The sequence below is a fragment of the uncultured Mucilaginibacter sp. genome (assembly GCF_913773635.1).
Lineage (GTDB): Bacteria > Bacteroidota > Bacteroidia > Sphingobacteriales > Sphingobacteriaceae > Mucilaginibacter.
Genome location: NZ_CAJYGQ010000013.1, coordinates 1 through 449,950 on the forward strand (window position 1 = coordinate 1; position 449,950 = coordinate 449,950).

Genomic DNA, 449,950 nt, shown 5'->3' on the forward strand with positions numbered 1-449,950 from the left:
CCTGTGCAGGAGTGCTTTGAGCTGATTGTTGTTGCATACCTGCAAAGATCACACCCTCGGTGTACGCATGGCCTTTGATGCTCATGCCGGTGGTGCCTTTGGCTAGTGCTGATACCACTACCTGGTAACCTTGTGCACTTACTGATTTTTGTGCTGCTGCTAAAGTAAACGCGCTGTTTGCCTTGGCTACCATTTCGCTGTACATGCCTTCATGCTGCATGTAAAAGCTATGGAAAGCTGTCTCTTTGTAAAAGCTCTCCAGTAATGAGGCGTAACGTTTAAAGTCTATCTTGTTTAAATCAATACGGTAGTCTGCTTTTAAACCAAAGCGGCCGTCTTTCATTTGGAAAGCATATAAACCCTCTACATAGCTTTTGGCTAAAGCAGGGTTACGGCTTAACTGCGCATTCAGTTGTTTAACACCTTTAGCATTTTTAAAAGCGCTGAACTTGTTTACTACCTCAGTGTAGTAAGCTGAGTTATGGTTAATGATGGTAGTATCGTTTTGTGCAAAATCGGTTAAAGCTAACATGGCATAACCTAATTCTACCGTTTCTGAGCTTTGGGCATATACTTTACCAGTGTTGGCTTTAGCATACTTTGAGGTAAAGCGTGAGGCAACATTCTGGGTTTGGCAGCTGGTAAGGAAAGCAGCAGCTAAAAGGATGATGGCGGCGAAGGTAAAGTTAGTTTTCATATCAATCAGGGGAAAAGGGTGTGTTCTTATTTTGTTGTTGTTGTTTGATAAGTAATAGGCAACTGCTGTACCAGCAGCCGCTCAAAAACAGCAAACGAAGCAAAAACGGCCTTAACGCATATAAAAACGTATGTTTCATATTTTGCCAAAAGCATTAAGCAAGCCGCACAGCGATTAACCTGTGGTTAAGTTTTCCCCAACTTTACTCAACTGCTGGGGAAATTATGATCCCAATTAATGTGACGCTGACTTGAGTCCTATAACTGAACCAATAAGCGTGACTAAAAAGAATACACGCCAAAAGTTCACCGGTTCTTTAAAAACGATAATACCAACTAAAACAGTTCCTACAGCACCAATACCAGTCCATACAGCATATGCAGTACCTATCGGCAGGGTTTGTATAGCCTTCATAAGTAATGACATGCTAAGCAGCAATGTAATGCCAAAAGCAGTATACCATACATACACTTCATTACCTGATGCATCTTTGGCTTTCCCCAGGCAAAAGGCAAACACGGCTTCCATTATACCTGCAATAACTAATAGTATCCAATTCATACAGGCAAAAATCTGCATAAATACATTAAGCAATTTTTACATTTGTTAAAAACCGATCATCTGCCAGCACGGATGCGGCTGAGGCTAACCTGACTTATGCCTAAATAGGATGCTATGTAACCCAGCGGCACCCGTTGAACTAATTGCCTGTTGTGTTTCAACAATTCGTCATAGCGCTGCGCAGCACTTAAAAACTGCATGCTAATAAGGCGTTGTTCGGTTCGCAAATACTCTAACTCAACAAATTTACGTCCCCAGTTTGCAATGTGAATATCCTCATCATACAACATCTTAAGCTTACGGCTATCTATTTTATACAAAGTACAATCTTCCAACAGGTCGATATTCTCATAACTAGCTTCCTGATTTATATATGTTTTTATAGATATAGCGGTATCACCTTCAGTGCCGAACCAAAAAGTTATTTCACTATCGCCCCTGTAAGTGTAAGCCCGCACAATGCCTTGCTTAATAAAAAACAGGTTATGATTTGGTCGCTCTTTGTTAATGAGTAGGAGTCCTTTAGGCAGCGTAACTTCCTCGGCAATCAGATTTAGTTTTGAAAGCGCTTGTTGCGGTAAAGGATAGATGCTGTTTATTATTTGACTTAGCTCCAAAATATGTTTATGCTAGTTACAGAGGCAAAATTACTTTACAAAATATGATAAATAAAAAAAGCCTCCCGGTATTAATGGAAGGCTTTAAAAAATTTGCTGTCAATATCAATTATAAACTTTAACCATAAACACATAGCTTTCCAGCTTTTTAATTTGCTGGGTACGGCTTAAACCAGCCAAAGCGCTTTTAGCAGCTTTATTAGGTTTTAATGCAATTACATTTTGTGTAGAGTCAGTTGATACATTTTGGGCTGCCTTGAATATGTATGACGATTTTACCGCAAACGCAGCACTCTCGGTACGGGTTTGCTTACCGCTTATAATACCTATAACGTTGCCTTTAGTATCTAACAGCGGACCGCCACTAATACCGGCATATACAGGCAATGAAACCTGGTAAGCAGCAGTATCACCTTCTAAGCCAGTAGCCGAACTGATATAGCCTTTAGCATAATATGGATCGTCGCGCGGGAAACCTAAAGTAATTACCTCCTCGCCCACATCAAGCTTGGTACGCTTAAAATTGTATGGTAGCTTATCTAAACCAGTAAATTCTTTATCATCAATTTTGATAATTGCGATATCACGGGTTGGCTCGGTGTATATTAATTTGGCATGGTATGATTCACCCAAAGCATTTTGAACGTATAGTGAATCAGCATTGTTAACAACGTGGAATGCTGTAACAATGTACCCGCTTTGTGTAAGTGCGAAGCCAGATCCGCCTGTTGTGCCCGGATTAGTTACACGATGGCCGGGTTTTAGGCTGTTTAGTAATGCCTGGTTAGTGCGTTGCGCGTTTTCGGCAGTACGACGTACGCTCTCAATTTTACGGCTAAGTGCTGTATAGTTAGATGCTGTAGTTTTATTAAACCTGCCGGTGAAATACAAGGTGCTTAAAATAGCAAATACCGCAATTGATGCAGCTACAGATATTTTGGAGTGATGATTACGCCACAACCTTACAATAAGAGTTGGATGCACAGTAAGCTCCTGCACAAGTGTATCAACGTCAATTTCCTGATGAATTGCATTCAAACGCTTCTCCAGCTCAACGCGCTCGCCATACTGCTTAATTAAACCGGTGAAACGGGCATGCTCAGTAATGCGGCTGTCAACAGCTGCATTTTCTTTCCTAAGCGCTTCAAAACGCTCCTTTTCCTCGTTGCTGAGGTCACCTGCAAGGTAGCGTTCAATTAGTTCGGTTAATTGTAAATCACTCATGGCTCTGTACTTATTGATCACGTTGCTCCTGCTGAAAAAACAACTTTTTCAGGCGTTGCAAACACTTATATTTTTGAGTTTTGGCATTATCGGCGTTGGTGTAACCAAAGCGCTCACAAATCTCCTGCATGGAAAGGTCGTGAATATAAAAGTCTTCAATAATGGTTTTACAAGGCTCACCTAATTGCTTAAGCGCTCCTTCCATTTTAGTAAACTGTATATCACGTTCTGAATGCAAATCAGCTTCGTCTTCAACCGGCAAATGGTCCTGAAAATCTTTTACATCTCCGCCGTACCTGCTCATCTGGCTTAATCTTTTAAGCCACAGCTTACGGCAAACTGAGTATAAAAAAGTTTTCAGTTTACTGCTCAACTCAAAGTTTCCGCTTTTAACCTTATTATAAAGAACTATAATGGCCTCCTGGTAAACGTCTTTAGCGTCATCAGCAGTTCCATTGTTATTTATGATAAGTTGCAACACCATCGGAAAATATGCTACGTAAACACGTTTAAGTATATTTTCGGAGTTATTCAGTATCCCGAATACTACCTCGCTGTCTGTTGGTGCCGAACTATTCAATGCTTTACTCACTATTAATACAATTTATGCGAAAATGTAACCCATTATTCAGATAAAAAAATTTAAAACAAATAAGTTACCCCACCACTTTCATGTAAGCAATCATTTGTAATCGCAAACTAAATCAAATATGAAAAACGTAATCAAAGCAGTAATGCTCATGTGCCTTGTTGGCAGCCTTGCCTCATGTTACGGTGGTTCGCCTGATGGCAAAACCGATTCCGTAGCCAACCATGATAACCATGAAGCTGGTGGCGCCACTACGGTTGATACCTTACCTAAAACGATTGATACTGCAAAAGCTGATTCAGCCAGATAGTATTTTTCTTTTCTATCCGGTATCACTTATCGATGTGTTTATCGCATCAACATTTTGAATTAATCGCTAACACAAACATTATATTAATCACAATGAAAAAACAAATTATGGCAGCGCTTTGCACACTGGCTACCGCCGGATTGTTAACGGCCTGCAACAGTAATGCTAAAAATGATAACCAGGATTCACTAATGGTTGATTCATCATCTCAAACCAGTGTTGATACAACTTACAAAGTTGACACTGCGCAAGCTGATACCGCAATGACCGATAGCACCGGAATGACCCCTGCGACCGCTGATACTGTTTCAAAAACAGTTACAAAGAAGACTGTTGTAAAAAAATCAGTTACACAAAAGCAATAATTTTTACCTGATTTTCAACTAGTTGTAATCTTTTTTAATTTTTTTTCAAAGTAGCGGGTTACCTTTTGCCTATTACAGGTATTAAAGAGAAACTATTAATCACTTATTAAAAGAAATTAAAATGAAAAACGCATTCAAATTTGGCTTTTTAGCTTTAGCTATCTCTGTTTCTATGGTTGCTTGTAAAGGTAACGGTTCTGGTTCAGCTTCTGATTCAGCTGCTACCGATTCAGCTGCTATGGTTGATTCAGCTGCTACTAAAGTTGATACTGCTGCTGTTGTTGATTCAGCTGCTACTGATTCAGTTAAAGCTGATACTACTCACAAAATGTAATATCTGCTTAAAAGCAAATAAAAAAACCTCACGGCTTTCCGTGAGGTTTTTTTATTTATATAACCTTTAGCACATAAAAAAGCCGCTATATTCTACGCTTGATGCGTTATATAGCGGCTTTAATATTTTTTGAGATGCTTACTTCTTGGTAGAATCGGCTTTTGCGGCAGTATCTGCAGCTGCAACCGGTGCTGCAGTTGCGGTTGGTGCGGCCATTGTTTTACGTGCACTTGGTGTACCTTTAGGCATAGTTATACCGCCAGATCCGGTATAATCAAGCAAGCTTGCACCGCCAATTGAAGTTTCAGTTTTAGAGGTATCGCGGTTTGATGGTACATCGTGGTTATTGATTACCGAATCGGCACCACCTGTACTTCCTGCGCCGCTGCTGCATGATTGTAAAGCCGAAACGCTTCCGGCAAGCATCAAAAGTAAAATAGCTTTTTTCATTAATATGCTTATTGATGATATGTAAACAGCTAAAAAGCTGCTGGTTGTTTTCCGAGGGCCAATATACGAATAACGCGTTGTTGATAAAGCCTTAAATTGAAACTAAAACAAAAGGCCGTGCCTTAACTATGGCACGACCTCAATTGAGATTAAACAAATATTTTATGACTCAGCACGTGCCGCGTCACGCAGTGCTTTTACCTGATCGTGAGCCGCTTTAAGCCTTATTTCCTGCTCGGTAAGCATATCAATAATATACGCAGGCAGGTTTTCATCATTAAGCGCGGTACGATAAGCCTTTTGAGCTGCATCTTCGCCGTACTCGCACTCTTCCAATACAGATTTTACGCTATGACCGGTAAAAAATGCTTTTACGCTCATCCATCCCCTGTAAATATCACCTGCTGATGAGGTAGTATTTTCAATATCTTTAGCATAGGTTTGCACCTCTGTTGCCAACGCTAATTTATATTGATGGCTGTCAGCTATGTAGCTGGTAAAAAGCTGGCGCAGCTCACTTTCCTCTTCAGGCGTGTCTTTAATTGCGCGCTCATAGCCCGCAATTCTATCATTATGAATTTTGACCAAATCGTTCAAAATTTCTACAGTTTGCTCTGTATATTCCATTACCTTTATAGTTTAGTTTATAACATTTAATGTAAGAATCATTTAAGAGTTAGCGGATTAACCTCTGCCTCTGAAAGATGAAACTATCCACCAAATAATACCAATTACTAAAAGAACGCCAATAATGCCAACGTAAGCGCCTGCTTTAAATATACCTGCTATTGCATCGCAACTGCTTAAAGTAAGCACTAAAGCTGTTAGCGTTAATAAACTTAATTTTTTCATAGTGAATGTTTTTAAATGTAGATGCTTATAAAATAATAAACCCGCAACTTTTGTTTGCGGGTTTATTATTTTATAAGTTTTAAACCTAATTAGACTACTTTTTGAATGCCGATTTTAATTGACCGGCAGCATAACTCATCGCATCTTTAGCTTCGGGCACTAACGCACCCATTCCAAAAAATTCGTGCGTTACGCCGTTGTATACTTTTCTTTCAACGGTAACCCCAGCATCTTTTAGCTTCTTCTCAAGCATTTCACCGTCACTGGCTAACGGGTCAAGCTCGGCATTGATGATGGTAAACGCAGGCAAACCTTTTAGGTTGGCAGCTACCAGGTTCAAACGCGGATCCTTAGCTTCGCTCATGGAATTGGTATACTGCTTGGTAAACCACATCATCATTGGCTTATCCAACGGCTTTGCATCGGCATATTTTGTATATGACTGGCTGTTCATATCTGCACTGGCAATTGGATACACGCTCAATACATGAACCGGTGCCTGAACGCCTTTATCACGCGCCATAATAGCCATATTTGCTGCCAGGTTACCACCAGCGCTTTCGCCCGCAACAGCAATCATTTTAGGGTCGCCTTTAATTGAAGCTGCATTTTTTACTACCCACTGGTAAGCATCAAACGAGTCATTATGCGCGATTGGAAATTTATGCTCAGGTGCCAAACGGTACGCAACCGAAACAACAACAGCTCCAACCTGATCGCCCAGTGCCTTTGCTGATGCATCATAAACATCAAGGTTTGCAATTACATAACCCCCACCATGGTAATACACAATAACGGGGAACGGACCGCTACCTCCTTGAGGTGTATAAATACGTGCATGCACGCTACCGCCTTTAACAGGTATTTCCTTGCCCATGGTATCAACCTTCATTAAAGGCATTGCAATTTTATTTTCCTGCATTAAGGCCATAACTGCATCAGTTGGCGTATGATTTTTACGCGCTTCAACAGCAGTTAATTGCGGAATAGGTTTGTCGCCGTAGCTTTGCAGCTTTTCCAGCACAGCTTGCATCTGAGGCTGAATATCAGGCGCCCATGATGGTTTTGCACCCGTTGGCTTAACATTATCAACCGAACCGGTGGCCATGCTGTCGGTCTTGGTCTCGGTGGTTACCACCGTACTGTCTGTTTGCGTGCTGTTACCCGATGGGTTGCTGCATGAAGCAAAGCTTGTTGCAGCAAGAATGGCTAAAGCCGCCACACTATTGCACTTTTGTTTTTGTAAGCTGTTAATTAAAGATTTCATAAGTAAATGATAGATATTTACCTATTTAACTCATTTTTAACCCATTTGTTGATTATAGCAACTCAAAAGAACATAAAATTGCAAACACAATAGTTTTAAAACGCTTGTTTAATTTTGTTGGTAACGCTTTTCAAGCTTACAGCATCCTTTTGCTGTTTACCATCCAGCAGTTTAATTACCGCTGATGAAATAACGCCACCTGTGAAATAATATAGCACTGATAATAATTGAGTTTGTTTAGTTCGGTTACTATGCTTTTCATTAAGGCCTAGTGGTTTGGGTAAAAATACAGCACCTAAGCCGGCAGCAAGACCCAAAGCCGAACCTTTTAGCCACGTTTTTTTATCTCCTAAGCCTGCAACACTATAGTAAATTGTATTGCTAACAATGTCTCCGCCAAGGGTAAGATAATATAACTGATCGCCTTCGGGTGGTTTAACACCGGCTTTATCAAATAATTTAGTCAATGATTCCATTCCCAGCAAATCCATGCGCGGAGCTTCTTCATCTTTTTTCTTAATTACCTGATGTAAAACAGTAACGGCACAAGCACCGGCCAAACCACCAATTAATGCATGTAATACTTTCATGAGGAGTATTTTATTTAACTGTAGAATAAACAAAACGCAATTTTTGTTCGATTCACACACTATAATTTTTAATATTGCGAAAACATCAATCCGTTTGCATGCACATTATTTCCATTCAAGATATTACAGTTAAATATCTGCAGCATGTTTTGCTGCATAACCTAAGCATTATTATTGAAGATGGACAGCACTGGCTTATAACCGGCGAAAGCGGCTCGGGCAAAACGGTTCTTTTGAATGTGCTTGCTGGTTTAATGAAGCCGTTTACTGGAGTTATTGCTTTAAAGGAAGGACTTGGCAGTAAGAATATAACACTGGTTACCTCTCGCCATCATTTTAAAGACAAAACCAACACTAGTACCAATATGTACTACCAGCAACGGTATAACTCGTCAGACTCTGATCAGGCTTTAACCGTAGCACAATACCTGGAAAGCAAACAACCCAACAACTTAGTAAGCGGTTATTGGACTATTGAAAAAGCTACCGACCTGCTTTCTTTGAAACCGCTGCTTAGTAAAGAACTTATTAAGCTTTCAAATGGAGAAACAAAACGGTTGCGACTGGCTGCAGCACTGCTTTCGCAACCGCAGGTACTTTTGCTGGATGACCCGCTGTCGGGCCTTGATCAGCAAACGCAATTGCGTTTCAATTCAATTTTAGGTGCTTTAACAAATTCGGGCATAACAGTAATTATGTCGGGTAGTGGGCACGAAATTCCGGATGTTATTACGCACGTTGCCGTTTTAAAAGCGGGAACTATAGTTAACTCCCTAAACGCTAATGAATATAGCCCATCGGATGAGCACCTGGAAAAGGATGCCGACATAAATGCTCTGTCATCACTTGTAAAAGAGTTTCCCCTATCTCAACATAACTGTATTGTTAACATGAACAACGTACACGTAAAGTATGATGAGCATGTTATTTTAAACAATATCAACTGGCAAGTTAAGCCCGGCGACCATTGGGCATTGTTTGGACATAATGGTGCGGGAAAATCAACGCTATTAAGTTTAATAAACGGCGATAACCCTCAGGCTTATGCCAATGATATTGTTTTGTTCGACAAAAAACGCGGTACAGGTGAAAGCATCTGGGATATAAAAAAGAAAACCGGCTTTGTTTCACCAGAGCTTTACCAGTATTTTCCAACAGATCAAACCGCCTTACAGGTTATCGAATCTGGCTACTATGACACACAAGGGCTTTTCAGACCATCAACTGCAAGTAAACGAAACAAGGCTAAGGAATGGTTAGACGCATTACATATTGAGCAATACTCCACCCAATTGCTCAAACATATACCCGCCAGTGCCCAACGCCTTTGCCTGCTGGCCCGTGCGCTTATAAAAATGCCCGAGTTGTTAATATTAGATGAACCGTGCCAGGGGCTTGATAAACAACAGCGTATTCATTTCAATCAGCTAATTGATGTAATAATGGCTAACACCTGCACTACTCTTATTTATGTAACCCATTATGCCAATGAGCTGCCATCTTGTGTAAACAAAGTTATAAAGCTAGAGAAGGGTAATGTTGTGGAGTATATAAGCTAAGGTACCATGGCTCATTAAAGTGTCAAAACTTGTATATGCCATAGCTTAATACATTAATCAACTACGTATCTTTGTACATGAATACTGCCGATTTGTTGCAACGCGCGCTCCGGTTCGATTTCTTGAGCAAGGACGAAGGCGTTTATCTGTATCATAATGCAACCACTCCTGAATTGATGTATGTGGCTAATGAGCTCCGAAAAATTCAGGTTCCACATGGCAAGGTTACCTGGCAAATTGATCGTAATGTTAATACCACTAACGTTTGTATAGCAAATTGTAAGTTTTGCAATTTCTTTCGTCGCCCTGGTCATGAGGATAGCTACATCACGGATATTGACACTTATAAAGTTAAAATTGAAGAAACCTTCAGGTATGGTGGCGATCAGCTTTTATTACAAGGCGGACATCACCCCGACTTAGGTTTGCAATTTTATACTGATCTTTTTAAAAAGCTTAAAGAGTTATACCCTGCTCTAAAGCTGCATTCATTAGGTCCCCCGGAAATTGCACACGTATCAAAGTTAGAAGGCTTAAGCCATATTGAGGTTCTTAGTGCCATGAAAGCTGCAGGGCTTGACTCGCTTCCAGGTGCAGGAGCCGAAATTTTGAATGACCGCGTACGCAGGCTGATATCTAAAGGCAAATGTGGCGGCAAAGAATGGCTGGATGTAATGCGAGCTGCTCACAAAATTAATTTGCCAACGTCGGCAACTATGATGTTTGGGCATGTTGAAACCATTGATGAGCGTTTCGAGCATTTAGTTTGGATAAGAGAAGTACAATCTGAAAAGCCTGAAGGCAATTATGGCTTTACGGCATTTATTCCATGGCCTTTTCAGGATGACGGAACACTTTTGCGTAAGGTTCGTGGCATAACAAACACTGTAACCGGCGATGAGTATTTACGCATGATTGCTTTAAGCCGCATAATGCTTCCTAATGTGAAAAATATACAGGCATCGTGGCTTACCGTTGGTAAACAAGTTGCACAATTGTGCTTACATGCAGGTGCTAACGACTTTGGCTCAATTATGATTGAAGAGAATGTGGTATCGGCAGCAGGCGCACCACACCGGTTTACAGCTCAGGGCATACAAAATTCGATACGCGAGGCAGGCTTTGAACCTCAATTACGTAATCAAAAATATGAATGGCGCGAAATGCCTGAACAGTTGGAAGAGCAGGTAATTAACTACTAATACCTTCACACTGATACATAAAACAAAAAGCAGCTCAATGAGCTGCTTTTTGTTTTAACACTATTTTGGGCTTACTTAACAAAGTTAGTTAAAATGGCTAGTGTATCATTAGTTGACAATATTTCGTCAAATGCTTCAGTCGCAGCTTTAGCACCTGCAATACCTGATAATTCGGCACCTGCTTGAGCTGTTGTAGCCTCGTTAGCATAAATTGGGTTAGTTGCAGCAGTTGCGGCAGCTGTAACGGTAATACCACTTGCTGTAGTACCATCACCGGTTACCCATGAACGGAAGTTTGCAGGAGCACCGGCACGTGTTGCACGTAAACGACGGATGTAAGCAGCATGGCGTGCTTCAACCGAGTGAATGTTTAATGCAGCGGTAAGTACTACCTGGTTACCTTTTAAGAAACCAGCCTGGCCTTTGTAAGCACGTACACCGGTATCTTCAAATGCTTGTGATACTGCCAAGAAAATATCGTAATTAGTGAATACTGCACCAAACGGACCAGCACCCGGTACGCCTTTAGCGGCACCTGAAAAGTCATAGCTGGTTGAAAAAGTTCCTGCAGGGATCGCTGCAGTGCTGCGTGCCTTATTAGCAGCCGATTCGTTAGCTGAGGTTAGTACGCTTCTTAAAAAAGTAACGTGGTTGTTTTCATCAGCTTGAATTAATTTGATAGCGTTTAAATCATTGGTTGGTATAGCCAATGTACCAGCAGTTGCACGGGCAACAGCTGTGTTGTAAAACGTAGCTTCAACTAATTCAGCAGTAAGTGCAAAGTTAAGCACATCGTTTACTGATGAAGTAGCAGTTTGACCGTAAGCTTTTTTGAATAAAGTACCGAAGGCAAATGGCAATGCAGCAACTGCTACCTTTGAACCAAAGCTGGTAATATTTTTTATAGCAGCGCGGCGCGGACTGATTCTGTCGGCAAACTCCGGATCAGCTGCTTGAATATCGTTGAATAAATTAAGAATATCCATGTTGTGTCTTTCTAAAATAAGGTAAACAATTATGCGCCTAATCCCGGAGCTGATATTTTAAATCCTTGCAAGAAGGCGTTCGCCTGTGGAATTACCTGTGCAGGAGTTTGTGATTTTTCCAAACCGGTATTCATATCCAAAATGGTTGAATCGGCAAAGTTCAAGCCCAGCAAGTTGCGGATTAATGCCGCGTGGCGAGCCTCTACCGATACAATTTTACCTGCTAATACCAAATAATCAACAGTTTGTATCATGTAACCTACGCCATTGTACGCTGCTACACCTAAATCTTCAAATGTTTTAGCGGCTCCTAATACGTTTGCACGATCAGAGAAATTGATTGTTGAAAAATTGGGGGTTAGTTCAGGAATAGCGTTGCTACCTAATGCTTTTTTGAAAAACTCACGGTGAATAACCTCATGATCACGAATATCAGTAAGCAAAGCGCGCTCATCAGCACTGATACCGTTGTACGGATTTGAAATAACCTGAGTATAGAATGCCGCTTCGAGCTGCTCTAAGGCATAGGCATAATTTAAAACTGCCAAATCGCCCGAACCAATATCTACAGGCTGAAAATCAGTACCATCATTTTTTTTACAAGATGAAATGCTGGTCATCAATCCCGCCGCTACCGCACTGGCGCCGGCAAACCTTAAAAAGGACCGCCGGGCCATACCTTGCCCAGCAAGAAAACTTTCTTGTGTTGTTGTTTTCATAAGGAAATACGTTAATTATTAGATTAGTTATACTACAAGATACGCGGTACAAAGTTTTACAGTTTTCGGACAATTCAAATATTTCTCACAACCACAGTGTTTTGCCTATATTTGATGCGATGTTGATTGAACAAAACGTTGAGGCACTGATATTTGCCTCCGAGCAAGGAATACGTATTGAGGAAATAATTTTTTGCCTTCAGGCCGCATTAAACACGGAAGTTGATGAGGCAGAAATAGTGAAAGCAATTGAGGCTATCAAGCAAAAATACACTAACAAGTCTTTAGCTATTGAATTAGTAAAAATTAATAGTGGGTACCAGTTTTTAACCAAAAAAAATTACCACCAGGTAATAAGCCAGCTTCAGTTACAGCGGTCAAAAAAGAAGCTTAGCCAGGCAGCGCTCGAAACGCTGGCTATTATTGCTTACAAACAACCTGTAACCAAATTAGAGGTTGAACAAATACGAGGTGTAAACTGCGACTACTCCTTACAAAAGCTGCTGGAGAAAGAGCTGATCAGCATTACCGGAAAAGCCGATACGGTTGGCAAACCATTGCTTTATGCAACCAGCAACTTGTTTGCCGATTATATGGGAATTGATAGCATCAGCGACCTGCCTTTGCTCACCGAAACAACTAATGCTACAAATAGCATTGGAAATGAGCAGGAATAAATTTTTGTTGCCTTTTTGCCTAATTTGAATTTTAATTATTTTTGAATCATAAACTATTGCAAAACGCTATCTTCAAATATCGTTTAGGAACAAAAAATTAACATAACAACATTCACTATGCAAACGCCAACACTAACTGCAGGCAAACGCGTTTCCCCTAAAAACGACTTTGCTAAAAAAGCGGCCAACGAGCCGGCTGAGCAAAAGAAATTTAATGACGACGAAGATTTTGATGACGACTTTGATGATGAGTCATTAAACGACCTGGACTATGATGGTGCAGGCAGTTATGATGATGAAGACGACGATTTTTAATCAATAACACGCAATCAAAATATTGTCAGCATCCGGCTCAAAAAAAGAGCCGGATGCTTTTGTTTTAAGCCCTATCTTTGTTAAATGACCGTTACTCAAGTTACCGATGAACGCACCCGCAAGGCGTTTTTAGATACCGCCCGTAAAATCTACGAAAACGACGCTAATTTCATCTGCCCGTTGGACGATGACATTGAAGCTGTTTTCGATACTCAAAAGAATCCGTTTTTTGGGTTTGGGAAGGCGGTTAGATGGATTTTGACCGATAGTAACAACAATTTAATTGGCCGGGTAGCAGCTTTCATAAATGAAAAGAAAGCATACAATTATGAGCAGCCTACGGGCGGCATGGGTTTTTTTGAGTGCATTGATGATGAAAAGGCTGCATTTTTACTGTTTAACACTGCTAAGGCGTGGTTGCAGCAACAAGGCATGAAGGCCATGGACGGCCCTATTAACTTTGGCGAGAACGATATGTTTTGGGGTTTGCTTATTGACGGCTTTGTACCGCAATCATACGGCATGAATTATAACCCTCCTTATTATAAAAAATTCTTCGATACCTATGGTTTTAAAACGCAGTACGAGCAAATAACCAATCACATTGATGCACATAAACCTTTCCCGGAGCGTTTTACCAAAATAGCCAACTGGGTTGCCCAAAAGCCCGGATACAGATTTGAACACTTAAGATCATCAGAAATTGAAAGCTTTGCCAGTGATTTTATGGAGGTTTACAACGACGCCTGGAAAGAATTTGAAAACTTTGTCCCTATTAAACGAGACACTATTTTGGAAACCTTCCGTAAGATGAAGATGATTATGGATGAAAATCTTATTTGGTTTGCTTACGTAGACGATGAGCCAGCGGCTTTTGTAGTTGTGTTACCCGATGCCAACCAAATGATTAAAGGGTTTAACGGTAAGCTTACGTTAATAAATAAATTACGCTTTTTGTACAACAAATGGAAAGGCGTTAACCGCATGCGGGCCATTGTAATGGGCACTAAAACCAAATATCAAAAACACGGACTGGAATCGGCCATGTTTGTTAAGCTGAAAGAATATGTTTTACCGCTGAAACAATACGACGAGATGGAGCTATCATGGGTTGGAGATTTTAACGACAAAATGCTGGCACTGCATGAGGCAATGGGCGGTGTTTTTGGCAAAAAACATGCCACCATGCGTTGTATATTTTAAGCATAAATTCAATCAGACAACCTGTAAATCAACATCAAACGGTTAAATTCTAAAATATTTACAATACCCTCATCAGCAAGTCGCTTACTTCAATTAAACGCGAGCGCTGAGGCTCCTATCTCCTACCTCACATTTTCATCTCACCGTCTGCTCACACTAGCGTTAACGGAAAAGGCATAAAAAAACAGCCGGAAAAAATCTTAACATTTTTTACCGGCTGTTACATATAAATTTGAGTCTTTTTAGGCTGTTGCCTTGCTTTGTCTGAGTTCCTCAAACAATTCAATAACTTTTTTCTGTAAATCAATTACTTCCGTCTCCCTATCCATCAATTTTTTGTTTACATTCTCAAGCTCGTTCAAGTACTTTTGCTCGTATTCGGCATCATTGAAAGTAAGTAGCTGTACTACAGACATTTCAAACAAATTAGCTATTTGCTCTAATCTTGATAAGTTGATGTCTGTTATGCCTGTTTCAATTTTTGAAAATGCAGGTATCGAAATATCAAGCCTTTTAGCTACATCTTCTTGACTCCAACCTTTTTGATGTCTCAACAGTCTAATTTTTTTGCCCAGTGTTTTCATTTTTTAAATTTAGGGATGAGGGATTTCTCAATAGTTAATAAAGTTAAAATAAAATTTTAGATATTAAAAATCAATTATTTAATTAAAAAATCTGATGATAATTGGTTTAAATTCAGTCCTCCAAAGTTACCCGAACTCATGAGTAAAAGATTTTTTCCGGCAAGGTCTTTTCGCTCTAAGTAACGCTGTAATTCCTGCGGCTGGTCAAAAAACAGCAGGTCAGCATTCTTAAATGCATCCTTAACTACTTCTGCATCATATGGCTCCATTTTTTTCTGTGCAAAGGTTTGAGCATCTATGAATACTATAGCCTCGTCGGCCTCATCCATACAACCGGCATATTCTTTCAAAAAGTCTTTATTAAGACTACTGAAAGTATGAAGCTCCATACATGCTACCAATTTCCTGAACGGAAATTGTTGCTTTACAGCGCTTATGGTTGCCTTTAATTTTGATGGCGAGTGAGCAAAATCTTTGTATATGTTGGTTACTTCGTTTTTTCCAAGCAATTCCAATCTTCGTGCGGCACCTTTGAAAGTAACCATGCTGCTGTAAAAATCTGCGGCATTAATTCCTAAAGCTTCACACACTGAGCGAGCCGCTTCCATATTGAGCAGGTTGTGTTCTCCAAACACCAGTAGCGGATAAGTTTGTAGGTTATACAATACCGAAGTTATACCGTTTTCAACCTTAAATTCAGGTAGCTTATAGGCTGTTTTTGTTATTGCTGATTGATTGGCGCTAACTACATTGTTAAGCACTTCATCATTATCAGCATAAAATACCACGCCGCCGTTTTCAATACTATTTATAAAAATATCAAACTGCCGGGTGTAATCTTCAAACGTTGGGAAAACGTTGATATGATCCCAGGCAATGCCACTTATAACACCAATGTTTGCTTTATATAAATGAAACTTAGGCCTGCGGTCAATTGGTGATGATAAGTATTCATCACCCTCAATCACAATCAGCGGAGCATCACTTAATTGAACCATGGTATCAAAGCCGTCAAGCTGCGCCCCTACCAGGTAATCAAAGTTTTTACCTGCCGCCTGCAATGCATGTAATATCATTGACGTAATAGTGGTTTTACCATGACTACCACCAATTACCACCCTTAACTTGTTAACCGATTGCTCGTAAACATATTCGGGGTACGAAAAAATCCTGATTCCTTTTTGCTGTGCTTCAATCAATTCGGGATTATCTGCACGGGCATGCATACCTAAAATAACAGCATCCAAATCAGCTGTAATTTTTTCAGGGTACCAGCCATTTTCTTGGGGCAGCAAACCATGTTTCGCAAGGCGCGAAATTGATGGCTCGAACAAAACATCGTCCGACCCGGTGACCTGAAAACCCTTTTTATGTAACGCAATAGCCAGGTTGTGCATTGCGCTGCCACCTATGGCTATAAAATGTACCTTCATGTAAATGTTTGGCTATTAAGCAAAGCACTGCAAATTAACATAAAAACACCGTAGGCCGCAAACATTTTATAATATCGTTAATAAGTTTAACTTAAATTCATAGTAAACTTTCAACAAAAAGCCCTTTGTAACACTATTGTCACAGTATTTTTTGCAACATGGCAGCTGGAAATATTTTTTCTACATTTGTACTGTAATAATAAAAATTACAGTTATGAACGGACGCTTTCAAATAGCCGTACACATATTAACACTATTACACGCTGCAAAAGGTGAGCTGTTATCATCAGATTACATTGCCGGCAGTGTAAATGCTAATGCAGTGCTCATACGTAAAGAGCTGATTAATTTACGCGCTGCAGGGCTGGTTTCCAGCAAGGAGGGTAAAGCCGGTGGTTACTATCTTAATAAAGATGCCTATCAAATAACCATGGCTGATATTTATAATGCAGCCATGCAAAACCCTGTTTTGGGCAAAGCTCGTAATCAACCTAATCCTAAATGCTCTATAGGACAACAAATTGGCGATCATTTAGCCAAGTTAGATGCAGATATTTCACTTACCATTAATAATAAATTAGCAAAGCAAACACTTGCAGACTTTTACAAACAATTTGATCAATAAGTTTTTTTTGACACAAACTGTAACATTTTTAATTACATTATCATGAAAATTGCAATTATTGGCGCAACCGGCTTTGTAGGCCCTAAAGTAGTAAACGAAGCCTTGAACCGCGGACACGAAGTTATAGCCATAGCGCGCCAACCCGAAAAACTGGATGTAGAAAATGAAAAGTTGATAAAGCAATCGGCAGATATATTTGACACTGACATACTTGCTAATTTATTAGTGGGGTACGATGCAGTGATTAGTACATTTAATGCCGGCTGGACCAACCCAAACCTTTACGACGACTTTTTAAAAGGATCAAGATCAATACAAGAAGCTACCAAAAAGGCTGGAATTAAGAGATACCTTTTTGTGGGTGGTGCCGGAAGCCTTGAAATTGAGCCTGGAATACAATTAGTGGATACGCCGCAATTTCCGGCTGATTATAAAGCCGGAGCAACTGCAGCACGCGACTATCTGACCGAACTACGTACCGAAAACGAATTAGACTGGACTTTTTTAAGCCCTGCAATCAACCTGCACCCGGGCAGCCGTACCGGCGTGTTCCGTTTAGGTACCGAGCAACCAGTATTTAACGCTGAAGGTAAAAGCGAAATTTCGGCCGAAGATTTAGCCGTGGCTTTGATAAACGAAGTGGAGGACAATAACTTTATAAAAGCGAGATTTACCTTGGGCTATTAAGCTTAGTTTTATCTTAGCCCAAAACTTCTTTTACATGAGAAAAAGCAAAGGCTGGCAAATTTTATATTTACCAGCCTTTGCTTTATAAGTTTGCGGTGTTTTAATAAGAATGCTTAGTTAAGGCTAAGCTTTGGCAAACTTTGCTGCAACCCAATGATTAGCACTTACCTTATGGCTTTCGTAGTTCAAACCAACCTTTGCAGCTTCTTCTTTGATAATTGCCAGGTCGGGGGTTTCGTAAAATCCGCTAAAGTATATGTGTCCGCCGGTTTTCACTACCTCAGCGTAACGGTCCATTTGATCTATTAAAATATTACGGTTAATGTTGGCCAATATAAGGTCAAACTCCTCGTCAGGTATTTCTTCTTTAGAGCCGCAAAGCACATGTACGCCTTTTATATTGTTAAGAGCAGCATTTTCGATAGTGCTTTTGTAACAAAGCATATCATAATCAATTGCCGTTAAACTGCCTGCGCCCAGCATTCCTGCCAGTATGGCTAATATACCGGTACCACAACCCATATCAAGCACCTTTTTGCCTTCAATAGGGTTTTCGAGCATGGTTTCCATCATGAGGCAGGTAGTATCATGGTGACCTGTACCAAAGGCCATTTTAGGATCGATAACTATTTCATACGGAAACTCAGGCTTAGCTTCATGAAATGTTGCTCTCACGCGTATTTTATCGCCAAGCTCAATAGGTTTAAAATTGCTTTCCCAAACCTCATTCCAGTTGCGCTGCGGTATGAGGTTTACCTCGTATGAAAAACTTACCATATCGCTGTAATACCCAAGGCGCTCATCAACCTCGGCCTTGTCAAAATCATCAGATGGTATGTAGGCTTTAAAACCCAAGTCAGTTTCTTCGAAGGTATCAAAACCTAATGATGCAAGTTCATCTATTAATAGATCCTGATGATGGCTTTCTGCCTCAAGTATGGTAAATATCAGCTCGTAGTAGTTCATATAATGAGTATCTGGTATCAAGTAGTTAGTATCAAAAGTTCTGCATACAAAGTGACGCAAAAATCTTGATACTTGATACTAACTACTCACTACCGGTTATTAATTAAACACTTTAACAATGTCTAAAAAGTCGCGCGATTTTAATGAAGCGCCGCCTATAAGGCCCCCGTCAATATCCGGCTGGGCAAAAAGCTCCGGAGCGTTTTTAGGGTTTGCACTGCCACCGTATAATATAGTAGTGTCATCGGCTACTTCAAGGCCATATTTGGCGGTAAGTTCGGCACGAATAAACGCGTGGATTTCCTGCGCCTGATCTGAAGTTGCAGTTTTACCAGTACCAATAGCCCAAACAGGTTCGTAGGCAATTACTACTTGTCCAAACTGTTCAGCGCTCAAGTGATATAGGCCTTCTGCCAATTGAGTTTTAATGACATCGAAATGTTTTTCAGCCTCGCGCTCTTCCAAAGTTTCGCCAATACAAAAAATCGGCTTTAAACCGTTGGCTAAAACGGTGTCGGTTTTCTTAGCTAACAACTCATTGTTTTCGCCAAAGTACTGACGACGCTCCGAGTGCCCTAAAATTACGTAAGCAGCACCTGTGGATTTAATCATTTTAGCCGAGGTTTCGCCGGTAAAAGCTCCCGACTCATTCTGATGTGCGTTTTGCGCACCAATAGCAACCTTATCATAACCTTTGGCTAACTGTGCCAAGCTATGTAAGTGAATAAACGGAGAGCAAACCACCGCCTGCTGCTGGCCGGTTACCTCATCTTTTATCATGTTTAGAATTTCAGAGAAAAGGGCTAAGCCTTCATTGTAATCCATGTTCATTTTCCAGTTACCTGCAACTATTTTTTTTCTCATAGTATTAAAATCTTCTGTATGGTTGGGTTAAATTAAAAACATCTTGTAGTAATTGCTTGTCGGTATCATCAAGCTTTTTATCGCGGCGCGCGTAAACACGTTCAATGGTTTCAAACATCTTATCAGGTTGATAAACTTCAAAGCCCATTGAGCCACCCCACGAAAAATCGGGCACGAAGTTATCAGGGTACCCGCCTCCAAAAACGTTGGCGCTCACACCTACTACTGTACCGGTGTTAAACATAGTGTTTATGCCACATTTGGCATGATCGGCCATAATTAATCCGCAAAATTGAAGTCCGGTTTTACGATAGTGCCCCGAGTTATAGTCCCACAGCTTTACCTCGCCATAGTTGTTTTTGAGGTTAGAGTTGTTGGAGTCGGCCCCAAAATTACACCACTGCCCCACTACCGAGTTACCTAAAAAGCCATCATGCCCTTTTGAAGAGTATCCCCATAATACGGAGTTGTTTATTTCGCCTCCAACGCGGCATTTAGGCCCAATGGTGGTGGCACCGTAAATTTTTGCGCCCATTTTTATTTGCGAATCATGGCATAAGGCAAATGCACCACGTATGTTCACGCCTTCCCATACCTCGCTGTTAGTACCTAAATAAATAGGACCGCGATGTGTATTAAAGGTGGAACACTCGGCATTGACGCCATCTTCGGCAAAAAAATCTTCTCCAATTATGGTGTTGGTTGAACTAAGTGTAGCACTGCTCCTACCTTTGGTAAGCAATGCAAAGTCTCTTCGAAGTTCAATATCATTTTTTTGAAAAATATCTTCGGGGTGACGTACAGCTATTAAGGCACGCTCGTGCTGATGCAGCCTGCCAAACTTTTGATTGATATTGAACCTTAGCGCATCGGCCTCATTTAAGCGTACGGCTATAAGCGTTTCACGATAATATAAAGCCTCCCCTGTCTGTAATTTATCTATAGCTTCGAGCAAGTACTCATCCGGGCAAACCGAACCATTGACGAATAAATTATCGCCTGCTATTTCAATGGGGTATTTACAATGCAAGTAGGGTTGCGTATGGTATGAAAAAGTAGTATGCAAATGCTTAGCCCATTTTTGAGCTATGGTGAGTATGCCTATGCGCAAATCGGCTACCGGCCGGGTGAAGGTTAATGGCCTTAGCGTTAGATGGGCATTATCGTCAAACAATATTATAGGCATGGGCCAAAAATAAAAAAGTCTCCCAATGTATTGGGAGACTTTTGAATATTTATCGTGCTGCTGATTACTTTTTAGCGTAACGGCTGCGGAATTTATCGATACGGCCCGCGGTATCAACCAGTTTCATTTTACCGGTATAGAACGGGTGTGAAGTGTGCGAAATCTCTAATTTCACTAACGGATATTCGTTACCGTCTTCCCATTTAATGGTCTCACGGGTATCAATACATGATTTAGTGATAAAAGAATATTCGTTAGACATATCTTTGAAAACCACTAATCTATAGTTTGATGGATGCAGGTCTTTTTTCATCTTGTTTTACTTTCCTTTCAAAAGAGGTGCAAATATAGCAAATTATTATATTGCTGTAAATAGCAATTTAATTTATTTTCAACATTTTGCACGTAAGCAAATTTGCCTCTGCTATACCTATATTCTTAAATACATGCTATTTCCTCGTTAAACGCCAATAATTGTAAAATACAATTTGATATTAGTTAGAGGCAAACAAATGTAAATCCCAGCAAACGCAAATATATAAAATTGATGCATCGTTCGTTATTAATAGCGTATTGGCCTATATATAATTGTGTGAGTATCTTATTGCAAAAACATGACGTACTCTACCCGCTTAGTGTATTATTAAAATAAAAGTTTGTATATCTTTGTAAAGATAATTTCAACGGAATATGAATCTTCCCATATATTTAGATAACAACGCAACCACACCTACTGACCCAAGAGTAGTGGAAGCTATGATACCTTACTTTACTCAGAAATTTGGTAACGCGGCCAGCCGTAATCACCATTTTGGCTGGGTTGCCGAAGAGGGTGTGGATTATGCGCGTGAGCAGGTAGCCAAATTGATTGGAGCCAGCGAAAAAGAGATCATTTTTACATCAGGCGCTACCGAGTCAGACAACCTGGCTATTAAAGGTGTGTTTGAAATGTATAAAGATAAGGGCAACCACATTATAACTGCTGTTACAGAGCATAAGGCTGTTTTAGATGCCTGCAAGCACGTTGAAAAACTTGGCGGCAAGGTTACCTACCTTGGCGTTAAAGAAGACGGTTTGATTGACTTAGCTGAATTGGAAGCTGCCATGACTCCGGAAACCATCCTGGTATCAATCATGTATGGTAACAATGAGATTGGCGTTATTCAACCGGTTAGGCAAATTGCCGACATTGCTCACAAGCACGGTGCTTTGTTCATGACTGATGCCACTCAGGCTGTAGGTAAAATTTCGGTTGATGTAAACCGTGATGGCATTGATCTTTTAGCACTTTCGGCTCATAAAATGTATGGCCCTAAAGGTGTTGGTGCATTATACGTTCGCCGTAAAGGACCACGTGTTAAAGTTACCGCACAAATGGATGGTGGCGGCCATGAGCGCGGTATGCGTTCAGGTACGCTTAACGTTCCGGGCATTGTTGGTTTAGGCAAGGCATGTGAAATTGCTTACAACGAAATGGAAAGCGAAGCTATCCGTTTGTCAGCATTGCGCGATAAATTGCAGTCGGCTTTAACCGTATTAGAAGAAAGCTATGTTAACGGCAACGTTGAACACCGCTTGCCACACGTTGCTAATATCTCTTTTAAATATGTTGAGGGCGAAGGTTTGATGATGGCTATGAAAGATTTGGCAGTATCATCGGGTTCAGCTTGTACTTCAGCATCTTTGGAACCGTCTTACGTTCTTAAAAGCTTAGGGCTATCTGACGACCTGGCACACTCTTCTATTCGTTTTGGCTTAGGCCGTTTTACTACCGAAGAAGAAGTTGACTACGCCATTGAGGTAACTAAAAAGGCTGTTACTCACCTGCGTGAACTTTCTCCGCTATGGGAAATGTTTAAAGAGGGTATCGACCTTAACTCAATTGAGTGGGCAGAACATTAATAGTTAATCTCAGAATTCAGATATCAAATTTTGGATTTTGAGGCTGGCACAAATTTAGATGTATAATAAAACCGGGTTAAAGTAAACTTGAACCGGCTACTGATAAACAGATAATAAAAAATAAAGCTATGGCTTATTCAGATAAAGTAATTGACCATTACACCAACCCGCGTAACGTGGGTACTTTAGATAAAAGCAGCCACAAGGTTGGTACCGGCTTAGTTGGTGCCCCTGAGTGTGGTGACGTAATGCGCCTGCAAATTGAAGTTGACGATAACAACGTTATCACTGACGCTAAATTTAAAACATTTGGTTGTGGTTCGGCTATCGCATCATCATCTTTAGCTACCGAGTGGTTAAAAGGTAAATCAATTGATGATGCAATGGCTATCGATAACATGGATATTGTAGAAGAGCTTGCCTTGCCACCAGTGAAAATTCACTGCTCGGTTTTAGCAGAGGATGCAATTAAAGCTGCCATTAACGATTACCGCGTTAAAAACGGCCTGGCTCCTATTGAGCTTGAAAAATCGCACCATTAATATTACAGAGGCAAGAACCAAGAAACAAGAGCCAAGAACATGTTATGTTGGCTTTGGAAAAGTGACTTGGCTCCTGGCTCTAACATCTTGACTCTATAATTATGGTTACCGTAACAGATAAAGCAAAAGATAAGATTGATCACCTGATGCAGGATGCTAATCTCGATTCGTCGTATTTTTTACGCGTGTCGGTTCAGGGTGGCGGTTGCTCGGGCTTATCTTACAATATGGATTTTGATAACGAGGAGAAAAAAGGCGACCAGTTTTTTGAAGATAAAGGTTTACGCATTGCGCTGGATATGAAATCATTTTTATACCTGGCCGGTACCGAACTTGACTTTTCAGACGGGTTGAATGGTAAAGGTTTCAACTTTATTAACCCTAACGCCAGCCGCACCTGTGGTTGCGGCGAAAGCTTCTCGGTATAGTTTCGTTTTATTTCTTTCAAATATTAAAAAGGCGCTTTAAAGCGCCTTTTTTGTTACTTTATTTTCACAACCCGCTAATTATTGCAAACGTGCGAAACTTATTCATCATCCTTTTATCTGTCACACTACATAGCGCCATGGCCCAGGTTTCCGTTCGTACAATTCAAGAATTAACAACTGATACCTCGGGTATTGATTTGGTAAAAGAGTGGTCGCACAATGCTAAAAATAAGGTTGAATGTTTACCGATGAATAAAACCGCCGGTGAACAAACCCTGTACAATCTGAAGGTTACAACCCGCTCACCTATGGGTGCTATTGCCTTTTTTACAGGAGGCATTTTAATTGAAAACGGCTGGCTGCGTATATTAGGTTCGGGCAGCGAAAAACTTACCCGAAGCATTGTTTCGTGGAATAAAGGCAAAACGTATACACAATTTGGGGAGCAGCCTAAATTTCTGTTGGTGGCCGATGATGTACTTGGCGGGATGTTTGCCATTAACGCCGGCGGATTAGGAACTGATATGGGTAAGATTTACTACTTCGCACCCGAAAGGTTAGAGTGGGAGCCGCTTGATTTAACATACTCCAATTTCCTGAAATTTTGTTTTAACGGCGATGTGAACGGTTTTTATAAGGATTTCCGGTGGGATAACTGGGAACAAGACCTTCAAAACATTAAAAGCGACCAAGCTTTATTCTTTATGCCTTTCTTATGGACTAAAGAAGGAAAAGACTTGAATAAGGTATCTAAAAAGCCTGTGCCCATCGAGGAAATATATTCCTTAAACATATCTAATCAGTTGTCTCTAAAACACTAAGCCGCTTTTTGTATTTATACTAAATACTTAAGTTTGTTTAATCACTATACCAATTAAACTTAATGAATCAGGTTCAAAAGCCACAAACCGTACCTCAGCTTCTTCGACACATTGTTGAACATATTCATCCTGATACCCATCCGTTTTTAACAGATAAAGTAAACAAACAGTGGATAAACATATCATACCGTGAGGCCATTGAAAAGATTGATGCAATATCAGCATGGTTGTTACATATTGGTGTATGCAAAGGTGACCGTATAGGCTTGGTTATAGAAAACGGGCCCGACTATATTTATTACGATCAGGCTTTACAACAACTTGGTGCTATCAACACCTCAATATATCCCACCCTTACCGAAGCCGAAACAGAATACATTATTAATGATTCTGGCTTAAAAACATTGCTCGTGGGCAATCCCTTTTTGCTGCGTAAGGTGCTTAAGGTAGCCAACAACTGTGCAACACTTGAGCGTATTATACCGGCTTTTGAAGATTATGAAAAATACACTGATAATGTTGTTTTGAATGCCGGAGTAATAAGTTTACAAGATGTTTTGAGTGAAGGATTGACACTCGTAGACCAATACCGTGGCACAATAAACAGTTGCCGCGAAGCCATACTACCTTCTGATTTATCATGCCTGATATACACATCAGGAACAACAGGAACGCCAAAAGGCGTAATGCTGATGCATAGCAATTTTGTACAAACGGTATGGGCAGGTTTGGAGCAAATATCAAATGTTAATAAAGACGATTGCTTCCTCTCATTTTTACCGTTATCGCATGTTTTTGAACGTGCGGCTACCTATTATATATGTATGGGTGCCGGAGCGCGTATTGCGTTTGCCGAAAGTCTTGATTTACTAGCGCGAAATATGGCCGAGGTAAAACCAACCATTATGAACTGCGTACCTCGCCTGCTTGAACGTATACATGACAAGGCTATGAAGAATGGCGCCGATGCCGGCGGCATGAAAACCAAAATATTCAACTGGGCATTTGCCATTGGTCAAAAGCAACGGGAAATGCGCGAAAGCGGTAAAAAACCCGGCATCATACTACGCAATCAGCATAAACTGGCCGAGAAGTTAGTATTCAGTAAAATTAAAGAGAAAACCGGCGGTCGTTTAAAATTCCTTATTTCCGGTGGTGGAGCACTACCTAAAAATGTGGGCGAGTTTTTTGGAAACATTGGCTTACCTGTGTTGGAGGGATATGGCCTTACAGAAACCACCGGTCCGGTATGTGTTACTGAATTTCAGCGCCAGGTTTATGGCACTGCTGGGCGTATACTGCCAGGCTCAGAAGTTGGCATACAGGATATTGAAACCAAGAAAATACATACTGTACAAACACACAACTCGTGCGATGCAAACTTCACATCTCCCGAGGGTGAAATAATCATCAGAGGTGTTGCGGTAATGAAAGGGTACTGGAACAAAGCCGAAGAAACAAGCCTTGCAATTGATAAAGACGGCTGGTTCCATAGCGGAGATATTGGACGGTTTTACAAAGGCTACCTGCAAATTACCGATCGGCTTAAAAATATGCTGGTAAATGCATACGGCAAAAACATATATCCAACACCCGTTGAAAACGCTTACTTGAAAAGCCCTAAAATTGAGCAGATATTTTTAGTTGGTGACCGCAGGGAGTATGTAACCGCCATTATTATACCCCCTAAAGAATTGCTACAGGAAACTTTTAACTTGAGCGAGGATTGGTTTAAAAACCCTGACGTTTTTGTAGATAATAAGGAGATCATTGACTGGCTTAAGCAAGATGTACGCAAACTAAGCAATGGACTTGCAAAATTTGAACGCATAAAAAACTTTAAGGTTAAGCGCAATCCATTCAGTATGGAGGATGGTGAAATTACCGTAACCATGAAAGCTAAACGTAAGGTTATTGAAAAAAAATACGCCGAAGCTATTGAGGAAATGTACGCGCAGGAAATAGATGCTGATTAAGCAATTTACGTTATGCATTATCCTTGCAATACTTCACAAAATAATTTTAGATGAACGGACAAAACCGAAAAGACATTTACCCCGGGTTACTGGTTGATATTATACTAAAAAAAGATCAGCGTAGCGGCGAGCTTACACGTGGGGTGGTAAAAAATTTGCTTACCAGCGCAGCCTACCACTCACGCGGTATTAAGGTAAAACTTGAAGATGGGCAAATTGGCAGAGTAGCTTACATTATTGACGAGGAAGATTAGAACTTCAGCTTATCAAAGCGCCTTTATTGACTGATAAAGGCATCCTGATTAAATGATCAATCTTAAACTTTAAAGTATAAACCCTTATAAATCTGACACTTTATATTTAAAAGAAAAAATATTTTAACCATTAGTAGCGTTTATACTAAATCTTACGTAAGGTTTGGTATAGTTCATTTTTAAATTTAAAACGATGAAAAACATTACACAAATGGTTAGTGGAAAGATGAAGATTGCAGGCGTATTGTTTGTACTGGCCACAGCATTCAGTTCATGCTTAAAAGACAATAACGATGATGTAGTAACTCAGCCGTCAGCCCTTATTTCTGTTGTAAACGCTTCGCCCGATTCACAACCCTTAGATTTTTACCTTGATCAAAACCGCGCTAACAATTCAACAGGTATTGCTTATGGCAGTGGGCTGGATTATTTAAACGCAGTTACCGGTAAACGTACTGCAAGCTTTAATATATCGGGCACAAGCAATAAAATTAAGTCAGACACCATGACTTTGGTTGCCAACAGAGCGTACACTTTGTATTTAACCAACCTTGTTGCCAACCCCGAGTATTTGTTACTTAAAGACACAATCAACCGCCCTACGGCAGGCTCGGCATTGGTTAGGTTTGTGCATGTTAGCGCTAATACACCAAACGTTGATTTGGTTACAAGTACAGGTACTAACATAGCGGTTAACAAGGCATACAAAACTGCATCGGGCTTTACCAGCGTTAACGCAGGCAAATACACTATGCAGGTACGCCAGGCAGGAACAGCAACTGTATTAGCAACCATTACCGATAAAGATTTGGTTGCCGGAGCGGTTTATACTATTTGGCTGCAAGGTGTTAACGGTGCAACTGATGATGTTAAGAAGCTTACTGCGAAAACTCAGGTAAACGCTTATTTTCAATAAATAAATTACAGATTTTAAAGAGGGCCTCAAAGTAACTTTGCTTTGGGGCTTTTTTGTATGATAGAATTAGGAATGAACCAAGTGCGTGCTGCCAACGCTTATCATTCAACTACTCACTAAAAAACCTTATCTTTGCCGCTCTAAAAAATACCGTTTTTTATTATGAGTATTGCAGCTTTATCTGAGCAGGAAGTATTACGCCGCGAATCGTTACAACAATTGCGTGCGTTAGGGATTGACCCTTACCCTGCCGAAGCCTACCCTGTTAACGCCTGGGCAAACGACATTAGCGAAAACTTTAATGCCAATCCCGATAAATATAAGGAGGTAACCATAGCAGGCCGTATTATGACGCGCCGCATAATGGGTAGTGCCAGCTTTGCCGAGTTGCAGGATTCAACCGGCCGTATACAGGTTTACATTAAGCGCGATGATATATGCGCCGGTGAAGACAAAACACTGTATAATACCGTATTTAAAAAACTGTTGGATATTGGCGATTACATTGGCGTAAAAGGCTACGTGTTTTTAACACAAACAGGTGAAATTTCGGTGCATGTACAGGAAATGACTGTTTTGGCTAAATCATTAAAACCGTTGCCTGTTGTTAAGCGCGATGATGAAGGCAATATATATGATGGCTTTACCGATCCGGAACTAAGATACCGCCAGCGTTACGTTGATTTAACTGTTAACCCCGAGTATAAGCAGATATTTATCAACCGCTCAAAAGTAATTAGCACTATGCGCAACTACTTTAGTGAGCAGGGCTGGATGGAGGTTGAAACGCCCATCCTGCAGTCTATACACGGTGGTGCAGCAGCCCGTCCGTTCAATACCCACCACAATACGCTTGATATGCCGCTTTACTTGCGCATAGCCAACGAGTTGTATTTAAAGCGTTTGATTGTTGCAGGTTTTGATGGTGTGTTTGAGTTTGGTAAAATGTTCCGTAACGAAGGCATGGACCGCACTCACAACCCTGAGTATACCGCTATGGAAATATACGTAGCTTACAAAGACTATATTTGGATGATGGCCATGGTAGAGGAGTGCCTGGAACGCGTTGCTGTTGCTGTGCACGGTTCACCGGTGGTAAAAGTTGGCGAGCATGAAATAAACTTTGCCGGCCCGTACGAAAAGCTGTCAATGTATGATTCAATTTTGAAATACACCGACATCGATGTATCACAAATGGACGAAGCACAACTGCGCCAAACCTGTCGTGATTTAGCCATTGAAGTTGATGGCACTATGGGTAAGGGCAAATTAATTGATGAAATATTCAGCGCCAAGGTAGAGGCTAACTTGATACAGCCAACCTATATAACCGACTACCCTATTGAAATGACTCCGCTTGCTAAAAAGCACCGCAGCAAGCATGGCTTGGTAGAGCGTTTTGAGCTGTTTGTTTTAGGCAAAGAAATAGGTAATGCTTACAGCGAGTTAAATGACCCGCTTGATCAGCGTGAGCGTTTTGAAGAACAACTATTACTGGCTGGCCGTGGTGATGAAGAAGCTATGGCTATGGATGAGGACTTCCTGCGCTCATTAGAGTACGGAATGCCACCAACATCGGGCTTAGGTATTGGTGTTGACCGTTTGGTAATGCTGATGACCAATCAAACCACCATCCAGGAAGTACTTTTCTTTCCGCAGATGCGTCCCGAAAAAAAAGCCAAGGTAGTTACCATTGACGATTTTGTAAATATTGGTGTACCTGCCGAATGGGTTCCGGTAATCAACAAGATGGGTTTCAATACAGTTGAAGACTTAAAAGCCGCAAATCCAAACAAAGTATTTAATGACTTGGGTGGCATGCGCAAAAAGCTAAAACTGGATTTGCCTATCCCTACAAAAGAAAGCGTAATGGCTTGGTTTGAATAGTATTTAGGTCATTATTTACATAAACAGTAAAACAAATGCCATTGTGTGTCGTTTTAATAAGACCACAGTGGCATTTTTGCGTTAAATCTCTTAACCAAAATTTAAAACACACATAATTTCTGGTTTACAATTGAATTTTACTTTTATGAAAATTGATAATATAAATATGAACTCAACGCTCGAAATTACAGATCGCGAATTTTTGATCAAGCTTGATCGTACGAAGTTCAATGTATCTTTCGTAAGGTCGTTACTTAAAATGGTAGAGTTTTCTAATCCATCTGAGGATGATTTTATGGTGACCGATCGCCATATTCAGCCAAGCGCTAACCGCAATTCAGAGCCCGGATATTTTGGAACTTTAGACGAGAAATAAAAAAAGGCTTGAATTTTCATTCAAGCCTTTTTCAGTATTCAACTCTTTTCTTAAAAGTTTCTGTAACCGCCGCGCTGAACTTGTTGTTTATCCATCTGCGCCATTTGCCCTTTCATCATCTTTATCTGATCGGCCAGTAATTTATTCTTATCGTCTTTTGAAGCTTCAGACAGGTACTGCTGCGCCTCACGTTTATTACGTTTCATCATGGCTATACCCGCAAGCTGTAATTTTGCTAACGCAGTATTGTGTGACATGGTCATACCAAGAGATAAAGCCTTCTTGAAATATTTTTCCGACTTCAAAGGAGCCTTGCGCGACTCAATCAAACCAATAAGCATATTGTAATATCCGTGCTGTGCTTTGAATAATTCTTTCTCGTAGTTTTTGATCTTAAGCAACCATTTTTCTGCTTCGTCGGCATTCTCTTTTCTTAAATAGAATTGAGCAACCAGCATGTTTTCATTGAAGAAGTAGGTTACCAGTACCAAACCTCCCAAAATAAATAATAATATACCCCAGCCCCAAAAACCAAATGCACACAAGGTAACGCCCGCACCCATAATAACACAGGCTATAATTAACCTAACAATATTCGACATCGTTTGTATTTTGTAATAATGTGCAAATATCCGTTTATTTATACGTTTAAGCAATTAACAGCACAAATATTTATATGGCAATAGATTTGGAACCATCGTGGCTTAAAGTACTGCATAATGAGTTTGAAAAAGACTATATGCACAAGCTTAAAGATTTCTTAAAACACGAAAAAGAAGCCGGCCACAGGGTTTATCCTAAGGGTAGTGACATTTTCAATGCATTTAACCACACTACATTCGATAACTTAAAAGTGGTTATACTTGGGCAGGATCCTTATCATGGACCTAACCAGGCTATGGGTTTATCATTTGCCGTTCATCGTGGCATACCTGTGCCACGGTCTTTAAACAATATTTACAAAGAGTTACAAACCGATATACCTGGCTTTACCTTACCTCAACATGGTGATTTAACCAAATGGGCCGACCAGGGCGTGCTGCTACTTAATGCTACGCTTACGGTGCAGGCAGGCATTGCGGGTTCTCATCAAAAAAAGGGATGGGAAATATTCACGGATACAGTTATCCGCAAAATATCCGACGAAAAAGAAGGGATTGTTTTCCTGCTATGGGGACGCTTTGCTCAGGCGAAAGCCGAACTTATCGACGAAAGCAAACACCATATTCTTAAAGCGGCACACCCGTCACCCTTTTCAGCCGATAATGGTTTCTTCGGCTGTCATCATTTCAGTAAAACCAACGAAATCTTGAAAAAAGAAGGAAAGAAAGAAATTGACTGGCAAGTTTAATTAAGAAGTAAGAGCTAAGAGCCAGGAAACAAGCCGCAATCTGCCTAACAATAGAGCCAGGTCTCTTGGTTCCTGGCTCTTGTTTCTTGTATCTATGATTTAATACTCCAACGGCACTGTCGGTTCTTTTTTGCTGGTTGACATAATCATCATGGTTTGGAAAGTTTTTACAACAGGAATACGGCTTATTTTATCCATAATGAGCTGCTCATAGAGCTTAATGTCACGAACGTACACTTTCAATAAAAAATCACACTGCCCGGTTACATGATGGCATTCTGTTATTTCTTTTATCTTTTGTATTTCCTGTAAAAACACATCAATGGTGTTGCTTTTATGAAAATCAAGCGATACCTGTATAAATGTTTTTATGCCCAGACCTAACTTTTCCTCATCTACCAGGGCATGGTAACTTTTAATGTATTCCGCGTTCTCCAGTTTACGAACACGCTCTAATGTTGGTGCAGGCGACAGGCCAATCTCATTTGACAACTGCAGGTTGGTAATCCTTCCGTTCTCCTGAAGGATTTTAAGTATTTGAAGATCAATCTTATCTAATTCGGCACCCATAGGTTACAATTATATGCTCACAAAGGCACAAAATAAAATTTTTTATTGACAAAGAAAAACAAAAGTTAATTCTACAAGTTATTTTTTTTAGACTTGTCTAAATTAATTCTTAGGTTTGTGTAAATGCACTCATTCACAGAGGAAAACTATTTAAAAGCAATTTTTCATTTGTTGTTAAAGACGCAAAGTGCTACAACAAATGAAATTGCGGCGGCCACCGGTACAAAGGCAGCATCTGTAACGGATATGCTTAAAAAACTTGCCGAAAAAAAACTTATTAATTATGCCCGCTACCAAGGCGTAACACTTACAGATAGTGGCGAGCGTATAGCCGTAGGCATTGTGCGTAAACACCGGCTTTGGGAACATTTTTTGGTTGATAAGCTTAAATTTAAGTGGGATGAGGTACATGAAATGGCCGAAGAACTGGAGCATATATCATCAACCGAATTAATTAACCGCCTTGATGAGTTTATGGGACATCCGCAGTTTGACCCGCATGGCGACCCTATACCTGATTGCAACGGACGTATAAGTAACCAGCATTTGCAATCAGCACTGCATCTTAAAAAAGATCAAACCGGGAAAATAGCCGCAGTAGCAGATCACTCCCCTGCATTTTTGCAATACCTTGAAAAAACACAACTCACTATTGGTCAAACCATAACCGTTACCGGATTGACCGATTATGATATGGCTTTGGTATTAAACAATTCACAAAACGAATTTAACATTAGCCGCGAAGTGGCTAAAAATTTACTGATACTGGTATGAGCACACAGCGCGAATCATTAAGTAACGTACACGGCACTGTTGATACTCAGGGTAAAACAGGTTGGCGTAAAATAGCTGCATTTATTGGTCCGGCGTATTTAATTAGCGTCGGCTACATGGACCCCGGCAACTGGGCTACTGATTTACAGGCCGGCAGCCAGTTTGGCTATAAGCTGGTATGGGTGCTGCTGATGTCAAACATGATTGCGTTACTGCTGCAATCGTTAAGTGCCCGCTTAGGAATAGTTCGCGGCCTTGATATTGCACAGGCATCAAAAAACACTTACCCTCCTTTTGTAAACTTTTGCCTATATGTACTTGCACAAATATCAATTATAGCGTGCGACCTTGCCGAAATCATTGGTATGGCCATAGGTTTGCAACTACTCTTTGGCCTGCCTTTGATTTGGGGCGTGTCTATAACCATGCTGGATACATTGCTGCTTCTATTTCTTTTAAACAAGGGGATGCGCAGGCTTGAAGGCTTTATTGTGTCATTGATTTTTATTGTCGGGGTATCGTTCTTTATAGAAATGATTATTGTTGAACCCGATTTACCTGAACTGGCTAAAGGGTTTGTTCCTTCAACCTTAAATCATGATGCCTTATACATAGCCATTGGTATAATTGGTGCCACAGTAATGCCGCATAACCTTTACCTGCACTCATCACTTGTGCAAACCCGAAAAATAGACCGTAGCGACGCAGGCATACGCAGTGCACTTAAATTTAATCTTTGGGATACTACCATTGCACTAAACCTTGCCTTTTTGGTAAACGCAGCAATTTTAATTTTGGCCGCCAGCGCTTTCTTCCGTAATGGCTATCATGAAGTGGCCGAAATTGAAGATGCATACAAGCTGCTCACTAATATATTTGGCAACATGGCTCCCAAGCTTTTCGCCATCGCCTTGATAGCTGCAGGCCAAAGCTCTACTATAACCGGCACACTCGCCGGACAAATTATTATGGAGGGACACCTGAACCTTCGCATTGCGCCGTGGCTTCGCCGTTTGCTTACACGTATGCTGGCAATTATACCTGCATACCTTACACTGCTTTATGCCGGCGAAAACGGTTTAGGCCGCTTGCTGGTATTAAGCCAGGTTGTGCTTAGTCTTCAGTTAGGCTTTGCAGTTATACCGCTTATTCATTTCACATCTGACAAACGGTCGATGGGTAATTTTGCTATAAAGCCATACATAAAAGTTTTGGCCTGGCTTATTGCGGCTGTTATTGTGGGCTTAAATGCCCGTTTGGTTATTGAAGAAATCAGCAAATGGACTACAGCTAACCCAAATTCGGCCTATCTTATACATTACATAGTAACACCGCTGGCAATTGGCATAGGCTTACTGCTGATTTATGTGTTTGTAAAGCCCTTCATCAGCAAACCGCAGCGCGATGTTGTGGTTCCGCATGGCATTGCTTCGGCCATTCAAAATATTGATAGAATTCACTACAACCATATTGGAGTGGCAATAGATTTTTCAATGAACGATGAAGCATCTATTAAACATGCCATTATGCAGGGCGGCAAGCAGGCAACTTATACGCTAATACACGTGGTAGAAACTGCCGGCGCCCGCTACCATGGCAAGCAGGTAATGGATTTTGAAACGCAGAGCGATCATGATAACATGGAGCAATATGTTAAGGCATTGGACGCTTTAGGTTACAAATCAGTTGCCAGCATAGGTTACGGTAACCGGGCTAACGCCATTGCCGGAGTAGTTAACAATGAAAAAATAGACTTTTTGGTGATGGGCTCACATGGGCACAAAGCTGTTAAAGATTTAATTTATGGCACTACTGTTGATACGGTAAGGCACCTGGTAAACATACCCGTGCTGGTTGTTAAACAGGCCAAAAAATAATTTGCATATTTGCAGGCTACATTGCCATGAGTGAACAACTTTATATTAAAAATAAGAAAGCATATTTTGAGTATCATATACTTGATGAATACACAGCCGGAATAAAACTACTGGGTACCGAAATCAAGTCGATAAGGGAAGGAAAAGCTAATTTAAATGACGCTTTCTGCACTTTCATTAGTGAGCAGCTATATGTGCGCAATTTGCACATTTCAGAGTACTCACATGGTTCATTTTACAACCACGAAGCCAAACGCGACCGTGTACTACTGCTAACAAAGAAGGAATTAAAAAAGCTTAAAACCCGTTCAGAAGAGAAAGGTCTTACCATTGTACCGCTTGCCATGTTTGTTAGCGAGCGTGGCTTTGCCAAACTGAAAATAGCGCTTGCACAAGGCAAGAAAACTTTTGATAAGCGGGAAACAATGAAAGAACGCGATACAAAAATTGAACTGAGCAGGGTAATGAAAAGATAGCTGCTGATAGCCACTATTTTTGCTTTACCGACCTTAAACTCTCGTCAAAGTCAAACTACTTTACCATGCTTTATCGCCTACTAAAGGCACAAACCTAAAGGTATCTAACACAACCTTTTCGTAGTCATTTTCGCCCACTTTAAGTATGGTAACCATTTTTTGTTCTTGCTCATTGCCTACGGGTATTACTAACAGCCCTCCTACGTTCAACTGTCTGAGCAGTATTTCGGGCACAGTAGGTGCACCGGCAGTTACAATAATTTTATCGTATGGGGCATGGGCTTCAATTCCTTTAGAGCCATCGCCTAAAAAAAAATGCGGCCTATAGCCCATATAAGGCAGTACCTGTATAGTACGTTCGTAAAGTTTTTCCTGGCGTTCAATAGTAAATACCTCGGCGCCAAGCTCCATTAATATGCAGGTTTGGTAACCGCAGCCGGTACCAATTTCAAGCACTTTTTGTCCTTTATGAATATGGAGGAGTTCTGATTGATAAGCTACTGTATATGGCTGTGATATAGTTTGACCCTCACCAATAGGGAAAGCTATATCCTTATAAGCCTGCAGCCAAAAAGTTTCATCAAAAAAGAAATGACGCGGAACTTTGCCTATAGCCTGAAGTACCTGCTCATCTTCAATACCTTTTTTCTTGAGTACTTCAACCAGCCTTTTGCGGGCACCTTTCTCGCGGTAATTATCAATAAACTTGTACGCCATTTGCACTACAAATTTAAGTTAATCGGCGGTTTATTGGTTGCAGTTTTTAAATCTTAAACGCTGGTTACACATAATTAATTGGTAAATAGCCAAGTATTTTACCACACCCTCACCGGCGAGCTTGCTGTGTAACGGTTATTCAATAAAATACCAAGCACAATTTCATGCGTACCGTTACTTACAGTACGCAAATTTGAACTTGTAAAATCATAAGAGTAACCCAAATTTATAACGGAGCTTATATTCACCCCGGCCATAGCCGATTTGGAATCATTATGCCGATAAGCCCCCCCAACCCAAAGCTTATTGCTGAAAGCCAATTTACAGTTAACATCGTAATTAACCGGCGTAGCGTCTATTAATTTGAATAACACCGACGGCATGAGGGTTACATCATCACCCAGGAAAAGCTTTACACCGCCCGTAAAAAAGTAATGTGGTACGGTTTTACCCTGGTTATAGGCCGACTTGTTGCCAAACGTTATAGTTTGCTTAATAAGCTGCTGAACCGATGCACCGGCGTAGAAGTTACCAGAGTAAGCCCATATGCCCAGGCTTAAATCAGGGCGCCACTGGCTGGTATTGCCATTGTAAATTGCCGGATCATCGGGGTTTTGCAGCCGTACTTCATTTACATCAAGCGCTATGCGATTTGCCCCAACCGAAACTCCTGCAGCCAGGTTTAGCCGCCCTGTAATACCTATATGATAGGCATAAGTGCCGCTAACAATTGTTTGAGTTAAGGGCCCTGCCCTGTCACTTATAACCGTTGCACCCACGCCATGATGCGCCGGCGCAGAAATATAGTCACGGTTTGCTTGTCGCCCCAATGGGTTTGATGTTGCGGCGGCCATGCTGGTAGCATCATCATAAATAAAGTTTTGACCCAAAGGGGCATTTATTGATAAATAGGTGGTAACAGGGGCTCCATCAAGTCCGGCCCATTGGCTTCGGTAACCTGCCTTAAAATCAGTATAGTTTTCAATGCCCGATAATGCCGGATTGAGCAAATACTGGTTAAAAACATACTGCGTGTATTGTGGCTTCTGCTGAGCAAGCAGCGTTGTGCAACAAAGCCAGAAAGTGAATGAGGTAAGAATTTTTTTCATATTACTTACCTGATGATAGTTAGAGGCCCTGATTGTGCCGGTTTGCCGTTCTTCAAATCAATTAAATAGTAATAGGTACCGGCAGGCAAGTCGGCACCACGGTAACGACCATCCCAGGGCACAGGATATCCTATCGAATTGAACACCTTTTCGCCGTTACGGTTAAATACTTCTACGGTGGCTTTAGGATAATCGCTCATAAATGGTATTACCCAGGTATCATTGCGCCCATCGCCGTTAGGTGTAAAAGTGTTGTAGACAACCGGTTGCTGCAGTACCTTAACAGTAAATATAGCCGAGGCCGAGCATCCGTCCTCAGATTCAACAGTGAGCATGTAATCTGTATCAATACCGGGTGATGCGGTAGGACTATCGGCGTTGCTATTGCTTAAGCCCTGCTTGGGCATCCAGGTATACTTTATGCGCGACCGGTTGAGCGATAGCACCTGCGGCTGCAAGGTTACACCCTCTCCCTCACGGACTGTGTAGTTACGTTTACCGTTGATTATTGGTGTTGGATTAACCACTATCGTAATATCATCCTCATAAATGCAACCTGTGCTGTTTAAAATAAATACATAGTGAATTGTATGTGTACCGGGGCCGGCCGTTTTGGGGTCAAATAAACCGCTTGCCGAATTGGTTATACCGGCGCCGGTAAAGGCAGGCGTACCCAAACCAATAAAAGCACCCTCGTTGGTTTCAAGATTAAAAGCTGTTGCCTCCTGGCAAGTTATGTAGTTTTTTTTGGCAATGGCCACCACCGGGTTTGCCTTAATCTTAACATCATCTAAAAAGATATCCTGGCAGTCGGTTGAGCTCCCTGTGTATACTACAATCCTTATCTTATAATCCTTTGTTACGGTTGATAGTCCGTAATTGTGCTTGAAAAGCTTATCGGCAGGAATGCTGTTGCTCGCGGCGTCATAGGTAACAAAATCATTTGGATGATTGATGTAATCGTAATACACATCGTAACGTATAATGTTACCGCCTGATACATATGATTGATTTTCGATGACAAGCGTTTCGCTGCTGCAAATTTCCTTATTAGCAATGTTAAATATTGCTTTAGGCCTTATACCATTAAGTGTAAACTGTTTGGGCTCGGTTATGCTTACACAGCCATCTTTTGAGGCCACCTTAAGTTTTACCATGTAAACGCCAGGTGCGCTGTATTGATGCAGGCCATCTTTGGTAAAGGTTTTAGCTGAGCCATCGCCAAAATCCCACTCGTAGGTAAACAGGCTTTCGCTACCATCGGCAATGGTTGTTTTGTTTTCAAACTTAACCATATCAAGCTGGCAGGCATCAGGCAATACAAAATCAACTATTGGTGAGGGATTAATTTTTATCAACTTTGAGAAAACCTCACTCTTGCATCCGGTAACTGATGTTACAATTAATTTTACGGTATATACGCCCGCAGCAGTGTAGGTATGCGATGCGCTTTGTGCCGTTGAAAAATTAGGGTTGGCTGCGGTACTGTTTGCATCTCCAAAATCCCAGGCCCATTGAATGATTTTTCCATCAACCGATGTTGATTTGTCTTGAAAAGTAACTGCCTGCATTTGACAGTTTGGAAGTACTGCCTCAAACTTAGCCTGCGGCAAAGCATTAATGTGAACTTTGCCCTCCTTTACATCGGAGTTGCATCCGTTTTCATTTACAGTGATGAGTGTAACCTTATAATCGCCCGGCACGGTGTAGGTATGTGACGGATTTTGTTCGGTTGAAATGTTAGGGTTGGTACTTGAACTGTGAGAATCGCCAAAGTTCCATAACCATGTTGTTATCAAACTACCCTTAGCGTCTGTTGAGTCAACAAATTGAGTAGCAGTACCAAGGCAGTTATTGGTAGATGTACCAAATTTAGCTTCGGGGTAATCAGCTATGTTATAGTTAAATTCAATATCGCGTGTTGGGCCGCACCCGCTTGTTGAGCCTTGGTTAGGTATCGTAGCAATTATACCGTAATAACCTGCGGCTTTCTTTAGAATGCCGTTGTAGCGGTAAACGTATAACGTGCTACCATCGGCAGCAAGGCGTGTTGCTGCGTATTGTGGCGATTGATTAGTAACCGTTGCGCCATCACTAAAGCGCCAGGTAATAAAGCTTAATGATGGAAACGGCACCACCAATTGAACGCTGTAATTTACGTTTGCGCAACCATTAGTTAACGATGAAGCAGATACGCCTGGTACTCCTAGATCAATGTACTCATTTAAATTTTGCAGGTTTATACCCGCCGCATAGCCATAAGATTCGGCCGGGCCAAAGCCATAAGCTATTGCGTTAAAAGTGCTACCGGCCGACAAGCTATGTTTTCCAAAGCCAACGTTTATTTGTGCATAACTGTACTTAGCATCATTAGGCATGGCACTAAAACCGGCATAAGCCTGTCCATCAATTTTAAAAGTTGATACGGCGTTGGTTGGAATCACAACATTAATAAAGCTTTTGTTAGATCTTATGGCGGCCTCGCTTGGCGAATATACGGTAACCTGCCGCAAGCCTTGTTCAATAGGCGGCAGGAAAATCATTTCAGGATCACCGGTATCGTTATTGCTTGATGAGCAATTTATTGTTTCGTTTTGTGACGGGGTGTATTGTACTAATTGTATGGGTTTATCGGCTTTTACCACAACCGGAGTTTGTGTTTTAAACTCGTAATAGCCATTTGCCGGTGTTGGAATTGGTACCCCATCTTTAGTTGCCTTTGTAGCAGCATCGCTGAATATAACCCTGAATATATCGTAATTACGTTCTTTAAGCGGAACGGCGTAGTAATTCTTACCCCAGGTTTCGGTTGGATAAACTTGTTGAAAAAGATTGTCAGATGTAGCACTGATATTACCTGTATTAAGGTTTCCGTTACAACCAATGCCAATCTTGCTGCTGCCCGAAAACACAACGATTTTTTTACACAACGTTGTACCTGATGATACTGAGCGTATAGAACTTCCTGTTAAATCGCTGCTTGACAGGCCTTGATAAACCTCCCCTTTATTTAGCAGCACCTGAAATTTAACCCCGGCCGGACGGCCGCTTATCAACGCCGCTTTAGGTGTAATTTCAACTGTAGTTGCATCTTCGGTAGCAATAACATTGAACGCAGAATACGATGGCTTAATTTTTTCAGAGTTATTACCTCCGGGAATATTGGAGTTTGATACCTGGGTATAGTTAATAGAAAAATATTCTTTACCCATACTATTTACAGGCAACAACAGCGTTGCCCCCGATACGCTTCCCCTGTATATGTGAGCAAATGCTGATATAGGATAGCCTGACACAATGTGTATCCCTTTGCGTAACGTGCTGTCATTGGTACTCTCTACCAAAAAAGCGCTTGCAGGTATGGCAATAGTTTGCGGCTCATTGGCAGTAAGGGTAAAGTTAATTGGGGCAAAAGAATTATCGGCAATGCTAACGGTGCCTGATGTATTTATGGTTGATACCAGATAAAGATTCATCCGACTGGGGATCTCCCCTGTAGCTCCATCAACATGGTCCATCCATGCTGTATAAAATTCCGTTCCCTTATTACTTTGAGCAAACGCAGTTAAACAACTGCACATGCACGCGCAAAAAAATAGCCATATGCAAACACGCTTTTCCAAAATCAATAGCATATAATTAGTATGCTTTCCCTTAAAAGGGGTGGCTAGGAAAAGCACTGCTTAAAAATACATAAAATATTAAGTTGCAAAAATTTATGTTCATTTAGTAAGCTCATATGTTATCATAATACCAAAAATAAAATTCAGGTTAGCGTGGTTACTTTATCATTTCACACTGCTTAAAACAAGCCAATTATTTTTCATTATTTTGCAGGCATGAACCAACCCGACCAACCTAAACGCGAGGCTGCCCTGGGCTTTATTTTCATAACACTGCTTATTGACATAACCGGCTTTGGCATTGTTATACCTGTATTTCCAAAGCTTATTGAAAAGCTAATACACGGCAACTTAAGTGATGCGGCAGTTTACGGCGGCTGGCTTACGTTTGCCTATTCGGTTATGCAATTTTTATTTGCACCCGTACTTGGCAATTTGAGCGACAAATATGGTAGGCGCCCCGTTTTACTGGGTTCTTTGCTTGGTTTTGGTATCGATTATACTTTCCTGGCCTTTGCACCAAGTATATGGTGGCTGTTTGTTGGAAGGGTGATTGCCGGCATAACAGGTGCCAGCTTTACAACAGCATCAGCCTATATTGCTGATGTTAGCACACCTGAAAAACGCGCACAAAACTTTGGAATGATAGGCGCAGCCTTTGGCCTGGGCTTTATTATAGGCCCGGTATTAGGCGGCATTTTAGGAAATTACAGCACAAAATTGCCTTTTTTGGCCGCTGCAGGCCTTGCCTTGCTCAATGCGGCTTACGGTTACTTCATACTACCTGAATCTTTGGCAAAAGAACACCGCAGGCCTTTTGAGTGGAAACGTGCAAACCCTGTGGGTTCGTTGATGCAGTTAAAAAAGTATCCTGCCATAAGCGGCCTTATTGGCTCACTGATATTAATATATATTGCTGCGCATGCAGTACAAAGCACATGGTCATACTTTACTATGGAACGCTTTAAATGGAGCGAGGCGTTGGTGGGTTATTCACTTGGTTTTGTTGGCTTATTATCAGGGCTTGTACAGGGCTTGCTGATACGTGTAACCATACCTAAACTTGGTCAAAAGAAAAGTATTGTAATTGGCTTAACCCTTTACAGCATCGGCCTGTTCTTGTTTTCTTTTGCCAACCAAAGCTGGATGATGTATGCCATTTTGGTTCCATACTGCCTGGGAGGTATAGCCGGCCCCGCCCTGCAAGGACTTATCAGCGGCCATGTACCTCCCAACGAGCAAGGCGAACTACAGGGCGGCTTAACGAGCTTAATGAGTGTGACATCCATTATAGGCCCGCCGTTGATGACAACGCTGTTTGCCTACTTTACCAATAAGCACTCACCCATTGTTTTCCCTGGCGCACCATTTTTGATGGGTGCAATACTTATGCTGGCAAGCACCATTTTAGCCGTGCGCAGTTTCAAAAAGTCAAGAGTAGTTGCTGCTGCTGATATGGCGAAGACAGATTCAAACAATTTTCATTAAATCGCTTTTTAAGAGTGATACAATAATAACATGACCAACGATACTCAAACCAAACGCCCTGCAGCACTTGGTTTTATATTTATAACCGTACTGATCGATACGCTTGGTCTTGGTGTTATAATTCCTGTTTTACCCGAGTTACTTGAAACCCTTGGCCATTATGATGTAAGCCAGGCATCACAAATAAACGGCTACCTAACGTTTGTTTATGCGCTTATGCAATTCCTATTTTCATCAGTATTAGGCAACCTGAGCGACCGGTATGGCCGCAGGCCGGTATTACTCATATCAATGGTTGGCTTTGGTATTGATTATGCCTTTATGGCTTTTGCTCCTACAGTTTTTTGGCTTTTTGTTGGGCGCATAATAGCTGGTATTGCGGGTGCAAGCAGCACTACCGCTACAGCCTACATTGCCGATGTTAGTACGGGCGATAACCGTGCTGCTAACTTTGGTATTATTGGTGCGGCAACCGGCCTTGGTTTTATTTTGGGTATTGCATTGGGAGGCTATTTAGGAGAGGTTGGCCTCAAGATTCCGTTTATGGCGGCTGCAGGCATGGCTTTATTAAATGCGTTGTACGGCTACTTTGTACTTCCCGAATCGCTATCTGCAGAAAACCGGCGTTCATTTAACTGGAAGCAGGCTAACCCTATAAGCACTTTAAAAAAACTTGGAACTTACCCGGGTGTGTCAGGGTTAATCAGTGCTTTCTTTTTAGTATACATTGCCTCCAAAGCGGTTGAAAGCGTACTGGCGTTTTTTCTGGTTGAGAAGTTTGACTGGAGCAAAAGCGCAATAAGCAGTTTGGGCATTTTTATTGGTGTTTTACTGATTGCTATACAAGGAGGCCTGATAAGAATTGTGATACCTAAGTTGGGCCAGCAAAAAAGCATTATTGCTGGTTTGTTATTTTATGCGTTGGGCTTACTACTTATTGCGTTGTTTTCGAGCAAGGGCTGGTTAATGTACGTTTATATGATACCATACTGCCTGGGCGGAATATCCGGACCGGCATTGCAGGGCTTTATTACAAGTCAGCTACAGCCTAATGAACAGGGCGAATTGCAAGGCGGCCTAAACGGACTGGTAAGCATTACAACCGTTATAGGGCCTTTACTTATGAGCACACTATTCGCTCACTTCACCAACCCTAAAACATCATCCATTTATTTTCCGGGTGCACCCTATTTACTGGGGGCTATTTTGATGCTTATAAGTGTAGTTATAGCCGTTAAAAGCTTCAAAAAAGCGTAGCCCATTCCCTACGCTTAATTACTTCTTTTAAAACTGTAATATCATTCCGCCTGCTGCGGATAAGTTCAATCTTACACCTTCCCCTATTTCTACGGTGTGTATTTTTTGATCTGTCAGTAAATCGGTAAACGTTACAGGGCCCATACAGCCTATTTCACCTAATAAGTCAAATGGCAAATTGATCCTCACGCTTTGTTCATGCCTGTTGAAGTTCACTGCTACTAAAATACGCTCGTCGCAGGTGTAACGTAGGTAAAAATAAACCTTATCACTGAAGCCTTCATTATGTTCGTTTGCCATCATCAGTTCGTAAAACTTGCCATGGCTTATGGCTTCATGGTGGGTACATAGGTTTAATAACCTACTATAAAAGGTTCGTAGCTGCTTTTGCCCTTCGCTTAACAACCCACCATCATATTTACCGTTGTTAAGCCACTTTTGATGCTCAGGTACACCCCAGTAATCAAATATGGTTGTGCGGCCATCATCTCCGCTAAATCCGCTTGCTCCTGCGGCTGGCTCACCAACTTCCTGTCCAAAATAAACCATTACAGGCCCGCAATTTAACGTTGCAGTTATAATCATGCCGGGAATGGCTAACAGGGCATCACCTGCAAAATAAGGCGATGCTATACGCTGCTCGTCATGGTTTTCCATGAAACGTAGCATGCGTTCATCAAAGCCGCGGCAATCATTATTCCAAACAGCATTTATTTGCCAGGTGCTTGCACCATACTCGTTCCGCACCAAACGCTTAATTGCATCATACAGCCCTACCTTATCATACAAGTAATCAAACTGACCATTAAACAGATAGTTACCATATTGATGCGTTTGATATGCCTCGCCAATAAAAATCAAATCAGGATACTTTGCTTTAAGCTGCGGTATTAGCCATGCCCAAAACTCCATAGGCACATACTCAACCATATCACACCTGAAACCATCTATTCCTTTGCCTGCCCAGTAGCTTAAAATGTGCAGCATTTTATGCCATAGCGGCGGAACGGGCTCAAAATGCATGTGGTATCCGCCATTAAAGTCAACTCCGTAATTAAGCTTTATAGTTTCAAACCAGTTATTAATTGACGGGCTGGCCGTGAACACGTCATCGCCGGTTCCTTTTGCCGGATTTTCATCAAAACGGCCGTCCTTTAACGGACTTTGAAATTCTGGTCCACCAGGATCATAACCTTCCGGAACAGTAAAGGCTTGCCCCGGAATGTAATAAAAGTCATTGGCCGGATTGAAGGCCTGAGAAGTATCATCGTCGACACCAAAATCACGTACATCATCAGGCTTTACATCCGACTGATAAGTTCGCGCTACATGATTTGGAACAAAATCAATAAGCACCCTTAAATTAGCAGCGTGAGTACGGTTTATTAACGCTTCAAACTCATCCATCCTTTTGCTTACATCAACAGCCAGGTCTGGAGCTACATCATAATAATCTTTAATAGCATACGGCGACCCCGCACGCCCTTTTACCACATCGGGGTCATCAGGTTTGATTCCATAAGCTGAGTAATCGGTCATGGTTGCATGTTCAAGTACCCCGGTATACCATACGTAAGTAAAACCCATAGCTTTTATTGGGGCAAGGGCGTTATAATCAATGTCATTGAATTTGCCGCAGCCATTCTCTTCAATTGAGCCGTAAAACTTGTTGTTGGTGTTGGCATCGCCAAACAGCCGGGGCAGTAACTGGTATATGATATGCTTATGCATGGCTTTTGTGGTGTTTAACAAAAATATACATTGTTAATGTGCATTGCATCAGCAAATAATAATTCATTTTTCAAACCTTTAGCTGCCTAACATAGTTGATTGAAAATGGTTAAACTTGTATATGCCTGCTCAACCTACAAAGCTTACCGCAACTTACGCCGGCATAATTGAAACGCCGCAATTATTAAACTTCATAAATGCATCTGTTAATCCTTACATGAAAATTCTCAGAGCCGTATTTTCTCTGGCACTTTTAGCAGTGCTTATATGGGCTTTACAAACTAAGTTTGGCCCTGTACCACCAATAGGCAAATTTGTTAACCCGGCTACGGGATTTTGGCAAAACGCCGAAAGCAAAAACATAAAAAAAGAGGAAAGCCTTAAACTTACCGGACTTTACGACAAAGTGGTTATCAGGTATGACGAAAACCGGGTACCTCATATTTTTGCGGAAAATGATCATGATTTATACATGGCTCAAGGCTACGTAACAGCTGCCGACCGCTTGTGGCAAATGGATATTCAAACGCGTAATGCAGCTGGTCGATTGGCCGAAGTTATAGGTCCATCAGTATTGGAAGTTGACCGCTATAACCGCCGTACAGGCATGGTATACGGTGCCGAAGAGGCCTTAAAAGGCATAATGAAAGACCCGCGAACCAAATTGGCGGTTGAAGCATACTCAGCTGGCGTTAACCAGTTTATAAATAACTTAACTATTCGTAATTACCCTATTGAATTTAAGCTGCTTGATTATAAACCCGAAACCTGGAAAACACTTAATACCGCGCTACTGCTTAAGCTGATGTCACAAACGCTAGCCGGGGGATCGGACGATATGGAAATGACGGCAGTACTTAACAAGTTTGGTGCAGCAGTAACCCGCGATCTTTTCCCTGATCATAATTATCAGGAAGATCCGATCATCCCGTCAGGCACCAAGTGGAATTTTACGGCTTTAAAAATTCCACAACCATCATCAGGCTTTAAACGGATGATGCAAACCGGCAAAATGCGGCCAAAGGCCAAAACCGAAGGTATTGGCAGCAACAACTGGGCTGTAGCAGGCAGCAAAACTGCTACCGGCTACCCGCTATTAGCAAATGATCCGCATTTAAATCTTACGTTCCCATCAATTTGGTATCAGGTTCAACTACATGCGCCAGGGGTAAATGTGCAAGGGGTGTCGTTACCCGGATCGCCGTTTGTAATTATTGGCTACAACGCCCAAACAAGCTGGGGCTTTACCAACGTTGATGCCGATGTGCTTGACTGGTATCAACTTAAATTTAAGGATAACGCTAAAACTGAGTATTGGTATAAAAATCAGTGGCACAAAACCACACGACGTACAGAGGTGATTAAAGTACGCGGACAAAACGATATAACCGAGCAGGTAATTTATACTCATTTTGGGCCTGTGGTATATGATGAAGGAACTAAAGCACCTACCATTGTAAACAAGGTGCCGGCAGGCATGGCCATGAAGTGGATAGCGCATAAACAGTCGAACGACTTACTTACATTTTATTTGCTTAACCGTGGTAAAAATTATGATGACTATCGTAAAGCTCTTAGCACCTACTCGGCACCGGCACAAAACTTTATTTTTGCAAGCAACACCGATATAGCTATTACGCCAAACGGTGAATTTCCGCTTAAGTACCCGGAGCAAGGGAAATTTATACTGGATGGTACTGACCCTGGGGATGACTGGCATGAACGTATACCGGCCAATCAAAATCCAACAGTTAAAAATCCGGCGCGCGGTTTTGTAAGCTCGGCTAACCAATCCTCTACTGATAAAACGTACCCTTATTACCTCAACTGGCAATTTGGTGGCTATCAGCGTTGCAAGCGTATAAACGACCGGCTTACTGCCATGAGCAATGTTACTGTTGATAGCATGCGACTGCTTCAAACAGATAATTATAGTATTACAGCACATGACGTATTGCCAACTTTACTAAGCTATCTTGACTCTACAAAACTAGATGGAACGCAAAAGCTGGCATTAAAAAGCGTATCCGTGTGGAATTTACAATATGGTGCAAAATCAGTAGGTGCTACTATCTTTAACAACTGGTGGAACAGGCTTTATGACTTAATATGGCAGGATGAGTTTGATACGCCTGGTGATGCATTACGCAGACCATCGCGCGATAGAACAATTAAACTTTTGCTTACTCAGCCCAATGCAAAGTGGTTTGATGATACAAGAACACCTACGGTTGAAAGCTGTGCCGATTTAGTTAGCAGGGCCTTTAATGTAACGGTTGACGAACTTGCTAAAAAGTACGGCATACCGGGTGAACGCTGGGAATGGGGAACAGTTAGGCCTGTCGCTATTAATCATATGGCTAAATTGCCGGGCTTTGGGTCGGGTATGTTTGCTTCAGGAGGTAATAGTGGCATAATCAACGCCATGAGTGGCGAGGCTGGTCCGTCATGGCGTATGGTAGTACAAATGGGGCCCGAAGTAAAAGGCTATGGTGTTTATCCGGGCGGGCAATCGGGCAATCCGGGTAGTTTTTATTACACCAACCTGCTTCAAACCTGGAAAGACGGAAAACTTAATGAACTACTTTTCTTAAAATCGCCGACAGACAAGGCAGGCAGAGTAAAGAGTACCCTGATCTTGAATAATAGGTAGAGATTTAAACGCTATTCAATTAAGACAAGAAATAAAATTACTTTAAATAACCTATGCTATTCATACTCATTTTTATACTAAGCCTCGCTACAAGTTATGTGCTGCCATGGTGGGCCGCGGCTGCCATAGCGTTTGTGCTTAGTATTTACGCCGGTACAAAACCAGCGCAGGCATTTTGGTCAGGGTTTGGGGCGGTATTTTGTGTTTGGATAGTGCTGGCCTTATTTAAAAGCATACCCAACGATCATATTTTAGCTACACGTGTAGCACAATTATTTGGATTGCCACACTGGCTGTTATTGCTGTTTATAACTGCGCTAATTGGTGGGCTGGTAGGCGGTATAGCATCGCTAGCCGGCCTCTATGTTAAACGTGTATTTGAAAAACCAGCAACTGAACATAAAACAGTTTAAAATAAAAATGCGAGGAGTAAAGCAGCTTTAGCAGCCAACTGAATACTTGGCAATGCTCGGTCTGATTTGCTCTTCGCAATCATTTAAGCAAGATGTATAACACCCGTTATTACATACCTTTTAAAACTGATTTAAACTCTACTACGGCAGTTGATGCAGTTTTATTGGTTTCGAAAACTTTTTGTGAAGTGGTGCCCGAACCGTAAAAGTTAGCAAGTGAAGTTTTATCAATAGCCAGGTTTGACCCGTTTATACTTATTCCTGCAAACAAACCTTTGCTGCGTGAGTATGAGTAAACTTCGGCCTCGAAACTATGATCGGTGCTTGCTGTTGAGCTGCGCCCTACCGGCCCGGCAGATGCTGATATATCTCCGCCAATGGTGAAATCGCCGTTTTTTACTTTGGTAAGCACACCTTTGTTTTTGAAAATAAGTACCAGGTCAACCGCCTGTACACCTATTTGAAAACCAATGCTGCCGCCTGTAAGTGTAATAAACACAGGGTTACTCCAGGTTCCATCAGCTAATTTAACTGTAGCAATACCCTTACCACGTTTGCCTCCAATTCCAAAACCTGCATTTATTAATTTAGGAATTACAACAATACCTTCTGTTTGCTTAAGTAGTTCTTGCGGTATGGTCTCATCCATTTCGGTAAACGTTTTAAGCACTTTGGTTGAATTTTGAATACGCTCTGTTTCCTTCCCGGCATCAGCGGCCGAGGCAAGCACCAACACTAAACTCAATAATGCGGGTGTTAAAAAAAATCTAAAAAATCTCATTCTGGTAGAATTTAAATAGTGCAATAATAATTGCGGTTAATACTTAAACACCACCAAAAGGTTAAAGTTTACCTCAGGGTGGCATTGTTTGTCGGGTAACTGTAATCAATAAATGGTAAAATAACGTTTACTGTGTAGCCTTGTTATCTTTGCGCATGCAAAAACCGTTGCAGCAACAAATTTTCTCTATAAATAATAATCAGCAGTTTAAACATGCTGCCCTTGAGGTATTCAGGTATCAAGCCCATCATAACGCCGTTTACAAAGAATTTATTAACAGCCTGCAGGTTAATACCGAAGATGTTATTGATGTAAAGCAAATACCATTTTTACCTGTTGAGTTTTTTAAAAACCACAACGTAGTAAGCACGTCGGCACAACCTCAAATAACATTTAGTAGCTCGGGCACAACGGGCATGATAACCAGCAGGCATTATGTAAGCGATGTAAGCTGGTATGAGGAAAGTTTCAGGCGCGCATTTGAACTTTTTTATGGCAATATAAGAAGCTACTGCGTTTTGGCTTTGCTGCCTGCTTACCTTGAGCGTGAAGGCTCATCATTGGTTTACATGGCCGATGATTTTATCAAGCTTTCAGATCATCCGCAAAGCGGCTTTTATCTTTACAATCATGCTGAGCTGCATAGTCAGTTAATTGAACTGAAAAAAGCAGGAACCCCTACTTTACTTATTGGCGTAACATTTGCCCTGCTTGACTTTGCCGAGCAGCATGACATACATTTCCCCGAGCTCATAGTTATGGAAACAGGTGGAATGAAAGGCCGGCGCAAGGAAATGATAAGACAAGAGCTGCACGACATATTGTGTAAGGGTTTTGGCGTAAACGCTATCCACTCAGAATACGGAATGACAGAATTGCTCTCGCAGGCCTACTCTAAGGGAGATGGAATATTTAATTGTCCTCCCTGGATGCGCATTATTACCCGCGACACCAATGACCCGCTTAGCATTGTAGAGAACGGCAAAACCGGCGGCGTAAATGTTATAGATTTAGCTAACATAAATTCCTGTTCTTTTATTGCCACCCAGGACTTAGGAAAGGCTTATGACAATGGCTCATTTGAAATTTTAGGCAGATTTGATTCGTCTGACATCAGAGGGTGCAATTTGCTTGTGCAATAACTTTTACATGTATCAGGTGTTGATGCTTAAAGAGGCTATTTTTATTACATTTGATACTGAAAAATTCATCCTTTTATGATTGAAAAATTTTTAAACGATCAGCAAGATCCTAAAGCCGTTGAAAAAGTTTACTCCCGACTGGTTGAGCTACTACCCGCAGGCGAAGAAACATTATATATAGCTACTCAAAAAAAACCATTAGTCAATCTATTGCCCGATACCATTGTGATTACCAATCGCAGGGTATTGTTTTTTACGCCTGCCAATTTGGGCCTTTCATTAAAGTTTATTGATTTTACATGGAAAGACATTGCAGATGTAAGCATGAAAGAAGAAATTATTGGCTCGGTGTTTATTATAAAAACTAGTAAAGGCGCCGAAATGGGCGTTGATTACTTACCGAAGGTTCAGGGTCGTAAGCTTTACCAATATTCGCAGGAATGCCGCGAAAATGAGCGTAAGCGCGAGGAGCTTCAAAGAATACAACATACTCCTGCAGCACGTTTAACCGACAAACCAATGGATGAGCCGTTTAAGCAACCAATTGAAGAAACGCCGGCAACGCCGCAACCTGCAGCCATTGCACCTCCGGCGCCTGAACCCGCTCCGGCTCCAATAGCTGCCCCTGCTCCAATAATTGAAACCAAGCCCGATGAGCTGACAGAAAAGCTTAAAAAGCTAAAAATGCTGTTTGATAACGGCCTTATTTCACAAGACGAGTACAACCAAAAGAAGATGGAGTTGTTAAGCGAATTATAACTAATTTGCTTATGCCGTATAAAACTGGTGAACAAAAACCCATAGGATGGTACCTTAGAAAAGCCGATCAGCGCATTACCGATTTTTTTGAAGAGGTATTTGACAGGCATTGTATAACCCGTTACCATTGGATGCTTTTGAGCGCCATTGCTGATAAAGAAACTATAAACGTTAAAGTTTTTCAACCTGAAAATAAATACTTCTTCACTCCTGAAAGGTTGAACGGAATAGCTGAAAACCTGGTAACAAGAGGCTGGATAAAGGCTGTTGAGAAAGATGAATACGCATTAACTGATAACGGCAAAAAATTATATAATGCTCTTGAAGCCGATTACATGATGAGCCTGAGGCAAATGATGTTAGGCGTTACTGATGATGAGTATAACCAGGTTGTTAAAGTGTTAGACAGAATTATCACTAACCTCGCCAGAAGATAAGGATTTGGTAACGTGTAAAGACTATGAAACAAGAAACTCCTGTTTGCTCGCCAAACAGGAGTTTTTTTTGAAGCAATATTAAACTATTAACTGATGATAACGCTGCATGCTTCTTGCGGCGGTATGCTTTATACCACTAAGGGTGTTTTTTTTAAAAATTAAAAGAAACCTTCATTGTAGCCATGCGCCCCGGTAGTGTATACACGCTGTTTACATAGTTGTTTGCAGTAAGTAAGGGCGAGCTGTAGGTTTTGGTATCAAATATATTCAGAATATTCAATTCTATATCGCTTTTAAATTCATTGACCTTAAAACGTGCCGAAAAATCGGCAAATGAATAGTTAAGGTTTGAACCTATTGCTTGTGATGTAAAATAATGATCGCCAGAGAGTTTTAAAAACAAGTTAGAGGTAGGATTATAGTTAAAAGCACCTTGATGCTGCAGCTGTGTAACATTTGTGCTACCAGCCCCTGCTACCGATGAACGGCTTAATGTTCGTACCGCATTAATTTTATAGCTAACATTTATTCTATTACTTATTTTGGTTTCCACACTGCTGTTTAAACTGTTTGCAATGGTATTGTACGGCAAAAGCAATCCGTTTAAAAACTGGTTCAGCTTGTTATTTTGCCAAGTGTAACCTCCAGCAAAAGTGGTATGCAATGAATACACGTATTTACTTACATTACCCGACAGGGTAAACATATCCATATCATTTGCATAGGGCAATACAATTTGCCGTTGAAAAGTGCTTGTTATTTGACTTGAAGTAATGTTATTGAGATTGACATGACTGTACATAGCATTTACTCCCCAAAAAAACATCTTTATAGCTTTACGGTATGTATAGCCTAAAATAGCCGTTTGAGTTTTACGCTCGCTTAAGTCGGCACTGTTTGCTTGCAGCGTGCGGTAATTAAGTAAAATATCACCACGATAGGCTTGGGTTATATCGCCTATATCGTTACGGTAATTGTAAGCTGCACTAACATATTGCTCTGCTGCAGTGTTATACCTAACTGATATATGCGGATCAAAATATAGCCTTGTAAGCCTTTGGTCAACCGCATACTTAGCTTCTGAGAAATTTATGTTTTGCAAACTAACGGGCAACCGCATGTTAAGCTTAAACTTTTCACCTGGCATGTCAATGGCCGCTTCACCGTAAACCTTCGATTTAAACCAATCAAGATTATTCGTTGCTGTGTTGCTGGCTTGTGCCACATCTCCATCGGCTTGTACAACTGATAATGCCGACTCCAATTGTTGTGACTGCAAACTAAACCCGGCCTTGTACGACTGTGTGAACGTATTGCCCGCTCTTTTTAAAGAAACGTAATTATTAGTGAAAAAGGTTGGGATATTTACAGTTTGCAGCAATTGTGTATATGGCTCATTGTTATTAAAAATATCCTGGTTGATGCCGGGTTCCAATACTCTACGCTCAGGGTTCGACAATCTGTTGATGTATGAGTATCCTTCGTAAACATTACCCCCGTTGCCCGTTTTCATGATGTTAAATTCATTTGACAGGTCGAACTTACGGTTGGCTAAGTTTTGCAATGAGCCCGGCGTTCCGGTTGCATTTAAGCCCGAGTATGAGGCATTATGTTCATAATCGGCAATTAAGTTATTGTTTAAGTAATACTGGCTTTTGTTGATGTTAAGCGTGGTTTGTGCCCGTAACAGGTCTGGCCTGCGCCGGTTATCCTGCAATTCAGTAAACCTAATAGTATCATTTGGAAGATATGTTTCCCTTACCTTGGAGTACTGCTGTAACTGCCGGTCATGCAGGTAAGATAGGTTGGCTTTGAGCTGCACATCTTTTTTTATGTTTACCAGATTATTTAAGTTCACCAAACCCGACCTGTTGAACAAATACCTATTGGTAGGCAAATTAGGATTACCCGCAGCACCAAGACTTAGCAGTTTATCAGGCTTGTTGTTATCAAGCCTGCTTAAATAAGCAGATAAATTGTGCGATATCAGATCATTCTGCACTTCAATGCCTACATTATTACCTTTTACATAATTAATGGCCTTATATTTATCCTTAAACATCATGGCATTGATGTTTCCATCATACTTGCCGGGTAACCCACCTCCTATGTTGCCCTGCCCTACCATTTGCATTTTAGCATCGCTTTTTATGGTCAAATTCATGGCCACGTCATCACTCACCACCTTGTCTTTCAGTGCTTTTATGGGCTGATGATTTTCCATAATTTGTACTTTGTCAACCACTCCGTTAGGTATAGTTTTAGTTGCAATATTGTACTTATCATCAAGCAGGTTATCGCCACCAATGTAAAGGCTTGATATGGCCTTGCCATTGTATTTGATTTTACCGTTATCGTCCATCTCTACACCAGGCAGGCGTTTGATTACATCACCTATTACCCTGTCTTGTGGTGAGGTGAAGTCAGCTGCACTGTAATTCAATGTGTCGCCACGTGCGGTAATACGTGGCCGCTTGTTTTTTACTGTAACGGCATCAAGTGCATTATTGGTTGATGATAGTTTAAAGTTATATAATGCCGAAACATCAGTAATAACCTTGCTTTGCTTTTTATAACCTACAGAACTTATTTCGACCTTTAAACTGCTTTTGTCTGCATCGGCAGGTATGGCAAGGCTGTAGTTTCCTTTGTTATCACTTGTTGAAAACGCAATGATAAGATTACTGCCGGTTGTTAGTTTAGCGTTGGCATAAGGCACCGCCTTACCCAGGCTATCTGTAATTGTACCTTTAATGGTTTGTGCATAACCCTTTTGAGTTAAAAATAAGATACAAATACAGCTTACTGCAATTGCAATAGCCCGTATCATTTTTCATTACCGTTTTCGGGTAGCTCAATAGGATTATTAGTAACGTTTAATTTTGCATCATCGTTACGCTGTACGCTAACGCTTTTTATACCCGATGCAGAATTAGTACCACTGCTGAATGTAAAACTACGGTTACCCGGCATGGCTGCCATTTGTGATTGAAAAAATGCTTCCGGATCTTTACGCATCACTTCCTTTAATTCATTGAGTTCTTTTGGAGTGGTTTTAATTGCGTTAGCAGGTAAAGCAATTACATTGGGGGCTTGGTTTCTATCTTCAGCTCCGCCGAATATAATAGTGCGTGCTGATGTGGCAGACGATGCAACCGGGTCTGTCTCCTTTTTCGCTTTTGGATCAACCTTTTCAAGTCCGTCAAACTTAAATTCAACTTCTTTCTTCGTGTCGTAGGCTTCTACAATTAAACCGGGTAAACCATTCAACTTCCACGGACCAACTCGGTATGGTAAATCAGCACAAAACCAAGCGGTATAGTCACGTCCTTTGAAATGTGTAGCTGCCTTTTGGCATTGCAACCCGTTTATGGTAGCGGTGTCGGCAGATATCTTCCAAACTGGTGCTGGCAGTGCTTCTTCAATTACATAGTTGTTCACCAGCCTCTCTCTGCTGTAAAATTTATTGGCATTAGGATATTGGTAGTAATCGATGTTTGGACCAAGAGGACTTCCCCCACTGCGTACATTGATGTTGGCAGAACCCGTGTTTACTTGTTCCATTACCATTTTACGCATTTGCTCCTCGCGCAATTTGCGATCATAACTTTTGTAAACGCTTGCATTACGTCCGGCAAGCAGCATCATATTTTCTACAAGCGGCTTATCGCGGTTAAGCGTATCACGCACGTGAGTAAATTTGTAATGTACAATAATTTGGGCGGTGTCAACTTTTTGAGCTTTGGCTGTGAATGCTGTTACAGCCAAAATAATTTCTAAGTAAGGTTTGAGCTTCATGATGTTTAAATTTTGTAATTAGAGTGATGATTTACTTAGTCGCGGGTCAGTAGCGCAACATTACCTCACAAATATAACTAAGAGATTAGTTAAAAACTAAACATTTAGTTGTTTTAACAAAATTTAACATAATATTCGAGCGTTTCTGACGCTAGTTGTAGAAGGGAACCGACATGGTTTGTTGCTTTTAGTAGTAACAAAAAGTAAATAGAACCTGAACTATCCTATCAACCTTTCATCAAAAGTAAAATTCTTTTGATCTACAATTTTTATATGCCTCGCTTTAGGATGTAAAGGATTGATAAGATAATTGAACTCTTCTTTAACAATGGCTGACGGAACTTTTAAAAGAAGGTGTTTATTTGTTTTCAGGAATGCATCGCCCAATGATTTAAGCGACGATGGTTCAGGATAATCCTGCCAGTTTTCAGGCAGTGCATCCATATCCAAAACTTCTATATCATCAGGCACATCTAAAGTTATCTGACAGAAATTATCCGGTATTAATGTTGGTGGCAGATGCACTAAAACTTCCAAAACGGCAAGGGAGCGTGACGAGGCCGTATAAACCATTGCACGACCTATATTATTCCAACGTCCTCCGTACAGGCGGGCACCTGTACCGCTCAAATCATCAATGTAAGTGCATTTTGATATTCGATAAAGCAACATGGCTATGCAAAAACACCATGCTCAATACGCCCTAACTCGCGCAAAACCAAATCAAAGCCTATAGAAGTATCAAGAAGTGATACAGGTGCTTCACCTTTAAATACGTGGCTGGGAGTTTTCATCCAACGTTTAAATTTATCCATAGAGCCAAAAACTTCCTGGCCACGTGTGTACAAGCGCGCAAGCTCAACTGCCTTTTCGGCATACTCGGTTTTTACAACAGTATCATCATCGTAACGCTGTAATGTGCGCTCGTTGATGTGCATAATACCGGCAAGCTCTTGTAGTGTTAAGGAAATTTTTTGAGCCAACGTAGTTAAAACCTTTTTAGGTAAGCCCTGGCGGGCTAAACGCAAAACATCAAAATCAGAAGATGCTTTACCCGGATTAACGCCGGTAAGCAAACTATAAAATGAGGTTACACTATCAGTGGTTATATAAGCAGCCATTGGTTCATGAACCTCATTTTTATCAATATGTTTTTTACTATACGACATTTATCCAAATATAAAACACATTTGTCGCATTAGCAAATTATTCTGCAATTATTAAAAAGTAGTTTTTCTTACCCTTTTGCACTACCAAAAACTTGTCGTTTATCAAGTTCTCAGTGGTGTATACTGTATCGGGGGCGGGAATTTTTGCTTTATTTATGGCGGCTCCCCCACCCTGTATCATTTTTTTAGCTTCACCTTTTGACGGAAACACACTGGTTTGCACTGCCAGTAAATCCTGAACATTGATACCTTCCTTTAAGTCGGCTTTGTTAATGGTATAATTAGCAACCCCTTCAAAAATGCCCTTAACTTCAGCGTCGGTGAGTTCATTTAAAAACTCTATTCCGGTATTGCCAAACAAAAACTCTGATGATTGGATGGCTTTGTTGTAAGCCGCTTCACCATGCACACGAGTAGTAATATCTTTAGCTAATGCTTTTTGCAAAGCCCGCTGATGAGGCGCACCATCATGCTCAGCTTCTAAAGCTTCAATGGTTTGCCTATCTAAAAGCGTAAAAATGCGAATGAATTTTTTCACATCATCGTCGCTGGCATTTAGCCAAAACTGGTAAAACTGGTAAGGTGATGTGCGCTCCGGATCAAGCCACACAGCTCCGCTTTCAGTTTTGCCAAACTTAGTACCATCGGCCTTTTTAATTAGCTGAGTGGTAAGCGCAAAGCCTTCACCGCCTTCCATACGGCGTATAAGTTCGGTACCGGTTACAATGTTGCCCCACTGATCGCTGCCGCCCATTTGTATAGCACAGTTTTCATGTTTCCACAAGTAGTAAAAATCGTATCCCTGTAGCAACTGGTAACTAAATTCAGTAAATGACATGCCAGTATCGCCAGTTAAACGGTTTTTAACCGAATCTTTGGCCATCATGTAATTAACCGTAATATGCTTACCTACATCACGTATAAAGCCTAAAAACGAAAACTCTTTAAACCAGTCATAATTATTAACCATGCGGGCTCCGTTGGCAGCATCGGCGCCAAAATCTAAAAATTTCTCCAACTGCTTTTTAATGCCATCAAGATTACGCTGCAGCGCATCCTCAGACAATAAATTACGTTCCTGCGACTTGTGCGAAGGATCGCCCACCATACCGGTGGCACCACCCACAAGTGCATAAGGTTTGTGACCAGCCTGTTGAAAATGAATCAAGGTCATGATTTGCGTTAAGTGACCTACGTGCAGCGAATCGGCCGTTGGATCGAACCCGATATAGCCCGATACCATACCTTTATTCAGTAAATCTTCGGTTCCGGGCATAATATCATGCAACATACCCCGCCAGCGTAATTCTTCAACAAAACTCATTTTAGTACAATTATTTTAAGTGGGCAAATATAAAATAATACCTGTAAAAGAAACCATTTACAACAGTTGCAGCCAAGAAGCGGTATCTAATTTGAAACACGCTTAACTTTACCGTGTTCAGTTATCTAAATAACTATCCACCATGTTATACACCGTAATTAATGATCAGTTTATTCCGGCGCATGAGGCTCAACTACACGTAAGCGACCTGGCCATACATCGCGGCTATGCCATATTTGATTTTTTCAAAACGGAAAATGGTAAGCCGGTTTTCATTGATGACCACCTTGATCGCTTTTACCGGTCGGCCCGTTTTATGCACCTTGAGATGATTCACACGCGTGATGAACTTAAAATTTTGATACGCGAGTTAATGAAGAAGAATAACCTACCTAATTCGGGTATACGTATTACTTTAACCGGCGGATACGCAGAAGATGGCTACACCCTTGCAAAAAGCAACATAATTATTACGCAGCAAGCTATTAAGGTTAAACCTTTAAATATTGAAGGCATAAAGCTTGCTACCTATTCGCACCAGCGTCAGTTTTCTCAGGCTAAAACTATTGACTACCAAATGGCCATATGGCTGCAGCCTTATATGCGCGAACAAGGTGCAAACGATATATTATATCATCACAACAACATAGTGCGCGAGTGCCCGCGCGCTAATTTTTTTATTGTAACTCAAAACAACGAAATACTTACAACAGCAACAGACGTTTTGAAAGGGATTATACGCAAACAAGTTCTTAGTCTTGCCAACACAGGTTTCACAATCAGAGAACAGGACATTTCTTTAGATGACGTTTTCAATTGTAAAGAAGCCTTCATAACCAGTACAACCAAAAATATTTTACCGGTAGCTCAAATAAACCAACATTTAATAGGCAACGGCAAGGCGGGTGAAATAACTACTGCGCTATCAAAACAACTCGCGGTAGTAATTGCAAATAACGCAGAATGGTAACTTTGTTAAGGCATTATAGAGATCTATGTCAAACCAAATGTGTTTGTAAGAGTTATATGAGCAAAATCACTAATATATGAACAGTTTCTTCAAAGCATTAATAGCCGGTTGGGGCGCAAAAAAATTAGGTGGCGGATGTTTATCAACCGTTGTAATATTTATTGTTATATACACCTTACTAGGTAAATGTGATAACCGTGCCGATGCCGCCATCAAATATAAAAAGCCGGCTCACGTTGTTACGCAGTATCAGCACAAACGTTAAAAGGCATTTAATCTAAGCGACAAAAATTTCCACTTATGCAAAATTTGGTGTATTTTGCAATACACTCTGCATATGAATTTTTTGTCGCATTTTTATTTTGACCGCAATAATGCAAACTGTTACCATGTATTGGGTACAGTGCTGCCAGACTTGCTCAAAAATGCTGATAAATCAGCAATGCTGCATCCCGAGAAGCACTCCTATCCAAATGCGCCAACACGTTACCTGTATGATGGCTGGATAAAACATTTAGAGGTTGACAGGCATTTTCATAATTCGGAGTTTTTTAAACACCATTCGCACCAGTTAAAATTACACCTCCGACCGGCCATCACGGGATCGCCCGTTAAACCGTTTTTTTTAGGGCACATTGCCCTTGAGCTCATCCTCGACAATCTCCTCCTCACCACTCAGCAAATTTCGGCCAGCAACTTTTATGATCATTTGCAAAACTGCAATGATGATGCAATCAGAGAGTTTTTGATGATAAGCGATTTCAAAAACCCTGAAGTATTTCTTCAATTCTTTAAGAGGTTTAAAACTGATAGATATCTTCACACATACGCTCAAACCGAAAAAGTAGCGTATGCACTTAAACGCATTTGCATGCGTATTTGGAACAATCCGTTTTTACCAGAGCAGGAAGAAGCCATAAACCAGGTTATCATCAGTTATCGGGAATCACTATTGCCTGAATTTTTATCGGTGTTTGATGAAGTAGACACCTTGATAAATGATTCTCCTACGCAGTAAACAGTACTTTCGACCCTTGAGACCTAATTAAAAAAGGTTTTCCCACTTCGTCTCATTAATAACGCCTTGTTTGTGCTGCGATAAAACCACTATTAATGTGGAAATAAAAAACACATTTAGTTCAATATCAGCATATTTTATTTTTTTATAAAAGAAAAATATATCTACCTTTGCAGTCCCAATTGATTTGGGAAAAGGAGACAATTTATTTAATGGCAAAAAAACAAGAAGCAGAAAAAGAATTGAAATCTAAACAGGCTGAGCTGGAGACAGTTGGTTCTGTAAAAGAGAAAGAAAACATTGAGTCAGAAGCTGATTCAATTTCTATTGATGAAATCAAATCAAAAATCGCAGCAGCACAGGCAGACTTTGACTGGGATGCAGACGACAAAAAATTTGGTAATTACAGCGATGCTGAGCGCGAAAAATTTGAGCAAATGTACGATGGTACTTTTAACTCAATTAACCAGGGCGAAATCATCACCGGTACTGTAGTAAACATCAATAACAAAGACGTGGTATTAAACATCGGTTTCAAATCTGATGGTATGGTATCATTGTCTGAATTCCGTGATATGCCTGATTTGAAAATCGGGGATGCTGTTGACGTATTCGTTGAGTCGCAGGAAGATGCTAACGGTCAGTTGGTACTTTCACGCAAACGTGCTAAAACACAAAAATCATGGGAGCGCATTAATGATGCATTAACTAACGACGAAATCATCACAGGCTTTGTTAAGAGCCGTACTAAAGGTGGTTTAATTGTTGATATAATGGGCGTTGAAGCCTTCTTACCAGGTTCACAAATCGATATCAAGCCTATTCGCGATTACGATGTGTACGTTGGTAAAACTATGGAGTTCAAAGTTGTTAAAATCAACCACGAGTTTAAAAACGTAGTGGTATCACACAAAGTGTTGATTGAAGACGATTTAGAAAACCAAAAAATTGAAATTGTTGCCCGCCTTGAAAAAGGCCAGGTATTGGAAGGTACCGTTAAAAACATTACTGATTTCGGTGTATTCATCGACCTTGGTGGTGTAGACGGCTTACTTCACATTACTGATATCTCCTGGGGCCGTATTGAGCATCCGAAAGAAGTATTGGCATTGGATCAGAAGATCAACGTTGTTGTTCTTGACTTTGATGACGAGAAAAAACGTATTGCTCTGGGCTTAAAACAATTAACCCCGCATCCTTGGCAAAATCTTGACGAAGCTATCCAGGTAGGTTCTAAAGTAAAAGGTAAAATTGTTACCGTTGCTGATTACGGCGCATTCCTTGAAATCACTCCAGGTGTTGAAGGTTTGATCCACGTATCAGAAATGTCATGGTCACAAAACCTGCGTAACCCTCAGGAATTCCTTAAAGTTGGTGACGAAGTTGAAGCTCAGGTTTTAACTTTAGACCGCGAGGAGCGCAAAATGAGCTTAGGTATTAAACAATTAACTCCTGATCCATGGCAAAATGCTGCTGAGCGTTACTCTGTAGGTACTCAGCACGTTGCTACAGTTAAAAACATGACCAACTTTGGTGTGTTTGTTGAACTGGAAGACGGAATTGACGGCTTAATTCACATCTCTGACCTTTCATGGTCTAAAAAAGTAAATCACCCTAACGAGTTTACTAAAGTAGGCGAAAAATTAGACGTGGTTGTTTTAGAACTTGATGTTGAGAACCGTAAATTAAGCTTAGGCCACAAACAACTGGAAGAAAACCCTTGGGATACTTTTGAAACAATCTTCACTGTAGATTCAGTTCATGAAGGTACTGTATTAAAAGTAACTGATAAAGGTGCTGTTGTAGCTCTTCCTTACGGTGTTGAAGGCTTTGCTCCTACCAAACACTTAGTGAAAGAAGACGGCAAATCTTTAAAAGCTGAAGAAACTGCTGAATTCAAAATCATTGAGTTTGGAAAAGACAACAAGCGTATCGTTATATCTCACTCTCGTATTTGGGAAGATGTACGTGCAGAAGCCAGAGTTCAAGACTTTGAAAACCGCAAAAAAGAAGCGAAAGCTGCTAACAGCGCTGTTAAAAAAGTAAAAGAATCTGTTGAGAAATCAACCCTTGGCGACCTGAGCGTATTAGCTCAATTAAAAGAGCAGATGGAAGGTGCTGAAAACAAAGCACGCAAATCTAACGAGGATTCTAAATAGTCATTAAATTCTCCCTTTTATAAAAGCCTGTGCCTCAAAGCACAGGCTTTTTTTTGGTATTTTTTTTGCTGTATGTTGTATCAGTAAGCGCTTTTTAATCGTATTATAATAAACTTTAACTCAGTAAATGCGTAATTTTACCACGCCTTAACACATTTACTATTATAAGAATATACTATGCCTACAGGGACAAAACTCTACAACCCCCTAACCCAAAAAACGTTTCATGTGTTACACAGCGCTCAAGATACCGGCGGCGAATACGTGCGTTTTAAATGTGTGGCTAATGCCGAAAGCAAAAAGAAAAGCGGCTTTGTACACATACACCCGTCACAAACAGAAATTATAACCGTTGAATCGGGAAGTATGATTGCTGTGGTAAACGGTAAGAAAGTTCGGTATGATGCCGGCGAAATGCTCGTTATAAAACCGGGCGATGCCCACCAATGGTGGAACGCAAGTACAACTCAGGAACTCACTCTAATTACTGAAATCAGACCTGCTCTAAAAACAGAACAGCTGTACAGAACTACATGCGCGTTTGCGCAGGCAAAGCACAACGATTCGGCAAATGGTCCAAATTTATTGCACCTTGCCGTTATGCTTGATCATTATTCAGACATGTACGTAGTAGCCGGCAAATGGACACTACTTAAAAAAGCAGCTTTCAAAGTGATGGCTACCATAGGCCGCTTAAAAGGCTACACCGCCGAATTGCCTTACAAACAATTAGCAACCAATACCGGCCGGTAAATGTTTATATGATAACATACAACATGACCGGTTAAGGCACAGCGTGTTGTATGTTATTAATTATTCTCATTATTGCAGCTAATGCATACTTTTGCAACCAATGCCCAATTTGGTTAGTAAGCCTTTGAACACACATTCTATAGCCGTTACGTTTGATGATAACTACATGCAGCATGCCTGCGTTATGTTGCAGTCACTAAATACTTTTCTGCACAACGATGTTAAGGTATATTGTATATACAACAATCTTAAAGAAAATAACAGGCAACTCCTTAAAAAGCATTTTGCCGGTAGTCAAATCAAATTAGAGTTTATTGAGTTTGATAAAGCGGTTTTACCGCTGTTACCTATCAAAGAAAATGATCATGTGTCCGAAGCAGCATTTTTCAGGATATGGTTACCATACTTGCTACCGGAAGAAAAACAGGTGCTGTTTCTAGACACCGATTTAGTCATTAACGGAGATATAAGTCCGCTCCTGCAATTAGATATATCGGCCTGCGCTTTGGCTGCCATTCCGGATAGTATGAGTGAGGAGAAAAAGGCAACGCTTGGCATACCTCCAACGTCATATTATTTCAACTCAGGTGTAATGTTAATGAACCTGGTTTATTTCAGGCAACATAAGCTAACACAAAAATTATCAGAATTTATAGCCAACTTCCCGCAATTATGTGAATTTTGGGATCAGGATGCATTCAACGGCGTCATCAAAGGCGACTTTTATGTTCTGGAACCAAAGTACAACGCGCAATCCTGGCACTTTGAACAAAATTGTAATGCAGGGTTTACAGAAGTCGCCACTAATCAAACGATTGTTCATTTTACCGGGGCAGGTCCTAATAAGCCATGGTTGTTTCATAACCAACATCCGCTTAAAAAACTGTATTACCATTACCTGGTAAAAACGCCTTTTGCAAATTATATACCTCCTGATATTCCACGTAGCTGGCGGATTTTCAGGGTAATTCGTTTTATGATATACAAGTATCTGTCATAAGCGCATAATCAATTACCTAATTGCTTATCATTTTTTTTACCTTTGCCCAAATCTACTTCAACGATGCAGAATTTGACGTTGCTTGATGGCCCTAAGTTTCAAATTACCATTCAGCGCCTTTGCAGGCAACTGATAGAAAATCATAACGACTTTTCAAACGCTATTTTAATCGGTATTCAGCCAAGGGGAATTTACCTGGCCCGCAGGGTTGCCGATGAATTGCGTAAGATTTTGAACAAGCCAATTCTTCAGGGCGATTTGGATATTACCTTTTACCGCGATGATTTTCGCAGGCGTGAAGGCCCGCTGGTACCTAATCAAACTAAAATAGATTTTATTATTGAAGGTAAGAATGTAGTGTTGATGGATGACGTGCTTTGGACAGGCCGTACCATTAGGGCAGCCATGGACGCCATGCTGGCCTTTGGCCGCCCGGGTAAGGTTGAATTGCTCACCCTGGTTGACCGTAGGTATTCAAGACACATACCTGTAACTGCTGACTATACCGGCATTGAGGTGGATTCCATTGCATCACAAAAGGTTGTTGTAAGCTGGAAAGAAACCGATGGCGAAGACAAGATAGTGTTACTATCCGAAGAGTTATAAATGATGTCAGATTTCGAAATCTGAAGGTAATCTTCTCTCAAAACAACAAGACTTAAGGCACTTCAAGTGCCGGCTAAATATAAATCCGAAATCGAACACTCGATATCCGAAAATAAAAATGGGACTAAGCACACGACATTTATTAGGCATTAAAGATTTAAACCGCAACGATATTGAGCTGATTTTTAACACGGCCGATACGTTTAAAGATGTAATAAACCGCCCTATAAAGAAAGTGCCGTCACTACGTGATGTTACCATAGCCAATATCTTCTTTGAAAATTCTACCCGTACGCGTTTATCGTTTGAATTGGCAGAGCGTCGTCTTTCGGCCGATACGCTGAACTTTGCGGCCTCATCCTCATCAGTAAGCAAGGGAGAAACCTTGATTGACACGGTAAACAACATACTGGCCATGAAGGTGGATATGGTTGTTATGCGCCATCCCTACGCCGGTGCGGGTGTATTTCTGTCAAAACATGTTAAAGCCCAAATTGTGAATGCCGGCGACGGCGCTCACGAGCATCCTACACAGGCATTGTTAGATGCTTTTTCAATACGCGAAAAACTCGGTGATGTTGAAGGTAAAAAAATAGTTATAGTGGGCGATATTTTGCACTCACGTGTTGCCCTTTCAAACATATTATGCCTTAAACAATTAGGTGCCGAGGTAATGGTGTGCGGCCCTACAACGCTTATACCAAAATACATAGGTTCATTAGGTGTTAAGGTTGAGCATGATTTAAGGAAAGCGCTTAACTGGTGCGATGTAGCCAACATGCTGCGTATACAATTGGAACGTCAGGATATCAAATACTTTCCGTCACTACGTGAGTACACTATGCTATATGGTCTTGATAAGCAGATACTGGATAGCCTTAATAAAGAGATACTGGTAATGCACCCGGGCCCTATTAACCGCGGCGTTGAAATTACCAGCGACGTGGCAGATAGCAAGCAATCGCTTATATTAGACCAGGTTGAAAATGGTGTTGCTGTACGCATGGCCGTATTATACTTATTAGCAGGGCAATCAGGAGCATAATTACAGGGTATGATAACATTCCAACTGCTGAACAACTACGTCTTAAAAATTGAGCCGGAAAAGGAGAAAGCCAGCCGGCTTAAGCTTATTGTAAAGCAAATGGGCAAAGAACTCGTTTGCCGCAAGGAAGGGTTAAACCCACTGCTTGATTTTTTATATAATAACGAGGAACACCTTTTTAAGGGCCGCCTACGGCTCAGCAAAAAGAAAGGCACAATTACCGTTTACTTAAACGACGAAGTAATTGGTACCATAGGCTCAAGAGATTTGCTTGAAAAGCTGGAAAAGCTATAATTGCTGAATAAAATCACTAGAACTCCCCCCGGCAACGCCTTAGTTACATGGCAATCTTTTTATAACTAGTTAAGAATAATTAGTTTAAAGTTTTAGCTAACTAATTAGTCGTTTCTTCCTTATTTGCAGCCGCTTTGTCATCAACCGTACCACCGTCGCGTATTTCATCTGTGGCTGCAAGAATAATTTTATCGCCCGCTTTAAGATTTTTGCTGTACACCTGCACCCCATCTTTGCTTTGCAGTCCTTTTTGCACATCAACCCATTCGGCTTTATGATTTCCTGCTACCCGTATTACAAACATTTTTTCGGTTGATTGTACCAGGGCTGTTTTAGGAACAACAAATGAACTGTCTTTTGACTTTAAAGGAATACTCACCTCGGCATACATACCCGGTAAAAGAACCTTTTTCGGATTTTCCACATCCGTCTCTAATCTCTCTGATCTCAACCGGGCATCTAGCGCACCGGCAGCACGTTTTACCTTGGCGGTAAATTCCTTTTCGGGCAGAGCACGCACTGTAAAGCTAACTTCTTCCTGACCTGTTAAAGCACCCGTACTCATTTCAGGCACCGATATTACCAAACGCAATTTCTTTTGCTGCTGAACTATAAATAAAGGCAAATCAGACCCTTTCCCATTTGGGCCAACATAGGCGCCCATGCTGGCATTACGCTCGCTTACAACGCCGTCAAACGGCGCACGTATTTGCAGGTATTGCAAGTTTTGGCTAACCTCCTGTAAACCTGCCTTAGCAGCCTCAACGTTAGCATAGTCTGACTTTTGACGTGCATTGGCCAGGTCAATATCGTTTTGTGCAATGGTGCCCGGGGTTTTAGCCGTGTTTACCAAACGATCATAATTTGCCTTACTTGCCAGGTATACTGCTTCCTGCTGCTTAACACGCGCACGTGCCGATGCCAATTGCGAATTAATTTCAGGTGCTTCCAAAATAATCATCAGCTGTCCTTTGCGCACTTCCGAACCCACATCAACCAGATATTTTTTTACGTAGCTGTTTAATTTGGCATAAATACTTACCTGCTGATAAGGCGTAAGTTCGCCCGGTACTTGTAAAGAAGACATCATTTTGCTTTTCTCTAAAACAACAGTTTCTACCGGAGGCACACCGTTTTCACTTTGCTCTTCCGCTGCATTTGCTTTCTTTTCATTGTGACAGGCGCTTAAGCTCAAAACACCGGCTAAACTTAACATTAACACTGGTGCAACAATTTGGCTTCGTAGGTTTTTCATTTTGTATTTATACAGTAGCAATTTATCTATTAATAATTCAGCAGCTCATTTTATTCGGCATCACGTGCTGGTACATATTCTGGCACGTAATATTTGCTTTCTGAATCTTCAGGGTCGAGTGATACAGACTGTGTAGTGGTTTTTCCTTGAACCCAGGCAAATACCAGCGGAAGTATGATTAGCGAGGCAAAGGTTGAAAAAATAAGTCCGCCTATAACCGCACGTCCTAAGGGTGATGTTTGATCGCCGCCCTCGCCAAGCCCCGATGCCATAGGTATCATACCTACAATCATGGCTAAACTGGTCATTAAAATTGGGCGTAACCTCAATGCCACTGATTCACGGGCTGATTTTAAGGCATTGCCATTAACCATACGTAGCTCCTCAGCGTTAGTAATCAACAACACCGAGTTGGAAATAGCCACACCAACGGCCATAATCATACCCATGTATGATTGAAGATTAAGCGTAGCTCCAGTACCCCAAACCAGCAATAAAGAGCCTAATATAACCGCCGGAACGGTTGAAAGTACCACCAGTGAAACTTTAAAGGACTGGAAGTTGGCGGTAAGCATTAAAAAAATCACCACAATAGCAACCAACAAGCCGTTTTGTAAACTACCTAAAGTATCATCGAGGGTTTGACCTAAACCGCGTGGTTCAATGGTTAAACCGCGTGGCAATTCGCCCAGGTTTGTTATCACTTCCTTTACGTCACCTAAGGCACTGCCCAAATCTTTATTATCAAGGTTTGCCGTTACCGATAGCGTAGGGATTGCACCAATGTTATCATTTTCACCATATGTAGTATCTATTTTAACGGTTGCAACGTCACTCAAAACTGGTCGGCGCTGGTTAGCCATAACCGGAATTTCCTTAATATCATTTACACTGGCCATTTGGTATTCAGGTACCTGAACCTGCACGTTGTAACTTAAGCCTACTTTTTCGTCGAGCCAAACGTTCTTTTCGGTAAAGCGTGATGATGACGTAGAGGCAGTCAAAGAGCGTGATATTTCACCAACCCCAATTCCCAATTGTGCAGCACGCGCCCTGTCAATATTTATGTTTATTGCTGGATACTTAAATGATTGCGCAATTTGCACATCACGCAGGTACTTTATTTTTTTTAACTCGCGGAGCACTTTATAAGCGTACGCCACATTTTGCTTTTTGTTCTTGCTGGTAATAGCCACCTCAACAGGTGTTGGCGACCCCTGGCTTAAAATTTTGTCGGTAAGGTCAATTGGCTCAAAAGATACTTTAGCGTTTGGAATACTCCTTTTAACCTCACGCCGCAACTTTTCTTTAAGATCGTCAAGCGAACCTTCATACTCTTCGGTCAATGCAGCTTGAATTACAGCTTCCTGCGGCCCGGCCATAAACAGGTAAATGGGGCTGGTTGAGAACTGTGAAGGGTGCTGACCTACAAAAGCCGACGTTACCGCTATTTTATCTTTACCAACAACCTTACTTAATATTTTAAGCGCTTCCACGGTTGCCATTTCTGTACGTTCTAAACGGGTGCCATCGGGCAAGCGTAAACGCATTTGAAACGTGCCTGATTCAACCTTAGGCAATACATCACGGCCAATGATGTTAAACATAAGTACAGCTAAACCACCAGCCACTACGATGTAAATGCTCACAATCCACTTGCTTTTGGGCAGCATGGCATCCATACAACGCATAAACCAATGCCTGAATTTATCAAATTTGCTTTCTTTAGTTCCATGCTCCTGCAAGGCATGCCTTGCCGAGGCTTTTTTCATTTCATGTTCGTCTTCTTCACCACGGCTATATGCTGCGTTTTCATGATCGTTTTTCATTAACCAGTTGGCCATTATGGGCACAAATGTTTGCGCTAAAAAGTACGATGTAATCATGGAAAAGCCAATGGCCAGCGCAAGGGGCAGGAACAACGCACCCGGAATACCCGTCATGGTGAAAGCCGGTGCAAATACGGCCAAAATACAAAACAGGATGAGCAGCTTGGGGAAAGCGATTTCCTTACAGGCATCCCATATAGCCAACGCCTTGGGTTTACCCATGGCAAAATGCTGGTGTATGTTTTCAATGGTAACGGTTGATTCATCTACCAAAATACCTATGGCGAGCGACAAGCCACTCAAGGTCATAATGTTAATGGTTTGACCAAATAGCTTTAAAAACAATATACCCGACACAATAGATGCTGGTATAGTAAGGATAACGATAAGCGCGCCTCTCCTGTCGCCCAAAAACAATAAAACCATTAAGCCAGTTAGTATAGCGCCTATTGCGCCTTCCTCGGCTAAACTTTTAACAGCATTAATTACGTAGGTTGATTGATCAAACACGTATGAAAGCTGCACATCCTCGGGTAACAATGCCTGAAAACGCGGAATAGCTTTTTTTAGGTTCTGCACCACTTCCCAGGTAGAGGCATCGGCAGATTTGGTTATGGGTAAATAAACCGAACGTTTGCCGTTAACCAATGCATAACTGCTGGTAATGTCGGCACCATCTTCCACGGTGGCTACATCTTTTAAAAATACGGTTTGTATGTTATTACGGTAAAGCGGAATATCACCAAAATCTTTTACGGCTTTCATGGAAGTATTAGCCGGTGTGAGATAATTGTAATCACCTATGCGAACATTTCCTGCAGGTGAGTTGAGGTTATTTTCTCGGATGGAGGTAACAATTTGGTCGGGCGTTAAGTTGTGCGAACGCAGCAAAGTAGGATCTACCTTTACAACAACGGTACGCGTGTTACCACCAAAAGGTGCCGGAGATACTAGACCCGGAACGGATGTAAATGATGAACGCACGTAAACGTTAGCCAAATCAAGCAACTCATTATTGGTACGCTTAGGGCTTGTTAAAACTAACTGACCAACCGGTAAGGTAGAGGCATCAAAACGCAAAATAAACGGCGGCTGCGAACCGGGCGGAAAGATAGCCTGAGCACGGTTGGTATAAGCTGATACCTCGGCTGCGGCCTGCGCCATGTTAGTGCCTTCGTAAAACGATAATTTAATAAGCGTTAAGCCTTGAATATTACGCGTTTCGATGCTTTTAACGCCCGACACATAAAGCAACAAGTTTACATACTGCTTGCCGAAGTACGACTCCATTTGTGTAGGTGTGTAACCACCATACGGATGCGACACATAAATCACCGGCAAATTTAAGTCGGGGAAAATGTCAATTTTGATACTGCGTATAGCGTTTAGCCCAAAAAAGAACAGGCCGGCAACTAATACAAGTATGGTGATGGGTTTACGAAGTGCAAATCTTATTAGTCCCATTTATGTGTTGCAGATGTTAGCTTAAAAGTTATTTATAAAAACGTCAAAATCGCCGGTTGAGGCAGCCTTGAATAGCAGCGCCTGCCAAACATTGTTATAAGCAATATAGTTGCTGGTTTCGGCCCGGTAAAGAGTATATAGTGCCTGCTGAAAATCTGTTATGGTGGCTAAGCCATTTTTATACAGTGTTGTTTTTTGCAAATATGCTTCATTTGCCGAGCGTATTTGTCCCGGTGCTTCGGCCGCGTTCTTCAGTGCGTTGCTTATACGCGTATTGGCAAGTACCTGTTGGTTGCGAAGCTGCTGGTCAACTAAGTCATACTCGTCCTGGTATTGCCTCGAAATTAACCTTTGCGATTGCACCTGATATTTTGTACGAAACAGGCTGCTGAAATTCCATGACGTTGCTATACCCACCAAATAGTTATAGCGTGTTGGATTAATGGCATCAATATAACTGCCTGTGTGAGCAACCGGAGTGTTGATAGCCGGAGCAAGCGTAAAGCCCGAACCCCTGCCCTGAAACGTACCCACGAATGAAAAGGTAGGCAGGGCAAAGGTTTTCTGATACCTTGCCTGCTCATCACTTACCTGTATACGGTCTTTATAGTACTGCAAAACCGGATGGGCTCCCTGTGCAACTGATGACTGCTTATCGGGCATCACGGGGTTGCGCACCAAAAAAGTACTATCGAGCGAAAAGTCTGCAGGCGGGTTTGCATAGCCCAGATATTGCGAAAGTTGGTTGACCTGCTCCTGCTCATTCTGCTGTGCGTTGGTAAGCTGAATTTTTGCGTTGGAAACCTCAGTATTGGCTAATGAAGAATCAACACCCGGGTTAAGCCCGTTTTTAACACGCGCTACTATTACTTTTCGTATTTCCTGTGTACGGTTAAGATTATCTTGCTGTACCTTAACCAGGCGTTGCCCGGCCAGCACATTGAGGTAGGCTGCAGCTATGCGAACCTTGTGCTGAAACTCCTGCTGACCTAAGTCGGCTTCATCACGGTTAACAATTTGCCTTTGAACCTTTATGCGCTCTGTTGCACGGCCAAATGCAAAAAAGTCCCAGTTTACGTTGGTAAGATAAAGCGCTCCAAATGCGGCATTCCAGCTTTGGTTTGGCAATGCAGGCCCCGATGATGAAACAGCCAGGCCACGGTAACCAATCAGCGGGCCATTTTGTCCATTAATGGTACCGTATGAGTTTTGAGCGGAGAAGTTAACGTCAGGTAAGTATTCGGCTTTTGTTTCTTTTAAATAAGCTTTTGATGAACCAAGCTGATTTTTTTTTGCCTTTATAGCCGGATAATTATTTACGCCCAGTTCCACAGCTTCTTTCATGCTTAAGGCCACAATATCCTGGGCGTTCACATTCAAAGCAGCAACTAAGCCTACAGCACAAAAGCTTAAATAAATTGATATTTTGCTAAACATCAGGCAGGGTAATTACAATAGAGATAGGCAAATGTAGTCCGTTTTAAAAAGAATATAAAACGATAAACATGCGTAAACGCTATTGTAAAGCCATTGTTGCCGGGCAAAGACATTTAAATGACAATCAAGCATTATATCTATGCTTAAACACAATTTAACTGATGCTAACCAATATCTAATCTATCGTTAAATTGCATTATATAACGCTCACTCATATAACTTGCAAGTTGTTAACACATCAAATCATCTGCTCTGCAACTTTGAGCCCGCTTGTTAATGCAGCTTCCACGGTTCCCATTGATGGGCCTTGATACATAAATTCACCGGCAAAAAAAAGTGTGCCATCAACCGGTTTATTCAGCAGCTCCAGGCTTTCTGTTGTATGTACGGTATCATAAGCGTAAGAACCATATACATATGGTTCAGCTGTCCAGTTAGCTACATGCCATGTAAGGAGTTTTTCCTTAAGCACTTCAACATCATAGTTGAATATGTGTGCAATCGAAGCAACGGCCTCATGCATTATTTGCTGATTTGTGTAACCGCTAAGCTTTACAGCGGCGGGCCCGCCTAACCAACCCGTAAGTAACGATGAATGCTGAGGTAACTGAGTCCACCATGTAGGTATTTTTTCATCAGAAAAAAGAAACATTGTATCACCAAGCTTTTCTCCGTGAAAGGCACTCACGTCAACATGCTCCCAAAAAGCTTCATCAAACTGTAAGAGTACCTTAATTATAGCCCCAAAACCCAGCTTTTGTAAAGCGGCAAAATGGCTGGGGATTTCGGGCTGTATTGTAATTTTACCTTTGGCCTTAGGTGAGGCTTGCCAAACACCAAGTGGAATAGCAAATATCACTTTTTTGGCTTCGTAAGCATCGCCATCAGTGGTTATTACGTTGACCTTTCCAGGCTTCCATGTAACCTGGTCGACCGCCGCATTTAAGAATATTTGACCATCTGAATGCTTAATCTCTTTGCTTAAATAGTCAATAAGAGAACAGTACCCATTATCAATACGGTATTGTGCGCTATCATCTTCACTTTCCCATTCATCGCGCATGGCAAAAGCACTAAGCTTTTCTGGGTCGGCTGTGTCATACCCTGCTGCATACCGCCTAACCGACTCACATAGCTTTTGATGTGAATCATCAGGGAAGTATTGTTTTAAGAATTCATTGAGTGATAAGTCGTGCTCAAGCTTGTGCAGTTGTTCAATAAGCTCATCCCAACCCTCCGTCATATTCTGGTCTTGCTTAAACTGCCCATTGCTGTAATGCCACATTTGCCCACTAGCAGCGTGATAAGTAAGCCCAGCCTTTTTTAGTAAACTCGAAGTAACAGGCAAGTCGCCATGTACAAACTCGGCGCCCAATTCGGCATGATTAAAAAATGATGTGTTGTGGAGCGTATGTATTCGCCCGCCGGTGCGGTTGCAGGCTTCAAGTACAACAACCTTTTTGCCAGCCTTACTTAAAGTATAAGCCGCCATTAAACCCGCCGCACCTGCTCCAATGATAAGCACGTCTGTGTTTTCCATAAAATGTAGATGGCGCAATGTAGGGATTTTTTTTAAGTGCAAAAATGCCAAAGGCGCCAGTGGCAAAGAAAGGCAGAACGAAATAACATGCCCCTTACGATTTATTAACCGTACAAAATGTGATTGAGGTGTGATACACACCTCAATCACATTAGCATGTTATCTTGAGTCCATCATAGGCAAGCTTAATTCCTTCAGGCAGTTCTTGTGACACATCAGCATATTTGCCCAATCTATGACTTATGTGCGTAAAATAAGTCTGTTCGGCACCAATCATTTTTGCAAAGGCAATAGCTTCATCAAAAGTAAAGTGCGATATGTGAGGCTGCTTTTGCAATGCATTTATAACTAATATTTTTGTACCCCTAATTTTTTCAACCTCAGCCGGTGTTACTGTTTTGGCATCAGTTAGATATGTGAAATCATCAATACGGAAGCCAAGCACCGGTAAGCGGTAATGCATTACCTCAATAGGTGTAAAGTTAACCTGGCCAATATTAAAGGGTTTGTCACTTATAGTATGTAGGTTGAGCTGCGGTATTCCCGGATATTTAAATGAAGCAAAAATGTAAGCAAATTCCTGCTTAAGTGATTGCTGCACCCTTTCGGTTGCGTAAATATCCATAGGAGCCTGCTGAACAAAATTAAATGCCCTTACATCATCCAAACCTGCAGTATGATCCTTATGCTCATGAGTATATACAATGGCATCCAGATGCTTTACTCCTTCGCGCAGCATTTGGTAACGAAAATCAGGTCCGCTATCAATAACAATAACCTTTCCCTCCGCTTCAATCATAATAGAGCTGCGTAAGCGTTTATCATGCTTATCAGTGGAGGTACACACCTCACAATCGCAGGCAATAATAGGTACGCCCTGTGATGTTCCTGTTCCTAAAAAAGTAATAATCACAGCTCCAGTTCGGTTTGTTTAATTTGATTTAATAATCCTAATTGCTTATCGTCAAGCCGCTTTACATCAATCTCCAACTGCCTTATCAGCTCGGTTACGGCTTGTATCTTACTTTCGAGGTTTGAAAACTTATTTACCACAATCATGCGGCTGTTTTGCAACAGGCAGGCATTAGTTTTAAAGTTACCCTTCTCGTACCTTACTTTGTACTCGGCAGCCTTCAACAAGTTTTCAAGCTTTTCAAGGGTATGATTTGTATTGGTAAGCATTAAAATCAAAAGTAATAAAAGTATTGCTATTTGGTAAGAATTTGCCCTTTCTGGTACATTACTACATAAATTTACCTTAAATGTATATTTACGCCTATCAGCAACCATTGTGTATAATATATTAAACCAACTCAAATGAAACACTTATACCTTATCAGTAAACTCTTCTGCCTTACTACCGCATTATTGCTTTCAGCCAGTGCTCATGCACAACAAAAAGGATTGCTTTGGCAAATAACCGGTAAAAACATTACCCAACCAACTTACCTTTTTGGTACCATTCATTTGTTTGATACTACCCTTTATCGCCTGCCCGATGCGGTAATGAATAAGCTTACCCAAACCAAAAAAGTTTATTTTGAGCTTGACTTCAGTAAAATTAACCCTGCCGAAATGCTGCCCCACATTATGATCAAAGACAGCACGCAGCAACTTGATAAATTATTTGACGCAACCACTTTGGACAAACTAAAAGACATTACAAAAACCTCACCCATGATGCAGGGTATGGGGCCAATGCTGTATAAATTTAAACCATTATTTTTAACAACTCTCCTGCTTAACAATGGCAAAGCCGTTACCATTGATATGGAAATGCAAAAACGTGCAGTTTCTTTAAAAGATAGCGTAGGCGGCCTGGAAACCGTTGCCGAACAAATGCAGGCCTTAGATGCGGTATCAATTGCTAAACAAGTACAAATGATGCAGGAGTTTATTAAAAGCTATACAACAGCTGACGAGCTTGTTAAAAAGCTTACTGAAATTTACGTTAAGCAAGACATTGAAAACCTTTTAACAGAATTAAATAACAATGCACCTATTGATGCCAGTTTTAACGAAGCGTTATTGGTAAAACGGAATATAACTATGGCCAATCGCATAGATAAGGTTTTAGGTAAGCAAAGTACGATGATAGCGGTTGGCAGTGGCCATTTAGGTGGAAAGGATGGCTTAATTATGTTATTAAAAGCGAAAGGCTATATATTGAAGAACGTCCCATTTGTCTTCGAGAAGGTAAAATAGCGTGCCGGGAGCGAACAACAGGTGTACGCTATCGAACGCTCACAGCATTAAATAAGAAACAACTTACTGATAACCAACAATATAAATACTTGGCATAATGTTATCATATATTTTGTATAACGTTAACCCTACACCATGTTTAAAAACTACTTTAAAACTGCTATACGTAGCTTACTGAAGCAAAAGGTATTTAGTATTATAAATGTTATTGGATTAGCCATTGGCATAAGCGCTGCTATGGTTATTTACCTGATAGTAAGTTACGACTTTAGTTTCAACAAGCTACAGGCAGATGATGAACGTATTTACCGGGTGGTATCAAACTTTTCATACCAGGGCGAAGAAAATTTCAATTCAGGTGTACCGGTGCCGTTAGGGCCTGCCGTGAAGGCCGGGGTAACCGGCGTTGATGTGGTTGCTCCTTTTTACGGTTATGGCTATGAAGGAAAAGTAACTGTTGACAGTGCTAACGGCACGCCTAAAACCATAAAAAAACAGCAGCATATTGTAGTTACCGATGGCTCATACTTTGACCTGCTAAATTACAAGTGGTTGGCCGGCGCGCGGGCTCAGGCGTTTAAAGCCCCAAATCAGGTAGTCCTTACTGCTAAACAGGCTAAACTATACTTTCCGAATTTGAGCTACGCAGCCATGATGGGCAAGCAGGTAATTTATGAAGATACATTGCGTACCACAGTTGCAGGCGTTGTTGAAGACCTGCAGGTAAAAACCGACTTTGTTTTTCACGACTTTATAAGTTTGAAAACGGCAGACACGCATAAACGCATGATTGAAGAATACACCAATTTAAATTGGGGCAATACATCTTCATCAAATCAACTACTTATCAAGATAAGAAAAGACGCATCAATAGCTCTCATCAAAAAACAAATTAATGCGCTATATGAAAAAAACCGCGACAAGAAGTACAGCAGTTCAGGCCAAACTCATGAGTTTGATTTACAACCGTTAAACGACATACATTTTAATAGCAGGTATGATGCTTTTGACGGGCGCCAGGCTAATAAAACTGTACTGTACAGTTTGCTTGGTGTAGCAGCCTTTTTGCTTGCGCTGGGTTGTATAAACTTCATCAATCTTACTACAGCTCAATCTGTACAGCGCTCTAAAGAAATTGGTGTACGTAAAACAATTGGTGGCACACGGCAGCAGCTTATAGGGCAGTTTTTAACCGAAACGTTTGTGCTTACCGTTATTGCAACGTTGGTATCGGCCTTGATAGCTTACTACCTGCTGCAACTTTTTGGTGATTTTATTCCCAAAGAGATTTCTTACAGCATGCTTTTTACGCGAGAAGTATTTGTGTTTGTATTGATGTTGCTTATCGTCATATCACTTGCCTCAGGCTTATATCCAGCAATCATGCTGTCATCCTTTAAACCAGTACACGTGTTAAAGGGGCATGAGGCAAACGGCAAAACCCGCGGTACTTACTTACGCAAAACGCTTACAGTTACCCAATTTGTAATAGCCCAGTTTTTCATTATGGCTACGCTGATGGTTGGCAGCCAAATTAGTTATGTATTAAATAAAGATCTTGGCTTTTCAAAGGATGCCATATTATACATAAGCACACCCTGGAAACAATCAGCATCAAATAAAAAGGAACTATTAGCCAAAAAAATCCAGGCGCTGCCACAGGTAAAACTAGTTGCGGTGGGCGGCCCTGCCCCATCGGCAAGCGGTACCTGGAGCAGCTATATGCAATATAAAGATGGTAAGAAGGAAACGGAGACTGAGGTGTTTCTTAAAAACGGCGATGAAAATTATATTGACGTATATCAGCTCCGCTTGTTGGCCGGTAGAAAACTTGAACTGCGTGACAGTGCTTCAAAAGCATTTGTTATCAATGAAACTTACGCGCATACACTAGGCTTTAAAGATGCCCGCAAAGCTACCGGAGTTATGATTGATTATAATGATAAGAAAGTACCGGTGGTTGGCGTGGTAAAAGATTTTTATCAAAAATCATTACACACAGCCATAAAACCCGTAGCCGTCATTCTCAACAATCGTATGAACTATAACAATGTGCACGTTGCATTACAGCCACAACAAGGCAAATCGTGGTCAAAGTCAATTGAGCAAATGCAGGATATGTTTAAACAATTGTATCCGGATGAAGAGTTTAGTTACACCTTTATTGACGAAAGCGTAGCGAGGTTTTACAAAGCCGAACAAGACACTGCTAAATTACTTAACTGGGCAACCGCGCTATCAGTACTAATAAGCTGCATGGGTTTGTTGGGTTTGGCAATACATAGCACCAACCAACGCATAAAAGAAATTGGCGTTCGCAAAGTTTTAGGTGCTTCGGTAACCCAAATTGTAACGCTTTTAAGCGCCGATTTTGTAAAACTGATTGTGATAGCGTTCATTATTTCGTTGCCAATTGGCTGGTACGCCATGCATCAGTGGTTGCAGCGCTTTGCCTATCATACACCAATTAGCTGGTGGATATTTGGCGGAGCTATAATACTCACTGTTTCAATAGCAATAATCACAATGAGTATGCAGACTGTTAAAGCTGCACTTGCCAACCCGGTTAAAAGCTTAAGAAGCGAATAAGAACAAAAAACCGGAACTTAAGTGAATGCATAACCAGGTTATGCATTCACTTAAGTTTTTAATTATTCACATTAAAGACCGCCGTTAAGCAAATCCTGATACACCTGTATGTACTGCCCAACGTGCAGGCCATCCATTAGTGCGTGATGCACGTGGATAGATACCGCCATAATTTTTTGACCGTCAATATCGGTTATGCGGCCAAAACTCACTTTAGGTACACTATCATTCCGGCTGAAAGAGCGCGCATGTGAAAGGGACGTAAAGTTGATCCATGGCAAGGCCGAAAAGTGTAACACATCGTTTCCTCCCCTTGGAGGAAATAATTCGGTTGTGCTTTGTACACGCCCTATTTCTAATTCGGCACCTTCTAAAAACCTTTCAAACGATGGATGATAGTCAATATGTGAAAAGCCAAATGTACTATCGGGCCTGTTAATGGTTGCCGAAGCATGCACCTCATCATATACTACCACTTCATCGTTTTCTATACGGTACCGAAACGGCGTAACCATGTTTGCAGCTCCTAACGCCTGGTACAAATAGTAAATGAACAATGAGATTCCTGCAGATTTTGCATGCTCATATGCCAGTGTTAAATCAACGTTTACTGTTACACCGTAAAAGGGCTCTTCAAATTGTTTAAAAAATTCAAAGTGTTGCTTACGCGGCCATTTATCAAGATCAAGTAGGTGTTTCATCAATTGATATATTGTAGAATTTCGGTAATAGAATTAACGCTTTTAAAGTTAGGATGCTCAACCTGGCTCTCAACCATTTCGTGTACCCAGGTAATATGAAACGGTACATGCACGGCGTGTGCGCCTATGTTGAGTACCGGTATAATGTCAGACTTGAGCGAGTTACCAATCATGAGCAATTCCTGCGGTTGAATATCAAGATGCTTAATCAGTTTGAGGTAACTGGCATCGTCCTTTTCCGACATTACTTCAATGTGATGGAAATACCCGCTTAAGCCCGATTTTTTCAATTTCCGTTCCTGATCTAACAAATCGCCTTTTGTAGCAACCACCAATCGGTACTTGTTTTGTAAAGACTGAAGCACTTCCTCAACACCATCAATTAACTCAATGGGTTGGTTAAGCATCTCCTTCCCAAGATTCAATATGCGGCCAATAGCCTCTACACTTATTTGCCCGGCAGTTACGCTGAGCGCGGTTTCAACCATTGACAGTACAAAGCCCTTTATGCCATAACCGTAAAGACTAAGATTGCTTATTTCCGTCTTTAAAAGCTCACGTTCCAAACTATGTTGAGGCATAAACTCACTAAACAGGCTGCAAAATTTTTCCTCGGTTTGCCTGAAATACGGCTCGTTAACCCAAAGTGTATCATCAGCATCAAATGCAATAACCTTAACGTTCATTTTAGCAGGTATAGAGCACAAAGATGCTCAAAAATACCTTTCATTAACAAGAAAGTTACGATGTGATATAAGTAACTAAATGTTAAAAAACTTGACTCGTAAAACTTTATAGAATATTTTTGTAACTGAAGCAACAATCTTGGGTTGTTGTTTTCATAAGTAAATTATTAGATCTAGAAAACCGGATGCGAGATCCGGTTTTCTTATTTCCACCCTATTCCGAACAGTGTTTCAAGCACCAATCTTTTTAATTTACTTTACCCCGACACAATGCAACGCTTAAAACGTTGACATATACACAAATAAATGCGTACATTTGCGCCCTAAAATTCTATTTGTATAAAATATGAAATTATCTCAATTTAAGTTCAATCTTCCCGAATCATTGATTGCTCACAACCCGTCTGACGTTCGTGATGAATCCCGCCTGATGGTGTTGCACCGCGACTCTGGTAAAATTGAGCACAAGATATTTAAGGATGTTTTGGATTACTTTGACGATCAGGATGTTATGATTCTCAATAACACCAAAGTTTTCCCTGCCCGTATGTACGGTAACAAGGAAAAAACCGGTGCTACTATTGAGGTTTTCCTGCTGCGCGAGCTTAACAAAGAGCTACGCCTTTGGGACGTTTTGGTTGATCCGGCTCGTAAAATTCGTGTTGGTAACAAGTTATACTTTGGCGACGATGACCTTTTGGTTGCCGAGGTAGTTGACAATACTACATCACGTGGCCGCACCATCCGCTTTTTATTTGACGGTACCGACGAGGAATTTCGCCGTAATGTTGAAATCTTAGGCGAAACCCCACTTCCTAAATACATTAAACGTAAAGCTACTGCCGACGATAAAGAACGCTACCAAACTATATTTGCGAAAAATGAAGGTGCGGTTGCTGCCCCTACCGCAGGTTTGCACTTTAGCCGTGAGTTAATGAAACGCCTGGAATTAAAAGGTGTTGAGTTTGCTGAGGTAACTTTACACGTTGGTTTAGGCACGTTCCGCCAGGTGGAGGTTGAAGACCTTACCAAGCACAAAATGGATTCGGAGCAATTTATTATTGAGCAAAAACAAGCTGATATTGTAAACCGTGGTATTGAGCGTAAAAAACGTATATGTGCTGTTGGCACCACTTCAATGCGTACTATCGAGTCAGCGGTTTCGGCTAACAAAACTTTAAAATCTGCTAACGACTGGACCAGCAAGTTTATCTTCCCTCCGTATGAATTTAGCATTGCTAACTCAATGATTACCAATTTTCACACACCTGAATCAACCCTGTTGATGATGATTTGCGCCTTTGGTGGTTATGAGCATGTCATGAATGCTTACGAAATTGCCGTAAAAGAAAAATACCGCTTTTACAGCTATGGTGATGCCATGTTAATTATATAATTAGCTTACAGTTGATGGTTTGTAGCTTATAGCTATGCTGCTGTCTCAACATAATTAAACGCTGTGCTTATGCACGGCGTTTTTTATTCATCATCTTTTTTTGACATATTTGATACCATGCTGCACGCCGCGCCTCAAATTACACACAACTTACATCATCCAGCTCAAAAAAGCTACGCCATCATTGTTGCCGGGGGTTCGGGCACGCGCATGCAATCGGCAGTGCCTAAACAATTTTTACCGGTAAACAACTTGCCCGTATTAATGCATACCTTACTTGCATTTAGCAAAAGCCAATATACACCTAATTTGATAGTGGTACTGCCCGATAGCCACCATGATTACTGGGCACAGTTATGCAATCAACATGCCTTTAGCATGCCCCACGAGTTAGTCAGCGGCGGCCCCACCCGGTTCCACTCTGTTAAAAATGGATTGAAATTAGTGCCTGATGACGCACTGGTGGCCGTACACGATGCAGTACGACCGCTTACTGATCCAATTATAATTGATGCGGCCTACAAGCAAGCAGGCATACAGGGAGCAGTAGTTGTGGCAGTGAAAAGCCGCGATTCGGTAAGGCAGGTAAAAGGGCCTTTTACCCAAAGTCTTGTGCGCGATGAAATTTACCTGGTGCAAACACCTCAAACCTTTAAAGCATCGCTCCTAAAAGCTTCATACGAGCATCCGTACCACGAGAGCTTTACCGACGATGCCAGCGTAGCGGAATACGCCGGCCATACCGTACATATTGTTGAAGGCAGCTATCAAAACTTCAAAATTACTTTTCCGGAAGATATAGCCATTGCAGAGTTATTGTTAAAGCAGTAGGGTAACAACAAAAAAGCCGTTTGCACAAAGTACAAACGGCCCAGACTTACTTGTTAAAGTAAATAAGTTATGCCCTGCGGATGATGCCTAATAGTAAAGCTATAACAGCAATAACAATTAAAATGTGAATTAAACCGCCTACGTTATAAACGAATGCGCCTAATAACCAACCGATAATCAGGATAACGGCAATGATATACAATAAGCCTCTCATAGTGATGTGTTTTTTAGTTAGATAATGTATTTGTTTGCTTAAATAACCAACACAATTCCGAATTGTTGTAATAAAATAAAAAAACCTGCGTTGTTGCAGGTTTTAAATCTTTTTAATATTCGTCTTCGTTAAAGAAGAAGTCATCCTTTGTAGGATAATCGGGCCAGATTTCTTCAATGTTTTCATAAGGCTCACCATCATCTTCTAAAGCTTGCAAATTTTCAATTACCTCCACAGGTGCACCCGAACGGATAGCGTAATCAATCAACTCGTCTTTAGTAGCAGGCCATGGTGCATCTTCCAGATGTGAAGCCAGTTCAAGGGTCCAGTACATATGTTTATTATTTATGATTTGGGTTAAATTCCAATTTTTGCAAAAATATAGTATTTACGATTGGTTTATCAAATTATTTTTTCAAAAGTTCTACGTTTTTGGAAGCCATTTGTTTTCAGCAATTTCATGTTCGTTGCCAATTTTCCGGGCCAGCACAAAAAGGTAATCACTTAAACGGTTCAGGTACACTATTACCAATTCATCAACCAAACTCTCTTCACTCAACCTAACTACTATGCGTTCGGCACGGCGGCAAATGCAGCGTGCCACATGGCAAAATGATATAGCGTTACTACCACCCGGAAGTATGAAATGTTTTAGCGCAGGCAATTGTTTGTCCATTTCGTCAATTTTCTCTTCCAGTATCAACACATCACTGTCAGTAAGGTCGGGCAACATAGGGTACGGTTTATCAGGGTCGGCAGCAAGTGAGGCACCCACTGTAAACAAGGTATCCTGAATTGTCTTTATAAATTGTTTATGTTGGCTGGCAATATCCTGATCGGCAATCAATCCCAGGTAAGCATTAAGCTCATCAACCGTACCATAGCTTTCTATACGTATATGAGCTTTGGTAACACGCGTACCTCCTATAAGTCCGGTAAAACCTTTATCGCCGGTTTTAGTATATATCTTCATTAATTAGTTGTTGTAAATTATTTAATAATGATTTGATGCAATATGAATAATTTTTGATGTTTACATATTATACAATCTGCATATATGAGGTTTCAGCAAAAAAACACCAAATATTCACAATACACAAAAAAGTTATCGGTAGGTGCAGCAGCAATAGCTTTGTTGTGTTTAAGCTGCAGCAATACTGATAAATCGGCACAGAAAAAAAAACAAAATGCCCGGCAGCAACCGGTGTATGAAGCACCAGTTGCCAGTAAGCTTATTACCGAAAAACAGTTTAACGAGCTATTTCCTCAACGTAATAAGTTTTATACTTACAGCGCTTTTAAAAAGGCCATTGAAGAGCTGGGGCAAATAAAAATAAAAGTTACCCGCCGGGCAACATCTGTTTACCAGATTGTAAGAACCGACCGATCTACAGGAAAAAGCGCAGTTGTGCGCCAAGACGTTGACTGGAATGAGGACTGGGCAAAAAAAATGAAGCCCGACAGCGCTTATAATGTTGATTACGGCAAATTTTGCAATGAGAAAGACGCTGCATTGAACAAGAAAGAACTGGCCGCATTTTTCGCCCACATAGCACATGAAACACGGGGTGGCGAAGACGATACATTCACCGATGGATTAATGTACATACATGAGAAGAATACATCATCAGCTTACGTTGCCGAGAATGATGAGTACCCCCCTGTTGCCGGAAAGAAATATTATGGCCGTGGCCCGGTTCAATTGAGTTACAATGGAAATTACGGTTATGCCGGCGACTGTATTTTAGGCGACCATAACATTTTGCTTAAAAACCCCGACTTGATTGAAACCGATGCTGTACTTGCCTTTAAAACTGCGATTTACTTTTGGATGACGCCACAAACGCACAAGCCATCGGCACATGATGTAATGATTGGCGTTTGGCAACCTAAAGCCACCGACAAAGCCAAAGGCCGGGCACCGGGCTTTGGCATGACCATTAACATTGTAAATGGTGAAGTGGAGTGCAATAAAGGCGAAGACAATTACAGCATGAAAGACCGAATGAAGTTTTATCAGTTCTTTTTGAAAAAATTAGGTGTGACTGATACTGCAAACTGCTCGTGTGCTAAAATGCAGCCTTACCTGTATGGTGTAAATGAATAAGCATCATCAAATCTTTAACCATAAACAAAAAATGCTGTAGGAGATAACTACAGCATTTTTTGTTTATGGTTCTTAAAAATCAGTCGGTGACCAAAACGCCATCAGCCATTATGGTAATATCTTTTTTAGGCTTGTTGATTTTTGCAATTTCTTGGCTGCTTTTACCTGCGTCTTTTGCGTAGTGGCGCAAGCGTTCAACAGGAGTTTCGGTTACTGATGCTTTACCTTCAACAACTACATTTTTACCTACTATATTTTGAGGCATGAAGTAAGCATAGTCGGTAAACCTAACCATAATATCTTCACCGTTATCCTGCTTTAGTTTCATAAAGCAACCTTTCTTTTTACACACCTCAGTTACTTTACCACTAATTTTGCCGGTATAAACGGTATCATGGTTAAACTTTTTATTTAAAGCCGACAGGCTTATTGCCTTGTCCTTATTTATTGTCTTACCGTAAGTAACACCAGGTGAGGCAGGTTTTATGTCAGCTTGTTGAGCATATGATGCTGCACTGATTAAAAGGGCCGCAGTGAGTAATTTTAATCCTTTCATATAAGAGTATGTTGTTGACTGTAAATATAATAACTATTTTCCTTTTGGTCGGCTTGATATGTTTTTGAGGCGCAGCAAGCCCTGCAATAAAAAGAGTACAAATGCAAATACTTTGTTACAAACCAATATAACTGCACATGAGTACTATATCACATGAAATGGCACATAGGCTGCTCGGGGTTTTACTATAAACACTGGAAGGGTGAGTTTTACCCGGCTGATTTACCACAAAAAAATTGGTTTGAACACTATTGCAAGTATTTTAACACGCTCGAACTCAACGGCACGTTCTACAGCTTTCCAAAACCTTTGTCATTAAAAAGATGGTACGATGAAAGCCCTGCAGATTTTTCCTTCGCCGTGAAAGCGCATAGGGGCATTACACATTACAAACGATTTAACGACATACATGAACGTGTAAATGACTTTTACGAATTAATAGCAAATGGATTAAGCAATAAATTGGGAGCTGTACTATTTCAATTGCCGCCAAGCTTTGCTTATTCAGACGAACGTCTTAAAAGCATTGTTACCTCATTAAATCCATCATTTAATAACGTGGTTGAGCTGCGGCATAGCAGTTGGTGGATTCCTGAAGTTTATGAAGAGTTTACAAAAAGTAACATTAGTTTTTGCGGGATGAGTCATCCTGATTTGCCTGATGAGGTAATTGCAACCACATCTGATTTATATTACCGTTTACATGGCAACCGGCAGCTCTATACCTCACAATACGCGCATAACGAATTGATACAACTGGTTAAACATGTTGAGGCAACCGGTGCCAACAAGTGTTATATATATTTTAACAATGATATTGGAGCAGCAGCAATCAAAAACGCGCTCGAACTAAAAAAGCTCACACATATGAGTTAGCCGAGTGGCAATATCAACTATTTTCGGGCTCATTTTCTTCATAGCCTTTATCCATCCAATTACTTCCTTCGGTAAACCTTGCAATAAGCATGGCTGCAACATTATCGCCAGTTGCGTTTAAAAGTGTTGCCATAGGGTCTACCAGTGTACCAATGATCATTGCAGGCGGCAAGGCTTCGGGCGGAAAGCCGTAAGCTGCAATAAACAGCAACTCACCTACATAACCGCCATTAGGAATTCCGCCTTCAACAAGGCTTACCAAAACAGTCATACCTAAAGCAAGTATGATTACATCGGCGCTGTTAAACCCTTTACCAAAGAGAGCGAATACTACGGCCATTTTAATTATTGACGATATGCTTGAACCATCTTTATGTAACGTTGATCCTAGTGGAATGGTAACATTTGCGATAACGGCAGGTATACCTATTTCTTTTGCGGCATTAACGTTTGCAGGTATGGTAGCAATACTGCTGCATGTACCAATCGCCGTTGCAGATGGTATTATATTATTAGGCCAAAACTTTTTAAACCCCTTCACTCCTCCTGCTATAAAAGCATATGCGCTGAACCCAAAAACATAATAAAACGCACCAACGCCATAATAAAGTCCTAATGAACGTGCATACGCTCCAAACAACTGCGGACCAAACACCCCTACCTGGTAAGCAAAGTAAGCACCCAACCCCACCGGACCAAGTTTCATAATAATGATAAATACCTGTTTAAAAACTTCGTTACCCGCTAGCAGGAAACGCGTAAAAGCCATCCCCTTCTCTCCACTGCGTAATGCTGCAAAACCAATAATTACTGAGAAAATGATCATGGCAAGCATATTCCGTCTTGATAAGAGTTGGTAAAACTCGCCCGTAGTAAATAGCTGTGTAATTTGATCACCAACAGGTTGCTTGCTTACCTGTTCGGTGAGCGGTGCGCTGGTTAGTTGCTCATGAATGGGAAAAAACCACACCGCCATGATAGTTAAACATGCCGATATAAGCACGGTGCCTAAAAATACCGCACCCATTACGCCCAACACTTTACCCAACTTTTTACCTGGCTGCAAACCTGCAATGGCCGATGATATGGCAAAAAATACGAGTGGTATAACCGCTGTAAAAAGAAGATTAAGAAATATATCGCCAATTGGCTTCAGCACGTTTACCTTCTCACCTAAAACAAGGCCTGCAATGCTTCCTGCCACGATGCCCGTTAGAAGCCATATAATGCCTTTATAATTATTATAAAAATTGTTCATGCCCTGGTTGTTGGTTAAAAGTACTAATTACATATAACACAATTCAATAACTCTTCAAAATCATGAGGTTGTTACTTAGCTGCATTATTGCATTTAAGTTTTGCAAATCGATGTACAATATAGCTGTGCATTGTTGCGTAAAGTTGATTTAAAACAATAAAACAGACTACTGCTTATCGTGCAATCGAGCAATTACTCTCAAATTATTTAATTGTTTTTCAATTAGTTAGATATCCTTGAACACTTTTACAACTTTTGCGACTGAAAAACAATTAAACCCTCTGGCACGCTGCTTGTCTATCAATCATAACAACAATGTGAAGAGCATAATTACTAACAAAGAATTACACTTATGAAACGAATAACCTTTTTTGCAGCTTTTATTGTAGCACTTATAGCATTTAACGATTCGGCAAAGGCGCAGGTAAGCGCACATATTGGTATCAACATTGGTCGCCCGGCTTATTACGCCCCGGCACCTAGAGTAGTGGTGGTTGATCGTCCGGTGGTATATCACCGCCCGGTAAGGCATGTATATTACGAGCGCCCGGTAGTTGTGCATCGTAGTTATTACCGTCCGGCCCCACGCAGAGTAGTAGTTATTAACCCTGGCCGTGGCAGAGGCCACTGGCATGGACATGATCACGGTCATGGCCATGGCCACGGAAGATGGTAATTTTTTTATAGATGATTAATAATAGTTCGGCCCTTCAGTTGCATTACTGAAGGGTTTTTTGTTTTTGTAAGCACCTCTTTGGCTTACACACCAACTTGGCGTTTAAACACAAATTACTACCTTAGCCTGCATTTAACGCAATACAAACTATCATGAAAAAATATTTTTTTATAAGTGCGTTGGCGGTTACAGCTTTACTGGGCGCCTGCAATCAATCACACAAGCAGGAAAGCAGCACCGAAGTTACTTCTGTTGAAACATCAACCGAAGTAGCTGCTAATGATACCGCTAAAGTTTACGAGGCTTATTTAGTAGTAAAAGATGCTCTTGTACAAACCGACGGCAAAGCAGCACAACAAGCTGCTACAAAATTAACAGCCGCGCTAAGCCCTGTAAAAGGGTGTGACGAAGCAGAGGGTTTATCAAAAAAAATTGCTGAAACGGACGATATCAAATCGCAGCGTACAAACTTTTTACAACTAAGCCAGGATGTAATTCCATTAGTTAAAGGACTGAAAACCAAATCAGCACCTATATATGTTGCCTACTGCCCTATGGCAAATGAGGGTAACGGAGGTTACTGGCTATCGGCACAAAAGGAAATCAAGAATCCATACTATGGTAAAGATATGATGGATTGCGGCGAGGTTAAAGAGGAAATTAAATAAAGCCATTTTATAATTTTTTGCCTTTGAGCTAAAAACTATCAAGCCTCTAAATTGGTATTAATAACACGTATTGATTTAAGGTAAATTTTAAGTGATAAAACGCATCCGTAAATATGATTAATGGCTTAATTAATTACATTTGTCACGGATACAACTAATTATTTCTATGTCGGAAAACGCACAATTAAAAATTGGAGATAAAACCTATGATTTGCCTGTATTAGAAGGCACAGAGAACGAAAAAGCTCTTGATATTTCGAAACTTCGCGATCAAACAGGCTATATCACCCTTGATATTGGTTATAAAAATACCGGTGCAACCAAAAGCGCTATTACATTTTTGGATGGTGAACAAGGCATTCTGAAATATCGTGGTTATCCGATTGAGCAACTTGCAGAAAAATCGAGCTTTATTGAAGTTGCTTACCTGCTTATTTACGGCGAATTGCCAACCAACGAACAATTGGCAAGCTTTCAGGCCGAAATAAACCGCCATACATTGGTGCATGAGGACATGAAAAAGTTTTTCGACGGCTTCCCATCCAAATCGCACCCAATGGGTCAGTTGTCATCCCTTATAGGGGCTTTGGCTGCTTTCAATCCTGAAAGCTTAGAGCCGGGTTTAAGCCCTGAGATAGTAAATTTAGAGATACACAAGCTTATTGCTAAAATGAGCACCATCGTATCATGGATTTACAAAAAGTCTCTGGGTCATCCGGTTAACTACCCTAAAAATAAGTTTGATTATGTAACAAACTTCATGTACATGACTTTCAGCCAACCAACCGAAGATTATGAGGTTAACCCGGTGGTTATAAGTGCCATGAATAAGTTGCTTATTTTACATGCCGACCACGAGCAAAACTGCTCTGCTTCTACTGTTCGTATAGTAGGTTCATCTGATGCTAATTTATATGCATCAATATCTGCCGGTATTTCAGCTTTATGGGGGCCGCTACATGGTGGTGCTAACCAGGCTGTTATTGAAATGCTGGAGAAAATCAAGGCAGACGGTGGCGATACTGATAAATGGATTGCCAAAGCAAAAGATAAAAATGACTCATTCAGGTTAATGGGCTTTGGTCACCGTGTATATAAAAACTTCGACCCTCGTGCTAAAATCATTAAAAAAGCATGTGATGATATACTTGAGAACTTAGGCGTAAATGATGAGGTTTTAGACATTGCCAAACGCCTGGAAGAAGTTGCTTTGAAAGATCCGTACTTTGTTGAGCGCAAGCTTTACCCTAACGTTGATTTTTACTCAGGCATTATCTACCGTGCATTGGGCTTCCCAACTGATATGTTTACTGTATTATTTGCCCTTGGCCGCCTGCCGGGATGGATTGCCCAATGGAAAGAAATGAAAGAAAATAAAGAGCCGATTGGCCGCCCGCGTCAAATTTACACCGGCGCTACCGACCGTGATTATACCGATATTTCAGGCCGCTAAGCCCGATCATATTTGCAAAAGGGTTGATAGAAATATCAACCTTTTTTTATTCAAAAAAGTATTAATTTACCAACCATTGTTATTTTGAAATAAAAAGCAGATGTCGTTAATTTAAAAGCGATTTTGATCTGAAAAAATGAGGTTGTCTTCACAACTAGCGTAATACTTATTCAAACATGCATCCAACCATTAAAAACACCATCGGCGCACTATCAGCATTACTAATAGCCAGCAGCCTGTATGCTCAGCAAAATCCTATTATAAATGGCTACTACGCCGACCCCGAAGGCATTAAGTATGGTGACACTTACTGGGTGTTTCCTACGTTTTCGGCAAAGTATGAAGACCAGGTATTGTTGGATGCTTTCTCATCTAAAGACTTAAAAACGTGGACAAAGCACCCACGGATTGTAGATACAAGCGCTGTAAAGTGGGCTAAACGAGCAATGTGGGCACCCGCAGTTTTACAAAAAGATAAAAAGTATTACCTGTTTTTTGGCGCCAATGATGTACATAAGGGTGAAGTTGGCGGTATAGGCGTTGCGGTAGCCAATAAACCGGAGGGTCCGTATAAGGACTTATTAGGCAAACCACTCATTCAGGACATTGTAAATGGCGCTCAACCTATCGACCAATTTGTTTTTAAAGATAAAGATGGCACTTACTATATGTATTATGGTGGCTGGGGCCATTGTAACGTGGTAAAACTTAAAAAAGACTTTACCGGTATTGAACCCTTGCCCGATGGTTCGCTGTACAAAGAAATTACGCCTGATAAGTATGTGGAAGGTCCTTACATGTTTATTCGCAACGGAAAGTATTACTTCATGTGGTCAGAAGGTGGTTGGACAGGCCCTGACTACAAAGTTGCCTACGCCATTGCCGATTCACCTTTTGGTCCGTTTAAGCGCCTCAATACCGTGTTAGAACAAGACCCAGCTGTGGCCACCGGCGCAGGACATCACTCTGTCATTCACTCGGCTAAAGACAATAAATACTATATCGTTTACCATCGTCGTCCGCTTAATAAAAAAAGTGCTCACGAACGCGTGGTATGTATTGATGAAATGAAATTTGATAGCGAGGGACACATTTTGCCTGTGAAAATGACAGGGAAGGCTGAAGTGGCTTTTTAACGATAACCGTACTATGTTACACGGATGACTTTCATGAATTTAGCTGCGATTTTTAAATGATTTTACTTACTTTGAAGTAAAGCAGTAAAACATCCCCTATTGAGTATAACTATATTGGGCGTGTGTAACTAGCATATAAATAAATAATAAGAATATGCTGTGAATGAGATAATTAATATTACCTTTATAAACCGCCACAATTAATACCCTTCTACTTAGACGTTGCTGCCTCTTTGATCCGGTGATATTTAAGCTTCACGCTTTACAAAATCCCGCAAACAGGTTATGCTAAGAAATAGCTTTTTCAAATATTACCGCGTTTTTAAAAACGACACCATCGTTACAGAGGTATCGGCAAATAATTTCATGCGCGTACCACCTGTACAGTTCAAACGCGGCTTACCTATAGGCGAACCTATAGATGTACTTATCAGCATCCCTTATTTTAAATACTCCCTACCGACCGACGAGAACATGTTTTATGGTTATCTCACTAAAGCCAAAGCCATGGAAAAGGCAAAATCAGGCGCACTTATTTACATCAATGCAATGATTGCTGATGTAGAGCAAAGTATAGCTAAACTCAAGGCATATCGCGTGAGCCACTATGAAGATTTAAATATTAATCTTTTAGATGCCAACATCAGGCGGCTAGAAAAACTAATGAATATCAAATAACATCATAACATGAGTAAAGGAAAAAACGCCGTGAAGAGCGACAAAAAGGCGCCAAGTACAGAGGGCAAAAAAACACCGTCAGATTATCAGTCGGGTAAATCAAGCGTATCAGAACCTGTAACAACTAAAAAGAAAAAATAATGATTATGAAAGACCAGACGGTTACCATGCAGGCTAAAATTTACGTGTACGACTTAAATAATTTGGCACGCGAAAACGGCTTTAAAGCCAACGAAGGCTGGGAAGTAAGCCGCGCAACCAATGAAGAAAAAAAGGAGCTGGAGAAAAAGTATCAATTAACCATATCGGCTAAAGTGCAGCCCGAAATACTGGCGGAATTATTTATAACCGTTAAATCGCAGTTGATATTGTCTAAAAATCTGATGGCTGGTGACAAAAAAACCGAAATGAATTTTGTAGCCAGCAACGATCAGCAGTATTTGGTTGCATTTAATCCAAACAGGCTAAAGGCCTGACATTAAATTACCTGTTTGGGTGTAGATGCCCGAACGGGGCAATACAATAGGCGTCCGCATTACCCGGGCAAAGCCTTCGCTATTTAGGCAAAGGCTTCCCGCGCTATTTGGGAGGGCGGACCTATATGGTTTTTTATAGCCGAAAACAACGAATTAAAATATCTGGTTAAGCGCACGGCTTGCGTTTGATTATCAATCAACGGTATATAAAAGCATTAGGTCTCACAAATCTACGCAACAGTAAAAGCGTCTAAGTACCAAATTAAAGTACCTGTGGGTTATCGATGAAACGTGATTAACGATCAAACAGGTGTGTTATAATACTTTTTTCATGAGGAACAAAAGCGGTACAACCTGCCTTACCAATCCGTTGCCGTTTCGTCAGGATAAAAACCGTCTGCCAAAAAGTAGGCGAACTATCATCATACCAATTCCAGCGGAATGATGGTGAGCACCATTCTAGCGCATTAATACTACGGGAGATCTGACGAGACTTTCCATGATTGAAATTTGACGGGCATGCCTATTATGGCATCCCTGCTACTATTCCAAGCAGTACGTTTAAAAGCATATTCCTGTTCACTTCACTTGTATTTATCTATTGCTCTCCATCACTGCTTCCAAATAAATACGTTTCGGTATTACCCACAGGAAGATTCATCAGATTGCCGGTTCCTAATTGCCACCAAAAACGCAGGCGGGGTTTGTCGGAATTTCCTATCTCGTTCATCGAGTCAGAGTCGAACAGGCGACCGTTAACCATAACATATTTGATGTTATCGCTATTACGTATATCATCTAACGGATTTTGATTAAGTATAATCAAATCGGCGAGTTTGCCAGTTTCCAATGAGCCAATTTCTTTATCCATACCAAGATAAGCCGCACCATTGATAGTTGCACAACGCAGGGCCTGCATAGGCGTAAAGCCGCCCTGTGCAAGCATCCAAAGTTCCCAGTGGGCACCCAAACCTTGCAACTGCCCATGAGCGCCTAAATTAACACGAGTACCACCATCGGCAATTTGTTTAACTGCACGCGCTATATTTATATGACCGTAATCACCATACTCAGATGTTGTACGCCTGCGTGATCGGCCATCTACAATTGATGGCGGTGTAAAACTCAACAGATGTTCATTCTTCCACACCTCGCTGCGGTCATACCAATAGTTTTCTCCAAACTGAGTTCCGTAGCTTACTATCAAGGTTGGCGTATAAGCAGTTTTGCTGGCGTTCCAAAAAGATTTTACATCCTTATAAACAGGCCACACCGGTATGTTGTGTTCAATGCCCGTATGCCCGTCGGCAATCATAGTCATGTTAGTAAAGAAGGTTGATCCGCCTTCAGGTACTACTTCCATTTGTAACTGGCGCGCTGCTTCAATTATTTGTTGGCGTTGTTCCCTACGCGGCTGGTTGTAACTTTTTACCGAAAATGCGCCTACCGCCTTTAACCGGCGCAAGTGTGAAAGCGCATCATCCAAACTGTTTACTACAGCTTTTGAATCGCCATCTGCCCCGTAAAGTATAGTACCGGTTGAGTAAACCCTTGGCCCTACCATTCGCCCTGTTCTTAACATTTCTGCCTGGCTAAATACCATTTCAGTATTGCTCGATGGATCGTGAGATGTAGTAACACCATACGAGAGGTTTGCAAAATAATGCCAGTCCTGCTGCGGAGATATACCATCAGGACTTATACCTAGGTGGCCGTGTACATCAACAATACCCGGCATAATGGTTTTACCGGCAACGTTGTATATTTTAGCGTCTGCGGGTGGCTGCACATCCTTACCAACAGCCATAATTACATTGCGGTCAATTACTATGGTACCTTTATCAATCACTTCCTCACCTTTCATGGTAATGATACGCGCATTTGTAAAAGCAATTTTCCCAGCCGGAACGTCAGCTTTTAATTTCAAGTTGATATCAAGGCCGGCAGTGTCAGCATTTTGTTGTCTTTCACTTGCGCCATCAATAAATGAAAAAGCCGAGCGGATGTCGCGTACATAATACTTCGGCCCCAAGGTCCACATTAGTTTTTGGCTGTCTTTACTCCAATGTAAGTAAGTTCCGGCATCGCGTGTAAGCTTACTAAGTGGTAAAGCCTTATTTGCCGATGATAATTCCTGCGCCCCGCCGGTTAACGTCATAGGCGTTATATAACAATTGAATAACTCGGTAAAAGCCATCCACTTGCCATCAGGACTTGGACAAAACTGTGTAGCATAAGTTGAAGTATATAGCGTTTTAGGAGCAACTCCGGGGCTATTTAAATCAAGCATCTTATAAGCTTTTTTATCGCCCTCAGTACTTTGATAAAACAACTTGGTATCATCAGCGCTAAATTGCGGTTTAATACCCTGATTTAAAGCACATTGCGACACACCGCCTAAAGATGAAACAATGTAAATTCCTGGATTTTTACCAAATGCAAAACCTAGAACATCATTACCCTCGCCTTTACGATATACCACCTTATCGCCTTTGTTATTAAATCGCGGTGAATAGTAAAAACCACGTTCGGTAGTTAAGCGGGTGATATGCTTTGTGTAAAGGTCAACTAAATTAACCGAACCTTTTAACTCATCGCTCCATGTGGTGTAAACAAGCTGGCGGCCATCTGCACTAAAACTTGGCTCATACTCAAACTCCGGTGTTGCGCTTATGCGTTCCGGTTTGCCCGAAGGAAGATCTTTAATATAAATATACCCGGCTGCATTAAATGCAACTTTTTTACCATCGGGCGAAGTGGTGAGCTGACGAATCATCTTCACATTAACTTCATCCTGAAAAACACGCTGCGGAAAATGTAATGCCTCGGTGATAGTTTGTTGCGATGTAACCTCAAATGGAACGTTTACAACATTGAGTGTCAAAATATCAAGGTTCCATATTTTACCTTTTGCATAAAAGATGATATGCAGATTATCAGGCGTCCAGTTAAAGTTTGGATATGTTCCGAATATAGCCCAGGTTTCCTGCTGGTCGTGGCTCAAATTATCATACACAGGAAACTCCTCGCCCGAAGCAAGGTTATGTATATATAAAACTGATTTTAAACGATTACGTTTTACAAAGGCCATCAGCTTACCATCAGGTGAAATCTGCGGCCTGCATGCCCCGCCACTACCACCCGTAACAGTCTCAATTTGCCCTGTAGTACGGTTAAGGCGCTTAATAGCGTATATGCCTTGATTAGGGTCTTTGTTATATTGAAAGGCAGGACCGGGAGTAACATCCTCACTCCAGTAAATATAGGTACCTTTAGGCGATACCACAGGCTCACCCGCATCCTGCTGATCATTTTTACGTTTGGTTAGTTGTATACCCTCGCCCCCACTTTTATGATACATCCATAATTCGCCAGCGCCTAACGAGCGAGTATTAGTAAAATGCTTACGTGCCACAAAATATTGGCCGTCGGGCGTCCAGTAAGCGTTGTTAAGCAACCTGAAGCTTTCTTTGGTTACCGGATGCTTGCTTGCCCCATCTGCTCCCATAATCCAAATGTTGTCGCCACCGTCGCGGTCGCTGGTAAAGGCAATGTTTTTTCCATCAGGGCTAAAACGGGGCTGCACCTCCCATGACTTACCACCTGTTAATAAGGTTGCCTTTCCGCCGGTTACTGGCATACTATATATGTCGCCTAATAAGTCAAAGGCAATCGTTTTCCCATCCGGACTAACATCCAGATTCATCCAGGTGCCTTCATCTGTATTGATAGTTATTTTTTTGCTTTGGCCGGGAGTATTTTCAACGTTCCATTTTTGAGAAAATGCGTTGATAGCAGCAATGGTAAAAAACAGGAAAAGTGCCAGCGGTTTCATAGTGTAAGATTAACACCGCTAAAATAGCAAATGATTGACAGGAGTACTAATAACAGTAAATTAGCTTATACTGATGTTACAAGAATTTGACAACAAATGTATGCGAAAAGCAAATTGTGCGCAAGGATGCAAATTAGCTGATTTGCACTAAGAGTAGTAAAGATGATAATTAGACGGCTATGGCAAAAAAAATACCGTTCCGAATTAAATTCAGATTACAAAAAGGCCGTTAAGCAGCCTCCTCTGTTAAACTATAGGCCAAGAGGTCGTGGTAAAATCAGGCTATAACAAAAACGCCGGAAGACGTAATATCAACCGGCGTTTTATATATTTTACTAGTTCCAACGACCACCGCCGCGGTTGCTATCTTTTTGATAGCCGCCACCGCCACCACGGTTACCACCGCCGCCGTAGCCACCACCACGGTTGCCACCGCCGCCAAAGCCGCCACGGCTACCGCCGCCGCCATTGCTTGGTTTGCGTTGCTCAGCCTGGCTAACTGCAATGCTGCGGCCGCCAACTTCAGTTCCGTTTAAACCATCAATTGCTTGCTGACCGGCTTCATCATCTGCCATTTCAACAAAGCCAAAGCCTTTACTGCGACCGGTTTCCCTGTCAATAATAAGTTTTACTGAGTTTACCTCTCCGTATGCTTCAAAGAGTTGTTTTAAATCTGCTTCCTCTAAGCGATAAGGAAGGCTTCCTACAAAAATGTTCATCAATTTTAAATTATCATTTTATCAAGCATGCTTGCTTAACACCGCAATTAACATAAAAATTTCTGCATTTGTTCAATATTCATCGTTATAAAAAAATTATTTTTTGACGAATTACAATTTTCGCCATTAAATGACTACAAATGAGGCATTTTAAAGCAGATTATGTACTATTAATTAACAAAAAGTTAACGGCCGCGGCTCTTTGAAAGTATGATCATGGTATGGCTTAGCATAGCAGTGCCACCCTCCCAGCCTTCATGCCCGGGAATAACGAAAGCGGCATCACCGTATTTGGTAAATAATTTACGTGCAGCATGTGTCCACTGCTCTGTGTTACTCCCGGGAGTATCAGGGATTGCTTTTGAGTCAAAACTTCGCACTAAACAGCCTCCAAACAACACTTTACTATCCGGAAACCAAACCACCAGGTTATCTAAACTATGCCCTGCGCCTGGGTAAAAAGTTTCAAGTTTTACATTACCAAAGGTTATCGTAGTATCGCTCTCAAATGTATAAGCAGCTTGCTTTTCGTCGCTTCCTGAGGTTAAACTTTGAGTTAATAAGCTGCTGTAAGTTTTCGCCCCATGCTTTTTTAACCACTCAAGCCCTGCAGTGCGATCACTATGATGATGAGTTACAACACATAGAGCAATCTTTTGGTGGTGTTTCTTTTCGAGAGTGTCAGCCAGCTGTATCGTTTGAGCCTCGTCCCATGGGGTATCAATTAATACAATGCCATCATTGGTTACAACATACAACCCATTTGCCGGAAACAAGTCTTCACCCTCATCAGGCTTACCATATGAGGTGTACACGTAAAAATTTTCGTAAAGGTGTGATGTTGAAATTACAGGAGGCTTTCCATCTGCAAAAGTTAACGCAGAATTTGAAAGCAAAACAAACAGTAAAATAACCTTATAAATCTTTGTAAAATCCATTCGGCGGTTCAGTTAATAGTTTCAGTAAAAATCAAATCTAATATTTTAATGTACAAATACAATGCCTTGACCGGCATGACGATTATTGGACTTTAAGGCACCGCCTGCGTTTAAACACTAATAAGCTATAGATTATTTATACCGCATAGGAAATTCATATAACATTATGACGTGTTAAATTGGGGGAACATCATAAAAGATAAAGACGGCGAAAATTTTAATTAATATGCCGTACATACTTGAAAGCCACGCTACTTGTTTAGAATGATTACGAATTTTGCATTTGTGCTTTGCTCAGACGATAATTACAGCAATAATGTATATCTTTGTGTTCTATAAAAATTAATTAATTAATAAGAAAACCGTGAAGATTGTAGTGATAGAGGATAATCCGGATATCAGTGAGATTATGGATTATATACTGAAGGATGATGGTTATGAAGTAATCTCATCTGAAGATGGTACAATCGCTGATCAATTTCACGAAATTAAACCTGATTTAGTTTTAATGGACGAATTATTACCCGGCAAACGCGGTAGTGAGTGGTGCAGCATTATTAAATCAGATCCAAGTAGGCAACACATCCCCGTTGTACTGGTATCAACCATCCCCAATATCGAGCAATTAGCTCAAAAAAGCGGTGCCGACGGTTATTTAGAAAAACCATTCAACATAGGCAGCCTGAGCGATTTAATAAAGGAATTTGCTGCTAAGAAGAATCAATAATCAGAATTATTTCAGCAGGCCTTTTTTAATAACCCTCAGCTGTTGTGATTTTTGTTGCGAACTATTGCAACAAAACGCGCACAATGAGGTTAAGTGTATGCAATAGTTTATAATACACTTATTTATGAAAAAAATAAAGGCCCTATGTGCCTCATTTGCAGCTACAGCCGCTTTAAGTTTGGTTATCTCTTGTCAAAGCTCTCCGCAGCAACAGGACACTAATGATACTACCAATTCTAAAAAGAAAATTAAACGCGGCAAAATCACCAAACGCACACAGGATGGATGCTATGCTAAGGTAAGTGGCCAGCAAATGAAAGACACTTTGTTTGTGAAGTTACATGTGGAAAATGACAAGGTAAGTGGCGATATGATGGAAACGATATTTGAGAAGGACCGCCGTAAGGGAACTATAAGCGGTACTATTGAAAAAGACAACATTATTAAAGCTACCTGGACGTTTATGCAGGAGGGCATGACCGATTCCATGAAAGTGGCATTCAGGCTTACCCATGCAGGCTTAATGCAACAGCCTTTAAAGGTAGATGCAGCTACCGGTCGCCAGGTTCCGGACACAAGCTCACCTTACTCCATATTACTTAAACCTGCTGATTGCAATAAATAAACACTTATTGTTATAAAAGTAAAAAGCACAATCACTAATGATTGTGCTTTTTATGTATATCCTTAACCAGGCAAAGTCGCTTTATCTCGTCCTTCCTTATGGGAAATGGTGGATACTTAAGCTGATCGCCCACCTTCTCGGCTGTGTTGTCAGAGTACGCTATAACCTCCTCTTCGTTTTCAGATGCCAACAGGCGCTTATACATACGGTAATCGCCCCATTCAATGTAATACACCTCCCCTGGCAATATCTTCATATCATGTATAATTTTGAGCGCTACCCAACAGCCATTTTCCAGGTAGGGATACATGGAGTGTCCCCAAACGGGTAAGGCAAAATCACACTCTTCAATTCCGGGAAAATACATGTGCCCTACAGGCTGGCTGTCATTGATATCATTATATACCTCCACACCCGATGCAGTGGCAATTACCTCATACATTGGTATCCCTTGAAACTGTCGTGCCGGCTGCGCCTGCGGTGCCTTTTGTGGCGCCTGAGCTGTAGCTTGTTTTGGCTGCAGATACGAGCTATAAGTTTCTTTAAAAATTTTTAACTTTTCTGTATCTATGTTTTGCCTGCTCTTGATTATTTCTGTAATTGAACTTGCAGAATTAAAGCCTAAAACTTCAGCCAGTTCTGCATTACCATTAAATGCTCTACCTTTTAATTGATTATATAATATAATGAATTCTAAGGTCTCAGGCCGAATTGTTTTTATTTTAACTGATTTACTGTCCATACTTATCGCAAATATGTGGATAACTTTTTCTTGATTAATACAGATATTTCTGTATATTTGTTCTGTACAAAACAAAGAAATACAAAATTTTTGAATTTAGCAAGTTATCTTCTTTGTTTATTATGAAACCAGTATAATCAAACATGATGCACATAGCCTATTCGTTGTTCAAGAACTTAAATGGCAGTTCCAAACGTAACACTACAGAAAACGAAATTGATGAGGTTTTAAAACTAAGGTACAAGGCTTATAAAGCAGCTTGCATCAAACACCGCCAAGAAATTGCGGCAATACAAAAATACTTACCCGGCTGGCAGCCTGATTTTGAAATGTAACAACTGCTCACATTAAATACACCAACACAATGATACCAATGAACCAAAAAACCCGGAATGAACTCTGGTGGCTTATTATTTCGGTAGATTACAATTACAGCCGTATTGCCATAGCAGACCATGAGCTGATAGGGCAAACGCTTACCTTATGGCTTGAGGATAAGCAGGACTATAAAAATACGCTTGATGAGTGCCTTCAACTGCATATACCCGTTAAACATTTTACTAAGCTTATAAAAGCAGAGAACTTGAACAGTTATGAAGGTACAAAATGTCACCCTGTAAAAAACTACGTTTATAAAACGCGTATAGCTATCAACAATCCTTTAAACTGGTATAATTATGACGCTACCGCCACGGAGCAATCCTTTGCCCGCGAAAGCATGCTTAAATTAATACTTACACAGCTGGTTGAAACCGAAGTGTTTTGCCATCAATACAGCTTGGCCTAACTTAGTAAAAGCAACACTCAACCTGATTACTATAAGCTCAATCGCTTTTCAAACGCTATAAATTGAAGACCTGGTTTTTTATTTAAGGTGATTTCACCTCCCGGGTGGTATCCGATTTTGAGAAATAAGTTTTGCATAGGGCGATTAGCTGAATTGGTGTCAAGCCTTAACAGCGGTATTTGCTTTTGAACAGCAACAACTTCACACTGTTGTAACAGCAAAGCAGCTACACCTTTACCTTGCATAGCAGGACTAACCGCTAACCTATGCGCTACAATAGCGGGTTCATCAACATCCCAATCAGGCACCTGAGCATATTCAGGCTCCTGGCCTTCAGTAATGGCAATTACACCCGCTATTTGGTTTTCAAACTCTGCAACCCATAAATAATTGTTTTGAATATCAGATTCAAAAACTTCAGCATTTGGATAGGTATTGTCCCACTGCCTGTTACCTGCAGCTTGCATAACCGGAACCACCTGCTGCACAAGTAGCATTATGGAACTTATATCATTTATTGTTGCTAAGCGTACGTTCATTTAATAGTATTTAATAAAGAAGCCAATCTAAAAAGTGAAAAATCTATGAAAGGCGTTTTGACAGAGATTTAAGATTAAGGCCTATTGCTTGTTTTGCTCTTCCGTATTCTTTTCAACTTCTTGTGTACCTACGCCAACAAGCCCTTCACTGTGCTCTTCAGCCTGTTGAGAGGTTGCATAGTTAAGTTTACGAAAACGCCATATAGCAAAGGCCGGCTCCTGGTAGCGATTAATAAGCTTGAAAAATTTTGGAAAGTTATGAACTTCTTCAAGCAAAATACCTGTTACAATTCCATTGTTGTCTAATATCTCACGTATGGTGTATTCTTTATCTTTTGTTATCCATATCTCAAAATCCTGACGAATCTCTTCGGCTTTGTCAGCATCTATTTTATCATTTACACAAACAACTTTATCACCAGGTCTCATGAGTGCAAATATCAAAAATTAAAAATTTGTTTAGGTAATTAAAATCAAACTTCCCCATCGAGAGCCTTATCCTAATGCTAAAAATATTTGCATTTTTCAAAAATTATCCATACATTTACACTTACAATATGCCAATTGGCAACCCTATCATAATGCGATCTAATAAGTATATTTTGTTCCAGAAAGCGCATCACTTACGTGCCAAGGTAGCCGAATATTTCAACTATATAAAGGGTATTTACCATATCGAATTGCTTCCGTTTAAAGCAACAGCCAAAAGCACACCGGAAATGCGCGAACAACGTGTTTGGGACAGAGAGCCTCAACCTCCTACGCTTAGCGGTTTAGCTTTATTTTTGGGTTTTGAAAGCCTGCAGGCATTCCTGTTATATGAGCAAAATGGAGCTTATGCATCAACTTTAAAGCGCGCCCGCTTGCAAATTGAAGCTGAATATGAAAAGCAGCTTACCAGTCAACCCGCAACAGGAGCAATTTTTGCTTTAAAAAGCCTGGGATGGATGGAAAAACAAGCCGAAAAAGACGGCTCTAATTCCGCCCTTAACACTCTTCGTATTGAAATTGTGGCAACCGGCCCTACCCCTGCTCAGCATGAGCGGGAAGTTACGTTATAACCTAAGATAGCACTGGAATCAAGTCGCGGCAAGGCTAAGTATCGTTAATAATCCATTCTAATTTATGCAAGTTGCAACGCTATGCAAACATCAGTATTGTTTAAATTTAATTACGAAAGCAAATCTCAAATAATTGTAAATCAAGGAGGTACAAGCTCTGGTAAAACATATGCTTTAATACAGGTTTTGCTGGCATTGGCTTGTGAACAACCAAAACAAGTAATTACCATTGTTGGGCAGGATATTCCGAATTTAAAATCTGGCGCCATGCGCGACGCGCAAACTATAATAAGCCAGTGGCCAACCTTGCAAAATGCTGTCAAATCATTCAACAAGTCTGATCGCGTATATGAACTGCACAACGGCTCCTTAATTGAATTTAAAAGTTACGATAACGGGCAAGATGCAAAAAGTGGTAAACGTGACTACCTCTTTATTAACGAGGCCAACGGCATTACCTGGGATATATACACAGAACTAGCCCTGCGCACACGTAAACGCGTATATCTTGACTACAACCCTAACGCTGCATTTTGGGTGCACGATGAGCTGTTGGGAAAACCAGGCGTTGAGTTACTTATATCAGACCATAGGCACAATCCGTTTTGTGACGAGCATACACGACAGAAAATTGAAAACTTGCAGCAGTCTGACCCAGAAAGATGGAAGGTTTATGCTCGGGGATTGACTGGCAAGATAACCGGTTTGGTTATAACTAACTGGGTAGTTTGCGAAACAATACCACCTGATGCCAAAAAACTGGCCTGTGGTCTTGACTTTGGATTTACCAATGATGAAACCGGCTTATTGGAAGTATATAAGCAAAACGGCGAGTTATGGGTAAATGAACTTTTGTACGAAACCGGACTAACGAATCAGGATATAAGTGAGCGCATGACCGCTGCCGATTTAAACAAAAATGTGGAGATCATAGCCGATAGTGCTGAACCAAAATCAATTGAAGAATTACGGCGGTTGGGGTGGCGCATCACCGGAGCAAAAAAAGGTACCGACAGCATCAAAAACTCCATTGATATTTTGCGCCGGTATAGGATTAACGTCACTCGCAGCAGTGTGAATTTGCGGCGCGAGCTTGGCCGTTACCAGTGGAAGACTGATAGTGCGGGAAAAACATTAAATATACCAACCGATAGCTGGAACCACTTGATTGATCCGTTGCGGTACGTTGCATTAAATAAGTTAAATATAAACGGAGGCGGTACAGCCCGTACCCGCCTGCCTTACTTACCTCAAAACCCTGCATTTAATGATGTAAACGGGTTGATCTAAGCTCCCAAAACAATGCTCAAAAGGAAGCGCATGTATTAAAACCACTTATAATGATTCAAAAAAAATTTAAAACCATCACAGGCGAATTAAGCGTAGCCATTCCTGAAAAGCTGGATGAAATTAGCCTTGGTCAGCTGATGGCATTGCAGTCTGCAAGCGAGCTGTCTGATCTTGATGCTATCCAAATACTTTCGGGCGTTCCACTTAAAAACTTAAAACAGGTTCAGGACTTTAACGATTTTACGGAGTTTAATGAAACTATTTCATCTTTAGCTTTACAAATAAGCAGTTTGTATAACAGCAACCAAATACCCGATGAGATTACGTTCAATATTGACAACAAACTAAGGAAAGTAAAGGTAGCTAAAAACCTGAGCGTTGAACCTGCAGGAGCCTTCATGGCAGCACGTGATATTATAGTTGAGGAAATGACCCGGCACGCCGCGTTGAACAATAACAATGACGAAGACTGGGAGCATTCATTCAACCCATCGCTAAAAGCATGCAGTCTTATTTTAGCAAATTACTTTTATTGCCGGGCTACACAGCTTCCTTATGATGAAGAACTTGCTGAACAGTTTACTGCAGAGATTGAAAAGCAACCAATTACAAGCATTTTACCCATTGCCAAGTATTTTTTTTTGAGCTTTCCAAACTTATCGAAGCCGAAAACCGGCTTTTGGCATCGCCTTCGTCGGCTTTGGAACAAAGGGCTGGCATTAAAAACTTTGAAAAGTTCAGGTATATCAACACAGTTAATGCATTGGCCGGAGGGGATATAACGAAATGGCAGCTCATTTTAAACATGCCTTACAATAAAGTACTTACCAAATTACTTTTAAACAAAACCGAAGCCGCATTTCAAAAAAAATACACTGAGTTGCTAAGCACTCAAAGCTAAACAAGTAACCAACTTTCTTCAAATAACTAAGTAATTATGCCAGTTCGCAATCATATTTCAAAAATAACGCAAACATTAAGTAATACGCCTGGCTTTGCCTACGGCACTGCCAATGAACTCAATCAACTTGCCGACGATAAATCCTACCCTTGTGTGTTTATGTACCCTCTGCAGGGTATTGATATGCATCCATCCATAAATGGCTCAGTAAGCAATACCTTTTCAGTATACCTCGAATTTTTATATAAAACCGACTTTGGGCAGTACACCGCCGATAATGAAACTTACGTTACACAAGCCTTAACGCTGGCAAATGAGTTTTTAGTGAAAGCCGCACAGTATACCGACGGTAATAGTCGGTACTTTAAAATCACGTCTTCTACCAAAGCCAAGTGCACGCCGGTTTACAACAAGTATGATGTAAATACAACGGGCGTGGGTTTAACGCTCACACTTCAATCGCAATCCTTCGGAACATTTAACTAGCCCTGCCCAAACTGCCATACACGCCAATACCAACACTATGCCTAAATACGCAAAAGAAACCTTTTTAAATAAACGCACCGTTCACCCGTCTATACGGCCGGAGAAGCCGTTTCAACTGGGAGACACATGGATTGGTGTAATTGACACTGAAGACCGCCCTTTAACCAGCACCGGATTACAAACTTACGCCGACGTTTACATAGAGCTATTTGATGAAAACGGCAGGGCAGTTGAAGGCAATTATTGTATTGCCCAATACGAAGAGATAATTAATGGTAGTTCGAATGATATACAAGAAATTGCTATACCAGGCACCAAAATTATTATTGGCAAACAAATGCTCATTGAAGATACTAGTGAAGATAATTATTACTACTATCGGCTGAAAGTATATCCCAATGTAATTGAAAATAACGGTAACTATATACCACCGGGTGTTTGTGACATACAGATAAATTCGGTAGTAGTTGACAAAAAGGAAAGTGCTCCGGGTCGTAAAGACGGGCAGGTAACTATTGTTGCCTCATCGGGTGCGGGAGATTTACAGTATAGTCTTGATGGTGTTAATTGGCAAACCAGTGAAACATTTAATAACCTTGCAGGCGGCGGATACACTGTTTATTGTAAAGATGCAGCAGGCTGTTCTGCTTCATATTATTTCACAGTTGATACAGTATTAAGCCTGCTTGTATCTGATCCATCTGTAACTTTAAACAGCGGTAATGTAAGCAGATGGAGCGCAGCTTTTAACCCAATTGTATTTACTTATCAACGTCGTGATTTAAATGTGACAGCAGTTTTGCCTGCAAATTATGGCAGTCAAACATCATTTAAAGTAAATGGAGCACTCAGCACAGGCAACATTATGTTGACTACCAAGGATAAGATATATGTTAATGCAGGCTACTACGAAGGCGTTTATGATGTGTACTATGTAAATCAGGCAACCAGCGAAGTTTGGATTGATCTGCCCTACACCGATTCACTTAATAACACCGGCTTTATGAACATCAATAAATTCCGGCCCTATTATGAAGTCCAAACAGAAATAACTTATCAGGATACGATGACGGGTTTGATGAGCACAATAAATTGCGTACACCGGCCAAACACCCAAGGCCTAATACGGGCAAACATTTCTAATTTTTTACAGAGCCTCTTGCAAGCCAAAGATGATATGGGCGCAGATAGGCCTAACAGTCGCGATTATAATTTAGGTGCATGTTATCATGTAAAATATACCGAAGGATGGCAAGATCCATCAACGGGCGTAAATGTTAAATCGGCTAGTATCGCAATTGATACGCCTTACTACGTTACCTACTCGGCCAGGCAGCTTGGCGATAGTTATGGCGGAAATATGGCTGCTTATGTACCATTTAAGCAAGTTGATGCACCAAGTAAGCGTGCCAGGTGGTTAACAGATTTTGCCGAACCTGTTTACTCGGCCGGCTACCCTTTTGATATTGGCTTCATATACGGAGATGACTTAGCGGGATTAAGTCTGTATGCAGAAATTACAGCTCTTGATGTTAACAGGAATCCTTTGGGCACGCCAGCTACAACATACCTGCTTAATGAAGATGGATCATTCCTTTTGCAGCAAGACAGCAGTAAACTTGTAATTATACGCCCACCTGTTACAAACAAACCATTTGTAACCGGGCTTGCACAGCGCATTGGCGTAAACAGGTTGCACATAAGCCAAAACTTTGACGTGTATGCCCGCTACTTCAAACTAGATTTAAAATATCGTGATGCTGATGATGAAGAGCGCCAAGTTATGCAAACGCAAATTGTTCGTATTGATGATGCCATTGATTTGCAATCGGTATACCTCCGCTGGATAGGTCTTAACGGAGCTTGGAATTACTACCGCTTTGTATACAACCAGGAAATAACTTTAGATGTGCAAAACGCAGTTATACTTAAAAAGCATGTAAACGATTGGGCAAATCAAGATGCTATTGAAGATGTAATAAGTAAGAGCGCCGGGCTAAAGATGAAAGTTATAGCCGAAGATCTTGCCCTTGCAGACATCAAAGGCTTGCAATCGTTAAAGTATTCGCCCAAAGTACAAATGCTCATCAATAAAAACCCGGTAAAATGGCAAACGGTTGTACTTAACACCGCTACCTTTGCTGAGTATGAAACGCGTAACGGCCAGGCACCTTTCAGCGTTACTTTCAATTTACCTGCACTAAATATACAAACGCAATAAGCAATGCCCGGAAGGGTAATCTTCCAGTTTACCCTTCCGCTTCTCTCCCGCTTTGTATAAGCTTAAACACAACTGCCAAGCTAAAACTATATGCTCCAACTTTTTCTGAATGACATCTTGGTTGATTTGACCGACGATAGTCCGATTGCCCTCACCTTTCAAATAAACAACCTTGCCGAAGTAAAAAACCAGCAGGGTAACACCAGTAATCAATTCAAAATACCACTTACTCAACATAACCGTAAAATACTGGGTTTTGCCGATGACATTGCCTTTAGTACCAATGCACCTTACAGGCAGTTTACTGCCAAAATAGTGCAGGACGGCATGGAAATTATACCTTACGGCCTGGCAGAACTGAACAATGTTGAAAATAATACGGCGGCAATAACGGTGCTATCTGGAAACGTTGATTTTTTTGATGCTATTGATGGAAAAATATATGAAACCGGCGATCCAAAAAGTATATGGTATAACTCAGGTTGGGAACAATACCTGCATAACTGGACGCTGCAGAACGTAGTAAGGTCACAAAACCACACCTATGGTTGGATATGGCCCATAGTTGATTACGGTATGTTACCTAAACAATTTGACGGTACTCCCGAAATAGATGTAAGGTATCTTAGGCCCGGATTTTTCTTAAAATCTTTTATTGAATTGATGGTACAAAGAACAGGGTACACCATTAATCCAGATAGCTTTTTACTTAAACAGCCGTTGTATGATAAGCTTATTGTACAGTTTGCAAACGACAACTTTGAACACGGCATCAGCTATGACTCCTCAAAAAGCAGTAACTTATCTTTAGAAGCTGTTAGTACCAGAGATCAATCGTACGTACACGGACAGATAGGCGCTAATGAAGATTTCTTTTTTAGTAATGTTATTAAAGGCCAGAATGTATTTGCCGGCGGGAAGGCTTATGTAGCCTTAACAGATGTTGAAGTAGATGTATCCTTACAATATAATTTACGCTACCAGTCAAAAAAAACAAAAGGACTTGTTACCATATCGGTAAAAAAGTATAGCACAAAAGGCGGCGCCCCTGAGGTGATAGTGAGTAAACCATATGACTCCAACGGCGCGGTATTGCAGATGAACGGCTACACATTCAGTTACGTTAAAAACTACAATAACGAAGTGCTTAACGTGAGCACCAAACTTACAACCGGCGAAAGTTTGCGTGTATGGTGGGACATTGAGCAGGATGTTAAAAAAGACACCAGTTTTGTGATGTTAAGCGGGGCGCGCTTCCTCGTAACTGAAAAGCCTGGCAATATGCTGTATGGGCACCAGGTCCAATGCGAACGTATATTTCCTGATATTGGACAGAAAGACTTACTGAAAGATACGCTGCAGCGCTTTGGCATTATATGCCAAACAGATGCTAACCGGCGTATGATTACATTGGCCTCATTTCGCGATATTGTGAATAATATATCATGCGCGGTTGATTGGACCAACAAGTGCCTCGATCAAGGCAAAAACATCACCTTTCAATTAGGAAATTATGCTCAAAATAACTATCTTAAAAATAAGGAAGACGACAACATACCACCTGGTACCGCCGATTCGGTAATTGTTGTAAACGACAAAACACTACCTGCCACCGGAACATTATTTGAAAGCCAGTTTGCGCCTACACTTAACAGGCCGTACATAGGCGGAAACACCGCTCAAATTTTAAAAATAGATAAAAGTAACGATGCCGATTCAGTAGACTTTAGTATAAGTACCCAGCCCCGGTTGCTTATACACAACATGGTTGCTTTAACAAGCAATCAACGGGTAAAGTTTGTTGATGGTACAGGAGCAGAGCAATTTGAAAATACTGCTATTTGTACACCCTACTTTGATAAGGCGGGCGGTGAGTATAGCCTTCATTTTGAGAATTTAAGGAAACAGTTTTACCCTGAACTTGAAAAGATACTGTACGAAACGAAAAAAGTTGTTCGCTACTTTTTACTTACCCCAAGAGATATACTGGAATTAAACCTGTTAATTCCGATATATCTTCAACAGGACGGTACTTACTACTACATCAACAAAATTGACAGCTGGCGTAAAGGGCAAAGTACTAAAGTGGAGCTAATAAAATTAGGCTAAATATTTATACACACTATTGCTTTTAAATAATGGCCATATTATATTTACCAATAATATTAGCAACCTAAATTTTATGAGTTTATACGACTTTGATGATCCGGTATTTGAAAAATTAGATAAAGTATCTTATTACCGCGAAAAGTGGGGAAATCGTTGGGAAAGATCAAAAACTATGTTTCCATTTGCGGTTGTTTTCATAGTTGGCTTGATGACAGTCGCAATTATGCTGAACAGACATGCTGAAAGTATTTGGAAAAAGGTTAATATTAACACGCCGATATATACTGATTCATCTTGGCTAAGTAATAAAAACATCTCAGCAGATTTAACCTATCGGTTAGTTAGACCCATTAATGCTACAGAGATTAACACTATGGATATACCCGAGTGGAAAAAACAAAGGTTAATTGCAGAATTAGACACCAGTGCCGAATTCAACAAGCCTGTTATGATTTATTCTGCGCTTAGTTTTCAAAAAGACTCGATTTTTAAATACAAAACGGCATACATCGGCTCGTGTATCAAGAAAGATAGTGTTACTGCAATGATGAAAACAGATAGCTTAGTTCAGCTATCAGGAAAATGGTTGGGTTTTAAACCAAATATGAAGTTGGCCTTAATTGACCAGGACTTTAAACTTCCGGAAAACTACGTTTATGCTGATGACTTGTATTATTTAAAACCCGCAGATATTAATTTAGGTGGCGAACCTTCAATACTAAAAAAAGCAGTAAAAACTAAGCTCTAATAGTAATACAATTTGGTACAAAGTAGACAGCGCCACAACCATTGACTTCTTTGATCATGATCAACAATAATGAGAAGATTATTGGCCAAAAAACAGCAAATTAAATTTAATCTTTAATGTTTTCAAAATGAAAATCTCTACAAATAGCTTTAAACCTGGTAAAACCAAATTCATTTTAATGCTATAAACAACTCTCACAACAACCGCAAACGTAACTGGCTCATAAGTTTAGTTGTCGTGCTTATATTAATAGTTGTAGGCTATTTAAATAAAAACTGGCTTTACACCGGATACTATTACGTTTTTAAATATGACCATTTCGAAAACGGTAAAAGTGTATATGTTAACCCTAGAGCTTTTAAAAAATCCCAAGGTAACTGCGATTGTCTTGTCTAAACTCATCACACCAATCGGTACATCAGAAATTGACGATATACTTGGGCAAACCATAATTTTTACTTGAGTACCAAACGTGCATTCAAAACTCCTCAAAAAATAATTTTAAATAAATAAAAACTTAGGCTTTTATTTAACCAACAATATGCCAATTGGCAATAAAAACATAATATGAATCTTAATGTTAACGATAATACGCTCGCTGAATTTATCAATCAGACGGAGCAAATGAAAAAAAGCATTGAAGATGCTAATATCACCATTGAAAATGCGAAAAAACGCCAAAGGGAACTTGGATTAGAGTTTAAACAAAATTCCATCGAATATAGAGATCTAAATAAAACCATTGAGGATAACAAGAAGGCTGTAGTGGATAACAGCTCAAAAGTGGAGGCCAATAAAAAAATAATCGAACTATCTAAAGGTTCTTTACAGCAAAATAAAGCCTTATTGGCAGAACTCACAAAGCAGTATGAAGAGCTTTCAAAAAAAGAGGGTGACAACTCTAAAGGTGTTGAAAACTTAAACACAAAAATCGGTCACCTTAACAAAGCTATAGCCGATCAGGAAGTTGCAGTTGGAAAAAGCCGTGAAGTATTTGATTATTACAAGGCATCTATTGGTGCTGCGAAAGGAACGCTATCAGATTTGATGGAGTATGGAAAATCCTTTGGACCTGGGTTCGCATCAACAATTGAAGATGCATCAAAGGGATTCAACGCTATGAAAGACGGATTGGCCCACGTTAAAACCGGCTTCCAAAGTGTAGGTGGTGCAATAAAAACAACCGGCTTTGGTCTTCTGCTACTGGTTTTGGAGTCAATAATGGAGTATTTCACAAAAAGCCCAAAAGGAATAGAGCAATTTCGTCAATTTCTGGCTGGTTTAGGCGTGGTTGTCAACACTGTCAAAGAAAATATTTCAAAATTTAAATTAGCTATTGTAGAGGCGTTCACCAACCCTGTTGAAGGGCTAAAAAAGCTAGGTAAATTAATTGAAGATAATATATTGAATAGGCTTAAGGCCTTCGGTGTTATGTACGAGGGTTTAATTAACAAAGATTTCAAAAAATTTGCCAGCGGGATGGTACAACTTGCTACCGGAACAACTGACGCTTTCAAAAAGGTTGAAAAAGCAATTACTGATAATTCAGATAAAGCTTTAGAACAGAAGGCCATACACGATAAAGCAGAAGCTGAAAAAAAGAAAAAACAAGAAGAGGAAGCAAAGAAAAGAGCTGACGCAAATGAAAAGCGGAGGCAGGAACGCGAAGCACAGAGAAAAGCGGATTTGGATAAAAGACGAAAACATAATGAAGACGTAAAAAAACTAAGTGATGAGGCTAAGAATGAGTTGATCGAATCAAAAGCTCGCATGGCTCAAAATATTCTTCAAGGTTTTGCTAAAGAAATATCAGATACCGACGCTCATTTTCAGCAACTAAAAAATAAGTACAAAGGCCATAAACAAACAATTGAGCAAATTGAAAAGGAACATGTAGCTTCCATAGAGGCCATCAATAAAAAATTCAGAGAGGAAGATAGTAAAACGCTTGACGGATATCATAAGGAACTTAAAAACATTGGAATGACTGCAAGGCAGCAGGCACAAGCCCAACTGGATGAAGAGTACAATGAAAAAAAGAAAAAAATTGAAGACATCAAGCAAAAAAATGATGAAATAATCCTGAATGCAGGCATTAAACTAACTGAACTTGAGGCAGCGCCATTAACAGCAACATCTAAGCTGCAAATAGAAAGTTTAAAAAAGCAACAATCTGAAGCGCAAAAAATATACAATGATGCATCCGGACTGTTAAATGATTTCAAAGCCAAACATGAAACTGATTCGAAGGAAATTAATGACAATTTTGATAAACAAGACTTAGGTATAAAAGAAACAAAACTTCAAGAAAGTATTGCAAATGAACGTGAGGGCGGTCATGAATCAGCTGCAATAAAGAAAGAGCAGGAACTATTAAAATTACAGCATGACGTAGCAAAAAACGCAGCAGAGGCCAAAGGCAAAGAGACCACGTCAATAGAAGCTAAATACGCTAAGCAAAAAGCGGACTTGGAAGATAAGCTTACTTCATCAAGAATACATGCTGGTGATAAGCTAATTGATGCTGTATTGAAAAATACTAAGAAAGACTCAGCAATTTATAAAGCAGCATTTTTAGCCAAAAAAGCAACTTCAATTGCTGATACTATTATAAGTACCAAACAGTCTATAATGGAATCGCTAAAGGCTTATTCAGGTATTCCATTTATTGGTCAGGCGTTGGGTATAGCTCAGGCTGCGTTTATGGCAGTGCAGGGTGCAACATCAATTGCCGAAATTGCTAAGCAAAAACCTGGCATGGCTCAAGGCGGACAATTTATATCTGATGGCCGGGGTGCTGTATTACCCGGTTATAGCCGCACAGATAACACAAACGCCTATTTGCGCTCGGGTGAGGCAGTTGTTGTAAGCGAGGCCATGCGTAACCCGTGGGCACGCAACATGGTTAGCGCTATAAATGTGGCGTACGGTGGTCGCGATTTTTCGGTACCTAACGCAGGCAGTGGTTATGCCATAGGTGGGGTGTTCACTGATGGCGGTAACGCCAGCCGGTATTACAGCCAACCCGTAAACGATCAGAAAGATTTGGCCAACACCCTGGCTTATCAAATGCTCAACAACTTCCCTCCTATTTACGTTGACGTTAAAGATGTAAATCACCAGCAAAACATATTAGCCCAAACAGTTAACCGGGTTAATCTTTAAGCACAAACTTTTACATAAGCTGCTTGAGCTTTCTACATGCTCATATAATAATTATAACCCCTATACTTATGGATATCAAAATCGCTAACCAACTTTTTGAAAACGGTGCGCTAAGCCAAATGTTTAAAGCAGGATTCATCAGTTCAAAAATTTTTACCTATCGTGAAATTTATTTGTGGGTAGTAGTACAAATGCAAACCCGTGGCATAAGCAAAAATAAAGCAGTGTTCGAAGCGCAAGGTCAATTCAATAAGGATGAGCGTACTATATGGCGGGCTATAAATAGTTTTTCCAGTACTGACAAGGTTGTGTCACCATTATGATTAAATAATTTTTGCACCTTTGAATTATGCCAATCGGCACCAACATCATAGGCTTCGATTCAAGATTATGGTGCTCACTAATCAACTTAATAGCACCTTAAATATCTGCAAGGCTCCGCTCACTAAATTTATTTCCATATCCGCATAGCGGCAAATAACCAATTATCTAATTGCACAAGAACTCAAAAGTTCAACTGCATCTAATACAAGCCATTTCAACATGTACAAAATTTATTTATATGATACCGAGCAAGACGGTATTGGTTCGGGCAGCCTGTCATCTGCTTACTTGCAGCAACAATTGGTACAGGCTGCCGGTCAGGACGTTGAGCTCCATATCAGTTCGGCCGGAGGGTCAGCTTTCGATGCTATTGCCATTTACGATTTGCTTAAAAAGTATGATGGCCGGGTTATAACTTATATTGATGCATTGGCAGCCTCAGCAGCATCGGTGGTTGCCATGGCGGGGCAGGAGATTGTAATGAGCAAGTACGCACTGCTCATGATTCATAAGCCAATGGCAGGCAGCGGCGGCAATGCCGATGAATTGTTAAAAGACGTACAAATGCTTAATACAGTACAGCAACGCCTGGCACAAATTTATACCGATAAAACCGGGTTAGACGATGTTACCATAAACAGCCTCATTAACGCCGTTACTTGGATGACTGCCGACCAAGCCCTGGCATTAGGATTTATTGATCGTATTGAAGACTATAAAACCAGTATTACTAACAGCGCAATACTGATGAAATGTACCGGCTCTGCTCCTGCAGTATACCAGCGCTGCATAAATAAAATTTTAGTTAATCATAATAATTCACCAAAACAGCAAATGAACATGCACAACAATGACCTCATCGAAAAAACTACATCGGTTTTAGATAAGATGATGAATTTTTTTAAAAAGGTAATGAACAAACAAACCATGACCGACAAAGGAGCACTACATCATACAGGCGAGCTTGACCGCGAAACCGAGGTATACCAGGATGAAGAGCTAAGCACTCCGGCTGTAGATGACGTTTATACCACTGCCGACGGGAAGCAACTTTGCATTGAAAAAGGCAAGGTAAAAAAACTGGACGCCGCCCCCGAAATTCAAAACGAAGATGAGGAGGAGGAAGAATTGCCGGCAAACAAAAACAATTTTAAACCTTACCAGGTAAAAAACCAAATTGCTGCTTTAAAGGCTAAACTACACGCTCAAAACGCTTTATTAATAGAAGCCCGCACAACCTTGCAAAATGCTCAGGCCCGTTTAAAACAAAGCCATTACGAGATCAAAAACGAAATCAAGTCAACTTTTATCCCTGATGGTTCTAAACGTAGCAGTAAAGCCAAAGCAGAGAGTCAGGCGTTTTTCGCACCTCAGTCTGAAATTGCTAAAAACGCGGTTAAACAAGCCGTGAGTGAGGTAAAATAATATATCCTTCCAACCGGCTTCACTTACTCAAAAACTAAGGCATAACTAAATATGCATGTTTTCGAAGCCTATACATCTTCCTAACCATTCAGCTCAATAAGGGCAACTTTTATCCCTAGTAAAAGCTACTTACATTCTCAAAAATCCTCCCTTTAGGGGGCCGGAGGATTATACATATGGCTAAATTCACTTTCACAAACAACACCTACGCCGGCGAAGCACTGGCAGGGTTTATGGCCAGCACATTGCTCGAGGCCGATTCTGTAAAACGCGGTTTACTCACTGTTGTAAACGATGTTAAATCAAGGAAAATTATTTTAGATGTAGACGACGATGTAAAACTGCAAAATCCGTCGGGCATATTCACTGATCAGGGCACAACAACCCAACAAACCGAAACCTACCTTGACCCTGTTGTTTACGAGTTTATGAAACAGGAACAATGGGATAAACTTGCCGAATCATGGGAATCTCAACGTCTTGCACCTGGTGCCTTTAGTGATTATGAAGGCGTGGTTGATCTGTCAGACTTTATGGTTCAGCGCTATCTGACCAAAATACAAATAGCAAATGAGCGTTTGTATTGGCTGGGTAAAGACGCTACACCCGAAGCAGTATTCTCTGACCCGTTTAAAGGATTAATTCCGCGTATTGCAGAAACTGCAGGAACATACCGCGTTGGCTTAAACAAAGGTGCTACATCTATGTCAGTATCAGGCATCAGCACAACCGGTGTAGTAACCTTATCAAGCACTGCCGCGCTTAATGATGGAGATGTTATAACATTTACTGCAACAAACTCCAGCTCACTTAAAGATACAACAAACGGCGGAACCGGGGTAGATCTTTTAAACCAATCGTACTTTATAAAAATTGAGAGCGCTACAACCTTTAAGTTAATTCGCAATTATCATGCAATTAACAGCCGCAAAGCTGCAACTTTCGCAGGCACTGCAATTGCATCAGGCTCAATCAGCTTTATTAATGCCGGCAACGTATTGGGTGTATTAAACAGCGTTTACTCACAGCTTGACCCGGCCGATCGTAGCCAGGAAGACTTCAATCTTCAAATTCCGCTACATGTTGGTTATGCGTACGCTCAGGCACAGGCTAACAATGCCACCAATGTTCTCAATGCATTTACCGACAAAAAGAAGATGGATTACCTTGGTTTGCCTTTGCAACTCATGAACCACTGGCAGGCAAATACCATTTTAGGTGCACGCTCATCAAACCTGTTTTTAGGCGTTGATTTGTTGGGAGATCAAAGCGAACTATCTACCGTTTACATGAAGCCTTATACCAACGATAATGTTGTGCGTATGAAAGCACGCATGAAGGCAGCTGTTAACTTTAAGTTTGCAAACGAACTTTTCTACCTGGCGCCTTATCTGCCAGCAACCGTATAATATCTAAATGAGCAGATATGCCGTTACCGGTTTGCTCTATCCTTTTACTCCTTTGATGTCGGGCAAACACGTCACTAGCATATCTGCACATTACACCTACAATTAACCACATTTTATATATGCCAACAATTTTCAGCAAAATTACCGAAGGCTTCAGCCTTAGCTCAGCCTCGCCCGTAACATCAGGTATTGAGGATGTTATATACATATTTAACGAGGATGATATAACAATTCAATACAGTACAACTAATCCGTTAACAATTGATAAACTTACGCCTGTAAACGGTGGAAAACTATACAAGTTTCAGGGTACCAATAACAGTTTCAATGCCATGTCTAAACTGGCAAAAACGCAGGTTGGACCACGCTACACCGAAGAGATTGATTTCAATATTGCAGGTCTGTCGGTTGAAATTAAAGCACAACTGCGTGCCATGGGCTATGGCCGTGTAAAGGCCGTAGTTATTAATAACTACAGAGACAGCAATTCGGCAGTAGAATTATTTGGTGCCGTAAACGGCCTCATCCTTACCGAAGCTGAACGCAATGCTGCTGATGAGGGCATGGAAGGTGGATACAAACTAAAATTAACTAATCCCGAAAAGTTGCGCGAGCCTTATCCACCACGCGCCGTAGTAATTGCGCCTCTATCAGGCACAGCCAGTTATGCAAGCACCATAACTGCTTTAAATGAATTAACTGAAGACACTGAGTAATTAGTTGCAGGTTGCGTGTTGCAGGCTGTAAGCTATCCTTAAGCATTTGTACAAACTGCCTGCACACAACCTGCAACTCACAACCTACAACTTAAATTTTAATGAAATCCTATTTACCACAAATAGAACGGAGAATAAGAGTACGACCTAATCAAACTTTTGGCATACTTAATTATGATGTAGATAACGCCTACCCGCAACGTATGCTCGAACTGGTTGCAGCATCGCCAACAGCTAAAGACTGCTGGAATAAGCGTGCAAAATTTATAGGAGGAAACGGTTTTGAAGACAAAGAGCTTGGCAAACGAGTTGTGAATACTAAAGGGCTTACCCTTACCAAATTACTTAAAGCTGTAGCTACCGACAAAGCCTTATTTAATGGATTTGGTATTCATGTAAATTATAATGCCAATTACCAAATAGCATCAGCCCATTACGTGAAGTTTGAAGACATACGCATAGGCGATACAGACAATGCTGATACAGCCGGGAAATATGCTATTTACAATGATTGGGGCCGCAAAAGCTGGAAGCATATTATGCGCTCAAAAATCACATTCATTGATCAGTATAACCCGGATCCAGATGTGATCGATAGACAAATATTAAAGGCAGGTGGCTGGGAATACTATTGTGGCCAGCTTTATTACTTCAATCCAGAAGTTGATGATTATCCATTGATTGAGGCGGACAGTGTTTGGGAGGATTTCGAAACTGAAGCCGGTATCAAAACCTTCAACAATCGCGAAGTTACAACTGGCTTTCTGCCATCGACAATGCTTTTTATGCAATCGCGACGCGAAGAAGCGGACAACAATTCTCCGGATGCAGCTATCAGAAATACGCCGTCGCAATTTGAAAAAGATTTAGGAAGCTTTCAGGGCACAAAAAGTGCCCAAAAAATCATTGTAATTGAATACGAGGATGAAGCCTCAAAGCCGGATTTTAAACCTTACGCTATTCAAAACAACGATAAGCTGTTTGAAACGACAGAACGATCGGTAGAGGCTCGTATCATCAAAGGATTTTCAGTACCTAAAGAACTTATCAACGCAGAAAAGGCATCGGGATTGAGCAACGGAGGTGAGAAGAAAGAAGCTATACGTGAGTTTAATGATAACACAGCTCCGGACAGGCAGGAACTGAGTGAAATATTCTCTGAGCTATTCGGCAACTTTCATCAGCAGCTTAATGTATCCGGAAATTGGAACATTTTACCTGTACCTGGCAACGTTGCTGACGATAGTGCGGGTATGAAGTCAGGAAGTAGCATCAATCAAATTTTAATGTCTTCGTTACCTGAGGAAAACAAGATTGCCATTTTAACATATGCTTACGGCTTTAAACAAGCCGAGGCAACGGCAATGGTTACGCAATAACCTGCCTCTTTCATCAACTTTAAACATTTTCATCATGACTTCCTTGCTTATTACCGCTGAGACCTTTCAGCAATTTGAGGATATCTCTATAAATATAAAGCCAGAACGCCTTACAGTTTTTATAAGAAAAGCCCAGGAACTTGACCTGAAACCGTTTTTAGGTTATCCTCTATATTATCAATTGCTAAAATATTTTGATACAGATGGGTTAATTAAAAACGATGCACCTCAGGTTTACAAAAAGCTTTTTAACGGAGGCGAATATACTGATGGTTACGGCAATTTAATTGCTTATGAGGGCATTGCACCAACGTTGGTGTACTTCACCTTTGCCCGCTTTATTGAAGGCAATGGAGTTCACTACACTGCAACCGGCCCTGTCATTAAACAATATGACAACGCGCAGCCGGTAAACACTCAAGACCAGATAAAGTTGGTTCAACAGCAACGTAGTGTTGCCAATGCTCATGCCAATGAAGTGGAGAAATTTTTAATAGACAATCAAATTGATTATCCCCTATGGCGCTACAACGAAAAAAATAAAAGCTCTAGGCAATCTGGTCCGAGGATACGCGGCGTTGACCACACCAGCTATAATGCCCCAACAGGCGTACCTGAGATTGATAATTATTTTGCTTACGATAGTTTATTTTAAAAATGCCAGATAAAAAACTTAGCGAGCTTGAGCTTACTCAACAAATAACTGGCGACGACACCAGCATATTAGTTAAAGGCGATACAGACTATCAATACGCATTCTCAAGTCTTCTCTCTTACATCGCGTCAAATATACAAACCGGCAATACTATTACTTTTGTAAACGCGCTACCTCAAAACAATGTGGGTAAAAACCAGGATGTGTCTTTAAATATAGCTGACGGCACATTTTACCAAAAGCGAAATGGTACGTGGGTCACTGCGTATACTTTCACCGCAAATCAGCCATCTGGTGGACAAGTTTTATTTGGTGACTCAACCCCGTTGAATAATACAGGTAGTATTAATGATACCTACATTAACACTAGTACAGGAGAATTCTACGATAAACAAGCCGATGGTTGGCGTAAGGCGTTCTCTATGCTTAATGGCCCCCCCGGTGGGCCCGGGCCAAGAGGAGAGCAAGGAATTCCGGGTATAAACGGAAAATCTATACTACACGGAACCATAAACCCAATGAATCAATCGGTTGGTTCTGACGGAGATTTTTATATTAATTCATTTAGCTGGACGATATTTGGCCCAAAAACAAACGGAGACTGGGGAATTGGAAAAAGCATGACCCAGGAAATTGAAGGCTTGGGCAATCTATCCTCATTAAATACTTCTCAAAAAAATGATTTAGTTTCAGCAATCAATGAGATTTTTTCACAGAGAGGATTACAGTCTTCTGATATCGGATCAGGCTTAACGATAGTTAACAACAAGCTAACCCTTGATCTCGAAAGTAAATCCTTAGTAAGTCCCAGTATAAGTGCGCAATGGAAGCTTTGGAAAAATGACGGCTTGACCTCATACTCTACACCAACTTCAAACTCAAAAGCGTTGGTTGTTGATAAGGGCGTTAAAGCAGACTTGGTTGCCACATACAGTTATCCAGTACCAAATGCATCGCAAGCCAAACCACTGTCTGCCGAAAGCTCAACATTTGGAAATGAACTCCCTTTAGCTGGTGAGACATCAAGGGCTCTGGCCGTTTCCTCTATCAGTACAAACCGTACCGATATGATAGTGTTACGTAAACCCAAAAGTGGATTAATAGTATCTGGTTCACAAGTTATACTAGCGCGTGGAGATGACAGCACTTCCGACAACTGTACTATTAGTTTTAAAGGCAGAGGAGTTCTTTTCTATTCGACAAAAGAGACACTAACTGCCGCTGATATTGAATCAGAGTACAATAAGGGCACATTTCAAGATGGGCGCTCACGCACTTTCAATTCAGTAAATTCTGGACCAGGTGAATACGTCTACTATGTTTATGACAGCGCGTTTGGCCAATTCACGTCTGTGGTTTATAATGATGCAGAAGCGTACTTTACGGCATTTAGATTTCTATCACAAGTAACTATAGTCAATAACGCTGGCATCAACCAAAATGTCATAGTTGCCCGCTCTAATGCTACAAACGCATTTACTAACTCTAAACTTTCATTTTTATAATGTTATACGCAGGAGACGAACGTAAACACAACAACCCTAATTTAGCATATGTAGATGCTGAATCTGTAAGGGGCGGCAACAGGGTGACTGCCAACTTAAGCACGCTATTGTCGGATTTTACAAACAAGTTAGATCAACTAAAAGAACATGTAACACGGGTGTACGTCAGAAGCGAAGACAAAGACTATCGCTTAAAGAACAAAGCGAGAATTAATGATCTCATGGACGGCTGGGCGGTGGTTAATGCAGTTTCAGACGTGTCGGACAAAGAAGATAAAATTAATAAGGTTCAAACTGTATCTTCTTTGACTCAGGCAACACCAACAAATTACCCTTCAGAAAGAGCTGTACGTTTACTTCACGATCAGGAAATTGCTGATAGAAATAGCGCGATTAGTAATGCTATAAATTCAATTAAAGACGATGTGAATCCGCAATTTGACACCCTGAAAAAAATTGCCGATGCATTCGTTGGAAGTCCAGTTCAAAAGAGCTTTTCAAGCTTAACTGAAAGAAATGCTTTTAACGTTTCAAGATTACCGTTTCAGGCGTTTGTAACTAATGACGGAGACGGAAAATGGGCATTGTACCAAGCGATTTCTACCGGTTCTAGTGCCACTTACGTAAAAATATCAGATCCAGACTTGCTGAATACGGCTCTAAGCGATCAGCAAATAAAAGCTGCCTATGAGAGGAATTTGGACACTAATGTATTTACAAATGCAGATAAAGAAAAACTTTCTGGTGTCACTAAAGACTTTACACTGAGCTTTCCACAACCAGTTCGCTTCTACAAAGATTATTTTCAAAATGATGTAGTGATATCGGAAGCTATAGGCGATGGTGTAAACTTGTTGCGCTACAGCACGGATGGTGGAAAAGTTTTCGAACAAATTACTTTACCATTTAGTGGATCTCTAAAAATCCGAGCCGGATGGATAATATGGCGGATAGATTTTCCCAACACAACGGTCGCATTAGCTGCCGTAAACATTAAACTTTTATAAATGGAACATAATTTTAGAGTCAACCCAGGAGGTGCCGGCGTTATAAACTTCTACGTAAGTAAAGCTGGAAATGATAATAATGACGGCTTTACACCTGATAAACCAAAGCAAACGCTTTTAGGTGTTAGAAATGCTATAACCAACCTGGCTAACGCAGCTCCTGTAAGAATAATCATAGGAACAGGAACCTACGAGGAAGGTTGGGCGGGAAGCACAAAAGTCTTGGACGGCTCCAGTATGATAGGTGATGGAAACGTTGTTATAAAGGGATCGGGTACAACTACTTTTAGTTTTAATGCTAACGCTGGATTAATGAGCGTTAGTAATATTTTGATTCGAGATATGGGAACTGTGAATTTACGTGGAAACGTTTCAGAATGTACCTTCTTTACGTGTAATCAAATTATACAATCTGCAACAAGCTCCGTATTAAGATCCAAGTTTATAAGTATAAACAGCATAAGTGCAGTATTACAGTTTTTATCTTCCATATTTATAGACGTTCCATTAAGTGGGCAAAATACATACTTTACAAGTTGTTATTTTAATTCAAATACTGATATAACCCTTGCAAATCTAGCAACTATTCAACCATCAAACCTATCTTACTGCAATGTAATGGGGCGTATTAGAGTTACACCATCAGGGCAATGGATGAGCTTAGATACATTTAGACAGACTTACCCAGATTACTTTCAATCTTCATTCAATAAGGCACCGGGATTTAATAATCCATCAGCGTTGGATTTTACTCTCAATGATGAAAGCCCACATATTGGTGCTGCCAGCGATGGTATCAACAACATTGGTGGAACATTATATGCAAAATCGTTAAGTTCCAAAGTCGCGCCTGAATGGCTTAATGGGAGCATAAGCATGTCTGATGGCGCTCCGGATTTAATCATAAACGGCACAGATCTAGCTCTTGCTTCGGGTAAGAAAACCGGCAGCATCACCTCGACACCAATTATGGTCAGCTCCAATGTGGTACAAATTCAAAACATTAATTATAATGGCTTCTTCCTTTTTAATAAAAGTGTACCTCCAGAACAGCCATCCAATAAAAATGTACCTGACTCATCTTTGAAATCAACTGATAATTCTAATGCATCTGGCAATCCTGACCGCTTAAGCTATGAGATGCGTTGGACGGACAATCCAGCAATGCCATCAGTAAGCTCCGACTGGACCTCTACGCCTTTGGTTTCTCCAGGTGAGTATTTAAGTTTCGAGTGGAATACAAAACCTTTTTATGATAATCTTGGGATCGGAAACGGTAGTCACTTGTTTAATAGTAACGGTAACACGGCGCCGGTAAATGCGATCTGGATCCAGTTGCGGGTAACTTTATCAAATAGATATGAATAGCGTAAGTATAAGCTCTTCCCGAACGCAAAACCTGCAATATAGTTCGGGCTTCAAGGGCATAGCTGTATCAACCGATCGTAAACAGTTTATTGAAAATGCTTTGGGGTTTAAAGGAATTTCAATTGGACTAAATGACATAAGAGGCAACGCAACCAAAATCATTCATTACAGATTGTACCCAAAATAACGCCTATCAAATCCACCTTAGGCACTTTAAGTAGTATGTCAACAATAAAAGAATTTATCAAAAAAATTAGTCATGAAGTCAAAAAGTCTTGTACAAATACAAAACTTTTCCCTTCACTTATGATCGCCCAAGCAATCTTAGAGAGTAACGCAGGAAAATCTAAATTGGCAATGCTTCACAATAATTACTTTGGTATAAAATCAACTAAGATGTGGACTGGCAATTCAGTCCATTACTTTACCACAGAATATCAAAACGGCATAGCAATCAAAATTAAGCAACCATTTCGCTCCTACCCTTCAATAATAGATGGCTTTGCTGATCGAATAAAGTTTTTACAGGTTAACAAGAGATATACTATTTACGGAGTTTTCACTTCCGTATCTCCGGAAGAACAAGCCTTAGCATTTTTAAAAGCTGGTTATGCTACGGATCCCAATTATGCAAACAAACTTGTGGCTTTAATCAGCAAATATGACCTTAAAAAATTTGACTCATGAGAGAAAGCGCCAGGTATCTTTACAACTACCTAAATTATAACCCTCAAATTGGGATAGTGTCAGCTGCAACAAGTTACTTGATTGCAGTTAAAACCTTAATACTTACAGACGAATCGCTCAAGTTGATTGCTTCAATTTCAACTTGCGCCGGATGTTTCGTTGCATGCTTATCGGCCTTATCTATGCTGATAAGGACGTCAAACTATTTTCTTAAAATTTATCACTCCTTAAAAAATCGAAAAACATGAGTTTTACTTCCTGGTTAAAGAAAATTTGGAAACAAATTAAAGCGTTATTTGACCGCATTCCTTCTGAAATCAAATCAGCATTGCATATTGGAGTAGTTGTTACTGAAAACTTAAAGATTTTTGTTGAGTCACCCATAGCAGATTTGCTAACAGCAGTTATTCCTGGGCATATTGATGACCGTATAAAACAAATTTTAAGAGAAAAATTGCCAATACTACTCACTCAACTCAAATTAGCTGATACATGTTCCAACAGCGCAAACGCAAATGAAGTTGTAAGTTGTGCAATTGAGCAGTTAAAATTAATGGATGGAAACCTTAGAAACGCAACATTGCATAATCTATCCGTACTTATCTCACAATTAGCGTCAGACGGTAAGTTAGATTGGAAAGATGGAGCATATGTTATGGAATGGTATTACCAGCATGAATTTAAAAGTAAAGTAATTTAAACATCCGCTAAATTCTCAGAGGTAAAATTAACATTTGTATTCTCATCAAAAACCACATATGCACGTTGCCAGGGATCGTCACCTAATAATCTCCACTTATGACCGCTTCCTGTCATATCTTGCGCTATTAATATCTCTCCTGGTTTCAACACAAAAACCTCTTGTTTGAAGGTTGTAAATTCAAGAGTGCCCTTAAGATTTATAACAAACTGAGTTGTCGGTGCGGGATGCCAATCATAAACGGAACCTGGAGGGGATTCTTGAAATCGAATTGATTCTGCCTTTGTTATAACAGCTTCTGAAACGTTTCCTGGTTCAAAATATGAATGGCTGTCAGCGCCCGTATAAAGTCTGTAAGCTTTGATCATATCGCAAGTATAATTTTTTAATCACGGTGCTGCAAAAAATCTCGTTTAAATTTATGTATAGAATGGTATTGAACAAATAGCAGTTGATAATGTTAATAAGTCATGAACAAGGCAGACCAATCATTCAACGAAGAGTTTAAACCTGTTGCACCTCCAGAAAGCTATGATGCTTCTGCTGAATGGCACGACAAGGTATTATATGCTTTAGCTCAACTTGGGCAAGGTACCGCTCCAGATGTTGCAGCTAAACTGACTGAATATGAACCATCAGAAGCACCTCAAACCCTTCATCGTCAGGCTGAGCAAGTTTTAAACGGACTTTTTGATAAAGGCATAATTAAAGGCACAGAACAAGATGGTGAAGTTACATTTTCATTAAGTAAAATAACGTCACCTAACACCGGCGGAACAGATCCTGATTTATTATAATGATGAAGGCGACTATTTTAGTCGCCTTCATCATGAAATGTGCCCAAGACGAGATTCGAACTCGTACAACCTTACGGATGCCACCCCCTCAAGATGGTGCGTCTACCAATTTCGCCACCTGGGCTCATGTGTTTACTAATAGAAACTATTAGTTATATAAATTTTGGTGTGCCCAGGGAGAGACTCGAACTCTCAAGAGACAATTCTCAACGGCTTCTGAGACCGCAACGTTTACCAATTTCGCCACCTGGGCTGACTTATGAGGTGCTGTCTATATTTCGATACCCCAGTCAATTATTAAGGCTGCAAATATAGTAGATTCTACTAATTGCTATTAACAAATTACAAAATTCTCCCGAATAGGCCTAAAGTATCAGAATAGCCAATAAAGCAAAGTTTTATGCTCTAATCGTGAGAAAACAAATATCTAAATTTGGCTTTATCTTAAATTTATGAGAATTATTGTTGCTGCCTTATGTGTGTTGTTAACAACTTTAAGCTGTGCACAAACTGTTATGCCAATTATAGCCACTAAAAACTGCAGCATTAGAGGCTTGTGTGCAGTTAATAATAACGTGGCGTGGCTTAGCGCAAGCAATGGAAATGTTGCAATCAGCACAAATGGTGGAAAATCATGGTCATGGCAACAACTAAATGGTTACGAAACTTATGATTTTAGGGACATTGAAGCCTTTTCATCAAAAGAAGCCATCATTATGAGTTCGGGCACACCAGCAGTTATACTAAAAACAACCGATGGAGGCGTTAATTGGCGTCAGGTATTCTTTCAAAGCAATACATCATACTTTTTGGACGGAATGGCATTCATAAATCGCAAACATGGCTTTTGCATGGGCGACCCGATTAATGGAAGGTTTTTATTACTCGAAACCATGGACGGAGGCAACACATGGTTTGAAAACAAAACCAAACTGCCTGCGCTGCCTGGTGAAGCAGCTTTTGCTGCAAGCGGGACATCTATATCTTATAGTAAAAGCACTAAAATACTCGTCGTAGTAACCGGTGGTAGCAACGCACGTAAGTTTTCCATAAGTAAGGAACGCGTTCAGGTAAAAGATGTACCCCTGGCGCACGGTCAGACTACTCAAGGAGCTTTTTCCTATGCAACCGGAAATGGCATTGAGGTAATTGTAGGTGGAAACTATGAACGCTTTAAAATTGCTGATTCAACAGTTTGCTTCAATACATCAACGAAGAGTGAAGCAGCTTTTATGTTGCCTAAAACCCTTCCTGTTGGTTATCAGTCATGTGTTACGTTTATAAAAAATCAGACCTTCATATCAACCGGTGTTGCCGGTAGCCATATTAGTATTGATGGAGGAGCTAATTGGAAACAATTTGACGCGGCAAGCTACAATGTGTGTCAGAATTCCGGGCGCGGAAATCTAATAATTTTGGCTGGTGATAAGGGTTGTATAGGTATTGTGAAATTTTAAATTTCTGATTACTAAACGATTAATTTAATATTTAAATTTTATTAAAAAACTTTTGCAGGCAAAGGCAATAAGCCCTATATTTGCACCACTTTATCGGAAACGAATAAGTTGATTCCGTAGCTCAGCCGGTAGAGCATAACACTTTTAATGTTGGGGTCCTGGGTTCGAGTCCCAGCGGGATCACTGAAAGCCTTCCGCACTTTGTCGGAAGGCTTTTAAAAACTTAAAAAGATGCATAAGGCTGAGTAAATATCAGATGATAAAGTATAGCTTAACCAACCGGGTGTTAAGTTTAAAATAGAAAACGATTCCGTAGCTCAGCCGGTAGAGCATAACACTTTTAATGTTGGGGTCCTGGGTTCGAGTCCCAGCGGGATCACTGAAAGGCGCAAGAAATTGCGCCTTTCTTATTTTAACGTTTTCCTTCTTTAAATAATAACGTATACAGACACCTTTCCGAGTGTTCGACTGATATTCCACTTTTCCGTTCCTTAACTAAATTATACCTGCCAGTCCTTAAAGTTTATAAACTTCCTTGAGTGCATTCTGCAATATCTTTGGTAAGCTCCTGCAACTGCGATATTGCCGAAATCACCGACTGAAGCTGTTCATGTTCTTCGTTAGATAGATAGTTCTTGTTATGACTATTGTTTTCAAAGGAATAAGCCAAATCATCATTAGAAGGCAGCTGTTTTAATGTATTGAGACAGCTTTTGAGTTTGTTCAGGGCTTCTGCCGCCAAAGCAGCTTGAGCATTATCAGAATTAATCTCTTTATTCTGAAAACTTTGTAATGATAAAGAAGCAACATTACCGTAAAGCTGATGATTAAGTGCCTGAAAGCTTTCCAGATCGTCAATCGGGATGCTCTTTTTATTGGGCTCACTTAAAAGACGCTTAAATGCAGCAGAGAAATCGGCCAGGCGCATGTAAACGTTTTTACGTAGAAGCTTATAATGGTTAAAGCTGATTTGCTCACCCGATATTTTTTTATAATAAGCCTCAAGATATGCATAATTAGCCTCAAGCACATTGTATACATAGTTGGTTACATTGTATCGCTCCCAAACCGGAAAAAGGTATGAGGCAGCAAAAGCAATTCCGCAGCCTATAAGAGTGTCGTAAATACGCTCAATAATAAATATGAACTTTCCGCCGCTATAAATGTGCAAGCAGATTATTACCATCGGCGTTATAAACAAAACACCAATAAGGTAGCGGCTACGTGCATATGTAAAAAATCCAAGTAAGAATACCAACGACAATACAAGTAATGCAGTTCCGTTTTTTACAAGAGTAATAATCAAGAATCCCGCGGCAACACCCGCGAGCGTACCTATTAACCTTTGCCGGTTACGTTGTGTGGTTATACTGAATGCAGGTTTCATTACAACCACAACGGTAAGCATAATCCAGTAACTATAGTAGCCAAGTGGCAGCGTTTGTGTAAGCACATAACCAAACAAACAAGCAATAGCCAATCTTAATGAAAACCTAAACAATGGCGACCGCCAATGTAAGTGCGACTTAAATTGCTGCACCATGCGTGGACTATTCGAAATGAATTCAGGATAGTTCAACACTTCGTCATCTGCTATGTAAACTGCCTCTTCATTTACAACCGTTAATGACAGCGCTTGTATGCGTGACTCTATGTCATTTATATTGCTTTCGAGTTGTTGCAGCAACCTCCTGTTACGGTCACTCTCCTTTTCGAGGATGTATTGCAGCCTGCGTCTTAAATATTGCAGTTCATTGGCATGCACATCTGATTTTATTTGCTTTCCTTGATATACAGCATTGCCGGCTTGCTCCAGTTGCTGAGCCATTATGTCAATAAAACGGCTAATCACTTCAGGTGCTCCACTGGTTTCAAATTCATTACGAAAATACCGGTAATCAAAATGAACAGTTGTGATGCGTTCGTATAAGTCAATCACTAACGTAGCTATTTTTAAAAGCCGCTGCCCGTTTGGGTTGTCAGGACGCATGGCGAGCTTATCGCGCAGTAGTAAATCGCGTACAGCCTCATGCTTTTCGTTTACAAGGGTATGAAATGGTATAATTTGCTGGTAAGCTTTTTCTAACAGTACATGGGGGTTGTAGAATGCCGTACGTGCACTCATGTACATTGCTGTAGTTTTGAGGCATTCTGCTACCGCCTGGCGTAATGATCTGAATGGCCATAGCCAGGCATGTACAAGCGTTACCAAATAATAACAAACTCCTCCGGTTAGTATGTAAGCACTAAACTCAAATCCGTTTTGAGGTTTTAGTCCGTTAATAAATATACTTAACGCAATAGCCGTAGTGCCAACCATGGCAAAGCGGTTGCCTAAAGTGGTAAGCATAGAAAGCGTAAAACAAAATACAAATAGCACGCTACCCATTAACCAGGGATATTGCCATGTATAAGATGTTATTAAGGCAACAAAAAAGAAAAGCAATATACTAACCAGTGATACTGCCCTTTTATCATGATAGGTGCCCGAGCTGTCTGTAAGGCTGGTAAGCAACGTACCCACCCCTACTGCTACGGCAACATCGGGCTTCCCTAAACTAAATAAAATCCAGGCGGGTAATAATATGCTTATAGTTGTACGCAGTGCATCGGTAAAAAATTCACTGGAAAGAAAAAATGCTATATTTTGTTTAACAGGTAGCCACTTCATGTCTTGCAAAAATACGCATTTGCGGCAGGCTTTTACTAGTGCTGTCCAAGCGGAAAGCTAAAGAAGAAAGAAGCGCCCGCTCCTTCAATACTTTGCAGCCACATGCGACCTTTATTGGCTACTACAAACTCCTTTGCAAGCATCAAACCCAAGCCTGTCCCCTTTTCCCCTCCGGTGCCGTAGGCAATCTCCATTCCCGTTTTTACAAAACGTTGCTGCTGTTGTATGCTAATACCTTTGCCATAATCTTTAACTTCAAAAACGGCCATATTATTAGGATGATCAACAGTTGCCAAAACCTCAACCTTACCTCCCTTGTAACTAAACTTAATTGCGTTTGATATAAGGTTGCGGCTTATAAAGTCAAAATGATTTACATCACCTAAAACAAGCAAATCCAATTGTATTTCATTTAAAAGCGCAACATCTTTTTCTGCCGCCTGTGTTTGCAGTGCAGTAAAGTTCCGTGCGATAACTTCAGTCGGTTTGAAATTAACAGGACTAAGATCAATCCCTTTCAATTGCGATTCGCCCCATTTTAACAGTGCGTTTAATATATCAAGCGTAATATTTCCCTGCTTTTGCATTTCTGCTAGCATTTCATCCCGCTCCTGTTTATCCAACTCGTCTTCGCGCAAAACACCAATAAGCTGTGTTAAACCACCTATGGGGTTACGCAAATCATGGCCAATAATGGAAAACAGTTTATCCTTAATCACATTTGATGCTTCAAGACGCTTATTTAAGAGATTGTTTTTGCGATAGTTCCAAGCCAGAATGATCAATATTAACAGCACTCCCGTTGCTGCACAGATTAGCAGATTACGCTGATATGTTTTTTCGCGATTGGACAATTCCAGCGTTTCTACCTGCAGCCTCGACTGTGCCAACTCGTAGCTACTTTGCAAAACGGCAATCTTGTGTGCGCGGTTGGCATCCATTAAACTGTCAAGTAAACGATGATGCTCCTGCAGTGCACTCATGGCATCGGCGTATCGCGATTGCTGACGATATATGTCAGATAAACTATGGTAAATTTCGGCAGCCAAATGTTTGTGGCCGATGGAGTGTGCAATGCCAAGCGCATTCTTCAAATGCAAAATACTTCCCTCGGCATCTTCCACCTTTAATGAACTTGCAATACCCATCAAAGAGCGAGCCTCCTCTTCGGGCAAACCAAATACACGCGATTGCTTTAAACCTTCCTGATGATATTGCAAAGCCTCGCGTTTGTTGCCCAAAGAATCGAGCACCCGCCCTGCATGATTTAGCATTTTGGCATGACCTTTTGAATGGCCGCCTTTAATACTTTTTTGAATACCCTTCGAGTAATAATCCATGGCACGACCATGATTATTTAAGCTACTGTGTAACCGGCCAATTTTTCCTAACAGGTTAACGTATGCATCAGTTACCTCGTCTCCGCCATGCATCTTTTCAGCCTTTTCGAGGTAATTTAAAGCCTGCTTAGGATTGTTGGATAATTCGGCAACCTCTCCCATCGCTATAAGCGCTTTAACAATACCCGATGTATCTTTCTGGTTCTTTACGTTATTTAAAACCTTACTTAGTAAATGCCTTGCTTGTTTTATATGCCCCTCTTCTGCATGTAACACCGCAAGGTTAATATTACCTTCGGTTGCAGCTTTGCGCATTTGTAAATGATTGTAAATTTTAATTATTCCTTGCTGATATTTTACAGCCAAACCAAAATTGCCGTATTGTTCGTTTATGCGGGCAAACCTGTTCATCATCAGCGCCTCGCCTTTGACATCTTTTAACTTACGTGCCAGCTTAAGCCCAGCCGTAGCATAATGCACTGCCGAATCGGGCCGTTTAGCCTGATACATGGCACTTTTAAACTCATAAGATCGTATGCGCGCGCTATCTACCTGGTTGGGGGTTACATATGAATTATTGTCATTATTTTGCATGCACGCATACAAAACAGCAACAAGTCCAAAACAGCTCAGGAGTACATTCTTCATACAAGACAAAAAACCTTGTACGTAAAACTCATAAAATGGTTAACATTTAAGCGGCAAAACCGGCATTACAAGCATAACATATTACCCAAGCCATTAAAAAGGCAGGCCAATACCAAAATTAAGCTGCATAAAGCGGTAATCTTCATTGTTTGTAGCCTTGTAAGTTTTCTTAAAATCGCCTTGTTTAAATAAGTTGCTGAAGTGCTTGATTAGCACATACTGATCGGCACCTGTAAACTGCGGATCTTTAAATTTGAACGCCGCATCCAGCCTGAACACAAAAAACGTTAGGTCGAAACGCAAACCCGTACCTATACCAACAGCTGTTGAATTGAATAGATTGTTAAACTTAAACTGCCCGCCCGGATTTTCAACCGTTTCATCCAAACGCCAAACGTTACCAAAGTCTATAAAAGTTGCTCCTTTAAGTTTGGTACCAAAAAAGTCATTGGCAATTTTGTAACGGTATTCCATGTTACCTATAATTTTTATTTCACCAAACTGGTCAAGGTATTTAAGGCGGTCGCGTATATTATTGTCTTTATAAATGGCACGGTTGAAATTACCCGGACCTAAAGTGCGTGGAAGCCATGCCCTTATATCGTTAGCACCGCCGGCATAAAAGTTTCGCTCAAAAATAAGCTGGTTGCTATTACCAAAAGGTAAACCTAAACCGGGGTTAAACCTAAATACAAACTGTTGTTCATTACCGCCCAAATTGCGGTAAAAACGTAAGTCAACATCAGCTTTGGCATATTGGGCAAAGGCATGGCCAAACAAAGTACGCTGCCCTAATGAATCGCGCCTGGTATTTAACACGCGGCTTATGAGCGCAAGTGTATTTCCACCTAAGTCAATTGTACCTCTGAAGTATACAAAATTGGCCAAGCTGTTTAGCTTGTTGAAATTAAGCTGATATGTATATTGCGTACTTGCGGTGAACACAGTACGGCCAATAAGATAAACATAAGAATACCTGTTTTGACTTAAAAGTATATCGCGCGCAGTTGGATCAATAGTACCGTTTGAAAACTCAATGCTTATAGGCGTTAGCGAGTGCTGTTTACGGCTGGTTTCCATCCAGTCATAGGTAAGCGAGTTTATGAAGCTACGACGCTTAACCAGCCCGTTTTGGTAGAACAACTGAAAGCTGGATGCAAAGGTTGTATGAGGTACGCCATATTTGCCTAATGACGGCAAATTAAAAGGCGATATGATGCGTGGATAAACCAGATTAGCACCTATTTTAAAATCCTGGTTTTGAATTGCACCGGGCAAAGTGGTGGTGTTACCTGCAAACAGCACACTGTAATTCAGCTTTATTTGTAGAATTTCGGCCTGTTTGAAAAGGTTACGGTTACTGAATGTATTTCCAATGTTAAAACCATAGCCCGAGCCTGACCAAAAATCAAAAAAGGCAGGACCTGAATGCAGATACTCCGCCTCTATGCGGTCGCTCATGCGTTTAAGCGGAATAATATCAATACGGCTATTAAGCAAGTGGTTTACGCTATCGGGCGTTTTGGTGTAAATAGGGTTAGGTACGTTACGGAACACGTTTAACTCGGAAAGCCGCGATGTGGTTAGCGTTTGCTGATCTATATTATAAATATCTCCTTTATGCTGAAATACATACCTCAGTACAGCATTGGGTTTAAACCTGCGCGAGTAATCAACAAATGTAAATTGCGAATCGACTCTAAGCGTGTCGGCATTGCCTGTGGTACGCCCTGTGCTGGTGGCTATGGTAATGAGCGTGTTGTTTATTTTGTATATAGGATGATTTTTCTTACCAGCCGGATTATCAATCAGCACCTTAATATCAACCACGCTGCTATTAAAAGTTGAGTCGTAGTTGTAGTTCATGTACTGCCTGTAAAAATCATAGTAACCGTTTTGCTTCATTATCTGGTAAAAAGCATCGCGGTCATAAGCAAGACTATCGGTGTCAAAACGCCCGCCTGGTTGAACGTGTGAAAAACGCCTGCGGTTTATGCGATAAAGTACTTGTACATTAGGGTCGGGTATACTGTCTTGAACATTTCGTATACGAAACATGGGGCCCTGCTTTGCCGTGAAGGTAATAAAGGCTTTCTTTTTTTGGGTTTTGATTGCACTGGCCACCGAAGCCTTTAAGTAACCTTTATTACGAAGAAACTTTTCAATCTGCAAACGCGAAAACTCTATAAGGGCACTATCAAGTATTGCAGGTGGTTCGCCAATATCCTTGTTACCTTTTTTATTAAACAGGTAATACAGTTGCAGGTTGAACCAGCTGTTAGGTTGCTGCAAACGGTCAACATACAACAAGGATGCATCTGAAAATTCCTGGTCTACACTATCAACCGTAATCTTGCGTACCAAGTACTCATTATCTTTCAACCCCCGGGTTAAACTACATCCGCTTATCGTAAAAACTAAAAGAATACTTAATATTGCAAGGCTGTAAAGCTTATTTTCCGGGTAGAATGGTTTCAAAATCTCAGATCAGTTTAATAAAATCCTTACAACAAAAAAAGTTTCGCAGAGAACAACGGCTTTTCGTAGCCGAAGGTTTTAAATCCGTTGAGGAATTTATTACTTCGGGATACCAGGTGCATAAGGTATACTATACGCCGGCTGTAGCTGCAAAATTGCACAAACTATCAAAGAAAACCAACATTGAAGAAATATCAGCAGTTGAGCTGAATAAAATGAGCAGCCTAACCACCCCACAGGAGGTATTGGCCGTAATACATTTGCCCGATTGGCCCGAAATTACGCGAGAAGAACTGCTTAACCGGTTCACGCTGGTGCTTGATGGTGTGCAAGACCCGGGCAATTTAGGCACCATAATACGCACTGCCGATTGGTTTGGCATAAAAAATATTATCTGCTCTGAAGATACTGTTGATGCTTACAACCCTAAGGTAGTACAAGCAACCATGGGTTCGCTGGCCCGTGTAAATTTGCACTACGCTAATCTTGCTCAACTCATTCCTCAACTTAATTTACCAATTTTTGGGGCAATGCTGAACGGAGAAAATATTTATAGTACTGATTTTGGTAATGAAGGCCTGATAGCCATGGGCAACGAGGGCAACGGCTTAAGGCCTGACATTCAGGCGTTGATCACAAAATCAGTTACTATACCACGCTCCGGGCAAGCCGAATCGCTAAACGTGGCAATTGCTACCGCATTATTTTGTTCAGAAATAAGCAGAAAAACTTTCAAATAAACATTGCTCATCAATAATAAATTATTATTTTTGCGCTCCGTTTAAAACAATGGTCGGGTGGCCGAGTGGCTAGGCAGAGGTCTGCAAAACCTCGTACAGCGGTTCGAATCCGCTCTCGACCTCTTAAGGGTTAACCGTAAAAGATAAAGCACCATGGGCGTAACACGTTTAAAAAGAAAAGACAGAAGAAATAAAACTGTATCTCGTTTAGAAGTACAATTTTTAAAATTGGCTACCAACCTTGAACCAGGAAGCCGTTCAAAAGAATCAGCTAAAAGCCAGATTGCTAAAAACAACGAAGTTTTAGCTCAGCTTTCTAAATAATTTTAGAAAACTAGTCTTAAATCAAAAATCCAAAAAAATCCTGTTGGTTAATTCCAACGGGATTTTTTTTGTGCGCTATTGAATTGCAATCATATAGTCATATAGTGTCGCCGAATAGTTTTTGATTATACTCCACCCCCACCTTGTCATTTCGACGTTAGGAGAAATCTTTTCGAAGCGTAAAAGTTCGTTACGATAGAGCAACATTTACAAAGAATAATCCTGCGCTTACTTATTGCAGCGCCCTGTTAGGACAGGTAAAGTGGTTGCACCTACGCTTGTGGATGTACTTTTTCTTTTATACAGAAGAAAAAGTACCAAAAAGAAACTAAGCATAGCGTTTTCATGAACGCCAATAAAAATAAAATACACCGTGAATAAACTTGCGGCTACCTTTATTTGCCACTTAGTGCTATGCTTTTACGTAGGCTTGTGCCACCCGCAAAACACTGATGCCGCTAAAGACAGGTGGCGTTAGGACAGTGCTTTTGTCTGAATCTGAATTTACAGAATTTTAGAATTTGCTGAATTATTACATATCCGTCCAAGAGAGCGCGGGGCATTCAGCGCACCCGGCCGGGAGCTGCCTGTGCGGAGGAAGGGATTGCGATGAATAGGCCTTTTGCTACTTTGTGGCTATGACAAAGTAGTAGCCTCCGCGGCAATGAGCGGTAACCGAGCGACAAGCTGCCAAATCTTGCTAGAGGAGATTGTCGCTATCGCTCACAATGACACATTTTTACGACCTATTTGACCTTCCCTAACAACCTTTTATTTATCCTCCCTATCAATCCCGGCCCCTCATAAATAAAACCTGTATACAACTGCACCAATGATGCACCTGCTTCCAGCTTTTCAACTGCATCCTGCTCCGAATGAATACCACCTACCCCGATGATGGGAAATGAACCACCCGACTTTTCCGATAAATACCTGATTACCTCTGTTGAACGCTGGGTTAAGGGTTTGCCGCTCAATCCGCCGGTTTCAGCTACAATTTTCGGGTCCGAGGTTAAGCTGTCGCGGCTGATAGTAGTATTGGTGGCTATAACACCTGCAATTTTAGTTTCCTGCACAATCTCAACTATGTCATTAAGTTGGTCGTCGGTTAAATCTGGCGCTATTTTAAGGAGGATTGGCCTGCTGATGCCATTTTTATTATTCCGCAGCTGTAAGGTGTTGAGGATATGCATGAGCGGCTCTTTTTCTTGCAGGGCACGCAGTCCGGGAGTGTTAGGCGAGCTTACGTTCACCACAAAATAATCCACCACATCAAACAACCTATCAAAACATTTGATGTAATCAAGTACGGCGTCTTCATTGGGTGTAACCTTGTTTTTGCCAATGTTGCCACCAATGATTACGGGGTTTTTAGCAGCTTCTGCAGATTTACGATATGTAGAGATGCGCGAAGCCAGCACGTCAACCCCAAGGTTATTAAAACCCATCCGGTTAATTAAAGCGCCATCGGGTGGCAGCCTGAACATGCGGGGTTTGTCATTACCCGGCTGCGGCAAAGGAGTAACAGTACCCACTTCAATAAAACCAAAGCCAAGATTGGCCATTTCGGCAATAGTATCACCGTTTTTGTCAAAACCTGCAGCCAGGCCTACCGGGTTTTTAAAGGTGAGGCCAAATACGGTGCGTTCCAATTGCTTATCGTTTACTGCCCAAACTGCCCTGCTTACCGCCGAACCGCCGGGAAAACGGTTAAAACGTTTCAAATTGCGGGTAACAAAGTAATGAACCTTTTCAGGATCGAATTTAAACAGTAAGGGTTTGAGCAATTGATACATGGCCGCAAATTTAGGGCTTTAAAGCGAGTTTGCAGATATGATTTAAACATTATACCTTAGGTGCTCATTCCTATTTTAACCAATGAGCAACCAATTTAACAGACGTAAATTTATTACCGGTTCTACCATGGCCGCTATTGCCAGCTTGTCAATACCTGATATCGTATCGGCTGCTGTAAAAACAGAAAGTAGTGCGCCCAAAAAAATATCGTTAAATAATAATGACGTAATACTTTTTCAGGGTGACAGTATAACTGATGCGGGGCGCAACCGCACCAACACCACGCCTAATACAACAGGTATGTTTGGCAACGGTTACGCTAACTTAGCAGCGGCAGATTTACTATTGAACAACCCGGGTAAAAACCTGCAAATATGGGACCGCGGCATCAGCGGCAATAAGGTTTACCAACTGGCAGAACGCTGGGATGCTGATTGTTTACAAATTAAGCCCAATGTACTAAGTATTATGATTGGTGTAAACGATTTTTGGCATACACTAACCAACGGCTACACAGGCACTATTGAAACCTACCGTACCGATTATAAAAAACTGTTAGATCGCACCAAACAGGCGCTGCCCGATGTAAAGCTTATTATAGGTGAGCCGTTTGCCGTACTGGGTGTAAAATCAGTAACGGATAAATGGTATCCTAAATTTGATGAATACCGTGCGGTAGCTAAAGAAATTGCCCGGGAATACGATGCTCCGTTTATTCCCTACCAATCCGTATTCAACGAAGCCCTTAAACAAGCCCCCGGCAGCTACTGGACCGGCGATGGCGTACATCCAAGCGTGGCAGGTGCCGCTTTAATGGCTAAAGCGTGGTTAAAAGTGGTAAAATAAACTACACAAGTAATAGCCGGGAATAAGGAGAATACAAAACTGTTTCTTGGTTCCTGGCTCTTACTTCCTGCTTATCTTCTACCTGTACGGGTTACCTGCTCTTGTCTCTTGGCTCTCAAAAAGGTATCTTTGCATTAATAATGATTGCGATAAATAACCTGACGTTTGAGATTGGTGCCCGCGCCCTGTATGATGAAGCTAACTGGCATATAAAACCCGGAGAAAAAATTGGCCTTATTGGTGCTAACGGTACCGGCAAAACTACCCTGCTTAAAATCATAGTAGGCGACTATAAGCCAACATCGGGCTCTATATCAATGGCTAAAGATTTAACCATTGGCTACCTCAACCAGGATTTATTATCGTACTCATCAGACAAATCAATTTTGCATGTGGCCATGGAAGCTTTTGAGCGCCAGAACCAGCTGCACACCGAAATTGAAGCCCTACTGAAAAAACTAGAGACCGATTACAGCGAAGATTTGCTGAACAAACTAAGCGACAAGCAAGTTGAATTTGAAGCATTAGACGGTTATAATATTGAATACAAGGCGCACGAAATTTTGGCCGGTTTAGGCTTTGCCGAGGCCGATCAGGACCGTAAGCTTGCCACTTTTTCGGGCGGATGGCGTATGCGGGTAATGCTGGCCAAAATCCTTTTGCAAGCTCCTGACATTTTATTACTGGATGAGCCTACCAACCACCTTGACTTACCTTCAATTGTGTGGCTGGAAGATTACCTGCGCAACTTTGAAGGTGCTATTATCATCGTATCGCACGATAGATGGTTCCTCGATAAGGTAATTAACCGCACGGTTGAAAGCCGCAAAGGCAAGCTTACCGTTTACGCAGGTAACTACAGCTTTTACCTGGAGGAAAAAGGCTTACGTGAAGAAATTCAGCGTGGTGAGTTTAAAAATCAGCAGGCCAAAATCAAGCAGGAGGAACGCCTGATTGAACGTTTCCGCGCTAAGGCATCAAAAGCCAAAATGGCGCAATCGCGCATCAAAATGCTCGATAAAATGGAACGTGTTGATGATGTAGATGATGATAATCCATCGGTTAACTTCAACTTCAAATTCAGCAAGCCATCGGGCCGCCATGTAGTAGTACTCGAGAATGTGAGCAAGAGCTACCCTAATCTTACTATATTAGAAAATACCGGTGCTGTAATTGAAAAGGGCGATAAAATTGCCCTCATTGGTGCAAACGGTAAAGGTAAATCAACCCTGTTGCGCATTATTGCCGGGGCCGATAAGGAATATACCGGCACCAGTACCACAGGGCACAACGTTAGCCAAACGTTTTTTGCCCAGCATCAGCTAGAATCGTTACACCTGGATAACGAGATACTGGCTGAACTGCAATCTTTTGCACCCAAACATACTGATACGGAGCTGCGCTCAATATTAGGTTCGTTTTTGTTTACGGGCGACGATGTGTTCAAGAAGATCAAAGTGCTTTCGGGTGGAGAGAAATCGCGCGTTGCACTAGCCAAGGCGCTTACCGCTGATGCCAACTTTTTGGTACTGGATGAGCCTACCAACCACCTGGACATGCAGTCGGTTAATATTTTGATACAGGCTATACAGCAGTACGAGGGAACAGTGATTGCCGTATCGCACGACCGTTACTTTCTTGATAACATTGCCAACAAAATATGGTTTATTGAAAACCACCAGATTAAAGAATACCCGGGCACATATCAGGAATATGAGGAATGGAACTCCAAACGCCAGATACTTCCGAAAGCTGCCGCCCCTGCTCCAAAACCTGTAAAAGAGGAAAAGAAAGAGCCGGTTAAGCAGCAGCAGCCATCCGAAGATAAAAACAAGCAGCTTAAAAAACTGAACCAAGATTTAGGCAAAATGGAGCAACAAATTGCCGACCTTGAACAAGAAGTTAAGCAACTGGAAAATAAACTGGCCGACGAAGCAGTTTTTAATGATGCCGCCAAGCTAAAAGAAACCAACACTGCTTACCAGCAAAAGCAAACCGCTTTACAGCAATTACAGCAGCAATGGGAAACGTTGGCTGAGCAGATTATGGAACTGGAGGCGTAATAAAAAACACTGTATGTCATTGCGAGGAGCGATAGCGACGTGGCAATCCCGTCGTGTTTATAATCAACAAGAGGATTGCCACGCTACCGCTCGCAATGACTTATTCTTTTTCTTCTGCGCTTTACTCCTGCTCTCTCTCCCCTCCTTCGCGCAGCAAAAAATTCAATATACCGATCATACTTACCGTTCTACCATCAAAAGCGTAGAATGCTATAATACCAATAAGCAAGGTTCGTTCCCTGTAATTGCACTGCGTAGCAGCGAGCAACTCCTGCTTGCTTTTGATGATTTGGAAGGCCGCAGCCGCAACTTTTACTATACTCTCGAACACTGTGATGCGCAGTGGAACACTTCGCGGCTATCGCCTGCCGAGTACCTGCAGGGCTTTATAGAAGATCGCGTTATGGATTACAGCTACTCGAGCGGTACCATGCAAAAGTATATTCATTATGAGGTTAAGCTGCCAAATCAAAACATGGCGCCCAAGTTGGCGGGCAATTATCTGCTAAAGGTTTATGAAGATAGCGATCAAAGCCGCCTGATTATCACGCGACGCATATATGTTGCCGGTTCGGCCTTTGGTGTGGCTGCCGAGTTGGTGCCATCCAACAACGTGCAGGCACGGGCAAGTAATCAAAAACTCAACTTCCAGGTTAATTATGGCGGGCTAAATGTGCAAAACCCTTATAACGATATTAGGGTACTGGTTATGCAAAACGGCCGGCCCGAAACAGCGCAACTCAATACCCGCCCTACTTTTGTACGCAATGGTCAGCTTATCTACAATGATTTCAACAGTAATGATTTTGCCGGCGGAAATGAGTTCAGGCACTTTGATATGCGTACGTTGAAGCTTAATTCGGAGCGGGTGGCCCGCATATTGAAAGACACGTCCAACGCCGTTTTGCTGTTGGGTGATGAAAGCCGCAACCGCAATGCTTACCTGTTGGAATACGATAATGATGGAAATTTCTTCATTATAAACCAGGACGGCCGCGATGCCCGCACCGACGGTGATTATGCTTACGTTTACTTCAACCTTCTTCCCCCTAACGGCACCAAAGACAATATTTATATCACCGGAAAGTTTAACAACTACGAGCTTACGGATGCCAGCAAACTCACTTTTGATGCGCAGCGCAACCGCTATACTGCCATCATAAAGCTAAAGCAAGGCGTATACGATTACCAATATACTTTGCTTAACCCCACAACCAACAAACCCGACAGCACCCCTATTGAAGGCAGCTACTTTGAAACCGAAAATGAGTACCAACTACTGGTATACTACCGCCCTCCGGGCTCCAGGTGGGAAGAGTTGGTGGGATACAAGTGGGTGAGTAGTAAATAGAGGCAAGAGTTAAGCCAGAAACCAGGATTTGGCACGGTCTTAAATAATTGCTTGGCTTTGTTTTGAATTTAGTAATTCTTATTTCTTGGCTCTTGTTTCTTGGTCCTTGTGTCTGGAAGGTAAAAATCTATCTTTGTAAAATATGCAAGCCAAAAACCCAAAGGACTCGTTAGTGATAATGAATGAACTGGTATTACCCAATGATACCAATATGATGCACAACCTTATGGGTGGGCGCTTGCTGTACTGGATGGATATTGCCGCGGCTATGAGCGCGCAAAAACACAGCAACCGCCTGGTTGTAACCGCTTCGGTTGATAACGTATCGTTTCAAAAAGGTATTAGCCTGGGCGATGCTGTAACCATTGAAGCGAGGGTTACCCGTGCATTTAACAAATCAATGGAAGTACGTTTGGATGTTTGGGCACAAAATATACCATCGGGAACCAAAGAAAAAAGTAACGAGGCCTACTATACTTTTGTTGCGCTTGATGAAGCCGGCAAACCTGTTGCCGTACCTGAAATTGTACCGGAGACAGAGGACGACCATATCATGTACAGTGGTGCGTTGCGCCGCAGGCAGCTGCGCCTTATACTCAGCGGCCGAATGGAACCAAGCGATGCTACCGAATTGAAGGCGCTATTTATGGCCGCCAAGCATGATGTTTAAACATTTGCTATAGCATTAAACTTATGCGGCAAGACGTCGTCATACTCACATGAAACCTTTACAACTTATCATCACAACAATTGCCTTTCTGTGCACAGTTGCGGCAAAGGCACAAACACCCGTTCAGCTTATTGGGCGTTATAACCTGGGTGTTGGTATACAGTATAATAATTTATATTACGGCGACGACATTATTCCTTACAGTCCGGGTGGTGGTATGGGTGTTGAAGCCGGCATAAGGGTTATGCCTTCTGAACATTTAGAGCCCTACGCCACCATTGGTTTTCAGCAAAACATTGCCATAAGAATGACCGACGGAGATGATTACTGGGACAATGAAAGCTATTTTACTTTTAACCGTACCACATTTAACGCAGGTTTAGTTTATAAATTCATGCTTTTTAACACCACAGATAAAATTGTGCGCATTGGAGGCGGAGTAAACTTTAGTATACCGGGCCGGGCGGCATTTAAAGAAGATAATCAAAAATTACCATCAATAAGCTATAAAATGGCCCGCGGGTTTAACCTGGAAGCATCATATGTAGCTTATGCTGACAGACGGGTGACCGTTGAACCTGGCTTGCGCTACCGACAAATTAAATTTAACCCTGCCGGTAACCGGATGGTGCCAGATAATATGAATCCGGCTCAAGCATCGGGGTTCGACTTGTCGGTGATTATAGGATTGAATCTATAACACACTGTGCCAAGTCAATTAACTGGTGTGTGCTTTAATAACGAGAGTTATGCTTTGTATGAAAAGCTACTTCAACATCAATTATGATACGATGCGGCATTGTTTAATCACTTACTTTAAACAATGCTACATCATACATAATATATTTGGATTGTTATTGTTATTTAGCAAATCAATAATGCCCTCTGATTGATTCTTTGATATCCTGATCATAGAGCAGCCTTAGTTGCTGATGGATTTCATTTGACAAAGGCGCAAGTTGCGAAGCCTCAACGTTGCTGTTAACCTGACTAATTTTTGATGCTCCCGGAATTACAGTGGTAACTTCCGGGTGATCAAGTATCCAGCGTATAGCCCATTGCGCCATGCGCTCGTCGGGCATTACCGACTTAATTTTTCCGGCAAATTTTAAACCTTGTTTAAACTCAATGCCTGAGAAAGTTTCGCCCGCATTGAAGGCTTCACCATTGGCATTAAAGTTACGGTGATCATTAGACGAGAATTGTGTATCAGCACTAAATTTACCGCTTAATAAACCACTGGCTAAGGGCACGCGTACAATCAGCGCAACACCTTTTTCTCTGGCTTTGGCAAAAATTTCATCAGCCACATGCTGACGAAATAGGTTATATATAATTTGCAACGAAGCTAAGCCCTCCTGCTCCAGGCAAATCAACGCTTCCTCCGTTGTTTCAACACTGGCGCCAAAGTAACGAATAAGCCCATCCTTTTGCAGCTGGCGCAAATTGTCAAACACATCACCTTTGCGCATTTCCTCAGTTGGAATGCAATGCAGTTGTTGCAAAAACAGCTGTGATATGCCTAAGTGCTGTAACGAAGCTTCGGTATGTTGTCGCATTGCAGCATAACTAAAGTTTTGAGGCCAGCCATTTCCGGGATCTCCCCGGCGGCCAAGTTTAGTAGCTACAAAAACATCTTTTTTTACCGTTTTTAAAAATCGCCCAATCACCGCTTCACTCACTCCCATACCATACACGTCGGCGGTATCAATGAAATTACCACCAGCCTGAGTGTAAGCGTTTAAAATGCTTAGGGCTTCATCTTCATTTATAGCTCCCCAATCGGCACTACCCAACTGCCATGTACCCAAACCCACCTCGGCAATAGGTGTATCTTTAAATAATGTGTAATTCATGTTTTTCAAAATTTGCAACTATGTTAAAGCAATCTTTTAGCTACCAAGTTCTACAATACGGTCAAACTCCTCAACTTTTAACGGCATAACCGATAAACGACCTTGCCGTACCAGTGATATGTCTTTCAAACGTTCATCACCTTTAATTTGCTCCAAAGTCACAGGCGTTTTCAACGCTTCTACAGGCGATAAGTCAACCACAACCCAATTTTTATCATCTGTGGTTGGATCCTGATAGGCTTCTTTCATTACTTTCGCAATACCCACAACCTCTTTACCCTCGTTACTATGATAAAATAATACCAAGTCCCCCTCCTTCATCTCACGTAAGTTATTACGCGCTTGGTAGTTACGGACGCCATCCCAAAAGGTGCGTTTGTCTTCATTAAATTTTTGCCAGGAATATTTAAAGGGTTCGGATTTGACGAGCCAGTAGTTCATAAATATGTTCTTTTATAACGTTTAAACGGGTTTTTTGCTACCTAAACACCTCAAAGGTGAAAAAATGTGGTGACAAATTAAAATTTAAAACCTTGGGTGCAGATCTTTAGATTTCAGTTACGTTAAACATCCAGCAAATATTTCTATCACATATAAATTCTTAAAAAGTTCCAATGCATAACCTTAAACTCTTGTTAGCTATACTTACCTTGACTTTTAGTTTGAAACGCAAACTATAAACTTTTTATTTGGATCTTTTTTTAAACTGAATGAAAGCAAATTTCAAATTAAGCCTGTTAGCATCATTGCTTTTTGGGTTAGCAGCGTGTACGAACAATGGTAAGCCAAATGAAAAAACAGCGCAACCTTTATCTGACAAGGCAGACACTGCAATCACCTACCCGGATATCGCTACTGAAGACACTACAGTAGCTGCGCCTGTGAAAGCTGATAAGCTGATTGATTTATTTCCTGAAGGTGTTGAAATTAATTTCACTCCGGATGATGTAAAAAGTAACGACCCAAAATACAGTACATTCAGACATAAACTTACACAGTTTGAAAACAAACATCCCGTTAATGATACTTTAGACGCGCAAGAGCTTATAGGTTTGGTAAATAACGAAGTGTTTAGCAATACCGAAACCTTCGTTAACAGCAAGTGGCTGAAGTATTTTTTGAAAAGGTACAAATTCGATATTGCCGACCTATCGCCCATAGTTGATGTAGCCATAAAACAAGAGGATTATGAAGCGATCAAGAATATTTTAAAGTATGGATTTATTGTTGACACCCGGCAGATTGAACTGGCTACGGAAGTAAAGGAAAATGCAAGCCAGCTAATTAAATACAATAAGCAAAACAAGGGATTGGATGAAGCCGGTGATCCTACGTTTTATGAAAGTAAATATTCAAGAATTGATGAAATTATGCAGTTGCTTCTTGCTTCGTATAATGCTAATTCAATTTACGACAGTGATGGCTTCACTAATCTCAGACAAGCAAAAAGCAGCAGTTCAACCATCATACAAAAGATAAAAATCAGATCACATATAAAAGTGCTTGACAATACTGATAATTGGTTTCAAATTGAATTACCTACAGGTCAAAAAGGCTATGTCCATCATAGTAAAATCAGGTCAATATAATAACCGAACTTATAGATTCGACAAGATTATCTAGGATCGTGAACTTTAATTATACACCTACCCATCGAAAGTTATTTCAATCAATGCTGTCATTAAAGTTACATACAACAATTGCTTTGCTCAGCTTATTGCCACTAACTTCACTCAAGGGACAGGAAATACTACATCAAAACATTGTGTACTTACCCGAATCTGGAATTGATTTTAGCAGTTTAATAAGTCAATTCAAAGGCAAAGTAATTTACTTAGACATTTGGGCCACCTGGTGTATACCTTGTAGAAAAGAATTAATGTTAAAGCAGGACATTAAGGCATTTGCCGACTTTGCTAAAAAGAACAACGTAGTCGTCCTTTACATTTGTTGCGATAAAAATGGCAATATGTGGAAGAACTTTATTGAGGCAAATGAATTATATGGCTACCATATTCTTGCCAATCAGCAAATTAACAACACATTGCATACAACATTTTCCGTTCAAAGAGGTAGCCACGGTAAACGTAAATTACAAAGGGCATTTTTCCTGCCCCGGCATATCATCATCGACCAATCTGGAACAGTAAGAGATAGTTCGGCACAAAGACAGGGCACTGCATTGGTATACCGCCAAATAGTAGAACTACTAAAGAATTAAGCGCTCATACCCATTTTAAAACAACCGAACTTAAGCACCAAAATTTTGGTTCTTTTTTTATTATTTACTTGATTCAGATTAATTACAACTTACATAAAATCAATACTTTGCCTCGAAATCAAAGCTGATTATCCATTAATTTACTTTGTTATAGTTTCATCTAACAACTTGTAAAGTAAACCGCTTTGACCCGCACTCGGGCAATTGTTATTTTTAATTATTCCGTTGGCATCAATTAAAAAATAGTGCGGTATGGCAGTTACGTTAAAAGCCTTCACCATAGGGTGCTTCGTCCAGCCGGGAGCAATCAAATTTACGCCTTTTAAATTCAAATCTTTCAAGCTTGCTTTCCATGTTTTTTTATCAGTGTCAACACAAACGTTTACAAAAACAATGTTTTCATCCTTGTACCTTTCGTGCAATGCAGGTACGCTGTTTTTGATTTCACCTATACATGGACCACAATTAACACCCCAAAAGTCAATGTAAACTACTTTACCTTTAAATCCACTCAATGACACCATGCGGCCATTCTCATCTTTAAGCATAAAAGATGGCGCAGGCGTACCCGGTTTAAGTCGTTGCACGTTTTGATAAAATTGCTTCAGGGTATCTGCATACATTGGCGTTTTTACTTTGGTGATAAAGTCATTGTATACTTCAACGCACTCATCAAATGGATGATCATTAAAGCTCCAAAAAATGCTTTGGGTGCAATACCAATCACGAATTTCAAGTATTGAAAGTGAATATAATCCTGTAACGTATGTCCGCCAGGCATATTTATATTGCTGTAATTTATTATCACTTTTTTCGGCAACTGTATTGGTACTTGTATACTTTATGGGTTGAAAGTATAGTAAATATTTAAATAGAAAGTCACGATACTCACGGCTTGAGTTGAACCACTCTTCCGACTCTGTTGCATAGGCTTGTCTTTGAGTAGTTATAAGCAGAAAGTTAGTGTACTTACTTGGTTTATTTATATATAATTCGTACCGCGGAAGCAACTTAGCATTAATCATTAAATCTGCATACCTAAAATAAATGTCGGTTGATATTTTATCGTATCCTTCAGCAACACCATCTTTAACAAGCATTTGAATTTCTTCATTATACGAGTCATTTAAAGCTATGAATTTAGCAGAATCCGTTAAACGCTTGTTGTATAGAACAGGCCGTAACTTAGCGAGGTGTTGAGCAAACACGCTGTCAATCATTGACAGTGTTTTATAAGCACGCGCTCTTACTTTACTTGATGATGTAATCGAAAAACTCTCAACTGCTTTATTTGCATCCCAGTTTACGTTTATTGTATCGTTCTTTTTAACAAAAACCCTACGTTGTACGGGCATGAACAGCAAATCCATTGCATTCCCTTCTACTTTAATCCTTTTTATAAAATTCCCCTGTTTATCAATGTTCACCGAAACAATCATGAATCTCAAAATCCCTTGCTGATAAAACTCCCAGAAGTTTTCCTTGTGATTATCAACATGACCTTTAATAACAGCGTATTCAGATTTTACGGCTACAGCTTTCTGAGCCATCGAGGTAAAGCAAAGCACCGCTAGAGTAAGTGCAGCTAAGAACTTAAATTGTGATACCATAATAGGTTTAAAGGATAATAGGTTTAACAGGGCTAAGTTAAAAATTTGATACTCACTTTAAACTTCGCCTATGTAATTAATGCCTAATAGCAATTTAGGCTTGATTTTAAACATTTTGATGCATTGTCGGAAAATAGTGAAAAGGCTGAGGTAAGGGTAAATATACTTAAAGTTAAAAACAGGTATAACTACCTGAAAATACGCAGCATTTCTTTTCCATCTTTGAAGTGCGTACAAAATGTATGCACTATTAACTGACCTATACCTTGAAGATCTACTTATTTCTACTACCCTTTCTTTTTATGGGATTGCATGCCAATGCGCAAGTGATAACACCAAAGGAGCGCATGATATGGAACGGCTTTGTTGATTACTTAGCCATAAAAAAGTTTAAAGGCTCTGCTGAGCTTGATAAACCACCTCGCGAAAAATCAGTTCAGTTGTGGAAAGACTACTGCAAAGCGAATAACATAAGGCTCGACTATCATGAATTTGTGAGCCATGTGCAGCGTAATATTATAGCTTACCGTAAGCATGCCTGGCAGAAAATAAAAAATGGCAAGGCAACTTTTAACGGCACCGAAGCCGACTTTATGCCCGGCTTAAGTACCGTTGATGGTTGGGCGGGCTCGCGTACCACCACTTACAAGTTCCCTCCCGATAGTTTAACGGTTGGTTTAGCCGGCGAAAAGATTGCAGGCTTTAAAAACGGCGTGTACACCGAGCTTGGCAAAGACTCATTACTACTCAACAATAACCGGTTACATTAATTTAACCGGTTACCTTCTTTTGTCTAAAGCAACCAACGCAATGCCGCCAACAAGCAAAATACCACCCGCATAAGGCGGCCAGTTTACAGACTTCTCTTTTTCTGCCGATACCTGTATAGGGCCTGCATCAATAACTTTTTCCTTTTTTGTATAGGTGAATCCTGTCCAAATAAGCATAACCACACCCAGTATGATAAATGCAATGCCAAGTATCTTCATAATGGTATATAATTAATTTAGCCTCATTTTTGTTTTGGAGCAGGTAATGCCCGGTCTATGCTTACGTAGCCGGTAGTTGCCTTAACAAAAACTATATGGTACTCACATTGGTTATAAAAGGGTTAACTAAATCAACTTATGGCCGAATTAAATGTACAACCCAAGCGCCGCACCCCATGGTGGCTGTGGCTTATTCTATTAATAATTACACTTTGCTTTTTATTCTTTTTTATGCGCGGATGCGGTAATCAAGCTGGTTTACGTGAGCCTGCCGTTACAGACACCACTACTAACACATTAAATTAACCTTATAGTAAAGTGCAGAATTCACTTTACTATAAGTATATAAATAACAAAATACAATGGAAGAAAACGAGTATAGCCGCCTGGAAGAACTTACCGGCAGCGACTTTGAAATAGCCGACGGGCAACCCGACATTAAAGGATGGGACGTAAAGAACGAACAGGGTGAGGTAATTGGTGATGTTGAAGAATTATTATTTAACCCGCAAACACAAAAGGTTAGATATATAATTGTTGATACCGATGCCAACGACCTTAAACTTGAGGCCCGCAAAATATTAATACCAATAGGCGTTGTAGAACTGCACGAGGATGACGACTTTGTGGTTGTGCCTCAAATAGAGGTTAATCATATTGTTGGCCTGCCATCATATGTAAAAGGCGAGTTAACGGCCGAACATGAACAACACATACGCAGCACGTTTTCAAGCCTTGGTGCCGCAGGTGTGGGTATTGGTGCGGTTACCGCCCAACCAACCGAAAACTTTTACGAGCACGAACAATTTAATCAAAATCGCATTTACAACCGCCGCCGTCCTGAAAATAATCCGGAACGCCTGTTACCTGAAGAGGGTACCCGTGAAGATGAAACCGATAACCGCGATATATTTTAATACCATTTACCAGCATAATTAAGAGAAGGCTTTCAGTAAAATGAAAGCCTTTTCTTTTTAACCTCCATGAGTGGCAGGTAAGAAAAAGTAAAAGGCATCTCGATTGAGATGCCTTTTACTTTTAATTCCGTTATCATCAAACTTAGTCGGCTTTGCGTCCGAAAACTGAGAAACTTACGTAACGTTTTGGATGAGCTTTTAAGTCGATAAATAAGTTATTAAGGTTTTCGGATGCAGAATTTAAGTTGTTATACATCTTGTCGTCATTCATTAATAAACCTAATGAACCTTTCCCGTTGTTAATTTTAGCAACCGTTTGCTGCAAATCGGCCATGGTTTTGTTGGCGTTATCAAGCGTTTGCTTAATGTTTGAGTTAGCCAAATCGGCACTCAGGCGCTCAAAGTTAGCGGTTGTAGCATTCAACTTTACGGTGCTAGCCTTTAAGCTGGCGGTAAGTGCTTCGGCATTGGTCATTATCCCATTGATGTGACCTGTTTGGCCAGCTACCAATCTGTCAATCTTTTTAGTAGTACCTTCAAGGGTTTGCAATGAATTAGCAATACTTAAAAAGCTGCGGTCAATATTGCGCTGAAATTCAGGGTTAAGTATTTTGTTAACAGCCGAAAGACTTGAATCAACTTTATCCATTAAAATTTCGGCCTTACGCTGTACAGGCTGCAGGCTTTGTGCCAAACTTCCCTGTATATCGGCACGCAATGTATCCTGGTTTTCGGCAACCTCACGGCTATTACCCATTTCAAATACAATGGCTTTACTTCCTAGCAAGTCGGTACTTTCAAGGCGGGCTATACTATTTGCCGGGATAGGATATTTCGGGTCGATTTTGAACTCTACCACGGTAAAGCCGCTCTCGGTCTGTAAAGTCATGTTTGATACGTGACCAATTTGAAAGCCATTTACAAGTACTGGTTTTGATAGTGTTAAACCTTCAACGTTGCGATATATGGCGTAAAATTTATTTGACGATGAAAAAACATCGTTTCCTTTAAGGTAACTGAAGCCTAATATTAATATAGTTACTCCAATTACGGTTAAGATACCAATTTTGGTTTCGTTAGATACTTTCAAGGTAGTTGCAATTAGTTTTTTATATAACGGTTATCTATGGTCTTTGTTCCAACTCGCTCTTATACTTCTTAACCGCCCGCACTATTGAATTGGTAATCTCTGCCTGTCCTTCTTCTGAATTTAAATACTCTTCCTCATCGGGGTTATTAATAAAGCCTGTTTCAACCAGCAATGATGGCATTGCCGTATTGGCCAGTACTTGTACACCCTGTTCAATTACACCCAGGCTATTCCTGTTATCGGTATATACAAATTCGTTATTAATCAATTTAGCCAGGTGTATGCTTTGTTTACGATAGGTATCGCGCAAGGCATTAAGTATAATAGCCTGAGCCGGATCTATTTCTGCCGTTTTGGTTTTCGACATTTTTTCTTCCTGCTCCGCATACTCATTCTCACGTATGGCGGCCACCTGTTCATTTGATCGGCCAATGCGGTTAACCAGTATAAGCACTCCCTTACCTGAACGGTTTGGCACTGAAACTGTTTTTCCGTTAACTACTTTTCTTATGTTAGGCAGTGAATTGCAATGAAGGGAAATATAGATATTGGCCTTAGCATCATTAGCCATAACCGCCCTCGAACCATTGGCCACAAAAACGTCGGAGGTACGTGTCATCAAAATATTAACATCTTTTAATTCTTTTTGCATAGCCTTCTGCAATTTTAATGCGAGTGCCAGCGTTACATTTTTTTCCAACGAAAAATCTCCTGTAGCACCTGCTGCCCTGCCGCCATGGCCGGCATCAATAACGATGGTTTTGATCCTGAATCCACCGCCGGGGGGCACTGTGTCTTGCTTAACTGGAATTTTTGTTGTGAACGAAAAATTTATAGAACAAAGAAGTAATGCTAAGAAACCGTAAATGTATATGTTGAAAGCCTTATTTTTCATTATTTTTGAACGCCGTTAACTTTATCTGCAAAAATACTATTCATATTCAATTTTGAAATTCATCAGGTTTTTTTTTCTGTTTGCAAGTGTTTTGATAGTTAATGCAATAGCGGTTGCCCGGCATGGTAGCTGGCGTGAGCATGCTTTAACCGCCGACACTATCATGAAGCTTGACTCTGTTAAAGACAAGCGCTTACTACGTGTAAAAGACCGCAAAAACAACAAGCGATCTGCCGCTGCAGACACTACTAAAAAAAACACTCCTGCTGATACGACTAAAAAAAACAAAGGAGGTTTACAATCAGTTGTAAAATCTGTTGCTGATGACTCTACCTATACAGATGCTGACAAAAAAATCACTTATTTGTTTGGCAACGCCCGTGTTACTTACGAAGACTTTTCATTAGATGCCGATTTTATAAGGATTGACCAAAAGCAACATCTCATTTTTGCACGTGGTACACGCGATATGCGCACCGGCCGGTACATTAACCGCCCTATTGCTAAAAATGGCAATGAAAACCCACTAACTGCCGATTCTATTATCTACAACTTTAAAACAAAGAAAGCTTACTCCTATAATACATCAACCGAAAGCGATGGTAACTTTATTACCGGTGGGGAAGCCAAGAGGCTTAACGATACGGAGGTTGCCTACCACAATATTTTGTTCAGTACCTGTTCAATGCCATATCCGCATACGCACTTTGGCGTCGTGATCACTAAGGGTATTGGCGAAAAGAACCGTATAATTTCAGGTCCGGCATATTTGGAAATTGCAGGTGTGCCTCTGCCCATAGCTGTGCCGTTCGGCTTTTTTCCAAAACCCAACAGCAGGGCATCGGGCGTATTGTTGCCTTCGTTTGGTGAGGATGCCCGGTTAGGCTTCTTCCTGCGCAACTTTGGTTATTACTGGCCGGTAAATGATTATCTTGACCTTACCACCATGGCCAGCGTATACTCAAAAGGCTCGGTTGAAATTGGAACAACTGCACGCTACCTAAAGAGATACAAGTACACCGGTAGCATGGCCTTAAACTTTGGTTCGCACAACTATGGCGTTAAAGGCGACCCTTCAGTAAGAGACTATAACATACAATGGACGCACTCTCAGGATGCCAACGCCAACCCGGGTACAACGTTCAGTGCATCGGTTAATGCAGCAACGTCAAGCTACTATGCCAATAACCCTGCAACTACCAATTATAATATACAGCAATTAACGCAGGCCAGTTTACGGTCGTCAATATCATACGCCCGCACCTTTCAGGGAACACCTTTTAGTTTAAACGTAAGCTTAGGCCACAGCCAGGATATTGCTAACAAAACCGTAACGCTCGAGCTGCCTACCTTCAACTTCAATATGACATCGTTAAGCCCGTTTGATTCTAAAAACCGGGTGGGCGAGCAAAAATGGTATCAGCGCCTTACGGTGAGCTATACTATGCAGGGTACCAACAAAATAAACGCCGTGCCAGAGTCGCAGCTATTTACGCGCGAAACTCTTACACGCAGAATGCAGAACGGTATACAGCACCAAATTCCTATTGGTTTAAACCTTAACGTATTCAAATACTTTCAATTTAACACCAGTGCCAATTATAACGAACGCTGGTATTTTCAAACTATCCGTAAGCGTTATCCGCGGGGCGCAATTGGCGACAATGAACAGCCGCTTGTTGATACCGTTCAGGGATTTTCACGCGCCGGCGAGTATTCTCTAAACGGAGGCTTTTCAACCAAAGTTTATAACACGCTGCAATTTAAAGGCAACGGTGCTTTACGTGCAATACGCCACGTAATGACACCCTCGCTAAGCTTCAACTACCGCCCCGACTTTGGCGATCCGGCTTACGGCTATTTTCGCAGGGCTGTAAGCGATGCTGTTGTACCCTACCCTGCAACATCACAATTGTATTCAATTTATGAAAGGGCAGTATACGGCGGGCCAAGCGCGGGCAAATTTGCCGGTATAAGCTTTGCGTTAGATAACACTATAGAAGCCAAAATGCGTGCACGCAGTACCGACACTTCCGGTGCGGACCGCAAAGTGTCATTACTACAGGGTTTGAGCTTAAATACATCATACAACTTTGCCGTAGACTCGTTCAGACTTTCTCCTATTTCACTTAATGCTCACACGGCTTTATTTAATCAAAAGGTAAGCGTAAGTATGAACGGCACACTTGACCCATACGTAACTGAAAGACGCGACTCGGTAAGTAACGGAGCGCTTGTACCCTACATACGCCGTATAGACCGGTACACTTTCCAAAACGGACGTTTCCCGGCACTTACTAATTTGTCGGCCTCGGTTAGTTTCAGCTTAAATTCGCAAAGTAACAAACCTAAGCCACCAACCGGTCAAACCCTGCAAAACATGACGCCGCAACAGGCCCAGCAACTTGCCTTGCTTGACAGTGATCCAAGCCGTTACGTTGACTTTAACGTACCCTATAACGTAAGTGTAAATTTCAACTTTAATTACAGCAATACCTACGTTCAAAAAACTACCTCAAGCACGGTTAGCTTAAACGGCGATGTAAACGTTTCGCCAAAATGGAAAGTACAGTATACTACAAACTATGACTTTAAAGCAAAGCAGGTTGGTATTACACAGTTTTCTATCTATCGTGATTTGCACTGCTGGGATTTATCTTTCAGGTGGACACCTTTTGGTTTATACAAATCATTCAGTGTTGACCTGCGTGTGAAAGCCTCAATTTTGCAAGACCTCAAACTTTCCAAGCGGAAAGATTATTACAACAATTAATATGCTTGCAGAAATAATTACCATCGGCGATGAGATTCTCATAGGCCAAATTGTTGATACCAATTCGGCCTGGATGGCACAGGCGCTGAACGCCATAGGGGTAAGAATCAAACAAATTTCATCGGTAAGTGATGACCGCAATCACATACTCAATGCACTTAACGAGGCGCAACAACGTGCCGATATTATAGTGATTACCGGCGGACTTGGCCCCACCAAAGACGATATCACCAAAAAAACACTGGCCGATTATTTTGGCGTTGACATGGTAACCGATGAGGAAGCCTTGCAAAATGTGATACGCATATTTGCCAAATATAATCGCCCGTTACTTGAGGTAAACCGGCAACAAGCTATGGTACCGGCTAATTGCAAGGTGTTGAACAACCATAACGGCACTGCACCCGGTATGTGGTTTGAGCATAACGGAAAGATTATAGTATCAATGCCAGGCGTGCCTCATGAAATGATGTACATGGTAGAACATCAGGTAATACCAAAACTCAAGCAAACATTTAAACTGCCCTTTATTATACATAAAACGTTGCTCACCGTAGGCGAAGGCGAATCATTTTTAGCTGAACGCATTGCCGATATTGAGGATAGCCTGCCACCGTACATTAAGCTAGCTTATTTACCTAAGCTTGGTCAGGTACGTTTAAGGTTAAGCGGTTACGCAGAAAACGAGCAATCACTCCAAAGCGAAATAGATGCCTTTGCAGCAAAGCTAACAGAAAGATTGGGTAACATAATTGCCGCTGCCGACGATATTCCGTTAGAGAAAGCACTCATGAACCGCCTGGAGCAACAGGGTCAAACTGTATCAGTAGCCGAAAGCTGTACAGGAGGATACCTGTCTCACCTATTCACACAGCACTCAGGCTCCTCGGCCACATTTTTGGGTGGTGCAGTATCATACTCCAATGAGTTGAAGCAGGAAATACTTGGTGTTAGCGCGCAAACGTTAGCCGCATATGGAGCTGTAAGTGAGCAAACTGCTACAGAAATGGTGCAGGGTGCGCTTTCAAAATTCAAATCGGACTTTGCCATAGCTATAACCGGTATTGCCGGACCAACCGGAGGCACTGATGATAAGCCTGTTGGCACCGTTTGGATTGGTGTAGCCGGATTAGGTGAGTGCGTGGTGCGTAAGTTTCAATTCGGTAACAAGCGCCAGCAAAACATAGAGCGTGCGGCCATTAGTGCCCTGGGTATGCTTAATACTTTGCTTACGGCCCATAAAACTGAAGATAAATAAGTATTTTAGCCGCCGATCAATTGTTAATGTTAAGATATGGCTAAATACCAGCTGCTACTGCCAAAAATGGGCGAAAGTGTTGCCGAAGCAACAGTAATCAACTGGCTTAAAAATCCGGGAGACAAAGTTGAGGCGGATGATACTGTAGTTGAAATTGCTACCGATAAAGTTGACTCTGAAGTTCCTTCACCTGTTAGCGGCACATTGGTTGAACACTTGTTTAAAAAGAACGAGATAGCGCAGGTTGGTGATGTGATTGCCATAATTGAAATTGATGGTGAAGCAGATGAACCTGTTTACAAAGAGGAAACTATAGAGGTAACTGAATCTGCTCCTGAGCAACCAACTGCTTCACAACAAGCCGTAGCAGATGAGGAAATGCCTGTTATTAATTCCGAACTACCTACAGAACCAGAATTAACTGAGAACATACCGGGTTTAGAGCAATTACCTAAATTCGATACGCAACCAAATCAGGTAGTGCAATCGGGCGGCTTAAAATTTTATTCGCCGCTTGTACGTAACATAGCTACTCAAGAGGGCATCACTCAGCAGGAACTGGATAGCATTCCGGGCACGGGAGCTGATGGAAGGGTAACCAAAGATGATCTTATGGCATTTCTTGAAACCCGCAGCACAGTTGCGGCTAAAGAAGAAGTGCGTGAAGTTACAAAAACAGCTACCGCTACGGTAAAATTACCGCCGCCACCTTTAACGCCAAATCCTGCTTACCGTTCTTCTGCCGGTGATGAAATCATAGAGATGGATAGAATGCGTCAGCTCATATCCAATCATATGACATCGAGCATTCAGACTTCAGCACACGTAACATCTTTTGTTGAAGCCGATGTTACCAACCTGGTTTACTGGCGCGAAAAAAACAAAGCTAAATTCGAGGCTCGGGAAGGCGAAAAAATAACCTTCACTCCTATATTTATTGAAGCTGTTGCCCGCGCCATTGTTGATATGCCGATGATCAACGTATCAGTAAATGGTACGCAGATTATTAAAAAGAAAGATATCAATATTGGTATGGCCACTGCCCTGCCCAACGGTAATTTAATTGTACCTGTTATACGCCGTGCCGATGGTTTAAATTTAACCGGCTTAGTAAAAACCGTTAATGATTTGGCTGGCCGGGCTCGTAACAACAAACTCCGCCCTGATGATGCTGCCGACGGTACCTTTACCGTAACCAACATTGGCATGTTTGGAAATATCATGGGCACTCCAATTATCAATCAGCCCCAGGTAGCCATACTTGCTATAGGTACCATAAAAAAGAAGCCAGCGGTATTGGAAACACCAACTGGTGATGTCATCGCTATACGTCATATGATGTACTTGTCGCTATCCTATGATCATCGTGTAGTTGACGGTTCGTTAGGAGGATCATTTGTAAAGCGTGTAGCTGATTATTTGGAAAATTGGGATATGAACAGGGAGGTTTAGGTTAGTAGGAAGTTAGTATCCATTTAAAGAAGGGTTGATACTCCAATACAGCTTATACCATAGAGATTGTTACTTTTTGTCTTGAAACAAAAAGTAACAAAAGAGCTTTTAAAACTTACCTTTGCACCTTTTCTCTTGGTTCTTGACTTTATTCTTATGCCAAGTCCTCTCCTACTTCAAACGTGCTGCCTTCAATAGCCAGCTCGGTGGCCGGAAATACACCACGCGCCTCATCCAGTAAATCGGTTAAGCTTTTGTAACGTGCCGAAAAATGGCCGATAAGAAGATTTTTAGCGCCGGTTTGTAATGCAACCTGCCCGGCCTGCCAAGCTGTTGTATGGAAGGTTTTGTTTGCACGATCGAGCATATTATGTAAGAATGTCGCTTCGTGATACAACAGATCAGCATTTTGTATCTGCTCAAAGTAACGCTCGTTGTAAATGGTGTCTGAGCAATAGGCGTAGCATTTGGGCTGGTCTGAATCAACCGTTAATTCATGGTTGCGATAAAGCTTTCCATCCGGAGCTCGGTAGTCTTCCCCACGTTTGAGTAATGGAAAATGTTCAACGGGAATATTAAGGGCTTCAGCCTTTTCCTTAATAATTTTACGCAGTCGCTTTTTTTGCCTGAACAGGAATCCGGTAGTAGCAATACGATGGTCGAGCGGTATTGTCTCTACTGTTATGTCCTGATTATCCAAAATAACTTGGGGCTGCAAGGCATCTGTTGCAACAAATTCAATGTTATAGTTTAATACCGTTTCAGAGTACTTGAACTGAAGATTGATGATTTCGAGCAACGGCGCAGGACCATACAATTTCAACGGCTTTACACGCCCGTTTAAATGCATGGATGATACTAAACCAATAAGTCCTAAGTAGTGGTCGCCGTGAAGATGGCTGATGAATATATGATCAATACGGCTGGCTTTAATCTCAAACCTCAGCATTTGCTGCTGTGTGCCTTCGCCGCAATCTATCAGGTACAGGCGCTCATTAACATTGAGCACCTGTGCCGTAGGATTTCTGTTAAAAATAGGTGTTGCTGAACTGCTTCCAAGTATGGTTACCTCAAACTTCATAATAGGTAAACATACTAAAGAGCTATTTTGCTTCCTTTTTCAATTCTTTTTCTATCTCTTCCATGAATACATGGTCAATAGCCTCTTCAACGGTAGGTACAATGGTTAAAACATTGTCTAATTGTGATATACTTATTAAACGTGCAACCGCATCATTTAAGCAGGTAAGTATAAAACTACCTTCAGCATTTTTACAAAGACGGTGACCAACCAGCAGGCTGCTTAAACCCGAAGAATCGGCAAATTTTACCTGGCAAAGATCTAATATTATATTACGTTGACCCTCGGTATTTATAAGGATCAGTTCAGACTTAAGTTGAGGTGTAATCAATGAATTCAGCTTTGACTCGTTCAGCTTAATCAAGACATACTTCTCATGCTTATCAACAGTGAATTTCATGTTAAAAGAATTATAGGGATAAAGATATAATTTATTTACGTATAAATAAAACTACAAAGAATCGAGCGAAAGGTTCACAGCGTCTTCCACACGCTTAAGCACCTCGCCATTTGCAGGTTTTACAAAAGTTTTTCCGGTTATCTGTTCGTATAGTTCAATATAGCGTTCTGATATAGACGTTACAATTTCAGGAGTCATTTCAGGTACTGATTGCCCCTCCTTGCCTTGAAAGCCATTTTCAATCAACCATTTTCTAACAAACTCTTTACTCAGTTGTTTTTGCGGCTCATTGGTTGCCTGTCGCTCCGCATAACCATCGCTGTAAAAGTAACGGGATGAATCAGGCGTGTGAATTTCGTCTATCAGGTAAATTTTGCCATCCGCTTTACCAAATTCGTATTTGGTATCCACCAAAATCAGTCCGCGCTCGGCAGCTATTTGTGTTCCACGGGCGTATAAGGCGCGGGTGTACTGCTCTAGTTGTAAGTAGTCTTCTTCGCTTACAATACCTTTAGCAAGTATATCCTCGCGTGAAATATCTTCATCATGACCTACTGATGCCTTGGTAGTTGGCGTAATAATTGGTTCGGGCAGTTTATCGTTTTCTTTTAAACCCTCAGGTAAAGCAACACCGCATAAGGTGCGTTTTCCGGCAGCGTATTCACGGGCGGCATGACCAGCTAAGTAACCGCGAATTACCATCTCTACCTTAAAAGGCTCACACATACGGCCAATGGTAACACTTGGGTCAGGCACTGTAACTACCCAGTTAGGTACAATATCTGCAGTAGCTTCCAAAAAAGTTGCCGCTATTTGGTTTAGTACTTGTCCTTTGTAAGGTATAGCTTCGGGTAGTACCACATCAAAAGCCGATATACGATCAGATACTACCATTACCAGGTACTTATCTTGAATGGTATATACATCGCGTACTTTACCTTTATAAAAAGCCGTTTGGCCCGGAAAATTAAAATGTGTTTGTTTTATTGCTTCCATTCTTTTAGTTCATAGATGATGGTTCATAGTTCATAGTAGTAAATGCAAAACTACTCTTTTGCCATGAACCATAAACTATAAACCAACAAAGCTCTCGGCTTTTACTGTATATCCCCGTAAGCTTCCAAAATACGTTTTACCAGTTTGTGGCGAACAACGTCTTCCCCAGTAAGATAAATAATATCAATACCTTTAATATCTGTTAAAATACGCAGTGCCGTATATAAGCCCGATTGCTGTTTTTTTGGTAAATCTATTTGGGTAACGTCGCCCGTCACAATAAACTTAGCCGATGGGCCCATACGGGTTAAAAACATTTTAAGCTGCATATCGGTGGCATTTTGCGCCTCATCCAATATCACAAAGCAATTATCAAGCGTACGGCCGCGCATAAAGGCCAGCGGTGCAATCTCAATGGTGCGGTTCTCTAAATAGGTCTTTAATTTTTCAGGCGGAATCATGTCGTCCAGCGCATCATATAGCGGGCGCAGGTAAGGATCAATCTTTTCTTTCAGGTCGCCGGGTAAAAAGCCAAGGTTTTCTCCTGCTTCAACCGCGGGGCGCGTAAGAATAATACGCTTGATTTCTTTATTTTTTAGTGCCCTTACCGCTAAAGCTACGGCAGTATATGTTTTACCTGTGCCGGCCGGGCCAATAGCAAACATAATGTCACTTTTGGTAATACTGTCAACCATGCGGCGCTGGTTAGCCGTACGGGCTTTAACCATAATACCGTTATGACCGAAAACAATTACCTCACCGGTACTGCCCGGCTTTTCGTTTTGACCGTCGGCGGGTTTAACTTCCAAATTTTTAGCGCCAAGTATGCGCTCAAGATCGGTAATACTCAGGTTGTCAAATTTTTCAACATGCTGCAACAGGTACCCAAATTTTTCATTGAAAAGGGACAGTTCCTGCTCATCACCCAAAACTTTTACCTCACTGCCTCGTGCAACTATCTTTAGCTTAGGGTATTGCTTTTTAATGATTTCAAAATGATCATTATTAGGCCCCCACAACACGGCAGGATTAATGTGTTCAATTGATATTTTAAGTTCGTTCAACAGAAATGAATTTTGTAGTTGCTGATTCGTTATGGTTAAATTTTTTGAATATTTGCACCTTGTTAATGCTTTTACAAGATTAGCAATAAATCTCATAAATACGAATGGCAATAATTACTTTAACAACTGACCTTGGCGATAAAGATATTTATCAGGCCGCGCTTAAAGGCAGTATTTTAAAGATATTGCCTGCCGTTACCATTGTTGATATTACGCATACTGTAGCCGCCTTTAATATTCAACAGGCGGGCTTTATTTTAAAGAACAGTTTCCATTACTTCCCTCCAGAAACGGTGCATTTAATTGGTATTGACACCGTGTTTAACGATGATACCAAGTTTTTAGCTGTTAAATACCAAAACCACTACTTTGTAGGAGCAGATAACGGCATCTTCTCGCTTATTTTTGATGATGAGCCTGAGGAGATTATGGAGATTAACATTTTGCAGGATTTAAAGTTTTTGCACTTCCCGCTGGCCGATATTTTTGTGAAGGCTGCCTGCCACCTTGCCGAAGGCAAGCCTATTGAAGATATTGGCGTGCCGGTTATGGGTGTTGAACGCAAAACCACCCTGCAACCTGCCGTAGAACGTAACCAAATACGCGGGATGGTAATTTATATTGACTCATTCCAAAACGTTATTACCAATATCACTAAAGACTTTTTTAACCGCGTGCAGGAAGGCAGGCGTTTCGTGCTCTACTTTAAACGCAACGAAACAATTACCCACCTCAGCTGGCATTACAATGAGGTTCCGGAAGGCGAAAAACTATGCCTGTTTGGCATAAGCGACCATTTGGAAATTGCCATAAATAAAGGCAATGCAGCCGGCTTACTTGGCCTTAACCTGGGCGACAGCGTAATTATAGATTTTCAGTAACTTGCCAGCCTCATGAAAACATTTGTACTGGCCCTACTGACTTGCCTAAATAGCTATGCACTTTTTGCACAAAGTAATACCGACTCGGCAGTGTATGAGCTTCAGCGTAAAAAAATCAACGGCATGCTGGACGAGCGTAGCCGGAAGTTTGGCCAATATGATGAAAGTCTGAGCAAACACACAGGCATTTTTGGTCTGCAAACCAAAAAAGATATCCGCAGAAGTAACGAGATACTGATGGATATTACCGAAACCGACAATCAGATTTTTAAGCAAATAAAAGTACTGCTTGACTACCGCATGTTTGAACAGAAGCAGGTAGAAACAAAAAAGAATGAGATTGAAAATACCAACCTTAACTACATGCGCACCATTAACCGCCTGCGCCAACAAAATACAAAGCTTATGCACGAGGCCGATGCGCGAGAAAAGAGCATTGGTAAAGAACGCAATAAGTATATAATTGCCATTGCCGTTCTCATTATAACGTCAATTTTACTTGCGTTTTCCCGTAAACGCAGAGTTAAACCGTAAATTTACAGATTAATCAAAGTTTATCAGAGGATAACCGTATATGGCACGAGCACGACTGAATAGTGGGAACGCAGCAGAAAAAGAATTACCTAAAGCAAAACTAAATAAGCAAACCCTTAAAAGTGTTAGCAAGCTTTTAACTTATATCAAACCATACCGTGGCAAGTTCATTGCCGGGTTGTTTTTCCTGTTTTTGTCTAGCCTTGTAGCGTTGGTATTTCCTGCCATATTAGGAGCGCTTATTGATGCTGCGCAGGGTAATTACAAGTACAAATTTATGCCTCGCAGCATAAACGCCATTGCTATTGGTGGTTTCATTCTATTATTTGCCCAGGCATGTGTATCGTTTTTCAGAGTGGTTTGGTTTGTGCAGGTGGCCGAGCGTTCACTGGCTGATATACGCCGCGATACTTACTTTAAGCTGGTTACCCTACCAATGAACTTTTTTGCCAACCGCCGTGTTGGGGAATTAAACAGCCGCATATCGGCAGACTTATCTCAAATACAAGATACTCTTACCACAACCTTTGCCGAAATTATACGCCAGTTGGTACTTTTAGCGGGGGGAGTAATCTTACTGGTTGTGGTATCAATTAAACTTACGCTGGCGGTGTTGGCTATATTACCATTCCTTGTGGCGTTTGCTGTAGTATTTGGCAAATTTATAAGAAACCTATCTCGCCAGGCGCAGGATAAATTAGCCGAATCAAACACCATTGTTGAAGAAACCTTGCAAGGCATTGCCAACGTAAAGGCATTTGTAAATGAGGCATTTGAGGCAGGCCGTTATGATAAAAACCTGCGCGAGGTGGTTGGCATTGCTGTTAAAGGCGCCAAGTTCCGTGGCATTTTTGCATCATTTATTGTTTTTTGCATGTTTGGTACGTTTGTAGGTGTTATTTGGTATGGCTCGGTGCTGGTAAGCAACGGCGAAATGCACACCGGCGATTTAACAACCTTCATCATGTATTCAATTTTCGTTGGTGCAGCCATGGGTAGTTTTCCTGATTTATATGCCAACGTGCAAAAAGCAGTAGGTGCAAGTGAACGGGTACTCGAAATTTTAAGTGAAGAAGGCGAGAACATATCCATCCGCGAAAGCGAAAACGTTATAAAGCAACATATTCAAGGAAATCTTTCCTTTCAAAACATCAACTTTCATTACCCTTCGCGCCCCGAAATTGAGGTATTAAAAGATTTGAGCATTGATGCACAGGCCGGGCAAAAGGTAGCTATTGTTGGGCCAAGCGGTTCGGGTAAGTCAACTATGGCTTCGCTTATTTTACAGTTTTATCATCCACAAAACGGTACAATGTTGTTTGATGGTAAACCAGCCGCAGAATATGCGCTCACAGATATCCGCAACCAGGTAGCTATCGTACCTCAGGATGTATTGTTATTTGGCGGCACCATCCGCGAAAACATTGCTTACGGCAAACGCTCAGCCACCAATGAAGAAATAATGCAAGCCGCAAAACGCGCCAATGCACATCAGTTTATTGAAGGTTTTCCTGAAGGTTATGATACTGTTGTAGGCGAGCGCGGCGTTAAACTGTCAGGCGGTCAGCGCCAGCGTATTGCTATTGCACGGGCCTTACTCAAAAATCCGTCAATACTTATTTTGGATGAGGCTACATCGTCGCTTGATTCAGAATCAGAGCGACTGGTGCAGGAAGCCTTGGAGGAATTAATGAAAGGCCGTACATCAATCATTATTGCCCACCGACTGTCAACTATACGCGAAGCTGACAAGATTGTAGTGCTTGAAAAAGGCCGCATTATTGAAACCGGTACACACGAAGAACTGATAACCCGCGAGGAAGGCTTATACCGCTACCTGAGCCAGTTACAGTTTGATACAAGTGCATAGCACTTGTAGTTCATGGTTAATAGTCGATAGTTCATGTTAAAAGAGTAGCATCTTGCTTTTCTTTTCTGCTATGAACTATGAACCATAAACTATGATCCACCTAAAAAACTAATAATGAAATTAACCATACACGGGGCTGCCCGTCAGGTTACCGGCAGCATGCATTTGCTGGAGGTTAACCGATATAAGATATTAATTGACTGCGGACTTGATTATGAAAAAGACCGCAGCGTTCAATCAAACGAAAACTTTCCATTTAACCCGTCTGATATTGATGTGGTTATACTTACCCATGCCCATATTGATCACTCTGGCAACCTGCCAACATTAGTGCGTATGGGTTTTGATGGTCAAATATTGTGCACCCCTCCTACTGCCGAGTTAAGCGAATTATTGCTGATGGATTCGGTGAACGTTTTCTTGAATAAGCAACAAAAATCAGGCAGACACCGACGTGGCCGCAACCATGGCCCACGCCCGCAACCGCTTTATTTGCAAAAGCATGTAATGGACACTACCGAGCGTTTTGTTACTATTGCCTTTAACAAACCGTTTCGTTTAAACGGCGACGTGGAACTTACGTTCATACCTGTTGGCCATTTGTTGGGTGCAGCTGCCGTGGTTTTAAAAGTAAACGATAACGGAGAGGAAAAAACAATTGCTTTTACGGGCGATATCGGGCGTAAAAACTATCCGGTACTTGATGATCCGCAGCCATTACCAAAGGTTGACTATTTGGTGAGTGAATCAACCTATGGCGGTCGTTCGCACTCTAAGGGCGAAACTATTGAGCAGGTGTTGATAGATACCATTGAAAAGGCCTGTATTAAAGAATCGGGCCGGTTAATTATACCCGCATTTAGTATTGGACGTACACAGGCTTTGGTTTACTCGCTCAATAAAATATTTAGCACGGGCAAATTACCGCCGGTAAAAGTGTTTGTTGATAGCCCGCTGGCATCAGCATCAACCAACGTTTTCCGTAAGCATCACGCGCTCTTAAACGCCGAAGCACAAGACTTTTACCGTACCCAGGGTGATGAATTTGAATTTGATAATCTTCATTACATTGAAAACCTGAAAGAGAGCCAGCAAATATCCAATTACTTTGAGCCGTGTATCATCATATCATCGGCAGGTATGCTGGAGGGTGGCCGTATACAAGATCATCTGTATAACAATATACAAAACTACTATTGTACCATACTATTTATTGGGTATTGTGCAAAAGGCACTTTAGGTTACCGGTTATTGCGCGGCGACCCTGTTGTACATATTAAAGACCGTGATTTGGCGGTGTATGCCACTATTAAAAAAACCGACCTGTTCAGTGCGCACGGCGACCATGATGATTTAGTTGGAACTGTAAGGCAACAAGCACCTCAAAATCTTAAAAAGGTATTTTTAGTACATGGCGAGGCCGATAGCATGGTGGCCATGGCTAATGATTTACAACAAGACGGATATGAGGTAGTTATACCCGAGAAGGATTTACCTTATGATTTGTAAAGTGCTTAATTTTAAGCATATTTGATAAAAAATCCGGAGCTTGTATCATCCACTTAAACCAATGCCTGTAAACAATTTAAAAGGCTTTTTTTATAAAGCCTTAGTTGCCGTGTGTCTTTTATCATCATGTGACAAAGACGCCGATCCTGAAGTTATTAAGGTATCTTCAACAACAATTGCCGGCGGAGGCACAGCTAATCCAGGAGGTGGCACGACAACCCCTGGAGGAGGTACAACCAATCCGGGAGGCGGAACCACCAACCCTGGAGGAGGTACTACCAATCCAGGAGGCGGAATCACTAACCCTGGCGGAGGTACTACAAACCCTGGAACAGTTAACGGTTCGGGCGATGGAGGGGTAGCAATTGGAGGCGAAGGAACAATTGTTTTTAGTTTAAAAGGTAAAACTTACACTCTTACAAGTTCATCAAGTTATCTGGTAAACGGTATATCTGCTTCTACATTTGGTTTTTCGTTGACTACTATAGGCGGTACGGCAGCAAACGGCAAGGGCATACTATTTCTTTTGGGCTCAATGGCCGACGCCACAGGTATTACCGATGCTTTAAACGCGAGCATTGTGTTTGAAGATGGCACCTCGTACACCATTGGCGGAGAAGGAAAAATAAACTTCAATACTTTTAGCCTTAACCAAACCAAGCTTACCTCAAAGGGCACTTTTGATGTAATTATGGTTAATGATGCCGATAAAAACGATAAAATAAAAGTTGGCGGCTCTTTCAATGTAAGGTAACAGCCACTACAATTTTATAAACAAACAAGGCCCGTACTATTTAAGCACGGGCCTTGTTTGTTATAAGTACTTAGCCTTTACTGAGCCAGCGTTTTAAAATGATTGATAATCAGCGTAGCCAATTCAACACCTATGCGCTCCTGAGCTTCATTTGTTGAAGCGCCAATGTGCGGTGTTAAGGAAATTTTTGGATGAGTTAATAAATCAGTACGGGGGGTAGGCTCATTATCAAATACATCTAATCCAGCAAATGATAATTTACCGGTGTTTAATGCTTCTAATAGTGCATTTTCATCAACGGTACCACCGCGTGAACAATTAACTAAACCAGCGCCTTTTTTCATTAATGCAAATTCACGTTCGCCAATTACAGGCTCTTCGCTAAAAGGCACGTGTAACGATATAAAATCGCTTTGAGCAATCACCTCATCTTTGTCAGCATATTTTACAGGTATGGTAACATTTACACCACCACCCAAAGTAATTTCCAGTTCTGTTACTGATGGGTAAACATCAAAAGCCAGCACTTCCATGCCCAAACCATATGCAATTTTAGCAGTTTCGCGCCCTATACGGCCAAAACCCAATATGCCTATGGTCTTACCTCTTAGTTCAATGCCTTTTGCGTATGCCTTCTTTAAATCGTTAAATTTAGATGATCCATCAACAGGCATTTTGCGGTTTGCATCCTGTAAAAAGCGTACACCGGTAAATAAGTGTGCAAATACCAATTCAGCTACTGATGCCGAAGATGCAGCCGGCGTGTTGTGCACGGCAACACCACGCTCAAGTGCGTATTCTACATCAATATTATCAACACCCACCCCGCCGCGGCCTATCAGCTTTAAGTTTGGGCAAGCATCAATCAACGCTTTGCGCACCTTGGTGGCACTGCGTACGGTTATAGCATCATAGTTCTGTAATTTCTCAGGAAGTTCTTCCTGAGGTATGTGGTTGGTGTCAACAAAAAAACCGGCTTCTTCAAGCAACTGCTTGCCTACCGGGTCAATACCATCGTTAGCTAGTAATTTTATCATGATTTAGTGAATGGTAAATAGTTAAAAGTTGAATGGTAAATAGTTAAGTAGTTGATCATTGTTGGGCATATTTTAAACCTAATCAACCATTCAACTACTCACCCAATTACTAAAGCTACGCTTTGTGCTTCTCAGCAAATTCCTGCATAGCATCAATAAGCACGTGTATGCTGGTAACCGGCAATGCATTATAAATAGAAGCACGGAAGCCGCCCACACTGCGGTGGCCTTTGATGCCAACAATACCTTTATCTTCAGCAAGTTTCAAAAACGGCTTCTCCAGTTCGGGGTTTTCCATTACAAAGCAAACGTTCATTTTTGAACGGTCTTCAACAGCAGCAACAGCCTTAAACAGCGGGTTACGGTCAATCTCTTTGTATAACTGTGCAGCTTTAGCATCGTTCTCTTTTTGCATGGCAGCTACACCACCCTTGGCCTTTAACCAGCGCAGGGTAAGCATTGATACATAAATAGCAAACACCGGAGGAGTATTGTACATTGAACCACCCTCTATTTGAGTTTGGTAATTGAACATTGCCGGAATTTTACGGTCAACTTTGCCAAGTATTTCGTCTTTAACAATTACCAGCGTTGTACCTGCAGGGCCCATGTTTTTTTGTGCTCCTGCGTAGATCAAACTGAAATCGGCAACGTTAAAGGTGCGGCTAAAAATATCTGACGACATATCGGCCACCAATGGCACAGGCGATGGTTTGAACTCCTGCGTTTGTGTGCCATAAATGGTGTTATTTGAAGTGATGTGAAAGTAAGCTGCATCAGCCGGAACAGTATAATCTTTAGGTATGTAGGTAAAGTTGCTGTCTTTTGATGACGCCACAACTTCAACATTACCAAAAAACTTGGCTTCTTTCAAAGCTTTGTTAGCCCAAACACCTGTTTCAAGGTAAGCGGCCTTGCCACCTTCAGGCAACAGGTTATAAGGTATCATAGCAAACTGCTGGCTGGCACCACCTTGTAAAAACAGTACTGAGTATCCTTCGGGCACTTCCAGGAGTTCTTTAACCAGCTTTACAGCTTCGTCTAAAACGCCTTCAAACTCGGCCGAGCGATGCGAAATTTCAAGAATGGATAAACCAATTCCATTAAAATCAACTACGGCTTGTGAAGCCTGTTTCAAGACCTCGTGAGGAAGGATGCCTGGTCCGGCACCGAAATTATGTTTCATAACTTTAATTTAGTTTACCAAAGGCTTTATCAAAACGCCTTTTTAGTTGCGCCCGAAGTTAAAAAATAAGCCTATTAAATTGGTAGTTTATTTATAAATTGTGAATAATGTGTTAGAACTGTTTAAAAGAGAGACAAAAATTATGACTTTGGCAATAATTTGCCTACTATAAATTTACCAGCTCCTTGATGGTAGCCAATTGATTATTTGATGAAAAAACGAAGTTACCGGCCACCAATACATTAGCACCTGCAGCAAGCAACTGTGGTGCATTTTGCACGTTTACCCCTCCGTCTACTTCGATTAATAAGCCTGGATTTTTGGAGGTAGCCATGGCTTTCAGCTGCTCAATTTTTTTATAGGTATTGTTAATGAATTTTTGCCCGCCAAATCCCGGGTTAACCGACATGATAAGCGCCAGATCAACATCTTCAATAATATCTTCTAAATGAGTAACCGGCGTATGCGGGTTAAGGGCTACGCCCGCTTTACAGCCTAACTCCTTAATAGCTTGAACTGTGCGGTGTAAGTGTGTTGTTGCTTCAACGTGAACGGTGATAACTGCAGCACCGACATCAGCAAAAGCTTTAAGGTAGCGGTCGGGGTCAACAATCATGAGGTGAACATCTAGCGGCTTTTTGGCATGTTTGTTCACTGCCTCTACTACAGGAAACCCAAAGGATATATTAGGAACGAATAATCCATCCATTATGTCAACGTGAATCCATTGTGCATCGCTCTCGTTAATCATCTCAATATCGCGCTGCAAATTGGCAAAATCAGCGGCTAAAATAGAAGGTGCAATCAAGTGCTTCATGCCGCCAAATATAGGCATATCAATAAAAGTACGATGAGAAATTGTAAATGAAGTGGTTGTTAACCAACCTAGTTATTGCAGCAGGCAGATGATTGTTTTAAGCTCAACGGCTATGCTAACACTGAAATTTTTTTTGGAAATTAAGCGGAGGGGAAATTAAAAAAAAGGCAATGGCAGCCTTAGTCGCAATTTTGCAACAGGTCGTAATATTTACGCATCAGCTCGGTGTCGTAGTTCACCAAAGATTGGTAAGCCTCAGAAACAAGCTCATTAAGTATTGATGCTCCTAACTGGCCGGCGCCGTTAGGTATTTCATCATAGTATTTTATCAGATCTTTAACCCTTATAATTTCGTACAGTAGTGCTTGTATCAAATCGGTTTGCTCAACCGGCCTGGTGCCATGTATACTGTTGCTCAAAAAATCTAAAGGATCATCACTTGTGGCAGATGTCATTTTTATATAAACGATCGGACTTTAGACGGTTCCAGCAATTTAGTTTACTTCATATAGTCCAATAGCTAAAGTATTAAGGGGAATTACAAATAAACAAAAAAGGCAATAAAAAAACCACACTTCTTTGACAAAATCTCAGATAGTGTGGTTAAAATATGTTATAGCAAATACTTATTCGCTTTTAGGAGCACTTTCGGGCTTTGGCGGTCTTGGAATTAAGGCTTTGCGTGATAGTTTCAGTTTGCCTTGCTTATCAACATCAAGCAATTTAACCTTAACAATTTCACCTACCTCAAACACACCGTCCATAGTTTCCAAGCGCTTGTGGTCAATTTCTGATATATGTAACAGACCATCTTTACCCGGCATAATTTCAACAAATGCACCAAATGGCATAATTGAACGTACTTTACCTTCGTAAACTTCGCCTACCTCAGGTTTAGCAGCAATAGCACGTATGCGGTTTACGGCTGCATCAATAGCGGTTTTGTTATCAGCAAACACTTGCACTATACCAACATTGTTAACCTCTTCAATGTTAATGTTAGCACCGGTTTCGCGTTGCATTTCCTGAATGATTTTACCACCGGGACCGATAACTGCACCAATAAATTCTTTGTCAATTTTAAGAGTAACAATACGCGGAGCAAATTCTTTGTAGTCTTCACGAGGGGCCGCAATGGTTTTAGCCATTTCGCCAAGTATATGCAAACGACCGTCTTTAGCCTGATCTAACGCGTTAGATAAAACCTCGTATGATAAGCCATTGATTTTTAAGTCCATTTGGCAGGCAACAATACCATTTTTGGTACCAGTTACCTTGAAGTCCATATCACCTAAGTGATCTTCATCACCAAGGATGTCAGAAAGAATAGCATATTTAGTACCAGTCTCATTGGTAATTAAGCCCATAGCAATACCTGATACCGGTTCTTTAATTTTAACACCAGCATCCATCAGCGCTAATGTACCGGCACAAACCGTAGCCATTGATGATGAACCGTTAGATTCAAGGATATCAGAAACCACACGGATAGTGTACGGGTTTTCATCATCTGGTGGCAACACTTGTTTTAATGAACGCATTGCCAGGTTACCATGACCAATTTCGCGGCGGCCGGCACCACGGTTAGGACGAACTTCGCCGGTTGAAAAACCAGGGAAATTATAGTGTAACAGGAATTTGTTATAACCATTGATGAACGCACCATCAATCATTTGCTCATCGTCTTTACCACCAAGTGTAACGCTGGTTAATGATTGAGTTTCGCCACGGGTAAATACTGCGCTACCATGTGCGGTTGGTAAGTAGCTTACCTCACTCCAAATAGGACGTATTTGCGTAGTGGTACGGCCATCTAAACGTTTACCTTCGTCTAATACAAGGTTACGAATGGCATCATACTCAACGTCATGATAATATTTTTTTGCTAACGACTTAGTTACATCATCAATTTCACCTAAGGTTGCTATATAAGTATCGCGTACTTCTTTGAATTTAGCACCACGCTCCTCTTTAGCCGAAGCTGAAGAAGCAATAGCGTAAACCTGATCATAAGTAGCAGCATAGATAGCTTTTTTAAGCTCTTCATTACTGTGCTCATGGCTATAGGTACGTTTTTCAGTTTTGCCAACTTCAATAGTCAATTCGCGCTGAGCTAAACACTGAATTTTGATAGCGTTGTGAGCAAATTTAATAGCCTCAACCAATTCAGCTTCCTGAATTTCTTTGGCTTCGCCCTCAACCATGTTAATATCATGCTCAGAACCGGCTACAATGAACTCTAAAGATGCGTTAGCTAATTGGCTTAAGGTTGGGTTAATAACCAACTGACCGTCAATTTTAGCAACACGAACTTCAGAAATTGGTCCGTTGAAAGGAATATCAGAAACAGACAACGCTGCTGATGCAGCTAAACCAGCCAATGCATCCGGCATAATATCTTTATCGGCTGATATTAAGGAAATCATTACTTGTGTATCAGCATGATAATCCTCTGGGAATAATGGGCGTAAAGCGCGGTCAACCAAACGAGAGATTAAAACCTCATAGTCTGATAAACGTGCCTCACGGCGTAAAAAACCTCCCGGAATGCGGCCTGTGGCAGCATATTTTTCCTGGTAATCTACTGATAATGGTAAAAAATCAATACCTTCTTTAGCTTCTTTTGAAGAAACTACTGTAGCTAATAACATGGTATTACCCATTTTAACTACTACCGAGCCATCGGCTTGTTTGGCCAGTTTACCGGTTTCAATCTCAATGGTGCGGCCATCACCTAAATCAATAACCTTTTTAATTACGTTGTAACTCATTTTTGTTTATCTGGCACGCTTTTCATCTTTTAGAGCGTACCGCTTTTTTTATTGTGTTTATTTACTTACAAAAGTAAAAAAGCTATCCGAAATAGGATAGCTTTTTTTAAAGACCGGAAGGTACTATTTGATAATATCACGAAGCTCGAGAGCTTTGATGATAGCACGGTATCTTTGGATGTCTTTTTTGTACAGGTAAGCCAATAAAGCACGACGTTTACCTACCAGTTTCTGTAATGAAAGCTGGGTAGCGAAGTCTTTTTTGTTCTTTTTTAAGTGACCGGTTAAGTGTGCAATACGCTTAGTGAATAAAGCAACCTGACCTTCGGCCGAACCTGTGTTGGTAGCAGCGCCACCGTGTTGTGCGAAAATCTCTGATTTCCACTCTGAACTTAAATACATTACTTGAATAATATTAAAGTGTAAATACTTTTGTTAATTGGGTGCAAATGTACGGGTAAATATTTAATTATAAAAGGATTATTTGGCTTAAGGGGAAGGAATTCCTTTAACGGGAATTGTGCGGAATTTTGTCTTGATCAGGATTTACTGAATTCAAGAATTGGCTGGCAGGCTTCCCCACCTTGTCATTTCAAACTATAGAGAGAAATTTTGTTTGAGCGGCAAAGCTTTACATCATCATGGATTCTCTTTTAACGTAAGTTTTTGGGGCGGGAAAGATGATGGCTACTTGTGCCTAACTCTACAACTACCTTTGGGCGTTTCCCTCCGGGTCAGGCTATTCGCTCATACGCCTGCAGGCATTACGCACAAGCCGGTATACGCTACTATCCTTAAAGCAACCTGTTATTTTTAATTAACACTTTGAGAGTTTAAGAAGTTATAAATTAAAACAACGTTACCCTCCTATTCCTTAATATTGAGCCTTTAGTAAACGAAAATGACAGAACATAAAGCTACTTACAGCACTTTTGAAACCGAGCACCGCGTACGCCCTGATGATATTGACCTTTTTCAGCACGTACACAGCAGCCGCTATATTGATTATGTATTGGCAGCGCGGTACGAGCAAATGGAACAGCATTATGGCATGTCCATGGAAAAATTTTTAGAGCGTGGTTTTGGCTGGGTGGTAAGCAGTGTACAAATGAATTATAGACGTCCGTTAAACCTGGGCGACTACTTTTTGGTGCGCACAGGAATTGATACCATTAACGAACGCGTTTGCCGGGTGGTATTTACCATTAACAACAAAGCCACTGGTAAAGTATGCTGCGACGGCTGGTTTGATTACGCCATGATAGACCTTAAAACGGGTCGCGGAGCGCGTATACCGGAGGATGTGATTGAACATTATAGTGTCTAAGAGAGCTCTTGGAGGGAGAGAAAGACGTTTAATCATACAAGAGCACTGGCCTGCCATAACCTTAAAAACCGGCATCAGCCTGTTTGGTAACTACAAGTCTAAGTAAAAGCACTAAACTTTGTAGAACAGGGTGCAGCCGGAAGCTTTTCTTTGGTTACTTTCTTTTTAAAGAAAAAAAGTAACATCCACTGGCTTACGGTAAGTACATGCCTATCCTAACAAGGCACTACACTCAGTATTAGCACCAACTTATTATAATGTATTATAACATTTCCCTCCTGTCAAGCTTAACGTAATTTAATCTTCGAGAAAACATTCGTTGTTCTTTTCTTATTAGAGCGTACCAATCTTAAGTCTTTAGTATCCATTTTAAAAGGTGCTAATTCCTTAATTTTGTCAAAATACTTCCAGAAGTCATCATTGGGTTCTGTAAATGGAAAACATAATGACGGGCAAACACTATTGTTTCTCGACAAACTAATAATCAGCATTGATGTGTATTGCTGACCGGTTAATTCAATTCGGGTATCTAAATTAATTAACTTAAAATCATATGATAATATTAACTCTATTGGCCCCAAGTTATACTTAGGATATGGCTGTCCTGCTACCATGAACTCAATAGCGTCACTCAAATCAGCAGGAGTTAATTTCCATTCAGTTTTATTTTGCTCTGTTGGTTGCTTATCGTACACATGATATCCTAATGGTTTTATATCACCAACTCCAAAATGGGCTACAATTCTTTCTAATAAGCTAACTGCTGGTTCGGGCAACTCTCCATGTCTTCTATCTGCCGAAAAGCCATTGATTTCAATACTGGTCGGTTGATGAATATCGACATTTGTACATACTTCAATAAAATATTTAATATTATCCCATGCCTTTTCAATCTTACCACCTTTGATGGCTTGAAAAATTCTTGTTAACGGCAGTTTATAAATTATATATGGTTGTATTGCTACCATTTTTACAAGTTTCGCAGTCTACTTTCTACAGAGAGTAATTTACAGCCCTTTACTCGATCCTTCCACAATCATCCCGTAAAACTCCTTCACACTCATACCCGCAGCGCGCACTTGTTGCGGAATTAAGCTGTTTGCCGATTGCCCGGGCGTTGTGTTCACCTCAATAAAATAAAAATCATTGGTTTCTTCCTGTAATATAAAATCAATACGCACCATGCCTCGGCAATTAAGGCGCATGTAAACATCTGTAAGTATTCCTGCAATTATGTCCTGTTTATCAGTGCTTATATCGGCAGGTGTTATTTCTTGTGTAACGCCCGGTGTATATTTAGCTTCGTAATCAAAAAATTCTTTTGAGCTAATAATTTCTGTTGCCGGCAATACCACCAGCTTGCCGTTTAAGCGGGCTATACCCTGGCTAAACTCACGTCCCTTAATAAACTCTTCAACTAAAATTTGACTGTCTTCATGAAAAGCCTTCTCCAGCGCTGCCGGTAATTCGGCTACGTTATGCACCTTGCTCATTCCCACACTGCTACCGCCATTATTAGGTTTTACAAATAGCGGAAAGCGCAGGGCAGAAGCTATAGTGCTTACATCATGCATATCGGTTTTAAAAAGCTTAACCGACTTTGCAGTATTTAAATGCTTTACATCACTTACCAAAGCTTTGGTGTAAGCCTTATTCATGGTAATGGCAGAAGTAGTAGCGTCGCAGGTGTTGTAAGGTAATCCCATCATATCCAGGTAACCTTGCATTTTACCGTCTTCGCCGGGGGTACCGTGCACGGTTATAAATACAGTGTCAAATTTAATTTTGCTACCATTTACAGTTATACTAAAATCATTTTTATCTACATCAACCTGCTGGCCTTCGTGTTGGTAAAACCAGCGGTCGCGGGTAATTAGCAGGGTGTAAACGTTATATACATCAGCATCTAAATTGGCTGCAATGTTTTTAGCACTGTTTATAGATACTTCGTATTCTCCGGTATAACCTCCGGCCAAAAGGGCTACGTTCTTCTTGCTCATGGTGGTCAAATATAAACAGCCTCAGCAATATGTTACCCGGCAGCTTGGCACTTTTTCAAAAAAACTTAGCGCACTACCAGCCAATGATGATTGCGTAAGGCAATTTTACTACTTTTGCATATGCCTTACAAAGAACGCGATATCAATAAAATGTACTATACCATGGGCGAGGTTACGGCTATGTTTGATGTTAACCACTCGCTTATAAGGTATTACGAAAAGGAGTTTGACGTACTGCAGCCCAAAAAAAACAAAAAAGGCAACCGGTATTTTACCACTGAAGATATCGAAAATTTAAAAATCATTTTTCATCTTATTCGTGATAAAGGTTATACTTTACAAGGTGCTAAAGACCATTTAAAAAATAACGGCAATGAAGCCAAGAGCCAGCAAAATGTGATTAACGCCCTTGAAAACCTTAAGCAGTTTTTATTAGAGGTGCGCGATCAATTGTAAAACTCAAACCATCCGGCTCGTAAAGAAGAAACTACCGCTTCACACCAGCACATTTTTTGCCGGCGTTTATTAGGTTATCATTATTATATTTAGGCAGTATTTACAACCTGTCACGCCCCATATGCTGCAAGCCCACAAAGGCGAAATTCCATTTTTTTACTGGCTGATGCCTCTGTTGGCCGGCATTATAGCAGCTTTATCTTTTCATCTACCGCAATTACTAAATGCTGTATTACTAACCGGAGCATCGTCAGCAATTATCTTCATTGTATTAAACCTGTTTTATAATAAACTTAGGGGACAACAATACTCATGGGCCGGAAGTGTGTTAATGCATATTATATTAATATGCAGTGGCTGGTTACTCGTCCACTTTCATGATGATCAGCACCATAAAAATTATTTTGCCCGTTATAAGGCACAATACTTAACCTTGCAGGTTATAAGCGAACCCAGGCAAAAAGGAATTTACACACGCTTTACCGCTAATGTACAACAGGTATTAATTAGCGGAATGCATACAGCAACCCAAGGCAAAATACTGGTGACCTTAGTAGCCGACAGCAATGCCCATGTAGCCAATTATGGTGATGAACTGGTGGTACCGGCCAGTTACAAAACCATTGATTCGCCTTTTAACCCCGGCGAGTTCAACTACAAAAAATACCTTGCTAACCAGAATATATATCACCAGCTATTTTTAAATCATGATGATTGCAGGCTTACCAACTACAATACAGGCAACCCTGTAATTACGTTCGCTCTTTCGGTTCGGCAGCAACTTATAACGTCAATAAAAGAACACATACCTGACGTTGAAGCCGCAGCCATTGCTTCTACCCTTCTACTAGGGTACAAATCCGATTTAAGCAGTGAAACCACGCAAGCCTATTCAAAAACCGGTACTATTCACATTCTATCAGTATCGGGTGCGCATGTAGCAGTTCTATTCAGCATTATTGCATTTTTGCTTAAACCCTTCAGGCATCATCGCTATGGCAAACTGCTCAACGCGTCACTGTCGTTAACGCTACTGTGGGGCTATACTATTATAACCGGTTTATCACCTGCTGCTTGCCGTGCTGCGGTGATGTTAAGCATGCTATTAATAAGCAAAACAAGCACCCGGCCTGTGCATCCACTTAACGTACTATCGGTAGCTGCATTTGCCATGCTGCTATACAATCCATACTTATTAACCGATGTAGGCTTTCAACTATCTTTCATTGCCGTATTTGGTTTAGTAGTTGTACAACCTATTATTTATGCGCTATGGCAACCCCAAAACACTTGGCTTAACAAGCTATGGAAATTATGCTCTTTTTCGCTGGCTGCTCAGTTGGTTACATTTCCGCTAAGCGTGTACTACTTTCATCAGTTCCCCGTGTACTTTTTAATAAGCAATTTACTTATTATTTTACCTGCCGAGCTTATTGTTATTGCGGGCATTGCATTTTTAGCCAGCACTTTTGTACCGGCATTGGCAATGGTAACCAAGTTTACCGGGATGGTACTGCAGTACCTTATTACAAGCCTTAACGCCATGTTGATGTTTATAGAACATCAGCCTTATGCCAGTATTGATGGTGTATGGTTTTCAGGTTTAGAGGTTGTTTTTATTTGTGGAGTTATACTGATTTTAATTTATTTACTTATTTATCAAACGAGCCGGCAACTTTTTATGCTGTTGAGCTGCGTTTTGATTTTGTGCACCAGCTTAAGCTGGAAAACCATTCACCGCGACACAACTGACACTATCATCTTCTTTAATCTTAAAAAAAATACTGGCCTGCTTTTTAAGCATGGTAATAAAGCGGTATTATTTACCAACCTTAAAAAGTCAGACAACAATTTTAAGTATAGCATTCAACCCTGCGTTGATAGTTTGGGCATTGATAGTATAACCATATGCAAGCCCGAACAGGATATACAAAATACTTTTTTAAGCAAGCGGTTAAACTACATTCAATTTGTTAATCAAACTATTATCCTTTTTAATCCATCGCTGCAAAACGCAGTCTTACCAAATAAAATCAGCATCGATTACTTGTTTTACACCGGTAACCCGCAAAGCAGTATGACTTACATAAGCAAGTTTTATAATTTCAAGCACTTTATAGTTGATGCAGGCATACCGTTAAAAAGACAGCAGACATTAAAGCACGAAGCCGACAGTATGCACATAAATATAATTACCTTGCGGCGTAACAAATCGTTTGTTATTGAATCTAACTATTAAATTAATATCTTTAATTAATTATTAACTGCACATTTTTAAAGAACATGAATAAACTATTATCTGCAGCTGTGGGCTTAGCCCTTAGCGCAACTGCGTTTTCAGCAAGCGCACAAAAGGCTTACACAGAAGGCGTTGCTATTTACGATGCAAAAGTGAACGGCCAAAGCATTGAAGCTAAAGTTTTCTTCAAAGGAGATTCATCGGCAACTGCTCGCCAGCAAGGCCCTGCTTCTATCAAAGTAATCCAATTTAAAGACGAAGCCATTACGGTTTTGGTTGATGTACCGGTTGCTAATATGAAAAAGGCTGCAGTAGGTACTCCGGGTGAGGTTGAAGAGATGATGTCGCAAATGCCATCGTTCACGTTTAAACCAGGTACCGAAACTAAAGTTATCAATGGTTTTAACTGTACCAAAGTTGTAGCTACAGATGCCAAAGCCAATAAATCATATGATGTGTGGGTAACAAAAGACATTACAGCACCTTCAAGTGCGTACGGTGTAGTATACGCTAAAGCTGGCGGTTTCCCGGTTGAATTCACATTAAATCAAATGGGAATGACTGTAACTAATACCTTAAAGTCTATCTCAGGTGATAAAGTTCCTGCAGGTACTTTTAGTATCCCTGCCGGTTATGATAAAATGACTTTAACAGATCTTAAAGCTTTAGGCGGCGGAAGATAATTTCAGCTTATTAAGCTAATAACAAAAGGCCTTCGCAGTATTGCAAAGGCCTTTTGTTATTTTTAATGATTTGGTAAGTTTAGTTAAACACCTAACTCCTTGCCAAGTTCCTTTACCCAGGTATCAAATAAGCGGGCTTCAATAGCAACAGCTTTATTAGCGTGTACTTGCCAATCAGCCGAAAATTGCTGCAGTTGGTTAATCATTTCTTCCAGGTGTCCTTCTTCTTCAAGTATAATTGACTTAACATTCACCTTGCTTCCAGCTTCGGTAAGTACATCCTGGTATACAGGGTAAAGCTCGTCTGCACGTACTTCAATGGCGTAGGTAACCAGCAAGTAAGCTGCAAATCGCAGCTCTTTACCACTTAAGCCCAATGTATCTTTTAGGTAACGGCAGGCATCAATATCTAACTGGTTTAAATAACGTTTGCTATGTGCGGCCGCCAGCAAATACTCCGGTGAGTAGGTTGGCAGGCTCGCACCTTCAATCTTATCAATTTGCTTTTTGAGGTAAAAAGCGTGGCGATGCTCCTCGGCCGCATGTTTAAGTATAATAAAAGTAACGGTAGCCGGGTCTTCGCAAGCCGATATTTTACGTGCGCCGGTGTTCTCCATCAACGACAGCGTATTTAAAAAACGGGCGTGCAGATTATCGTTATTAACTATTTTGGTAAATATATCTTTCAGTTCCATAAGTATTAAATTGTATCGAGCGCCTGTTTTATAGCGCTGTAAATATAATTGAGTTGCTCATTGCTAATGCAATATGGCGGTAAAATGTACAGCACGTTACCCAGCGGACGTAGGATAATTCCCTGCTGCAGGAAATGCTGATACAAGGTGTCGCGCAAGCTACTAAAGTACGATGTGTCATTACCTGTCTCCCACTCCAGCGCAACTATGGTACCTGTTTGACGGATAGTGCGAACCCTAGAATGATCTTTAATTTCCTCAGCAAATGCCGCATGTGAGCGCTCGATGCGTGTTATATTCGCCTTGGTTTCGGGCGCAACAAAGAGATCCATACTGGCCAGCGCAGCGGCACACGCTACTGGGTTAGCCGTAAACGAATGCCCGTGGAAAAGCGTTTTCATCCTGTCGGCAGATAAGAATGCATTGTAAATGTGCTGTGTACAGGTTGTAATGCCCAGTGCCATGGTTCCGCCGGTCAGCCCTTTGGAAAAGCACATTATATCTGGCTGCTCAGTTATATGCTCACAAGCAAATGCTTTACCTGTACGGCCAAAGCCGGTGAAGACTTCATCATCAATGGTAAAAACTCCGTCAGCCTTGCAATGCGCTACCAACTCATTCAGGTATCCAGCCTCGTACATCAGCATACCTGCCGAACCTTGTACCAACGGCTCAAAAATAAAGCAGGCTAATTCTGTCTTGATACTCGATATTTGATACTTAATACTCTCAATATTATCCGCCGTAGGTAATTCAATGAATTCTACATCAAACAACAGTTTTTCAAACGCATTGGTAAATGCGCTGCGGCCGCTAACAGCCATAGCACCAAATGTATCACCGTGATAGGCATTTTTAAACGCCATTATTTTTGTGCGCTGTTCACCTTTATTGTGCCAGTATTGCAAACACATTTTTATAGCTACCTCTACTGCTGTTGAGCCATTATCAGAGTAGAATACTTTTTGCTGATTTTGTGGTAAAAGTGCCAACAAGCGTTCGGCCAGCTCAACGGCAGGCTCGTGAGTAAAACCGGCAAAAATTACATGCTCCAATTTTTGCAATTGCTCAGCCACCTTTTTGGCAATGTAAGGGTGGGCATGCCCGTGGATGTTTACCCACCATGATGATACAGCATCAATATACTCCCGGCCATCCTCTCCATAAAGTACGGCACCTTCTCCCCTTACAATACCCACAGGCGGTGCTGCTGTTTGCATTTGGGTATATGGGTGCCATATTACTTTTAAATCACGTTCTGTAAGGGTCATTTCTGTTCTTTCAATAATTCTACAACGTACTGGTCAATTGGAAAGGTTACGTTTTGCGGCGTTAAGTTGCTTATCTTTTCCCAACGGAAGGATTGCATTTGCAGGCTATCACCATCAAAATCAAATGCCTTTGTTTTTACTGCAAAGTTCAGCGGACCTATTGCTTTAACAAGATAGTATACGCTGATTATTTGTGAATCATTAAAGGCCGACTTAACAAAAAAATCAGTGGTGTAAAAGTGACTCATAACGTCTACTTCGGTATTGCACTCCTCCATAAACTCACGCTTAAGCGCCTGGCTTAAACCTTCACCAAACTCCACGCCTCCACCCGGAAACTTTGTAAAACGGTAGCCTTGCACCTGCTCATCGGTAAGCAGCACTTCCTGCTCATGATTAATAAGCAAGCCGTATACACGTACATTAAAATACATTATTCAAAATGTTTTTTGTTACGGAGAATGTTCTCCATGGTCCATTCAATATCAACCCGTTTTGCTTCACTCCTGATGGGGCAATTAGGCATACTGCAATAATGGCAACATTCAGGCAGGCATGGGTCGGCATGTATAAATAACTCGGTTGATACGCCTGCCTTTTCGTTTATCAACTTATCAACTAATGATATTTCGGTATGCACCCGGTTAAGGTCAAAGTAGTTGGGTAGTGTCATATGACAATCTAAATGCAATTCGTGCCCATATTTTTGTGCGCGCAGATTATGCACATCAATCCATTCGGGCTTACGCTCATCGTTCAGTACTTTGATAATATGCTCTACAACGTCAAAGTCAGTTTCGTCCATTAGCCCTGCAACGGATTTACGCAACAGCTTATAACCGCTATAGCATATATAAATGCCAACGGCAATTGATAAGGCACCATCTAACCAGTCAAGCCCGGTAAAGTGAATTAAAAGCAACCCGGCTACTAAACCTCCGCTGGTCACCATATCAGTAAGCAGGTGCCTCCCATCGGCATCTAATGTCAGCGAACGCAAATGTTTAGCCTTATAGATCATATAGTAGCCTAAAGCACCGTTGATTGCCCCGGTTGCACCTATAATTACGGCACCGGTGAGCAGGTCATGAATTGGCTCGGGGTGAAAAAGGCCGTAAACCGATTTAAATAATATTCCTACTCCGGCAACTGAAATAAGCGCGCCCTCCAGGAAGACAGAGAAGAATTCAATTTTACCATGACCGTAAGGATGGTTCTCGTCGCGTGGTTGAGAGGCTATATAAATGCTAAAAAACGCAAATGAACTGGCCACCACATTTACAATGCTCTCGGCAGCATCGGTAAGCACAAAGTTTGATGATGTAATAAAATAGGCGCTGAACTTGGCCAGCATTAGTACCACACTTACCACTAATGCTACGATAATAATATTCCGCGTCTCTTTCAAATCATTAAAATAATGGGCAAATTTAATAATAAGGAGTTCAATTGCGGGTAAACTAATTTTCTATATTTGCCCAATTTGATTTTCAACTATGAGTGCACTAAGCGACAGAATTAACAACTTGTCTGAATCACAGACTATTAAAATGGCCAAAATGGGCCGCGAATTGGCTGCGAAAGGTGTTGATGTAATCAGCCTCAGCTTTGGCGAACCCGACTTCCATACTCCCGAACACATTAAGGAGGCTGCGAAGAAAGCCATGGACGATAACTTTACCTACTACACACCGGTAGCGGGTTATCCTGAACTGCGAAAGGCCATAGCCAAAAAATTAAAAGACGAGAATAACCTTGATTACGACTTTACCGAAATCGTAGTATCAACCGGCGCTAAACAAGCTATTGCTAACGCGGTGCTTTGCCTGGTTAATCCTGGCGAAGAAGTAATCATTCCTACTCCTTACTGGGTATCATACTCAGAAGTGGTTAAACTTGCCGAAGGTAATAGCGTATTTATTGACACTACGGTTGAGCAAAACTTTAAAATTACGCCCGAGCAATTAGAAGCGGCTATTACGCCTAACTCTAAGTTGTTTATGTTTTCATCGCCTTCAAACCCAACCGGCAGCTTATACAGCAAAGCTGAATTAGAAGGTTTGGCTAAGGTGTTTGAGAAACATCCACACGTTTACATCCTTTCTGACGAGATATACGAGCACATTAACTACGTTGACAAACACGAGTCTATTGCCCAGTTTGACAGCATTAAAGACCGCGTAATAATCATCAATGGTTTTTCAAAAGGTTACGCCATGACCGGCTGGCGCATTGGTTACACTGCATCAACCAAAGAACTGGCTAACGCATTTGATAAAATGCAGGGACAAGTTACTTCAGGTACCTGTTCAATCACCCAGCGTGCAGGAACTGCTGCTTATGAAGGCGGCCTGGAATCGGTGTTACAAATGCGTGAACAGTTTAAAAAACGTCGCGATTTAGTTTACGGCTTGTTGAAAGAAATTGACGGATTAAAAGTAAACCTGCCAGAGGGTGCATTTTACTTCTTCCCTGATGTTACTGCTTTCTTTGGCAAATCATACAACGGTCGCACCATTAACGATTGCGACGAGCTTTCAATTTACTTATTAGAGGAAGCACACGTAGCCACAGTAGGCGGTCTTTCGTTTGGCGATCCTAAATCAATCCGTTTATCATACGCTGCCGCTGAAGATAAATTGGTAGAGGCTTGCAAACGCATTAAACGTGCTTTAGAGCAATTACAATAAGTCGCTTGACTTTAGATATATAAAAGCCGGGTTGTTTTTGCAGCCCGGCTTTTTTGTTAAGTTGATTTCCCTTTACACGAACTTGTCAAACAGAGGGAATTTTCAAATTCAATTTGTTGTTCGACTTAGGGAGAACTGTTGTTAATGCGAACAAGCTTTATATCGGAACAGGATCTCTCACTATCGTTCGAGATGACAACTAAGTATTATATCTTGCTGGTTTTTCAGATTCAATGAATTTTGATTTACAAACGAAAAAAGCCCTGAACCGAACAGTTCAGGGCTTTCATAATTTTTTTTACTACTTATTAGAAGTTGAAGTTATAAGCTACACGTAACGCGATGAAACTTACATAATCATTCTGGTGATTAACGTTTTCATAACGGAAAGAGAAATCAAGCTTGTTTGTCTCATAACCTACCGATGGTGCAATAAATTTGCTGAAGTGAGATCTTGTTTCTTTATCAATATACGGATCAGCATAAGCAACACCGACTTCACCGCCTAAGTAAAACTCAGGTAAGAAGTAAGCTTTAGCACCTAAACGAAGCGGTATAAGTTTTAAATCTGGTGTTAATGATGCAGCTGAACCAAATACTTTACTATTGTTAGCTGTTATTACTGAGTAACCCACACCAAAGGTAACACCTAAGTTTTGAGTAACGTCATATTGATACTTTGCTGATACACCAAAGCCCGGGTTGTAAGTACCGCTACCAGGATTCATATTTAAAAAGCCGTCTACACCAACATTAATGTGGTTTACAAACTGGCTGTAACGCTCGTTATTTCCCAATAACTGGGCTTTAACATTGCTTACACTAAAGACGGTCGCGATTAGAATGAGTATACGTAGAGTGTTTTTCATGGCCGTGATGTGATAGTTTTAATTGTGACGAATATAATCTTTATAATTAACATTTACATAAATTAAATATTTTTATTAAAGAAAATACCGTATTTATAACTATAAATTAGAATATTATCAAAAATTAAACATTTACAATCTTCAAGTTCATTAACCACTATTTAAATATTTTGTTTAACTAAAAGTTATTCATTTACAAAAAAAGCCCCGGTAAAAAACCGGGGCTTTTTGAGCTTTTAAAATCGTGTTTGATTACAGTTTAAAGCCATATGCTAAACGTGCAGCTACCATACCGTAGTTATTGCTTTGGCCAGAGTAGTTTTCGTAACGTACACCTAAATCTACATTGCTCCATGAATAGCCTAAGCCCGGAGATAAAATCAATTTGGTGTTTTTGCCGTAAGCAGTTTCAAATCCGGCACCTACTTCACCTGATACGTAAAAGCCGCCATTAGTGTAAGCTTTTATACCAGCTTTTACAGGTATCATACCTTGGTCTTTTGGATTCACTTCAACATTACCTACGTTGTAGCTTTTAGTAAAGAAGTTGTAATAACCAGATGTTAAGGTTAGGGCTACGTTTTGGGCAGCACCATATTGCAAACGGGCAGTACCGCCTAAGGCAAAGTTAGATGCATCGTTGTAGTCACCTGTTGGTATACCAGCCTCAACACCGATACCAAAACGCCAATCGTTAGCGCCGGTACGTGATTGCGCTTTTACTACATTTGATGCAAACAAAGTGGCAACTGCAAAAGATGCTGCTGCAACTATTTTAGTTAACTTTTTCATAATCGTTTTCTTAATTCACTTGTGATTTTAAGTCACGTACAAAATTGTACACACACCGGTTATCAAATACTTTGCCATTAACGTTATTTTAACATGAGGGCTACGCGTGATTACAACCTTAATCTAGTCGTTCAGCAAAAGTTATTAACATTGTCAAGATGCTATCAAACTGATGCTCAGTAACATTTTTGTAACACATTTACTCTACAACAGAGTTTAATCATCCAAGTGTTAAAAACTACACACATACCAAACATGACAAGCGCAAGCCATACCTATAATCTGTCCTGTATTTATTTCAAATAACATTGTCAGTTTAAGGCTACAACCAAGCTAGGTTCAAATTATGTTTTAAAACATGATACGATAGGGTACTTTATGAGGCCGCTAAATCAACTCGCGCTCAATAAACCTTGCAGCATATGCTTTGATCATGTTCCTCACAATTTCAAACTGATTCATCACCTCTTCGTCAGTTCCTATAGCTTTGGCAGGGTCGGGAAAATTAAAATGAAAGTGCCTTGCATTGTTCGGCAACACAGGACAAACCTCTTTTGCATGATCACAAACAGTTATGATATAATCAAAAGGCACATCTTTATATTCATCAACGTGGTTGGATGTATGTGTTGATATATCTACCCCATCTTTAGCCATAATTGTAACGGCTTTGAGGTTTAGTCCATGTGTTTCAACGCCAGCGCTGTAAATTTTTGCCTTATCACCTGCGTACAGCCTCAAATAACCTTCGGCCATTTGGCTCCGGCAACTGTTACCGGTACACAATACCAAAATATTTTTCATTACTAATTTTTAGTAACAACCCGATCCGGGAGTGCAAGCTGCGGCGGGTGATGCCAGATTAATTAATTGAACTTTTGGCTTTGATTGAGCAGGGGGCGCGCAACACTCCTCCCCTGTTGATGTAGTACCGCAGCTTCCACCTCGTTCAATTGCCTTGCAGGTTACAGAGTCCGGACGTAGATCAACAATTAAATTGTTGCCTTCAATTGTAAAGCCCTTAGGCAATAACTGCCTGGTATCGTAAGTTGAAATACCAAATTCCACCTTAACCACAGCATCAGGATTAAGAGGCAAAGATTTTTCAACAAGCTGAATTATTGACAGCGCTTTGTTTACTTCCATAGCACGCTCTTCCTGCTGTGTCTGAGGTTCCCATAACTGTACCACAACCTCTGTCCAGGCGTTAAGTACGCCACCACAATCAACCGAATTAATTAATGTACGCTTAATTTCTGTGATGTGATAAGAGGCATCAACCCACTTATTATGGTCATACTGAAATTGCAGCGTAAGTTGAGGATTAGCTATTAATACATCTTTAAAATCTCTCCAGTTAATTGTTTCCATATTCAAAAGTTTAAATCGCAATATTACGATTGATTAAAGTAAATTTTTTTAACAGCAGGTAGTTGGTTGTTTGTATGAATTAAATAAATGCCCCACTTGTGCGGCGAGTATATTCCATGCCTTTGGCTCTATGCAGTAGCAAATACTTACTCCATCAATAGTGCCTTGTATAATACCTGCATTTTTCAGTTCCTTTAAATGCTGTGAAACTGTTGCCTGTGCCAGGCCTAACTCTTCAACCAAGTGGCCACAAACACATGCATTCGCTTTTATAATGTGCTGTAAAATGGCAATACGAGCCGGGTGAGCTAATGCTTTAAGCATATTAGCTAAGTGATTTTGCTCACTGGTGAATATTTCGGTTTTGGTAACGCCCATCTATCGCAATATTACGATTAATTTTTCATATAAAAAAGGAGCATCAAATTGAAGCTCCTTTTTTTCTTTAATGATGTTCTTTATCGTCATCCTTTCGGTTTTGCTCTAACTCGGCAAGTTTCTTTTCACCGTAAGCAAAGTGTGTAATTATGTAAAACAGCACCGGCACTACAAAAACAGCCAGTGAGGTTGCTGCAAGCATACCGCCAAACACCGTCCAACCTATGGTTTTACGAGCTTCGGCACCCGCGCCCGATGCAATCATAAGCGGAACTACACCTAATATAAAGGCAAGCGAAGTCATGATGATTGGCCTTAAACGTAACCTAACGGCTTCTAATACCGATTTTTCTAAACCATGACCTGCATCTAACCTTTCTTTAGCAAACTCCACAATCAGGATAGCGTTTTTGGCCGAGAGACCGATGAGCGTAATCAAACCAATTTGGGCGTATACGTTATTGGTAAGTTTTGGCAAAAAGGTTAAGAACAAAATTGCACCAAATGCGCCCAGCGGTACGGCAAGCATAACCGAAAACGGTACAGACCAGCTCTCATACAACGCTGCAAGGAACAGGAACACGAAGCCAATTGATAAGGCAAATATGTAAACGGTTTTTGAACCAGAAAGCATTTCCTCGCGACTTAGACCCGAAAATTCGTAGCCATACCCCTCTGGTAAGTACTGCGCGGCAGTTTCCTGTAAGGCTTTGATTGCATCACCGCTACTGTAACCCGGTGCAGGGCTACCGTTAATTTCGGCAGAGCGGAATAAGTTGTAATGCGATATAAGCGGTGCGTTCTCAATAACTTTGTAAGAAGTAACCGTACTAAGCGGCACCATAGTACCAGATGAATTGCGAACAAAGAATTGTCCCAGATTTTGTATGCTGGTACGGTAAGATGTATCGGCCTGAGCTACCACACGGAAGTTACGACCGTAAATAGTAAAGTCGTTAATGTAGGCACTACCCAAATAGGTCTGCAGAGCATTATTAATGTCTGAAATCTGCACACCCAGGCGTTTTGCTTTCTCACGGTCAACAGTAAGCTGGTAGGCCGGTGTACGGGCAGTAAAGAAGGAGAACGAACGTGATATCTCTTTGCGTTGCCCCAGAGCGGCAATAAAGCCTTGCAAGGTTTTCTCAAATGTTTTGATGTCGCCGCCTGCCTGCTTCTCTTCAAATATAAATGAGAAACCTGCCGTATTACCTAAACCAGGTATTGCTGGCGGTTGAATTACAACTACGCTGGCTTCCTTGTAGCGGGCAAGGCGTTGCTGTAATTTAGCAACTATACCCGCAGCATCTTCACCGTCGCCTTTACGTTCGGCCCATGGCTTAAGCTGCACGAATACCGTTGCACTGTTTGATTTACTTGCAAAGTTAACTGCGTTCAAACCACCCAATGCCGCATAGTGGCCAATGCCCGGTATGCTGTCAATGGTGGCCATCATATTTTTAAGTACGCCAACGGTACGCTCAGTTGATGAACCTTCAGGCAAATCGTAAGTAACGAAAATACGTCCCTCATCCTCGATAGGTAAAAAGCCTGATGGCTTACCTTTAAACAGGAATACCGTGCCTACTATGATACAAATCAGCAATATGACTACAAACCGCGAAGCTTTGATACTGCGATGAACGCCATTACCATATTTCTCGGTTACGCGTGCAAACCAGTTGTTGAACTTGAAAAAGAACCTGTCGAGCCAGCCTTTTGAATTTTCATCAATTTTGTGAGGCTTAAGCATAATGGTACACAAAGCCGGAGTAAGTGATAGTGCCACAAAAGCCGATATAAGCACAGAGATTGCAATGGTGATGGCAAACTGTTGGTACAACCTGCCCACAATACCCGGAACAAAACCCACCGGCACAAACACCGCCGCCAAAATAAGCGCAATGGCAATTACCGGTGCCGATATATCACGCATGGCGTGTTCTGTAGCTTCCCGAGGCGACATGCCTTCCTCGTCCATGTAGTGCTGCACAGCTTCAACCACCACAATGGCATCATCCACCACAATACCAATAGCCAGTACAAAACCAAATAGTGTAAGTGTATTTATAGTGAAGCCTAGTGGTATAAAGAAAATAAACGTACCGATAATTGAAACCGGGATAGCCAGTACAGGTATTAAGGTTGCCCTCCAGCTTTGCAGGAACAGGAACACCACCAATACAACCAATGCCAATGCTTCAACCAAAGTATGGATTACCTCCTCTACCGATACCTTTACCACCGTTACCGATTCAAAAGGTACAATGTAGTCAACATCAGCAGGGAAGGTTTTTTTGAGCTGCTCCATGGTGGCGTACACGCCCTCGGCAGTCTCGAGTGAGTTACTGTTTGGCGCCTGATATACTAATAGGTATGAAGCACGCTTACCATCAACAAATGAGTTACCTGTGTAGTTAAATTTACCTAACTGTACGCGGGCTACATCACGTAAGTGAACTAAGGCACCGGTGTTTGGCTGAGTGCGTACGATAATGTTCTCGAACTCTTCGGGCTTAACCAAACGGCCTTTGGTAAGTACCGTGTATTCAAATGTTTGGCCTTTAAGTTGTGGCGGCGCTCCTACTGTACCGGCAGCTACCTGTACGTTTTGTTCTTGCAGGGCCGCTGTAACCTCGGCCGCGGTCATACCATAAGAGGCTAATTTATCGGGCTTAAGCCAAATACGCATACTGAAATCATCGGCACGGGTAAACACGTCACCTACACCCTTGGTACGCAATAAAGCATCCCTGATGAATACGTTTGTGTAGTTATCAATGTAAGTAACATCGTGGGTGCCCTTAGGCGAGTACATAGCCACAAGCATTAAAATACTAGGGTTACGCTTACGCACCGTCAAACCTAAACGCTGCACTTCCTGCGGTAAAGTTGGTTGAGCAATACTTACACGGTTTTGTACATCGAGTGCGGCAATGTTAATGTCAGTGCCTACTTCAAAGTTAACCGTCATGCTCATTTGACCATTGCTGGTACTGTTACTTTGAAGGTAGGTCATACCCGGGGTACCGTTCACCTGCACCTCTACAGGGGTAGCAACCGTTTGCTCAACGGTGAGCGCATCAGCACCTGTATAGTTACCTGTTACCTGTACCGTTGGCGGTGTTATATCAGGGTATTGCCCTATAGCCAAACTGGTTATAGATAATATACCAACTACCACAATTACTATTGAGATAACAATAGCAGTAACCGGTCTTTTTATAAATACATCTGCAATCATTGTATAATTATTAACCCAATCGCCCCTATTAACAAGGAGCGGTTTTTGGGATATTCTCTGTGTTTTAAATAAGGTTGTTAACCCTAATTTGCGTCATTATAAAGCTCTCTGCCTTTGGCAAGGAGTTACATGGAGCTATTTCTTTTTCTCCTCGGCCTTGCCACCACCTGCAGCACCGCCACCCTGGGCTCCTCCGGCAGGTGCACCAGCACCGCCCTGTGCTCCTTGCGCCGGCGGCATTCCAATGGTTATTTTACCACCATCACGCAAACGCTGAAAACCTTCGGTTATCACCTTCTGGCCTTCTTTCACACCATCCATTACCACTACATTTTCACCAATACGCGGACCTAAAATTATCTTCTGCTGCTTGGCAACAGTATCGGCCTGTAAGAAAACGAAGTACTCTCCCATTTGCTCCGTAACGGCTTTATAAGGTATTTGTACACGCTCGCCCGATTGGTCATTTAGTACATTAAGTACGCCGCTCATACCATCGCGCAAACTATCTTGCGGATTTGGAAACTGCACCCTTACTTTAACCGAGCCTGTCAAACTGTTAACCCCCCTGTCAATAGCATATATGCGACCCTTTTGGTTATACATAGAGCCGGTGCTAAGTTTTAACCTGAAAGTTGAATCAGTAGTATGTTTCTGCAAATCATAAAAACGATCTACCGACTGTTCATTGATCACGATATCAACGCCAATGGGGTTTTCACTCGATATGGTATTCAATAAGGTAGTCCCCGGTGTTACCTGAGCTCCAAGCCTTACCTGTGAAATACCAATTCGACCGGTAAACGGAGCAACAATACGTGAATAAGATAAATTGGTAAGAGCAGTTGATACACCTGCTTTTGATGATGCTACCTGTGCCTGCGCAGTAGCAAGTGTAGCCACCGCCTGGTCATAAGTTTGGCGCGCAACAGCATCCTGTTTAAGCAGGAATGAGTAACGGTCGGCATCTTTTTTTGCACGAACCAGGTTTGCTTCTGAACTGGCTAGACTTGCTTTTGCCTGCTGATATGCGGCTTCGTAATTACGGCGGTCTATTTCGTAAAGTAACTTACCTTTAGGTACTACTTCACCTTCTTTAAAAAATATTCCGGTAATATAACCCGTAACCTGCGCGCGCAGTTCAACGCTGCTTAAAGCCGTTACCGTACCCTGATATTGGTCATAATAAACCGAATTTAACCTCTGAGCTTCGGTTACGTTAACTGGTGTTGCAGGCGGCGCAGCAGCCGCTGCACTCTTATCATCTTTATTTTTGCAGCCCGTCCATAAAAGCAAGGCTAATGGAATGGCTGATAAGGTATATATTGTTTTCATATAATCAGTTTAGTCTAAAATTTATCGTACAGGTAAAGTTCCCAGTGCCCGCTGTACATCAACTTTGCTTGATAGCAGCTGGAACAACGCGTTGTAATAATTAAGTGAAGCTGTGCGTAAATCAGTTTGCGCAACAATAAGATCAAGGTAAGTTTTAATGCCCTCCCTGTACTGCAGGCTTACAATGTTATATACATCTTTTGCCAGGTCTACGTTTTGGCGCAAAGTGTTGTAGTTGGTATAGTTGCTTTTGTAGTTTGCGATAGCCTGGGTAAACTCGGTATTTATTGCGTTGCGTGTGTTTTCCAAATCAAGATCTGTACGCTTAACCTGCAGGCGTGCCTTGCTCAGGTTTTGCAAGCGTTTGGTTCCCTGAAATATGGGGATAGCAATATTTAATCCTACAAGAGAAGTAGGGAAAGCGTCTTTATACAATCCGGATAAACTGCTGTTAAAATACAGCAAGTTGTATGAGCCTACTGCCGACAACGAAGGAAGGAAACCATATTTATAATAGCTTACCCGCACGTTGTTTAAATTTTTTTGTGTTTCGAGCAAGCTGTACTCAATACGGTTATTTACGTTGAGCACCTGGTTGGTATCAATCAGCGTTTCTCGTTCAAGGCGTACCGAATCATAAGTAACGGTAAGCGGCCTTTGAGGAGTATATCCCATTAGCTGCTTTAAATAAGCGGTACGACTATTTACTGATTCCTGTAATTGCTTGCGCGTTGCTAAAGAGTTGTTTAAACCAATGGTAGCTTGCTTAGCATCAATTTTGTCAACCACTCCAGCCTGGTAACGGGCATTGGCATCTTTTAAATTGCGCTGTAGGCGGGCAATATCCTGATTGATTATATCAAGCTGACGCTGCGATAGCAATAAATCATAAAATGCTTTACTTACGTTTGATACCACATCAATTTTAGCGCTAATGGTATTTTGCTTGTAGTATTGCCTTGAAAATTTTGAAGCTTTTGATGCCTGCAACACATCATTATTGTAAATAACCTGACTGGCTGACACGCCAAGGTTTGATACATTATTGGCAATAGCTAATTGCTGACCGCCTACTGCTCCGCCACCTGCGCCTACACCTGTACCGTTGCCGGTACCTCCTGTTCCGCCGGTACCACCAGTGCCTGTTCCGGCTCCAGTACCACCTGCGCTGGTTCCTGCACCTGTAGATGCAGCGAACGCGTTAAAGCGTTGTAAATAATGTTGAAAGCTACCTGTTGAATTCACCTGAGGCAGCCAATCAGCCAAACTGATGCGAATATCTTTTTCATTAATTTCTTCATCAATGTTAGCTTGCCTAACTGCGGGCTGGTTACGTAACGCAAAATCAATACACTGCTCTAAGGTTAGCTTGCTCGCAAGCGTATCTCTTGCTGTTTGCGCCAGTATAAGAGATGGCGCCGCCAATAAAATTGTGATTAATAAAAGCCGATAAAAATTTTTCATAGAATAATGGCACCGTGCTTGTGCAGAACATACAACACGGGCATAAGTTTTATATTAGAGACTAATTAGAGGAGCGGCAATATTGCACAATAATTAAAGGAAAAAGGTAACCCTAATTGAAATTTTACATTAATGAAGCATTAAGACATTGTATCGTTTCAAAAATGTAATTTTTTAAAACAATTTTGAAAAGCGTAATACGGATATCTAAAATTTTTGATTACTTTGCCAGATAGATAGCATGGGTTAATGCATACTATTAATATTGCCCTAACCCATATCATTAAAAAAATTTACATATCAAGTATAAGTTTTAAGCTTTTTGATTGGTATTTTTACAAAAAATTTAAGCAGGGTTAATAAATGCGTAAAAGACTACATGAGAAGATAGCTCAGTTTACAGACGTAAAAGATGTGAGGGATAAGGGTGTTTACCCATTTTTTAGACCTATTTCATCTGGCCAGGATACTGAGGTGATAATTGATGGGCAACGTGTGCTTATGTTTGGTTCCAATTCATATTTGGGCTTAACCAACCATCCTAAAATAAAAGAAGCATCTAAAAAAGCCGTTGATAAATACGGAACAGGTTGCGCCGGATCAAGATTTCTGAACGGTACACTTGATATTCACATCGAGCTTGAAAACCGTTTGGCTGCCTACGTAGGTAAAGAAGCTGCAGTGCTTTTTAGTACTGGTTTTCAGGTTAATCTTGGCGTATTGTCATGCATCACCGGCCGTAACGACTATTTAATACTTGACGAATACGATCACGCCTCTATTATTGACGGTAGCCGCCTTTCGTTTTCACGTGTAATTAAATATGCACACAATGACATGCAGGACTTACAGCGTAAATTGGCCCTGCTGCCCGAAGAAGCTGTTAAAGTAATTGCTGTTGACGGTATCTTCAGCATGGAAGGTGACATTGTTAAGTTACCCGAAGTTGCAGTATTAGCTGAGCAATACGGTGCCAACATTTTTGTTGACGACGCACATAGTCTTGGTGTTATTGGTGTAAATGGTGCTGGTACAGCATCACACTTTAACATGAATGATGATGTTGACCTTATTATGGGTACATTCAGTAAGTCATTTGCATCATTAGGCGGTTTTATAGCTGCCGATCATGAAACAGTTGATTATTTAAAACACCGTGCACGATCATTAATGTTTAGCGCAAGTATGCCACCGGCATCAGTAGCAAGCGTTATTGCCGCATTGGATATTATTGAGGCCGAACCTGAGCGTATTGAAAAATTGTGGGATAATACTAATTATGCCATGAAACTTCTTACTGAAGAAGGTTTTGACTTAGGCCCTACTGAAAGCCCTATTCTTCCTATTTACATTCGTGATAATGATAAAACCTTTGCGGTTACCAAATTATTGCAAGACAATGGCGTGTTTGTAAATCCGGTGGTATCTCCTGCTGTACCTTCTGATTCATCATTACTCCGTTTCTCGTTAATGGCTACCCACACGTTTGCTCAGATAGACGAAGCCGTTGATAAAATATCGCGTGTATTTAAAGAAGTAGGCGTTACTACAGTAAAAGAAAAAATATGACAAATATTGTCGCAGTAAGCTCCAAAAAGGAGCTTGCTGCTTTTATAGACTTTCCGCACGACCTGTATGCAAACGATCCGAACTATGTTCCGGAGTTGTTTATAGCCCAGCGCGACCTGCTAACCACTCACCCCTTTCATGAACACAACGAGCTTCAATGCTTTTTGGCCTATGAAGGTAAAAAGGTGGTTGGACGTATAGCCGCCATCTTAAATAACAGCCACAATGAATTTAATAAAGCCAATGATGGCTTTTTTGGTTTTTTTGACTGTATAAATGATGAAAAAGTAGCCACGCTACTTTTTGACACGGCTGAACAATGGTTGCGTAACAAAAAGGTAAGCACCATTATTGGTCCGGTGAATTTTTCTACTAATGAAACTTGCGGATTGCTTATACAGGGTTTTGATTCGCCGCCACTGGTGATGATGACCTACAACGCAGCTTACTATGCTGAGCTGATTGAAAAAGCCGGATTGCAAAAAAAGGTAGATCTACTGGCTTTCAAATTCGGCAAGGAAGGATATGATGACAAATCATTCCAGCTCTTAGATCGCATACAGGAGCGTCTTAAACGCAACGATATCACCATACGCAGCGTAAACATGAAGAACTTCAAAGAAGAATCTTTAGCGATACGCGATGTGTATAATGCTGCATGGGATAAAAACCTAGGCTTCGTACCTATGACTGACAAGGAATGGGACTATCTTGCAAAAGACCTGAAAATGCTTTTAGATCCGGATTTTTTGATTGTGGCTGAGCAAAAAGGTAAAATTATTGGTTTTGGCCTCGCCCTACCTGATTTAAATCAAATTTTGCGCAAGGTAAAACGTGGTCGTTTATTGCCAACTGGTATCTTCAAAATCTTGTTAGGTAAAAAGAAAATAAGAGGCATTCGTATTATTACGCTTGGCGTGGTTGACGGCTATCGAAAAATGGGCATTGAGGCCTGTTTATATGGCACTATCATAAAAGAATATCGCCGTAAAGGTTTAGATTATGCCGAAGCCTCATGGACCCTTGAAAGCAATGATTTAATCAACAACGCTATTTTGGCTATAAAAGGTGACCCTTACAAAAAATACCGCATCTACGAAAAAGCTATATGAAAGAACGTGTACTGATTACCGGTGCAAGTGGCTTTGTAGGTTATCATTTAGTTGAAGCAGCTTTAAAAGCTAACCTTGATGTATATGCAGCGGTACGTAAAAGCAGTAAAGTAGATCATTTAAAAGAGTTTGATATACAATACGCTTATACAAACTTTAATGATATTGAAGCTTTAAGTAAAGAGATTGCAGAAAATCAATATGATTACATCATTCACGCCGCAGGTGTAACTAAAGCAAATTCTGCAGCCGAGTATGATGCAGTTAATACCGGCTACGCGGTAAACCTTGCTAAGGCAGCTGTTAAAAGCAACCGTATTAAAAAGTTTGTTTTTGTTAGCAGCTTAGCCGCAGTAGGACCTTTAAATACAACTGAAGGTTGCCTTACTGAAAACAGCGTGCAAGCGCCGGTTACCGCTTACGGTAACAGCAAAAAACGTGCTGAAGAAGCGTTTAAGCAGATTGAAGGTTTAAATTACGTTATATTAAGACCAACTGCTGTATATGGCCCGCGTGATAAGGACATATTGATAGTACTTAAACAATTTGCAGGTGGCTTTGAACCGTACATAGGCCGTATAGACCAATACTTAAGCTTTATATATGTTAAGGATTTGGCCCAGGCATGTGTTTTGGGATTGACGCATGGACATAACAGCGCTTATTTGCTTTCTGACGGAAAACGTTATAACCGTTATGAATTAGCAAATATTACAAAACGCTTACTTAGCGTTAAAACATTTAAAATACATTTGCCGGTGTCTGTAATATGGGTTGTGGCTGGTATTGCCGAAGGCATAAGCCGCATTACAAAAAAAGCATCAGCCTTAAATGTAGAAAAGCTTAATGAGCTGACTGCAGTAAGCTGGATTTGTAGCATTGATAAAGCACAGCAGGAATTGAATTTTGCACCGCAGTATGATCTTGAGCGGGGATTAGCCGAAACGCTTTCCTGGTATAAAGAAAATAAGTGGTTATAATATAAAATCCCTTATCGTTTCGATAAGGGATATAATTTTACTTAATTACGAAATCGATTAAGTAAATAAATTTTGACTTTTGCTTGCAATTGTCATACTTACAATAAGTATAAACAGCTACGGCTTTTTATTATATTAAATACAATAGAAAAAAAAGATGGAAAACAACGTTAAACCTGCAAATGGCAAGCTAGGTATACTGATTCCGGGATTAGGTGCAGTAGCTACTACGCTTATTGCCGGTGTTGAAGCAGTAAACAAAGGCTTATCTAAACCAATTGGCGCCCTTACACAAATGGGTAACATCCGCCTTGGTAAAAGAACTGAAAATCGCTATCCGAAAATTAAAGAATTTGTTCCGCTGGCCAACCTTACAGACATTGTTTGGGGTGGTTGGGACGTATACTCAGATAACGTTTACGAAGCTGCTGTTAATGCTGAGGTATTAGAAAGAAGCTTACTTGACTCGGTTAAAGCTGAGTTAGAGTCGGTTAAACCCATGACTGCTGCTTTTGATAAAAACTATGCTAAAAACTTAGACGGTACTCATGTAAAAACAGGTACTCGTTTAGATATGGCCAATGAGCTAATGGAAGATATTAAAAACTTTCAGGAGCAAAATGGCTTGGATCGCGTAGTTGTTTTATGGTGTGGTTCTACCGAGGTTTACTTTGAAGAGTCACAAGTACACCAAAGCATTGTTGCATTTGAGCAAGGTTTAGCTAATGATGATAAACTGATTGCACCAAGCATGCTTTACGCGTACGCGGCATTAAAATTAGGCATCCCATTTGTTAACGGCGCTCCTAACTTAACTGTTGATATCCCTGCTTTGGTTGAGTTAGCAAAATACACTGAAACTCCGATTGCCGGTAAAGACTTTAAAACAGGTCAAACTTTAATGAAAACTATAGTTGCGCCTGGTTTAGCAGCACGTGCTTTAGGCGTTAACGGTTGGTTCTCTACCAATATTTTAGGTAACCGCGATGGTTATGTATTAGACGATCCCGATAACTTCAAAACTAAAGAAGTATCTAAACTGAGCGTTCTTGAAGAAATTTTCAAGCCGGAGATTAACCAAGATTTGTATGGCGATATGTATCACAAAGTACGTATCAACTACTATCCTCCTCACGGCGATGCAAAAGAAAGCTGGGATAATATTGACATTTTTGGTTGGTTAGGCTACAAAATGCAAATTAAAATCAACTTCCTTTGCCGCGACTCAATTTTGGCAGCACCTGTTGCGCTTGACTTAGCTTTATTTAGCGATTTGGCTAAACGTGCAGGTATGAGTGGTGTTCAAGAGTGGCTGTCATTCTATCTTAAATCGCCGCAAACTGCACCGGGCTTAGCTCCTGAGCATGATATATTTAAACAGTTAACCAAGTTGCAAAACACCCTGCGCCACATGATGGGCGAAGACTTAATTACACATTTAGGTCTTGATTATTATCAGGATGTAGTTGACGCTATGTAAAATTCCCTAAACCTTATCACACCCTAAGGCTGCCTTAAAAGGGCAGCCTTTTTTATTGTATCAATATTAGCTTATGAATTTTTAGTTGGTTTCAACGCTATCCAATTATTCTATTGAATTGATTTCAATATTTGAACTGCTCATATTAAGCTGTTTTTTTCAAACATGAAACGGTTTAATAAAATCGGACGCAAAAAACCAATGCCATAAAAAAAAGCCGCCTTTAGAAGGCTGCTCTCCACTGTACATTTCAATAGTTAAACCTTTTTGAAAACTGCAACAGCGTTATGCCCACCGAAACCAAAGGTATTACTCATGGCTACGTTTACCGTTTTCTCGATAGCCGAACCGGTAACGATATGTAAATCCTGCGGCAATTGCGGGTCTAATTCTGTTGTATTTACTGTTGGTGGCACCACATTATCAGTTACTGCTTTAACTGATATAATGGCCTCAATAGCACCTGCTGCACCCAATAGGTGCCCGGTCATTGACTTAGTTGCACTTACAGATAAACGTGCATTGTTATTGCCAAATGCTGCGTGAATCGCTTTCGCTTCGCTTATATCACCCACCGGTGTTGATGTAGCATGAGCATTCATATAATCTACATCGGCATGGTTAAGGCTGGCGTCCATTACAGCTAATTCCATTGCTTTGATAGCACCCTTACCCTCAGGATGAGTTGCTGTTATATGGTAGGCGTCACCCGTCATGGCAGCCCCGCTAATTTCAGCATAGATAGTTGCGCCACGCTGTACGGCGTGTTCATATTCTTCGAGCACTAAAACACCAGCCCCCTCGCCCATTACAAAGCCATCGCGTTCCACATCAAACGGCCTTGATGCTGCCTGAGGGTCAGTATTACGCGTTGATAAGGCTTTGAGTGCATTGTAGCCACCTATTGAGGCTTCAGTTATAGGCGCATCAGCTCCACCCGTAACAATTATTTTGGCTTTACCCCAGCGTATATAGTTAAGTGCATCCATAATAGCTGTATTGGCGCTTGCGCAAGCCGTTACGGTAGTAAAGTTAATTCCCATAAAGCCATACTTAATGGATATTAAGCCAGCAGCCATATTCACCAGCGTTTTAGGTATAAAAAATGGATTAAAATGCGGCTCGTGGTTAGTAGCAACGTACTCGCGCACCTGCTGCTCAAAAGTTTCCATGCCACCCTGGGCCGAACCAAATATTACACCCACATCATAAGGTGACATTGCCGATACATCAAAACCCGAATCTTCGATAGCCTGTTTAGCTGCTATTAAAGCATATTGTGTATATAAATCGTTACGCTTAACTTCATTACGATCTAAAAATTGCAATGCGCTAAAATCATGGGGCAACTGCGCTGCAAACTGCGTTTTAAATTTGGCTGCATCAAAACGGGTAATTGCTTTTGCTCCGCTACGGCCGTTTTTAATATTATCCCAAAAGGTTGCTACATCGGTACCCAGGGCCGATACAACACCCATTCCGGTTATTACTACTCTTTTCATTCTATGCTAAATTACACCGATGCTTGTAAGATTACACCGATGCTTGTAAACTTATTATGTTGACTTTGTAAATGCTTTCTAACTTTTCTAAAACATTGTGAATCAATCATGTAATCATTGTAACCACAAGTCAAAAAATCACTTTAACAATACTTTGGTTGCGCCGTAGCCAAACTTCTCTTTACGGGCATCTAGAAACGTTTGTACTTTTTGATGCTTGCTCAATTGTTTGTGCAATTCATGCCGCAGTATGCCGTTGCCGGCACCATGTATAAAAGTAATGTCAGGCAATTGGTGAACTATTGCTGCATCAAGCGCTTTCTTAAACTGCTCGAGCTGGATGCGCAAAATATCATGACTGCTTATAAACTGGTAATCATCCCTAAGCTTTTCTATATGCAAATCTACCTCCGATTGAGGCTTTTCAACTTCCTGTTTTTCTGCCGCAGGCTTAAAAAAGCTCTCCTTTAACTTTTGTGCATCTATCACCATCTCCGGCTCGTCAAGTCTCATAAGCCAGCCCTGCTGGTTAAGTAGCGGAACCGGCTTCTTACTTCCAGAAAAGTCTTTAGCTTTAAACTTTTCGTTGAAAATAAGCGGTTGTTGTGGTTCCATATCTTGCCTTGTAAAAAATAACGCCTGCAAGTTAAACTTTGGCCAAAGTTGTATATCAGCCAGTTGCGCAGAGTACACCGGCACGGCTGTTCCTGGATCAATTATGCCCAGGTACTCGCCTTTAAACTGCTTGCCTTCTGTTGTAAGCGTAACCAATAATTGATAAGATGTATCATTAATAAGGTTGAAATGCACAACAGATGCGGCTTTAATATCACTAACAACACCTAAATATATACCGTGCTTTTTAAATTCAGTAGCAGGCACTACAGCTTCGGCCCCTGCATCTGTACCGGCAGACTGTCCTTTTGCTACGTGCCCATGCACAGTGGTTACCTTACTGGCCAATACAGGTATTTCAAAATCGTCTTCCCCGGTAACGCCAATCATCTGATCATCAAAAATGCGGGTTACGTATCCCTCCATCTTCTCATCCACAAAGCGTACAAAATCACCCAACTTGTATTTCATATTCAAAAAATTAGCGGCGCAAAGTTAACTATTAAACCTAATTATAGTCACACCTAACATCACATTCATATTAGCATAAAAATTATTTAACATTATACAAAAACACTTATTTTTGCAAACCCATATTAGTTTAGTAATAAATTGAACCGGAATACAAGTATATCTTTTAAGCAAAATTGGAAAGCTACGTGGAACTGCACTTCGCAGCGTTCGCTCATGATCATCGGGTCTGTACTGGTCGCGCTCGTTCTTTCGGGGATGCCCATGTTTTTTCAACACATTGAACAACGCCCCGGCGTACAGCTACATGATTTTGTATTAGCACGCGTACCCAGCCATGACGTATCATTATATATATTTTTAATTGAATGGGGAATGGGGCTGTTAACACTAGTAAGAGCCATTAAAACCCCGGCTATTTACGTGCGTTATGTGTGGCTTTATGTTGCAATTAGCCTTACCCGGTTAATTACTATTACCCTTGTTCCACTTGCAGCACCGGCCAATTTAGTTGAATTAGTTGACCCTGTTACAGGTATATTTTACGGGCATGCGGTAATTACCAAAGATCTTTTCTATTCGGGTCATACATCAACACTGGTGGCTATGTATTTTTGCCTTCCCCGCAAAAGTGATCGTAAATTAGTGGTTGTTGCTACAATAGCTATGGCCTGCCTGTTGCTGGTACAACATGTTCATTATACCATCGATATATTAGCTGCACCTGTATTTGTGTTTTTGCTTAACCGTATTATGCAGTCAACTTTATTTTCTAACGTAAGGATAGATCAGGAAGTAGTAGAGTGCTAAGAAGCATATCAATACCGTATTAGCCGTCTTAATTATTGCCCGCTTGTGCGTTTAAGGGTAGTTTGATATTCCTCGCCCTGATAGCTAATTTTAAGATTGATTGAATCGGCAAAGGTATGACCTGTAAATACTGCTTTTGAACCATTTAAGTCGACTTTGAAGTTGATCTGATCTCGCTCTACCTTACCGTCTTCTATGGCGTTTGCACCAAGCGGAGTTTCTGTGGTTCCAGTAAGCTTTTCACCATCGGTTTTGAAATTAAAGGACATGGGTATCAGGCTGCCATTGTAATCAACAAAACCTGTCCATTTGCCGTTAATATCAGCTACAATAATCCAGAATAGTATACCGCAAATTGCCAGTACAAGCGAATTGATAATCTTGGTATTCATAGGTGAAAAATTGGTAGGGAATTAAAGGTAAGTTTAATAATATCAAATACATAACTTTATTTTCATTAATATCACATACCTGAGTAAATGATTATGTGAGCTGATGTTTAAAGGTGTTTAAAAAAAGAAAAATTGCATCGCTCCCTAACTGATTACTAAATTTGGCAAATGCCTCGTAAATATGTTTTAGTAACAGTTGCCGCTTTAACTATGTTAATGCAGTATTGCCAAAATAAACCTAAAGAGCAAACAACACAACGATATGAGCCTGCCCCTGCCGATACTACCATTGTATACAACGAGTTAAGCAGCAAAGTACTGGGCCGCTTATTAGCGGCTGATACCAACCGCATCAAAAAGCGCTTTACCGTACCGGTTAAAATAAGCGTAGAAGAAAAAAAGGAAAATGGAACCGAGCCCTATTACTTTTATACGTTTAACAGCCCCGGCAATAAGATAACCCTGTTTTATAAGCCATCTGAAGGATTTTACATTGAAAATGGCCTAATCACAAAAGCAGGTATAACGCTTAACAAAGATGTTGTAATAGGAATGGATAAGCCTGCGTTTTTACAACTACTTGAACTTAAAGTATCGAAGTTTAACCTCTTTTACATTGTGAACGACGACTCTACGGTGCAGTGCAGCTACTATTTTAAAAACAACTTATTGAGTTCGGTTAAGCTTACTCAAACCATTGAATAAACTTAAACCTTATAAAAATCTTTAAACCAGGCAACGAAACGGTCAATTCCATCCTGTATGTTAGTTTGAGGTTGGTAGTTAAACTCCGTTTCCAAGTCGCTCATATCAGCATCTGTACTCAGCACGTCTCCTGCTTGCATGGGCAAAAAGTTAATCAGTGCCTTTTTACCTATCGAGTTCTCTAAAGCCTCTATAAATTTCATCAGCTTAACCGGCTGCGAGTTACCAATGTTGTATAAACGGTATGGAGCGCTTGAGGTTGCAGGGTCGGGCTGCCCGCTGTTCCATGCAGGATTTGACTGTGCGGGCTTATCCAGTACCCGGATAATACCTTCTACAATATCATCCACGTAGGTAAAATCACGCTGCATATCGCCGTTATTGTAAACATCAATCGGATCGCCTTTAATAATGGCATCAGCAAATTTAAAGTAAGCCATATCGGGCCTGCCCCATGGGCCATAAACGGTGAAGAAGCGTAGTCCGGTGGTGGGTATCTGGTATAAATGGCTATAACTGTGAGCCATCATTTCGTTACTTTTTTTGCTGGCCGCATATAGGCTAACCGGGTGCGCCGCGCCGTCGTGTACAGAAAATGGTGTATTACTATTCAAACCATAAACGCTTGAGCTACTGGCATAAACCAGGTGCTTAACTTTAATAGTACGACAACCTTCCAATATATTTAAGAAACCTGAGAGGTTGCTCAACGCATAATCATGAGGATTGGTAATGGAATAGCGTACACCGGCCTGTGCCGCTAAATGGCAAACCACATCAAAATTATACGCAGCAAACAGGTTTTCCATTTGTGCCCTGTCAGATATATCTAACTTTATAAAGCTATAGTTACTATAAACAGTGCTGTTAACGGGCTGATTATCTGTCAGCCCGTTTGTATCAATACCCGATGCCTGTAACCTGCCATGCTTTAACTCGGTATCGTAATAAGTATTAATGTTATCTACGCCAATAACTTCAAAACCCAACTTTGCCAGTCTTTGAGCTACGTAAAAACCAATAAAACCAGCGGTACCGGTAACTAAAATTTTCATATATGTTAAAACACTGTTACCCTTACAATAACAAGGCTGCAAAAGTAATTAATTTACGCAATTAGCTGCCGTACGCAGTAACATAGATTTGTAAACGTTAAACAAGGTGCAAGCAATATAAGAAGAAGAATATTTGTCGATTTAAACTCCCTTTTCTAGTGCCTTAAACGAATTAACCCTCATGCCAAACTCATTTGCTAACGCAATTATTTTCAATAAATAATCAATATAATTAGCAAAAAGTATATACACTGCTACTGTTCGTCAGTACCTTAGCTTTTGTGTAACAAACCAATTACCATATGGATAATTTTTTGGCTGCCCGTTCGCAAATGGCCCTTTCGCTGGGGTTTCATATTATATATGCCTGCATTGGTATGGTGATGCCCTTTTTTATGGCCGTAGCGCACTATCGCTGGCTAAAAACAAAAGACATCGCCCATAAAAATATTGCCAAAGCCTGGAGCAAAGGCGTAGCTATATTTTTTGCTACAGGTGCCGTTTCGGGCACAATGCTATCATTTGAATTGGGGCTTTTATGGCCAAACTTTATGAAGCACGCCGGGCCAATATTTGGTATGCCATTCTCTTTAGAAGGTACGGCGTTTTTTATAGAAGCTATAGCCCTCGGCTTCTTTTTATACGGCTGGGAGCGCCTCAACCCCTACTTTCACTGGTTTACAGGTGTTGTGGTGGGCGTTAGCGGACTGGCATCGGGCATATTGGTAGTTGCTGCTAACTCATGGATGAATAGTCCGGCAGGGTTTGATTATGTAAATGGCCAGTACCTTAACATCGACCCTATGAAAGCCATGTTTAACGAGGCCTGGTTATCGGAAGCCCTGCACATGACCATTGCCGCCTTCGCTTCCACAGGTTTTGCCGTGGCGGGCGTACATGCCCTCATGATTGTTCGTAAGCAAAACGTACATTTTCATCAGCAGGCTTTTAAGATTGCCGCTGGTTTTGCCGCTGTTGCGGCACTCTTACAGCCGTTGGCCGGTGATATTGCCGCCAAAAGCGTAGCCAAACGGCAACCCGCCAAACTGGCCGCCATGGAAGCTTACTTTCATACTAAACCCTACTCGCCACTTGTTTTGGGCGGAATACCGAACGAGAAAACAAAAGAGGTGAATTACGGACTGGAGATACCCGGCCTTCTCAGCTTTTTAGTTTATGATGATTTTAAAACACCGGTAAAAGGACTTGACCAAATACCGATTGAAAATCAGCCGCCCGTGGCCATAACGCACTACTCGTTTCAGGTTATGGTGGGTTTAGGTATGTTCATGATGCTTATTTCGATATTGTATTTAATTGCTATTTGGTTTAAAAAGCATTGGATTTACAGCAACTGGTTGCTTAAACTGTTCATCATAGCTGTACCTACAGGCTTTATTGCTGTTGAGGCCGGATGGATGGTGACTGAAATAGGGCGGCAACCTTGGATAATTCAGGGCGTAATGCGCACTGCAGACGCCGTTACTCCTATGCCTGGCATAGCATGGTCGTTTTACTTATTTACAGGTATCTACATATCATTAAGCATAGTAGTGGTATTTTTACTTTACAGGCAAATATTAATGGTTCCAAAGCTTTATGACAAACCACAGGATGATTTAACCTTAAGCCAGGCATAATTATGGAATACATTATCATTGGCTTTTTATGGCTGTCAATACTTCTTTACCTTGTTTTGGGAGGTGCTGATTTTGGCGCAGGTATCATAGAGCTTTTTACTTCAAAACGGCATCGCTATCGCACACGCAGTACTGCCTACCATGCCATTGGCCCTATTTGGGAGGCTAACCACATGTGGCTTATTATTGCTGTGGTTATACTGTTTGTTGGTTTCCCGGTTATTTACAGTACCATGTCGGTTTACCTGCATATTCCGTTGGTGGCTATGTTGTTGGGCATTACAGCGCGAGGTACAGCATTTGTTTTTAGAAATTATGATGCGGTAATTGATAACATGCAACGCGTTTACAACCGCATCTTTTTGCTTTCGAGCTTTATAACGCCACTGTTTTTAGGGATGATTGCAGGCGGCGTTATAGCAGGAAAAATCAACCTCGAAACGAACGATTTTTTATCAGCTTATGTTTGGCCCTGGTTTAACTGGTTTTCATTAACCATTGGGCTATTTACCGTTGCCTTATGCGGCTTCCTTGCATCAGTATATCTTATTGGCGAAGCCCCGCCTGGCGATGACAGGAACAGCTTTATACGCAAAGCCAAGCAATGGAATGTTATTGCTGTGTTTTGCGGCGCATTGGTATTCATAGCGTCAATTGTTGAAAGTGTACCACTCATGCAATGGATATTCGGCAATCCGGTTGGGGCAACAGCCGTAATTGCTGCATCAATTTCGCTGTTGGCATTATGGCTGTTAATAAGCAAAGGCAAAACTGTAGTTCCGCGTATTTTGGCAGGCTTTCAGGCAAGTATGATTTTGTTGGCGGTTAGCTATGCTCACTTCCCCAATTTTGTGATATTAAGTAACGGGCAACACCTCTCGCTATTTGAACATCAGGCACCGGCAGCTACAATGACAGCCTTAGCGTGGGCGCTTATTATTGGCAGTTTATTTATACTGCCGTCGTTGTTTTATTTGTATTACAGCTTTCAGAAAGACAGGCATAAGGGTAGTTTTGTTGAGCATTAAAACGTTTGAAATGCAGCTAGCCAAGAAATTACTGTCCCCGTACAAATTGCAACTAACTGTTGTAACCAGACAAGATGACATTCGACTATCCCGTCATGCCGAATTTATTTGAGCATCTCGCCAGGATAATTAAATGCACGAGTAGCTTATTCGACAGCGATGCATGTGGGGTACTAAAACAAAAAATGTCATCCTGCAAATAGGATGACATTGTCTTTTTATATTTTCATTTCCCTTTTCAGAGAATCAGGACCTTATAGTTCTAACACCTTTGTAGTGCGCTCTCTTGTCTCATTAGCCAGCTGTGCATTTTTAGCCATAGACTGACCGTATGACGGTATCATCCCTTTTAATTTTGCTTGCCACTCGGCCGATTGTGCCTTGCCTTTAAAGCAACGCTCAATCAACTGCACCATAATTGAAACAGAGGTTGACGCACCCGGCGACGCACCTAGTAAGGCGGCAATGCTGCCATCGGCTGCTGCTACCACTTCGGTACCGAATTCAAGAACGCCACCACGCTTAGGGTCTTTTTTGATGACTTGAACACGTTGTCCGGCAATGTCCAACTGCCAGTCTTCGGCTTTGGCGTTAGGGAAGTAATCCTTTAATGCTGCCAGGCGATCATCAGCCGATTGCGTTACCTGACTAATAAGGTACTTAGTTAACGGAATATTGTCAATACCGGCTTTCATCATCGGGAAGATGTTACCGGCATTAATAGATGTAAACAAATCAGTTAATGAGCCATTTTTTAAAAAACGGGTTGAAAAGCCTGCGTAAGGGCCAAATAGCAAAGCTTTCTTGCCATTAATCATACGGGTATCCAAATGCGGAACCGACATTGGCGGCGAACCTACCGATGCCTTGCCGTATACTTTAGCCTGATGGCGTTCAATAACATCGGGGTTATTACAAACCAGCCATTGTCCGCTCACCGGGAACCCTCCAAAACCACGGCTTTCAGGTATATCAGATTTTTGAAGCAAATGTAAAGCGCCGCCACCGGCACCAACAAATACAAACTTGGCTTTCAATTTTACTTTGTTGCCGCTGGCTGTGTCTTTAACACGCACGCGCCATGATCCGTCTTTGTCGCGCTTTAAGTCACGTACCTCGTGCTTCAGGTGAAGGTTTACCCCTGGCTGTTGCTTAAGATAGTTGAACAGACTATTGGTTAATGCGCCGAAATTAACGTCGGTACCCAGGTCCATGCGGTTGGCAGATACTTTTTCATCAGCATTGCGTCCTTCCATTACTAAAGGCATCCAGTTTTGCAGTTGAGCAGCATCTTCTGAGTAAGCCATATCGGCAAAAAAGTGATGCTTCACTAATGCCTCGTAACGCTTGCGCAGGTAGGTCACATTCTCTTCGCCCCAAACAAAACTCATATGCGGCACGGCCGATATGAATGACTTAGGTGAATCAATAATCTTATTCTCAATTAAAAACGACCAAAACTCCTTTGAAACCTCAAACTGCTCGGCAATTTTAATAGCCTTTGATATATCAACCGTACCATCGCCAAGTTGCGGTGTATAATTGAGCTCGCAAAAGGCAGAGTGGCCGGTACCTGCATTGTTCATAGCATCCGAACTTTCGGCAGCCATCACATCCAGGCGTTCAAATATCTCAATTGTAAGATCGGGTTGAAGCTGTTTTAACATGAGGCCTAAAGTGGCGCTCATAATTCCGGCTCCAATCAGCACAACATCAGTTACGGGTTTCTGGGTATATTCGGTGTTAGTCATTTTTGATTTTCGAACGGTACAAATGCGTGCGCAATTTACAATGTACGTGATAAAAACGGCGTGATATTACGATTTTTAATCATAAAATTTACAATTAATATGATATTCAACAACGTTTTGATGTGCATATCAAACCAAACCACCTCATTGTAAAATCCTATAAAGAAAGTATTCTTTTACCTTTTTGTTTTCAAAAGCACGAGGTATCTGATTAACAGACAATAAGCAATTTTTAAACAATTTAGCCTGGTACATTAAGCCATCTATTGATCAGTTATCCAGCAACAATGACAGCTTCTTCACTTCACAACTATGCATTGTAGCTTATAAGCCAACAATAACAACGCCCAGCTGTAACTTTTAATACAATAATTTATTCAAAAATCAATTTACTTATGAAAGGCACTATCATTTTTATACACGGCATGTTTCAGAACGCTAAATGCTGGAAAAACTGGGTTGAACATTTTACCGCTAAAGGGTACAATTGCATAGCAGAATCATGGCCGCTGCACGAAGGCGAACCTGCCGAGCTTAGGGCGAACGTGCCAACCGGCTTAGGCGAGTTACGTTTAGCAACAATTACTGACAAATATCGCCGGCTTGCCGCCGCGCAAACTGAAAAGCCAATAATTATTGGCCATTCTGTAGGTGGAATTATTACCCAAATACTTGTTAATGAGGGTGTAGCTAAACTTGGAGTGCCGATAAGCTCAGTGGCACCCAATGCCATGATTTCATTTGACTGGGGCTTTGTAAAAAACAGCGCGCTTATAACAAACCCGCTCAAAGGCGATGATGCATTTATAATGGATGCGGAGAGCTTTCATGGCTCATTTGCCAATACCATGAGCGAAGAGGCTGCTAAGCAGGCTTGGCAAGACACAGCTACCAATGACAGCCGAAATGTACTACGCGATTGTTTAGGTGAAGATGGTAAAGTTGACCTTGATTTACCGCACGTACCAATGCTGTTTATTGCCGGTGAAAAAGATCAGATTATCCCTTACGAGCTATGCGAAAAAAACGCAAAAGCCTATACAGATGAAATTAGTTTTACCGACCATAAAACGTTTGCAAACCGCAGTCATTTCATTTGCAACGAACCTGGTTGGGAAGAGGTTTTACAAACCGTATCAAGCTGGATTGACGAAAAAGAAAATGCTCCGGTTTATAACGCAAAGCCAATTGACATCGAATCTTAACTAATTCTTAATATTTGTGCAATTAAGCCTCACACCCAGCGTTATAAACCGGGTGATGAGGCTTTTTTACTTATCAGCGACTTTATAAATATAAATTTTTAGCAAATCTTAATTTTATTTACCTTTATTATCTTTACAAACACAAATTAAGTTACCACATTAAGTATGAAGAAAAAAAGTTTTAGATGGTCTGATGAGAGCGAACCGCACAAACACAGGACAAAGACCATTATTAAAGAACATCCGGAATTGCGCACCCTTATAGGTCGTAATCCGTATACTTTTTTAGTTATATCACTTTGTGTTGGGGTACAAATTGCCGCTGCTTATTTTCTTAAAGATGCAGCATGGTACTGGATTGCACTGGCTGCTTATTGTATAGGTGCCTTTGCCTGCCATACGTTGTTTGTGTGCATTCATGAATGTGCCCACAACTTAATTTTTAAAAACAAGACTGCTAATACCTGGGCAGGCATCTTTGCCAATTTGCCTACATTGCTGCCAAGCTCTGTGTCGTTCCAAAAATATCATTTAAAGCATCACTCATTTCAGGGCGTTGAAGCTTTAGATGCTGATATGCCTTTTCGCTGGGAGGCTAAACTTATTAATAACTCAACTTTTGGTAAAGCCATATGGTTGTTGTTCTACCCTATTTTCCAGGCTTTACGTCCGTTCCGCTTAAAAGAAATTAACTTGGTTGACGGCTGGACAGCAGTTAATTGGTTAATACAAATTGCCTTCACCGGTGCGGTAGTTTACTTTTTAGGCTGGAAAGCTGTATTGTACCTTGTTTTAAGCTTCTTCTTCTCGGTTGGATTACACCCGCTGGGAGCGCGTTGGGTTCAGGAGCATTTCTTAACTCACGGTGAGCAAGAAACAAAAAGCTATTATGGCAGGCTGAACGGACCAAACCTTAATGTTGGCTTTCATAACGAGCACCATGATTTTCCTTCAATTCCATGGAACAACCTTCCAAAAGTTAAGGCAATTGCAGGCAAGCATTACGAGGATTTAGGTTATCATACATCTTACACCCGCTTACTGTTCGAATTTTTATTTGACCGCGAACTGTCCGTATTTTCACGTACAGCCCGTACTAACCGTGGCAAAATAGCGGCTCCTAAAGCTAAAACACTTGATGCTACCGAACCTGAGGTAAGTGTAGCTTAAGCTTAAACGTCATAGAAAAAGAAAGGGGATGCTTACCGCATCCCCTTTCTTTTTCTATGATAAATTATCAGCAATTACCATCAGCATCGCAACTTGCATCCTCGTCGCTATTGTTGGTGTGATTGGGCTGTTGATATTCGGCATATGCGCTTATCAGCGTGTTTAAAAAAACCTCAGTTGCCTGTGCTCCTGATACAGCATAGCGGTCATTCACTACGAAAAACGGCACTCCTCTTATGCCAAGCTGAGCCGCTTCGTCTATATCAATGCTAACGTCGTGCTTGTAATCATCACTATTAAGCATAGCTTTTACCTCTTCGCTGTCAATACCAATAGCTTCACCCATAGATGCGAGTGTATCGTCATCATCAATGTTTTTGCCATTAGTAAAATAGGCATTAAATAGCTGCTCTTCGGCTGCATCGCCCTTATTGTATTTTTTTGCCAGGTGAGTAAAACGATGTGCATTAAAGCTGTTAGCTACCACTGCATCATCGAAGTTATAACTTAAGCCAACCTGGTCGGCCATTTCGGTTACCTGCTGGCCAACTTGTTTTGCGTAATCTATTGTCCAGCCTTTGGCATCGGCAAGGTACTGGTGTATACTGATATTGGGATTGGTTTCAAGAGCTGGATTAAGCTGAAAGCTCTTCCATTCAACTTCCACATCGTCTTTAAATTCAAAAGCGTTTAAAGCTTGCTCAAACCGCCGTTTGCCAATGTAGCAGAACGGACACATCACATCCGACCATATTTTTATTTTCATAGCAATAACAATAAAGCCAAATGTAGCAAGCATTATAAATGCTTAGCTGCAATACCAGCAGGTATTACGATTGAATGACAGCTTAGTTACTTTTTAGGAACGGCATAATGGAATATAGGCTGCTTCATACCTTCACTTACGGTATAATAGCTGCGGCCGTTTGCGGCAAAGCCTATGGCTTCACCCAAACGTTCCTGCTCATAGGCAGGCTGTTGTGGCTTGCGCTGCAGTGTTTGCCATATGGGTTCGTTGCCCTGCCTGCTCCAATAATAAATACGGCTGTAACTTTTTAAAACTACCTGTTTAGCGTCTTTTGATATGTCGCCGCTAACAATCCATTTAAAAGGCTGCAAACCTCTAAAGTGCAGGTCAGCACGTTTGGTTAAGGTCACCGTATCATTATTATTAAACAGTAAAGGTGCGGTATACACGCTTACTGATTTATGACGCTTGGTAACTATGTAAAGTAGTTTTTCCAGCGGATCGATCATCAGCGTTTCGGAATCATGAGGCCCATCTGGGTATCTTAACGTTAAATTGGCATGCTTAACTCGCACCGTGCTGTCGGCCTTTGCATAAAGGTCAGGCTCTTCGGTACGGTAGATATTTATACTTGGGTAGTTTTCGCCATTATCGCCTATATCACCAATGTAAACATAACTTTTTGTTGAATCAGGTCCAGGCCCAACAGCAATATCTTCACAATCACGCACACCATAACCGGGTGCGCCATCGGCCGAATATTTATATACTCCTTTTAGCGCTCCATCGGGGCTTATAGCAAAGAAGCGCCCTTCATCACCGCTATCATTATGAATATAAAATAAGTTCTGATGTTTTGATGATGCGGCTATGCCCGACGTTTCATTGTTAAGCTCACTTTTTAATTTACCGGCCACATAGTTTTTGTCGTCTCTTTTATTTTGCGCATAGGCTGCCAGTTCGAGCGCTAAAATTAGCACCGGCCACAAAAACTGCCATTTACGCGGACGTGTCATCATTTAAATCAAAACGCAAATTTAAGCGAAAAGTTATAATTAAAATAACAGAAGCTCCATATCGTTAATAATGTATCAATCATAACGATGCAAACATTCAAATTTGCAAAAATTAGAATTGTTTAAGAATGCATTAAGCAATAAGAACTCCTTTTACTTTAGTTTGTTATACTATTGTATTTGCCTTTTAAACAAACCATATAACATTAGTACTATGGAAACGCCCGTAAAACATTATAAGTTCATTAATAGCCGAACAGACAACGTAATTTTCTACTACTCGTTAGATGCCGGCTTGAGTGATGAGCAGCGCAAAGAAAAACTGGAAGCTGTAAAAGCTGACGTAGCAAGCAAAAACGGCGTTTTTTTAAACACCGTGTATTGGGAAGAAATTAAAGAAGACGAAGATTAAAATAATCGCACATTTTTAGTGGTTGATTTGCTATTTATATGGTGCAACATTATTTTGCACCATGTTTAGTTCAGCGGGCAGTTCCCAAAGAAAACACAACGTACTTTTTATTATTACCGGCCTTACGGTAACATTATTCCTGCTGTTTATAGCAGGCTGCTACCCTGATTTTGTTGACGTGTATTACACTAATGGCTTTTACCAAGGTATAAGCCTTGTATTGCACTTCGTATTTGGTTGGTTGCCAATAAGCATCGGCGACCTTATATATATTTTTTTAATTGCCGCATTAATCTACTCTATAGTCAGCTTCATAAAATCTCTAGTTGGAAAAAAACACTCGGCAATAAAGATTAACATATTAAGATTTATTATAGGCTTACAAACGTTTGCTGTAATCTTTTACTTGTTTTGGGGGTTGAATTATTCGCGCCCGCCCGCTGCTCAAATCTTAAATTTAACAGATAGTGTTTATACCCTAACGGAGCTTAAAGCTGTAACTGCTTTAATGATAGATAGCACGAATGCAACAAGGGCAAGGCTTACGGCAAAAGATTTATCGGTCAGCAATACGCAGATTTATAATCAGGCGATCAATGCAATAAAAGGACTTGCTTACACCAACAATAATTTCAAAAGCCATTACCCATCAGTTAAACCAGCATTGTTTACACCACTTATAAATTACTTCAGTACTGCAGGGTATTTCAATCCACTTACCGGCGAAGCGCAGGTTAACTACAGCATGCCAAAAACAAGCCGCCCGTTTACCTCATGCCATGAGCTGGCACACCAAATTGGTTTTGCACGCGAGGATGAAGCTAATTTTGTGGGGTTTTTAGCGGCAAAACAGTCATCTGACGTATTGCTGAAATATTCGGGTTACTATATGGCTATGCAGGAGTTTATGCGTAACATTTACAGGCGAGACAGTATAGGGTTTAAACAATTGAAACTCCGGTTATCTACCGGTGTTAAGCGAGATCTTAAAGCCGATAACCAGTATTGGGAAAAATACGAATCAAAGCTTAACGCAATCAGTGGCTTGTTTTACGATAGCTTCCTCAAGCTGAACAACCAGCCTGAAGGCATACGTACATACAACCGCATGATTATTTTAACGATGGCGTATTTTAAGAGAGAAGCCGCGCTGCATAAGATAAATATCAAGCAGGAAATAACAGATTAACTGTTTTTCACCAAAATGCTCTCCACAACAAAGGCAATATCCTCGAACTTATCTGTTGTGCGTTCAAGTGCACCTAGAATTTCGCTATGCTTGATGAGTTGAATTGAGTCGGTTTCATGAGCATTTAGCTGAGCAAAACCCCTGTCGTATACATCATCTGCATCGTGTTCCAGCTGCTTAATACGGGTACATAATGTGGTAATGGCTTCACGATCTGATAAGTTCCGAAGCGCCTTTAAACATAATTGAGCCTGTTGTGCAGCTTCATTAATAATACCGCATAATTCAAGCATAGGCGGTGTTATGCTGCTTAACGAATATAAGTTAATACGCCTTGCCGATGAGTCTACATAATCAGATGCAGCACTTATAGCCGATGCCAGGTCATATATATCTGTACGTTCAAAAGGTGATACCAACGCCTTACCGGCCGTATAATACACCTGACGCTTAATTTCGGCAGAATGTGTTTTAAGACGGCTTATTTGAGCAAATTCAGTTTTTTGTTCCGGCTCCCATTTACCTTGTACTGCTTCATTTAGCAGCTTTGCCATGGTGGCACAGTTGGCAGCGGCGCTGTCAAACAAACCAAAAAACAATTGATCATTATCAGGAAGAAATTTACTTAATACGCTGCTCATAGTACATTATTGGCTATGCAATATACGCCAAACTTCAACAAAATTTAATATTTTTTTAAGTATACCACTTAATACTCGGCCAAGTGATTAACAAAATGTTAATATTAGATTACAAAATTGTTAAAGTAAATTTGCCGCATGTCAAAAGACACGCTCCCTACATACGCTATTGTTGAATTACTTATACGCCTTGCCGATTTCAATGCATCCATAGGCGACTACAAAGACCATATACCACACGAGTTTGGTGTAATGGTCAAAACTACAAAAGGGCATATCAACTTTTCGCGGCAGCTTATAATGCAACAGTTTAATAACCCTGCACTTATTGATGAACCACAGCTAAAAGAAGTTGCTTTACTATTTAAAGCTGCCTGATTAGCGTAGCTTTTTAATAACATACAATGCACCGGCTATTACACCGGCTACGCCTGCATATTTTCCCAGTTTTTTGCCGCTTACCTTCTTTGAAGTATATCCGCCCGAAATTTGATTATCAGCACCTGTTGGGCTAAAAATACTGCCGTTGGTTACGGGTGCAGGTTCGGCCTTTTTAAGATACAACTGCATGAACTTGGCCGAACTGAAACGTGTTAATTTTGGTGACAGCCATTGACCAAAGCGCGCAAAGTAAGCTGCGCTACCTAAAGTAACCGAATCTTTAGGATTACGAGCCAATGATACAACCGTGTGAGCAACTTTATAAGTTGGCACAACAGGCGGCGCTGGTTTCAACACTTTTCCTGTGTAATTAGCGGCATGGCTTGGCCCTGGTGTATCAACAAAACCTGGGAATACATCACATATATGTATACGCGGGCAATCCTGTAATTCGGCACGTAAGGCCTCTGAATATCCACGTAATCCAAATTTGCTCGCGGTGTAAGATACTGAGTACGGAAAGGCAACAAACCCACCTACCGAGTTTAAGTTGATAAGCACTCCCCTCTTTTGTTTTTTAAAATGAGGCAATGCTGCGTGAGCTCCATTTATATAACCCATTAAATTGGTTCGTATAATTTGCTCGTGCACCTCTATAGGTATGGTGGTAAATTCGCCCAGGGCACCTATGCCGGCAACGTTTACCCAAACATCAAGGCTTCCTCCAAACAAACAGGCATCTTTAGCTAACTGAACCATAGCTTGTGCATCAGTCACATCAGTCACCACTGCTATTGCCTTGCCACCAAGCCGGTCACATATATTTACCATTTCATCCAACACATCTTTTTGACGGGCGGCCAGTACCAGTTTTGCTCCATAGCGTGCAAATTCAAGGGCAGTTGCCCTCCCAATGCCGCTTGTAGCACCGGTTATTACAACAGTTTGTTTATTTAAAGGTACTGATGGCTTTAAGCTCATATATAATGTAGTGTGTAAAAGTTTAAGTTAATAAAACCAAATTCTGAATTAAAAGTTTCGGAAAAGAATTCCAACGGTTTTTATTTAATTACTATAACATATTAACCATTCCAGCTGCCAAACTTTCCGCTACGGTAATCATCATAGGCTTGCATAATTTCTTCTTCCGTATTCATAACAAATGGCCCATGTGATACTACCGGTTCATTAAACGGCATGGCATGGCCAAGCAACAGAACACTGTTGGGTTTGGCTTCAATGGTAAGGCTGTTGCCGTCATTATTAAACTCGGCGAGGTGTAGTGAACGAACAGCTGTGCCGTTAACAATAAGTTCGCCGCTTATAACGTAAAAAAATATCTGATGTGCATCAGGTATTTCAACTTCGAGTTTCGCCCCCGGTTTAAAGTATATCGTACTCAAAAAAATTCCAGTTTCTGATTCAAAAGCACCACTGGTGTTTTGCCACTTACCCGATATAAGGTTGGCCGTTACCTTACCCTCATCAAACTGCAGTACCGGTATTTCTTCACGCTGTTTGCCAACATAATAGGGATTAGCCATTTTTAGCCGTGCCGGAAGATTTACCCAAAGCTGCAAAATTTCAAGTGGTCCGCCTTCATCAATAAATTCTTCAGATGATACTTCGGCATGAATTAAGCCGCTGCCTGCGCGCATCCATTGAACGCCGCCGGCTTTAATAACGCTTTCATGTCCGCTGCTATCTTTATGAGCTATATCACCTTCTAAAATAAAGGTTACGGTTTCCATTCCCCTATGCGGGTGCGGGCCAAATGGCAGGCCATGGTTATGCGGCGCGTAAACCTGTGGTCCGTGATGATTAAGAAATAAAAACGGATCTATATATTCAACTGATTGTGTTGGCAAAGCCCTATAGGTGACCAAATCAGCAATAGGCGAATAAGCCGCCTCATGTATTCTCTTTATGCTTCTCATATTTTTATTAAAAAGCGTTTTAACAGCTTATGTTTTACCAGGTGCTGTTTAAAATAAACTTACGCAAGTATCACAATAAAAAAGCATATTCGCAGTTTCAGTCCTAATACACTTAAACTGAATTCATCAAGCACAAAAATGTAAGCTTTGCGCTGCTGTACTTCAACGCATGCAATATAAATCTACCTTCTACCTCCTGCTGCCGTTATTATTTTTTTGTTGCTTTAACGCAGCTGCGCAAAAGAAATTTACCATAAGCGGAACCATTCGTGACGCAGCCACCGGCGAAACTCTTATTGGCGCATCTGTAAAAATTGATGGCCCCAATGGCAAAGCAGGCACTGCAACTAACGGCTACGGTTTTTACTCACTTACTGTTGCCGAGGGTACTTACACCGTAAGTGTCAGCTACGTAAGCTACCAGTTGGTTACTAAAAGCATACAACTATCAAAAAACACCAGCCTTAATGTTGATATGAAAGCCGGAAACGAACTTACAGCAGTTGTTGTAAGTGCCCGCGACCGCAAAGATCAAAATGTGCGCAGCCCGCAAATGGGCGTTGAACAGCTTGACATGAAATTGCTTGACAATTTGCCCGTTTTGTTTGGTGAAAAAGACGTGCTTAAAACCATCCAACTTTTACCGGGCGTAAAATCGGGTGGTGAGGGTAATACCGGTTTTTTTGTACGCGGTGGCGCATCTGATCAAAACCTCATTTTACTTGATGAAGCTACAGTTTACAACTCATCACACCTTTTAGGATTTTTCTCAACTTTTAACGCCGATGCTATAAAGACTGCCGACTTGTATAAAGGCGGCATGCCATCACAATACGGCGGGCGCTTATCATCGGTGCTTGATGTGAAGATGAATGATGGCAACAGCAAAAATTTCAGTATGCAGGGCGGGCTTGGGCTTATATCATCGAGGTTAAAGCTGGAAGGGCCGCTTATTAAGGACAAAAGCTCTTTCATGATCAGCGCTCGCCGAACTTACATCGACCTTATATTAAAGGCGGTTCCTGACAGCAACATCAAAGGCAATACGCTCAATTTTTACGACCTGAACGCCAAGGTAAACTATAAGTTCGATGACAAAAACACCATCTACCTTTCGGGCTACTTTGGGCAAGACAACATTGGCATTAAAGACCTTTTTACCAACGATTGGGGTAATACAACCGCTACACTGCGTTATAATCACATTTTTAACAGCCGGTTATTCTCAAACACTTCACTTATATATAATAAATACAGCTACAGCGTTGAATTACTCGATGAGGTGAATAATTTCAGGGCTACCTCGCTTATACGTGATTATAACTTAAAGCAAGATTTTCAATATTTCAGCAATAAGCACACCTTGCGTTTCGGCGCACAGGCTACGCATCACCGCATTGCGCCTTCTGATCTGGCACCGGGTTCATCTTCAAGCTTTAATCCGCTATCAATTGAAAACCGCTACGGTCTTGAAAGCTCGGCATACATTTCTGACGAATATAACGTTAGCAACCGTCTTAACTTGCTGTATGGATTGCGTACAAGCTGGTTTAGCCTGCATGGGCCGGGCACCTTTAGCACTTATAATAGCAACGGCGACATAGCAACGTCACAAACCTACGAACGCGGAAAATTTGTACAAAACTACTTTAATTTGGAGCCAAGGTTTTCGGCAAGCTATACTATAAACGAGCGCAACTCCATTAAAGCATCATACAATCGTAACACGCAAAACATACATATACTATCTAACTCGGGCTCAAGCTCCCCTACCGATCAATATGTAATGAGCAGCAATAACATCCGCCCCGAAATTGCGGATCAGGTGGCGTTCGGTTTTTTTAAAAACATAAAAGACAATGCCTATGAGTTTTCGGTCGAAACTTATTACAAGTGGATGCAGAACCAAATTGAGTACAAGGATGCTGCCCGCTTGTTAGCAAACGCCGATGTTGAATCGCAGCTGCTATTTGGAAGCGGCCGCGCATACGGGCTTGAACTTTATGCAAAAAAACGCACGGGTAAACTAACAGGTTGGATAAGCTACACGCTGTCACGTACCGAACGGAAATTTGCAGGCTTAAATAATGGTAGTTACTTCCCGGCCCGGCAAGACCGCACCCATGACCTGGCTGTTGTGGGTATTTACAAACTGAATAAACGCTGGACCTTTTCTGGTAATTATATTTATAATACTGGCAACGCAGTAACCTACCCTGCCGGCAAATATGAAATTGGCGGCGTAACCTCCTTTTTTTACACGCAACGCAATGCAAGCAGAATGCCCTACACCGGAAGGCTTGATTTAAGCGCCACGTTAGAAGGTAAAGACACCGGCAAGCGTTTTAGGTCTAGCTGGTCATTTGGGTTGTACAATGCTTTAAACCGCAAAAACCCATATTCTATTGATTTTAGAGATGTACCTAATGACCCAACCCGAACAGAAGCCGTACAAACTGCGTTATTTGGTATAATTCCATCTGTTACCTGGAACTTTAAATTTTAATGAAATGAAAAGCCTTTTTTATCTGGTTGTATTTTTCATTATCGCAGTAGCTGTTACGTCGTGCGAAAAGGTTATAGATGTAAAAACCGATACTTCGCCCTCGCAATTGGTAATTGAAGGAAACATCACCAATATACGCCAGCAGCAAACTATAAAAATAAGCCGCACTGTTGATTACACTAACCCTAACGTTTACCCTGCTGTAAGAGGCGCTTTGGTAAATGTGAAAGATAACGCAGGCAACAGCTGGAATTTTACAGAAGAAACGCCAGGCGTATACCGATCAGTAAGTATACTGGGGCGCCCGGGCCGCACTTATACGTTGACTGTAAATGTTGAGAATAACGTGTATACAGCAAGCTCTACCATGCCTGCACAGGTAAGGGCCGATTCAATTACATTAACGGATATTACCTTTGGCAGCCGCACACGCAAACTGGTGGCCGTACATTACACCGACCCTAAAGGCGTTCCAAATTATTACCGCTATATTTTAAGAATTAATGGCCGTCAAACAAATCGCGTATATGTTTATGATGACCGGCTTAAAGACGGTAACTTAAGCAAAAACGAGCTTTACCCCGATACGGAGGATGACGACGAGCGCAATGAATTGAAACGCGGCGATGTAGCCGAGGTTGAAATGCAGAACATTGACAAAAATATTTTCAACTACTGGTTTACATTACGACAGCAAAGCCGTGGCGGCCCGGGTGGAGGAACTACTCCAGGAAATCCTCCGTCAAATATTAATAACGGAGCGCTGGGTTACTTTAGCGCCCATACTCATCAGGCCATATCTATAACCGTACCATAACATAAGTGTAATTTTTACACGTCAGAACCCTGAGTTGTCAACTTAGCGGCTAACAAAAATGTATTTTTGTACCAAATACACCAACAATTTACATGAGCGATCAGGCAGCGTCACTTCCTTTTCCTAAACACTATTTGCGCACTGCGGTTAGCATTGCTTTCTTTTTGCCCGGCCTTATATTTGCCAGTTGGGCATCGCGCATCGCAACTATTCAGCAAACACTTAATCTTTCTGACGCTGCTTTAGGTGCTATACTATTTTGTATACCGGTTGGCCTTATTGTTTCGTTGCCCGCAGCAGGTTGGCTTATATCACGTATTGGTAGCCGCAGGCTTGCTTTGGTTGGTATCATATCATATGGCGTTGCGTTAATTGGGCTTGGTGCTGCCATAAGTGTGCCTATGCTTATGAGCTGTATGGTTGTCTTTGGTTTTGCCAGCAACAGCGTTAATATTGCGGTGAATACGCAAGCTGTTGCCACCGAGAAGATATATCACAAGCCTATTATGGCATCTTTTCATGGCTTATGGAGCCTTGCCGGTTTCACCGGTGCAGGTATTGGTACTTTTATGATAGGTAAAAACATCAACCCTTTTTACCATTTCACCGGCATGACGGTTATTGTAATTATTGCATTAATAATAACCTACCGCTACCTGCTTGATGACAAAGGCCCTGCAGAAGCCCGCCAAGGCTTTGCCATGCCCGATAGAGCACTTATTAAACTCGGCATCATAGCATTTTGCTCACTTATTTGTGAGGGCGCTATGTTTGACTGGAGCGTAATTTATTTTAAAAAGGTACTTAATGCACACAACGGATGGATGGGTGCAGGATATACTGCGTTTATGTGTACTATGGCCATGGGGCGTTTTATTGCCGATTGGTTTGCTCATCGTTTTGGACTTAAACAAACCTTGCAATTAAGCGGCTTGCTTACAGCCGTAGGTTTACTTATTGCAGTTATATTCCCACAAATACCTACCGCCATGCTTGGCTTTTTATTGGTGGGCTTTGGAGTTTCATCTGTTGTACCAATGGTTTATAGTGTGGCAGGCAAATCAAAAACTATGTCGCCCGGCATGGCTTTGGCTGCGGTTTCAACCATAGGTTTCATAGGCTTTTTGGTAGGCCCGCCGGTAATTGGGTTTGTTGCAGGCATATTTAGCCTTAGGGTAAGCTTTGTGCTTATTGCCATTATGGGCCTTTGTGTTACTGCAATTTCAACTAAGGTGAAGTTGTAGTTGCAATTCAAATCAAATACAACTATTTTTTCGCTGTATTCAAATCTTGGTCTGTCGGGTTGAGTATGTACTCGCGGTGTTCTCCGTTGTGTCTCAAAATAAATTTAAGGCGTTCGCCTGGGATAGTTATATCCAGAGAAAGTGTAGCTATTACATCAGGAAGGTTTTCCATAATGGTGTCCATGCTGCTTCCCTGAGGTAAGTCTACAACAATGGCATCATCGTCAAGTGGCTTAATTTTCCAGTCTTTAATATTGGCGCTGTTGAGCACATTAATCCATTTTTGTTGATAGGCATTCATACTTATATAAGCCAAAAGATGGGTTAATGTTTTATGCCCGCATAATCTTCAATGTTGATTGACTGTAAGTTAATGCTTTAATAATAAATTTTGCGCCCTAAAAAGTTGTCTATTTTATAAATAAACGCCACCGAAGCATTTGTGGCTATAGTAGTGTTACGGCCGGTTATGAATCTGCCTCCGGTTAAAAATATGGAAAAACTATTATTAAAAGTATGCCCGTAACTCAGGCTAACCTGTGTAAATGTAAAATCGCGCGCTGTATATATGTTACGGGTAAAAGCCGTAAAATCACTCTTTGATAGCACACCTGATACGCTTACTGATAACTGGTCGTGAAATTTTTTATCAAGTGTAATACCAAATGAAGCGCTGTAACGGTCTTGTATAGGTCCGTTATCTCCCAGATACTTTCTCACGGCATTTTCAAGGCTTAGCGAGTAAAAGCTTTTACCTATGTTGCCTGCCCCCGAAAGTCCAAGACGCAACTCTCCACCTCCCTGCGCAAAGCCAAGCCCTTCTGTTTTATATAAAGGCACAATGCCTGTTCCCTGTAAGGTAAAATAGTATTTGTAACCTATGTTAGCCAGATAATATTTTAATCCAAGCTCCATATCGCCAAAGCCTGAAACGCCAAAGCTCCGGCCCGTGTCGTCCTTAATATTATAGCTTAAAAATGGCAGGGTGCCTGTTGCTGCCAGTCGCCTTACAATGCCATATTCGGCATACAGGCTCACGCTGTGCGACCTGAAGGTGCCATTATTCGGCCTGCTTACTTTACGGCCTACCGAATCCCAGTCCTTGTTAGCGGTAAAGTATGAATACGAGGGCGACAAAATAAGCCGGCGCGGGCGCGTAGGCCAGCCGCAGTAGGCATCAAAACCAAACAGCAAACACAGTAACGATGTGATAAAGAGTATTCTTTTAGCCAAAACTTTCAAGTATTACTGATCTAAAATAATGCAAACGTATCGCGCATCCACCTGCCCTCATAATTCTTATAGTACAAGGCAACTTCATGCCCCAGGTCTCTAAAAACTATCATGTGTTTTTTACCGGGTATATTATTGTAGGCTGCGTACTCGTTATCTGGCGGGGCAAGGTGATCAAGCAAACCAATGCCCACGAGTGTAGGGCACTTAATGCGTGCTGCAAAGTTCTTTGTATCAAAGTATGATAAGTTGTCGAGCAACTTATCAAGCGTAAGGCCACGGTTGGCCCTAATATAGCGGTTAAAATCGCGAAGCGGCCAGTTAACCTTTCCGGGCAAAGCTTTAACATCACACAAAATTGGATTTTGTGCTGAGCATAACTTAACACGGTGATCAAGCGCTGCGGTAGCAATTGACAAAAAGCCCCCCATACTACCCCCCGATACCATTATATTATCATGATCAAGCTCATCGCGCGAGAAGATAAAGTCAACCATGCGCACACAATCCATAATTGCGCCACGCATAACATAACGGTTCTTATCTTCCAGCCCGGTAAAAATATAGTCGTCGCGCAGGGTTCTGATGCGGTCGCGGCTGTTACCTTGTCCCCTTACATTTATTACAACAATGGCCAGGTCTTCATCTGAGCCAAACATGGGCTTTAAATTTACCTGGTAACCCGGCAAGCCTAACAAAACAGGAAAGCGTTTGCGTTTATTGTTGGTATTTGGAATGGTCATCCAACCGCGAACAGTGATATCGCCCAATGATTTCATTTCAATGGCAAAAACTCTTCTGTTGTCCTGTGCCGAATCGGGCATTTCGGTTACCTTGAAATTGCCATTTACTTTAGCCAAATCAGCTAATGTTTTTTCCCAAAAGCTATCAAAATCGGCCGGGGCGGCATGTTGAGACTTAATTTTTTCAGGGTCAACTCCAAAGGTGCGGCGCACGGTATCATCGTACTCCGGAAAATTAACCATAAACTGCACCTTATAAAAGCCGGCCTGCTGCGGGGGAATGCGCAGTGTTAAGCTTTTACTGCCTTTACGGCCAATGTTTATATTCTCATTTTTTTGGATGATCTCCTTATCATCCATTGCCAAAACCCGGTAGCCAACTGTGCCCGTTTGCTTGGTGTTGAAGGTGTTTTTAAGATCTACTTTATAATTGATATTGCTGTTAGCGCGGTAGATAGCGTCTTTACTGGCAGGTACTGCACTTATGGTTATTTCACCCTCGTCTTCACTCTCTTGCGCATAAGCAAAGTTTGCATACAAGCAAAGCACCAACGCAAGCCATTTAAGTACGAATGAACGTTTTACCAACAAAGCATTTATAAATAACAGCATATATACAACCTTAAAACTGTATAACCGCCAACTGTAATAATGGCAATATTTTGGTTACTAAGATACAATATATGCTACAAAAAGCGCTGTATACGAAATGATTTGCAAAGAAAATTTCGTTATATCAGTTAGCTATTTCTGCGTAGTTAAAAAACAAACGGGCCGCCTGTAAATGCAGGCGGCCCGTTCAAATTATCACAGCCAGTAATATTATTTAGCCGAAAATTTGTAGATAGTAGTGGTTTTGTACGTTTGACCCGGCTTGAGCTCCGTTGTAGGGAACGATGGCTTGTTTGGTGAATCAGGGAAATGCTGAGTTTCAAGACAAAGCGCTGTACGGTATTCATCTTTAGCCCCGCCTTTAAAATTAACTTTACCGGCCATAAAGTTGCCGCTGTAAAATTGAATTCCAGGCTCATCGGTAAATACTTCCATTACAATGCCGGTTTTATCGCCCTGCAGCGTAGCAATAGCAGTTTTTAAATCATGCTTGTTTAATACAAAGTTATGATCATAACCGCCGCCATTTTTGATTTGCTCATCACCTTCGCCAATGCGTGAACCAATTTCGGTAGGTTTTCTAAAATCAAAAGGAGTGTTCTGTACCGGTGCAATTTTTCCGGTTGGTATAAGCTTATCATCAACAGCGGTAATGCCGTCCGCATCTATTTGCAGAGTATGTTTTAAAATTTCGCCGCTGCCAACACCATTCAAGTTAAAAAACGAGTGATTGGTTAAGTTGATAACGGTAGCCTTATCAGTGGTAGCGGTGTAGTTAATTTCAACTGCATTATCGTCAGTTAATTTAAAAACTACTGTAGTTTTAAGGTTACCAGGGAAGCCTTCTTCACCGTCGGCAGCAGTATAGTTTAGCTCAACAGTTTGTCCGTCAACTTGCTTTGCGTCCCATACTTTTGCGTTAAAACCATCTTTACCGCCATGTAAGGTGTTTGGTCCGTTGTTTACCGGCAGGCTGTACTCTTTACCTTCTAAAGTAAATTTAGCACCGCCAATACGGTTACCATACCGGCCAATGGTAGCACCAAAAAAGTTAGGTTTTTCTGATTGAAAGCCGTCCAGGCCAGCCGGACCGGCAATTACGTCAACCATTTTGCCACTTTTATCGGGCACAAGTAAGCTCACAAGGCGGCCACCATAATTGGTAATTGCGGCTTCAACGCCTTTACTGTTTTTAAGGGTAAATAATTTTACTTCTTTTCCGTCAACGGCTTTTTCAAAATCTTTGGCCACAGGAAGCTGCACTGCAGCGGTACTGTCTGTCATGTTGGTTTCTGTTTTTTGGGTTGATTGATTACAGGCGGCCAAAGATAGTAATCCGGCGGCAAGCATCGCGGCATAAAAGCCTTTGTTTTTCATATTGAGCATAACTGGTTTGTTTGGGTTGGTTAGTTTGATGTATATTGCCTGCAACTGTGCAAGATTTTAATTGCGGCCTAAAATGTGCAAAAAAAACAGCATTAGCAATAATGGCCTTATCAACATTTAATCATTTTGTCTCATATTGTTTATTATACCGCTGCTGGTGCTGCGGACCATACACAGCCAAGGGCGTCAGCTTGTCCTGAAACAATACACTATCGCTTTTATAAAACTCAAAAAAATCAACTGCACTACCCTGGCCCGGGTAAGGTGCATAATAATGTTCAGGACCATTATTGCGCCAAATTAAAACGTAAGAAAGCTGCTTGTATTCTGATAGCAAAGGTAACAGTTGCTTTGTCCACCAGTTTGTATCAGGTATACCCTGGTAACCGGTTTCGGCAATTGCTGTTAACTTCTTATGCTCAGTTGCTGCCTGCTGCATAATGTCAAGCTGCCGTTTCATGTGAATTTGGTAGGTATCAGCACTATCAAGCTGGTAGCGGTCAAAACTTAGTATATCAACATATTCATCTCCGGGGTAACGGCCCATCATTTCCCAATCAGTATAAAAATCGGCAGCCGAGTAAACCATTATAAGGTTGTGCAAATGCTTTTCGTTACGAAGATAGTTGACGGTAAACTGCCATAACAAAGCCAGGTCATCAGGAGTACCATTATCATAGCCCCACCAAAACCAATTGCCCGTAAGCTCATGAAATGGCCTGAATAATAAAGGAATCGGTTCACCGGCCGAGCCACGCAATGTGCTGAGATATTTGGCAGCCCGGTTCAACCAGGTTAAATATACCTCGTGATGGGTACCGCCAGGTAAAAGCTGTTTTAAAATAACTGCTGATGTATCCCACGATGTTTTTAAGGTAAAGGGGTTGTTCATGTGCCAGCAAAACGTGTTTATACCGCCCCGCTCGTATGCCTGGCGCACAAGTTTTGCCTGGGTTGTAAAAGGAATTTGATTTATGTCCCACAAACTGTCAAGCTCGATGCCTGAAAGGTCCCAGCCGTAAACCGCAGGATAGACGCCCGTTACGTTTTTCACGTCAGAGCTGTCTTTGAGTTTCCAATTTACACCGTATGCCGTATCATCATGATGGCCAAACATTACACCGCTACCGGCCATTTTTTGCATACTGTTAAACAAGTATTTGGTTTCGGGTGTGGCAAGTGAGTCAGACGGCATCATGCTTTGTGCCTTAGCTAAATTTAACATGCCTATTATCAGCAAAATACCTAAGGCTTGTAGTTTGAAAAACATTAAATCAAATATGGGGTTTTTAAAAAGTTTTTACATTGCCCGAACATAACTTTAGGGCATTTTTTAGGTTAGTTAAAAATATGATGTAATTTTACGGCCTCTTAAATGGATCAACAAAACAGCACATCTGCCGAGCTACCAAAGGCCGAACCATCAATTTTTAAAGGATTTAAACAGTTCTTTATTGATGTTTATGATGTATTTCGCTTCATATTCCGCTTCTTTAAAGAAGTGTTTGCACCGCCGTACGAATTCAGGGAGCTAATAAAGCAATGCTGGGAAGTGGGTGTACGCTCTTTACTGCTTATAACCGTAACCGGTTTTATTGTAGGCTTAATATTTACTAAACAATCAAGGCCATCATTGCTGCAGTTTGGTGCAACCTCATGGATTCCGTCTTTGGTTTCCATAGCTATTATGCGTGCCCTTGCACCTTTGGTTACAGCGCTCATCAGCGCCGGGCGCGTAGGCTCAAGTATTGGTGCCGAGCTTGGATCAATGCGCGTAACTGAGCAAATTGATGCCATGGAAGTTTCAGGAACGCATCCATTTAAATACCTAGTTTGCATGCGTACGCTTGCAACTACAATTGCCATCCCCCTATTATCGGTATACAATGGTTTGATTGCCATGCTTGGCGGTTATCTGAATGTTTACGTTAATGAAGGCACCAGTTTTACAACGTATGTTCAGCAGTTTTTTCAACCGTTAGGATATATTGATTTCTTTTCATCGTTAGCTAAAGCAACCATCTTTGGTTTTACTATTGGTATTGTTGGGAGCTATAAGGGCTGGAACTCATCAAGCGGTACAGCAGGTGTGGGTAAGGCAGCTAATTCAGCTGTGGTTACGGCCATGTTCCTGGTGTTTATTGAAGAGGTAATTATTGTACAAATAACCGGCTGGTTCCGCTAAACAAATAAAAAATGGGAAAGCAACACCACGCCATAAATTATAACGAGAAAGTGATAAGCATAAAGGGTTTAACAAAATCCTTCGGCAGCTATCACGTACTTCGGGGTATAGACCTCGACTTGTTTAAAAACGAAAACCTTGTTGTTTTAGGTCGCTCGGGTACAGGTAAATCTGTGTTAATTAAAATAATATCGGGCTTGTTAAGGGCCGATGCCGGGCAGGTTAACGTACTAGGGAACGAAGTGGTTGGCATAAGCACGCGCGATTTGCAGGAACTTAGGCGCCGCATAGGTTTTTCGTTTCAAAACAGTGCGCTGTATGACAGTATGACCGTGCGCAAAAATCTGGAGTTTCCGTTGGTGCGTAACCAAAAAAACTTAAAGCGCAAGGAGATTGACAGTATGGTTGAACGGGTGCTTGAAGCCGTTGGTTTAAAGCAAACCATTAATCAAATGCCCGCCGAGCTATCGGGCGGTCAGCGTAAGCGCATTGGCATAGCCCGTACCTTAATTTTACGGCCCGAAATAATGCTGTACGATGAGCCCACGGCCGGGCTTGACCCCATCACATCGATGGAAATAAATAACTTAATTAACAGCGTGCAGGAGCGCTTTAATACATCATCTATCATCATCACCCATGACCTTACCTGCGCTAAGGCGGTTGGCGACAGGGTGGCTATGCTTTTAGATGGACAGTTTCAACGCCAGGGTGCGTTTGAAGAGGTTTTTGATACCGATGATGTACGCGTGAAACAGTTTTACGACTATAACTTTACCGATTGATATAATGGAATTAAAAGAAAATAAGTATGCTTTTTGGGTAGGCCTGTTTATAGCAGCAGGTGTGCTCATTTTTGTTGTAGGCATATTCACCTTAGGCAACCAGCAAAAAAGCTTTAACGATGGTTTGCACCTGCGTGCCCGTTTCGCAAACGTGTCGGGGTTGATAAAAGGTAACAACGTTTGGTTTTCGGGCGTAAAGGTGGGTACTATCAAAAAAATCACCTTCAGCGGTATTAACCAGGTTGATGTTGATTTTAATGTAGATCCATCAATCCAGCAATACATTCACAAAGATGCGGTAGCAGAGATAAGTTCTGAAGGGTTTATTGGTAACAAAATTATAGCTATTGATGGTGGCACCCCTTCGGCTCCGGTGATTGAAAACGGCACGCTTATGAACTCAAAAGGTATGCTTAATACCGACGAGATTATGAAGACGTTTCAAAAAAACAATCAAAACCTCGTATCAATTACCACCGACTTTAAAACCCTGGCTAAAAACATGGTTGAAGGCAAAGGTTTAGCAGGCTCTTTACTGGCCGACTCCGCATTGGCTTTACAATTTAGAACTGTTGTAGCCAACCTTCAAAGCACAACCTTGCGCACGTCACAAATGGCTAGCGAGCTTAACCGCTTTGGTGTAAAAATGAATACTAAAGGTGGCCTTGCCGATAAAATGCTTACTGATACCGCAGTATTTGCCAAACTACAGCAATCAGCCAATCAATTGCAGGAAGCAACAGCTAACGCCGGTGTACTTACAGACAATTTAAATAAAGCAAGTGCCAAGCTAAACAGCACTGATAATCCTATGGGTGCATTGCTTAACGATCAAAAATCGGCAGAAGAATTAAAAAGCATGCTTCACTATCTTAATGAAAGTTCAATTAAGTTGAATGACGACCTTGAAGCTGTTCAGCATAACTTTTTGTTAAGAGGCTTTTTCAAAAAACGCGAAAAAGAGGAGAAGAAAGCTCAGGAAGCTCCAAAAAAATAATCAGGAATTCTGGCTTGCTTAAGCCGTATGTTATAAAGCAATGTTGCATTTTGTTAACGAAATGCAACATTGCTTTATTTTTTTGCGTATAGGTGAATAAATAATTAACGCAAAGAAAAACAGCATTGAGCATGTTACTCGATTTTAGTGAGAAAACCATACTTATAACCGGCGGTTCGCGCGGTATAGGTAAAGCTTGTGCAATGCTGTTTGCATCGTTAAATGCAGATGTTATAATTACTTATAACAAAAACCTGGATGAAGCGGAAAGGACAATCACCCAACTCCCACACCGAGGTAATCACGCCCTGTATCAGTTAGACCAAAGTAAACCCAAATGCGTACAACGTTTTTTTGACAAATTTTTAGACCATTACTCTCAATTAGATGTATTAGTGAACAATGCGGGCATATACATTGAGCACAAAATAGAAGAAGTTGAATTTAATGAATGGCAGCACACCTGGCAAGACACCATAAATACTAACTTAAACGGTGTAGCAAACCTGTGTTATTTTGCCTCCAGGCAAATGATGCATCAGGGAGGCGGCAAAATAATCAATATTTCATCGCGAGGGGCTTTCCGGGGCGAACCCAATCACCCGGCTTATGCCGCAAGTAAGGCGGGCCTCAATGCTATGAGCCAGTCTTTAGCTGTTAGTCTTGCACCTAGTAATATCAGTGTGCACATTATAGCACCAGGCTTTGTTGAAACTGATATGACAACCGCCATACTAAATGCAGATGAAGGGAAAGATATTAAAGAGCAAAGCCCCTTTAACCGCGTGGCCACAACAGATGAGGTTGCACGTTTGGCAGCTGTTTATGCTTCAGAAGGGTTTGAGTTTACAAGTGGCGGTATAATAGATATTAACGGAGCCTCCTATTTGAGAACATAAAGCACCACTCTTCATCACACTGCCAAAGCGTATAAACAGCCAAGGCCTACCCTATGAGGGAGTGTTTTATACCATCAAATATACTTTCAAAAAACGTAGGAATACTAAGTCCGTTACTGTGATTAAAGTATATAAAAATTATGAGTACTATGGCCGCAATAATAATAAGACGCTTAAACAAATAGCCGATAAATACAATTGCCAACGGAATTACAACAAGCCACATCCAGCTAATTTTCCACGGACTTAACTTTTCCCCTCGTTTAAAAATGTAATAAAGCACCGAGTATGAACCCGACTCATTTCTATGCTTTACATACATAAAAGTTGATTTTTGAAGCTTTTGGCGGTAAAAACCCGTACCATTTTGAAAGTTAAGCTCGTACTGGAAGCCATTTATAGTAAAGGCAAATTTCCCGTTTACATTTTCCTGTATTTGTTCAAGCGAATCGGTAGCTACGATGGCTACCTCGTTTTGCGCAAACGGGTTTTCCTTTACAACAAACTTTTTGATGCTCACCGTATCAGCTACAGCAACCGCCATTGATGTAGTAAGCAAAATAACAGCCAAGAGAAGCTTTTTCATTTTTTAATATGTAAACCAGTAATGGGTTTATTATTGCCCGTTTAGCAGGTAAATATAAAAATTTAATACCGACGCAAAGCTTACCCACAGCAAATAGGGCAACAAAAGCCACGCCGCCGGTTTACTGAATTTTGAAAAGTAAAACATATTGACAATGATGCTCAACCACAATAAAGCTATTACAATTAAACCACCAAGAATTTGGTGCATACCAAAGAACACAAACGACCACGAAAAGTTCAAGGCCAATTGTATAACATAAACGAAAACCACTGTACCAAATGCTTGGTGAAGATGCCGGTTTTTCCAAACAAGCCAGGCGGCTATGGCAATTAGCAGATACAGCGTTGTCCAAACCGGGGCAAAAAGCCAGTTGGGTGGATTAAATGATGGTTTGGTTAGCGTTGCATACCATCCGGATATTTCGGGCCGGGTAAACATGGAAGCTGTAAAGGCAATTCCTTCCGTTATTAAAATGCTTAAAATTAAAGCCAGCCATTTACCTGCGCCGGCCTTTTGCTGTACATACAAAGTAGCCATGAGGTTTTAACAAACAAAAAGCAAATAGGTTGATGGTTATGAAATGCTATGACACGCCTGCAAGAGCCTCATAAAGCTTTTCTATTTCAATAGGTTTACGCAAAAAACCATTGAAATAGGTGTTATACTCTTCATGATGCTCGGCAGTAACATCGGCAGTTAAAGCAAAAATAGGTGTATGTGTATTAGGGTTATGATTATTACGAATATGAATAGTCGCATCAAAACCGTTCATTTCGGGCATGTGTATGTCCATCAAAATAAAATCAAAGGTTTTATTGGCCGCCTTTTCAATAGCATCAACCCCGTTTATCGCATGCTCGGCTGTAACACCCCAATTTGATAATAACTTACGTGCTACCATTGCGTTAATCATATTATCGTCGGCCAGCAGCGCAACCTTGTTTTGCAAACGGTTTAGCGGCTTACCCTTACCTGCTTTTTTAATACCTGCCTTTTTTAACCGCAGCTCGAAGTAAAAGCATGACCCTTTTCCAACAACGCTGGTAAAGTGAATGTTACTTTGATGAAGTTCAATTAGCTTTTTCACTATCGCCAAGCCTAAGCCCGACCCTCCCTGCTTACGCGTTGTTACGCTTTTGGGCTGGGTAAAACTGTTAAACATCTCATCAAAAAATTCACTTGGTATGCCTATACCTGTATCAGTTACTTTGAACTTTATGGTGTCAAATTCTCCGGTTGAGTTTATCAGCTTTACATCAACCGAAACCTTACCTTCATCGGTAAACTTAATAGCATTGCTAATGAGGTTATTTATGATCTGCGATACCTTTGCCTCATCAAATTCATAAACCTCTGCGATACGGTTGTCAACATGCAAACTGGTTTCGATACCCTTGCTGCGAGCCATATTATCATACGTATTACTTAGGTTTTTTAATAGCTTAAGTAAGTTTGATGGCCGCTGTTCAAGCTGCATCTTACCTGTATCAAGCTTGGTAAAATCAAGTATATCGTTTATAATTAAAAGCAGGTTGTTGGCGGCAAATTTTAAAGAATCAAGCAATTGCTTGTCCTCATCATCAACACGCTCAGCCAGTAGGGAGCTAATGGTGATTACTGCGTTAAGCGGCGTACGAATTTCGTGGCTCATGGTTGAGAGAAAATTCTGCTTTATGGAAGCCGCCTCTTCCGCACGTTGTTGATTTTGTATTATACGCTCGCGCTCCTTATCCATTTGCGCCTGCTTCTCGGTAGATTCTATTCGGTTTATTAGCTCATAGTTTTCAATTACCTTCTGGGTTTGTGCATTAATAACCGTTTCTTTCTGATGCAAGTATTGCTCCAAATATTCCAGCGATCGTTGTGTATCACCCTCCTGTTTGTAAATGCGATACAGCTGATATGATGATTTAAAGCTGGTATAAATAATATTATACTTTGTACTGAAACGAAGCGCCCTATCAAGCAGTTTTTTTGCGCGTTCAAATTGTCCCGTTTTGGTATATAATGAGCCTAATTTGCAGTAAACCATTGCCAAGCCAAGCCTCTCGCCCATCTGGTAATGTATATCAAGCGCCTTACGGAAATCGATTTCAGCGGCAGACCAATTTTGCTGGGCAGCATGCACTTTAGCGCGGGCATAAAGTGCAAATGCTAATCCACGTACATCGCCACTTTTTGTTTTAATGGAGATTGACTTACCGGCTATTTTCATGGCAAGCTGCACTTTATCCATTTTCAAATAAATTCCCGAAAGCGGATTATAGGCGTTAGCAATCAGGTCAATATCTTTAACCTTTTTTGCTGCATCAATAGCCCCGGTGTATGACCGGATGGCATTTTTACGATCGCCGAAATACTCATAAATAGTACCTAGTGATTTTTGCGCACGCGCCTCATTGTGATAGTCGTTGTACTTACGGTAAACTCGTAAGCTATCCATCAGGTTAACCAATCCTAAATGATAGTTATCTGTTTTATAATAAACGCCTGCAATATTATACTTAGCATCGGCTATACCGCGCTCATCATCAAGCTGCTCAAAATATTTGATGGCATCTTTAGCCATGCGTAAGGAGCGCTTATACTCCCCTCTTATCATATAAAATAATGATAATAGGTTCAGGCTTTTACCTATTAGCTGCTTATCATCACGTTTGCGGCTTAAAGCAAGGGCCCGGCCGGCAACAACTATGCTTTGCTTTAAGTTATGACCACGACTTGAATATGCGTTATGTAATAATGACATAACATCATGACTACCCATAAACCTGTCGCTCATTTGAAAAATTAAAAAATTTAAGTCTGTGGTTATCACAGCAATCAGGATGCTGTTATACCAAAGTAAATAAATAATATATTATAAGATAAATTATTTAACATATATTTTTTGCTCCAACTGCTGAATATGGAATTACCAAACAGGCAATAATTGTACTAGATTTGCCCCCCTCATGCTAGATGTTTTATACCGGGATAATTCCCTTATTGCCATCAATAAACCGCACGACTTGTTGGTACACCGCTCTTCGATAGCTGCCGATGTGCAGGTGTTTGCTTTGCAACTACTGCGCGACCAGATTGGCCAGCCCGTATACCCGGCACACCGTCTTGACCGTAAAACAGCAGGCGTATTACTTTTTGCGTTGAATAAAGACACGGAGGTAGCAATGCAAAAGCAATTCGCAGCCAACGAAGTAAAAAAAACTTACTTAACCGTTTTACGCGGTCATTCTTTACCAAATGGGGAGATTGACTACGCTTTGAAAAAAGACAACGGCATGCTACAGGATGCCTTTACCCGTTACACAACGCTGGCCCAGGCTGAGTTGCCTGTTGCATTTGGTAAGCATCCTACGTCAAGGTATTCATTGGTTGAAGCATGCCCTCAAACAGGGCGTATGCATCAGCTAAGAAAACATTTTGCGCACATATTTCACCCCATAATTGGCGACCGCACGCATGGCTGTAATAAACAAAACAAGCTATTTACCGAGCAATGGCAAATGAACACCATGCTTTTACACGCGCGCAGCCTTGAATTTAATCACCCGGTAACAGGTGAAGATGTTTATATACAAGCTCCTTTAATGCCCGAGTTTGAAAGAGTAATGAAGCTTATGGGCTGGCAAATATAATTACACACCAAAAATTTCAGGATACCTTAAAGCGGCCTTAAGAATAAAGTTCATAGAGTCGGTTACCCAAATTTCCCCATCTTTTACACGCTGAAGAACCTCCGGGGCTGGCATGGTCAGTACTTCAATATTTTCGGTAACATCAAGCTTTTGCGTTGAGTTAAACTCGGCACCAAACATTATGTAGCCATAGGTAATTTGCTTTGTTTTGGTAGGGTTATTAGCTATTTTACCTAATGATATCAGCTGACTGGCGTCTGCCTTTACGCCTACTTCCTCTTCCAACTCGTTAAGGGCTGATTGTATAAGAGACTTGTTTTTTTGCTGCATGCCGCCGGGAAGTTCGAGCAATATTTCGCCCAGCGCATGCTTGTATTGGCGTACCAATATTACTTCATGTTTTGGTGTTAGTGCCAATACCTGCACCACATCCCCTAACGGCGAAAAATAATAATCGTCTACTATCATTCCATTAGCCAGCTCAACTTTATGTTTAAGCATTGGGAACCATGGACTAGGTGAAACATCAGCTTCTTCCAATACTTTCCATTTTTTTATGTCAGCGTTCATCATTGGCTAAAAGTAGTAAGTTTATGTATATAATAACATCATAAATAGCTGCGTCTTCAACAATAATAGACAAAGCTCAGATCCATTCCCCCCCGAAGAAATTTAACCACTTAACCACTCACTCCTATTTGTTTTAAATGATGTCTTAATTAATATAACCTTTCATCATCTTCACCGTAAACAAGGGCAATCTATCTACACAAATGGATTACCTATGGGGAATTACCACCACACATTTACTCAACTTCAACCACCAAATGTATTGTTTCACCTGTAAATGCACGTTGGAACACCCTTTGCCTAAGGGTATACAAACAAATTAGAAATTACACAATAATTTATATGAAACACCTTTTTACATGTGCCTTATTAGCCGGAGTTGTCAGCTTCTCGGCTTGTAAGAAAGACGCATCTCAGCCGGAAGAGACTACTACCAACCCGGTAGCAGGAACTAAAATAGCTCCGGATGGCTTTAACTTTTCAACCACTAAAAACGTAACATTAAATGTTACTCTGCGCGCTGCAAACAACGAGGCTTTAGCCGGTGTGGTAGTAAGCGCTTACCTGCCTGGTGCAACATCACCAATTTTTAAAGGCGTTACCGATAAAAGCGGTGTGCTTCAAGGCTTGGTTACTATTCCAACTTCAGTAAATAAATTAATTATTGACCCTGCTTACGTTGGCTTAATGCGTAACGCACAGGCAGCAATATCAACCAGTAATACCGTTACTGCTTTAATTGGTGGTAAAGATGGTTTTGGCGGCGACATTCAGCCAGAAGAGATAACCGTATCTACTTCAAACGGTACTACTGCTACTAAAGGTACAATGGCATTTGGCGGTCCGGTGTTTGCTTACCCAAGCCCTTACACCTCAAGCACCAACGCAACATTCAACACTACTCAATACCCACGCAGCGTTGGCCGTCCGGTTTACCTTGAGGCTACTCCTGATGCTATTGATGCTTCATTATTGTCATACATCAACGCTTCATTACCTGAAGGCTCACCACTGCCAACTACTCACCCTGAGTTTTTGACTACTAATGCGGTGTCTAACTTAAATATCACTGCTACTTCTGACGTTTGGATCACATTCGTTTCTGAAGGCGCCGGATACCTTAACACCCTGGCTTACTATACTTACCCAACCAACACCCCTCCTACAAGTGTTGATGATTTGGATAACGCTACGCTTATTTTCCCTAACGCTTCGGCAAACGGATCAGGCGGTGCTTTAAAACCGGGTGATAAAGTAAAAATCGGTCGTTTTAATGCAGGTACTTCTATAGGCTTTGTATTAATTCAAAATGCATGGAATGGTAGCGGCGTATTAACCGGTAACGCTAAATTCTACTCTGACTACAAATTGAATCCTGAAAGCACAGTAGCTAAAAAGAAACACGTAGTTACTTTATGGGATGATGTTCACAAATTATTCCTGATGGGCTTTGAAGACATCAACCGCGATAACGGATCTGACCAGGACTTTAATGACCTTGTGGTATATGCTACCTCTAACCCGGTAACCGGTATATCAAACAGCGGTGTACCTGCAATTGACAAAGGTGGCGACGAAGATGGCGACGGTGTATTAGATGAACTAGATGCTTTCCCTAATGACGCTACTAAAGCTTACGTAAGCTACTACCCTTCACAAACCGGTTATGCAAGCATTGCTTTTGAAGATAACTGGCCTAAAAAAGGCGACTTTGACCTTAACGACTTAGTAGTTAACTACCGCTACACATTTGTAAGCAACGCCAGCAACCAGGTTGTTGAAATGAAAGGTGAATTTACTCCTTTAGCATCAGGCGCTTCATTCAAAAATGGTTTTGCGGTTCAGCTACCGGTTTCTGCTTCAGCAGTTAGCGCGGTTACCGGTCAAAGAAACATCAGCAACTACATCAGCTACGCAGCTAATGGTGTTGAAGCTGGCCAATCTAAAGCGGTTATTGTTCCTTTTGACAATCATGAGGCTTTACTTAGAAACCCTGACGGTGCATTCTTCATCAATACACTGATGGATAAAAACAAAGTTACCGGCAGCACCGCTACTGTAAACGTAACCTTTGCTTCACCTGTTGCGGCTTCAAACTTACAAGTTGCTAACTTCAATCCGTTCCTTATCAGTGATATGCGTCGCGGTTATGAAATACACTTACCTGGCTTTGCACCAACCGATAAAGCTACCAAATCACTTTTCGGTACTGATGATGATGCTTCGGTATTAAACAGCAACAAAACTTACCTGTCAAAAGAAAACTGGCCATGGGCTATAAGCTTTGTGGGTGAGTACAAATATCCGGTTGAGTTACAACCTGTAAACCAAGCTTACTTACACTTCTCAGAGTGGGCATTATCTGGCGGCACTTCATATGCCGACTGGTACAGCAACACCGGAGTTGGTTTCAGAGACGCTTCTAAAATTTACTCAAAATAATTTTTTAGCTGATACATAATTAAGTTGTAAGGGCCGCCTCCAAAAGGGCGGCCCTTTGTTGTTAACAGGTAATTGAGTAATTTCACTTATAAACCGTTACCAAATGAAAGACAACTTTTCAACCCAATCAGACAGCTATGCCCGTTACAGGCCCACATATCCACCTGAGTTTTTTAAATACTTATACAGCTTGTTACCCATAAAAAAACATGCCTGGGATTGCGGCACAGGTAACGGACAGGTAGCTTTTGAGTTAGCCAAAAACTTTGAGCAGGTATTTGCAACAGACATAAGCCAGGCGCAAATTGATAATGCCGGGCAGGCAAATAACATAACGTACAGCGTTCAACCTGCCGAAAAAACTGATTTTAGTGACAACTTTTTTGATTTGATTGTAGTAGCACAAGCCATTCACTGGTTTGATTTTGACAGATTTTATGCCGAGGTAAGCAGAACTGCAAAAGCAAATGCACTGTTGTGTGTTACCGGGTATGGAATGATTGAGGTTTCAAAAGAGATTGATGACGTAGTAGCATATTTTTACAAAAATGTTATTGGCAGCTATTGGGATGCCGAACGTAAGTATATAGACGAGAACTATAAAACCATACCATTCCCTTTTGAAGAGTTGGAAACGCCGCAATTTTACAACACTTTGAACTGGACTGCCGAGCATTTAATTGGCTATTTAAATACATGGTCGGCTGTTAAGCATTTTACTAAGCAAAACGGCTATAACCCGGTTGATGATTTAAAACCGCAAATTGAAAAGCACTGGGGTGATGATGAAATAAAGCAGATCAAATTCCCCATACTGCTGCGAATAGGTAGAATTCAAACTCCGATGTAAGCAAAGACAGTATGAACATGTAACTAATTGCTTGAAATCCTATCTTAGTTAAGATCAATAAAACTATGAGCACCTGGACCACCGTTTACAAAGGACATAAAATTACAGTAGAAAACAGCTGGATGGGCGGCGAACGCCTTTGGGTAAACGGCACCCTGCAAGACGAGCAACTGGGCTGGGCCTTCCGCAGCCGCTTGTATGGCAGCATTCGCGTACCCGGTCAGGAAACCAAGCGCATTAAGGTCTCTTTGGGCACACCATCATTCTCGGTTGAATGCAGGATTTTTGTGGATGACGAGTTGGTGTTTTCGGGCAGGTAGACTACTACTGCGGTTTGATCATTAAAGGGGGAATGCTTTTTAGTAGTTTTATAGGATTATTCTAACAAAAAATATTAAATTCATTAAAAAGCACAAGTGAAATTTAAAGATAGAACCTTAATGCAAATTGCAGATATGATTTGCGGAAATTCCACATCGGACAAAAGTTTTTTTGAATATAGAAGTAGCTCATACTTAACAAAATTTTTCAATGATGCTGATACAGACTATCAGCACGATGGTTCGACAAGAAATCGTTGGGTTGCTGAGGTTCTTCGTCAAATCCTTGACGAACCTCAACCGTATCCCAACACACCATCTGAAACGTTCTCTCGTGTCATCACAACTTTAATGGATCAAAGAGACGCGTCAAACGAGGGACTTGATCGTCCGAACGCTTTAAATGAACTTAACTCGGCTTTAATAAGAGAGGGCTATGAAGCATTCTATGCTGACGACAAAAAATGCTATTTAAAGCACATAGGCACTTCTACTATCGCAAAACCAGCCCCTAATCCACACAGACCATTTTCCACTACTGAATTAAAAAAACGTGAACAACTTACTTCTTATCTAAATATATGTAGTGAAGATGATTTAATATCTGAAATTCTATTACCACTGTTCAGACAATTAGGATTTCATAGGATAACTGCCGCTGGACACAAAGACAAAGCATTGGAGTACGGAAAAGATATTTGGATGAAATATCTTTTGCCGACACAACATGTTCTTTACTTTGGATTGCAAGTAAAAAAAGGAAAACTTGATGCGTCTGGTGTAAGTAAGAATAGCTCTGCAAACGTTGCAGAAATTTATAATCAAGTTTTGATGATGTTAGGTCATGAAATATTTGATCCAGAAATCGGCAAGAAAGTATTAGTTGATCATGCATTTATAGTTGCTGGCAGAGAAATCACCAAAGCAGCAAGGAATTGGCTTGGCGGTAAACTCGATGCTTCCAAGCGAAGCCAAATAATGTTCATAGATAGAGAAGACATTCTAAATCTTTACATTGTAACCAATTTGCCACTACCGGACAAGGCTATACAGAGCCATGAAGTAAATGGGTATAACGACCTACCGTTTTAGCATCTTCCAAGCACATGGTCTGTATTCTAACCACTATCCTACTTTAACATCGGCTGCACGTTAGTCAAACTATAAATTCCGGCAATTAAATCATCGCTTGGATTTACGCGCATGGTTTTGGATGGCAGGTCAATAAAAAGGTTATCTTCACCGTCTTTAATCATGAAACGCAGGGCGCAGTTTTTAACTTCGTATTTTTGATTATTAGCCAGTACCATTTCATTAAGGTTGTTAACCATATCATCGTTAAGGCTATGCAAATGCATACAAATAGTGAGCGATTTGGTCATCTTATCGCGCATTTCTGATAGCAGATTAATTGACCCAAGGCGCATATCCCAGTTGTCCTTCTGGCGATACTTTTCTTCAACAGTTCCTTTCAACTGTACAAAGAAACCATCGCCAAGCAGGTTACGGAATTTAATATAATCATCGCCAAAAAGGGCAAACTCGTAGCTATCGTAGTAATCTTCGATTACAAAGGTGCCAAAAGGTTTACCGGTTTTAGTCATTTTGTGCTGTACGTTAGCCATTAGTCCCCCAATGCTCAGCTCGCCCATTCGGCGCAGTTGCGCAAAGCGCTCAACAACATCAGCCGGTGCTTCGCCCCCGCGCATGGTTACCAATACTTTTAAGTCTGATACAGTATTCTGGCAATATCGCTCCAGCTCCAACTTATAGTTATCTAAAGGGTGACCGGTTAAATAAATACCAATCATATCCTTTTCGTACTTCAACTTTTCTATCAGCGCCCATTCTTCACAAACAGGCATGGCAGGCTCGGGTATATAGGCCTCAACGGTTCCACCAAATAATGATGATTGCGAACTGCTTTGCGTGTTTTGATAATCGTTGGAGTATTTAATTAATCGTTCGATACCGGTTAGCAAGCCATTTTCGGTTTTGGCAAAAAACTGTGCGCGGTTTAAACCAAAACTGTCGAACGCACCGCTGTACACCAGGTTTTCATAAGCCTTTTTATTTACGTTGCGGGTGTTGCTGCGCTGGGCAAAATCAAAAACCGATTTGTAAGGGCCTCGCTCATTGCGCTCATCAATTATACTTTCAATAGCTTTTTCGCCCACACCTTTTACACCGGTTAAGCCAAAGCGTACGTCTCCCTTTTTATTTACCGCAAAGGCCATGTCCGATTCGTTAACATCCGGCCCCAATACATTGATACCCATGCGGCGGGTCTCTTCCATAAAGAAAGATATTTTATCGATACTGTTTTGGTTATTCAGTACCGCCGCCATGTACTCTGATGGGTAATGTGCCTTTAAATAAGCGGTTTGGTAGGCCACAAACGCATAACATGTAGAGTGCGATTTGTTAAAAGCATACTGGGCAAAGGCTTTCCAGTCGGTCCAAACCTTGGTAAGTTTATCTTTAGGGTGGCCTTTGGCCATTGCCCCATCCATAAACTGCGCCTCCATTTTGTTGAGTACCTCAATTTGCTTTTTACCCATAGCTTTACGCAAAACGTCGGCATCGCCTTTACTAAAGCCTGCCAGTTTTTGCGATAGAAGCATCACCTGTTCCTGGTATACGGTAATACCATAGGTTTCGCCCAGGTATTCTTCCATGTCGTCCAGGTCAAACGTCACATCTTCGAGGCCATGTTTACGTTTTATAAAGCTGGGTATATACTCAATCGGCCCTGGTCGGTACAGGGCATTCATGGCAATCAAATCTTCAAACCTGTCGGGCTTTAACTCACGCAGGTACATTTGCATACCATCACTCTCAAACTGGAACGTACCGTTGGTATCACCGCGTTGGTACAGTTCGTAGGTTTTCTGGTCGTCTAACGGAATGTAATCTATATCAATATCACGGTCATGGTTCTGCTTAATCATGCGCAGTGCATCCTTAATAATGGTTAGGGTTTTTAAGCCCAAAAAGTCCATCTTAATTACACCGGCATCTTCAATTACACGCCCGTCATACTGCGTTACAAGCAGGTCAGAGTCCTTGGCAGTGGCTACAGGCACAATGTTAGTCAGGTCATCGGGCGCAATAATAATACCTGCCGCGTGCACACCGGTGTTACGCACCGAACCTTCCAGCTTTTCAGCCTCGCGCAGTACCGTAGCTTTTAAGTCGTTACCCTCTTTAATGGCCTTAAGTTCGGGCACCTGTTCTATTGCCTGTTTAAGGTTGATGCCCAGAGTATCGGGCACCAGTTTTTTAAGCGCGTTTACATCGCTTAGCGGCATGTCAAGCACCCGGCCAACATCTTGTATACTGGTGCGGGCAGCCATCGAACCATAGGTAATAATTTGCGCTACCTGGTTTTTACCATACTTATCAACCACGTAATCAATAACCCGTTGCCTACCGGCGTCATCAAAGTCGGTATCAATATCGGGCATTGACTTACGGTCGGGGTTCAAAAAACGTTCGAACAGGAGGTTATACTTAATAGGATCGATATTGGTAATACCCGTACAGTATGCCACTACCGAACCTGCTGCCGACCCACGGCCAGGCCCGATGAATACGCCCATATTACGACCCTCTTTAATAAAATCGGCCACAATGAGAAAGTAACCCGCAAAGCCCATGGTTTTAATGGTAAAAAGCTCAAAGTTTATGCGCTCTTCTACCTCGGGTGTCATTTCCTTATAGCGCTCGTAGGCCCCGGTAAAGGTTAAGTGCTTTAAGTATTCCCACTGATTTAACACATCAGATTCCGGTCCGTCGTGTATTTTAAACTCAGGTGGTATAGGGAAATTGGGTAGCATGATGTCGCGTTTCAGCTTCAACACTTCTACCTTATCAACAATTTCGTTCGTATTATCTAATGATTCAGGCAGGTCATGAAATAGTTTGCCCATTTCAGCCTGAGTTTTGAAGTAAAACTGATCGTTAGGAAATCCAAAACGATAGCCCCTTCCGCCCTCATCATCAGTTGCAATAGGCGTGCTTTGCATATCGCCCGTATTTACACACAGTAAAATATCATGTGCATTAGCATCCTGCTGATCTACATAGTGCGAGTCATTTGAGCAAATAACCTTAACGTTAAATTTTTTGGCAAATTTAAGTAAGGTGTTATTAATTATTTCCTGCTCGGGTATTTCATGACGCTGCAACTCTATATAATAGTCTTCGCCAAAAAGGTCAAGCCACCATTTAAACTCAGCCTCAGCCTCCTCTTCTGTACCCTTCAAAATAGCTTGTGGTACCGATGCGCCAATACAGCAGGTGGTTGCTATAAGTCCTTCGTGGTATTTAAGTATAAGCTCCTTATCAATACGTGGCCATTTACTGTATAGCCCTTCCATATAACCCAAAGAACATAACTTAATTAGGTTTTTATACCCCTGAGGATTCTTTGCTAAAAACAACTGATGATGACGAACGTCTTTTTTCTCTTTGGTAAACTGTTTTTTATGACGGTCTTCTACCACGTAAAACTCACAGCCTACAATGGGCTTTACATTGTGCTTGCCGGCTTCGGCTACAAACTTAAACACACCAAACATGTTACCATGATCGGTTATGGCAAGTGCTTTCATACCATCAGCAGCTGCCTTTTTATACAGCTTTGATATATCGGCGGCGCCATCTAAAAGTGAAAACTGGGTGTGTACGTGTAAGTGAGAAAAATCGGGCATAACAAAATCCTTTCAGCAATTACAAAAGTACGAAAAACCGCTCCCTGTTAAGGGTGCAACCGGCAAAAGTTATCTACAATAAATGTAAGTTATTAAGATTTACAGCTATAAAAAAACATTTCGTGCGGTTCAAAGTTTTATAAGCAATTTGCCGTTGCTCTCGTCAGTTTAGCCACAAAGGCATGCGCTTTGTTGTATACAAAGCACCACACTATTCTTCATCTACAAATTATAATAAATTGGGAAAATTTGGACGTATAGCTTTAAAAACCATTTTATGGATAGTTGCGAGTGTTATATTTCTGGTATTGCTTGTAGTAATTCTTATACAGGTACCCGCTGTACAACAGTTTGCAAAAAATAAAGCCGTAAACTTTTTAGAAGGTAAAATTGGCACCAAAGTAGAAATCGGACACATTACCATTGGCTTTCCTAAAATGCTGGTATTGGAAAAGGTTTACTTTGAAGACCAGAAACGCGACACCCTTATAGCAGGTGATAAACTTAAGGTTGATATTAGCATGCTTAAGCTGCTTAAAAGCCAGGTTGAAGTTAACGAGATAAACCTGCAGGGTATTACGGCCAAGGTTAGCCGTGGTGCTGACAGTACTTTCAACTTCGATTACATTATAAAAGCTTTTGCAAGCGAGAATAAAAAAGAGCCAAAGCCGGAAGATACCACATCTACCCTCAAAATATCACTTGATAAAGTTGTACTTGATAGAATAAACATTGCTTACAAAGATGTAACAACCGGCAACGACGTTAAATTTTTGCTGGGCCATTTTGATACACGCATCAAAGATTTTGATTTGGATAAGATGAAATTCAGCATTCCCAAAATCAATTTATCAGACGTTAATGCGCGCATCATTCAAACTCCTGCGGGTTCATCAATAGCGCAGGCGGCTACCGTTGATACGGCTACTACCCCACTTAGCCTTGACTTAGATTTAGGTACTATTGATGTTAACCGGGTTAAGGTTGATTACCGCACCAACGAAATGAAAGCCAACGTTAACCTCGGCAAATTCTTGGTGGAGATGAATGATATTGATTTGAAAAATCAGCGCGTTGGCGTTAAAAGCATCACACTTGATGATACTAAGGCTGGCTTACGCTTGGCCAAACCACAAACAGTGGTTACCGCAGTGGTTGAAACTGCTAAAAAAATTGACACTTTAGTTACGCCGCCGCAAAGCAACAAGCCTTGGTACGCCACCATTGGTAAAATAAGCCTTGCCAATAATGATATTAAATTTGACAATGATGCCCAGGCACCACTGCGCCGAGGATTGGATTTTGGGCACATGGACATTAAAGGCCTGAGCACTGACATAGAAGACCTTTCATATAGCCCCGACACTATTGCCGGTAAGGTTAACCAATTTACTTTTGCCGATAAAAGCGGGTTTAAGCTTAATGAATTCCGCACGGCGTTTATGTATGGCGCTAAAAACGCTTACCTCAAAGACCTTTATGTTGAAACACCAAATACAGTCATCCAGCGCAATGTAGAGGTGGCTTACCCTTCAATAGAAGCCATCACGAAAAACATCGGTTTATTAAGTGTTGATGCCAATGTTGATGGAACACGCATTGGCTTGCGTGATGTGTTGCTGCTTATGCCAACAATGGCCTCTATGGAACCATTCCGCAGCACGCCAAATGCATCATTCAGGGTAAACGGCCGGGTAGCCGGTATGGTGAATGATTTGCGCATTTCAAACTTTGAAGTTTGGGGCTTGTCAAATACGCACATTAAAACATCGGCCGTATTAAAAGGCATGCCTGATGTTAAAAAGGCGTACTTTGATGTTAACCTTGCCGACTTTACTACCAGCCGCCGCGACATTTACCGTTTAGCACCGCGTGGCACCATTCCGCCAAGCGTAAGCATACCCGAGCGAATGAGCCTTAGCGGTAAATTAAAAGGTAGCATGCAAAATTTGACTACTCAGCTTAATTTACGCTCTAGCTATGGAAACTTATCTGCAGCGGCCAATGTAAAAAACGCTATGGACATGAAGCGTATTTCTTACGCTGCTAATGTAAAAGCTATTAACCTCAATGCCGGAGCGCTTACCAAACAGCCTAAAATGGTAGGTCGCCTTACACTAAGTGCCAATGTTAAAGGCGCCGGGGCCGATCCTAAAAACCTTAATGTTGATTTTAGCGCGAACGTAGCAAGCGCACAAATACAAGGTTATAACTACCGCAACCTGGTTGCAAAAGGCAGCGCCCGCAATGGCGCCTATGTAGCCAAAGCCACCATGCGCGACCCCAACATCAACTTCACGCTTGATGCTAAAGCCAACATGAGCAAAAAGTACCCGTCGGTAAATGCAACGCTTTTGGTTGACAGCATAAATTTACAACGCCTCAACTTTGTAAAGGATGATATGCGCTTCCACGGTAAAATTGTTGCTGATTTGCCAACTGCCGACCCTGATTACTTAAATGGCAGTGTTTTACTTACTGATATGCTTTTGGTAAATAAAGGCCAGCGTATACAGTTAGATACCGTAAGTGTTATTTCAACAGCTAACGCTGATAGCAGCAGCCTGCGCCTTAAAACTCCTTTTTTAACCGCCCGCTTAGGTGGCAAATACAAACTTACCGAAGTTGGCGCCGCGCTGCAGGATAATATAAACAAGTACTTCAATACAGCATTGGCCGCAGCACCTGCTGTTCAAAGTAAAGCAAAGCCGGTTAAATATTCTCCGCAACAATTTAGCTTTAACCTAAAAATGGTTAAAACGCCATTAATAACGCAGTTTGTGCCCGATTTAAAACAGCTTGACCCCGTGATAATAAATGGACGTTTTGATAGCCAGTCGGGTTTATTACTTGTAAATGGCAGCATACCAAAAGTTATTTATGGAACCAATACCATTGATAACGGTAAGCTTAACATCAACACCAATAACAATGCTCTTAATTACGGCCTTACATTTGACCAGGTAAAAGTTGGCGAAAGCTTAAAACTGCTGTACCCTGGCCTAACCGGTAATGCACAAAATGACAAGCTTAACCTTAGCCTGCAAGTGCGCGATGCAGCACGCAAAGAACGCTACCGCATTGCAGGCGTGTTTAGCGTGTTGCCAAACGAATACCAGTTTAGCTTTTTACAGGATGGCTTATTGTTAGATTACATGGCTTGGGCTGTAAATCCAAACAATGCATTCCAGTTTGGCAGCAAAGGCATTTTAGCGCGCGATTTTTCAATTACCAACAGCAATCAAGTACTGAGCGTTACCAGCAATCCGCAGCAATTAAACGCTCCCTTAACGGTTAACTTTAACAATTTTCATATTGAAACCCTTACCCGTTTAGCGCAGCAAGACTCATTGCTGGTTGGCGGAACTATAAACGGAAACGCCACAGTAAGCAACCTGCAGGCCTCTCCTGTTTTCGTAGCTGATATGAATGTTGGCGATTTTAACTTTAAAGGTGATACTGTAGGCAATATTGCCATAAAAGTAAATAACCAAACTGCCAATGCTTATGCAGCCAACGTAAACATAACCGGAAAAGGTAACCAGGTTGACTTAACCGGCATGTATTATACTGATACCCCAGAAGGCAGATTAGACATGAACCTGAACATTGTAAACTTAAGTATGAAGAGCATTGAAGGCTTCAGCTTTGGCAGTATCAGGAGAGCAACCGGTAACATAACCGGCGGATTGAAAATTACCGGCACAGCATCTGCACCAAACGTACGCGGCGATGTAAACTTTAACCAGGTGGGCTTCAACGTTTCTATGCTCAATTCATATTTTACCATGCCGAAAGAAAGCATTAGCTTTAACAATGAAGGTATACGCTTTAATGACTTTACCATGGTTGATTCCACTGGAAATAAAGCAGTTATAAGCGGAGCTGTTTACACTAAAACGTATAAAGACTTTAGCTTTGGTTTAGATATCAATGCCAATAACTTCCGTGCAGTAAACTCTACCCGTGCCGATAACAAGTTGTTTTACGGTAAGCTTTACATTGATACACGTGTAAAAATTCGTGGTGATATGGCTAAACCTGTGGTTGATGCAAGCTTGACCGTTGATCCGCAGACAGACATGACCTTTGTGTTGCCAACCACCGACCCAAGCATTGAAGACCGTAAAGGCGTTGTTGAATTCATCGATGCCGATGCACCAAAACTTGATTCAATTCTACTGGCTAAAAGACTTGATTCGTTGCGTAAATCTGAACTTACAGGTTTGGATGTTAACGCCACCATCAATGTAAGTAAAGAAGCCAACTTTAACATTGTGATTGATGAGCGCAACGGCGATGTGGTTCACATTAAAGGTGATGCACAGCTGAGCGCAGGTATTGATCCAAGTGGAAAAATCAACTTAACAGGTACTTATACAGTTAATCAGGGTTCTTATGAGCTATCATACGGTCCGGTTAATCGTTTGTTTAGGTTTAAACAGGGAAGTACCATTGTTTGGAACGGTGACCCTACCGACGCCAATGTTGACCTTACTGCTATTTACGTAGCCAACGTACCCCCTATTGATTTGGTTGAAAACCAATCGGGCGGTACTGATGCGCAAAGCACAGTTTACAAGCAAAAGCTTCCTTTCAATGTAAACTTAAACATGCAGAACAAATTGCTGACCCCTAAAATTGGGTTTGATATTGTACTACCTGACAGCAACTACACGGTATCACAAACAGTAGTTAATACTGTTAACACACGCCTTGAGCAAATACGCCGCGATCCTAATGAAATGAACAAGCAGGTGCTAGGTGTACTTGTACTGGGCCATTTTATTGGTGATAACCCATTACAAAGCCAGGGCGGCAGTGCCGGTGTTGAAGGAACCATACGTAACAGCGTAAGCGGTTTACTTTCAAACCAGTTGAACAAACTTGCCGGTGATTTAATTGGCGGCGTTGACCTTAACTTTGATTTGCAGTCGGGCCAGGATTATTCTACGGGTACCGAGCAGAACCGTACCGACTTAAACGTTGGCTTATCTAAACGCTTCCTAAATGATCGTTTAACGGTTACCGTTGGTAATAACTTTATGCTCGAAGGCAAACAACAGCCTGGCCAGCGTACAAGCACCATTGCGGGCAATGTAATGTTAAATTACCGCTTAACTAAAGATGGCCGCTACGCACTGCGTGCATACCGCCGCGACCAGTTTATTGTAATACAAGGCCAGGTAATTGAAACAGGTGTGGGCTTCTCGTTAAATGTTGACTACAACCGCTTCAAAGAAATTTTCTCGAAAACTAGTCGCGAAGAAAGGGCACTTATACGTGAACGCAAACGTGAGGAAAAAGAGAAAAAGGAGCAACAAGAACAAAAAGAGAAGGATCAGCAACCTGCCGAAGAACCTAAAAAGGCAACAACAGACAGTACCTCAACCGAAAGCATATCTACATTTGAACCATGATTAAAAAATCAGCATATACACTTCTAACACTCACGGTTATTGCAAGTAGTTGCAGTACCACCAAACAATTACCAGCCGGACAAAAGCTGTACACCGGTGCTGATATTAATTTTACTGATAAAGACATATCAAAAAAAGAGCAAAGTCTTATAAAAAGCGATTTACAAAGCTTATTACGACCTAAACCAAATGGTAAGATAGGCCCGTTCAGATTTAAGCTGTGGGTATATCAAAAAACGCGCACAAACAAAACCAAAGGCTTTAAGCACTGGCTTAACACCAAGTTTGGCGAAGCGCCTGTCTTAGTTAGTGCTGTTGATCTTACGCAAAACAGCTCCATACTACAAAACCGTCTTCAAAACCGCAGTTATTTCCAGGCACAGGTTACGGGCGATACAGTAGGAAAAGAAAAAGTTGCTAAAGCTGTTTACACAATATCGGCCGGACCATCATACAAGTACCGCAACATTATATGGCCGTCAGATAGTAAAGATCCGCTTGATACGGCAATTGCCGGTACCTCAGCTCAAACTATATTGAAGAAGGGTGAGGCTTACAATTTAGACGCTATAAAGGCCGAAAGACTACGTATTGATGCACGTGTAAAAGAAAAGGGCTTTTATTACTTTGCACCCGAAAACCTCATTTTACGTGTAGACAGCACAGTTGGTAATCATGAAATTGATGGCTATGTTAAGGTTAAAGACGAGGTGAGCGAACGTGCACGTAGAATTTACACCATTGATAATATTTACATTTACCCCGCTTACAGCCTGCGCGATACTTCTTTAAGGTTGCAGGACAAAGTACCTTATAACTGGTACAACGTAATTGACAGCAGACGCCGCCGCACCATACGCCCATATGTGTTTAAAAATACGGTTTTGTTACGCCCGGGAGAAGTTTATAATCGTACCGATCATACCAATTCATTAAGCAGGTTTGTTGAATTAGGACCATACAAGTTTGTAAAAAACAGGTTTGAAGACGTATCTGCTGATTCCTCAAAACTGAATGTGTTTTACTTTTTGACTCAGTACCCAAAAAAATCATTATCATTTGATGCGTTGGCTCGTACAACATCAGCTAATTTCAACGGTACGCAAGTAAACGTAAACTGGCGCCATCGCAATGCTTTTTTAGGTGCTGAAGCACTTACCATTACCTTATTTGGCAGCACCGACGGACAGATATCAGGAAACGCCGGTGGTGGTAACGCTCTTTATCAATATGGCGCACAGGCTACATTATCATGGCCGCGGTTTATTAGTCCGTTTAATTTTAAGGCCGATAATGCTTACATACCCCGCACCAATCTGAGTGCTGGTTACTCAATCATTAATCGCTCAGGCTTGTATAATTTGAGCTCTATCAATGGTTCATTTGGCTACAACTGGAAACAAAGTGTACACAAAAGTCACGAGTTAAACCTGTTGAACGTTACTTATGTAAAACCTACCAACGTAACTCAGGAGTATACAGATAGTATTGTTACTACACGTAACCCTACGCTTAAGCACGTTATTGACCCGCAGTTTACGTTTGGGCCAAGCTATAGCTATACGTATACCAACACTACCGAAACTTATCGTACCAATTCCATTTACTATAATGGCCGCATAAGTACCTCAGGCATGTTAACAGGTTTACTTACCGGTGCCGATACCATTGGCGGTAATGCGAAGAAAGTGTTTGGTACCAATTTCAATCAGTATGTAAAACTGGAGAATGAAATACGTTTCTTTCATAAATTGGGTGTAAAAAGCTCATTTGCAGCACGCTTCATTGCAGGCGTAGGTATACCAATGGGCAATTCAACCATATTACCGTACAGCCAGCAATTTTTTATTGGCGGTGCTAACAGCTTACGCGGTTTCAGGGCGCGTTCACTAGGTCCGGGTACGGTTGACCCTACCCAATACATCAGCGGTACTACAGGCTTTATTGCCGATCAGTCGGGCGATATTAAATTGGAGGCAAGTATTGAGTACCGTCCGCATTTATTTAGCATAGTATACGGCGCTCTGTTTGCTGATGCAGGTAACATATGGAATGCGCGCGGCCATCAACCGGGTGGTACTTTCAGCAGCAACTTCCTTAAGCAACTGGCAACCGACGTAGGTTTCGGTTTACGGTTTGATGCAAGTGTGTTAGTGCTGCGTACCGATTTTGGTTTCCCGCTTACCAAACCATTTACGCAAAGTAACCCGGCAATTAACTACGATAAAATGGTATTTAACCTTGCTATAGGTTATCCGTTTTAAATCGCCCTTTCAATATAGCTTACAGGTCCTTTTGATGTTAAAACAAAAGGACCTTTTGTTTTTAAGGACATTTGTAAACCTATCTCCTACCTTTACAATTATGAAAGTAAACATTCCGCTGCAAGTAATTGATATGGAAAGTGACGGCTGCCATTTGCTTGCAGATGTTAAGATAGGGCGAAAAAAATATAAAATAGTACTTGATACCGGCGCATCAAAAACGGTGTTTGATCAAAACACGCTGGCTAACGCTGGTAACGTTGATATTAAGGCCACCAACCGCTTATCGGCAGGATTAGGTACCGTAACCATGGAATCATTTACAGCTGTAATTGCAGACTTAAAATTAGGCCGACTAAAGCTAACCGACTTTGAGGTAGCAGTGTTAGATCTATCAAGCATTAACCAGGCTTATTCGCAACTCAACCATCCGGAGGTTTTGGGCGTGCTTGGAGGCGATATATTGATGAAGTACAAGGCTGTAATAGACTACCAAAAGAAACGGCTGCGATTGGAATCCTGATCACAACTATAATCAATAAGCAAAATGGCCGTTAAGCAAATTGCATAACGGCCATTTTTATCACAGTATAACGTATTAGCTACTCTGTTTTCATCTCCTCCTTGGCCTTTCGCTCATACTCATAATCTCCCCCTAAAAGGTACCCCCAGGGCCTGAGCGGACCAACGTGGTCAAAAATTATTTTAAATATAGCTATTACCGGTATTGACAAAAACATACCCGATAATCCCCAAAGCATTTCACCCAGCACAATGCCAATAAATGTTATTAGGGCATTCAACCTTACCTTCGAGCCCACAACCATTGGAAGTACGACGTTTGCATCAATAGCGTGTATTGCTACCACCACAATAGCTACAATAATTGCTTTGGTTATAGCGCCTGTAGCAAATGTAATAAGCGTGCTTAGCAACAAGGCCGAGAAGATGCCCACATAAGGTATAATATTGAAAAGCGCAGTTATGATACCTAACAGTATGGCATATTTAACGCCTATTATCCAAAAAGCTACACAGGTTAATATAGCAACTATTACCATTTCCAACAAAAGTCCTACAATGTACTGACGTAATATGCGCTGCACATTCTCTACAATAGTGTGTACTACCGGTGTTGCTTCTTCGTCAAACACAAATAGTATAAAACGGAACAGCAATCTGCGGTACAGCAGAATTAAAAATGTAAACAGTATGATGAAGATGTAAAACAACAACAATGATGATACAGCTCCGAAGGTGGTACCTAAAACCGATGTTCCTGAAGCTACAATTTTGTCGGCGGTATCATTTACATAAACCATTTGCTTTTCGGCGTTGATATGAAAAGTGCGCTGTATCCACAACTGCACATCAACCGCCGATTTGCTGATCTGTTCTTTAAGTAAAGGCCAGTCATGCGCCAGGTTGGTAATTTGTGTACCAACCAAATACATTACGCCCGTTATGAACAGCACCATAAGTAATATAGCTGCAAAAGCTGCCATACTGCGCGGCATTTTACATTTTTGCTCAAAAAAGTTAGAGAGTGGTAGTAAAAGAATTGCAAACAAGAACCCGAATAAAAGCGGATCGAGTAACTCTTTTCCTAAAATAATAAGAAAACCAAGTGCCATTAGCCCAATGAGGACCAACGCAAACTTTACATAAAAAGGCAACGATATGGATTTGTTGAACATAGGTGATGTGCGGCAATTAATTAGCTCATAAACACAGGTTGTTATGATATGTTTCGGCTTGTACTACAAGTAGTTTACAACCCTGTCGAGTACATCAGTAATGCACTTTTGCATTACATGGTATGGTTGTTTACTAAATTGATGCTTTACACGGTTGGCCAGTATAACATTAAATGAAATAGCCTGATGACCCAGGTTTGATGCTAAGCCGTAAATGCCTGCCGTTTCCATCTCCAGGTTAGTAATGCGTTGATTGTTGTGCTCAAACTTTTCAATTATAGAAAGCAGTTGTGGCGTTGATGATTTACAACGCACCTGCCTGCCCTGCGGCGTATAAAAACCCGGGGCAGTAATTGTTATCCCCTGAGGCAAATTATGCGCAATAGTGTTAAGCAGTGAGGAACCGGCTGAGGCAACATAAGGGTGTAGTTGATAATGCTCCGGCAAACTGTTTTCGAAGGCCGTTAACAAACGGGCTTCATCTGCGGTAAGCTCATGGTCGTAATAATGCATTAATGGATCAAGCCCTATGGCAGCTGCTGAAACCAAAACCGTGTCAACGTCTAAATCAGCCTGCACAGCACCAGATGTGCCAATGCGTATGATATTAAGGCTTCGAAGGTTTTTGTTTACCTGCCGCGTTTGCAAGTTAATATTTACTATGGCATCAAGTTCATTCAGTACAATATCAACATTATCGGTGCCAATGCCTGTTGATATTACTGTTATACGCCTTTGGCCAATGTAGCCGGTATGCGTTAAAAACTCCCGCTTACCTTTTTTGAGTTCGATATGATCGAAATGCTTACTAACCTCGCCTACTCTATCCTGATCGCCAACGGTAATCACTGTATCTGCAACTTCATCGGCCAGCAGGTTAATATGGTATAGGCTGCCATCCTCATTTAATATCAGGTCGGTTTCTGAAATGTATTCCATAATCATAAAATTTATAAAGCATATTGCCGTTTGCCGGTAGTTAACCACTTAAGTAGATAAACTAATTCAGCTGCAATTTGTAGATAAATTACACAACTAGTTAAACAAATTATGGCAAAATATTCGGCAAAGGCACAGGAGAAGGTAGGCGAAACTGTGCACGAAATGAAAGAAGGAAAATTGAAAACCGGCACCGGCAAAAAAGTAACCAGCAAAAAGCAGGCGGTTGCCATAGCCCTATCAGAAGCGCGTAAAGAAGGAGCGAAAGTTCCTAAAAAGAAAGACTGATATTAAACAAGAAGAGCCACATTAAATTGTGGCTCTTCTTGTTTAATATGTCGAGGGCTTATTTAACCATAAACGCCACTAGCTTATCACCCCACGAAAAATGAACTTTTCCGGCAGGCTCAATGGCAAATTTCAATCTTTCCACAAATTCTTTGGTTTTTGCAGTTTTAACGGTTATACGCAAAACGTCATCACCTTCTTCGTATTTAGTTCCCCAGTTTTTAACGCCTTTATTAAAAATTACGGTCCATTCTTTTTCACCGGGTATTGAGTATAAAGCATACTGACCAGCTGGCAATGCCTTACCTTCAATCTTCACATCCTTGCTGAAAGAGATTGTAGTAGCATTATTGGCACCTGTGCGCCACACTTTACCGTAAGGGGCTATGTCGGTACCTATAGTACGGCCCTTAACAGCAGGCTGGCTGTAAGCCACTTCAATGGCAACGCCTGCTTTCGTTGTTGCTTTTACGGTATCAGGCGGACTGGCAGGTACTTTTTTTGCCTGTTGTGCTGATGCGGTGAAGGCAGTTAAAATTAAACCGGTTACGGCAAATAGTTTAAATAATTGTTTCATGGTATTGTATGTTAAATTTTCCGATTACTTGTTTATTTTGGTTGCAAAGGCATCAATTATCTTCATTAACGTAACAGCCTCATCAATAGTACATGGATTAGCTTCCCGGCCGTTTATATAGTTCACCATGCTTTCAATCATAGGTAGTTGAATATTTTCAGGGTGCTCAAAGGTGAATACTTGTTGGTCAGATGCCGTTTTAAGGGTTACACTATCGCCAAAAACCGGGAAACTGATTTTGCCTTCGCTGCCTATAATTTCACAAAGGTCTGTGTTCTCTGTTTCGGCAACATTAAAACACCACGATCCATTAAGTACTACGTTGTTTTCAAACACAACAGATCCGCAAACATGATCATCAGCATCAGTGGCTTGTGCCTGGTTAAGGCTAAAGCCGGAGTAATGCACGGGGTTGCCAAAAAAGTAAAGCATTAAATCTAGCTGGTGGGGCGATAAATCATGAAAGTACCCTCCACCCGATACATTGGGTTGCGTACGCCAGTTAGGTGCGCCTTTGGTTACCAGTGCCGGTTTACGACTTTGCCACAAGCGTAATTGCACGGTGCGTACATTGCCAATACGGCTTTGTTCCAAAAGCTCCTTAACTTTTAAAAACATGGGTAAACGGCGCCGATAGTGCGCAACAATAAGTTGTCCGTTATATTGCTTTACAGCGTCAGCCAGTTGTTGTGCCTCATGAGCATTCATGGTAACCGGCTTTTCTACGTAAACAGGTAACCGTTTTTGCAATGCAGCTATAGCATAACTCAGGTGTGATGAGGGTGGCGTGGCAACGTAAATTGCGTTTACTTCATCGTCGTTAATTAAATCATGGGCATCGCTGTACCATTTGTTAACATTGTGGCGCTTTGCATAATCGGCTGCTTTGGTTGCATCGCGGCGCATAACGGCCACCAGTTTGCTGCCCGGTACTTTATTAAACGCCGGACCGCTCTTTTTTTCGGTTACATCGCCGCAACCTATTATTCCCCAGTTAATGGTTTGCATCAGGGTTTATTTTGTAATATTGTTTCTATCCTGTTCAGTTCATCAGGTGTAAAGGCGGTATTTTTCAAACACATCAGTGAATCAGCAAGTTGTTCGGTCTTACTGGCACCTATAAGTACTGAGGTTACCCGCGCATCTTTCAATAACCAGGCCAGTGCCATTTGAGCAAGCGTTTGGCCACGGCCAAGTGCTATCTCGTTCAGTTGCTTAATTTGCTCAACCTTTTCACCGGTAATTTGCGCTGTTTGCAAGTGTCCGCTTGATTTTGCTGCTCTTGAATCCTGAGGAATACCATGCAGGTATTTGTTGGTTAGCATACCTTGCGCAAGCGGTGAAAACGGAATACAACCTACGCCCTCCTGTTCAAGTACATCCAGCAAACCGCCTTCAACCCAACGCTCAAACATGGAGTATTTAGGTTGATGAATAAGACATGGCGTACCTAAGTCTTTTAATATGCTAATGGCCTTTTTAGCTTCTTCTGCCTTGTAATTTGATAAACCTACATATAGGGCTTTACCTTGCCTTACCAGTAAATCAAGCGCAGCCATGGTCTCTTCCAAAGGAGTTTCCGGGTCGGGCCGGTGATGATAAAAAATATCTACATACTCCAGTCCCATACGCTTTAAGCTTTGGTTTAAGCTGGCTACCAAATACTTTTTTGAGCCCCAGTTGCCATACGGTCCCGGCCACATATCATACCCGGCCTTACTTGATATAATCAGCTCATCGCGGTGAGCGGCAAAGTCCTTTTTAAGTAAATGTCCAAAGTTTTCTTCAGCAGAACCATAAGGCGGTCCATAATTATTAGCTAAGTCAAAATGGGTTATGCCGCTATCGAAAGCCAGGCGCAAAATGCTGCGGTAGTTTTCAAAAACATCCACGCCGCCAAAGTTATGCCACAGGCCCAGCGATAGAGCCGGTAATAAAATACCGCTATTGCCACAACGGCGATAAGGCATATCCTGGTAACGATTAGGTGATGGTAGGTAGGTCATTGGTGGTTATTAATTCATGGTTGATGATTCGTGAAAAACATATCAGGAAACTGCTTTCTTGATTTTCAGAGCTACTATAAACTACAGACTATCAACTTTGGACACCTTCCTTCCAAATATATTAAACTATTTCGGCCACTACAAAGGTGCTGCCGCCAGCAAATACCAAATCTTTTTGGGTTGCCGCTTCCTGCGCTGCTTTTAACGCCAATGGCACCGATGAATAGCTGCTACCCTTCAAACCCACAGCTTCGGCCTGCTCTTTTAACAATGCAGCATCTAACCCACGTGGCATATCGGGTTTACAAAAATAGTAGGTAGCATTTTGGGGCAACATACTTAGTACCTTGGTAATATCCTTATCATTCACCATACCAATTACAAAGTGCAGGCGTTCATACTCAACTGCCGAAATATTTTTTAACACCTCGGCAATACCATCGGGGTTATGCCCGGTGTCGCATATTGTCAGCGGATTTGTGCTGAGGGTGTACCAGCGGCCCTGTAAGCCGGTAAGTGCGTTTACCTGCTTCAAAGCGTCAGCAATATGCTCATCGGAAATCATGAATCCTTGCCCGCGCAATTCATCTACTGCCGAAAGTACGTTACAAACATTTTTAAGCTGATAAGTGCCTGTTAGATCAAGTTGCAGGCAATAAATACCAGCCGGGAGATTAACTCGCTGTGCAACAATAGAAACTAAGTTTTTTTCTTGCGTATTTTCAGTTCCATGATCGTCTCTGCTCACATTCCATTGTTGTGATGCAAAAACAATGGCTGCATCTTGCTCATTCACCTTATTCAAAAATACGTCCGCTACTTCTGGCTGGTATTCTCCAATAATTACAGGTGTGTGTGGCTTAATTATCCCTGCCTTTTGCGTGGCAATTTCAGGCAAGGTGTTGCCCAGCATATTCATGTGGTCCCAACCAATATTGGTGATAATTGATAATAGCGGACTAATGATATTCGTGGAATCGAGCACACCGCCCAAACCAACTTCAATAACAGCAACATCAACTTCATGACGTGCAAAGCAATCAAAGGCCAATGCAACGGTCATTTCAAAAAAAGATGGTTCTATTTGCTCAAATGACTGTTTGTTTTGCTCAACAAAGCTTACCACCTCTTCCTTACTAATCATTTGTCCGTTGATACGCACCCGTTCTCTAAAATCTTTTAAATGCGGCGACGTATACAAACCTGTTTTGTAGCCGGCTGTTTGCAACACGGCAGCCAGCATATGCGAAGTTGAGCCTTTACCATTGGTACCACCAATATGTATGCTTCTAAACTTTTGATGCGGGTTATCAAGTCGTTCGCAAAGCGCAATAGTGTTGGTTAAATCTTTTTTAAATGCCGACGCACCTACGCGGGTAAACATGGGCAGTTGATTGTAGAGGTAGTCGAGGGTTTCCTGGTAAGTCATTTTCTTAGTAGCATTGCCGGTAGCAGTATGCAATATTCAAAAATGCGTTAAGTTATGCAGTTTAAGGCACAATTTTAAAGAATAGAATTGATTGCGCTTAAGAAAATGAAACAGTGAATGACGGGCTGCTTATTGTACTTTGAATACAAAAACTACCGTACCCTGTTGCATATCCGGAGCATTTTCGAGTTGATTAAGGCGTGAGCGTTTAACTGCTTCTTCGCATTTCTCTATCAAATTCTGGTCGGTTATGGTTGTGCCCCTGGCACCGCCGCGTGCATAGGTTACGTTGCCGTCCTTATCAACCCTGATGTCAACTACTACTTTACCGGTATGACGACCGTCATCAGTAACTGCCGGCTTGCTTATGAAGTTACGCTGCGGCATACCGGTTAAATTACCACCATTACCTGAGCCTGTTCCATTGTAGTTGTTGGTAAGCGTTGTACCTGTGGTTTTGCCCTGGTTGCCGGGGGTTGACCCGTTGCCATCGCCTTCGCCGGTACCGTTATTGGTTTTGCCCTTATATAAGGCATTTTGATTAACGGTTGGCTTTGGTGTTTCTTTAGTGGGTTGTTGTTGTGTGGCTACCGCTTGGGTTGGTTTTTTATCGTTGCTTATTTCAGGTGCGTCCTCAGTATTTTGAGTTACTACCTGCTTACTGGCATCTTCTGTTGGTGTTACCTGCTCGGTTGGAGGTGCGGTAGTTACCTTATCAGGCTTTTGGCCGTTGGCTTGTTCGGCAACTGACGGTTCTTCGGTGCTCATGTAATCGTCACCCATACCTTCATCTACCGTTCCGTAATTTACCAGTATGCCTCCGGTACCGTCTTCCTGCTTTTCAGGGTGCTGAAAGACAATGAAATAACTCAAGCCAATTAGCATAGCCAGTATAATACCGGTTGCTAAAAAGGCTTTAGGATAATTATTCTCTTCCTTACGGTAATTCATACGTATTACTTAGGCTCGGTAGCCAGTACCAGTTTAATGTTTAGTTTTTGGGCTATGTCCATTACCTGCACCACATCCTGTATGGCAACGGTACGGTCAACGTGCAGTACAATAGTTAGTTCATTTGCTATGTTTTTGTAGCCTTCAAGTGTAGCCTGTAAGGCCTCAACCGATACTTCCTTTTTTTCTACATAGTAACGCAAATCCTGCGTAACTGATACCGTAATGGTTTTTTTTGAAACCGCCTGCCCCGATGATGATTTTGGCAGCATCAGCTTGATTACGTTTGGATTAGTTACTGTAGATGCGATAAGAAAAAACAGCAGCAAAAAAAACATAATATCATTCATAGCCGATGTATGCACTTCGGCCGATGCCCTGTTATGTCTCTTTCTTAAATTCATCGGCTTGGCTCCTCCAGCAAATCAATAAACTCAATGGCGTCAGTTTCCAGTTTTAAAATAACTTTATCGACCATCATGTTCAGTATATGGTAACATACATAAGCAATGATACCAACAAACAAACCTGCTGCCGAGGTTACCATTTTAACGTATAGACCACCTGAAATTACACCCATGCTGATGTTATCAGTTTTCGATATATCGTAGAATATTTTGATTACCCCTGCAATGGTACCTAGGAAACCAAACATTGGCGCTATACCGGCAACAATACCCAATATACCAATATTCTTCTCCAGTTTTGATACTTCAAGCTTACCCACATTTTCAATGGCGCCTTCAATATCTTTTATAGGCCTGCCAATACGCAATAAACCTTTTTGCAGCATACGGCCAAGAGGCGAGTCGCTGTTACGTGCCACGGCCACGGCTGAATCAAGCTTACCGGCAGTAATGCTTCCTTTAATCTGGCGCATCAACTCCGACTCATCTTTTGCTGCCTTACTGATAGTAAAAAAGCGCTCAAAGAATATCACCAAACCTAACACAGCCAGTATACCAATTGGAATCATTACCCAGCCACCTTTAATCAAAAGGTCGCCAAAGCGTAAATCATCAACAGGTGCAGCAGGCGTAGTTACCGGCTGAATGGCCTTATTTACAGTATCAATAACTTGTTGAGCAGTATCAGTTACCTGCGTTAATAGCGTCATTATATTTACTTTCTAAGAGTTTCAACGTATAATTTCCAGTTAAGTACTTTTCCTTGCTTAACCAGTTGTTTTTTTGCTTCCTGTCCTTCGGTATAGGTTGGGTAGTAGCCCAATGCCACTTTAAATAATTTGCGCGAGTTTTCAAACGGTGATGCGCCTATGCCAACTGCCTTGTACCGCTCTGATGCAGCCTTTGCCAGCTCAAGCGTGCCGTATGAGCCGCCAACCAGCACATAGTTATAGTGATTAGAATTAACTACCGTACGCGCAGCAACTGCAGGCGTTTCTACTTCGGGCGCGTACTCGGTTGACTCGGGCAAAGCTGTATTCCTGCTTACAGTATCAGTGGCGGCAGGTGCCTTAATGATAACGGTATCAGACGGTGCCTGCGTATTAACTTTTACCGAATCCATACTTGGCGATGCTTTTTCGCCTCGGTCGCTTACTTTAGGGGTATTGTCATCAGCTGTATTTTTCAATATCATTATTACAGCCGCAGCAGCAATAACCAATACAAGCCCCAAATAAAATGGCAGACGCATATAAAACGGACGGGCAGCAACCTCATCATTATTGTCTGCAATAGGTAAAGCCTCCGCTTTTTGAGCTTGTGGCACATTGGGTTGCGGTTGTGGCACAACAGGCGCAGGTCGTTCAACCTTATGCTGTACCGGCTTAGGCTGGCGCACTAAAGGCGATATAGAGGTTGCAGGCTGCGCTTTGGCAACAGGTGATTCATTTAAAGCCTCCGGTGCTTTGCCAAGTTCCTTTTCAATTGAAAAAGTTACCGGAACGGGCTGTATCGTTTCTTCGCCAGCAGTGGCGGAGTTTGCCGGTTCGGCGTTAATTTTCGGTTCAGTACTTTGAGCAACAGATGATTGGGGCTCGTTTTTAAGCAGACTAACTGGTGCAAAACCGAATGCTGCAGTAGCTTCTGTTGTTTCAGATGCCGGCCTGAAACGAAGTGTATCAACTTCTCTTGACAGCCAACCAAGGTTGCCAATCATAGCCTCACCTATTTCGGCCTGCTGCAAGGTATTTTGTACATACCTGTCTAAAAAAAACTTTGCTGATGATACCGAAACCTTACTCTTATCGGTAAGGTATTGCAGCAATACATCATCGCTTACAGTGGTTTGCTCAAACTCGGTAGCAAAATATGGCGGGTATAGCTTACCCTCTTCAGCATTATAATAGCCTCTTTTACGAACCTGTTTAAACACACCAATATCTGGTATGCCAATGTTGCCACGTTCGTTAAGCAGCTCTGATATATATACTGAAAGATCCATTTTTTGTAAGCAGTATTTTTAGCGCAATGGCGGCAAATATAGTTAAAAACTGTAGCCTACGCCTCCAAATATGTTAAATGAATAATTAGGGTAGTACAACCAGGTTTGATAGTTTGTATTGAGAATATTGTTGGCCTGTACAAAAACCGACAATTTTTTTGTAGCCTTATAGCTCACACCGCCGCTTAAATCAGCAAATGATTTTATGTTAACCACCTGGGTGCCCGAAATAATATCTTTTGTACTTCCGCGGAACAATAACGAACCGTTGAAGTCAACCTTGTCACTGATGTGAATGTGAGTACCTGCAGTTAACTTAAATTTAGGCAAGTTCCATGGCTGCGCCTCGCTGGCCAGCTTATAGTCGCGGAATTCCACCCTACCGAATATATTTAAATCATCAGATGCTTTGTAATCAAGCTCACCGTTGAAGCCGCTTATGCGGGCTTTGCCATTGTCGTAAATGACGTTAAAGCGGTTGTTACCGGTTGGGTAAGCTGCAGCAATTGGCTGCACACCACTTACAAACAAAGGCAAATCAGATACACTATTGCGGAAAACTGATGCTTTAAAGCCCAGGCCTGCAAATAATCTTCCTTTTAAACCGATACTCAAATTAAGTTTATCAACTGAGTTTTTGATGGCTATATTTTGCCCGATGAAAGGGTTTTCTTCTGAAAAGCCGCGTAACGACGAACGGTTTACGTCGCCGCTTGCCTCGGCAAACAAACGCACGTATTGAGGTATAACCTGAAATTCAAGCTTGGCAGCAGGAAAAATGAAAAATCGGGTAAAGTAGCTGAATTCCTTAACAATGTTTATTCCCGCATCAATCTTATAGTTTTCGCCCTGAAATTTTAAGTAAGGATTGGCGCGTAAAAAGCTATTGTTTATAGAGTAGGCTAAATCCTTTTGTGAAGCAACATCAACAGAAGCAGCAATACCTGCGTAAAACTGGTTAATGGTTTGATTTAAATAACCACTAATTACTACGTTATTTTCGCGCGCTTTAAAAGCATTGCTAAACAAGTAACCGTTAATTTTAGCTGCATAAGTAAACACACGGTCGGTGTCCTGATAATTACGGCTTAATTCGCCTTCGGCACTTATGGTGTTGAAGTGCTGCTTTGCGGGGTCAATTGGAGCAGTGGTTAAGGTGTTATCATAACCATAAAAATAATTGTTACGACGCTGGTAGTTTATACGACCAGTCAACGTGTTTACCTCACCAATGCTTTTTCCAAACACAGATGCATCAAGCTTGCTGTGGTTCTGCTTTTCAAGATCACTGCCCTGTTGCCCGAAGTACTTTACGTACGCTCCGGTTTGCAAGGCGGCGTCTTTACCGTTATTTATGTAAGCCTCCCCAAATAGGGTACGCAAACTGCCAAATCCGGCTCGTACAAAATTATCGGCGGGTACCGAATCGCGCTCAATAGGCATCTTCATAGCCTCTAACTGGCGTATGTCGCTATTGCGCTCAAGGCGTTTATCTAACGTCGAATACGTAAGCGGAGCTTTATATAGCTGTGTTTCTTCAAGATTTGGATTACGGCGTATTTTAACCGCATCAGCCAAAACAGGTTTGTAAATAGTAGTTACTACAATTTCTTCTGAAAGGCTTCCGCCGTTTTGCTGGGCATTGTTTGCAGGTGCATTACCACCTTTCTTTGTAGTATCCTGCTTTGATTTGGCAGCAGCATCACCAACCTTTTTGGCTACCGGTTTGCTCACCGGCGCCTTTTGCGCTGGCTTTTGCACTGGTTTTTTTGCCGGCTGCTGCGTTTGAGCATGTGCAAGCGCAGCGCCAAACGTAAAAATGCTTGTCAGTAATATATATCTATATCTGGTCATGTACTTATCTGGTATGGGCGTTGCTTACTTGTCTTGTTTTTTTGTACCTGTTGCGGCAGGTGCTGATTTCTCGGCATCATTAATTTGTTGCAGCTTTGCTTTAGCTTCCGGTAATATATCGTCATTACCCTTATAGCCATCAATTACACTTTGTAATGTAGCTTTTGCCTGGAATGGATCTTTAAGCGCCAGGTAATTATCGGCCAGGAGTATAAAGGTTTTTGTAAGCCAATAATCATAGTTCGACATTTTGTTGATGATGTCGAAGCAAGTTTTTTGCGATGCTTTGTAATTACCTCTTTTATATTCTATTTGGGCAATGCGGTATTTAGCCTCAGCTGCTGCAACTGTTTTAGTATTGGTTACCGTATAGTTGAGCTCTTTAATGGCAGCTGCAGTATCACCTTTGGAAAGATGGGCAACGCCTGCGTAAAGACCGGTTTTATACTTATCCTCCTCTGCCGATTTCTCGTTCTCTCTAACCAGTTTTACATAGTGCAGGGCATCGTCTGCCATCTCCATTTGTGCGTAGCACATTAACAGGTTATTAATAGCAAAGGTGTAATCGGCTTTATATTCTGAGTTGGTTTCCAAACGCTTTAAGTAAACAACGGCTTCGTTATACTTTTTCTGCGATATATACATTTTGGAAATAGCAATAAGCGATTTTTCTGTATAGGCACTTGTCCAATCGTTTAATATAACATTGTAATCCTGCACGGCCTCATCAGTACGGTTGAGGTTTACCAACGCCTGCGCACGTATAAAGCGCATTTGCTTTTCATAAATAGGCTTGGTTTTAAACTTATCATAATAAGCCCCTACCGCAGCAACGGTACCCTCCCAATCGCCTTTGAGGTAAAGGTTGTTGGCGGCAGTGGCCATCAAGCTTTCCTGCTCGGCTGCGCTGTAGTTGCCAATTGGCGTGGTTTGCGCGTAGCTTATAAACGTTTGAGCGTCTCCCTTATCGGTGTAAATTTTTTCTATCTGCTTTAAGGCCTGTTTAGCTTCTTCGGCCGATGGGTAAGTTTGTACTACTTTTTTAAATGATTCTACAGCAGCATCATCCTGGTTGTTATTGTAATCAATTAAACCAATTGTTACCAGCGCACGCGGCACGTAACTGCTGTTAGGGTATTTTTGAATCATGGCCTGAAGATCAGTCTTAGCACGGTCTCCTTCATTTTTCAGGAAGTAAGTGTAAGCTATCTCAAACGCGGCATCATCTGCAAAATCGGAGTTTGGATAACGGCTCAAAACACTGTTGAGTGTTGAAATTTTAGCATCAGGTGATGATTGTAAACCCTGTATCATACCACGCTGAAATAATGCATAATCCTGGCTTTGGCTGCCACTCGCTATCAACCTGTCGTAATATGACATGGCCGAGCCATAGTTTTTGGTTACAAAGTAACTATCGGCAATACGCGCAACCGCATCATTAACGGCATTTTTATCAGTTGGGCCGCCGGCTAAAAAGCGCTCAAAGTAACTTGCGGCTTTCTTGTACTGCTCATCGCCAAATGCTGCATATCCTAAACCATAGTTCGCGTAATTATACACACTCAATGAACGCGATTGCGGATTCTCAAGGAAAGTTTCAAACTGTTCAACAGATTCGCCGTACTTACGTACTTCATACATTGACTCGGCAAGCCAGTAAGTAGTAAGAGCGACAATTTTTTCATCACGCGGGTGCTTCAGTGAACGCAAGAAAATGCCTATTGCATTTTCGAATGCACGCTCATTGTAAAACTCAAGCCCGCGGTAATAAGTAACTTTTTGGTAGGCTTCTGCTGCGCTTGGATTTGCGGCAACAATTGGCTCTAAAATTTCCACTGCTTCCTTATAGTTTTTCGAATTCAGCAGCGCCTCGCCTAACAAGGTCTTCACCTCATCGGTACGGGTTGACCGCGGGTAATTGCGCAAATATTGGCGGGTAGCCTCTAAAGCCTGCGTATTAAAATCAAGCTCGTAAGATAGCTTAGCATATTCAAAGAGAGCGTCTTCCTGCAGTTGCTTATCAAAATCTAATTTGCTTGCAATTTGGAATGCGTTACGCGCCGATTGCTTGTTGCCTGATTTTAAAAATATACTACCAAGCGTATAATTGCCACTTTGCGCGTACTCATCATTTTCGTTTACCAGTTTTGATAGCTCGGTAGTAGCCTTTGCATTATTACCGGTTTTGTAATGAGCATAGCCTATTTGGTAACTGTCCTGGCTGTTTTGAGTTTTTCCCTGGTCACGGTCCTGAAACTGTGTGTAGTATTTAACCGCATTAGGATAATCACCTTTAGCAAAGTAAGAAGCGCCCACTATACGCATCATATCAGTTTCGTGCTGCTGCTTGGTACTATTTAAGATAGGTATGGCGTAGTTTAATACGTCATCATAGCGTTTATCTAAAAAGTAAACAGCTGATATGTAATAAGGGTAGCTGCTTTCGTATTTTTTTGAGTTTTTAAGCTTTTCAAAATTTACTAAAGCTATGTGGTAGTCTTTATTAAGGTAAGCTATATAGGCGTAATAATAGATAGCGTCTTCCTGAAATGACGACTTTTTATCCTTTATATCTAAAAATTGCTGCTGGGCATATTTATAATCGCCCATGTCAAAGTAGGCATAACCTTTACGAAACTTATACTCGGTATACTCATGCCCGTTAAGTTCATTAGCGTTTATTTTATTAAACCACAGCAATGCATCGCCATACATGCGCTGATGCGAATACGATTTGCCAATTTGAAAGTAAGCCAGCTTGGACAGCGGGTTTTCAGGATGCTCCTTAATGAAGCGCATAAACATGGGCAAAGCATCATCATTACCCAACTCAAGCGCACAAAGAGCCTCATAGTATTGGGCGTTTTCCTTAAGCATGGACAACTCCGACTCAAACTTTGGCTGTGTAGTTGTTTTTAAGCGTACTTGTTCAATAAGCCTGAATTGCTCGGCCGCGGCTACAAATTGTCCGCCGTTAAGCAGCTCCGTAGCGGTATGATAGGTGCGATATATATTAAAAGAATCATTTTGCTGGGCCTTAACGGTTAGCGTGCCTAACATTAAAGCACATGCAGCAATGGGTTTGAGTTTGATCATCAGAAAGCTGTTAACAAAGCAAATGCAAAAATGCAATCCGCGGCATGTTTAAACAAGCCGGATTGCATTTTTTTAAACGAAAGTAAATAATTGATGGTATAACCCGATAAACTTAAAGTAATAATAGGTTTACTGTCAGCTATTTATTTTTAAGATGATCGAATTGATTGGAAGATTAAGCAACCAGTTGGCGCTGAATTTTATTGATAAGCATACTTATATCAAACGGTTTAGCCAAAAAGTCGTCAGGAGCACACTCTTGTTTGAGTACATCACCTACATTATGGCTGGCAGAAATCATAATAACAGGAATACTGTGCGTTTTGTCGTTAAGCTTAACATGCTTACATAAATCGCGGCCGTCTAATCCATTTAACATGATATCCATTAAAATAAGGTCGGGCTGTTCTTTATTAATCATATCAAACAACTGGTGACCATCGGCAAGAGTATTAACTTCATATCCGTAATCCTCAAGAACTAGTTGCAATGCCTCTAAAATATCCTTGTCATCGTCAACCGCTAATATCCTGCTCATGGTGTTCATATAAGTTGTGTTGTATCTGCTTATAATTCAATTAAAATATTATTAACAATTAATAAGCCAAATCTTAAAAAAAAGTAAATAAGGGGCAAGAGCCGATTTAATCACCTTAATAGAAATAAATATTTAGCACCACTACTAACACAAAGTTTGCAATAAATACTTGTTACAACTTACTTTCTGTATACAATTAACATCAAAAAAACTTATGAGCTTAAATTATACACATCAACGAATGTTATTAACAATGTTGTGCATTTGAAACACTAAGCTATTAGTTATTGAACCAATAATTATACAGCGTTCTATTTATAGTACAGCATTTTTGATGAGTATTCAAAATGCAAAAGCCGGCTTTAGCCGGCTTTTAAATGCAATAATACAATGTTTTATTATTCGTTGGAATTATCGTTACGCTTAAAGCCACCGCCTTCTCCCCTGTTGTAGTTGCTGTTATTACCTCTGTTGTAACCGCCGCCACCACTGTTACGATCTTTATTATAGTTTCCATTGCGATTGTTACCATAACCACTACCACCACCACGGTTATAGCCACCTCCGCCACCGGTACCACGGTTATTGCGGTTAAAGCCACCTGCAGGCTTAGGCCTTTCGGTGGCCTGGCTAACTGCCAGTTGCTTGTTGTGTCCTACGGTTTTCTGATCTAAATGGCTAATGGCATTAAGAGCTTCCTCATCATTCACCATTTCAACAAATGCGTAACCTTTACTACGGCCGGTTTCTCGGTCGGTTACAAGGTTGATAGTTAAAATGTCGCCATAAGTAATAAAGAGTGTAGCGATATCCGTCTCATCATAATCAGGCGGAAGTTTTGCAACAAAAATTTTCATGGTAGATACGTTGATACTACAATTTTAGTAAAAAGCAACCGTGTTTATATATTTTTTTTTAAAATTGAAATAAAACAGTTAGCGCCTGATAAATTCAAATAAGCCGTCGGGATTAATACGCATTATAGTAGAAGGCTTTTTTGCCGTTAAATCATGCTGATCTACATTCACCACATAATCAACGCCTTCTATAACCTCTGCCGAAATTTGGGAAAAATTTTGAGGCGATGGCTGCCCACTGATGTTAGCCGACGTTGATACCAGCGGCTTGCGCATACGCTGAATAAGTTGCTGGCAAAACGGGTGTTTGCTCACCCGTACAGCAATACTTCCATCGGCATTAATCAATGAAGGTGATACGTTTTTTGCACCGGGCATTACCAGCGTAAGCGGATTTTCGGCAAACTCAATTAAGTCGTAAGCTATTGAGGAAACTTCAGCCACATAGCTTTCCAGTTTGTGGTCGGCATCAAGCAAAATAATCATGCTTTTTTCCTGCGGGCGCTGTTTAAGCTCAAATATCCTTTGTATGGCTTCTGTATTGGTAGCATCGCAGCCTATGCCCCATATAGTATCGGTTGGGTAAAGTATAATACCGCCTTGTTTAACAACTTCAAAGGCTTTATGTACCTCGTCTCTAAGCATCGTTCAATGTTTTTTTATAAACTTCTATAAGCTGGCCGGCCAGCTTCTCGTGATCAAAGTTTTTTGCATAATCAAATCCCTGCGTTATCATATGTTGCCTCACCGACGGCGAATTCCATATCCTGTTAATTTTACGGGCAAGCTCCTGTTCATCATTGGGGTTTGCATATAAGCTATCTGGTCCTCCGGCCTCTTCAAGACACGAGCCTGTAGCTGCTACCACCGGCACACCTGAATTTAATGCCTCGATAATAGGAATACCAAATCCTTCATAGCGAGATGGATATACAAACACCGTAGCTAACTGGTACAACACGGGTAGCTCTTCAAAACTCACCTGATGAAGAAAGGTTACGCGGGCAGATAAGTGATTTGCCTCAATATATTCTTTTACCTGCTGCATGTAGTCCGTAGGTTTACCAACAACCACCAGGCGCATACTATCTTTGGTATGCTCAAGTGCTTTTAAAATGAGCATCAAATTTTTGCGCTCTTCAATGGTGCCCACGGTTAACAGGTACCTTTTGGGCAGGTTGTATTTTTTGCGTACCTGTGCCCTGTAATCATCGCTGTGGTACAGGCTAAAAATTTGATCGCAGCCCTGGTATACCACATCAATTTTTGATGGCTTTACGCCAAACAGTTCAATCAAATCTTGCTTAGTTTTTTGGCTTATAGCAATGATACGGGTAGCGGTACGGCAGGCATATCTGAGCTTGGCACGGTAAATTACCCTATCGGCCCATTTAAAGTACTGCGGGTAACGCATGAATATAAGATCATGCACGGTAAGCACGCCTTTTATATCACTTTCTCTAAGCCCGAAAGGCAATTCGTGACTCAGGCCATGATACAGCTCTATATTATCGCGCTTTAAATTTTTAACAACACCCATGCTACGCCACCACGATGAGAGGTACAAGTGGCCTGGAGTTACAATAGAAATGTTTTTAAATCTACTGAACTCGTCTTTATAACGGTTTTGCCTTATGCGGGGGGTATACAGGCTTAGCTGATTTTGGGGATGATACTGAGCAACACTCTTAATTAACCAGCGGCTGTAGTTTCCCAGCCCTGTACTATTTAAAAATGCCCGCTTTGCATCAAAACCAATTATCATGCTTCAGATATTTTAAAACAATATTGCGAGAAATAAAGCAATTTCGTTAGTAATAAGCAGTTAAGCTTACATTGAAATCTCTTCACCCCTCGCAATAACGAGTTTTATTTTAACAGTTAAACAGCTACGTTGTTATCACGTAACGCATCGTTTAATGATGTTTTTTTATCAGTTGATTCTTTACGCTTTCCGATAATTAAGGCACAAGGAACCTGGTACTCACCGGCAGGAAACTTTTTGGTGTATGAACCTGGAATTACTACCGAACGTGATGGTACACGGCCTTTGTATTCTATCGGAGTTTCACCGGTTACATCAATTATTTTTGTTGAGGCAGTAAGTACAACGTTAGCGCCTAAAACGGCTTCGCTCTCTACATGCACACCTTCAACCACAATAGCACGCGAGCCAATAAAGCAATTATCTTCAATAATTACGGGAGCTGCCTGCACAGGCTCTAATACACCGCCAATACCAACACCACCACTTAGGTGTACGTGCTTGCCAATTTGCGCACATGAACCCACGGTAGCCCAGGTATCAACCATGGTGCCTTCATCAACAAATGCACCAATGTTTACATATGATGGCATCATAATAACGCCTTTAGCCAAATGCGCACCATAACGGGCAATAGCATGAGGCACAACACGTACGCCATTCTTTTTGTAATCGGTTTTAAGTTTCATTTTATCATGAAACACAAACGGACCTACTTTAATTTCCTCCATCTCACGGATAGGGAAATATAAAATAACGGCTTTCTTAATCCAGTCATTAACATGCCAGCGGTTGGTAATCAGTTCGGCAACACGTAGTTCACCTTTGTCTAAACGCTCAATAACGGTTTCAACGGCAACAATATATTCATTAAGGTTAAGCAATCCCCGGTCTTCCCAGGCATCCTCTATCATTTTCTTTAAGTTAGCGGGCATATCAAAAGTTTTCGCAAATAAAGGGAATTTTAAGGAAATTTGCAGAACTCTATGCATCAATAGTGTTTATTAAGCTATTGGTTATATTGATACTTGGTTATGCCGGAAAAAGAAAAATTACGAATAGACAAATACTTGTGGGCCATACGCATTTTTAAAACGCGCACATTAGCCTCAGAGGCCTGTAAGGCCGGCCGCGTTAAAATTAACGGGCAAAATATAAAAGCATCGCACGAAGTAAAGGTTGGCGAAACCTATAATATTTCCAAAGGACTGGAACGCAAAATTATAACGGTTACCGGCCTGCTTGAAAATCGTGTGGATGCTAAAAAGGCCGTGGAATTTTATAGCGACCTCACCCCTGTTGAAAACACGCCGTCGTTTAAATCAATGTTTAACATGCCTATGCTCAGGCGCGACCGTGGTACCGGCCGGCCAACAAAGCGCGACCGCCGTGAGATTGACGATTTGCAGGACGGATACTTTGCACCTCAGCCCCCGCAAACCGGAAGCGGAAACGATGATACTGAAGAATGAAACCAACCATTTGTATTGAATATTGCCCAAAGTGCGGCTGGATGCTGCGTGCCGCTTATATGGCGCAAGAGTTACTCACTACATTTACGGATGATGTAAATGGCGTGTTGCTTAAACCAAGCGAAGTAAGCGGACGCTACATCGTAAGCATTGACGATGTAGAAGTATTTGACCGTAAAACAGCAGGCAGGTTTCCGGAGGTTAAAGAGCTCAAGCAACTGGTTAGAGACATTGTAAACCCTGATAAGAGCCTGGGACATTCTGATAAACATGCTTAAAATCAAAAGAGCCGGAATCAGTCGTTGCTTCGCGGCTCTTTTGTACTATTTAATAATGTGTTTTGCCTTCGTGAGCTTCCCAGGCCTTGAAGGCTCCTAAAGCCTCATCGCGGAGCATTTCAACAACCGGCACTTTACGTTCACTTTTAGGCCGCTCCAACTCCTCATAAATAAATTGGTCGTCAAAGCCAATGGCAGCAGCATCGGCCTTATTATTGGCATAGTAAATTTTATTTATGCGCGCCCAGTATATAGCAGCCAGGCACATGGGGCATGGTTCGCAACTGGTGTAAATTACACTGCCTTCTAAACTAAAATTTTTCAATTCGGCGCAGGCCAGCCTTATGGCTGATACTTCGGCATGGGCTGTAGGGTCATTATTCGGAACAACCTTATTGCCGCTTGCACCAATCACCTTACCATCTTTTACTATTACGGCACCAAATGGGCCGCCTAAGCCTTCGGCTACGTTTTGTTCTGAAAGCGCAATAGCCATGCGCATATAATCTTCATGATTCATTATATCTCCTTGCATATTCAAAGCGCTATTTTTAAACTATCAATAAGTTGTAAAACAAGAATGCCTTCTGCTTTTAAACAGAAGGCATTTGTATGTGTTTTTATTCTACCCTTTTATGTAAAGGAAAGAACTATAAATTATTTCTTGTCTTTGTTGTATGCTTCGTTAAGCTTGGCAACAACATCGCTGGTTATATCCAAACTGGCATCACCATATAAAATTCCACTGTTACCTTTTTGGTAGGTCATAACCATTTTGTAGCCTTTTTCTTTGGCATAAACCTTTAAAAAGTCGGCAACTTTTTCGTAGAGTTTTGCTTGCTCACCAGCCTGATCTTGCTGCACCTGTGCACCGGTATTTTGCTGGTAAGCTTGTAACTCTTGTTGTTTGCGTGCAAGGCGCTGCTCAGTAGCCTGGCGCTGATCAGCACTCATGGTTGCTGCTGATTTTTGATACTCGGCAACTTCACGCTGAAAAGCCTGACCCCGGTTTTGCAAATCGGCCTGCGCAGCTTTGCCCTTTTTCTCTAAACGGTCGGCCATATCTTTAAAATACTGATACTTATTTAATAACGTGTCAGAGTTTACAAAAACAATATCACCGTTTTTAAGTGTGTTGTCTTCAACTTTGGCAGCAGCCGGAGTTGTAGCTGGCTTATCATTGGTTTTGTTTTGGTTGCAGGCAGCTAAGCTTGCGGCTACCAGTATGCTTAAAGTAATTTTCGATAGTGTCGAAGCAGGGTTCTTCATCGTGCTCAATTAAAAAATTTCACAAATATATAATTTCATTATTAGTATTCTAATGTTTTTAAATGACCTGATACTGACCCGTCAAGTTATCAACAATAACAAGATTATGCGCTATAATGCGTATATTTGTTAGTTAGTTTTACACTTAAACATGAGCGAAGAAAATCAGAATAAATCCAACTATTCAGCTGATAATATTCAGGTTCTGGAAGGTTTGGAGGCAGTACGTAAAAGGCCTTCCATGTACATTGGCGACACCGGCGTTAAAGGTCTTCACCACCTGGTGTATGAAGTTGTAGATAACTCTATTGACGAGGCATTGGCCGGATACTGTACTGATATTAAGGTCATTATACACGAGGGTAATTCAATTACCGTTGAAGATAACGGCCGTGGTATTCCTACGGGCATCAATACTAAAGAAAATAAATCGGCGCTTGAAATTGTAATGACCGTATTGCACGCCGGTGGTAAGTTTGATAAAGACACTTACAAGGTATCGGGTGGTTTGCACGGTGTAGGTATTTCCTGCGTTAACGCACTATCAACCCATGTAAAAACCGTTGTACACCGCGAGGGAAAAATTTTCACACAAGAGTATGAGCGTGGTAAACCGTTGTTTGATGTTAAATCAATAGGCGAATCAGACCGTACGGGCACCATTCAATGGTTTCAACCCGATCCGGAGATTTTCACCACCACTTTAGAATATAAATATGACACTTTAGCGGCCCGCTTGCGCGAGCTTGCTTTCCTGAACAAAGGTATTAAGTTGTCATTAACTGATGAACGTGTTACCGAGGAAGATGGAAGTTTCCTGACCGAGGTATTCTACTCAGAAGGCGGCTTGAAAGAGTTTGTTAAGTTTTTAGATGGTACACGCGTACCTATCATACCCGAGCCTATTTATGTAGAAGGCACCAAACAAGGTGTACCTGTTGAGCTGGCTTTGCAGTACAATGATACGTACTCAGAGAACGTTCACTCCTACGTAAACAACATAAACACCATTGAAGGCGGTACACACGTTGCCGGTTTCAGAATGGGCTTAACCCGTACACTTAAAGCTTATGCCGATAAGGAAGGGTTGCTGAAAAACGCCAAAGTAGAAATATCGGGTGACGACTTCCGCGAGGGTTTAACGGCTATTATTTCGGTAAAAGTGGCCGAGCCTCAGTTTGAGGGTCAAACCAAAACCAAATTGGGTAACAGTGAGGTGAGCGGTGCCGTAAACGTTGCCGTAGGCGAAATTTTAACCATGTATCTTGAGGAAAACCCTAAAGAGGCCCGCATGATCATCAATAAGGTTATTTTAGCCGCTACTGCGCGTGCAGCTGCCCGTAAAGCCCGCGAAATGGTGCAACGCAAAAGTGTAATGGGCGGTTCGGGCTTACCGGGCAAACTGGCCGATTGTGCTAACAGCGATCCGGCTGTTTGTGAAATTTACCTTGTCGAAGGTGACTCGGCGGGCGGTACAGCCAAACAGGGTCGCGCTCGTGATTTCCAGGCAATCCTGCCGCTTCGTGGTAAAATTCTGAATGTAGAAAAAGCCATGGAGCACAAAATTTACGAAAATGAGGAGATCAAGAACATGTTTACTGCACTTGGCGTAAGCATTGGCACTCCTGAAGATAGTAAAGCGCTTAACCTTACCAAATTGCGTTATCATAAGATTGTGATTATGACGGATGCCGACGTTGACGGTTCGCACATTACCACACTTATATTAACCTTCTTCTTCCGCTATATGAAAGAGTTGGTTGAGCTGGGTTATGTGTACATTGCCTCGCCGCCATTATACCTTGTTAAAAAAGGTAAAGATTTTGAATACTGCTGGAACGATGAACAACGTAACGCTGCTATACAACGCTTAAAAGGCGCAGGTAAAGAAGATAGCGTACACGTACAGCGTTACAAAGGTTTAGGTGAAATGAATGCCGAGCAATTATGGGAAACTACTATGAACCCGGCTACCCGTACCTTACGTAAAGCAGGCATTGAAAATGCAGCAGAATGTGATCATACTTTCTCTATGTTGATGGGTGATGAAGTAGCACCACGCCGTGAGTTTATTGAAAAGAACGCCAAATACGCCCGTATAGACGTTTAAGTAAGTTTTCTTACTGATTTACACATACTAAGCCCTGCATTTATGCAGGGCTTTTTTTATGGGCGGCTCTTAGCAGCAAGCTTATTGCACATGCTTTGAATTAATCGGCAGCTTATATGCGTAATGCGCCAACTTATTTTGGCATTACTTGTTATAAAATTATTATTTTGCACCTGTATACTGCTGCCACTAACCAATTATAAGCTTAGCAGTTTACGTTAACTGCTTAACTGTGACCGATTATCTGATCTTTATTGATATTGAGGCTTCTGGCTTGCCTATCAACTGGCACTCGCCCTATTCTGAAGAAGGTGCGTGGCCGTCGGCTGTGCAAGTGAGCTGGCTCATCTATAATAAGGATGGTGAGGAACTTAAGCAAGAAGATCATTACATTAAAAACTCTGATTTCATCATCACTCCCGCTGCCATGGAAATTCATGGTATAAATCCGGGAATTTTGGGCATAAAGGGCGAAGAAAGGGTACCTGTTATGCAGAAACTGGCTAATGATCTTAACCATTACAAACCGCTTGTGGTAGGCCATTTTGTACAACTGGATTATCACATTTTAAGCGCCGACTTTTACCGCGCAGGTATCGAAAACCCGCTGGCTGATTTGCCCGTGTTTTGTACAATGATGGCAACTTCGCAGTTTATATGGAACCCCATGCCTAAAAACTTGCGCCTGGCCGATTTATATTCATATCTCTTTTACAAATCACTTCAGGACCAGCACAATGCACTTTCAGATGCAGGTGCCACGGCCGACTGCTTCTTTGAACTCAGAAAAAGAGGAGAAATTAATGATAAGCTTATAGAAAGTCAGCAAAAATTTGCTAACATCAAAAACCTCAAAACCAAATCGGGGAAACTTTTTGCTGTTATAATTCCGGTTATTATATTGGCGTTGCTTATACTATTTGCCCATTACTTATGACTGAACGTGTTAAATACCTTCAGCAAATAACACCTTTTAACTTATTGCCTCTTGAGGTGCTTCAAGGCATAGCCGAACAGCTTGAAGAAGTAACCTACAGCAAAGACAAGGTTATTTACCAACAGGAAATATCAAAGCTCAAAGGCGTTGATATTATTGTTAAGGGTGAATACGAATCCTTTTTTTACGACAGCGTACAAAACAAACGCCTGGTTGAATATCACAACCCCGGGTTTTGTTACGGCGGAGTATCGGTTTTACTTAATCGCAGGCTTTCGCTACGCACCGTTATTGCCAAAAAAGGAACGCTTGTTTATTTTTTGCACCGTAAAGACTTTCGCGCTATTTGCAAAGCCTACGAAGACTTTTTCCTATACTTCACCGCAGAGTTTGGTAAGCGCATGCAAAATGAGGAGTTTGTGCACTTTTTTAAGCAGCCACCTGCGTTCGATGACAGCTACCTCGCGGCAGACCAGCTATACTCACGAAAAATTGACAGTCTTGAATTTCGTGCTATAGTAAAATGCAGCGCAACCACTCCTATTTATGAAGCCGCAAGGCAGATGACTAATCATAAGGTAAGCTGCTTGTTTGTAACCGACAGCCATGAGCAAATAGCAGGTTATGTAACTGATATTACGCTGCGCGATCGTGTGATAGCAGAACGCCGCGATGCCGCCGACCCACTTGAAACCGTGATGGACAGCCATACAGTTAGTATTGATGCCGACGCTTACATCTATGAGGCCATACTAATGATGTTTAGTACCAAAACGCGTTATTTACTGGTAAAAAAGAATGACGAGTATATTGGTTTCCTGAGCCGTAACAGGTTGTTGAGCGAGCAGGCACAGTCGCCGCTGGTATTTATACAGTCAGTAAAATCGGCAGTAAGTGATGATGAGCTTAAACGCAAGTGGGAATCGGTCCCGCACTTTGTTAATCAGTTACTTGAACGTGGCGTAAACGCCAAAATTGCCAACCAGGTAATCAGTACCATTGCCGATACCATAGCCCAAAAGGTAATTGAAGGGGTAATTGAAAAAGTTGGCCCCCCGCCTGCAAAATTTGTCTTTATGGTGCTTGGCAGTGAAGGCCGTAAAGAGCAAACCTTTAAAACCGACCAGGATAATGCCATTATATATGAAGACAAAGCCAATGAGCACCGCGAGGTGGTAAGAGAGTATTTCCTTGACTTTGCTACCCAGGTATCGGGCAGGTTAAATGGCATTGGTATTGACTATTGCACAGGGGGTTTTATGGCACAAAACCCTAAATGGACCCACTCCCTATCTCACTGGAAACGTAACTACACCAGTTGGATGGCAGAGTCGCTTCCGGAAACGGTTATTAATTTTTCTACGTTTTTTGATTGCCGGTTTGTTTATGGCGATGAGAACATAATGCACGAATTAAAGGCGTTTTTAGATGAAGAGCTAAAAAAACCGATGGAAAAGCTCTTCCACAATATGGCCATCAATGCATTGCAGTACGAGCCACCACTTACTTTTTTCAAAAACATAAGAACGTTTACCAAGGATAAGCGCGAGGTATTTGATATAAAAAAAGCAATGACCCCTATAGTTGATTTAGTTAGGGTTTATGCGCTTAAGCATAGGGTATTTGAAGTAAATACAGGTGATAGAATGCAGGAGCTACGCAAGTTAGAAGTGTTTAACGACACAGCCTATCATGAGCTTTCTCAATCGTATTACTTTTTAATGAGCATGCGTTTGAAGAAGCAGGCACTGCAAGTAATTCAGGATAAATCTCCCCCCGATAACTATATAGACCTTTCTACACTTACAAAAATTGAGCAGGTTACCCTCAAAGAAATCTTTAAAGTAATTGGTAATTTTCAAACCAAAATACGCATGGATTTTACCAATAGCGTATTTTAATAAAAAAGCCACAATCAACTTAATGATTGTGGCTTTCTTGTTAAAACTATTATTTCAGATTGAAAGGCAGATAAAAGCCGAATGTGATATTACGGCCGGGATTAAATACACCCAGCGTTGTATCTTCCTGACTTAAGCGGCCAGGCTTAAGCCGGCTAAGCGCATCATAGTAACGTTTGTTAGTTAAGTTATAACCCGAAATATATATTTTAAGAGGCTGTGATCCTAACTTAATAGTAGTGCCTATACCTGCATTAAGTAAGGTGTATGAATCAGTAGTGGTTTCAAAATCGGCATCAACTCTACCCTGGCGAAAATAATTATCAATACCCGCATAAAAATAAAACTCATGCAAACCTTTAATCTTGGGTTCAAAACGCAAGGTATTGTGTAACGTTCCGGCCGGTATAAATGGAAGCGGCTTGCTGAACGTACGATTTTGCGCATGGGTATAATTAAATGTGTTTTCGAAATGAATAAATGAAACCGGGTGTAAGGTAACGGCAGCTTCGGCACCATATAGGTTTGCATTAACCTGCCCGTAACGATACACAGGGTACGTACCTAAATCTTCATCAGGCACTTCAATGGTTTCGTTATTGTTTGAAAGGTAAATATAGTTGTGCACATAGTTTTCGTAAACGCCAAGGCTACCTGTAAGTATACCGGTACCAAATTCCAATGTTGCATCGGCCTGGTAACTGCGCTCAGGGCGTAAATTTCCGTTTCCAATCTCGTATCTGAATGTACCTTCATGCACTCCGTTTGCACCTAATTCTGCAGGGTTTGGCGCACGGAAGGCCGTACCGGCATTAGCTTTAAAGTTTACATACTCGTTAAAGATGTGTGTGTAGCCTAAAGCCCCGCTTATGCTGTTAAAAGTGTTGTTAAAGCCGGCAAAACGTTCCTCATCATCCTCAAATAACTGTTTACCTTTATTGCGTATGTAATCGTAACGCAAACCTGCACTCACCGTATTATCGCCGAATGTTTTTTTAACAAAACCAAATACACCTGCAGCATATGCATTGTATTCAGGTATTAATTTTTCTTCGGCTTTATTTAAGCTTTTACCTATACTTCCGCTTAAACCTATAACCGGCTCCCAGCCATTTTTGGCAGGCAGCGCATATTTAACATCCAACGAGTAGGTGTTAAGGTCAAAATACAAGGCAGGATCGGCACTGTCCTCAAGCTCGCGTCGTTGGTTTTTTTGATAGCCTAAATCAACCTTTAATGATCCCTCCCCTATAACAAAATTGTTATTCAGGGCCACCTTGTAGTGCCGTATATCTTGCCGCGGGAAGTCCAGCTTGCGCGAACGCTCGGTAGTGTAAAGCTCATCGGCTGTTTCAGGATCGTAAAAGCCTATATTATTTTTATAGTATGAGAAATTTAAATGCGAGTAACCCCAGCTTTTGTTTAAACCAAGCATACCACTTAGGTTTGTATTATTAAAACCGCTATTTGGAAAGTAGCCATCAGGTGTTTTAAATGAGTAAGCGTTTTGGTACGAGCCACGACCTCTCCACACAAACCCGTTTTCGTTACCTGTTAACATTAATGACGAGCCGGTTAACCCATTATTGGTAGAATAATTTGAAAGCAATTCGCCTTTAATCTTACCCGGTGCAGGCGCTAAAGGCTCAACCAAATTTATAACGCCGCCAATGGCATCTGATCCATATTGGAGTGAAGCAGCTCCGCGCAATACTTCAACTTTATCGGCCTGGTACTGATCAAGCTCTATTCCATGTTCATCACCCCATTGCTGTCCCTGTTGCTTTATACCATCGCTAAGGGTAACTACACGGTTATAGCCTAAACCCCGTATAACCGGCTTTGATATACCTGGTCCGGTAGTAATCTGGCTTACGCCGGGTACCTGCTTGGCCAACGCATCAATAAGGTTGGTGTAGGAGCCTTGCAATTCTTCCTTATTAAGCACCGTTGCTGATGTGCTGTTGCTTTTGCTGGTTGATGTAAGCACCGTACCGGTTACCACCACTTCGCGTGCTTCAATTATACTTGGAGTTAAAGAAAATGACAAAGCCGTTGGCGATGACAAATCAACCGTTTTAACCTGGGTTTGGTAGCCTAAATAACTAATCTGTACCACAAAGCGGCCACGTGCCGGCAATTGCGCAAAACTGAATTCACCGGCGGCATTTGTACTGGTACTTATTCTCAATTGCGGAATAGTAATTACAGCACCAATAATAGGTTCGTTGGTTTTGGCATCGGTAACTTTTCCGTTAAAAGCAGCAATGGCCGCTTGTAGATAAACGGGTAATATAAGCAGCATTAAGCTGCATAGAAACTTGAATTTCATGATTTAATGAAAGGGCTAAAGTGTAATTTTAAAAAAAAGAAAATACAGCGACCCGATAAACGATCACTAGTCGATTTAGAAAAATCACACTACCGGAGGCCCGCGGTTACCGGCAAGCAGTATTTCAATGCTGTTGTAAACGGGCACATATTCGCCTGTTTCACAAAAGCTTGTTAAAGCAAAAAAGTAGAACTGATGATGCTGCAAAAACAATTGCAGATTGCCGTGTTGCACACAAATTGGACAACTGTCTTCAGATATTTTCGACTTGTCTTTTTGCGCGTAATGCTTATGCAGTTGCGGGGTTACTTTGTGCGTATGCGCAAAAACAATTACCTGCCCTGTTATAAAAAAAAACAGCAGTAATATTGATGTCGATATTTTTGCGGCGCGTTTGGTCAAAGCAATTACAGTACAAATATAAACTGTAAGTGTGTGCGCTTTGCATATTATTTATTAATCCAACACTTTTATTACAAAGTATTTAAAAATGAGTGCCACTTCTCTTAAAAGTAAAAAGTTTACCTGTAATTTTGCTTTAAACTAAAACCTAATACACTTGCAACGTGTAATTAGCGTATGCCCGCATCTAAAACTCCAATTTATACAGCGCTTGCTGCCAACCTGCTCATAGCCGCAACAAAGTTAACAGCTGCAATATTTACGGGCAGTTCAGCAATGGTGTCGGAAGGTATTCATTCCTTAGTTGATACCAGCAACGAAGTACTACTGCTGCTAGGCATACGTAAAAGCCAAAAGCCTGCCGATGCTGTGAGGCAGTTTGGCTACGGTAAGGAACTCTACTTTTGGTCGTTTGTGGTGTCACTTTTGTTTTTTGCCCTTGGCGGGGGCTTTTCCATATACGAGGGCATTGAGCATTTGATGCACCCGCAGCATGTTAAAAACCCTATTTGGAATTACATTGTGCTTGGTATAGCGTTTATATTCGATGGTATATCGTTTATAACTGCTTTAAAGGAGTTTAAACGTCAGCGCGGAGATACGCCTTTTTGGAAGGCAGTACACGTAAGTAAAGATCCATCAACCTTTGTGGTACTTTTTGAAGATGCCGCCGATGTTTTAGGTATCCTGATAGCGTTTACAGGGATATTGCTTGGTCAAATTTTAAACAACCCATATATTGATGGCATTGCCTCGGTTATGATTGGCCTGCTTCTTACGGCTGTAGCCATTTTGCTGGTACGCGAAAGCCGCAGCCTGCTCATGGGTGAAAGCGCATCGGCAGAGGATCTGCATGCAATTACCTGCATCATTGAAAACAACAATAACGTACAGCAGGTGCTATCTCATCAATCAATGTACCTTGCTCCCGAAGAAGTGATTTTGGTGCTAAAAGTAAGGTTCGCCGAACGCTCAATTGTTGAGGATTTGAGTAAGACCATAGAAGCACTAAAGAAAAGTATACAAAATAAGTATCCTCACTTTAAGCAGATTTACATTGAAATAGGGTAATTTATTTGGGCTATAATATGCCTGCCTTTTCCAACTCTGTTGCCATTTGCGTTTGCAGCTTTAAGGCTTCGGCACGGGCAGCTTCGGCAAAATCTTTTCCGTTTGATGCATAAATAATTGACCTGGAAGAATTCACCAGCAAACCGCATTCACTTGTCATACCATACCGGCATACATCTTCAAGGCTTCCACCTTGGGCACCCACACCCGGAACAAGCAAAAAGTTGTTTGGCGCATGCTTACGTATGTTTTCAAACTCCTGCCCTTTGGTAGCGCCAACAACAAACATTATTCGGTCGGCTCCTGCCAGGGTATTTACCTTGTTAATTACGGCTTCATGTAACAAACCTTCGTTAGTTTGCAGGTATTGAAAATCGTGGCTTCCAACTGATGATGTAAGCGCCAGCACAATAATCCACTTACCTTCGTAAGCAAGGTACGGTGTGATACTGTCATGCCCCATGTAAGGTGTTATGGTTATGGCGTCAAAACCCATTCCGCTGGCTTTTTCATCAAAAAAAGCACGGGCATAACGGTCGCTGGTGTTACCAATGTCGCCGCGTTTGGCATCAATAATACTCAGGCAGTTTTTAGGCAAATACTCGTAAGTTTTAATGAGGCTTTGCAAGCCCTTTACGCCATAAGTTTCGTAAAAGGCAGCATTTGGTTTGTAGGCCACACATAAATCGGCGGTGGCATCAATAATACGCTTGTTAAATTCAAATATTGGGTCTTCAAAATCATGCAAAAAATCGGGTATCTTATCTAAATCGGTATCTAAGCCAACGCATAAAAACGATTTCTTTTGTTTAATCTGATCGATGAGTTCCTGACGTGCAAGCATATTTAAGAAAAGTAAAATATTTTACCGGGCAAAAAAACTAAAAATAGCCCGAAGTGTTAGCCTTGTGTAACTATTTTTTAAATTAATTGTATAAAATAAAATTAATGGTTACTATTGCAGCGTTTCCGAATAAATTTTTCTTGCACTAAAGAAAAGTTGTTAAAATCCCACGTTGCTTTTAAAACATTAACTTTTTAATCAAGGTGCGTTACAGCAGCAAGACTAATTTTCTTTATACAACAAACAATCAAAATATTATCCCTTTTTGAATTTTTAATTCACCTCCATGCCCGATAAACTTGAACTGAATGACAAGCTAGTGTCTGAATTGCGCCAAATGGCCAAGGACCTGGGTATTGCCGAAGCAGACGAACTGCGCAAGGCTCAGCTTGTTACACGCATAACCGAACAACAACAGCTTATAGAAACCGCAAGGGAACAACAAGCTACTCTTGATACTAATTATAGTAACGGTACTGATACTGCTCAAAGTGCCGCCGCTCCGGCTGCTGAAGCAGAAAATGACGATAAACCACGCAAACGTACGCGTAGCGTAAAGGCTAAAACTCCTGCCGCAGAAGCAGAGGTTACTGCAGCTGCTGATTTATTTGCCGCACCCGAGCCTATTGTACAGGCTGAAACTGCAATTGCAGGTACACCAAATGATGTACAGGCAATTGAAACCGTTACCGAAAACACGCACACACCGTTTGCGGCACCACTTGCCGAACAAGCAACACGCACGCGTACGCAAAAATTTGAGCGTGAGCGCCGTCCGCAGGGAAACCCGCGCGAAGGACAAAACCAGCAACGCGAGAATCAGCAGCCTCGTGAAAATAATCATCAGCAGCGCGAGAATAACCAACAACGTGAAAACGGTCAGCAACGCGAAAACAACCGCGAGCATAACCGCGACAATAATCAAAATAAAAAGGAAGAGATAAACCTTGATTTTGATAACGTTATTGTAAACGAAGGCGTTTTAGAAATTATGCCTGATGGTTACGGTTTCCTGCGCTCGTCTGACTATAACTATCTTACCTCTCCTGATGATATTTATGTATCACAATCGCAAATCAAATTGTTCGGATTGAAAACCGGCGATACCGTGAGAGGTAGTATTCGTCCACCAAAAGAAGGTGAGAAATACTTCCCGCTGGTGCGTGTAGAAGCCATCAATGGCCGTATACCTGCCGAGGTTCGTGATCGTGTTCCATTTGATCACTTAACGCCTCTGTTCCCGTCGGAGCGCTTGAACTTGTTTACTGATGGCAGCAATTATTCAACCCGTATTATGGACCTGTTTTCACCAATTGGTAAAGGTCAGCGTGGTTTAATTGTGGCGCAGCCTAAAACAGGTAAAACCATGCTTTTAAAGGATGTGGCTAATGCAATTGCAAAAAACCATCCGGAGGTATACCTTATTATATTACTGATTGACGAACGCCCTGAGGAGGTAACCGATATGGCCCGCAGCGTACGCGCCGAGGTGGTTTCATCAACGTTTGATGAGCCGGCCGAGCGCCACGTTAAAATTGCCAACATTGTGCTTGAAAAAGCGAAACGTATGGTAGAGTGTGGTCATGACGTTGTTATATTGCTCGACTCTATTACCCGTTTAGCGCGTGCTTACAATACCGTAGCACCTGCATCAGGTAAAATACTATCGGGTGGTGTTGATGCCAACGCATTACACAAGCCAAAGCGCTTTTTTGGTGCAGCCCGTAACATTGAGGATGGCGGTTCATTAACCATTATTGCTACAGCACTTACTGAAACCGGCTCTAAAATGGATGAGGTTATCTTTGAAGAATTTAAAGGTACCGGTAATATGGAGCTGCAACTGGATCGTAAGTTATCTAACAAACGTATCTTCCCTGCTATTGATATTACTGCATCAAGTACCCGCCGCGACGATTTGTTGTTAGACCGCGAAACCCTGCAACGCATATGGATTCTTCGCAATCACCTTGCCGATATGAATTCAATCGAATCGATGGAGTTTTTACAGGCACAAATACGTGGCACCAAATCAAACGAAGAGTTTTTGGTATCAATGAACTCATAAGGTTCACAGGTTGATGGCAACATCAATCATAAACTGAAAATATATAATGCCATTTCGAATTGCTGTTCGGAATGGCATTTTGATTTAAGAACACTTCATCATTTAGGATGATATTTGATAAAAGCCATGCAAACGGCGTTTATGTTAAAAAGGTAGTAATAACAATATTGGTCAAGTGTTACTGATAATTATGGCTTATTTGATGGCACTGCAAACATCCACATTAAAATACCGTTAGGATTTAAAGCCAATGCCACAATGTTTATACATGGTTAATATTATTTGGCTATCTTCAACGCCGAAATGAGGAATCGCGTTCAGAAACATGTACCCAACGCCATTACCTGTGCCAACCTGTTTAGCGGATGCGTGGGAATAGTTTTCGTTGCCTTTCAAGACAACCTTATATTTGCATCATACTGCATTTTCCTGGCAGCTATTTTTGATTTTTTTGACGGCCTGGCTTCCAGGGTACTCAAAGCATTTTCAGTTATAGGAAAAGATCTTGATTCGCTAGCCGATGTGGTAAGCTTTGGGGTACTGCCCTCTTTTATTATGTACCGTTTATTTCTACAGGCGCCTCAAATATCGGGAGTAAGCACCTATTTAAATTACATAGCATTTCTTATACCTGTATTTTCGGCATTAAGGCTGGCAAAATTCAACAACGATGAGCGGCAGTCTGATAGTTTTATAGGCCTACCCACCCCTGCTAATGCTATACTCATTGGTTCGTTTCCGCTTGTACTTAAAGACAATGTTGACTTCTTGTCGGCATTTATACTTAACCCATTCTTTTTAGCCTTTTTTGTGCTTATAATGTGTACGTTGCTGGTAATTGAATTACCATTGATGTCACTCAAATTTAAGAACCGCGATTTTCAACGAAATATTTATCGGTATATCTTACTCCTATTGTCGGCAATTCTGATATTGTTTTTTAAATTTGCCGCAATTCCGGCGATTATAGTAATGTACATCGCCTTATCAATCATTCAAATAAGATTTGCCAGATAGTATGAAATTCCAGGCCGAAATTGACGTAATGCCAAAAAAAGAAATTCTTGACCCGCAAGGTAAAGCTGTTACCGGCAGCATGAAAAACCTTGGACTGGCCGAAATTCAAAACGTACGCATTGGCAAGCACGTATCATTAGAAATTGAAGCAGACACTCAGGAAGCTGCTGAAAACAAAGTAGAGCAAGCTTGCAAAAGCTTACTGGCTAACCTTATTATGGAAAGCTATAGCTTTACAGTTACCGCTGTATAGTTTCATAACCTTTATAAAACATCGAAATTACTGTCATTTTGATTAGTAGTTGAATTAATCAATGGTATCCACCATGTAAGAAACACACCTACCAATCAAAATGACTTTTCTATTTGCAGTCGCCACAACGCCTAAGCTTGCGTGTGTATTTTGATCATACGCAAAAAAAATACGCATTACCTGCGTCTCACTTTCAATTACGAACTGAATTCAAAACAGCCTTAAGCGCTTTTTTCAGCTCTTATTTTTTCCAGCTCTGCAAGGTTAGCTTCAATAAGCACTTTAGCGTTTTCAAATTTTTCTTTTAAAACCTGAGGCTCCGGAGCGCCATTTTTAGCTATGTGCTCAATATCCTGCATCATACCCTGCGTAGTATGCATACCAAAAAATCCAAGATTGGGTTTAAGCTTGTGCGCTGCAGCGCCGGCTGCCGCCCAGTTTTCACTGCTTATAGCGCTACCAATTTCGGTAACAAGCATTGGAGTTTGCTGTAAAAACATATCTATGGATTCTACAATAAACTCGTCGCTGCCGTCAGCTATCTCGTATAAAAAGGTTAGGTCAAGGTCTGCTTGGTTCTCAGCCATATAAATTTACAATTGTTATTCAAAAATATATTTTTTTTACATCCGATTTATCCTGCAAATCACTTTTCAATTTATTAATTGTGGTTTGCAGCAAAGGATGTACAAAGTTTGGTGCAATTTCGGCAAGTGGTTCAAGAGTAAAGCGCCTGTTATGCAACTCCGGGTGCGGAACAACCAAATTAGGTTTATTAATGATCTCATCACCGTAAAACAAAATATCAATATCAATGGTACGGGCTCCCCACTTCTCCAACCGCTCGCGGCCAAGTAATAACTCAATTGCAAGAATGTTGTTTAACAAATCTTCAGCGCTTAACTGGGTTTGTATTAGCAACACCTGGTTCAAATAGTCGGGCAAATCAGTCTTTCCCCAGCTTTGGGTTTCGTAAATGCCCGATTTTGTTTGTATGCTTCCGGCTTGGGCACTAATGTAATCTGCCGCTTGCTGTAAAAACATTTGCCTGTTGCCAAGGTTACTTCCCAACAGTAAATAAACGCTTACCATGTTGTAACAAATATTATATTGTATGCTCTAAACATTATATTGTACTCAATTATTAAGTTTGCATAGTTAAATTATTTAATATAGTTAATGAAACAATTTTTCAAGTTCGTACTGGCTACTGTAGTGGGCATTGTTATAGTTTGTGTAATAATGCTATTTGTAGTAATAGGCATAATAGCTGCCGCCGCCAGCGACGGTGATGTTAAAGTGGAGGACAACTCTGTTTTAAACGTATCTTTTAAAACTAACATTCCTGAACGTACACCTAACAATCCGCTTGCCGGGCTCGACTTTCTGGGCTTTAGTGATGATAAGCAATTAGGATTGAATGATATTTTATCAAGCATAAAAAAAGCTAAGACTGACGATCATATTAAAGGTATATTTATTACTGATAGTTACCTGATGGCCGGACAGGCAACCGCCCAGGAAATACGCGATGCTCTTATCGACTTTAAGAAATCAAAAAAATTTATCATTGCTTACTCCGAAGTTTATACCCAAGGCTTTTACTACATGGCTTCTGTAGCTGATAAGGTTTATATAAACCCCAAAGGTATATTTGAGTTTGCGGGCATGAGTTCACAGGTTACTTTCTTTAAAGGTGCGCTTGATAAACTGGGCATTGAAGCACAAATAATTAAAGTAGGAACCTATAAAAGTGCCGTAGAGCCGTTTTTTCTTGATAAAATGAGCGATGCAAACCGTCAGCAGGTAACAGCCTACCTCGGCTCATTGTATAACCAGTTTTTGGGCGGTGTTAGTGCAAGCCGTAAAATTAACAAAGACAGCTTGTACGTTATAGCCGACCAACTAAAAGTACGCTACCCTGCCGATGCGCTTAAATATAAACTGGTTGACGGATTAAAATACAAAGACGAGGTTTTAAACGAACTTAAGAAACTTACCAATACCGACTTAGACAAGAATTTAAAAGGTGTTGACTTACCGGCCTATGCAAAAAGCAGCGGCGCCGATGATGATGACAAAGATGTTGATTCATCAAACCAAATTGCTATGATATACGCATCGGGCGAAATTAATGGCGGCGAAGGTGATGACAACAGCATAGGCTCTGACCGTATTTCGGCAGCCTTACGTAAAGCACGCCTTAGCGATAAGGTAAAAGCAGTTGTTTTGCGTGTAAATTCACCAGGTGGCAGTTCACTAGCTTCGGATGTTATATGGCGAGAAGTAAGCCTTACCAAAAAGGTAAAGCCTATTATTGTATCAATGGGCGATTACGCTGCATCGGGCGGTTACTATATCTCATGTGCGGCCGATTCTATATTCGCTCAGCCAAACACTGTAACCGGTTCAATAGGCATATTTGCCATTCTTCCTAATATGCAAAAACTGCTTAACGATAAGCTGGGCATTACCTTCGACGGCGTTAAAACAGGTAAATATGCCGATCTGGGGGATGTAAGCCGTCCGCTTACTGCTGATGAACGCGCCATTTTGCAAGACCAAATTAACAATGGCTATGATGATTTTACCAAGGCAGTTGCCGATGGTCGTAAAAAAAGCCAGGCTTATATAAATACCATCGGTCAGGGCCGGGTATGGACAGGTGAGCAAGCACTTAAAATTGGATTGGTTGACAGGCTTGGCAACATCAACGATGCCATTGCCAGCGCCGCCAAAAAAGCTAAAATTAAAAATTACAAACTGGTTGCCTACCCTGAGCAAAAAGGTTTCTTTAAAAGCATGAGCGATGATGTGCAAACCCGTGTAAAAACAAACCTGCTGCAAAAAGAGCTTGGTGCTAATTACGCTTACTATAATCAGCTTAAAACACTGCAAGGCATGATCAGGGTTCCGCAGGCACGCTTGCCATTTGTTGCCGAACATTGGTAGGCTAACAACTTACTTACTTTGGAACAATAAGCATTGCTTACCGTTTTAATGCCGGGCATGCTTCTTTAGTTCCAACAAAATACCAACAAAAGCTGTTCATTGAGAATGGCTTTTGTATTTTTACAACCATTCTGCTGTTATGGAAAATAAACCTATTGCCGGTCAACTTAAACTGCTGGCCAAATTAATGGAACTGCATGGCGAAAACGAGTTTAAAACACGCTCGGTTGCCAATGCCTCTTTTACCATTGATAAGCTGCCCTATAAAATTGCCGACAAAAGCTTTGAAGAAATAACGCAAATTAAAGGTGTAGGCAAAAGCATTGCCGCTTACATCAAAGAGCTTTTAGAAACCGGTTTATTATCTGATTTACAAGACCTGCTTAAGGCCACTCCCGATGGTGTAATTGAAATAATGAACATCAAGGGCATCGGGCCTAAAAAGGTTGCCGTAATATGGAAACAACTGGGTATTGAAAACACAGGCGAATTATACTATGCCTGTAATGAAAACCGGCTTGCCGAGGCAAAAGGATTTGGCTTAAAAACACAGGATGAAATTTTAAAAGCCCTTGAATTCAGAATGGCAAGCAATGGCAAGTTCCTGTATGCACAGGCCCAGCACGAAGCCAAAGAATTAATGGTTTTACTGAAAGGCATGTTTCCTGGCGCGCTTATAGAGTTTGCCGGAGATTACCGCCGTTGCTGCGAAGTAATATCTGAGTTAGTAACTGTTCTTGGCAGCCGCGATGCGGAGCTGGTAATAAGCTCGCTCTCGGTATCAACTATATTAAACAACATAAACGTTAACAATTGCGAAGTAAGCGGCGAAACAGCAAATGGCTTACTGGTAACCATAGTAGTTACCGACAAACGCTTTTTTTATCGCGATTTATTTACTTACACTGGTAACGACAGGCATGTGGAGGCAGTGCTATCGCGCATTGTTGATGCCATTGACCAGCCTGATAACGAAGAATTTATATATAAAAAGGCAAGCCTTCCCTGGATGCCACCCGAGTTACGCGAGGGTACAAACTTTATAAACAAAGCTGCCGTAAACTTTTTACCCGATTTGATTGATTATTCGGACCTAAAGGGCACCTTGCACAATCACAGTACCTGGAGCGATGGTATAAACACCCTTGAAGAAATGGCCTTATTTTGCCGCAACGAGCTTAAATTGCAGTATTTAGGCATATGCGATCATAGCAAAAGCGCTGTTTACGCCAAAGGACTGAGTATTGAAAGGGTATTGCAACAACACGACGAAATTGATCAATTAAACAGCACTTTTAAAGATTTTCATATTTTCAAAGGGATAGAATCGGATATCTTGGGCGATGGTTCGCTTGACTATCCTAATGAAATCCTTGAGAAATTTGATTTTGTAGTTGCTTCCGTTCATTCAAACTTAAAAATGGATATTGATAAGGCAACAAAACGTATTATAAAAGCAGTTGAAAATCCATACACTACCATATTGGGCCACCCTACCGGCCGCCTGTTGCTGGGTAGAGAAGGATACCCGCTGGATTTTGAAAAAGTTATTGACGCCTGTGCAGCTAATAACGTAATAATTGAAATAAATGCCAATCCACGCAGGCTTGATCTTGACTGGCGGTGGTGCCAGTATGCCATATCAAAGGGTGTATTATTATCAATTAACCCCGATGCACACCGCGTTGAAGGTTTCCATGATATGCATTACGGCATATTATCGGCACGCAAAGGTGGCGTTACAAAAGAGAATTGCCTTAACGCACTATCATTACAGCAAATTAGAGAGAAATTTGAACAGCGTAAAGCTACTATCACTACCGTATAATGAGACCTGAGCTTGAGCACATACTTCTAAGTAAAGTAACAGACCTGCCATCACTACAACAAAGAATTAACGAGTGGAAGCAGCAAGGCCAAAAGGTAGTGTTTACAAACGGCGTTTTTGATTTGGTACACATTGGCCACATCAGCTATCTTAACAAAGCTGCACAATTGGGTAACAAACTTATAATCGGGCTAAATGCCGACTCATCCGTAAAAAGGCTAAAAGGCGAAACACGACCGGTAAATAATCAGGATAGCCGGGCGGCGTTGCTTGCAGCATTCTTTTTTGTAGATGCCGTAGTTTTGTTTGATGAAGATACACCTCATAATCTGATCAGCACCCTCCTTCCTGATATTTTGGTTAAAGGTGCCGATTATGAAATTGAGAATATTGTTGGTGCAAAAGAAGTGCTTGCCAACGGTGGCGAGGTACAAACCATAACTTTTGTTGAAGGCTATTCTTCCACATCAATCATCCAAAAAATCAGGAATCAACAATCCTGAAGCATAACTGCAGGTAAATGAAAATTCTGGTAATAAGGTTTAGCTCCATGGGCGATATAATTTACACTACCCCGGTAGTGCGTTGCCTTAAAGAGCAAATTCCAGGTGCGGAAGTTCATTTTTTAACCAAACCGGCATTCAGATATATTTACGATAACAATCCATACGTTGACAAACTGTTGCTACTAAAGCGTAGCTTGAGTGATACCATTAAGGACATTAAAGCTGAGAAGTATGACATACTGGTTGACTTGCATTCAAACCTGCGAACGCGCTTAATAAAAATACGTACCGGCCTTAAGGCTTACACTTATAATAAGCAACGCATACGCAAGTGGCTAAGCTTAAAATTCAATCTTAACCTTGTACCACCTGTTCACCTGGTTGACCGCTACCTGAAAGCTGTAGCTCCGCTGGGAATAAGCAATGATGGAAAGCCTATTAATTATTATATAAAAAAAGAATACTCCCTATTAAACTTACTGCCCCCAACCCATCAGGCTGGTTATGTAGTTTTTGTGATTGGGGCAACGCATAACACCAAGCGTATGCCAAACCATAAGGTTGCGCAAATATGTCAAAACATAAATCAGCCCGTTATGCTCTTAGGCGGAAACGATGTAAAGGCTAACGGCGATGACATTACTGCCAGTGCAGGCTCGCATGTAATTAACCTTTGCGGCGCTACAACTTTAGACGAATCTGTTTTCCTGGTATCAAAAGCGCGTTGTTTATTGGGGTTTGATACTGGTCTTACTCATATTGCCGAAGCTTTCGATATACCCATAGCATCCATTTGGGGCAGTACCGTGCCCGAGCTTTTGGGTGTACAGCCTTATAAAGTAAGTAAGGCACTTGTAGCCGGTGTTGATTTACCATGCCGTCCATGCTCAAAATTTGGCCAGGAAAAATGTCCGCTGGGGCATTTTAAGTGTATGCAAGAAATAAGTAATGAGCTGTTAATAAATTTTATTAAAAGCTGTTAAACGCTTAATAATGACGTGATAAACGCAGCCAATATTTATTTATATTTGCTCCATAAGCTTTATCGCATTTTATGAAAAAATCTCTACTAACCCTTGTGGCTGCAGTAAGCTGTTTTACTGCGTCAGCACAATTCCGTAACACGTCAAGCCCTACATTTGGTATAAAAGGCGGTGTAAACTTTGCAAGTGTGACAATTTCACAAAACGGCTCATCATCTGATTATGGCAGTGGTACCCTTACATCATTTTCAGCAGGTGTATTTGCTGATTTACCACTTAGTGAAAAATTCTCGGTACAACCGGGCTTATTCTACAGTGGCAAAGGCTACAAAATCAAAGTTAATTTTGACATGGGTTCTGCATTTAACATCAATGCAGAAGAATCATTAAAGCTGGCTTATATCCAACTTCCGGTTCATCTCCTTTATAACGCTGATGCTAATTTTGGCAGGTTCTTTTTTGGAGCAGGTCCATTTGCAGCAGCTGCTATAAAAGCCAAAGGTAAAATTAGCGGAGACATCTCATTGGGTGAAGAATATGGAGGTGAATCAGGCAGCAATACTTCCGAACAAGACCTTGAAATTGGCAGTAATGGAGTTATTAAGCGCTTGGATTATGGTGTAACCGGCCTTATTGGCGTTAGGTTTAATAACGGCATATCATTGAGTGCCAACTATGATTATGGCTTGGCTGACATTTATAACAATTCGGTAAGTCAAAAAATGAAAACCCGTACCATCGGACTTTCTTTAGGCTATTCTTTTTAAAAATATTAAGCGTTAAACCTTAACATACTGCTACAGTCTCAACTACATCAATTAACATACTTTATCACAACACAAATGAAAAAACTCATTTTAGCCGCATTTTTAGCAGGCTCATTCTTTACTGCTTCGGCACAATCAAACACAACTTTCGGCGTTAGCGGCGGCGTTAACTTTGCAAAAATCACAGCATCGGTTGATGGTGTTTCGGGATCAGGTTCAAGCGGTACCTTAACTTCTTTTTCGGTAGGTGTATTTGCTGATGCGCCAATTGGGAACAACTTTTCTATCCAACCAGGTTTATATTATACCGGTAAGGGCGGAGCATCTGACGATGGCGGCGATGGCAAACTGAAACTAAGTTACCTGCAGGTTCCAATAAACTTTCTTTACAATGCTCCTTTTGGCGGCGGTAAGCTTTTTGTAGGTGCAGGCCCTTACGTTGGTATTGGCTTAAACGCTAAAACAACAAATGGAAGGCAAAGCGTTGACCTTGAATTTGGTACCGATGTAAAAAGAACCGACGTTGGAGCAACCGGCTTATTAGGTGTTCGTTTTGACAATGGTTTACTTTTAAAAGCTAATTACGACTTAGGTTTAACAAATATTTTAGGCGATAACGAGATTGGCGTATCATCTAAAAACCGCGTAATTGGTTTATCAGTAGGTTTCACATTCTAATAAAAATACAATAAACGCAAACGGCCGGCTTTTATCAAGCCGGCCGTTTGCGTTTATCAGGTTTTGTAATTTATATAGATTAAGCAAATTAAACGTACTGCCAATTGAATTTTATTTTGACTGTATTGAAACGATTGACGGGTATTTGCTATTTTTATAGTAAATGAAGAAGTTACTGCTGATTAGACATGCTGAAGCGTTACCGCATTCAGAAAAGGGTGATTATCACAGGCCGCTATCTAAAAAAGGAGAGGCGGATGTAAAGGACCTGGCTCAAAAGCTTGGTGCCAATAACCTGGTACCTGAACAAATTATTTGCAGTGCGGCTTTGCGAACGCAAACTACTGCCAACATACTGGCAACTGCTTTTAACATGAATAACCTTAAGGCAACGGAGGCAATTTATGAAGCCAGCGAGCACACCTTGCTTCGCGAAATCAATCATTTTTCAAATGCTTATGACTTTACAGCCATGGTGGGGCACAACCCTGGCATAGCTTACCTGCTGCTCAACTTAACGGGCAAAGTGCGTGATGTACCACCCTGCACCGCCATCACTATAGTATTTGAAGACGCCGACAGTTGGCAGGAAATAACGCATGAATCGGGCGTAATAACATGGTATGCAACGCCATTATAAGAGATTTCAAACATCTCAATAAAAAAATTCAGATATCAGTTAAATAGCCCCCGCTTAAGCTATTACATAAGTTTTGCCCGGCCGGGCATTAATATAACCCTGCATCTCCATGTTAAGCAGGTTCATGGCTAGTGCGCTAACAGGCATATTCAATTTAATGCTTAAATCATCAATTGCTACGGGCACAGTACTATTTTGCAGCATATGCCATATGGCTTGTTCCTGTTCACTCAAATCAATTGGCAACATAAACTGCTTAGCGGAAGGCTTGCTGTCCAATTGAACATCCCACCCCATTAAATAAGCCAAATCGGCTGCGCAACTTAACAAACCAGCCTTATGGTTCCTAATAAGAAAATTACAACCTTCAGAATAGGTATCATTTACACGCCCTGGAAACGCAAACACATCCCGGTTATATGAATTGGCAATTTCGGCAGTAATTAGTGCTCCCCCTTTTATGCCTGCTTCCACCACAACAGTTACATCGGCCATGCCAGCCACAATTCGGTTACGCTGGGGGAAATTTTCCCTGTCGGGCTTGGTGCCTGATGGGTACTCGCTAAGCAAGCCGCCGTTAAGTATCATTTTATCAGCAACGCCCCGATTTTGGCTGGGGTATAGTCGGTCTAAACTATGGCCTAATACACCAATGGTTGGCAGGTTAAGTCTCAGGCTTTCCTTATGCGCCGCTACGTCAATACCCAGCGCAAGGCCGCTTACTACCAACACGCCGTATTGCTGCAAATTTTCAAGCAGCTCTTTGCATAGCTGCCGTCCATAGTCAGTAGCATTACGCGTTCCAACAATGCTTACTACACGTTGGTTGTTTAAGTCGGCATTTCCTTTACTGTAAAGTAAAATAGGAGCGTCATTACAATTCTTGAGCTTTTTTGGATATCGATCATCGGTATAGAAAATAACATCAATACCGTTTTTCTCAACAAATTGAATTTCCTGCGTAGCCTGATCAAGGGCTGCATTAAGGTTTAGGCTCTCAATGGTTTTATGACCTATGCCCGGCACACGCTTAAAACGCTGTACCGATCCATTGAAAACCTCATCAGCACTGCCAAAATATGCCAGTAACGATTTTGACAAAGTAGGCCCGATGCCCTTAATAAGTGATAAAGCTATTTGGTGTTTAAGTGTCATGATGCAGCCGCAAGATAATACCTCGTACCAATTTACCCGTTAGGGTAAAAAAATTTTTTTAGAAAAACAGCTTATTTAATAGACTAAAGCACATTTGAGTAACAAAACTATCAAAATAGTTTGCAAACTATAAAAATAGTAGTACTTTCGGCTATTCAAACTACAAAAGCAGTTTGCAAACTATTTTGATAGTTTTAATAAACTACCGTTATAGTTTGCTCTAAAAACAGGAAAACGATAATGAAAGAATTAACCAAGGCCGAGGAACAGGTAATGCAGATTTTGTGGAAGCTTAAAGAAGGTATTGTAAAGCAAATACTCGATCAAATGCCTGACGATCCGAAGCCTGCGTACAACACGGTAAGCACGGTGGTACGCGTACTTGAAAGCAAGGGATTTGTTGACCACAAAGCATACGGAAATTCACATGTGTACTTCCCTACCGTTAGTGAAGACCAGTACAAAAAATTTGCTTTTGATAAAGTGATTAAAAGCTACTTTAACAACTCTTACAAAAGCCTGGTATCATACCTGGTAAAAGAGCAAAAGCTAAACCTTAGCGAGTTGGCGGAATTAATTTTATTGGCTGAACGCAGTCGCAAAAAAAACAGTGATGATTAATTTTTTGCAGTATATGCTTGAGGTAAACATTTACCTCGCCCTTGCTTATTTGGGTTACTGGGCGCTATTGCGCCGGCAAACATTCTATAACGCAAACCGGGCTTACTTGCTTGTTTCCATTGTAGTTTGTTTTATAATTCCGCTGGTACAAATAAGCTTTGGAGCACGGCAACCAAGCGTAGCTACCCAAGTAACAATACAACAAAGCACAACGCAGGTGTTGACGGCTGCCGCACCCAATACCGCAGATGATGCTTTATTGGCGCCTTTTAAAGCCCTCACAGCGCTTTATTCAACCGGAGTGACACTCTCGCTTGTTTTATTACTTTCAAAGCTTTACAAGCTCTTAAAATTAATATCTGGAGGCAAGAGAAGCAAAGGCGATGGTTACATGCTTGTGCAGGTGCCTGAAACGCCATCGCCGTTTTCATTTATGAGCTATGTATTTGTAGGTAATGAAGACCAAATGCAGCCTGTAATTTTGAAGCACGAATTGGTTCATATTAACCAAAAACACAGCTATGACATACTCTTCCTGGAGGTGGTAAAGGTAATTTGCTGGTTTAACCCAGTTGTATACCTGCTGCAAAATAGCCTCAAAACAATTCATGAATTTGAGGCCGACCGCCTTACGGCGGGAAAAACTGAGCAGGATAGCTATGTTGACTTTTTGATTGCCCAGGCTTGCCAAAATAGCGGCCTCAGCGTTGCCAATCACTTTTCTGAAAAAAACCTTTTAAAATCAAGAATAATGAAGCTCTATCAAAAACGCTCAGGTAAATTAGCCAGGCTAAATTACCTCATGGCCCTGCCCTTATGCGCAGGCATGCTATGCGCCTCATCGGCCGCATTTAGTAAAGAATATGGATTTAAAGTTGAGTGGGGAAAAGCTGCTTTAACCACCGGGTCAAACGCCAAAGCGATAGCCTCAACCATTGACTCGTTGAAAAAGTTACGCTTAAAAGTCATCAGTGGCAATACCACCACAGTAACTGATCAACTTAAAGTGAATGGCGCCAGCGGCAAGCAACTTGTATACACCGCTCAAAATATCACCGAAAACGACAAAAGAAACTTAAAAGAAAAGTTTGGCATCAAGGTGGAAACTATAAGCGCTGAGAGCAATACAACCAGCATAATGGCGCTACCCCCGCCTCCGCCAGCTACCTCGCGCAATTCATCTAAATACAAGTTACCACCGCCACCGCCACCAATTGAAGGTAATTTAAAGGATGAAGACTTAACAGCAGGTGAGAAAACCAAACTTAAAAACGAAGGTAAATTGGTAACCTATTCGTTTCAAGAATTGCTTAAGCATGTAAACAGAAACATGCGCTACCCTGCTCAAGCGCAAAAAAATAACGTTACAGGTACACTGCTAACAAGCTTTAGGGTAGATGACAACAGAGAAGTATCAGACGTTACTATCAAACAAAGCGCAAATCCAGTTCTTGATTCTGAGGCGAAAAAAGCAATATCTGGCTACAAAGGAAAAGTGGTTGCTAAACCGGGAATTTATACAATGCGGTTAAGCTTTAAACTTCAGTATCCGGATGGTAAAACGTCTGATAGCTATGAAAGCAAAAGTGAATTGGAAAGGCCTACCGCAGGTACAATCATCATAACTGCAGAAGGCGATAGCATTTAGATTTTAGTTTAATTAACACACATTAAAAACTAAATCACAGCGTTTTATATCTTAACATATATAACCTGCTTGGTCTCGAAGAACTCCTCCTCAAAGTAGTTTTTCAGGAAGTATTGCTGAACGGCTAAACCCGACTCGGCAATTTCCTGTTTAAGGTCTCCCCCTTTTAAATACAAAATTCCGTTGGTTAGAATATTCTTCGAATCCTTGTTGAATTTACCTTTTACCCAAGGGTAAAAGTCTTTTAATTGCGTTACAGCGCGAGATACAACAAAATCAAATTTACCAGGTATTTGCTCTGCACGGCTATGCGTTGCTTTCAGGTTTTTCAAGCCCACTGCCGATGCCACTTCGCTCACCACTTTTATTTTCTTGCCAATAGAATCAACCAGGTGAAAATCAGTTTCGGGAAACATAATGGCTAATGGCACACCCGGAAAACCACCGCCCGTACCCACATCAAGCACATGTTCGCCAGGCAAAAAGCTCATCACCTTGGCAATTCCCAATGAATGAAGCACATGCCGCTCATACAATGAGTCCATGTCCTTGCGCGAGATGACGTTAATTTGCTGGTTCCAGTAATTGTACAGCTCAGAAAGTTGGTTGAATTGATCCTGCTGCTGATTTGTTACTTCAGGAAAATATTTAGTGATAAGTCCGGCGTCCATTTATCGGTCAATGCGGTTAATGATGTTACCCAACAGGTATTTGGCTCTGAATAATTGAGCTTTTACGGTACCTAGCGGCAAATCAAGTTGTTGTGCAATTTCTTCGTACGACAATTCATCGAAGTACCTCAACGTTAATAAATTACGGTAACGAGGTGGCAAACTCTCAATAAGCATCTTAATTTCATTTGACTGCTGCTTTTTTATTGATGTTTCCTCTGGGTTCAATGTATCAGCCTTAATCTGTAGAGGCCTGTCATCCTCCTCATCCATCATATTGTTGATAGAAACCGTGTTGAGCTTTTTTTTACGCAAAAAATCGATACAGTTATTGGTGGCCACCCTAAACAGCCATGTGCTAAAAGCATAGTCTGGCTGGTATTTGTCCAGCTTTTCAAATGCCTTAGCAAAGGTTTCAACGGTTATGTCCATGGCATCCTCACGGTTGTTTACCATTTTAAGCGACATAAAGTATATCGAATCTTTGTAGCGCTGCATCAAATCAGCGAAAGCTTTCTGGCTTCCTTCTCTGGCTTTCAGCACCAGCTGATAGTCGTTTTTTGCGTTTTCGGTAAAGTTAGCGTTTACTTCCATTGTATGGTTTTTACAAATGTTCCTATTAAACCAAACACATTCAAGTACACATAATAAAGCAAATCAAAAAAAGGTAAATACCATATCAAATCTTTGCCTGTCAGCCTGTTAGCCGACTTTATGTAAATTATAATTTGAGTTATTAACCTTACAGCATATAACCCGGCTATAATTGGTAACTGTATTTTAAAAACTATGCACAATACTAATGCCACATAGAAAAAGAAGCCACTTAAAGCTTCAAAACTTAGCATACGGCGGTGCTTGTTTTTGTACAGGCCCCCTACTCCCATGTGCCGCTTTTTCTGCCGGTAATAACCACCTAAGGTGCGCTTAGCATCAGTATATACAAAAGCATCTTTATGTATCTCAATTGCAGTATTGCTGGCGGTAGCGTTCTTATTTACAAATAAATCATCATCGCCTGCTAAAATATGCAAATGCGATGCAAACCCTTTTACGCTAAAAAATAATGATTTGGTATAAGCTAAATTACGACCAATACCCATATAAGCGTTGCGCCCCAAGGCTGCCGAAAAATAGGTAACTGCTGTTTTAAGCGTTTCGAAGCGTGTAAAGGCATTTATAAATCCTCTGCTCTTTTTATAGGGCGAATATCCCAATACAATTTGCACACCGGGCGTAAATTGAGATGCCATCCGCGCAATCCAGTGCGGCGAAGCCGGTTCGCAATCGGCGTCGGTAAACAGTAGATGTTCGTGACTGGCGGCTTTTATACCCATGGTTAAGGCAAACTTTTTCCCGGTTTTAAAACGGGGGTGTTCTGTAACTGTAACCAATTTAAGGTGCGGATGGTTTTTGGCAAAATCCTCTAACACCCAGCGAGTATCATCTACCGAACAATCATTAATGACAACTACCTCAAAATTAGCGTAATCTTGTGATAAAATTGCAGGCAAATACAGCTTAAGGTTTTCCGCCTCGTTACGGGCACTTATAATTACCGAAACCGGTAAGTTCACTGCTGAAACATCAGCATCGGGCACTTTGAAAGCAGCCAAACGACGCTGCACTATTAATAAAAAGCCCATTTGCCAAACAAAGCAAAGCGCAAAAAAACTCAATAAAACAAAGGGTATATATTGTTCCAAATTCGGGCACTTATTTCAAGCCGCAAATTTGTTAATTTTAAGCGAATTAGTAGGGAATTAGTTAAATTTAAAGAACACCAACAAAACGCCCTGAGAGGAAATGTAAATTCCTGCACCTTTACTAGCAGAAACATTTCCTTAGCAATACAAATTTGAAGGCTTAAATTACTCTTAAGGAGGGCGTGGGCGAGGCTATTTAATTTTAGTAACTTTGCCCGTTACAAAAATGAAATTTAATTTAACTGCTCAAGATAAACTTTCAAAGGCTCGTGCCGGAGAAATTACTACAGATCATGGCGTTATACAAACGCCTATTTTCATGCCTGTTGGCACTGCCGGCACGGTAAAAGCCGTACACCAGCGCGAGCTTAAGAATGATATTGAAGCTCAGATTATTTTAGGCAACACCTATCACCTTTACCTGCGCCCAGGATTGGAAACCCTGGAAAAGGCCGGCGGCCTGCACAAATTCAATGGCTGGGACAAACCAATTTTAACCGATAGCGGTGGTTACCAGGTATATTCGTTAAGCCAGGCACGCAAAATAAAAGAAGAAGGCGTTACCTTCCGCTCACATATTGACGGCTCGAAACACTTGTTTACGCCTGAAGCGGCCATGGATATCCAGCGCGTTATTGGTGCCGATATTATTATGGCTTTTGACGAGTGTACTCCCTACCCTTGTGATTATGGCTATGCGCGGCGCTCCATTGAGATGACGCACCGCTGGCTTAAACGCTGCTGTGACCGCTTTGACAATACTCAACCTAAATACGGATACAGCCAAACGCTATTTCCTATTGTACAGGGATCGGTTTATAAAGACCTGCGCGAGCGTTCGGCAGAGGTAATCGCCTCTTTCGGCCGTGAAGGCAACGCAATTGGCGGACTATCGGTTGGTGAACCTGCGGAGGAAATGTACGCCATGACCGAAATTGTATGCAATATTTTACCTCAGGATAAGCCCCGCTACCTGATGGGCGTAGGCACACCCGTTAATATTTTAGAAAATATTGCGCTTGGGATTGACATGTTTGACTGCGTGATGCCTACCCGCAACGCACGCCACGGCCTGCTGTTTACCAAAAACGGCATATTGAACATGCGTAATGAAAAATGGAAAAACGACTTCACACCCATTGATGAAGATAGCGACCTATGGGTTGACCGCGAGCATACTAAAGCCTATTTACGTCATTTGATTACATCGGGCGAGATGCTGGGCGCACAAATTGCCAGCCTGCATAACCTGCATTTTTATTTATGGCTGGTAAATGAAGCCCGTCAGCACATAATAAATGGCGATTTTTACAGTTGGAAGAATGCCATGGTTACACAATTAGCCCAGCGCTTGTAATGTTCAAATTTCTGAATAACTACATAAAAATTATTGACTGGTACATTATCAAAAAGTACCTGGGCACCTTTGTTTTCACCCTATCGCTGTTCCTAATCATCATTGTTGTGTTTGACGTATCGGAGCATTTAGATGATTTTTTGAAGAGCAAAGCGCCGTTAAGCGCCATTGTGTTTCAGTATTACGGCGGCTATTTGCCCTATTACGCAAACATCTTGCTTCCTCTTATCAACTTTTTGGCCGTTATATTTTTCACGGCTAAAATGGCCAATCAAACCGAAATTGTGCCCATTTTAAGTGGCAAGGTGAGTTTCAGGCGTTTTTTACGACCTTACTTTATTGCATCAGGCGTAATTTTTATAGTATTCTTTTTAGGGAACGTGTACTTCATTCCGCTTACCAACCAGTTAAGCGTTAAGTTTGATGACACCTACACCAACAAAACCGACCCTACCCTGAAAGAACTGCACATGCAGCTCGATGACCGTACCTTTGTTTACCTGCAATCATATGATAACGTAGTGCGTACAGGATATAACTTTGTACTGGAAAAATTTGACGGCGACCTGATGCGTGAAAAGCTTACCTCTGATCATATCACTTATGATTCATTAAAACGAAGCTGGACTTTTCATAATGCCAAGATCAGATATGTGGACGGATTGAAAGAAAGATTTATTGAGCTGCCGCAAAAGGATACTGTAATTGACATGCGGCCATCTGACTTTGAGGCCAATACAGACATTAATACCAACATTTACCGGGCCATATCAACCGCCGACCTTACCAAGCAAATACAAAAGGAAAACATACGGGGCACCGGCAGGCTTGTTGAACTACAGTTGGAAAAATACCGTCGGTATATATATCCTTTTTCGGCGTTTGTGTTAACACTTATTGGTGTTTCAATATCATCCCGCAAAGTACGCGGAGGCATTGGCTTGCCACTGGGTGTAGGCATTTTACTATGCTTTTTATATATAGTAGTAGACCGCTTTGCAAACGTATTTTCGTTAAAAGCCAGCCTGCCACCCATTATAGCAGTTTGTATACCCAACGTTTTGTTTGGCTTAACCGGTCTATATCTGCTTAAAAAGGCTCCAAAATAACAACCATCACGGGCGGCACATAACTTTATCGGTCTCTCAATACATACAAAAATCATAACTCCGTTTTGTAAATGACGCATGTTGCAAATAAATCACCCGAACTGAATAAAAACCTGCTTATACTTCACTTTACAGTTTTTATATGGGGCTTTACGGGCATTTTAGGGAAACTGATTACTATTACGGCGGTTAACCTTGTTTGGTACCGGGTACTTATTGCGTTGGTGACGCTTTTTCTTTACTTCAGATTTAACAAGCAAAACTTCAAAGTAAACAGAAAATCATTTCTTACGCTATTCTTTACCGGAGGTCTTGTAGGCGCCCATTGGATATTGTTTTTTCAAGCTATTAAAGTTTCTACTGTTTCGGTTACACTTGTATGCCTTTCCTCACTTACACTATTTACGGCCGTTTTTGAGCCGTTTATAAAGCGCAAACCCATTTCAAAGCTCGAAATACTATCAGGCTTATTAATCATCACCGGCATTGTACTCATATTTAAGTTTGAAACGCAATACACACTAGGTATAGTTTTGGGGCTTTTATGCGCTGCAGCAGCCAGTTTATTCTCCATCATTAACTCCAACCAGGTTAAGCATACGCATCCCACCATCATATCATTTTACGAGCTTGGCGGAGCATTCTTTTGGATTACATTATATATGCTTACAAGCGGTGGTATCAAAACATTGCAGATACCAAGCAACCAAGACATTGCTTATTTATTAGTATTAGGCACCATATGCACGTCGCTGGCCTACGTAGCAGGCGTATCTGTAATGCGCGAACTTTCGGCATTTAAAGTAGCCCTTATCACTAACCTCGAACCGGTTTACGGCATCATAATGGCCTTTATGTTTTTTGGTGATTTACATACCATGAGCATGGGTTTTTGGATCGGTGCAGTCATTATACTATCAACCATTTTCCTGTTTCCGGTTGTTCAAAAACAAGCCGTCCGTTTCAAGCAACGCAAGGCGCAACAAGCATAACATACCGCGTCCATTTTATTTAAATTTTACACTAAGCCCTGGCTTGATGCCTGACAGTTTACAAGATAACTACTAGGCAAATTTCGCAAGCAACTTACAGTCTTCCCAAAATCCATTTTCGTACTCATTAAACAGGAGCTTAAAATTTAAACTCGTGCCGGGGCATGTTTAGGAAATTCCTTTAGCTACTCTTTTGATTTATACTTACAAAAATACTTACCCGATTGCGCATGTTAAGCGTGTTTAAACCTGGTGGATCAATTCACTTGATATCCTGACTTTCTATTCTTTCTTGCGTGCATACCAAATCTTTTACGATGATAAGCACATTTTTTCAATTTCGATCTAAAAGCATTTTAAGCCTCTCTAAGACATTATAATTTTTAAGGGACCTTAATCTATGTGCTCGCAATTAAAATTCATCACATCCAATCCACGATTTTTACATAGTGTCCCGGCTAATAATTCTATTACTGGCCCTATTAACATGAACATAACGATTTAAGTAAATCATAATCTTATATAATGCAAATTTTTTATTTTTATATAATTCTGATTTACAAGTTTATATATAGATACACTTAAACGTATCTTGCATGAATAATGCCAATTTAAGTAAACAAATTACTAATATAATTAGCAATTACTTATAATTGTAATTTTTATCATAAACTAATAATTGAAAGTCAATAAATTATATATACACACCTACAGTAAAATTAAGTTACCAAATGAAATTTGAAATATAATAGATAGTGTATTGAAACGAAAGTATTAAAAACTGGAATTTTGCGGGCACTTCTAAACCTTTGGCTTTTTTGTATACAGATTGATAAAATTATGTTGATTGGAATAGGCAAGGATGTTGCCTCACGTAGTAAGTTCTCCCCTATCTTCTGTGATAAATTTTCTGTAAAACTTCAAAATCGTTAAACACTGATCACAAAATTTTGCATCTTGAAACGTCATATTTCAATCACCAAACATGAGTTTTAAAACTACAGTATCTCTCCTTCTTCTAATTTTTATAACAGCCATGTTATTACAAAATACCGGCGAAGCAGAGTTCACAATTTTATTTTTACCGCTTACGGTACCAAAGGTTGCTGCGCTTACATCGGTAGCCGTTAGTGCGTTTCTTTTAGGGATTTTAGTAAGCAGGCGACGAAGAAAAAGTCAACCGCGGCGTGAGGAAAGTGATGATGACGACTATTTAAATGACAGCAACAACCGACGGACCGATACACTAAGTGATGAGGACAGAGATTATATAAGTTAATCACACCGTCTTGTATTTTAAGACAGTTTACAAATGCTCAGACTTGCAAGAAGAGTAGCATATCCACCAAAAACAAAAAAGTCATTGCCGCATAAGCAATGACTTTTTTTATGTCGAAGATTTGAAATATACCTACGCATTAACCGCACATACCTCCCGGATTTTTGAAAGGGCAAAATCCACTTCTTCGCGGGTGTTGTATTTAGAAAACGAAAAGCGTACGGCAGGGCGATTTGGATTAGCACCTATACCGTTTAAAACGTGAGAACCAATATTTGTACCCGAGCTGCAGGCGCTTCCTCCGGATGCCGATATGCCGGCTATATCAAGGTTAAACAACAACATATCGGCCATTTCCATTTCAGGGAACGATACATTTAGAACAGTATACAAACTTTTATCAGCATCTGTCTCACCGTTGAAATGAACGCCCGGAATTTGTGCCAATTGTTCCATCATATAGGTTTTTAAACCCTGGATGTGCGCTTGATGAGCAGCCATGTCTGTATAAGCCATTTCAAGCGCTTTAGAGAGACCTACGATGCCGTAGATATTCTCAGTACCCCCGCGCATATTTCGTTCCTGAGAACCTCCGTAAATCATCGGTTTTATTTTCACTTTATGATTTACGTACAAAAATCCTGTGCCTTTTGGCCCGTGAAGCTTGTGCGCAGCACATACAACAAAGTGAGCTTTCAGCTTGCTCAGGTCATGCGGGTAATGACCCATGGTTTGAACGGTATCGCAATGATATAACGCATTGTACTGCTCGCACAAGTCGCCTACACGTTCCATATCAGTAAGAGTACCCAATTCATTATTGGCATGCATTAATGATACAAAGCTGCGCTCATTGTCCTTAAGCAGTTGCTCCAGGTGGTTGTAATCAACGCTGCCTTTTTCGTCAACGTTAACAAAGCTAAGTTTGATTACGCCGTTCTTTTCAAGGGCTTCTAACGTGTGCACAACGGCATGGTGCTCAATATGGCTGGTAATGGCATGAGTTAAGCCATGATCAATTATACCACAACGGATAGCTGTATTATCGGCCTCGGTACCGCCCGAAGTAAAAAATATTTCGGCAGGTGAAGTTTTCAACAATGTAGCAACCGTTTTGCGCGATTTTTCAATCAACGACCGCGCCTCGCGCCCATGTGCGTGTATAGAAGACGGATTACCAAACTGGCTTTCCATTACCTTTACCATTTCCTTCATTACCTCCGGATCTAACGGCGTGGTGGCGGCGTTATCGAAATAAACTTTCATTTTTTCAATGAGTGAATTTATGAGTGAGTGAATTAATGAGTAGTTTATAGCATTTAAATACCAACTACTCACTTGATCAACCACTCACTTATATATTTAAAATCCCTTTAATATCAGTTATAATTTGTTGCGCCAGAGCATTAGCGGCGGCTTCGTCAGCAGCTTCCGAGTAAATGCGTATGATAGGCTCCGTGTTTGATTTACGGAGGTGCACCCATTGCTTGTCAAACTCTATCTTTAAACCGTCAATAGTACTGTGCGGCTGTTGCATGTACTTTTCTTCAACTTTTATAAGCAAACCATCAATGTCCATACCGGCAGTAAGCTCAATTTTATTTTTGGAGATAAAGTAATTAGGGTATGACGCCCTTAATTCAGAAACCGGCTTGCCATATTTTGCCAGATGCGTTAAAAACAAGGCAATTCCTGCCAGCGCGTCGCGGCCGTAATGAGTTTCGGGATATATTACCCCGCCATTGCCTTCGCCGCCTATTACGGCGTTTACCTCTTTCATTTTGGTTACCACATTCACCTCTCCTACTGCTGCGGCATGATACTCGCCACCGGCACGCTCGGTAACATCACGCAGGGCCCGGGTTGATGAGAGGTTAGATACCGTGTTGCCCTTGGTATGCTGCAACACATAATCAGCTACGGCAACCAGCGTATATTCTTCGCCAAACATTTTGCCATCCTCGCAAACAAAGCAAAGGCGGTCAACATCCGGGTCAACAGCTATGCCTAAGTCTGCACCGTTAGCCAACACCTGCTTTGATAGCTCGGTAAGGTTTTCAGGCAGCGGTTCGGGGTTATGCGGGAAGTGGCCGGTTGGGTCGCAATATAATTTATGAATAGTTTTTACTCCTAATGCCTCCAGAAGGGCCGGTACATAAATACCTCCGGTAGAGTTTACGGCATCAACCACCACTTTAAAATCAGCGGCTGCAATAGCTTCTTTATCCACAAGCTTAAGCGCCAATATTTCATTAATATGCTTTTGCAGGTAGGTATTCTTTATTGTAACGGTACCCAAATCATCAACCTGTGCATAACTAAAATCACTATTGTCTGCTAGCTCTAAAACTTCTTTACCATCGGTATCGCTAATGAATTCGCCGGTTGCATTGAGTAACTTGAGTGCATTCCATTGCTTAGGGTTGTGACTGGCTGTTAATATAATACCTCCGGCAGCACCTTCGGCAGGTACGGCAACCTCTACTGTTGGCGTGGTAGACAGGCCAAGATCAACTACATCAATGCCTAAACCTTGCAGCGTACCAATTACCAGGTTATTAACCATAGCGCCTGATAAACGTGCATCACGCCCAACCACAATTTTACGTATACCGGTTTTAGCAACCGTCCATGCACCAAATGCCGAAGTAAACTTTACAATGTCAAGTGGTGTAAGCCCATCACCGGCAGCACCGCCAATGGTTCCGCGTATGCCCGATATAGATTTTATAAGCGTCAAATCTTTATATATTAGGTTACAAAAATAAAAATTATTACCTAAGCCTCTGTAAAAAGCATGTCGTATTTAGCATTACCAAATTAAGGGCGTTAAATGGCTATATTTGCGGCGCTGTTATAAGACGCTTTTGCGGGGGAACAAGGCAATGGGTTTGGGTATAGGAAGAACGGAGCTGGAATATTCAACAACGGAAAAATCCTGTTCATAATGCAATACGTGAACGCGATGTAAATTCTCGCCCAACGGTAAATTGAAGTTTATAATTAAGAAATCTATAACATAGTCACATGCCCGATTTTTTGCTGCAGCTAGACCGGCAGATATTCCATTTCATTAATTATACCCTAAGCAACCCGGTGTTTGATGCGGTGATGCCGTGGCTCCGTAATCCAAAATTCTGGATTCCGGTTTATGTATTTATTATCGGGTTTAGTATATGGAAATACAAAAAGGCCGGAGCTTGGTTAATTGTATTATTGGTTGCGGCGGTAGGAGTTGCCGATTTTGGCAGTGCAACACTGATAAAAAAGCAGGTAAAACGCGACAGGCCCTGCCGTGATGTCGTGCTGCAACAAACCATAAAAAGCCGTGTACCATGTGGAACAGGTTACAGCTTTCCTTCAACACATGCGAGTGATCATTTTGCCATGTCAATTTTTTTAGGGCTTGTTTATGGGCGTAAATGGCAATATACGTGGGTTTTAGTATTAGCCTGGGCTATGCTGGTTTGCCTGGCACAGGTATATGTGGGCGTTCATTTCCCGGTTGATGTCGCCGCGGGAGCTATCTTTGGGGCCGTTATAGGCCTGATTTTTGCGAAGGTGTTCAAAAAAATTCAACCTCAATTTTAATGTACTGGTATTTACTCCTGCTTTTTTTCTCGGCTTTTTTAGGTGGTGCTGCCGTTTTTTTATTTAAAGGCGGCAACCATAAGCAGCTGAAGCTGGTATTATCTTTTAGCGGTGCGTACTTGTTTGCAATAACGGTACTGCATCTCATCCCCGAGGCTTACCATGGCAATGACCATATGGTTGGTGTTTTTATACTGGGTGGATTCATTTTTCAAATAGTACTCGAGCAGTTTTCCGATGGTATTGAGCATGGTCATATGCACCAGCACCATCATGATAAAGCGGTTTTCCCTTTAGGCATAATGGTAAGCTTGTGCCTGCATGGTTTTTTGGAAGGCATGCCTCTTGCCGGCGGCTATAAAAACGAATTGGTGTTTGGCATTGCCCTGCATCATATTCCTGCTGCATTTGCTTTGGGTACAGTTTTGTTGGCTAACCATCAAAGCCGTAATAATACGCTGTTCTTTATTGCACTTTTTGCCATAATGGCTCCGTTAGGTTACTTTGTAAGCGATGCCATTAGCAACGGAGGCATTGGAAACCTCCAACGCTACTTTAACCGTATTATGGGCGTGGTTATTGGTATCTTTCTGCATATATCAACTACTATACTTTTTGAAGCGGGGCCGGATCACAAATTCAACCGTCGCAAATTAATTGCCGTGCTATTAGGTGTAGGCATAGCGCTCGGCAGCTTTGTTAGCGAGCTTTAACAGATAGGGTTTTAAACCAGTTTAATTTTGCACACTGATATAAACAAAACGAGCCGCTTAATAAGCGGCTCGTTTTGTTATACAGATTGATTACTGTTTCTCATCATTGGGGCGTTCGGTATTTTCATTTACATTGTCTGCAGTTTCCTTTCCGCTTTCATTATCATCGGCAGTGCTATTATCCGGCTCTTGCAATAAGGGTAATTCTTCCTCCTTTTTGCCAAAAAACTTTTTCTTAACAAAAGAGAATGCAGCCACTACGCCAAATGCAAGTATCTTCCAAAACTTAAGCAGTAATGCAAAAAAGCCAACTTTAGCTAAAATCTTTCCGGCAACAAGTCCGCCAATGGTCCAGGCGGCCACGTTATCAATCTTAGGGTCAAAATCAGTATACTTAAAGCCCTCCGAAAAGTTCACAATGTTAAGCACATTAGGTATCCCCGCCTTAACCATATTCAAATCATTCATGGTTGCTATAGCGTTAAGTACCAGTACACCTTTACGACCTAATATCCGCACGTTATAGTTAAGGGTATTTAGGCTATCGTTACCAAATTTTATGTTTTTAGCCCAATGCAAAATATGGCGGTTAGCATCGTAGTAAGGTTTAGCTGCCCATCCTACCAAACTTATAGGCGGATAACCCTGCTTAACACGTTCGGCGTTGGTTTCCTCTGTTTCCTTTTGCATGTTGGTGAGCAACTCATCGTAATTAATTTCATCGGCATCATCGTCTTTAACGTAACCAATTTCATCATACTCCAAGTTAAAAACATAACCATGATCTGCAAGGATACCTTGTTCCTCGGGCAGTATAAAGCCTAACGACATGTTTTCGCTTTTAGGGTTATGCCAAATTTCGGTAAGTACACGTTCGGCTTGTACAGGCTCCAAGTATTTAAAGCCTTTGGGTACGGTGATGGTTCCTATACCGTTACGTAGCTTGATAGTGCCGTGTTGATAAGTAAACAACTTTTCAACCGAATCTATACGCGACTGATTTTGCGCAAATGTTACGCCTGTAAATAAAACAAGCAGTAACGAGAAGAATGATTTAATCATGATATTGTTTAGTGCCTTAAATATAGCAATTAAACGCTTATTGCAATTCACCTTCTCTCTTGAATTGCATGCCTTAACATCTTAATTTATTTTCCGCGTAATAACCACACATAGCAATCACTTATAACTCACTGTAAACCAAACTACTTTTGGTTTATTAAATTATTTTTTCACAAATTCGTTAATACCAATCCAATTATAAAAACCAATTACATTATGACCTTACTTTATGATTATCTGATCTATTTTATTCCTATTGTTGGAATTATTGGCCTATTGGCAATGGCAACAAAATCGGCATGGGTAACAAAGCAACCCTCCGGAGATGCCGGCATGAGTCAGTTGGCCGGTTACATTGCTGATGGGGCAATGGCTTTTTTACGTGCCGAGTGGAAAGTGCTGAGCTACTTCGCCGTTATTGCAGTTGTGCTGTTAGCGTGGTCGGGCACTACGGTCGAAAATTCAAGCCCCGTAATTGCCGTATCATTTGTTATCGGGGCATTTCTTTCCGCCTTTGCAGGCTATTTAGGTATGCGCATTGCTACTAAAGCCAACGTACGCACAACAGAGGCGGCCAAAACCAGCTTAGCTAAGGCTTTAAAAGTATCGTTCACCGGCGGCACCGTAATGGGCCTTGGCGTTGCCGGATTAGCTGTATTAGGCTTAGGTTCACTGTTCATCTTATTTTACCATATATATGTGGTTAAAACAGGCGGCGGTGTAAATGGAGAGGCCATGTCAAAAGCGCTGGAGGTGCTGGCAGGTTTCTCCCTGGGTGCCGAATCAATTGCATTGTTTGCCCGTGTAGGTGGCGGTATTTATACCAAAGCGGCCGATGTTGGCGCCGACCTTGTTGGTAAGGTTGAGGCCGGTATACCTGAAGATGATGTACGCAACCCTGCTACCATTGCCGACAATGTTGGCGACAACGTAGGTGACGTGGCCGGTATGGGTGCCGATCTTTTTGGGTCCTATGTAGCCACCATACTTGCCACCATGGTATTAGGAAGAGAAATAGTATCGGCAGATAATTTTGGCGGTATTGCGCCTGTGCTTTTACCCATGGTTATAGCAGGGTTAGGTTTGTTGTTTTCAATTGTAAGTGCATCGTTTGTACGCATCAGCAAGGAGAATGACAGTGTGCAAAAGGCTTTGAATTTGGGGAACTGGTCGTCAATATTTTTAACGGCAATAGCTACCTTTTTTGTAGTGAACTGGATGCTGCCCGAAGGCTCCTTTCACCTGGTGCGTGATGAAGATGCAAACGGAGCCATTAAGGCAGGTGCACTGGTGTTTGATAAAACCGGCGTATTCCTTTCTATTGTAGTTGGATTAATAGTTGGCACCCTCATGTCAATTATAACCGAGTATTACACTGCAATGGGTAAAAGGCCTGTGCTAAGCATCATCAGGCAATCATCAACCGGGCATGCCACCAATATAATAGGAGGCCTTGCGGTAGGTATGGAATCTACGGTGCTGCCAATTATTGTGCTGGCAGCAGGCATATTTGGCTCATACCATTTTGCTGGCTTGTATGGTGTGGCAATTGCCGCAGCAGGCATGATGGCTACTACCGCCATGCAACTTGCAATTGATGCCTTCGGACCGATTGCCGACAACGCAGGTGGCATAGCCGAAATGAATCAGTTACCTGAAGAGGTACGTCACCGTACTGACAACCTGGATGCTGTGGGCAATACTACCGCTGCAACAGGTAAAGGCTTTGCCATTGCATCAGCAGCACTCACGTCACTTGCCTTATTTGCGGCATTTGTGGGTGTGGCGGGTATTGAGCATATAGATATATATAAGGCCGATGTACTGGCCGGGCTTTTTGTAGGCGGCATGATACCGTTCATTTTTTCGGCGCTCGCAATATCAGCTGTGGGCAGGGCAGCTATGGCCATGGTTGAGGAGGTACGTCGACAGTTCAGGGAGATTCCAGGTATTATGGAATACAAGGCCAAACCCGAGTATGAAAAATGTGTGGCTATATCAACCAAAGCATCCATACGCGAAATGATTGCACCGGGCTTAATTACACTTATCACACCTATTATTATAGGCTTTGCCTTTGGGCCAGAAGTTTTGGGCGGGTTATTGGCTGGTGTTACAGTATCTGGAGTTTTAATGGGCATATTTCAAAGTAATGCAGGTGGTGCGTGGGATAACGCCAAAAAGTCATTTGAAAAGGGCGTTGAAATAAATGGCGAAATGTTCTATAAAAAATCCGACCCGCACAAAGCATCGGTAACAGGCGATACCGTGGGCGACCCATTTAAAGACACCTCAGGCCCATCAATGAATATTTTGATTAAGCTGATGTCCATAGTATCATTGGTGATTGCGCCACACCTAAATCATGAGAGCAACGTAAACAGCCGCATCAAAAAAGAGCTTAACACGCAAAGCAGCACAAAACACACTGTCATCCATAATAAACATATTTAATTAAAGAAGGGGCTTAACAGGCCCCTTCTTCATTTTGATATTATCATTTTCATTTTGTAGGTTTGTTTTATACGCTAATGCTAATTGCATTAAACGTTTGGAAGAATACTGTACCTCTTGTTGCAAACTTCCGCATACTTAACCAATTGTAACTTAAGGGCGCTTTTGCCCGGGCTCTAATTTTATTGATTAATGATCCTATTCGGAAGAGTAAGGATGCTATTGTTGCGCACAATTGCGTACCTGATAGACAGTTTTATATTGTTTATACTTGTTATAGCAGGCTTTCAGTCGTTTTTATTAATTACAGGCTTGCACCCCTTTATTGGCCGTCACTTGTATAGCATAAGCGGTAATGAATTACACATATGGCTGTTTGCCTCAATTATTATTCCGGTGTACATGTATTTTGTGACCATGTTTAACACCCGGGCACAGGCAACCCTGGGCATGCGAGCCGCCCGCTTGCAAATTAACACACCAGGGCGCATTGGCATTGGTGGAGCCATGCTCCGAGCACTTATTATGCTTGTGCCCTGGGAGCTTACGCACATAGCATTGAGCTACCCTAAACCATTTTGGGTACATCATCACCTTCAAAGTCCGCTTTTGTACATTGCGTTGAGCTTAACCTGCCTTTATTGGCTGTTACCACTGCTTAATTTGCATGGAAAAAGCATTCATGACTTCATTACAGGTACAATTATTATAAGATGGCACATGCCTTCAATTAAAAAGCCGTAATTTTTATTTTACAAAGCCTCTGAAACGCCATTTTCTTTATAATACCGAGAAAATTGAGTACGTTTGGAGGTAATTTTTATTAGACTATTGTAGAAACAACTATTCTGAAATGCGATTTAAGAAACCTTTGGATGTTTTGCTCAAAGAAGCCTCTGCCACCGGCGAAGGCTCACTGAAGCGTACACTAACCAGCTTTAACCTCGTGGCCTTAGGGATAGGTGCCATTATTGGTGCCGGCTTGTTCTCACTTACCGGTTTGGCGGCTGCCAACAATGCCGGTCCCGCTGTTACTATCTCGTTTATGATTGGTGCTATAGGCTGTGCTTTTGCAGGCCTTTGCTACGCTGAATTTGCCAGCATGATTCCGATTGCCGGCAGCGCGTACACCTATTCATACGCTACCATGGGCGAATTTATGGCCTGGGTAATTGGCTGGGATTTGATACTTGAATATGCCTTGGGCGCTGCAACGGTTTCTATAAGCTGGTCGCAATACCTTGTTAAATTTCTCCATTACTTTGATATAACTATACCTCCGCAGCTTACCATGTCGCCGTGGGAAACTGTAACCCTTGCCGATGGTAGTGTTGTAAGCGGCGTTATGAATTTGCCTGCCGTATTTATTATCATGTGTCTTTCGTTACTGCTTATTCGTGGTACAAGAGAATCGGCTTTCATCAACAACCTTCTTGTTGTTTTAAAGGTTGCGGTTGTTTTGGTATTCATTGCTGTGGGCTGGGGATATATTAACCCTGCTAATCACGTGCCTTACATTCCCGAAAACACCGGAAAATTCGGCGAGTTTGGCTGGTCTGGTGTGCTACGTGCTTCGGGCTTAGTGTTCTTTGCCTTTATTGGTTTTGACGCGGTGTCAACTGCTGCACAGGAAGCTAAAAATCCAAAAGTAGGCATGCCTGTAGGTATTATTGGTTCATTAGTAATTTGTACCATACTTTACGTGTTGTTTTCGCACGTTATGACCGGTGTGGCTAATTACAAAGAATTTAAAGACAGTGCTGCACCTGTGGCGGTTGCTATTGCTAAAACACCATACGCCTGGTTGCAAAAAGCAATTATTGTTGCCATACTTGCCGGTTATACTTCGGTTATACTGGTTATGCTTATGGGTCAATCACGTATATTTTATACCATGTCAAAAGACGGATTGGTTCCTAAAGCGTTTTCAAGCCTGCACCGCAAGTTTCAAACACCTTACAAATCAAACTTACTATTTGCAGGTTTTGTGAGTTTATTTGGTGCCTTTGTACCTGTTAGGGTTGTAGGTGAAATGGTGTCGATAGGTACATTATTTGCTTTCGTACTGGTATGTGTTGGCGTATTGGTTATCAGAAAAACCGATCCTCAACTTCCAAGACCTTTCAAAACCCCTTGGGTGCCGTTTGTTCCGGTAATGGGTGTGATTATATGCGTTGTAATGATGCTTGCATTACCGGCCGATACCTGGTTAAGGCTTGCCGGCTGGATGCTTTTAGGCTTGATCATTTACATGGTATACGGTAAAAAACATTCAGTTATACGTAATCAGGGTAACTCGGTAACTCTAGACCCGCCAACTACTCCATTTACAAAATAATTTATATAATTTCTTATACGGAAAGGTTCTGCTACATAAGCAGAACCTTTTTTGCTTTTAATCCTTTTGTTTACCGTAACCAATACATAAACGTGCGAACAAGGGATGAAGGCTGATAAAAATTTATGGATACTGGTGCTGATTTGCGTAATCAACTCCATGGGTTTTGGCATCATTGTACCCTTGCTATATGATTATGGAAAAAAGTTTGGCCTCAATGAGCAAACCATTGGCATACTGACTGCCTCATTTTCGGTAGCACAATTTTTTGCGACACCACTATTAGGAGGCCTTTCTGATAAGTGGGGCCGCAAACCATTGCTGGCCATTAGCCTTGCCGGAACATGTATTTCATTTTTAATTTTTGCCTTTGCACAAAACCTCGTTATGCTTTTTGCAGCACGAATTTTAGATGGCATTACCGGCGGAAATATCTCTGTTGCGCAAGCAATGGTGTCTGATAAGTCGACTGATGAAGATCGAGCTAAAAAATTCGGTATTTTGAGTTCGGCATTTGGGTTTGGTTTTGTGATTGGGCCCGCTTTAGGGGGCTTACTCAGTAAATTCGGCATGCAGGTACCCTTTTACTTTGCTGCAGGCATAGCGCTTATTGGAGCGCTTTGCAGCACGTTTATATTAAAGGAAACAAAAGAGAAAGTTGCTGAAAGCAGCGAACCAGAAAACGCTAATGATAAGCAGCAGACAGCCGACGGTAAACATCATGAATTTACATTTGCATCGCTTATTACTGCGTTGAAAATGCCAGTTATTGGCACTGCGGTTTTAACGGGTTTTTTACTTACTACAGCTCAATTTGTGATGATACTTGGCTTTCAAACCTTTTCGGCAGATGTGTTAAAAATTAAACCTACACAGATTGGTTTGCTTTATGCAGGCTTTGGGGTAACAGGTATAATTATGCAATTATTAGTACCGTTTGTAACCAGGCAAATTTCATCTAAATCATTAATCCTGCTGTTATCTACCCTGGTTTGCATGGCGGCCATGTTGTTTACAGGATTTACAGGCGCTATCATTCCGTTTGCATGCGGCCTGTTTGTTTACGGCCTTTTTAACGGTTTAAGGGGCCCAATGCTCAACGCTATTATTGCCAACCATAACGATGACAACCGGCAGGGTGAAATATTAGGTGTAAACCAATCTTACGCTTCGTTAGGGCAAACTCTGGGCCCTGTATTAGCAGGGCTGATAACGGTGATATCAGTACATGCAGTCTTCTTTTTGTCGGCATTTTTTATTTTGACGGGCTTTTTGCTTACCTTTCGCTTAAGAGCCAAAGAGAAACAAAACGCCTCAGTAAGCCATGCTTGATATTTTCGACCCACGACAAATTTTGTCGGTAACCATGATTTTATTTGCCATTATTGATATTTTAGGTACCATACCCATCATTATTGATTTAAGGCAACGTGCAGGTCATATCGAATCTGAAAAGGCAGCTTTCACTGTTTTGGTACTCATGATAGTCTTCCTTTTTGTGGGCGAAGAACTGTTAAAAATCATCGGTCTTGATATATCCTCATTTGCCATTGCAGGCTCATTAGTGATATTCATCATTGCCATGGAGATGATTTTAGGCATTAAGTTCTTCAAAGAGGATGATCATATACCGGCAACCGTTTCTATTGTTCCACTGGCTTTTCCGCTAATAGCTGGTGCCGGTACGATGACAACCTTGCTATCACTTAAGTCACAGTACGCCACTGCTAACATAATTGTGGGCATTACCCTTAATACTGTTATTGTTTACGTGGTGCTCAAAAACGTAAAGCTGCTTGAACAGCTTTTGGGAAAAACCGGGCTGGGCGTGCTACGTAAAGCTTTTGGTATTATACTACTGGCAATTGCTATCAAACTATTCAGGAGTAATAGTGGGCTGTAAGAGGGTACCGCTTTTATGATTACCTTACCGGCAATTTCCAGCCATATACTACTGCCAAAATCCGCATACCGCATATGCATACAATAGCTATCAAACGAGCAATATTGGCATCTAAAAACTGCATAAGGCTTAAATAAAGCATTCCTCCTGCTATACAAGCCGTTGCATATATCTCCTTACGCCTAAAAATGGTGGGGATGTTATTAAGCAACACATCGCGCAATACGCCACCAAAGCAACCTGTTATAGTACCAAGCATAACGCATACCACAGGATTAAGCCCGGCATCCAAACCTTTTTGCATACCAATAATGGTAAATAGCCCAAGCCCCAGGGCGTCAAAAAGAAATAGTGTTGTTTTGAAGTTTTTGATATACTTTTTAAAGAAGATGGCGGCAAGCGCCGTACCCAATATAATAAGGGCATCATTCATATTGCGCATCCAGGTTACAGGGGTGTAACCAATAAGCACATCGCGCAGGGTACCGCCACCAATGGCAGTTACAAAAGCTATTACCAATACGCCAAACACATCCAGCCGCTTTTGCATGGCCGAAAATGCTCCCGATATGGTAAATGCTACCGTGCCGAGTAGTTCAATGATGATCTCTTCGTTAAGTTTCACCTCTTACACCTCTCCTTCCCGCTTGCGTAGCAGCCATTCCGTGCTCAACAGCGTAAGTATAAATACAAAAAGCCATTTGCTATCTATAAGGTCACTGTAGCGCTGATCATCGTACACAATAGTCTTTATGTTATCGTTCTTTTTGATAAGTTCTGCCAGCTGGTTCAACTGCGAGGGTTGCAGCATTTGTGCGCCCGACTGTTTGGCAATGCCATACAGTAACCGATGATTGGCGGTGCTTTGCCTGCTTTCGAGGTTGAGCGGCTTTATGGTGAATTGTCCTTTTACAGTAAATGGCTGTTTGCCCAATTGTGTATTAGCGGCGTAATCATAGTTCCCTTCCGGCAGTATACCCGCGTTTAGCTGGTAACTTTGAGCAGTACGGCTAAATAAAAAACTAAAGTTTTTTCCGTTACTGTTTTTGATATTGATGTTTACATCGGGCGTATTAACGAGTTGCAAGGCGTCATTGTATAGCTCGGCATTAAGTAAAACGTTTTCGCCTTCATCAAACACGTTTTTACTCGCGTAAGCCCTGAAACGTTGGCGGCTAGCATTTGCAGTCAGATACTGAATGCTCTGGCTTAGCAGTTCCTCCATGGCGCTATGACTACCAAAAGTTCCAAATTCTGCTAAATTCCAACGCCATAAACCCTCTCCCGCCAGCGTGGCTGTTCTGCGCCCATTGCTCTCGTTGAATGCCATAAGCGGAAAGTCGGTATTTACGTTACCAATGCGCTGCTTAAGCAGCACTGATGAACCTGAGGCCGCACCATAGTTACCAAACGGCGACAATAATGGCGGAAGGCGATTGAGCTTGCCAAGGGTTGAATCGGTAAGGGTAAAAAGCGAGAAGTCTTTTGTAGACTGTGCAAATGTCTCCTGCACTTCATTACGCCCGGCAATTATACGGATAGTATTTTGCGCCTGGTTAAAGTCAGTCATATCGTTTTGTGCACCACAAATGTACCATAACGGCACCTTGCTGTCGGCTGTAAAGCTTTTGAGGCTTATATGATCAGATGGGGTAATTTGATAGAGGATAATAAGCCCGTAATCGGCTAAACTCAAGGAAGACAATTTATCTGTTTGTACCGTTTTTAACTCGTAGTTGCGGTTGCGTTCCACCAGTTGTTTTATAACGCTCACATCAGGATGGGGGGCTGCATAGGCAAGCAATATCTTTTGTCGTGCATCTAACACCTCAATGTAAACCGTCTCGGCATTATTATCGGTTGAAAGCTCATTTGCAACCGGAGCCAGCTTAACCGTAAATTGATGCACACCTTTTTTATCAGCTGTTAATTTTACCGGTATTACTTTACGAAATGCAGAAGAATTAGCCGGTATGTTTTGAGTGTACACAATGCGGCCATCTTCGGCAACGGTAAGGCGCAGCGTTTCGCCCTGGCTTTGATACGCCTCGGCAAGTACCTCCATTATAAAATCGTTACCGAGGTAAGCGGTTTTATTGTAATTTATGTTGCTTATAAGTAAATCGCGTCGCGGAATGGTATCGCCCAGTGCAATGGTGTAAATGCTTGCTTTAAGATTCCGTGCTTCATATTGCGGATCGGTACCCTGATTATACAAACCATCGGTTGCCAGTACCACCGCCCCGATATTTTGATTTACGAAGCGCTCATTAAGCTGACGTATGGCTACCGCTATATTAGTTTGCTTGCCATTATTGGCGGTTGAAAGGCCATCATGAAGATTACTATCAAAGTTGAACTCACGTACATCATAATCAGTGCCTAATTGCTTTTTAATATCGGCTAAGCGGCTATTGAAGTTATGTGAATTAAAACCTTGCGGCTTGAAACTATTAATTGATGAAGAATTGTCCTGCGCAATTAATACAAGTGGTTTTTGAGGCTGATAAGTAACTGATTTTACAAGCGGCGATACAAGCAAGAACGCAATAATAGCTACTGCAACCGCACGTAATGCGGAAAGGCCCCAACGCGCTTTACTACCAAGAGTAACCGGGCTACGGTACAGCAACCAGGCATAAAGTATTCCCAGCAGCAAACACAAAGGCGTATACCATCCCGAAACGTTCCCCCAGGTTATTGAAAACAAAAACAGCATATCTGTATTCCAAATATGCTGTTTTATTTTGATTTATTCATTTGGCCAGCGCCGTATCAATTGATAATGCGCAGCTAAACGTTGTTGATTTTTATACGGATAGGGCCTTTAATATGGTTTACATCAACCGGCTTACCTTTTTGTGTAATGCTTACTCTGCCTTGTTGATGTAATACTATAGCGGCTTGCCTTACTTCCTCCATATGCTTACGCCAATGCGTATTGTACAGAGCACGCGCAACTTCAGACGGGCAAATCGTCTTATCAGCACCTCGTTCGGTGGCCATTGCCAGTACGGTATTGCTTATAATATTTTCTTTAATCATCTTATTGAACAAGCAACAAAGCAATATGTATCCCGGCCCCCGTACTCTCTATCCTAGTTAAGCCATACCACCATCAACCGAAATAACTTGACCGGTGATGTAAGTGCTCATGTCTGACGCTAAAAATACACAGGCGTTGGCAATGTCTTCAGTTTCGCCGGCACGCTTAAGCGGAATGTTTTGTGTCCAGCCTTCCACTACTTTAGGATCTAAAACCTCGGTCATTTCTGTTTTAATAAAACCGGGAGCAACCACGTTGGTACGTATGTTACGTGAGCCTAACTCTTTAGCCATTGACTTAGAGAAACCGACGATACCAGCCTTTGAAGCGGCGTAATTACCCTGACCGGCGTTACCTTGTATACCAACTACCGAACTCATGTTGATAAACACACCCTGGCGGGCCTTCATCATTATTTTAGAAGCAGCTTTGGTAACGTTAAAAATTGATTTAAGGTTAACGTTCAAAACCTCGTCCCATTGCTCCTCGGTCATGCGCATTAATAAACCGTCTTTTGTAATACCGGCGTTGTTTACTACAATATCAAGCTTACCAAAATCAGCAACAATATCATTGATGAGTTTATCGGCTTCATCAAATTTTGAAGCATCTGAGCGGTAACCTTTTACCTGGGTACCAAACGCCTGCAATTCCTGCTCTAAAGCCTGTCCTTTTTCAACAGATGATAAATAGGTGAATGCAACGTTAGCACCTTGCTCTGCAAACTTTTCGGCAATTTTGCGACCTATACCTTTTGATGCTCCGGTGATGAGCGCGGTTTTTCCTTCTAGTAATTTCATGTATTCAAAAAATAATTTTTTCGAGGGTGTGAAGGTAGGAATTTTAGTTTTTAGTTCATAGATGATAGTTTGAGGTCAGTCTATCAGCGCCAACAATGAAAAAGCCTTTTCAATCAATCCATTGCTAAACATCATCAAAGTTATTTTGTTACCCTATCTCAATAACGCAACAGCATGTATACCGCCAAAATAATACGTCACCGGCACAAATTTCATCATTACATGAATGATGACTTGAAAGAGGTGAAAGAAGAAACGCATTTTAAAATTGTATTTTCAGAACCGGCCGAGTTTGACAGGTTTCGCGAGTGGATAAAACAACACGAAGGCGAATACAATTATAATAAAGAAGAAAGCCGACAAGAGGGCAAGTTTCCTAAAGTGCCCATTTTTCACGATGAAATTTGCTGGTGCGATATCATGACTTACTACCTTTTACACGTAGCAGGCTATCATTTTCACAGCACCATACACCCTTATAAAGGAGAGGTATACGTTAAAAATTAGTTATTAAATTAAGAGCCGGGGAGTAAGAACCAAACATTTATTTAATGGTGCACCTTGCTTTCCTGCTCTTAATTCTTGTTTTTATTTTTTCCTGGCACCTTTTTTCAATTCACTTTCTGATTTTACCACCTTAGTACCATTTTCCTGCTTAATTTCATAAGCGGGTTCATCTTTGGTGGCTTTGCGCTTAACGGTAGTGCCTTTAGTTTTCTTTTTTACGGTATCAGTATGCTTTGCTTCAACTTTACCTTCAGCTTCTGATTTTCCCCATTTCCAGTGTACGGTATCTCCCTTTTTCATAACTATAGATGTTTTTTGAACTAACATTTACAATTAGCCTGCCACTATTCAATAATAAACACAAAAGTGGTGTGTATAAGAGGCTTTAAAGGTCACTTGGAGAAGTGAGCGTGCTGCATTACATTGATAGCCGCGGTTCACAAAACTTATGGGAATCTTATCCGAAGCTATTCTACACGTAATGTATCAATAATAGCTTTAGCACCGTTAGGGCTGGTAAATTTAAGGAAGTACGTACCGCTTTTTACAGGTGTAAATTTAAATTCTTTAGAATGCTCAACTTCTTTGCCATTACAATCTTCCATGGGATTTGTAGTAGTGTAAAGTTGTATGCGCATGGTATCACTCAGTTTGTCAGTTTTAAAACTGCTGAATTTTTCGCAGTTCCCGCTGTAAGGCCATGATACTTTAAAAGTAAGCTCTTGATTTATGGTGGCTGTGGTTGGACCGTTTACCCCTGCAATGGAGGCTTGCTTTAACTCTTTAAAATTATCAACATTTACTACGTCCTTTAACTCCGATTTCTGGCAAGAAACGGCAGTAAAAAAAAGGAAAATAATAAGTACTGATAAAATTTTATTCATAGTTCAAAGTGGTTGATGCTTGAACAAACGGTTTTACAAAGTAGACTAAACGGAATTAATCAGGTTTAATTGTTACCAAAGCTATTTTTTAATTATGAATATAGCAATAACAAAACGTTAAATATAAACTTTGTATCAATAAAGTTGCCCGGGGCTGACACTAGTGGCTTCAACAAAAAAGCCGGAACTCGAAAGTTACCGGCTTTTGCTTATATATATAAAATGTTGAACGCTTACTTCATCAATTCCACAAAATCATCAAACAAATAACGGCTATCATGCGGACCTGGTGATGATTCAGGGTGATACTGTACCGAAAAGGCCTTTTTATCTTTTACACGTATACCTTCAATTGATTGGTCATTAAGGTTTAAGTGTGTAATTTCTACTTTCTCAGATGCGTGAACGGCATCGGGAACCACGCCAAAGCCATGGTTTTGTGAAGTAACCTCACAATGATCTTTAATGATATTTTTAACCGGGTGATTTAATCCGCGGTGACCGTTAAACATCTTTTTAGTTGGAATATCATTAGCTAATGCAAGTAACTGGTGACCTAAGCAGATACCAAACATAGGTTTATCGGCAGCTAATATTTCTTTTACAGTTTCAACTGCATAAGGCATTGCTGATGGATCGCCGGGGCCGTTTGATATGAAGTAACCGTTTGGTTTGAAATCAGCCTCCATTTCGGCAAAAGTAGTTTTGGCAGGGTAAACCTTGGCGTATACATCACGATCACTAAAGTTGCGTAAGATGTTCTTTTTAACACCTAAATCTAAAACTGCTACGCGGTAAGTGGCGTCTTCTTTACCAAAAGTATAAGTCTCGGTAGTTGAAACCTGTGATGACAGCTCTAAACCATCCATTGAAGGCACAGATGCCAAACGTGCTTTAAGTTCTTCAATATCCAAAATTTCAGAGGAAATAATGGCGTTCATAGCACCTTTATCACGTATATGGCGAACCAGCTGACGGGTATCAATGTCTGATATACAGGTAATATTTTGCTCCTGAAAGTAATCCTGAATAGACTCGTCAGCCTGTTTACGGCTGTAAGCAATATTGTAGTTTTTACAAACCAAACCGGCAATTTGTATCCTGCCAGATTCTACTTCTTCATTACTGATGCCATAATTACCAATATGCGCATTGGTGGTAACCATAATTTGGCCAAAGTATGATGGATCAGTAAAAATTTCCTGATAGCCCGTCATGCCGGTGTTAAAGCAAATTTCGCCGGTGGTGGTGCCTATCTTGCCGGCAGCTTTGCCATGAAAAACAGTACCATCAGCCAATAACAAAACAGCAGGTAACTTGGTGTAGTTGGTCATTTTGCAAAAAAATTAAAGGAATTAAAAATAAGCCGGTCGGCTTGGTGAGCAGTTCCGTGAAAGCAGTAGTTTTGCAGCATTGAAGGTGCGTCTGTATTCACGGCGCAAAGGTAAGTAATTTTAATGTTTACACTAAGTAAATTTTAAATAATTAATTGTACGGGAGTTTCTAACTTTGCGTTCGCGAATAGAGCCGGGAGACAAGAACCAAGAGCTAAGATGTACGATCACTATAGAGTCGTTGCATCTTTTCTTGATTCTTGGCTCTTGGTTCTTGGCTCTATCCCCAAAACTATGTCAGTAAATAAAGAAATTAAACGCGTTACTACCCACAGCATACAGGCAATGAAAGCCAAAGGCGAAAAAATTGCGATGCTTACGGCGTATGATTATACCATGGGCAAAATTGTTGACGATGCCGGTATAGACGTTATCCTCGTTGGCGATTCGGCTTCAAACGTAATGGCGGGGCATGAAACAACGCTGCCTATTACGTTAGATCAGATGATCTATCACGCCTCATCGGTAGTGCGTGCAGCTTCTCGATCATTGGTAGTAGTTGATTTGCCTTTTGGTTCTTACCAAGGCAACTCAAAAGAGGCATTGAGCTCGGCCATACGTATTATGAAAGAATCGGGTGCGCATGCGGTAAAGCTGGAAGGTGGAATTGAAATTGCCGAGTCAATTAGCCGCATACTTACAGCAGGCATACCGGTAATGGGCCATTTGGGCTTAACACCACAATCGATATATAAATTTGGCACCTACACCGTACGTGCTAAAGAAGAAGCCGAGGCACAAAAGCTGCGCGATGATGCCATGAAGTTGCAGGAGCTTGGTTGTTTTGCCGTAGTGTTAGAAAAAATACCCGCGCAACTGGCTAAAGAAGTTACCGATAGCCTGCAGATACCAACCATAGGAATAGGCGCAGGTCAATATTGCGATGGACAGGTGTTAGTTATACATGATATGCTGGGAATGAATAAAGGCTTCCGTCCGCGTTTTTTACGCCAGTACGCATCCTTGTATGAGGTTATGAATGAGGCGGTGCAGGGTTATGTTAGTGATGTAAAGGCTAAAGATTTCCCAAGCGAAAAAGAGCAGTATTAATGGGACAGTCAAGATAATAGAGTCAGAAATCAAGACTCTTGTTTGCTTATAATATTGCTTGAAGTAGAAAAAGTGCCTATATAGTACTATTTGCATTAGTAGCGTAAAGCTTAAAACTTTCTGTTTATGCAATCGTATTTTAACTAAGCACCAGCCTCAATCTAAATTAAACTATGGCCAAAATTGATACCAGTACGCCGCAACCTAATATTACCGATGCCGACGTTTTATATGAAGACAATCATATAATAGCCATTAACAAACGGGCTGGCGATATTGTGCAGGTTGATGATACCGGCGATGAGCCGCTTGACGAAAAAGTTAAGCGTTACATTGCCGCTAAATACAATAAACCCAACGGTGCGTTTTTGGGCGTTGTACACCGGCTGGACCGCCCGGTAAGTGGTGTTATTTTATTTGCCAAAACCAGTAAAGCATTAGAGCGGCTTAATGAAATGTTTAAAACGCGTAACATGCGTAAAACGTACTATGCTGTAGTGCGCAACCGACCAAACCCGCCATATGGCGATTTGGTGCACTGGCTGGTAAAAAATCCGCAAAAAAACGTTACCAAAGCGCATGACCAAGAAGTTAAGGGCAGCCAGCGTTCGGAGCTACATTACCGTTTGGCGGGCGAGCTTAATGGCTACTGCCTTATACAGGTAAATCCTATTACGGGTCGTCCGCACCAGATACGCGTCCAGCTTTCAACTTTAAACTGCCCTATTGTAGGTGATAATAAATATGGGTATCCGCGCGGCAGCCTTAAAAAAAGCATTTGCTTACATGCCCGCCGACTTCAATTTATCCATCCGGTAAAGAAAGAACCGGTTGACATACTTGCCCCCCTGCCGAAAGACGGCTTTTGGGAAAAGTTTGCATCGTTAATACAGGATAAGGATGATCAGATTGTATTGAAAAAAGATTGATGTAACGGTATCATCCAGGCATGCATATTAAACAGGATGTGTGCCTGTTACTATATTTGAAGGTTGACCAAACTATAAAGCCATCACCTTTTTCCATATTTCTTTATCAACAGGTATGCCTTCCTTCGAATTTTGCTCACGTGTTCGCAAGGTACTTTCTCCGGGGTAACGTACTTTATTGCTTTCGTCTTCCAGCTTACTGGTTTTAGTGAAATCAATTATCTGCTCTATCAATTGTGCAGTTTGCTCATCTCCTGATGGTTTTATACAAATAAATACCTGCGAAACGCCAAACTCAGCTTTTCCTTCAGTAATTTTTGCTGTAGAGCGGCCTTTACTCAACACACTTGCCAGTAAATCCAGCATTAATGACAAGCCTGAGCCTTTCCACAAACCAATTGGCAGCAGGCGCCAGGTTTCTGTTATATCACCGGCATTGGTGGTAAGGTTTCCCTGCTTATCATACCCGCCCACGTAAGGCAACTCTTTACCTTCTGTCTTGTATTGTTGCAGCTTACCAAATGAGTATTGCGACACAGCCATATCCAGCACTACATGTCCCGCTTTCCTTGGCACGGCAATAATCAGCGGGTTGTTTCCTAAACGAGGCTCAACGCCACCCCACGGCGGTAAATTCGCTATGGTGTTGGTAAAACAAATACCAATACAACCGGCATTGGCAGCCTGCCAGCCGTAAGTTCCGCCGCGCATCCAATGGTTGGTGTTACTTATGGCAACGCAACCAATGCCATACTGTTCCGCCAATTCAATAGCTCTATCCATACATAAGCCAGCATTAAGCATACCCGGGCCATTATTACCGTCCCAACGCTCAAGTGCACCCATGCTATCCTCCGTCTGCGGCTCCGCATCGGGTATTACGTAACCTTGCTTCACATAATCAACAAACACCGGAAAACGGTTAAGGCCATGCGTATAAACCCCGTTTAAACTATTTTCTGCAAATATTTCGGCAATCTTCTCTGCTTTGTGAGGGGCAAAGTTGAGATTAAGAAGCACGCGTTTAAACTCAGCCTGCATGTTTTCAAATGTTACCTTCATGAAAAATTATGTTTAGTTATATGGATAACGGCAAATACTATATGTTGTTCGATAGTAAAGCGCTATAAATGGCTACTTACGGGCAATTTCCAAACCGAATACACGTTAATGCACTGTAAATAACCTGATAGTATTTTTGTACTTTTACGCCGTGCAATCATTTATAAAAAAACTTCCATTATTACTTATTCCCGGCATTATGTTGCTGGGTTTGCTTATAAATTCATGTAAAAAGGAAGATAGTGGTAGTTATATAAACACCTTGCTTACCAACGGTGTTTGGCGTCTTGCTTCGGTTCGTACAGAACTGTTCCACGCTGATACCAGTAAACGCCGCGATACTTTGAATACCAATTGCAACCTTTTGCAAACCTTTACTTTTACAAATGATGGATCTTGCAGCTATGCCAACTTTCATTGCCTGCAACAAAACGCTGCCGGAAGATGGCAGTTGCGTACAGCCAACACCACCAACCAAAGCAATAACAACAACACCAACAATAATAACCTTGCCGATTCAGTTTTCCTGAACGCCGACGTTATTTGTAAAGACACTATTAAAACTAATAAAGGAAGCTCAAGGCCATTTTTGGGTGTGCGGATAACTAATTTGGGAGAAAATTCACTCGTAATTGAACACACACGCCTCGACACTGTATACCGTACGCCAGTGGTGGTGCAAAGGCGTTTAGTTACGCGTTACGGCTTCATTCATTAAGCTTGCGTATATTTGGCCCTGTAAATTGAGGGACATGCTAGTCCGAATATTGCACAAGGAATCCTTTTAGATAATTTTAAACTATACTTCAGTGAAAACCAGAATAGCCATTTTTGCATCAGGATCAGGGTCAAATGCTCAAAAACTAATGGAGTACTTCAAAAATCACAATGATGGTGAGGTAGTACTGGTATTAACTAATAATCCGGATGCTTATGTGCTGCAAAGGGCCGATAACTTTGAAATACCTACTCATGTTTTCACACGCGAGGAATTTTTCAAAACCGATGAAGTAGTTAAGTTACTAAAAAACGTACAGGCCGATCTTATTGTACTGGCAGGTTTCCTGTGGCTAGTGCCGCAATCATTATTAAAGGCTTTTCCTAACCAAATCATCAATATACACCCATCCTTACTACCCAAATACGGCGGCAAAGGCATGTACGGTGATCATGTACATAAAGCGGTTTTAGCTAATAATGAAGCGGAATCGGGCATAACCATTCATTTTGTGAACGAGCATTTTGACGAGGGAGAAACTATACATCAGGCCAAATTTAAAATTGAACCTGACGACACTTTAGACAGCATCAAACTTAAAGGCCAGCAGTTAGAGCACCAGCACTTTCCAAAGGTTATTGAAAGCTTGTTGAAAAAAGTTAAAACCAGTACAATGTAACGCTGATTGCTCCTTACGCAATAACTCAGGGTTTGGAGCCTGTTATTTCCTGTTAAAACAATTGAAATGTTCACTTAATGAGCGTACGTAATTTCTTACTGATGTTCCTGGTAGAATTTACCCTAAAACAACTCATTATTCACTATTTACAAATCAACTAAATCACTACCTTTGCGGCTCCAAAAAACATTGTTGCATGAGCCAGTCTGTTCAAATTAAAAACGCGTTAATTTCGGTTTATTACAAGGATCATTTAGAGCCTGTTATTCATGAATTAAAACGCCTGGGGGTAAATATTTATTCAACCGGAGGTACTGAAACCTTTATTCGCAGCCTTGGCGCTGACGTAATTGCCGTTGAAGATTTAACTTCTTACCCTTCTATTTTGGGCGGACGTGTAAAAACCCTACACCCCAAAGTATTTGGTGGCATTTTGGCTCGCCGTAACTTTGAAAGCGATGAGCAACAACTGGCAGAATACCAAATTCCTGAAATAGACCTAGTTATTGTTGACCTTTATCCGTTTGAGGAAACGGTATCATCAGGTGCCGGGCACGACGACGTGATCGAGAAAATTGACATTGGTGGTATATCGCTTATCCGTGCTGCAGCTAAGAACTTTAAAGACGTAGTTATTGTAGCATCAAAAGATGACTACCAAGAACTTGAAGGCTTGCTGAAAACACAAGAAGGTACCACTACTTATGATCAGCGCCGCCGTTTTGCTTTAAAAGCATTCAACATTTCCTCAAACTACGACAGCCATATTTTCAATTACTTTAACGCGCAGGAAGAAGAGCCTGTAGCCGTATTTAAACAAAGTATTCAAACCAGTCAGGTTTTACGTTATGGCGAAAATCCGCATCAGCAAGGTACTTTTTATGGTAACCTTGATGCCATGTTTACTAAGCTGCACGGCAAAGAGCTATCATACAACAACCTTGTTGACGTTGATGCGGCCGTAGCTTTGATTGACGAGTTTAACGATCCTACTGTAGCAATACTTAAACATACTAATGCTTGCGGTATTGCAACACGCACACACATTAAAGAAGCATGGATTGATGCACTGGCCTGTGACCCTGTTTCGGCCTTTGGTGGTGTAATAATTGCCAACGATGAAATTAACGCCGAGACAGCTACCGAAATAAGCAAAATTTTCTTTGAGGTTTTAATTGCTCCAGCTTATACTAACGAAGCCATTGAAATACTAAAAGCTAAAAAGAACCGTATTATACTCATTCGCCAGCGCGTTGAACTGCCAACCAAGCAGTTCAAAACCCTGTTGAATGGTGTAATTGAGCAAGATAAAGATTTGGTAATTGAAGGGCCTGAACAAATGACAGCTGTAACTGCCAAGCAACCCACCGAACAGGAGTTGAAAGATCTGTATTTTGCAAACAAAGTAGTTAAGCACACAAAATCAAACACTATTGTTCTGGCTAAAAACAACCAGCTGGTAGCAAGCGGCGTAGGCCAAACATCACGTGTTGACGCTTTGCGCCAGGCTATTGAAAAAGCAGCCAGTTTTGGTTTTGATGTAAAAGGTTCAGCAATGGCATCTGATGCATTCTTCCCTTTCCCTGACTGTGTGGAGATTGCAGCCGATGCAGGTATCACTGCAGTATTGCAGCCGGGCGGCTCAATCAAAGATCAAGACTCGATTGACAAGGCTAATGAAAAAGGCATTGCAATGGTAACTACCGGTGTGAGACACTTTAAGCACTAATTGCCGCTCCACTACTCATGCCTTAAGGGAGTGCTGTTAAACCTGTTGCAAATGAAATTTCTACCATGCAGGTGGAGATTTTAAGAGGGTGATGAAATAAGACGGTTATTAACAACTTACAACATATTTTTATAATCTTTGCAGATTATTTGACATACGAATTCAATGGGTTTATTCAATTTTTTCACACAGGAAGTTGCTATTGATTTAGGAACTGCAAATACCCTCATTATACATAACGATAAAGTGGTGGTTGATGAGCCATCCATTGTTGCATTTGACCGCAAAACCAATAAGGTTATTGCCATTGGCCGTCAGGCTATGCAAATGGAGGGTAAAACCCACGAAAACATACGTACCGTACGCCCGCTTAAGGACGGTGTAATTGCCGATTTTGATGCGGCAGAGCACATGATACGCGGTATGATTAAAATGATAAATAAAGGCAAAGGCTGGTTCTTCCCATCATTGCGTATGGTTATCTGTATACCATCGGGCATTACCGAGGTTGAAAAACGTGCGGTGCACCAAAGCGCCGAAATTGCCGGTGCTAAAGAGGTTTACCTTATTCACGAGCCTATGGCCGCAGCCGTAGGTATTGGCATTGACGTTGAGGAACCAATGGGTAACATGATTATTGATATTGGCGGCGGTACCACCGAAATTGCGGTAATTGCGCTTTCAGGTATTGTTTGCGATCAATCTATACGTGTAGCGGGGGATAACTTTGACTCTGATATTGTTCAGTACATCCGCCGTCAGCACAACATTATGATTGGTGACCGTACTGCCGAAAAGATCAAAATCGAAGTAGGTTCGGCATTGCCTGAGCTTGCAGACCCTCCGGCAGATTTTGCCGTGCAGGGACGCGATTTGATGACCGGTGTGCCTAAGCAAATCACTGTTTCATACACCGAGATTGCCCATTGCCTTGATAAATCAATCTCTAAAATTGAAGAAGCTATTTTGAAAGCATTGGAGATCACTCCCCCTGAGCTTTCGGCCGATATTTACCAAACCGGTATTTATTTAACCGGTGGTGGTGCATTGCTACGTGGTTTAGATAAACGCGTAGCCGCTAAAACCAAACTACCGGTACACGTTGCCGAAGATCCGCTTCGCGCCGTGGTACGCGGAACCGGCACCGCCCTTAAAAATATTGGTAACTATAAGTTTTTAATGCAATAATTAAGCAATGAGTGAAGGATTGAATTAGTGAATGAGTGAGTTACAATACTCATGAAAATTATTCGCCCATTCAAATTTTAATTCAATCCTTCGCTCATTCACTAATCCACTCATTAGCCCCTCTCCATGCGTAACCTCTTGATATTTATAAGCAAGTACAACGCATTCTTCTTGTTTTTAATATTTGAGATTGGGGCGCTGGTTATTTACGTTAAGTATAACTCTTTTCAGCGGGCTACGTACATCAACACCGCCAATGACGTTACAGGAACCATGTACGCCAGGGCTAACGAGCTTAACAGCTATTTGTCGCTCAAAAACGTAAATGATAGCCTTGCACGTGAAAATGCGCGACTGAGAGGCACTCTTAAATCGGCTTATTATGCCGATACGCTGGCCAAAACTACCGTTACTGACAGCGTTTACAAACAGCAGTACACCTATACCGAAGCACAGGTAATTAATAATTCTATTAATAAGCGCAACAACTACATCACCATTCAAAAAGGCAGTAAAGACGGCATTGCCAAAGGTATGGGTGTAATAAGCAGTTCGGGTGTGGTTGGCAAAATTGTATACACATCACAGCACTTGTCACTGGTTCAATCCCTGCTTCACAAAGATACCAAGATAAGCGCCATGCTGGCCGATACTAAAGACATTGGCAGCTTTAAATGGGTAGATGATATGAACCCTAAAAAAGCCTTGTTTGTAGATGTACCTAACCACGTTAAACCACGCATTGGCCAATGGGTAGTAACGTCTACTTATTCTGAACTATACCCGGCAGGCATTCCGTTAGGGCGGGTGAGTAATTTGCATGCCAAAGGCGGTGGTTTCTTTTTAAACATGGAAGTTAATCTTGCTGTAGATTTTGGCAAGCTGCAGTACGTATATGTAGTTAATAACAAATTGGCGGCCGAACGCCAGGCACTGGAGGCACAAGGAAAACAAGATGAGTAGAGTTTTGATATATAATCTTGTACGGTTTTTGGTGCTGGTACTGGTGCAGGTCTTCCTGTTAAAAAACGTTGCGCTCTACAATTTATCGGTTCCGTACCTGTACATATTATTCATTATGTTGCTGCCGTTTGAAACTCCAAACGTGCTGCTCTTCTTTCTGTCGTTTGCACTTGGCCTTACCATTGATGCGTTCTATGACACTCCCGGCTTGCATGCTGCCGCGTGTGTATTAATGGCCTTTGTAAGAGTCTTGTTTATAAGTATAACGGTACAAAAAGAGGGTTTTGACAACGAACCTGAACCAACTTTAGGCAACATGGGCTTCAGGTGGTTTTTCACTTACTCATCATTACTTATACTATTTCATCATTTTTTCCTGTTCAACCTCGAAGTTTTCAGTTTATCTGAAATACAATATACTTTACTTCGTTTCTTATCAAGTACAGTATTTACCTTATTTTTGGTATTGATATCAAGCTTCTTATTTTACAGAAGGAAAGAACGATAAATGAACAGCTTTTTTGAGCGCCGCTACGTAATTACCGCTATTTTCATAACCCTTGCACTGGTATTGCTTGGGCGTCTTTATTATATCCAGATTATGGACGACAGGTACCTCCTATCGGCCAAAGAGAACGTTTTACGCCGCACTATAAGTTACCCTGCTCGTGGTGCTATATTTGACCGTAACGGTAAGATACTGGTACAAAACGTACCCGTTTATGATATTATGGTTACGCCCCGCGAGGTCAAACCTTTCGATACGCTTGAGTTCTGCAAATTGCTTAGCATTGATAAAGAGGGCTTTGACAAGCGGTTTCAAAAAGCTAAAAAGTTCTCACCATTCCGGCAGTCAATATTTGAAAAGCAAATACCTGTTCAACTTTACGCAAGCTTGCAGGAACGGATGTCGGATTTTCCAGGTTTTGAAGCCGTACCGCGTACTGTACGTACTTATCCTGATTCAACCGCCGCTCACTTTTTAGGCTACATCGGAGAGGTGAATGACAAGATGATTGAAAAATCGGGCAATTATTACCGCCGGGGTGATTATGTGGGTATATCGGGCGTTGAACGTGCCTTTGAAGATGTTTTACGCGGACAGCGTGGTGTAACCTATAACATGGTTGATTCACGCAACGTTTCTAAAGGTTCATTTTCCAATGGCGAATTTGACACTGTTGCGGTAACGGGCGAAAGGCTGGTATCATCACTTGACCTTCGCATTCAAAAACTGGGCGAAAAGTTAATGACCAACAAAGTTGGAAGTATTGTTGCCATCGAGCCGTCAACAGGTGAAATACTTGCTTTTGTAAGCAGCCCTACTTATGACCCTAATCTTATGACCGGCCGTGAGCGGGGAAATAACTTATCAAAAATGTATAAAGACCCGTATAATCCTATGTTTATACGGCCTATTCAGGCGCGTTATCCGCCGGGTTCGTCATTCAAACCACTTGATGCACTCATTGCCTTACAAGAAGGCATTATAACGCCGCAAACTACCTTCTTTTGCCCTCATTATTATCAGGCGGGCAATCACCCGGTAAAGTGCGAGCACTTTGATGGGGTTACTGATTTACGTAAGGCTATATCGCAATCGTGCAACACCTATTTTTGTTATGTATTTGATAAGTTGATGAATGCACGGGGTGTAAAAAACATCAGGCCCGCTTTAACAACATGGAAAGAGCAGGTTAATAAATTTGGCTTTGGTGTAAAAATGGATATCGAGTTGCCCTTCGAATCAAGGGGTAACGTACCTACACCACTGCGTTACGACAATGTATTTGGTAAGAACCGCTGGCGCTCAAGCTCCATCATATCACTAGCTATTGGCCAGGGAGAGCTGCTTGCTACACCACTGCAAATGGCCAACATTGAAGCTGTAATGGCTAACCGGGGTTTTTACTACAAACCACACCTTATTAAAGCCATTGGTGATAAAAACATAATCAAAGAAGAATATACCAAACGCAATTACGTGGGTATAGACGAAAAGTATTTTGAACCCGTGATTGACGGCATGCAGGATGTAGTTGACCGCGGTACGGCTGCTGCTGCACGTATACCAGGCATTGTGATGTGTGGCAAAACGGGTACGGTACAAAACCCGCACGGGAAAAACCACTCCGTTTTTGTAGCCTTTGCCCCACGGGATACGCCTAAAATTGCCATTGCTGTAATAGTGGAGAATGCTGGTTACGGATCGTCGTGGGCTGCACCTATAGGAAGCTACATGATTGAGAAGTATCTGCGTGATACCATTACCAAACCCAAAGCACAGGTACAATACATTGTTAATGCTAACTTGCTGCCGCCGCCGCCGGGTTGGAAGCCTCCGGTCAAAAAGCTAACCAAAAAAGACAGCGTAAAAATTGACAGTGCACGTAAAAGCAAGGCTGACACCATCCGTAAGCAACAGGAACTCAAATCGGCTGCTGAACGCAAAAAGAAAGACACTTTAAACAAAATACTGGCCTATCAGCCTAAGCGAAAAGAAGATGAATAACCAGCGCAGCTTTTTCTTTAATGTAGACTGGCTTACGATATTAATTTATCTGTGTTTGTGTACCATTGGCTGGTTCAATATTCATGCTGCAGTGTTTGATGAAATGCACCCTCAAATTATTGACCTGGATACTGAGTACGGCAAGCAGTTCATATTCATAATATCGGCTGTTGTGCTAGGCGCTGTTATTTTGCTTTTAGATTCACGATTTTTTAATGGACTTGCGCCGGTATTCTACGTGGTAACGGTGCTCTTGCTCATTGCAGTTTTGGTGGTTGGCCGAAATGTAGGTGGTAACCAAGCCTGGATTCCTTTAGGATCTTTCAGGCTGCAGCCGTCCGAGTTTGCTAAGTTCAGTACCTGTTTACTGCTTGCACGTTATTTAAGCGGAGTAAACATACGTATAACTGAACCTAAATCATTTTTTACGGCAGCGGCCATCATTGCCTTGCCCATGTTTTTGATTATGATGCAGCCTGATACCGGCTCAACACTGGTATTCTGCTCTTTCATTTTCATTTTGTATCGCGAAGGCTTATCTCCTATCTTCCTCATAGCTGCCGGGCTTGCCATCACTCTCTTTATTCTGGCCCTGTTGGTTAATGAGTGGTACATTATTGGCGCGCTTGCGGCTGTGGCTGGTGCCATACTCTTTTTCATCAGGCGTACGCCACAAACGGTTATCACCATTGTAGCTGTTTTGGCAATTTGCATCGCTTTCGTATTCGTGGTTAAGCCCTTATATACACACTTCCCATCGCATCAAAAGGCGCGTATTGATGAGTTATTAGGCATAACATCAGATAAACGTGGAATAGGCTACAACGTCAATCAATCTAAAATTGCTATAGGGTCGGGCAAATTATGGGGTAAAGGATACCTGGAGGGTACGCAAACCAAATACTCCTTTGTTCCTGCGCAAAGCACCGACTTCATTTTTTGTACCATTGGCGAAGAGTGGGGTTTTGCAGGATCGGTAGTAGTTATAGGACTATACATGTTTTTGCTTATGCGCATCATTATGATGGCCGAACGACAGCGATCTCCTTTTTCGCGCGTTTATGGCTATGGCGTAGCCTCTATCATCTTCTTCCACGTTATTATTAATATTGGCATGACAGTGGGCCTTGTGCCCGTTATAGGCATTCCCTTGCCTTTTATAAGCTACGGGGGCTCATCACTGTGGAGTTTCACAATCTTGCTATTTATACTAATTAAGCTCGACTCAAACAGGTTGGGGCATGTTTTATAATTAAGTTACTGCTAACTTAGCCACGCTTGCCGATTCTTGATAATTTGCGCAAGGCTGCTTAACTTGTAAACGCCAATTAATAAATTATGTCACAAACCGACATCCGTATAGACGATTACATCACCAAATCGGCCGAATTTGCTCAGCCAGTGCTTATCCATTTACGAACATTGGTACACCAGGCTTGCTCGCAAATACAGGAAACTATAAAGTGGAGCATGCCATTTTTTGAGTATAAAGGAACTGTTTGTAACATGGCTGCTTTTAAACAGCACTGTACATTTGGTTTTTGGAAAGGCAAGCTATTACCAGACCCGCATGGTATTCTGAACATGAAGGACGAAAACGCCATGGGTCAGTTAGGGCGCATAACCGGTCTTAGTGATTTACCTCCAGATGAAGTGCTTATACAATATATTAAAGAAGCCATAGCGCTCAACGAAAACGGCGTTAAAGTTGAGAAAGCCAAACCCGCCACTAAAGCCGACTTAGTAATTCCTGATTATTTTATTGACTTTCTCAATCAACATCCAAAGGCTGCTGCACAATTTAATCAATACGGCTATTCGCACCAAAAGGAATACGTACAATGGATTACCGAGGCCAAAACTGAGACCACACGTTTAAAACGCATGCAAACTTCCGTAGAGTGGCTAAGTGAGGGTAAGTCGAGAAACTGGAAGTATCAAAAGTAGTGAATGGTTGATTGTGTGAATAGTTGAATACTTAAAATATTTAAGGCTGTTGGACTTGTTTCGGCAGCACATATCTTAAGTATCGCAGCTTCATTCTACCTTGTCATTTCGACACAAGGGAAATTTTTTTGAAGCGAACAACTGATCTATTTGAAAAGATTTCTCTCTATCGTTCGGAATGACACTTGAGCTTTAAAAAGCCCGGCTACCTGGGGATTTAGGTGAGGCTTATTGTTCCTGATACTCCTGTTGCAACTCCAGCAAGCAATTAGCACATAAGCAGCCATCATATAATTCGCTTACATACTGTACCTCGTTTATGGTAAGCTGTACTTTGCTGCACTGGCATTTGGTGTACGAGTTAGCCTTACACTCGAAGGTGCTGCGGCAGCGTTCGCATTGTATTACCTCGTGTTTATGAAATACCTGTTTATGCATATAACGTTACAAATATAAAAAGCCCCGAAGCTAATAGCTTCAGGGCCGGGTCACAATTATAGATATACTTAAAACTTGCTTAATTATGCTGAACAGGTTACACAACCCTCTTCCATTGAGCATGACGGACCTGCCGGCACATCATTCTCTACAGTAGCTACTTGTGATGGGATAACCGGGTCCATGTTTTTACCGCCCTGGTTCTCCACGGTAAACTTAACTGCTTGTGAAGCCGCCTGAGTACGCAAATAGTACATACCTGTTTTCAAACCTTTTTTCCATGCATAGAAGTGCATTGAAGTTAGTTTTGAAGCATTAGGCGCGTTAATAAACAGGTTAAGTGACTGTGATTGGCAAATGTAAGCACCACGATCAGCAGCCATATCAATAATGTTACGCATTTTAATTTCCCATACGGTTTTGTACAGGTCTTTGATGTTTTGCGGAATCTCGGCAATATCCTGAATTGATCCGTTAGCGCTGATGATTTGATCTTTCATGCGGCTGTTCCACAAACCTAAATCAACCAAATCACGCAACAGGTGCTTGTTCACAATAACAAACTCACCGCTTAATACACGGCGGGTGTAGATGTTTGAAGTGTATGGTTCAAAACACTCGTTGTTACCCAAAATTTGAGAGGTAGATGCTGTTGGCATAGGAGCAACTAATAAAGAGTTGCGAACGCCATTTTGAACTACTTCCTTACGCAAACCTTCCCAATCCCAACGGTTGCTGGCCGGTTGTACGTTCCACAAATCAAACTGGAATTTACCTTGAGATAATGGCGAACCCTGGAAGGTTTCATAAGCGCCATCTTTTATAGCCAAATCTTTTGATGCGGTCATTGAGGCAAAGTAGATAGTTTCAAATATCTCTTTGTTCAATTGTTTAGCCTCTTCACTTTCAAAAGGCATGCGCAGGCAAATAAACGTATCAGCCAAACCTTGTACACCTAAACCAATTGGGCGGTGACGCAGGTTTGAATATTCGGCCTCTTTAACCGGGTAGTAGTTATGATCAATGATCTTGTTCAGGTTTAATGTAGCTTGGTAAGTCACCTCGTAAAGTTTCTCGTGGTCAAATTCGCCATTGATAACAAAACGTGGTAACGCTAATGAAGCCAGGTTACAAACGGCAACCTCATCAGCCGATGTGTACTCCATAATTTCGGTACACAGGTTCGAACTTTTGATGGTACCTAAATTTTGCTGGTTCGATTTACCGTTTGCAGCATCTTTATATAATAAGTAAGGTGTACCAGTTTCTACCTGGGCATCCAGTATAGCAAACCAAAGTTCTTGTGCTTTTACCTTTCTACGGGCACGGCCTTCTTTTTCGTATTTGGTGTAAAGTTCTTCAAACTCCTTACCGTGGCACTCGGCTAAGCCTGGTGCTTCATGCGGGCAGAACAGGCTCCACTCCTCGTTAGCCTCAACGCGTTGCATGAATAAGTCACATACCCAAAGGGCATAGAACAAGTCACGTGCACGCATTTCTTCTTTACCATGGTTTTTACGCAGATCAAGGAATTCAAAAATATCGGCGTGCCAAGGCTCTAAATAAATGGCAAAGGCTCCTTTACGTTTACCACCTCCCTGATCAACGTAACGGGCAGTATCATTGAACACACGCAGCATTGGAATAATACCGTTGCTGGTACCGTTGGTACCGCTGATGTATGAACCTGTTGCACGTACGTTATGGATGCTTAAACCTATACCACCGGCACTTTGCGAAATTTGGGCAGTTTGTTTCAGCGTATCGTAAATACCTTCAATACTGTCATCCTTCATGGTTAATAAAAAGCATGACGACATTTGAGGTTTAGGTGTACCGGCGTTAAACAACGTAGGAGTAGCGTGGGTAAACCAACGCTCGCTCATCAGGTTGTATGTTTTAATAGCGCTTTCCACATCATCTTTGTGGATGCCTACCGACACGCGCATAAACAAGTGCTGAGGGCGTTCGGCTATACGGCCGTCTAACTTTAACAGGTATGATTTTTCAAGAGTTTTAAAACCAAAATAATCAAAACCGAAGTCGCGGTCGTATATAATGCTACTGTCTAAAATATCAGCGTTTGCTTCAATTACAGCCCATACATCATCGGCAATCAGAGACGCATTTCTGCCGGTTTTAGGGTCTTTGTAATTGTACAGCTTACGCATGGTTTCGCTGAACGATTTGATGGTGTTTTTATGCAGGTTAGAGACCGCAATACGCGATGCCAGCTGAGCATAATCGGGATGTTTGGTAGTTAATGATGCCGCTGTTTCAGCTGCAAGGTTATCCAGCTCAGATGTGGTTACACCGTCATATAAACCTTCAATTACTTTTTTTGCTACGTCTACCGCATCAACCAAATGAGGGTTAAGGCCATAGCACAATTTCTCTATACGCGCGGTAATTTTGTCAAACTTTACCGACTCAGTTCTGCCGTCTCTTTTTATTACAAACATCTTGGAAGCTGTTAAGTGTTAATGTTTTTGTTGTAGGTATATTTTTTTAGTAGTAAGTATAAAGTACTTAGTATTTACTTTGCCGCCAAGCTAAAGTCTTGCTACTTTTTACTGAGTACTTACTACTTTTTACTAATCTTAGAAATCCTCATCGAGTGAAAATGCCTGGCTTGATGGCTGAGCATTTAATACACCGCTTTTTTGGTAATCGCCAACGCGTTTTTCGAAAAAATTGGTTTTGCCTTGCAATGAAATCATTTCCATAAAATCAAACGGATTGGTAGCATTGTAATGCTTATCGTAGCCCAGCTCAACCAGCCAGCGGTCGGCTACAAACTCAATGTATTGACTCATTAAATCGGCATTCATCCCAATCAATTTAACCGGAAGCGCATCTGTAATGAACTCTTTCTCAATTTCCACAGCATCGGTAATAATTGAGGTAGCTTCTTGTTTAGTTAGTTTGTTTTGCAACATACTGTATAACAAACAGGCAAACTCGCAGTGCATGCCCTCATCACGTGATATCAGCTCGTTGCTGAACGTTAGGCCAGGCATTAGACCACGTTTTTTAAGCCAGAATATTGAACAGAAACTTCCTGAAAAGAATATACCTTCAACTGCTGCAAATGCTACAAGGCGTTGTGCAAAGGTTCCGTTTTCAATCCATTTAAGGGCCCACTCAGCCTTTTTACCTACACAAGGCACGGTGTCAATGGCGTGGAACAAGCGGTCTTTTTCAACCGGATCTTTCACATAAGTATCAATCAGCAACGCATAAGTTTCTGAGTGAATGTTTTCCATCATGATTTGGAAACCATAAAAACAGCGTGCCTCAGGTACCTGTACCTCGCTCATAAAGTTTACGGCAAGGTTTTCATTCACTATGCCGTCACTGGCTGCAAAAAATGCCAGCACGTGCGAAATGAAATGCTTTTCACCAGAATTAAGGTTTTCCCAATGCTTAATATCGTCAGACAGGTCAATCTCTTCGGCAGTCCAAAAGCTGGCTTCATGTTTTTTATACATCTCCCAAATTGCCGGGTAGTTGATTGGCAGGATAACAAACCTGTCCTTATTTTCTCTTAATAAAACTTCGTTTTCCTGGCTCATATATCGTATCTTATTTATCTTTTTTTAACCCCAAACTTTAGCGGCCTAACCAACCACCAACCTACTGATTGGATGCTGTTTATGCTTATATCTTACGTTGGTTATGGCTTAATCAACCGCACCTATCATGGCCAGCCTTAGGGGATGTTTGGCTACCTTACCACCTCGCGGCGGTGCACTAAAAATTTGCATAACAAATGTACAGTTCAACCCTTAAAGTAGTTCACAGGAGTTATAAACAACGGCTAAAAGTTATCCACAAAAGATATTAGTAAATATATAGGTTAAAAATGCCTTGTAATTTACATATCTGTTTTTCAATGATTTACAATGACATTTAATTGTCATGCACAAATCGCGCAGCTAATAGTTTTAGCAAATTTATCATTTAATTTAGCACTTGCAAATGCTAAAGTGCTGTAAACAAAAAGCATAAAAAAAGCCTGCTTACGCAGGCTCGCATTGTTAGTAAAATAACAATTAATTGTAAACTGAATTTTATGCGGATAGCAAAAAAGTTGAACTACTTTGCTTCTTCAAGCGGTACAAACTTCATTGATACCGAATTTACACAATGGCGGGTGTTTTTTGAGGTGAAACGCTCCCCGGTAAAAACGTGACCCAGGTGTGCTCCGCAATTGTTACACAGTATTTCAACCCTCCTACCGTCTGCATCGGTTTCGCGGCGCACGGCACCTTGTATCTCATCATCAAAGCTAGGCCAGCCGCAAAACGACTCAAACTTATCTTCGCTGCGGTAAAGCGGTGCGTCGCACCTGCGACATACATACAGGCCCTGTGCCTTATTGTTGAGCAGCTCCCCTGTAAACGGACGCTCGGTGCCTTTGTACAATATAATGCGTTCTTCTTCAGGTGTTAATTCGTTGTATTTCATATAATGTAATGAGTAAACTTCGAGTGCTTATAGCTGCACCGTAGCTCAAATAAATATACTCATTTTGTGCCATATTGGTTTTACAGCAACACTTGTTTACCCACCGGTGACCAAACTTGTAACAGTTTATGATCACTATGGGTTTAAGTTTTACTTTCGGAAAATCGCAGAAAGTCTCTTCGCCTTCAGGTGTTCAGTCGAGCCAATTAAACGCCTTGAAGGCAGTTGAACGCCCGCACCGCCATAATTCAGTGCTTTACATCAATTTTGTACAATATCTGCTTGTCAATATAAAAAGTACCAAACGGAATTATGCAGGCCAGCAGTACTTTCCAGGTGGTGTTTTTAAACTGCCAGCCTTGCTCTACCCCAACGCTCAGGGTGTTAAATATAAACAGAAGAAACAGGGCACCATGCGCCGGACCGATAGCTTTAACCATGGCCGGGTTATGTGCATAGTATTTTAAAGGCACGGCAATAAAAATCAGCATCAGTAACGAAATGCCCTCTAAAAAGCCGATGATGCGCAAGCGGCCTACGTTAGTTTTAAGTAAAGACAACATATACAAAATTTAAAGTGCACGAATGTAAGGACGCTGTGCCAGCGGCGAGAAAGGCCATGGTATGGCAACAAATATGACAAGTAAGGCTATACCAAACCATATATACATAGTTTTTGCCTTTTCGGAGTCGCTGGATTTGCGTTTAGCCATGGCCGAGCCAACGGTAACCAGCACAACAGCAAGCAGCATTAGCGTAATGTGTATAACACCAAAAAATGCAGGGTCGGTAATACGGCTATTGCTGCTTAGCCCTGCAAAAAAAGCTTTAACCGTTGCGCTTTGCGAGTACAGCACAATACCAATCATCAACTGAATATGTGCTATAGTGGCCGTCCAATGCCGTAATTTGTTCAAACTTTTAGTAAACGGCTTGTTGTTGGTGTAGGCTACGTAAGCTTTACAAAAAGACCAGCCCAGGCTTCCCAAAACTAGCCAGCGCATTACAGAGTGTGTAAAAAGTAGTACTTGCATAAGTGTGAGTTATAAAACATACCATTTAGTATGTTTTTAGTGAAAAATTAAGCTAATGAATTAAGGTAGTTTTTAAGTTCTTTTAAATAAACCTGGTAAGCTTCAGTACCAAGCAGCTTACCCATATTACGTATACCGCCATAACCCGAAATTATAAAATAGGCAACCTGCTGTGCATCAGTATTTTTATTAAAAGTACCTGCTTTAATACCCTGTTCAATCACATGCTCAATGGCCTTAGTCCACTCACCGAAAAGCTTGTGCAGCGCTTTATTAAATTGCACGTTAAGAGGCGACATTTCTTCGATAAGATTAATTGCCGGGCATCCATACCGCACATCAAACATGGGCGATTGCAGCAGTCCCTTCATCATGGCATAAATTTCCGTTGCCGGATCTTCTGCTACCAATAACGGCTTAATCATGGCTTCTTGCATACCCGGGTGCATTACTTCGCTGATCATCGCCAGGCCCATTTCTTCCTTATTTTTAAAATGGTAAAAAAAGGCTCCTTTCGTTACCTGCGTGGTGGCAATAATATCGTCAATACTGGTAGCCTGAAACCCATTGCGGTAAATAAGCTCAAACGCCTTTTTTAAGATATTTAACCGGGTAACAGCTGCTTTTGACATAAAAAATACCAATTAGTATGTTTTGCAAACATAATGTCTTATGTTGAAATAAAGAAATGGTAAGCTTGATAATTACTAAGCTTACAAAAACCTGACGGTTTAGATTATTTAACCATCAGGTAAGATAATTTTTCATAATACATTGCTAATAATGTACACATTGATTATAATTGTGTAATTGACAGTTATAAACCCGCTCATTGTTCAATCATGTTGTTAAAAAATTATATCTGTGCGTTATCGCTCAGCGTTTGCAGCGCGCTTTCATTTGCTCAGGTCAATTCTTCTACAGCATTGCAGAGCTTCACCCTATCATCGGTAAAACTATTGCCAAGCCCTTTCAATCAGGCGCAGGAAACAGATATGCGGTATATGCTATCGCTTAACCCCGATAGATTACTTGCCCCGTACCTGCGTGAAGCCGGATTGAAACCTAAAGCTGAGCCATACGGTAATTGGGAGAACACAGGTTTAGACGGCCATATAGGTGGGCATTATCTATCGGCGCTGTCATTGATGTATGCATCAACAGGTAATGCCGAGGTTAAGCAAAAGCTTGATTATATGATTGCTGAACTTAAACGCTGCCAGCATACCAACGGCAATGGATACATAGGCGGCATACCCGGCGGTAAAGCCATGTGGAATGAAATTGAGCAGGGCAAAATTAATGCGTCTACCTTTGGCCTTAACGGGAAATGGGTACCGTTATACAACATTCACAAGCTTTTTGCCGGTTTATATGATGCGTATGCCGTAGCCGGAGATGCTCAGGCCAAAACCATGCTCATTAAACTTACCGACTGGTTTGACACCATTACACATAATTTAACAAATGAACAGGCGCAACAAATGATGCGCAGTGAACATGGCGGACTGAATGAGGTTTTTGCCAATGTATACAGCATTACCGGTAACCAGAAATATTTGTCGCTCGCACGCAAGTTTTCACACGAGGCTATACTCAATCCGCTGTTGCAGAATAAGGATGCGCTTACAGGCTTACATGCCAATACGCAAATACCCAAAGTAATAGGTTTTGAGCGTATTGCGCAGCTAAGCAATGACCCAAAATGGGATAACGCGGCCAACTACTTTTGGAATAACGTGGTTTATAAACGAACTATTGCCTTTGGTGGCAATAGTGTGCGCGAGCATTTCAACGCTACTGATAACTTTATGCCGATGCTTGAATCGCGCGAGGGGCCTGAAACTTGCAATTCGTACAACATGCTTAAGCTAAGCAAGGAGCTGTTTTTAAATCACCCCGAGCGTAAGTATATGGATTATTACGAACGCACCTTATACAATCACATCTTATCGTCGCAAAGGCCAGAGGGTGGTTTTGTGTACTTTACTCCTATACGCCCGGGCCATTACCGCGCTTACTCACAACCTCAGGAAGCGTTTTGGTGCTGCGTAGGCTCAGGTCTGGAAAACCATGGCAAATATGGCGAGCTTATATACGCACATAACAAAAATGACCTGTTTGTAAACTTGTTTATAGCATCAACACTCACATGGAAACAAAAAGGTTTAATTGTTACCCAGGATACCGACTTTCCCTACAATGAAAACTCCAGGCTAACAATTAAGTTAAAAAAAGCCAGTCGTTTTGCGCTTAATTTCCGCAGCCCTTCATGGGTACAAGATGGTAAAATGAGCATTTCAGTAAACGGCAAGCAACAAATAGTCAAAATTAATGCTAAAGGCTACACCTCAGTTGAGCGTACATGGAAAACGGGCGATGTTGTAACGGTTACTTTACCTATGCACACCAGTGCCGAATTTTTGCCCGATGGATCGGACTGGGTTGCGTTTTTGCATGGCCCCATAGTGCTAGCTGCCGACATGGGTAAAAACGATTTGGTAGGTGAAACGGCAGATGACAGCCGCATGGGTCATATAGCATCTGGTGCGTTGATGCCTTTAGATGAAGCACCCATGATAGTAGCAGCTAACAAAGATGTACAGAACAGCACAGAAGCAACTAATGGATTGATGAGTTATTCTGCGGCGAAATTGATTTATCAGGATAATTACAAAAACCTGAAACTGGTACCTTTCTATACTCTGCAAAACACGCGCTACATCATTTACTGGCCTTATACCAGCACTCAGAAATTGCCTGCCGTACTTGCAGCCATGAAAGAAAAAGAAGCTAAAAAACAAGCTTTAGATGCCCAAACTGTTGACCTAGTAAACACCGGCGAGCAGCAGCCCGAAAATGACCATAATTTTAAAGGCGAAAACACCGACAACGGGCTCTTTGCTGAACGCCATTATCGCAATGCTAAAGGCTGGTTTAGTTACACTCTTAAAAATTCATTGGGTACGGCTACAAAATTACGTATCACATATCACGGTCGTGAACGTAACCGCGAGTTTGATGTGCTGATAAACGACACTTTACTAAGTCATGTTAAGCTTGACGGCTCAAGCGGTGATAAGTTTATTGATGTAGATTATGCCTTGCCTACAAACATTACCAAGTCTACCACATTGGAGGTAAAGTTTATGGCCTCACAAGGCTCGGCTGTAGCAAATGTTTACGAAGTAAGGCTGTTGAAACCGTGATAAGTACGGTAGTTAATCAATCAGCTACTAGTAGCCAAACAGAATAGTTTTCCGGGTATACATTGGCGCTTCCACAGGCGCAATGCTTTTGGTTTGCGCATCTAATAAACTCTTTTACAGTAAAAGCGGTGGTGCTCGTCGCCTCATCGTGACGGTAAAGTTGAAACGCAGATGAATTGTTCGTAAAAGACCAGCATATCAAAATTCCGTCATAAAAATCTGTATCAGGGTCAACTTCGTTAATGTAGTTTAACTTCGTCTGATTTTTTTTAGAATTTATGTCATTAGTGAACGAAAACATACTATCTCTCAAAAAGCGCATTGAACCCTTACGGTTGCAGCTCATTCAGCATCCGCTATATAAAAACATACAATCCCTGCCAAACCTCACGGTGTTTATGGAACACCACATTTTTGCCGTATGGGATTTTATGTCGTTACTGAAAGCGCTACAGCAAAAACTCACCTGTACTAACGTACCTTGGATGCCGGCAGGAAACGCTAACACCCGTTACCTGATTAATGAAATTGTAACCGGCGAAGAAAGCGACGTTGATAACGAAGGAAACCGTACAAGCCATTTTGAGCTTTATTTACGCGCAATGGAGCAGGCCGGTGGTAAAATGGCTTATATAAATTCACTTTTTGATGAATTAAAGTTGCACGAAATAAACACGGCTCTTAATAATGCAGCAATACCTAATGCTGCGCGTGAATTTGTAAAACATACCTTTGAGGTTATTAACACCAACAAATCATACCTACAAGCAGCTGTATTTACATTTGGCAGGGAAGATTTAATCCCTGATATGTTTATTAGCATGGTAAAGGAGATAAGCAGCCAATTTCCGGGTAAAGTAGATTTGCTTTTATATTACCTTGAAAGACATATTGAAGTAGACGGCGATCATCACTCGCAACTTGCATATGAAATGACGGCTGAGTTGTGCGGAGAAGATACACACAAATGGCAGGAAGCTACTGAAGCCGTTGAAGAAGCTCTTAAGGCACGCATTGCATTATGGGATGGAATACTGTCCCAAATATCTGCTTAATGAAACAGGCGCTTAACTACTTAAGCGCCTGTTTTATTTTACCCGATATAATATACCGGTTGCTTCCTAAAAATCTTACCTTCTGCAGTTTATCAATACTATAAAGCGAATCGGGATAATAATCAAGCTGTTCGGTAGTTTGATACAGCAGGTTTTTTGTGTAATTATTAATCTTAATTCGTTTAACCTTCTCACCTGCACGGTAAATCACCATCCGGCGGGTTACCAGGTCATCCTCAAGTGCAGCATAAACTACCGAATCGGCTTTGTTAATAATGCTGTAACTATCTTTCCATGCAGGCTTATTAATATCCGATGCACTGAAAGGCGCGAGCTCTTGTCCCCAGTTTTTTATCTGCAGCTCTTTGGTTTGTGCAACATCATTATTATGCCTTACCGTTTTAATTACTGTTAAAGGCAACTTGTTAAGCCGTGCAGAATCAGCATTGATAAACGTTTTTAAATTGAAGTAGCGGTTGGCAACCGAACTTTCGCGCACATTTGGCCGGCACGAGGCCAGCACAACTATACACAACAAGCCGCAGCAAAGCTCAACCTTATATTTCAACAATTTATACCAACACATTACCGGTCATAGCCTCTGGTACATTCACACCCAAAATTTTCAATACAGTAGGCGCAATGTCTCCCAGCTTACCATCGTTAATCTGCTTATCATCTTTATCAATTAAAATACACGGAACCAGGTTGGTAGTGTGAGCAGTGTTTGGTGATCCATCATCGTTTATCATAAAATCAGCATTACCATGATCGGCAATAATGATAAATGAATAACCATTTTGGGTACCTGTTTCAACCAGCGTTTTAACGCAGCTGTCAACCGTTTCGGCAGCTTTAACTACGGCTTCAAACACACCGGTATGGCCTACCATATCAGTATTGGCAAAGTTAAGGCAAATAAAATCGGCCCATCCGCTTTGCAATTCAGGTAATATGGCATCGCGTATACCTTCTGCACTCATTTCGGGCTGCAAATCATAAGTAGCCACTTTTGGCGATGGAATCATTATGCGGCGCTCATTTTCAAATTCGCGCTCGCGACCGCCGGAGAAAAAGAAGGTTACGTGCGGATACTTTTCAGTTTCAGCAATACGTATTTGATTTTTTCCGGCATCTTGCAATACCTCGCCCAGGGTTTGGGTCAAATCGTCTTTAGTAAATATAACGTTAACGTTTTTAAACGTTTCGTCATAAGTGGTCATGGTTACGTAATGCAGGCTAAGTGCGTGCATGTTTTGCTCCGGAAAATCTTTCTGACACAAAGCTTGCGTTATTTCGCGGCCCCTGTCTGTACGGAAGTTAAAGCAAATTACAACGTCACCGTCCTTTATTTGTGCCACCGGCTGCCCATCGGCGTTAACCATAACAATGGGCTTAACAAACTCATCGGTTACACCATCGGCATACGAAGTTTTAACCGCTTCAACAAGGTTAGTTGCCGGGGTACCGGTTCCGTTTACCATTAAGTCATAAGCCAGTTTAACACGTTCCCATCTGTTATCTCTGTCCATGGCATAATAACGGCCTATAGCCGAAGCTATTTTTACCGGCTGATTAGCTATAGATAATTCAAAATCAGTAATAAAGCCAATACCTGAGTTAGGATCGGTATCGCGGCCATCTAAAAATGCATGTACAAATACATTTTTCAAGCCATACTCGGTAGCAGCATCACATAACCCCTTTACGTGCCTGGTGTGTGAATGCACGCCACCGTCAGACAAAAGACCTATGAAGTGAACATCCTTATTATTTTGCTGCGCATATTCAAAGGCTACCCTTACCACACTATTTTGTGATAGCTCGTGGTCATCACATGCTTTATGTATACGGCCCAACTCCTGGTAAACAACGCGTCCGGCACCCAAATTCATGTGACCAACCTCTGAATTGCCCATTTGCCCATCAGGCAAACCCACATCCATTCCCGATGTAACGAGCTTAGAGTTAGGATACTGTTGCAGCATCTCATCAAAAAAAGGCGTGTTGGCCATATAAATGGCGTTCGATTCATCCCGACGGCCGTAACCCCAGCCATCAAGTATCAGTAAGGCTACTTTTTTGTTTTCCACGTTGCAAATATAATTTTTTGTTTCAATGAGCAATCGGCTTAGGCAGTTAAGTTAGTGTGAAAATTACATGGTGGTGTTTTGCTTGTTGCAAGTAAAACCACCTCTATATCTCTTTAGGTTTGTAGCATACCAGCCACAGCTATAAAATCACCAACGTAACAATAAAATTCAAAAAACTAAATACTCACTAATTGTTTTACTTTTGAACCGACAAATATCTATTGTTTTGGACAAACAACTTATTGACGATTTTATAAACAGGGCGCTGGCCGAAGATGTTGGCGATGGCGACCATACATCCCTGGCAACCATACCCGAGGGCACACAGGGCAAAGCACGCCTGCTGGTTAAAGATACCGGCGTATTGGCCGGAGTAGAACTGGCACAGGAAATATTTCACATTGTTAATCCTGATTTAAAGGTTACAGTATTTATACAAGACGGAGCCGATATAAAACCAAAAGACGTAGTGCTTGAGGTTGAAGGCGATGTACAATGCATTTTACGCGGCGAACGCCTTGTATTAAATTGCATGCAGCGTATGAGCGGCATTGCTACCAAAACACGCCAGATAACCGATTTACTGGCCGGCACTACTACCAAGGTTTTGGATACCCGCAAAACAACACCCGGTTTCCGTTATCTTGAAAAATGGGCAGTTGCCATAGGCGGCGGTGTTAACCACCGGTTTGGGTTATATGATATGATACTTATAAAAGATAATCATGTTGATTACTCGGGCGGCATACGCGAGGCTTTATATAATACACAGGAATACCTAAAAACCGTTAATAAAAAGTTGCCTATTGAAATAGAAGTACGCAATTTGGATGAATTGGAGCAGGTACTGGCCGTAGGCGGTATTGACCGAATACTGCTTGATAATTTTAACATTCCTGACATGCGGGAGGCCGTTAACATTGTAGCCGGCAGGTATGCAACTGAAGCATCGGGAGGCATCACTGCTGATAATATACGTGATTACGCTGCCTGCGGTGTAGATTACATTTCGGTTGGTGCGTTAACACATTCGGTAAAAAGTTTAGACCTGAGTTTAAAAGCTGTTAAACAATAACAGCCCCGTGTATTTTATTTGATTTAGTATTATTGTGGCAATATGGTAACAGTCTACTCTGTTTTAGTGCTCATACTGGCCTACTTGTTTGGCTCTATCCCCACTGCGGTATGGATTGGCCAGGCATTTTACGGAATAGATGTACGTGAGTATGGCAGCGGCAACGCCGGTGCCACCAATACCTTCAGGGTTTTGGGCAAGCAAGCCGGCATACCGGTTATGCTAATTGATATTTTAAAAGGTTGGACGGCTACCAACCTGGCCTATTTATTAGGCACAAGCACCATTGGTCATCATAATTCGGTTGCATTTATCAATTACCAGCTGGCGTTAGGAATTGCCGCTGTAATGGGCCATTTGTTCCCGGTTTTTGCAGGTTTTAGAGGTGGTAAAGGTGTTGCCACACTTTTTGGAATGGTTTTGGCTATTAACCTTCACGCTGCCTTGTTATGTGTGTTGGTTTTTATTGTGGTATTACTTGTATCCAAATATGTATCGCTTAGCTCAATTATAGCAGGCTTTACCTACTTGGCAGGAGTAACGGTTATATTTCCGGTGTATATAAAATCGGTCGTAATTTACAGCATGTGTATATGCGTACTGATTTTGGTTACACACCAAAAAAACATTGAGCGGTTGTTGAAGGGCAAGGAGTCTAAAGTAAATCTTTTTAAAAGTAAAGTAGCTTAAAATCAACTATACCTATGAAAATGTCAAAACCGATCCTGGCCCTGTTTGCGGCCGTACTGTTCTACTCCTGTTCTACTGTACCGTTAACCGGTCGTAAGCAATTTTTAGCCGTAAGCGATAGCGAAATTAACCAGTCTGCAGCGGCAAGTTATCAGCAATTGCTATCTGACCCTAAAACCAAAGTTATTAATGGCTCAACTGATGCACAGCGTGTTAAACGCGTAGGCAACCAGCTTGCTGCCGCCATACAGCAGTATTTAAGCCAAAACGGCTACGGCGATCAATACAACTTCAAATGGGAATTTAACCTTATTGATAGTAAAGAGGTGAATGCCTGGTGTATGCCTGGTGGTAAAGTTGCCGTATATAGCGGCATATTGCCTATTACTCAAGACGATGCTGGCTTAGCAACTGTTATGGGCCATGAAATTGGTCATGCTATTGCCAAGCACTCAGCTGAACGCATTTCACAAGAATACGTAGCTCAGGGCTTAGGTGCAGCAGTAGGTGTTGCATCAAACACATCAAACTCAGCAGGATTAAAAATTGTTAACGCACTATACGGTACCGGCAAAGATTTAGCACTTTTACATTATAGCCGCTCGCAGGAAACCGAGGCCGACCGCTTAGGTTTAACCTTTATGGCAATGGCCGGTTATAATCCTAATGCTGCCGTTAGCTTTTGGCAACGCATGGCCGCTAAAGCCGGAGGCAACGCGCCACCTGAGTTTTTGAGCACTCACCCTTCTGACGCTACCCGTATACGCGAAATCCAAAACCGTATACCCGAAGCAATGAAGTATTATAAAGGAAAATAATCCAGTTTTATAAAAAAAAATCCCGCCCTTAGAGCGGGATTTTTTTGTTTAATTAAATTTCTACTTGCTACGAGATGATAAGTTTTTTGGACGAAACATCACACTTCCTCTGATAGCGATATTGCCTGATTAAGTTGCACATAATTCAAACCACCAACATTGCTTTATACAATAATTTAACTTTCCCTTAATGAAAATACAGTATATAAAGTTGGTAACATCCTATAGTTAAGCCGTTCTGTCGTCAGGTATATTTGGTCATATAAACCAATAATTACCAATATTTTATGAAAACAGCTAAACAAATGCTATCAATGATAGCCGTGTTTTTTATTGCCCTTTTCGCGGGACAAGCAACCGGAAAATCATTTACTTTAACTACGCAAAAGCTAGGCATTCCCTACTCGTTAAGCTACATTGCCCAACACTCAAACCATGGTGTTAATGTAAATTACGACAACGTAATTTTTCATGAAACGGCATCAGAAGGCGGCCTCTACCGCACGTTTGACTGGCATGTAACCTTCGAGCAAAATGGCGCTGTAATTGCCGAATTCTCGACCAATGACTCATCTACCAACTGGATTACTTACTCTAACACCGACGAAAAATGGAATGGCAGCACTGCTTATGTCCCGTCAGGTACCTATACGGTTAGAATTAGCGATATAAGCGGCGTTGGTAACTTTTATGAAATGTATGCCGGCGGCGTTTATGCAGGCCGCGATATTAACACCACCCGTGAGGATGGCGTTATGGAAGGTGTAGTTGTTGAATCATCAGGTTACATTGATGTTGGTGTTAACCGGGTTAGATAATCGTAACAATACAGTTCCATCTGAACGTTTTTCTAATAGATTGCTGGTACACAATCAAAACAAATCCTGCTTTTGCGGGATTTGTTTTTTATACAGCATTCATAAACGAGGTAGTTTTTGTTATGATGCTACTTACTGGTAATACATGGCTAAAATAAAATTTCTTGAAGCTGAATGGCGTAACCTGCTTATGCTAAACTACGAGGTAGCCCCTGAGGTATTAGAGCCGTACCTACCTGCCTATACTCAGCTTGATTTATGGGAAGGAAAGGCATTGGTAAGCATGGTAGGTTTCATGTTTATGAACACGCGCGTACTAGGCATTAAATGGCCGGGGCATGTAAACTTTGAAGAAGTGAACCTGCGGTTTTACGTACGCTATTATGATGGCAGAGAATGGAAACGGGGCGCTGTATTTATAAGTGAAATAGTACCCAAACGCATCATCCCTCTTGTTGCCAACAATCTTTACAATGAGCATTATAAAGCCATGCCTATGCGGCACTCCATTATACCAGGAGCGGATGGCCGTACAGAATACCTTTACGAATGGAAATTAAACGGGCGTTGGAACAAATTAGGTGCTATGGTTGATAATAGCTTTTTGCCTATTGAACCCGGTAGTGCAGAAGAATTTATATTTGAACACTATTGGGGGTATAACTTAATTAATCAACAAACTACTTTAGAGTATGCTGTTGAGCATATACCATGGGAGGTGGCACCTGTAAGCAATGCAGTGTTTGATGCAGACGTAGCCGCCCTTTACGGCAAACAGTTTGAGCTATTTCTTTCTAAAGAGCCGCAATCGTCGTTTTTTGCAAAAGGATCTGACGTTGCAGTGAGGGTTGCACAACGAATTAAAGGTGCGCCAAAATAATGTGCAAGTGCTAATTAGTACGAAAGATTAAAATTAGTGATGACCTACAAGCGTTGCCAGCTTTTCTTTTGATACATCTAGCAGGGAAGCTATATCAGCCCGACTTGAGTTATTGGCAAGCACATGTTCAAAATCGGCAATGGCTGCTTTAAGTGCGTTTGATACCTGGTTTTTATCAAAGGATGAAAGGTGCATTTTATATACCGCATAATCACGATAGGCTAAGCCCCTGCTTTGATAATAAACATCGTCAGATTTTATAAGGATGGCCTTACCTAAATCGGCAATAGCACCTAAAAGCATTTTTTCGCGCTCGGCAGAGGTAATTTGAACATCTTTTGCCAGGTTGCTCTTTGCTTTCGAACGGAAATAATAAGCGTCTTTGTTAGTTTTATCAATGGCAATAACCTTTGAATAAGCAGTTATTGACTTGCGGTAGTTTTCGCTGTGGAAATATGAGTAACCCAGCATCCAAAGTGCATTGGTACTGCTTGAGTCAACAATGCAAGCCTTTTCCAGCTGGCGTATGGCGGTTTTGAAGTCCTTATCCATCATGGCCTGGTAGCCTAATTTGAGATAGGCATTCTGGGCCGAACTTTCAAAAGAAACAATCAGTAAAGACAATATGACGGACAGTCTCATCATTTATTTACGCCGTTAAATTTGATTTAACAATACAATAACTTGTAACTAAGTCTTTTATTGTGCTTATTTTCTTATCCTGAAAAATATTTTTCGTGCCAACACATTTTGTGCGGCTCATGACGTTTTTACACTCACGCCGTTGGCAATTATAATAATTCATTACTAATTTCCAATATAAAATGTTTTACTATGGTTATCTGCATTAAGCATGGCAGTTTACAGGCAATTGGCATATGTATTGACAAGTAACACCGTTATGGCTTGAAATTGTATTTTTGCCAAGTTATAAGCATATGGTCAGTGTATTGCTGACAATATGACGTTTTTACTACCATTATCATTAAGAAAGGGTATTTGATGAGTTTTGATCCGTTTGATTTTAAAAGTGCACTACCAATTATAAACGAAGATTCTGAGTTCTTTCCACTCATGTCATCAGAAGATGAGGAGGAAATGAATAATCAGCAAGTACCTGATGTTCTGTCTATACTTCCGCTACGCAATACGGTGTTATTCCCGGGCGTGGTTATTCCTATAACAGTAGGTCGTGATAAATCTATAAAGCTAATACGCGATGCCAATAAAGGTGATAGGCTTATTGGTGTAGTTGCCCAGCGCGATGTAAACGTTGAAGATCCTGAATTTCATCAATTACACGGCGTTGGTACAACTGCAATAATTGTTAAAATGCTGCAAATGCCCGACGGTAATACAACCGTAATATTGCAGGGTAAAAAGCGGTTTGTATTGAAAGAAGAGCTGCAAAGTTCACCCTACATTAAGGCAGCTGTAGAAGCTTTTAAAGAGGCCGATTTTAAAGACGATAAAGAATTTAAGGCTATGGTATCATCTGTAAAAGATATGGCCATGAGCATTATTCAACTATCGCCAAACATACCTAGCGAAGCCGGCATTGCTATTAAGAATATTGAAAGCACATCGTTTTTAATAAACTTTATTGCCAGCAACATGAACGCCGATATGGAGGCTAAACAACGTTTGCTGGAAACCCCTGCCCTGCGTGACCGTGCACGCATTGTGCTTGAGCATTTGACAACCGACCTGCAGATGCTGGAGCTTAAAAATCAGATACAAACCAAAGTGCGTACTGATTTGGATAAGCAGCAGCGCGATTACTTTTTAAATCAACAGCTTAAAACTATACAGGAAGAGTTAGGCGGCAACACGCCCGATTTAGAAATTGAGAACCTGCGCAACCGCTCATTTAAAAAGAAATGGAGCAAGGAAGTAAGTGATCATTTTAATAAGGAATTAGAAAAGCTGCAACGCATTAACCCGGCTGCAGCAGATTACTCGGTACAAATTAATTACCTTGAGTTATTACTTGACCTGCCCTGGAACGAGTTTACTAAAGATAACTTTGACTTAAAACGCGCGCAAAAGGTTTTAGATAAAGACCACTTTGGCTTGGATAAAGTTAAACGCCGCATAATTGAGTATTTGGCAGTGCTTAAACTTAAGCACGACATGAAAGCTCCTATCCTTTGCCTGGTTGGACCTCCGGGGGTTGGTAAAACTTCATTAGGGAAGTCAATTGCAAAAGCGTTAGGCCGTAAATATGTACGCATGGCGTTGGGCGGCGTGCGTGATGAAGCCGAAATTCGCGGTCACCGCAAAACGTACATTGGCGCCATGCCGGGCCGTATTATACAATCGGTAAAAAAAGCCGGTGCTGCAAACCCTGTTTTTATCCTGGATGAAATTGACAAGGTGGGCAACGACTTCAGGGGTGATCCATCATCAGCTTTGCTGGAGGTGTTAGACCCGGAACAAAACAGCAGCTTTTATGACCATTATGTTGAGCTTGACTTTGACCTGAGCAACGTAATGTTTATAGCCACTGCTAACTCACTAAGCACCATACAACCAGCCCTGCTAGATCGTATGGAGATAATAGAGGTAAACGGTTACACTATTGAAGAGAAAATCGAAATAGCCAAACAACACCTGCTGCCTAAACAGCGTGATGCCCACGGCGTGAAAACCAAAGATGTTGCTATTAAGAACGACGTAATGGAGAAGGTGATTGAAGATTACACCCGCGAATCGGGCGTGCGTGGTTTGGAGAAGCAGGTTGGCTCAATTGTACGCGGCGTAGCCAAAAGCATTGCCCTTGAGGAGGAGTACAATGCCACTGTAACCAAAAAGGACGTTGAACGTTACCTAGGCCCTCCTGTATTTGATAAAGACCTGTATGAAGGCAACGATGTAGCTGGCGTAGTTACGGGCTTAGCATGGACACAGGTTGGCGGTGATATACTTTTTATTGAAGCCAGCTTGAGCCCGGGAAAAGGACGCTTAACCTTAACCGGCAGCCTGGGTGATGTAATGAAAGAATCGGCCACTATTGCACTTGCCTATTTACGTGCGCATGCATCTTATTTTGACATCAATCCAAAGTTGTTTGATCAATGGGATGTGCACATTCACGTTCCGGCCGGCGCAACGCCTAAAGATGGCCCGTCGGCTGGTATAACGATGCTTACGGCCTTAACTTCGGCCTTTACACAGCGCAAAGTAAAACCTAACCTGGCCATGACCGGGGAGATTACACTGCGCGGCCGTGTATTGCCTGTTGGTGGTATCAAGGAGAAAATATTGGCTGCCAAACGCGCCAACATCAAAGAAATTATTCTTTGCCGCAATAACGAAAAAGATATTTTGGAGATCAAAGAAAACTACATAAAGGATCTTAAATTTCATTATGTAAAGGAGATGCGTGAGGTAATCAAATTGGCATTACTTGATGATTTGGTTGATGAGCCTATTGACCTTACTATTAAAGAAGAAGAGAAAACTGCACTTAATTACGCTGGTTAACAGCATCAATTCATATTAGTAACAAAAGCCGGATAGTTTGTCCGGCTTTTGTTATTTTTAAACACTTAATTGGCCTCAATGAACTTTAAACAGTTAGCTTTTAGCTTTTTATTAGGCGCTTGTGCGCTATCATCTTCTGCGCAAATACGAACGCAGGAATTTGGTTTCCAGTCAGACAATGATTCCTTTTTGGCGCAAGGCTCAGACAGGTACTACACCAACGGCTTATTTATTTACTACCGCCGTGGTATGGAAATTAAAACTAATGGCAAGCTGGTAAATAAAGTGTTGGGTATTGAGGTTGGCCAAAAAATATTCAACCCCATATCGGGCAGTATAAATGATGCAAGCAACAGGCCCCAACCAAGTTATATTGACAGGCCCTTTGCCGGATACTTATATGCAGGGGCAACACTTAATTTACTATACCGCAATGAAAGCAATTTTAAATTAGGTGCGCAGGTAGGAGTGGTTGGTCCGGCGGCAAAGGGCAAACAGGCGCAACAGATAATTCATGATACATTTGGCTTTTATGAACTAAGCGGTTGGGAATATCAGATAAGGAACACGCCTGTAATCAATTTGTCGCTTGATTATAACCGACTTTTGGTGCGTAATGAATGGGCTGATTTAACGGCCTCTGCTTACGCTAATGCAGGTACAGCGTTCAACAACGCAGGCATTGGCCCTATGGTAAGGCTGGGCAACTTTAATCAGCTATTTAATTCATACAGCACGCAAAGTACATCAACCCGTAACGCCATTGCACCGCTGCATAAGCGCGAGTTATTCTTTTACTATAAACCTATGCTAAATGTAGTAGTGTACGATGCTACTGTGCAAGGCGCATTAATTAATAAAAAAGATGATGGTGGTAGTATGGAAATCACCAGCGAGCCAAAGCCTTTGATGCTAAGTCATCAAATTGGTGTAGGTTTTTCGGGCAAGCGCGTAAACCTTGGTTTCGAAGTTGCTGTACACAGCCGCGATGTAAAAACGCAGCGTTACAGTACACATCAATGGGGTTCACTTAACGTGGCGTATAGATTTGGTAAGTAGTTGGTAACGGAAAAAGATGCATCTGCATTGTGTGCGGGCAAATTCAATTACAATTTTGTATTTTTGTCTAACAATCAACCACTTGTCACATACTAAAATGAAAATATCCAACTTCACTCTTGTTACGCTCACAGCACTAATTGTTGTTTTATGTACAGCATCATGCAAAAAAGGTGAGCAAGCCAATGATAAAACGATAAGTAAAAAAGAGTTTGCCTTGCAAATAGGTAAAAGCCTTTATCAAAGTTTCAATCAAACCGGCACTAAAGCCGTTGCATCAAGAAAAGGAACACTATCTTATACTGAGCGTTCTGTGCAACCTGCCTGCGGCTCATCAACCGACTCGGTTATTAACAGCTACATTTCATCAAACGGCTTAACCCAAACCGTAAAAGGCTTTTTGAGGCTTACTTACCTTTGTACGGGCGGCAATAACGTTTTAAACGGATACGCACTCAGAGACAGCATCCACACCATAAAAGAAACCGCTGCTGCACGCGAAGAAATGACCGTTAAAGAAGATTATGTTGCCTTAGGAAGCTTTGGAGCTGTTACCATCAACGGAAAGCAAAATTCGCATGTGAAGTATGACAGCAAAACCGGCGAAGCAAAGAATATTGACCAATATAACGAGTTTATCTTGCAGGATCTTTTCTTTGCACCGACAGGCTTTCAATCTGCACGCATTCCGTATAAAGCTAAAGGCACTTACAACGGCAATAGTTTTGATTTTGAAGGATATATTCAGTTTTATTTCGATGTTAAATTTTTGGTATCAGTAGGCGGCGAAACTTATTGGGTAAACCCTGCCGACTGGAGCATTACCGAGAAGATATAGCTAAATTAAAGTAGCAAAAGAGGCTCATCTGCACAGATGAGCCTCTTTTTTTATTAGCCTTTACGTATTTATCTATGCAATACTACTCCATCCCACTTCTTCTCAATTGCTTTTTTACAGCCTGCATACGTTTAGCTTCCAACCTTTTTGCCTTGGCCTGCTTACTTACTTTTGTAGGTTTACGCACTTTTGGTATATGAAGTGCATCCTTTATAATTGCAATCATCTTATCTAAAGCCCGCTCCTTATTCATTAATTGGCTGCGTTCTTCTTCGCTTATAATTTGTAGCTCGCCGTTTTTATTCAGCCGGTTTTGAAGTTTAGTAAACAAGCGTTCCTTCTCTTCGGGAGTAAATAACACCGAGTTTGTAATATCAAATAACAACTCAACTTTGGTTGAAACCTTGTTAACATTTTGCCCTCCCTTACCACCGCTTCGCGATGCTTTGTAGGTTATCTCCTTTTGTAAATCAGGCTTAGAAATATTCATCGTTCAAAATTAATGTATTGATGTACATCAGCTACAACTAATAAAATGTTAATTGGGTTCTACAGCGCACTTACAAAACACGCCAATCTTATTCCTTGTCGTACCATTAATATGCTACAAGACTGTAACGCGCCCGTTTCTTTTTCACAGTTAACTTAGTTGGGTTTTTTGTACCTTTACCGCTGTAATGAGCAAGAACATTGTGGTGGCTATTGACGGTTACTCGTCGTGCGGAAAAAGCACATTAGCCAAAGCCTTAGCCAAAAAACTTCACTTTATTTATGTAGACAGCGGCGCTATGTACAGGGCTGTTACCCTTTACTTTTTACGCAATAACGTTGACATTAACAATACCGATGAAGTTGCTGAAGCTTTAAAGAACATACACCTCAATTTTCATTCGCGCGATTATCAAACCCACATTACGCTCAACGACGAGGAAGTATCTGACGAAATTCGTTTGATGCCTGTATCAACGATGGTTAGTCCTGTTTCGGCCATACGCGAGGTACGTAAAGAGATGGTTGCCCAACAACAACGAATGGGCAAATCAAAAAATATTGTGATGGATGGCAGGGATATTGGCACTACCGTGTTCCCTAATGCACAAGTAAAGTTATTTATGACTGCCGACCCCAAAGTGCGAGCCGAACGCCGTTACAAAGAACTGCAATCAACCAATCCGGATGTTACGCTGGAGGAGATATTTGAAAACATTGCACACCGCGACTATTCAGATACTACACGAAAAGAAAGCCCTTTAATGCGGGCCGCAGATGCTATAATTCTTGATAATACCAACATTACGCCCGAAGAGCAGTTAGCCTTTGCATTAGCTAAGGTTGAACCTTTTCTTAAAAAGTAGCATTTTCGGTGTCAGGTGTGAACCTTACAGCCTCAACTCCAAAGCGGTTTAAAAAATCAACCCCCTCATCGCTGGGTAAGCCTTTATACAGCGCATACGAATGCTGGTAATACACTTTGGTTATACCGGCCGAGTAAATAAGCCTTGCACATGGCAAACATGGCGATAGCGTGGTATACATGGTAGCACCATCTAACTTAGCTCCATTTTTCACCGCATAAAGTATCGTATTTTCTTCGGCGTGCAAAGCTAGTGAGCAACTTCCGCGGGCATCACGCGGGCAACCGCTTTCCGGCCACTCTTCATCGCAATTATGTGTACCCGCCGGGGGGCCGTTATATCCTACTGAAATAATGCGCGTGTCTTTAGTTAGCACCGCCCCTACCTGTGCCTTTACACAATGTGAACGCCTGGCCAGATCACCGGCCAGGTTCATAAATATTTGATTGAAAGAAAGTTTATTCATTATTTATTAATGGCCGCCTGCCGCCTCCACATGATCAAGGTCGATGCCTTGTTTCCTCAACTCGCCACTTACTTTCCAGGCAAAAAATGCAAGGTAAGCAAAACCTAAAACAGGTATTACGTATGATAAGTGAATACCGCTGGTATCAGCCAGTATACCTTGTACCGGCGGAATAATTGATCCACCTAAAATCATCATAATTAAAAACGCCGAGCCCTGGCTGGTGTACTTACCTAAGCCGGTTACTGATAAGGCAAAAATTGAAGGCCACATTATTGAACAGCAAAGGCCGCCGCTTATGAAAGCAAAGGTAGCCACAATACCTGTAGTAAATAAGCCAATAAGCATAAAAACAACGCCTAACAAGCCAAACACCGTAAGCGTGCGTGCAGGCTTTTGGTTACCTATAAAGAATGCTGCGATCATTACAGCTATGCAGATGGCATAAGGATATAAATGACTTATGTTGGCACCTGTAAGGTAGTTTACCAGCAAAATTATACCAAAGGCTACAAATGGCATCAACACAGTTAATATGTAATTGGTTGATTGCTTTAATTTGAAAGCTCCTACGGCACCAGCCCAGCGTCCAATCATCAAACTACCCCAGTATAAAGAGATAAACGGGGCTATGGCCGACTCGTTATAGCCGCCAAACTCAGGCAGTACTAGTAGTGCGCCAAGGTTACTTTGAATGGTTACTTCGGTACCTACATATGTGAAGATAGCCAGCATACCATAAATTAACTGCGGATACTGCATGGCACCCCATCCGCTACTGTCTTTACGTGCGGCTAAAAGAGCTCTTATAAGTGCCGTTAAAATGATGATTAAAGAAAGGTATACAAAATATGCCTGCGATAAGTGAGTAGCGTTGCTGAGTGGTCCGGCGGCTAAGATTAAACAGAAGGCAACAAATATAACCAGTAAAGGCTTGTTAGCTTTCGTGCTTTGTTCCATTTCCTCATCACTGGTAACTTTGGGTAAATCTGACTTCCAAAAGAAGATAGCAACGGCTACAAACAAACCTGCTAAAATGTAGTACAGGTTGTTAACGGCTGATATTTCAACTGTTCCACCGCCCGAGTTTGATGCTGTACCAAAAAGCATTACACCTACAATTATAGGTCCCATTAAACCACCGAAGTTGTTTACTGCACCAGCAAAGTTAAGCCTGTGCGCACCTGTTTCGGGCTCGCCCAATGCAATTACAAAGGGGTTAGCTGCAGTTTGCTGTAACGAAAAGCCAATGGCAATCACAAAAAACGCCGCAAGGATAAATCCAAACTGGCCCGATCCAATAGCCGGAACCATGCCCAGTGCACCAACAGCCGATATAATAAGACCGTAAATAATGCCGTTTTTATAACCTATTTTATTGAGTATATCAACCTTACTGGCTTGTGATGCAAAGTATAAAATAAGCGAGCCAATAAAATAACCACCGTAAAAAGTAAAATCTATAAGCTGCGATTCAAATTGCGATAAGTTAAAGTGTGCTTTACAAAAAGGAATAAAAATACCATTTGAAGCGGCCAAAAAGCCCCAGAAAAAGAATACGGTTATAAGCGTATAGAGAGCTGAGCCATAATTTTTGTTGGTTTTGTATTCCATGTTAAGCAGTGGTTAATCGGGATTTAATTTTGCTAACATAATATAATTTTTTGAAAATTTTAGCCATTACATTTACAACTTGGCAACAACATTATTACCTTTTTTTGTTTAACATATAAGTTGCATATTCGCCGCGGGTAAATTAATCCTGTATAATGATTGAAGCTATTATTTCGGGAATAGGTATTGGACTGGTACTCACCTTTATAACAGGTCCGGTATTTTTTGCCCTTATAAAAACAAGTATTGAGAAGGGCTTTCAAGCCGGTGCAGCATTAGCATTAGGTGTTGTTAGCAGCGATGTAGTGTTTGTAGGAGCTATCATCTTCGGCTCACAGTTTTTTGAGGTACCTGCTTCGGCCAAAGTGTGGTTGGGTGTTATAGGCAGCGTAATTCTTTTAATAATAGGCACTCATTACCTTACCAAAAAGCCTGAAATTGATTATGACTCGCACACCCCTGCCAAGGTAAACAGGGCAGGATATTTTTTCAAGGGTTTCTTAATGTGCATATTCAATCCAACGCTGTTATTTCATTGGATTACAGTAATTGGTACAGCAAGCACCATGTTTCATGCAGGTGTGCATAACAGGCAACTTAAAATAGGTGTAATGTTTTTAACCATACTATGCATTCAGTTTGGTATGGATACGCTCAAGGCCTTTTACGCCAACAAGCTGCGTGATAAGATATCATTCAAATTAGTTCACCAACTTAATTATGTGGCCGGGGCGGCGCTTATTATAGCAGCATTTGTAATTTTTGATAAGCTGGTTACCCATTACCTGTTTTCCCCTATCGGCGATTAAACGAGACTTTATAAAGTGTAAAATCCGGTACAATGCAGATGATATACTCACCACAATGCACCGGCTTTATCCATAACTCAATTAAATCATCATACCGCCCGACGCTTCAATACGCTGGCCATTAACCCATCTTGCATCTTCGGTACATAAAAATGCTACAACGCCTCCTATGTCCTCCGCCACGCCCGGGCGCCCTAAGGCCGTCACACTGCTTATCATTTTCTGACGCTCGGGATCGCTTCGCAAACGGCCGCCGCCAAAATCAGTCATGATGGCACCTGGTGCCACTACGTTAGCTTTTATACCACGCTCACCAAGTTCTTTAGCCAGGTAGCGTGTAAATACTTCAATACTGCCCTTCATGGCCGCATAGGCCGATGAGCCCGGCATACTTACCCTGGTAAGACCTGATGATATATTTATAATGCCACCACCATCATTAAAAACGGGCAGCAGTTTTTGCGTTAAAAAGTAAACTCCTTTAAAGTGAATGTTTAACAAGTCATCAAATGTTTCTTCGGTCATTTGCTCAAAAGGCACATACGCGCCTACACCGGCATTATTAACCAGGTAGTCAATTTTTTCTGCACTAAAAGCTGTGTCTAAAAGTTCCTTTACTTTATTTATAAAGGAAGTAAAGCTGCTTATATCTCCCACATTGAATTGCAAAGCTGCTGCCTTCTGCCCTTTTTCTTTTATTTGGCTTACCACCTCTTCAGCGTCCTCTGCTTTGCTGTTGTAGGTTATAATTACATCCAAACCTTTTTCGGCTATGCGCAAGGCCATGTCTTTACCCAAGCCACGGCTACCACCGGTTACTAAAGCTATTTTGTTTTTTGTTTCCATAGTGCTTGTTGTTTTAACAGGTGTATAACAACGCAATTACTTTTTGGTATTAACAAATACGTTTTGTGACAAAAAGTAAACTCTAGTTATTTCCTGAACTCCTTTATACTAACAAAAAAGCCCCGGTATTACTACCGGGGCTGTATGATAATAAGCTAATACTTAAATGCGATAATTACATGTAAGCACGCTGATTTTTACCTTCCATCCAGTTGGCAAAAGCACGGTTTACCACCTTATTTCCACCTGGAGTTGGATAATCTCCAGAGAAATACCAATCGCCCAAATGATCAGGGCATGCAGTGTGTAGGTTATCTAATGTTTGATAAATCACCTGTACCTCTGCCTGTATTTCTTTAGGCGTTATAATTTTCGCTATACGGTCAGATATCTGCTGATCAGTGAACGGCTCATAAATGGCTTTAACGTAATTAGGCACATCCTCTTTCGGTAACTCGGCTGATGCCTTAGCTTTTTGGTATGCCTCCAGCAAAATATCTTCCTGTCCGGTTTCTTTAAGCAAGCTTACGGCAGCCTCAAACGCCACAAACTCACCCATACGAGACATATCAATTCCATAACAGTCTGGATAACGTATTTGCGGAGCCGAAGAAACTACAATTATTTTTTTAGGCCCCAGACGGTCCAAAATTTTAAGAATACTTTGCTTTAAAGTTGTACCACGTACAATAGAGTCATCAAGTACAACCAATGTATCGGCACCTTTGTTAATAAGACCGTAAGTGGTATCATAAACGTGGGCAACCATCTCGCTGCGGTCAGCATCCTGAGTTATAAATGTGCGGAGCTTAACGTCTTTGATAGCAATTTTCTCAACACGGGGAGCAAGGCTCAATACTTCGCTCAATTCTTCATCGCTTATCTTATCCTCGCGGTTAAGGAGGCGGTCGCGCTGGTATTGTTTAACGTATTTATTCACCCCTTCAACCATGCCATAAAAAGCAATTTCGGCAGTGTTAGGAATGTAGGAGAATACAGTGTTTTTCACATCGTTGCCTACTGCTTCCAAAATTTGAGGACACAGTAAACGGCCTAAATGTTTACGTTCACGATATATAGAGGCATCGCTGCCGCGAGAGAAGTAAATACGCTCAAACGAACACGATTTTTTTTCTTTTGGCTCGCTGAACTGCTCTTCGTTTACGCTTCCATCCTTTTTAACAATAAGCGCATGACCAGGCTTAATCTCCTGAATTTTATCTAAAGGAATATTAAATGCTGTTTGAATTGCCGGACGCTCAGAAGTGGCTACAACAATCTCATCATCGTAATAGTAAAACGCCGGGCGTATACCTGATGGATCGCGCATAATGAAAGCATCACCATGACCTAAAATACCCGCGATTGTATAACCGCCATCCCAATTTTTGGCCGATTTACGGAGTATTTTTGCAACATCCATACTATCAGCAATCATTTTACTGATTTGGATATTGTCATCATTACCTTCGCGCTTAAACTGATCAAACAAACCCTGCACTTCGCTATCAAGAAAGTGCCCTATTTTTTCTAAAACAGTTACGGTATCTGCTTTTTCTTTTGGGTGCTGACCTAACTCGTACAATTGCTGTAGCAGCTCATCAACATTAGTCATGTTGAAGTTACCGGCAATAACCAAATTACGGGTCATCCAGTTGTTTTGACGAAGAAACGGGTGGCAGTTTTCGATGCTGTTTTTGCCGTGAGTACCGTAACGAAGGTGACCCAAAAGTACCTCGCCGGTAAAGCTGATGTTTTCTTTCAGCCATTCAGCATCCTTCATTTTTTCAGGATACTCTTTCTCAACATCAGCAAATTTCCTTTGGATGTATTCAAAAATATCGGCCACTGCATTACTGGCCATTGAACGGTGACGGCTTATATACCGTTTACCTGGTTCTACGTCCAGCTTAATGGTTGCAACACCCGCGCCATCCTGGCCACGGTTATGTTGTTTTTCCATTAGCAGGTATAGCTTGTTTAAGCCATAAAGTGCCGTACCATATTTTTGCTGATAGTATGAGAGGGGTTTTCTCAGGCGGATAAAAGCAACACCGCATTCATGCTTGATCTGATCGCTCATGATTTGAAATGAAGCCACGAAGGTAACACTTTTTCTGAGTTGTTTTGCCGCCAAATGTCATTTAAAAGCATTAAAAACAACGATACCGAAGTTTCATTAGCTACCGCTTAAACAATGGCAAAATGCTTACATGAGGTTTGACAGGAAGTGCGGAAATATGCCTAACAATAAAATTGCAACGCTGATGATCACAATCATTGAAAGCATATTTTTCGACACTGCCGGGTGTTCACCAACATCGGCATCTGCCTTTTTAAGGAACAGGTATAGCGGAATTTTAATATAGTAAAACAACGAAACCACAGTGGTAACTGCACCAGTTATGAGTAAAGCCAAAAGCCATGGATTTTGCGCATCCTGATATACCGCGTATACGGAAGAAAACACCAACAACTTACCACTGAAGCCTGCCGAAACTGGGATACCCGTAAGCGATATAAGCAGCATAACAAAACATACTGATGCAATGGGATATTTAAAGCCAAGGCCTTTCAAATCATCAAGGGTGTGTGCATTGTGAGCGTTTGCAAAGTAGCTAACCAGCGCAAGCACGCCCAAGTTAGCCAGCGCGTAAACGGCCAGATAAAAGTTTAAAGCATCAATACCCTGGCTGCTGAAAGTTACAATAGCCATAAGCGCAAAACCGCTATGCCCCACGCTTGAATACGCTATCATGCGTTTAATGTTCTGCTGCCATACGGCAGCAAAGTTACCGGCAACCAGCGTGATGATGCCAACTATAGATAGTACCAGCCTGAAATCAAACCCGCTATGCACAGACGTGGAAATAAAGGGAGTTAAAAATGTTATAAGCAACCCAAAACCGGCAACCTTAGGTAAGGTTGACAGGTATGCGGTTACAGGTGTGCTTGCTCCCTGGTAAACATCAGGCACCCAAAAATGAAGCGGAACTAATGACAATTTAAAGCCAATACCAGCCAGTATAAGCGCTATACTTAGCGTTACCATGCCGCTATCAGCCTGTTGTAATTGATCAAATAACCGGGCATCAAACAGATTAATGGTTCCGGCGAAACCATAAAATAAAGAGATGCCGTAAAGCATTACAGCCGAAGCTGTAAGGCCAAATAACACATACTTTAAGCCGGCTTCGGCGCTCAAACGATTACCGCCCCTGTATGCTACCAGCAGGTATGATGCCAGCGAAACCATCTCAACTGATATAAGCATGGTTAAAAGTGTGGCCGACATAACCATTAAATGCATACCCAATACTGAGCCTGTTATAATGGTATACATATCGCCAAGCCCTTTTGGATGCGCTTTTAAATCATCATCCCACGGTATATAAAGCAATAACAAAAATGCAACCGAATCAATAATCATGCGCAACACAATGTTATCATGATGCACTAAAAGATTTCCATTGAATAAAAGTTGCGTGCGGTTATCAAGAGTTAAATCAACTCCTAAGTCGGCAGCCATTACGAGCAGCATGCCGGCACAAGCCAGCATGCGCCCTACGGCTCCGAAACTTTTACGGTATATTAAATCGGCCATCATTACCAACAGGAACAATATACCCAAAGCTATTTCGGGCCTGAACAGTGTTAAGCTGTCAAGTGTATCATTTAAGCTGTTACTTATGTATGGCAAATACTGCTGCATTTATTTACTACTGAACTATTACGTTTTGATTTTTAGGATATTTAACCTGGTACTTAAGCCTTAATTTTTCCTCATCAAGAGGCTTGAGATCAAATGCCCACGATGTTTTACCGGTTATGGCATCTACCTTTGCGCCTGATGCTTCCTGCGTTTCAACCTCAATGGCTGAGTTTTGAGCTACCGGAAGCTGATCTTCAACCAATAACTTTATTTGTTGCGCTTTACGATTTTTAACGCTGATAAGCCAGTCGCGGGTTTCTTTCCTGTTTGATCCAAGCAGGCCTCCCCTGTCTTTCAAATCCTTTTGCAAGGTACGGGTTACAATAATATTTTTATCAGTTCCTAATGATAAGTTAAGCGTATCGGCAGTTGAGCTTGTGTTTAGCAATGATTTACCAATAAAGGTGCCTTCAAAAAACAGGTTAGCCTCGCCTGATAAAAAGTTATACTGGTTCCAGTTGGTGAGTTTGGCAGTAAGGAAAACGTCAGTACTCAACTTAGGTGCTGTATAATACTCATACTCCGCCGGAATGTTTAGCTGGTTGATTTCAACCAAATACTGCTTTCCATCACTTGGGATACTGTAAGGATTGGCTATGGTAAATTCAACATTGGTTTGATTTTCATTTTTCTGAACTACCAGCGGATTAGTAGAGATCGATGATGTTCCTCGAATCAGCAGGCCTGGCATACGTCCGGACAGGTTTTCCCTTTTGTATTCGTTGTTACCTCCTCCGTAACCAACAGCAACTACTTCGTTTAAGTATTCGGTAGCTGGTTTCAACAGTACATTAATAACCGGCGAGGTCACAAACCTTTCGGCAACCACATATCCTATATAAGAATATTCAAGGTATTGTCCTCCCTGCGGTATTTGTATACTGTACCTGCCGTTGGCATCAGTAACTGCACCTATAGAGGTGCCTTTCACCTTTACAGTTACACCAGCTAATGCTTTGCCATCATCTACGCCTGTTACAAGGCCGGTAACGTTGGTAATGCTCAAAGCCTGACCAGCATACACCATACCCAAATTAAGGTAATAAGGTTGTAACTCAGGCTTACTGCCGCTGGCTGTTGGGTTACCGGTTGAAAGCGTAAGTTTTATATTGCTCCAATCCTCGCCGCATTGCTGGCTAACGTTAGCCTTGTAAGCAACCGTAATTGGGCTATTGATGTTTTTAGCGCGGATATCATAAGTTGGAAACCAACTGGCATTTCGCGCCACGTAGGTAAGCGTAAATACTGAGTTTAAAGCTGCCTTTGATGATATAGTGACCAATACATTGCTTGTTGCACGTGTATTGCCTTTATTTACATCCGCTATCTGCTTATTATATTTTTGCATTTCGGCATCCAGTTGCGCAATAGCACTATTTACTATTACCTCTTTTTTCCGTATTTCGGTAAGTCGGGCCGTTTGAAAGTCAAGTGCCTGTTTCAGTTTAACAACATCCAGGTTGCTGTTTTGGCCGCTTACAACCTGGTTTTTTATGAGCATGTTCTCTTCTTCTTTGTAGATAGCAAGCGTGCTGTTTTGCAGCTGTATTTTTTGCCGTAGCTGTGCCTGCTGCGCCAGTAATTCCTCTACACGCTTTTGCCTGGTTTGCTGGTTTAAAAAGTCAAGCTCGTGCTTTACGGAAAGGATAGTAAAATCTCCGGCCGATTTCACTTGTATGCTTTGCACATCAATATCGGGCGATATCCCTTCAAACGTTAACGTTGATGTTCCGGCGGCAACATTTACTGCAGCTGTACGTGTTACCTGGGCACCGTTTAAAAACACAGTTACCTTTTGCACTTTGGTGGGCACCTTTTGATCGGCCCTGGCAGCAAAAACTAACACGAACAGGAAAATTGAAGTTAAGAATTGTTTAGACATGGTTTTGTTGCTTAAATAAATACATTTTGTGAATTGCACCAACGCCCTTTGAGGCGCTATACAACCACAGGATGCAGTAGCGTGCATTATTCCATAAAAGAATTTAAATGCAGGCAACATTTTTTATTTAGGCTGTAAAAACTGTACTAAAGCAATAACCGAATCATTTATTTTACCAAACACCAGCGAAGGCATTACACCCAATGCCAATGCAAAAATAGCCAATGGCAACAAGGCTATCTTTTCACGAAGTTTTAATTCGGTCAGGGCATCCTTCCACGCTTGTCCACCTTTAAGGAGCTCCTTGCCAAAGAACATGCGTTGTAATGTCCATAAAAAGTAAGCAGCACTTAGCAATATACCTACAGCACCACTAATGGCCATCCATTTAGGAATGAGTACAGACTTAAATGATCCTGCCAGCGTAAATGCCTCGGCTATAAATGCAGAGAAACCAGGCAAACCTAGTGAAGCAAAAAACGCAATCATGACGTAGGTTGTGTACTCCGGGTTAACGGTTGCTAAACCTCTGAAATTATATATATCACGGTCGTGCACACGGTCATAAACTACTCCTACCAAAAAGAACAGCATAGCCGATAAAAAGCCGTGACTGATCATTTGCATCATGGCACCACTCATGCCTTCGGGTGTTTGCGAGGCAATACCTAAAAGTACAAAACCCATATGCGATACTGATGAATAGGCAATAAGGCGTTTCAGATCGCGTTGGGCCAGGGCATTAAGCGCACCATATAAAATAGATACAACGCCAAGTAAGCCTACCCAAAACGAACTCTGCACAGCAACCTCGGGGAAGATGCCCATACAAATGCGAATGATGCCATAACCACCTATTTTAAGTAGTACACCTGCCAATATGATTGATACAGGTGTTGGTGCCTCCACGTGCGCATCAGGCAACCATGTATGCAGTGGAACCACGGGCACCTTAATGGCAAAAGCAATAAAAAGCACAGCAAAGCCTACTACCCTTGCTGGTATGCCCAGCAGTGTTGCATTGCTAGCCAGTGCAAATACCGAACCCGACTGATAATTTGCGGGGTTCATCATGTGAATAATGTTGAAAGTATGGTTACCCGTTTGCGGATCTGTTACTGATAGGTAAAGGCCCACCATAATCAGCAGCATAAACACCGAACCAAAAAGTGTGTAAAGGAAAAATTTTATAGCTGCATACTCGCGCCTTACACCACCCCACATGCCAATTAAAAAGTACAGTGGCAGCAGCATCAGCTCGTAAAATAAATAGAAAAGGAAAAAGTCGAGGGCACAGAATACACCTGCTACGGCCATGTCCAGCATCAGGAAAAGCACAAAAAAACCTTTCAGGTTGTCCTTTATCTCCCATGATGCAAGCACCGCTATTACCATCACTACGGCACTCATCACCAATAACAGTATCGATACACCATCAACACCAACAAAGTAATCAATTTGCATGCGCCCTGCGTTACCCAGGTTAATACCTATCCACTCGGTTTTCTGCACAAACTGGTACTGGCTCTCATTACTGATGCCTGCATGTGCTGCCCCGGTTTGAAAATTAGCATAAAGGTATACGCTTAAAGCAAGCTGCACCAGCGTAGCAAAAAGAGTGATATACTTGAAGCTTTGCCGCATTGACAATGGCAAGGCCAGTATGAGCAAACCAAACAGTGCAGGGATGAATATAAACAGCGTAAGTGCGTTCATCAGGTTCAGATCAATAATTTAAATATAAACACGGCCAAAATAATTGCCAGCATACTAAACAGGTAGTATTGCACTTTTCCACCCTGAAAAGAGCGAAAGAAGTCACCTATACCTTTAACTAACAAAGCCACACTATGTAAAAAGCCATCAACAAGGTAACGGTCTGTCCAAGCGCTAAGGGCAGATAGTGCTCCGGTGATACGTTGCAGCAAATAGATAAACCCGTCAATAACTCTACGGTCTAAAGCAAAAAGTGAACGACCAAAGCCAAGCACAGCATTAACTATTACGTTGCGGTAAAACGCATCAATATACCACTGGTTGTAGGATAGCTTGAAGAAGAAGTTTTTTTGCCCAAATACCAGCTTGCGTTGCTGTATGTACACTGCGTAGGCCCAATACACTACAAAAATGCAAAGCAAGTTAACGCCAATTGGTATTATGGTATGATAGTTATTTTGACGCGCCATGTGCTGCGAAGGTGAAAAACCTTCAAAAAGCCAGGCATGCTCATACAAAAACGGATTTAAGGAAAATAATGGAAACAGGCTGCATAGCGACAAAAGGATAAGCGGCACTTTGAAACTCCAGCTGCCATCACCAATGTGCAGATGTACGTTGGGCAGTATTTCTTTAATTTTAAATTGACCAAAGAATACCTTAAACATTAAGCGTGCTACATAGAATGCTGTTATTCCGCTGGTAAGCAAAATGGTTATGGGTATAATTTGATAAGCCAGGCTACGGTTTTCGGCCCATTCAAAGGCTTGTATTAAAATACCGTCTTTAGATAGGTAGCCGGATGTTAACGGGATACCTACAAGCGCTAAGCAACCTACTAAGGTTGCAATGAAAGTAACCGGCATTTTTTTGCGCAGGCCACCCATGTACAAAATATTTTGAGGGTCGATATCGAGGTCATGCTCATCTTTTATATGCTGCACTTCATGAATTATCACACCTGCACACAGGAACAACAAACATTTGAAGAATGCGTGCGTAGCCAAATGAAACAACGAGGAAGCGTAGGCTCCTACGCCCATTGCCATAATCATATAGCCTAACTGCGATATGGTAGAGTAAGCTAGGATGCGTTTTAAATCATTTTGAGTAAGCGCTATTGTTGCCGCCATAAAAGCAGTAAAGCACCCTACTATAGCTAAAATATCAAGCTCGGTATTATTGAACATAGGGTACACCCTGCCCAGCAAAAATACACCTGCCGCAACCATGGTCGCAGCATGTATTAAGGCCGATACAGAGGTTGGGCCTTCCATAGCATCAGGCAGCCAGGTATGCAATGGAAATTGGGCTGATTTTGCCGCTACTGCAAGCAGGATTCCAATAAAGGCAATATATTGCCATATTGCAGGCAGTTCGCCCGTAGGTGCCGTCCAAAGACCATTTTGTATTGTTGATTTGATGATTAAGCCATGCTCACCAAATAGCTGCACCAAATCAAAGGTATGATATTGTGTAAAAAGGATGATTATGGCCGATAAAAGACCGATATCACCTATCCGGTTCATGATGAATGCCTTTTTATTTGCCTGAACAGCGCTGTCTTTAGTAAACCAAAAACCTATAAGCAGGTAAGATGAAAAACCTACCAACTCCCAAAAGGCATACAGCATAATCATGCTATCAACCACCACTAGCGCAAGCATGCTGAAACAAAACAAACTTAAATAAGTGAAGTAGCGCTTTTGCTCGGCAGCCTTGATGTAGGCCGTGGAATAGATATGCACCGGTAAAGCAATTACTGTAACCAGCAATAACATAAATGCCGAAAGGTTATTGAGCAGCATGCCCACGTAAACCGGCGTTTGCCCTATGGTAAACCACAGGTACTGCTGATGCAATTGCTTAAAGTTCCAAACACGGCTAAAAACCACTATTGATAAAGATACCGCTGCTATAATAGCCAGCACCGATATCCACCCAGAAACCTTGCCGCTTTTAGCAGGCAGCAAACGGTTAATAAACGCTGCTACCAATGGCAGTAAAACTGCTGCAAGGGCAAAGTTTATGGTTTGAACATCAATATTTGAGAGCGCGTGGTTCAAGGTTATAGAATGGTTGTGATTTTTACCGAGCCTTTGTTATTGCGTTTCGGTTTTTCAAAGTCAACTTTTTGAATAGCATCGGCCTTAAGCAGTATAACCTCATTAGGCACTATGCGGGTAGTGTCATTCACTACCTTTCCGTTTATTGAAAAAGTAAGATTCTTGTCTGCAGGATTATCCTTCACGTAACTTTTGTATTTTGAAGAAAACTTTCCCAGCTTATTCTGCGCTGTTTTAATAGTGAACGGTTTAGTGTTAACCAATACAACACCATTTAACCCGCGTGAACCATAAATGGCGGTAGCCGATGCATCTTTCAACACATTAATTGATTCGATATCATTTGGGTTAATGGCTGATAACACATCGTTAGTAGTTCCTTCCAACACTTTACCATCAACAACATACAAAGGTTGATTGGACAGCGTAGTTTGAGCCTGTGTTTTTAAGCCAAACGCCACCGTTAGTACGAACAAGTAAAATATTGCTTTTTCCATCAGTCTTTCAATTCGTTGATTCTGCCCGGATCAATAGTTTTATAACGCCTGTAAACATTTAGCACAATAGCCAAAGCTACAGCCGTTGCTGCTGCGGCTAATATAATGGCAAAAAGAGCGAAGGTTTGACCACTGCTGTTTAATTTGTCGAACCGGCCAAAAGCAACCAGATTTAAAATTGCAGCATTTAACATCAACTCAACTCCTATCAATATTTGCACTGCATTTTGTTTGGCAAGTATTACATATAAACCAATGCAAAACAGCGCGCCGCTTAAAACAAGATAATGCGTTAGGGTGATCATGCGGCCTCGCCCTCCTTGCGCGACAAATGTGCCGCCCCAACCAAGGCCATCAACAATAATATTGATATAGCCTCAAACGGCAAAAGGTAGTTGGTCATGAGGTTTACGCCAATGCCGTTCACTGTTACATCGGTTACGGTAATAACATTTTTTTGAGCTATGGATTGGCTTATCCAGCTGGCGTTATCAATATTGGCCTTTAAAAAAATATTTACTAATACTATAAAAAACAACACTGCCAGCATCAATGCCGGTAACTTGTTAATAGCTATTAAACGGTTAGTTTGCTGCTGCAAACCTGAAAGCAATTCGCGGCCCGAAAGCATAAACGCGAAAAGTATAAGTACCAAAATACCACCTACGTAAACTACTACCTGTGTAATAGCCACAAAATCGGCAAGGCAAAGCACATACAGGCCTGCCAATGCAAACAATGTAACAAAGAACATGAATACCGAACGCACTAAATTTTTACTTGCTGCAACGTATAAGGCCGAGCCCAATGCAATTGCAGCCATGAGGTAAAACATAACCGTTATCAAAATCATGCTCCTCCCTCCTTTGCTTTGAGCGCAGCTTGTTTGGCAGCCAGCTTGGCCGCCTGTTGTTGCTCGTACTCCTGCTTTTTCTCCTGCACAAGCTCAGGACTCATATCTGAAAAACTGTAGGTTAAATCGCCAAGCTGGTAAACGCTCCTGTCATATTGATTGGTCATGGTAATACACTCTGTTGGGCATACTACCGTGCACAGGCCACAGTATAAACATTTAGCCATGTCAATATCAAAGGTCTCGGCATAAAGCATTTTCTTTGAACCGTCAGACGTTTGACCGTAAGCTGATGTAGCTTTAATTGATTTAATGTCGATACAATCAACCGGGCATATTTTGGCGCACAAATCACACACAATGCAGTCGTCAATTTCAACATCCAACTGGTAGCGCCCTACCTCCGGGATTGGCAATTGTTGCTTAGGATACTGTATGGTGTTGGTTTTATTTTCCAGCTCGGCAAAATAATTCTTTGCCTTTACCGGCGTCATAGACCTCTTAGCTTTACCCGCCACAATATGGCGCAGGGTAAGCGTTAAGCCTTGCCAGGCAGTTATAAAAGCGTTATATGTATTTTTTAACAACACGTTTTTTTGTCACATCCCCAGTTTGCGGGATTTATAACCAATTTACAGATCTTCCTCTTTTCACAAATCATTATGAACTTACATTACCCACAAGCGCCATAAACCTGATATAATCATACACAAAAAACCAAGCGGTGTAAGCACTTTCCAGCACAGGTTCATTAACTGATCAACCCTTAAGCGCGGGAGAGTCCAACGTATCCACATTTGAACGCCAACCAGCGCAAGGCTTTTTATCAATGTCCATAGTATACCCCAAAAAATACCAGTGGTCCAGTCGGCCAATTTTACTGTACCAATATTTGGCAGCGGAGTGTTCCATGCACCCAAAAAAAGTACAACAGCCACCATTGATACCATAAACATCATGGAATACTCGGCTAAGAACACCAACGCAAAACGTACGCCGGTATACTCGGTATGAAAACCTGCTACCAGTTCTGATTCGGCTTCGGGTATATCAAACGGTGCCCTGTTGCTTTCGGCCAGCGATGCAATAAAGTATATCACAAACGCAATTATAAGATGCGGTGCTTTGAACACGTTCCAGCTCAACAAACCACCTGTATGGGTAACATCCCACAAGCCTAAAAACTTCACTTTCTCAGCCGATAGTACACCCTGCTGCAAAGAGATCTGCTGCAAATCGAGCGTTTGACTGATCATTACCACTGCTATAATTGCAAAACCTGCAGGTATTTCATATGATATAATTTGCGCCGCTGAACGCATAGCACCTAAAATAGAGTACTTATTATTAGAACCCCAACCTGCCATCAAAATGCCTAGTGTTTCAATAGAGACAATGGCAAACACGTAATATAACCCGATATTTATTTTTGATGGAACTACCTCGGGCGCCCATGGCAGTGCAGCAAAGCCAAGATATACCGATATAAAAATTATCATTGGGGCCAGCGCAAACAGAATCTTATCAGCCGCGGCAGGAGTTATAAGCTCCTTTTGCAACATCTTAAGAATATCGGCCAAGGTTTGCAACGAGCCAAACTTACCTGTTTCGGTTGGCCCGAGCCTGTCTTGTATAAAGGCTGATAGCTTGCGCTCGGCATATACACCAAACAGTGCAAATGCTGCTGCAAAAGCAAAAAGCCCAACGGCTACAACTATATTAAGTACATATGAATTCAAAGCAAGTTATTTGCAATCAGGCTGCAAACTTAGCTATTTATATGCAGATGATGAGGCACTATTTGGAATTATTCTATGGTACAGGTAGAGTATGAATTTATGATTAAAGATAAAAGTCATTAACGCCGCATGCTGACGGTTTGCAACAGTTTTGGACACATACTAATTGTCATATGTTAACAACGCATACTCAGATTTTACCGGTGATGAAAAAAACATGGAAGCGTGCTCGTCGAAATCAGTGGTATCGTCACTAGTTGTAAAAAAGCGGCGCGTGCTATTTTGAGTAATGTCCTGTTCAATATCGTTATGCCTTTTTAAATAATCGGCAAGGCTATTGGCCACAATTTGTCCTTGAGAAACTACTTTTACATGTGGTGGCAAGTGCTCTTCTATTTTGCTTTGCAGTAATGGGTAATGTGTACAAGCTAGTAACACGGTGTCAATATCGGCCGATTTTGCCAAAATCTCGTCAATGTAAAGCTTTACATAATAATCGGCCCCTGCCTTATTGTACTCACCACTCTCAATTATTGGCACCCATAAAGGGCAAGCCTGCTGATGTACTTCAACATCAGGAAAAAACTTTTTAATTTCAATAAGATATGACTCTGATTGAATGGTACCGGTGGTGCCTAAAACTCCTATTTGTTTGCTTTTACTATAATCACCTATTACCTCGGCAGTAGGCCTGATAACGCCCAATACCTTTTTATCAGCATAATTAGCAAGCATGTCTTTTTGTTGAATTGTACGTAATGCCTTTGCTGATGCCGTGTTACAGGCCAGTATAACCAATGGGCACCCCTGCTTAAACAACCACTGAACACACTCCCAGGTATATTGATGAATGGTGTTAAAAGATCGGTTACCATATGGAGCGCGACTGTTATCACCAAGGTATAGGTAATCATACTGCGGCAGCTTTTCGATAATTGAACGCAATACGGTTAAGCCTCCTATTCCTGAATCAAATACTCCAATGGGCCTTGTAACTTGCATAGCACAAAAATAAAAAAGGCGAGGAAATACCCTCGCCTTTATACTTTAAGTTTACAGTTGTATTATTTGATACCTAATTTAACTTTAACTGCAGCCATAAGATCATCTCCCGGAGGCGATACAATTAAACCAGTAGTGGTTGAATCAAGTACGTAGGTGTAACCTTTTTCTTTAGCAACAGCGTTAATTGCTGTTTTAACTTTATCGCTCAAAGGTTTAAATAACTCAGAGCTTTTGGCTTGTACTTGTTGCTCAGCATTTCTGTTGTAATCCTGAATGCGTTTTTGCATATCCTGTAATTCAGATTCAGCAGCTGTACGGGCAGCATCAGTCATGCTTTGTCTGCCTTTTTCGTAAGCTTCGCCTTTTTTCTGAAACTCAGCCTGCATGCTTTGCGACTGATCAATAAAAGTTTTTTGATAGGTCTGCAATTGAGTTTGGATTGGTTTTAAGTCTGGCATTGCTTCAATAACGCCGTTAAAATCAATATAACCAATCTTAGTTTGTGCTTTAGCAAAACCCGCCGTCGCTAACATAAATACTGCAACTAAAGCAACTTTAAATAAATTTTTCATTTCTCTTGTATTGTTCTGTGTTTAATCGTGTGCTATTTTAATCAAATTTACTTTATCTCGCAAATGCTCCGGGTTTTAAACCTAAACGGGTAACAACGGCGTCGCTTTTATTATACCGCGGATTAGCGTACAACATCATTACCTCACTGTTTTTGTCAAAAATCATATCCAGGTTCTCGCCCTCAGCAACTGCTTGTACAGCTTTAGACACTCTTTCTTGAATTGGTTTAATCAGTGAACTGCTACGTTGTGATAATTCTCCGTCAGGACCGAATTTTGAGCGTTGAAAATCTTTTGCAGCTTTCTCTTTATCTACAATTTCAGCCTCACGGCGCTTTTTCATTTCAGGCGTCATTAAAACCTGATCGGCCTGATAGGCTTTATACAACCTGTCTATTTCCTGAAACCTTGAATCAACTTGCTTCTGAAACTGATCAGACAGTGCTGCCAATTGCTTTTGCGATGAAGCGTATTCAGGTATATGTTTCAGTATGTAATCTGAATCAACATAGGCAAAACGTTGTGCCCATGACGCAGAAACACTGATTAACGCAATTGCTATAGTTAATATTATCTTTTTCATCTTTCTATTAATTAAATCCACCGTTTAAGCTTTGCGCGATAGAGAAGTGGAACTGGCCTTTGTTTGCATCACGAATGCCCGGGATTTTATCAAACCCGTAACCGTAATCAAGCCCCAGTAAGCCAAATATAGGAAGAAATATTCTTGCACCAACCCCTACCGAACGTCGGATATTAAACGGATTATAATCGCGGAAATTGTTCCAGGTATTACCACCTTCGGCAAATGTTAACAAAAATATTGTGGCCGACTGACTTGCAATAACCGGGTAACGCATTTCAAGCGTAAACTTGTTGTAAATAGGGCTACCAGGGTTAGTATCGGCGCTATAGTTACTACCTACCGGTACTAATGAAAAGTTTTGATAACCACGTAAACCAACAATCTCGCTACCTTGAAGGAACTGGTAAGTTGCCATACCATCACCACCTAATTTAAAGCGTTCAAACGGCGACTGACCAACCAGTTTGTTGTAAGAACCCAGGAAACCGAAACGGGTTTGGGTCATTAACACCAATTTACCGGAAATTTTAGTAAACCACTGTGCATCAAATTTCCATTTATGATATTCTACAAAACGGTAACGTTCCTCAGGTGGGGCAATACGGTAATTTGTATTGTTAAACAATGAATATGGCGGAGTTACCTGCAATGTAAAGCGGATGTTTGAACCACTGGTTGGATAAATAGGCGCATCAATTGAGTTACGGCTAAGTTCCTGCGTTAACTTAATATTGTACGAGGTACCGGTTTGGAACAGGTAGCCCGAAAATCTGTCAAGCGTGTAGTGGTCAAAGTTTAACGAGTAGTTTAACTGGAAGTAGTTATCAGGCCAGTTTAAACGCTTACCCAAGGTTACACCCAAACCGTTAATGCGAAGAAAGTTGTACCGTGGGTCAGACTTTGGATAGAACTGACCGGTTGAACTTAACTGCGTGTAAGCTGACAAACTGAAGTAGATAGGTTTTTTACCACCTAACCACGGCTCAGAGAATGTAAATGAGAAGTTTTGATAGTTACGACCGTTGGCCTGACCACGCAAGCTTAATTTTTGACCGTCGCCTTTTGGAAGCGGTTTATAAGCTTTACCGTTGAACAGGTTTCGCAACGAGAAGTTGTTGAACGTTAAACCTAAGGTACCTACCAACTGGCCACCACCAAAACCACCTGAAAGCTCAATTTGGTCAGACGGTTTTTCAACTACGTTATATAATATATCAACCGTACCATCCTGCGGATTAATGTTAGTTGGTTTAGGATCAATTTTAGTTTCATCAAAGTTACCTAACTGGGTAATTTGGCGGGTACTGCGCACAATAAGGGCCTTTGAGAACTTTTGGCCAGGTTTGGTTGCAAGCTCACGTATTACTACCCTATCATTGGTAACATCATTACCTTTAACTATTACACGGTTAATAGTGTATTGAGCACCTTCGTATATACGAATGTTAAGGTCAATAGTATCATTATAAATGCGTGTTTGTACCGGCTCGGAGTTGAATGTTAAAAATCCGTCGTCAAGGTATAATGAGTTTACATCATTACCATCAGGTGTACCACCGTTAAGGCGCTTGCTTAACTCCTCCTCACTAAATACATCACCTTTTTTGATACGTAATATTTTGTTTAGTACGGTTTCAGAGTAACGGGCATTACCTGTCCATGTAACATTACCAAAGTAGTACTTATGGCCTTCATAAACTTTAAGCTTTACGTTAACGGTCTTATCATCATGTTTCCAAACCGAATCGCTCAAAATTTCAGCATCACGGTAGCCTTTGGCCTGCATTTTTTCAATCAGGGCCTGCTTATCTTCTTCGTATTGGTCTTGCTTAAATTTCTTTGAACCAAATATGTTGTAAAATTTACGCTCGCGGGTTTTAGGTAAAAACTTTTTCAGCTTGGAATCACTGAAAGCCTCGTTACCTTCAAAAATAACTTCGTTAATTTTTACCTTTTGCTTCTTATCAATAGCCACATTCAGTATAACACTGTTTGAATCGGCCGGATCGCGCAGTTGTTTAATGTCAACCGTTGTGTTCAGATAGCCTTTTTCATTGAAGTGCTTTTTGATAATTGCCGTTGTGGTATTAAGCAGGTTTTCGTTTACAATTTTTCCGGTTTTATCATTCAGCTTCTTTTGTACATCTTCAATTTCACCTTTACGTATACCTGTCATGCGCAAACGTGACAAACGCGGACGCTCAGTTACGCTTAATTCAAGGTAAACCGTATCAAGGTTAATTTTGGTGATGTATAATTGAACGTCATCAAACAAACCCTGGCTCCACATGTTCTTCAAAATGTTAGCAGATGCTTCACCCGGAAGATTAATGCGGTCGCCTTTATTAATCTTGGCAATTTGAATAAGCACATCCTTGTCGAGGTTTTTGGTACCCGACACGGTGATGTTACCTATAATATAATCTTTAGGGTTGAGGTAGCTCAAGCTATCAGTAGAAACAGCCGACCGGTTTAAACGGTTACCGCCACCAAATTGTGCCATGGCTGCCGAACTGATAAGGGAAAAGAGAATTGCAAAAAAGAATTTATTCATCCGAATATTTTGTGCCGCTAAAGTAATTTAAACGTTTGTTAAAATTTGTTAAAAGAAAAATTAGTTAACCTGTTCACTGGTTTTTCCAAAGCGGCGTTCGCGTTTTTGATAATCTAAAATAGCCTCAAACAGGTCATCGCGCCTAAAATCGGGCCAAAGTTTATGAGTGAAATATAACTCTGCATACGCAATTTGCCAAAGCAGGTAATTGCTTATTCTGAACTCCCCGCTTGTTCTGATAAGCAGTTCAGGGTCGGGCAGGTTGTGTGTATATAAATGTTGAGAAAAAACTTCTTCGGTTACATCTTCGGGCTTTAATAGGCCCTGCTGTACTTTAGCTGCAATTTTTTGGGCTGCCTGCATCATCTCTCTGCGCGAACCGTAACTTAAAGCCAGTGTAAGTACAAGCCCGGTATTACCCTTGGTTTTTTCAATGGCACCCATCAGTTCACGGTGGCATTTACCCGGCAGCATTTCTAAATCGCCTATAGCATTTAACCTTACGTTATTTTGCATCAGCTTTTTTATCTCCTTGTTGATGGTGCTCACCAGTAACTCCATAATAGCTGTAACTTCTAAACTCGGACGGTTCCAGTTTTCGGCAGAAAAAGTATATAGCGTTAAATACTTAACGCCGATTTCACCGGCACCCTCAACTACATCGCGTACAGATACAACTCCGTTATGATGACCGAATACACGCAGTTTGCCTTTTCCTTTAGCCCAACGGCCATTACCATCCATAATAATGGCTACATGCTCAGGAAGCCGCGTTATATCAATCTGATCTTTAAAACCCATAATGTTGTTGCTTACAGCCCATTAAAATATGTACATGGCCTAACTTAAAACCGCAACCTTATCACTCATCTGTTCATCTGGGTTTAAACCGTTGTACACAATTAATGAGGTTTTTGACAAGTGCATACCTTGCCAAATCTCAAAATTTTCAGGGTACAAAGGTAAAACTATACTTTGATTTTTTTATTATTCAATTTGCAAAAATCTAATGCATTTCAATTGGTTTGCAGCGGCTTAAAGCACAAAAAAACCGCAAAAGCTTTAATTGCCCTGCGGTTTCGTAAATGACTACCCTATATATTAATAAATTGACTGCTGCTTGAGCATGTCCACATCTTTATTATCAATATCGACAATAGCGTATTGCTTATTTTGGGTAATGTTTAACTCATCAAGCGCATCAATAAGGTTGCCGTATTTTGAATGGTTGCTTGGTTTAAGAATAACAAGCATAGGCTTACCAGTTTGTTGCTTAATGAGTTGCTGTTTGCTTATAAGCGCCTTTCGAAGCCCTTCCCTGCCATAATCTATTACTTCCACGTTACTATTACCAGGCAAGCCACGATAAAGCAAAACCTTATTGTCGGCCCCCAGGCAAAGCGTTACCGTTCTGCTTTGTGCTACAGACTGGTTTTCAGCATCAACTGGCATGGCTAAATCCATTGCCTTTGGCTTTGACAGTGTGGTGGTTAACATAAAAAAAGTCACTAGCAAAAAAGCCAAATCTACCATGGCGGTAAGGTCAACGCGCAGGCTTTGAGGTTTGCGCAGCGGTTTTTTGCCATCATTTTTTGCAGGGGATGCATTCAGCTCAGCCATAATGTTAAGTTTTAAGGTTAAATAATTGGTTTATAGTACTTACAACGGCTCGTAAAACACATTTGTTGCAGCAAGTTCTACTTATTTTATAGACATTATTATCAAAAGGTGATAAATTAACATTTAAGTAATTTGATCAATCTGCAGATAAAAATAGCTATCAAAATCTATTCCTTTTTATCCCTTAAAATTCCTGTTTTACCCCGCAGTTTTCCGCTACAATTTGCTGCTCAAAAAAATTTTTATAAAAATGCAAAGCGCCGGCATAGATATGCCGGCGCTCTGCAAAAATTCGGATAAGATCATCGTCAAATCTTTCTGCGTTTCTTTTCTTTAATTATAAGGCTGAGTTCGCGGCTCATTTGCCCGGCAATGGCCGTGTTTTCATTAGCGCGCCTGAACAGGTATGGCATCACGGCTTTTACTGGTCCGTAAGGCACGTACTTGACTACGTTGTAACCTGCATTGGCTAAATTAAAGCTCAGGTTATCGCTCATGCCCAGCAACTGTGAAAAGTACACATGCGGATGGTTATGAGGTATACGCAGCTGGTTTAATAAATCGGCCAGCAGGCGGCAACTGTCTTCGTTATGCGTACCTGCAACCAGCGCAATGCGGTCAACATGTTCAACACAAAAACGCAAACTGTCATTGTAATCCCGGTCGGCCGAGGCTTTGTCAGGCTGTATGGGCGACGGATAGCCCATTTCAGCGGCACGTTTACGTTCCTTTTCCATATAAGCGCCGCGTACCAGTTTCACGCCCAAATAAAAACCTTCGGTACGGGCAATGTCAAAGTCAACTTTTAATGATGCCAGCTTATCATGACGGTAAATTTGGTACGTATTAAAAATTATGGCCCTATCTCGGTTGTAACGGCGCATCATACTCATGGCCAAACGGTCAATAGTAAGTTGTATCCAGGTTTCTTCGGCATCTATCATTACCGGTATGCCCGCCTGATAAGCCTTATTACAAATGGCCTGCACGCGGGCTTGCACTTTTTGCCACTCCAGCTCTTCGGCTTCTGTCAGTTTTGCTCCTGCATCAAGCTTTTCTAATAAGCCAAAGCGCCCTACTCCTGTTACCTTAAACACAGTGATGGGTATTGCCGGATCGCCGGTGGCACGCTCAATAGTACGGATGATTTCATCGCGGGTATCATCAAATACTTTTTCGTCTTCTTCACCCTCTACCGAGTAATCGAGTATGGTGCCAACGCCGCCTTTGTACAAATTTTTTATGGTAGCATCGCATTCTGCAATGGTTTCGCCCCCGCAAAACTGCTTAAATATGGTAGCCTTAATAATTCCTTTTATGGGCAAACCTATACCCATGGCAAAATTGGTAATACCCGGACCTACCTTTACTAAAAAATTATTGTTGATGGCTTTAAACAACCAGTACGCGCGGTTTAAATCGGCGTTGGATGCATGTTTGAAAGCTATTTCGGTATTTTCGAATGATAAATTTCCCTTAACGGGTGGAACAGAATCTTGTTGGTTAAACATCGCACAAAATTAGAAAATCAAACTGATAACTCATTTTTTGATGTAATAGTTTATTTTTGCCGCACCATGATTGAATTTAAACTTGACGGTGACTTTATTCCTCTGATACAGTTGCTTAAGGCAACCGGACTGGTTTACACCGGCGGTGAAGCACAAATTGTAGTAACCGAAGGTGAAGTTAAGTATAACGGACAGGTTGACTACCGTAAACGCCTTAAGGTGAAACGCGGCGACGTAGTTGAATTCCGGTCGCAAAAAATTGTGGTGATTTAGTTTATGGATACCATTAATAGTATTGATTACCCGGTTTATTTTAACGATACCCTCACACAACTGGTTAATCTGATTGAAAAAGGCAACTACTCACGCTTTTTTGTATTGACTGATGAGCATACCGGCAAACATTGTTTACCGTTACTGCAAAGCCACCTTGAGCACCTTAATGATAAATATGACGTAATTGAGGTTAGCGCGGGAGAAGAAAGCAAGAATATTGATTTTTGTTCGGGCATTTGGAAGATGCTGATTGATTTTGGCGCCGACCGCCACAGCCTCATGATTAACTTGGGCGGCGGTGTAATTGGTGATATGGGCGGCTTTGCGGCCAGCACTTACAAACGCGGAATTGACTTTGTGCAGGTGCCTACTACCTTGTTATCACAGGTTGATGCCTCGGTTGGTGGCAAAACCGGTATCGACTTTGATAATCTTAAAAACATTATAGGCACCTTTACCCAGCCTAAGGCTGTGTTTATAGAACCTGCATTTTTACAAACCCTGCCACAACGCCAAATACTTTCAGGATATGCCGAAATGTTAAAGCACGGCCTTATACAGGATGCGGCTTACTGGAACCAGTTAAAGGAACAAGGCATCATCAACGGTGCTCCCGCACCTGAGTTAGTCCACCGCTCGGTTGCTATCAAAAACAGCGTTGTTGTTAATGATCCATTTGAAAAGGGCTTTCGCAAGTGCCTGAATTTTGGACATACCGTTGGGCATGCTGTTGAAACTTACTCATTGCAAAACGACGACGGCAAACACATCACCCATGGTGAAGCTGTAGCTATAGGCATGATTTGCGAAGCATGGCTATCACATAAAAAGGCAGGCTTGAGTGTTGAAGAGTTGAATGAGATAAGTACAGTACTTAATAATTTGTACCCTAAGTATCACTTGGATGATTCGTGCCATAGCGTGTTGCACAGCTTGATGAAAACAGACAAAAAGAATCAAAACGGCAACATTAATTGTACACTGATACATAAAATAGGTGAGTGCAGCATTGACCATATTTGTACCGAAGAAGAACTTTGCGAAAGTTTACGTTATTACGCAGCATTGTAAAGGTTTACAATAAATATCTAATTGTCATCTCGAACGTTTGGTATATATCTTTATTACATTGTGGTAAATACCGTATGTAAAAAGATTTAAGCAGGTGTTCGGAATGACAATTTTCGTTTGTACTATTCCCTTTACTTTTGCAAATGCAGGCACGTATTTGTTAGGATGAACGCCCTCTGAGCCAATTCTAAATCATCTGGACAAAAGTCAATTTTAAAAATTTAATTTAGATACATCTGCATACAACTATGAAACTGCATATTAAAAACATGGTTTGCCGCCGCTGTATAATGGCCGTTGAAAATGAGTTGAACAAAGAGGGATATCACATTCATCAAATTGAGTTGGGCGAAGTAACGCTTGCCGAAGATCTTAGCAATAATCAACTTGATAAGCTGAATATGAATCTCAAACACTTAGGATTTGAGCTGATAGACGATCGTAAAAGCCGTTTGGTAGAAAAAATTAAAAATATTATTGTAGACCTGGTTCATCATAGTGAACAAAACCTGGGTATTAACTTATCTGCTTACCTGTCCCACCAGTTGCACTACGAGTATAATTATTTGAGTAATCTATTTTCGGAAACCGAGGGTACTACTGTTGAAAAGTACTATATAAGCCAAAAAATTGAAAAGGTGAAAGAGCTGCTCATTTACGATGAGCTTACGCTGAGCCAGATTGCCAATCGTATGGGCTACAGCAGTGTAGCTTATCTGTCAAGCCAGTTCAAAAAAGAAACAGGCTTAACGCCAAGCCACTTTAAAAACATAAAGGACAACAAACGCCGCAATATTGAGGAACTGTAAATTTTGAAAAGCATTGCCTTAATTGTATAAAGTTATGGCTACCCTAAGCTGTACCTTTGCTACATGAAACATACCTATCAAGTAACCGGCATGACCTGTGCCGGTTGTCAATATAAAGTACAGCACCTGTTAAGTCAGGTGCCTCACATAACCGAAGCGGTTGTTGACCTGGACAAGGGACAGGTTTCCCTTGAAATGGATGAGCACGTTGACACTTCTGCTTTACAGGCGGTACTTAAAGATTATCCTAAGTATAAGCTTACCGACCTGCCCGTTATCAGCTCAAGCTCCATGAATCACAGTAACATGAGCATGGAGCAAGAAGAAACACGCACCTGGTTTGAGACTTATAAGCCCATTGTACTCATCTTCTTTTACATTACTCTGGTATCGTTAATAGCCGGCTCAACTCTATTAGGCTTTGACGAAGTGGTTTTTATGCGTGTATTCATGGCCGGTTTTTTTCTTGTGTTTTCATTTTTTAAGCTGCTTAACCTTGACGGCTTTGCCGATAGCTATGCCATGTATGATGTTATTGCCCGCAAGTTTAAGGCGTGGGGGTATATTTACGCACTTATTGAGCTAGGTTTAGGGTTGGCGTATGCTACCAATTTTAGCCCGGCAATTACCAATTTAATTACCCTGATAGTTATGAGCGTAAGCATTATAGGCGTATTGCAAACAGTACTCAACAAAAAAGTTATTAAATGTGCATGCTTAGGAGCTGTATTCAACCTGCCCATGAGTACCGTTACCATTATTGAGGATGGCTTGATGATAGTGATGAGTGCAGTAATGTTGTGGATGATGTAAAGGCGGTTGCTGCCTAATAAATTTTAATATAGCTGCACTACCGCTTTTGGGCGGCGGTTATCCCTTGTTGTTTCTTGAAAAAAAACCAAAATCAAGGTGTAGTACAATACCCCTCGCCGCTCGCAATCATAAACAAGAAGTTGCACTATTCAATGTGCTCCTACTCTTTAATAATTTGTAGCGGACTGATTTTTCGCATGCGATAACAGTTCATGGCTGTTTCGCCTAATTGGGCAATGAGTTTGTAATTGGCAATAGCACCCACGGCCGCACCTATAACAGGTAACAGCTGTGCCAGCTTGGCCAGGTCAATATAATCGCGGTACTCCTGCTGAAATATGCGCCAGTCAAGCTCATCCGCATTATCGGGCAAAGAGCCGCTGTAGCCTTGCCAGCCTGCCATCAGCTCATACACCTCATTACGCCGCTGCTGGCTCGAAAATGCTAATTGAAAAATATAGAGTATATACAAACGCTCTTTGTAATCTTTTACGTCATGGCCATACAACGCTGCTATTTCAAACAACAGTTTTAATTTAATGCCTATCAGTATCGGAAAATCGGCCATGCCCATTAAAAAGCCGCCTGCACCGGTGACCGCTCCTTCTACGGTTGCGGTGTTGCGGTAGGTCTCTATTTTTTGCCTTACCAACGACTCTCGTAACTGCAGGGGTGTATTGGGTTTGGGAGACGTGGAGGTTGTATACTTGGCACCAAACAGCACGGCTTTTATCATTTTTTCGATAGCGGTGGTAATTGCCACATGTACTTTATCAGGAATAAGGTCATTTATTTTAGTTTGCACAGTTTTAGATACCTTATCGGTAAACGAAGGCTTTTTTTGCATACGGTGCTGCCAAAACTGGAGCTCGATGTTTGCCTGTTGTTCGTAGCTTGTCATGCAGGTTTGTTATTGTTTAGTAGAATGTTTGATTTCAGACGTTGTAAAACCGTGTTGGTTACACTTTATAACCAAATTTCATTCCAGTTGTAAGATAAGCAGTACAGCGTCCTCCGGATTTTAATTAAGCCCGAAGCGATAAAGTATACGAAAGTATAAAAATGCGCGGTGGCCCGCCACAACACCCGGCCGGGAACTGCCTGTTCGGGGATAGGGATTGTTGTGAATAGGCGTTTTTGTTACTTTTGGGGCTATGCTAAAAGTAATAGCCCCCGCGGCAATGAGCGGTAGAAAAGCGATAAGCTAACGGATAGCATTTGCAAAATCATACCCCTTCAAAAAGATTTCTCCTAACGTCGAAATGACAGTATGGGCTGGTTTAAGTACCTTACAATTTACTTCCCTTATTCCTTAACCAATGATCGGCCACTACAAGCGCTGCCATGGCCTCTACAATAGGCACAGCGCGTGGAACTACGCAAGGGTCGTGGCGGCCTTTGCCTTGTATCTGGGCATTATTGCCTTCGGCGTCGATGGTGTTTTGGTTGGTCATGATGGTGGCCACAGGTTTAAAGGCAACCTTAAACTCAATAGGCATACCATTGCTGATACCGCCTTGTATACCTCCCGAAAAATTGGTGAGCGTTTTTACGCTGCCGTCCGGTTCTTTTGCAAAAATATCATTATGCTCTGAGCCCAGCATTTCGCTGCCGGTAAAACCCGAACCATATTCAAAACCATGCACAGCGTTAATACTCAGCATAGCCTTGCCCAAATCGGCGTGTAGTTTGTCAAAAACAGGTTCGCCCAGGCCAACCGGGCAATTGGTAACGGTACAGCTTACTTTGCCACCAATGGTATCGCCTTGCTTGCGTATCTCATCAATGCGGGCAATCATCTCCTCGGCAGTGGCTGGATCAGCACAGCGTACAATATTAGCTTCGCGAATAGCTTCAAACTCCTTCGCGCTGGTGATGCTGATATTTGGCGCATCTATTTTGCCTACACTGCTTACATGAGCTAATACTTCAATGCCTTGTGTTTTAAGTAACAGTTTTGCAATAGCACCTGCGGCAACGCGTGCAGCAGTTTCGCGGGCTGATGAACGACCTCCTCCCCTATGATCACGGATGCCGTACTTCGTGAAGTACGTATAATCGGCATGTGAAGGACGGAAAACATCGGTATTGTGGCTGTAATCTTTACTACGCTGATCTTCGTTAGGAATGAGCATGGCAATAGGCGTACCGGTAGTTTTACCTTCAAACGTACCCGAAAGGATTTGTACGGTATCGGCCTCTTTGCGCTGGGTAGTTATTTTTGACTGACCGGGCTTGCGCTTATCCAGTTCGGCCTGTATAAATTCAATATCAATGGATAAACCTGCGGGGCAACCGTCTACAATTACGCCAATGGCCACGCCGTGCGATTCGCCAAAAGTGGTTATTCTGAATAATTGTCCGAAAGAGTTGCCTGCCATGGTGTATGATTATAGATTACAGAATCAAGAATATAGATTGGGCAAATATGTGATTTTTGTCTGAATCAGAATTTACAGGATTAAAGAATTTGCAGAATTTATAAAATCCCTTTGTCATTTCGACGTTAGGAGAAATCTTTTCGGATGTGCATGTTTAAACACCTCTTCGAAAAGATTTCCCGTTATCACTCGAAATGACAGTGAGGAGTGGTGATTAATTAGTGAAAGACAGGCTAATATAAAGATTGCTTTGTTCCTCGCTATTATTTATCTCACAACCACTCATTTCACTAACTCACGCCCTCACTCATCAAAGCGATATCGCGTTTATAATATCAAACTGAGTAATAATTTCAATCCTGCCGCGCTCATCCTCTACCAGTACGGCTATGTTTTCTTTGTTTATCAGGGTCGATATCTTATCTATCGAGGTGTTCAAATCAACAAACGGGAACGGCGTAGTGGTGATGGTTTGAACGGGTTGCGATTTTAGCGATGGATTTTCGAGTAAAGCATCCAAAATATCGCTTTCCGTTACCTTACCTATTACCATGCCTTTTTGAGTAACAGGTATTTGTGAAATATTCAGAGACTTTATTACGTTGATAGCTTCCAAAACAGTTTTTTCGCTATCAATGGTCACGATCTCCGGATTGTCTTTTTTGCGGATAATATCGCGGGCGGTCAGTTTATCATCTTTCAGGAAACCGCGCTCGCGTAACCAGTCTTCGTTGTACATTTTGCCCAGGTAGCGTGTACCATGATCAGGGAAGATGATCACAACAACGTCGCCTTCTTTAAAACGGTCTTTCATTTGCAGGGTGCCTGCAACGGCCGAACCTGTAGAGTTACCTGCAAAAATTCCTTCCTGCATGGCTATCTGACGGGTCATGAGAGCGGCATCCTTATCGGTTACTTTTTCAAAATGATCAATCAGGCTAAAATCCACGTTTTGCGGTAGGAAATCTTCTCCTATACCTTCGGTTATGTACGGGTAAATTTCGTTCTTATCGAAGATGCCGGTTTCTTTATACTTTTTGAATACCGAACCATAAGTATCAATGCCCAACACCTGAATGTTCGGGTTCTTCTCCTTTAGATATCTTGCAGTACCTGATATTGTACCGCCTGTACCTACACCCACTACCAGATGTGTTATTTTACCTTCGGTTTGTTCCCAAATTTCGGGACCGGTTTGCTCGTAATGAGCCTGCGAGTTTGAAAGGTTATCATACTGATTAGGTTTCCATGAATTAGGAACCTCACGCTCTAACCGCGATGATACAGAATAGTAGGAACGCGGATCTTCGGGATCAACGTTTGTTGGGCACACAATTACCTCGGCACCAAAGGCGCGCAGGGCATCAAACTTTTCTTTTGATTGTTTATCGGTGCTGGTAAAAATACACTTGTAGCCTTTAATAACCGCAGCAATAGCCAGGCCCATACCGGTATTGCCCGAGGTTCCTTCAATGATGGTCCCCCCCGGTTTAAGGCGACCGTCTCTCTCCGCATCCTCAATCATTTTCAAAGCCATACGGTCTTTGATAGAGTTACCAGGGTTGGTAGTCTCTATCTTAGCCAGTACAGTGGCTTTAATGTCTTTAGTTATTTTGTTAAGCTTAACCATTGGTGTGTTACCAATAGTTTCCAGTATATTATTACTCCACATAATTAGTAGACAAAGTTAATCAGAATTTTCAGAATTAATGAACTTACAGAATCCAGTTCAATCTTGTAATTCTGATAGGGTTGAATTCGGCAACTTCTGATTCAGACCAATTTATTCAGCTCATCAATCAATATTTTGCTCAACCCATTGAAATAACGTTTAATACCGTAGCCTATTACCCATTGTATACCTCGTGTTGCATTGGTAATAAATACTTCATCAGCCTGGTGAAGTATGTCGGGGTTAATTTGAGCTTCGGTTACAGGTATTTCGAGCGAAATGCATAAGTCGATGATTTTTTTACGCATTATACCGGCTACACAGCCTTCGCTTAAGGCTGGTGTATATAAGTGCTCGTTATACCATACAAACACGTTTGAGCTTATGGTTTCGCATAAAAAACCTTGCTGATTTAAGATGAATACCTCATCCAGTTTATGCTGGTTTTTGTATAGGCCTGCCATTACGTAAGGCAATGCATTACAGGTTTTATAATTAGAAAGGAAATTTACCGGCTTGGTAAGCTCAGTATAAACATCCATAATTAAGCCTTTTTGGTTAAGGCGGTAACCTGAGGTTTCCTCGGGTACCAGCTCCAAACACCAACCCGATTTATTATCGTCGGGCGTGTAAAGTCCGCCGGCATCGCGGTATACCGTAAGCCTTAAACGGCCGTTTTTTGCTTTGTTCCAAGTTGCAAGTTCCTCGGCTTTTTCTTTTAAAAACCAGGCATCAAGCAGGCTGTAACCTTCCAGCTTCAAAACTTTCATACCATTTTGCAGGCGATCGGCATGCATGTCGGCAAATTTAAGCTGACCATTAATCAGCCTCATACTCTCAAACAAACCGTCGCCGTACCTGAATGCACGGTTATTTAACGGTATTATAGCGCTATCGGCCGCTAAAAGCTGACCATTAAAATTTACAAAAAGAGGCATCATTGATTAAGAGTAACAAAGAATCAGGCGTTTTGCTCTACCGTGGCTGCAATATATTTACGCCATTTTTGTAGAACGGCTTCAAAATCATCAGGTAAGGGAGCCTCAAAATTAATATATTTACGAGTAGTGGGATGAACAAAACCCAACGTTTGCGCATGCAGTGCCTGGCGCGGAATCAGTTCAAAACAGTTTTCAATAAACTGTTTGTATTTGTTAAAGGTAGTACCTTTCAAAATTTTGTCGCCCCCGTAAGTGGCATCACTAAATAACGGATGACCAATATGCTTCATATGGGCTCTTATCTGGTGCGTGCGCCCGGTTTCAAGCTGGCATTCAATTAGGGTAACATAGCCAAAACGCTCCAACACCTTATAATGAGTAACCGACCATTTGCCTTTTTCCTCGCTATCATAAATACTCATAACGCGCCTGTCGGCCACGCTGCGGTTTATGTAGCCGGTTACGGTGCCGTCATGCTCTAAATCTCCCCATACCAATGCAACATACTTACGGGTAATAGTGTGCTCAAAAAACTGACGCGCAAGCCAGGCCATAGCGCGTTCATTTTTACTGATAAGCAGCAAGCCCGATGTATCCTTATCAATACGATGCACCAGCCCCGGCCGGCCGTCATTACCCGGCAGTGTAGGCAATTGCTGAAAATGATATACCAATCCGTTAACCAGCGTACCCGTGTAGTTATTATAACCAGGATGTACAACCAAACCCGGCGGCTTATTAATAACCAGTACATCGTTATCCTCGTAAGCAATATTAAGCGGAATATTTTCGGGGTATACTTCAGTATCACGCGGCGGGTGCGGTAAAACCACCGATATCACGTCTAATGGCTTTACTTTGTAGCTTGATTTGGCTTGCTTTTCGTTTACAAGCACGTTACCCAACTCAATAGCATTTTGAATACGGTTGCGTGAGGCGTTTTCAAGCTTATGCATCAAAAATTTATCAATACGCAGCAGTGACTGGCCTTTGTCAACCACTATGCGCATGTGTTCAAATAAATCCTGCTCTTCTGCCTCGTTCAAAATACTATCTGTAGCCATTGGCACAAAAATAAGGCTTTTTTTGACCGCCAATGTTCAGGTAAAATTTTTATTACATTTACATATGAAAAAATCCCTAATCATAACTGTTACAACTATTTGTGTACTCAATTTAAGTGCAAAAGCACAGGATGGTATTTCACAATTATTAAAATCGGCACCTGGCGATGCCAATAAATTACTTAATGCCTATGCCGATCCGCTTTTCAAAGGCTTTGGTACCGGGCTTAATAACGGCTGGACAAACACCGCGAAAACAAAAGGACTTCTTAGATTTGATTTGCGGATTTCGGCATCAGGTGTGTTTGTACCCACCGCCGACAAAAGCTTTGATGTAACCAAAATTGGCCTTTCCAGTAACACACGCTTAAAAGCAGGATCACCTGCCTTTACGCCCACTATTGGTGGTGAAAAAGGCGCTACTCCGGCAACACTTGAACTATATTCAGACAATGGATTGAAAGTTGATGAGTTTACACTTCCAAAGCGTGTAACGCCTGTTGTACCTGCTCCGCAATTACAATTAACGGTTGGCCTTATAAAGCACACTGATGTAACCCTTAGGTTTATTCCTAAAACTAAGCTGAGCGATAATGTAGGCTCAGTAGGGATGGTAGGTTTCGGCTTGAAGCACAACATCATGGAAGATATTTTTGGCGGTGTAGGCGGCAAACTGGTACCCTTTGACCTGGCACTGGCAGCAGGTTATACCCGCTTTAATTATATGTTGCCTTTGGAGGTACGCCCCAGCGGCAACCGTTTACCCGAGCCAGCAAGCGCAGGGAAAACCGACTTTTCTAACCAACGCCTGGAAGGCCATTTCAACGGCTTTAACCTGCAGGCACTCTTCTCAAAAAAACTTTCGGTTTTTACACCATTTGCTGCTGTGGGCTATAACACCGCCAAAACAAATGTAGGGTTGTTAGGAAACTTTCCGGTTACCAGTGGCTTGGCTACCTACACCGTTTACACCGATCCCATCTCCATCAATAAAACCAGCATTAATGATGTGAAGGTTGATGTTGGCTTCCAACTTCAACTTGGCTTTTTCAACTTCTACACTTCGGGCAGCTTAGCCAAATATAAATCGGTTAACGCAGGTATAGGTTTTGGGTGGTAACTTTACTGCATGAAGTTTGACTTGGAAATATTCAGCCCGGTTGATGCCTGGCAGCATCCGCTGTTTGCACAAAAAGGGCTGAATGTTTTTATTAAGCGCGATGATATGATACATCCGCTTATATCGGGTAATAAATGGCGTAAGCTTAAATACACACTCCAAAAGGCTCATTCGCTTGGTAAAATGCACCTGGTTACATTTGGCGGAGCCTTTTCCAATCATTTGCTGGCTACTGCATCAGCAGCGGCAAAGTTTGGCTTTAAATGTACCGCATTTGTACGTGGTGAGGATGTGCAAAACGACACCCTGTTTTTATGCCGCCTGCATGGCATGAAGCTAATATTTACCAACAGGGATTCCTACCGTAACAAAACGCAACTTTTTGAAGAACACTTTGGCGATGACAAAGCTGCCTATTTCATTGATGAAGGTGGCGCATGTGCCGAAGGTGTGCAGGGCTGCGCCGAACTAATAAGTGAATTACCGTTGGTTTATCAACATATATTTTGTGCTTGCGGAACCGGAACAACCGCCGCCGGCATTATTAAGGGGCTATATGAGAACCTATTACCAACACACTTTCACGCAATCCCTGTTTTAAAAAATGGTGGCTTTATGCGCGATGAAATTAATCGCTTCCTTAATTTCGATGCAGATTATAACCTGCATACTGACTATCATTTTGGCGGCTACGCCAAAACTACGCCCGATTTAGTTGACTTTTTGCAAAGTTTTACATCGTCAACCGGCATATTGATAGAACCTGTTTACACCGCAAAAATGCTGTATGCTTTGCTTGATTTGGCTGCTAAAGATGCCTTTGAGCCAGGCAGCAACATACTGGCTATTCACAGTGGTGGACTTTTCGGACTGCTGGGAATGAAAAAGAAGTTTTAAGCTCAGACACGAGAGGTAAGAGCCAAGAGCTAGGACTTAAAATAACACATTCGTATGACCTATGTCTGTTTATCTTGTTTCCTGGCTCTTGTTTCTTGCCTCTGGCTTCCCTAAGTTTGTTATATGCCAATTAACCCTAAAAACGTACAGCAAATTTTAGAAAAGCATCTCATTGCCGATGGCTTTGACCTGACTTTTGACATGGAACGGAGCAAGGGCGTTTTCATTTACGATTCAAAGAACGACCGTACCCTGCTTGACTTTTTTACCTGCTTTGCTTCGGTGCCTTTAGGCTATAACCACCCGGCTATGCTTAATGATGAGGCTTTTAAAAAAGACCTGATGCTGGCGGCGCTGTCAAACCCATCAAACTCTGATATTTATACAACACAATACGCGCAGTTTGTTGAAACTTTTGACCGTGTAGGCATACCCAGTTACCTGCCTCATGCCTTTTTTGTAGCCGGCGGAGCGCCTGCAATTGAGAATGCATTGAAAACCGCAATGGATTGGAAAGTACAAAAAAACTTCAAAAAAGGGTATACCACCGAAAAAGGCCACAAAGTACTGCACTTCGAAAAAGCTTTTCATGGCCGTTTGGGTTACACACTTAGCCTAACCAATACCCTACCGGTTAAAACCAAGTGGTACGCAAAATTTGACTGGCCAAGGGTTACTCACCCAACCGTACAATACCCCCAAATGGAAGCCAACTACGATGACCTGTTAAAACGTGAGGCCGAGTCAATAGCTCAAATCAAGCAGGCCTTTATTGACCATAAAGATGACATATGCGCCATTATTATTGAGCCTGTACAGGCCGAAGGAGGCGACAACCACATCAGGCCTGAGTTTGCTCGTGAACTACGCATTTTGGCTGATGAAAACGAGGCGATGCTTATTTATGATGAGATACAGGTGGGCGTTGGCTTAAGTGGTAAGTTTTGGTGTCACGAACACTTTGGAGAGGACGCACGCCCGGATATTATTGCATTTGGCAAAAAAATGCAGGTTTGCGGTATGCTGGCTGGTAAACGCGTTGAAGAAAACGAAGAAAACGTTTTTAACGTGTCATCGCGCATCAATTCTACCTGGGGTGGCAACTTGGTTGATATGGTACGCTCAGGCAAAATACTTGAAATTATTGAACAGGACAATTTATGTGATAAGGCTGCCACCACCGGCCAATACCTGCAACAGGCATTGCACAAGCTGGCTGCCGAGTTTCCTATTATTAGTAATATACGAGGTAGAGGCTTGTTAACCGCATTTGATTTTGAAGACCGTGCCACGCGCGATAAATTCATAGCAGGTGGAATTACGCATAATGCCATGTTCCTTGGATGCGCCGAAAAGACCATCCGTTTCAGGCCTGCACTAACTATTGAAACCGAGCATATTGACTTAGGAATAAATATTATGAAAGATATATTTAAGCAACTATAATGTAATAATACTGCTACAGCCGCGCTGCTTTGACGTTTTGCTTACATTTTTTGTTTTTACAGATACTATTATTGCGCATAGTAAGTTTAATTAATAAAAATTACAACTTTAACTATATCTGCGCGTTTAAGCGTTGTTGCTTTCAGGTAGTTTTACTTGGTTTTTCAGGTAAAATCACCATTTCAACTTTAAACAAATAAGGGATCTACTACTACTAATTACAATGAGCAAACAAACTGAGAAATTGAAGAAACAGCTTCTTGAAATTTCGGATGTAATCAATGCGTTTCAATCTGAAGCCGTACAAGTTAAGATAATTGACAGATTACTGGATACTATGGTTGACTGGGACCGCGAGAGCGAAGACAGCTACAACCGCAAAACCATGCGTTTACAATCTGATGAAAGCCGCAGCAATAGCGGTAGCCGTAAACCGGGAGCGACTAAAGTATTGAACCAACTGCTGCAAACAGATTATTTTGATAGTCCGCATAGCATAGCTGACATAGCAAACCACTGCAAAGACCAATATGATTCGGATTTTAAAACATCTGAACTGTCGGGCATATTGCTTAAGCTGGCAAATGAAAGCAAGCTACGCCGCGAAAGAAGCGAGGAAAATAATCGCTTTGAATACGTGAAAGCATCTTAATTAAAGTGCTAAAATAAAAGAGCCAGGAATCAAGACACCTACTTATGTTCTTAATTCCTGGCTCTTTTATTTTGAATATATAAGGCTAATCAGCTTCCAATCTTGTTTCTTGGCTCTTAACTCTTGCCTCTCTCCTTCTATCTCAGGTCAAACAAACTCTCAACACCTAATATTTTACGCGAAGTGAAACCTTCGGCATAGCGTGCCTGTATGGAACGGCCCAACTCTCCTGCGCGTGCTTCCACGTTCTGAAAAAATTCGGGAGACGAAATGTAAGTTTGAGGCTCATCGGCCCACTCGGGGTTATGAAACTGCGAGCCGTAAGCCTTTATGCTATCCATTTTACCTTGCCAGTAAGCGCTTACATCAACCAAAACATCGGGTTTAATGTACATATCCTGAATGAAGTGCAAAAGCTGCTTTGGTCTCCAGGCTTCCTGAGGCTGTCCGTTATCAAAAGTTTGAATTTTTCGCAAGCCTGATAAGAAGCAGGCTGTTTGTACAAGGTCGCTTGCCCGGCCATGATCGGGATGGCGGTCATGGTAGGCGTTGGTAATCACAATCTCAGGCTGATAACGCCTTATCACTTCAATTACCTTTAATTGATATTCGGGCGTGTTCTGAAAAAAACCATCGGGAATTCCCAAATTGTCTCTAACAGCCAGTCCTAATATTTTGCCTGCAGCCTCAGCTTCTTTAATGCGTATTTCGGGCGTACCGCGTGTACCAAGTTCACCGCGGGTTAAATCAACAATACCCGATTTTTTGCCCATAGCGTTATGCTTTAAAATAACACCGGCGCAACCAAGTTCGGCATCGTCGGGGTGTACGGGCAACACTAAAATATCAAGTTTGATCATGCTATTACCAAATGATTATCAGCCACCAGTAACTCGTTAATTTTCCGTTTTACCTTAGCTGCTGTGGGTTTGGTGAAAGGATAAAAGAAATCAACCACATGACCGTTCCTATCAATCAGGTACTTATGGAAGTTCCATTTGGGTGATGATTGTATGCGGCCATTCTCGCGTTTGTTGCTCAAAAAGCTGAATAACGGATGCACTTCTTTACCTTTAACATGTGTTTTGTTAAATACGGGGTAATGTGTTCCGAAGTTGATGCTGCAAAATTTGCTGATGCCGGCACCGCTTAAAGGCTCTTGACCGCCAAAATCATTTGAAGGAAAAGCAAGTATTTCAAAATCCTGCCCCTCAAACTCGCTTCTTAAAAGCTCAAGTTCTTTAAGTTGTGGGGTAAAGCCGCATTGCGAGGCTGTGTTTACAATTAATAAAACTTTGTTTTTATAATCGCCCAAGTTCACTTCTTCACCGTTCAGTTTTTGAACACTGAAACGGTAAATACTCTGTTCGTCCATTTATTAATTATATCTGTTGGAGTAATAGCCGGCCTGTCGCAGTATGGCTTCAATGTCGCGCTCCTGTTCCGGGTCGTACGTTTCTTTCAAATTGTGGCCAAATATACGTGCTACAGATTGAAACATAAAGGCCTGAAAGCCGCCTTTTAATTGTTTGGCAAGTTCATAGCTGGTTGTACCTACTTCGCGGTCAATAAGCTTTATTAAAATCTCGCCCTGAGTAATAGTCAGATTTTTAATTTGAGCATTAAACAGCTCCTTCACTTCCTTTTCACATGTTTTTACCAATTCCTTTTGCTTATGCTTATCAGAGGTCAGGGCCAAATCACGCTGTAACTGGCGGTATTTATCGCCCGCTATACGCGCATACGGAATAACTTTGTAAACATTGTAACGTAAGCGGTAGTAAGCTTTGCGGTCGGCCTCACTTGGCCATATACGCACGCTTACAACAGGTACCTCTGGCAATATTACCCAGGGAACCAGCTCGCCTTCGTAATTAGTTAAGTAAGTTTTAATGGTATCATTTTTGCCCACTTTTGGATGTGGCAGCTGATTTTGTGAGCGCGTACGCCCCGCAAAACAGCAAAACAATAGCATTAAAACAATATATTTCATATATTTACTTACTTACAAAAATAGTGCTAATTTTTAGTGAAATAAAAATCATTGTGCGAATTTATTTTTATACGCACTTATATGATAAAAAGTTAACAAGCGCTTATAAATGAAAGATTTAGTGATTGATCTGGAAGCCGAAAAAGCGGAAATACTAAAACGTTACCGTGCGCTGCTGCGTGCATCAAAATCAACCCTTCAGAAGGGCGATAAAAGGATGATACGCAAAGCCTTTGATATGGCCCTGGAAAGCCATAAGGATATGCGTCGCAAATCGGGCGAACCTTATATTTACCATCCTATAGCAGTTGCGCAAATTGCGGCCGAAGAAATTGGCTTAGGTACCACTTCAATTGTTTGTGCTTTATTGCATGACGTGGTTGAAGACACCGATGTTACCCTTGAAGATATTGAACGTGAGTTTGGAAAAAAGGTAGCCAAAATAATTGATGGCTTAACCAAAATTTCGGGTGTTTTTGATACTAACAGCTCATTACAGGCCGAAAACTTCCGTAAAATGCTGCTTACCCTGGCAGATGATGTAAGGGTGATACTCATAAAACTTGCCGATAGGTTGCACAACATGCGCACCATGGAGTTTATGCCGCGCGATAAGCAGCTTAAACTATCGTCGGAAACGGTTTACCTGTACGCACCGCTTGCGCATCGTTTGGGCTTGTATGCCATAAAGTCAGAACTGGAAGATCTTTCTATGAAGTACATGGAAAGGGAAACTTACCAGTTTATTAAGAAAAAGCTTAATGAGAAAAAAGCAGAACGCGAGAAATTTATACAGGATTTTATTCACCCGGTTGCTGCTGCGTTAGAAAGCCAGGGACTTAAAGCCGACATTTTTGGTCGTCCGAAATCCATCCATTCCATATGGAATAAGATGAAGAAGAAAGCCATCCCGTTTGAGGAGGTTTATGATTTGTTTGCCATACGTGTTATACTTGATAGCGCACCTGAAAACGAAAAAGCCGATTGCTGGAAAGCTTACTCCATAGTAACTGACTCTTACCGGCCCAACCCCGATCGTTTGCGCGATTGGGTATCTTCACCTAAAGCCAATGGCTATGAATCATTACATACTACTGTAATGGGACCACGCGGCCAATGGGTGGAGGTTCAAATACGTACCAAGCGTATGAACGAAATTGCCGAGAAAGGCTTTGCAGCTCACTGGAAGTACAAAGAATCATCTAGCGATAGCGGGCTTGACCAATGGATTCATAAAGTACGCGAATTGCTGCGCAACCCCGACAGCAATGCACTCGACTTTTTGGATGATTTTAAAATGAACTTATTCAGTGATGAAATATTCATTTTTACACCAAAAGGTGCACTTATACAATTACCATCCAACGCAACAGCGCTCGATTTTGCCTTTGAGATACATACAGATGTAGGCGCAAGCTGTATTGGAGCCAAGGTGAACCACAAACTGGTTCCTTTGAATTATAACCTGCAAAATGGTGATCAGGTTGAAATTATAACATCAAGCAAGCAAACACCAAAGGAAGACTGGTTAAACATCGTAGTTACAGCCAAGGCTAAGGCTAAAATTAAATCTTCGCTTAAAGAGGCAAAACGCAAGATAGCCGAAGATGGCAAGGAAATATTGGAGCGTAAGCTGAAATCGCTTAAAATTTCATATAATACTGATAATATTCACAAGCTTACCAACTACTTCAAATTACTGTCCAGTCAGGATTTATTTTTTAACGTAGCTAAGGGCGTTATTGACCTTAAAGACCTTAAAGAATACCAGGCCACCGAAAAAGTGGTTGAGAACAAGCCTCAGGATAAAATTGACAACGAGCAGGTACAAAGCCTTATACGCACCATAAAATCAAAAGACAGCGATATATTGCTGATTGGTGAGGATATGCAAAAGATAGATTACAAGCTGGCAACCTGCTGTAATCCTATTCCGGGCGATGACGTGTTTGGCTTTATAACCGTAAACGAAGGCATCAAAATTCACCGCACTAATTGCCCCAATGCTGCTAAACTGATGGCCAACTACGGTTATCGTATTGTAAAAGCACGCTGGACCAATCAGCATGAGCTGGCCTTCCTTACCGGCTTGCGTATTACCGGTATTGATGATGTTGGCTTAATTAACAAGCTTACCACCGTTATATCAACCGACTTTAAGGTGAACATGCGCTCGCTTACCGTTGATAGCGATAACGGTATTTTTGAAGGAACCATTATGGTGTATGTAAATGACACCATACATCTTGACAACCTAATAAAACGCCTTAAACAAGTTAAAGGCGTAACAGGCGTAACCCGCTTTGACTCGGCCCCTACCCCTGTTGAGAGAGCGTCTTAAGAGAGATGCAAGAACCCAGAGACAAGAGCTAAGAAATAAGATTGAAATGTGTAGAGGCACAATACTTTGTGCTTCTACACTAATATATTAAAATCTTGACTCTTGTTTCTTGGTCCCTGTCTTTAACATGTCATCTTGGGTCTTGTTTCTTGTCTCTTGGTTCTCTATTTCATCCAATAATTTCTACCTTTGAATTCTTAACTGTTTTAATATTATGCCTCTACAGGAAACCATTGATATGGTTAAAAAAATTTTCGAGGCGTATCTCGAAAATAAAAGCCTGCGTAAAACGCCCGAGCGTTTTGCCATTCTCGAAGAAATTTACTCGCGCAATGATCACTTCGATGTGGAATCGTTATACATTCACATGAAGAATAAAAAGTACCGGGTAAGCCGCGCAACCGTATACAATACACTCGAATTGCTGGTATCATGTGATTTGGTTACCAAACACCAGTTTGGTAAAAACATGGCCCAGTTTGAAAAATCTTACGGTTACAAGCAGCATGACCATATTATTTGTATTGACTGTGGCAAGGTGGTTGAGTTTTGCGATCCCCGCATTCAGCAAATACAAAGTATGATGGGCGATTTGTTAAAGTTTGACATTAAGCACCACTCTTTGAACCTATACGGCAACTGCACTAAACTACGCGAAGGCGTTTGCGACCGTAAAAACTAAGCTCGCCTGTAACGCTGTATGTTTCTGAAATACAATGACCAGAAACAAAATAAGTGTTGACAGATGCTGATATAATCTTACTTTTGCGCTTTAAAAAGTTAGATATAAATAAAATACACATATACGTCATGCCGGATTTATTTCGGCATCTTACAGCAAGATTACGTTGGACACTTGTAAGTAAGATGCAGAAACAAAATTCGGCATGATGATTTTAAAATCAATTTAAATGGCTGTTGATGTTTTATTAGGACTCCAATGGGGCGACGAAGGCAAAGGAAAGATTGTTGACGTACTGAGCGCCGGTTATGATTTAATTGCACGTTTTCAGGGTGGGCCAAATGCAGGCCACACACTTGAGTTTGACGGCAAAAAGTTTGTACTAAACACCATTCCCTCAGGTATATTTTTTGCAAACACCATGAACCTTATTGGCAACGGTGTGGTTATTGACCCTATTACCCTTAAAAAGGAATTAGATAAACTGAAGGATGCCGGTCATGATTTATTGGCTAAAGGCAACCTGATGATTGCTAAAAAAGCTCACCTTATATTACCTACACACCAACTGCTTGATGCCGCTAATGAAAAGAAGATGGGCGATGGCAAAATTGGTTCAACATTAAAAGGTATTGGCCCAACTTATATGGACAAAACCGGCCGTAATGGCTTGCGTATTGGCGATATTACCCTGCCCGACTTCAAAGAGCGTTACGATAAACTGGTGCATAAACACACTTCTATGTTAGAGGCCCTTTACGGCGATGTGGTTGACTTTACCGAGCGTGAGCAAGCGTTTTTTGAAGCTATTGAGATCATTAAACAATTCCCGCTGGTTGATTCAGAACATTTAGTAAATGATTACCTTAAACAGGGTAAAAAAGTACTGGCCGAAGGTGCACAGGGCGCTATGCTTGATATCGACTTTGGTTCGTACCCATTTGTTACGTCATCAAACACCACTACAGCGGGTGCTTGTACCGGTTTAGGTATTGCTCCAAGCAAAATTGGTGATGTAATTGGTATTTTTAAGGCTTATTGTACCCGTGTAGGTGGAGGCCCCTTCCCTACCGAATTGGATAATGAGTTGGGTGAAGAACTACGCCAGTTAGGCCACGAGTTTGGCGCAACCACCGGCCGTCCACGTCGTACCGGCTGGATAGACCTGCCTGCGTTAAAATACGCCATTATGCTCAATGGTGTTACCCAACTGGTAATGACTAAAGCCGACGTATTAAGCGGTTTCGAGAAAATTTACGCTTGTACTCATTACAACTACAATGGCGAAACCATAGATTACATGCCTTACGACATTTGTACCATTAAGCCTGAGCCTATACTACAGGAAATTGATGGTTGGCATGAAGACATTACCGGTATTAAGGAACTATCTGAAATTCCGGCAAGGCTACAATCATATATGAACTTTTTAGAGGAGCAATTAGGCGTTCCCGTTAAATATCTTTCAGTTGGGCCTGATAGGGTTCAAACACTGGAAATGCACTAATTGGTAGTTTTAGAAAGAACAGCGTAAACAATGCCTGCAATTGGCAGCAAACAAAATTTGGTTAAAACACTTTTTTTGAAATTTTATCTTGACAAGTTAAATTTTACTTGTACATTTACTCCCGATAAATAACACATGAAAGTTAATAACGCATTCGGTTTTGGTTTCTATTACTTTTACTTTAGCAGTAAGAGCCGGGACTGATATGCTTAACAAAGACATATAACAAAACAAAAAAGTCCCGGCCCAACAGCCGGGACTTTTTTCATTTAACAGGGTTATGGAAATTACAACGCCACGTGTGGCAATTCAGGGTATCCGCGCATCGTTTCACGAAGAAGCCGCCTTTAAGTACTTCGGTACCAACATACAAACGGTGGAGTGCAACTCGTTTAAGCAAACCTTTGAGGCACTTAAAAATAAGCAGGCCGACTACGTGGTAATGGCTATTGAAAATAACATCGCCGGTAGTATTTTACCTAACTACTCGCTGCTTATGAGCTACAACTTCCCCATTGTTGGCGAAGTTTACCTGCCCATTCAGCTTCATTTTTTAACCCTGCCCGGCGTTAAGTTCGAAGACATAAAAACGGTTATCTCCCACCCCATAGCCCTGCGTCAGTGCATTGATTTTATGGACGAATACCCGCACATTAAAGTGGTTGAAAGTAATGATACCGCCGCTTGTGCCAAACGTGTACGCGATGAGCAACTAACCGATACAGCTGCCATAGCCAACAGCCTGGCAGCCAACTTGTACAAGTTAGAAGTAAAGGAACGACGTATAGAAAGCAACAAAAAGAATTTTACTCGTTTCCTCATCTTCACCAGCCATGAGAATGCCAAGAAAGTAAGCTCCAATAAAGCATCTTTATGCTTTCAGGTAAGTAACGAGGTTGGCGCGCTTGCCAAAGTACTTAATATACTGGCCGAACAGGAAATAAACATGAGCAAAATACAAAGTATGCCGGTGCTGGGTAAGCGCAACGAGTACAACTTTTATGTTGACGTTGAATGGCAGCAATCTCAACAATATGATACCGCTGTACGCCAAATACTCAGTTACACCAAAAACTTTAACATACTGGGCGAGTACGAAAGGTACATTGATGACGTAGTTAATGGATCATAGTTGACAGACCACAGTAGTAAAAACAGCAAATAGATAAACAACAATATTTAAACAATTAAACAACAATTCACGGTTCTATGAACTATCATCCATGAACCATGAACTCAAAACCAAAGCAAATATGAAACTCGATTTAAAAATACAGCCACTTAGCTCTTGGATTACTGCTAAGGCTCAGCCATTATTAATTGCCGGCCCATGCAGCGCCGAAACTGAAGACCAACTAGTTGCAACCGCACACTTGCTAGCTGCTACGGGTAAAGTTACCGCCCTGCGTGCAGGTATTTGGAAACCACGCACCCGTCCGGGTGAGTTTGAAGGTATTGGCAGCATTGGTTTGGAGTGGTTAAAACGCGCCAAAGCCGAAACTGGTTTACCAACCGCCGTTGAGGTTGCTACCGCAAAACACGTTGAAGAAGCTTTAAAAGCAGGTGTTGATATCCTTTGGGTAGGCGCACGTTCAACTGCTAACCCCTTCACCGTGCAGGAAATTGCTGACGCCTTAAAAGGATCTGATGTGCCAGTAATGGTTAAAAACCCGGTAAACCCTGATATTTCATTATGGATTGGTGCTTTAGAGCGTATCAACAACGCGGGCATTACTAAACTGGCTGCTATTCACCGTGGTTTTTCATCGTATGAAAAAACTGCGTTCCGTAACGAACCAATGTGGGATTTGGCCATCAACCTTAAAACCCATGCTCCTGAGTTGCCTATCATCTGCGATCCAAGTCACATCTCGGGTAACCGGGAGTTGATACCTTATGTATCGCAAAAAGCATTGGATATGGACATGCAAGGCTTAATGATCGAGTCGCACATTGACCCATCTGTTGCCTGGACCGATGCTAAACAGCAAGTTACCCCATCGGCTTTAAGCGAGTTAATTGACCGTTTAACGCTGCGTCAGCCTGAAGTGGTAAACACACAGGTTAAAGATGCATTAGCTGAGTTGCGCAATAAAATTGACAAAATTGATGACCTGGTTATTCAAAAATTAGCCGAGCGTATGAAAATTGTTGAGCAAATTGGTAACTACAAAAAAGATAATGGCATCACCATTTTACAGGTTAACCGTTGGGACGAAATTTTACAGAAGCGTTCAAACTATGGAAAAGCATTAAACCTGCACGCTGACTTTACGGAAAAGCTTTTGGAATTGATCCACAGCGAATCTATCCGTAAACAAACCGAAATTATGAACGCCGGTCAGGGTGAGGCCCCTGTACAGGAACAATTGACACATTCTTAGTAGAGCTGTTAAATAACCTGTTCCTTTAAAAATATTGTCATTTCGAACAACAAAGAGAAATCTTGTTATAGCGGATAAGATTTGCATAACTATCAGAATCCCTCAGTATTGTTCGAGATGACATTTTAAAATTGAAAGATTAATACAACAGCCTACCATGTCAAAAAACCTAACGGTTAGCCGTAATAATAAAATTGTTAAAGCCACCATACAACTCACAGGCTCCAAAAGCGAGTGCAACCGTGCATTGGTAATTGAGGCGTTGAGCAAGGGTAAGGTACAGGTAACCAACGTATCAGACGCTGCTGATGCTGTGTTACTGGCGGGAATATTGAGAGGGGAGAATTTAGGGATCAGAAGCCAAAATCAGGAATCAGGCGTCAGACCTCAAACCTTAGAAACACCCGCAACCGTAAACATTGGCCCGGCCGGTACGGCTATGCGCTTTTTAACGGCTTACTTTGCCTTGCAAACCGGTGAAGTGTTGCTTACCGGTACCGAGCGCATGAAACAGCGCCCTATTGGCATTTTGGTTGATGCTTTGCGTGAGTTAGGTGCCGAAATTGTTTACGCCGAAAATGAGGGTTTCCCTCCCTTGAATATTAAGGGCGGCTTTGAGCAAAAGACGAATCAAATTACTATTAAGGGCGATATCAGCAGTCAGTATATTACCGCTTTATTATTAATAGCCAACAGCCTGCCAAAAGGTTTAGAGCTGCATATTGATGGCGAATTAACCTCGCGCCCTTATGTGGAAATGACCTTGAGCATGCTGAAACAGGCGGGTGTACAACACCAATGGAATGACAATGTAATTAGCATTGCGAACCAGGACTTTGTAGAAACCAGCATTTGGGTTGAACCCGATTGGAGCGCAGCTTCGTACTGGTATTCGGTTGCGGCACTGGCCGATGAGGCGGAGCTTTTCCTGCCGGGATTAACCTCGTACAGCCTCCAAGGCGATAGCGTAATTACCGAGCTGATGGCCAATTTTGGCATCACCTCTCAGTTTAAAGATGGTGGTGTGTATTTAAAGAAAGAGCCAAAGCCAATTCAACGTAAAATATTTGACCTTAAATCATGCCCCGATTTGGCTCAAACCCTAATTGTAGTGTGTGCGGCTTTAGGCCACGAGGCTACGTTTACAGGTTTAGAAACGCTAAAAATTAAGGAAACCGACCGTATTGCCGCACTGCAAAATGAGCTGGCTAAAATGGGGGTTAAACTGATTGAGAAACCCCTGGTTTATAAACTGGACTGCAGCGAAAAGTTTATACCCGAAAAAATAACCATTGCCACTTACGAAGACCATCGTATGGCGATGGCCTTTGCGCCGCTGGCTTTAATTATACCACAGGTAGAGGTTGAAGAAGCTATGGTTGTTGAAAAATCTTACCCTGCATTTTGGGAGGATTTTAAAAAAGCCAGTTTTGAGGTAGTATTATAATCTGCTGCTGTATTTTTAAATCGAAAGATATTTGTTGTTTATTAAGGCCGGAAGTTCCGGCCTTTTTTATTTAACTGCTATTTTTGCAGCAACGTATGATATTTGAGATAGCCGACATTCCCTTATTTAAACAAAAGGCCTTACAATGGGCGGCAACCCATGAGGTTTGCTCCTATCTCGATTCAAATAGCCACTCTAACGGTTATTCTAAATTTGATGCACTTATTGCCGCTGGCGTTAAAAGCGAATTAATAGCCGGCGCGGGCGATGCTTTCAATAAACTCAATCAATTCAGGCAACAACATACCGGCTGGCTAACCGGCTTTTTAGGGTATGATTTAAAAAACGAAACTGAGCAATTAAACTCTATCCATACGGACAACCTCCACTTCCCTGATCTGTACTGTTTTGAGCCTGAACATCTAGTTATTATCAAAGGTGAAGTGATTGAGATACTGTCAGATAATGCCGAGCAGATATTTGCCGAGATAAACGAAAAGGAGCTGTATCCTATTCAAAAACCCAACGGTTTAAACCTTAAGGCACGTTTTAGTAGGGATGAATATATTCAAACATTTGATCGCATTAAACAGCATATTAACCGTGGTGATATCTACGTAACCAACTTTTGCCAGGAGTTTTACGTCGAGAACGCAATTATTCATCCTGTAAGTATTTTTAGTGAGTTAAACAGTATATCACGTACGCCATTTGCCAGCTTTTTTAAATATCATCAACAGTATATTCTGTGTGCATCGCCCGAACGTTTTTTAGCTAAGCGTGGTGATAAACTCATATCTCAACCTATTAAAGGTACAGCCCGCCGAGGCTCAACCGAAGCTGAAGACAACGCTATTAAAATTGCCCTGCGCAATAATCTTAAAGAGCAGCAGGAAAATGTAATGGTGGTTGATATGGTACGCAATGATCTCACAAAATCAGCCGTACCAGGCACTGTAAAAACTGAAGAACTATTTGGAATTTATAGCTTTAAGCAGGTGCACCAAATGATATCGACGGTTACCTGCGAGTTACAAAATGGATTACCAGGGGTTGAAGCTATCCGCAACACCTTTCCTATGGGGAGTATGACCGGCGCGCCTAAGGTTAGCGCTATGCAGCTTATGGAGCAGTATGAGCGCACAAGGCGCAGCATCTATTCAGGCGCGGTTGGTTATTTCAGTCCGGATGATGACTTTGATTTTAACGTTGTTATACGAAGCATTTTATACAATGCAAATGAACGCTACTTATCTTTTGAGGTTGGCAGCGCTATTACTTTTGATGCCAAAGCTGAGGATGAGTATGATGAGTGTTTACTCAAAGCCAAAGCAATTTTAGAGGTACTACAGGTGAAACTATAGTCCCTTAACACTAAAAATTTCATATCGATTGATAACGAGAACCTTGTATAACCAAGCCGGATTATATCCTGCTTCATCAACAAGGCTGCTCTTTATCGTTCGAAATGACAGCTTCGACAGATTAAAGTATATTAGAACTTAAGGTGTTTTACCGTGAATCCGTTGTTGATTAATTGCTTCAACGATTCAATACCTACTTTAAGATGAGTTTCTACATACTGCTCTGTTACTTTCGAGTCGCTTTCTGCAGTTTTAACCCCTTCGGGTATCATTGGCTGGTCTGATACTAACAGCAGTGCTCCGGTTGGAATTTTGTTGGCAAACCCCGTAGTAAAAATAGTAGCCGTTTCCATATCAATGGCCATGGCGCGCAAGGTTTTCAAATACTTCTTAAATTCTTTATCATGCTCCCAAACGCGGCGGTTGGTGGTATAACATGTTCCGGTCCAATAATCGCGTGAAAAATCGCGTATAGTGGTTGATATAGCCTTTTGAAGCGCAAAGGATGGTAGTGCCGGAACTTCTGGCGGTAGATAGTCATTCGATGTTCCTTCGCCTCGTATTGCTGCTATAGGTAAAATCAAGTCGCCTACCTGGTTTTTCTTCTTTAAACCACCGCACTTGCCTAAAAATATAACAGCTTTGGGGCTTATAGCTGTTAGCAAATCCATTACGGTTGCTGCAACCGGGCTGCCCATACCAAAGTTTACAATGGTAATTCCGTTTGCCGTTACACTTTGCATTGGCTTATCAAGGCCCATTACCGGTGCGTTATCGTTCCACTCCGAAAACAATTGCAGGTATTTTGAAAAATTTGTAAGTATAATGTATTTACCAAAATCATTCAGCGGACGGCCTGTATAACGTGGTAACCAGTTGTTTACAATAGATTCTTTTGATTTTAAACCGCTTTTAACCGGCGACTGCACCTCTTTTACGTCTTTAGCATTTTCAACAATTTTTGCGTCTTTTTTTATTTCTATCTCTTCATTCATATTCTTTTCTCCTTTCTTTTTAATTATTGATTTACAGTTGTACGACAAAGCCCCGGGGGCGTGCCGGCGGTTGTTTAAATCAACATATTATTTTTGTTATTAACGTTAAGATTGCTTTAATGTTCCGTTCGCGACCGGAGGCATCAGCGAGCAATTGGTATACGGGTTTTCACCGAAATCTGCGGATACAACAAACCCCGGCGTTTCACCAGGGTTGTGTGTTTTGTATATGAGATTTTACAAATATACGAAACTATCTGTAAAATGCAACTATGCTACTTTTAACTTCTTTAAATCTGATTTCTCAAACTTCTCGTGAGCATAATCTAAAGTTACATTCAGGCGTTTAACATCCTTTTTAGAGGGGAATTCAAACATGGCGTCAATCATGATGGCTTCACATATTGAACGCAGGCCGCGTGCGCCCAGTTTAAACTCCATAGCTTTATCAACAATAAAGTCAAGCACCTCATCATCAAACTCAAGCTTAACGCCCTCGTAGTCAAAAAGCTTTTTGTACTGTTTCAACAAAGAATTTTTTGGCTTAGTAAGGATGTTGTGCAGCGCATCACGATCAAGCGGATTGAGGTAGGTTAACACCGGTAAACGGCCAATCAACTCCGGAATCAAACCAAACGACTTTAAATCCTGAGGGGTAATATACTTATACAGGTTTTTAGTGTCAACTTCGTTATCGTCGCGCTTTAACTTGTAACCTACAGTTTGCGTACGCAAACGATTGGCAATTTTACGGTCAATACCATCAAAGGCGCCACCACAAATAAAAAGGATATTGCTGGTGTTAACCGAAATCATTTTCTGATCAGGATGTTTACGTCCACCTTGCGGCGGTACGTTTACCATAGTACCCTCTAATATTTTCAGTAAGGCCTGTTGAACGCCTTCGCCTGATACATCGCGCGTGATAGAAGCATTATCGCTTTTACGGGCTATCTTATCAACCTCATCAATGTATACAATACCACGCTCGGCAGCTGCAACATCGTAATCGGCAGCCTGCAGTAAGCGGGTAAGTATACTTTCAACGTCTTCGCCTACGTAACCAGCCTCGGTTAATACCGTAGCATCTGAAATACAAAAAGGAACATTTAAAATCTTGGCAATGGTTTTAGCCAGCAGGGTTTTACCCGTGCCGGTTTCGCCCACCATCATAATGTTCGATTTTTCTATCTCTACCTCATCTTTATCTACACGCTGATTAAGGCGTTTATAGTGATTATAAACAGCAACGGCCAGCACTTTCTTGGCATCGTCCTGCCCAATAACATACTGATCAAGGTGAGACTTAATTTCCGCAGGCTTTAATATAGTTGGCGCAGATGATGTTGTTTTCACCTTACGCACTTTAAGCTCTTCGGCCAAAATCTCATTGGCCTGATTCACACACTTGTCACAAATGTGAGCATCAAGCCCGGCTATCAGCATAAGAGAATCCTGCTTTCCTGCTCCACAAAACGAACACCTGATTTCCTTGCTGTTCTTATTCATCTGATAAAGATTTGGTAACCAAATATAAAAAACTAAACCAACTTAATTAGTAATAACCATAATTAAGCCGGTTTAGTGTTAAAAAATAAAATATATTATTTCTCGGTGTTGCGGCTCAAAACCTCATCAACCATACCAAAGTCTTTGGCTTCATCGGCAATCATCCAGTGGTCACGGTCTGATGCTTCCCAAACTTTTTCGTAAGGGGTACCGCTATGCTTAGAGATTATTTCATAAAGCTCTTTCTTAAGCTTTTGAATTTCGCGGGCTGTAATTTCAATATCAGAAGCCTGACCTTGCGCACCACCAAGCGGCTGGTGAATCATTACACGTGAGTGAGGTAAAGCAGCACGTTTACCATCAGCACCTGCACAAAGCAACACAGCAGCCATTGAGGCAGCCATACCTGTACATATAGTAGCTACATCATTAGTTACAAACTGCATGGTATCATATATACCTAAACCGGCATATACCGAGCCACCTGGTGAGTTGATGTAAATCTGAATATCGCGTTTTGCATCGGCCGATTGCAAAAACAGCAATTGTGCCTGAATGATGTTGGCTATATTTTCATAAATAGCATCGCCTAAAAAGATAATGCGGTCCATCATCAAACGTGAAAACACGTCCATTTGCGCTACGTTCATCTGACGCTCCTCAATAATGTAAGGCGTCATGTCAACAGGGTGAGCAATGGCTTGAGGCATCATTTTATGCTCAACGCTTGAAATAAATTTATCAACAAAAATGCTGTTAATGCGGTGATGTTTAACCGCGTACTTGCGGAATTCGTTTTTATCGATATTACTCATTTTGTAAAAGATTTCTATTTAAAAATCTGCGCATCCGGCGCAGGCGGTTTTCTTATTGTTGTATAACTAAGTGGAGCAAATTATAAAAATATCACCTTAAATCAATAGTAAGGTTTTCCACCTGTATTACTGCTACATTCATGTGTCATTCCAGACTAAAAATCTGGCGTTATACTGCGAGCTAAACAACATTCTGTAAACTAAGTTTCTCAAAAACAAAAAAGCAACTCCTGTGAAGAAGTTGCTTTTGTTATTTGTAATAAAATCCTACCCTTGTAAGGAAAGAATTTTGTGATGATTACTCTTGTGGTAATTTGCTAAACTCGTCAAAAGTGATTGGCTTTTCATCTAAAGTAAACACGCTTTTCAGGTGCTCAAATACTTTAAGTGATTTTGCTTCTTCAAAAATGCGGTTGGCGTTTTCTTTATCCTGTAAGAACTGTACAGCGTACTGATCTAATTGCTCCTCGCTAATAGGCTGAGGGCTATACATACGGAACTGCTGATCGATACGTGCTTTAGCAATATTAACAACATCAGTATATTCAATTTTAATGTCGTTGTCAGTTACAATCTTATTGCCTATTAAAGTCCACTTAAGATTTTTAGCAAAATCAGCATAACCACCTTCCAACTCCTCATCGCTAAGTTTTTCATTAGTTGCTTTTAACCAACGTTTCAAAAACTCGTCAGGAAGTTCAAAATTTACTTTATCAAGCACGTAAGTGTACATTTCGCGCTGTAATTTCTGGTCAGCGTCTTGTACCATCATGCCTTCCAGCTCTTCGGTAATTTTGGTGCGGAACTCTTCTTCAGTAGTTACTTCACCTTCGCCAAATATTTTGTCAAAGAACGCCTGATCTAAATCAGATTCTTCTAAACGGTTTACATTTTTAACCGTTAATTGGAACTTTGATTTTAAATCAGCAGCTTCCGCTTCTTCAATTTTAAGTAATGCAGCTACGCGTGCAGCGTCATTATCAAAAGCTTTCTGAATATCAAATTCAACTACATCATCCTTTTTTAAACCGATTAATGATGCTTTGATAGCCTCATCTTTAACCTGATCTAAACGTACAGATGCAGTATTGCTTATTCCATCTTCAAAAACAGAACCATCTGGCGAAAGTTGCTTTAATTCGGCATAAAGTACGTCACCATCTGCCGATACGTCAGGGTTTGTCATTTTACCATAGCTACGGCGCAGGTTTGAAATGCGTGAAGCTAACGTTTCGTCATCAACGCTTATTTTGTAATTACTTAATTTATCTTTTGATGAAAAATCAAGGGTAAACTCAGGAGCTAAACCAACTTCGTAGTTAAATTCAAAGTTGTCAGCAAAATCCCAGTTATAGGTTTTGCTGTCATCAACCTGTGGTAAAGGCTGACCTAAAACTTCTAATTTCTCTTCGTTTAAGTAGTTGTTTAGCGTATCTGATAACAGGTTGTTAATCTCATCAACCAGGATGCTTTTTCCATACATACGTTTAACGTGTGATGGTGGCACCATACCTTTACGAAAGCCCGGAATCTGAGCTTTTTTAGCCTGATCTTTAATAGCTTTATCTACACGTGCCTGATAATCCTCAGCGTTGATGTTGATTTTGATAACCGCGTTCAGGTTATCTTTCTTTTCCTGTGATATATTCATAATTTATACCTGAATGATAGATTTAACAAACCACCGTACTTAAGACGCAATGCCATAGGCGGTTTTGGAGCGCAAAGGTAAGTAATTAATTTTTTATTTCAGCCACTTAATCATCAGTAGATTATGTGTGCTACACCTCAACCTCATTTGATTGGTACAGCAAAAGGGCGGCGCATAAATCAGCCATTAAAAAACGTTCATCAGCCGTAAGGCCATCATGCAGGTAAACGGTGCCGCTATTGAGTAGCGACACAGCAGCAACAGAGAGCCCGGCAGCATTGCTTATTTCAAAACCTACCAGGCAGGCCGGCATTTTGAGCGGGCCATTTTTGCCCATTAAATGTCTTATGGGCCTTATTGTATAATATTTTTCTTGGTTAAGCGCAAAGTAACCGGCGTAATTGTTAGGATTGAGTTCAACTGCATCCATGTCAAGTACCAGCTCCCACAGAGTTTCGGCATCAGGGGCATATACCTGCACATAATAGCTATTCTCGAGCGTTGACGGCATTCCTAAAACTTTGTTTATCCAATTAAAATTGAGTTCAACTCCCCCGCCCGCCAGGTAGCTTTTTGAATTAAGCTGATTGAAGGTAAGCACAAGCGCCTCTTTACCTTTGCCGTTGCTTAGCGTAAACCGGCGCGATGACTTGCTTTTTTGGGTAAGCATACCCACCGTTTTATTATTAAGCCCGGTTAGCCTGCCGTTCATGTCAGTAGCTACTGATGAACTCTGTGTAGAAGATGTTTGAACTTTTGTGGTGTAGAAATCGCCAAAGCGAAGTGGCTTTTTCTGAAGAACAGTTTGGCTGCGGCCGGTAACAGCATAACCAGCATTATTTTTCCAGGCATCGTTGGTTAAAGCCATGCGAGGGGTAGTACAACTTACTAACAAGCATAAGGCAGCTCCCAGTAAAAGCAGTAGTAATTTATTATCCATTGTGAAAGGTTGATTTTTAAAGTAAATATATTGGCATCGCTATACTGCCGCAACGCATACATTGACCTTTAAACTAAAACAAGGTTTAAGTGTTACACTAAAAATTGCACTGAAGATGATGAAAAGTAAAATAGCATTGCTGAGCCTCGCCGCAATGCTGATGTTAAATATAACAACCGGATGCAAGGCTAGTAAAACAGGTACAAAAACCACGTTTGATAAAAACAATCCTGTGCCTGCCAACCCGGCCAACGCCGATTCAAGCGGCACATCGCCTACGCCAAAGCTTACGCCGGCACCTGTGCCAAACAACAGGCCTAACCCGGTACCAAACCCTCCGCCACCTGATCCGCCGATGTAATTTAAATAAACCGGCGTTTAAATTAAATTTTGCAACAACGCTTTAAAAAAAAATACCCTCTTTTTGTGAAGAGGGTATTTGTTTTAGTTAACCTTTTTAACTGATGCGGCCCCGGCCTTATCGGTCTTTACATCGGTTGGGTTACCGCGGTATTGAATATCTGAAGCCCCCTGGCTATTAACCTCTAACGATTTAAGCACGTTGATCTGGCATTCAGCAGCACCTGCGGCGTTTATTACGTATTTACCTGCAACAAAGTCAAAAGCTTTTAACTGAGCTGTTCCGGCTACTTCCATGTTATGTGAGGCAGCCTGACCTTTTAAATTTATTTCTGTTACACCTTTTACCTGTGTGAGTAAGTCCGCAGCACTTAGGTCAAGATTAATTTTGTTGGCCCCTGAAAACTGCAGCTTTAAGTTTTGAGTATTGATACGACCATCTGACAACAACTCAATTGAACCAGCACCAACCACTTCACTTAACGATTTAACATTAAGATTGACAACTATAGGTGCATCGTTACAAATGTTTTTACGGGTGTATATGCGCAACTTGTCGCCGCTAACCTCGGTGCGTATGTATTTCATCAGGTTGTCATCTGTAGTAACAGTTAATTGCTTTCCGGTATCTTGTTTAAGGGTAACTTTAAATCCACCCGAAATATCAATTTTACTAAAGTTTCCTAGTTGACGCGTTTCGGTAGCCAATTTACCAGAGCCTTTGATACAACCAATGTGGCATGATGATAAAGCCAATGCACCAACAGCGGCAACAGTAACTAAAAATAAAGCAATACGATTTTTCATGTATGAATGATTAACAAGGATAAGACTTAAATATATGAACCTAAGTTACGCCCAAAAGTATAAAATTGCTTTCCAATTTCTTACACTGATCTTATCAGCATGCTTTTCAACAAGCTTAAATATTATAAATAGTACTTCTCGCCATTGGTTTTAAGCCTTCCTGCATCAAGCAACTGTCTTATTACCGTTAGTCTTTCGGGTTGCTTACCATGCTTAAGGCCGGTAACCAACTGCTCTAATGACAATGGCGCCTGTGCAAGCAGCTGCATAATTTCATCAGTAATGTGGTTGGCGAGTTCACCCGCCCCTTCCTGTCGCTTTTCGCGCAGGCAAACATCACATATGCCACATTTAGCGGCATCAGCTTCATTAAAATAGGCAAGCAGTTGCCGGCTCCTGCAAACATCTGTTTCACAAAAGGCAAGCATGGTTTCCATCTTCTTTTTATAAACAGCCTTTCGCGTTTCAAGGTACTGCCTGTCAATCCATAGGTTTGCCGCCGTATGACGTTGCTTAAGCCAGGTCACCTGCGGCTTATCGGTTTGCGGCAGGTAGCTCAGCACTCCATAATCATTAAGCTGTTGCATAGCCTCACTTACCTGCTGAACGCTCAGGTTGGTACGGCGTGCTATATCAAATTCACGTATACGGGTATAGCTATCAAACGCACCACCGTATGAACGTAATAGCGTTTTTATAAATGGGTCCCACGCCGGGTTTTGTATCTGGAAATTATAAAGCTCCTCATGGGGTATTTCAAACTCAAATCTTGACGGAAGAAACACACTTTCGTTGAAACTTAAATACTCCCCATGCTCTAAAAAGCGCAAGGCATTTAGTGTTTTTAAGGCATCAAGTTTAAAGCGGCTGCAAAATTCTGCTAAATCAAGGTCAAAACTTAAACCTTCCCCGGCGCCGTAGGCCAGTTGATAGTAATTTGCAAGGTAATGGTAAACCTGTTTTATTTCATCAACCGATGGAAAGCTCACTTCAAACTTGTGCTGCTGCTTTTGCCGGTCATTGTTATTGAATAATAAAACCGCATAAGCCTTTTGCTCATCACGGCCGGCCCGCCCCGCTTCCTGGTAATAAGCTTCAAGGCTTTCGGGCAAATCGCGGTGCATTACAAACCGTACGTCAGGCTTATCTATACCCATACCGAATGCATTTGTAGCTACAATTATGCGAATGTGATTGCTTTTCCATTGCTCCTGTTTGGCTGTGCGTACATCAGCAGCCAAACCGGCATGGTAGTAATCTGCCGGGATACCATGATCATTAAAAAAACGGGAAAGCTCGGTGGTTTCTTTTCGGCTACGAACATAAACAATACCGCTGCCTTTTACACTGCGGGCAACATCAAGCATACGGCGCAACTTATTTTCTTCACGTACTATGCGGTAGCTGATATTTTTACGCTCAAAGCTTTGCTGAAAAACGTTACGTTCTTTAAACTGAAGCTTATCCTGTATATCATCGCGCACATCAGCAGTGGCTGTGGCGGTTAGCGCAATTACAGGTACTTTGGGGTGAAGTTGACGTAAACCGGCTATATGCAGGTAAGGCGGGCGAAAATCATAACCCCATTGTGAAATACAGTGAGCTTCATCAATAGCTATAAGGTTAACCTTCATGTATTTTATACGCTCGCGTACAAGATCGCTCATGAGACGCTCGGGCGAGAGGTATAAAAACTTAACGGGGCCGTATATGCAATTATCAAGCGCAATATCAACCTCGCGCTTGCCCATCCCTGATACTATGGTCATAGCTTCAATACCCTTAGCCTGCAGGTTATCAACCTGGTCTTTCATCAGGGCAATAAGCGGTGATATTACCAGGCAAATTCCATCAATCGCCATTGCAGGCACTTGGAAACATACCGATTTACCGCCGCCCGTTGGTAACAGTGCAAGTGTATCTCGCCCCTGCATAACCGACTCAATGATGGGTTGTTGTAGGGGGCGAAAGGTATCGTGCTGCCAGTATTGCCTTAAAATTTGCTGTATAGTCATTTATTTCAGTAGCAATTATACTGTATTTGCTTAAAAACAGTATCACCACCCAATGAAAATGCAATTACCGGCAGTTTGTTTACATGTATTTGTGATGCTATAAGGCGATGTTATCCGGCCATTGCCATGAAGTAATCCATCATGTCATCATTATCGGGCCTGTAGTTGTACTGTTGCCCCATCAACCTTACCTGTACAGGTTCGGTTATACCTTTTAGTTTAACGTAGCGGCTCTCGTAACTATCGCCTGGTAAATTCAAAAGTGCAAACATATCTTCTGATACTAGCAAATCATTGTTCAGGTCTTTAGTTTTTGATTGCAAACGTGATGCAATATTAACAGGCAAACCCATAACGGTTGTGTGGTTGCTATAATCAATATCATCCCGGCCCACCAAAATGCTACCCTGGTGAAGGCCTATACCTACCTCAAAAGGCATGTTAAAATATGGCTGAGCATAACCTGCATTAAATACCTGCAGATCATGAAATATAGATCGTGCTGCGTCCAGTGCGCCTTGAGCGGCATTTTTAATACCCGTATTAAGACCAAAAACGGCATAAATACTATCGCCCTGTGTTTCAACAATACGGCCACCTGCCTCCTGTATCGAATCATTGAACAAGGCAAATAATTTACGTATTACAAAAACCACATCATAGGGCGATTGCTGCTCCATAAAAGGCGTAAAGTTGCGTATATCTAAAAACATCAGCGCAAGCTGCTTTTCTTCACCTACAATGTTCTGCTGCGTAATATGTTCATGGGGTTGCACCGCCCGACCTAGCGTTGCGGGTAATGATTCAACTTCCTGAGTTGCCGGTTGCAAAACGGGTTTGCTTACAGGAGCCGGCAAAGCCAATGCCGATAAATTACGGTTAGCAAGTCGGTTCTTTTTGCAAAATGATATATTTAATTTCATGTACGGTGTTATTTTATGAATAGTACAAATTTACTATACCAGCAGAGGCGGGCGTTTGCAATTATCGAACGAAAAATTGCAAAATTGAAACCTTTACTACCAATATGTATTAAGCATGACTTATGTGCAGCAAACAGACTTTAAGCAGACAAATTGAACACGGAGGTGGCAAATAAAATGGTACAAATTTTACATCAACCCTTCTTGTTTGTTGCCTGGCATGCTTATCATTGCCTTATAAAAATCGCCTATGTTTTCTGAACCTTCATACCTGGCAGCCCGCATGGTAGCCGAAACCATTGAAGCACACTTTGCCGAACATATTGAAGTTGCACGCAACCTGGGCGAGCAGGATTTGGCCACGGCTTGCAGTTCGGGAATAATAGAAGCTGTTATTGATATTGCATTTTGGGCAAGCCTGCGCCGTGAGGAAGGCCGCTCGGTTAGTATATCACTGGCATTGCTGCAACCCGAACAAGCCGGCAAGCCCCTGATTTTTGGAAACCGCTTGCGGCTTACACCTCAAAACCTGGTAAAACTTGCGCCGGCTGTTGAACAACCGGGTATACATTTAGGCGTATGGCACGAAAACGACGAACTTTATATTTGGGGCACCACGCACACGGTACCGGGCATATGCTTTGTGCTGGAGGTAGTTGAGCCGGGATTGCTTGTTATCAAGCACCGCAGGTTGGGCGGCTTTGGCAAGTTTGTGAACATTGCCGTACTGCATGGCGACCAGATAAAAGTACTTGATGAAAAATCAATGGGTATTGCTGAGTGCCCGGCGCTGCATGCCTCGCTAATGAATATGTCTTTGCCCTCTTTTATGGGCGAAACATTTAATATCCTTTTGCAGCTGTCGGCCGCTATGCGCCTGCACCGCCGCGGAGGACTGGTTTTAATTGTTCCGCGCGATAATCATGACTGGCGCGATTCTATTGTGCATCCCATAAAATATGAGGTTACTCCGCCCTACCATGTTATTGCCGACTTGATGCAGCATACAGAGCAGGAACGCAGCACCTTTGAGTGGCAAGAGGCGCTATTGCAGGCCATTGATATAATAGGAGGCTTTACTGCGGTTGACGGTGCTACCGTTATAACACAGCAGTATGATTTGCTTGCGTTTGGGGCCAAGGTATCACGATCTGAAAAAAGTGTGCCTGTTGAGCAGGTTATAATAACCGAGCCAGTATCAGGCGTACAGGCCACGCGCATACACCCGGCTCAAAACGGTGGTACAAGACACCTGGCCGCCGCACAGTTTGTGCACGATCAGCATGACTCAATTGCACTCGTAGCATCGCAAGACGGGCAGTTTACGGTGTTTGCCTGGTCGGAAAAGTTAAACATGGTGCATGCACACCGTATTGACGTATTGTTGCTTTAAGGGCGCACAAGCATATTGTTATGCCTGCTGAGCGGGCTGCTCGCGCTTAAACAATATGCCTAACACAGCAGCCACGGCAAAAACCAAAATAATTGATATGGTAAGTGATTGAAAGAAGCTGCCTATGGTAAAGTTGCTTGTAGCCACAAAGTTCTTGTTCATGTCGGCAATTTCTTTCTCAATTTTATCGGCAGGTTGCTTTTGTGATTGCATCGCCCCGCGACGCATATCAACCAATCCGGCGTGCGCTTTTTGCGCTACCACCGGATTGATTTTTCCTGAATAAAGAGTTACCCCGTTATTCCATATAAGCGAGCTGACAATAAGCATTACAAAAATGCCGGTTATTGCCTGTTTTAGGCTCCAGTAATTACCAATTTTGCTACGCAGGTTGCTGATAAACAATAAAGCCAAACCAAACAGCACGAGGTAATATACAGGATAAAGCAAGACGAAAGTCACCAAAGGAGACTTTGCCACATAAGCAAGATAAAACAGCTTAAGCACATCAATGATGAGCATAATGCTGCCAAAAAGCAATCCGCGTAATGCCCCCTGTTTACGTACAGCTGCATTTAAGTCTACCATAGCTTTGCTTAGTCCTTGTTAAACTCAACCAAAATGCTGTAAACAGCCATATCAAATCCCTTATCAACGGCATTTTGGGCCACTAGTTCCTCATCGCTGGTTGACGGTTGTGTGTTTTGGAAAAAAGTCATCATCGGATAAAAAATATCACGCAACTCTGCATCTTCAGATAGTTTAGAGGCAACTTTCTGAACTTCGGCAGGTGAACTTTCAACCAGTATTTGATTGGCAATCACCGGCTCATAAATCTGGTGCTCATCCTGAAACTCATCATCTTCAACCAAAAGGAACTCTGTAAGGTAATCTTCCAATGATGGCTCTATGGCTTCATCACGGCACTCGTTCAAATAAAGCAACAGGTTAAGAAGCTCGGTACCACGATCAAGGGTTTGCTCTTCAATATCTGCCCATTCAGGCGAGTCAAGATAATCTTCTTCCAAACGGTCAATGTCGGCACTGAAGAAATTAACCATTAGCAGGTCAAAGAAAACTTCGCGCAATGCATCAGCCTGTGGATAATCATTAAAAACTGCATCCAATGCATCGGCTTTGCTCAAAAAATCGTCCTCTGCAGAAAATACGGCTGTAAGTTTGGTTTTTAATTCTTCGGCGTTTATGGGTGTGTAAGTTGTATATGCCTGTAACGCCGCATTTATAGCGTTTTTTATAGTTGAATCAATCATTGGTTTACTTTTAAATGAGTAGGTTAAATATCTACAGTTTATTTAGTGAATTTGTTCTGACGTAGCTTTTTTATATGCCGAGAACAGTATTTGTATCATAGCCTGGTTTTTGCCAAGCCGGTTAAAAATATCTTCGTATAGTTTTTTTCGGTAACCTGCCGACTCCACATCAAAGCAAAACTTCCATACCGATTCAATTTCGGCGTTGTTAACTTTGTTAAGTTCAGCCAAAAAAGTTGCAAAGTTACCTTTAACAAATTGGTGCAGTTTGTATTGAAAATGGCTTATCGCATCGGCATCCCATTTACCGTTTAACGCAATATGAATGAGCTTACGCGCTTTAACATTTACCTTGACTACTTTGGTAATAAAAAGCTTGTCGGTGTATTGATTTGCTTCATTATATAAAGGTGCAGCACCCTTTTTATCGTCATAGCCAAAAACCTCATCAAAGGTGGCAAAACTACCCGGGAACGTATTAAAGAACAACTTTTGATAGGTTAGCGAGTCCTTCTTTTTATGTATAAACCCTCTGTCAAAATAAATTTTAAGTTGCCTGCTGCGGCTGCTGGCATCAATACTTTGCGCATGCGCCACTCCGGCACAAAAAATTAATGAGATATAAACCAGCCACTTCAATACTTTATGCAAATTTAAGTACCTGGTTATTATTGCAGGTTAACATCACTTTGCCTTTAAGCGTTTGGCCTATGAACGGCGAATTGGCTGACTTTGACTGATTCGTGTGTTTATTAAAATCCCATTCCGTTTCGGTATTAAAGAGTACAAAGTTTGCATTGTCGCCTTCAGATAATCCAGGCAAAGCTACTTCAAGTATGCTTCGCGGATTAACAGCAAGCTTGCTAACAATAACTTCGGGCGTTAATCCGGCTTTTAGCGCAAGGGGCAATACTGTTTGCAAGCCGGTTATACCGTAGGCTGCAATTTCAAACTCAACCTCTTTAAATTCAATCTCGTGCGGCGTATGTTGTGATACGATGGCATCAATGGTACCATCATTTAAACCTTGAATAAGTGCATCAACATCAGCCTGTGTGCGCAAAGGTGGTTTTACTTTGTAATTACTATCAAATCCAAGCAAAGCTTCATCTGTTAAAACCAAATGATGCACGGCAACATCACAGGTAACTTTCAAACCTTTGGCTTTTGCATCGCGAATAAGATCAACCGAACGCGCTGTTGATATAGTACTAAAATGTAAGGGCGAATCGGTGTATTCGGCAAGATAAAGGTCTCGTGCTATCATAAGCTCTTCGGCCAATGAGGGTATCCCTTTCATGCCAAGCAACGTACTCACCACACCTTCGTTTACCTTTGCTTTGCCTGCAATGGCCACATCTTCTGGATATGAAAAAATCAACGCGCCAAAGCCTTTAGCATACAACAACGCACGCTCCATTAAACCGGCATCTTTTACCGGGTTATTACCGTCGGTAAAAGCTTTAGCACCGCTTTTAAACATATCGTACATCTCGGCCATGTCTTTACCCTCTCGCCTATGCGATATCGTACCTAACGGATACACATCAACCAAATTTCCCTTTGAGCGGTTTACCAAATACTCAACCTCTGTTTTTGAATGAACCGGAGGCTCAGTTTGAGGCATTACCGCTAAGCCTGTAAACCCACCTGCGGCGGCAGCTTTAAGCCCGCTTACCAAATCTTCTTTGGTTTCAAACCCAGGCTCGCCAACATTGCAGTTTAAATCAAAAAAGCCCGGTGATATATAGCAGCCCTGCGCATCAAAAATCTCGGCGTCGGCATCAAAACCAGAGCCTATGCTTTTTATAACGCCATTTTCAATTAAAATATCAGCTGTTTGATTATTAAGTGATGAACCGGGATGTAAAATGGTGGCATGCTTAATGAGCAAATTCATGTAGAGTTGGCTTTTGTTTTTGAAAGTGTATCATACCAGACCTGAAACCTGCTTGTTATTTACACGGTAATACCGCAAAAGCAATATTTCGGCTGCCACAAAAATTAGTGCCAAAATTATACAAAGTTTCCATAATTGCAGGCCTAAATTTGAAGCTGATATTGTGTCTTTAACCGATGCTTTACCAGGCTGTATAACTTTTGCGTTGTGAGGAATGAGGCGTTCAAGCTCACTTTTATCTAAATAGTCCAAGTCAGATTCGCTCCTGTTGTGATTGAAAGCTAATATAGCTGCAGTACTATCCTGCTTTTTAAGCTGATAATTGCCGGGTTGCTGTACCTGATCGGCAAGGTAAAGCATGGTGCCGCCTTCCTGCTGCCTTACATCTGGGATAAATGTTTGTTTACCGTTAACCAATTTAATAACTTGTTTTTCATTGGCCTGTAACGGTATAGTTTCAATAGCCAGGTTATCACCAATAGTGTAAAATAACGGCTGGTCGTGCCCGCTTAATAATGCCATTCTGAATAATATTGGCAAAAATAAAGCATGGCGCGGCAGGTTACTAAAATCTTCACTTAATGGCACTGCCGATACATAAATTTTTCCATTTCCACTACGATACCCAATCCAGAATGGTTGGCGGCCGGAAAGTTCCATTAATGCCTCGGCGTTGGTTTGCGTAGCAGCCTCAATGTGATAATACTTTTTTACAACAGGCAAATCAGGGTTTTGCGGTGCATCTTCAAAAACGCTTTTAAACAATGCATTTTTTGTGTTTAAGGTACTTACCCTTGTTGCTTCGGTATTTAATGATACGGGGTAGCCGGCCCCGGCAGATTGCAAAAAACTGCGGTAGCTTTGTATATTAGCCTCATTGGCCGGAAAAACGGCTAGAGTACCGCCTTTGTTTACAAAAGCTTTTAGCTGTTGCGCCATACCGGCCGATATAGTTTTTACATCGCTCATCACAATTAAGGAATAGCCTGATAAGCCAGAGTAATTTATACTTCCGTCAGTAGTATTAACAGGGGCAAAAAAATCATCAGCTTTAAATGCGGCCTGTAAATAGTTGTTTGGCATGCCACCATTTACCAGCAGTATAGGCATTTTTTGCTTAACGTTAAATGTGAAGTAAAAACTGTTATCAAATGTTACGGGGTTGTCCTGCAGCTGAATTTGCCCTTGTTGCCAGCCAGGCTGCAAGCCCGAAAATGTAAGCGTATCCTGCCGGGTTTTACGTGCCTGAACGCTGTAACTGCCCAAGGCCTTTTGCTCGCCGTTTATCAATAATTTAAGCGGTACGCCTTCGGCATTTTGTGAGGCGTAGTTGTGCAGCTTCACCACTATTTTTTCGGTTTCTCCCGGCCTGTGCATGGCGCCAATCATCCAAACGGAATCAACCGCAACATTGGCAATGGTGTTGGCTCGTATTTGCAGGAGTTGGGTATGCAAATTGCCATCGCTTTTTATTCCGTCCTTTCCTGTTGCAAGCTTTTGAAAGTCGGATATAATATATGCTGATTTTAATGAACTGCCGTTAGTGCTGAGTAAACTTTGCTGCCTTGCATTGATTTGTGCAAGCGTTCGGCTTTGCGGACTTATTTTAATGGCATCTACTTCATCATTAAACTCATCTCGGTTAAGCAGACGTTGATGCCGGCCTTCAAAATCTTGCGTTAAAAGTTGAAAACGGTCATTAATATCGTATGCTGATGCAATTTCTTTAGCGCGCCGTTTTGCCTCATCAAGCAAACTACCTTCGGCATTAAGGCTTTGCATAGAATAAGAATTATCTACAAAAATACTTACTGCCTGCTGTGTACCTGGTGTAACAGCTTTTTGAGCTGCAATGTAAGGCCGGGCAAACGCAAGTACCAGGAAAAACAAGGCTAATAAGCGGCTTGCAAGTACAAGACGCTCACGTAGGTTGCGGCGTGATGACTGCTGTTCCTTTACTTCCTTCAAAAATTGCACATTGCTGAAGTACACCTTTTGATACCGCCTGAAATTAAAAAGATGCACCAGAACCGGTATGGCAAGGGAGGTTAGTGCAAACAAAAAGTAAGGCGATACAAAGTGCATGGATTATATTTTTACAGGCGCAGTAAACAAATATAACCCTCTTACCTTAACTTACAAACCGGCTATCAGCAATTAACGTGCGTATGGGAAAGCTTATGGTGAAGGCGCTACCTTTGCCAGGTTCGCTGGCTATTTTAAGCGTGCCGTTGTGTTTTTTCAACAAATCGCGAATGAGCATTAAACCAAAACCACTTCCCTCTTCATTTTGGGTACCCTTGGTGGTATAATAATTTTCGCCATTTATACGATTTATAACGTCGGGACTTATACCAATACCGCTATCTTTAACGGTAACGCAGGTTTCAGTATCGGTTACGTTAGAGTAAACTTCAATGCTACCACCCTCTGGTGTAAATTTAATAGCGTTATTAAGCAGGTTACGAAATACTATACGGATGGTTTCTGTTTCTGTCATCCAATTCATGTCTTCATCAACCCGGTTATAAATAGTTATTTTCTTATCGTGTGATGGTATCTTTTGCTCTTCAATTATGGCGTCTGCTACGGTGTGCAAATTCACCGGCTTAAGTTCAACTGCTGCACCACTGACTTGTCCGCGTATCCAAAATAAAAGGTTGTCAGTTAAAGTAATTACGCGGTTGTACTGCGCTTCCAACTGAATGAATAGTTCCCGCGCCTCCTCCTGCGTAACCAAGTTCATATTTACCAAATGAATAATACTTTGCGTATTGGCAAGCGGCTTGCGTAAATCGTGCGTTATAATGGAAAGTAGTTTACTTTTCAGTTCATTATCATCTTCCAACTGTTTGTTGGTTTTCATAATATCGTTATTGAGCTTATCAAGCAAACTCACCTGCTGCTCTATTTTCTCTTTACGAAGATTGAGCTCATAACTGTAGCGCTTTGCCTTTTTGTAGTTATAGCTCAGCATAAATACTATTACCACAAATACAAGCAAAAAGCCTGTATAAAGCGCTATGAGGGTTTTTTGCTGCTCGGTTTTACGACTCACCTCAAGCACCCTTTGCTGCACTTTCAGTTGCTCTTCTTCCTGAGCGCGTAAAGCGTCAATAAAATTATTTGATTCGCGGCGCTCGCGTTCAGCTATTTCATTATCAATAAAAATAAGCTCCTCCTGCCATTGTATAACGGCGTCTTTGTCTAAACGGGCACGGCTAATGCGCAACAATAACTGCACGGCGTTGCGTAGTAATGACGGTGCCTGTGCGCTATCAGCAGCAGCGTAAGCCAGGCGGGCGTACTTTTCAGCCTGATCTTTATTGTCATCGCCTTTATAAATGCGGCTCAACTCCAGGTATGATTGTGCCTGGCCCAATTCGTCTCCCGATGAAACATCAATTGCGAGTGCCTTATTAAGGTTTACAATTGCTGAATCTGGCTCGCTTAGCTTTTGATAAAGCAATGCACGGTTGTAAAAGCTTTTCTTTTTTCCGTACAGATAATTAGAACTTATACTGAGTTTTTCGGCCTGGTTAAAGTACTCAAGCGCCTTCGGGTAGTCCTTTTGTTCGGTTTTAAGTAAACCAAGCTTCAATAAAGCGTTTATAATATCATTAGGCTTATTGAGCGCTTTGAAAACGCTAAGTGTATGATTTAGTAACTTCTCTGCTTCTGTAAAATTACCATCGTCGCGCTTTATCACGCTTATATATTGTTCGGCGCGGGCAGCGTTATAAATATCGTTATTAGCCAGGCTTAGCTGCATGGAACGGTAATATAGCTCAAGTGCCCTTTTAGAGTAGCCCTGCTGGTTAAGCAAATCGGCCTGGTTGAGGTAAGCTACCGCAAGCCCCGTAGTATATTTATACTGCGAGGCCAGCATTTCGGCTTCGTTTAAAATAGCGAAGGCTTTTCCGGCATCTTGCTTTACCCGCGGATAAATGACATCGTTTAATGAATCTATATGTGCCGCTATACGCGGACGTATTTGTATTGTTTGCTGTGCGAAAACCTGAGATGAGAGCAAAAATGCTCCCCATAATACCAGGCAATACTTTATTAATATGTATTTAGACACACGGTTCCTTAACCGCATAAAATATGTACTTAGTTAGTTATAAATTATTCAACACCTGCTAAAGCCCCCGTGATACTACACCAGTCTAAAGCAGCAAGCTGTTATTTGAGATTACAAAACCTGATAGCTAACCATATAAAATTTGGTAACACCCATTTAGCAATCACCTATAAAAATATTAAACGACTGTAAATGTTTCATATGTGAACAAAACTCAATCACAACCTTAGGTTTTATTTGCTCATTTTCCTTTTATCGCAACTTTAATACCAATGCTCTGTTTAAACCTATATTTAAATGTTATGGAATACAGAAATTTAGGCAAAACCGATCTTGAAGTTTCGGCAATTACTTTCGGAGCCTGGGCTGCCGGAGGATGGATGTGGGGCGGAAACGATGATAAGGAAGCAATTGAGGCTATGCAAGCCGCATATGATTTGGGCATTACCAGCATTGATACGGCCCCAATATACGGGCAGGGAAAAAGTGAGGAGCTGGTTGGCCGGGCCATAAAAGATTTGCAGCGCGATAAGGTGCAAATACTTACCAAGTTTGGCATGCGTTGGGACTTAACTAAAGGTACCTTTGGTTTTAAATCAAAAGATAACTTTGGTAAAGACATTGACATTTATAAGTACGCCGGAAAAGAAAGTGTAATTAAAGAATGTGAAGACAGCCTTAAACGCCTGGGTACCGATTATATTGATTTACTGCAAATTCACTGGCCGGATGAAAGCACTTCTATTGCTGAAACCATGGAGGCTTTAGTAAAACTTAAAGAACAAGGCAAAATACGCGAAGCAGGCGTAAGTAATTACAGCGTTGCACAAATGCAGGAGGCTGAGCAAACCATAACCCTGGCATCAAATCAGGTACCATTCAGCATGGTTAATCGTAAAATTGAGTCTGATATTGTTTCATATTGTATGGAGAACAACAAGAGCATTTTAGCCTATAGCCCTATGGAACGTGGACTGCTTACAGGTAAGATTAAGCCGGGGCATAAGTTTAGTGAAGGCGATCACCGTGCGGGTGTAAAGTTTTTTAAAGAAGAGAACATTAAACGCACCAACGAGTTCCTGAATAAAATTAAACCATTGGCTGATGATAAGAACGCCACCTTAGGGCAATTGGTAATACGCTGGACAATTGAGCGCCCCGGTATTACCGTTGCACTTGTTGGTGCCCGCAATGCCGAGCAAGCTTCACAAAATGCCAAAGCAATTGAAGTAAAACTTAGCGCTGATGAAATTGCATTTATAAACGGTGAATTAGAAAAGGTAGAAATAGTAGACTAACAGCTACATTCTACCCATTTCAAGGCACAGATAGTTTATCTTAAATTTAAGATAAACTATCTGTGCCTTCTTCTTTTCTTTCTGGTTTCCTTTTTAGAAGTTGTCTTCTTTTTTGACGATGAAGACTTGCGGGCGCTTGAACGATTATTTGATGAAGATGTCCTTGTTTGTCGCTTAGGCTTATCGGCTACTGTAGTAGTTTCAGTTTGCTTGTTATCAGTTGAATCTTTGCTTACCTGACTTGCCGATAATGAATTCCCACGTAAGCTGTACTCAATTAAACGCTTTTGAATAGGTTTTTTTGCAAGCGTGTCTTCTTCATCAAAAACGTCAAACTCACGCATGAGGTTACCGTCCTTTATAAAAAAGTTATCATTACCACGATATCCTTTCCGCTGTGAACGGGTTAAACGGGGGAAATCCAGCTTGCGCGATCTGTCGTCATTATATTCAAAGGCAAATACTTCAGCGTAGTTAGTGCTATCGGCGGCCTGGGTATGAATGAAAATTTCAGGGTTACCGTCAGTATCCATATCCGAATTAAATACATCTACTATACGGCCATCATAATCGCCCGTGGTTGTGGTGTATTTAGCCGATGCAGAGTCAGACCGTAAGATCTGGTATGCACCAACCAATTCCGAGCCTCTGCCCCAGCCTAGTACGTCATAGTACAGCCCGGGTGCAACCTCAATAGTCTTATGGTACCTGAATGGCTGCTGTAATTTAGGTGCTGCTGTGGCTACAGGTGCTGCAACTTCTGATCCTTTATTGTCAGATGCAGTATTTTTGCAGCCCGTAACAGCAGTTGCTAAACCCGCTAGCAGGTATAAATAGTACTTAAAGTTCATAAGCTTTGGTAGCCCCTCCAATTGAGAGAGCTAAAAGTTTAATTATATAGTTAATTAATCAGGTTATTGCAACAACCTCCATGATATGGAAAGGTTATCTACAGCTAATATACTAAAGAGGCTGCTGAAAACTCACCTTTGGGCTTACCGGGCATGGTTAAGTACACTCTCAAAGTACTAAAAGCCCCGGCTTCAAAATACTTAAGGGTAAATTTATGCATACCTTTTTGCAGTAAAACCTCTCCCGGCTGCTCATACAAACTGTGCTTGCCATCGTTATCAACCACCATAGTATCATCAACGTAAATTACAGAACCATCATCACTCTGAGTTGAAAAGATGTATTTGCCATCAGCATCTACATTGAAGTATCCCTCATAAGTGACACCAAACGTACGGTTGGCTTTTTTAAACGCTGCCGTATTAAACGTTTTGGTTACGCCGGTATCAAGCACCCTTGCTCCATCCAACTGCCCCGTACTGGTAAATAAGCCTGCTACCAGCTCATATTTAACGCCCGGCTGTTTACCAGTAAGCGTTACCGCAGGTAAGGGTGTATTATTTGTCACCAGCGTGCGGGTTATTAAACTGCGTTTTCCTGATGGAGTTATAACGATAGTTTTAAGCTCACGGTATTGATCAGACGGAATATTTAACGTGAACGGGTGTGTATACACCTCGTTGGTTTCGTTAGGATCATAACCATCAATGCTGTAGTATATTTTGGCCCCGTTTACAGGTACCTTTAAATTAACCGTTAATTGCTGCGCGGTGTAAGCAGTATCTTTTGCACCCAAAGCCGTTGGCACACGATAATTAAACTTATTGGCATCAAACCAAGCCAGATGCTTAGGTATACGGGCTTCATTAAAATCGGTATAGTTCTTATTGGCCAAAGGAGTCCAGGCCACTTCTGATAGGGCCATTAAGCGTGGCAGCACTAAGTATTCTACCTTATTTTCGGTGGTTACGTACTCCGTCCAAAGGTTGGCCTGTACGCCCATTACAAACTTTTGCTGCGCTGCCGGTATTTGCGATGATACCGGGTTGTAAGCATATACTTTTGACAATGGCGCAAAACCGCCAATGCCTAACGGTTCCAAATCTGACCGTGCCTGCGAGTGATCAAAATAATATCCTGCGCTGCTTGGCGTCATAATTACGGTATGATTTTGCTTGGCTGCGGCAATGCCACCGGCCTCGCCACGCCAGCTCATAACTGTTGCATTTGGAGCCAAGCCACCTTCTAAAATCTCATCCCAGCCAATAATACTGCGCCCTTTGCTATTTACAAATTTTTCAATACGCTGTATAAAATAGCTTTGCAGTTCGTGTTCATCTTTCAACTTCAGTTTTTTGATGAGTGCCTGCGCATCCGGCGATGACTTCCAAACCACCTTGGGTGCTTCATCGCCACCAATGTGAATGTATTTACTCGGGAAAAGGTCAATTACTTCGGTCAGTACATCCTGCAAAAAGCTGAAGGTTTTTTCGGTAGGGCAAAATATATTGTTAAATACGCCCCATGTTTCGGCAACCTTGTAATCCAGTTTAGGGTCGCAGCTAAGCTCGGGGTAAGCGGCCAGTGCAGCCATAGCATGACCCGGCATTTCAATTTCGGGTATAATGGTAATGTACTTACTTTGAGCATAAGCAATAACATCACGTATTTGATCTTGCGTGTAATAACCGCTTACCGGCATGCCATCAAATTGCTGTGGCATACGGTCGTGATAGTTGCCAATAAGGCTTTGCGCACGCATGCTACCAACCGCCGTTAAGCGTGGGTACTTTTTGATTTCGATACGCCAGCCCTGGTCATCAGTTAAATGCCAGTGAAATCTGTTAAGCTTATAAGAGGCCATCAAATCAAGATAGCGCTTCAAAAATTCCACTGAAAAGAAATGACGGCATACATCAAGATGCAAACCCCTGTAGCCAAAGCGCGGGTAATCTTCAATACGGGCGCATTGCAATTTTGCTGTTGCCGCGCGCTCAAGTGGCAGCATTTGTATTAAGCTTTGTACCCCGTAAAACAAACCCGCTCCTTTGCCGGCAATAGTTATTTGTTGTGGCGCTATGGTCAAGCGGTATCCTTCGGCAGGCAGGTTTTCAGTACCGGCCGTGGTTAATATAATAGCGTTACTTACCGTACCACCTTTGTAGTGCTGCACTTTATTTTTTAAGGCGAACTTATTTTGCAGATAGCTGCTTAAAAACTGAACAGCCTTGTTTTCAGTTGAATCAGCCTGAATAGCAGTTTCCTGACTCAACACAAATGTTCCCACCTGTTTTTGTACACTAACCGGTGCAGGTATTATACCCATATTAGGGTCGGGTGCGGCGGTTTGTGCGTTCACATAACCCGTGGTTAGCAATGCCGATATATATAATAGTAACCGTTTCTTGATGATCATATAAGGATTCAATCAGTTTGATTTATAACGAATGGTGAAGTTAAAAGATTTTAATGTTTGGCCATAAATTTATAAGGTAAAAAATGGATTAGCGCTGCTGACTTTTTGCTGTAAAGCTTGTTATTGGTACATAACATAAAACCATGAAGCAATTATTAATAGCTGCCTTATTATTTACGGGCACACTAAATACAGCAACTGCTCAAATTAAAACCAAACCTTTAGCTGCGAGTATGATACCGCCGGTAATAAAATACAGTGGCAAAGTGACTAAAGCCCTGCAATTTACCGATGAAAGCGGCACCTATGTAACTTTTACAACCGAAACAGGAATTACTAACAGCAAGGAAGATGATATGGGTAAGGCTGCCTTATATGCTTATTGTTACAAAGCGACCGGCAATACAACGGTACCTGTTTGGCAGGTAAAAGATTTTGTAGACGAGTGCCCGGTTGATATTAAGGCCAAATTTGTGCCCGGAAGTTTTGCTGTAACCGATTTAGATAAAAATGGTATTGCCGAAGTTTGGATGCTATATCAAACTGCCTGCCGCGGAGATATAAGCCCTGATAATATGAAACTTATTATGTACGAAGGCGGCGTAAAGCACGCTATGCGCGGAACAACCAAAGTTGAAATATCACCAAAAAATTATTATGGTGGTAAATACACTATGGATCCGGCATTTCAAAAATCGGCGCCCGCTTTTAAGCAATATGCTACCGCACTTTGGAATAAAAACGTAAAGCAAAAATGGGAATAAATTAAAAGGGCCACTCTTGAAATAGAGTGGCCCTTTTAATTTATGTCTTTCCCTTAAAAGAACTTGTTGGAATTTTAAACCAATTCTTCAGCTTCCTTAGCGGCCAAATAACGTTCGGCATCTAAAGCGGCCATACAACCGGTACCTGCGGCCGTTACAGCCTGGCGGTATACGTTGTCTTGTGCATCGCCGCAGCAAAATACGCCTTCTACGTTTGTTTGCGTGGTGCCAGGCTTGGTTTTTATATAGCCCGTTTCGTCCATATCAATAACACCTTTAAAAATATCAGTATTAGGATGATGGCCGATAGCTACAAAGAAACCAGTAACATCAAGTGTTTTTTCCTCACCTGTTTGGTTGTTAAAAACGGCAACACCATTAACACCCGTTTCATTACCTAAAATTTCTTTGGTTTCGGTGTTATACAGAATTTCAATATTAGGTGTGTTTTGTACGCGGGTAACCATTGCTTTTGAGGCACGGAACTCATCTCTGCGAACCAACATGTATACCTTGCGGCAAAGTTTTGCCAGGTAAGTAGCCTCCTCGGCAGCAGTGTCACCTGCACCTACAATAGCGATATCCTGTCCGCGGAAAAAGAAACCATCACACACAGCACAGGCGGAAACGCCAAAACCGTTATATTTTTGCTCAGACTCAAGGCCTAACCATTTTGCAGATGCACCTGTAGAAATAATTACGGTATCGGCCGTTATAGTTTTCACTTCATCAACCACCACTTTATGCGGCATACTTGAAAAATCAACCGAGCTAACATACCCAAAGCGGATGTCAGTACCAAAACGTTCGGCCTGCTTGCGGAAATCTTCCATCATTTCAGGGCCCATTATGCCGCTAGGATAACCCGGAAAGTTTTCTACGTCGGTAGTTTGCGTTAACTGACCGCCGGCCAGCATGCCGGTGTATAAAACGGGTTTCAGATCGGCACGGGCCGCATAAATGGCAGCAGTATAACCTGCAGGGCCCGAACCTATAATAAGGCATTTAACGTGTTCAGTATCTTGAGACATCAGCGAAATATTTTAACGTACAAAAATAAGCTTTTAAAGCCATACCACAAATGCTGTACCGTCAGTTGAGCGCAACTCTTTTATGAGAAAGTGATTATAATAGTTGTTTAAATCAAATACTAAAACAAACCACAAAATAAATGCGTAAACGGGTTTATATTAAATTCATTACAAGGAAGGATAAGGAGCGGCTATGATAATAATGACAATAATTTATTTGTGTAAGCGATACAATGTGGCCGCCTGGCTAAAAAAACAAAAGGCAGCTATTCAATAGCCGCCTTCAATATTCTTAAGTAAGATTACGATCTTTAAACCACACATCATCAGGTTCGGCTTTAAAATTGGCCATGAGGTCAACCAGCTCAATAGGGCTTACCGATGTTAAAACCAGCTCGCGGTTTGCAGGCTTTAAAAAGCGTTGCTCTACCATTACATCCATTTGTTGCAGCAACAAATCATAAAATCCATCGGTATTGAGTATGCCTATTGGTTTTTGATGCAGGCCCAGTTGTAACCAGGTAAGCACTTCAAAAAACTCTTCGAGAGTGCCAAAGCCACCGGGCAACATTATAAAGCCATCGCACAGGGTAGCCATCAATTGCTTACGCTGATGCATATTTTCTACCACATGCAGTTCGGTAAGACCGGTATGGCCAACCTCTTTAGCCATCAAAAATTCAGGTATCACACCAATTACAGTTCCGCCTTTCTGCATCACGGCATCGGCAATCATACCCATTACTCCTACCCTGCCGCCGCCAAATACCAATGATATGTTGCGGCTCACCATTACATCGGCCAGCAAATCTACAGCTTCAGTCAGTTTAGGGTCGCCGTTAAAGTTGGCGCCGCAGAATATGGCGAGTGATTTCATTTGTTAATTGATTGGTTTGTTGATATTGAAAGCATTGTCATCTCGACGAAGGAAAGATTCTTTTGAATTAATGAGCTAATTGCTTTAAAAAATTTCTCCTTCGTCGAAATGACAGTTTCCCTATGTTAAAAGTTTTTTTGCCGTTATACTATAACTTAGTAACCAAAGAAACTACCTTGTGTAATTAGGTGCCTCTTTAGTAATGGTAATATCATGCGGGTGCGATTCGCGGATACCGGCAGCTGTAATGCGTACGAACCGGGCTTTTTGCAAAGCTTCAATGTTTTTAGCGCCACAATAACCCATACTGGCTTTTAAACCGCCTACAAACTGGTAAGCAACCTCAGCCAATGTACCTTTAAATGGCACACGGCCAACAATACCCTCAGGTACCAGCTTTTTAATATCGTCTTCTACATCCTGAAAATAACGGTCTTTCGAGCCCGATTCCATGGCTTCGATAGAACCCATACCGCGATATGATTTAAAACGACGACCTTCGTATATGATAGTTTCGCCCGGAGATTCCTCTACACCGGCAAATAATGAACCTGCCATGATTGAGCCTGCACCGGCAGCAATAGCCTTAGCAATATCGCCCGTGTGTTTAATACCACCATCGGCAATTACCGGAACGCCGGTACCTTCTAAGGCTTTAGCACACTCGTAAACAGCATATAACTGCGGTACACCTACGCCGGCAATAATACGGGTGGTACAGATACTACCCGGACCAATACCTACTTTAACTGCGTCGGCACCTGCTTCAGCCAATGCACGGGCTGCATCGCCTGTGGCTATGTTACCGGCAATAACTTGCAAGTCGGGGTATTTGGCTTTTACGGCTTTTAACTGATTAATTACACCTTTTGAATGACCGTGAGCCGTATCAATAGCAATAACATCCACACCCGCCTTAACCAGTGCATCAACACGGTCCATAGTGTCGGCAGTTACACCAACGGCAGCGCCTACCCGTAAACGGCCGTGCTCGTCTTTACAGGCAATAGGGTAATTTTTAAATTTCTGGATGTCTTTAAAAGTAATTAATCCGCATAAACGGCCGTCGGCATCAACAACGGGAAGCTTTTCAATTTTCTGATCCTGTAATATCTCTTCGGCCTGCATCAGGGTTGTGCCTTGCGGAGCGGTGATGAGGTTTTGGCTGGTCATTACGTCACGTACCGGCTTGCTCATATCTTTCTGGAAACGCAGGTCGCGATTGGTAACAATACCTTTAAGTTTACCCTCAGCATCAATAACCGGAATACCGCCAATACGAAACTCGCGCATAATTTTAAATGCATCAGATACTAAAGCATCCTCATTTAACGTAACCGGATCTTGTATCATTCCGCTTTCAGAGCGTTTAACTTTACGCACCTCATCGGCCTGACGCTGAATGGTCATGTTTTTATGCAGCATACCTAAACCACCCGCCTGCGCAATAGCAATAGCTAATTGCGATTCGGTTACGGTATCCATAGCCGCCGAAACAATAGGAATATTAAGTTTTATCTTTTTTGTTAGATACGAGCTGGTATCAACTTCGCGGGGTAAAACTTCTGAATATGCCGGTAAAAGTAGAACATCGTCATACGTTAAACCTTCGGCAACAAATTTGGAGGGGTCGAGCTGCATGGCAAATAATTATTGTTATTTGCCGGGCAAAGATATGATTTTATTTTGAATGTTGAATGCGAGATTTCGGAATTAGGTTTGCACAATAGGTTTTTACGTTAGCGTGTCATAAAATTCATGAGACAAATCTGCCTACTCTATCACCCAATATCTGTTAATTGCAATTTGGGCGTTGCCTGCGGCCCGGGCTATCCGTTTCAACTCCTCACTTCGCTATGCTACGTTGCGGGGTTTCCACTTCTATACCTAACGCAAACTGCAGTGGTCTGAATTACTGAATTGATAGCTTTTAAAATTGTAAAACGCCATTGCAAGGCACAAGAGATTTTGCGGTGCTGCCAAAGCAACCCCGGTGTGAATCGCATAAATTATGCTGATTCAGATCTCAGCGCTTCTTCCCCGCAATGACGTGTTATGTTAAAATTCGAAATTGAAAATCCGACCTCCGAAACGCTTAATATTTTCCTACTATAACTTTATGAAACTCATCAAAGTTTAAATACTTGTTGGCAAGGGTCTGTAGTTCTTCGGCGGTGATACTTTTTATAACCTCGGTATAGCGATCATAATAATCAAGTCCTAAACCCGAAAAATATACGTTTTTGAATTTATCAGCATGTGAAAAAACGTTTTCCAAACTTCCAAGTAAAGAGCCTTGCATATAGTTTTTCACCAGCGACAGCTCTTCTTCAGAAATTAGCTCATTTTTCAATAGATTGATTTCTTTTTCAATCTCCTCAACAGCATTACGACAAACATCAGCTCCTACCTCGGTAGCAATAAAAAATGCAGCACCGTGTTTAAGCGATGATATGCCCGAACCAATACCATAGGTGTAGCCTTTGTCTTCGCGAATGTTAGCCATCAGCCTCGATCCAAAGTATCCGCCCAATACGGTGTTCAGTACCTGTAAGGCGGGAAAATCGGGGTGAGAGCGATTTACCATAGGCAAGCCCATACGAATGGCCGATTGCAGTGCCTCGGGCTTCTCAGTGTAGAAGAAACGTTCAGCCACGGGAGTTATGGTTGGTTGTGTTGTATCGGCCGGGTCGGCACTGTTTTGCCAGTTAGCGCATGCACCGGTAACTTGCTGCAGTGTAGCTTCATCAACCTTGCCTGATATAACCAGTGTACAATTGGCCGGTTGGTACATTTGTTTAAAGTGCGCCAGCATATTGGCACGCTGCAATTGCTGGTAATCTACAGCGTTGGCACTTAACCCGTAAATGGTATTACCATAAACAGCTTTATTAAAGGCACGGCGCGCCAGTATATCGTTCTTTTGCAAACTAACCTGTAGCTTTTGCTGCTGGTTACGAACAAACGTATCTAATTCATTTTGCGGAAACTGGCTATTAGTTAATACGTCAACTACCACCGGCAATGTGTGCTCCAAATGGCGGTTAAGACTGTAAAGCGTTAACTGCGATTGATCATAACCATATTCGGCCTGCAAAAAAGCGCCGTAGTAATCAATGCTATCAGCAATTTGTGCAGCGGTAAGATTAGCCGTACCTTCTGTAAGCATGGTGTTAACAGCCATGTTTAGCAAAGGCTTTTGCGTGTCAAACCTCAAATTATTAAAAATCCATTCCACACGCACCAGGTCCTGGTCGCCCGAGTTGAACCAGTATACCTGACAGCCATTTGGCAGCGCAGTATGTCCCGGCTCAATTAAATTTATATGATTTACCGCCTGCGATTCAGGCGCTATTGTTCTATTCAACATAAGCTCTATTTTTCGGCCAGGTAAATTAAGGTTGATGAGTTGTCCTTACGGAATATGCTTTTACAAGCTTTCTGTATTTGTTCAGCTGTAACGGCCAGGTACTTATCTGTTTCGTGGTTAAACTGGTCAGCATCGCCTAACAATTCGTAATATGCCAGGTTCATTGCCTTATCTAACAGTGCCATTTCGGCAAACACCATGGTGCTTTCGGTTTTATTCTTCACCTTGGTTAACTCGTTGTCAGGAATGAGCGTATCACACATTTTGTTCAGCTCTTGCCAAATGGCAGCTTCGGCTTTATCAATGCTTACGTTTTCAAGCGGCTTACCTTCAACCACAAGCATACCTTTATCAAAGCTGCCGGTTAAGTAAGCATGTATTTCACTAAATAAAGGCTGCTCTTTTACCAAAGCACGATAAAGGCGTGATGATTGTCCGCGTGAAAGGATGTCAGATACCAAATCTAAGGCATAATAGTCGCCATTGGTACGCGCCGGAACCTGAAATGCAATATATACATCGTTAAGCGGCACTTTGGCTGTTACAACCTCCCGGCGCTCCTCATACTGATCAGGCTCTTGCGGCAGGTTACGCACATATTTTTCGCCGGCTGGAATTGGAGCAAACCATTTTTCTGACAGCTGCTTTACCTGCTCTGAAGTAACATCGCCACCAACTACCATAATGGCGTTTTGTGGGTTGTAATGCTTTTTAAAAAATGCTTTTACATCCTCAATTTTAGCATGTTCAATATGCTCCAAATTTTTGCCTATGGTTGCCCACTGGTAAGGATGCGTTTTGTAAACCATCGGACGTAGGCGTAACCATACATCGCCGTAGGGCTGGTTAAGGTAGCGCTGCTTAAACTCTTCCATTACTACGTTCCGTTGCACTTCAAGGCTCTTTTCACTAAAGGCAAGACTCAGCATACGGTCACTCTCCAGCCAAAAGGCTGTTTCGAGGTTAACGGCAGGAAGGGTAACGTAGTAGTTGGTTATATCGTTACTGGTAAAGGCGTTGTTTTCGCCACCTACGCGCTGCAACGGTTCATCATAAACAGGAATATTTACCGAACCGCCAAACATCAGGTGCTCAAATAAATGAGCAAAGCCGGTTTGATCGGCACTTTCATCGCGGGCACCAACATCATATAAAATGTTAACTACCGCCATTGGTGTAGTATGGTCTTCATGAACAATTACCCGCAGGCCGTTGCTCAGTGTAAAACGATCGAATTTAACCATGTAATTTTAAGAACAATTTTAGTTAAGCGTCAAATGTAAAACATTTAAAATCGAATTTGTTGGATTGACTTTGTTACTTTAACAAATGTTGCAGCGAGTTTACATTCAAAATGCCTTGCTTGATTGCCCATCATTTATCATACTAGTAACTGCCAAAATAAAAATCTTAGCATGGCACCCTATGCAAAATTTGTAATTTTAACACTGCGCTTAAAGCCACATTCAGATGATATTGTAATTACGCTTTCCATAAATTTGACAGTAAATGTTTAACGAGGACAGTATCATTGCCGCATTGCGCTCGAGAAGTGCGAAAGGGTGGATTACGGAACTTTGCGCTCAAGTTAGCGACAAAGGCTTTATACTTACAGACCTGCTTGACCTTACCCTACACAAAGAAGCTGTAATAGCTTTCCATGCTGTATGGCTGCTTGATACTTTAGTTGAAAACGACCTCGAAAAATATGCAGTAAACATTGATGAGTTTATACATTACAGCAGTCGCATAACCAATCACAGCTGCCAAAGGCACTATGCGCGTATATTTATGCACTTTACTAAAGCAGCGCATAAATCATTAAACATTAAAAACAAGCTGGCGCAAACAGATTTAGAGCCTATGGTGGAACGCTGTTTTGACTGGTTGATAGACCCTAAAGTAAAAGTTGCCGTAAAAGTATCAGCCGGAGAGGTACTTTATAATTTGTGTAACAGGTACGATTGGATTGCAGAAGAATTACAAAATCAACTACGATTTTTAATGCAAAACGGCAGCCCGGCAATTAATGCAACAGGCCGCCGCTTGCTAAAGTTATTGCAAAGAAGTAAATAACTTATTGCTTAGGGCGATCTTCGCCATGCAGGTTATCACTTACCTGGTGATGGTGCAGCTTAGCTTCAATTGCCGATGAGCTGTTGTTAGCATAAGTGCCATAAGCATCAACTAAAACTCCTTTAAGGTTGTATTTTGCCGATGATATTGCGTAAACAATTGACATATCTGAAGGGTTGCTTGGACCCTCGAAACGAAAAAACTCATCCACTTCAAAGTCTTCCGCATTCATTTGTACGTTGTTGCTTTTATCGTCAATGGTATTACCGTTATCTTCAAAGCTAAGGTTAGCGGTATATCCTCTTTGCATCAGGTCGTTAGTGGCATCCACTAAAGTTTCATAATTTTTCATGGTAGCAGTATGTTTAGTGTTTAAGTTAGTTTTAAGGCAATGCTGAATGCGTTGTTATATTGTTAACCACCATTACGGTAAAGTTGTTTTGCTCATTAAGCAGGCATTTTAAGCTTGTTTACAGCACATATATTAAAAGCACATTGCTTTTAGGCTGATAGTGAGGCTTAAGCGCTTTACAGGTAATGCGTTGCGCCGCATTATAATATTGCCCGCACCAACAAAAAAGTTACATGTAACGAACTGAGTTTTATTTAAATTGGGCATCGAAACTATTACGCTTAAACAATCCTGATGAAACTAAAACTACTTGGTACTCTAGCCATTTCTGTATGGCTAACCTCAACGGTGCAGGCTCAAACGGTTCCATCGCCTAAAAGTCATTTTGGCTTTAACATTGGTGATGACTATCAGTTGGCTACGTACACCCAAACAGAAGCTTACTTTAAAAAACTATCGGCATCTCCACGCACCAAACTGGTTGATATTGGCTTAACCGAAGAAGGCCGTCACCAATGGATGCTCATTGTGTCTTCGCCCGAAAACATCAAGAACCTTGATAAGTATAAAGAAATATCAAGAAAGCTGGCAAGGGCAGAAAACCTTACCGATGCCCAGGCAAAATCAATGGCCGAGCAGGGTAAAGCCATTGTTTGGATAGATGGTGGCCTGCATGCAACCGAAACTGTGGGTACGCATCAGCTTATTGAAACAGCCTACGAACTTGTAAGCCGTACCGATGCCGAAACCATGCGCATTTTAAATGATGCAGTGGTGTTACTGGTACATGCTAACCCCGACGGTCAGGAGTTGGTGTCAAACTGGTATATGAGCCAAAAAGACCCTGCCAAACGCAACATGAACATTCCGCGCCTTTATGAAAAATATATAGGTCATGATAACAACCGCGATTTTTACATGATGAACATGAAAGAATCGCAGAATATTACGCGCCAGCAATTTTTAGAGTGGTTGCCACAAATTGTTTACAACCATCACCAAACCGGCCCTGCAGGTTCTGTTGTAGCTGGTCCGCCATACCGCGATCCGTTTAATTACGTTTATGACCCTTTACTGGTAACAAGTATTGATGCTTTAGGTGCAGCCATGAGCAGCAGGCTTAATGCCGAAAATAAGCCGGGCTATACTGAACGTAACGGCACCAGCTTTTCAACCTGGTGGAACGGCGGATTGCGTACTACCACTTACTTTCATAACATGGTTGGCTTGCTTACCGAAATTATTGGCAGCCCAACCCCTGCAAGCGTTCCGCTGGTTCCTGAAAGATTAATACCCAGCAGCAACACGCCGTTCCCGGTAACACCACAGCCTTGGCACTACAAACAATCTATTGATTATTCCTTATCGTTAAATTACGCCGTATTAGGTTATGCCGTACGCCAGCGCGACCAAATGCTTTACAACATGTATGTAATGGGTAAAAACTCCATCAATCGTGGCGGTAAAGACAACTGGACGCTGTCTCCTAAACGTGCCGACTCCATAAGCGCTGCTTATAAAAAAGACCAAACGGCAACAGGCAATGCTGCAGGCGGCCGTGGTTTTGGTGGCGTACCAGTAAAGTATTATGATCAGGTATTAAAGGATGTAACCCTGCGCGATCCGCGTGGATACATCATTCCGGCTAATCAAACCGATTTTCCAACCGCGGTTAAGTTTGTAAACGCCCTTATACGTGCGGGCTTGGTTATTCACAAAGCAACCGCCAATTTTAAGGTAAACGGTGTAAGTTATCCTGCAGGTTCATATGTGGTGAAAACCGATCAGGCGTTCCGCCCGCATATATTAGATATGTTTGAGCCGCAAGATCATCCAAATGATTTTCAATATCCCGGAGGCCCTCCTATTCGCCCGTATGATAATGCCGGCTGGACTTTAGCTTACCAAATGGGTGTTAAGTTTGACAGGATACTTGATGGGTTTGACGGCCCGTTAAGCCGCGTGCCTTACGGACAACTACAAACACCGCCTGCACAGGCAGTAGCAGCAACCGCTAAAGGTTACTTGATTGATGCAGGCATTAATAACGCCTTCACGCTGGTAAACGATATGCTTAAAGCAGGTGCCGAAGTTTACAGGGTACCTACCGAGGGAGGTGCATTTTATATACCTGCTACAACTCAGGCCAAAACAGTGTTTGATAAAGATGCAAACCTTGGTGTAAAAACAAAAGCAGCTTCAAAGACACCTAAAGGTGCCGTTAAGGTTTCAAAACTACGCATTGGCTTATGGGATACCTACGGAGGCTCCATACCATCGGGCTGGGTACGTTGGATGCTTGAGCAACAGCACTTTGATTTTGAGCGTGTGTACGCACAAGAAATAGACGGCGGCAACCTTAAAAGTAAATTTGATGTGTTAGTATTTGTTGGCGGCGCTATACCATCGGCTACGCCACGTGCAGGGGGCTTTGGAGAATTTGGCGGTGGTCGTAACGTTAACGCAGACGAACTGCCGGCCGAGTACCGCAATCAAACCGGCCGCATAACTGCCGATAAGTCTATACCGCAATTAAAGGCATTTTTAGAAGCCGGCGGCAGTATTGTTACTATTGGCAGCAGTGCCAACCTGGCCTATCACTTAAAACTTCAGGTTACAAGTGCATTAGCCGAAACTGTGAACGGACAAACACGCCCGTTAAGCGGTGATAAGTTTTACATTCCAGGCAGCGTATTAGAGGTAAGCTATGATACCACACAGCCGGCTAACTGGGGTATGGCATCAACCGGTAATGTTATGTTTGACAGCAGCCCGGCCTTTACCATTAATGATAGCAGTATTAAACCGTTGGCAATTTATGCTACCGAAAAACCGTTGAGAAGCGGCTGGGCATGGGGACAAAAATATTTAAAAGGCGCAGCGGCTTCATTTGTTGCCCCTGTTGGTGTAGGTAAGCTCTATGTATTTGGTCCGGAGATCACCTTCCGTTCACAAGCACACGGAACTTTCCGCTCATTATTTAATCAACTGTACGCTACAGCTAAATAACAATTTTACATTTACAACGAAGGGGAATTGCTGCGCAGCAATTCCCCTTCGTTGTTTTGAAGAGTCGTTTAGTTTTTTGTACAATAGTTTACCTGTTGACATCATTGGTAGCTAAAACCAATTACTGGCACATCATTTGATTACACTAAGCCGTAATGTGAGTGTTAGAATAGATGCAGAGGAGAGGAGCCGCCATACGAAACGTAGGGCGGCTTTTTTTTGTTAAAATCATAAAATTGCACGCAAGATTAAGCTTCATAATTTCATTTTAGTAATTACATTTGCGGCTTATTTGAACGCAGGTAACTGCCCTCTTCAATATGAAACAGCATTTGCAACATCCTGTATTTAAAACAATATCTGCCCTGGCAACAGAGCAGCAGGTTGAGGCTTATGCTATAGGCGGCTTTGTACGTGATATTTTTTTACATCGCACTTCAAAAGATATTGATGTTGTAGTAATTGGTAACGGCATTCACTTCGCCGAGGCTGTAGCCAGAAAGCTGAACGTTAAAGTATCAGTATTTAAAAGCTTTGGTACGGCTATGTTGAAGTACCAGGACGTCGAAGTAGAATTTGTAGGTGCACGTAAAGAATCATATCGTTCACAATCGCGTAAACCTATTGTAGAAAACGGCACGCTTGATGATGATCAGAAGCGGAGAGATTTTACCATAAATGCTTTAGCTATTGCTTTGCATGGCGCTGAGTACGGCGAATTAATTGATCCGTTTGGCGGTATGGCCGACTTGGAAAGCAAACTGATTCGCACGCCGCTTAACCCCGAAGAGACATTCTCTGACGATCCGTTACGCATGATGCGGGCAATCAGGTTTGCCTCACAACTCAATTTTATAATTGATAAAAAAGCAATTGATGCCATTAAACTTAATAAAGACCGCATCAATATTGTATCGCAGGAACGGGTTACTGATGAATTGAATAAGATTATTCTTTCCAATCAGCCTTCGGTAGGTTTCAAATACTTGCTTGATACCGGCCTTTTAAAAATAATATTTCCGCAAATGGCTGCGTTGCATGGCGTAGAGGTTGTAAACGGCCGCGGCCATAAAGACAATTTTTACCATACCCTGCAAGTACTTGATAATATATCGGCTACAACAAATGATTTATGGCTCCGCTGGAGTGCCATTTTGCATGATATTGCCAAACCTGCCACCAAGCGCTTTGAAGCCGGACACGGCTGGACCTTTCATGGCCATGAAGACAAAGGCGCACGCTGGGTACCCAAATTGTTTGCCCAGCTGAAACTACCGCTTAACGACAGGATGAAGTTTGTACAGAAACTTGTACAGCTGCATATGCGCCCAATTGTTCTTACACAGGAAATTGTGACCGATTCGGCCGTTAGAAGATTATTATTTGAAGCCGGCGATGATATTGAAAGCCTGATGTTGCTTTGCAAGGCCGACATAACCACTAAAAACGAATTCAAGGTAAAGAAGTATCGTCAAAATTTTGAGTTGGTGCAACAAAAGCTTAAAGATGTTGAAGAGCGTGACCGTGTACGCAACTGGCAGCCCCCTATTACAGGTAATGACATCATGAAAATATTCGGGCTTAAAGAAGGCCGTGAAGTTGGAATTATTAAAAGCAAGATACGCGAAGCCATACTCGAAGGCGAAATTTCTAACGACTATGATGCGGCGTTAAAATTCACAATTGAAAAAGGCCAGGAAATTGGCTTAAAAGTTGTGGAAAACTCAAAATAAATTTTAAACTGTATTTTTACACTTAAATCAACCTATAAAAAATGGCACTATACCGTTTCAGGGTAACATTTGAAGATTATGATGATATAAGCCGGGAGATTGACATTAAATCTACCCAAACATTTGCCGATTTGCATCAGGCAATACATCAAGCAATTGGTTACAATCCTGATTACTCTTCTTCTTTCTACATCAGCAATGATCAATGGACAAAGGGAGAAGAAATTGCTTTCAAACCCAGTGACCGCAAGGTTGACAGGGGTGTTGCATTGATGGAAAAATCAAAGCTCAGCAGTTTTATAGATGATCCGCATCAAAAATTTTATTATACCTCAAATTTCGAACGCCCCTTTGACTTTCACGTCGAATTAGTTAAAATTCTGGACGAAACAGCTGGCACCAGCTACCCTGCAGTAGTTAAAAGTACCGGCGAAGCACCGAAACAATTTGGCAACGTTTACACTCCGGCTGCTGCAACGGCTGAAGCGAATGAAGACTTTGACTTTTTAAACGAATTGGAGTACAACCCTGAAGATACTGAAGATTTTGAGGAGGTTAACGAGTCGGGCAGTAGCACCAAAGACGGTGACGACGATAGTGGCGAGGAGGAAGACGAGTTTGGCAACGAGTTTTCAGATAATGAAGGCTTTGATGATGACGAACGTGGTGGAAGCCGCGGCCGAAGCGACGATTATTAAACACCCGTAAATTTATTTAAGCCGGTTTTATACGGCATCTTAATGCTTGATGCTTTTGCAATTTGAAGCTTATAAGATGCCTCAATAAAACCGGCATATTTTATTATACCCTATCAGTTTTGAACAAAAGCAAGTACTTAATTAGCATTGCAGGTCCAACTGCGGTTGGTAAAACAGCTGCTGCAATTAAACTTGCCAAATACTACAACACAGAGATTGTTTCGGCCGATTCGCGCCAGTTTTACCAAGAGATGAGTATTGGTACCGCCAAACCATCGGTTGAGGAGCTGAGCGCAGTTCCCCATCATTTTATAGGGTCGCACAGTATTAAGCAAAGCTTCAATGTTGGAGATTTTGAACGCGACGGCTTAGCAAAGCTTAATGAGCTATTCAGTAATCATGATGTAGTGCTTATGGCTGGTGGTTCGGGCCTGTATGTAAAAGCAATTACTGACGGATTTGATAATCTTCCAGACATAGACCCTTCGGTTCGGCTAAGTCTTAATGAAACTTTTGAGCAGGAAGGCATTAACGTTCTACAGAACCGACTTAAAGAGGTTGATCCGGAATACTTTGAAATAGTTGACAAAAATAACCCTCAACGTGTCATACGCGCTTTGGAAGTTTTTGAAAGTACAGGTAAACCCTTTTCTTCCTTCCATAAAGGCGCTGCCAAACAACGCAGTTTCAACATCATTAAAATTATACTTGACCTGCCCCGCGAAGAGCTCTACAACCGTATTAATAAGCGCGTGGACGTGATGATGGAAGCAGGACTACTTGAAGAGGTAAAACAACTACTTCCCTACCGCTCATTGAACGCTTTAAACACGGTTGGATATAGCGAGATATTTGATTATTTGGATGGCGCCACAGATTTAAATACGGCAATCGAATCAATCAAACAAAATACCCGTCGTTTTGCAAAACGACAGCTCACCTGGTTTCGTAAAGATAAAGACAACAAATGGTTTCACCCCTTGGATGTTGATGGGATGAAAACCTATATTGATAATTTTATTGCTGCAAACGGTTGATGCATTTCTGCAAGCTGTGCCTCCAGTATGGAATACTTATACCAAAGGTTGACTTTACTTTGCTTTTATCCATAACCGAAAAAACAGGTCTTGTTGCCGGGGTTGGATATTGAGAAGTACGAATAGGATTAACCTTAACGGTAGCACCTGCAATATCAAAAATCCCTACAGCAAAATCATACCACGATGTTACCCCCTCATTGCTGTAATGATAAATGCCGTATTGCTGATTATCGGCTTCAATTATGTCCAAAATACAAGCCGCTAAATCAACGGCGTAGGTTGGTGTACCAATCTGGTCGGCAATTATATTCAGTTCTTCGCGCTCGGCACCAAGCTTCAGCATAGTTTTAACAAAGTTGTTACCATATTCGGAGTACAACCAACTTGTGCGCAGTATATAATGCTTATCTAAACTTTGAACAATGTCTTGCTCTCCTTCAAGCTTGGTTAGGCCGTAAACGTTAATCGGTGCAGCAACATCACTTTCGGTCAGCAAAAATGGCGTATTGCCTTCAAATACAAAGTCGGTTGATACGTGCACCAGCACTGCACTAAATTGCTTACATAATTGTGCTAAGTTGGCTGCGCCGTCTTTATTAACTTTTCTTGAAGTCTCTACATCGCTTTCGGCCTTATCAACGGCAGTATAGGCAGCACAATTGATAACGTACTCAGGCTTATATGTTTCAAACAGATTTTCGAGCGCTTCTATATTCAATACATTGGCTTCCTCTTCGGCCGGAAACTTCAGGAATTCAATTCCACGTTCGTTGGTAACTTTTTTTAAACATTGTCCTAATTGGCCCGAGCCGCCAAAAACCAGCGTTGTTTTCATGATAGCAGTTATTTACACCGAAATTAATAAAAATACCATTGGATAAGGTATCGCTGTACGACAACTTTAATTAACTGTTATGAAACATTGGCAAAATTTTTGAGACCATATCAATAAATTAAAAGAGGTGAAGTTTAAAATTAGTTGTTAATTTCTAATTAGATTTTCGTTTGAGAGACAGTTGGCAACAACTTTTTTACAAATGATAAACATTTTTAATTAAAGATTATTTTATTAAAATATTTTTTGTTGAAAACACCTATTTTATAAAATTTAATTATACACAAACAAAATATTATTATTATTGTAATGAATATCGTGGTTTTTTTAGTAAGTTGTAAGTTAAGATTACTAAATTGAATGTTACAATTTTATGTTTAACTGTAGCTTATTCATTTCATTTAGTATCATATTCCTGCTCTCTCTAAGTAAATCATTTGATTTTGTTTCAATTTTTAGTAAAGGCACATAATCAACCAGTTCATATAATTTTTGTAATCGAATCATAATTTCATCGTCAATGAATATTAAGTTTTCACATTTTGCTCTCACCTTTTCGGTTGCTGTAGCTTTTACGGCCTGTAAAACCAACCGACGCCTGGATGGCATGGACAGAGTAGGTACATCTAAAACTACTTTGCAATCACTTACGCCACTTGCCCCACACGGAATGGTATTCGTTCCTGCAGGTTCTATTATTGAAAAAGATGTCGTTACCGACACATCAATGGCAGTTGATACTGTTCCAAGAACAGTAACAGTAAGTGCCTTCTTTATGGACCAAACAGAAGTAACCAATAAACAGTACAGAACCTTTGTTGACTGGGTTGCAGATTCGGTTGCTGTGACTGATTACCTTAAAGACGATAAGTACTTCCAAAAGAAAAAGAATTCTACCGTTAAAGCTAAAAAAGGTACCGGTAAAAATCAGCAAACTGTTGATATCCCTACCTTTGCTGATACTACACGTGCTATTGACTGGAGCAAAGTAGGTGGCAAAACACCACTTTGGCAAAGTAACGATCCGGTAATTAAAGGTGCATTATATGGCAAGCTTTATACCATGGAAAATGGTAAGCCAACCCTTATTAAAGATGCCGTAGTTTACCGTTTTGACAGACTATCTGTAAACCGCTCAGGTGCCAGCAAGTACATTACTGATACTGTTGCTGTACCGCCAAACACCAAAGTTTGGTCTAATGATTTTCCTAACTCCCAAATGGAGATGATGGATAATAACTACTACACCAACCGTAGTTACGATGAGCATCCGGTTGTTGGCGTAAACTGGAAACAAGCCCGTGCATTTACCGATTGGAGAAGCAAAATGATTTATGCTACCACTGGCGAACGTTCACTTGCCCGTTTATATAACTTACGTTTTAACCTGCCTACAGAAGCCCAATGGGAATATGCAGCTTCTGCTGATAAAAAGCAGGAAGACTTTGACAAACTTGCTACCGTTAATCTTAAAGACAAAAAAACAAAGAAAAACGTTGACATGCTTGCTGTAAACTTTAAACAACAGGAAGGTGATTACCGTAAAGATGGTGGAACTTTTACCATGCACGTTAAATCATATGCACCTAACAAAGTTGGTTTATATAATATGATGGGTAACGTATCTGAATGGACGCTTGATGCTTTCAGCCCTTCATACAAAGAGCTTGTGCATGATCTTAACCCGGTGTTATTATATGATGCAGCAGATAACGAAAGTGAAGCTATGCGTCGTAAAGTTATAAGAGGCGGATCATGGAAAGATAATGGTAACATGCTTACTCCATCAACCCGTAACTATGAAATTCAAAATGTATCTCACTCGTACATTGGTTTCAGATGTGTTATGCCGGCACCTGATATTGTAATTGAACAAACTAAAACCAGAAAACTGGCTAAAGGCAACTAATAACAAACACATAAGATTGATTTAGCAGATGCAGTGTAAGCAGTTATACTGCATCACAACAACAACTTAGAACGATGAAAAAATTAACGCATAAATTTTACGTAACTGCCTTTAGCCTTATAGCCTTGGTGGCAGTAACCACCACTGCTGATGCGCAAAAAAGAAAAAGCAGAAGTACGAAGGCTCGTACAACAAAGTCGAAACCGGTTGTAAAACCTGCGTACACTGCGCAAACTGAACCAGTGGTTACTGAAACGGCAACACCTGTGGTAACTCCGCCGGTTAATGCCCAAACCAATATGCCTAAAGATTCGTTACCTACAGACACTTTGCCTGTAATGGACGGTTTCTTCAAAAGCGAAATGTTTAACAATGCTAAGGCTTATAACTATCCGGCAATACAAGCCCGCGATGCTCGTTTTTACAAACGTATTTGGAGAGACATTGACGTAAACGACCCTAAAAATGCATTGCTTAACGTACCTGGTGCAACCCTTGCAGAAATTGTATTAGAAGGTTTACGTTCAGGAAAGCTTACTGCTTATGATCCAAGCCCTACCAATAACGATAGCACGTTTGCAACTCGTATCAACATGTTAGGTGCAATGTCTCGTTTTCAGGATAGCACGATGGTAGATCAGTTTGATGCCAACGGTAATAAAATTGGTTCAAAAATGGTACTTAATGACTTTAATCCGGCATCTATTACTAAGTTCAGAACCAAAGAAGATATTTACTTTGATAAAAAACGTTCAATGGTTGTAACCCGCATTATTGGTATTGCTCCTTTAAAAGCAATACAAGCTGCAGGTACTACTGTAGGTGAAGCACCGGTGTTCTGGTTATATTTCCCTCAGTGCCGCGACTTCTTTGCAACTAAAGACGTATCTGATCCGGACCGAAATCTTTATGACACCAGCTTAGATGATATCTTCTTACAAAAAAGATACACCAGCACAATTGTACGTGAGAGCGGATCAAATACTCAGCGTACCACCGCTCAAATTGCTTCAGCAAATGCGGCATTAGCAGGTACAGCTACTGATGTTTTGAACGCAGAACAAGACAAGTCGGCAAAGTCGAAGAATATCGAGAGCAAAATTCAGAACTTCAAGAGCAAAACCTGGAGTTACGAAATTCAAAAAACGCAAACTGCTGCTGAGAAAAAAGCTGCAGAGAAAGCGAAAAAGGACGCTGAAAAAGCTCAGAAAGATGCACAAAAGGCAGAATCAAAGACTGCTTCTGCGCAGGGTAAAAAGAGCTAAGCTATTTCGGTCTAGTAAAAAGGCGGTAAGTTCACACTTACCGCCTTTTTTTATTCGTAATATTTCTTTAATTACCAATTGAATATCATTTACAAATTAGTTAATTTTATAAATCATTAGCCGATACTGCTATTGTTGAAAATAATTCAAATTTCAACGACTTCTATTACGGTATTTATACTTTATATTTCACATCTACATATTACATGCATTCACAACTTGCGCCATTTTTAAAAGATGGAGTTACTTTTATTGAAAGAGACTCATATGTTGAGTTCCCTATATTACGCCATTCTGAAGGGCTAAAAGCAAATGCCTACTATTTTGGTAATGCTGAGTGGGCAGAAGAGTATTTAACCTATTGCCACCGTAGCGATACTTTTAAAAGCCGCTGGGAGGCCGCCAGTGGTGATTGGACCGACAAGGTGGTAATTGACATTGGTTGTGGCCCTGGCAATGTTTATGCTACACTGCAAGGCAAACCAAAGCAGTTAATAGGTGTAGATGTGGCCCCAAAATCGTTGGAGCTTGCAGGTAAGTTAGGCTATACTTCTGTGTTGGCAGATGCTAATAATCTTCCATTTAAATCGGCTATTGCTGATGTAGTTGTCTTAAATGCTGCCTTGCATCACTGTGAAAACATGGATTCAGTACTTAAAGAAGCTGCGCGGCTTGTAAAGCCGGGTGGCGTGTTAGTTACCGACCATGACCCTCAGTACTCCGCATGGAATTATAAAGGCTTAGGAAAGCTTTTATGGAATCTAAGGCTGGTTTACTACCGCCTGATAGGCTACAGCTTTCATAAGACCTCCGATCAGCAAAAATGGGGGCTTGCCTGCGAAATACATCACCAACCCGGACATGGTGTTACCCGCGAAATGTTTGAAAGCGTTTTAGAGCCGCACGGCTTTGAGGTTAAAGTATACCCGCATAACCATGATTTAGGACGAGAGGTTTTGGAAGGTAAAACCGGTAAAGCTGAGTTTAAATATCGTTTGGGCCACGTTCTTTCAGGTCGCAACCCATCATCGCCCAACAGCGCACTTACTTTAATGTGCGTTGCAAAAAAGGTTAACCCAATTGCTTAATACAAGAAAGGCGCGCATTTAATGCGCGCCTTTTATATTGGCTCTTCAAGCTAATTTCTATCTGTTGTATTGAGAGAATTCCTTGTGCTCGATAACGTGCTGAGGAAGTGACTTGAAATACTCGTAAGTAATTTTCAAACCTTCCTGGCGGCTTACCTTTGGCTCCCAGCCCAAAATGGCTTTTGCCTTGGTAATGTCAGGTCTTCTTTGCTTAGGGTCATCAGTTGGCAATGGTTTGCCTACCAGTTTCTGATCCGTTCCGGTTAGCTTAATGATCTCCTCACCAAATTCTTTGATGGTGATCTCATCCGGGTTACCTATGTTCATTGGCTGTACATAGTCGCTCAGTAACAAGCGGTAAATGCCCTCTACCAAATCATCTACAT

The 449,950-nt window shown here is 41.5% G+C and carries 416 protein-coding genes, 5 tRNA genes and 2 pseudogenes; 215 read left to right on the forward strand and 208 right to left on the reverse strand.

Going from position 1 to position 449,950, the window contains the following annotated elements:
• The 5 genes from QZ407_RS15425 to QZ407_RS15445 all read right to left on the reverse strand — a co-directional run.
• A partial coding sequence (locus QZ407_RS15425; protein ID WP_295772671.1) for a DUF4932 domain-containing protein occupies positions 1–697 on the reverse strand: 697 nt, incomplete at its 3' end.
• A gap of 234 nt (positions 698–931) precedes the next feature.
• Positions 932–1,258, reverse strand: a complete 327-nt coding sequence (locus QZ407_RS15430; protein WP_295772673.1) for a multidrug efflux SMR transporter — start codon at positions 1,256–1,258, stop codon at positions 932–934.
• Positions 1,259–1,314: 56 nt separating this feature from the next.
• Positions 1,315–1,875: a Crp/Fnr family transcriptional regulator gene (locus QZ407_RS15435; RefSeq protein WP_295772675.1), complete on the reverse strand. Its 561-nt coding sequence runs from the start codon at positions 1,873–1,875 to the stop codon at positions 1,315–1,317.
• A 105-nt stretch (positions 1,876–1,980) separates the two neighbouring features.
• Positions 1,981–3,099: a serine protease gene (locus tag QZ407_RS15440; RefSeq protein WP_295772677.1), complete on the reverse strand. Its 1,119-nt coding sequence runs from the start codon at positions 3,097–3,099 to the stop codon at positions 1,981–1,983.
• A gap of 10 nt (positions 3,100–3,109) precedes the next feature.
• Positions 3,110–3,691 carry a sigma-70 family RNA polymerase sigma factor gene (locus QZ407_RS15445; RefSeq protein WP_295772679.1) on the reverse strand — a complete coding sequence of 194 codons (582 nt, stop codon included), beginning with the start codon at positions 3,689–3,691 and terminating at the stop codon, positions 3,110–3,112.
• A 118-nt stretch (positions 3,692–3,809) separates the two neighbouring features.
• On the opposite strand from QZ407_RS15445, the gene QZ407_RS15450 reads away from it, so the two are divergent.
• From QZ407_RS15450 to QZ407_RS15460, 3 genes are all read left to right on the forward strand, one after another.
• On the forward strand, positions 3,810–3,998 hold the full coding sequence (locus tag QZ407_RS15450) for a hypothetical protein (protein WP_295772681.1): 189 nt from the start codon (positions 3,810–3,812) through the stop codon (positions 3,996–3,998).
• A 92-nt stretch (positions 3,999–4,090) separates the two neighbouring features.
• Entirely contained in the window at positions 4,091–4,363 is a 273-nt protein-coding gene (locus tag QZ407_RS15455; protein WP_295772682.1) for a hypothetical protein, read from the forward strand.
• Between the two features lie 121 nt (positions 4,364–4,484).
• Positions 4,485–4,697 (forward strand): hypothetical protein, encoded by a 213-nt coding sequence (locus QZ407_RS15460; protein ID WP_295772683.1) that lies wholly within the window; start codon positions 4,485–4,487, stop codon positions 4,695–4,697.
• 138 nt (positions 4,698–4,835) lie between these two features.
• Here the strand turns inward: QZ407_RS15460 and QZ407_RS15465 are convergent, their stop codons facing one another.
• The 5 genes from QZ407_RS15465 to QZ407_RS15485 form a co-directional block, all read right to left on the reverse strand.
• The gene (locus tag QZ407_RS15465) at positions 4,836–5,147 is read right to left on the reverse strand and encodes a hypothetical protein (RefSeq protein ID WP_295772684.1); all 312 of its coding nucleotides are present in this window, start codon (positions 5,145–5,147) and stop codon (positions 4,836–4,838) included.
• 162 nt (positions 5,148–5,309) lie between these two features.
• Positions 5,310–5,774 carry a PA2169 family four-helix-bundle protein gene (locus tag QZ407_RS15470; protein WP_157539312.1) on the reverse strand — a complete coding sequence of 155 codons (465 nt, stop codon included), beginning with the start codon at positions 5,772–5,774 and terminating at the stop codon, positions 5,310–5,312.
• A gap of 57 nt (positions 5,775–5,831) precedes the next feature.
• Entirely contained in the window at positions 5,832–5,999 is a 168-nt protein-coding gene (locus QZ407_RS15475; protein ID WP_157539313.1) for a phosphatidate cytidylyltransferase, read from the reverse strand.
• A gap of 94 nt (positions 6,000–6,093) precedes the next feature.
• The gene (locus tag QZ407_RS15480; RefSeq protein ID WP_295772688.1) at positions 6,094–7,266 is read right to left on the reverse strand and encodes an alpha/beta hydrolase; all 1,173 of its coding nucleotides are present in this window, start codon (positions 7,264–7,266) and stop codon (positions 6,094–6,096) included.
• Positions 7,267–7,361: 95 nt separating this feature from the next.
• Complete coding sequence (locus QZ407_RS15485; RefSeq protein ID WP_295772689.1) at positions 7,362–7,856, reverse strand: hypothetical protein; 495 nt, start codon at positions 7,854–7,856, stop codon at positions 7,362–7,364.
• A 98-nt stretch (positions 7,857–7,954) separates the two neighbouring features.
• Between QZ407_RS15485 and QZ407_RS15490 the strand changes: the two genes are divergently transcribed.
• Both QZ407_RS15490 and mqnC read left to right on the forward strand, forming a co-directional pair.
• On the forward strand, positions 7,955–9,415 hold the full coding sequence (locus QZ407_RS15490) for an ATP-binding cassette domain-containing protein (RefSeq protein ID WP_295772691.1): 1,461 nt from the start codon (positions 7,955–7,957) through the stop codon (positions 9,413–9,415).
• Between the two features lie 77 nt (positions 9,416–9,492).
• Entirely contained in the window at positions 9,493–10,617 is a 1,125-nt protein-coding gene (gene mqnC / locus QZ407_RS15495; protein ID WP_295772693.1) for a cyclic dehypoxanthinyl futalosine synthase, read from the forward strand.
• Between the two features lie 71 nt (positions 10,618–10,688).
• On the opposite strand, the gene QZ407_RS15500 is transcribed toward mqnC, so the two are convergent.
• Both QZ407_RS15500 and QZ407_RS15505 read right to left on the reverse strand, forming a co-directional pair.
• Positions 10,689–11,603, reverse strand: coding sequence for a ferritin-like domain-containing protein (locus tag QZ407_RS15500; RefSeq protein WP_295772695.1), 915 nt, complete (start codon positions 11,601–11,603; stop codon positions 10,689–10,691).
• A 29-nt stretch (positions 11,604–11,632) separates the two neighbouring features.
• Complete coding sequence (locus QZ407_RS15505) at positions 11,633–12,322, reverse strand: ferritin-like domain-containing protein (protein WP_295772696.1); 690 nt, start codon at positions 12,320–12,322, stop codon at positions 11,633–11,635.
• 119 nt (positions 12,323–12,441) lie between these two features.
• Here QZ407_RS15505 and scpB point away from each other — a divergent pair, with 119 nt between their 5' ends.
• The 3 genes from scpB to QZ407_RS15520 all read left to right on the forward strand — a co-directional run bounded on the left by scpB (position 12,442) and on the right by QZ407_RS15520 (position 14,517).
• On the forward strand, positions 12,442–12,999 hold the full coding sequence (scpB, locus tag QZ407_RS15510) for an SMC-Scp complex subunit ScpB (protein WP_295772698.1): 558 nt from the start codon (positions 12,442–12,444) through the stop codon (positions 12,997–12,999).
• A gap of 117 nt (positions 13,000–13,116) precedes the next feature.
• Positions 13,117–13,314, forward strand: a complete 198-nt coding sequence (locus QZ407_RS15515) for a hypothetical protein (protein ID WP_295772701.1) — start codon at positions 13,117–13,119, stop codon at positions 13,312–13,314.
• An 84-nt stretch (positions 13,315–13,398) separates the two neighbouring features.
• Positions 13,399–14,517 carry a GNAT family N-acetyltransferase gene (locus tag QZ407_RS15520; RefSeq protein WP_295772703.1) on the forward strand — a complete coding sequence of 373 codons (1,119 nt, stop codon included), beginning with the start codon at positions 13,399–13,401 and terminating at the stop codon, positions 14,515–14,517.
• A 242-nt stretch (positions 14,518–14,759) separates the two neighbouring features.
• On the opposite strand, the gene QZ407_RS15525 is transcribed toward QZ407_RS15520, so the two are convergent.
• Together QZ407_RS15525 and QZ407_RS15530 are read right to left on the reverse strand one after the other, a co-directional pair.
• Positions 14,760–15,101, reverse strand: coding sequence for a helix-turn-helix transcriptional regulator (locus tag QZ407_RS15525; RefSeq protein ID WP_157539324.1), 342 nt, complete (start codon positions 15,099–15,101; stop codon positions 14,760–14,762).
• 74 nt (positions 15,102–15,175) lie between these two features.
• On the reverse strand, positions 15,176–16,534 hold the full coding sequence (locus QZ407_RS15530) for a Mur ligase family protein (protein ID WP_295772708.1): 1,359 nt from the start codon (positions 16,532–16,534) through the stop codon (positions 15,176–15,178).
• 214 nt (positions 16,535–16,748) lie between these two features.
• On the opposite strand from QZ407_RS15530, the gene QZ407_RS15535 reads away from it, so the two are divergent.
• Positions 16,749–17,159, forward strand: coding sequence for an Rrf2 family transcriptional regulator (locus QZ407_RS15535; RefSeq protein ID WP_295772710.1), 411 nt, complete (start codon positions 16,749–16,751; stop codon positions 17,157–17,159).
• 42 nt (positions 17,160–17,201) lie between these two features.
• Positions 17,202–17,846: an NAD(P)-dependent oxidoreductase gene (locus tag QZ407_RS15540; RefSeq protein ID WP_295772712.1), complete on the forward strand. Its 645-nt coding sequence runs from the start codon at positions 17,202–17,204 to the stop codon at positions 17,844–17,846.
• A gap of 123 nt (positions 17,847–17,969) precedes the next feature.
• Here the strand turns inward: QZ407_RS15540 and prmA are convergent, their stop codons facing one another.
• From prmA to QZ407_RS15560, 4 genes are all read right to left on the reverse strand, one after another.
• A complete protein-coding gene (gene prmA / locus QZ407_RS15545; RefSeq protein ID WP_295772714.1) occupies positions 17,970–18,812 on the reverse strand; it encodes a 50S ribosomal protein L11 methyltransferase in 843 nt (280 codons plus the stop codon).
• 99 nt (positions 18,813–18,911) lie between these two features.
• Positions 18,912–19,676 carry a triose-phosphate isomerase gene (gene tpiA / locus QZ407_RS15550; RefSeq protein ID WP_295772716.1) on the reverse strand — a complete coding sequence of 255 codons (765 nt, stop codon included), beginning with the start codon at positions 19,674–19,676 and terminating at the stop codon, positions 18,912–18,914.
• A gap of 4 nt (positions 19,677–19,680) precedes the next feature.
• Positions 19,681–20,862: a putative sugar nucleotidyl transferase gene (locus tag QZ407_RS15555; RefSeq protein ID WP_295772718.1), complete on the reverse strand. Its 1,182-nt coding sequence runs from the start codon at positions 20,860–20,862 to the stop codon at positions 19,681–19,683.
• A 64-nt stretch (positions 20,863–20,926) separates the two neighbouring features.
• A complete protein-coding gene (locus QZ407_RS15560; protein WP_157539331.1) occupies positions 20,927–21,175 on the reverse strand; it encodes a type B 50S ribosomal protein L31 in 249 nt (82 codons plus the stop codon).
• 377 nt (positions 21,176–21,552) lie between these two features.
• Between QZ407_RS15560 and QZ407_RS15565 the strand changes: the two genes are divergently transcribed.
• The 9 genes from QZ407_RS15565 (at position 21,553) to QZ407_RS15605 (ending at position 29,964) form a co-directional block, all read left to right on the forward strand.
• A complete protein-coding gene (locus QZ407_RS15565; RefSeq protein WP_295772721.1) occupies positions 21,553–22,764 on the forward strand; it encodes an IscS subfamily cysteine desulfurase in 1,212 nt (403 codons plus the stop codon).
• 128 nt (positions 22,765–22,892) lie between these two features.
• The gene (gene iscU / locus QZ407_RS15570) at positions 22,893–23,306 is read left to right on the forward strand and encodes a Fe-S cluster assembly scaffold IscU (protein WP_157539333.1); all 414 of its coding nucleotides are present in this window, start codon (positions 22,893–22,895) and stop codon (positions 23,304–23,306) included.
• A gap of 101 nt (positions 23,307–23,407) precedes the next feature.
• Positions 23,408–23,734, forward strand: a complete 327-nt coding sequence (locus QZ407_RS15575) for an iron-sulfur cluster assembly accessory protein (protein ID WP_157539334.1) — start codon at positions 23,408–23,410, stop codon at positions 23,732–23,734.
• Positions 23,735–23,871: 137 nt separating this feature from the next.
• Positions 23,872–24,555, forward strand: coding sequence for a DUF2625 domain-containing protein (locus QZ407_RS15580; RefSeq protein WP_295772724.1), 684 nt, complete (start codon positions 23,872–23,874; stop codon positions 24,553–24,555).
• A gap of 62 nt (positions 24,556–24,617) precedes the next feature.
• Positions 24,618–26,531: a long-chain fatty acid--CoA ligase gene (locus tag QZ407_RS15585; RefSeq protein WP_295772725.1), complete on the forward strand. Its 1,914-nt coding sequence runs from the start codon at positions 24,618–24,620 to the stop codon at positions 26,529–26,531.
• A 50-nt stretch (positions 26,532–26,581) separates the two neighbouring features.
• Entirely contained in the window at positions 26,582–26,785 is a 204-nt protein-coding gene (locus QZ407_RS15590) for a YwbE family protein (RefSeq protein WP_295772727.1), read from the forward strand.
• A 193-nt stretch (positions 26,786–26,978) separates the two neighbouring features.
• Positions 26,979–27,701, forward strand: coding sequence for a DUF4397 domain-containing protein (locus tag QZ407_RS15595; protein ID WP_295772729.1), 723 nt, complete (start codon positions 26,979–26,981; stop codon positions 27,699–27,701).
• 162 nt (positions 27,702–27,863) lie between these two features.
• The gene (lysS, locus tag QZ407_RS15600) at positions 27,864–29,588 is read left to right on the forward strand and encodes a lysine--tRNA ligase (protein WP_295772730.1); all 1,725 of its coding nucleotides are present in this window, start codon (positions 27,864–27,866) and stop codon (positions 29,586–29,588) included.
• Between the two features lie 166 nt (positions 29,589–29,754).
• The gene (locus QZ407_RS15605; protein ID WP_295772732.1) at positions 29,755–29,964 is read left to right on the forward strand and encodes a hypothetical protein; all 210 of its coding nucleotides are present in this window, start codon (positions 29,755–29,757) and stop codon (positions 29,962–29,964) included.
• A 50-nt stretch (positions 29,965–30,014) separates the two neighbouring features.
• Here QZ407_RS15605 and QZ407_RS15610 read toward each other — a convergent pair whose 3' ends face one another.
• Positions 30,015–30,566, reverse strand: coding sequence for a DUF2892 domain-containing protein (locus QZ407_RS15610; protein WP_157539339.1), 552 nt, complete (start codon positions 30,564–30,566; stop codon positions 30,015–30,017).
• Positions 30,567–30,640: 74 nt separating this feature from the next.
• Here QZ407_RS15610 and ung point away from each other — a divergent pair, with 74 nt between their 5' ends.
• Positions 30,641–31,315 (forward strand): uracil-DNA glycosylase, encoded by a 675-nt coding sequence (gene ung, locus QZ407_RS15615; RefSeq protein ID WP_295772735.1) that lies wholly within the window; start codon positions 30,641–30,643, stop codon positions 31,313–31,315.
• 99 nt (positions 31,316–31,414) lie between these two features.
• Here ung and QZ407_RS15620 read toward each other — a convergent pair whose 3' ends face one another.
• Positions 31,415–31,885 carry an Lrp/AsnC family transcriptional regulator gene (locus QZ407_RS15620; RefSeq protein ID WP_157539341.1) on the reverse strand — a complete coding sequence of 157 codons (471 nt, stop codon included), beginning with the start codon at positions 31,883–31,885 and terminating at the stop codon, positions 31,415–31,417.
• Positions 31,886–32,008: 123 nt separating this feature from the next.
• Between QZ407_RS15620 and QZ407_RS15625 the strand changes: the two genes are divergently transcribed.
• The 3 genes from QZ407_RS15625 to smpB are packed head-to-tail and all read left to right on the forward strand — an operon-like array spanning position 32,009 to position 35,012.
• Positions 32,009–32,659 carry a metal-dependent transcriptional regulator gene (locus QZ407_RS15625; RefSeq protein WP_295772738.1) on the forward strand — a complete coding sequence of 217 codons (651 nt, stop codon included), beginning with the start codon at positions 32,009–32,011 and terminating at the stop codon, positions 32,657–32,659.
• A complete protein-coding gene (locus QZ407_RS15630) occupies positions 32,656–34,536 on the forward strand; it encodes an Nramp family divalent metal transporter (protein WP_295772740.1) in 1,881 nt (626 codons plus the stop codon). The genes QZ407_RS15625 and QZ407_RS15630 overlap by 4 nt, the downstream gene beginning before the upstream one ends.
• Before the next feature lie 26 nt (positions 34,537–34,562).
• Positions 34,563–35,012: an SsrA-binding protein SmpB gene (smpB, locus tag QZ407_RS15635; RefSeq protein ID WP_295772742.1), complete on the forward strand. Its 450-nt coding sequence runs from the start codon at positions 34,563–34,565 to the stop codon at positions 35,010–35,012.
• Between the two features lie 60 nt (positions 35,013–35,072).
• Here the strand turns inward: smpB and QZ407_RS15640 are convergent, their stop codons facing one another.
• The 3 genes from QZ407_RS15640 to QZ407_RS15650 all read right to left on the reverse strand — a co-directional run bounded on the left by QZ407_RS15640 (position 35,073) and on the right by QZ407_RS15650 (position 40,419).
• The gene (locus QZ407_RS15640) at positions 35,073–35,729 is read right to left on the reverse strand and encodes a protein-L-isoaspartate(D-aspartate) O-methyltransferase (RefSeq protein ID WP_295772743.1); all 657 of its coding nucleotides are present in this window, start codon (positions 35,727–35,729) and stop codon (positions 35,073–35,075) included.
• Between the two features lie 98 nt (positions 35,730–35,827).
• Positions 35,828–36,838 carry a type IX secretion system membrane protein PorP/SprF gene (locus QZ407_RS15645; RefSeq protein ID WP_295772745.1) on the reverse strand — a complete coding sequence of 337 codons (1,011 nt, stop codon included), beginning with the start codon at positions 36,836–36,838 and terminating at the stop codon, positions 35,828–35,830.
• Between the two features lie 5 nt (positions 36,839–36,843).
• Positions 36,844–40,419 carry a PKD domain-containing protein gene (locus QZ407_RS15650; RefSeq protein ID WP_295772747.1) on the reverse strand — a complete coding sequence of 1,192 codons (3,576 nt, stop codon included), beginning with the start codon at positions 40,417–40,419 and terminating at the stop codon, positions 36,844–36,846.
• A 258-nt stretch (positions 40,420–40,677) separates the two neighbouring features.
• Here QZ407_RS15650 and QZ407_RS15655 point away from each other — a divergent pair, with 258 nt between their 5' ends.
• Both QZ407_RS15655 and QZ407_RS15660 read left to right on the forward strand, forming a co-directional pair.
• Positions 40,678–41,949, forward strand: a complete 1,272-nt coding sequence (locus QZ407_RS15655; protein ID WP_295772749.1) for a TCR/Tet family MFS transporter — start codon at positions 40,678–40,680, stop codon at positions 41,947–41,949.
• Between the two features lie 30 nt (positions 41,950–41,979).
• Positions 41,980–43,206, forward strand: a complete 1,227-nt coding sequence (locus QZ407_RS15660; RefSeq protein ID WP_295772751.1) for a TCR/Tet family MFS transporter — start codon at positions 41,980–41,982, stop codon at positions 43,204–43,206.
• Positions 43,207–43,233: 27 nt separating this feature from the next.
• Here the strand turns inward: QZ407_RS15660 and QZ407_RS15665 are convergent, their stop codons facing one another.
• Positions 43,234–44,937: an alpha-amylase family glycosyl hydrolase gene (locus QZ407_RS15665; RefSeq protein WP_295772753.1), complete on the reverse strand. Its 1,704-nt coding sequence runs from the start codon at positions 44,935–44,937 to the stop codon at positions 43,234–43,236.
• A gap of 121 nt (positions 44,938–45,058) precedes the next feature.
• Here QZ407_RS15665 and QZ407_RS15670 point away from each other — a divergent pair, with 121 nt between their 5' ends.
• Both QZ407_RS15670 and QZ407_RS15675 read left to right on the forward strand, forming a co-directional pair.
• Positions 45,059–47,590 carry a penicillin acylase family protein gene (locus QZ407_RS15670; protein WP_365335582.1) on the forward strand — a complete coding sequence of 844 codons (2,532 nt, stop codon included), beginning with the start codon at positions 45,059–45,061 and terminating at the stop codon, positions 47,588–47,590.
• Between the two features lie 53 nt (positions 47,591–47,643).
• Positions 47,644–48,003, forward strand: a complete 360-nt coding sequence (locus tag QZ407_RS15675) for a hypothetical protein (protein ID WP_295772755.1) — start codon at positions 47,644–47,646, stop codon at positions 48,001–48,003.
• Positions 48,004–48,112: 109 nt separating this feature from the next.
• On the opposite strand, the gene QZ407_RS15680 is transcribed toward QZ407_RS15675, so the two are convergent.
• Entirely contained in the window at positions 48,113–48,784 is a 672-nt protein-coding gene (locus tag QZ407_RS15680; RefSeq protein WP_157539353.1) for a lipid-binding SYLF domain-containing protein, read from the reverse strand.
• Between the two features lie 155 nt (positions 48,785–48,939).
• On the opposite strand from QZ407_RS15680, the gene QZ407_RS15685 reads away from it, so the two are divergent.
• The 3 genes from QZ407_RS15685 (at position 48,940) to QZ407_RS15695 (ending at position 51,122) form a co-directional block, all read left to right on the forward strand.
• A complete protein-coding gene (locus QZ407_RS15685; protein WP_295772757.1) occupies positions 48,940–49,926 on the forward strand; it encodes an acyl transferase in 987 nt (328 codons plus the stop codon).
• 75 nt (positions 49,927–50,001) lie between these two features.
• On the forward strand, positions 50,002–50,685 hold the full coding sequence (locus QZ407_RS15690; protein ID WP_295772759.1) for a PH domain-containing protein: 684 nt from the start codon (positions 50,002–50,004) through the stop codon (positions 50,683–50,685).
• An 11-nt stretch (positions 50,686–50,696) separates the two neighbouring features.
• Complete coding sequence (locus tag QZ407_RS15695; protein ID WP_295772761.1) at positions 50,697–51,122, forward strand: hypothetical protein; 426 nt, start codon at positions 50,697–50,699, stop codon at positions 51,120–51,122.
• A gap of 151 nt (positions 51,123–51,273) precedes the next feature.
• Here QZ407_RS15695 and QZ407_RS15700 read toward each other — a convergent pair whose 3' ends face one another.
• The 5 genes from QZ407_RS15700 to tyrS form a co-directional block, all read right to left on the reverse strand.
• Positions 51,274–53,952, reverse strand: coding sequence for a hypothetical protein (locus QZ407_RS15700; protein ID WP_295772763.1), 2,679 nt, complete (start codon positions 53,950–53,952; stop codon positions 51,274–51,276).
• Positions 53,949–54,920, reverse strand: coding sequence for a GLPGLI family protein (locus QZ407_RS15705; protein WP_295772766.1), 972 nt, complete (start codon positions 54,918–54,920; stop codon positions 53,949–53,951). Before QZ407_RS15705 ends, QZ407_RS15700 begins: the two co-directional genes overlap by 4 nt.
• Before the next feature lie 219 nt (positions 54,921–55,139).
• The gene (locus QZ407_RS15710; RefSeq protein ID WP_295772768.1) at positions 55,140–55,592 is read right to left on the reverse strand and encodes an RES family NAD+ phosphorylase; all 453 of its coding nucleotides are present in this window, start codon (positions 55,590–55,592) and stop codon (positions 55,140–55,142) included.
• 2 nt (positions 55,593–55,594) lie between these two features.
• Positions 55,595–56,089 (reverse strand): antitoxin Xre/MbcA/ParS toxin-binding domain-containing protein, encoded by a 495-nt coding sequence (locus tag QZ407_RS15715; RefSeq protein ID WP_198171380.1) that lies wholly within the window; start codon positions 56,087–56,089, stop codon positions 55,595–55,597.
• A 37-nt stretch (positions 56,090–56,126) separates the two neighbouring features.
• Complete coding sequence (gene tyrS, locus QZ407_RS15720) at positions 56,127–57,413, reverse strand: tyrosine--tRNA ligase (RefSeq protein ID WP_295772772.1); 1,287 nt, start codon at positions 57,411–57,413, stop codon at positions 56,127–56,129.
• A gap of 142 nt (positions 57,414–57,555) precedes the next feature.
• On the opposite strand from tyrS, the gene QZ407_RS15725 reads away from it, so the two are divergent.
• From QZ407_RS15725 to QZ407_RS15765, 9 genes are all read left to right on the forward strand, one after another.
• Positions 57,556–58,383, forward strand: coding sequence for an aminotransferase class IV (locus QZ407_RS15725; RefSeq protein WP_295772774.1), 828 nt, complete (start codon positions 57,556–57,558; stop codon positions 58,381–58,383).
• Between the two features lie 76 nt (positions 58,384–58,459).
• Positions 58,460–58,648 (forward strand): hypothetical protein, encoded by a 189-nt coding sequence (locus tag QZ407_RS15730; RefSeq protein WP_295772776.1) that lies wholly within the window; start codon positions 58,460–58,462, stop codon positions 58,646–58,648.
• 72 nt (positions 58,649–58,720) lie between these two features.
• Positions 58,721–59,401 (forward strand): hypothetical protein, encoded by a 681-nt coding sequence (locus tag QZ407_RS15735; RefSeq protein WP_295772778.1) that lies wholly within the window; start codon positions 58,721–58,723, stop codon positions 59,399–59,401.
• Positions 59,402–59,613: 212 nt separating this feature from the next.
• Positions 59,614–61,560: a 30S ribosomal protein S1 gene (rpsA, locus tag QZ407_RS15740; protein ID WP_157539364.1), complete on the forward strand. Its 1,947-nt coding sequence runs from the start codon at positions 59,614–59,616 to the stop codon at positions 61,558–61,560.
• Between the two features lie 177 nt (positions 61,561–61,737).
• On the forward strand, positions 61,738–62,313 hold the full coding sequence (locus tag QZ407_RS15745; RefSeq protein ID WP_295772780.1) for a cupin domain-containing protein: 576 nt from the start codon (positions 61,738–61,740) through the stop codon (positions 62,311–62,313).
• Between the two features lie 100 nt (positions 62,314–62,413).
• Positions 62,414–63,313 (forward strand): glycosyltransferase family 8 protein, encoded by a 900-nt coding sequence (locus tag QZ407_RS15750; RefSeq protein WP_295772782.1) that lies wholly within the window; start codon positions 62,414–62,416, stop codon positions 63,311–63,313.
• Between the two features lie 63 nt (positions 63,314–63,376).
• Positions 63,377–63,919 (forward strand): bifunctional pyr operon transcriptional regulator/uracil phosphoribosyltransferase PyrR, encoded by a 543-nt coding sequence (gene pyrR / locus QZ407_RS15755; protein WP_157539367.1) that lies wholly within the window; start codon positions 63,377–63,379, stop codon positions 63,917–63,919.
• A 118-nt stretch (positions 63,920–64,037) separates the two neighbouring features.
• A complete protein-coding gene (locus QZ407_RS15760; protein ID WP_295772784.1) occupies positions 64,038–64,964 on the forward strand; it encodes an aspartate carbamoyltransferase catalytic subunit in 927 nt (308 codons plus the stop codon).
• 9 nt (positions 64,965–64,973) lie between these two features.
• Positions 64,974–65,258 carry a hypothetical protein gene (locus QZ407_RS15765; RefSeq protein WP_157539369.1) on the forward strand — a complete coding sequence of 95 codons (285 nt, stop codon included), beginning with the start codon at positions 64,974–64,976 and terminating at the stop codon, positions 65,256–65,258.
• Between the two features lie 100 nt (positions 65,259–65,358).
• Here the strand turns inward: QZ407_RS15765 and QZ407_RS15770 are convergent, their stop codons facing one another.
• From QZ407_RS15770 to QZ407_RS15795, 6 genes are all read right to left on the reverse strand, one after another.
• Complete coding sequence (locus QZ407_RS15770) at positions 65,359–66,513, reverse strand: efflux RND transporter periplasmic adaptor subunit (protein WP_295772787.1); 1,155 nt, start codon at positions 66,511–66,513, stop codon at positions 65,359–65,361.
• Positions 66,514–66,563: 50 nt separating this feature from the next.
• Positions 66,564–69,806 (reverse strand): efflux RND transporter permease subunit, encoded by a 3,243-nt coding sequence (locus QZ407_RS15775; RefSeq protein WP_295772789.1) that lies wholly within the window; start codon positions 69,804–69,806, stop codon positions 66,564–66,566.
• Positions 69,807–69,827: 21 nt separating this feature from the next.
• Positions 69,828–71,243 carry a TolC family protein gene (locus QZ407_RS15780; protein WP_295772792.1) on the reverse strand — a complete coding sequence of 472 codons (1,416 nt, stop codon included), beginning with the start codon at positions 71,241–71,243 and terminating at the stop codon, positions 69,828–69,830.
• A 238-nt stretch (positions 71,244–71,481) separates the two neighbouring features.
• Complete coding sequence (locus QZ407_RS15785) at positions 71,482–72,783, reverse strand: NAD(P)/FAD-dependent oxidoreductase (protein ID WP_295772794.1); 1,302 nt, start codon at positions 72,781–72,783, stop codon at positions 71,482–71,484.
• Positions 72,784–72,934: 151 nt separating this feature from the next.
• Entirely contained in the window at positions 72,935–73,696 is a 762-nt protein-coding gene (locus tag QZ407_RS15790) for an MBL fold metallo-hydrolase (RefSeq protein ID WP_295772795.1), read from the reverse strand.
• Positions 73,693–73,965, reverse strand: a complete 273-nt coding sequence (locus QZ407_RS15795; RefSeq protein ID WP_295772797.1) for a hypothetical protein — start codon at positions 73,963–73,965, stop codon at positions 73,693–73,695. Before QZ407_RS15795 ends, QZ407_RS15790 begins: the two co-directional genes overlap by 4 nt.
• A 135-nt stretch (positions 73,966–74,100) precedes the next feature.
• Between QZ407_RS15795 and QZ407_RS15800 the strand changes: the two genes are divergently transcribed.
• Together QZ407_RS15800 and QZ407_RS15805 are read left to right on the forward strand one after the other, a co-directional pair.
• Positions 74,101–74,988 carry a TraB/GumN family protein gene (locus QZ407_RS15800; protein ID WP_295772799.1) on the forward strand — a complete coding sequence of 296 codons (888 nt, stop codon included), beginning with the start codon at positions 74,101–74,103 and terminating at the stop codon, positions 74,986–74,988.
• Between the two features lie 135 nt (positions 74,989–75,123).
• Complete coding sequence (locus QZ407_RS15805) at positions 75,124–77,577, forward strand: ABC transporter permease (protein WP_295772800.1); 2,454 nt, start codon at positions 75,124–75,126, stop codon at positions 77,575–77,577.
• A gap of 71 nt (positions 77,578–77,648) precedes the next feature.
• On the opposite strand, the gene QZ407_RS15810 is transcribed toward QZ407_RS15805, so the two are convergent.
• Complete coding sequence (locus tag QZ407_RS15810) at positions 77,649–78,278, reverse strand: chloramphenicol acetyltransferase (RefSeq protein ID WP_295772802.1); 630 nt, start codon at positions 78,276–78,278, stop codon at positions 77,649–77,651.
• A complete protein-coding gene (locus tag QZ407_RS15815; RefSeq protein WP_295772804.1) occupies positions 78,278–78,964 on the reverse strand; it encodes an HAD family hydrolase in 687 nt (228 codons plus the stop codon). The genes QZ407_RS15810 and QZ407_RS15815 overlap by 1 nt, the downstream gene beginning before the upstream one ends.
• Before the next feature lie 346 nt (positions 78,965–79,310).
• On the opposite strand from QZ407_RS15815, the gene queA reads away from it, so the two are divergent.
• Positions 79,311–80,360, forward strand: a complete 1,050-nt coding sequence (gene queA / locus QZ407_RS15820) for a tRNA preQ1(34) S-adenosylmethionine ribosyltransferase-isomerase QueA (RefSeq protein WP_157539379.1) — start codon at positions 79,311–79,313, stop codon at positions 80,358–80,360.
• Between the two features lie 69 nt (positions 80,361–80,429).
• Positions 80,430–81,191, forward strand: a complete 762-nt coding sequence (locus QZ407_RS15825; protein WP_295772806.1) for a 2-C-methyl-D-erythritol 4-phosphate cytidylyltransferase — start codon at positions 80,430–80,432, stop codon at positions 81,189–81,191.
• Positions 81,192–81,258: 67 nt separating this feature from the next.
• Here QZ407_RS15825 and QZ407_RS15830 read toward each other — a convergent pair whose 3' ends face one another.
• The 3 genes from QZ407_RS15830 to QZ407_RS15840 all read right to left on the reverse strand — a co-directional run bounded on the left by QZ407_RS15830 (position 81,259) and on the right by QZ407_RS15840 (position 82,378).
• Positions 81,259–81,405: a lmo0937 family membrane protein gene (locus tag QZ407_RS15830; RefSeq protein ID WP_157539381.1), complete on the reverse strand. Its 147-nt coding sequence runs from the start codon at positions 81,403–81,405 to the stop codon at positions 81,259–81,261.
• Positions 81,406–81,517: 112 nt separating this feature from the next.
• Positions 81,518–81,739, reverse strand: coding sequence for a DUF2795 domain-containing protein (locus tag QZ407_RS15835; protein WP_002996718.1), 222 nt, complete (start codon positions 81,737–81,739; stop codon positions 81,518–81,520).
• A 90-nt stretch (positions 81,740–81,829) separates the two neighbouring features.
• The gene (locus QZ407_RS15840; protein WP_295772809.1) at positions 81,830–82,378 is read right to left on the reverse strand and encodes a cob(I)yrinic acid a,c-diamide adenosyltransferase; all 549 of its coding nucleotides are present in this window, start codon (positions 82,376–82,378) and stop codon (positions 81,830–81,832) included.
• Positions 82,379–82,462: 84 nt separating this feature from the next.
• Here QZ407_RS15840 and QZ407_RS15845 point away from each other — a divergent pair, with 84 nt between their 5' ends.
• Entirely contained in the window at positions 82,463–83,512 is a 1,050-nt protein-coding gene (locus tag QZ407_RS15845; protein WP_295772810.1) for a chitinase, read from the forward strand.
• Positions 83,513–83,591: 79 nt separating this feature from the next.
• Here QZ407_RS15845 and QZ407_RS15850 read toward each other — a convergent pair whose 3' ends face one another.
• Positions 83,592–84,068 carry a DUF4920 domain-containing protein gene (locus QZ407_RS15850; RefSeq protein ID WP_295772811.1) on the reverse strand — a complete coding sequence of 159 codons (477 nt, stop codon included), beginning with the start codon at positions 84,066–84,068 and terminating at the stop codon, positions 83,592–83,594.
• Between the two features lie 153 nt (positions 84,069–84,221).
• Here QZ407_RS15850 and QZ407_RS15855 point away from each other — a divergent pair, with 153 nt between their 5' ends.
• Positions 84,222–84,944, forward strand: coding sequence for a DUF72 domain-containing protein (locus QZ407_RS15855; protein WP_295772813.1), 723 nt, complete (start codon positions 84,222–84,224; stop codon positions 84,942–84,944).
• A gap of 13 nt (positions 84,945–84,957) precedes the next feature.
• Here the strand turns inward: QZ407_RS15855 and QZ407_RS15860 are convergent, their stop codons facing one another.
• Positions 84,958–86,202 (reverse strand): dicarboxylate/amino acid:cation symporter, encoded by a 1,245-nt coding sequence (locus tag QZ407_RS15860; protein WP_295772815.1) that lies wholly within the window; start codon positions 86,200–86,202, stop codon positions 84,958–84,960.
• Positions 86,203–86,554: 352 nt separating this feature from the next.
• Here QZ407_RS15860 and QZ407_RS15865 point away from each other — a divergent pair, with 352 nt between their 5' ends.
• From QZ407_RS15865 to QZ407_RS15895, 7 genes are all read left to right on the forward strand, one after another.
• Positions 86,555–86,878 carry a hypothetical protein gene (locus tag QZ407_RS15865; RefSeq protein ID WP_295772817.1) on the forward strand — a complete coding sequence of 108 codons (324 nt, stop codon included), beginning with the start codon at positions 86,555–86,557 and terminating at the stop codon, positions 86,876–86,878.
• 152 nt (positions 86,879–87,030) lie between these two features.
• On the forward strand, positions 87,031–87,546 hold the full coding sequence (locus QZ407_RS15870) for a DUF3347 domain-containing protein (RefSeq protein ID WP_295772821.1): 516 nt from the start codon (positions 87,031–87,033) through the stop codon (positions 87,544–87,546).
• Positions 87,547–87,712: 166 nt separating this feature from the next.
• A complete protein-coding gene (locus QZ407_RS15875; protein WP_295772823.1) occupies positions 87,713–88,999 on the forward strand; it encodes a citrate synthase in 1,287 nt (428 codons plus the stop codon).
• Between the two features lie 176 nt (positions 89,000–89,175).
• The gene (locus QZ407_RS15880; protein WP_295772825.1) at positions 89,176–90,135 is read left to right on the forward strand and encodes a glycoside hydrolase family 43 protein; all 960 of its coding nucleotides are present in this window, start codon (positions 89,176–89,178) and stop codon (positions 90,133–90,135) included.
• Between the two features lie 285 nt (positions 90,136–90,420).
• Positions 90,421–90,813 (forward strand): hypothetical protein, encoded by a 393-nt coding sequence (locus QZ407_RS15885; protein WP_295772828.1) that lies wholly within the window; start codon positions 90,421–90,423, stop codon positions 90,811–90,813.
• Between the two features lie 9 nt (positions 90,814–90,822).
• A complete protein-coding gene (locus QZ407_RS15890; RefSeq protein WP_295772830.1) occupies positions 90,823–90,954 on the forward strand; it encodes a hypothetical protein in 132 nt (43 codons plus the stop codon).
• 5 nt (positions 90,955–90,959) lie between these two features.
• The gene (locus QZ407_RS15895) at positions 90,960–91,289 is read left to right on the forward strand and encodes a hypothetical protein (protein ID WP_295772832.1); all 330 of its coding nucleotides are present in this window, start codon (positions 90,960–90,962) and stop codon (positions 91,287–91,289) included.
• Positions 91,290–91,887: 598 nt separating this feature from the next.
• On the opposite strand, the gene QZ407_RS15900 is transcribed toward QZ407_RS15895, so the two are convergent.
• The 3 genes from QZ407_RS15900 to bla all read right to left on the reverse strand — a co-directional run bounded on the left by QZ407_RS15900 (position 91,888) and on the right by bla (position 96,781).
• Positions 91,888–95,124 carry an amidohydrolase family protein gene (locus QZ407_RS15900; RefSeq protein WP_295772834.1) on the reverse strand — a complete coding sequence of 1,079 codons (3,237 nt, stop codon included), beginning with the start codon at positions 95,122–95,124 and terminating at the stop codon, positions 91,888–91,890.
• Between the two features lie 335 nt (positions 95,125–95,459).
• Entirely contained in the window at positions 95,460–95,843 is a 384-nt protein-coding gene (locus QZ407_RS15905; RefSeq protein ID WP_157539394.1) for an RNA-binding protein, read from the reverse strand.
• A 185-nt stretch (positions 95,844–96,028) separates the two neighbouring features.
• Complete coding sequence (bla, locus tag QZ407_RS15910; RefSeq protein WP_295772837.1) at positions 96,029–96,781, reverse strand: subclass B1 metallo-beta-lactamase; 753 nt, start codon at positions 96,779–96,781, stop codon at positions 96,029–96,031.
• Positions 96,782–97,157: 376 nt separating this feature from the next.
• Between bla and QZ407_RS15915 the strand changes: the two genes are divergently transcribed.
• Both QZ407_RS15915 and QZ407_RS15920 read left to right on the forward strand, forming a co-directional pair.
• Positions 97,158–97,508, forward strand: a complete 351-nt coding sequence (locus QZ407_RS15915; RefSeq protein ID WP_295773573.1) for a response regulator — start codon at positions 97,158–97,160, stop codon at positions 97,506–97,508.
• A 124-nt stretch (positions 97,509–97,632) separates the two neighbouring features.
• Positions 97,633–98,133: a hypothetical protein gene (locus tag QZ407_RS15920; RefSeq protein WP_157539397.1), complete on the forward strand. Its 501-nt coding sequence runs from the start codon at positions 97,633–97,635 to the stop codon at positions 98,131–98,133.
• Positions 98,134–98,167: 34 nt separating this feature from the next.
• On the opposite strand, the gene QZ407_RS15925 is transcribed toward QZ407_RS15920, so the two are convergent.
• Positions 98,168–98,875 carry a S24 family peptidase gene (locus QZ407_RS15925; protein WP_295772840.1) on the reverse strand — a complete coding sequence of 236 codons (708 nt, stop codon included), beginning with the start codon at positions 98,873–98,875 and terminating at the stop codon, positions 98,168–98,170.
• Positions 98,876–99,018: 143 nt separating this feature from the next.
• Between QZ407_RS15925 and QZ407_RS15930 the strand changes: the two genes are divergently transcribed.
• Positions 99,019–99,210 (forward strand): hypothetical protein, encoded by a 192-nt coding sequence (locus QZ407_RS15930; protein WP_295772842.1) that lies wholly within the window; start codon positions 99,019–99,021, stop codon positions 99,208–99,210.
• A 38-nt stretch (positions 99,211–99,248) separates the two neighbouring features.
• Positions 99,249–99,662, forward strand: a complete 414-nt coding sequence (locus QZ407_RS15935) for a hypothetical protein (RefSeq protein WP_295772844.1) — start codon at positions 99,249–99,251, stop codon at positions 99,660–99,662.
• 29 nt (positions 99,663–99,691) lie between these two features.
• On the opposite strand, the gene QZ407_RS15940 is transcribed toward QZ407_RS15935, so the two are convergent.
• Positions 99,692–100,201: a GNAT family N-acetyltransferase gene (locus tag QZ407_RS15940; protein ID WP_295772846.1), complete on the reverse strand. Its 510-nt coding sequence runs from the start codon at positions 100,199–100,201 to the stop codon at positions 99,692–99,694.
• 81 nt (positions 100,202–100,282) lie between these two features.
• On the reverse strand, positions 100,283–100,630 hold the full coding sequence (locus QZ407_RS15945) for a hypothetical protein (protein WP_295772848.1): 348 nt from the start codon (positions 100,628–100,630) through the stop codon (positions 100,283–100,285).
• A gap of 74 nt (positions 100,631–100,704) precedes the next feature.
• Here QZ407_RS15945 and QZ407_RS15950 point away from each other — a divergent pair, with 74 nt between their 5' ends.
• The 20 genes from QZ407_RS15950 to QZ407_RS16045 all read left to right on the forward strand — a co-directional run bounded on the left by QZ407_RS15950 (position 100,705) and on the right by QZ407_RS16045 (position 123,357).
• Positions 100,705–101,262 (forward strand): terminase small subunit, encoded by a 558-nt coding sequence (locus QZ407_RS15950; protein ID WP_295772850.1) that lies wholly within the window; start codon positions 100,705–100,707, stop codon positions 101,260–101,262.
• Between the two features lie 81 nt (positions 101,263–101,343).
• Entirely contained in the window at positions 101,344–102,552 is a 1,209-nt protein-coding gene (locus QZ407_RS15955; RefSeq protein ID WP_295772852.1) for a terminase large subunit, read from the forward strand.
• Positions 102,553–102,602: 50 nt separating this feature from the next.
• On the forward strand, positions 102,603–103,334 hold the full coding sequence (locus QZ407_RS15960; RefSeq protein ID WP_295772854.1) for a hypothetical protein: 732 nt from the start codon (positions 102,603–102,605) through the stop codon (positions 103,332–103,334).
• A 155-nt stretch (positions 103,335–103,489) separates the two neighbouring features.
• Positions 103,490–103,939: a hypothetical protein gene (locus tag QZ407_RS15965; RefSeq protein WP_295772856.1), complete on the forward strand. Its 450-nt coding sequence runs from the start codon at positions 103,490–103,492 to the stop codon at positions 103,937–103,939.
• Between the two features lie 37 nt (positions 103,940–103,976).
• On the forward strand, positions 103,977–106,160 hold the full coding sequence (locus QZ407_RS15970) for a hypothetical protein (RefSeq protein WP_295772858.1): 2,184 nt from the start codon (positions 103,977–103,979) through the stop codon (positions 106,158–106,160).
• 90 nt (positions 106,161–106,250) lie between these two features.
• Positions 106,251–108,269, forward strand: coding sequence for a hypothetical protein (locus QZ407_RS15975; RefSeq protein ID WP_295772860.1), 2,019 nt, complete (start codon positions 106,251–106,253; stop codon positions 108,267–108,269).
• Between the two features lie 73 nt (positions 108,270–108,342).
• A complete protein-coding gene (locus QZ407_RS15980; protein ID WP_295772862.1) occupies positions 108,343–109,017 on the forward strand; it encodes a hypothetical protein in 675 nt (224 codons plus the stop codon).
• A 624-nt stretch (positions 109,018–109,641) separates the two neighbouring features.
• A complete protein-coding gene (locus tag QZ407_RS15985) occupies positions 109,642–112,182 on the forward strand; it encodes a hypothetical protein (protein ID WP_295772864.1) in 2,541 nt (846 codons plus the stop codon).
• 68 nt (positions 112,183–112,250) lie between these two features.
• Positions 112,251–112,505, forward strand: coding sequence for a hypothetical protein (locus tag QZ407_RS15990; protein ID WP_295772866.1), 255 nt, complete (start codon positions 112,251–112,253; stop codon positions 112,503–112,505).
• A gap of 220 nt (positions 112,506–112,725) precedes the next feature.
• Positions 112,726–113,931: a head maturation protease, ClpP-related gene (locus QZ407_RS15995; protein ID WP_295772868.1), complete on the forward strand. Its 1,206-nt coding sequence runs from the start codon at positions 112,726–112,728 to the stop codon at positions 113,929–113,931.
• Positions 113,932–114,107: 176 nt separating this feature from the next.
• The gene (locus QZ407_RS16000) at positions 114,108–115,340 is read left to right on the forward strand and encodes a hypothetical protein (protein WP_295772870.1); all 1,233 of its coding nucleotides are present in this window, start codon (positions 114,108–114,110) and stop codon (positions 115,338–115,340) included.
• Positions 115,341–115,459: 119 nt separating this feature from the next.
• Positions 115,460–116,056, forward strand: a complete 597-nt coding sequence (locus QZ407_RS16005) for a hypothetical protein (RefSeq protein ID WP_295772871.1) — start codon at positions 115,460–115,462, stop codon at positions 116,054–116,056.
• A 101-nt stretch (positions 116,057–116,157) separates the two neighbouring features.
• Complete coding sequence (locus QZ407_RS16010) at positions 116,158–117,435, forward strand: hypothetical protein (protein ID WP_295772872.1); 1,278 nt, start codon at positions 116,158–116,160, stop codon at positions 117,433–117,435.
• A 34-nt stretch (positions 117,436–117,469) separates the two neighbouring features.
• Complete coding sequence (locus QZ407_RS16015; protein ID WP_295772875.1) at positions 117,470–118,090, forward strand: hypothetical protein; 621 nt, start codon at positions 117,470–117,472, stop codon at positions 118,088–118,090.
• Positions 118,091–118,092: 2 nt separating this feature from the next.
• A complete protein-coding gene (locus QZ407_RS16020; protein ID WP_295772877.1) occupies positions 118,093–119,595 on the forward strand; it encodes a hypothetical protein in 1,503 nt (500 codons plus the stop codon).
• Complete coding sequence (locus QZ407_RS16025; protein ID WP_295772879.1) at positions 119,595–120,602, forward strand: hypothetical protein; 1,008 nt, start codon at positions 119,595–119,597, stop codon at positions 120,600–120,602. The genes QZ407_RS16020 and QZ407_RS16025 overlap by 1 nt, the downstream gene beginning before the upstream one ends.
• Positions 120,603–121,970 carry a hypothetical protein gene (locus QZ407_RS16030; protein WP_295772881.1) on the forward strand — a complete coding sequence of 456 codons (1,368 nt, stop codon included), beginning with the start codon at positions 120,603–120,605 and terminating at the stop codon, positions 121,968–121,970.
• Positions 121,963–122,157 carry a hypothetical protein gene (locus QZ407_RS16035; RefSeq protein ID WP_295772883.1) on the forward strand — a complete coding sequence of 65 codons (195 nt, stop codon included), beginning with the start codon at positions 121,963–121,965 and terminating at the stop codon, positions 122,155–122,157. Before QZ407_RS16030 ends, QZ407_RS16035 begins: the two co-directional genes overlap by 8 nt.
• A gap of 35 nt (positions 122,158–122,192) precedes the next feature.
• A complete protein-coding gene (locus QZ407_RS16040) occupies positions 122,193–122,657 on the forward strand; it encodes a glucosaminidase domain-containing protein (protein WP_295772885.1) in 465 nt (154 codons plus the stop codon).
• A gap of 244 nt (positions 122,658–122,901) precedes the next feature.
• On the forward strand, positions 122,902–123,357 hold the full coding sequence (locus QZ407_RS16045; RefSeq protein WP_295772887.1) for a hypothetical protein: 456 nt from the start codon (positions 122,902–122,904) through the stop codon (positions 123,355–123,357).
• On the opposite strand, the gene QZ407_RS16050 is transcribed toward QZ407_RS16045, so the two are convergent.
• The gene (locus QZ407_RS16050) at positions 123,354–123,725 is read right to left on the reverse strand and encodes a hypothetical protein (RefSeq protein WP_295772889.1); all 372 of its coding nucleotides are present in this window, start codon (positions 123,723–123,725) and stop codon (positions 123,354–123,356) included. The genes QZ407_RS16045 and QZ407_RS16050 overlap by 4 nt on opposite strands.
• Before the next feature lie 102 nt (positions 123,726–123,827).
• Between QZ407_RS16050 and QZ407_RS16055 the strand changes: the two genes are divergently transcribed.
• Entirely contained in the window at positions 123,828–124,154 is a 327-nt protein-coding gene (locus tag QZ407_RS16055; RefSeq protein WP_295772890.1) for a hypothetical protein, read from the forward strand.
• 40 nt (positions 124,155–124,194) lie between these two features.
• Here QZ407_RS16055 and QZ407_RS16060 read toward each other — a convergent pair.
• Positions 124,195–124,278: transfer RNA gene (locus QZ407_RS16060), tRNA-Leu, on the reverse strand.
• A 45-nt stretch (positions 124,279–124,323) separates the two neighbouring features.
• A tRNA-Leu gene (locus QZ407_RS16065) sits at positions 124,324–124,407 on the reverse strand.
• A 199-nt stretch (positions 124,408–124,606) separates the two neighbouring features.
• Here QZ407_RS16065 and QZ407_RS16070 point away from each other — a divergent pair.
• The 3 genes from QZ407_RS16070 (at position 124,607) to QZ407_RS16080 (ending at position 125,990) form a co-directional block, all read left to right on the forward strand.
• Positions 124,607–125,611 carry a YCF48-related protein gene (locus QZ407_RS16070; protein WP_295772892.1) on the forward strand — a complete coding sequence of 335 codons (1,005 nt, stop codon included), beginning with the start codon at positions 124,607–124,609 and terminating at the stop codon, positions 125,609–125,611.
• A gap of 110 nt (positions 125,612–125,721) precedes the next feature.
• A tRNA-Lys gene (locus QZ407_RS16075) sits at positions 125,722–125,794 on the forward strand.
• 123 nt (positions 125,795–125,917) lie between these two features.
• Positions 125,918–125,990: transfer RNA gene (locus tag QZ407_RS16080), tRNA-Lys, on the forward strand.
• A gap of 144 nt (positions 125,991–126,134) precedes the next feature.
• Here the strand turns inward: QZ407_RS16080 and QZ407_RS16085 are convergent.
• From QZ407_RS16085 to QZ407_RS16095, 3 genes are all read right to left on the reverse strand, one after another.
• Positions 126,135–128,282, reverse strand: a complete 2,148-nt coding sequence (locus QZ407_RS16085) for an FUSC family membrane protein (protein ID WP_295772894.1) — start codon at positions 128,280–128,282, stop codon at positions 126,135–126,137.
• 35 nt (positions 128,283–128,317) lie between these two features.
• Positions 128,318–130,216, reverse strand: a complete 1,899-nt coding sequence (locus tag QZ407_RS16090) for an ATP-binding protein (protein WP_295772896.1) — start codon at positions 130,214–130,216, stop codon at positions 128,318–128,320.
• 147 nt (positions 130,217–130,363) lie between these two features.
• Positions 130,364–132,748 (reverse strand): BamA/TamA family outer membrane protein, encoded by a 2,385-nt coding sequence (locus QZ407_RS16095; protein WP_295772898.1) that lies wholly within the window; start codon positions 132,746–132,748, stop codon positions 130,364–130,366.
• On the opposite strand from QZ407_RS16095, the gene QZ407_RS16100 reads away from it, so the two are divergent.
• The 3 genes from QZ407_RS16100 (at position 132,739) to QZ407_RS16110 (ending at position 133,812) form a co-directional block, all read left to right on the forward strand.
• On the forward strand, positions 132,739–133,488 hold the full coding sequence (locus QZ407_RS16100; protein WP_295772900.1) for an RNA methyltransferase: 750 nt from the start codon (positions 132,739–132,741) through the stop codon (positions 133,486–133,488). The two genes, QZ407_RS16095 and QZ407_RS16100, sit on opposite strands and share 10 nt — an antisense overlap.
• Positions 133,489–133,539: 51 nt before the next feature.
• Positions 133,540–133,610: transfer RNA gene (locus QZ407_RS16105), tRNA-Cys, on the forward strand.
• Between the two features lie 31 nt (positions 133,611–133,641).
• Positions 133,642–133,812 carry a spore protein gene (locus QZ407_RS16110; RefSeq protein ID WP_157539430.1) on the forward strand — a complete coding sequence of 57 codons (171 nt, stop codon included), beginning with the start codon at positions 133,642–133,644 and terminating at the stop codon, positions 133,810–133,812.
• Positions 133,813–134,558: 746 nt separating this feature from the next.
• On the opposite strand, the gene QZ407_RS16115 is transcribed toward QZ407_RS16110, so the two are convergent.
• The gene (locus tag QZ407_RS16115; RefSeq protein WP_295772902.1) at positions 134,559–135,608 is read right to left on the reverse strand and encodes a quinone-dependent dihydroorotate dehydrogenase; all 1,050 of its coding nucleotides are present in this window, start codon (positions 135,606–135,608) and stop codon (positions 134,559–134,561) included.
• Between the two features lie 82 nt (positions 135,609–135,690).
• On the opposite strand from QZ407_RS16115, the gene QZ407_RS16120 reads away from it, so the two are divergent.
• From QZ407_RS16120 to QZ407_RS16140, 5 genes are all read left to right on the forward strand, one after another.
• Positions 135,691–136,455, forward strand: a complete 765-nt coding sequence (locus tag QZ407_RS16120) for an SGNH/GDSL hydrolase family protein (RefSeq protein WP_295772904.1) — start codon at positions 135,691–135,693, stop codon at positions 136,453–136,455.
• A 140-nt stretch (positions 136,456–136,595) separates the two neighbouring features.
• Positions 136,596–138,518: an ABC-F family ATP-binding cassette domain-containing protein gene (locus QZ407_RS16125; RefSeq protein ID WP_295772905.1), complete on the forward strand. Its 1,923-nt coding sequence runs from the start codon at positions 136,596–136,598 to the stop codon at positions 138,516–138,518.
• 13 nt (positions 138,519–138,531) lie between these two features.
• Complete coding sequence (locus tag QZ407_RS16130) at positions 138,532–139,869, forward strand: DUF5103 domain-containing protein (RefSeq protein WP_295772907.1); 1,338 nt, start codon at positions 138,532–138,534, stop codon at positions 139,867–139,869.
• A gap of 142 nt (positions 139,870–140,011) precedes the next feature.
• Positions 140,012–140,539, forward strand: a complete 528-nt coding sequence (locus QZ407_RS16135; protein WP_295772909.1) for an acyl-CoA thioesterase — start codon at positions 140,012–140,014, stop codon at positions 140,537–140,539.
• Between the two features lie 49 nt (positions 140,540–140,588).
• Positions 140,589–141,239 carry a hypothetical protein gene (locus QZ407_RS16140; protein ID WP_295772910.1) on the forward strand — a complete coding sequence of 217 codons (651 nt, stop codon included), beginning with the start codon at positions 140,589–140,591 and terminating at the stop codon, positions 141,237–141,239.
• 172 nt (positions 141,240–141,411) lie between these two features.
• On the opposite strand, the gene QZ407_RS16145 is transcribed toward QZ407_RS16140, so the two are convergent.
• Together QZ407_RS16145 and QZ407_RS16150 are read right to left on the reverse strand one after the other, a co-directional pair.
• On the reverse strand, positions 141,412–142,395 hold the full coding sequence (locus QZ407_RS16145; RefSeq protein ID WP_295772912.1) for an aldo/keto reductase: 984 nt from the start codon (positions 142,393–142,395) through the stop codon (positions 141,412–141,414).
• A gap of 36 nt (positions 142,396–142,431) precedes the next feature.
• A complete protein-coding gene (locus QZ407_RS16150) occupies positions 142,432–142,836 on the reverse strand; it encodes an EVE domain-containing protein (protein WP_295772913.1) in 405 nt (134 codons plus the stop codon).
• 269 nt (positions 142,837–143,105) lie between these two features.
• On the opposite strand from QZ407_RS16150, the gene QZ407_RS16155 reads away from it, so the two are divergent.
• Together QZ407_RS16155 and QZ407_RS16160 are read left to right on the forward strand one after the other, a co-directional pair.
• On the forward strand, positions 143,106–143,984 hold the full coding sequence (locus tag QZ407_RS16155) for an SH3 domain-containing protein (RefSeq protein WP_295772915.1): 879 nt from the start codon (positions 143,106–143,108) through the stop codon (positions 143,982–143,984).
• An 83-nt stretch (positions 143,985–144,067) separates the two neighbouring features.
• Complete coding sequence (locus tag QZ407_RS16160) at positions 144,068–144,616, forward strand: TlpA disulfide reductase family protein (protein ID WP_295772917.1); 549 nt, start codon at positions 144,068–144,070, stop codon at positions 144,614–144,616.
• A gap of 140 nt (positions 144,617–144,756) precedes the next feature.
• Here the strand turns inward: QZ407_RS16160 and QZ407_RS16165 are convergent, their stop codons facing one another.
• A complete protein-coding gene (locus QZ407_RS16165; protein WP_295772919.1) occupies positions 144,757–146,166 on the reverse strand; it encodes a TlpA disulfide reductase family protein in 1,410 nt (469 codons plus the stop codon).
• 326 nt (positions 146,167–146,492) lie between these two features.
• On the opposite strand from QZ407_RS16165, the gene QZ407_RS16170 reads away from it, so the two are divergent.
• Positions 146,493–146,996 carry a hypothetical protein gene (locus QZ407_RS16170; RefSeq protein WP_295772922.1) on the forward strand — a complete coding sequence of 168 codons (504 nt, stop codon included), beginning with the start codon at positions 146,493–146,495 and terminating at the stop codon, positions 146,994–146,996.
• 9 nt (positions 146,997–147,005) lie between these two features.
• Here the strand turns inward: QZ407_RS16170 and QZ407_RS16175 are convergent, their stop codons facing one another.
• Entirely contained in the window at positions 147,006–147,215 is a 210-nt protein-coding gene (locus QZ407_RS16175; protein ID WP_295772924.1) for a hypothetical protein, read from the reverse strand.
• A 138-nt stretch (positions 147,216–147,353) separates the two neighbouring features.
• On the opposite strand from QZ407_RS16175, the gene QZ407_RS16180 reads away from it, so the two are divergent.
• Positions 147,354–147,521, forward strand: a complete 168-nt coding sequence (locus tag QZ407_RS16180; protein WP_295772926.1) for a hypothetical protein — start codon at positions 147,354–147,356, stop codon at positions 147,519–147,521.
• Between the two features lie 56 nt (positions 147,522–147,577).
• The gene (locus tag QZ407_RS16185; protein WP_295772928.1) at positions 147,578–148,132 is read left to right on the forward strand and encodes a PRC-barrel domain-containing protein; all 555 of its coding nucleotides are present in this window, start codon (positions 147,578–147,580) and stop codon (positions 148,130–148,132) included.
• A 142-nt stretch (positions 148,133–148,274) separates the two neighbouring features.
• Here QZ407_RS16185 and QZ407_RS16190 read toward each other — a convergent pair whose 3' ends face one another.
• A complete protein-coding gene (locus QZ407_RS16190) occupies positions 148,275–149,222 on the reverse strand; it encodes an MlaD family protein (protein WP_295772930.1) in 948 nt (315 codons plus the stop codon).
• A gap of 34 nt (positions 149,223–149,256) precedes the next feature.
• The gene (locus QZ407_RS16195; protein WP_295772932.1) at positions 149,257–150,117 is read right to left on the reverse strand and encodes an N-acetylmuramoyl-L-alanine amidase; all 861 of its coding nucleotides are present in this window, start codon (positions 150,115–150,117) and stop codon (positions 149,257–149,259) included.
• Positions 150,118–150,208: 91 nt separating this feature from the next.
• On the opposite strand from QZ407_RS16195, the gene QZ407_RS16200 reads away from it, so the two are divergent.
• From QZ407_RS16200 to QZ407_RS16210, 3 genes are read left to right on the forward strand one after another with little or no spacing between them, the layout of a single operon-like run.
• Positions 150,209–152,890 (forward strand): putative LPS assembly protein LptD, encoded by a 2,682-nt coding sequence (locus QZ407_RS16200; protein WP_295772933.1) that lies wholly within the window; start codon positions 150,209–150,211, stop codon positions 152,888–152,890.
• Between the two features lies 1 nt (position 152,891).
• A complete protein-coding gene (locus QZ407_RS16205) occupies positions 152,892–154,148 on the forward strand; it encodes a competence/damage-inducible protein A (protein ID WP_295772935.1) in 1,257 nt (418 codons plus the stop codon).
• Positions 154,149–154,184: 36 nt separating this feature from the next.
• On the forward strand, positions 154,185–155,600 hold the full coding sequence (locus QZ407_RS16210) for a dihydrolipoamide acetyltransferase family protein (protein ID WP_295772937.1): 1,416 nt from the start codon (positions 154,185–154,187) through the stop codon (positions 155,598–155,600).
• A 154-nt stretch (positions 155,601–155,754) separates the two neighbouring features.
• On the opposite strand, the gene QZ407_RS16215 is transcribed toward QZ407_RS16210, so the two are convergent.
• The 4 genes from QZ407_RS16215 to QZ407_RS16230 all read right to left on the reverse strand — a co-directional run bounded on the left by QZ407_RS16215 (position 155,755) and on the right by QZ407_RS16230 (position 159,141).
• On the reverse strand, positions 155,755–156,681 hold the full coding sequence (locus QZ407_RS16215) for a ribonuclease Z (RefSeq protein ID WP_295772940.1): 927 nt from the start codon (positions 156,679–156,681) through the stop codon (positions 155,755–155,757).
• Positions 156,682–156,703: 22 nt separating this feature from the next.
• A complete protein-coding gene (locus tag QZ407_RS16220) occupies positions 156,704–157,081 on the reverse strand; it encodes an STAS domain-containing protein (RefSeq protein WP_157539453.1) in 378 nt (125 codons plus the stop codon).
• A gap of 51 nt (positions 157,082–157,132) precedes the next feature.
• Entirely contained in the window at positions 157,133–158,077 is a 945-nt protein-coding gene (locus QZ407_RS16225; protein ID WP_295772944.1) for a phosphoribosylaminoimidazolesuccinocarboxamide synthase, read from the reverse strand.
• Positions 158,078–158,178: 101 nt separating this feature from the next.
• The gene (locus QZ407_RS16230) at positions 158,179–159,141 is read right to left on the reverse strand and encodes a PhoH family protein (protein WP_295772946.1); all 963 of its coding nucleotides are present in this window, start codon (positions 159,139–159,141) and stop codon (positions 158,179–158,181) included.
• A gap of 104 nt (positions 159,142–159,245) precedes the next feature.
• Here QZ407_RS16230 and QZ407_RS16235 point away from each other — a divergent pair, with 104 nt between their 5' ends.
• The 5 genes from QZ407_RS16235 to QZ407_RS16255 all read left to right on the forward strand — a co-directional run bounded on the left by QZ407_RS16235 (position 159,246) and on the right by QZ407_RS16255 (position 164,689).
• Entirely contained in the window at positions 159,246–160,022 is a 777-nt protein-coding gene (locus QZ407_RS16235) for an SAM-dependent chlorinase/fluorinase (RefSeq protein WP_295772948.1), read from the forward strand.
• A 12-nt stretch (positions 160,023–160,034) separates the two neighbouring features.
• On the forward strand, positions 160,035–160,556 hold the full coding sequence (locus tag QZ407_RS16240; RefSeq protein ID WP_295772949.1) for a hypothetical protein: 522 nt from the start codon (positions 160,035–160,037) through the stop codon (positions 160,554–160,556).
• Between the two features lie 40 nt (positions 160,557–160,596).
• Positions 160,597–162,426, forward strand: coding sequence for an ABC transporter transmembrane domain-containing protein (locus QZ407_RS16245; protein ID WP_295772951.1), 1,830 nt, complete (start codon positions 160,597–160,599; stop codon positions 162,424–162,426).
• A 114-nt stretch (positions 162,427–162,540) separates the two neighbouring features.
• Positions 162,541–163,935, forward strand: coding sequence for an MBL fold metallo-hydrolase (locus QZ407_RS16250; RefSeq protein WP_295772953.1), 1,395 nt, complete (start codon positions 162,541–162,543; stop codon positions 163,933–163,935).
• Positions 163,936–163,996: 61 nt separating this feature from the next.
• The gene (locus QZ407_RS16255) at positions 163,997–164,689 is read left to right on the forward strand and encodes a hypothetical protein (RefSeq protein WP_295772956.1); all 693 of its coding nucleotides are present in this window, start codon (positions 163,997–163,999) and stop codon (positions 164,687–164,689) included.
• A 77-nt stretch (positions 164,690–164,766) separates the two neighbouring features.
• Here the strand turns inward: QZ407_RS16255 and QZ407_RS16260 are convergent, their stop codons facing one another.
• The 6 genes from QZ407_RS16260 to rpsO form a co-directional block, all read right to left on the reverse strand.
• Positions 164,767–165,726, reverse strand: coding sequence for a D-2-hydroxyacid dehydrogenase (locus QZ407_RS16260; protein WP_295772960.1), 960 nt, complete (start codon positions 165,724–165,726; stop codon positions 164,767–164,769).
• 115 nt (positions 165,727–165,841) lie between these two features.
• The gene (gene serC, locus QZ407_RS16265) at positions 165,842–166,912 is read right to left on the reverse strand and encodes a 3-phosphoserine/phosphohydroxythreonine transaminase (protein WP_295772963.1); all 1,071 of its coding nucleotides are present in this window, start codon (positions 166,910–166,912) and stop codon (positions 165,842–165,844) included.
• A gap of 166 nt (positions 166,913–167,078) precedes the next feature.
• Entirely contained in the window at positions 167,079–167,729 is a 651-nt protein-coding gene (rpe, locus tag QZ407_RS16270) for a ribulose-phosphate 3-epimerase (RefSeq protein ID WP_295773575.1), read from the reverse strand.
• 179 nt (positions 167,730–167,908) lie between these two features.
• Positions 167,909–168,184 carry a hypothetical protein gene (locus QZ407_RS16275; protein WP_295772965.1) on the reverse strand — a complete coding sequence of 92 codons (276 nt, stop codon included), beginning with the start codon at positions 168,182–168,184 and terminating at the stop codon, positions 167,909–167,911.
• 171 nt (positions 168,185–168,355) lie between these two features.
• Positions 168,356–170,500, reverse strand: coding sequence for a polyribonucleotide nucleotidyltransferase (gene pnp / locus QZ407_RS16280; protein ID WP_295772967.1), 2,145 nt, complete (start codon positions 170,498–170,500; stop codon positions 168,356–168,358).
• 123 nt (positions 170,501–170,623) lie between these two features.
• On the reverse strand, positions 170,624–170,902 hold the full coding sequence (rpsO, locus tag QZ407_RS16285) for a 30S ribosomal protein S15 (protein ID WP_157539464.1): 279 nt from the start codon (positions 170,900–170,902) through the stop codon (positions 170,624–170,626).
• Positions 170,903–171,401: 499 nt separating this feature from the next.
• On the opposite strand from rpsO, the gene QZ407_RS16290 reads away from it, so the two are divergent.
• Positions 171,402–171,827: an acyl-CoA thioesterase gene (locus QZ407_RS16290; protein ID WP_295772970.1), complete on the forward strand. Its 426-nt coding sequence runs from the start codon at positions 171,402–171,404 to the stop codon at positions 171,825–171,827.
• A gap of 287 nt (positions 171,828–172,114) precedes the next feature.
• Here QZ407_RS16290 and QZ407_RS16295 read toward each other — a convergent pair whose 3' ends face one another.
• Both QZ407_RS16295 and QZ407_RS16300 read right to left on the reverse strand, forming a co-directional pair.
• Entirely contained in the window at positions 172,115–172,795 is a 681-nt protein-coding gene (locus QZ407_RS16295; protein WP_295772972.1) for a hypothetical protein, read from the reverse strand.
• Between the two features lie 39 nt (positions 172,796–172,834).
• Positions 172,835–173,827 (reverse strand): D-alanine--D-alanine ligase, encoded by a 993-nt coding sequence (locus QZ407_RS16300; RefSeq protein ID WP_295772974.1) that lies wholly within the window; start codon positions 173,825–173,827, stop codon positions 172,835–172,837.
• A 120-nt stretch (positions 173,828–173,947) separates the two neighbouring features.
• On the opposite strand from QZ407_RS16300, the gene QZ407_RS16305 reads away from it, so the two are divergent.
• The 3 genes from QZ407_RS16305 to QZ407_RS16315 all read left to right on the forward strand — a co-directional run bounded on the left by QZ407_RS16305 (position 173,948) and on the right by QZ407_RS16315 (position 177,205).
• Complete coding sequence (locus QZ407_RS16305; RefSeq protein WP_157539467.1) at positions 173,948–174,283, forward strand: MerR family transcriptional regulator; 336 nt, start codon at positions 173,948–173,950, stop codon at positions 174,281–174,283.
• Positions 174,284–174,404: 121 nt separating this feature from the next.
• Positions 174,405–176,522, forward strand: coding sequence for a ComEC/Rec2 family competence protein (locus tag QZ407_RS16310; RefSeq protein ID WP_295772979.1), 2,118 nt, complete (start codon positions 174,405–174,407; stop codon positions 176,520–176,522).
• 44 nt (positions 176,523–176,566) lie between these two features.
• Complete coding sequence (locus QZ407_RS16315; protein WP_295772981.1) at positions 176,567–177,205, forward strand: hypothetical protein; 639 nt, start codon at positions 176,567–176,569, stop codon at positions 177,203–177,205.
• 83 nt (positions 177,206–177,288) lie between these two features.
• Here QZ407_RS16315 and QZ407_RS16320 read toward each other — a convergent pair whose 3' ends face one another.
• From QZ407_RS16320 to QZ407_RS16335, 4 genes are read right to left on the reverse strand one after another with little or no spacing between them, the layout of a single operon-like run.
• The gene (locus tag QZ407_RS16320) at positions 177,289–177,900 is read right to left on the reverse strand and encodes a hypothetical protein (RefSeq protein ID WP_295772982.1); all 612 of its coding nucleotides are present in this window, start codon (positions 177,898–177,900) and stop codon (positions 177,289–177,291) included.
• A gap of 5 nt (positions 177,901–177,905) precedes the next feature.
• A complete protein-coding gene (gene bioA, locus QZ407_RS16325; protein WP_295772985.1) occupies positions 177,906–179,171 on the reverse strand; it encodes an adenosylmethionine--8-amino-7-oxononanoate transaminase in 1,266 nt (421 codons plus the stop codon).
• The gene (locus QZ407_RS16330; RefSeq protein WP_295772988.1) at positions 179,168–179,605 is read right to left on the reverse strand and encodes an NUDIX hydrolase; all 438 of its coding nucleotides are present in this window, start codon (positions 179,603–179,605) and stop codon (positions 179,168–179,170) included. The genes bioA and QZ407_RS16330 overlap by 4 nt, the downstream gene beginning before the upstream one ends.
• Positions 179,605–180,579 carry a cation diffusion facilitator family transporter gene (locus QZ407_RS16335; RefSeq protein ID WP_295772991.1) on the reverse strand — a complete coding sequence of 325 codons (975 nt, stop codon included), beginning with the start codon at positions 180,577–180,579 and terminating at the stop codon, positions 179,605–179,607. The genes QZ407_RS16330 and QZ407_RS16335 overlap by 1 nt, the downstream gene beginning before the upstream one ends.
• A gap of 88 nt (positions 180,580–180,667) precedes the next feature.
• Between QZ407_RS16335 and QZ407_RS16340 the strand changes: the two genes are divergently transcribed.
• On the forward strand, positions 180,668–181,861 hold the full coding sequence (locus QZ407_RS16340; protein WP_295772993.1) for a pyridoxal phosphate-dependent aminotransferase: 1,194 nt from the start codon (positions 180,668–180,670) through the stop codon (positions 181,859–181,861).
• A gap of 308 nt (positions 181,862–182,169) precedes the next feature.
• Here QZ407_RS16340 and QZ407_RS16345 read toward each other — a convergent pair whose 3' ends face one another.
• The 8 genes from QZ407_RS16345 to QZ407_RS16380 form a co-directional block, all read right to left on the reverse strand.
• On the reverse strand, positions 182,170–182,730 hold the full coding sequence (locus QZ407_RS16345; RefSeq protein WP_157539474.1) for an outer membrane beta-barrel protein: 561 nt from the start codon (positions 182,728–182,730) through the stop codon (positions 182,170–182,172).
• 252 nt (positions 182,731–182,982) lie between these two features.
• The gene (locus QZ407_RS16350) at positions 182,983–183,522 is read right to left on the reverse strand and encodes a hypothetical protein (protein ID WP_295772998.1); all 540 of its coding nucleotides are present in this window, start codon (positions 183,520–183,522) and stop codon (positions 182,983–182,985) included.
• A 387-nt stretch (positions 183,523–183,909) separates the two neighbouring features.
• The gene (locus QZ407_RS16355; protein ID WP_295773001.1) at positions 183,910–184,326 is read right to left on the reverse strand and encodes an arsenate reductase ArsC; all 417 of its coding nucleotides are present in this window, start codon (positions 184,324–184,326) and stop codon (positions 183,910–183,912) included.
• A 9-nt stretch (positions 184,327–184,335) separates the two neighbouring features.
• Positions 184,336–184,893 (reverse strand): DUF6428 family protein, encoded by a 558-nt coding sequence (locus tag QZ407_RS16360; RefSeq protein WP_295773002.1) that lies wholly within the window; start codon positions 184,891–184,893, stop codon positions 184,336–184,338.
• Between the two features lie 48 nt (positions 184,894–184,941).
• Entirely contained in the window at positions 184,942–185,271 is a 330-nt protein-coding gene (locus QZ407_RS16365) for a metalloregulator ArsR/SmtB family transcription factor (RefSeq protein WP_295773004.1), read from the reverse strand.
• A gap of 67 nt (positions 185,272–185,338) precedes the next feature.
• Positions 185,339–188,515 (reverse strand): multidrug efflux RND transporter permease subunit, encoded by a 3,177-nt coding sequence (locus QZ407_RS16370; RefSeq protein WP_295773006.1) that lies wholly within the window; start codon positions 188,513–188,515, stop codon positions 185,339–185,341.
• Positions 188,516–188,650: 135 nt separating this feature from the next.
• Positions 188,651–189,850, reverse strand: a complete 1,200-nt coding sequence (locus tag QZ407_RS16375) for an efflux RND transporter periplasmic adaptor subunit (RefSeq protein ID WP_295773008.1) — start codon at positions 189,848–189,850, stop codon at positions 188,651–188,653.
• 21 nt (positions 189,851–189,871) lie between these two features.
• The gene (locus QZ407_RS16380; RefSeq protein WP_295773010.1) at positions 189,872–191,275 is read right to left on the reverse strand and encodes a TolC family protein; all 1,404 of its coding nucleotides are present in this window, start codon (positions 191,273–191,275) and stop codon (positions 189,872–189,874) included.
• Positions 191,276–191,677: 402 nt separating this feature from the next.
• Between QZ407_RS16380 and QZ407_RS16385 the strand changes: the two genes are divergently transcribed.
• The 4 genes from QZ407_RS16385 (at position 191,678) to QZ407_RS16400 (ending at position 196,455) form a co-directional block, all read left to right on the forward strand.
• Positions 191,678–192,883: a pyridoxal phosphate-dependent aminotransferase family protein gene (locus QZ407_RS16385; RefSeq protein WP_157539482.1), complete on the forward strand. Its 1,206-nt coding sequence runs from the start codon at positions 191,678–191,680 to the stop codon at positions 192,881–192,883.
• Positions 192,880–193,995, forward strand: a complete 1,116-nt coding sequence (locus QZ407_RS16390; RefSeq protein WP_295773012.1) for a hypothetical protein — start codon at positions 192,880–192,882, stop codon at positions 193,993–193,995. The genes QZ407_RS16385 and QZ407_RS16390 overlap by 4 nt, the downstream gene beginning before the upstream one ends.
• On the forward strand, positions 193,992–194,975 hold the full coding sequence (locus QZ407_RS16395) for an NAD(P)-dependent oxidoreductase (protein ID WP_295773015.1): 984 nt from the start codon (positions 193,992–193,994) through the stop codon (positions 194,973–194,975). Before QZ407_RS16390 ends, QZ407_RS16395 begins: the two co-directional genes overlap by 4 nt.
• A 157-nt stretch (positions 194,976–195,132) precedes the next feature.
• Positions 195,133–196,455 carry an inositol-3-phosphate synthase gene (locus QZ407_RS16400; RefSeq protein ID WP_295773018.1) on the forward strand — a complete coding sequence of 441 codons (1,323 nt, stop codon included), beginning with the start codon at positions 195,133–195,135 and terminating at the stop codon, positions 196,453–196,455.
• Positions 196,456–196,712: 257 nt separating this feature from the next.
• On the opposite strand, the gene fabF is transcribed toward QZ407_RS16400, so the two are convergent.
• Positions 196,713–197,957, reverse strand: coding sequence for a beta-ketoacyl-ACP synthase II (fabF, locus tag QZ407_RS16405; protein WP_295773020.1), 1,245 nt, complete (start codon positions 197,955–197,957; stop codon positions 196,713–196,715).
• Positions 197,958–198,095: 138 nt separating this feature from the next.
• Positions 198,096–199,043, reverse strand: a complete 948-nt coding sequence (locus tag QZ407_RS16410; RefSeq protein WP_295773022.1) for a Smr/MutS family protein — start codon at positions 199,041–199,043, stop codon at positions 198,096–198,098.
• Between the two features lie 141 nt (positions 199,044–199,184).
• On the opposite strand from QZ407_RS16410, the gene QZ407_RS16415 reads away from it, so the two are divergent.
• On the forward strand, positions 199,185–199,853 hold the full coding sequence (locus tag QZ407_RS16415; protein ID WP_295773025.1) for a phosphatase PAP2-related protein: 669 nt from the start codon (positions 199,185–199,187) through the stop codon (positions 199,851–199,853).
• Between the two features lie 32 nt (positions 199,854–199,885).
• Here QZ407_RS16415 and QZ407_RS16420 read toward each other — a convergent pair whose 3' ends face one another.
• On the reverse strand, positions 199,886–200,245 hold the full coding sequence (locus QZ407_RS16420; RefSeq protein WP_295773027.1) for a hypothetical protein: 360 nt from the start codon (positions 200,243–200,245) through the stop codon (positions 199,886–199,888).
• 168 nt (positions 200,246–200,413) lie between these two features.
• On the opposite strand from QZ407_RS16420, the gene QZ407_RS16425 reads away from it, so the two are divergent.
• Entirely contained in the window at positions 200,414–200,950 is a 537-nt protein-coding gene (locus QZ407_RS16425) for a hypothetical protein (protein ID WP_295773028.1), read from the forward strand.
• Positions 200,951–200,952: 2 nt separating this feature from the next.
• Here QZ407_RS16425 and QZ407_RS16430 read toward each other — a convergent pair whose 3' ends face one another.
• Positions 200,953–202,005 carry an NAD-dependent epimerase gene (locus QZ407_RS16430; RefSeq protein ID WP_295773030.1) on the reverse strand — a complete coding sequence of 351 codons (1,053 nt, stop codon included), beginning with the start codon at positions 202,003–202,005 and terminating at the stop codon, positions 200,953–200,955.
• Positions 202,006–202,307: 302 nt separating this feature from the next.
• Here QZ407_RS16430 and QZ407_RS16435 point away from each other — a divergent pair, with 302 nt between their 5' ends.
• Together QZ407_RS16435 and QZ407_RS16440 are read left to right on the forward strand one after the other, a co-directional pair.
• On the forward strand, positions 202,308–203,645 hold the full coding sequence (locus QZ407_RS16435) for a cytochrome ubiquinol oxidase subunit I (protein ID WP_295773034.1): 1,338 nt from the start codon (positions 202,308–202,310) through the stop codon (positions 203,643–203,645).
• Positions 203,646–203,647: 2 nt separating this feature from the next.
• A complete protein-coding gene (locus QZ407_RS16440; RefSeq protein ID WP_295773036.1) occupies positions 203,648–204,673 on the forward strand; it encodes a cytochrome d ubiquinol oxidase subunit II in 1,026 nt (341 codons plus the stop codon).
• A 254-nt stretch (positions 204,674–204,927) separates the two neighbouring features.
• On the opposite strand, the gene QZ407_RS16445 is transcribed toward QZ407_RS16440, so the two are convergent.
• Complete coding sequence (locus QZ407_RS16445) at positions 204,928–206,448, reverse strand: malate:quinone oxidoreductase (protein WP_295773578.1); 1,521 nt, start codon at positions 206,446–206,448, stop codon at positions 204,928–204,930.
• Positions 206,449–206,819: 371 nt separating this feature from the next.
• On the opposite strand from QZ407_RS16445, the gene QZ407_RS16450 reads away from it, so the two are divergent.
• Together QZ407_RS16450 and QZ407_RS16455 are read left to right on the forward strand one after the other, a co-directional pair.
• Complete coding sequence (locus QZ407_RS16450) at positions 206,820–207,629, forward strand: alpha/beta hydrolase (protein ID WP_295773038.1); 810 nt, start codon at positions 206,820–206,822, stop codon at positions 207,627–207,629.
• 165 nt (positions 207,630–207,794) lie between these two features.
• Positions 207,795–208,799, forward strand: coding sequence for a fatty acid desaturase (locus QZ407_RS16455; protein WP_295773040.1), 1,005 nt, complete (start codon positions 207,795–207,797; stop codon positions 208,797–208,799).
• A gap of 67 nt (positions 208,800–208,866) precedes the next feature.
• Here the strand turns inward: QZ407_RS16455 and QZ407_RS16460 are convergent, their stop codons facing one another.
• Complete coding sequence (locus tag QZ407_RS16460; protein WP_295773043.1) at positions 208,867–209,565, reverse strand: DsbA family oxidoreductase; 699 nt, start codon at positions 209,563–209,565, stop codon at positions 208,867–208,869.
• Positions 209,566–209,651: 86 nt separating this feature from the next.
• Entirely contained in the window at positions 209,652–210,566 is a 915-nt protein-coding gene (locus QZ407_RS16465) for a hypothetical protein (protein WP_295773045.1), read from the reverse strand.
• Between the two features lie 211 nt (positions 210,567–210,777).
• Between QZ407_RS16465 and QZ407_RS16470 the strand changes: the two genes are divergently transcribed.
• Both QZ407_RS16470 and QZ407_RS16475 read left to right on the forward strand, forming a co-directional pair.
• On the forward strand, positions 210,778–210,975 hold the full coding sequence (locus tag QZ407_RS16470; protein WP_295773048.1) for a hypothetical protein: 198 nt from the start codon (positions 210,778–210,780) through the stop codon (positions 210,973–210,975).
• Between the two features lie 61 nt (positions 210,976–211,036).
• Complete coding sequence (locus tag QZ407_RS16475) at positions 211,037–212,164, forward strand: DUF3810 domain-containing protein (RefSeq protein WP_295773051.1); 1,128 nt, start codon at positions 211,037–211,039, stop codon at positions 212,162–212,164.
• Here the strand turns inward: QZ407_RS16475 and QZ407_RS16480 are convergent.
• On the reverse strand, positions 212,161–212,805 hold the full coding sequence (locus tag QZ407_RS16480; protein ID WP_157539501.1) for a DUF47 family protein: 645 nt from the start codon (positions 212,803–212,805) through the stop codon (positions 212,161–212,163). The genes QZ407_RS16475 and QZ407_RS16480 overlap by 4 nt on opposite strands.
• A 138-nt stretch (positions 212,806–212,943) precedes the next feature.
• Here QZ407_RS16480 and QZ407_RS16485 point away from each other — a divergent pair, with 138 nt between their 5' ends.
• Positions 212,944–213,183, forward strand: coding sequence for a hypothetical protein (locus QZ407_RS16485; protein ID WP_295773053.1), 240 nt, complete (start codon positions 212,944–212,946; stop codon positions 213,181–213,183).
• Here the strand turns inward: QZ407_RS16485 and QZ407_RS16490 are convergent, their stop codons facing one another.
• Complete coding sequence (locus QZ407_RS16490) at positions 213,184–214,167, reverse strand: SDR family oxidoreductase (RefSeq protein WP_295773055.1); 984 nt, start codon at positions 214,165–214,167, stop codon at positions 213,184–213,186. It lies immediately after the preceding gene.
• 101 nt (positions 214,168–214,268) lie between these two features.
• The gene (locus QZ407_RS16495) at positions 214,269–215,123 is read right to left on the reverse strand and encodes a pirin family protein (protein WP_295773056.1); all 855 of its coding nucleotides are present in this window, start codon (positions 215,121–215,123) and stop codon (positions 214,269–214,271) included.
• Between the two features lie 169 nt (positions 215,124–215,292).
• On the opposite strand from QZ407_RS16495, the gene QZ407_RS16500 reads away from it, so the two are divergent.
• From QZ407_RS16500 to QZ407_RS16510, 3 genes are all read left to right on the forward strand, one after another.
• Positions 215,293–217,629: a TonB-dependent receptor gene (locus tag QZ407_RS16500; RefSeq protein ID WP_295773058.1), complete on the forward strand. Its 2,337-nt coding sequence runs from the start codon at positions 215,293–215,295 to the stop codon at positions 217,627–217,629.
• Between the two features lie 4 nt (positions 217,630–217,633).
• The gene (locus QZ407_RS16505) at positions 217,634–218,446 is read left to right on the forward strand and encodes a DUF4249 domain-containing protein (protein ID WP_295773060.1); all 813 of its coding nucleotides are present in this window, start codon (positions 217,634–217,636) and stop codon (positions 218,444–218,446) included.
• 92 nt (positions 218,447–218,538) lie between these two features.
• On the forward strand, positions 218,539–219,690 hold the full coding sequence (locus tag QZ407_RS16510; protein ID WP_295773063.1) for an MFS transporter: 1,152 nt from the start codon (positions 218,539–218,541) through the stop codon (positions 219,688–219,690).
• Positions 219,691–219,712: 22 nt separating this feature from the next.
• On the opposite strand, the gene QZ407_RS16515 is transcribed toward QZ407_RS16510, so the two are convergent.
• The 5 genes from QZ407_RS16515 to QZ407_RS16535 form a co-directional block, all read right to left on the reverse strand.
• Positions 219,713–219,991: a hypothetical protein gene (locus QZ407_RS16515; protein ID WP_295773064.1), complete on the reverse strand. Its 279-nt coding sequence runs from the start codon at positions 219,989–219,991 to the stop codon at positions 219,713–219,715.
• Positions 219,992–220,068: 77 nt separating this feature from the next.
• Positions 220,069–220,923, reverse strand: coding sequence for a hypothetical protein (locus QZ407_RS16520; RefSeq protein ID WP_295773066.1), 855 nt, complete (start codon positions 220,921–220,923; stop codon positions 220,069–220,071).
• Between the two features lie 20 nt (positions 220,924–220,943).
• Complete coding sequence (locus QZ407_RS16525) at positions 220,944–222,278, reverse strand: alpha/beta fold hydrolase (RefSeq protein WP_295773069.1); 1,335 nt, start codon at positions 222,276–222,278, stop codon at positions 220,944–220,946.
• Positions 222,279–222,488: 210 nt separating this feature from the next.
• Positions 222,489–223,655 carry an aldose epimerase family protein gene (locus QZ407_RS16530; protein WP_295773071.1) on the reverse strand — a complete coding sequence of 389 codons (1,167 nt, stop codon included), beginning with the start codon at positions 223,653–223,655 and terminating at the stop codon, positions 222,489–222,491.
• A 130-nt stretch (positions 223,656–223,785) separates the two neighbouring features.
• Entirely contained in the window at positions 223,786–224,889 is a 1,104-nt protein-coding gene (locus QZ407_RS16535; protein WP_295773073.1) for a glycosyl hydrolase, read from the reverse strand.
• A gap of 150 nt (positions 224,890–225,039) precedes the next feature.
• Here QZ407_RS16535 and QZ407_RS16540 point away from each other — a divergent pair, with 150 nt between their 5' ends.
• The 4 genes from QZ407_RS16540 to QZ407_RS16555 all read left to right on the forward strand — a co-directional run bounded on the left by QZ407_RS16540 (position 225,040) and on the right by QZ407_RS16555 (position 228,530).
• Positions 225,040–225,849: an ABC transporter permease gene (locus QZ407_RS16540; RefSeq protein WP_157539512.1), complete on the forward strand. Its 810-nt coding sequence runs from the start codon at positions 225,040–225,042 to the stop codon at positions 225,847–225,849.
• 11 nt (positions 225,850–225,860) lie between these two features.
• The gene (locus QZ407_RS16545) at positions 225,861–226,634 is read left to right on the forward strand and encodes an ATP-binding cassette domain-containing protein (RefSeq protein ID WP_295773080.1); all 774 of its coding nucleotides are present in this window, start codon (positions 225,861–225,863) and stop codon (positions 226,632–226,634) included.
• 4 nt (positions 226,635–226,638) lie between these two features.
• Positions 226,639–227,631, forward strand: coding sequence for an MlaD family protein (locus tag QZ407_RS16550; protein WP_295773082.1), 993 nt, complete (start codon positions 226,639–226,641; stop codon positions 227,629–227,631).
• Positions 227,632–227,762: 131 nt separating this feature from the next.
• The gene (locus QZ407_RS16555) at positions 227,763–228,530 is read left to right on the forward strand and encodes an SDR family oxidoreductase (RefSeq protein WP_295773084.1); all 768 of its coding nucleotides are present in this window, start codon (positions 227,763–227,765) and stop codon (positions 228,528–228,530) included.
• A gap of 46 nt (positions 228,531–228,576) precedes the next feature.
• Here QZ407_RS16555 and QZ407_RS16560 read toward each other — a convergent pair whose 3' ends face one another.
• The 3 genes from QZ407_RS16560 to QZ407_RS16570 are packed head-to-tail and all read right to left on the reverse strand — an operon-like array spanning position 228,577 to position 231,901.
• The gene (locus QZ407_RS16560) at positions 228,577–229,116 is read right to left on the reverse strand and encodes a hypothetical protein (protein WP_295773086.1); all 540 of its coding nucleotides are present in this window, start codon (positions 229,114–229,116) and stop codon (positions 228,577–228,579) included.
• Positions 229,117–229,146: 30 nt separating this feature from the next.
• On the reverse strand, positions 229,147–229,656 hold the full coding sequence (locus tag QZ407_RS16565) for a TspO/MBR family protein (protein ID WP_295773088.1): 510 nt from the start codon (positions 229,654–229,656) through the stop codon (positions 229,147–229,149).
• Positions 229,657–229,702: 46 nt separating this feature from the next.
• Positions 229,703–231,901 (reverse strand): ATP-binding protein, encoded by a 2,199-nt coding sequence (locus QZ407_RS16570; protein ID WP_295773090.1) that lies wholly within the window; start codon positions 231,899–231,901, stop codon positions 229,703–229,705.
• Between the two features lie 172 nt (positions 231,902–232,073).
• Here QZ407_RS16570 and QZ407_RS16575 point away from each other — a divergent pair, with 172 nt between their 5' ends.
• Positions 232,074–232,757 carry a pseudouridine synthase gene (locus tag QZ407_RS16575; RefSeq protein WP_295773092.1) on the forward strand — a complete coding sequence of 228 codons (684 nt, stop codon included), beginning with the start codon at positions 232,074–232,076 and terminating at the stop codon, positions 232,755–232,757.
• On the opposite strand, the gene QZ407_RS16580 is transcribed toward QZ407_RS16575, so the two are convergent.
• Positions 232,758–233,330, reverse strand: coding sequence for an NUDIX hydrolase (locus tag QZ407_RS16580; protein WP_295773094.1), 573 nt, complete (start codon positions 233,328–233,330; stop codon positions 232,758–232,760).
• Positions 233,331–233,669: 339 nt separating this feature from the next.
• On the opposite strand from QZ407_RS16580, the gene QZ407_RS16585 reads away from it, so the two are divergent.
• From QZ407_RS16585 to QZ407_RS16600, 4 genes are all read left to right on the forward strand, one after another.
• Positions 233,670–235,769, forward strand: a complete 2,100-nt coding sequence (locus QZ407_RS16585; RefSeq protein ID WP_295773096.1) for an LruC domain-containing protein — start codon at positions 233,670–233,672, stop codon at positions 235,767–235,769.
• 103 nt (positions 235,770–235,872) lie between these two features.
• Positions 235,873–236,619 carry a class I SAM-dependent methyltransferase gene (locus tag QZ407_RS16590; protein WP_295773099.1) on the forward strand — a complete coding sequence of 249 codons (747 nt, stop codon included), beginning with the start codon at positions 235,873–235,875 and terminating at the stop codon, positions 236,617–236,619.
• A 65-nt stretch (positions 236,620–236,684) separates the two neighbouring features.
• Complete coding sequence (locus QZ407_RS16595) at positions 236,685–236,939, forward strand: hypothetical protein (protein ID WP_295773102.1); 255 nt, start codon at positions 236,685–236,687, stop codon at positions 236,937–236,939.
• Between the two features lie 96 nt (positions 236,940–237,035).
• A complete protein-coding gene (locus tag QZ407_RS16600) occupies positions 237,036–238,031 on the forward strand; it encodes a hypothetical protein (protein WP_295773105.1) in 996 nt (331 codons plus the stop codon).
• A 38-nt stretch (positions 238,032–238,069) separates the two neighbouring features.
• Here the strand turns inward: QZ407_RS16600 and dnaE are convergent, their stop codons facing one another.
• On the reverse strand, positions 238,070–241,654 hold the full coding sequence (gene dnaE, locus QZ407_RS16605; RefSeq protein ID WP_295773109.1) for a DNA polymerase III subunit alpha: 3,585 nt from the start codon (positions 241,652–241,654) through the stop codon (positions 238,070–238,072).
• A gap of 182 nt (positions 241,655–241,836) precedes the next feature.
• Between dnaE and QZ407_RS16610 the strand changes: the two genes are divergently transcribed.
• The 3 genes from QZ407_RS16610 (at position 241,837) to QZ407_RS16620 (ending at position 249,861) form a co-directional block, all read left to right on the forward strand.
• Entirely contained in the window at positions 241,837–247,074 is a 5,238-nt protein-coding gene (locus QZ407_RS16610; protein WP_295773111.1) for a translocation/assembly module TamB, read from the forward strand.
• Positions 247,071–249,338 carry a BamA/TamA family outer membrane protein gene (locus QZ407_RS16615; RefSeq protein ID WP_295773115.1) on the forward strand — a complete coding sequence of 756 codons (2,268 nt, stop codon included), beginning with the start codon at positions 247,071–247,073 and terminating at the stop codon, positions 249,336–249,338. Before QZ407_RS16610 ends, QZ407_RS16615 begins: the two co-directional genes overlap by 4 nt.
• A 100-nt stretch (positions 249,339–249,438) precedes the next feature.
• Entirely contained in the window at positions 249,439–249,861 is a 423-nt protein-coding gene (locus tag QZ407_RS16620; RefSeq protein ID WP_295773119.1) for a retropepsin-like aspartic protease, read from the forward strand.
• 79 nt (positions 249,862–249,940) lie between these two features.
• Here QZ407_RS16620 and QZ407_RS16625 read toward each other — a convergent pair whose 3' ends face one another.
• Together QZ407_RS16625 and QZ407_RS16630 are read right to left on the reverse strand one after the other, a co-directional pair.
• Positions 249,941–251,035 (reverse strand): AI-2E family transporter, encoded by a 1,095-nt coding sequence (locus tag QZ407_RS16625; RefSeq protein WP_295773121.1) that lies wholly within the window; start codon positions 251,033–251,035, stop codon positions 249,941–249,943.
• A 63-nt stretch (positions 251,036–251,098) separates the two neighbouring features.
• Positions 251,099–251,974, reverse strand: a complete 876-nt coding sequence (locus QZ407_RS16630) for a nucleoside phosphorylase (protein WP_295773123.1) — start codon at positions 251,972–251,974, stop codon at positions 251,099–251,101.
• 111 nt (positions 251,975–252,085) lie between these two features.
• Between QZ407_RS16630 and QZ407_RS16635 the strand changes: the two genes are divergently transcribed.
• Positions 252,086–252,262, forward strand: coding sequence for a DUF6496 domain-containing protein (locus QZ407_RS16635; protein ID WP_295773126.1), 177 nt, complete (start codon positions 252,086–252,088; stop codon positions 252,260–252,262).
• Between the two features lie 58 nt (positions 252,263–252,320).
• On the opposite strand, the gene QZ407_RS16640 is transcribed toward QZ407_RS16635, so the two are convergent.
• From QZ407_RS16640 to QZ407_RS16710, 15 genes are all read right to left on the reverse strand, one after another.
• Positions 252,321–252,839, reverse strand: coding sequence for a DUF2911 domain-containing protein (locus QZ407_RS16640; RefSeq protein ID WP_295773129.1), 519 nt, complete (start codon positions 252,837–252,839; stop codon positions 252,321–252,323).
• A gap of 24 nt (positions 252,840–252,863) precedes the next feature.
• Positions 252,864–253,847 (reverse strand): Gfo/Idh/MocA family oxidoreductase, encoded by a 984-nt coding sequence (locus QZ407_RS16645; RefSeq protein WP_295773132.1) that lies wholly within the window; start codon positions 253,845–253,847, stop codon positions 252,864–252,866.
• Positions 253,847–254,845, reverse strand: coding sequence for an L-glyceraldehyde 3-phosphate reductase (mgrA, locus tag QZ407_RS16650; protein WP_295773134.1), 999 nt, complete (start codon positions 254,843–254,845; stop codon positions 253,847–253,849). The genes QZ407_RS16645 and mgrA overlap by 1 nt, the downstream gene beginning before the upstream one ends.
• Positions 254,846–254,966: 121 nt before the next feature.
• Positions 254,967–256,307, reverse strand: coding sequence for a folylpolyglutamate synthase/dihydrofolate synthase family protein (locus tag QZ407_RS16655; RefSeq protein ID WP_365335694.1), 1,341 nt, complete (start codon positions 256,305–256,307; stop codon positions 254,967–254,969).
• A 96-nt stretch (positions 256,308–256,403) separates the two neighbouring features.
• Positions 256,404–257,225, reverse strand: a complete 822-nt coding sequence (locus tag QZ407_RS16660) for an energy transducer TonB (protein WP_295773136.1) — start codon at positions 257,223–257,225, stop codon at positions 256,404–256,406.
• A 5-nt stretch (positions 257,226–257,230) separates the two neighbouring features.
• On the reverse strand, positions 257,231–257,629 hold the full coding sequence (locus tag QZ407_RS16665; protein WP_295773139.1) for a biopolymer transporter ExbD: 399 nt from the start codon (positions 257,627–257,629) through the stop codon (positions 257,231–257,233).
• Positions 257,626–258,342: a MotA/TolQ/ExbB proton channel family protein gene (locus QZ407_RS16670; protein ID WP_295773141.1), complete on the reverse strand. Its 717-nt coding sequence runs from the start codon at positions 258,340–258,342 to the stop codon at positions 257,626–257,628. The genes QZ407_RS16665 and QZ407_RS16670 overlap by 4 nt, the downstream gene beginning before the upstream one ends.
• A 5-nt stretch (positions 258,343–258,347) precedes the next feature.
• Positions 258,348–259,634 (reverse strand): SPOR domain-containing protein, encoded by a 1,287-nt coding sequence (locus QZ407_RS16675; protein WP_295773144.1) that lies wholly within the window; start codon positions 259,632–259,634, stop codon positions 258,348–258,350.
• Positions 259,635–259,676: 42 nt separating this feature from the next.
• Positions 259,677–261,488, reverse strand: a complete 1,812-nt coding sequence (locus QZ407_RS16680) for a hypothetical protein (protein ID WP_295773146.1) — start codon at positions 261,486–261,488, stop codon at positions 259,677–259,679.
• Positions 261,489–261,512: 24 nt separating this feature from the next.
• Positions 261,513–264,587, reverse strand: coding sequence for a tetratricopeptide repeat protein (locus QZ407_RS16685; protein WP_295773151.1), 3,075 nt, complete (start codon positions 264,585–264,587; stop codon positions 261,513–261,515).
• Positions 264,588–264,762: 175 nt separating this feature from the next.
• Positions 264,763–265,125, reverse strand: a complete 363-nt coding sequence (locus tag QZ407_RS16690; RefSeq protein ID WP_232336462.1) for a response regulator — start codon at positions 265,123–265,125, stop codon at positions 264,763–264,765.
• 398 nt (positions 265,126–265,523) lie between these two features.
• Positions 265,524–265,982 carry an RNA-binding protein gene (locus tag QZ407_RS16695; protein WP_295773155.1) on the reverse strand — a complete coding sequence of 153 codons (459 nt, stop codon included), beginning with the start codon at positions 265,980–265,982 and terminating at the stop codon, positions 265,524–265,526.
• 78 nt (positions 265,983–266,060) lie between these two features.
• Positions 266,061–266,627: an L-threonylcarbamoyladenylate synthase gene (locus tag QZ407_RS16700; protein WP_295773158.1), complete on the reverse strand. Its 567-nt coding sequence runs from the start codon at positions 266,625–266,627 to the stop codon at positions 266,061–266,063.
• Entirely contained in the window at positions 266,620–267,747 is a 1,128-nt protein-coding gene (locus QZ407_RS16705) for a glycosyltransferase family 1 protein (protein ID WP_295773161.1), read from the reverse strand. Before QZ407_RS16705 ends, QZ407_RS16700 begins: the two co-directional genes overlap by 8 nt.
• A 116-nt stretch (positions 267,748–267,863) precedes the next feature.
• Complete coding sequence (locus QZ407_RS16710; RefSeq protein ID WP_365335793.1) at positions 267,864–268,661, reverse strand: 2,3,4,5-tetrahydropyridine-2,6-dicarboxylate N-succinyltransferase; 798 nt, start codon at positions 268,659–268,661, stop codon at positions 267,864–267,866.
• A gap of 120 nt (positions 268,662–268,781) precedes the next feature.
• On the opposite strand from QZ407_RS16710, the gene QZ407_RS16715 reads away from it, so the two are divergent.
• Together QZ407_RS16715 and QZ407_RS16720 are read left to right on the forward strand one after the other, a co-directional pair.
• Positions 268,782–269,219 (forward strand): RNA-binding S4 domain-containing protein, encoded by a 438-nt coding sequence (locus QZ407_RS16715; RefSeq protein ID WP_295773166.1) that lies wholly within the window; start codon positions 268,782–268,784, stop codon positions 269,217–269,219.
• Positions 269,216–269,497 carry a SelT/SelW/SelH family protein gene (locus tag QZ407_RS16720; RefSeq protein WP_295773169.1) on the forward strand — a complete coding sequence of 94 codons (282 nt, stop codon included), beginning with the start codon at positions 269,216–269,218 and terminating at the stop codon, positions 269,495–269,497. The genes QZ407_RS16715 and QZ407_RS16720 overlap by 4 nt, the downstream gene beginning before the upstream one ends.
• A 49-nt stretch (positions 269,498–269,546) precedes the next feature.
• Here QZ407_RS16720 and QZ407_RS16725 read toward each other — a convergent pair whose 3' ends face one another.
• Both QZ407_RS16725 and QZ407_RS16730 read right to left on the reverse strand, forming a co-directional pair.
• Positions 269,547–270,032 carry a nucleoside deaminase gene (locus QZ407_RS16725; protein WP_295773172.1) on the reverse strand — a complete coding sequence of 162 codons (486 nt, stop codon included), beginning with the start codon at positions 270,030–270,032 and terminating at the stop codon, positions 269,547–269,549.
• 122 nt (positions 270,033–270,154) lie between these two features.
• On the reverse strand, positions 270,155–270,766 hold the full coding sequence (locus QZ407_RS16730; RefSeq protein WP_295773175.1) for an OmpH family outer membrane protein: 612 nt from the start codon (positions 270,764–270,766) through the stop codon (positions 270,155–270,157).
• A 151-nt stretch (positions 270,767–270,917) separates the two neighbouring features.
• Here QZ407_RS16730 and gyrB point away from each other — a divergent pair, with 151 nt between their 5' ends.
• The 3 genes from gyrB to QZ407_RS16745 all read left to right on the forward strand — a co-directional run bounded on the left by gyrB (position 270,918) and on the right by QZ407_RS16745 (position 275,714).
• On the forward strand, positions 270,918–272,876 hold the full coding sequence (gene gyrB, locus QZ407_RS16735) for a DNA topoisomerase (ATP-hydrolyzing) subunit B (protein WP_295773178.1): 1,959 nt from the start codon (positions 270,918–270,920) through the stop codon (positions 272,874–272,876).
• A 232-nt stretch (positions 272,877–273,108) separates the two neighbouring features.
• On the forward strand, positions 273,109–273,813 hold the full coding sequence (locus tag QZ407_RS16740) for a 3'-5' exonuclease (RefSeq protein ID WP_295773182.1): 705 nt from the start codon (positions 273,109–273,111) through the stop codon (positions 273,811–273,813).
• A complete protein-coding gene (locus QZ407_RS16745; RefSeq protein ID WP_295773184.1) occupies positions 273,810–275,714 on the forward strand; it encodes a DUF294 nucleotidyltransferase-like domain-containing protein in 1,905 nt (634 codons plus the stop codon). The genes QZ407_RS16740 and QZ407_RS16745 overlap by 4 nt, the downstream gene beginning before the upstream one ends.
• A gap of 49 nt (positions 275,715–275,763) precedes the next feature.
• Here QZ407_RS16745 and QZ407_RS16750 read toward each other — a convergent pair whose 3' ends face one another.
• Both QZ407_RS16750 and QZ407_RS16755 read right to left on the reverse strand, forming a co-directional pair.
• A complete protein-coding gene (locus QZ407_RS16750; protein WP_295773187.1) occupies positions 275,764–278,046 on the reverse strand; it encodes a TonB-dependent receptor in 2,283 nt (760 codons plus the stop codon).
• Positions 278,047–278,130: 84 nt separating this feature from the next.
• A complete protein-coding gene (locus QZ407_RS16755; RefSeq protein WP_295773189.1) occupies positions 278,131–278,448 on the reverse strand; it encodes a hypothetical protein in 318 nt (105 codons plus the stop codon).
• Positions 278,449–278,625: 177 nt separating this feature from the next.
• Here QZ407_RS16755 and QZ407_RS16760 point away from each other — a divergent pair, with 177 nt between their 5' ends.
• The gene (locus tag QZ407_RS16760; protein WP_295773192.1) at positions 278,626–279,519 is read left to right on the forward strand and encodes a cation diffusion facilitator family transporter; all 894 of its coding nucleotides are present in this window, start codon (positions 278,626–278,628) and stop codon (positions 279,517–279,519) included.
• 10 nt (positions 279,520–279,529) lie between these two features.
• Here the strand turns inward: QZ407_RS16760 and pyrF are convergent, their stop codons facing one another.
• Complete coding sequence (pyrF, locus tag QZ407_RS16765) at positions 279,530–280,363, reverse strand: orotidine-5'-phosphate decarboxylase (protein ID WP_295773195.1); 834 nt, start codon at positions 280,361–280,363, stop codon at positions 279,530–279,532.
• Positions 280,364–280,649: 286 nt separating this feature from the next.
• On the opposite strand from pyrF, the gene rho reads away from it, so the two are divergent.
• From rho to purS, 3 genes are all read left to right on the forward strand, one after another.
• A complete protein-coding gene (gene rho / locus QZ407_RS16770) occupies positions 280,650–282,431 on the forward strand; it encodes a transcription termination factor Rho (RefSeq protein WP_295773198.1) in 1,782 nt (593 codons plus the stop codon).
• Positions 282,432–282,734: 303 nt separating this feature from the next.
• On the forward strand, positions 282,735–283,448 hold the full coding sequence (locus QZ407_RS16775; protein WP_295773201.1) for a CDP-alcohol phosphatidyltransferase family protein: 714 nt from the start codon (positions 282,735–282,737) through the stop codon (positions 283,446–283,448).
• A 1-nt stretch (position 283,449) separates the two neighbouring features.
• A complete protein-coding gene (gene purS, locus QZ407_RS16780; protein ID WP_157539555.1) occupies positions 283,450–283,701 on the forward strand; it encodes a phosphoribosylformylglycinamidine synthase subunit PurS in 252 nt (83 codons plus the stop codon).
• 221 nt (positions 283,702–283,922) lie between these two features.
• On the opposite strand, the gene QZ407_RS16785 is transcribed toward purS, so the two are convergent.
• A complete protein-coding gene (locus QZ407_RS16785; protein ID WP_295773207.1) occupies positions 283,923–284,288 on the reverse strand; it encodes an Hpt domain-containing protein in 366 nt (121 codons plus the stop codon).
• Positions 284,289–284,307: 19 nt separating this feature from the next.
• On the reverse strand, positions 284,308–284,793 hold the full coding sequence (gene folK / locus QZ407_RS16790) for a 2-amino-4-hydroxy-6-hydroxymethyldihydropteridine diphosphokinase (protein ID WP_295773208.1): 486 nt from the start codon (positions 284,791–284,793) through the stop codon (positions 284,308–284,310).
• 87 nt (positions 284,794–284,880) lie between these two features.
• On the opposite strand from folK, the gene sppA reads away from it, so the two are divergent.
• The 7 genes from sppA to QZ407_RS16825 all read left to right on the forward strand — a co-directional run bounded on the left by sppA (position 284,881) and on the right by QZ407_RS16825 (position 292,055).
• Complete coding sequence (gene sppA / locus QZ407_RS16795; RefSeq protein ID WP_295773210.1) at positions 284,881–286,653, forward strand: signal peptide peptidase SppA; 1,773 nt, start codon at positions 284,881–284,883, stop codon at positions 286,651–286,653.
• Positions 286,654–286,792: 139 nt separating this feature from the next.
• Entirely contained in the window at positions 286,793–288,481 is a 1,689-nt protein-coding gene (locus tag QZ407_RS16800; RefSeq protein WP_295773212.1) for a DNA polymerase/3'-5' exonuclease PolX, read from the forward strand.
• Entirely contained in the window at positions 288,481–288,984 is a 504-nt protein-coding gene (gene rfaE2 / locus QZ407_RS16805; RefSeq protein WP_295773214.1) for a D-glycero-beta-D-manno-heptose 1-phosphate adenylyltransferase, read from the forward strand. Before QZ407_RS16800 ends, rfaE2 begins: the two co-directional genes overlap by 1 nt.
• 17 nt (positions 288,985–289,001) lie before the next feature.
• Entirely contained in the window at positions 289,002–289,970 is a 969-nt protein-coding gene (locus tag QZ407_RS16810) for a glycosyltransferase family 9 protein (protein WP_295773217.1), read from the forward strand.
• A gap of 71 nt (positions 289,971–290,041) precedes the next feature.
• Positions 290,042–290,737: a porin family protein gene (locus QZ407_RS16815; protein ID WP_295773219.1), complete on the forward strand. Its 696-nt coding sequence runs from the start codon at positions 290,042–290,044 to the stop codon at positions 290,735–290,737.
• A 75-nt stretch (positions 290,738–290,812) separates the two neighbouring features.
• On the forward strand, positions 290,813–291,415 hold the full coding sequence (locus QZ407_RS16820) for a porin family protein (RefSeq protein WP_295773222.1): 603 nt from the start codon (positions 290,813–290,815) through the stop codon (positions 291,413–291,415).
• A gap of 163 nt (positions 291,416–291,578) precedes the next feature.
• On the forward strand, positions 291,579–292,055 hold the full coding sequence (locus QZ407_RS16825) for a histidine phosphatase family protein (protein WP_295773225.1): 477 nt from the start codon (positions 291,579–291,581) through the stop codon (positions 292,053–292,055).
• Between the two features lie 54 nt (positions 292,056–292,109).
• Here the strand turns inward: QZ407_RS16825 and dprA are convergent, their stop codons facing one another.
• Complete coding sequence (dprA, locus tag QZ407_RS16830) at positions 292,110–293,210, reverse strand: DNA-processing protein DprA (RefSeq protein ID WP_295773229.1); 1,101 nt, start codon at positions 293,208–293,210, stop codon at positions 292,110–292,112.
• 240 nt (positions 293,211–293,450) lie between these two features.
• Here dprA and QZ407_RS16835 point away from each other — a divergent pair, with 240 nt between their 5' ends.
• A complete protein-coding gene (locus QZ407_RS16835; RefSeq protein ID WP_157539566.1) occupies positions 293,451–293,831 on the forward strand; it encodes a BlaI/MecI/CopY family transcriptional regulator in 381 nt (126 codons plus the stop codon).
• Positions 293,824–295,479 (forward strand): M56 family metallopeptidase, encoded by a 1,656-nt coding sequence (locus QZ407_RS16840; RefSeq protein WP_295773232.1) that lies wholly within the window; start codon positions 293,824–293,826, stop codon positions 295,477–295,479. Before QZ407_RS16835 ends, QZ407_RS16840 begins: the two co-directional genes overlap by 8 nt.
• A gap of 44 nt (positions 295,480–295,523) precedes the next feature.
• On the opposite strand, the gene rsmG is transcribed toward QZ407_RS16840, so the two are convergent.
• From rsmG to QZ407_RS16855, 3 genes are read right to left on the reverse strand one after another with little or no spacing between them, the layout of a single operon-like run.
• Positions 295,524–296,150 (reverse strand): 16S rRNA (guanine(527)-N(7))-methyltransferase RsmG, encoded by a 627-nt coding sequence (gene rsmG, locus QZ407_RS16845; RefSeq protein WP_295773234.1) that lies wholly within the window; start codon positions 296,148–296,150, stop codon positions 295,524–295,526.
• On the reverse strand, positions 296,151–296,744 hold the full coding sequence (locus QZ407_RS16850; RefSeq protein ID WP_295773236.1) for a sigma-70 family RNA polymerase sigma factor: 594 nt from the start codon (positions 296,742–296,744) through the stop codon (positions 296,151–296,153).
• Positions 296,735–297,796: a glycosyltransferase gene (locus QZ407_RS16855; RefSeq protein WP_295773239.1), complete on the reverse strand. Its 1,062-nt coding sequence runs from the start codon at positions 297,794–297,796 to the stop codon at positions 296,735–296,737. Before QZ407_RS16855 ends, QZ407_RS16850 begins: the two co-directional genes overlap by 10 nt.
• Positions 297,797–298,082: 286 nt before the next feature.
• On the opposite strand from QZ407_RS16855, the gene tgt reads away from it, so the two are divergent.
• The 4 genes from tgt (at position 298,083) to QZ407_RS16875 (ending at position 302,593) form a co-directional block, all read left to right on the forward strand.
• The gene (gene tgt / locus QZ407_RS16860; RefSeq protein ID WP_295773241.1) at positions 298,083–299,213 is read left to right on the forward strand and encodes a tRNA guanosine(34) transglycosylase Tgt; all 1,131 of its coding nucleotides are present in this window, start codon (positions 298,083–298,085) and stop codon (positions 299,211–299,213) included.
• Entirely contained in the window at positions 299,213–300,322 is a 1,110-nt protein-coding gene (locus tag QZ407_RS16865) for an LptF/LptG family permease (protein ID WP_295773243.1), read from the forward strand. The genes tgt and QZ407_RS16865 overlap by 1 nt, the downstream gene beginning before the upstream one ends.
• A 71-nt stretch (positions 300,323–300,393) precedes the next feature.
• On the forward strand, positions 300,394–301,314 hold the full coding sequence (locus QZ407_RS16870; RefSeq protein WP_295773247.1) for a DMT family transporter: 921 nt from the start codon (positions 300,394–300,396) through the stop codon (positions 301,312–301,314).
• A 1,036-nt stretch (positions 301,315–302,350) separates the two neighbouring features.
• Positions 302,351–302,593, forward strand: coding sequence for a hypothetical protein (locus QZ407_RS16875; RefSeq protein ID WP_295773249.1), 243 nt, complete (start codon positions 302,351–302,353; stop codon positions 302,591–302,593).
• A gap of 132 nt (positions 302,594–302,725) precedes the next feature.
• Here the strand turns inward: QZ407_RS16875 and QZ407_RS16880 are convergent, their stop codons facing one another.
• Positions 302,726–303,859, reverse strand: coding sequence for a cysteine desulfurase family protein (locus tag QZ407_RS16880; protein ID WP_295773250.1), 1,134 nt, complete (start codon positions 303,857–303,859; stop codon positions 302,726–302,728).
• Between the two features lie 88 nt (positions 303,860–303,947).
• Positions 303,948–305,333, reverse strand: coding sequence for a phosphoglucosamine mutase (gene glmM / locus QZ407_RS16885; RefSeq protein ID WP_295773252.1), 1,386 nt, complete (start codon positions 305,331–305,333; stop codon positions 303,948–303,950).
• 287 nt (positions 305,334–305,620) lie between these two features.
• Here glmM and QZ407_RS16890 point away from each other — a divergent pair, with 287 nt between their 5' ends.
• Together QZ407_RS16890 and QZ407_RS16895 are read left to right on the forward strand one after the other, a co-directional pair.
• Complete coding sequence (locus QZ407_RS16890) at positions 305,621–306,184, forward strand: phosphatase PAP2 family protein (protein WP_295773254.1); 564 nt, start codon at positions 305,621–305,623, stop codon at positions 306,182–306,184.
• Positions 306,184–306,897, forward strand: a complete 714-nt coding sequence (locus tag QZ407_RS16895; RefSeq protein WP_295773256.1) for a ZIP family metal transporter — start codon at positions 306,184–306,186, stop codon at positions 306,895–306,897. Before QZ407_RS16890 ends, QZ407_RS16895 begins: the two co-directional genes overlap by 1 nt.
• Positions 306,898–306,987: 90 nt before the next feature.
• Here QZ407_RS16895 and QZ407_RS16900 read toward each other — a convergent pair whose 3' ends face one another.
• Positions 306,988–307,959 carry a DUF2167 domain-containing protein gene (locus QZ407_RS16900; RefSeq protein ID WP_295773259.1) on the reverse strand — a complete coding sequence of 324 codons (972 nt, stop codon included), beginning with the start codon at positions 307,957–307,959 and terminating at the stop codon, positions 306,988–306,990.
• Positions 307,960–308,175: 216 nt separating this feature from the next.
• Between QZ407_RS16900 and QZ407_RS16905 the strand changes: the two genes are divergently transcribed.
• From QZ407_RS16905 to QZ407_RS16925, 5 genes are all read left to right on the forward strand, one after another.
• Complete coding sequence (locus QZ407_RS16905) at positions 308,176–310,413, forward strand: sodium-translocating pyrophosphatase (RefSeq protein ID WP_295773261.1); 2,238 nt, start codon at positions 308,176–308,178, stop codon at positions 310,411–310,413.
• Between the two features lie 192 nt (positions 310,414–310,605).
• On the forward strand, positions 310,606–311,157 hold the full coding sequence (locus QZ407_RS16910) for an RDD family protein (protein ID WP_295773263.1): 552 nt from the start codon (positions 310,606–310,608) through the stop codon (positions 311,155–311,157).
• Between the two features lie 109 nt (positions 311,158–311,266).
• The gene (locus QZ407_RS16915; RefSeq protein WP_295773264.1) at positions 311,267–312,751 is read left to right on the forward strand and encodes an amino acid permease; all 1,485 of its coding nucleotides are present in this window, start codon (positions 311,267–311,269) and stop codon (positions 312,749–312,751) included.
• Between the two features lie 105 nt (positions 312,752–312,856).
• Positions 312,857–314,083, forward strand: a complete 1,227-nt coding sequence (locus QZ407_RS16920; protein ID WP_295773268.1) for an MFS transporter — start codon at positions 312,857–312,859, stop codon at positions 314,081–314,083.
• Entirely contained in the window at positions 314,076–314,654 is a 579-nt protein-coding gene (locus tag QZ407_RS16925) for a MarC family protein (RefSeq protein WP_157539584.1), read from the forward strand. The genes QZ407_RS16920 and QZ407_RS16925 overlap by 8 nt, the downstream gene beginning before the upstream one ends.
• A 19-nt stretch (positions 314,655–314,673) precedes the next feature.
• Here QZ407_RS16925 and QZ407_RS16930 read toward each other — a convergent pair whose 3' ends face one another.
• The 4 genes from QZ407_RS16930 to fabG all read right to left on the reverse strand — a co-directional run bounded on the left by QZ407_RS16930 (position 314,674) and on the right by fabG (position 318,500).
• Complete coding sequence (locus QZ407_RS16930) at positions 314,674–315,279, reverse strand: trimeric intracellular cation channel family protein (protein WP_295773272.1); 606 nt, start codon at positions 315,277–315,279, stop codon at positions 314,674–314,676.
• A gap of 3 nt (positions 315,280–315,282) precedes the next feature.
• Positions 315,283–317,373, reverse strand: a complete 2,091-nt coding sequence (locus tag QZ407_RS16935; protein ID WP_295773275.1) for a hypothetical protein — start codon at positions 317,371–317,373, stop codon at positions 315,283–315,285.
• Positions 317,374–317,447: 74 nt separating this feature from the next.
• A complete protein-coding gene (locus QZ407_RS16940; protein WP_295773279.1) occupies positions 317,448–317,699 on the reverse strand; it encodes a DUF3253 domain-containing protein in 252 nt (83 codons plus the stop codon).
• Positions 317,700–317,756: 57 nt separating this feature from the next.
• On the reverse strand, positions 317,757–318,500 hold the full coding sequence (gene fabG, locus QZ407_RS16945) for a 3-oxoacyl-[acyl-carrier-protein] reductase (RefSeq protein ID WP_295773281.1): 744 nt from the start codon (positions 318,498–318,500) through the stop codon (positions 317,757–317,759).
• A gap of 174 nt (positions 318,501–318,674) precedes the next feature.
• On the opposite strand from fabG, the gene QZ407_RS16950 reads away from it, so the two are divergent.
• Positions 318,675–319,007: a hypothetical protein gene (locus QZ407_RS16950; RefSeq protein WP_295773283.1), complete on the forward strand. Its 333-nt coding sequence runs from the start codon at positions 318,675–318,677 to the stop codon at positions 319,005–319,007.
• A gap of 81 nt (positions 319,008–319,088) precedes the next feature.
• Here QZ407_RS16950 and QZ407_RS16955 read toward each other — a convergent pair whose 3' ends face one another.
• From QZ407_RS16955 to carA, 3 genes are all read right to left on the reverse strand, one after another.
• Complete coding sequence (locus QZ407_RS16955) at positions 319,089–319,307, reverse strand: DUF2945 domain-containing protein (RefSeq protein WP_295773286.1); 219 nt, start codon at positions 319,305–319,307, stop codon at positions 319,089–319,091.
• Positions 319,308–319,474: 167 nt separating this feature from the next.
• Positions 319,475–319,891 carry a hypothetical protein gene (locus QZ407_RS16960; protein ID WP_295773289.1) on the reverse strand — a complete coding sequence of 139 codons (417 nt, stop codon included), beginning with the start codon at positions 319,889–319,891 and terminating at the stop codon, positions 319,475–319,477.
• A gap of 233 nt (positions 319,892–320,124) precedes the next feature.
• Positions 320,125–321,225, reverse strand: coding sequence for a glutamine-hydrolyzing carbamoyl-phosphate synthase small subunit (gene carA, locus QZ407_RS16965; RefSeq protein ID WP_295773292.1), 1,101 nt, complete (start codon positions 321,223–321,225; stop codon positions 320,125–320,127).
• Positions 321,226–321,519: 294 nt separating this feature from the next.
• On the opposite strand from carA, the gene panB reads away from it, so the two are divergent.
• Together panB and QZ407_RS16975 are read left to right on the forward strand one after the other, a co-directional pair.
• On the forward strand, positions 321,520–322,335 hold the full coding sequence (gene panB / locus QZ407_RS16970; protein WP_295773295.1) for a 3-methyl-2-oxobutanoate hydroxymethyltransferase: 816 nt from the start codon (positions 321,520–321,522) through the stop codon (positions 322,333–322,335).
• A 173-nt stretch (positions 322,336–322,508) separates the two neighbouring features.
• A complete protein-coding gene (locus QZ407_RS16975; protein ID WP_295773297.1) occupies positions 322,509–323,264 on the forward strand; it encodes an RluA family pseudouridine synthase in 756 nt (251 codons plus the stop codon).
• A 72-nt stretch (positions 323,265–323,336) separates the two neighbouring features.
• Here the strand turns inward: QZ407_RS16975 and yiaK are convergent, their stop codons facing one another.
• A complete protein-coding gene (gene yiaK, locus QZ407_RS16980; protein WP_295773299.1) occupies positions 323,337–324,326 on the reverse strand; it encodes a 3-dehydro-L-gulonate 2-dehydrogenase in 990 nt (329 codons plus the stop codon).
• Between the two features lie 151 nt (positions 324,327–324,477).
• Between yiaK and QZ407_RS16985 the strand changes: the two genes are divergently transcribed.
• The 9 genes from QZ407_RS16985 to QZ407_RS17025 all read left to right on the forward strand — a co-directional run bounded on the left by QZ407_RS16985 (position 324,478) and on the right by QZ407_RS17025 (position 334,062).
• Positions 324,478–325,044, forward strand: coding sequence for a hypothetical protein (locus tag QZ407_RS16985; RefSeq protein ID WP_295773301.1), 567 nt, complete (start codon positions 324,478–324,480; stop codon positions 325,042–325,044).
• Positions 325,045–325,135: 91 nt separating this feature from the next.
• Positions 325,136–325,723 (forward strand): phosphoribosylglycinamide formyltransferase, encoded by a 588-nt coding sequence (gene purN, locus QZ407_RS16990; RefSeq protein ID WP_295773303.1) that lies wholly within the window; start codon positions 325,136–325,138, stop codon positions 325,721–325,723.
• Between the two features lie 196 nt (positions 325,724–325,919).
• Complete coding sequence (purH, locus tag QZ407_RS16995; RefSeq protein ID WP_295773305.1) at positions 325,920–327,452, forward strand: bifunctional phosphoribosylaminoimidazolecarboxamide formyltransferase/IMP cyclohydrolase; 1,533 nt, start codon at positions 325,920–325,922, stop codon at positions 327,450–327,452.
• Positions 327,453–327,617: 165 nt separating this feature from the next.
• Complete coding sequence (locus QZ407_RS17000; protein ID WP_157539597.1) at positions 327,618–328,640, forward strand: rod shape-determining protein; 1,023 nt, start codon at positions 327,618–327,620, stop codon at positions 328,638–328,640.
• A gap of 126 nt (positions 328,641–328,766) precedes the next feature.
• Positions 328,767–329,603: a rod shape-determining protein MreC gene (mreC, locus tag QZ407_RS17005; protein WP_295773311.1), complete on the forward strand. Its 837-nt coding sequence runs from the start codon at positions 328,767–328,769 to the stop codon at positions 329,601–329,603.
• The gene (mreD, locus tag QZ407_RS17010) at positions 329,596–330,111 is read left to right on the forward strand and encodes a rod shape-determining protein MreD (RefSeq protein WP_295773314.1); all 516 of its coding nucleotides are present in this window, start codon (positions 329,596–329,598) and stop codon (positions 330,109–330,111) included. Before mreC ends, mreD begins: the two co-directional genes overlap by 8 nt.
• Positions 330,112–332,115 (forward strand): penicillin-binding protein 2, encoded by a 2,004-nt coding sequence (mrdA, locus tag QZ407_RS17015; RefSeq protein WP_295773317.1) that lies wholly within the window; start codon positions 330,112–330,114, stop codon positions 332,113–332,115.
• Positions 332,108–333,367, forward strand: a complete 1,260-nt coding sequence (gene rodA, locus QZ407_RS17020; protein WP_295773319.1) for a rod shape-determining protein RodA — start codon at positions 332,108–332,110, stop codon at positions 333,365–333,367. Before mrdA ends, rodA begins: the two co-directional genes overlap by 8 nt.
• 86 nt (positions 333,368–333,453) lie before the next feature.
• The gene (locus tag QZ407_RS17025; RefSeq protein WP_295773322.1) at positions 333,454–334,062 is read left to right on the forward strand and encodes a DUF1801 domain-containing protein; all 609 of its coding nucleotides are present in this window, start codon (positions 333,454–333,456) and stop codon (positions 334,060–334,062) included.
• A 228-nt stretch (positions 334,063–334,290) separates the two neighbouring features.
• Here the strand turns inward: QZ407_RS17025 and QZ407_RS17030 are convergent, their stop codons facing one another.
• From QZ407_RS17030 to QZ407_RS17060, 7 genes are all read right to left on the reverse strand, one after another.
• Entirely contained in the window at positions 334,291–334,500 is a 210-nt protein-coding gene (locus tag QZ407_RS17030) for a cysteine-rich CWC family protein (RefSeq protein ID WP_295773324.1), read from the reverse strand.
• Positions 334,501–334,583: 83 nt separating this feature from the next.
• A complete protein-coding gene (locus QZ407_RS17035; RefSeq protein WP_295773328.1) occupies positions 334,584–336,962 on the reverse strand; it encodes a ribonucleoside-diphosphate reductase subunit alpha in 2,379 nt (792 codons plus the stop codon).
• A 138-nt stretch (positions 336,963–337,100) separates the two neighbouring features.
• Positions 337,101–338,075: a ribonucleoside-diphosphate reductase small subunit gene (locus tag QZ407_RS17040; RefSeq protein WP_295773330.1), complete on the reverse strand. Its 975-nt coding sequence runs from the start codon at positions 338,073–338,075 to the stop codon at positions 337,101–337,103.
• A gap of 523 nt (positions 338,076–338,598) precedes the next feature.
• The gene (locus QZ407_RS17045; protein WP_295773333.1) at positions 338,599–338,970 is read right to left on the reverse strand and encodes a methionine-R-sulfoxide reductase; all 372 of its coding nucleotides are present in this window, start codon (positions 338,968–338,970) and stop codon (positions 338,599–338,601) included.
• A gap of 248 nt (positions 338,971–339,218) precedes the next feature.
• Entirely contained in the window at positions 339,219–339,533 is a 315-nt protein-coding gene (locus tag QZ407_RS17050; protein ID WP_295773335.1) for a DUF3817 domain-containing protein, read from the reverse strand.
• A gap of 9 nt (positions 339,534–339,542) precedes the next feature.
• Positions 339,543–340,004, reverse strand: coding sequence for a hypothetical protein (locus QZ407_RS17055; RefSeq protein WP_295773337.1), 462 nt, complete (start codon positions 340,002–340,004; stop codon positions 339,543–339,545).
• 47 nt (positions 340,005–340,051) lie between these two features.
• Complete coding sequence (locus QZ407_RS17060) at positions 340,052–340,636, reverse strand: TetR/AcrR family transcriptional regulator (protein WP_295773339.1); 585 nt, start codon at positions 340,634–340,636, stop codon at positions 340,052–340,054.
• Between the two features lie 210 nt (positions 340,637–340,846).
• Between QZ407_RS17060 and QZ407_RS17065 the strand changes: the two genes are divergently transcribed.
• Entirely contained in the window at positions 340,847–343,213 is a 2,367-nt protein-coding gene (locus tag QZ407_RS17065) for a glycoside hydrolase family 127 protein (protein ID WP_295773342.1), read from the forward strand.
• A gap of 278 nt (positions 343,214–343,491) precedes the next feature.
• Positions 343,492–344,268: a DUF3050 domain-containing protein gene (locus QZ407_RS17070; RefSeq protein WP_295773344.1), complete on the forward strand. Its 777-nt coding sequence runs from the start codon at positions 343,492–343,494 to the stop codon at positions 344,266–344,268.
• A 16-nt stretch (positions 344,269–344,284) separates the two neighbouring features.
• On the opposite strand, the gene QZ407_RS17075 is transcribed toward QZ407_RS17070, so the two are convergent.
• Together QZ407_RS17075 and gpmI are read right to left on the reverse strand one after the other, a co-directional pair.
• The gene (locus QZ407_RS17075) at positions 344,285–344,854 is read right to left on the reverse strand and encodes a hypothetical protein (RefSeq protein ID WP_295773348.1); all 570 of its coding nucleotides are present in this window, start codon (positions 344,852–344,854) and stop codon (positions 344,285–344,287) included.
• A complete protein-coding gene (gene gpmI, locus QZ407_RS17080; protein ID WP_295773349.1) occupies positions 344,841–346,361 on the reverse strand; it encodes a 2,3-bisphosphoglycerate-independent phosphoglycerate mutase in 1,521 nt (506 codons plus the stop codon). The genes QZ407_RS17075 and gpmI overlap by 14 nt, the downstream gene beginning before the upstream one ends.
• Positions 346,362–346,587: 226 nt before the next feature.
• On the opposite strand from gpmI, the gene nadC reads away from it, so the two are divergent.
• The 5 genes from nadC (at position 346,588) to QZ407_RS17105 (ending at position 350,642) form a co-directional block, all read left to right on the forward strand.
• Entirely contained in the window at positions 346,588–347,436 is an 849-nt protein-coding gene (nadC, locus tag QZ407_RS17085; RefSeq protein WP_295773352.1) for a carboxylating nicotinate-nucleotide diphosphorylase, read from the forward strand.
• Positions 347,437–347,478: 42 nt separating this feature from the next.
• Entirely contained in the window at positions 347,479–348,126 is a 648-nt protein-coding gene (plsY, locus tag QZ407_RS17090; protein WP_157539617.1) for a glycerol-3-phosphate 1-O-acyltransferase PlsY, read from the forward strand.
• A 14-nt stretch (positions 348,127–348,140) separates the two neighbouring features.
• Positions 348,141–348,944, forward strand: coding sequence for a M48 family metallopeptidase (locus QZ407_RS17095; protein ID WP_295773355.1), 804 nt, complete (start codon positions 348,141–348,143; stop codon positions 348,942–348,944).
• 287 nt (positions 348,945–349,231) lie between these two features.
• Entirely contained in the window at positions 349,232–349,762 is a 531-nt protein-coding gene (locus QZ407_RS17100) for a hypothetical protein (RefSeq protein WP_295773357.1), read from the forward strand.
• A gap of 145 nt (positions 349,763–349,907) precedes the next feature.
• Positions 349,908–350,642, forward strand: a complete 735-nt coding sequence (locus QZ407_RS17105; RefSeq protein ID WP_295773360.1) for a DUF2071 domain-containing protein — start codon at positions 349,908–349,910, stop codon at positions 350,640–350,642.
• 33 nt (positions 350,643–350,675) lie between these two features.
• On the opposite strand, the gene QZ407_RS17110 is transcribed toward QZ407_RS17105, so the two are convergent.
• Positions 350,676–351,287 (reverse strand): tetratricopeptide repeat protein, encoded by a 612-nt coding sequence (locus QZ407_RS17110; protein ID WP_295773362.1) that lies wholly within the window; start codon positions 351,285–351,287, stop codon positions 350,676–350,678.
• Positions 351,288–351,644: 357 nt separating this feature from the next.
• Between QZ407_RS17110 and lon the strand changes: the two genes are divergently transcribed.
• The 3 genes from lon (at position 351,645) to QZ407_RS17125 (ending at position 356,025) form a co-directional block, all read left to right on the forward strand.
• Positions 351,645–354,128 carry an endopeptidase La gene (lon, locus tag QZ407_RS17115; RefSeq protein WP_295773365.1) on the forward strand — a complete coding sequence of 828 codons (2,484 nt, stop codon included), beginning with the start codon at positions 351,645–351,647 and terminating at the stop codon, positions 354,126–354,128.
• A 78-nt stretch (positions 354,129–354,206) separates the two neighbouring features.
• Complete coding sequence (locus QZ407_RS17120; RefSeq protein WP_295773367.1) at positions 354,207–355,187, forward strand: lipid A deacylase LpxR family protein; 981 nt, start codon at positions 354,207–354,209, stop codon at positions 355,185–355,187.
• Positions 355,188–355,284: 97 nt separating this feature from the next.
• Entirely contained in the window at positions 355,285–356,025 is a 741-nt protein-coding gene (locus tag QZ407_RS17125) for a hypothetical protein (protein WP_295773368.1), read from the forward strand.
• Between the two features lie 82 nt (positions 356,026–356,107).
• Here the strand turns inward: QZ407_RS17125 and arfB are convergent, their stop codons facing one another.
• Positions 356,108–356,515 carry an alternative ribosome rescue aminoacyl-tRNA hydrolase ArfB gene (arfB, locus tag QZ407_RS17130; RefSeq protein ID WP_295773371.1) on the reverse strand — a complete coding sequence of 136 codons (408 nt, stop codon included), beginning with the start codon at positions 356,513–356,515 and terminating at the stop codon, positions 356,108–356,110.
• Between the two features lie 187 nt (positions 356,516–356,702).
• Here arfB and cmk point away from each other — a divergent pair, with 187 nt between their 5' ends.
• Entirely contained in the window at positions 356,703–357,380 is a 678-nt protein-coding gene (gene cmk, locus QZ407_RS17135; protein WP_157539626.1) for a (d)CMP kinase, read from the forward strand.
• Here cmk and QZ407_RS17140 read toward each other — a convergent pair.
• Positions 357,370–357,846 carry a dCMP deaminase family protein gene (locus QZ407_RS17140; RefSeq protein WP_295773375.1) on the reverse strand — a complete coding sequence of 159 codons (477 nt, stop codon included), beginning with the start codon at positions 357,844–357,846 and terminating at the stop codon, positions 357,370–357,372. The two genes, cmk and QZ407_RS17140, sit on opposite strands and share 11 nt — an antisense overlap.
• Positions 357,847–357,852: 6 nt before the next feature.
• A complete protein-coding gene (locus QZ407_RS17145; protein WP_295773378.1) occupies positions 357,853–359,460 on the reverse strand; it encodes an MFS transporter in 1,608 nt (535 codons plus the stop codon).
• A 155-nt stretch (positions 359,461–359,615) separates the two neighbouring features.
• On the opposite strand from QZ407_RS17145, the gene QZ407_RS17150 reads away from it, so the two are divergent.
• Entirely contained in the window at positions 359,616–360,269 is a 654-nt protein-coding gene (locus QZ407_RS17150) for a LysE family transporter (protein ID WP_295773381.1), read from the forward strand.
• 81 nt (positions 360,270–360,350) lie between these two features.
• On the opposite strand, the gene QZ407_RS17155 is transcribed toward QZ407_RS17150, so the two are convergent.
• From QZ407_RS17155 to QZ407_RS17240, 18 genes and pseudogenes are all read right to left on the reverse strand, one after another.
• Positions 360,351–361,115 (reverse strand): SDR family oxidoreductase, encoded by a 765-nt coding sequence (locus QZ407_RS17155; RefSeq protein ID WP_295773383.1) that lies wholly within the window; start codon positions 361,113–361,115, stop codon positions 360,351–360,353.
• Between the two features lie 175 nt (positions 361,116–361,290).
• Positions 361,291–363,198: a class II glutamine amidotransferase gene (locus tag QZ407_RS17160; RefSeq protein WP_295773385.1), complete on the reverse strand. Its 1,908-nt coding sequence runs from the start codon at positions 363,196–363,198 to the stop codon at positions 361,291–361,293.
• 126 nt (positions 363,199–363,324) lie between these two features.
• Entirely contained in the window at positions 363,325–364,827 is a 1,503-nt protein-coding gene (locus QZ407_RS17165; RefSeq protein WP_295773387.1) for an NADH-quinone oxidoreductase subunit N, read from the reverse strand.
• Between the two features lie 7 nt (positions 364,828–364,834).
• Positions 364,835–366,709: a mucoidy inhibitor MuiA family protein gene (locus QZ407_RS17170; protein ID WP_295773389.1), complete on the reverse strand. Its 1,875-nt coding sequence runs from the start codon at positions 366,707–366,709 to the stop codon at positions 364,835–364,837.
• Between the two features lie 123 nt (positions 366,710–366,832).
• Complete coding sequence (locus tag QZ407_RS17175) at positions 366,833–368,425, reverse strand: NADH-quinone oxidoreductase subunit M (protein WP_295773392.1); 1,593 nt, start codon at positions 368,423–368,425, stop codon at positions 366,833–366,835.
• Between the two features lie 5 nt (positions 368,426–368,430).
• A complete protein-coding gene (locus tag QZ407_RS17180; RefSeq protein ID WP_295773395.1) occupies positions 368,431–370,491 on the reverse strand; it encodes an NADH-quinone oxidoreductase subunit L in 2,061 nt (686 codons plus the stop codon).
• A gap of 248 nt (positions 370,492–370,739) precedes the next feature.
• Positions 370,740–370,910, reverse strand: a pseudogene (locus QZ407_RS17185) (TonB-dependent receptor plug domain-containing protein); the annotation flags it as partial.
• A gap of 77 nt (positions 370,911–370,987) precedes the next feature.
• Positions 370,988–371,293: an NADH-quinone oxidoreductase subunit NuoK gene (gene nuoK, locus QZ407_RS17190; protein ID WP_295773398.1), complete on the reverse strand. Its 306-nt coding sequence runs from the start codon at positions 371,291–371,293 to the stop codon at positions 370,988–370,990.
• Positions 371,290–371,811, reverse strand: a complete 522-nt coding sequence (locus QZ407_RS17195) for an NADH-quinone oxidoreductase subunit J (RefSeq protein WP_295773399.1) — start codon at positions 371,809–371,811, stop codon at positions 371,290–371,292. Before QZ407_RS17195 ends, nuoK begins: the two co-directional genes overlap by 4 nt.
• A 26-nt stretch (positions 371,812–371,837) precedes the next feature.
• Positions 371,838–372,431 carry a 4Fe-4S binding protein gene (locus tag QZ407_RS17200; RefSeq protein ID WP_365335755.1) on the reverse strand — a complete coding sequence of 198 codons (594 nt, stop codon included), beginning with the start codon at positions 372,429–372,431 and terminating at the stop codon, positions 371,838–371,840.
• Positions 372,432–372,509: 78 nt separating this feature from the next.
• Positions 372,510–373,580: an NADH-quinone oxidoreductase subunit NuoH gene (gene nuoH, locus QZ407_RS17205; protein ID WP_295773404.1), complete on the reverse strand. Its 1,071-nt coding sequence runs from the start codon at positions 373,578–373,580 to the stop codon at positions 372,510–372,512.
• A 162-nt stretch (positions 373,581–373,742) separates the two neighbouring features.
• Positions 373,743–374,582, reverse strand: coding sequence for a glutamate racemase (gene murI, locus QZ407_RS17210; RefSeq protein ID WP_295773406.1), 840 nt, complete (start codon positions 374,580–374,582; stop codon positions 373,743–373,745).
• 62 nt (positions 374,583–374,644) lie between these two features.
• A complete protein-coding gene (locus QZ407_RS17215; protein ID WP_295773408.1) occupies positions 374,645–375,157 on the reverse strand; it encodes an OmpH family outer membrane protein in 513 nt (170 codons plus the stop codon).
• Between the two features lie 52 nt (positions 375,158–375,209).
• Positions 375,210–375,740 (reverse strand): OmpH family outer membrane protein, encoded by a 531-nt coding sequence (locus tag QZ407_RS17220; RefSeq protein WP_295773412.1) that lies wholly within the window; start codon positions 375,738–375,740, stop codon positions 375,210–375,212.
• Positions 375,741–375,747: 7 nt separating this feature from the next.
• The gene (gene bamA, locus QZ407_RS17225; RefSeq protein ID WP_295773415.1) at positions 375,748–378,297 is read right to left on the reverse strand and encodes an outer membrane protein assembly factor BamA; all 2,550 of its coding nucleotides are present in this window, start codon (positions 378,295–378,297) and stop codon (positions 375,748–375,750) included.
• Between the two features lie 60 nt (positions 378,298–378,357).
• Positions 378,358–379,098 (reverse strand): isoprenyl transferase, encoded by a 741-nt coding sequence (locus QZ407_RS17230; RefSeq protein WP_295773418.1) that lies wholly within the window; start codon positions 379,096–379,098, stop codon positions 378,358–378,360.
• Between the two features lie 300 nt (positions 379,099–379,398).
• Complete coding sequence (locus tag QZ407_RS17235) at positions 379,399–379,917, reverse strand: biopolymer transporter ExbD (protein WP_295773420.1); 519 nt, start codon at positions 379,915–379,917, stop codon at positions 379,399–379,401.
• Positions 379,918–380,225: 308 nt separating this feature from the next.
• The gene (locus QZ407_RS17240; protein WP_295773423.1) at positions 380,226–381,428 is read right to left on the reverse strand and encodes a proline dehydrogenase family protein; all 1,203 of its coding nucleotides are present in this window, start codon (positions 381,426–381,428) and stop codon (positions 380,226–380,228) included.
• Positions 381,429–381,494: 66 nt separating this feature from the next.
• Between QZ407_RS17240 and QZ407_RS17245 the strand changes: the two genes are divergently transcribed.
• The 4 genes from QZ407_RS17245 (at position 381,495) to QZ407_RS17260 (ending at position 384,397) form a co-directional block, all read left to right on the forward strand.
• The gene (locus QZ407_RS17245; RefSeq protein ID WP_157539647.1) at positions 381,495–381,701 is read left to right on the forward strand and encodes an RNA-binding S4 domain-containing protein; all 207 of its coding nucleotides are present in this window, start codon (positions 381,495–381,497) and stop codon (positions 381,699–381,701) included.
• 3 nt (positions 381,702–381,704) lie between these two features.
• Positions 381,705–382,775: a 3-dehydroquinate synthase gene (aroB, locus tag QZ407_RS17250; protein WP_295773431.1), complete on the forward strand. Its 1,071-nt coding sequence runs from the start codon at positions 381,705–381,707 to the stop codon at positions 382,773–382,775.
• A gap of 248 nt (positions 382,776–383,023) precedes the next feature.
• Entirely contained in the window at positions 383,024–383,584 is a 561-nt protein-coding gene (locus QZ407_RS17255) for an AraC family transcriptional regulator (RefSeq protein ID WP_295773434.1), read from the forward strand.
• Positions 383,585–383,647: 63 nt separating this feature from the next.
• Entirely contained in the window at positions 383,648–384,397 is a 750-nt protein-coding gene (locus tag QZ407_RS17260) for a cation transporter (protein WP_295773437.1), read from the forward strand.
• Between the two features lie 160 nt (positions 384,398–384,557).
• Here QZ407_RS17260 and QZ407_RS17265 read toward each other — a convergent pair whose 3' ends face one another.
• The 5 genes from QZ407_RS17265 to QZ407_RS17285 all read right to left on the reverse strand — a co-directional run bounded on the left by QZ407_RS17265 (position 384,558) and on the right by QZ407_RS17285 (position 390,455).
• Entirely contained in the window at positions 384,558–385,298 is a 741-nt protein-coding gene (locus QZ407_RS17265) for an EcsC family protein (RefSeq protein ID WP_295773439.1), read from the reverse strand.
• Positions 385,299–385,686: 388 nt separating this feature from the next.
• Positions 385,687–386,778 carry a chorismate synthase gene (aroC, locus tag QZ407_RS17270; RefSeq protein ID WP_295773441.1) on the reverse strand — a complete coding sequence of 364 codons (1,092 nt, stop codon included), beginning with the start codon at positions 386,776–386,778 and terminating at the stop codon, positions 385,687–385,689.
• A gap of 310 nt (positions 386,779–387,088) precedes the next feature.
• Positions 387,089–388,450, reverse strand: coding sequence for a cystathionine beta-synthase (locus tag QZ407_RS17275; protein ID WP_295773443.1), 1,362 nt, complete (start codon positions 388,448–388,450; stop codon positions 387,089–387,091).
• A 101-nt stretch (positions 388,451–388,551) separates the two neighbouring features.
• On the reverse strand, positions 388,552–389,391 hold the full coding sequence (locus QZ407_RS17280) for an aminotransferase class IV (protein ID WP_295773445.1): 840 nt from the start codon (positions 389,389–389,391) through the stop codon (positions 388,552–388,554).
• A gap of 20 nt (positions 389,392–389,411) precedes the next feature.
• The gene (locus QZ407_RS17285) at positions 389,412–390,455 is read right to left on the reverse strand and encodes an RluA family pseudouridine synthase (protein ID WP_295773446.1); all 1,044 of its coding nucleotides are present in this window, start codon (positions 390,453–390,455) and stop codon (positions 389,412–389,414) included.
• A 64-nt stretch (positions 390,456–390,519) separates the two neighbouring features.
• On the opposite strand from QZ407_RS17285, the gene QZ407_RS17290 reads away from it, so the two are divergent.
• The 4 genes from QZ407_RS17290 (at position 390,520) to QZ407_RS17305 (ending at position 394,570) form a co-directional block, all read left to right on the forward strand.
• The gene (locus QZ407_RS17290) at positions 390,520–391,575 is read left to right on the forward strand and encodes a DUF6588 family protein (protein WP_295773449.1); all 1,056 of its coding nucleotides are present in this window, start codon (positions 390,520–390,522) and stop codon (positions 391,573–391,575) included.
• Positions 391,576–391,584: 9 nt separating this feature from the next.
• Positions 391,585–392,472: a pyridoxal-phosphate dependent enzyme gene (locus tag QZ407_RS17295; RefSeq protein WP_295773451.1), complete on the forward strand. Its 888-nt coding sequence runs from the start codon at positions 391,585–391,587 to the stop codon at positions 392,470–392,472.
• Positions 392,473–392,595: 123 nt separating this feature from the next.
• Complete coding sequence (gene lat, locus QZ407_RS17300; RefSeq protein WP_295773454.1) at positions 392,596–393,918, forward strand: L-lysine 6-transaminase; 1,323 nt, start codon at positions 392,596–392,598, stop codon at positions 393,916–393,918.
• A gap of 223 nt (positions 393,919–394,141) precedes the next feature.
• On the forward strand, positions 394,142–394,570 hold the full coding sequence (locus QZ407_RS17305) for a hypothetical protein (RefSeq protein ID WP_157539659.1): 429 nt from the start codon (positions 394,142–394,144) through the stop codon (positions 394,568–394,570).
• Between the two features lie 137 nt (positions 394,571–394,707).
• Here the strand turns inward: QZ407_RS17305 and bshB1 are convergent, their stop codons facing one another.
• Genes bshB1 through QZ407_RS17320 form a run of 3 tightly spaced genes read right to left on the reverse strand, consistent with a single transcriptional unit; the run spans position 394,708 to position 396,563 of the window.
• Entirely contained in the window at positions 394,708–395,427 is a 720-nt protein-coding gene (bshB1, locus tag QZ407_RS17310; protein ID WP_295773584.1) for a bacillithiol biosynthesis deacetylase BshB1, read from the reverse strand.
• The gene (locus QZ407_RS17315) at positions 395,427–395,945 is read right to left on the reverse strand and encodes a glutathione peroxidase (RefSeq protein ID WP_295773457.1); all 519 of its coding nucleotides are present in this window, start codon (positions 395,943–395,945) and stop codon (positions 395,427–395,429) included. Before QZ407_RS17315 ends, bshB1 begins: the two co-directional genes overlap by 1 nt.
• Before the next feature lie 3 nt (positions 395,946–395,948).
• Positions 395,949–396,563 (reverse strand): DUF4294 domain-containing protein, encoded by a 615-nt coding sequence (locus QZ407_RS17320; RefSeq protein ID WP_295773460.1) that lies wholly within the window; start codon positions 396,561–396,563, stop codon positions 395,949–395,951.
• Between the two features lie 109 nt (positions 396,564–396,672).
• On the opposite strand from QZ407_RS17320, the gene QZ407_RS17325 reads away from it, so the two are divergent.
• The 7 genes from QZ407_RS17325 (at position 396,673) to QZ407_RS17355 (ending at position 406,288) form a co-directional block, all read left to right on the forward strand.
• A complete protein-coding gene (locus QZ407_RS17325) occupies positions 396,673–398,904 on the forward strand; it encodes a bifunctional (p)ppGpp synthetase/guanosine-3',5'-bis(diphosphate) 3'-pyrophosphohydrolase (protein WP_295773463.1) in 2,232 nt (743 codons plus the stop codon).
• Between the two features lie 214 nt (positions 398,905–399,118).
• Positions 399,119–399,586, forward strand: coding sequence for a transcriptional repressor (locus tag QZ407_RS17330; protein WP_157539664.1), 468 nt, complete (start codon positions 399,119–399,121; stop codon positions 399,584–399,586).
• 229 nt (positions 399,587–399,815) lie between these two features.
• Entirely contained in the window at positions 399,816–401,093 is a 1,278-nt protein-coding gene (locus tag QZ407_RS17335; RefSeq protein ID WP_295773471.1) for an adenylosuccinate synthase, read from the forward strand.
• A gap of 280 nt (positions 401,094–401,373) precedes the next feature.
• On the forward strand, positions 401,374–402,225 hold the full coding sequence (locus QZ407_RS17340) for a prephenate dehydratase (RefSeq protein ID WP_295773474.1): 852 nt from the start codon (positions 401,374–401,376) through the stop codon (positions 402,223–402,225).
• Positions 402,226–402,346: 121 nt separating this feature from the next.
• Complete coding sequence (locus tag QZ407_RS17345; protein ID WP_157539667.1) at positions 402,347–403,477, forward strand: chorismate mutase; 1,131 nt, start codon at positions 402,347–402,349, stop codon at positions 403,475–403,477.
• 157 nt (positions 403,478–403,634) lie between these two features.
• Positions 403,635–404,924 (forward strand): 3-phosphoshikimate 1-carboxyvinyltransferase, encoded by a 1,290-nt coding sequence (aroA, locus tag QZ407_RS17350; protein WP_295773478.1) that lies wholly within the window; start codon positions 403,635–403,637, stop codon positions 404,922–404,924.
• A gap of 95 nt (positions 404,925–405,019) precedes the next feature.
• Positions 405,020–406,288 carry an anthranilate synthase component I family protein gene (locus tag QZ407_RS17355; RefSeq protein WP_295773481.1) on the forward strand — a complete coding sequence of 423 codons (1,269 nt, stop codon included), beginning with the start codon at positions 405,020–405,022 and terminating at the stop codon, positions 406,286–406,288.
• A gap of 131 nt (positions 406,289–406,419) precedes the next feature.
• Here the strand turns inward: QZ407_RS17355 and QZ407_RS17360 are convergent, their stop codons facing one another.
• The 5 genes from QZ407_RS17360 to QZ407_RS17380 form a co-directional block, all read right to left on the reverse strand.
• Positions 406,420–407,283: an AMP nucleosidase gene (locus tag QZ407_RS17360; RefSeq protein ID WP_295773484.1), complete on the reverse strand. Its 864-nt coding sequence runs from the start codon at positions 407,281–407,283 to the stop codon at positions 406,420–406,422.
• Positions 407,284–407,553: 270 nt separating this feature from the next.
• Positions 407,554–408,792 (reverse strand): ATP-dependent Clp protease ATP-binding subunit ClpX, encoded by a 1,239-nt coding sequence (clpX, locus tag QZ407_RS17365; protein ID WP_295773486.1) that lies wholly within the window; start codon positions 408,790–408,792, stop codon positions 407,554–407,556.
• Positions 408,793–408,887: 95 nt separating this feature from the next.
• Positions 408,888–409,607 (reverse strand): ATP-dependent Clp endopeptidase proteolytic subunit ClpP, encoded by a 720-nt coding sequence (gene clpP, locus QZ407_RS17370; RefSeq protein WP_295773488.1) that lies wholly within the window; start codon positions 409,605–409,607, stop codon positions 408,888–408,890.
• Positions 409,608–409,905: 298 nt separating this feature from the next.
• Positions 409,906–411,258 carry a trigger factor gene (gene tig / locus QZ407_RS17375; protein WP_295773490.1) on the reverse strand — a complete coding sequence of 451 codons (1,353 nt, stop codon included), beginning with the start codon at positions 411,256–411,258 and terminating at the stop codon, positions 409,906–409,908.
• Between the two features lie 130 nt (positions 411,259–411,388).
• Complete coding sequence (locus QZ407_RS17380; protein ID WP_295773493.1) at positions 411,389–412,198, reverse strand: hypothetical protein; 810 nt, start codon at positions 412,196–412,198, stop codon at positions 411,389–411,391.
• A gap of 115 nt (positions 412,199–412,313) precedes the next feature.
• Here QZ407_RS17380 and QZ407_RS17385 point away from each other — a divergent pair, with 115 nt between their 5' ends.
• Positions 412,314–412,559: a hypothetical protein gene (locus QZ407_RS17385; protein ID WP_295773496.1), complete on the forward strand. Its 246-nt coding sequence runs from the start codon at positions 412,314–412,316 to the stop codon at positions 412,557–412,559.
• 83 nt (positions 412,560–412,642) lie between these two features.
• Here the strand turns inward: QZ407_RS17385 and QZ407_RS17390 are convergent, their stop codons facing one another.
• The 3 genes from QZ407_RS17390 to QZ407_RS17400 form a co-directional block, all read right to left on the reverse strand.
• Positions 412,643–413,365: a head GIN domain-containing protein gene (locus QZ407_RS17390; protein ID WP_295773500.1), complete on the reverse strand. Its 723-nt coding sequence runs from the start codon at positions 413,363–413,365 to the stop codon at positions 412,643–412,645.
• 122 nt (positions 413,366–413,487) lie between these two features.
• On the reverse strand, positions 413,488–415,380 hold the full coding sequence (locus QZ407_RS17395) for a RecQ family ATP-dependent DNA helicase (RefSeq protein WP_295773503.1): 1,893 nt from the start codon (positions 415,378–415,380) through the stop codon (positions 413,488–413,490).
• Between the two features lie 110 nt (positions 415,381–415,490).
• Positions 415,491–416,303, reverse strand: coding sequence for an adenylate/guanylate cyclase domain-containing protein (locus QZ407_RS17400; protein WP_295773506.1), 813 nt, complete (start codon positions 416,301–416,303; stop codon positions 415,491–415,493).
• A 250-nt stretch (positions 416,304–416,553) separates the two neighbouring features.
• Here QZ407_RS17400 and QZ407_RS17405 point away from each other — a divergent pair, with 250 nt between their 5' ends.
• Positions 416,554–417,696: a putative sensor domain DACNV-containing protein gene (locus QZ407_RS17405; protein ID WP_295773509.1), complete on the forward strand. Its 1,143-nt coding sequence runs from the start codon at positions 416,554–416,556 to the stop codon at positions 417,694–417,696.
• A gap of 18 nt (positions 417,697–417,714) precedes the next feature.
• Here QZ407_RS17405 and QZ407_RS17410 read toward each other — a convergent pair whose 3' ends face one another.
• Genes QZ407_RS17410 through QZ407_RS17435 form a run of 6 tightly spaced genes read right to left on the reverse strand, consistent with a single transcriptional unit; the run spans position 417,715 to position 424,969 of the window.
• A complete protein-coding gene (locus QZ407_RS17410; protein ID WP_295773512.1) occupies positions 417,715–418,284 on the reverse strand; it encodes a DUF4199 family protein in 570 nt (189 codons plus the stop codon).
• Positions 418,285–418,292: 8 nt separating this feature from the next.
• Entirely contained in the window at positions 418,293–418,967 is a 675-nt protein-coding gene (locus QZ407_RS17415; RefSeq protein ID WP_295773515.1) for a hypothetical protein, read from the reverse strand.
• A gap of 42 nt (positions 418,968–419,009) precedes the next feature.
• Positions 419,010–419,606, reverse strand: coding sequence for a hypothetical protein (locus tag QZ407_RS17420; protein WP_295773516.1), 597 nt, complete (start codon positions 419,604–419,606; stop codon positions 419,010–419,012).
• Between the two features lie 4 nt (positions 419,607–419,610).
• A complete protein-coding gene (locus QZ407_RS17425) occupies positions 419,611–420,867 on the reverse strand; it encodes a dihydroorotase (protein WP_295773519.1) in 1,257 nt (418 codons plus the stop codon).
• A 30-nt stretch (positions 420,868–420,897) separates the two neighbouring features.
• Positions 420,898–422,952, reverse strand: coding sequence for a BatA domain-containing protein (locus QZ407_RS17430; protein WP_295773524.1), 2,055 nt, complete (start codon positions 422,950–422,952; stop codon positions 420,898–420,900).
• Positions 422,953–422,998: 46 nt separating this feature from the next.
• The gene (locus QZ407_RS17435) at positions 422,999–424,969 is read right to left on the reverse strand and encodes a tetratricopeptide repeat-containing sensor histidine kinase (RefSeq protein WP_295773526.1); all 1,971 of its coding nucleotides are present in this window, start codon (positions 424,967–424,969) and stop codon (positions 422,999–423,001) included.
• 284 nt (positions 424,970–425,253) lie between these two features.
• Between QZ407_RS17435 and QZ407_RS17440 the strand changes: the two genes are divergently transcribed.
• The gene (locus QZ407_RS17440; protein ID WP_295773529.1) at positions 425,254–426,249 is read left to right on the forward strand and encodes an aldo/keto reductase; all 996 of its coding nucleotides are present in this window, start codon (positions 425,254–425,256) and stop codon (positions 426,247–426,249) included.
• A 56-nt stretch (positions 426,250–426,305) separates the two neighbouring features.
• On the opposite strand, the gene QZ407_RS17445 is transcribed toward QZ407_RS17440, so the two are convergent.
• Positions 426,306–427,100, reverse strand: coding sequence for a hypothetical protein (locus tag QZ407_RS17445; protein WP_295773532.1), 795 nt, complete (start codon positions 427,098–427,100; stop codon positions 426,306–426,308).
• 104 nt (positions 427,101–427,204) lie between these two features.
• Complete coding sequence (locus QZ407_RS17450; RefSeq protein ID WP_295773534.1) at positions 427,205–429,517, reverse strand: family 20 glycosylhydrolase; 2,313 nt, start codon at positions 429,515–429,517, stop codon at positions 427,205–427,207.
• Between the two features lie 143 nt (positions 429,518–429,660).
• On the opposite strand from QZ407_RS17450, the gene QZ407_RS17455 reads away from it, so the two are divergent.
• On the forward strand, positions 429,661–430,281 hold the full coding sequence (locus tag QZ407_RS17455) for a M949_RS01915 family surface polysaccharide biosynthesis protein (protein WP_295773536.1): 621 nt from the start codon (positions 429,661–429,663) through the stop codon (positions 430,279–430,281).
• Positions 430,282–430,355: 74 nt separating this feature from the next.
• On the opposite strand, the gene trxB is transcribed toward QZ407_RS17455, so the two are convergent.
• From trxB to QZ407_RS17480, 5 genes are all read right to left on the reverse strand, one after another.
• On the reverse strand, positions 430,356–431,312 hold the full coding sequence (gene trxB, locus QZ407_RS17460; RefSeq protein WP_295773538.1) for a thioredoxin-disulfide reductase: 957 nt from the start codon (positions 431,310–431,312) through the stop codon (positions 430,356–430,358).
• Positions 431,313–431,604: 292 nt separating this feature from the next.
• Positions 431,605–432,189, reverse strand: coding sequence for a TIGR00730 family Rossman fold protein (locus QZ407_RS17465; protein WP_295773540.1), 585 nt, complete (start codon positions 432,187–432,189; stop codon positions 431,605–431,607).
• A gap of 171 nt (positions 432,190–432,360) precedes the next feature.
• Complete coding sequence (gene guaB / locus QZ407_RS17470; RefSeq protein WP_295773541.1) at positions 432,361–433,830, reverse strand: IMP dehydrogenase; 1,470 nt, start codon at positions 433,828–433,830, stop codon at positions 432,361–432,363.
• Between the two features lie 454 nt (positions 433,831–434,284).
• Positions 434,285–435,559 (reverse strand): pitrilysin family protein, encoded by a 1,275-nt coding sequence (locus QZ407_RS17475; protein WP_295773544.1) that lies wholly within the window; start codon positions 435,557–435,559, stop codon positions 434,285–434,287.
• A 5-nt stretch (positions 435,560–435,564) separates the two neighbouring features.
• Complete coding sequence (locus QZ407_RS17480) at positions 435,565–436,803, reverse strand: pitrilysin family protein (protein WP_295773546.1); 1,239 nt, start codon at positions 436,801–436,803, stop codon at positions 435,565–435,567.
• A gap of 265 nt (positions 436,804–437,068) precedes the next feature.
• On the opposite strand from QZ407_RS17480, the gene QZ407_RS17485 reads away from it, so the two are divergent.
• Positions 437,069–437,635 carry a hypothetical protein gene (locus QZ407_RS17485; RefSeq protein WP_295773548.1) on the forward strand — a complete coding sequence of 189 codons (567 nt, stop codon included), beginning with the start codon at positions 437,069–437,071 and terminating at the stop codon, positions 437,633–437,635.
• Between the two features lies 1 nt (position 437,636).
• On the opposite strand, the gene QZ407_RS17490 is transcribed toward QZ407_RS17485, so the two are convergent.
• Positions 437,637–437,987: a phosphoribosylpyrophosphate synthetase gene (locus QZ407_RS17490; protein WP_295773550.1), complete on the reverse strand. Its 351-nt coding sequence runs from the start codon at positions 437,985–437,987 to the stop codon at positions 437,637–437,639.
• 294 nt (positions 437,988–438,281) lie between these two features.
• On the opposite strand from QZ407_RS17490, the gene QZ407_RS17495 reads away from it, so the two are divergent.
• The 4 genes from QZ407_RS17495 (at position 438,282) to miaA (ending at position 444,464) form a co-directional block, all read left to right on the forward strand.
• Positions 438,282–440,996 (forward strand): M14 metallopeptidase family protein, encoded by a 2,715-nt coding sequence (locus tag QZ407_RS17495; RefSeq protein ID WP_295773553.1) that lies wholly within the window; start codon positions 438,282–438,284, stop codon positions 440,994–440,996.
• Positions 440,997–441,316: 320 nt separating this feature from the next.
• Positions 441,317–442,729 (forward strand): HD domain-containing protein, encoded by a 1,413-nt coding sequence (locus tag QZ407_RS17500; protein WP_295773556.1) that lies wholly within the window; start codon positions 441,317–441,319, stop codon positions 442,727–442,729.
• A gap of 41 nt (positions 442,730–442,770) precedes the next feature.
• Complete coding sequence (locus QZ407_RS17505; protein WP_295773558.1) at positions 442,771–443,427, forward strand: hypothetical protein; 657 nt, start codon at positions 442,771–442,773, stop codon at positions 443,425–443,427.
• Positions 443,428–443,489: 62 nt separating this feature from the next.
• On the forward strand, positions 443,490–444,464 hold the full coding sequence (gene miaA / locus QZ407_RS17510; RefSeq protein WP_295773560.1) for a tRNA (adenosine(37)-N6)-dimethylallyltransferase MiaA: 975 nt from the start codon (positions 443,490–443,492) through the stop codon (positions 444,462–444,464).
• Here miaA and rfbD read toward each other — a convergent pair.
• A complete protein-coding gene (gene rfbD, locus QZ407_RS17515; RefSeq protein ID WP_295773563.1) occupies positions 444,445–445,302 on the reverse strand; it encodes a dTDP-4-dehydrorhamnose reductase in 858 nt (285 codons plus the stop codon). The two genes, miaA and rfbD, sit on opposite strands and share 20 nt — an antisense overlap.
• A gap of 520 nt (positions 445,303–445,822) precedes the next feature.
• Here rfbD and QZ407_RS17520 point away from each other — a divergent pair.
• The 3 genes from QZ407_RS17520 to QZ407_RS17530 all read left to right on the forward strand — a co-directional run bounded on the left by QZ407_RS17520 (position 445,823) and on the right by QZ407_RS17530 (position 449,564).
• Positions 445,823–447,211 (forward strand): SUMF1/EgtB/PvdO family nonheme iron enzyme, encoded by a 1,389-nt coding sequence (locus tag QZ407_RS17520; protein ID WP_157539702.1) that lies wholly within the window; start codon positions 445,823–445,825, stop codon positions 447,209–447,211.
• 74 nt (positions 447,212–447,285) lie between these two features.
• The gene (gene gldN, locus QZ407_RS17525; RefSeq protein ID WP_295773565.1) at positions 447,286–448,476 is read left to right on the forward strand and encodes a gliding motility protein GldN; all 1,191 of its coding nucleotides are present in this window, start codon (positions 447,286–447,288) and stop codon (positions 448,474–448,476) included.
• Positions 448,477–448,682: 206 nt separating this feature from the next.
• A complete protein-coding gene (locus QZ407_RS17530) occupies positions 448,683–449,564 on the forward strand; it encodes a class I SAM-dependent methyltransferase (RefSeq protein ID WP_295773568.1) in 882 nt (293 codons plus the stop codon).
• Positions 449,565–449,621: 57 nt separating this feature from the next.
• Here QZ407_RS17530 and QZ407_RS17535 read toward each other — a convergent pair.
• Positions 449,622–449,950: pseudogene (locus QZ407_RS17535) on the reverse strand (SDR family NAD-dependent epimerase/dehydratase); the annotation flags it as partial.

Bases quoted from the DNA above. Each gene is read 5' to 3' on its own strand.
- QZ407_RS15640 (WP_295772743.1), bottom strand. From the start codon at position 35,729: ATGGCGTACAAGTTTATTGATAATTACCGCGAGAAAGGTGCCCGCAAA.
- QZ407_RS16950 (WP_295773283.1), top strand. From the start codon at position 318,675: ATGTATACCGCCAAAATAATACGTCACCGGCACAAATTTCATCATTAC.
- QZ407_RS17290 (WP_295773449.1), top strand. From the start codon at position 390,520: ATGAAAAAATCCCTAATCATAACTGTTACAACTATTTGTGTACTCAAT.
- QZ407_RS15725 (WP_295772774.1), top strand. From the start codon at position 57,556: ATGTTATACACCGTAATTAATGATCAGTTTATTCCGGCGCATGAGGCT.
- rpsA (WP_157539364.1), top strand. From the start codon at position 59,614: ATGGCAAAAAAACAAGAAGCAGAAAAAGAATTGAAATCTAAACAGGCT.
- QZ407_RS15765 (WP_157539369.1), top strand. From the start codon at position 64,974: ATGATAACATTCCAACTGCTGAACAACTACGTCTTAAAAATTGAGCCG.
- rpsO (WP_157539464.1), bottom strand. From the start codon at position 170,902: ATGTATTTAAGTTCAGAGTGGAAATCAGAGATTTTCGCACAACACGGT.
- QZ407_RS16625 (WP_295773121.1), bottom strand. From the start codon at position 251,035: ATGTTCAACAAATCCATATCGTTGCCTTTTTATGTAAAGTTTGCGTTG.
- QZ407_RS15710 (WP_295772768.1), bottom strand. From the start codon at position 55,592: ATGTTGCTTTATCGAATATCAAAATGCACTTACATTGATGATTTGAGC.
- QZ407_RS15830 (WP_157539381.1), bottom strand. From the start codon at position 81,405: ATGAGAGGCTTATTGTATATCATTGCCGTTATCCTGATTATCGGTTGG.
- QZ407_RS15875 (WP_295772823.1), top strand. From the start codon at position 87,713: ATGTCGGAAAACGCACAATTAAAAATTGGAGATAAAACCTATGATTTG.
- QZ407_RS16695 (WP_295773155.1), bottom strand. From the start codon at position 265,982: ATGAAAATTTTTGTTGCAAAACTTCCGCCTGATTATGATGAGACGGAT.
- tig (WP_295773490.1), bottom strand. From the start codon at position 411,258: ATGAATATATCACAGGAAAAGAAAGATAACCTGAACGCGGTTATCAAA.
- QZ407_RS16515 (WP_295773064.1), bottom strand. From the start codon at position 219,991: ATGAATGCCTATCAACAAAAATGGATTAATGTGCTCAACAGCGCCAAT.
- QZ407_RS16750 (WP_295773187.1), bottom strand. From the start codon at position 278,046: ATGAAATTCAAGTTTCTATGCAGCTTAATGCTGCTTATATTACCCGTT.
- QZ407_RS17055 (WP_295773337.1), bottom strand. From the start codon at position 340,004: ATGCAAGTACTACTTTTTACACACTCTGTAATGCGCTGGCTAGTTTTG.
- QZ407_RS16575 (WP_295773092.1), top strand. From the start codon at position 232,074: ATGCTAGATGTTTTATACCGGGATAATTCCCTTATTGCCATCAATAAA.
- QZ407_RS16140 (WP_295772910.1), top strand. From the start codon at position 140,589: ATGAAACCTTTACAACTTATCATCACAACAATTGCCTTTCTGTGCACA.
- QZ407_RS16925 (WP_157539584.1), top strand. From the start codon at position 314,076: ATGCTTGATATTTTCGACCCACGACAAATTTTGTCGGTAACCATGATT.
- gldN (WP_295773565.1), top strand. From the start codon at position 447,286: ATGAAAAAATTAACGCATAAATTTTACGTAACTGCCTTTAGCCTTATA.
- QZ407_RS16850 (WP_295773236.1), bottom strand. From the start codon at position 296,744: ATGGAAGTAAACGCTAACTTTACCGAAAACGCAAAAAACGACTATCAG.
- QZ407_RS16630 (WP_295773123.1), bottom strand. From the start codon at position 251,974: ATGGAATACATTTCAGAAACCGACCTGATATTAAATGAGGATGGCAGC.
- QZ407_RS15680 (WP_157539353.1), bottom strand. From the start codon at position 48,784: ATGAGATTTTTTAGATTTTTTTTAACACCCGCATTATTGAGTTTAGTG.
- QZ407_RS15925 (WP_295772840.1), bottom strand. From the start codon at position 98,875: ATGGACAGTAAATCAGTTAAAATAAAAACAATTCGGCCTGAGACCTTA.
- QZ407_RS16070 (WP_295772892.1), top strand. From the start codon at position 124,607: ATGAGAATTATTGTTGCTGCCTTATGTGTGTTGTTAACAACTTTAAGC.
- QZ407_RS17480 (WP_295773546.1), bottom strand. From the start codon at position 436,803: ATGGTTAAATTCGATCGTTTTACACTGAGCAACGGCCTGCGGGTAATT.
- QZ407_RS17410 (WP_295773512.1), bottom strand. From the start codon at position 418,284: ATGGTAGACTTAAATGCAGCTGTACGTAAACAGGGGGCATTACGCGGA.
- QZ407_RS17215 (WP_295773408.1), bottom strand. From the start codon at position 375,157: ATGAAAAATTTATTTAAAGTTGCTTTAGTTGCAGTATTTATGTTAGCG.
- QZ407_RS15575 (WP_157539334.1), top strand. From the start codon at position 23,408: ATGGTTACCGTAACAGATAAAGCAAAAGATAAGATTGATCACCTGATG.
- ung (WP_295772735.1), top strand. From the start codon at position 30,641: ATGGCAATAGATTTGGAACCATCGTGGCTTAAAGTACTGCATAATGAG.
- QZ407_RS16185 (WP_295772928.1), top strand. From the start codon at position 147,578: ATGGAAGAAAACGAGTATAGCCGCCTGGAAGAACTTACCGGCAGCGAC.
- QZ407_RS17285 (WP_295773446.1), bottom strand. From the start codon at position 390,455: ATGGCTACAGATAGTATTTTGAACGAGGCAGAAGAGCAGGATTTATTT.
- QZ407_RS16460 (WP_295773043.1), bottom strand. From the start codon at position 209,565: ATGAAAATAAAAATATGGTCGGATGTGATGTGTCCGTTCTGCTACATT.
- QZ407_RS15690 (WP_295772759.1), top strand. From the start codon at position 50,002: ATGATTGAAAAATTTTTAAACGATCAGCAAGATCCTAAAGCCGTTGAA.
- QZ407_RS16330 (WP_295772988.1), bottom strand. From the start codon at position 179,605: ATGTATTTTAATGTACGTGTATACGGCTTGCTTATTAATCATGAGCAG.
- rfaE2 (WP_295773214.1), top strand. From the start codon at position 288,481: ATGAGACCTGAGCTTGAGCACATACTTCTAAGTAAAGTAACAGACCTG.
- QZ407_RS15520 (WP_295772703.1), top strand. From the start codon at position 13,399: ATGACCGTTACTCAAGTTACCGATGAACGCACCCGCAAGGCGTTTTTA.
- QZ407_RS16500 (WP_295773058.1), top strand. From the start codon at position 215,293: ATGCAATATAAATCTACCTTCTACCTCCTGCTGCCGTTATTATTTTTT.
- QZ407_RS15880 (WP_295772825.1), top strand. From the start codon at position 89,176: ATGCATCCAACCATTAAAAACACCATCGGCGCACTATCAGCATTACTA.
- QZ407_RS16775 (WP_295773201.1), top strand. From the start codon at position 282,735: ATGAGGAATCGCGTTCAGAAACATGTACCCAACGCCATTACCTGTGCC.
- QZ407_RS15505 (WP_295772696.1), bottom strand. From the start codon at position 12,322: ATGAAAACAACAACACAAGAAAGTTTTCTTGCTGGGCAAGGTATGGCC.
- QZ407_RS16175 (WP_295772924.1), bottom strand. From the start codon at position 147,215: ATGAAGATACTTGGCATTGCATTTATCATACTGGGTGTGGTTATGCTT.
- QZ407_RS16240 (WP_295772949.1), top strand. From the start codon at position 160,035: ATGAAAACATTTGTACTGGCCCTACTGACTTGCCTAAATAGCTATGCA.
- QZ407_RS15645 (WP_295772745.1), bottom strand. From the start codon at position 36,838: ATGAAAAAAATTCTTACCTCATTCACTTTCTGGCTTTGTTGCACAACG.
- QZ407_RS16050 (WP_295772889.1), bottom strand. From the start codon at position 123,725: ATGATCAAAGCTTACAGACTTTATACGGGCGCTGACAGCCATTCATAT.
- QZ407_RS17335 (WP_295773471.1), top strand. From the start codon at position 399,816: ATGGCTGTTGATGTTTTATTAGGACTCCAATGGGGCGACGAAGGCAAA.
- QZ407_RS15775 (WP_295772789.1), bottom strand. From the start codon at position 69,806: ATGGGACTAATAAGATTTGCACTTCGTAAACCCATCACCATACTTGTA.
- QZ407_RS16565 (WP_295773088.1), bottom strand. From the start codon at position 229,656: ATGGCTACTTTGTATGTACAGCAAAAGGCCGGCGCAGGTAAATGGCTG.
- QZ407_RS15715 (WP_198171380.1), bottom strand. From the start codon at position 56,089: ATGTCGTATAGTAAAAAACATATTGATAAAAATGAGGTTCATGAACCA.
- QZ407_RS16210 (WP_295772937.1), top strand. From the start codon at position 154,185: ATGGCTAAATACCAGCTGCTACTGCCAAAAATGGGCGAAAGTGTTGCC.
- QZ407_RS17390 (WP_295773500.1), bottom strand. From the start codon at position 413,365: ATGAAAAATCGTATTGCTTTATTTTTAGTTACTGTTGCCGCTGTTGGT.
- QZ407_RS17145 (WP_295773378.1), bottom strand. From the start codon at position 359,460: ATGGAATACAAAACCAACAAAAATTATGGCTCAGCTCTCTATACGCTT.
- QZ407_RS16815 (WP_295773219.1), top strand. From the start codon at position 290,042: ATGAAAAAATCTCTACTAACCCTTGTGGCTGCAGTAAGCTGTTTTACT.
- QZ407_RS17360 (WP_295773484.1), bottom strand. From the start codon at position 407,283: ATGAATGAAGAGATAGAAATAAAAAAAGACGCAAAAATTGTTGAAAAT.
- QZ407_RS15535 (WP_295772710.1), top strand. From the start codon at position 16,749: ATGAACGGACGCTTTCAAATAGCCGTACACATATTAACACTATTACAC.
- QZ407_RS16710 (WP_365335793.1), bottom strand. From the start codon at position 268,661: ATGATAGAGGATGCCTGGGAAGACCGGGGATTGCTTAACCTTAATGAA.
- QZ407_RS17345 (WP_157539667.1), top strand. From the start codon at position 402,347: ATGAAACTCGATTTAAAAATACAGCCACTTAGCTCTTGGATTACTGCT.
- QZ407_RS17140 (WP_295773375.1), bottom strand. From the start codon at position 357,846: ATGAATAAACTTTCTTTCAATCAAATATTTATGAACCTGGCCGGTGAT.
- QZ407_RS16390 (WP_295773012.1), top strand. From the start codon at position 192,880: ATGACAAATATTGTCGCAGTAAGCTCCAAAAAGGAGCTTGCTGCTTTT.
- aroC (WP_295773441.1), bottom strand. From the start codon at position 386,778: ATGGCAGGCAACTCTTTCGGACAATTATTCAGAATAACCACTTTTGGC.
- QZ407_RS16030 (WP_295772881.1), top strand. From the start codon at position 120,603: ATGGAACATAATTTTAGAGTCAACCCAGGAGGTGCCGGCGTTATAAAC.
- murI (WP_295773406.1), bottom strand. From the start codon at position 374,582: ATGCAAGTTACAAGGCCCATTGGAGTATTTGATTCAGGAATAGGAGGC.
- QZ407_RS16725 (WP_295773172.1), bottom strand. From the start codon at position 270,032: ATGCAAGGAGATATAATGAATCATGAAGATTATATGCGCATGGCTATT.
- QZ407_RS15500 (WP_295772695.1), bottom strand. From the start codon at position 11,603: ATGGATATTCTTAATTTATTCAACGATATTCAAGCAGCTGATCCGGAG.
- QZ407_RS15440 (WP_295772677.1), bottom strand. From the start codon at position 3,099: ATGAGTGATTTACAATTAACCGAACTAATTGAACGCTACCTTGCAGGT.
- tyrS (WP_295772772.1), bottom strand. From the start codon at position 57,413: ATGAGTTTTGTTGAAGAATTACGCTGGCGGGGTATGTTGCATGATATT.
- QZ407_RS16425 (WP_295773028.1), top strand. From the start codon at position 200,414: ATGCCTCGTAAATATGTTTTAGTAACAGTTGCCGCTTTAACTATGTTA.
- QZ407_RS15695 (WP_295772761.1), top strand. From the start codon at position 50,697: ATGCCGTATAAAACTGGTGAACAAAAACCCATAGGATGGTACCTTAGA.
- QZ407_RS16535 (WP_295773073.1), bottom strand. From the start codon at position 224,889: ATGTTAAATTTAGCTAAGGCACAAAGCATGATGCCGTCTGACTCACTT.
- QZ407_RS16470 (WP_295773048.1), top strand. From the start codon at position 210,778: ATGGAAACGCCCGTAAAACATTATAAGTTCATTAATAGCCGAACAGAC.
- QZ407_RS15630 (WP_295772740.1), top strand. From the start codon at position 32,656: ATGAGCACACAGCGCGAATCATTAAGTAACGTACACGGCACTGTTGAT.
- mqnC (WP_295772693.1), top strand. From the start codon at position 9,493: ATGAATACTGCCGATTTGTTGCAACGCGCGCTCCGGTTCGATTTCTTG.
- QZ407_RS15530 (WP_295772708.1), bottom strand. From the start codon at position 16,534: ATGAAGGTACATTTTATAGCCATAGGTGGCAGCGCAATGCACAACCTG.
- QZ407_RS16180 (WP_295772926.1), top strand. From the start codon at position 147,354: ATGGCCGAATTAAATGTACAACCCAAGCGCCGCACCCCATGGTGGCTG.
- QZ407_RS17230 (WP_295773418.1), bottom strand. From the start codon at position 379,098: ATGGGTTTTAAAGATCAGATTGATATAACGCGGCTTCCTGAGCATGTA.
- QZ407_RS16245 (WP_295772951.1), top strand. From the start codon at position 160,597: ATGGCACGAGCACGACTGAATAGTGGGAACGCAGCAGAAAAAGAATTA.
- QZ407_RS17415 (WP_295773515.1), bottom strand. From the start codon at position 418,967: ATGATTGATTCAACTATAAAAAACGCTATAAATGCGGCGTTACAGGCA.
- scpB (WP_295772698.1), top strand. From the start codon at position 12,442: ATGTTGATTGAACAAAACGTTGAGGCACTGATATTTGCCTCCGAGCAA.
- QZ407_RS15795 (WP_295772797.1), bottom strand. From the start codon at position 73,965: ATGCTTACCAATACAAATCATACCCTTGAAAAGCTTGAAAACTTGTTG.
- QZ407_RS16115 (WP_295772902.1), bottom strand. From the start codon at position 135,608: ATGTATCAATTGCTCAAACCCTTACTGTTTAAATTCGATCCTGAAAAG.
- QZ407_RS15585 (WP_295772725.1), top strand. From the start codon at position 24,618: ATGAATCAGGTTCAAAAGCCACAAACCGTACCTCAGCTTCTTCGACAC.
- mreC (WP_295773311.1), top strand. From the start codon at position 328,767: ATGCGTAACCTCTTGATATTTATAAGCAAGTACAACGCATTCTTCTTG.
- queA (WP_157539379.1), top strand. From the start codon at position 79,311: ATGAAATTATCTCAATTTAAGTTCAATCTTCCCGAATCATTGATTGCT.
- QZ407_RS16440 (WP_295773036.1), top strand. From the start codon at position 203,648: ATGGAATACATTATCATTGGCTTTTTATGGCTGTCAATACTTCTTTAC.
- pyrF (WP_295773195.1), bottom strand. From the start codon at position 280,363: ATGCTTGCACGTCAGGAACTCATCGATCAGATTAAACAAAAGAAATCG.
- QZ407_RS16145 (WP_295772912.1), bottom strand. From the start codon at position 142,395: ATGAATTACACATTATTTAAAGATACACCTATTGCCGAGGTGGGTTTG.
- QZ407_RS17050 (WP_295773335.1), bottom strand. From the start codon at position 339,533: ATGTTGTCTTTACTTAAAACTAACGTAGGCCGCTTGCGCATCATCGGC.
- panB (WP_295773295.1), top strand. From the start codon at position 321,520: ATGTCAGTAAATAAAGAAATTAAACGCGTTACTACCCACAGCATACAG.
- QZ407_RS16260 (WP_295772960.1), bottom strand. From the start codon at position 165,726: ATGATAAAATTACTAGCTAACGATGGTATTGACCCGGTAGGCAAGCAG.
- QZ407_RS16290 (WP_295772970.1), top strand. From the start codon at position 171,402: ATGACAGAACATAAAGCTACTTACAGCACTTTTGAAACCGAGCACCGC.
- QZ407_RS15450 (WP_295772681.1), top strand. From the start codon at position 3,810: ATGAAAAACGTAATCAAAGCAGTAATGCTCATGTGCCTTGTTGGCAGC.
- QZ407_RS17040 (WP_295773330.1), bottom strand. From the start codon at position 338,075: ATGAGCCAGGAAAACGAAGTTTTATTAAGAGAAAATAAGGACAGGTTT.
- QZ407_RS17315 (WP_295773457.1), bottom strand. From the start codon at position 395,945: ATGGACGAACAGAGTATTTACCGTTTCAGTGTTCAAAAACTGAACGGT.
- QZ407_RS16665 (WP_295773139.1), bottom strand. From the start codon at position 257,629: ATGAATTTAAGAAAGAGACATAACAGGGCATCGGCCGAAGTGCATACA.
- bioA (WP_295772985.1), bottom strand. From the start codon at position 179,171: ATGACCCTTACAGAACGTGATTTAAAAGTAATATGGCACCCATATACC.
- QZ407_RS17075 (WP_295773348.1), bottom strand. From the start codon at position 344,854: ATGTGTTGGTATAAATTGTTGAAATATAAGGTTGAGCTTTGCTGCGGC.
- QZ407_RS16785 (WP_295773207.1), bottom strand. From the start codon at position 284,288: ATGGCTGAGAACCAAGCAGACCTTGACCTAACCTTTTTATACGAGATA.
- QZ407_RS16250 (WP_295772953.1), top strand. From the start codon at position 162,541: ATGAAATTAACCATACACGGGGCTGCCCGTCAGGTTACCGGCAGCATG.
- QZ407_RS15460 (WP_295772683.1), top strand. From the start codon at position 4,485: ATGAAAAACGCATTCAAATTTGGCTTTTTAGCTTTAGCTATCTCTGTT.
- QZ407_RS17045 (WP_295773333.1), bottom strand. From the start codon at position 338,970: ATGAAATACAACGAATTAACACCTGAAGAAGAACGCATTATATTGTAC.
- QZ407_RS16915 (WP_295773264.1), top strand. From the start codon at position 311,267: ATGCGATTTAAGAAACCTTTGGATGTTTTGCTCAAAGAAGCCTCTGCC.
- QZ407_RS16820 (WP_295773222.1), top strand. From the start codon at position 290,813: ATGAAAAAACTCATTTTAGCCGCATTTTTAGCAGGCTCATTCTTTACT.
- QZ407_RS15455 (WP_295772682.1), top strand. From the start codon at position 4,091: ATGAAAAAACAAATTATGGCAGCGCTTTGCACACTGGCTACCGCCGGA.
- QZ407_RS16360 (WP_295773002.1), bottom strand. From the start codon at position 184,893: ATGGAAACAATTAACTGGAGAGATTTTAAAGATGTATTAATAGCTAAT.
- QZ407_RS17405 (WP_295773509.1), top strand. From the start codon at position 416,554: ATGTTTTCTGAACCTTCATACCTGGCAGCCCGCATGGTAGCCGAAACC.
- QZ407_RS16375 (WP_295773008.1), bottom strand. From the start codon at position 189,850: ATGAAAACAATATATACCTTATCAGCCATTCCATTAGCCTTGCTTTTA.
- QZ407_RS15625 (WP_295772738.1), top strand. From the start codon at position 32,009: ATGCACTCATTCACAGAGGAAAACTATTTAAAAGCAATTTTTCATTTG.
- QZ407_RS15975 (WP_295772860.1), top strand. From the start codon at position 106,251: ATGCTCCAACTTTTTCTGAATGACATCTTGGTTGATTTGACCGACGAT.
- QZ407_RS15485 (WP_295772689.1), bottom strand. From the start codon at position 7,856: ATGAAAGTATTACATGCATTAATTGGTGGTTTGGCCGGTGCTTGTGCC.
- QZ407_RS15475 (WP_157539313.1), bottom strand. From the start codon at position 5,999: ATGAAAAAATTAAGTTTATTAACGCTAACAGCTTTAGTGCTTACTTTA.
- QZ407_RS17060 (WP_295773339.1), bottom strand. From the start codon at position 340,636: ATGTCAAAAGCAGCTGTTACCCGGTTAAATATCTTAAAAAAGGCGTTT.
- QZ407_RS16545 (WP_295773080.1), top strand. From the start codon at position 225,861: ATGGGAAAGCAACACCACGCCATAAATTATAACGAGAAAGTGATAAGC.
- QZ407_RS16935 (WP_295773275.1), bottom strand. From the start codon at position 317,373: ATGCTGTTTTTGTTTTCAATAACCTGGGGGAACGTTTCGGGATGGTAT.
- QZ407_RS17340 (WP_295773474.1), top strand. From the start codon at position 401,374: ATGGAAATTACAACGCCACGTGTGGCAATTCAGGGTATCCGCGCATCG.
- QZ407_RS15805 (WP_295772800.1), top strand. From the start codon at position 75,124: ATGTTTAAAAACTACTTTAAAACTGCTATACGTAGCTTACTGAAGCAA.
- QZ407_RS15560 (WP_157539331.1), bottom strand. From the start codon at position 21,175: ATGAAAAAAGACCTGCATCCATCAAACTATAGATTAGTGGTTTTCAAA.
- QZ407_RS15610 (WP_157539339.1), bottom strand. From the start codon at position 30,566: ATGTCGAATATTGTTAGGTTAATTATAGCCTGTGTTATTATGGGTGCG.
- QZ407_RS15730 (WP_295772776.1), top strand. From the start codon at position 58,460: ATGAACAGTTTCTTCAAAGCATTAATAGCCGGTTGGGGCGCAAAAAAA.
- gyrB (WP_295773178.1), top strand. From the start codon at position 270,918: ATGAGCGAAGAAAATCAGAATAAATCCAACTATTCAGCTGATAATATT.
- QZ407_RS17485 (WP_295773548.1), top strand. From the start codon at position 437,069: ATGTTTAACGAGGACAGTATCATTGCCGCATTGCGCTCGAGAAGTGCG.
- QZ407_RS17070 (WP_295773344.1), top strand. From the start codon at position 343,492: ATGTCATTAGTGAACGAAAACATACTATCTCTCAAAAAGCGCATTGAA.
- QZ407_RS15825 (WP_295772806.1), top strand. From the start codon at position 80,430: ATGCACGGCGTTTTTTATTCATCATCTTTTTTTGACATATTTGATACC.
- QZ407_RS17000 (WP_157539597.1), top strand. From the start codon at position 327,618: ATGGGTTTATTCAATTTTTTCACACAGGAAGTTGCTATTGATTTAGGA.
- QZ407_RS16615 (WP_295773115.1), top strand. From the start codon at position 247,071: ATGATTAAAAAATCAGCATATACACTTCTAACACTCACGGTTATTGCA.
- QZ407_RS16640 (WP_295773129.1), bottom strand. From the start codon at position 252,839: ATGAAACAATTATTTAAACTATTTGCCGTAACCGGTTTAATTTTAACT.
- QZ407_RS16490 (WP_295773055.1), bottom strand. From the start codon at position 214,167: ATGAGCTTAAAGCCATCAGTACCTTTAAATAAACAAACTGTTGTAATA.
- QZ407_RS17400 (WP_295773506.1), bottom strand. From the start codon at position 416,303: ATGAAATTAAATATATCATTTTGCAAAAAGAACCGACTTGCTAACCGT.
- mreD (WP_295773314.1), top strand. From the start codon at position 329,596: ATGAGTAGAGTTTTGATATATAATCTTGTACGGTTTTTGGTGCTGGTA.
- QZ407_RS16465 (WP_295773045.1), bottom strand. From the start codon at position 210,566: ATGATGACACGTCCGCGTAAATGGCAGTTTTTGTGGCCGGTGCTAATT.
- QZ407_RS16055 (WP_295772890.1), top strand. From the start codon at position 123,828: ATGAACAAGGCAGACCAATCATTCAACGAAGAGTTTAAACCTGTTGCA.
- QZ407_RS16320 (WP_295772982.1), bottom strand. From the start codon at position 177,900: ATGGAACTGAAAGATATATTTACCAAAATAGTTAATAACGATAATCTG.
- sppA (WP_295773210.1), top strand. From the start codon at position 284,881: ATGAAACAATTTTTCAAGTTCGTACTGGCTACTGTAGTGGGCATTGTT.
- QZ407_RS15655 (WP_295772749.1), top strand. From the start codon at position 40,678: ATGAACCAACCCGACCAACCTAAACGCGAGGCTGCCCTGGGCTTTATT.
- QZ407_RS16895 (WP_295773256.1), top strand. From the start codon at position 306,184: ATGTACTGGTATTTACTCCTGCTTTTTTTCTCGGCTTTTTTAGGTGGT.
- QZ407_RS17455 (WP_295773536.1), top strand. From the start codon at position 429,661: ATGAAGCAATTATTAATAGCTGCCTTATTATTTACGGGCACACTAAAT.
- QZ407_RS16220 (WP_157539453.1), bottom strand. From the start codon at position 157,081: ATGAAATTCACTGTTGATAAGCATGAGAAGTATGTCTTGATTAAGCTG.
- QZ407_RS16840 (WP_295773232.1), top strand. From the start codon at position 293,824: ATGATTAATTTTTTGCAGTATATGCTTGAGGTAAACATTTACCTCGCC.
- QZ407_RS16045 (WP_295772887.1), top strand. From the start codon at position 122,902: ATGAGTTTTACTTCCTGGTTAAAGAAAATTTGGAAACAAATTAAAGCG.
- tgt (WP_295773241.1), top strand. From the start codon at position 298,083: ATGAAATTTAATTTAACTGCTCAAGATAAACTTTCAAAGGCTCGTGCC.
- QZ407_RS16135 (WP_295772909.1), top strand. From the start codon at position 140,012: ATGCAAGCCAAAAACCCAAAGGACTCGTTAGTGATAATGAATGAACTG.
- iscU (WP_157539333.1), top strand. From the start codon at position 22,893: ATGGCTTATTCAGATAAAGTAATTGACCATTACACCAACCCGCGTAAC.
- QZ407_RS16015 (WP_295772875.1), top strand. From the start codon at position 117,470: ATGACTTCCTTGCTTATTACCGCTGAGACCTTTCAGCAATTTGAGGAT.
- QZ407_RS17120 (WP_295773367.1), top strand. From the start codon at position 354,207: ATGAACTTTAAACAGTTAGCTTTTAGCTTTTTATTAGGCGCTTGTGCG.
- QZ407_RS17255 (WP_295773434.1), top strand. From the start codon at position 383,024: ATGAAACTGCATATTAAAAACATGGTTTGCCGCCGCTGTATAATGGCC.
- QZ407_RS15995 (WP_295772868.1), top strand. From the start codon at position 112,726: ATGTACAAAATTTATTTATATGATACCGAGCAAGACGGTATTGGTTCG.
- QZ407_RS16715 (WP_295773166.1), top strand. From the start codon at position 268,782: ATGCCGGAAAAAGAAAAATTACGAATAGACAAATACTTGTGGGCCATA.
- trxB (WP_295773538.1), bottom strand. From the start codon at position 431,312: ATGTCTCAAGATACTGAACACGTTAAATGCCTTATTATAGGTTCGGGC.
- QZ407_RS16430 (WP_295773030.1), bottom strand. From the start codon at position 202,005: ATGAAAATTTTAGTTACCGGTACCGCTGGTTTTATTGGTTTTTACGTA.
- QZ407_RS16400 (WP_295773018.1), top strand. From the start codon at position 195,133: ATGGAAAACAACGTTAAACCTGCAAATGGCAAGCTAGGTATACTGATT.
- QZ407_RS15780 (WP_295772792.1), bottom strand. From the start codon at position 71,243: ATGTTTAGCAAAATATCAATTTATTTAAGCTTTTGTGCTGTAGGCTTA.
- QZ407_RS16370 (WP_295773006.1), bottom strand. From the start codon at position 188,515: ATGATTGCAGATGTATTTATAAAAAGACCGGTTACTGCTATTGTTATC.
- QZ407_RS16150 (WP_295772913.1), bottom strand. From the start codon at position 142,836: ATGAACTACTGGCTCGTCAAATCCGAACCCTTTAAATATTCCTGGCAA.
- QZ407_RS15525 (WP_157539324.1), bottom strand. From the start codon at position 15,101: ATGAAAACACTGGGCAAAAAAATTAGACTGTTGAGACATCAAAAAGGT.
- QZ407_RS16255 (WP_295772956.1), top strand. From the start codon at position 163,997: ATGCCTGTAAACAATTTAAAAGGCTTTTTTTATAAAGCCTTAGTTGCC.
- QZ407_RS16530 (WP_295773071.1), bottom strand. From the start codon at position 223,655: ATGAAAAACAAAGGCTTTTATGCCGCGATGCTTGCCGCCGGATTACTA.
- clpX (WP_295773486.1), bottom strand. From the start codon at position 408,792: ATGAATAAGAACAGCAAGGAAATCAGGTGTTCGTTTTGTGGAGCAGGA.
- QZ407_RS17380 (WP_295773493.1), bottom strand. From the start codon at position 412,198: ATGGATAATAAATTACTACTGCTTTTACTGGGAGCTGCCTTATGCTTG.
- QZ407_RS17100 (WP_295773357.1), top strand. From the start codon at position 349,232: ATGAAAACAGCTAAACAAATGCTATCAATGATAGCCGTGTTTTTTATT.
- QZ407_RS16720 (WP_295773169.1), top strand. From the start codon at position 269,216: ATGAAACCAACCATTTGTATTGAATATTGCCCAAAGTGCGGCTGGATG.
- QZ407_RS16235 (WP_295772948.1), top strand. From the start codon at position 159,246: ATGGCAATAATTACTTTAACAACTGACCTTGGCGATAAAGATATTTAT.
- QZ407_RS16910 (WP_295773263.1), top strand. From the start codon at position 310,606: ATGATCCTATTCGGAAGAGTAAGGATGCTATTGTTGCGCACAATTGCG.
- carA (WP_295773292.1), bottom strand. From the start codon at position 321,225: ATGACCAACTACACCAAGTTACCTGCTGTTTTGTTATTGGCTGATGGT.
- QZ407_RS16090 (WP_295772896.1), bottom strand. From the start codon at position 130,216: ATGCAAAATAATGACAATAATTCATATGTAACCCCCAACCAGGTAGAT.
- QZ407_RS16955 (WP_295773286.1), bottom strand. From the start codon at position 319,307: ATGAAAAAGGGAGATACCGTACACTGGAAATGGGGAAAATCAGAAGCT.
- QZ407_RS16570 (WP_295773090.1), bottom strand. From the start codon at position 231,901: ATGAGCGACAGGTTTATGGGTAGTCATGATGTTATGTCATTATTACAT.
- QZ407_RS15965 (WP_295772856.1), top strand. From the start codon at position 103,490: ATGCCAGTTCGCAATCATATTTCAAAAATAACGCAAACATTAAGTAAT.
- QZ407_RS16835 (WP_157539566.1), top strand. From the start codon at position 293,451: ATGAAAGAATTAACCAAGGCCGAGGAACAGGTAATGCAGATTTTGTGG.
- QZ407_RS15605 (WP_295772732.1), top strand. From the start codon at position 29,755: ATGAACTCAACGCTCGAAATTACAGATCGCGAATTTTTGATCAAGCTT.
- QZ407_RS15815 (WP_295772804.1), bottom strand. From the start codon at position 78,964: ATGAACGTTAAGGTTATTGCATTTGATGCTGATGATACACTTTGGGTT.
- QZ407_RS16130 (WP_295772907.1), top strand. From the start codon at position 138,532: ATGTCATTGCGAGGAGCGATAGCGACGTGGCAATCCCGTCGTGTTTAT.
- QZ407_RS16100 (WP_295772900.1), top strand. From the start codon at position 132,739: ATGGTTTCAAAATCTCAGATCAGTTTAATAAAATCCTTACAACAAAAA.
- QZ407_RS16005 (WP_295772871.1), top strand. From the start codon at position 115,460: ATGCCAACAATTTTCAGCAAAATTACCGAAGGCTTCAGCCTTAGCTCA.
- QZ407_RS16410 (WP_295773022.1), bottom strand. From the start codon at position 199,043: ATGAAATACAAGTTGGGTGATTTTGTACGCTTTGTGGATGAGAAGATG.
- QZ407_RS16300 (WP_295772974.1), bottom strand. From the start codon at position 173,827: ATGAGCAAGAAGAACGTAGCCCTTTTGGCCGGAGGTTATACCGGAGAA.
- QZ407_RS17475 (WP_295773544.1), bottom strand. From the start codon at position 435,559: ATGTTGAATAGAACAATAGCGCCTGAATCGCAGGCGGTAAATCATATA.
- QZ407_RS15665 (WP_295772753.1), bottom strand. From the start codon at position 44,937: ATGCATAAGCATATCATATACCAGTTACTGCCCCGGCTGTTTGGCGAT.
- QZ407_RS16825 (WP_295773225.1), top strand. From the start codon at position 291,579: ATGAAGAAGTTACTGCTGATTAGACATGCTGAAGCGTTACCGCATTCA.
- QZ407_RS15855 (WP_295772813.1), top strand. From the start codon at position 84,222: ATGAAATGGCACATAGGCTGCTCGGGGTTTTACTATAAACACTGGAAG.
- rpe (WP_295773575.1), bottom strand. From the start codon at position 167,729: ATGAAGCACTTGATTGCACCTTCTATTTTAGCCGCTGATTTTGCCAAT.
- QZ407_RS15810 (WP_295772802.1), bottom strand. From the start codon at position 78,278: ATGAAACACCTACTTGATCTTGATAAATGGCCGCGTAAGCAACACTTT.
- QZ407_RS17105 (WP_295773360.1), top strand. From the start codon at position 349,908: ATGGCTAAAATAAAATTTCTTGAAGCTGAATGGCGTAACCTGCTTATG.
- QZ407_RS16960 (WP_295773289.1), bottom strand. From the start codon at position 319,891: ATGAATAAAATTTTATCAGTACTTATTATTTTCCTTTTTTTTACTGCC.
- dnaE (WP_295773109.1), bottom strand. From the start codon at position 241,654: ATGCCCGATTTTTCTCACTTACACGTACACACCCAGTTTTCACTTTTA.
- QZ407_RS16920 (WP_295773268.1), top strand. From the start codon at position 312,857: ATGAAGGCTGATAAAAATTTATGGATACTGGTGCTGATTTGCGTAATC.
- QZ407_RS15490 (WP_295772691.1), top strand. From the start codon at position 7,955: ATGCACATTATTTCCATTCAAGATATTACAGTTAAATATCTGCAGCAT.
- QZ407_RS16215 (WP_295772940.1), bottom strand. From the start codon at position 156,681: ATGAAGTTTGAGGTAACCATACTTGGAAGCAGTTCAGCAACACCTATT.
- QZ407_RS16890 (WP_295773254.1), top strand. From the start codon at position 305,621: ATGCCCGATTTTTTGCTGCAGCTAGACCGGCAGATATTCCATTTCATT.
- QZ407_RS15685 (WP_295772757.1), top strand. From the start codon at position 48,940: ATGCAAAAACCGTTGCAGCAACAAATTTTCTCTATAAATAATAATCAG.
- QZ407_RS16110 (WP_157539430.1), top strand. From the start codon at position 133,642: ATGGGCGTAACACGTTTAAAAAGAAAAGACAGAAGAAATAAAACTGTA.
- QZ407_RS17280 (WP_295773445.1), bottom strand. From the start codon at position 389,391: ATGATGCCTCTTTTTGTAAATTTTAATGGTCAGCTTTTAGCGGCCGAT.
- QZ407_RS15770 (WP_295772787.1), bottom strand. From the start codon at position 66,513: ATGAAAAACCTACGAAGCCAAATTGTTGCACCAGTGTTAATGTTAAGT.
- QZ407_RS15865 (WP_295772817.1), top strand. From the start codon at position 86,555: ATGAAACGAATAACCTTTTTTGCAGCTTTTATTGTAGCACTTATAGCA.
- aroA (WP_295773478.1), top strand. From the start codon at position 403,635: ATGTCAAAAAACCTAACGGTTAGCCGTAATAATAAAATTGTTAAAGCC.
- guaB (WP_295773541.1), bottom strand. From the start codon at position 433,830: ATGCAGCTCGACCCCTCCAAATTTGTTGCCGAAGGTTTAACGTATGAC.
- QZ407_RS15940 (WP_295772846.1), bottom strand. From the start codon at position 100,201: ATGAACGTACGCTTAGCAACAATAAATGATATAAGTTCCATAATGCTA.
- QZ407_RS15595 (WP_295772729.1), top strand. From the start codon at position 26,979: ATGAAAAACATTACACAAATGGTTAGTGGAAAGATGAAGATTGCAGGC.
- smpB (WP_295772742.1), top strand. From the start codon at position 34,563: ATGAGTGAACAACTTTATATTAAAAATAAGAAAGCATATTTTGAGTAT.
- QZ407_RS15970 (WP_295772858.1), top strand. From the start codon at position 103,977: ATGCCTAAATACGCAAAAGAAACCTTTTTAAATAAACGCACCGTTCAC.
- QZ407_RS17445 (WP_295773532.1), bottom strand. From the start codon at position 427,100: ATGAACTTTAAGTACTATTTATACCTGCTAGCGGGTTTAGCAACTGCT.
- QZ407_RS15935 (WP_295772844.1), top strand. From the start codon at position 99,249: ATGAACCAAAAAACCCGGAATGAACTCTGGTGGCTTATTATTTCGGTA.
- QZ407_RS15675 (WP_295772755.1), top strand. From the start codon at position 47,644: ATGCTATTCATACTCATTTTTATACTAAGCCTCGCTACAAGTTATGTG.
- QZ407_RS17260 (WP_295773437.1), top strand. From the start codon at position 383,648: ATGAAACATACCTATCAAGTAACCGGCATGACCTGTGCCGGTTGTCAA.
- QZ407_RS16195 (WP_295772932.1), bottom strand. From the start codon at position 150,117: ATGAAAAATAAGGCTTTCAACATATACATTTACGGTTTCTTAGCATTA.
- bla (WP_295772837.1), bottom strand. From the start codon at position 96,781: ATGGATTTTACAAAGATTTATAAGGTTATTTTACTGTTTGTTTTGCTT.
- QZ407_RS15480 (WP_295772688.1), bottom strand. From the start codon at position 7,266: ATGAAATCTTTAATTAACAGCTTACAAAAACAAAAGTGCAATAGTGTG.
- QZ407_RS17330 (WP_157539664.1), top strand. From the start codon at position 399,119: ATGCCTCTACAGGAAACCATTGATATGGTTAAAAAAATTTTCGAGGCG.
- QZ407_RS16310 (WP_295772979.1), top strand. From the start codon at position 174,405: ATGCTGCAAGCCCACAAAGGCGAAATTCCATTTTTTTACTGGCTGATG.
- QZ407_RS17435 (WP_295773526.1), bottom strand. From the start codon at position 424,969: ATGCGGTTAAGGAACCGTGTGTCTAAATACATATTAATAAAGTATTGC.
- QZ407_RS16085 (WP_295772894.1), bottom strand. From the start codon at position 128,282: ATGAAGTGGCTACCTGTTAAACAAAATATAGCATTTTTTCTTTCCAGT.
- QZ407_RS15785 (WP_295772794.1), bottom strand. From the start codon at position 72,783: ATGGAAAACACAGACGTGCTTATCATTGGAGCAGGTGCGGCGGGTTTA.
- mrdA (WP_295773317.1), top strand. From the start codon at position 330,112: ATGAACAGCTTTTTTGAGCGCCGCTACGTAATTACCGCTATTTTCATA.
- dprA (WP_295773229.1), bottom strand. From the start codon at position 293,210: ATGACACTTAAACACCAAATAGCTTTATCACTTATTAAGGGCATCGGG.
- QZ407_RS16000 (WP_295772870.1), top strand. From the start codon at position 114,108: ATGGCTAAATTCACTTTCACAAACAACACCTACGCCGGCGAAGCACTG.
- QZ407_RS15750 (WP_295772782.1), top strand. From the start codon at position 62,414: ATGCCCAATTTGGTTAGTAAGCCTTTGAACACACATTCTATAGCCGTT.
- yiaK (WP_295773299.1), bottom strand. From the start codon at position 324,326: ATGAAGGTAACATTTGAAAACATGCAGGCTGAGTTTAAACGCGTGCTT.
- QZ407_RS15845 (WP_295772810.1), top strand. From the start codon at position 82,463: ATGAGGTTTCAGCAAAAAAACACCAAATATTCACAATACACAAAAAAG.
- QZ407_RS16745 (WP_295773184.1), top strand. From the start codon at position 273,810: ATGACTGAACGTGTTAAATACCTTCAGCAAATAACACCTTTTAACTTA.
- QZ407_RS17035 (WP_295773328.1), bottom strand. From the start codon at position 336,962: ATGTTTGTAATAAAAAGAGACGGCAGAACTGAGTCGGTAAAGTTTGAC.
- QZ407_RS17305 (WP_157539659.1), top strand. From the start codon at position 394,142: ATGAGCAAACAAACTGAGAAATTGAAGAAACAGCTTCTTGAAATTTCG.
- QZ407_RS17165 (WP_295773387.1), bottom strand. From the start codon at position 364,827: ATGCAGCAGTATTTGCCATACATAAGTAACAGCTTAAATGATACACTT.
- QZ407_RS16155 (WP_295772915.1), top strand. From the start codon at position 143,106: ATGAAAGCAAATTTCAAATTAAGCCTGTTAGCATCATTGCTTTTTGGG.
- QZ407_RS15565 (WP_295772721.1), top strand. From the start codon at position 21,553: ATGAATCTTCCCATATATTTAGATAACAACGCAACCACACCTACTGAC.
- QZ407_RS15985 (WP_295772864.1), top strand. From the start codon at position 109,642: ATGAAAAAAAGCATTGAAGATGCTAATATCACCATTGAAAATGCGAAA.
- fabF (WP_295773020.1), bottom strand. From the start codon at position 197,957: ATGAAAAGAGTAGTAATAACCGGAATGGGTGTTGTATCGGCCCTGGGT.
- QZ407_RS17430 (WP_295773524.1), bottom strand. From the start codon at position 422,952: ATGCACTTTGTATCGCCTTACTTTTTGTTTGCACTAACCTCCCTTGCC.
- QZ407_RS15620 (WP_157539341.1), bottom strand. From the start codon at position 31,885: ATGGGTGCCGAATTAGATAAGATTGATCTTCAAATACTTAAAATCCTT.
- QZ407_RS16420 (WP_295773027.1), bottom strand. From the start codon at position 200,245: ATGAATACCAAGATTATCAATTCGCTTGTACTGGCAATTTGCGGTATA.
- lon (WP_295773365.1), top strand. From the start codon at position 351,645: ATGAGTTTTGATCCGTTTGATTTTAAAAGTGCACTACCAATTATAAAC.
- QZ407_RS16595 (WP_295773102.1), top strand. From the start codon at position 236,685: ATGAGCACCTGGACCACCGTTTACAAAGGACATAAAATTACAGTAGAA.
- QZ407_RS15700 (WP_295772763.1), bottom strand. From the start codon at position 53,952: ATGATACGGGCTATTGCAATTGCAGTAAGCTGTATTTGTATCTTATTT.
- QZ407_RS16395 (WP_295773015.1), top strand. From the start codon at position 193,992: ATGAAAGAACGTGTACTGATTACCGGTGCAAGTGGCTTTGTAGGTTAT.
- QZ407_RS16205 (WP_295772935.1), top strand. From the start codon at position 152,892: ATGCTTGCAGAAATAATTACCATCGGCGATGAGATTCTCATAGGCCAA.
- QZ407_RS17505 (WP_295773558.1), top strand. From the start codon at position 442,771: ATGGCACTATACCGTTTCAGGGTAACATTTGAAGATTATGATGATATA.
- QZ407_RS15555 (WP_295772718.1), bottom strand. From the start codon at position 20,862: ATGCCTATAATATTGTTTGACGATAATGCCCATCTAACGCTAAGGCCA.
- QZ407_RS17530 (WP_295773568.1), top strand. From the start codon at position 448,683: ATGCATTCACAACTTGCGCCATTTTTAAAAGATGGAGTTACTTTTATT.
- QZ407_RS16555 (WP_295773084.1), top strand. From the start codon at position 227,763: ATGTTACTCGATTTTAGTGAGAAAACCATACTTATAACCGGCGGTTCG.
- arfB (WP_295773371.1), bottom strand. From the start codon at position 356,515: ATGAATATTTCTAAGCCTGATTTACAAAAGGAGATAACCTACAAAGCA.
- QZ407_RS15745 (WP_295772780.1), top strand. From the start codon at position 61,738: ATGCCTACAGGGACAAAACTCTACAACCCCCTAACCCAAAAAACGTTT.
- QZ407_RS15860 (WP_295772815.1), bottom strand. From the start codon at position 86,202: ATGAACAATTTTTATAATAATTATAAAGGCATTATATGGCTTCTAACG.
- rsmG (WP_295773234.1), bottom strand. From the start codon at position 296,150: ATGGACGCCGGACTTATCACTAAATATTTTCCTGAAGTAACAAATCAG.
- QZ407_RS16760 (WP_295773192.1), top strand. From the start codon at position 278,626: ATGCCCGCATCTAAAACTCCAATTTATACAGCGCTTGCTGCCAACCTG.
- QZ407_RS15800 (WP_295772799.1), top strand. From the start codon at position 74,101: ATGAAACACTTATACCTTATCAGTAAACTCTTCTGCCTTACTACCGCA.
- QZ407_RS16635 (WP_295773126.1), top strand. From the start codon at position 252,086: ATGGCAAAATATTCGGCAAAGGCACAGGAGAAGGTAGGCGAAACTGTG.
- QZ407_RS16010 (WP_295772872.1), top strand. From the start codon at position 116,158: ATGAAATCCTATTTACCACAAATAGAACGGAGAATAAGAGTACGACCT.
- QZ407_RS16645 (WP_295773132.1), bottom strand. From the start codon at position 253,847: ATGCAAACCATTAACTGGGGAATAATAGGTTGCGGCGATGTAACCGAA.
- QZ407_RS15870 (WP_295772821.1), top strand. From the start codon at position 87,031: ATGAAAAAATATTTTTTTATAAGTGCGTTGGCGGTTACAGCTTTACTG.
- QZ407_RS15705 (WP_295772766.1), bottom strand. From the start codon at position 54,920: ATGAAGCTCAAACCTTACTTAGAAATTATTTTGGCTGTAACAGCATTC.
- QZ407_RS17265 (WP_295773439.1), bottom strand. From the start codon at position 385,298: ATGACAAGCTACGAACAACAGGCAAACATCGAGCTCCAGTTTTGGCAG.
- QZ407_RS16495 (WP_295773056.1), bottom strand. From the start codon at position 215,123: ATGAGAAGCATAAAGAGAATACATGAGGCGGCTTATTCGCCTATTGCT.
- QZ407_RS17195 (WP_295773399.1), bottom strand. From the start codon at position 371,811: ATGGCTGCAATTGCATTGGGCTCGGCCTTATACGTTGCAGCAAGTAAA.
- QZ407_RS17325 (WP_295773463.1), top strand. From the start codon at position 396,673: ATGAAAGATTTAGTGATTGATCTGGAAGCCGAAAAAGCGGAAATACTA.
- QZ407_RS16505 (WP_295773060.1), top strand. From the start codon at position 217,634: ATGAAAAGCCTTTTTTATCTGGTTGTATTTTTCATTATCGCAGTAGCT.
- pnp (WP_295772967.1), bottom strand. From the start codon at position 170,500: ATGAGTTACAACGTAATTAAAAAGGTTATTGATTTAGGTGATGGCCGC.
- QZ407_RS17025 (WP_295773322.1), top strand. From the start codon at position 333,454: ATGTCACAAACCGACATCCGTATAGACGATTACATCACCAAATCGGCC.
- QZ407_RS15890 (WP_295772830.1), top strand. From the start codon at position 90,823: ATGAGTAAAGGAAAAAACGCCGTGAAGAGCGACAAAAAGGCGCCAAGT.
- QZ407_RS16620 (WP_295773119.1), top strand. From the start codon at position 249,439: ATGAAAGTAAACATTCCGCTGCAAGTAATTGATATGGAAAGTGACGGC.
- QZ407_RS15580 (WP_295772724.1), top strand. From the start codon at position 23,872: ATGGCCCAGGTTTCCGTTCGTACAATTCAAGAATTAACAACTGATACC.
- QZ407_RS16485 (WP_295773053.1), top strand. From the start codon at position 212,944: ATGTCAAAAGACACGCTCCCTACATACGCTATTGTTGAATTACTTATA.
- QZ407_RS16730 (WP_295773175.1), bottom strand. From the start codon at position 270,766: ATGAAGAACCCTGCTTCGACACTATCGAAAATTACTTTAAGCATACTG.
- QZ407_RS16040 (WP_295772885.1), top strand. From the start codon at position 122,193: ATGTCAACAATAAAAGAATTTATCAAAAAAATTAGTCATGAAGTCAAA.
- folK (WP_295773208.1), bottom strand. From the start codon at position 284,793: ATGGTAAGCGTTTATTTACTGTTGGGAAGTAACCTTGGCAACAGGCAA.
- QZ407_RS17440 (WP_295773529.1), top strand. From the start codon at position 425,254: ATGGAATACAGAAATTTAGGCAAAACCGATCTTGAAGTTTCGGCAATT.
- QZ407_RS17095 (WP_295773355.1), top strand. From the start codon at position 348,141: ATGAAAATGTCAAAACCGATCCTGGCCCTGTTTGCGGCCGTACTGTTC.
- QZ407_RS16510 (WP_295773063.1), top strand. From the start codon at position 218,539: ATGAGCGATCAGGCAGCGTCACTTCCTTTTCCTAAACACTATTTGCGC.
- QZ407_RS17520 (WP_157539702.1), top strand. From the start codon at position 445,823: ATGAATATTAAGTTTTCACATTTTGCTCTCACCTTTTCGGTTGCTGTA.
- QZ407_RS15905 (WP_157539394.1), bottom strand. From the start codon at position 95,843: ATGAACATTTTTGTAGGAAGCCTTCCTTATCGCTTAGAGGAAGCAGAT.
- QZ407_RS17355 (WP_295773481.1), top strand. From the start codon at position 405,020: ATGATATTTGAGATAGCCGACATTCCCTTATTTAAACAAAAGGCCTTA.
- QZ407_RS15850 (WP_295772811.1), bottom strand. From the start codon at position 84,068: ATGAAAGGATTAAAATTACTCACTGCGGCCCTTTTAATCAGTGCAGCA.
- QZ407_RS16590 (WP_295773099.1), top strand. From the start codon at position 235,873: ATGAAAGACAACTTTTCAACCCAATCAGACAGCTATGCCCGTTACAGG.
- QZ407_RS15465 (WP_295772684.1), bottom strand. From the start codon at position 5,147: ATGAAAAAAGCTATTTTACTTTTGATGCTTGCCGGAAGCGTTTCGGCT.
- QZ407_RS16900 (WP_295773259.1), bottom strand. From the start codon at position 307,959: ATGATTAAATCATTCTTCTCGTTACTGCTTGTTTTATTTACAGGCGTA.
- QZ407_RS16905 (WP_295773261.1), top strand. From the start codon at position 308,176: ATGACCTTACTTTATGATTATCTGATCTATTTTATTCCTATTGTTGGA.
- QZ407_RS15590 (WP_295772727.1), top strand. From the start codon at position 26,582: ATGAACGGACAAAACCGAAAAGACATTTACCCCGGGTTACTGGTTGAT.
- QZ407_RS16685 (WP_295773151.1), bottom strand. From the start codon at position 264,587: ATGATCAAACTCAAACCCATTGCTGCATGTGCTTTAATGTTAGGCACG.
- QZ407_RS16610 (WP_295773111.1), top strand. From the start codon at position 241,837: ATGCGCTTTGTTGTATACAAAGCACCACACTATTCTTCATCTACAAAT.
- QZ407_RS15920 (WP_157539397.1), top strand. From the start codon at position 97,633: ATGAAAAAAATAAAGGCCCTATGTGCCTCATTTGCAGCTACAGCCGCT.
- QZ407_RS16540 (WP_157539512.1), top strand. From the start codon at position 225,040: ATGGATCAACAAAACAGCACATCTGCCGAGCTACCAAAGGCCGAACCA.
- QZ407_RS16165 (WP_295772919.1), bottom strand. From the start codon at position 146,166: ATGGCTCAGAAAGCTGTAGCCGTAAAATCTGAATACGCTGTTATTAAA.
- QZ407_RS16385 (WP_157539482.1), top strand. From the start codon at position 191,678: ATGCGTAAAAGACTACATGAGAAGATAGCTCAGTTTACAGACGTAAAA.
- QZ407_RS16975 (WP_295773297.1), top strand. From the start codon at position 322,509: ATGGCCAAAATTGATACCAGTACGCCGCAACCTAATATTACCGATGCC.
- nuoK (WP_295773398.1), bottom strand. From the start codon at position 371,293: ATGATCACCCTAACGCATTATCTTGTTTTAAGCGGCGCGCTGTTTTGC.
- QZ407_RS16580 (WP_295773094.1), bottom strand. From the start codon at position 233,330: ATGATGAACGCTGACATAAAAAAATGGAAAGTATTGGAAGAAGCTGAT.
- QZ407_RS16810 (WP_295773217.1), top strand. From the start codon at position 289,002: ATGAAAATTCTGGTAATAAGGTTTAGCTCCATGGGCGATATAATTTAC.
- QZ407_RS15885 (WP_295772828.1), top strand. From the start codon at position 90,421: ATGCTAAGAAATAGCTTTTTCAAATATTACCGCGTTTTTAAAAACGAC.
- QZ407_RS17240 (WP_295773423.1), bottom strand. From the start codon at position 381,428: ATGTTTAACCAACAAGATTCTGTTCCACCCGTTAAGGGAAATTTATCA.
- QZ407_RS16345 (WP_157539474.1), bottom strand. From the start codon at position 182,730: ATGAAAAACACTCTACGTATACTCATTCTAATCGCGACCGTCTTTAGT.
- QZ407_RS15840 (WP_295772809.1), bottom strand. From the start codon at position 82,378: ATGAAGATATATACTAAAACCGGCGATAAAGGTTTTACCGGACTTATA.
- QZ407_RS16865 (WP_295773243.1), top strand. From the start codon at position 299,213: ATGTTCAAATTTCTGAATAACTACATAAAAATTATTGACTGGTACATT.
- purH (WP_295773305.1), top strand. From the start codon at position 325,920: ATGAGCCAGTCTGTTCAAATTAAAAACGCGTTAATTTCGGTTTATTAC.
- QZ407_RS17490 (WP_295773550.1), bottom strand. From the start codon at position 437,987: ATGAAAAATTATGAAACTTTAGTGGATGCCACTAACGACCTGATGCAA.
- plsY (WP_157539617.1), top strand. From the start codon at position 347,479: ATGGTAACAGTCTACTCTGTTTTAGTGCTCATACTGGCCTACTTGTTT.
- QZ407_RS17125 (WP_295773368.1), top strand. From the start codon at position 355,285: ATGAAAATATCCAACTTCACTCTTGTTACGCTCACAGCACTAATTGTT.
- QZ407_RS16475 (WP_295773051.1), top strand. From the start codon at position 211,037: ATGTTTAGTTCAGCGGGCAGTTCCCAAAGAAAACACAACGTACTTTTT.
- tpiA (WP_295772716.1), bottom strand. From the start codon at position 19,676: ATGAGAAAAAAAATAGTTGCAGGTAACTGGAAAATGAACATGGATTAC.
- QZ407_RS16305 (WP_157539467.1), top strand. From the start codon at position 173,948: ATGCCTTACAAAGAACGCGATATCAATAAAATGTACTATACCATGGGC.
- bamA (WP_295773415.1), bottom strand. From the start codon at position 378,297: ATGAATAAATTCTTTTTTGCAATTCTCTTTTCCCTTATCAGTTCGGCA.
- QZ407_RS16690 (WP_232336462.1), bottom strand. From the start codon at position 265,125: ATGAGCAGGATATTAGCGGTTGACGATGACAAGGATATTTTAGAGGCA.
- QZ407_RS16480 (WP_157539501.1), bottom strand. From the start codon at position 212,805: ATGAGCAGCGTATTAAGTAAATTTCTTCCTGATAATGATCAATTGTTT.
- QZ407_RS16355 (WP_295773001.1), bottom strand. From the start codon at position 184,326: ATGAAAAATATTTTGGTATTGTGTACCGGTAACAGTTGCCGGAGCCAA.
- QZ407_RS17155 (WP_295773383.1), bottom strand. From the start codon at position 361,115: ATGGAAACAAAAAACAAAATAGCTTTAGTAACCGGTGGTAGCCGTGGC.
- QZ407_RS16705 (WP_295773161.1), bottom strand. From the start codon at position 267,747: ATGATAATTGGTTTTGATGCAAAGCGGGCATTTTTAAATAGTACAGGG.
- QZ407_RS17450 (WP_295773534.1), bottom strand. From the start codon at position 429,517: ATGATCATCAAGAAACGGTTACTATTATATATATCGGCATTGCTAACC.
- QZ407_RS15540 (WP_295772712.1), top strand. From the start codon at position 17,202: ATGAAAATTGCAATTATTGGCGCAACCGGCTTTGTAGGCCCTAAAGTA.
- QZ407_RS16160 (WP_295772917.1), top strand. From the start codon at position 144,068: ATGCTGTCATTAAAGTTACATACAACAATTGCTTTGCTCAGCTTATTG.
- QZ407_RS16680 (WP_295773146.1), bottom strand. From the start codon at position 261,488: ATGACCAGATATAGATATATATTACTGACAAGCATTTTTACGTTTGGC.
- QZ407_RS15650 (WP_295772747.1), bottom strand. From the start codon at position 40,419: ATGTGCAGTTGTTTAACTGCGTTTGCTCAAAGTAATAAGGGAACGGAA.
- QZ407_RS17495 (WP_295773553.1), top strand. From the start codon at position 438,282: ATGAAACTAAAACTACTTGGTACTCTAGCCATTTCTGTATGGCTAACC.
- QZ407_RS16340 (WP_295772993.1), top strand. From the start codon at position 180,668: ATGAGTGCACTAAGCGACAGAATTAACAACTTGTCTGAATCACAGACT.
- QZ407_RS17275 (WP_295773443.1), bottom strand. From the start codon at position 388,450: ATGTGGAGTAATAATATACTGGAAACTATTGGTAACACACCAATGGTT.
- mgrA (WP_295773134.1), bottom strand. From the start codon at position 254,845: ATGACCTACCTACCATCACCTAATCGTTACCAGGATATGCCTTATCGC.
- QZ407_RS15895 (WP_295772832.1), top strand. From the start codon at position 90,960: ATGAAAGACCAGACGGTTACCATGCAGGCTAAAATTTACGTGTACGAC.
- QZ407_RS17065 (WP_295773342.1), top strand. From the start codon at position 340,847: ATGTTGTTAAAAAATTATATCTGTGCGTTATCGCTCAGCGTTTGCAGC.
- QZ407_RS16660 (WP_295773136.1), bottom strand. From the start codon at position 257,225: ATGAATTACCGTAAGGAAGAGAATAATTATCCTAAAGCCTTTTTAGCA.
- QZ407_RS16880 (WP_295773250.1), bottom strand. From the start codon at position 303,859: ATGAAAGTTTATTTCGATAACGCCGCCACCACGCCGTTAGATCCGGAG.
- QZ407_RS16020 (WP_295772877.1), top strand. From the start codon at position 118,093: ATGCCAGATAAAAAACTTAGCGAGCTTGAGCTTACTCAACAAATAACT.
- QZ407_RS16295 (WP_295772972.1), bottom strand. From the start codon at position 172,795: ATGGTAGCAATACAACCATATATAATTTATAAACTGCCGTTAACAAGA.
- QZ407_RS16350 (WP_295772998.1), bottom strand. From the start codon at position 183,522: ATGAAAAAGTTAACTAAAATAGTTGCAGCAGCATCTTTTGCAGTTGCC.
- QZ407_RS16675 (WP_295773144.1), bottom strand. From the start codon at position 259,634: ATGGATCTTTCAGTATATATATCAGAGCTGCTTAACGAACGTGGCAAC.
- cmk (WP_157539626.1), top strand. From the start codon at position 356,703: ATGAGCAAGAACATTGTGGTGGCTATTGACGGTTACTCGTCGTGCGGA.
- QZ407_RS15670 (WP_365335582.1), top strand. From the start codon at position 45,059: ATGCCTGCTCAACCTACAAAGCTTACCGCAACTTACGCCGGCATAATT.
- QZ407_RS17110 (WP_295773362.1), bottom strand. From the start codon at position 351,287: ATGATGAGACTGTCCGTCATATTGTCTTTACTGATTGTTTCTTTTGAA.
- QZ407_RS16855 (WP_295773239.1), bottom strand. From the start codon at position 297,796: ATGGGCTTTTTATTAATAGTGCAGCGTCGTTTGGCTGCTTTCAAAGTG.
- QZ407_RS16870 (WP_295773247.1), top strand. From the start codon at position 300,394: ATGACGCATGTTGCAAATAAATCACCCGAACTGAATAAAAACCTGCTT.
- QZ407_RS15945 (WP_295772848.1), bottom strand. From the start codon at position 100,630: ATGAGACCTGGTGATAAAGTTGTTTGTGTAAATGATAAAATAGATGCT.
- QZ407_RS15735 (WP_295772778.1), top strand. From the start codon at position 58,721: ATGAATTTTTTGTCGCATTTTTATTTTGACCGCAATAATGCAAACTGT.
- prmA (WP_295772714.1), bottom strand. From the start codon at position 18,812: ATGAACTACTACGAGCTGATATTTACCATACTTGAGGCAGAAAGCCAT.
- QZ407_RS16365 (WP_295773004.1), bottom strand. From the start codon at position 185,271: ATGGGCGTTACCAAAACCGAAATATTCACCAGTGAGCAAAATCACTTA.
- QZ407_RS16275 (WP_295772965.1), bottom strand. From the start codon at position 168,184: ATGACATCTGCCACAAGTGATGATCCTTTAGATTTTTTGAGCAACAGT.
- QZ407_RS15760 (WP_295772784.1), top strand. From the start codon at position 64,038: ATGGGACTAAGCACACGACATTTATTAGGCATTAAAGATTTAAACCGC.
- QZ407_RS16525 (WP_295773069.1), bottom strand. From the start codon at position 222,278: ATGCTGTTATTTATAAATGCTTTGTTGGTAAAACGTTCATTCGTACTT.
- QZ407_RS16800 (WP_295773212.1), top strand. From the start codon at position 286,793: ATGGAAAATAAACCTATTGCCGGTCAACTTAAACTGCTGGCCAAATTA.
- QZ407_RS15930 (WP_295772842.1), top strand. From the start codon at position 99,019: ATGATGCACATAGCCTATTCGTTGTTCAAGAACTTAAATGGCAGTTCC.
- QZ407_RS16585 (WP_295773096.1), top strand. From the start codon at position 233,670: ATGAAACACCTTTTTACATGTGCCTTATTAGCCGGAGTTGTCAGCTTC.
- QZ407_RS15950 (WP_295772850.1), top strand. From the start codon at position 100,705: ATGCTAAAAATATTTGCATTTTTCAAAAATTATCCATACATTTACACT.
- rfbD (WP_295773563.1), bottom strand. From the start codon at position 445,302: ATGAAAACAACGCTGGTTTTTGGCGGCTCGGGCCAATTAGGACAATGT.
- lysS (WP_295772730.1), top strand. From the start codon at position 27,864: ATGAGTATTGCAGCTTTATCTGAGCAGGAAGTATTACGCCGCGAATCG.
- rodA (WP_295773319.1), top strand. From the start codon at position 332,108: ATGAATAACCAGCGCAGCTTTTTCTTTAATGTAGACTGGCTTACGATA.
- QZ407_RS16435 (WP_295773034.1), top strand. From the start codon at position 202,308: ATGGATAATTTTTTGGCTGCCCGTTCGCAAATGGCCCTTTCGCTGGGG.
- QZ407_RS17175 (WP_295773392.1), bottom strand. From the start codon at position 368,425: ATGAACGCACTTACGCTGTTTATATTCATCCCTGCACTGTTTGGTTTG.
- purS (WP_157539555.1), top strand. From the start codon at position 283,450: ATGAAATTCCAGGCCGAAATTGACGTAATGCCAAAAAAAGAAATTCTT.
- QZ407_RS17465 (WP_295773540.1), bottom strand. From the start codon at position 432,189: ATGAAATCACTCGCCATATTCTGCGGCGCCAACTTTAACGGCGACCCT.
- QZ407_RS16875 (WP_295773249.1), top strand. From the start codon at position 302,351: ATGTTATTACAAAATACCGGCGAAGCAGAGTTCACAATTTTATTTTTA.
- QZ407_RS15990 (WP_295772866.1), top strand. From the start codon at position 112,251: ATGGATATCAAAATCGCTAACCAACTTTTTGAAAACGGTGCGCTAAGC.
- QZ407_RS17030 (WP_295773324.1), bottom strand. From the start codon at position 334,500: ATGCATAAACAGGTATTTCATAAACACGAGGTAATACAATGCGAACGC.
- QZ407_RS17170 (WP_295773389.1), bottom strand. From the start codon at position 366,709: ATGTCTAAACAATTCTTAACTTCAATTTTCCTGTTCGTGTTAGTTTTT.
- QZ407_RS16025 (WP_295772879.1), top strand. From the start codon at position 119,595: ATGTTATACGCAGGAGACGAACGTAAACACAACAACCCTAATTTAGCA.
- QZ407_RS17395 (WP_295773503.1), bottom strand. From the start codon at position 415,380: ATGACTATACAGCAAATTTTAAGGCAATACTGGCAGCACGATACCTTT.
- QZ407_RS15660 (WP_295772751.1), top strand. From the start codon at position 41,980: ATGACCAACGATACTCAAACCAAACGCCCTGCAGCACTTGGTTTTATA.
- QZ407_RS16450 (WP_295773038.1), top strand. From the start codon at position 206,820: ATGAAAGGCACTATCATTTTTATACACGGCATGTTTCAGAACGCTAAA.
- QZ407_RS15515 (WP_295772701.1), top strand. From the start codon at position 13,117: ATGCAAACGCCAACACTAACTGCAGGCAAACGCGTTTCCCCTAAAAAC.
- QZ407_RS15900 (WP_295772834.1), bottom strand. From the start codon at position 95,124: ATGAAACCGCTGGCACTTTTCCTGTTTTTTACCATTGCTGCTATCAAC.
- QZ407_RS16940 (WP_295773279.1), bottom strand. From the start codon at position 317,699: ATGATTAAAGAAAATATTATAAGCAATACCGTACTGGCAATGGCCACC.
- QZ407_RS17385 (WP_295773496.1), top strand. From the start codon at position 412,314: ATGATGAAAAGTAAAATAGCATTGCTGAGCCTCGCCGCAATGCTGATG.
- QZ407_RS16225 (WP_295772944.1), bottom strand. From the start codon at position 158,077: ATGGAAGCAATAAAACAAACACATTTTAATTTTCCGGGCCAAACGGCT.
- lat (WP_295773454.1), top strand. From the start codon at position 392,596: ATGCCAATTAACCCTAAAAACGTACAGCAAATTTTAGAAAAGCATCTC.
- QZ407_RS17235 (WP_295773420.1), bottom strand. From the start codon at position 379,917: ATGGCTGAGCTGAATGCATCCCCTGCAAAAAATGATGGCAAAAAACCG.
- QZ407_RS16550 (WP_295773082.1), top strand. From the start codon at position 226,639: ATGGAATTAAAAGAAAATAAGTATGCTTTTTGGGTAGGCCTGTTTATA.
- QZ407_RS17295 (WP_295773451.1), top strand. From the start codon at position 391,585: ATGAAGTTTGACTTGGAAATATTCAGCCCGGTTGATGCCTGGCAGCAT.
- pyrR (WP_157539367.1), top strand. From the start codon at position 63,377: ATGCAGAATTTGACGTTGCTTGATGGCCCTAAGTTTCAAATTACCATT.
- QZ407_RS16125 (WP_295772905.1), top strand. From the start codon at position 136,596: ATGATTGCGATAAATAACCTGACGTTTGAGATTGGTGCCCGCGCCCTG.
- QZ407_RS17160 (WP_295773385.1), bottom strand. From the start codon at position 363,198: ATGAGCGATCAGATCAAGCATGAATGCGGTGTTGCTTTTATCCGCCTG.
- QZ407_RS16315 (WP_295772981.1), top strand. From the start codon at position 176,567: ATGAATAAACTATTATCTGCAGCTGTGGGCTTAGCCCTTAGCGCAACT.
- QZ407_RS17220 (WP_295773412.1), bottom strand. From the start codon at position 375,740: ATGAAAAAGATAATATTAACTATAGCAATTGCGTTAATCAGTGTTTCT.
- QZ407_RS17425 (WP_295773519.1), bottom strand. From the start codon at position 420,867: ATGAATTTGCTCATTAAGCATGCCACCATTTTACATCCCGGTTCATCA.
- QZ407_RS16670 (WP_295773141.1), bottom strand. From the start codon at position 258,342: ATGACGCTATTAACGCAGGTAACTGATACTGCTCAACAAGTTATTGAT.
- QZ407_RS15980 (WP_295772862.1), top strand. From the start codon at position 108,343: ATGAGTTTATACGACTTTGATGATCCGGTATTTGAAAAATTAGATAAA.
- serC (WP_295772963.1), bottom strand. From the start codon at position 166,912: ATGAAACATAATTTCGGTGCCGGACCAGGCATCCTTCCTCACGAGGTC.
- QZ407_RS15835 (WP_002996718.1), bottom strand. From the start codon at position 81,739: ATGTACTGGACCCTTGAACTGGCTTCACATCTGGAAGATGCACCATGG.
- clpP (WP_295773488.1), bottom strand. From the start codon at position 409,607: ATGAGTAATATCGATAAAAACGAATTCCGCAAGTACGCGGTTAAACAT.
- QZ407_RS17245 (WP_157539647.1), top strand. From the start codon at position 381,495: ATGATTGAATTTAAACTTGACGGTGACTTTATTCCTCTGATACAGTTG.
- QZ407_RS16120 (WP_295772904.1), top strand. From the start codon at position 135,691: ATGAGCAACCAATTTAACAGACGTAAATTTATTACCGGTTCTACCATG.
- QZ407_RS15960 (WP_295772854.1), top strand. From the start codon at position 102,603: ATGATTCAAAAAAAATTTAAAACCATCACAGGCGAATTAAGCGTAGCC.
- QZ407_RS16560 (WP_295773086.1), bottom strand. From the start codon at position 229,116: ATGAAAAAGCTTCTCTTGGCTGTTATTTTGCTTACTACATCAATGGCG.
- QZ407_RS15430 (WP_295772673.1), bottom strand. From the start codon at position 1,258: ATGAATTGGATACTATTAGTTATTGCAGGTATAATGGAAGCCGTGTTT.
- fabG (WP_295773281.1), bottom strand. From the start codon at position 318,500: ATGAAATTACTAGAAGGAAAAACCGCGCTCATCACCGGAGCATCAAAA.
- QZ407_RS17320 (WP_295773460.1), bottom strand. From the start codon at position 396,563: ATGAAATATATTGTTTTAATGCTATTGTTTTGCTGTTTTGCGGGGCGT.
- QZ407_RS15955 (WP_295772852.1), top strand. From the start codon at position 101,344: ATGCAAACATCAGTATTGTTTAAATTTAATTACGAAAGCAAATCTCAA.
- rho (WP_295773198.1), top strand. From the start codon at position 280,650: ATGCCCGATAAACTTGAACTGAATGACAAGCTAGTGTCTGAATTGCGC.
- QZ407_RS16035 (WP_295772883.1), top strand. From the start codon at position 121,963: ATGAATAGCGTAAGTATAAGCTCTTCCCGAACGCAAAACCTGCAATAT.
- QZ407_RS16700 (WP_295773158.1), bottom strand. From the start codon at position 266,627: ATGCTTAGAGACGAGGTACATAAAGCCTTTGAAGTTGTTAAACAAGGC.
- QZ407_RS17500 (WP_295773556.1), top strand. From the start codon at position 441,317: ATGAAACAGCATTTGCAACATCCTGTATTTAAAACAATATCTGCCCTG.
- QZ407_RS17150 (WP_295773381.1), top strand. From the start codon at position 359,616: ATGATTGAAGCTATTATTTCGGGAATAGGTATTGGACTGGTACTCACC.
- aroB (WP_295773431.1), top strand. From the start codon at position 381,705: ATGGATACCATTAATAGTATTGATTACCCGGTTTATTTTAACGATACC.
- QZ407_RS16455 (WP_295773040.1), top strand. From the start codon at position 207,795: ATGAAGAAAAAAAGTTTTAGATGGTCTGATGAGAGCGAACCGCACAAA.
- QZ407_RS15470 (WP_157539312.1), bottom strand. From the start codon at position 5,774: ATGGAATATACAGAGCAAACTGTAGAAATTTTGAACGATTTGGTCAAA.